This window comes from Pseudomonas sp. TREG-RG-20F-10-E-6-01 (assembly GCF_022662455.1).
Taxonomy (GTDB): Bacteria; Pseudomonadota; Gammaproteobacteria; order Pseudomonadales; family Pseudomonadaceae; genus Aquipseudomonas.
The window spans coordinates 284,362-745,734 of record NZ_JAKNQP010000003.1; the positions used below are offsets into that span (position 1 = coordinate 284,362).

General features: G+C 61.5%; 372 protein-coding genes, 7 pseudogenes and 2 riboswitches (2 of these 381 cut by a window edge). Of the genes and pseudogenes, 186 read left to right on the forward strand and 193 right to left on the reverse strand.

What is annotated here, in order from left to right; translation table 11 throughout:
- The 4 genes from L8K08_RS11680 to L8K08_RS11695 all read right to left on the reverse strand — a co-directional run.
- A protein-coding gene (locus L8K08_RS11680; RefSeq protein ID WP_242196934.1) for a Gfo/Idh/MocA family oxidoreductase crosses the window boundary here: on the reverse strand, positions 1–341 show its beginning. The gene continues 709 nt to the left of window position 1, outside the view; only the first 341 of its 1,050 coding nucleotides appear in the window; the start codon lies at positions 339–341; the stop codon falls past the left edge of the window.
- Positions 338–5,668 (reverse strand): non-ribosomal peptide synthetase, encoded by a 5,331-nt coding sequence (locus tag L8K08_RS11685; RefSeq protein WP_242196937.1) that lies wholly within the window; start codon positions 5,666–5,668, stop codon positions 338–340. The genes L8K08_RS11680 and L8K08_RS11685 overlap by 4 nt, the downstream gene beginning before the upstream one ends.
- Positions 5,665–9,933: an amino acid adenylation domain-containing protein gene (locus tag L8K08_RS11690; RefSeq protein WP_242196940.1), complete on the reverse strand. Its 4,269-nt coding sequence runs from the start codon at positions 9,931–9,933 to the stop codon at positions 5,665–5,667. Before L8K08_RS11690 ends, L8K08_RS11685 begins: the two co-directional genes overlap by 4 nt.
- A 155-nt stretch (positions 9,934–10,088) precedes the next feature.
- Positions 10,089–10,982 (reverse strand): AraC family transcriptional regulator, encoded by an 894-nt coding sequence (locus tag L8K08_RS11695; RefSeq protein WP_145160513.1) that lies wholly within the window; start codon positions 10,980–10,982, stop codon positions 10,089–10,091.
- Positions 10,983–11,206: 224 nt separating this feature from the next.
- Here L8K08_RS11695 and L8K08_RS11700 point away from each other — a divergent pair, with 224 nt between their 5' ends.
- The 18 genes from L8K08_RS11700 (at position 11,207) to L8K08_RS11785 (ending at position 32,927) form a co-directional block, all read left to right on the forward strand.
- The gene (locus tag L8K08_RS11700) at positions 11,207–12,862 is read left to right on the forward strand and encodes an AMP-binding protein (RefSeq protein WP_242196943.1); all 1,656 of its coding nucleotides are present in this window, start codon (positions 11,207–11,209) and stop codon (positions 12,860–12,862) included.
- The gene (locus L8K08_RS11705) at positions 12,859–13,614 is read left to right on the forward strand and encodes an alpha/beta fold hydrolase (protein WP_347341000.1); all 756 of its coding nucleotides are present in this window, start codon (positions 12,859–12,861) and stop codon (positions 13,612–13,614) included. The genes L8K08_RS11700 and L8K08_RS11705 overlap by 4 nt, the downstream gene beginning before the upstream one ends.
- A complete protein-coding gene (locus L8K08_RS11710; protein WP_145160509.1) occupies positions 13,614–13,919 on the forward strand; it encodes an isochorismate lyase in 306 nt (101 codons plus the stop codon). Before L8K08_RS11705 ends, L8K08_RS11710 begins: the two co-directional genes overlap by 1 nt.
- A complete protein-coding gene (locus tag L8K08_RS11715) occupies positions 13,916–15,313 on the forward strand; it encodes an isochorismate synthase (RefSeq protein WP_242196946.1) in 1,398 nt (465 codons plus the stop codon). The genes L8K08_RS11710 and L8K08_RS11715 overlap by 4 nt, the downstream gene beginning before the upstream one ends.
- Before the next feature lie 84 nt (positions 15,314–15,397).
- Positions 15,398–16,126, forward strand: coding sequence for an AraC family transcriptional regulator (locus L8K08_RS11720; RefSeq protein WP_242196949.1), 729 nt, complete (start codon positions 15,398–15,400; stop codon positions 16,124–16,126).
- Positions 16,127–16,308: 182 nt separating this feature from the next.
- The gene (locus L8K08_RS11725) at positions 16,309–17,373 is read left to right on the forward strand and encodes an SDR family oxidoreductase (RefSeq protein WP_242196952.1); all 1,065 of its coding nucleotides are present in this window, start codon (positions 16,309–16,311) and stop codon (positions 17,371–17,373) included.
- Positions 17,370–18,635: an aminotransferase class III-fold pyridoxal phosphate-dependent enzyme gene (locus L8K08_RS11730; protein ID WP_242196954.1), complete on the forward strand. Its 1,266-nt coding sequence runs from the start codon at positions 17,370–17,372 to the stop codon at positions 18,633–18,635. Before L8K08_RS11725 ends, L8K08_RS11730 begins: the two co-directional genes overlap by 4 nt.
- A gap of 16 nt (positions 18,636–18,651) precedes the next feature.
- Positions 18,652–19,095, forward strand: a complete 444-nt coding sequence (locus L8K08_RS11735) for an SRPBCC family protein (protein WP_145160499.1) — start codon at positions 18,652–18,654, stop codon at positions 19,093–19,095.
- A 3-nt stretch (positions 19,096–19,098) separates the two neighbouring features.
- Complete coding sequence (locus L8K08_RS11740; RefSeq protein ID WP_145160497.1) at positions 19,099–20,241, forward strand: acyl-CoA dehydrogenase family protein; 1,143 nt, start codon at positions 19,099–19,101, stop codon at positions 20,239–20,241.
- Positions 20,238–21,065 carry an SDR family NAD(P)-dependent oxidoreductase gene (locus L8K08_RS11745; RefSeq protein WP_242196957.1) on the forward strand — a complete coding sequence of 276 codons (828 nt, stop codon included), beginning with the start codon at positions 20,238–20,240 and terminating at the stop codon, positions 21,063–21,065. The genes L8K08_RS11740 and L8K08_RS11745 overlap by 4 nt, the downstream gene beginning before the upstream one ends.
- A 10-nt stretch (positions 21,066–21,075) precedes the next feature.
- Positions 21,076–22,026: a fatty acid desaturase gene (locus tag L8K08_RS11750; RefSeq protein ID WP_242196960.1), complete on the forward strand. Its 951-nt coding sequence runs from the start codon at positions 21,076–21,078 to the stop codon at positions 22,024–22,026.
- A 62-nt stretch (positions 22,027–22,088) separates the two neighbouring features.
- On the forward strand, positions 22,089–22,895 hold the full coding sequence (locus L8K08_RS11755; RefSeq protein WP_242196963.1) for a DUF3050 domain-containing protein: 807 nt from the start codon (positions 22,089–22,091) through the stop codon (positions 22,893–22,895).
- Between the two features lie 27 nt (positions 22,896–22,922).
- Complete coding sequence (locus tag L8K08_RS11760; protein ID WP_145160489.1) at positions 22,923–23,990, forward strand: HlyD family secretion protein; 1,068 nt, start codon at positions 22,923–22,925, stop codon at positions 23,988–23,990.
- Entirely contained in the window at positions 23,987–25,504 is a 1,518-nt protein-coding gene (locus L8K08_RS11765) for a DHA2 family efflux MFS transporter permease subunit (protein ID WP_145160487.1), read from the forward strand. Before L8K08_RS11760 ends, L8K08_RS11765 begins: the two co-directional genes overlap by 4 nt.
- Before the next feature lie 22 nt (positions 25,505–25,526).
- The gene (locus tag L8K08_RS11770) at positions 25,527–26,870 is read left to right on the forward strand and encodes a TolC family outer membrane protein (RefSeq protein ID WP_242196966.1); all 1,344 of its coding nucleotides are present in this window, start codon (positions 25,527–25,529) and stop codon (positions 26,868–26,870) included.
- Between the two features lie 208 nt (positions 26,871–27,078).
- A complete protein-coding gene (gene mexE, locus L8K08_RS11775; RefSeq protein WP_145160484.1) occupies positions 27,079–28,320 on the forward strand; it encodes a multidrug efflux RND transporter periplasmic adaptor subunit MexE in 1,242 nt (413 codons plus the stop codon).
- A 15-nt stretch (positions 28,321–28,335) separates the two neighbouring features.
- Positions 28,336–31,515: an efflux RND transporter permease subunit gene (locus L8K08_RS11780; RefSeq protein WP_145160482.1), complete on the forward strand. Its 3,180-nt coding sequence runs from the start codon at positions 28,336–28,338 to the stop codon at positions 31,513–31,515.
- Entirely contained in the window at positions 31,512–32,927 is a 1,416-nt protein-coding gene (locus L8K08_RS11785) for a TolC family protein (RefSeq protein ID WP_242196969.1), read from the forward strand. Before L8K08_RS11780 ends, L8K08_RS11785 begins: the two co-directional genes overlap by 4 nt.
- Positions 32,928–33,218: 291 nt before the next feature.
- On the opposite strand, the gene L8K08_RS11790 is transcribed toward L8K08_RS11785, so the two are convergent.
- The 3 genes from L8K08_RS11790 to L8K08_RS11800 form a co-directional block, all read right to left on the reverse strand.
- Entirely contained in the window at positions 33,219–34,919 is a 1,701-nt protein-coding gene (locus L8K08_RS11790) for a transporter (protein WP_242196972.1), read from the reverse strand.
- A 69-nt stretch (positions 34,920–34,988) separates the two neighbouring features.
- The gene (locus tag L8K08_RS11795; RefSeq protein ID WP_242196975.1) at positions 34,989–36,419 is read right to left on the reverse strand and encodes a glutamate decarboxylase; all 1,431 of its coding nucleotides are present in this window, start codon (positions 36,417–36,419) and stop codon (positions 34,989–34,991) included.
- Between the two features lie 188 nt (positions 36,420–36,607).
- Positions 36,608–37,624: an AraC family transcriptional regulator gene (locus tag L8K08_RS11800; protein WP_242196978.1), complete on the reverse strand. Its 1,017-nt coding sequence runs from the start codon at positions 37,622–37,624 to the stop codon at positions 36,608–36,610.
- 167 nt (positions 37,625–37,791) lie between these two features.
- Between L8K08_RS11800 and efeU the strand changes: the two genes are divergently transcribed.
- From efeU to efeO (L8K08_RS11820), 4 genes are read left to right on the forward strand one after another with little or no spacing between them, the layout of a single operon-like run.
- Positions 37,792–38,637, forward strand: a complete 846-nt coding sequence (efeU, locus tag L8K08_RS11805) for an iron uptake transporter permease EfeU (RefSeq protein ID WP_242196981.1) — start codon at positions 37,792–37,794, stop codon at positions 38,635–38,637.
- A gap of 10 nt (positions 38,638–38,647) precedes the next feature.
- Positions 38,648–39,850, forward strand: coding sequence for an iron uptake system protein EfeO (gene efeO, locus L8K08_RS11810; protein WP_242196984.1), 1,203 nt, complete (start codon positions 38,648–38,650; stop codon positions 39,848–39,850).
- 14 nt (positions 39,851–39,864) lie between these two features.
- Positions 39,865–41,172, forward strand: a complete 1,308-nt coding sequence (gene efeB, locus L8K08_RS11815) for an iron uptake transporter deferrochelatase/peroxidase subunit (RefSeq protein ID WP_242196987.1) — start codon at positions 39,865–39,867, stop codon at positions 41,170–41,172.
- A 26-nt stretch (positions 41,173–41,198) separates the two neighbouring features.
- Positions 41,199–42,017: an iron uptake system protein EfeO gene (efeO, locus tag L8K08_RS11820; RefSeq protein ID WP_145160465.1), complete on the forward strand. Its 819-nt coding sequence runs from the start codon at positions 41,199–41,201 to the stop codon at positions 42,015–42,017.
- Between the two features lie 789 nt (positions 42,018–42,806).
- Here efeO (L8K08_RS11820) and pssA read toward each other — a convergent pair.
- The gene (pssA, locus tag L8K08_RS11825; protein ID WP_242196990.1) at positions 42,807–44,150 is read right to left on the reverse strand and encodes a CDP-diacylglycerol--serine O-phosphatidyltransferase; all 1,344 of its coding nucleotides are present in this window, start codon (positions 44,148–44,150) and stop codon (positions 42,807–42,809) included.
- Between the two features lie 125 nt (positions 44,151–44,275).
- Between pssA and L8K08_RS11830 the strand changes: the two genes are divergently transcribed.
- Positions 44,276–44,839: a TetR/AcrR family transcriptional regulator gene (locus L8K08_RS11830; protein WP_242196993.1), complete on the forward strand. Its 564-nt coding sequence runs from the start codon at positions 44,276–44,278 to the stop codon at positions 44,837–44,839.
- Positions 44,840–44,892: 53 nt separating this feature from the next.
- Positions 44,893–45,387: a nuclear transport factor 2 family protein gene (locus tag L8K08_RS11835; protein ID WP_242196996.1), complete on the forward strand. Its 495-nt coding sequence runs from the start codon at positions 44,893–44,895 to the stop codon at positions 45,385–45,387.
- A 47-nt stretch (positions 45,388–45,434) separates the two neighbouring features.
- On the opposite strand, the gene L8K08_RS11840 is transcribed toward L8K08_RS11835, so the two are convergent.
- Together L8K08_RS11840 and L8K08_RS11845 are read right to left on the reverse strand one after the other, a co-directional pair.
- A complete protein-coding gene (locus tag L8K08_RS11840; RefSeq protein ID WP_242196999.1) occupies positions 45,435–46,592 on the reverse strand; it encodes a PQQ-dependent sugar dehydrogenase in 1,158 nt (385 codons plus the stop codon).
- A gap of 12 nt (positions 46,593–46,604) precedes the next feature.
- The gene (locus L8K08_RS11845; RefSeq protein ID WP_242197002.1) at positions 46,605–46,919 is read right to left on the reverse strand and encodes a hypothetical protein; all 315 of its coding nucleotides are present in this window, start codon (positions 46,917–46,919) and stop codon (positions 46,605–46,607) included.
- 183 nt (positions 46,920–47,102) lie between these two features.
- On the opposite strand from L8K08_RS11845, the gene L8K08_RS11850 reads away from it, so the two are divergent.
- Positions 47,103–47,954 (forward strand): Ku protein, encoded by an 852-nt coding sequence (locus L8K08_RS11850; RefSeq protein WP_145160452.1) that lies wholly within the window; start codon positions 47,103–47,105, stop codon positions 47,952–47,954.
- 24 nt (positions 47,955–47,978) lie between these two features.
- Entirely contained in the window at positions 47,979–50,489 is a 2,511-nt protein-coding gene (ligD, locus tag L8K08_RS11855; RefSeq protein ID WP_242197005.1) for a DNA ligase D, read from the forward strand.
- Between the two features lie 18 nt (positions 50,490–50,507).
- On the opposite strand, the gene lpxO is transcribed toward ligD, so the two are convergent.
- Entirely contained in the window at positions 50,508–51,407 is a 900-nt protein-coding gene (gene lpxO / locus L8K08_RS11860) for a lipid A hydroxylase LpxO (protein ID WP_145160448.1), read from the reverse strand.
- Between the two features lie 255 nt (positions 51,408–51,662).
- On the reverse strand, positions 51,663–53,006 hold the full coding sequence (locus L8K08_RS11865) for a Wzz/FepE/Etk N-terminal domain-containing protein (protein ID WP_242197008.1): 1,344 nt from the start codon (positions 53,004–53,006) through the stop codon (positions 51,663–51,665).
- A gap of 372 nt (positions 53,007–53,378) precedes the next feature.
- On the opposite strand from L8K08_RS11865, the gene L8K08_RS11870 reads away from it, so the two are divergent.
- A complete protein-coding gene (locus tag L8K08_RS11870) occupies positions 53,379–53,765 on the forward strand; it encodes a TIGR03067 domain-containing protein (protein WP_242197011.1) in 387 nt (128 codons plus the stop codon).
- A 137-nt stretch (positions 53,766–53,902) separates the two neighbouring features.
- On the opposite strand, the gene L8K08_RS11875 is transcribed toward L8K08_RS11870, so the two are convergent.
- Entirely contained in the window at positions 53,903–54,715 is an 813-nt protein-coding gene (locus L8K08_RS11875; protein WP_145160444.1) for a class I SAM-dependent methyltransferase, read from the reverse strand.
- A 155-nt stretch (positions 54,716–54,870) separates the two neighbouring features.
- On the opposite strand from L8K08_RS11875, the gene L8K08_RS11880 reads away from it, so the two are divergent.
- From L8K08_RS11880 to L8K08_RS11890, 3 genes are all read left to right on the forward strand, one after another.
- The gene (locus L8K08_RS11880; protein WP_242197904.1) at positions 54,871–56,109 is read left to right on the forward strand and encodes an MFS transporter; all 1,239 of its coding nucleotides are present in this window, start codon (positions 54,871–54,873) and stop codon (positions 56,107–56,109) included.
- Between the two features lie 142 nt (positions 56,110–56,251).
- Positions 56,252–57,838 (forward strand): ABC-F family ATPase, encoded by a 1,587-nt coding sequence (locus L8K08_RS11885; RefSeq protein WP_106577981.1) that lies wholly within the window; start codon positions 56,252–56,254, stop codon positions 57,836–57,838.
- Between the two features lie 165 nt (positions 57,839–58,003).
- Entirely contained in the window at positions 58,004–59,179 is a 1,176-nt protein-coding gene (locus L8K08_RS11890) for an MFS transporter (protein WP_242197014.1), read from the forward strand.
- Here the strand turns inward: L8K08_RS11890 and L8K08_RS11895 are convergent.
- A complete protein-coding gene (locus L8K08_RS11895; protein ID WP_242197017.1) occupies positions 59,173–60,210 on the reverse strand; it encodes a dienelactone hydrolase in 1,038 nt (345 codons plus the stop codon). The genes L8K08_RS11890 and L8K08_RS11895 overlap by 7 nt on opposite strands.
- 241 nt (positions 60,211–60,451) lie before the next feature.
- A complete protein-coding gene (locus L8K08_RS11900) occupies positions 60,452–61,063 on the reverse strand; it encodes an FMN-dependent NADH-azoreductase (protein WP_242197020.1) in 612 nt (203 codons plus the stop codon).
- A 233-nt stretch (positions 61,064–61,296) separates the two neighbouring features.
- Between L8K08_RS11900 and L8K08_RS11905 the strand changes: the two genes are divergently transcribed.
- The gene (locus tag L8K08_RS11905) at positions 61,297–62,487 is read left to right on the forward strand and encodes an MFS transporter (RefSeq protein ID WP_242197022.1); all 1,191 of its coding nucleotides are present in this window, start codon (positions 61,297–61,299) and stop codon (positions 62,485–62,487) included.
- Here the strand turns inward: L8K08_RS11905 and L8K08_RS11910 are convergent.
- Complete coding sequence (locus tag L8K08_RS11910) at positions 62,453–63,379, reverse strand: AraC family transcriptional regulator (RefSeq protein WP_242197025.1); 927 nt, start codon at positions 63,377–63,379, stop codon at positions 62,453–62,455. The two genes, L8K08_RS11905 and L8K08_RS11910, sit on opposite strands and share 35 nt — an antisense overlap.
- Before the next feature lie 158 nt (positions 63,380–63,537).
- Between L8K08_RS11910 and L8K08_RS11915 the strand changes: the two genes are divergently transcribed.
- The 3 genes from L8K08_RS11915 to L8K08_RS11925 all read left to right on the forward strand — a co-directional run bounded on the left by L8K08_RS11915 (position 63,538) and on the right by L8K08_RS11925 (position 66,291).
- Entirely contained in the window at positions 63,538–64,917 is a 1,380-nt protein-coding gene (locus L8K08_RS11915; protein WP_145160432.1) for an NAD-dependent succinate-semialdehyde dehydrogenase, read from the forward strand.
- A 112-nt stretch (positions 64,918–65,029) separates the two neighbouring features.
- On the forward strand, positions 65,030–65,938 hold the full coding sequence (locus L8K08_RS11920) for a LysR substrate-binding domain-containing protein (RefSeq protein ID WP_145160430.1): 909 nt from the start codon (positions 65,030–65,032) through the stop codon (positions 65,936–65,938).
- Positions 65,935–66,291: an MmcQ/YjbR family DNA-binding protein gene (locus L8K08_RS11925; RefSeq protein WP_242197027.1), complete on the forward strand. Its 357-nt coding sequence runs from the start codon at positions 65,935–65,937 to the stop codon at positions 66,289–66,291. Before L8K08_RS11920 ends, L8K08_RS11925 begins: the two co-directional genes overlap by 4 nt.
- Here the strand turns inward: L8K08_RS11925 and L8K08_RS11930 are convergent.
- Both L8K08_RS11930 and L8K08_RS11935 read right to left on the reverse strand, forming a co-directional pair.
- Entirely contained in the window at positions 66,280–66,663 is a 384-nt protein-coding gene (locus L8K08_RS11930) for a DUF1294 domain-containing protein (RefSeq protein WP_145160426.1), read from the reverse strand. The genes L8K08_RS11925 and L8K08_RS11930 overlap by 12 nt on opposite strands.
- On the reverse strand, positions 66,660–67,490 hold the full coding sequence (locus L8K08_RS11935; protein ID WP_242197029.1) for an undecaprenyl-diphosphate phosphatase: 831 nt from the start codon (positions 67,488–67,490) through the stop codon (positions 66,660–66,662). Before L8K08_RS11935 ends, L8K08_RS11930 begins: the two co-directional genes overlap by 4 nt.
- A gap of 229 nt (positions 67,491–67,719) precedes the next feature.
- On the opposite strand from L8K08_RS11935, the gene L8K08_RS11940 reads away from it, so the two are divergent.
- From L8K08_RS11940 to L8K08_RS11955, 4 genes are all read left to right on the forward strand, one after another.
- Positions 67,720–69,354, forward strand: a complete 1,635-nt coding sequence (locus tag L8K08_RS11940) for a methyl-accepting chemotaxis protein (RefSeq protein ID WP_242197032.1) — start codon at positions 67,720–67,722, stop codon at positions 69,352–69,354.
- Between the two features lie 807 nt (positions 69,355–70,161).
- Positions 70,162–70,725 (forward strand): nicotinamide riboside transporter PnuC, encoded by a 564-nt coding sequence (gene pnuC, locus L8K08_RS11945; protein WP_242197034.1) that lies wholly within the window; start codon positions 70,162–70,164, stop codon positions 70,723–70,725.
- Positions 70,722–71,243, forward strand: a complete 522-nt coding sequence (locus tag L8K08_RS11950; protein ID WP_242197906.1) for an AAA family ATPase — start codon at positions 70,722–70,724, stop codon at positions 71,241–71,243. The genes pnuC and L8K08_RS11950 overlap by 4 nt, the downstream gene beginning before the upstream one ends.
- Positions 71,244–71,325: 82 nt before the next feature.
- Positions 71,326–72,834, forward strand: coding sequence for an FAD-dependent oxidoreductase (locus L8K08_RS11955; protein ID WP_242197037.1), 1,509 nt, complete (start codon positions 71,326–71,328; stop codon positions 72,832–72,834).
- Here the strand turns inward: L8K08_RS11955 and xth are convergent.
- Both xth and L8K08_RS11965 read right to left on the reverse strand, forming a co-directional pair.
- The gene (xth, locus tag L8K08_RS11960; RefSeq protein ID WP_242197040.1) at positions 72,831–73,625 is read right to left on the reverse strand and encodes an exodeoxyribonuclease III; all 795 of its coding nucleotides are present in this window, start codon (positions 73,623–73,625) and stop codon (positions 72,831–72,833) included. The two genes, L8K08_RS11955 and xth, sit on opposite strands and share 4 nt — an antisense overlap.
- 53 nt (positions 73,626–73,678) lie before the next feature.
- The gene (locus tag L8K08_RS11965) at positions 73,679–73,843 is read right to left on the reverse strand and encodes a hypothetical protein (protein WP_242197043.1); all 165 of its coding nucleotides are present in this window, start codon (positions 73,841–73,843) and stop codon (positions 73,679–73,681) included.
- A gap of 11 nt (positions 73,844–73,854) precedes the next feature.
- Between L8K08_RS11965 and L8K08_RS11970 the strand changes: the two genes are divergently transcribed.
- Positions 73,855–74,016, forward strand: a complete 162-nt coding sequence (locus tag L8K08_RS11970; RefSeq protein ID WP_242197046.1) for a hypothetical protein — start codon at positions 73,855–73,857, stop codon at positions 74,014–74,016.
- On the opposite strand, the gene ggt is transcribed toward L8K08_RS11970, so the two are convergent.
- Positions 74,010–75,734 (reverse strand): gamma-glutamyltransferase, encoded by a 1,725-nt coding sequence (gene ggt, locus L8K08_RS11975; RefSeq protein WP_242197049.1) that lies wholly within the window; start codon positions 75,732–75,734, stop codon positions 74,010–74,012. The two genes, L8K08_RS11970 and ggt, sit on opposite strands and share 7 nt — an antisense overlap.
- A gap of 159 nt (positions 75,735–75,893) precedes the next feature.
- Between ggt and L8K08_RS11980 the strand changes: the two genes are divergently transcribed.
- Positions 75,894–76,541 carry a TetR/AcrR family transcriptional regulator gene (locus tag L8K08_RS11980; protein WP_242197052.1) on the forward strand — a complete coding sequence of 216 codons (648 nt, stop codon included), beginning with the start codon at positions 75,894–75,896 and terminating at the stop codon, positions 76,539–76,541.
- A 123-nt stretch (positions 76,542–76,664) separates the two neighbouring features.
- Here the strand turns inward: L8K08_RS11980 and L8K08_RS11985 are convergent, their stop codons facing one another.
- The 4 genes from L8K08_RS11985 to L8K08_RS12000 form a co-directional block, all read right to left on the reverse strand.
- Entirely contained in the window at positions 76,665–80,192 is a 3,528-nt protein-coding gene (locus tag L8K08_RS11985; protein WP_242197056.1) for a molybdopterin cofactor-binding domain-containing protein, read from the reverse strand.
- Positions 80,189–80,680: a (2Fe-2S)-binding protein gene (locus L8K08_RS11990; protein WP_242197058.1), complete on the reverse strand. Its 492-nt coding sequence runs from the start codon at positions 80,678–80,680 to the stop codon at positions 80,189–80,191. The genes L8K08_RS11985 and L8K08_RS11990 overlap by 4 nt, the downstream gene beginning before the upstream one ends.
- A gap of 336 nt (positions 80,681–81,016) precedes the next feature.
- Positions 81,017–81,451 (reverse strand): MarR family winged helix-turn-helix transcriptional regulator, encoded by a 435-nt coding sequence (locus L8K08_RS11995; protein ID WP_315975600.1) that lies wholly within the window; start codon positions 81,449–81,451, stop codon positions 81,017–81,019.
- Between the two features lie 125 nt (positions 81,452–81,576).
- Positions 81,577–82,629: a 2,5-dihydroxypyridine 5,6-dioxygenase gene (locus L8K08_RS12000; protein ID WP_242197064.1), complete on the reverse strand. Its 1,053-nt coding sequence runs from the start codon at positions 82,627–82,629 to the stop codon at positions 81,577–81,579.
- A gap of 307 nt (positions 82,630–82,936) precedes the next feature.
- Between L8K08_RS12000 and L8K08_RS12005 the strand changes: the two genes are divergently transcribed.
- From L8K08_RS12005 to L8K08_RS12030, 6 genes and pseudogenes are all read left to right on the forward strand, one after another.
- Positions 82,937–84,070 (forward strand): FAD-dependent monooxygenase, encoded by a 1,134-nt coding sequence (locus L8K08_RS12005; RefSeq protein ID WP_242197067.1) that lies wholly within the window; start codon positions 82,937–82,939, stop codon positions 84,068–84,070.
- Entirely contained in the window at positions 84,067–84,864 is a 798-nt protein-coding gene (locus tag L8K08_RS12010; RefSeq protein WP_242197070.1) for an alpha/beta hydrolase, read from the forward strand. Before L8K08_RS12005 ends, L8K08_RS12010 begins: the two co-directional genes overlap by 4 nt.
- 14 nt (positions 84,865–84,878) lie before the next feature.
- Entirely contained in the window at positions 84,879–85,631 is a 753-nt protein-coding gene (locus L8K08_RS12015) for an Asp/Glu racemase (RefSeq protein WP_242197073.1), read from the forward strand.
- 197 nt (positions 85,632–85,828) lie between these two features.
- Complete coding sequence (locus L8K08_RS12020) at positions 85,829–86,461, forward strand: N-carbamoylsarcosine amidohydrolase (RefSeq protein ID WP_242197076.1); 633 nt, start codon at positions 85,829–85,831, stop codon at positions 86,459–86,461.
- Between the two features lie 294 nt (positions 86,462–86,755).
- Positions 86,756–88,065 (forward strand): annotated as a pseudogene (locus tag L8K08_RS12025) (MFS transporter).
- Between the two features lie 28 nt (positions 88,066–88,093).
- Positions 88,094–89,170, forward strand: a complete 1,077-nt coding sequence (locus L8K08_RS12030) for a nucleoside hydrolase (protein ID WP_242197078.1) — start codon at positions 88,094–88,096, stop codon at positions 89,168–89,170.
- A 40-nt stretch (positions 89,171–89,210) separates the two neighbouring features.
- On the opposite strand, the gene L8K08_RS12035 is transcribed toward L8K08_RS12030, so the two are convergent.
- Positions 89,211–89,372 carry a hypothetical protein gene (locus L8K08_RS12035; protein WP_347341004.1) on the reverse strand — a complete coding sequence of 54 codons (162 nt, stop codon included), beginning with the start codon at positions 89,370–89,372 and terminating at the stop codon, positions 89,211–89,213.
- A 98-nt stretch (positions 89,373–89,470) separates the two neighbouring features.
- Between L8K08_RS12035 and L8K08_RS12040 the strand changes: the two genes are divergently transcribed.
- Together L8K08_RS12040 and L8K08_RS12045 are read left to right on the forward strand one after the other, a co-directional pair.
- Entirely contained in the window at positions 89,471–90,616 is a 1,146-nt protein-coding gene (locus L8K08_RS12040; RefSeq protein ID WP_242197081.1) for a PatB family C-S lyase, read from the forward strand.
- Between the two features lie 188 nt (positions 90,617–90,804).
- Positions 90,805–94,152: a hypothetical protein gene (locus tag L8K08_RS12045; RefSeq protein WP_242197084.1), complete on the forward strand. Its 3,348-nt coding sequence runs from the start codon at positions 90,805–90,807 to the stop codon at positions 94,150–94,152.
- Positions 94,153–94,917: 765 nt separating this feature from the next.
- Here the strand turns inward: L8K08_RS12045 and L8K08_RS12050 are convergent.
- The 4 genes from L8K08_RS12050 to L8K08_RS12065 all read right to left on the reverse strand — a co-directional run bounded on the left by L8K08_RS12050 (position 94,918) and on the right by L8K08_RS12065 (position 97,639).
- Complete coding sequence (locus L8K08_RS12050) at positions 94,918–95,133, reverse strand: TOBE domain-containing protein (protein WP_003173733.1); 216 nt, start codon at positions 95,131–95,133, stop codon at positions 94,918–94,920.
- 360 nt (positions 95,134–95,493) lie between these two features.
- Positions 95,494–96,414, reverse strand: coding sequence for a FecR domain-containing protein (locus tag L8K08_RS12055; RefSeq protein WP_242197087.1), 921 nt, complete (start codon positions 96,412–96,414; stop codon positions 95,494–95,496).
- On the reverse strand, positions 96,411–96,929 hold the full coding sequence (locus tag L8K08_RS12060; RefSeq protein WP_145165620.1) for a sigma-70 family RNA polymerase sigma factor: 519 nt from the start codon (positions 96,927–96,929) through the stop codon (positions 96,411–96,413). The genes L8K08_RS12055 and L8K08_RS12060 overlap by 4 nt, the downstream gene beginning before the upstream one ends.
- 92 nt (positions 96,930–97,021) lie before the next feature.
- A complete protein-coding gene (locus L8K08_RS12065) occupies positions 97,022–97,639 on the reverse strand; it encodes an LpxA family transferase (RefSeq protein ID WP_242197909.1) in 618 nt (205 codons plus the stop codon).
- Between the two features lie 113 nt (positions 97,640–97,752).
- Here L8K08_RS12065 and L8K08_RS12070 point away from each other — a divergent pair, with 113 nt between their 5' ends.
- Both L8K08_RS12070 and L8K08_RS12075 read left to right on the forward strand, forming a co-directional pair.
- The gene (locus L8K08_RS12070; protein WP_242197090.1) at positions 97,753–98,718 is read left to right on the forward strand and encodes a threo-3-hydroxy-L-aspartate ammonia-lyase; all 966 of its coding nucleotides are present in this window, start codon (positions 97,753–97,755) and stop codon (positions 98,716–98,718) included.
- Positions 98,715–99,095: a RidA family protein gene (locus tag L8K08_RS12075; protein WP_145165622.1), complete on the forward strand. Its 381-nt coding sequence runs from the start codon at positions 98,715–98,717 to the stop codon at positions 99,093–99,095. Before L8K08_RS12070 ends, L8K08_RS12075 begins: the two co-directional genes overlap by 4 nt.
- Here the strand turns inward: L8K08_RS12075 and L8K08_RS12080 are convergent.
- Both L8K08_RS12080 and L8K08_RS12085 read right to left on the reverse strand, forming a co-directional pair.
- Positions 99,083–99,709, reverse strand: coding sequence for a PAS domain-containing protein (locus L8K08_RS12080; protein ID WP_145165623.1), 627 nt, complete (start codon positions 99,707–99,709; stop codon positions 99,083–99,085). The genes L8K08_RS12075 and L8K08_RS12080 overlap by 13 nt on opposite strands.
- A 32-nt stretch (positions 99,710–99,741) precedes the next feature.
- Entirely contained in the window at positions 99,742–100,080 is a 339-nt protein-coding gene (locus L8K08_RS12085) for a GNAT family N-acetyltransferase (RefSeq protein WP_242197911.1), read from the reverse strand.
- Positions 100,081–100,408: 328 nt separating this feature from the next.
- Here L8K08_RS12085 and L8K08_RS12090 point away from each other — a divergent pair, with 328 nt between their 5' ends.
- Positions 100,409–101,659 (forward strand): ribonucleotide-diphosphate reductase subunit beta, encoded by a 1,251-nt coding sequence (locus L8K08_RS12090; protein ID WP_034108883.1) that lies wholly within the window; start codon positions 100,409–100,411, stop codon positions 101,657–101,659.
- Positions 101,660–101,811: 152 nt separating this feature from the next.
- Positions 101,812–102,300, forward strand: coding sequence for a DUF1289 domain-containing protein (locus L8K08_RS12095; RefSeq protein ID WP_145165625.1), 489 nt, complete (start codon positions 101,812–101,814; stop codon positions 102,298–102,300).
- A 124-nt stretch (positions 102,301–102,424) separates the two neighbouring features.
- Here L8K08_RS12095 and mdeB read toward each other — a convergent pair whose 3' ends face one another.
- The gene (gene mdeB / locus L8K08_RS12100; protein ID WP_242197091.1) at positions 102,425–105,103 is read right to left on the reverse strand and encodes an alpha-ketoglutarate dehydrogenase; all 2,679 of its coding nucleotides are present in this window, start codon (positions 105,101–105,103) and stop codon (positions 102,425–102,427) included.
- A gap of 191 nt (positions 105,104–105,294) precedes the next feature.
- Between mdeB and L8K08_RS12105 the strand changes: the two genes are divergently transcribed.
- From L8K08_RS12105 to L8K08_RS12115, 3 genes are all read left to right on the forward strand, one after another.
- Complete coding sequence (locus L8K08_RS12105; protein WP_242197095.1) at positions 105,295–106,209, forward strand: class I SAM-dependent methyltransferase; 915 nt, start codon at positions 105,295–105,297, stop codon at positions 106,207–106,209.
- 149 nt (positions 106,210–106,358) lie between these two features.
- Complete coding sequence (gene pcsA / locus L8K08_RS12110; RefSeq protein WP_145165627.1) at positions 106,359–107,075, forward strand: phosphatidylcholine synthase; 717 nt, start codon at positions 106,359–106,361, stop codon at positions 107,073–107,075.
- A gap of 194 nt (positions 107,076–107,269) precedes the next feature.
- Positions 107,270–108,049, forward strand: coding sequence for a TSUP family transporter (locus tag L8K08_RS12115; protein ID WP_119741946.1), 780 nt, complete (start codon positions 107,270–107,272; stop codon positions 108,047–108,049).
- On the opposite strand, the gene nudC is transcribed toward L8K08_RS12115, so the two are convergent.
- Together nudC and L8K08_RS12125 are read right to left on the reverse strand one after the other, a co-directional pair.
- A complete protein-coding gene (gene nudC, locus L8K08_RS12120; RefSeq protein ID WP_145165628.1) occupies positions 108,017–108,850 on the reverse strand; it encodes an NAD(+) diphosphatase in 834 nt (277 codons plus the stop codon). The two genes, L8K08_RS12115 and nudC, sit on opposite strands and share 33 nt — an antisense overlap.
- A 5-nt stretch (positions 108,851–108,855) precedes the next feature.
- Positions 108,856–109,668 carry a crotonase/enoyl-CoA hydratase family protein gene (locus L8K08_RS12125; RefSeq protein WP_242197098.1) on the reverse strand — a complete coding sequence of 271 codons (813 nt, stop codon included), beginning with the start codon at positions 109,666–109,668 and terminating at the stop codon, positions 108,856–108,858.
- Between the two features lie 192 nt (positions 109,669–109,860).
- Here L8K08_RS12125 and L8K08_RS12130 point away from each other — a divergent pair, with 192 nt between their 5' ends.
- Positions 109,861–111,129: a chloride channel protein gene (locus L8K08_RS12130; RefSeq protein WP_242197102.1), complete on the forward strand. Its 1,269-nt coding sequence runs from the start codon at positions 109,861–109,863 to the stop codon at positions 111,127–111,129.
- Between the two features lie 60 nt (positions 111,130–111,189).
- Positions 111,190–111,744: a UPF0149 family protein gene (locus tag L8K08_RS12135; protein ID WP_145165631.1), complete on the forward strand. Its 555-nt coding sequence runs from the start codon at positions 111,190–111,192 to the stop codon at positions 111,742–111,744.
- A gap of 7 nt (positions 111,745–111,751) precedes the next feature.
- On the opposite strand, the gene L8K08_RS12140 is transcribed toward L8K08_RS12135, so the two are convergent.
- Positions 111,752–112,381: a lytic polysaccharide monooxygenase auxiliary activity family 9 protein gene (locus tag L8K08_RS12140; protein ID WP_242197105.1), complete on the reverse strand. Its 630-nt coding sequence runs from the start codon at positions 112,379–112,381 to the stop codon at positions 111,752–111,754.
- Between the two features lie 329 nt (positions 112,382–112,710).
- Between L8K08_RS12140 and L8K08_RS12145 the strand changes: the two genes are divergently transcribed.
- A complete protein-coding gene (locus tag L8K08_RS12145; protein ID WP_242197108.1) occupies positions 112,711–113,967 on the forward strand; it encodes a 3-phosphoshikimate 1-carboxyvinyltransferase in 1,257 nt (418 codons plus the stop codon).
- 32 nt (positions 113,968–113,999) lie between these two features.
- On the forward strand, positions 114,000–114,389 hold the full coding sequence (locus L8K08_RS12150; protein WP_242197111.1) for a hypothetical protein: 390 nt from the start codon (positions 114,000–114,002) through the stop codon (positions 114,387–114,389).
- A 1-nt stretch (position 114,390) separates the two neighbouring features.
- On the opposite strand, the gene L8K08_RS12155 is transcribed toward L8K08_RS12150, so the two are convergent.
- Positions 114,391–114,990 (reverse strand): NAD(P)H-dependent oxidoreductase, encoded by a 600-nt coding sequence (locus L8K08_RS12155; RefSeq protein ID WP_145165635.1) that lies wholly within the window; start codon positions 114,988–114,990, stop codon positions 114,391–114,393.
- 81 nt (positions 114,991–115,071) lie between these two features.
- Here L8K08_RS12155 and L8K08_RS12160 point away from each other — a divergent pair, with 81 nt between their 5' ends.
- Positions 115,072–115,674 (forward strand): TetR/AcrR family transcriptional regulator, encoded by a 603-nt coding sequence (locus L8K08_RS12160; protein ID WP_242197114.1) that lies wholly within the window; start codon positions 115,072–115,074, stop codon positions 115,672–115,674.
- A gap of 164 nt (positions 115,675–115,838) precedes the next feature.
- Here L8K08_RS12160 and L8K08_RS12165 read toward each other — a convergent pair whose 3' ends face one another.
- The 3 genes and pseudogenes from L8K08_RS12165 to L8K08_RS12175 all read right to left on the reverse strand — a co-directional run.
- Positions 115,839–117,389 (reverse strand): hypothetical protein, encoded by a 1,551-nt coding sequence (locus L8K08_RS12165; RefSeq protein WP_242197117.1) that lies wholly within the window; start codon positions 117,387–117,389, stop codon positions 115,839–115,841.
- Positions 117,390–117,502: 113 nt separating this feature from the next.
- Complete coding sequence (locus L8K08_RS12170) at positions 117,503–118,174, reverse strand: GNAT family N-acetyltransferase (RefSeq protein ID WP_242197120.1); 672 nt, start codon at positions 118,172–118,174, stop codon at positions 117,503–117,505.
- Between the two features lie 56 nt (positions 118,175–118,230).
- A pseudogene (locus L8K08_RS12175) lies at positions 118,231–118,404 on the reverse strand (LysR family transcriptional regulator); the annotation flags it as partial.
- Between the two features lie 269 nt (positions 118,405–118,673).
- Between L8K08_RS12175 and L8K08_RS12180 the strand changes: the two are divergent.
- Positions 118,674–119,525 (forward strand): CAP domain-containing protein, encoded by an 852-nt coding sequence (locus L8K08_RS12180; RefSeq protein ID WP_145165639.1) that lies wholly within the window; start codon positions 118,674–118,676, stop codon positions 119,523–119,525.
- Positions 119,526–119,697: 172 nt separating this feature from the next.
- A complete protein-coding gene (locus tag L8K08_RS12185; protein WP_242197123.1) occupies positions 119,698–121,884 on the forward strand; it encodes a response regulator in 2,187 nt (728 codons plus the stop codon).
- Positions 121,885–121,887: 3 nt separating this feature from the next.
- On the opposite strand, the gene L8K08_RS12190 is transcribed toward L8K08_RS12185, so the two are convergent.
- The 4 genes from L8K08_RS12190 to L8K08_RS12205 form a co-directional block, all read right to left on the reverse strand.
- A complete protein-coding gene (locus L8K08_RS12190; protein WP_145165641.1) occupies positions 121,888–123,015 on the reverse strand; it encodes a diguanylate cyclase in 1,128 nt (375 codons plus the stop codon).
- A gap of 90 nt (positions 123,016–123,105) precedes the next feature.
- Positions 123,106–125,343 carry a 1,4-alpha-glucan branching protein GlgB gene (gene glgB / locus L8K08_RS12195; RefSeq protein WP_242197126.1) on the reverse strand — a complete coding sequence of 746 codons (2,238 nt, stop codon included), beginning with the start codon at positions 125,341–125,343 and terminating at the stop codon, positions 123,106–123,108.
- Entirely contained in the window at positions 125,340–128,687 is a 3,348-nt protein-coding gene (gene treS, locus L8K08_RS12200; protein ID WP_242197129.1) for a maltose alpha-D-glucosyltransferase, read from the reverse strand. Before treS ends, glgB begins: the two co-directional genes overlap by 4 nt.
- Before the next feature lie 90 nt (positions 128,688–128,777).
- The gene (locus tag L8K08_RS12205) at positions 128,778–130,766 is read right to left on the reverse strand and encodes an alpha-1,4-glucan--maltose-1-phosphate maltosyltransferase (protein WP_242197132.1); all 1,989 of its coding nucleotides are present in this window, start codon (positions 130,764–130,766) and stop codon (positions 128,778–128,780) included.
- Between the two features lie 204 nt (positions 130,767–130,970).
- Between L8K08_RS12205 and L8K08_RS12210 the strand changes: the two genes are divergently transcribed.
- On the forward strand, positions 130,971–131,129 hold the full coding sequence (locus tag L8K08_RS12210; protein ID WP_178119749.1) for a hypothetical protein: 159 nt from the start codon (positions 130,971–130,973) through the stop codon (positions 131,127–131,129).
- A gap of 232 nt (positions 131,130–131,361) precedes the next feature.
- On the forward strand, positions 131,362–132,378 hold the full coding sequence (locus tag L8K08_RS12215; protein ID WP_242197136.1) for a M10 family metallopeptidase C-terminal domain-containing protein: 1,017 nt from the start codon (positions 131,362–131,364) through the stop codon (positions 132,376–132,378).
- On the opposite strand, the gene L8K08_RS12220 is transcribed toward L8K08_RS12215, so the two are convergent.
- On the reverse strand, positions 132,367–132,882 hold the full coding sequence (locus L8K08_RS12220) for an MgtC/SapB family protein (RefSeq protein WP_242197139.1): 516 nt from the start codon (positions 132,880–132,882) through the stop codon (positions 132,367–132,369). The two genes, L8K08_RS12215 and L8K08_RS12220, sit on opposite strands and share 12 nt — an antisense overlap.
- Positions 132,883–133,005: 123 nt before the next feature.
- Between L8K08_RS12220 and L8K08_RS12225 the strand changes: the two genes are divergently transcribed.
- The 6 genes from L8K08_RS12225 to L8K08_RS12250 all read left to right on the forward strand — a co-directional run bounded on the left by L8K08_RS12225 (position 133,006) and on the right by L8K08_RS12250 (position 137,786).
- Entirely contained in the window at positions 133,006–133,245 is a 240-nt protein-coding gene (locus L8K08_RS12225; RefSeq protein WP_242197143.1) for a DUF3203 family protein, read from the forward strand.
- Positions 133,246–133,429: 184 nt separating this feature from the next.
- The gene (gene ccoG / locus L8K08_RS12230; RefSeq protein WP_145165648.1) at positions 133,430–134,839 is read left to right on the forward strand and encodes a cytochrome c oxidase accessory protein CcoG; all 1,410 of its coding nucleotides are present in this window, start codon (positions 133,430–133,432) and stop codon (positions 134,837–134,839) included.
- A gap of 73 nt (positions 134,840–134,912) precedes the next feature.
- The gene (gene mapR, locus L8K08_RS12235; RefSeq protein ID WP_145165649.1) at positions 134,913–136,322 is read left to right on the forward strand and encodes a GntR family transcriptional regulator MpaR; all 1,410 of its coding nucleotides are present in this window, start codon (positions 134,913–134,915) and stop codon (positions 136,320–136,322) included.
- Positions 136,323–136,425: 103 nt separating this feature from the next.
- Entirely contained in the window at positions 136,426–137,097 is a 672-nt protein-coding gene (locus L8K08_RS12240) for a hypothetical protein (protein ID WP_242197146.1), read from the forward strand.
- A complete protein-coding gene (locus L8K08_RS12245; protein WP_242197936.1) occupies positions 137,090–137,623 on the forward strand; it encodes a hypothetical protein in 534 nt (177 codons plus the stop codon). Before L8K08_RS12240 ends, L8K08_RS12245 begins: the two co-directional genes overlap by 8 nt.
- Positions 137,550–137,786: a tetratricopeptide repeat protein gene (locus L8K08_RS12250; RefSeq protein WP_242197912.1), complete on the forward strand. Its 237-nt coding sequence runs from the start codon at positions 137,550–137,552 to the stop codon at positions 137,784–137,786. Before L8K08_RS12245 ends, L8K08_RS12250 begins: the two co-directional genes overlap by 74 nt.
- 57 nt (positions 137,787–137,843) lie before the next feature.
- Here L8K08_RS12250 and L8K08_RS12255 read toward each other — a convergent pair whose 3' ends face one another.
- The 7 genes from L8K08_RS12255 to tpx form a co-directional block, all read right to left on the reverse strand.
- A complete protein-coding gene (locus L8K08_RS12255; protein WP_106577891.1) occupies positions 137,844–138,590 on the reverse strand; it encodes an SDR family oxidoreductase in 747 nt (248 codons plus the stop codon).
- Between the two features lie 54 nt (positions 138,591–138,644).
- Positions 138,645–140,741 carry an EAL domain-containing protein gene (locus L8K08_RS12260; protein ID WP_242197149.1) on the reverse strand — a complete coding sequence of 699 codons (2,097 nt, stop codon included), beginning with the start codon at positions 140,739–140,741 and terminating at the stop codon, positions 138,645–138,647.
- Between the two features lie 239 nt (positions 140,742–140,980).
- Positions 140,981–142,450 (reverse strand): efflux transporter outer membrane subunit, encoded by a 1,470-nt coding sequence (locus L8K08_RS12265; protein WP_277933615.1) that lies wholly within the window; start codon positions 142,448–142,450, stop codon positions 140,981–140,983.
- A complete protein-coding gene (locus L8K08_RS12270; RefSeq protein WP_145165654.1) occupies positions 142,447–145,554 on the reverse strand; it encodes an efflux RND transporter permease subunit in 3,108 nt (1,035 codons plus the stop codon). The genes L8K08_RS12265 and L8K08_RS12270 overlap by 4 nt, the downstream gene beginning before the upstream one ends.
- Entirely contained in the window at positions 145,551–148,652 is a 3,102-nt protein-coding gene (locus tag L8K08_RS12275) for an MdtB/MuxB family multidrug efflux RND transporter permease subunit (RefSeq protein WP_242197152.1), read from the reverse strand. The genes L8K08_RS12270 and L8K08_RS12275 overlap by 4 nt, the downstream gene beginning before the upstream one ends.
- Positions 148,649–149,953 (reverse strand): MdtA/MuxA family multidrug efflux RND transporter periplasmic adaptor subunit, encoded by a 1,305-nt coding sequence (locus tag L8K08_RS12280; protein WP_145165656.1) that lies wholly within the window; start codon positions 149,951–149,953, stop codon positions 148,649–148,651. Before L8K08_RS12280 ends, L8K08_RS12275 begins: the two co-directional genes overlap by 4 nt.
- A 229-nt stretch (positions 149,954–150,182) precedes the next feature.
- The gene (tpx, locus tag L8K08_RS12285; RefSeq protein ID WP_242197156.1) at positions 150,183–150,683 is read right to left on the reverse strand and encodes a thiol peroxidase; all 501 of its coding nucleotides are present in this window, start codon (positions 150,681–150,683) and stop codon (positions 150,183–150,185) included.
- A 171-nt stretch (positions 150,684–150,854) separates the two neighbouring features.
- Between tpx and L8K08_RS12290 the strand changes: the two genes are divergently transcribed.
- The 10 genes from L8K08_RS12290 (at position 150,855) to L8K08_RS12335 (ending at position 162,269) form a co-directional block, all read left to right on the forward strand.
- Complete coding sequence (locus L8K08_RS12290; RefSeq protein ID WP_242197159.1) at positions 150,855–152,144, forward strand: glycosyltransferase; 1,290 nt, start codon at positions 150,855–150,857, stop codon at positions 152,142–152,144.
- Between the two features lie 72 nt (positions 152,145–152,216).
- Positions 152,217–153,122 carry an AraC family transcriptional regulator gene (locus L8K08_RS12295; RefSeq protein ID WP_106577883.1) on the forward strand — a complete coding sequence of 302 codons (906 nt, stop codon included), beginning with the start codon at positions 152,217–152,219 and terminating at the stop codon, positions 153,120–153,122.
- Between the two features lie 178 nt (positions 153,123–153,300).
- Positions 153,301–154,623 carry a sugar ABC transporter substrate-binding protein gene (locus tag L8K08_RS12300; protein ID WP_106577882.1) on the forward strand — a complete coding sequence of 441 codons (1,323 nt, stop codon included), beginning with the start codon at positions 153,301–153,303 and terminating at the stop codon, positions 154,621–154,623.
- Between the two features lie 175 nt (positions 154,624–154,798).
- Entirely contained in the window at positions 154,799–155,725 is a 927-nt protein-coding gene (locus L8K08_RS12305; protein WP_106577881.1) for a sugar ABC transporter permease, read from the forward strand.
- Between the two features lie 10 nt (positions 155,726–155,735).
- A complete protein-coding gene (locus L8K08_RS12310; protein ID WP_016968929.1) occupies positions 155,736–156,566 on the forward strand; it encodes a carbohydrate ABC transporter permease in 831 nt (276 codons plus the stop codon).
- 39 nt (positions 156,567–156,605) lie between these two features.
- A complete protein-coding gene (gene ugpC, locus L8K08_RS12315; RefSeq protein ID WP_242197162.1) occupies positions 156,606–157,709 on the forward strand; it encodes a sn-glycerol-3-phosphate ABC transporter ATP-binding protein UgpC in 1,104 nt (367 codons plus the stop codon).
- Between the two features lie 16 nt (positions 157,710–157,725).
- Positions 157,726–159,207, forward strand: coding sequence for a mannitol dehydrogenase family protein (locus L8K08_RS12320; RefSeq protein ID WP_242197165.1), 1,482 nt, complete (start codon positions 157,726–157,728; stop codon positions 159,205–159,207).
- A 138-nt stretch (positions 159,208–159,345) separates the two neighbouring features.
- Positions 159,346–160,827 carry a xylulokinase gene (gene xylB / locus L8K08_RS12325; RefSeq protein ID WP_242197168.1) on the forward strand — a complete coding sequence of 494 codons (1,482 nt, stop codon included), beginning with the start codon at positions 159,346–159,348 and terminating at the stop codon, positions 160,825–160,827.
- 12 nt (positions 160,828–160,839) lie between these two features.
- Complete coding sequence (locus L8K08_RS12330) at positions 160,840–161,778, forward strand: carbohydrate kinase (protein ID WP_242197171.1); 939 nt, start codon at positions 160,840–160,842, stop codon at positions 161,776–161,778.
- Between the two features lie 221 nt (positions 161,779–161,999).
- Positions 162,000–162,269, forward strand: a complete 270-nt coding sequence (locus tag L8K08_RS12335; RefSeq protein ID WP_242197174.1) for a DUF2790 domain-containing protein — start codon at positions 162,000–162,002, stop codon at positions 162,267–162,269.
- A 90-nt stretch (positions 162,270–162,359) separates the two neighbouring features.
- Here L8K08_RS12335 and L8K08_RS12340 read toward each other — a convergent pair whose 3' ends face one another.
- The gene (locus L8K08_RS12340) at positions 162,360–162,623 is read right to left on the reverse strand and encodes a DUF1652 domain-containing protein (protein WP_145165664.1); all 264 of its coding nucleotides are present in this window, start codon (positions 162,621–162,623) and stop codon (positions 162,360–162,362) included.
- Between the two features lie 220 nt (positions 162,624–162,843).
- Complete coding sequence (gene ilvA, locus L8K08_RS12345) at positions 162,844–163,866, reverse strand: threonine ammonia-lyase, biosynthetic (protein WP_242197177.1); 1,023 nt, start codon at positions 163,864–163,866, stop codon at positions 162,844–162,846.
- Between the two features lie 272 nt (positions 163,867–164,138).
- Here ilvA and L8K08_RS12350 point away from each other — a divergent pair, with 272 nt between their 5' ends.
- Entirely contained in the window at positions 164,139–164,339 is a 201-nt protein-coding gene (locus tag L8K08_RS12350) for a ParD-like family protein (protein ID WP_003190946.1), read from the forward strand.
- Positions 164,339–165,094, forward strand: a complete 756-nt coding sequence (map, locus tag L8K08_RS12355; protein WP_242197180.1) for a type I methionyl aminopeptidase — start codon at positions 164,339–164,341, stop codon at positions 165,092–165,094. The genes L8K08_RS12350 and map overlap by 1 nt, the downstream gene beginning before the upstream one ends.
- Before the next feature lie 633 nt (positions 165,095–165,727).
- On the opposite strand, the gene L8K08_RS12360 is transcribed toward map, so the two are convergent.
- Positions 165,728–166,666: a magnesium transporter CorA family protein gene (locus tag L8K08_RS12360; RefSeq protein WP_242197183.1), complete on the reverse strand. Its 939-nt coding sequence runs from the start codon at positions 166,664–166,666 to the stop codon at positions 165,728–165,730.
- Between the two features lie 6 nt (positions 166,667–166,672).
- Positions 166,673–168,259 (reverse strand): RimK family protein, encoded by a 1,587-nt coding sequence (locus L8K08_RS12365; protein ID WP_242197186.1) that lies wholly within the window; start codon positions 168,257–168,259, stop codon positions 166,673–166,675.
- 94 nt (positions 168,260–168,353) lie between these two features.
- Here L8K08_RS12365 and L8K08_RS12370 point away from each other — a divergent pair, with 94 nt between their 5' ends.
- A complete protein-coding gene (locus tag L8K08_RS12370) occupies positions 168,354–169,454 on the forward strand; it encodes a GNAT family N-acetyltransferase/peptidase C39 family protein (RefSeq protein WP_242197189.1) in 1,101 nt (366 codons plus the stop codon).
- Here the strand turns inward: L8K08_RS12370 and sfnG are convergent.
- Positions 169,438–170,523: a dimethylsulfone monooxygenase SfnG gene (gene sfnG / locus L8K08_RS12375; RefSeq protein WP_242197192.1), complete on the reverse strand. Its 1,086-nt coding sequence runs from the start codon at positions 170,521–170,523 to the stop codon at positions 169,438–169,440. The genes L8K08_RS12370 and sfnG overlap by 17 nt on opposite strands.
- Positions 170,524–170,789: 266 nt before the next feature.
- On the opposite strand from sfnG, the gene L8K08_RS12380 reads away from it, so the two are divergent.
- Complete coding sequence (locus L8K08_RS12380; RefSeq protein ID WP_242197196.1) at positions 170,790–172,028, forward strand: acyl-CoA dehydrogenase family protein; 1,239 nt, start codon at positions 170,790–170,792, stop codon at positions 172,026–172,028.
- Between the two features lie 761 nt (positions 172,029–172,789).
- Here the strand turns inward: L8K08_RS12380 and L8K08_RS12385 are convergent.
- Both L8K08_RS12385 and L8K08_RS12390 read right to left on the reverse strand, forming a co-directional pair.
- The gene (locus L8K08_RS12385) at positions 172,790–173,575 is read right to left on the reverse strand and encodes a sulfite exporter TauE/SafE family protein (RefSeq protein WP_242197199.1); all 786 of its coding nucleotides are present in this window, start codon (positions 173,573–173,575) and stop codon (positions 172,790–172,792) included.
- An 81-nt stretch (positions 173,576–173,656) separates the two neighbouring features.
- Positions 173,657–174,436 (reverse strand): class I SAM-dependent methyltransferase, encoded by a 780-nt coding sequence (locus L8K08_RS12390; RefSeq protein WP_145165673.1) that lies wholly within the window; start codon positions 174,434–174,436, stop codon positions 173,657–173,659.
- A 137-nt stretch (positions 174,437–174,573) separates the two neighbouring features.
- On the opposite strand from L8K08_RS12390, the gene L8K08_RS12395 reads away from it, so the two are divergent.
- The 3 genes from L8K08_RS12395 to L8K08_RS12405 all read left to right on the forward strand — a co-directional run bounded on the left by L8K08_RS12395 (position 174,574) and on the right by L8K08_RS12405 (position 176,474).
- Positions 174,574–175,095: a DUF3455 domain-containing protein gene (locus L8K08_RS12395; RefSeq protein WP_242197202.1), complete on the forward strand. Its 522-nt coding sequence runs from the start codon at positions 174,574–174,576 to the stop codon at positions 175,093–175,095.
- A 168-nt stretch (positions 175,096–175,263) separates the two neighbouring features.
- A complete protein-coding gene (locus L8K08_RS12400) occupies positions 175,264–175,791 on the forward strand; it encodes a sigma-70 family RNA polymerase sigma factor (protein ID WP_242197916.1) in 528 nt (175 codons plus the stop codon).
- The gene (locus L8K08_RS12405; RefSeq protein ID WP_242197205.1) at positions 175,788–176,474 is read left to right on the forward strand and encodes an anti-sigma factor; all 687 of its coding nucleotides are present in this window, start codon (positions 175,788–175,790) and stop codon (positions 176,472–176,474) included. Before L8K08_RS12400 ends, L8K08_RS12405 begins: the two co-directional genes overlap by 4 nt.
- Here L8K08_RS12405 and L8K08_RS12410 read toward each other — a convergent pair whose 3' ends face one another.
- Positions 176,475–177,776, reverse strand: coding sequence for an ATP-binding protein (locus L8K08_RS12410; RefSeq protein ID WP_242197208.1), 1,302 nt, complete (start codon positions 177,774–177,776; stop codon positions 176,475–176,477).
- Between the two features lie 3 nt (positions 177,777–177,779).
- A complete protein-coding gene (locus L8K08_RS12415) occupies positions 177,780–178,481 on the reverse strand; it encodes a response regulator transcription factor (RefSeq protein WP_145165677.1) in 702 nt (233 codons plus the stop codon).
- Positions 178,482–178,769: 288 nt separating this feature from the next.
- On the opposite strand from L8K08_RS12415, the gene L8K08_RS12420 reads away from it, so the two are divergent.
- Genes L8K08_RS12420 through L8K08_RS12430 form a run of 3 tightly spaced genes read left to right on the forward strand, consistent with a single transcriptional unit; the run spans position 178,770 to position 183,729 of the window.
- Positions 178,770–179,927 carry an efflux RND transporter periplasmic adaptor subunit gene (locus tag L8K08_RS12420; protein WP_242197212.1) on the forward strand — a complete coding sequence of 386 codons (1,158 nt, stop codon included), beginning with the start codon at positions 178,770–178,772 and terminating at the stop codon, positions 179,925–179,927.
- 18 nt (positions 179,928–179,945) lie between these two features.
- Positions 179,946–183,035, forward strand: coding sequence for an efflux RND transporter permease subunit (locus tag L8K08_RS12425; protein WP_242197215.1), 3,090 nt, complete (start codon positions 179,946–179,948; stop codon positions 183,033–183,035).
- A 52-nt stretch (positions 183,036–183,087) separates the two neighbouring features.
- Entirely contained in the window at positions 183,088–183,729 is a 642-nt protein-coding gene (locus L8K08_RS12430; RefSeq protein WP_106577860.1) for a DUF1345 domain-containing protein, read from the forward strand.
- Positions 183,730–183,801: 72 nt separating this feature from the next.
- Here the strand turns inward: L8K08_RS12430 and L8K08_RS12435 are convergent, their stop codons facing one another.
- The 3 genes from L8K08_RS12435 to L8K08_RS12445 all read right to left on the reverse strand — a co-directional run bounded on the left by L8K08_RS12435 (position 183,802) and on the right by L8K08_RS12445 (position 190,385).
- Positions 183,802–185,868, reverse strand: coding sequence for an autotransporter outer membrane beta-barrel domain-containing protein (locus tag L8K08_RS12435; protein WP_242197218.1), 2,067 nt, complete (start codon positions 185,866–185,868; stop codon positions 183,802–183,804).
- 467 nt (positions 185,869–186,335) lie between these two features.
- Positions 186,336–188,411, reverse strand: a complete 2,076-nt coding sequence (locus L8K08_RS12440) for a hypothetical protein (protein ID WP_242197221.1) — start codon at positions 188,409–188,411, stop codon at positions 186,336–186,338.
- Positions 188,412–188,543: 132 nt separating this feature from the next.
- Positions 188,544–190,385 carry a hypothetical protein gene (locus tag L8K08_RS12445; RefSeq protein ID WP_242197225.1) on the reverse strand — a complete coding sequence of 614 codons (1,842 nt, stop codon included), beginning with the start codon at positions 190,383–190,385 and terminating at the stop codon, positions 188,544–188,546.
- A 391-nt stretch (positions 190,386–190,776) separates the two neighbouring features.
- Here L8K08_RS12445 and L8K08_RS12450 point away from each other — a divergent pair, with 391 nt between their 5' ends.
- From L8K08_RS12450 to L8K08_RS12470, 5 genes are all read left to right on the forward strand, one after another.
- Positions 190,777–191,835 carry a LacI family DNA-binding transcriptional regulator gene (locus L8K08_RS12450; RefSeq protein ID WP_347341001.1) on the forward strand — a complete coding sequence of 353 codons (1,059 nt, stop codon included), beginning with the start codon at positions 190,777–190,779 and terminating at the stop codon, positions 191,833–191,835.
- 87 nt (positions 191,836–191,922) lie between these two features.
- Entirely contained in the window at positions 191,923–192,705 is a 783-nt protein-coding gene (locus tag L8K08_RS12455; RefSeq protein ID WP_242197228.1) for a sugar phosphate isomerase/epimerase, read from the forward strand.
- Positions 192,698–193,639: a sugar kinase gene (locus L8K08_RS12460; RefSeq protein ID WP_242197231.1), complete on the forward strand. Its 942-nt coding sequence runs from the start codon at positions 192,698–192,700 to the stop codon at positions 193,637–193,639. The genes L8K08_RS12455 and L8K08_RS12460 overlap by 8 nt, the downstream gene beginning before the upstream one ends.
- Positions 193,640–193,684: 45 nt before the next feature.
- Positions 193,685–194,983, forward strand: a complete 1,299-nt coding sequence (locus tag L8K08_RS12465; protein WP_106577856.1) for an MFS transporter — start codon at positions 193,685–193,687, stop codon at positions 194,981–194,983.
- A complete protein-coding gene (locus tag L8K08_RS12470) occupies positions 194,980–195,957 on the forward strand; it encodes a D-glycerate dehydrogenase (protein WP_242197234.1) in 978 nt (325 codons plus the stop codon). The genes L8K08_RS12465 and L8K08_RS12470 overlap by 4 nt, the downstream gene beginning before the upstream one ends.
- 583 nt (positions 195,958–196,540) lie before the next feature.
- Here L8K08_RS12470 and L8K08_RS12475 read toward each other — a convergent pair.
- From L8K08_RS12475 to L8K08_RS12525, 11 genes are all read right to left on the reverse strand, one after another.
- Entirely contained in the window at positions 196,541–198,244 is a 1,704-nt protein-coding gene (locus tag L8K08_RS12475; protein WP_242197237.1) for an AMP-binding protein, read from the reverse strand.
- Between the two features lie 30 nt (positions 198,245–198,274).
- A complete protein-coding gene (locus L8K08_RS12480; protein ID WP_242197240.1) occupies positions 198,275–199,573 on the reverse strand; it encodes an acetyl-CoA C-acetyltransferase in 1,299 nt (432 codons plus the stop codon).
- The gene (locus tag L8K08_RS12485) at positions 199,570–200,460 is read right to left on the reverse strand and encodes a MaoC/PaaZ C-terminal domain-containing protein (RefSeq protein ID WP_242197243.1); all 891 of its coding nucleotides are present in this window, start codon (positions 200,458–200,460) and stop codon (positions 199,570–199,572) included. The genes L8K08_RS12480 and L8K08_RS12485 overlap by 4 nt, the downstream gene beginning before the upstream one ends.
- 3 nt (positions 200,461–200,463) lie before the next feature.
- On the reverse strand, positions 200,464–201,807 hold the full coding sequence (locus tag L8K08_RS12490; RefSeq protein ID WP_242197247.1) for a 3-oxoacyl-ACP reductase: 1,344 nt from the start codon (positions 201,805–201,807) through the stop codon (positions 200,464–200,466).
- Positions 201,808–201,956: 149 nt separating this feature from the next.
- Positions 201,957–204,482 (reverse strand): acyl-CoA dehydrogenase, encoded by a 2,526-nt coding sequence (locus L8K08_RS12495; protein ID WP_242197250.1) that lies wholly within the window; start codon positions 204,480–204,482, stop codon positions 201,957–201,959.
- Between the two features lie 280 nt (positions 204,483–204,762).
- The gene (locus L8K08_RS12500) at positions 204,763–206,217 is read right to left on the reverse strand and encodes an outer membrane protein transport protein (RefSeq protein ID WP_242197253.1); all 1,455 of its coding nucleotides are present in this window, start codon (positions 206,215–206,217) and stop codon (positions 204,763–204,765) included.
- 116 nt (positions 206,218–206,333) lie between these two features.
- Positions 206,334–206,828, reverse strand: a complete 495-nt coding sequence (locus L8K08_RS12505; RefSeq protein ID WP_145164420.1) for a hypothetical protein — start codon at positions 206,826–206,828, stop codon at positions 206,334–206,336.
- A gap of 125 nt (positions 206,829–206,953) precedes the next feature.
- Positions 206,954–207,439 (reverse strand): alkane oxidation protein activator PraB, encoded by a 486-nt coding sequence (praB, locus tag L8K08_RS12510; RefSeq protein ID WP_145164422.1) that lies wholly within the window; start codon positions 207,437–207,439, stop codon positions 206,954–206,956.
- A gap of 134 nt (positions 207,440–207,573) precedes the next feature.
- Entirely contained in the window at positions 207,574–208,068 is a 495-nt protein-coding gene (gene praA, locus L8K08_RS12515) for an alkane oxidation protein activator PraA (protein WP_119742801.1), read from the reverse strand.
- Positions 208,069–208,203: 135 nt separating this feature from the next.
- Complete coding sequence (locus L8K08_RS12520; RefSeq protein WP_242197257.1) at positions 208,204–209,484, reverse strand: alkane 1-monooxygenase; 1,281 nt, start codon at positions 209,482–209,484, stop codon at positions 208,204–208,206.
- Between the two features lie 258 nt (positions 209,485–209,742).
- The gene (locus L8K08_RS12525) at positions 209,743–210,741 is read right to left on the reverse strand and encodes an alpha/beta hydrolase (protein ID WP_242197260.1); all 999 of its coding nucleotides are present in this window, start codon (positions 210,739–210,741) and stop codon (positions 209,743–209,745) included.
- 275 nt (positions 210,742–211,016) lie between these two features.
- Here L8K08_RS12525 and L8K08_RS12530 point away from each other — a divergent pair, with 275 nt between their 5' ends.
- Genes L8K08_RS12530 through L8K08_RS12540 form a run of 3 tightly spaced genes read left to right on the forward strand, consistent with a single transcriptional unit; the run spans position 211,017 to position 214,303 of the window.
- Positions 211,017–212,552 carry an NAD(P)/FAD-dependent oxidoreductase gene (locus tag L8K08_RS12530; RefSeq protein WP_242197263.1) on the forward strand — a complete coding sequence of 512 codons (1,536 nt, stop codon included), beginning with the start codon at positions 211,017–211,019 and terminating at the stop codon, positions 212,550–212,552.
- A complete protein-coding gene (locus L8K08_RS12535; protein ID WP_242197266.1) occupies positions 212,549–213,439 on the forward strand; it encodes an SDR family NAD(P)-dependent oxidoreductase in 891 nt (296 codons plus the stop codon). The genes L8K08_RS12530 and L8K08_RS12535 overlap by 4 nt, the downstream gene beginning before the upstream one ends.
- Before the next feature lie 15 nt (positions 213,440–213,454).
- Positions 213,455–214,303, forward strand: a complete 849-nt coding sequence (locus tag L8K08_RS12540) for a metal-dependent hydrolase (RefSeq protein WP_242197269.1) — start codon at positions 213,455–213,457, stop codon at positions 214,301–214,303.
- Here the strand turns inward: L8K08_RS12540 and L8K08_RS12545 are convergent.
- Positions 214,300–216,372 (reverse strand): EAL domain-containing protein, encoded by a 2,073-nt coding sequence (locus L8K08_RS12545; protein WP_242197272.1) that lies wholly within the window; start codon positions 216,370–216,372, stop codon positions 214,300–214,302. The two genes, L8K08_RS12540 and L8K08_RS12545, sit on opposite strands and share 4 nt — an antisense overlap.
- A 247-nt stretch (positions 216,373–216,619) precedes the next feature.
- Between L8K08_RS12545 and L8K08_RS12550 the strand changes: the two genes are divergently transcribed.
- The 3 genes from L8K08_RS12550 to L8K08_RS12560 all read left to right on the forward strand — a co-directional run bounded on the left by L8K08_RS12550 (position 216,620) and on the right by L8K08_RS12560 (position 218,027).
- Positions 216,620–217,285, forward strand: a complete 666-nt coding sequence (locus L8K08_RS12550) for a serine hydrolase (protein ID WP_242197275.1) — start codon at positions 216,620–216,622, stop codon at positions 217,283–217,285.
- A 121-nt stretch (positions 217,286–217,406) separates the two neighbouring features.
- Complete coding sequence (locus L8K08_RS12555; RefSeq protein ID WP_242197278.1) at positions 217,407–217,646, forward strand: hypothetical protein; 240 nt, start codon at positions 217,407–217,409, stop codon at positions 217,644–217,646.
- A 51-nt stretch (positions 217,647–217,697) separates the two neighbouring features.
- A complete protein-coding gene (locus tag L8K08_RS12560) occupies positions 217,698–218,027 on the forward strand; it encodes a DUF6388 family protein (protein WP_106577839.1) in 330 nt (109 codons plus the stop codon).
- A gap of 8 nt (positions 218,028–218,035) precedes the next feature.
- Here the strand turns inward: L8K08_RS12560 and L8K08_RS12565 are convergent, their stop codons facing one another.
- From L8K08_RS12565 to tssA, 16 genes and pseudogenes are all read right to left on the reverse strand, one after another.
- Positions 218,036–218,878 carry a serine/threonine-protein kinase gene (locus L8K08_RS12565; protein WP_242197281.1) on the reverse strand — a complete coding sequence of 281 codons (843 nt, stop codon included), beginning with the start codon at positions 218,876–218,878 and terminating at the stop codon, positions 218,036–218,038.
- Positions 218,875–219,606 carry a PP2C family serine/threonine-protein phosphatase gene (locus tag L8K08_RS12570; protein ID WP_242197284.1) on the reverse strand — a complete coding sequence of 244 codons (732 nt, stop codon included), beginning with the start codon at positions 219,604–219,606 and terminating at the stop codon, positions 218,875–218,877. Before L8K08_RS12570 ends, L8K08_RS12565 begins: the two co-directional genes overlap by 4 nt.
- Positions 219,603–222,972 (reverse strand): annotated as a pseudogene (gene tssM, locus L8K08_RS12575) (type VI secretion system membrane subunit TssM). Before tssM ends, L8K08_RS12570 begins: the two are co-directional and overlap by 4 nt.
- 16 nt (positions 222,973–222,988) lie before the next feature.
- Complete coding sequence (gene icmH / locus L8K08_RS12580) at positions 222,989–223,849, reverse strand: type IVB secretion system protein IcmH/DotU (protein WP_242197289.1); 861 nt, start codon at positions 223,847–223,849, stop codon at positions 222,989–222,991.
- 5 nt (positions 223,850–223,854) lie between these two features.
- The gene (tssK, locus tag L8K08_RS12585) at positions 223,855–225,183 is read right to left on the reverse strand and encodes a type VI secretion system baseplate subunit TssK (RefSeq protein WP_242197293.1); all 1,329 of its coding nucleotides are present in this window, start codon (positions 225,181–225,183) and stop codon (positions 223,855–223,857) included.
- A 1-nt stretch (position 225,184) separates the two neighbouring features.
- On the reverse strand, positions 225,185–225,670 hold the full coding sequence (tssJ, locus tag L8K08_RS12590; protein WP_242197298.1) for a type VI secretion system lipoprotein TssJ: 486 nt from the start codon (positions 225,668–225,670) through the stop codon (positions 225,185–225,187).
- A 5-nt stretch (positions 225,671–225,675) separates the two neighbouring features.
- The gene (tagH, locus tag L8K08_RS12595; protein WP_242197300.1) at positions 225,676–226,866 is read right to left on the reverse strand and encodes a type VI secretion system-associated FHA domain protein TagH; all 1,191 of its coding nucleotides are present in this window, start codon (positions 226,864–226,866) and stop codon (positions 225,676–225,678) included.
- A gap of 17 nt (positions 226,867–226,883) precedes the next feature.
- The gene (locus tag L8K08_RS12600; protein WP_145164452.1) at positions 226,884–227,015 is read right to left on the reverse strand and encodes a type VI secretion protein; all 132 of its coding nucleotides are present in this window, start codon (positions 227,013–227,015) and stop codon (positions 226,884–226,886) included.
- 83 nt (positions 227,016–227,098) lie between these two features.
- Positions 227,099–228,631, reverse strand: a complete 1,533-nt coding sequence (locus tag L8K08_RS12605) for a sigma 54-interacting transcriptional regulator (RefSeq protein ID WP_242197303.1) — start codon at positions 228,629–228,631, stop codon at positions 227,099–227,101.
- Entirely contained in the window at positions 228,628–231,066 is a 2,439-nt protein-coding gene (locus L8K08_RS12610) for an AAA family ATPase (protein ID WP_242197306.1), read from the reverse strand. The genes L8K08_RS12605 and L8K08_RS12610 overlap by 4 nt, the downstream gene beginning before the upstream one ends.
- A gap of 12 nt (positions 231,067–231,078) precedes the next feature.
- The gene (tssG, locus tag L8K08_RS12615; protein WP_242197310.1) at positions 231,079–232,086 is read right to left on the reverse strand and encodes a type VI secretion system baseplate subunit TssG; all 1,008 of its coding nucleotides are present in this window, start codon (positions 232,084–232,086) and stop codon (positions 231,079–231,081) included.
- The gene (tssF, locus tag L8K08_RS12620) at positions 232,050–233,837 is read right to left on the reverse strand and encodes a type VI secretion system baseplate subunit TssF (protein ID WP_242197314.1); all 1,788 of its coding nucleotides are present in this window, start codon (positions 233,835–233,837) and stop codon (positions 232,050–232,052) included. The genes tssG and tssF overlap by 37 nt, the downstream gene beginning before the upstream one ends.
- Positions 233,827–234,228 carry a type VI secretion system baseplate subunit TssE gene (gene tssE, locus L8K08_RS12625; RefSeq protein ID WP_242197316.1) on the reverse strand — a complete coding sequence of 134 codons (402 nt, stop codon included), beginning with the start codon at positions 234,226–234,228 and terminating at the stop codon, positions 233,827–233,829. The genes tssF and tssE overlap by 11 nt, the downstream gene beginning before the upstream one ends.
- Before the next feature lie 14 nt (positions 234,229–234,242).
- Entirely contained in the window at positions 234,243–235,721 is a 1,479-nt protein-coding gene (gene tssC, locus L8K08_RS12630; RefSeq protein WP_242197319.1) for a type VI secretion system contractile sheath large subunit, read from the reverse strand.
- 27 nt (positions 235,722–235,748) lie between these two features.
- The gene (gene tssB / locus L8K08_RS12635) at positions 235,749–236,246 is read right to left on the reverse strand and encodes a type VI secretion system contractile sheath small subunit (protein ID WP_242197322.1); all 498 of its coding nucleotides are present in this window, start codon (positions 236,244–236,246) and stop codon (positions 235,749–235,751) included.
- Positions 236,247–236,278: 32 nt separating this feature from the next.
- Positions 236,279–237,832 carry a type VI secretion system protein TssA gene (gene tssA, locus L8K08_RS12640; RefSeq protein WP_242197326.1) on the reverse strand — a complete coding sequence of 518 codons (1,554 nt, stop codon included), beginning with the start codon at positions 237,830–237,832 and terminating at the stop codon, positions 236,279–236,281.
- Between the two features lie 476 nt (positions 237,833–238,308).
- Here tssA and L8K08_RS12645 point away from each other — a divergent pair, with 476 nt between their 5' ends.
- Positions 238,309–238,824, forward strand: coding sequence for an Hcp family type VI secretion system effector (locus tag L8K08_RS12645; RefSeq protein ID WP_106577823.1), 516 nt, complete (start codon positions 238,309–238,311; stop codon positions 238,822–238,824).
- 54 nt (positions 238,825–238,878) lie between these two features.
- On the opposite strand, the gene L8K08_RS12650 is transcribed toward L8K08_RS12645, so the two are convergent.
- The gene (locus L8K08_RS12650; protein ID WP_145164470.1) at positions 238,879–239,700 is read right to left on the reverse strand and encodes an aldo/keto reductase; all 822 of its coding nucleotides are present in this window, start codon (positions 239,698–239,700) and stop codon (positions 238,879–238,881) included.
- Positions 239,701–239,806: 106 nt separating this feature from the next.
- On the opposite strand from L8K08_RS12650, the gene L8K08_RS12655 reads away from it, so the two are divergent.
- A complete protein-coding gene (locus tag L8K08_RS12655) occupies positions 239,807–240,301 on the forward strand; it encodes a DUF1543 domain-containing protein (RefSeq protein WP_145164472.1) in 495 nt (164 codons plus the stop codon).
- A 100-nt stretch (positions 240,302–240,401) separates the two neighbouring features.
- On the forward strand, positions 240,402–240,698 hold the full coding sequence (locus L8K08_RS12660; protein ID WP_242197329.1) for a hypothetical protein: 297 nt from the start codon (positions 240,402–240,404) through the stop codon (positions 240,696–240,698).
- A gap of 16 nt (positions 240,699–240,714) precedes the next feature.
- Here the strand turns inward: L8K08_RS12660 and L8K08_RS12665 are convergent, their stop codons facing one another.
- Positions 240,715–241,920: a YgcG family protein gene (locus L8K08_RS12665; protein WP_242197332.1), complete on the reverse strand. Its 1,206-nt coding sequence runs from the start codon at positions 241,918–241,920 to the stop codon at positions 240,715–240,717.
- A gap of 54 nt (positions 241,921–241,974) precedes the next feature.
- Positions 241,975–242,775 (reverse strand): diaminopimelate epimerase, encoded by an 801-nt coding sequence (gene dapF, locus L8K08_RS12670; RefSeq protein ID WP_242197335.1) that lies wholly within the window; start codon positions 242,773–242,775, stop codon positions 241,975–241,977.
- 109 nt (positions 242,776–242,884) lie between these two features.
- Between dapF and L8K08_RS12675 the strand changes: the two genes are divergently transcribed.
- Positions 242,885–243,925 (forward strand): alginate lyase family protein, encoded by a 1,041-nt coding sequence (locus L8K08_RS12675; protein ID WP_242197338.1) that lies wholly within the window; start codon positions 242,885–242,887, stop codon positions 243,923–243,925.
- A gap of 42 nt (positions 243,926–243,967) precedes the next feature.
- Positions 243,968–244,507, forward strand: a complete 540-nt coding sequence (locus tag L8K08_RS12680; RefSeq protein WP_242197341.1) for an AAA family ATPase — start codon at positions 243,968–243,970, stop codon at positions 244,505–244,507.
- Positions 244,508–244,561: 54 nt separating this feature from the next.
- Here L8K08_RS12680 and L8K08_RS12685 read toward each other — a convergent pair whose 3' ends face one another.
- A complete protein-coding gene (locus L8K08_RS12685; RefSeq protein WP_242197344.1) occupies positions 244,562–246,148 on the reverse strand; it encodes a L,D-transpeptidase family protein in 1,587 nt (528 codons plus the stop codon).
- Between the two features lie 39 nt (positions 246,149–246,187).
- Between L8K08_RS12685 and L8K08_RS12690 the strand changes: the two genes are divergently transcribed.
- On the forward strand, positions 246,188–246,901 hold the full coding sequence (locus tag L8K08_RS12690) for a murein L,D-transpeptidase catalytic domain family protein (RefSeq protein WP_242197347.1): 714 nt from the start codon (positions 246,188–246,190) through the stop codon (positions 246,899–246,901).
- Positions 246,902–246,931: 30 nt separating this feature from the next.
- The gene (locus tag L8K08_RS12695) at positions 246,932–247,678 is read left to right on the forward strand and encodes a creatininase family protein (RefSeq protein WP_119741790.1); all 747 of its coding nucleotides are present in this window, start codon (positions 246,932–246,934) and stop codon (positions 247,676–247,678) included.
- Positions 247,679–247,810: 132 nt separating this feature from the next.
- On the opposite strand, the gene L8K08_RS12700 is transcribed toward L8K08_RS12695, so the two are convergent.
- Positions 247,811–248,152, reverse strand: coding sequence for a hypothetical protein (locus L8K08_RS12700; protein WP_242197350.1), 342 nt, complete (start codon positions 248,150–248,152; stop codon positions 247,811–247,813).
- Positions 248,153–248,198: 46 nt separating this feature from the next.
- On the reverse strand, positions 248,199–248,843 hold the full coding sequence (locus L8K08_RS12705; RefSeq protein ID WP_242197354.1) for an ATPase: 645 nt from the start codon (positions 248,841–248,843) through the stop codon (positions 248,199–248,201).
- A gap of 143 nt (positions 248,844–248,986) precedes the next feature.
- Between L8K08_RS12705 and L8K08_RS12710 the strand changes: the two genes are divergently transcribed.
- Positions 248,987–249,232, forward strand: a complete 246-nt coding sequence (locus tag L8K08_RS12710; RefSeq protein ID WP_242197357.1) for a hypothetical protein — start codon at positions 248,987–248,989, stop codon at positions 249,230–249,232.
- Positions 249,233–249,236: 4 nt separating this feature from the next.
- Here the strand turns inward: L8K08_RS12710 and yfcF are convergent, their stop codons facing one another.
- Entirely contained in the window at positions 249,237–249,869 is a 633-nt protein-coding gene (gene yfcF / locus L8K08_RS12715; RefSeq protein ID WP_242197360.1) for a glutathione transferase, read from the reverse strand.
- Between the two features lie 174 nt (positions 249,870–250,043).
- On the opposite strand from yfcF, the gene L8K08_RS12720 reads away from it, so the two are divergent.
- Positions 250,044–251,477, forward strand: a complete 1,434-nt coding sequence (locus tag L8K08_RS12720) for a lipase family protein (RefSeq protein WP_242197363.1) — start codon at positions 250,044–250,046, stop codon at positions 251,475–251,477.
- Here the strand turns inward: L8K08_RS12720 and L8K08_RS12725 are convergent.
- Complete coding sequence (locus L8K08_RS12725) at positions 251,474–252,025, reverse strand: DUF924 family protein (RefSeq protein WP_145164495.1); 552 nt, start codon at positions 252,023–252,025, stop codon at positions 251,474–251,476. The two genes, L8K08_RS12720 and L8K08_RS12725, sit on opposite strands and share 4 nt — an antisense overlap.
- A gap of 118 nt (positions 252,026–252,143) precedes the next feature.
- Between L8K08_RS12725 and L8K08_RS12730 the strand changes: the two genes are divergently transcribed.
- On the forward strand, positions 252,144–253,178 hold the full coding sequence (locus L8K08_RS12730) for a HoxN/HupN/NixA family nickel/cobalt transporter (RefSeq protein ID WP_242197366.1): 1,035 nt from the start codon (positions 252,144–252,146) through the stop codon (positions 253,176–253,178).
- 79 nt (positions 253,179–253,257) lie between these two features.
- On the opposite strand, the gene metE is transcribed toward L8K08_RS12730, so the two are convergent.
- Positions 253,258–255,546 carry a 5-methyltetrahydropteroyltriglutamate--homocysteine S-methyltransferase gene (gene metE, locus L8K08_RS12735; RefSeq protein WP_242197369.1) on the reverse strand — a complete coding sequence of 763 codons (2,289 nt, stop codon included), beginning with the start codon at positions 255,544–255,546 and terminating at the stop codon, positions 253,258–253,260.
- Positions 255,547–255,644: 98 nt separating this feature from the next.
- Entirely contained in the window at positions 255,645–256,250 is a 606-nt protein-coding gene (locus tag L8K08_RS12740; RefSeq protein WP_242197372.1) for a LysE family translocator, read from the reverse strand.
- Between the two features lie 337 nt (positions 256,251–256,587).
- Here L8K08_RS12740 and L8K08_RS12745 point away from each other — a divergent pair, with 337 nt between their 5' ends.
- Both L8K08_RS12745 and L8K08_RS12750 read left to right on the forward strand, forming a co-directional pair.
- A complete protein-coding gene (locus L8K08_RS12745) occupies positions 256,588–256,974 on the forward strand; it encodes a GFA family protein (RefSeq protein WP_242197376.1) in 387 nt (128 codons plus the stop codon).
- A complete protein-coding gene (locus L8K08_RS12750; RefSeq protein WP_242197379.1) occupies positions 256,971–257,453 on the forward strand; it encodes a GNAT family N-acetyltransferase in 483 nt (160 codons plus the stop codon). The genes L8K08_RS12745 and L8K08_RS12750 overlap by 4 nt, the downstream gene beginning before the upstream one ends.
- A 19-nt stretch (positions 257,454–257,472) precedes the next feature.
- On the opposite strand, the gene L8K08_RS12755 is transcribed toward L8K08_RS12750, so the two are convergent.
- From L8K08_RS12755 to L8K08_RS12785, 7 genes are all read right to left on the reverse strand, one after another.
- Positions 257,473–258,792 carry an OprD family porin gene (locus L8K08_RS12755; RefSeq protein ID WP_242197382.1) on the reverse strand — a complete coding sequence of 440 codons (1,320 nt, stop codon included), beginning with the start codon at positions 258,790–258,792 and terminating at the stop codon, positions 257,473–257,475.
- A gap of 137 nt (positions 258,793–258,929) precedes the next feature.
- Positions 258,930–259,763, reverse strand: a complete 834-nt coding sequence (locus L8K08_RS12760) for a phosphodiesterase (RefSeq protein WP_242197386.1) — start codon at positions 259,761–259,763, stop codon at positions 258,930–258,932.
- A 9-nt stretch (positions 259,764–259,772) separates the two neighbouring features.
- A complete protein-coding gene (locus L8K08_RS12765; RefSeq protein ID WP_242197389.1) occupies positions 259,773–260,804 on the reverse strand; it encodes an ABC transporter ATP-binding protein in 1,032 nt (343 codons plus the stop codon).
- On the reverse strand, positions 260,801–261,595 hold the full coding sequence (locus L8K08_RS12770) for an ABC transporter permease subunit (RefSeq protein ID WP_242197392.1): 795 nt from the start codon (positions 261,593–261,595) through the stop codon (positions 260,801–260,803). Before L8K08_RS12770 ends, L8K08_RS12765 begins: the two co-directional genes overlap by 4 nt.
- Positions 261,596–261,624: 29 nt before the next feature.
- A complete protein-coding gene (locus tag L8K08_RS12775; RefSeq protein WP_242197395.1) occupies positions 261,625–262,410 on the reverse strand; it encodes an ABC transporter permease in 786 nt (261 codons plus the stop codon).
- Positions 262,411–263,415 (reverse strand): ABC transporter substrate-binding protein, encoded by a 1,005-nt coding sequence (locus L8K08_RS12780; protein ID WP_242197398.1) that lies wholly within the window; start codon positions 263,413–263,415, stop codon positions 262,411–262,413.
- Positions 263,399–264,418: a LacI family DNA-binding transcriptional regulator gene (locus L8K08_RS12785; protein WP_242197402.1), complete on the reverse strand. Its 1,020-nt coding sequence runs from the start codon at positions 264,416–264,418 to the stop codon at positions 263,399–263,401. The genes L8K08_RS12780 and L8K08_RS12785 overlap by 17 nt, the downstream gene beginning before the upstream one ends.
- A 344-nt stretch (positions 264,419–264,762) precedes the next feature.
- Between L8K08_RS12785 and L8K08_RS12790 the strand changes: the two genes are divergently transcribed.
- A complete protein-coding gene (locus L8K08_RS12790) occupies positions 264,763–265,860 on the forward strand; it encodes a carboxynorspermidine decarboxylase (protein WP_242197405.1) in 1,098 nt (365 codons plus the stop codon).
- A 28-nt stretch (positions 265,861–265,888) separates the two neighbouring features.
- Positions 265,889–267,133: a saccharopine dehydrogenase family protein gene (locus L8K08_RS12795; RefSeq protein WP_145164524.1), complete on the forward strand. Its 1,245-nt coding sequence runs from the start codon at positions 265,889–265,891 to the stop codon at positions 267,131–267,133.
- A gap of 368 nt (positions 267,134–267,501) precedes the next feature.
- Here L8K08_RS12795 and L8K08_RS12800 read toward each other — a convergent pair whose 3' ends face one another.
- Positions 267,502–268,281: an IclR family transcriptional regulator gene (locus L8K08_RS12800; RefSeq protein WP_145164526.1), complete on the reverse strand. Its 780-nt coding sequence runs from the start codon at positions 268,279–268,281 to the stop codon at positions 267,502–267,504.
- Between the two features lie 215 nt (positions 268,282–268,496).
- Here L8K08_RS12800 and L8K08_RS12805 point away from each other — a divergent pair, with 215 nt between their 5' ends.
- The 7 genes from L8K08_RS12805 (at position 268,497) to L8K08_RS12835 (ending at position 273,565) form a co-directional block, all read left to right on the forward strand.
- Positions 268,497–269,279: an ABC transporter substrate-binding protein gene (locus L8K08_RS12805; protein WP_242197408.1), complete on the forward strand. Its 783-nt coding sequence runs from the start codon at positions 268,497–268,499 to the stop codon at positions 269,277–269,279.
- Complete coding sequence (locus L8K08_RS12810) at positions 269,276–269,944, forward strand: amino acid ABC transporter permease (protein WP_083358110.1); 669 nt, start codon at positions 269,276–269,278, stop codon at positions 269,942–269,944. Before L8K08_RS12805 ends, L8K08_RS12810 begins: the two co-directional genes overlap by 4 nt.
- On the forward strand, positions 269,941–270,693 hold the full coding sequence (locus L8K08_RS12815; protein WP_242197411.1) for an amino acid ABC transporter ATP-binding protein: 753 nt from the start codon (positions 269,941–269,943) through the stop codon (positions 270,691–270,693). Before L8K08_RS12810 ends, L8K08_RS12815 begins: the two co-directional genes overlap by 4 nt.
- Entirely contained in the window at positions 270,690–271,958 is a 1,269-nt protein-coding gene (locus L8K08_RS12820; protein ID WP_242197414.1) for an FAD-binding oxidoreductase, read from the forward strand. The genes L8K08_RS12815 and L8K08_RS12820 overlap by 4 nt, the downstream gene beginning before the upstream one ends.
- A gap of 128 nt (positions 271,959–272,086) precedes the next feature.
- Entirely contained in the window at positions 272,087–272,242 is a 156-nt protein-coding gene (locus L8K08_RS12825; RefSeq protein WP_242197416.1) for a hypothetical protein, read from the forward strand.
- Between the two features lie 412 nt (positions 272,243–272,654).
- Positions 272,655–272,990, forward strand: a complete 336-nt coding sequence (locus tag L8K08_RS12830; RefSeq protein WP_242197418.1) for a hypothetical protein — start codon at positions 272,655–272,657, stop codon at positions 272,988–272,990.
- A 71-nt stretch (positions 272,991–273,061) separates the two neighbouring features.
- Positions 273,062–273,565, forward strand: coding sequence for a signal peptidase II (locus L8K08_RS12835; RefSeq protein WP_242197420.1), 504 nt, complete (start codon positions 273,062–273,064; stop codon positions 273,563–273,565).
- Positions 273,566–273,610: 45 nt separating this feature from the next.
- On the opposite strand, the gene glsB is transcribed toward L8K08_RS12835, so the two are convergent.
- The 3 genes from glsB to L8K08_RS12850 form a co-directional block, all read right to left on the reverse strand.
- Entirely contained in the window at positions 273,611–274,519 is a 909-nt protein-coding gene (glsB, locus tag L8K08_RS12840) for a glutaminase B (RefSeq protein WP_242197920.1), read from the reverse strand.
- An 81-nt stretch (positions 274,520–274,600) separates the two neighbouring features.
- Entirely contained in the window at positions 274,601–274,987 is a 387-nt protein-coding gene (locus tag L8K08_RS12845; protein WP_242197423.1) for a hypothetical protein, read from the reverse strand.
- Complete coding sequence (locus L8K08_RS12850; RefSeq protein ID WP_242197425.1) at positions 274,977–275,372, reverse strand: hypothetical protein; 396 nt, start codon at positions 275,370–275,372, stop codon at positions 274,977–274,979. The genes L8K08_RS12845 and L8K08_RS12850 overlap by 11 nt, the downstream gene beginning before the upstream one ends.
- A 245-nt stretch (positions 275,373–275,617) precedes the next feature.
- On the opposite strand from L8K08_RS12850, the gene L8K08_RS12855 reads away from it, so the two are divergent.
- On the forward strand, positions 275,618–275,965 hold the full coding sequence (locus L8K08_RS12855; RefSeq protein WP_145164548.1) for a hypothetical protein: 348 nt from the start codon (positions 275,618–275,620) through the stop codon (positions 275,963–275,965).
- Positions 275,966–276,282: 317 nt separating this feature from the next.
- Here the strand turns inward: L8K08_RS12855 and L8K08_RS12860 are convergent, their stop codons facing one another.
- Positions 276,283–276,693 (reverse strand): hypothetical protein, encoded by a 411-nt coding sequence (locus L8K08_RS12860; protein ID WP_242197429.1) that lies wholly within the window; start codon positions 276,691–276,693, stop codon positions 276,283–276,285.
- A 109-nt stretch (positions 276,694–276,802) separates the two neighbouring features.
- Here L8K08_RS12860 and L8K08_RS12865 point away from each other — a divergent pair, with 109 nt between their 5' ends.
- A complete protein-coding gene (locus tag L8K08_RS12865) occupies positions 276,803–277,651 on the forward strand; it encodes a helix-turn-helix transcriptional regulator (protein ID WP_145164553.1) in 849 nt (282 codons plus the stop codon).
- On the opposite strand, the gene L8K08_RS12870 is transcribed toward L8K08_RS12865, so the two are convergent.
- A complete protein-coding gene (locus L8K08_RS12870) occupies positions 277,652–278,293 on the reverse strand; it encodes a ribonuclease T2 (RefSeq protein WP_242197432.1) in 642 nt (213 codons plus the stop codon).
- A 44-nt stretch (positions 278,294–278,337) separates the two neighbouring features.
- Entirely contained in the window at positions 278,338–279,318 is a 981-nt protein-coding gene (locus L8K08_RS12875; protein WP_242197435.1) for a Gfo/Idh/MocA family oxidoreductase, read from the reverse strand.
- A gap of 126 nt (positions 279,319–279,444) precedes the next feature.
- Here L8K08_RS12875 and L8K08_RS12880 point away from each other — a divergent pair, with 126 nt between their 5' ends.
- Positions 279,445–279,807, forward strand: coding sequence for an NUDIX domain-containing protein (locus tag L8K08_RS12880; protein ID WP_145164559.1), 363 nt, complete (start codon positions 279,445–279,447; stop codon positions 279,805–279,807).
- Between the two features lie 434 nt (positions 279,808–280,241).
- Here L8K08_RS12880 and L8K08_RS12885 read toward each other — a convergent pair whose 3' ends face one another.
- The 4 genes from L8K08_RS12885 to L8K08_RS12900 are packed head-to-tail and all read right to left on the reverse strand — an operon-like array spanning position 280,242 to position 282,088.
- A complete protein-coding gene (locus L8K08_RS12885) occupies positions 280,242–280,736 on the reverse strand; it encodes a periplasmic heavy metal sensor (protein WP_242197438.1) in 495 nt (164 codons plus the stop codon).
- Positions 280,733–281,164, reverse strand: a complete 432-nt coding sequence (locus L8K08_RS12890; protein ID WP_242197441.1) for a hypothetical protein — start codon at positions 281,162–281,164, stop codon at positions 280,733–280,735. Before L8K08_RS12890 ends, L8K08_RS12885 begins: the two co-directional genes overlap by 4 nt.
- Positions 281,161–281,739, reverse strand: coding sequence for an RNA polymerase sigma factor (locus tag L8K08_RS12895; protein ID WP_242197444.1), 579 nt, complete (start codon positions 281,737–281,739; stop codon positions 281,161–281,163). The genes L8K08_RS12890 and L8K08_RS12895 overlap by 4 nt, the downstream gene beginning before the upstream one ends.
- A gap of 37 nt (positions 281,740–281,776) precedes the next feature.
- Complete coding sequence (locus L8K08_RS12900) at positions 281,777–282,088, reverse strand: YXWGXW repeat-containing protein (RefSeq protein WP_242197447.1); 312 nt, start codon at positions 282,086–282,088, stop codon at positions 281,777–281,779.
- Positions 282,089–282,313: 225 nt separating this feature from the next.
- Between L8K08_RS12900 and L8K08_RS12905 the strand changes: the two genes are divergently transcribed.
- Positions 282,314–282,454 (forward strand): hypothetical protein, encoded by a 141-nt coding sequence (locus tag L8K08_RS12905; RefSeq protein WP_242197450.1) that lies wholly within the window; start codon positions 282,314–282,316, stop codon positions 282,452–282,454.
- On the opposite strand, the gene L8K08_RS12910 is transcribed toward L8K08_RS12905, so the two are convergent.
- A complete protein-coding gene (locus tag L8K08_RS12910; protein ID WP_145164569.1) occupies positions 282,451–282,699 on the reverse strand; it encodes a DUF1652 domain-containing protein in 249 nt (82 codons plus the stop codon). The genes L8K08_RS12905 and L8K08_RS12910 overlap by 4 nt on opposite strands.
- Positions 282,700–282,945: 246 nt before the next feature.
- Between L8K08_RS12910 and L8K08_RS12915 the strand changes: the two genes are divergently transcribed.
- A complete protein-coding gene (locus L8K08_RS12915) occupies positions 282,946–283,890 on the forward strand; it encodes a sensor domain-containing diguanylate cyclase (protein ID WP_145164571.1) in 945 nt (314 codons plus the stop codon).
- A gap of 265 nt (positions 283,891–284,155) precedes the next feature.
- On the opposite strand, the gene L8K08_RS12920 is transcribed toward L8K08_RS12915, so the two are convergent.
- The 6 genes from L8K08_RS12920 to L8K08_RS12945 form a co-directional block, all read right to left on the reverse strand.
- Positions 284,156–284,416 carry a hypothetical protein gene (locus tag L8K08_RS12920; protein WP_242197453.1) on the reverse strand — a complete coding sequence of 87 codons (261 nt, stop codon included), beginning with the start codon at positions 284,414–284,416 and terminating at the stop codon, positions 284,156–284,158.
- 4 nt (positions 284,417–284,420) lie between these two features.
- Complete coding sequence (locus L8K08_RS12925) at positions 284,421–284,867, reverse strand: GNAT family N-acetyltransferase (RefSeq protein WP_242197456.1); 447 nt, start codon at positions 284,865–284,867, stop codon at positions 284,421–284,423.
- A 129-nt stretch (positions 284,868–284,996) separates the two neighbouring features.
- Entirely contained in the window at positions 284,997–285,905 is a 909-nt protein-coding gene (locus L8K08_RS12930; protein ID WP_242197459.1) for an AraC family transcriptional regulator, read from the reverse strand.
- Positions 285,906–285,941: 36 nt separating this feature from the next.
- Positions 285,942–286,637 (reverse strand): fumarylacetoacetate hydrolase family protein, encoded by a 696-nt coding sequence (locus tag L8K08_RS12935; protein WP_242197462.1) that lies wholly within the window; start codon positions 286,635–286,637, stop codon positions 285,942–285,944.
- A 104-nt stretch (positions 286,638–286,741) separates the two neighbouring features.
- Entirely contained in the window at positions 286,742–287,071 is a 330-nt protein-coding gene (locus tag L8K08_RS12940; RefSeq protein WP_145164581.1) for a hypothetical protein, read from the reverse strand.
- A gap of 88 nt (positions 287,072–287,159) precedes the next feature.
- Positions 287,160–289,652, reverse strand: a complete 2,493-nt coding sequence (locus L8K08_RS12945; protein ID WP_242197465.1) for a TonB-dependent siderophore receptor — start codon at positions 289,650–289,652, stop codon at positions 287,160–287,162.
- A gap of 254 nt (positions 289,653–289,906) precedes the next feature.
- Here L8K08_RS12945 and L8K08_RS12950 point away from each other — a divergent pair, with 254 nt between their 5' ends.
- From L8K08_RS12950 to L8K08_RS12970, 5 genes are all read left to right on the forward strand, one after another.
- Complete coding sequence (locus L8K08_RS12950) at positions 289,907–294,520, forward strand: RHS repeat-associated core domain-containing protein (RefSeq protein ID WP_242197468.1); 4,614 nt, start codon at positions 289,907–289,909, stop codon at positions 294,518–294,520.
- Positions 294,520–295,155 (forward strand): hypothetical protein, encoded by a 636-nt coding sequence (locus L8K08_RS12955; protein ID WP_242197470.1) that lies wholly within the window; start codon positions 294,520–294,522, stop codon positions 295,153–295,155. The genes L8K08_RS12950 and L8K08_RS12955 overlap by 1 nt, the downstream gene beginning before the upstream one ends.
- Before the next feature lie 447 nt (positions 295,156–295,602).
- The gene (locus tag L8K08_RS12960) at positions 295,603–295,899 is read left to right on the forward strand and encodes a hypothetical protein (protein ID WP_242197473.1); all 297 of its coding nucleotides are present in this window, start codon (positions 295,603–295,605) and stop codon (positions 295,897–295,899) included.
- Positions 295,900–296,324: 425 nt separating this feature from the next.
- On the forward strand, positions 296,325–296,636 hold the full coding sequence (locus L8K08_RS12965; RefSeq protein WP_242197476.1) for a hypothetical protein: 312 nt from the start codon (positions 296,325–296,327) through the stop codon (positions 296,634–296,636).
- Between the two features lie 35 nt (positions 296,637–296,671).
- Positions 296,672–297,055, forward strand: coding sequence for a hypothetical protein (locus tag L8K08_RS12970; protein ID WP_242197479.1), 384 nt, complete (start codon positions 296,672–296,674; stop codon positions 297,053–297,055).
- A gap of 19 nt (positions 297,056–297,074) precedes the next feature.
- Here the strand turns inward: L8K08_RS12970 and L8K08_RS12975 are convergent, their stop codons facing one another.
- Positions 297,075–297,512: a DUF3995 domain-containing protein gene (locus tag L8K08_RS12975; protein WP_242197482.1), complete on the reverse strand. Its 438-nt coding sequence runs from the start codon at positions 297,510–297,512 to the stop codon at positions 297,075–297,077.
- A 92-nt stretch (positions 297,513–297,604) separates the two neighbouring features.
- Between L8K08_RS12975 and L8K08_RS12980 the strand changes: the two genes are divergently transcribed.
- Positions 297,605–297,994 (forward strand): DUF2946 domain-containing protein, encoded by a 390-nt coding sequence (locus tag L8K08_RS12980; protein ID WP_242197485.1) that lies wholly within the window; start codon positions 297,605–297,607, stop codon positions 297,992–297,994.
- A 95-nt stretch (positions 297,995–298,089) separates the two neighbouring features.
- A complete protein-coding gene (locus tag L8K08_RS12985) occupies positions 298,090–300,216 on the forward strand; it encodes a TonB-dependent receptor (protein WP_242197488.1) in 2,127 nt (708 codons plus the stop codon).
- A 151-nt stretch (positions 300,217–300,367) separates the two neighbouring features.
- On the opposite strand, the gene L8K08_RS12990 is transcribed toward L8K08_RS12985, so the two are convergent.
- Both L8K08_RS12990 and L8K08_RS12995 read right to left on the reverse strand, forming a co-directional pair.
- Positions 300,368–301,384 carry an ABC transporter substrate-binding protein gene (locus L8K08_RS12990; RefSeq protein ID WP_242197491.1) on the reverse strand — a complete coding sequence of 339 codons (1,017 nt, stop codon included), beginning with the start codon at positions 301,382–301,384 and terminating at the stop codon, positions 300,368–300,370.
- A gap of 133 nt (positions 301,385–301,517) precedes the next feature.
- On the reverse strand, positions 301,518–301,967 hold the full coding sequence (locus L8K08_RS12995) for a hypothetical protein (protein ID WP_178119737.1): 450 nt from the start codon (positions 301,965–301,967) through the stop codon (positions 301,518–301,520).
- 408 nt (positions 301,968–302,375) lie between these two features.
- On the opposite strand from L8K08_RS12995, the gene L8K08_RS13000 reads away from it, so the two are divergent.
- The 3 genes from L8K08_RS13000 to L8K08_RS13010 all read left to right on the forward strand — a co-directional run bounded on the left by L8K08_RS13000 (position 302,376) and on the right by L8K08_RS13010 (position 303,300).
- On the forward strand, positions 302,376–302,651 hold the full coding sequence (locus L8K08_RS13000) for a hypothetical protein (RefSeq protein ID WP_242197494.1): 276 nt from the start codon (positions 302,376–302,378) through the stop codon (positions 302,649–302,651).
- Positions 302,652–302,761: 110 nt separating this feature from the next.
- Complete coding sequence (locus tag L8K08_RS13005; protein ID WP_119741687.1) at positions 302,762–302,992, forward strand: hypothetical protein; 231 nt, start codon at positions 302,762–302,764, stop codon at positions 302,990–302,992.
- 71 nt (positions 302,993–303,063) lie between these two features.
- Entirely contained in the window at positions 303,064–303,300 is a 237-nt protein-coding gene (locus L8K08_RS13010) for a DUF2789 domain-containing protein (RefSeq protein ID WP_106580278.1), read from the forward strand.
- Between the two features lie 7 nt (positions 303,301–303,307).
- Here L8K08_RS13010 and L8K08_RS13015 read toward each other — a convergent pair whose 3' ends face one another.
- The 3 genes from L8K08_RS13015 to L8K08_RS13025 form a co-directional block, all read right to left on the reverse strand.
- Positions 303,308–303,511: a hypothetical protein gene (locus tag L8K08_RS13015; protein ID WP_242197497.1), complete on the reverse strand. Its 204-nt coding sequence runs from the start codon at positions 303,509–303,511 to the stop codon at positions 303,308–303,310.
- A gap of 115 nt (positions 303,512–303,626) precedes the next feature.
- Positions 303,627–305,222, reverse strand: a complete 1,596-nt coding sequence (locus L8K08_RS13020; RefSeq protein WP_242197498.1) for a methyl-accepting chemotaxis protein — start codon at positions 305,220–305,222, stop codon at positions 303,627–303,629.
- 182 nt (positions 305,223–305,404) lie between these two features.
- The gene (locus L8K08_RS13025; RefSeq protein WP_010564800.1) at positions 305,405–305,809 is read right to left on the reverse strand and encodes a TraR/DksA C4-type zinc finger protein; all 405 of its coding nucleotides are present in this window, start codon (positions 305,807–305,809) and stop codon (positions 305,405–305,407) included.
- A 624-nt stretch (positions 305,810–306,433) separates the two neighbouring features.
- Here L8K08_RS13025 and L8K08_RS13030 point away from each other — a divergent pair.
- On the forward strand, positions 306,434–310,924 hold the full coding sequence (locus L8K08_RS13030; protein ID WP_242197501.1) for a DUF6543 domain-containing protein: 4,491 nt from the start codon (positions 306,434–306,436) through the stop codon (positions 310,922–310,924).
- A 102-nt stretch (positions 310,925–311,026) separates the two neighbouring features.
- On the opposite strand, the gene L8K08_RS13035 is transcribed toward L8K08_RS13030, so the two are convergent.
- From L8K08_RS13035 to iolC, 12 genes are all read right to left on the reverse strand, one after another.
- Positions 311,027–312,049 (reverse strand): ABC transporter permease, encoded by a 1,023-nt coding sequence (locus L8K08_RS13035; protein ID WP_242197504.1) that lies wholly within the window; start codon positions 312,047–312,049, stop codon positions 311,027–311,029.
- 58 nt (positions 312,050–312,107) lie between these two features.
- Complete coding sequence (locus L8K08_RS13040) at positions 312,108–313,661, reverse strand: sugar ABC transporter ATP-binding protein (RefSeq protein WP_242197507.1); 1,554 nt, start codon at positions 313,659–313,661, stop codon at positions 312,108–312,110.
- 63 nt (positions 313,662–313,724) lie between these two features.
- Positions 313,725–314,660 (reverse strand): sugar ABC transporter substrate-binding protein, encoded by a 936-nt coding sequence (locus L8K08_RS13045; RefSeq protein WP_145164600.1) that lies wholly within the window; start codon positions 314,658–314,660, stop codon positions 313,725–313,727.
- A 48-nt stretch (positions 314,661–314,708) separates the two neighbouring features.
- Positions 314,709–314,891, reverse strand: a complete 183-nt coding sequence (locus L8K08_RS13050; protein WP_145164602.1) for a hypothetical protein — start codon at positions 314,889–314,891, stop codon at positions 314,709–314,711.
- A 128-nt stretch (positions 314,892–315,019) separates the two neighbouring features.
- On the reverse strand, positions 315,020–316,048 hold the full coding sequence (locus L8K08_RS13055; RefSeq protein WP_242197511.1) for a Gfo/Idh/MocA family oxidoreductase: 1,029 nt from the start codon (positions 316,046–316,048) through the stop codon (positions 315,020–315,022).
- 197 nt (positions 316,049–316,245) lie between these two features.
- A complete protein-coding gene (locus L8K08_RS13060; protein WP_242197514.1) occupies positions 316,246–317,106 on the reverse strand; it encodes a sugar phosphate isomerase/epimerase in 861 nt (286 codons plus the stop codon).
- A 157-nt stretch (positions 317,107–317,263) separates the two neighbouring features.
- Positions 317,264–318,274, reverse strand: coding sequence for a Gfo/Idh/MocA family oxidoreductase (locus L8K08_RS13065; RefSeq protein WP_242197517.1), 1,011 nt, complete (start codon positions 318,272–318,274; stop codon positions 317,264–317,266).
- A gap of 19 nt (positions 318,275–318,293) precedes the next feature.
- Positions 318,294–320,225 (reverse strand): 3D-(3,5/4)-trihydroxycyclohexane-1,2-dione acylhydrolase (decyclizing), encoded by a 1,932-nt coding sequence (gene iolD, locus L8K08_RS13070; protein ID WP_242197520.1) that lies wholly within the window; start codon positions 320,223–320,225, stop codon positions 318,294–318,296.
- Positions 320,226–320,374: 149 nt separating this feature from the next.
- Positions 320,375–321,196 (reverse strand): TIM barrel protein, encoded by an 822-nt coding sequence (locus tag L8K08_RS13075; RefSeq protein WP_242197523.1) that lies wholly within the window; start codon positions 321,194–321,196, stop codon positions 320,375–320,377.
- A 25-nt stretch (positions 321,197–321,221) separates the two neighbouring features.
- Positions 321,222–322,010 carry a 5-deoxy-glucuronate isomerase gene (gene iolB / locus L8K08_RS13080; RefSeq protein ID WP_242197526.1) on the reverse strand — a complete coding sequence of 263 codons (789 nt, stop codon included), beginning with the start codon at positions 322,008–322,010 and terminating at the stop codon, positions 321,222–321,224.
- A 3-nt stretch (positions 322,011–322,013) separates the two neighbouring features.
- Positions 322,014–322,901, reverse strand: a complete 888-nt coding sequence (iolE, locus tag L8K08_RS13085) for a myo-inosose-2 dehydratase (RefSeq protein WP_242197529.1) — start codon at positions 322,899–322,901, stop codon at positions 322,014–322,016.
- 143 nt (positions 322,902–323,044) lie between these two features.
- Complete coding sequence (iolC, locus tag L8K08_RS13090; protein WP_242197532.1) at positions 323,045–324,982, reverse strand: 5-dehydro-2-deoxygluconokinase; 1,938 nt, start codon at positions 324,980–324,982, stop codon at positions 323,045–323,047.
- Between iolC and L8K08_RS13095 the strand changes: the two genes are divergently transcribed.
- Positions 324,981–325,184 (forward strand): hypothetical protein, encoded by a 204-nt coding sequence (locus tag L8K08_RS13095; protein ID WP_242197535.1) that lies wholly within the window; start codon positions 324,981–324,983, stop codon positions 325,182–325,184. The two genes, iolC and L8K08_RS13095, sit on opposite strands and share 2 nt — an antisense overlap.
- An 83-nt stretch (positions 325,185–325,267) precedes the next feature.
- Entirely contained in the window at positions 325,268–326,176 is a 909-nt protein-coding gene (locus L8K08_RS13100; protein ID WP_106580294.1) for a MurR/RpiR family transcriptional regulator, read from the forward strand.
- A 160-nt stretch (positions 326,177–326,336) separates the two neighbouring features.
- On the opposite strand, the gene L8K08_RS13105 is transcribed toward L8K08_RS13100, so the two are convergent.
- Together L8K08_RS13105 and L8K08_RS13110 are read right to left on the reverse strand one after the other, a co-directional pair.
- Positions 326,337–326,537, reverse strand: coding sequence for a hypothetical protein (locus L8K08_RS13105; RefSeq protein ID WP_242197538.1), 201 nt, complete (start codon positions 326,535–326,537; stop codon positions 326,337–326,339).
- A 46-nt stretch (positions 326,538–326,583) separates the two neighbouring features.
- Positions 326,584–328,005: a PLP-dependent aminotransferase family protein gene (locus L8K08_RS13110; RefSeq protein ID WP_242197540.1), complete on the reverse strand. Its 1,422-nt coding sequence runs from the start codon at positions 328,003–328,005 to the stop codon at positions 326,584–326,586.
- A gap of 92 nt (positions 328,006–328,097) precedes the next feature.
- Here L8K08_RS13110 and L8K08_RS13115 point away from each other — a divergent pair, with 92 nt between their 5' ends.
- Complete coding sequence (locus L8K08_RS13115) at positions 328,098–329,309, forward strand: multidrug effflux MFS transporter (protein WP_242197543.1); 1,212 nt, start codon at positions 328,098–328,100, stop codon at positions 329,307–329,309.
- A 102-nt stretch (positions 329,310–329,411) separates the two neighbouring features.
- On the opposite strand, the gene L8K08_RS13120 is transcribed toward L8K08_RS13115, so the two are convergent.
- Positions 329,412–330,317, reverse strand: a complete 906-nt coding sequence (locus L8K08_RS13120) for a hypothetical protein (protein ID WP_242197546.1) — start codon at positions 330,315–330,317, stop codon at positions 329,412–329,414.
- A 323-nt stretch (positions 330,318–330,640) separates the two neighbouring features.
- Here L8K08_RS13120 and L8K08_RS13125 point away from each other — a divergent pair, with 323 nt between their 5' ends.
- A complete protein-coding gene (locus L8K08_RS13125) occupies positions 330,641–331,324 on the forward strand; it encodes a response regulator transcription factor (RefSeq protein WP_003219726.1) in 684 nt (227 codons plus the stop codon).
- The gene (locus L8K08_RS13130; protein WP_242197549.1) at positions 331,302–332,696 is read left to right on the forward strand and encodes a HAMP domain-containing sensor histidine kinase; all 1,395 of its coding nucleotides are present in this window, start codon (positions 331,302–331,304) and stop codon (positions 332,694–332,696) included. The genes L8K08_RS13125 and L8K08_RS13130 overlap by 23 nt, the downstream gene beginning before the upstream one ends.
- A 126-nt stretch (positions 332,697–332,822) precedes the next feature.
- Here the strand turns inward: L8K08_RS13130 and L8K08_RS13135 are convergent, their stop codons facing one another.
- Genes L8K08_RS13135 through L8K08_RS13145 form a run of 3 tightly spaced genes read right to left on the reverse strand, consistent with a single transcriptional unit; the run spans position 332,823 to position 335,081 of the window.
- A complete protein-coding gene (locus L8K08_RS13135; RefSeq protein WP_242197552.1) occupies positions 332,823–333,233 on the reverse strand; it encodes an SRPBCC family protein in 411 nt (136 codons plus the stop codon).
- 29 nt (positions 333,234–333,262) lie between these two features.
- On the reverse strand, positions 333,263–334,060 hold the full coding sequence (locus tag L8K08_RS13140; RefSeq protein WP_242197557.1) for an SDR family oxidoreductase: 798 nt from the start codon (positions 334,058–334,060) through the stop codon (positions 333,263–333,265).
- Positions 334,061–334,076: 16 nt separating this feature from the next.
- The gene (locus tag L8K08_RS13145) at positions 334,077–335,081 is read right to left on the reverse strand and encodes an aldo/keto reductase (protein ID WP_242197560.1); all 1,005 of its coding nucleotides are present in this window, start codon (positions 335,079–335,081) and stop codon (positions 334,077–334,079) included.
- 113 nt (positions 335,082–335,194) lie between these two features.
- Here L8K08_RS13145 and L8K08_RS13150 point away from each other — a divergent pair, with 113 nt between their 5' ends.
- Complete coding sequence (locus L8K08_RS13150) at positions 335,195–336,088, forward strand: LysR substrate-binding domain-containing protein (RefSeq protein ID WP_242197564.1); 894 nt, start codon at positions 335,195–335,197, stop codon at positions 336,086–336,088.
- Positions 336,089–336,206: 118 nt separating this feature from the next.
- Here the strand turns inward: L8K08_RS13150 and L8K08_RS13155 are convergent, their stop codons facing one another.
- From L8K08_RS13155 to L8K08_RS13165, 3 genes are read right to left on the reverse strand one after another with little or no spacing between them, the layout of a single operon-like run.
- Positions 336,207–337,502 carry an FAD-binding oxidoreductase gene (locus L8K08_RS13155; protein ID WP_242197568.1) on the reverse strand — a complete coding sequence of 432 codons (1,296 nt, stop codon included), beginning with the start codon at positions 337,500–337,502 and terminating at the stop codon, positions 336,207–336,209.
- A complete protein-coding gene (locus L8K08_RS13160) occupies positions 337,499–338,587 on the reverse strand; it encodes a polyamine ABC transporter substrate-binding protein (protein ID WP_145164639.1) in 1,089 nt (362 codons plus the stop codon). The genes L8K08_RS13155 and L8K08_RS13160 overlap by 4 nt, the downstream gene beginning before the upstream one ends.
- Positions 338,588–338,610: 23 nt before the next feature.
- Complete coding sequence (locus L8K08_RS13165) at positions 338,611–339,969, reverse strand: glutamine synthetase family protein (protein WP_242197571.1); 1,359 nt, start codon at positions 339,967–339,969, stop codon at positions 338,611–338,613.
- Between the two features lie 139 nt (positions 339,970–340,108).
- Here L8K08_RS13165 and L8K08_RS13170 point away from each other — a divergent pair, with 139 nt between their 5' ends.
- Both L8K08_RS13170 and L8K08_RS13175 read left to right on the forward strand, forming a co-directional pair.
- The gene (locus L8K08_RS13170; protein ID WP_145164643.1) at positions 340,109–341,005 is read left to right on the forward strand and encodes a helix-turn-helix domain-containing protein; all 897 of its coding nucleotides are present in this window, start codon (positions 340,109–340,111) and stop codon (positions 341,003–341,005) included.
- A gap of 98 nt (positions 341,006–341,103) precedes the next feature.
- Complete coding sequence (locus L8K08_RS13175) at positions 341,104–343,263, forward strand: TonB-dependent siderophore receptor (RefSeq protein ID WP_242197574.1); 2,160 nt, start codon at positions 341,104–341,106, stop codon at positions 343,261–343,263.
- On the opposite strand, the gene L8K08_RS13180 is transcribed toward L8K08_RS13175, so the two are convergent.
- Positions 343,253–344,383 (reverse strand): MFS transporter, encoded by a 1,131-nt coding sequence (locus L8K08_RS13180; RefSeq protein ID WP_242197577.1) that lies wholly within the window; start codon positions 344,381–344,383, stop codon positions 343,253–343,255. The two genes, L8K08_RS13175 and L8K08_RS13180, sit on opposite strands and share 11 nt — an antisense overlap.
- Before the next feature lie 97 nt (positions 344,384–344,480).
- On the opposite strand from L8K08_RS13180, the gene L8K08_RS13185 reads away from it, so the two are divergent.
- Entirely contained in the window at positions 344,481–345,251 is a 771-nt protein-coding gene (locus tag L8K08_RS13185; RefSeq protein ID WP_242197580.1) for a helix-turn-helix transcriptional regulator, read from the forward strand.
- 4 nt (positions 345,252–345,255) lie between these two features.
- On the opposite strand, the gene L8K08_RS13190 is transcribed toward L8K08_RS13185, so the two are convergent.
- Both L8K08_RS13190 and L8K08_RS13195 read right to left on the reverse strand, forming a co-directional pair.
- Positions 345,256–345,693: a carboxymuconolactone decarboxylase family protein gene (locus tag L8K08_RS13190; protein WP_242197584.1), complete on the reverse strand. Its 438-nt coding sequence runs from the start codon at positions 345,691–345,693 to the stop codon at positions 345,256–345,258.
- 122 nt (positions 345,694–345,815) lie between these two features.
- A complete protein-coding gene (locus L8K08_RS13195) occupies positions 345,816–346,286 on the reverse strand; it encodes an Lrp/AsnC family transcriptional regulator (protein WP_145164653.1) in 471 nt (156 codons plus the stop codon).
- Between the two features lie 123 nt (positions 346,287–346,409).
- Here L8K08_RS13195 and L8K08_RS13200 point away from each other — a divergent pair, with 123 nt between their 5' ends.
- Complete coding sequence (locus tag L8K08_RS13200; RefSeq protein WP_242197587.1) at positions 346,410–347,657, forward strand: methionine gamma-lyase; 1,248 nt, start codon at positions 346,410–346,412, stop codon at positions 347,655–347,657.
- A 232-nt stretch (positions 347,658–347,889) separates the two neighbouring features.
- Positions 347,890–348,567, forward strand: coding sequence for a helix-turn-helix transcriptional regulator (locus L8K08_RS13205; RefSeq protein WP_178119735.1), 678 nt, complete (start codon positions 347,890–347,892; stop codon positions 348,565–348,567).
- 54 nt (positions 348,568–348,621) lie between these two features.
- On the opposite strand, the gene L8K08_RS13210 is transcribed toward L8K08_RS13205, so the two are convergent.
- The 8 genes and pseudogenes from L8K08_RS13210 to cobW form a co-directional block, all read right to left on the reverse strand.
- Positions 348,622–350,580 (reverse strand): MacB family efflux pump subunit, encoded by a 1,959-nt coding sequence (locus L8K08_RS13210; RefSeq protein ID WP_106580317.1) that lies wholly within the window; start codon positions 350,578–350,580, stop codon positions 348,622–348,624.
- A gap of 3 nt (positions 350,581–350,583) precedes the next feature.
- Positions 350,584–351,735 (reverse strand): macrolide transporter subunit MacA, encoded by a 1,152-nt coding sequence (gene macA, locus L8K08_RS13215; protein ID WP_242197590.1) that lies wholly within the window; start codon positions 351,733–351,735, stop codon positions 350,584–350,586.
- 524 nt (positions 351,736–352,259) lie between these two features.
- Positions 352,260–363,584, reverse strand: a pseudogene (locus L8K08_RS13220) (amino acid adenylation domain-containing protein).
- Entirely contained in the window at positions 363,581–376,486 is a 12,906-nt protein-coding gene (locus tag L8K08_RS13225; RefSeq protein ID WP_242197593.1) for a non-ribosomal peptide synthetase, read from the reverse strand. The pseudogene L8K08_RS13220 and the gene L8K08_RS13225 overlap by 4 nt, the downstream one beginning before the upstream one ends.
- 212 nt (positions 376,487–376,698) lie before the next feature.
- Positions 376,699–377,301, reverse strand: coding sequence for a VWA domain-containing protein (locus L8K08_RS13230; RefSeq protein ID WP_242197922.1), 603 nt, complete (start codon positions 377,299–377,301; stop codon positions 376,699–376,701).
- A 53-nt stretch (positions 377,302–377,354) separates the two neighbouring features.
- The gene (locus L8K08_RS13235; RefSeq protein ID WP_242197596.1) at positions 377,355–378,353 is read right to left on the reverse strand and encodes an AAA family ATPase; all 999 of its coding nucleotides are present in this window, start codon (positions 378,351–378,353) and stop codon (positions 377,355–377,357) included.
- Between the two features lie 259 nt (positions 378,354–378,612).
- Positions 378,613–382,374: a cobaltochelatase subunit CobN gene (cobN, locus tag L8K08_RS13240; RefSeq protein WP_242197599.1), complete on the reverse strand. Its 3,762-nt coding sequence runs from the start codon at positions 382,372–382,374 to the stop codon at positions 378,613–378,615.
- 3 nt (positions 382,375–382,377) lie between these two features.
- Positions 382,378–383,445: a cobalamin biosynthesis protein CobW gene (gene cobW, locus L8K08_RS13245; RefSeq protein ID WP_106580323.1), complete on the reverse strand. Its 1,068-nt coding sequence runs from the start codon at positions 383,443–383,445 to the stop codon at positions 382,378–382,380.
- Positions 383,446–383,534: 89 nt separating this feature from the next.
- Positions 383,535–383,739: riboswitch (cobalamin riboswitch) on the reverse strand.
- Between the two features lie 898 nt (positions 383,740–384,637).
- Positions 384,638–384,844: riboswitch (cobalamin riboswitch) on the forward strand.
- Between the two features lie 97 nt (positions 384,845–384,941).
- Between cobW and L8K08_RS13250 the strand changes: the two genes are divergently transcribed.
- The 4 genes from L8K08_RS13250 to cobM all read left to right on the forward strand — a co-directional run bounded on the left by L8K08_RS13250 (position 384,942) and on the right by cobM (position 387,054).
- Positions 384,942–385,130: a CbtB-domain containing protein gene (locus tag L8K08_RS13250; RefSeq protein ID WP_032875937.1), complete on the forward strand. Its 189-nt coding sequence runs from the start codon at positions 384,942–384,944 to the stop codon at positions 385,128–385,130.
- 11 nt (positions 385,131–385,141) lie between these two features.
- On the forward strand, positions 385,142–385,849 hold the full coding sequence (locus tag L8K08_RS13255; RefSeq protein WP_242197602.1) for a CbtA family protein: 708 nt from the start codon (positions 385,142–385,144) through the stop codon (positions 385,847–385,849).
- Positions 385,846–386,238: a cobalamin biosynthesis protein gene (locus L8K08_RS13260; protein WP_145165986.1), complete on the forward strand. Its 393-nt coding sequence runs from the start codon at positions 385,846–385,848 to the stop codon at positions 386,236–386,238. Before L8K08_RS13255 ends, L8K08_RS13260 begins: the two co-directional genes overlap by 4 nt.
- Positions 386,239–386,307: 69 nt before the next feature.
- Positions 386,308–387,054 (forward strand): precorrin-4 C(11)-methyltransferase, encoded by a 747-nt coding sequence (cobM, locus tag L8K08_RS13265; protein WP_242197605.1) that lies wholly within the window; start codon positions 386,308–386,310, stop codon positions 387,052–387,054.
- 209 nt (positions 387,055–387,263) lie between these two features.
- On the opposite strand, the gene nfuA is transcribed toward cobM, so the two are convergent.
- The 3 genes from nfuA to L8K08_RS13280 form a co-directional block, all read right to left on the reverse strand.
- Entirely contained in the window at positions 387,264–387,848 is a 585-nt protein-coding gene (nfuA, locus tag L8K08_RS13270; RefSeq protein ID WP_017136914.1) for a Fe-S biogenesis protein NfuA, read from the reverse strand.
- A gap of 59 nt (positions 387,849–387,907) precedes the next feature.
- Positions 387,908–388,930, reverse strand: coding sequence for an acyltransferase (locus L8K08_RS13275; RefSeq protein WP_242197609.1), 1,023 nt, complete (start codon positions 388,928–388,930; stop codon positions 387,908–387,910).
- 64 nt (positions 388,931–388,994) lie between these two features.
- A complete protein-coding gene (locus L8K08_RS13280) occupies positions 388,995–391,301 on the reverse strand; it encodes a fatty acid cis/trans isomerase (protein ID WP_242197611.1) in 2,307 nt (768 codons plus the stop codon).
- 164 nt (positions 391,302–391,465) lie between these two features.
- Between L8K08_RS13280 and metH the strand changes: the two genes are divergently transcribed.
- Positions 391,466–395,176: a methionine synthase gene (metH, locus tag L8K08_RS13285; RefSeq protein ID WP_242197613.1), complete on the forward strand. Its 3,711-nt coding sequence runs from the start codon at positions 391,466–391,468 to the stop codon at positions 395,174–395,176.
- Positions 395,177–395,270: 94 nt separating this feature from the next.
- Here the strand turns inward: metH and L8K08_RS13290 are convergent, their stop codons facing one another.
- Positions 395,271–402,167 (reverse strand): DUF6543 domain-containing protein, encoded by a 6,897-nt coding sequence (locus L8K08_RS13290; protein ID WP_242197615.1) that lies wholly within the window; start codon positions 402,165–402,167, stop codon positions 395,271–395,273.
- Positions 402,168–402,308: 141 nt separating this feature from the next.
- Here L8K08_RS13290 and L8K08_RS13295 point away from each other — a divergent pair, with 141 nt between their 5' ends.
- The gene (locus tag L8K08_RS13295) at positions 402,309–402,524 is read left to right on the forward strand and encodes a DUF2970 domain-containing protein (RefSeq protein ID WP_145165989.1); all 216 of its coding nucleotides are present in this window, start codon (positions 402,309–402,311) and stop codon (positions 402,522–402,524) included.
- Positions 402,525–402,530: 6 nt separating this feature from the next.
- On the opposite strand, the gene L8K08_RS13300 is transcribed toward L8K08_RS13295, so the two are convergent.
- On the reverse strand, positions 402,531–403,610 hold the full coding sequence (locus L8K08_RS13300; RefSeq protein WP_242197617.1) for an ABC transporter substrate-binding protein: 1,080 nt from the start codon (positions 403,608–403,610) through the stop codon (positions 402,531–402,533).
- A gap of 423 nt (positions 403,611–404,033) precedes the next feature.
- Here L8K08_RS13300 and L8K08_RS13305 point away from each other — a divergent pair, with 423 nt between their 5' ends.
- The 3 genes from L8K08_RS13305 (at position 404,034) to poxB (ending at position 408,140) form a co-directional block, all read left to right on the forward strand.
- Positions 404,034–405,692, forward strand: coding sequence for a nitrite/sulfite reductase (locus L8K08_RS13305; protein ID WP_017136919.1), 1,659 nt, complete (start codon positions 404,034–404,036; stop codon positions 405,690–405,692).
- The gene (locus L8K08_RS13310; protein WP_145165977.1) at positions 405,676–406,170 is read left to right on the forward strand and encodes a DUF934 domain-containing protein; all 495 of its coding nucleotides are present in this window, start codon (positions 405,676–405,678) and stop codon (positions 406,168–406,170) included. Before L8K08_RS13305 ends, L8K08_RS13310 begins: the two co-directional genes overlap by 17 nt.
- 245 nt (positions 406,171–406,415) lie before the next feature.
- Positions 406,416–408,140 carry a ubiquinone-dependent pyruvate dehydrogenase gene (gene poxB / locus L8K08_RS13315; RefSeq protein ID WP_242197618.1) on the forward strand — a complete coding sequence of 575 codons (1,725 nt, stop codon included), beginning with the start codon at positions 406,416–406,418 and terminating at the stop codon, positions 408,138–408,140.
- A 19-nt stretch (positions 408,141–408,159) separates the two neighbouring features.
- Here the strand turns inward: poxB and L8K08_RS13320 are convergent, their stop codons facing one another.
- Positions 408,160–409,014, reverse strand: a complete 855-nt coding sequence (locus L8K08_RS13320) for a LysR substrate-binding domain-containing protein (RefSeq protein ID WP_242197924.1) — start codon at positions 409,012–409,014, stop codon at positions 408,160–408,162.
- Positions 409,015–409,108: 94 nt separating this feature from the next.
- Between L8K08_RS13320 and L8K08_RS13325 the strand changes: the two genes are divergently transcribed.
- A complete protein-coding gene (locus L8K08_RS13325; protein ID WP_242197620.1) occupies positions 409,109–409,738 on the forward strand; it encodes an NAD(P)H-dependent oxidoreductase in 630 nt (209 codons plus the stop codon).
- Between the two features lie 97 nt (positions 409,739–409,835).
- Here the strand turns inward: L8K08_RS13325 and L8K08_RS13330 are convergent, their stop codons facing one another.
- Entirely contained in the window at positions 409,836–410,393 is a 558-nt protein-coding gene (locus tag L8K08_RS13330; RefSeq protein ID WP_145165974.1) for an NAD(P)H-dependent oxidoreductase, read from the reverse strand.
- Between the two features lie 227 nt (positions 410,394–410,620).
- Here L8K08_RS13330 and L8K08_RS13335 point away from each other — a divergent pair, with 227 nt between their 5' ends.
- Positions 410,621–410,857 (forward strand): hypothetical protein, encoded by a 237-nt coding sequence (locus L8K08_RS13335; protein ID WP_106578721.1) that lies wholly within the window; start codon positions 410,621–410,623, stop codon positions 410,855–410,857.
- A 60-nt stretch (positions 410,858–410,917) separates the two neighbouring features.
- Here L8K08_RS13335 and L8K08_RS13340 read toward each other — a convergent pair whose 3' ends face one another.
- Complete coding sequence (locus L8K08_RS13340; protein ID WP_145165973.1) at positions 410,918–411,262, reverse strand: hypothetical protein; 345 nt, start codon at positions 411,260–411,262, stop codon at positions 410,918–410,920.
- Between the two features lie 85 nt (positions 411,263–411,347).
- The gene (gene gspG / locus L8K08_RS13345; RefSeq protein WP_242197623.1) at positions 411,348–411,797 is read right to left on the reverse strand and encodes a type II secretion system major pseudopilin GspG; all 450 of its coding nucleotides are present in this window, start codon (positions 411,795–411,797) and stop codon (positions 411,348–411,350) included.
- Between the two features lie 156 nt (positions 411,798–411,953).
- On the opposite strand from gspG, the gene L8K08_RS13350 reads away from it, so the two are divergent.
- Complete coding sequence (locus L8K08_RS13350) at positions 411,954–412,847, forward strand: LysR substrate-binding domain-containing protein (protein ID WP_242197626.1); 894 nt, start codon at positions 411,954–411,956, stop codon at positions 412,845–412,847.
- Here L8K08_RS13350 and L8K08_RS13355 read toward each other — a convergent pair.
- The 5 genes from L8K08_RS13355 to L8K08_RS13375 all read right to left on the reverse strand — a co-directional run bounded on the left by L8K08_RS13355 (position 412,844) and on the right by L8K08_RS13375 (position 418,009).
- Positions 412,844–413,425: a GNAT family N-acetyltransferase gene (locus L8K08_RS13355; protein ID WP_242197629.1), complete on the reverse strand. Its 582-nt coding sequence runs from the start codon at positions 413,423–413,425 to the stop codon at positions 412,844–412,846. The two genes, L8K08_RS13350 and L8K08_RS13355, sit on opposite strands and share 4 nt — an antisense overlap.
- A gap of 9 nt (positions 413,426–413,434) precedes the next feature.
- A complete protein-coding gene (locus tag L8K08_RS13360; protein ID WP_242197631.1) occupies positions 413,435–415,690 on the reverse strand; it encodes an Orn/Lys/Arg decarboxylase N-terminal domain-containing protein in 2,256 nt (751 codons plus the stop codon).
- A 203-nt stretch (positions 415,691–415,893) separates the two neighbouring features.
- Complete coding sequence (gene dnaQ / locus L8K08_RS13365; protein ID WP_242197927.1) at positions 415,894–416,634, reverse strand: DNA polymerase III subunit epsilon; 741 nt, start codon at positions 416,632–416,634, stop codon at positions 415,894–415,896.
- Positions 416,635–416,713: 79 nt separating this feature from the next.
- The gene (gene rnhA, locus L8K08_RS13370) at positions 416,714–417,166 is read right to left on the reverse strand and encodes a ribonuclease HI (protein WP_029291380.1); all 453 of its coding nucleotides are present in this window, start codon (positions 417,164–417,166) and stop codon (positions 416,714–416,716) included.
- Between the two features lie 84 nt (positions 417,167–417,250).
- A complete protein-coding gene (locus L8K08_RS13375; protein WP_242197634.1) occupies positions 417,251–418,009 on the reverse strand; it encodes a methyltransferase domain-containing protein in 759 nt (252 codons plus the stop codon).
- Between the two features lie 65 nt (positions 418,010–418,074).
- Here L8K08_RS13375 and gloB point away from each other — a divergent pair, with 65 nt between their 5' ends.
- The 18 genes from gloB to L8K08_RS13465 all read left to right on the forward strand — a co-directional run bounded on the left by gloB (position 418,075) and on the right by L8K08_RS13465 (position 444,063).
- A complete protein-coding gene (gene gloB, locus L8K08_RS13380; RefSeq protein ID WP_145165967.1) occupies positions 418,075–418,842 on the forward strand; it encodes a hydroxyacylglutathione hydrolase in 768 nt (255 codons plus the stop codon).
- A gap of 98 nt (positions 418,843–418,940) precedes the next feature.
- A complete protein-coding gene (locus L8K08_RS13385) occupies positions 418,941–420,353 on the forward strand; it encodes a transglycosylase SLT domain-containing protein (RefSeq protein WP_145165966.1) in 1,413 nt (470 codons plus the stop codon).
- A 237-nt stretch (positions 420,354–420,590) separates the two neighbouring features.
- Positions 420,591–422,420: an extracellular solute-binding protein gene (locus L8K08_RS13390; RefSeq protein ID WP_145165965.1), complete on the forward strand. Its 1,830-nt coding sequence runs from the start codon at positions 420,591–420,593 to the stop codon at positions 422,418–422,420.
- On the forward strand, positions 422,417–424,249 hold the full coding sequence (locus L8K08_RS13395) for an extracellular solute-binding protein (protein ID WP_242197637.1): 1,833 nt from the start codon (positions 422,417–422,419) through the stop codon (positions 424,247–424,249). Before L8K08_RS13390 ends, L8K08_RS13395 begins: the two co-directional genes overlap by 4 nt.
- Positions 424,250–425,323: a microcin C ABC transporter permease YejB gene (locus tag L8K08_RS13400; RefSeq protein WP_242197640.1), complete on the forward strand. Its 1,074-nt coding sequence runs from the start codon at positions 424,250–424,252 to the stop codon at positions 425,321–425,323.
- 1 nt (position 425,324) lies between these two features.
- A complete protein-coding gene (locus tag L8K08_RS13405) occupies positions 425,325–426,344 on the forward strand; it encodes an ABC transporter permease (RefSeq protein WP_106578708.1) in 1,020 nt (339 codons plus the stop codon).
- Position 426,345: 1 nt separating this feature from the next.
- Complete coding sequence (locus L8K08_RS13410) at positions 426,346–427,959, forward strand: ABC transporter ATP-binding protein (RefSeq protein WP_242197642.1); 1,614 nt, start codon at positions 426,346–426,348, stop codon at positions 427,957–427,959.
- 1,136 nt (positions 427,960–429,095) lie between these two features.
- On the forward strand, positions 429,096–429,377 hold the full coding sequence (locus tag L8K08_RS13415; RefSeq protein WP_010210937.1) for a peptidylprolyl isomerase: 282 nt from the start codon (positions 429,096–429,098) through the stop codon (positions 429,375–429,377).
- Positions 429,378–429,507: 130 nt separating this feature from the next.
- Positions 429,508–431,370 (forward strand): extracellular solute-binding protein, encoded by a 1,863-nt coding sequence (locus L8K08_RS13420; protein ID WP_242197644.1) that lies wholly within the window; start codon positions 429,508–429,510, stop codon positions 431,368–431,370.
- Entirely contained in the window at positions 431,370–432,428 is a 1,059-nt protein-coding gene (yejB, locus tag L8K08_RS13425) for a microcin C ABC transporter permease YejB (RefSeq protein ID WP_242197648.1), read from the forward strand. Before L8K08_RS13420 ends, yejB begins: the two co-directional genes overlap by 1 nt.
- Positions 432,428–433,450: an ABC transporter permease gene (locus L8K08_RS13430; protein WP_242197651.1), complete on the forward strand. Its 1,023-nt coding sequence runs from the start codon at positions 432,428–432,430 to the stop codon at positions 433,448–433,450. The genes yejB and L8K08_RS13430 overlap by 1 nt, the downstream gene beginning before the upstream one ends.
- 10 nt (positions 433,451–433,460) lie before the next feature.
- Positions 433,461–435,032 carry an ABC transporter ATP-binding protein gene (locus tag L8K08_RS13435; protein ID WP_242197654.1) on the forward strand — a complete coding sequence of 524 codons (1,572 nt, stop codon included), beginning with the start codon at positions 433,461–433,463 and terminating at the stop codon, positions 435,030–435,032.
- Between the two features lie 145 nt (positions 435,033–435,177).
- Positions 435,178–436,575 carry a sigma 54-interacting transcriptional regulator gene (locus tag L8K08_RS13440; protein WP_242197657.1) on the forward strand — a complete coding sequence of 466 codons (1,398 nt, stop codon included), beginning with the start codon at positions 435,178–435,180 and terminating at the stop codon, positions 436,573–436,575.
- Positions 436,576–436,871: 296 nt separating this feature from the next.
- The gene (locus L8K08_RS13445; RefSeq protein WP_145165749.1) at positions 436,872–438,263 is read left to right on the forward strand and encodes a GntP family permease; all 1,392 of its coding nucleotides are present in this window, start codon (positions 436,872–436,874) and stop codon (positions 438,261–438,263) included.
- Between the two features lie 7 nt (positions 438,264–438,270).
- The gene (locus L8K08_RS13450; protein ID WP_242197660.1) at positions 438,271–439,044 is read left to right on the forward strand and encodes a 3-hydroxybutyrate dehydrogenase; all 774 of its coding nucleotides are present in this window, start codon (positions 438,271–438,273) and stop codon (positions 439,042–439,044) included.
- 59 nt (positions 439,045–439,103) lie between these two features.
- Positions 439,104–441,059 carry an acetoacetate--CoA ligase gene (locus L8K08_RS13455; RefSeq protein ID WP_242197663.1) on the forward strand — a complete coding sequence of 652 codons (1,956 nt, stop codon included), beginning with the start codon at positions 439,104–439,106 and terminating at the stop codon, positions 441,057–441,059.
- Positions 441,060–441,199: 140 nt separating this feature from the next.
- Positions 441,200–443,737, forward strand: coding sequence for a PAS domain-containing sensor histidine kinase (locus L8K08_RS13460; protein WP_242197666.1), 2,538 nt, complete (start codon positions 441,200–441,202; stop codon positions 443,735–443,737).
- 50 nt (positions 443,738–443,787) lie between these two features.
- Positions 443,788–444,063, forward strand: coding sequence for a peptidylprolyl isomerase (locus L8K08_RS13465; RefSeq protein WP_003174397.1), 276 nt, complete (start codon positions 443,788–443,790; stop codon positions 444,061–444,063).
- A gap of 120 nt (positions 444,064–444,183) precedes the next feature.
- On the opposite strand, the gene L8K08_RS13470 is transcribed toward L8K08_RS13465, so the two are convergent.
- The 8 genes from L8K08_RS13470 to L8K08_RS13505 all read right to left on the reverse strand — a co-directional run bounded on the left by L8K08_RS13470 (position 444,184) and on the right by L8K08_RS13505 (position 450,726).
- Positions 444,184–445,089: a sugar kinase gene (locus tag L8K08_RS13470; protein WP_242197669.1), complete on the reverse strand. Its 906-nt coding sequence runs from the start codon at positions 445,087–445,089 to the stop codon at positions 444,184–444,186.
- 128 nt (positions 445,090–445,217) lie between these two features.
- Positions 445,218–446,426 (reverse strand): amino acid deaminase, encoded by a 1,209-nt coding sequence (locus L8K08_RS13475; RefSeq protein ID WP_145165754.1) that lies wholly within the window; start codon positions 446,424–446,426, stop codon positions 445,218–445,220.
- Between the two features lie 8 nt (positions 446,427–446,434).
- Complete coding sequence (locus L8K08_RS13480) at positions 446,435–447,199, reverse strand: IclR family transcriptional regulator (protein ID WP_106580124.1); 765 nt, start codon at positions 447,197–447,199, stop codon at positions 446,435–446,437.
- 106 nt (positions 447,200–447,305) lie between these two features.
- Complete coding sequence (locus L8K08_RS13485) at positions 447,306–447,695, reverse strand: RidA family protein (RefSeq protein WP_078742925.1); 390 nt, start codon at positions 447,693–447,695, stop codon at positions 447,306–447,308.
- Positions 447,696–447,709: 14 nt separating this feature from the next.
- A complete protein-coding gene (locus tag L8K08_RS13490; RefSeq protein WP_242197673.1) occupies positions 447,710–448,492 on the reverse strand; it encodes an amino acid ABC transporter ATP-binding protein in 783 nt (260 codons plus the stop codon).
- The gene (locus L8K08_RS13495; protein WP_242197676.1) at positions 448,489–449,151 is read right to left on the reverse strand and encodes an amino acid ABC transporter permease; all 663 of its coding nucleotides are present in this window, start codon (positions 449,149–449,151) and stop codon (positions 448,489–448,491) included. The genes L8K08_RS13490 and L8K08_RS13495 overlap by 4 nt, the downstream gene beginning before the upstream one ends.
- Positions 449,152–449,162: 11 nt before the next feature.
- Positions 449,163–449,825 (reverse strand): amino acid ABC transporter permease, encoded by a 663-nt coding sequence (locus tag L8K08_RS13500; protein ID WP_106580127.1) that lies wholly within the window; start codon positions 449,823–449,825, stop codon positions 449,163–449,165.
- Between the two features lie 52 nt (positions 449,826–449,877).
- Positions 449,878–450,726: a transporter substrate-binding domain-containing protein gene (locus L8K08_RS13505; protein WP_065929539.1), complete on the reverse strand. Its 849-nt coding sequence runs from the start codon at positions 450,724–450,726 to the stop codon at positions 449,878–449,880.
- A 553-nt stretch (positions 450,727–451,279) separates the two neighbouring features.
- Here L8K08_RS13505 and L8K08_RS13510 point away from each other — a divergent pair.
- Positions 451,280–451,528, forward strand: a complete 249-nt coding sequence (locus L8K08_RS13510; protein ID WP_145165756.1) for a hypothetical protein — start codon at positions 451,280–451,282, stop codon at positions 451,526–451,528.
- Positions 451,529–451,624: 96 nt separating this feature from the next.
- Positions 451,625–451,957: a thioredoxin family protein gene (locus tag L8K08_RS13515; protein ID WP_145165757.1), complete on the forward strand. Its 333-nt coding sequence runs from the start codon at positions 451,625–451,627 to the stop codon at positions 451,955–451,957.
- Here the strand turns inward: L8K08_RS13515 and L8K08_RS13520 are convergent.
- Positions 451,938–453,503, reverse strand: a complete 1,566-nt coding sequence (locus tag L8K08_RS13520) for a TerC family protein (protein ID WP_242197678.1) — start codon at positions 453,501–453,503, stop codon at positions 451,938–451,940. The genes L8K08_RS13515 and L8K08_RS13520 overlap by 20 nt on opposite strands.
- Positions 453,504–454,132: 629 nt before the next feature.
- Between L8K08_RS13520 and L8K08_RS13525 the strand changes: the two are divergent.
- A pseudogene (locus L8K08_RS13525) lies at positions 454,133–454,429 on the forward strand (DAK2 domain-containing protein); the annotation flags it as partial.
- A 63-nt stretch (positions 454,430–454,492) separates the two neighbouring features.
- Here the strand turns inward: L8K08_RS13525 and sohB are convergent.
- Complete coding sequence (gene sohB / locus L8K08_RS13530; RefSeq protein ID WP_145165759.1) at positions 454,493–455,518, reverse strand: protease SohB; 1,026 nt, start codon at positions 455,516–455,518, stop codon at positions 454,493–454,495.
- A 193-nt stretch (positions 455,519–455,711) separates the two neighbouring features.
- Between sohB and L8K08_RS13535 the strand changes: the two genes are divergently transcribed.
- Entirely contained in the window at positions 455,712–456,422 is a 711-nt protein-coding gene (locus L8K08_RS13535) for a histidine phosphatase family protein (RefSeq protein WP_145165760.1), read from the forward strand.
- 56 nt (positions 456,423–456,478) lie between these two features.
- Positions 456,479–456,793, forward strand: coding sequence for an SCP2 sterol-binding domain-containing protein (locus tag L8K08_RS13540; RefSeq protein ID WP_016969749.1), 315 nt, complete (start codon positions 456,479–456,481; stop codon positions 456,791–456,793).
- A 94-nt stretch (positions 456,794–456,887) separates the two neighbouring features.
- Here L8K08_RS13540 and L8K08_RS13545 read toward each other — a convergent pair.
- The 3 genes and pseudogenes from L8K08_RS13545 to L8K08_RS13555 all read right to left on the reverse strand — a co-directional run.
- A pseudogene (locus tag L8K08_RS13545) lies at positions 456,888–457,500 on the reverse strand (hypothetical protein).
- Between the two features lie 6 nt (positions 457,501–457,506).
- Positions 457,507–458,094, reverse strand: a complete 588-nt coding sequence (locus L8K08_RS13550) for an NUDIX domain-containing protein (protein ID WP_242197680.1) — start codon at positions 458,092–458,094, stop codon at positions 457,507–457,509.
- A gap of 96 nt (positions 458,095–458,190) precedes the next feature.
- A pseudogene (locus L8K08_RS13555) lies at positions 458,191–458,373 on the reverse strand (short-chain dehydrogenase); the annotation flags it as partial.
- A 139-nt stretch (positions 458,374–458,512) separates the two neighbouring features.
- Here L8K08_RS13555 and L8K08_RS13560 point away from each other — a divergent pair.
- On the forward strand, positions 458,513–459,439 hold the full coding sequence (locus L8K08_RS13560) for an alpha/beta hydrolase (RefSeq protein WP_242197683.1): 927 nt from the start codon (positions 458,513–458,515) through the stop codon (positions 459,437–459,439).
- Positions 459,440–459,631: 192 nt separating this feature from the next.
- On the opposite strand, the gene L8K08_RS13565 is transcribed toward L8K08_RS13560, so the two are convergent.
- Positions 459,632–460,792 carry an alpha-hydroxy acid oxidase gene (locus tag L8K08_RS13565; RefSeq protein ID WP_242197687.1) on the reverse strand — a complete coding sequence of 387 codons (1,161 nt, stop codon included), beginning with the start codon at positions 460,790–460,792 and terminating at the stop codon, positions 459,632–459,634.
- A gap of 121 nt (positions 460,793–460,913) precedes the next feature.
- Between L8K08_RS13565 and L8K08_RS13570 the strand changes: the two genes are divergently transcribed.
- On the forward strand, positions 460,914–461,373 hold the 5' portion of the coding sequence (locus tag L8K08_RS13570; RefSeq protein WP_242197690.1) for a DeoR/GlpR family DNA-binding transcription regulator. The gene runs 326 nt beyond the window's last position; 460 of the gene's 786 nt are visible here — the first part of the coding sequence; it begins with the start codon at positions 460,914–460,916; its stop codon lies beyond the right edge, outside the window.

Sequence of the window (461,373 nt, forward strand, 5' to 3'; positions counted from 1 at the left end):
AGGCGGTTCGCCGTGCGCAGCAACTCGTGCAGTTCCTGGGGCAACAGCGGATGCTCGATCAACACATGCATGCCGCGCTCCATCAGCGCTAGTGCCACGGCCGGGCCCTGCTCTCCCCGTGCGGCACCGCCCACCGCGACGCACGCCAGGCGCGTGTCGGTCGGCACTTGCTCAAGGGCGTCGAAACTCGGCACTTCCAGATACCGCGCCAGCGCTTGGGAACGCCGACTGCCCTGCCCCAGCACGCCGACCAGTTCCAAGTGCTCGGCGGCGGCAACCCCAGCCGCATAGAACTGGCCGAAGCGCGAGCCCACCACCAGGGTTTTCAACGCGAACGTCATGGGTGTTCCTCCAGCAAATAACGACTCAGCCCGGCGTTCAGGCATTCAAAGTGATTGCCGCGCAGCGTATGTACCGTCAACGGTGCCAGCGACGCCGCCTGCCACCAGGCCTGCAAACTGGCGTGGTGATCGGGGATCATCGGGTTGGCAACACTGGGCACAAACAGGCGGATGGCGCCCACATACGGCGCGCCGTCGCTGTAGTGACTGGCGTGAACGGAATGCACAAACACTCGATACAGCTGCTCATCGGCAATGCCTTGCGCCGCCGCGAGCACGCGGGCCTTGAGCACGGCCACATCCAGGTTCAGGCCCGCCGAGGCTTGCAGTTGTTCGGCAGACGGCAAGCCGAGCGCCGCACCGTCCAGCCCAAGGGTGGCGGCGAAGCTGTAGAGCATCAGCACTTCATCGTCGACCAGATACGGAATGCGGTAGCTGGACACAATGTCCACTTGGCGCACCTCAGCGCCCAGTTGCAGCAAAGCCTTGGCCAGCTCCAGGGTCACCAGCCCGCCGGAGCAGTAACCGAGCAGATCGAAGCTGCGCCGGCCGCTGTCCCACAGCGCCTGGGCGTAGCGCTTGCCCAAGGTCGCGTTGACATGCTCGGCAGGCAGGCGCAGATAGTCGTCGCTGTCGTGCACCGCCAGCCCCAGCAACGGGCCGCTACCGGCCAGTTCAGCGATCAACGCGCGGTACGGCAACAAGGTGCCGAGCCCTTCGTGCACCAGCACACGTGCGGTGCCTTCGCCGCCGACCAACTCCGTCAACGCGTCCACACGCAGGCGCCCACCCAGCGGCGCCCGGCGCGTATCCGGCACTGGCGCCGCCGTCGTCGCCGTCGGCGCTTCACTGCTCGATTCACTGCGCAAACGCTGGGCCAGGCCTTGCGGGGTCGGCTGGCTCAGCGCCCACCGCAACAAACGGTCGAAGGGTTGCGCCTGCGCCAACGGTTCCTGTTCGCGCAGCCCCGCGATCAACTGGGCGATGAGCAGCGAGTCGCCGCCGGCCGTAAAGAAATCCTGATCCGGAGACAGACCGCTGCAATCAAGCACCCGCTCCCAGTGCGTGATCAAGCGCTGCACCAGTTCATCGGCGACATCGACCTTCGCGCGCTGCACCGGGCGCAGTTGCCGTTGCTCGGCCTGGGTGATGAGGGCGCGGCGGTCGATCTTGCCATTGGCCGTGACCGGCAACCGGTCGAGCACCCGCACCTGCGCCGGCACCATGTAACGCGGCACCCGCTCGGCGATAAATGCCAGCAAGGTGTCTGCACTGAGCAATGGGCGGTCGGTTTTCACGCGGGCGACCAGCACGTCGTAGCCCAACAGCTTCAACACGCTGTCGGCGGGCGCCAGCGACTCAGCCTGATCGCCGGCCTCGCTGTTCAGCCACGCCAGCCACTGGGCGGTGTGCACAAACAGTTGCCCATTGGTCGCGCGCACATCCACGGGCGTCTCCATCATCAGGCTTTGGCTGATGCTGATTTCGCGGTGTTCACGCGTCAGTTCCTGAATCACCAGCCATGCATCGGCCTGCAGCAGTTGGCGTAAACCGGCCAACAGGCGCTGTGTGTCGAGGGCATTGTTCAATGCACCGGAACTGAGCAGCAGGTCCAGGGACCCGGCCGGCAACCCTTGTTCACAGGCGGGTTTGTTCATGTCGAACGGCATGAAACGCACCCACGGATACGCCGCAAAACGCTCGCGGGCCGCGTTGAGGAAGTAGCTCGACACGTCGGAAAACACGTAGTCGATCTGCACCCCGGCCGCCACCCACGGTGCCAGCGCCGGAATAATCAGCGCACTCGCCGCACCGGTGCCGGCGCCCACTTCGAGGATGCGCCAGCGCCGCTGGCCCTGACGCGCGACAATCGCGCTCACCGCCTCGGCCATCGCCCGGTGCAGTACCTGGGCGTGTTGACCGCGGCTGTACATGGCCTCGGCAATGTGCGCCGAACCCTGCGGGAACATCAGGCTTGCCGGGCTCAGGCGCCCGTCGAGTTGCTCGGCCAGGCGGGTCGCGCTGCCGCGCAGGTAATCCACCAGGGCTGCCGGCCACAGAGCGGCCGGTGCCAGCCGGGCGAACTGCGCCCACGCCTGCGCTTGATCGAAAACAGCGACCTGACAGCGCCAGCCATCACCGTCGGTTTGCAGATAGCCGCTCTCGACCAGCAGCGTCAGCCAATGTCGCAACAGGCGATGCTGGCCGGGTTGAAGCCTCAACGCCTGGCACAGCGACGCAAATGCCAGGTGCTGGCCTGGCAGCAGCAAACCGCTGCCCGCCAGCCAGTGCAGCAGCGAAGCGTCCGCCGCGCGGTCCAGCGCGAGCAATGCCGCCTCGATGTCGGCACGCGGGCCGAAATCGGCTTGCTCAAGGGTGTGGCGCGCCGGGCGCAGGACCTCGTGCAGCTCATCGCGCAGCTGTGGCGCCGGCGCGCCGGTGTGCAGGGTGACGAAGCTGCATAAAGACCGCTCGTGACGCTCGCCCAGCAACACCGTGGTACTCGCGGCAATCTGCGGATGGGCCAGCCAGCCCGCATCGATTTCAGCCAGCTCGATGCGGTGGCCGCGAATCTTCACCTGATCGTCCTGGCGGCCAAGAAACTCGATCAGGCCATCGCCATTGAGGTAGCGCCCCTGGTCGCCGGTGCGATACAGGCGGCGCCCGCTGGCATGGGTGATAAAACGTTCGGCGCTGCGTTGTGGGTCTTCGGCGTAGCCCAGGGCCAGGCCAAGGCCGCCGATATGGATCTCGCCGCGCACGCCCACCGGGCATTGGCGGCCGAGGGTGTCGAGCACTTCCAGGGTCTGGTGTTTCAGGGCGCGCCCGTAAGGAATGCTTGGCAAGGCGGTGTCCGCCGGGCGAATGCGATGCTCCACCGACCAGATCGCCGCTTCGGTGGCGCCGCCCAGGCTGAACAGTTGGCTGTCGGGCCAGCGCTGCCACCAACGGGTGGGCAACGTGGTGGGAATCCAGTCCCCCGACCACATGACACACCGCGGCCCGGGAATTGTTGCCGGCTCGGTCTCCAGGTAATCCACCAGCATCTGCCCTTGCGCCGGCACCGAGTTCCACAGGGTGATGCCGTGCTCCTGCATCAATTGCGCCCAGTGCGAAGGGTCGGCGCCGCGTTCCGGATCAGGCAGGACCACGTGCGCACCGACGGCCGTGGCGCCGAAAAAGTCGTACACCGACAGGTCGAAACTCAACTCGGCCAGGCCCAGCACGCAGTCGTCGGCGTTCACCGCGTAGCGTTGGTTGATATCCTCAAGGGTGTTGACCACCGCGCCGTGGCTGAGCATCACGCCCTTGGGCGTGCCCGTGGAGCCAGAGGTGTAGATGATGTAGGCCAACGCCTCGGCCGCCACCCCTACCGGCTCGCGGGTTGGCCAACGCGGGTCGGGCCGGAGGCTGTCGATGGCAATGCGCGGCAGCTCAAGCGTGTCCGGCAATGCCTGTGCGTGCAGGGTGATCACGGCGTCAATGCCAGCGTCGCGCAGGATCGCTTCACGGCGCAGGGCAGGCTGGCGAATGTCCACCGGCACATACGCCGCGCCCATCTGGGTAATGCCCATGACCGCCATCAGTTGCCAGGCACTTTTGGGCAGCATCACCGCCACCCGCGCACCGCGCTCGACGCCGAGCGCTTCCAGGGCCGCGCGCACGGCCGCCGCGTGTTGGGCCACCTGGCGATAGCTGTAGCGGCCGTCGCGATCGCTGATCACCGTGGCATCGGGTGTGCGCACGGCCTGTTGAGCGAAGCCGGCGGCGATGTTGCGGGCCGGGGCGCTGGCCTCTATCTGCGGGTTTGCCGCTTGCGCGGGCAACACGATGTCGCCACGCGCCTGCCACAGCTGCGGGTCCGCGGCCAGGCGTTGCAGCAGGTCGACATAGGCCTCGAACATCTGCGCGGCCATGCCGTCCGGCAGCACACCGACGCGCACGTCCCAGCCAATCTGCAAGCCGCCGTACTGGTCGCTGACCTGGCAGTCGATCCACACCTGCGGGGTCTGGCTGATCATGTAGCTGGGCGGCTGCAACAGTCGCCCGGCATCGCCGAGCAAGCGTTCGACGCTGCCGATGCCACTGGTGAACACCACCGACATCAGGTCGGCGCCACGCCCCTGCACCCGCGCCAGCTCGCGCAATACGTCAACGCCGGTGAAGCGGCTGTGGTCGAGGTCATCAAACAGCTGCGCACCGATACGCCGCGCGCGCTGCACAAAACTTGCGCCCTCGGCGCCGTGCACGGCGAGCAGGCTCAGGGCGGTGAAATCACCGATCACCTGGCCCAGTTGCGGGTGCAGGTTCGGGCGGTTGAGCACCGTGAGGTTCAGGCAAAAATCCGGGCTTTGGCTCCAGCGGCCGATCACTTCGGCAAATGCGGCCAAGGTCACGCCCGCGGCACTCAGGCCCTGGGCGCTGGCGAGGGAACACAGGGTGTTCCATTGCTCGGTACCGAGCACGCCGTGGTGGTGAATAAAGCGCGTCGAGCCCAGGCCCGCATGCTCGCTCAGCGGCAGGTCGGGGCGGCCGGGCAGGCTGTCCAGGCGTGCCAGCCACCAGGCTTTGTCGGCGTGCCAGGCGGCGCTGGTGCGCGCGTGTTGTTCGTGCTGCAAATAGTCGCGAAACGTCGCCTCCAGCACCGGCCAATGGCGCGTCGGTTCAAGGTAACGCTGGGTCCATTCCACCAGCAACAGTTGCAGGCTGGCGTAATCAAGCAAGGTGAAATCCACCGAACAATGCACTATCGCCTGCTCGCGACCCAGGCTCACTTCGGGCAGCAGGATCGGCCATTGATCAAGCGCGTGGCAGGCATGGTCCAGGCGTGTACGCAGCGCTTGCAGGTGCGCTTCGAAGGCCTCTGGAGTGGCCTGGCGCAGGTCATGCACCGGCAATGATTGCCACGCGACCTGGGCCTGTACGCATTGACGGCTGTTGTCTTGCACCACCGCGCGCAGCATCGGGTGGCGTTGCACCAGCGCGTTCCAGGCCTGGGTCAGTTGTTCGGTATCGACATTCGCCGGCCATGGGTATTCGACGTACAAGTGGCACGCATTGCCGCCGTAGTCGAACGCCGGGTTGCGCCCCAGTACGTAGGCGCCCTGCACCGCGCTCAGGGCGAACGGTTGCAGCGCCTGTTCCGGCTGCGCCTGCCAGTCCTGCGGCGAGAGATGCACCATCAAGGCCTCACGCTGGGCGCGAATACGCTCGGCCAAGGCTGAGTCCAGCGCGCCTTCGGGGGCGCGAAAATGCAGTTTGCCCGCAGTGGCCCAGAGTTCAATCTGACGCTCACGGCAGAGGTGCAGCAAATCATCCAGGCTCATAACACGCCCTCCTCGATGGCCACGTCGTCACTGCGCAGCAGCAGCGCGGCCATGCCGGCCAGGGTCGGTTGCAGATAAAAGTCGCCCATGCGCAGGCTCACGCCCACCTGTTCACGCACGCTGGCCAGCAAGCGAGTTGCCAGCAGGCTGTCGCCGCCAAGGCTGAAAAAACTCGCGTGGGCGCTGTGCACCGGCCGCCCCAGGATGGCTTCCCAACAGGCCGCCAGTGGCAACAGGTCGGTGCTCAATGCGGCGTCTTCGTGGTGGGCAGGCTGGCGGCGTTGCCACGCGTCGCCGAGGTTGGCCTGCAGGCGCGTACGGTCGATTTTGCCGTTGGCATTCAGGGCAAAACGCGGCACGCACCACAGGTGTTCCGGGCGCATCGCCTGGGGCAAACGCTGTTGCAGCCAGTGGTTGAGGCTTTCGCAGGTCAAACCCTCGCCTGCTGCCTGGGCACTCACCAGCACCATCGCGGGGTTTTGCCACAGGCATGCCAAATGGCTGAAGCCGCTCTGGCCGAGCCGTTGCGTCAGCGCTTGAGCGCCCGGCAATACCGGCTCACGCGTATCCAACAATGCCGCACTGACCAGCCGCAATGGCGAGTCGCGCAGCAGGTCTGCCAATAGCAGCTGGCCGTGCGGTTTGAGCAATGCCTGCGCCAGGTTCAAGCCATCGGCCGGCTGGGCGTAGCTGTGCAGCGCCGCGAAGCTGATCACCACGTCGTACTGCGACCAGTGCTCAGCAGGCAATACGCCGTCCACCACCTGCTGGCTCGCCACGCGCTGGCGCTGGCCGGCAGCGGCCGCCAGCAGGCCGGCGCTGGTGTCGAACACGGTCAGTTGCAGGTCGCGTGAGCGTGCGTGGTTCAGCCATTGGTCCAGCAATTGCCCACCGCGCACATCCAGTACCGCCACCTTCAGCGGTGTGGCGTGCTGCTGGAGGGCCCGGCTCATGGCGTCCAGCACCTGACGACCGGCTGGCAGGTTCAAGGCCATGGCCTGAGGCGCCAGCAACGGGTCGAACAGCACCTGCGCGGCGCCGTCTTCACTGCGCAACAGCACCTGCAATGCGCCGACCATGCGGGGCAGGTCGGCTTCGCGCCAACCCAGCTGCGCCACTGCATCGCTCAGGCTGATGGACTCGACGTAGCCAGCGAGCCACGCGCGCCAGGTGTCGAGCAGCGCACTGGGCGGCGGGTCTTGCAGCAGGCGTTGCAGCAGCTCAGCCGTGACGCGGTGTTCGGCTGCCAGGCTGTCATCCAGCATCGACTGCGCGGGCAGCGCCTGAACCGGCACACAGCCGGCGTTGATCACCACCGCCGCGCCAAGGCTGCCGTGCACCACGGCGGCACAGGCGCTGTCGATCAGCGGATGCGCCGTGAGCGCGGCTTCGATCTCGCCCAGTTCGATACGCTGCCCGCGCACTTTGACCTGCTGGTCCATGCGCCCAAGAAACTCAATGGTGCCGTCGCTCCAGAAGCGCCCGCGATCGCCGGTGTAATACCAGCGTCCGCGCGCATCACTGCGAAAACGCTGGGCGGTGAGCACCGGATCATTGCGATAACCACGGGCCAGGCTCGCGCCGCCAATCAGCAGTTGCCCGATTACCTGGTCCGGCACATCACGCCCGGCGCCGTCCACTACGCGGTAGGCCTGGCCGGCCAAAGGCTTGCCATAAGGGATCGACGGCCAATGCTCGGGCACTTCATCGATGGGTTGCAGGTTCGACCAGATACCCGCCTCGGTCGCGCCGCCCAGGCCGTACACCCGGCACTGCGGTGTGGCGTGGCGGCGCAGGCGTGCGGCAAGGTCCAGGGCGATCCAGTCGCCTGACAGCAAGACCGCCCGCAGGCTTTGGTAGTGACAGTGTTGCGTGCCGATGCTCAAGGCCATCTCCAGCAATGCCGGGGCCGAGTTCCACAGGCTTACGCGGTGCTCGCTGATCAGGTGCGCCCAGCGCAGCGCATCGCGGGTTTCCTCAGGCGGCAGTAACACCAGGCGCGCGCCCTGCCCCAGCACGCCAAACAGGTCATAGACCGAAAGATCGAAATCCAGCGCCGACACGGCCAGCAGGCAGTCGTGCGGCGTGACGCGCAACTCGGCCTGCACCGCGTCAATCGTGTTCAGCGCCGCCGCGTGGCTGACTTCAACCCCCTTGGGAATGCCGGTGGAGCCGGAGGTGTAGATCACGTACGCGCTGGCCTGCGGCGCGGTTTTTTTCGCGGTGGCCAAGGGCGCGCATTGCGCCAGCCGAGCCGGGTCAAGCCACTGCAATGAACTGCCCGCGGGCGGTTGATCGGCAATCACGCGGGTAATCCCCGCCGCCGATTCGATCAGGCTACGCCGTGCGGGCGGTTGCGCGGTGTCCACCGGCACGTAGCAACCGCCGGCCGCCAGCACGCCAAACACGGCGGCAATCTGCCGAGGTCCGCGCGGCAGGCACACTTCAACGGCTTCGCCCTGGCGCATGCCCGCGTCGAGCAAACCGGCTGCCACGCGCAGGGCGTGCTCGGCCAGCTCCTGATACGTCCAGCGTTGTGCACCACAGATCAGCGCCACCGCGTCGGGTTGCGCGGCGCTTTGGCGGAAAAAGTCATCAAGCAAGCCACGCCCCTGGGCCAGCGGCGGCAGGCTGTTCTGCCGGTCGCGCCGCGCCTGTTGCGCCAGCGGCAACAGCACCGGCTGCGGCTGATTCCAGTCGCTGTCGGCGAGGCGCTGCACCAGTTCGATGTAGGCGGTGAACATGGCCGCCAGCACGCCATCGGGGAAAAGCTCGGTGAGGCTGTCCCAGGCCAGCAGCACACCGTCTTCGACCCGATACAGCTGGTGGTCCAACCACACCTGTGGGGTTTGCGAGAGCATGTCGTGCAGGTCGCCGAACACCTCGCGAAAACTCTGCGGTACAAAGCTCGAATCACTCAGGTTGCAGGAAAACACCACCGGCGCCGAACGGGGGTGCCCTTGGCGACGGGCCTCACGCAGCACTTCCAACGCGGGAAACGCTGCGTGGTCGATGGTGGCGTGCAGGTCGCGCTGGAACCGCCGGGCGCCTTCGGCAAACGCTGACTGCGGCGCGTCTTCGCAGGCCACCAGCAGCAAGGTGGTGAAGTCGGCAATCACCTGGTCGACGGCGTGCTGGTCATCGTGGCGGTCGAACAACGGCACGTTGAGCAAAAAATTCGGCTGTTCGCTCCAGCGCGCCAAGACCGCATTGAACGCCGTGGCGAAGACGCTGGGCAAGGTCAGGCCGTGGGCGGTCGCCTGGCGTTGCAGACGTTCGGCTTCCGCCGGGCTGAGCACAAACGCCTGACGGCTGAAGCGTGGTGCGCGGATCGACTCCGGCGCACGGGCCAATGGCAATGCCGGGCCATCGGGCAACTGTGCCAGGCGCTGGCACCAATGTTCGCGGTCGCGCTCATACGCCTCGGCGCGCCGCTGGCGGCGCCGGCTCAGGTAATCGGCAAAGTGCAGTGTGGGCGGCGGCGCCAGCGCGGCCGGTGCCTGGTAGGCCTCACCCAGCTGCGCCATCAACAAGCGCAGGCTTTCCACGTCCACGGCCAACAGGTCGACACTCAGCCATACGCGGTCACGGCCGTCCGGCAACTGCACCAGGCCGACCAGCATCACCTGCCCCGCCTCCACCGCCAGGCACTCATGCGAGCGCCAATCACGCAGCGCCTGCCAGGCCTGGTGTGCGGCGGCTGGCGCATGGTCGCGCCAGGGTTGGTGATCGAACACCGGCAACGCTGGCGCCGCCAGAATCCGCTGCCGACCGTCATTGAAACTTGCCCGCAACATCGGGTGCCGCGCCTGCACACACTTGACCGCCGCTTCCAGGCGCTGCGGATCAATGCCCTGGCAATCGAACTCCAGCCACGCGTGGCAACTGATATTGCCCAGTACCTCGTCCGGCCCGCGCCCCAGCCAGTACGCCTGTTGCACGGCGCTCAGTTCAAAGCTGTCATCCGGCGCTGCCAACGGCGCAGCATCGGTTACCCGGTGGTGCGGCACCTGGCCCTGCAACAATTCCAGCCACGCCGCCAGGCAGGGTTGTGCGCTGAGTTGGGCAAAGTCGATGTGCAAGCCGTGACTGCGCAAACGTTCCTGCAGGTACATCAGGCGGATGGAATCGAGCCCGCAGCCGAGGAGGTTTTCCTCATCGCCCAGGTTGTGGATGTCTGCCGTGGTGGCGCCCAGCAACTGGGCGAGGTGTTCGATCAGCCATGTGCGCAGTGAGGGGGTGTCTGCTGTTGTCAGCTCGCTCATGAAAAGCTTCCTGTGACCCGTCTGGATAAAGTCCCTGGCTCACCAAGATGGAAGCCATTCTCAATTGGAACTCTATCGCAAGCAGGTTTTCAGAAAGCGCTCAGGGCTTTAGATGCACGGGCCTTTTCATTCGATTCAGAGACACCGACCCACGCTCAACGGATCTCGCTGGGTGATACGCCGTAGCGTTTACGAAAGGCAATCGAGAAATGCGCCGGGCTGAACCCCACGCCGTAAGCGACGGTGGAGACGTTGCTTTCCTCGTCGCTGAGCATGCGGTGGGCTTCGCTGAGGCGATGCTCGTGCAGGTAGCCGAACACACTGGTGCCAAACACCTTGCGAAAGCCCGCGGTGAGTTTGCGCGGGCTCATGCCCACATGGCTGGCCAGGGCGTTCAGGCTCGGCGGCTCCAGCAACGAGCGCACCAGGCGATCGCGTGCGGCGTGGACACGCTCCACGTCAGAGGAGGTAATGCGCAGCTTTTGTTCCGGCTGACCCCGTTCACCGAGCAAAAATTGCGCGCTCAGGGCAGTCAGCTCCAGCGCTTTGCCACCCAGGTACAACGAACGGCTCGGGCCCTGCATCGGGCACGTCGCAATCTGTGTGGCAAGCGCCTGCATCGCGCGTGGCGCCGGGCGCACCATCATGTACGGGTCGCCGCCACCACTGGTCAACAACTTGCGCGGGGCCATGCCGAGGTGGCGGTCGAGGGATTCCAGGTCCAGTTGCACGATGGTGTAGCGCAGCGGCGTGGAGGTGCCGTAGATCTGCGACGAGGTGAACTCGCCGTCATTGACGATGGTGCACAGGCTGGGCCCCTTGATCGATTGCTCGCTGTGCCCGGGAATGCGGCACGACAACTCACCGCTCTGCACCAGGATCAATTTGAGGCCGCGCTCCAACGGGTCTTCCACCCAGTTTTCGCTCTGTGACCACAGCGTGCCGGTGACCAACGTCATGTGCGGTTCCAGGTAGACCGTGCCGGGTTGGTTGCCCTTGGGTTCGGCCTGCGTCTCTTGGTGGCTGGGAGCGATGATCGTAATAGTCATTGGGTTTTCCCTTGATCCTTTAAGGCCATTACGCGGGGCCTGACCTGAGTGAGGAGGAGGCTTTTAAACCGTAAACCTCCCTGTTTAAAGCCGCTGTGTATTTCATCTAATGAAAAAGTCACAGGTCCGAAAGCCTTGGCGTTGAGAAGCTGCCGGCGAAAGACAATGATAATAGATCTCATTTGGACATTTGTAGCCAATTATTTCTACAAATAGGGGATTCCATGTCATTGCACACCTGCACACGCGATTCAGACACCGTTGACGATGCGCCAGACTGGCCCGCCGCGTTCGCCGAACGCTACCGGCAGGCCGGTTACTGGCAAGACCAGACGTTCGCCCAGGCACTGGAGACGGTGGCTGCACGCACCCCATCGGCGATTGCCATCACCGATGGCCCGTTGCATCTGAACTACCGCAGCCTGGCGGACCGTTGCCGGCGCCTGGCCGGCGGATTGCGTGCGCTGGGGGTGGCAGCTGGCGATAACGTGGTGGTGCACTTGCCCAACGGCAGCGCGTTTATCGAAGTGTGCTTTGCGCTGTTCCGCCTCGGCGCCCGGCCGATCCTCGCCCTGCCCGCCCACCGTCAGCACGAGATCGGCGGTTTTTGCAGGTTTGCCCAGGCCACGGCCTACATCGGCTGCGCCGAACTGGACGGCTTCGACTGCCGTGAAATGGCGCGCCAGTTGGCCGCCGAGAGCATGCATCTGCGCCACGTGGTGATCGACGGTGACGCGCAGGCGTTCATCGCCTTGAGTGCGCTGTATCACCACGAGCCGCTGGAGCAGGACGCCGGTCACCCTGACGCCGTGGCGTGTTTCCAGCTGTCGGGCGGCACCACCGGCACGCCCAAGCTGATCCCGCGCCGCCACGCCGAATACCTCTATAACGTGCGCGCCAGCAGCGAGGTGTGCGGCCTGGACGCGCACACGGTGTACCTCACCGCCCTGCCCATGGCGCACAACTTCACGCTGTGTTGCCCGGGCGTCATCGGCACCCTGCTGGCCGGTGGGCGTGTGGTGTGTACACGTCGCTGCGACCCTGAAAGCTGCTTCGCGCTGATCAGCGAGCAACGCGTCACCGTCACCGCGCTGGTGCCGCCGCTGGCTATGTTATGGCTGGACGCCCAGGCCCAGCGCCAGGCCGACCTGTCGAGCCTGCGCCTGCTGCAAGTCGGCGGCGCAAAGCTGCTCGGCAGCGCAGCGGCACGTGTCACGCCGACTCTGGGCTGCACCTTGCAACAAGTGCTGGGCATGGCCGAGGGCTTGCTGTGTTTTACCCGCCTGGACGATCACCCCGATCACCTGCTGCATACCCAGGGCCGCCCGCTGAGCGCCGATGATGAAATTCGCATTGTCGATGAACACGGCCAAGCGGTGCCCGACGGCGAGGTCGGCGAGCTGCAGGTGCGCGGGCCATACACCATTCGTGGCTATTACCGCCTGCCCGAGCACAATGCCAAGGCGTTTACCGCCGACGGTTTTTATTGCAGCGGTGATCGGGTCCGGCGCACCGCCGAGGGTTATCTGGTGGTTGAAGGTCGCGACAAGGACCAGATCAACCGTGGCGGCGAAAAGGTCGCCGCCGAAGAAGTCGAAAACCTGCTGATCAGTCATCCGCAGGTGCACGACGCTGCGCTGGTGGCGATGCCGGATGCGGTGCTGGGCGAATCCACCTGTGCGTTCATCGTCGCCCGCGACCCGGCGCCGTCGGCGTTTGCGCTCAAGCAGCACTTGCGTGGCCAGGGCCTGGCCGCGTTCAAGGTGCCGGACCGCATCGAATTTATCGCGCAGTTCCCGCACACCGGCGTGGGCAAAGTCAGCCGCAAGGACCTGCGCGAACGCCTGCGCCAGGCCTGGTTGCAGAGCGCCGCGTCGTGAGCCGCTGGGTCCGCGCCTACCGCCTGACACCCATGCCGCGCTGGCGCCTGGTGTGTTTTGCGCATGCCGGGGGCAGTGCGAGTTTCTTTCGTGACTGGGTCAACGCCCTGCCCGCCGACATCGACCTGTTGGCCATCCAGTACCCGGGCCGCGAAGACCGTTTCAGCGAGCCGTGCCTGACTGACATGCAGCGCCTGGCCGACGGCGCCTCCCATGCCTTGCAGGGTTACGCCGACCGGCCACTGGCGTTGTTCGGTCACAGCCTGGGTGCGGTGGTGGCGTATGAAGTGGCCGCACGCCTGGAGCAACGCGCAATCGCTGTCGACCACCTGTTCGTGTCCGCCCATCCGGCGCCACACCGCCAGCGCGGCGGGCACCTGCACCGGGGGCCGGATGCGGCGTTGCTCGACGACGTGCGGCGCTTGTCCGAGCGGCCCAACCCATTGCTGGACGACCCGGCCCTGTGCGAACTGTTCCTGCCGGGCCTGCGCGGTGACTACCGCGCGGTTGAAACCTACACCTGCGCGCAACCGCGGCCACTCAACAGCCGCATCACGGTGTTCTATCCCGAGCAAGACCCGGAAATCGAGCTGGATGAAGCCCATGCCTGGCAAGCCGCCAGTCACCAGCCACTGCACCTGCAGCGCTGGCCCGGCGGCCACTTTTACCTGATCGAGCAATGCCAGGCACTCATCGACGCTATCGCCGCGACGCTGCTGACCCTATCGCCCGCCCTGAAGGAAACCTGTTGATGAAAACACCCGACGCCTGTGATGGCCTGCCGGACATCCGTCACGCCATCGATTCACTGGACCACCAGATCATCGAACTCATGCGTCAACGCATGGCTTACGTCAAAGCCGCTGCACGTTTCAAACCGAGCGAAAGCAGCATTGCCGCGCCTGAACGCGTGGCCCAGATGCTCCCGCAACGCCGTGAATGGGCCGAGCAAGCCGGGCTGGACCCGCACTTCATGGAAACCCTGTTCGCCCAGATCATCCACTGGTACATCGGCCAGCAAGTGCTGCATTGGCGCGCAACGAGAACACCGGCATGAGCGCCTTTACGCAGCTGGAGGGCCATGCCGCCGGCCTGACCGAGGTGTTCGAATGCGCTCGCCAGCGTGCTATCGAACACGGCAAACCCGTGCTGGCCAGTTATGCGCTGAACATCACCGCGCTGGACCTGCTGGCGCTGTTCGAACGTGTCGACGAGCCGCACGCCGAGTGCCTGTTCTGGCGCGCGCCGGAAGATGACAAAAGTCTGTTCGGCTGGGGCGTGGCGGCTGAACTTATCGGCGCCGGTGCTCAACGTTTTGCCACGGTGGATGCGCAATGGCGGGACTGGCTCGAAGGCGCCGTGGTCCACGGCCCATTGGCGCCGACAGTGTGCGGCGGCTTTCGGTTTGATCATCAGGTCAAGGCCAGCCCTGCGTGGCAGGGCTTTGGCGATGCCTCGCTGCTGTTGATGACGCTGTTGCTGGTGCGCGACGGCGATGCCTGCTGGCTGCTGTGCCAACAACGGGTGGCGGCCGACGATGTGGCGCAGCGCTGCTGCGAGCACGTGTTGAATCAATGGAACGCGCTGATGGACCGCTACGTGTCCGGCCCACGCCCCACGGCGGCGCCCCACCACACCCGTGACCAGTGCCTGCCGCGCGCGTGCTGGGAAAGCAAAATCGCCCACGCCCTCGACGTGTTGCGCGACACCCCATTGCAAAAGGTGGTGCTGGCGCGGGAAGTGCTCAGTGAGTTTTCCCGGCCTATCAATGCCGGCCGCACCCTGGCGACCCTCGCCAGCAACGACCCCGGCGCTTATTTGTTTGCCTTTCGCCGACACCAGGCGTGCTTCATCGGCGCGTCTCCCGAGCGCCTGGTCAAGCTGCACAATGGCCACCTGCAAACCCTGGCGCTGGCGGGCACCACCCGCCGCGACCCCAACCCTGAGCACGACGCGCAACTGGCGCACGCGCTGCTCGCCTGCGAAAAGAACCAGCACGAACACGCGGTGGTGGTGCAGATCATCCAGCGCGACCTCGCGCCGTGGGTGGCCCCGTTGCAGGTTCCGCCCGCGCCGCATATCAAGCGCCTCAGCCGCGTGCAACACCTGGCCACGCTGATTGAAGGGCCGCTGCACCCGCAGCGCAGTTTGCTGGACATGGTTGCGCTCCTGCACCCGACACCCGCGGTCGGCGGCCACGAACGCCAACAGGCGCTGGAACATATTCGCCAATTCGAGGGCTTTGACCGTGGCTGGTACGCGGCGCCGCTGGGTTGGCTGGACGCGCATGGCAATGGCGAATTCATCGTCGGCCTGCGCAGCGCCCTGTTGAAGGGCAACCAGGCTCGCCTGTTTGCGGGGTGCGGGATCGTGGAGCACTCCGACCCTGCCTGCGAATACGACGAAACCTGCATCAAACTGGCCGGCATGCGGGCGGCGCTGCAACGCTGACTGCGCGCCCGGTGCTTGAATCAAGACCTGTGCAGGCCTACCCTGCACACGGAAAACTCACCCTTCGAGTCAGGAAGACCTTACATGTGGGACGGCAGCGTTACTTTTGGCGATTCATGGGCCGGTTACATCGGGCGCGCGGATCAGAACTCTGCCCATTCCCATGTCGCCATTCAGCTGTGCATCGGCGTGCACCAACCGGTCACCCTGGAGCTGCCCGGCCAGTTGATCCGCGCGGCCGGGGTGATCATCGGCCCCAACGTCGAACACCGCGCCGTGGCCGACAGTCATCCGGTGGCGTTTGTGTACGTCAATCCGGACACACCACTGGGCCGTGCACTCAACGCATTGCTGCAAGACAATGGCATCGCCCTGGCCAGTGACGAACTGCTGGAGTGCTTTCGCGGTACCACGTCCCTGCCCCAGTTTGTCGACGCGCTCGCGCGTTTGCTGGCGATTACGCCGCCCATCGACCAACGCCTCTATAAAGCCTTGAACATCCTGCGCCTGGACCGCGACGGTCCCGGTTCCGTCAGCCGCGCCGCCAATGCGGTCGGCCTGTCCAGCCCGCGCCTGCGGTGTGTGGCGACGCACCAGATGGGCGTTTCCCTGTCCCAATGGATCATCTGGAACAAACTCGAGCGCGCCTCCAAATCCCTGGCCGGCGGCGCCAGCTTGTCGGACGCCGCCGCCGATGGCGGGTTCTCCGACCAGGCGCACCTGGCGCGCATGATGCGCCGCATGATCGGCATGACCCCGCTCACGGCGGCCAAGGTTTTGCGCAAGACAAGCGTTTCGTTCAAGACGCGGTGATATCAAAAGGCCAATATCGATCGCATCTTATTCGCGAAAACGTTAAGCGCTGACTGCCTTCCCCCAACGCACGTCAGCGCCACCGAAAGTGAATACAAGAGTGTTCGCCAGGGGCACGTGTGCCTGGGATTCGGCGGAACGCACCGTTAATTCTTTCGATGAGTCCGCAGGAAGCGTCCTACATGTCAGAACAGCAAAAATTAACCGTCCTTCTCACAGGAGGCTCGGGCGTACTCGGCGAGTCACTGATCGACTGCCTGGCAGAGGATTTCAACCTGGTCTGCCTGGCGCGCAAAAGCCGCATCCGCCACTCGCAGGTGCAAGTGCTCAGCGGTGATATCTGCCGCCCCCGGCTGGGGCTGGCTGCCGAGGATTATGAAGCGCTGCTGCAGCGCGTCGACTGGGTCATTCACGCCGCAGCGGTCACCCGCATGGATGGCGACATCGACCAGATCTTTTCGGTCAATTACCTGGGTACCGAGAACGTCGTGCGCTTTGTGCAGCAAGCCAAGGTGCCGCTCTACCACATCAGCACCGCCTTCACCCACCCATGTGACTACTATGAAGGCGTGCAGGCCGAGACGCCGTACGAAGTCGCCAAGCGCCAGGCCGAAACGCTGGTGCGTTCTTCCGGTATCGACGTGTCGATTTTTCGCCCGTCAATCATCATTGGCAATTCCGACACCGGGCACATGCCCAACTTCCAGGGTTTTCACATGACCATGGGGCTGATGATGTCCGGCGTGCTGCCTATCGTGCCCTGCCCGCCTGCCGGCTACATCGACCTGATTGCCCGCGACGTGGCGGCGCAGGCAATTGCCAACGCCTTGCACCGGCGCTTGATCGGCGCGGACTACTTCCTCACCAGCGGCCCACAGGCGCTGGACCTCACCGGCCTGCTGGACCTGATGTGCGAGTCCATGCAAGCCCAGGCGCAACCGTTCACACGGCCTCGCTGCATGGCGCCGGACATCTATGAGCGCCTGATCCGCCCGGTGTTTCTGCCGGCACTGACCGGTGCCGTCCAGGCGGCACTGGGCCGCGCCAACCAACTGTGCCGCTATGCCTGCCTGCGCACGCCGCTGCCCACTTCGTTGCCCGAGTTGCTCGGTGAGCCGGCCTTCGGTGCACGCGACGTCAGCCGCGAATTGCTGCTGTCACTCAATCACTTGGCCCCCAAGCTCGGCGCCTTGACGCGGATGCTCAAACAGCCGGTTCCACCTGTCGCAGAGGCATCCGTGGCATGAACTTGCACCTGACAGAACTGGAACCCGCCGCCGACGCCGCACAGATTGACCAGTATTTTCGCCAGCATGTGAACTCGGGCTACGCACGCCTCGCGTCCTTGATGAACTTGCCGATCGAACACTCAAGCCGGGGCGTCTACATCTATGACAGCCAAGGCCGTCAGTACCTGGATGCCGGCGGCTATGGGGTGTTTTTCCTCGGCCACGGCCATCCGGTTGTCGTGGATGCCGTGACCCGCCAACTGCAGCAAAACGCGCTGGCCAGCAAGCTGCTGCTCAACCCGCAACAAGCCTTGGCCGCGCAAGCGCTGGCAGCGCGCTGCCCGGGTAACCTGGACTATGTGTTCTTTTGCAATTCGGGCGCCGAAGCCACCGAAGCCGGCCTGAAACTCGCCCGGCTTAACGGCTGCCGTCGCACGCTGTCGACGCTCGGCGGTTTCCACGGCAAGACCCTCGGCGCGCTGGCCGTTACCGGCCGCGAAAGCTACCGCGAACCGTTCAGTGGCCTGCTCAGCGAAAGCGCATTCGTGCCGTTCGGCGACAGCGCCGCGCTGGAACAGCAACTGCTCGCCTCGCCGGAAAAAGCCTGCGTGATTCTCGAGCCGATCCAGGCCGAAGCCGGCGTGATCCTGCCGCCACCGGGTTACCTGACGCGGGTACGCGAGCTGTGTGACCAGTACGGCGCCGTGCTGATCATCGACGAAATCCAGTCCGGGCTGGGCCGTACCGGCCATTGGTGGGCGTGCGACCAGGAACAGGTGGTGCCCGACATCATGCTGGTCGGCAAAAGCCTGTCCGGCGGCTGCGTGCCGGTCAGCGCCATGGTCGCCAGCGCGGCCATTTATGCGCCGTTCAACCGCAACCCCACGGTGCACACCTCCACCTTTGGCGCCAACCCGCTGGCCATGGCGGCCGTGCAGGCCACGCTGCAGGTGATGGTGCAAGAGGACCTGGTGGCGCGGGCACGGCTGCTGGGCCAGGACCTGCACGCACGTTTCAGCGCGCTGTTGCAGCGCATGGGCCTGGCCGAGCGCGTCACGCTGCGCAGTGCCGGCTTGCTGCTGGGCTTTGAGTTCAGCGACGCCTCGATTGCCGCGAACATGGTCATGGCCCTGATCGAGCAGCACATCATCGTGTGCCACTCGCTCAATGACCACCGCGTCGTGCGGCTTACACCGTCGCCGTTGCTCACCACCCAGGACTGCAACTGGTTGATCGAGGGATTCGCCCAGGCGCTCACCACCTCTGTCTCACCCCTTTGATCTTTGGAGTTACCCCATGCAAGAAGTCAATGTCCAGGCACATATCCCCCATGCCTGCGCTGATGAAGTCTTCGCCGTGATCAGCGACTTCAGCCACTACGTCGAGCTGTGCGACTCGGTGCGCAATATTACCATCAACAAGGTCAGCGACGACGTGTCGTTCACCTCCTGGGAGGTCAACTTCCACAGCGGCATTCTCAAGTGGCAGGAGCGCGACACGTTCAACGCCCAGACCCGCGAGATTCACTTTGAGCAAATGGCCGGCGATGTCGATCACTTCTCCGGAACCTGGCAAGTCCTGCCCGATGGCAAGGACGCGATTATCACCTTCACCTCGCGCTTTGACCTGGGCCTGCCGATGCTCGCCGACATGCTCGACCCCGTCGCGCAGAAGGCCATTCGCGAAAACATCCACTCGATCATCACCGGCCTGTTCCCGGCGAGCTACCTGAAGGCCTGAGCCATGTCACTGTCATTGTTAAACCGCTCGCGCGCCTTGCTTGACCGCTACGCCCCGGAATTTGACGCGCGCCTGGCCGCCCTCGCCGTCGCCGAACGCGAGGCGCCCGAGAGCAGCGTCATTGCCCTGTTCAAGCAACACGGGCCGGTCGGGTTGCTGGTCAACCGCGCCGCCGGTGGGCTGGGTGCAGGCATCCTCGATGCCGTGCATGTGCAGATCGCCCTGGGCGCGCGTTCGCCCTCGCTGGCGGTGGCCAGCACCATGCACCAGTTTTCGGTGGCGAGCCTGTTGGCGCTCACCCAAAACGGGGGCGGCGCCGAAGGCCTGTTGCTGGCGGCCGTTGCACAGAATCGTTTGTTGCTGTCCTCGGGGTTTGCCGAGGGCAACTCGGGCGCGGGCATCCTCGACTCGAACATGCAGGCCGTGCACACCCCCGAGGGCGTGTTGCTCAGTGGCAGCAAAAAGCCCTGCTGCCTCGGCCGCTCGATGGACTTGCTCACCGCCAGCTATACCCGCCAGACCCCACAGGGCGAAGAGCTGATGGTGGCGTTGATTCCCGCCAACGCGCCAGGCATCAGCCGCGCGCCGTTCTGGCAGAACAGCGCGCTGGCCGCTGCCGAAAGCATCGAGGTACGCCTCAATGAAGTGCTGGTGCCCGAACGCATGCTGTTTTCCGCCGGCTACAAGCACCTGTTGGGCGACGTGCAAACCGTCGGTTTCATCTGGTTCGAACTGTTGATTTGCGCGTCCTACGTGGGTGCCTGCGCCGGCCTGATCGAGACGGTGACCGACGCAGGACGCTGGACCGCGCATCACCGCGTGGACCTGGCGGCCAACCTGCAATTGGCAATCAGCGCGCTGGAAGGCGCGGCGCTGGATATCGAGCGCAACCCCCAAGACCTGCCGAACGTGCTGGCCCGTCTACTGCTGGTGCGTTACGGCATCGAGCAGCTGCTGACCGAGCTGTCGGACCAGGCCCACGCGATGCTCGGCGGCATGGCATTTATCACCAGCAACCAGAGTTCGAATGGGTTGATGGCCTGCCGCGGCCTGCAATTTCACCCGCCGGCGAAGATCTCGATGGCGAGCAACCTCGACACCTATTTGTCCCACTCAACCTTCAGCATCGCCGGAGCGCACCCATGAACCTGCTCGGAAAAATCATCGTCATCAGCGGCTGCGCGCGTGGCCTGGGCCATGCCGCCGCCCGCAAACTCAAGCAACAAGGCGCCACGGTGATTGGCCTGGACATTCTGGCGCCGCAGGAAGCGGAACTGCTGGACGGTTTTTATCAGGTCGACCTGTGCGACCGCAGCGCGCTGGCGTCGGTGATCGGCGCCATCTCCACCGATTTCGGCGACATCGACATTCTGGTCAATAACGCCGGCACGCTGACCCTGGAACGCGGTGAAACCGGCGTCACCGACGAAGTCATCCGCGCAGTGGATGTCAACCTGTTTGCACCGTGGCAGTTGGTGGCCGGGTTCTTGCCGGGGCTGCTGCGCAAACGCGGCAAAGTGGTCAACGTTTCCTCGCTGTTCGCTCTGGTGAATGCGCCTTATGTGGCCGCGTACGCCGCCAGCAAACGCGCGTTGAGCGCCTATTCGGACGTGCTGCGCATGCAGTATCGCGGGCAGTTGGATGTGGTCACGGTGTACCCGGGGTTCATCGACACGGCGATTCACTTGCCGGCCCAGCGGGTGGGGCTGTCGGTCAAGCGCCTGGTGACCTTCAAGCGGGGTGATAAGACGCTGCTGTCTCTGGAAGAAAAACTCGATGCAGCCTCTGATGGCCTGGTGCGCGCCTGCCGCACAAACGGCTTGCGCAATCGCGGGCTGACCTTCATGGGCACGCTGGCCATGTACACCGCGCGCATCGCGCCAAGTGTGGTCGACGCCTTTATCGCCTTGCGCCTGCGCACGCTCACACGCGGCGGGCACCTGGCGCTCAAACCTGAACTGATCGAGTAACGCCTCGCCAATGGCCAGACAACTGCACCCCAAGCCCCAGGTCCGTCTCGACCGCGCCTTGTTCAAGGCGCGCACGGGCGAGTCGCTGCTGATCATCGCTTACGCGGTGTGCCTGTACCTGCTGCCCCTTGCCCTGTTTGTGTGGGTGGCAAACACGGCGCCCACCGTGTGGGTGCTGCTGTGTTCGCCCTTGCTGGTGGTGGCCGGGTACGGATTGTTTCTGCAAGCGATCCTTGGGCATGAAGGCTTCCACTTCAACCTGAGCGGTAACCCGATGCACAGCTGCTACCTGGGCATTCTTACCAGTTCGCTGCTGCCGGGGTTCTGCGTGACCGGGTACTTCGTCGACCATTGGCAACATCATCGCTACAGCAACAGCGCAAAAGACCCGGACTACCGGCACTTTTCGCGCTATCGCACGCTGGTAAGCCGCATCGCGCTGTCGCGTTTGCTCGCAACCTCGAACTACCTGCACGCCACCGTGCGCCTGGCGTTCGGCCCACTGAGCAGCCCTTCGCCGCTGCCCCTGAGCGCGGCGCAGGTGCAACGGCTGGCGCGCTGCAACATCGCCTGCCAAGTGGGCTGGTTGTGCGTGTACGCCGTGGCGCTGTGGCAGATCGACGGGTTGCTGCTGGGGTTTTGCGGAAGCCTGGCGGTGGCGTTTCTGGTGTCGGCCTTCAATGCCTATCAGGAACATGCGTTCAGCGAAGGCGATGAACCACCGCCTGCGCGCTCGCGCACCTCGCGGCTGTGCACCTGGCTGCACGCCGGCGCGAACTTTCACCTGGAGCATCACTTTTATCCCGCGGTGCCGTGCTGGCGACTGCCAAAAGTGCACCGCCAACTGCTGGACGCGGGCTGGTACACAGACCGGCAGTACTTGTTGGAAAAGCACTTCGTCGCGTCCTTCAAGTACGCCACCAGCCGCCACCCCTACCGTGGAGACACGGTAAACGACTGAACACTCACCCAAACATTCCGAATGGATTTTCCCGCCTGAAGACTCAGGCTGCAGGAGCATGTATGCCTTTTGATATCGACAGCCACATCGAAACCGAACGCGAGCAGTTATTCAGCCACCCGCTGTTCGCCACTATCCGCACGGTTGAAGACGTGCGCACGCTGATGGAGTTCCACGTATTCGCCGTGTGGGATTTCATGACCTTGCTCAAGCGCATCCAGCGCGACCTCACCTGCGTCGAGTTGCCGTGGGTGCCGCCGGTGCACATCACCGCCGCGCGCTTGATCAATGAAATCGTGGTGGGCGAAGAAACCGACGAACACCCGGACGGCGGCTTTATCAGCCACCTGGACCTGTACCTCACGGCCATGGATGAAATCGGCGCCGACAGTTCAGTGTTCCGGCGTTTCCTCGCTGCCATCCAGGCCCAGGTGCCGCTGGCCAAGGCGCTCAGCGACCGCGACATTCCGCTGGCAGCCAAAGTGTTCATGTGCCAGACCCTCGATGTCGCGCAGCACGGCTCGACCGAAGCGGTGCTGGCGTACTTCTTCTTTGGCCGTGAAGACATCATCCCCGACATGTTCGGCCGCCTGCTGTCGCAATGGTCGGTGAGTGAAACCGAGGTGCCGATGCTCACGTATTACCTCAAGCGCCACATCGAAATGGACGGCGACGATCACGGCCCGGCGGCCAAGCGCATCATCGCCGAAATCGTCACCACGCCCGCGCAACACCAGCACATGATCGAAAGCGCCAAGACCGCGATCAACTCGCGCATCGACCTGTGGGATGGCGTGCATCACTTCCTCCAGGAAAAAGCGCAACGCGCCACGGACCGCCCTGTGCGTCAGGTTGAACACAGCGTCTGAGCCTCGCATGAACACAGGGAGTAGGACATGACCAAAGGCAAGCTTATAAAAATGACACTGTGCGTCGCCGTGGTGGGTGGGTTGCTGCTGCTCGGCTGGCAGCGCTGGCAGTATTCCAGCGCCTACGTGAGCACCGACAACGCGGAACTCGACGGCGTGATCATCCCGGTGCGGGCCAAGCTGTCGGGTGTGGTGATGAGCGTGCCGGTGATGGATAACGTCACCGTGCAAAGCGGTGACCTGCTGTTTCAGATACGCGACAGCGAATATCAATACCAGGTGCAGCAGCGCGAAGCACAGTGGCAAGCCTTGCTCGCCGCTGCCGGACGCAGCGGCAGCCCGGGTGCGCTGGACAGCCAGATTCTCGGCGCAGTTGCCATGCGCCAGGCCGCACAAGCGGCGCTGGCACAGTCCAGCGCCAACCTTGAGCAGGCGCGCAACGACTACCAGCGCGCCCGGCGCCTGGGCGCCCAGGGTGTGCTGAGCACTCAGGACCTGGAACTGGCCAAAGCGCGTTTCGACGCGTTGAGCCATGCCCAGGAAGCGGCCCGCAGCAATGCCCAGGCCGCCGCGCAAAGCACGCTGGCCAACAAGGCCGAGCTCAAGGTGCAGGACTATCGGATCGCGGCGGCGCAAGCCGAACTCGAGCAAGCCCGCATCAAGTTGCATGACGCCCGCCAGACTGCGCCGGTGCGCAGTATTGTCTCGAAAAAAGAGGTCGAACCCGGCCAGTTCGTGGTCGCCGGCCAGAAGCTCTTGAGCCTGATTGCCACCGACCCGCTGTGGATCACCGCCAACTTCAAGGAAACCCAAGTTGGCCGCGTGCGCGTCGGCCAACACGCCAAGGTCACGGTGGACGCGTTTCCCGGCCACGCCTTCGACGGCGTGGTCGAAAGCCTGGCACCGGCGACCGGGGCGAAGTTCTCGCTGCTGCCCCAGGAAAACGCCACGGGCAACTTCACCAAGGTGGTGCAGCGCGTCCAGGTGCGGATTGCGCTCAAAGACGTGCCGGATGACTACAAGGGCTTGTTGAGCCCCGGCATGAGCGCCTTCGTCGAAGTCGCCACGCCACACAACGCCAGCCAAACGCTATGAGGTCGCCGTACCTGATTGCGTTCACCGTGACGCTGGTGTCGATGATGGAGTTGCTGGACGTCACCATCGTCAACGTCGCGATTCCCAGCCTGATGGGCACCTATGGGGCGTCGGTCGATGAAATCTCGTGGGTCTCCACCGGCTACGTGGTGGCCAACGTGGTGATTCTGCCGGTCAGCGGCTGGTTGTCTGCCTGGTTCGGGCGGCGCCGGTATTACCTGGTCTCCACCGCCGTGTTTGTGCTGGCGTCGGTGGGCTGCGCGTTCTCCGCTGAGCTGTGGCAACTGGTGGCATTTCGCGTGCTGCAGGGGTTGGCGGGCGGCGGCTTGCTGGGGATTTCCCAGGCGATCATCTACGACGTGTTCCCCAAGGAAAAGGTCAGCAGCGGCATGGCGCTGTACGGCGTCGGCGTAATGATGGGGCCGACCCTTGGGCCGACGGTCGGTGGTTACCTGATCGACACCTTGTCATGGCACTGGATCTTCCTGATCAACGTGCCCATCGGTGCCGTGGCCCTGTTGCTGTGCTGGCTGTGTATCGGCGATTCGGCCAACGAGCAAAAACCCAGCAGTGTCGACTACAGCGGTTTCTGCCTGTTGGCGCTGGGGGTCGGCAGTTTGCAGATCCTGCTCGAGCGCGGCGAGCATTGGGACTGGCTGGAATCCAACTGGACGGTGGCCTGCCTGTTGCTCAGCAGCTTCAGCCTGGTGGGTTTTTTCTGGTGGGAACGGCGCGCGGTCAACCCGATCGTCAACGTCGCGCTGTTTCAGAACCGCGAGTTCCTGATGGGCTGCATCTGCGCATTTTGCGTGGGCTTCGGGCTGTACAGCACCTTGTTTATGGTGCCGCTGTTTCTGCAGACGTTGCTGGCGCAAAGCGCGTATCAGAGCGGGCTGGTGATTTTCCCCGGGGCGGTGGCCAGCGCCATCAGTACCTTGGTGATCGGCAAGCTGTCCCAGGAAAACAAGATCGACGAACGCGTGTTCGTGACCTTGGGCATCGTCATGTACTGCTACGCGATGTTCCTGCACACCCAGTTCACCCTCGACAGCAACCCGGACACGCTGTACTGGCCGCTGGTGATCCGCGGGCTGGGCCTGGGCATGATCTTCGTGCCGCTGACCAACCTGGCCATGCGACGCCTGCCGCTGACGTTGATCTCCGGCGCCTCGGGCGTATTGAACCTGATGCGCCAACTGGGCGGCAGCGTCGGCATCGCCATCGCTGCAACGCTGCTCACGCGGTTTTCGTGGGAGCGCTATCGCCTGCTCTCCGAGCACGTGACCGAGTCCAGCCTGATCGCCAATGGCTGGGGCGGCGTGGAATCCAACCCGCTGTTCCTCTCGCTCAACCTTGCCAGCCATCAACAGGCCCTGGCCCTGATGCCTTACCTGCAAGCGCGTGAACAAGCGCAAATGCTGGCCTTCAGCATGCTGTTCGGCACCTTGGGCGCCGTTATGGCCATCGGCATTCCCATGGTGCTGATGATGCGCAGAAGCACCCTCAGCCGATAATTTTTTTGTGGAGCACCTACCCTTGCGTATTCCAGGGCTGCATCTAAAACACCTCACCCTGCTCACCTGCCTGGGCGGGCTTGCCCTCGCCGGCTGCCCGGCCTCTGTGTCGGCAGAGGACTTGTACCAGCTGTATCAAAAAGCGCTGAGCCACGACATGAAGTTCGCCGCCGCGCAGGCCCAGCAACTGGCCACGGCGGAAAAAGAACCGCAAAGCCGCGCCAACCTGCTGCCGGACCTGTCCGTCACGGGCGGCGCCGCCTGGGTCGATGCCGAGGATTCCAACGATTACCACCGCAACCGCAACAACACCAATGCCTACGCCGTGGTGCTCACTCAGCCGCTGTTGCGCTGGCAGAACGTGATCGCCCACGACCAAAGCAAACTGCTGATCAGCGCCAGCGAAGTGCAGACCGAACAGGCACGTCAGGACCTGATGCTGCGCGTGGCCCGCGCCTATTTTGATGTGTTGCTCAACCAGGAGCTGTTGAACACCCGCACACAACAACTGCAAACCTTGCAGGAGAGCCAGGACCGCACACGGCGCTTACTGGCCGACGGCGCCGCTACCGCCAATGCGCTCGAACAGGTGCAGGCCAAGTACGACCAGGCCTTCGCCGAGCAGATTGCCGCACGCGGCGCGCTGGACATCGCCACCGAAACGCTCACCCAGTTGACCGCCGCTCAAGCGCGGCCGTGGTCGGGCAAGGAGCCGCCATTCAGCGCCCCGGTGCCTGCGGCCATCGGCGAATGGGCAACTACCGCGCAACAAGGCAACCTCGCCGTGCAGCGCGCGCAGATCACCCAGCGCCTGGCCGAAATGGACATCGACAAGGAACAGGCCGGCCACTTGCCGACCCTCGACCTGATCGCCGCCCACGGCCGCTTTGCCTCGGTGGGCGGCGATGTGTACGACGTCACGCTGCCGGAAAACCGCTATAACCAGACCGTGGTCGGGGTCAAGTTGAGCGTGCCGCTTTACGGCGGTGGCCGCACCAGCAGCCGCGTGCGCGAAGCCCATGCGCTGCAAAGCAAGGCCCTGGATGAGGTCGAAGACGCGCGCCGCAACGCCGGGTTGATGGCGCGCCAGGCGTACCTGCAAGTCACCAGCGGCATGAGCCAATACCAGGCGCTCAAGCAGGCGCTCAAGTCCAGCCAGGTTAACCTGGCGTCGGTCACCCACGGTTTTGAAGCCGGCTCACGCATCAACACCGACGTGCTGGATGCGCAGCAGAAAGTCACCGACACCCAGCAGCGTCTGGCCCAGCAGCGCTACAGCATCTTGCTGGCCCAATTGAACCTGCTGGCCTCCACCGGCAACCTGAGCGAGGTGCGTTTGCGCGAAGTCAGCCGCCTGCTGGACTGAAAATCCGCGCGGGCGTTCCTTGCAGCCCGCGCAACAGTCTTTTGTCATCACGCCTATTGATAGCTTCCTAACGAAACCCGCATCCTAGAGGGCTAATCTCGCGCTTATATCATTCCGAATGATAGTTACCTTTGCTTCATTCGATTCGTGACATAGCACCTCGCCGCGCATGATCCGCCCATCTCAAATACATTGGCGGATGCACTTCATGGAACAGTCACTCAAACATTTGCGCTTCCCCTTGGCGATTTTGGCCGTGGTGGTGATGAGCGCATGCGGCAAGACCCCAGAACAAGCGGCCGCCATGCCTCCTGCGAAAGTCAGTGTGGCCAAGGTGCTCGAACAACCGGTCAACGAGTGGGACGAATTCACCGGTCGCCTGGAAGCCCCGGAAACCGTGCAGATCCGTCCGCGCGTGTCCGGCCAGATCGACCAGGTGGCCTTCACCGAAGGCGCCCTGGTGAAAAAGGGTGACTTGCTGTTCCAGATCGACCCGCGTCCGTTCCAGGCTGAAGTGCGCCGCCTTGAAGCCCAGCTTGCCCAAACCAAAGCCGCCGCCACCCGTAGCGATAACGAAGCGCAACGTGGCGACCGCCTGCGTCAGAGCAATGCGATCTCCGCCGAACTGGCCGACTCGCGCACCACCGCCGCCCAGGAAGCCCGCGCCGCAGTGGCCGGGATTCAGGCGCAGCTGGACCTGGCCAAGTTGAACCTGAGCTTTACCCGCGTGACCGCGCCAATCAGCGGCCGTGTCAGCCGTGCCGAAATCACCGCCGGCAACCTGGTGACCGCCGACGTCACCGCGCTGACCAGCGTGGTCTCCACCGACAAGGTCTACGCCTACTTCGACGCCGATGAGCGCGTGTACCTCAAGTACACCCAGCTGGCGCGCGAAGGTCGTCGCGGTGCAACCACTCCGGTGTACCTGGGCCTGTCAAACGAAACCGGCAACCCGCACCTGGGCCAGATGAACTTCGTCGACAACCAGGTCAACCCGGCCACCGGCACCATCCGTGGTCGCGCCGTGTTCGATAACAGCAAGGGCGAATACACCCCGGGCCTGTATGCACGTTTGAAGCTGGTCGGCAGCGGCACTTACTCCGCCGTGCTGATCAACGACGAAGCCGTCGGCACTGACCTTGGCAAGAAATTCGTGCTGGTGATGGACGGCGACAAGCCGGCGTATCGCTCGGTGGAACTGGGGCCGAAGATCGAAGGCCTGCGCATCGTACGCAGCGGTTTGAACAAGGACGACACCATCGTCGTGAAGGGCCTGCAGCGCATTCGTCCGGGCTCGCCTGTGCAACCTGAAACGATCCCGATGGCCAGCAAGGAAACCCTCGCCGCCTTGGCACAACAACGACAAGCGCTTGAAGCCAGCAACCTGGAGCAAGTGGCGCCGGATAAAGCCGCGCCAAAAGTTGCCAGCGTCGCGACTCCACGCGGTTAAGGGATACAACTCAAGATGAATTTTTCCAAGTTCTTCATTTCGCGGCCGATCTTCGCAGCGGTGCTGTCGCTGTTGATCCTGATCGCCGGCGCGATCTCGCTGTTCCAGCTGCCGATCAGCGAATACCCGGAAGTGGTACCGCCGACCGTCGTGGTACGCGCCAACTTCCCGGGCGCCAACCCTAAAGTCATCGGTGAAACCGTGGCCGCTCCGCTGGAGCAAGCCATCACCGGCGTCGAGAACATGCTGTACATGTCCTCGCAGTCGACCGCCGACGGCAAACTGACCCTGACCATCACTTTCGCCCTGGGCACCGACCTGGACAACGCGCAGGTGCAGGTGCAGAACCGTGTGACACGCACTCAGCCAAAACTGCCTGAGGAAGTCACGCGCATCGGTATCACCGTAGACAAGGCGTCGCCCGACCTGACCATGGTGGTGCACATCACCTCCCCGGATCAGCGCTACAACATGCTCTACCTGTCCAACTACGCGATCCTGAACATCAAGGATGAGTTGGCGCGGCTGGGCGGCGTGGGCGATGTGCAGTTGTTCGGCATGGGCGACTACTCGCTGCGTGTATGGCTGGACCCGAACAAGACCGCCTCGCGCAACCTGACCGCCACCGATGTGGTCACGGCCATTCGCGAGCAGAACCGCCAGGTGGCGGCCGGTGCATTGGGCGCGCAACCCGCGCCCAATGACACCAGCTTCCAACTGTCGGTCAACACCCAGGGCCGCCTGGTCACTGAGGAAGAGTTCGAAAATATCGTGATTCGTGCCGGTGCCAACGGCGAAATCACGCGTTTGAAAGACATCGCGCGGGTTGAGCTGGGTTCCAGCCAGTACGCCCTGCGTTCGTTGATCGACAACCAACCGGCCGTGGCGATCCCGATCTTCCAGCGCCCGGGCTCCAACGCCATCGACATCTCCAATGAAGTGCGCGCCAAGATGGCGGAGCTCAAGCAGAGCTTCCCGGAAGGCATGGATTACCGCATTGCCTATGACCCGACGGTCTTCGTGCGCGGTTCCATCGAGGCCGTGGTTCATACCCTGTTTGAAGCACTGATCCTGGTGGTGCTGGTGGTGATCCTGTTCCTGCAAACCTGGCGCGCGTCGATCATTCCGTTGGTGGCAGTGCCGGTTTCGTTGATCGGTACCTTTGCGGTGATGCACCTGTTTGGCTTCTCGCTCAATGCGCTGTCGCTGTTTGGACTGGTGTTGGCGATTGGTATCGTGGTGGACGACGCCATCGTGGTGGTGGAGAACGTCGAGCGGAACATCGAGTTGGGATTGGAACCGTTCCCGGCCACTGAAAAAGCCATGAGCGAAGTGACCGGCCCGATCATCGCCACCGCGTTGGTGCTGTGTGCGGTGTTCATTCCGGCGGCGTTTATCAGCGGCTTGACCGGGCAGTTCTACAAGCAGTTCGCCTTGACCATTGCGATTTCGACGGTGATCTCGGCGTTCAACTCGCTGACCTTGTCCCCGGCCCTGGCTGCCGTCTTGCTCAAGGGGCACAACGCACCCAAGGACCGTTTTTCCAAGGCGCTCGACAAGGTGTTCGGCGGCTGGTTGTTCCGTCCGTTCAACCGGTTCTTCGAGAAAGCCAGCCATGGTTACGTCGGCACCGTGCGCCGGGTGATTCGCGGCAGCGGTATCGCACTGTTCCTGTACGCCGGGCTGATGGTGCTGACCTGGTTGGGTTTCGCCCATACGCCCACCGGTTTCGTACCGGCCCAGGACAAGCAATACCTGGTGGCCTTCGCGCAATTGCCGGACGCCGCGAGCCTGGACCGCACCGAAGATGTGATCAAGCGCATGTCGGACATCGCCATGAAGCAGCCGGGCGTGGAAAGCGCCATCGCCTTCCCCGGCCTGTCGATCAACGGTTTTACCAACAGCCCGAACAACGGCATCGTGTTCGTGACCTTGAAGCCGTTCGATGAGCGTAAAGACCCGAGCCTGTCGGCCGGCGCGATTGCCGGTGCACTGAACGGCAAGTACAGCAGCATCGAAGAAGCCTACATGGCGATCTTCCCGCCGCCGCCGGTACAGGGCCTGGGCACGATTGGCGGGTTCCGCCTGCAGATCGAGGACCGTGGCAACCTGGGTTACGACGAGCTGTACAAAGAAGTGCAGAACGTCATCACCAAAAGCCGTGGCGTGCCTGAGTTGTTCGGCCTGTTCACCAGCTACACGGTCAACGTGCCGCAGGTCGATGCCGCCATCGACCGCGAAAAGGCCAAGACCCACGGAGTGGCTGTCAGCGACATCTTCGACACCCTGCAGATCTACCTGGGTTCGCTGTATGCCAACGACTTCAACCGCTTCGGGCGTACCTACCAGGTCAACGTGCAGGCTGAGCAACAGTTCCGCCAGGATGAAGACCAGATCGGCCAGCTGAAAGTGCGTAACAACAAGGGCGAGATGATCCCGCTGGCGACCTTTATCAAGGTCAGCGACACCTCGGGCCCGGACCGCGTGATGCACTACAACGGCTTTATCACCGCTGAAATCAACGGCAACGCCGCACCGGGCTACAGCTCCGGCCAGGCCCAGGCCGCGATTGAAAAACTGTTGAAAGAGGAACTGCCCAACGGCATGACCTACGAGTGGACTGACCTGACGTATCAGCAAATCCTCTCGGGCAACACCGCGCTGTTCGTGTTCCCGCTCTGCGTACTGCTGGCGTTCCTGGTACTGGCCGCCCAATACGAAAGCTGGAGCCTGCCACTGGCGGTGATCCTGATCGTACCGATGACGCTGCTGTCGGCCATTACCGGGGTAATCATCTCGGGCGGCGACAACAACATCTTCACCCAGATTGGCTTGATCGTACTGGTGGGCCTGGCGTGTAAGAACGCGATTCTGATCGTCGAATTCGCCAAGGATAAACAGGCCGAGGGGCTCGACCCACTGGCTGCGGTACTCGAAGCCTGCCGTCTGCGTCTGCGGCCGATCCTGATGACCTCGTTCGCGTTCATCATGGGCGTGGTGCCCCTGGTGCTGTCCAGCGGTGCCGGTGCCGAGATGCGCCATGCAATGGGCGTGGCGGTGTTCTCCGGGATGATCGGCGTGACCTTCTTCGGTCTGTTGCTGACGCCAGTGTTCTACGTACTGATCCGTCGCTATGTGGAGCGCCAGGACGCGCGCAAAGCGGCCAAGGCCTTGAAGCTGGAGACACAGCAATGAGCGTGAAAGTCTTTCTACCGAGCTTGCTGGTGCTGGCGCTGAGCGCCTGTGCCGTGGGCCCGGACTACAAAACCGAAAAACTGGAGGCGGCCAACATCACGGCCGCCGCCGACACCAAAAGCTATGACCACGCCAAGTACGAAGGCATCTGGTGGCAGCAGTTCGACGACCCGACCCTCGACCAACTGGTGACCCAGTCGTTGAGCGGTAACCGCGACTTGCGCGTAGCCTTTGCCCGTCTGCGCGCGGCCCGCGCCATTCGTGATGACGCGGCCAACGACATCATGCCGGTGGTCACCAGCCGTGCCAGCAGCGACGTGGGCAAAGGCCAGATCCCGGGCCAGACCACCAAGCGCGTCAACAGCGAGCGCTACGACCTGGGCCTGGACATGGCCTGGGAAGTGGATTTGTTCGGCCGCATCCGCCGTAACCTGGAAGCCAGCGATGCTGACCAGCAGGTTGCCGAAGCCGACCTGTACCAACTGCAAGTCACCATGATTGCCGAACTGGTGGACGCCTACGGTCAACTGCGCGGTGCGCAATTGCGTGAACGCATCGCCCTGGACAACCTGAAGAACCAGCAGGAGTCGCGCACCATTACCGTCAGCCTGCGCGATGCCGGCGTCGGTGATCAGCTCGATGTGGAACGTGCCGACGCACGCCTGGCGGCCGTTGAAGCCAGCGTGCCGCAACTGCAGGCCGAGCAAGTGCGCGAGCGCAACCGCATCGCCACCCTCCTCGGCCAGCGCCCCGACAAGCTGAGTGTGGACCTGAGCCCCAAAGACCTGCCGGCGATTGCCAAGGCGTTTCCCATCGGCGACCCGGGGCAACTGCTGCAGCGCCGCCCGGACATCCTCAGTGCCGAACGCAAACTGGCGGCCGCCACCGCGCGTATCGGCGTGGCCAAGGCCGACCTGTTCCCACGGGTCAGCCTCAGCGGCTTCCTCGGCTTCACGGCCGGGCGCGGTTCGCAGATCGGGTCGGCCGCGGCGAATGCCTGGTCCCTCGGCCCAAGCATCACCTGGGCGGCGTTTGACCTGGGCAGCGTGCGAGCGCGGTTGCGCGGCGCGAACGCCGAGGCCGATGGCGCCCTGGCAACCTATGAGCAACAAGTGCTGCTGGCGTTGGAAGAATCGGAAAATGCTTTCAGTGATTACGGCAAACGCCAGCAGCGCCTGGTCTCGCTGATCCGTCAGAGTGAATCAAGTCGCGCGGCGGCCGACCTTGCGGCGATCCGCTACCGCGAAGGCACGGTGGATTTCCTGGTGCTGCTTGACGCGCAACGTGAGCGTCTGGCCGCTGAAGACTCCCAGGCCCAGGCCGAAGTGGACTTGTATCGCGGAATTGTCGCGATCTACAAGGCCCTCGGTGGCGGCTGGCAGCCGGACACGGTGGTCGCCAGCAGCAAATGATGTAAAGCGCTCCTTTGGTTGGTCGCATCCAGCCAATTTTTAGCCCCACGCCCCCTTCGGTCGTGGGGCTTTTTTTATGCCTGAGTCGCCAGGGTTAACGCCAAGGTTGTGCTTCAATTTTTCACAGTGATGAGTTCACAAGGAAACAGAACCCTGCAGTTTCATAGCGTGTTTACTACACGGCGCTGCTTGACCCTATGGCTTATAAGCAAGCGATGGCGGACGCCGGCTGCACCGCCGACGATCAACGCTGCGCACAGTGTGTGGGGCCAGGCGCCTCTTGAGCCGGCGTCAGCGTGCGAGGACCATCGCGAAGTAGCCAAACACCGTCAACAAAATGCCCGACACCGCATACGCCACAGGAAAACCGATCCAGGGCACGCTGCTGTCGATTTCCTTGGCGGCCTCACGCGCCGGTCCGGAGTGGCTACGCGCGCCGGCCACGCCGCCCATCAGGATCGCTGGGTTGATCTTGAACACATGAAACCCCACCGCCCAGACGATAAACGGCGGAACGGTGCAGGCGACAAAGCCGAGCACAACGACCTTCAACGCGATGATCGGGCTGATTTGTGAAACCAGGTTGGCGCCGGCGTTCACCCCCACGATCGCGACAAAGAAAATCAGCCCCATGTCTTCAAGAATGTTGCGGGCGGCGTTGGGTGTATTACCAAAAAAGCGCACGCGCGACACCAGTGACGAGACGATAATCCCCGACACCAGCAAGCCGCCCGCGTTGCCCAGGCCCACCGCTGCACCGAACGCCGGCACTTGGATCAGACCGATCAGCAACCCCAGCACCATGCCCAGTGACAGCGTCAGCAGATCGGTCGCGGTACTCGGCCGCCCCGCCTTGCCGAGTAACGCCGTGGCTTTGTCGATGGCGGTACGCAAGCCGATCAGGTGCATCACATCCAGGCGTTGCAGGCGTGTTTCCAGCCCCAGAGGAATGGGCGCGCCGCCGCGTTCGATGCCCACCAATTGCACCTGCCCGGCAATCGATGACTGGCTGAACTGCTTGAGCTGCTTGCCGATCGCATCACGGTGGGTCACCAGAATCACCGCCTCATCCAGCGGGATGTTGAGCGCCCGGGCGTCCGGCACTTCCGGCCCGATCAGGCCCATGTGATCGGTCAGCGCGTCGAGGCTGCCGCCCAGGGCAATGATATCGCCCAGTTGCAGCACCAGTGCGGGATCGGCGCCGAGCAACTGATCGCCGCGCTCGACATTCTCAATCTGGTACAGCGCAAATTGCTGGCGGAACTGCGCGATGGTCTGCCCCGCCCATTCACTGTTCACCAATCGGTACGCGCGCAAGTCGAAAGGCCGATAGCCACTGAGCCCGGCGTCATCGACATTGGGCACGCCGTGTTCGACTTCATACGCCTTGGCCGCTGCGCGTGCATCCACCCCCCACCAGCGCGGCAGGTATTTGCAGATCAGGATGATGCCGACCGTGCCCCAGATGTAGGTGATGCCATAGGACAACGCGATCATGGCCGTCGCCGCGGCGACCGTGGTGCCCGGCGGCAGCAGGACGACGCCGGAGGTAAGGGCTTGCTCCGCCGAGCCGATGGCCGCAGACATGGTTTGTGAACCGGCAAGAATACCGCCAGCGGCGCCCACCGGCAGCGACAAGAGCTTCACACCCAGCACCACGATGCCCAGGCCGAGGAACGACGACAGTATCGCCAGAAAGGTGAATTTCAGCCCATCGCCCTTGAGGCTATTGATAAACGAGGGCCCCACGCGCAGCCCGACGCCGTACATGAACAGGTAATAAAACAGGCTCTTGGTGAAGTTATCGAGCTCGAAATGCACGCCGTAGTAAGACGCCCAGGTCGCAATGGCGCACCCAATGACGATGGCCCCGGCCACCGCCCCCAAGCCATACCCCTTGATGGTGCCGCGCCCGACCCAGACGGACAGGCCGACCACCAGGAACAGCAGAATATAGGGGTTGTCGTGCAAGAAACTGAAGATGGCAGTCACGATAATTCGCACCTGGCAAGGCAAACACTTAGGGCACCGAGCCTCAAGGCCCGGTGAGCGTGAGGAGTGTCAGGCCAGGTTGGGGGTGTCTGCCGGGATCACCGGATCGGCGATCGCGCCGTGGCTGAAACTCGGCCCGGCGTCGGAATTGGCCACCGGTTTTTTCTGCAGATACTCGATAGCCTTGCGCAGGTCATCAAGCAACAGTGCTACCAGGTCGCGGCTCACGCCATGGCGGACCAGGATGCGTTGCACCACGATGTTCTGGCGGTCTGAAGGCAGTGGGTAGGACGCGATCTGCCACCCGCGCATGCGCACGCGCTCGGACAGGTCATACAGGCTGAAGCCATGGTCGATGCCGTCCTTGAGCTTGTAGCAGACCGCCGGCAGCCCGTCTTTGCCGTCATACACCAATTCCAGCGGGGCACACTTGGCGATTTGCGCGGCCAGCCACTGCGCCGTGTCGGAGCAGGCTTGTTGAATACGCGTGTAGCCGTCGCGCCCCAGCCGCAGGAAATTGTAGTACTGGGCAATGATCTCACCGCCCGGCCGGCTGAAATTCAGCGCGAAGGTCGCCATGTTGCCGCCGAGATAGTCGACGTAGAAGATCAATTCTTCCGGCAAATCTTCGGTAGAGCGCCAAATCACCCAGCCCACGCCAAGCGGCGCCAGCCCGTATTTGTGGCCCGAGGCGTTGATCGACTTGACCCGTTCGATCACAAAATCCCATTGCAGCGTTTGCTGGATGAACGGGGCGATAAACCCGCCACTCGCCGCATCAACATGTATCGGGATGTCCAGGCCGAGGTCGCGCTGCATCGCGTCCAGCTCGGCGGCCAGCGCGGCGACGGGTTCGTAGATACCGGTGAAGGTCACGCCCAGGGTCGCGACCACGCCGATGGTGTTCTCGTCGCAATACTCCCGCAGGTCGGCCGGCAGCAGGCCCAAGGCGTCACCGCGCAAGGGCACTTCACGAATTTCCACGTCAAAATAGCGGGCGAATTTTTTCCAGCAGATCTGCACCGGCCCGCACACGAAGTTCGGTTTATCAGTTGGCAGGCCCGCGGCTTCGCGACGTTTTTTCCAGCTCCACTTCAGGGCCAGGCCGCCAAGCATGGCCGCTTCGCTGGACCCTGTGGTCGAACAGCCCACGGTTTGCCAGGATTTGGGTGCGTGCCAGAGGTCGGCAATGATGTGCACGCACCGATTTTCAATTTCGGCGGTTTGCGGGTACTCGTCCTTGTCGATCATGTTTTTGTCGAGGGCGTCGGCCATCAACTGCTTCACTTCGGGCTCGACCCACGTGGTGCAGAAGGTCGCCAGGTTCTGCCGCGAGTTACCGTCCAGCAGCAGTTCATCGCGCACCAGGTTGTAGGCCGCCGACGGTGTGGTCGAGTGATTCGGCAAACGGTACTTGGGCAAGGTGTGCTGGGACGAACCGCTCGAATACACGTCTTCGATGGCTTGGTCTTGGGTTTCTACGGTTTTGTGAAGTGCCATGAAATCCTGCTCTTGAATGAGGGAAATGGCGTAGACGTTGATCGCGACAAGTGCCGATCAGGCTGCGTCAGGAGACAAGCGATGGAACGGTTGCGCTGACTATCACACGGACACGGGCGCCGGAGAGTGACCTGGATCATTGAAGCTGCGGGTCACCGCTCGCACAGGCTCGGCAGCGTTCCAATGACCTATTGGCTCAACGCTTCGTTCAATATCAAGCTGCGGTAATGCCCGGGGTTGGACCCGGACCACTTGCGAAACGCCTTGTAGAACGAACTGGTGTCGGCAAACCCCAAGCGCCCGGCGATTTCGGCAAAGCTGACCTGAGGCTCTGCCAACCAGACAATCGCCAGCTCCTTGCGCACGCTGTCTTTGAGCCCCTGATAGGTCTGCCCTTCATCCGCCAGGCGGCGTCGCAGGGTCGACGCCGAAATACACAAGTTGGCCGCCAACCCCTCGGTTTCCGGCCAGGTATCGGCGGGCATCTGGCGTAGATCGTGCTTGATGCGCGTGGCCAGGCTATCCGGGTCGCGGTACTTGACCAATATGTTGGCCGGCGCATGGGCAAGAAAGCGCTTGAGTTCTTCCGGGCTGCGCTTGATCGGCACGTCCAGGCAGTCTGCAGAAAAGATCATGCGCGTACGCGGCCGATCAAAACGCAGGTTCTCAGAAAACATCACCCGGTAATCGTCGTAAAAGTCCGGTTGTGGGCAGCGCAGCTCAATCGCAAGGATCGGGATGCGCCGGCCAGCCAGCCAACAGGCGACGCCGTGCACAATCATCCAATAGGTGAAATAGGTAAACGCGCGTTTGGGCGCAGGTTCAGCCAACACGATTTCCGCCAGGCTTTGTTGGTGCACCAATTGCGCGGGCATCTGCTCAAGCATCAGCGACAGAAACCCCAGCCCGGTTTGCAGGGCCTCGCCCAGATTGGGTTGCGCCATGGCGGCGCGGCACAGGAACGCCAGGCTGCCGGACTTGAGCTTGCGCGGGTCCATTCCAAAAAATTCATCATCCGTGCGCCGCGCCAGCAAGCGCCACAGGCGTGCATAGGCCGTGGCGGGCACGCGGGCGTCGGGCTGGTCGAGCAACGCCGGGTCTATCCCAACCTTGCTCAACGCCTCCACCGTGGCCGCGCCGGGCGCGCAGCTTTGCAGCAAGGCTTCGAGCACAAGATGGATAGAGATGGTGTCTTTTTCCGCCATGGGAATCGGGCTATTCAATGCTGCAAAAGATGGGGTGCATCATAAGGGCGGTTGCGATTCGCCACCACCGTTCAGCCGCAGTTCAGCAAAGCGCAATATTCCCTGTTTAGTAATGAGTATCATTATGTTACAAATTAGCATCCTATCCAGTCATGATGCGGTGCCGAATGCTCGTTCCCTTTCTAATCATGCTGCGCGAAGGCATTGAAGCAGCATTGATCGTTGGCATCATCGCCAGTTACCTGCAACAGACCGGCCGCGGCCAGTGGATGCCCGCGGTATGGATCGGCGTGTTTCTCGCCGCTGCCCTGGCGCTGCTGGTCGGCGGCGGCCTGGAACTGGTCAGCGCCGAATTCCCGCAAAAACAACAGGAATTGTTCGAAGGTGTGGTCGGCCTGGTGGCCGTCGGCATTCTCAGCTCCATGGTGTTCTGGATGCGCAAAGTAGCGCGCTCCATCAAGCATTCCCTGCACGAATCCCTCGACCACGCCCTGGCCGGCTCCAAGCATCAGGTGATCGCGCTGATCGCCATGGTGTTTTTCGCCGTGGCCCGTGAAGGCCTGGAGACGGTGTTCTTCCTGCTCGCGGTGTTCCAGCAGAGCGAAGGCCCGGGCACGCCGATTGGCGCCCTGCTCGGCCTGATCCTGGCGATCATCGTCGGTTTCCTGATCTACACCGGCAGCATGCGCTTGAACCTGGGTGCGTTCTTCCGCTGGACCGGCTTGTTCATCCTGGTGGTTGCCGCCGGCATTCTCGCCAACTCGGTACAAGCCCTGCACGAGGCCGGGGTGTGGAACCACTGGCAAACCGTCTTGTTCGATTTCAGCGCGACACTGCCGATGGATGGCCCATTGGGCTCGGTGCTGGCCGGGATGTTCGGCTATCAGGACGCACCGACCATCAGCACCCTGGGCGCGTATCTGATTTACCTGGTGGTGGCGCTGGTGATGTTCTTCCTGCCGTCCGCCCCACCCAGGCCTGTCGCTAACACCTCTTCCGTTTCCAGCCAGTAAGGACCGTCTCTTGTCCAACCCAACCCCTCAACCGGCTCTGCCTTCCCGCGCCCTGCGCTGGGCGGTGGCCGGCTCGGTGGTCGTGATGATCGGCGCCGGTGCGCTGTTCTATTACGCCTCGCAATTGGCCGCCGCCAAACGTCAGACCAACCACAATGAAATCGCGGTGACCATCCATGGCCACGCTTGCGAACCCAACGCGTTGACCGTGCCCGCCGGGCACGCGAGCTTTCGCATCATCAACCGCTCCGACCGCGCGGTGGAGTGGGAAATCCTCGACGGCGTGCTGGTGATCGAGGAGCGCGAAAATATCGCCCCTGGCCTCAGCCAGGTGATCAACGCCAACCTGCTGCCCGGCGACTATGCAATCACCTGCGGGCTGTTGAGCAACCCGCGCGGCACGTTGCACGTGACGCCGACGGCTGAGTCCGACGCCCAGGCCAAGGCCAAGCCGTCGATGGTGGCGTTTATCGGCCCGCTGTCGGAGTTCCGCGTGTACCTGAGCGGCCAGGGCAGTGCGCTGGTCAAGGCCGTTACGGCGCTGCAACAGGCCATTGAAGCCGGTGACCTGGCTCAGGCGCAGGCACTCTATGTGCCGGCCCGTGAGGCCTACCAGCGCCTGGCGCCGGCCTCGCAACGCCTGGCCGAGTTGGATAACGCCATCAACGCACGCGCCGACTACTTTGAAAAGCGCGAGCAAGACCCGGCGTTCAGCGGCTTCCATCGCCTCGAATACAGCCTGTTCCAGCAGCACAGCGTGGAGGGCCTGGCCCCGATTGCGCAACGCCTGGTCACCGACGTCACCACGCTCAAGCAACAACTGCTGGCCCAATCGCTGCCACCGGAACAACTGGTGAGCATTGTGGTGCGCAACCTCAACAGCCTGGCGGATGTCCGCGCCGCCAGCGGTGAAGAGGAACGCTACAGCCATATCGACGTGAACGGGTTTGCCGCCAACCTGGAAGCGGCCCACAAGGTGGTGGAGTTGATGCGCCCGTTGTTGACCAAATCCGCAGCGGACCTGCTGCCGAAAATCGACAGCGCCCTCGCCGCCTTCGATACCGAGCTCAATGGTTTGAAAGTCGACGGCCAGTACCGCCGCTACGACAGCGTCACCGCCGATCAGCGCAAGCAGATCGCCGACAAGGCCAAGGCTCTGGCCGCTGTACTCGATGGAATCGACCCCGCCCTTGGCCTTTCCGGCCTGCAGTGAAGACGAACTAACAGATGAGTGATTCAGAACAGTTTTGCCCGCAACGTCGCCGTGTCCTGCTGGGCATGGCGGCCACCGGCGCCGCGATTGCCGGCAGCAGCTTGAGCTGCCCGGCCATGGCGGCGGCTGCGGCCGAGCAAGTCACCACTGCACCGCGCAGTGACAAGACGCAGGACCATCACGATTTTTTCGGTGAGCACCAGAGCGGCATCGTCACCCCACGCCCGGCCTGCGGCATGCTGGTGGCGTTTGACGTACTGGCCAGTGACCGCGAAGACCTGGAGCGTCTGTTTCGCACATTGAACGAGCGCATCAGCTTCCTGATGACCGGCGGCACCGTGCCGCAAGTCGATCCGAAACTGCCACCTACCGATTCCGGCATTCTGGGCCCGGTGGTCACGCCGGATAACCTGACCATCACCGTGTCCGTCGGCGAGTCGCTGTTCGATGAGCGCTTCGGCCTCACCGCCGTCAAACCCAAGCGCCTGAGCCGCATGGTCGGCTTCCCCAACGACGCATTGGAGCCGGCGCAGTGCCACGGCGACCTGAGCCTGCAATTCAGCTCAAACACCCCGGACACCAATATCCACGCCCTGCGCGACATCGTCAAAAACCTGCCGGACCTGCTGCTGGTGCGCTGGAAACAGGAAGGCAGCGTGCCGCCGCAAGCGCCGGCCAAACCCGGCGAGCCTGCGCAGAGCGCGCGTAATTTTCTCGGTTTCCGTGACGGTTCGGCCAACCCGAACTCCAACGACGACAAGGCCATGGACCAGATTGTCTGGGTGCAGCCCGGCAGCGACGAGCCCGCCTGGGCCGCCAACGGCAGCTACCAGGCCGTGCGCATCATCCGCAATTTCGTCGAGCGCTGGGACCGTACCCCGCTGCAAGAGCAGGAAAGCATTATCGGGCGCATCAAACCCACCGGCGCGCCCATGGATGGCGACAAGGAAAGCCAGGTTCCCGACTACAGCAAGGACCCGGAAGGCAAGCTGACCAAGCTTGATGCCCACATCCGCCTGGCCAACCCGCGCACCCCGCAGACTCAGGCCAACCTGATCCTGCGTCGGCCGTTCAACTACTCCAACGGCGTCAACAAAAACGGTCAGCTGGACATGGGGCTGTTGTTCATCTGCTACCAGGCTGACCTGGAGAAAGGCTTCATCAGCGTGCAAACCCGGCTCAACGGCGAGCCTCTGGAGGAATACCTCAAGCCGGTCGGCGGCGGGTACTTCTTCACCTTGCCGGGGGTCACAGGGCCCAAGGATTTCATCGGGCGCACGCTACTCGCTGCAACGCACCCTCAAACCACTGCCAACACCTAAAACAAACCAGAGCGGAAAAACGTCCCATGAAGAAGTCGACTATCGCGTTGTCGTTGTTAATGACCCTCTCGCCGCTGGCAGCATTCGCCGCTACCGCGCCTCTGGACCTGGTAGGCCCGGTGTCGGACTACAAGATCTACGTCACCGAAGAAATCGGTGAGCTGGTCACCCAGACCAAGGCGTTCACCGACGCCATCAACAAGGGCGACCTGGCCACCGCCCAGAAGCTCTACGCCCCGACCCGTGTTCACTATGAGTCCATCGAGCCGATCGCCGAGCTGTTCAGCGACCTCGACGCCTCCATCGACTCGCGCGTTGACGACCACGAAAAAGGCGTGACCGCCGAAGACTTCACCGGCTTCCACCGCATCGAGTACGTGCTGTTCTCCGAGAAGACCACCAAAGGCCTCGAAGCGCTGACCGCCAAACTCAACACTGACGTCAACGACCTGAAAACCCGGGTTGACGGCCTGACCTTCCCACCTGAGAAAGTGGTCGGCGGTGCTGCTGCCCTGCTGGAAGAAGTGGCCGCCACCAAGATTTCCGGTGAGGAAGACCGTTACAGCCACACCGACCTGTATGACTTCCAGGGCAACATCGACGGCGCGAAGAAAATCGTCGACCTGTTCCGCGGCCAGATCGAGAAGCAAGACAAGGTCTTCCTGACCAAAGTCGACAAGAACTTCGCTGCCGTGGACAAGATCCTGGCCAAGTACAAAACCAAGGATGGCGGCTTCGAGACGTACGACAAAGTGAAGGAAAACGACCGCAAGGCGCTGGTAGGCCCGGTCAACACCTTGGCTGAAGACCTGTCGACCCTGCGCGGCAAGCTCGGCCTGAACTGATAAAAAGCCCCAGGCCCTGCACTCATGCAAGTGCAGGGCCTGGGACTGCTTCAGCCTGGTGTCGGGTTTGACCGCTTAGACGGCCATTGGGGCTGTCGATTTGAAGTCAGGCAATGGCGTGGCATCCGCCCTCCCCGTTTTTGGATTGATCGCATACCAGAAACCATTGACCCTTGGCGCGATAACGGCGATTCCCTGGCTGGTTCCAGCCACGCCCGTCGACGCAAGTGCAGGTGCAGGATCCCACCCTCCCGCCAACCAGTAATCCTCAACTTCTCCTCTACGGTTAACAAGTGTGGCGCTGTCTTGCCCAGCATCGAAGCGCTGGGGGCCAGATGCGACAATTTGAATAGGCCCTTGATGGCGGCATTTACCAGTTGCGCATAGCCGTCCGCCGGATTCATCACCGCACTGGGCATGCAGCATTGCTGAGCGCGTCAATGAATAGCCGGATCGAGGCGTTACGAGGAATGGGCTGGTCGTTGATGTCGCCAATCATCAACCAGTGAATGGGTTTGTTGCAGTTTTCCATCCGCTCTGCGTGCGTCGATGTGCTGCGGAAAGCCTCGGCCTGCGCACTCAGCTTCGGCCGAGTGGCCAGCACTGGTCGATGAGTTTTCGCGTTTGTAGCGCAGTGCGGCCTGTTCAAACCTGGCTTGCGTCAGTTGCCCGTCCAGTCGGCGTGGCGCGCCTGCCAGTCACGCATGTACAGCGTTGCGGGAACTGTCCTGAGGCGTGGGCGCAGCCGGGCCGGAATCAGGCCCGGCTGCTGCTCTACGCCGTGAGGGTTCACAAGATGCGGTAAAGCAACCGCTCGATGCGCACGCGGCTGACACGTCGCAGGAACTTGCCAACAGCCGGCGGATAGTCCACCAGGGTCTGCAACTGTTGATACCCTTCGATGCGCGTGGTGTGCTGAAAAATCTGCGCCAGTTCGGTACGCCGCGGCTCCAGCCACTGGCCGCGCGGGTCATCGATGAGCAAGGCGTTTTCCAGGTCGAGTCGGAACGCCCGTGGGTTCAGATTGTTGCCGGTGAGCAAGGTGTAGCGCTGGTCAACCCACATGCCCTTGAGGTGATAGGTGTTGTCGCCGTCGCGCCACAGGTGCAGGTTCAACTGGCCGCTGTCGATCATCGGCTGATGGCGTTTGGCGAAGCGGCGCAGGCTGATTTCATACAAATAAGGCAACGCCGCGATCACCTTGAACGGCTCGCTGGGCGGGATGTAGAAGTCGTTGGCGGTTTTGTCGCCAACAATGATGTCGATCTTGACCCCGCGCGCCAGGGCGCGATTGATTTCCCGGGTCACCGGCAGTGGCAGGTTGAAATACGGCGTGCAGATAGTCAGCTGATGCTGGGCACTGGCGATCAACTCGAGGATCACGCGGTTTAGAGGGTTGTTCTTGCCGACGCCCAGCAGCGGGCTTACCAGCATGTGGCCGTTGGGCAACAGCCCGGCTGTGGTGTCATACGCCGCATGCTTGAGGCGGCTGCGCAAGTCGCCGATATCGTTGCGCAGGCTGCGGGTGGTGGGCGGGTTCGGCAGGTCCAGGCGATGCACGGCCTTGGAGGCAATCAAGCCGTGCTCCAGCAAATGCTGCATCGAGTCGGCCAGCGCCTGGCTGTGGATCAGGTGGTAGCGGTCAAAACGATACTTGTCGAACTTGTGCAGGTACACGTTATTCAAGCTCGCGCCGCTGTACAGCACGCTGTCGTCGATCACAAAGCCCTTGAGGTGCAACACGCCGAACAGTTCACGGGTCTGCACCGGCACGCCGTACACCGGCACTTCACTGGCGTGGCGTTGGGTCATGGCCTGGTACCAGGCACTGTTGCCGGGTTGCTTGCCTGCGCCAATCAGGCCGCGCTGGGCGCGCAGCGAATCCACCACCACCACGATGTCCAGCGCTGGCCGTGCAGCCTTCGCGGCGTGCAAGGCATCGTAGATCTCCTGGCCGGCTTCATCCTGCTGCAAGTAGAGCGCGACGATGTAGATGCGCCGCGTGGCCTGGGGGATTTTGTCCAGCAGGCAACGGCGAAACGCATCGGCGCCGGACAGCACGTCGATCGACTCGGGAGACAGTGGGAAACCACGCAGTTTTGGCAACAGGGAGCGTTTGAAGAACGACGGCATAAGGCTCGCAATGGGTCGAATCCGAAGAGGCCCCGAGCTTACACCATGGGGCAGCTCAGGTCTCGTCGCCCGAGATGGAAAAAAGTTAATTGACCATGGAGAACGATCGTTCTACTGTGCACGGCATGAATGAATCAATCAGCAATGACACCCGCGATATTATCCTCGATGTTACCGAGAAGTTGATCTATCGCCATGGCATCGCCGCCACCGGCATGGACTTGCTGGTGAAAACCGCGGGCGTTTCGCGCAAAAGTGTTTACCGGTACTTCGCCAATAAAGATGAGTTGGTGATTGCCGCCCTGCACCGCCGCGATGAGCGCTGGATGCAGTGGCTGCGCAGCGAAGTCGAACGCAGTGAAGGCAGTGGAGAACGCCTGCTGGCGCTGTTCGACGCCCTCAAGGCGTGGTTTGGCTCGGCAGACTTTCGCGGGTGCGCCTTCATCAACACCAGTGGTGAAACCGGCGACCCGCACGACCCGGTGCGCCTGCTGGCCAAGGCGCATAAACGCAAACTCTTCGATTACGCATTGGAACTGTGCAAAGCACATGGCACCCCCGACCCTGAACAGCAGGCCGCGCAACTGCTGATCTTGATCGACGGCGCCATTACCGTTGCCCTGGTGATGGGTGATTCAACAGCTGCTGATAATGCGCAATGCATGGCGCGAACGTTATTGCAACTTTGAACGCATCAACTGCGCAACTTTCGATAGACCTCATTGTTTTCAGGAGCTGCCCCATGTCATCCAAGGCACCGTCATCCGACACAGAAGTTCGCCCGCCACTGCCACCGTTTACCCGCGAGTCGGCCATCGAAAAGGTTCGCCTGGCCGAAGACGGTTGGAATTCCCGCGACCCGCACCGCGTGTCGCTGGCTTACACACCGGACACGCAATGGCGCAATCGCGCTGAATTTGCGCACAACCGCGAAGAGGCCAAGGGTTTTCTGACCCGCAAGTGGGCCAAAGAGCTGGACTATCGGCTGATCAAGGAATTGTGGGCCTTCACCGGTAACCGTATCGCCGTGCGCTATGCCTACGAATGGCACGACGATTCCGGCAACTGGTTCCGCTCCTACGGCAATGAGAACTGGGAGTTCGACGAGAACGGTCTAATGGCCAACCGCTTTGCCTGCATCAATGACCTGCCGATCAAGGCCAGCGAACGCAAGTTTCACTGGCCGCTGGGCCGGCGCCCGGATGATCATCCGGGGCTGTCCGACCTCGGGCTTTAAGCCGGTTGCAATGCAAAATGTGGGAGCGGGCAACCCCGCTCTCGCATTCAGTCCTGGTTCAGGCCGACCCGATACAGCACACCGTTATCCTCGTCAGTCAGCACATACAGAAACCCATCCGGCCCCTGCCGCACATCGCGGATGCGCGCTTTCAAACCTGCGAGCAAACGCTCTTCATGGATCACCTTGTCGCCGTCGAACTGCAGGCGGATTAACTCCTGGCTGGCCAAAGCGCCAATGAACAAGTTGTGCTGCCACGCCTTGAAGCGGTCGGCATCATAAAACGCCATGCCACTGATCCCCGGCGATTTCTCCCAGACGTGATGAGGCGCCACGGTGCCTTCCACCGTCTTGCCCTTGGCCTCGGGAATCGGTGTCAGCGAATAATTGATGCCGTGGGTCGCCAATGGCCAACCGTAATTCTTGCCGCGCTCGATGATGTTGATTTCATCACCACCGCGTGGCCCGTGTTCGTTTTCCCAGATCGTGCCACTCCAGGGGTTCAACGCCAGCCCTTGCGGGTTGCGCTGGCCGTAGGACCAGATCTCGGGGCGTACGCCCTGCTGACCAACAAAGGGGTTGTCCTCCGGCACGCGGCCGTCCGGGAAGATCCGCACCACCTTGCCTTGCAGTTTGTCCAGGTCCTGAGCGGTCGGGCGATCATTGTTTTCACCCAGGGTCACGAACAGGTAGCCATCGCGGTCGAAGGCCAACCGCGAGCCAAAGTGATTGCCGGTGGACAGCTTGGGCTCCTGGCGCAGGATCACGTTGAAATCCTTCAGGCCGCTCAGGTCATCAGCCAAGCGCCCGCGTCCGACGGCGGTGCCGGCCTTGCCACCCTCGCCGCCGCCTTCGGCGTACGACAGGTAGACCATGCGGTCCTGCTTGAAGTCGGGCGACAGCACCACATCCAGCAAACCGCCCTGCCCTTTGGCCCACACTTGGGGCACGCCGGTCAACGTTGCAGAAAGCTTGCCGTCGGGGCTGACAAAACGCAGATGACCTGGGCGTTCGGTCACCAGAAAGCCTTGCTTGTCCGGCAGAAACGCCACTGCCCAGGGATGGTCGAGGCCTTTGACGATTGGGGTCGCGGTGATGCTGCCTTGTTCGCTCGGGAATTGCTGGGCATCGGCGGCGTGAACCGCAGCCAGTGGCAGCAGCGTGGTTGCGCAAATAGCGGCTAGAAGGGTTTTGCGTAGCAACATAAGACGGAGTCCTTACCGGCGATTGCCGTTGGCGTCATAGGTGGGGGCTTTGGTGTCGGTGGTGGGACGGCTCGGGGCGGCCTCACGCTTGGGATAGCGATTGCCAATGCCGCCGTTTTGCACGGTGGGTGCGGGACTGGTCGGTCCGGTCTGAATCCCGCGTGTCGCCGGCGCATTGGGCTGGGTGCCCTGCATGCTGTTGGGGTTGGCCCGATGAATAGGGCTGTTGTTGGAGTCGTAGCTGCCAGGCAGGTTTTGCGCCTGGGCCAATGGCGTCAGCGCCAGGCCCAACGCCAGTACTGCAAGGTGACGCACACAGCTGTTCATGACAAAGCCTCTCTGGGGCAGTGGTACGTGCTTTCGATAACACGCTACGCCTTGGGTTCGGCTTTCGACACTAAATAGTTTCTCATCAGGTGTAACACAATCTGTCCGCGCATCTGCTCGCCGAAACTTTTCCCGGCGCCTGTGAGTCACCAGAACACAGTCTCTTCTCAAGGAATTGCAGGCATGCCAAGGGCAATCTGGAAAGGCGCGATCAGCTTCGGCTTGGTCCACATCCCGGTATCACTGGTCTCAGCCACGTCTTCCCAAGGCGTTGATTTTGACTGGCTGGACAAACGCAGCATGGACCCGGTGGGCTACAAGCGCATCAACAAGACCACCGGCAAGGAAGTCACCAAAGAGAACATCGTCAAGGGTGTGGCATTCGAGAAAGGCCGCTACGTGGTGCTCAGCGAGGACGAAATTCGCTCGGCGCACCCCAAGTCGACCCAGACCATCGAAATCATCGCCTTTGTCGCCAGCGACCAGATCCCGCTGCAAAACATCGACACGCCCTACTTCCTGGCCCCGGACAAACGCGGCGGCAAGGTCTACGCACTGCTGCGCGAAACCCTGAAAAAAACCGGCAAGGTGGCCCTGGCCAACGTGGTGCTGCACACCAAGCAGCACCTGGCGGCCTTAATGCCGCTGGAATCGGCGCTGGTGCTGGTGATGCTGCGGTGGCCTGCCGAGGTGCGCAGCCTGGACGAACTGGAATTGGGCAGCGACGTCACCAAGCCGAGCCTGGCCAAAGGCGAGCTGGACATGGCCAAACGCCTGGTGGAGGACATGAGCGCCGACTGGCAGCCCGACAAATACCGCGACAGTTTCCAGGACAAAATCATGGCGCTGGTGGCGAAGAAGGCCAAGGCCGGCAAGATCGAAGATGTGGAAAGCCAGGAAGGCAGCGAGGAGCGCAAATCGGCGGATGTCATCGACCTCACCGAACTGCTCAAGCGCAGCCTGGCCGGCAAGCCCGCCGCCAAGCCCACAACGAAAAAGCCTGCCGCGAAGAAATCCGCCAAAAAGGCCTCTTGAGCCCGCCCTTTGCTGGAGAACGACATGGCAAAGCCCCTGAGCGAATACAACCGCAAACGTGATTTCGGGATTACCGCCGAGCCAGCCGGCAGTGCGCCCGCGGGCAAACGCAAAGCCTCGGCGCTGTCGTTCGTGATTCAAAAACACGACGCGCGCAACCTGCACTATGACTTTCGCCTGGAGCTCGATGGCGTGCTCAAAAGCTGGGCGGTGCCCAAAGGCCCCAGCCTGGACCCCACCCAGAAACGCCTGGCGGTGCACGTTGAAGATCACCCGCTCAGCTATGGCAATTTCGAGGGAAACATTCCGGCGGGGCAATACGGCGCGGGCGATGTGATCGTGTGGGACCGCGGTGTCTGGCAGCCCCATGAAGACCCGCACAAGGCCTACGCGGCCGGCAAACTCAAGTTCACCTTGGTCGGCGAAAAACTCTCCGGCGACTGGGCCCTGGTGCGCACCCGTCTCAAAGGCAGCGGCGACAAGCAACAGTGGCTGCTGATCAAGGAAAAGGACCAGCAGGCGCGCCCCTCCAATGACTACGACATCGTCGAGGCCGAGCCCAAAAGCGTGCTCAGCGACGCCTTGGTCGGCAAATCCAAGCCGCCGGCAAAACGCCAGAAAGCCGCGGCCGCCAAAAAAGCCCCCGTCGCCAAACGCGCCGGTGCTCTGCCCGAGCAATTTGCCCCGCAGTTGGCGACCCTGGTCGATCGCGCGCCCGAAGGTGACTGGCAATACGAAATCAAGTTCGACGGCTACCGCATGCTGGCGCGCATTCGCGACGGTGAAGTGCGTCTGTTCACCCGCAACGGCAATGACTGGACCGACCGCCTGCCGCGTCAGGTCAAAGCGCTGCAAACCCTCAAGCTCAAGGACAGCTGGCTCGACGGTGAAGTGGTCAGCCTCAATGGCGAGGGGTTGCCGGACTTCCAGGCGCTGCAAAATGCCTTCGACATCGGCCGCAGCCTGGACATCGTGTATTACCTGTTCGACGCGCCCTTTCTCGACGGCCAGGATCAGCGCAGCGCACCGGTACAAGAGCGCCGCGCTGCGCTCAAAGCCGCGCTGTCCGCAAGCCGCAGCAAACTGCTGCGGTTCTCCGAAGCCTTCGCCGCCAACCAGCGCGACATTTTCGAGAGCGCCTGTGACCTGGCGCTGGAGGGCGTGATCGGCAAGCGCGTCGGCAGCCCATATGTGTCGAGCCGCAATGCCGACTGGATCAAACTCAAATGCCGTTTGCGCCAGGAGTTCGTGATCATCGGTTACACGCGGCCTCAGGGCTCGCGCAGTGGCTTTGGCGCGCTGTTGCTGGCTGTCAATGACGATTCCGGGCTGGTCTATGCCGGGCGCGTCGGTACCGGGTTTGATCAGGCATCGTTGAAGGCTATCTATGCACAGCTCACGCCCCTGGAACGCAAGACCTCGCCGCTGCACAAGCCGCTGACCAGCGCCCAGGGGCGCGGCGTGCACTGGGTGGAACCTCAGTTGGTTGGCGAGGTGAATTTTGCGGAGTGGACCCGCGAAGGCGTGGTGCGCCAAGCATCATTTATTGCGTTGCGCACCGACAAGCCGGTGGCGCAGATCATTCACGAGTTACCGCGCAAAGCCACGTCCGTCACCAAAGCGGCCCCCAAGGCCAAAAAGGTCAGCAGCGGCGTGACCATCACGCACCCTGACCGCGTAATCGACAAGCAGAGCGGTACGCAAAAACAGCAATTGGCCGACTTCTATCAAGGCATCAGCGCGTGGATTCTGCCGTTTCTACAGCACCGCCCGGTGTCGCTGCTGCGCGCTCCCGAAGGAATTGAGGGCGAGCAGTTCTTCCAAAAGCATTCCGAGCGCCTGGCTATTCCGAATATCAAACAGTTGGACCCGGCACTGGACCCCGGTCATGCGCGCCTGCTGGAGATCGACACCACCGACGCCCTGATCGGCGCCGTGCAGATGGGCACCGTCGAATTGCACACCTGGGGCGCGACTGTCGACAAAATCGAAACGCCTGACCTGTTCGTGCTCGACCTTGACCCGGACCCGGCGCTGCCGTGGAAAGCCATGCTGGAAGCGGCGCAACTCACGTTGTCGGTTCTGGATGAGATTGGTCTGCAAGCGTTTGTCAAAACCAGCGGCGGTAAAGGCTTGCACCTGGTGGTGCCGCTGGCGCGCCGGGACGGCTGGGACAGCGTCAAAGCCTTCGCCAAGGCCATCGCGCAGTTCATGGCAGCGCAGTTGCCGGAACGGTTTACCGCGACGTCGGGCCCAAAAAACCGCATCGGCAAGATCTTCATCGACTACCTGCGTAATGCACGCGGCGCGAGTACGGTGGCCGCTTATTCGGTGCGCGCACGGCCTGGCCTGCCGGTATCGGTACCGGTGAGTCGAGAGGAGTTGAATGGTTTGCGCGGCGCCCAGCAGTGGACCGTCGCCAACCTGCATGAACGCTTGGATAAACTCAAAGCCGACCCGTGGGCCGGCTACGCCAATCGGCAGAAGATCACGAAGAAGATGTGGGACAAACTGGGCGCGAAACCACCCGCGTGATTCGCGCCCGGGCGGGTTTCAGATAAGGATAAAGATCAACGCCAGGCCGGCGAAGATCGCCCACTTTTCCAAGTAATAACGCGCGCGATTGCGCTTTTTCAGCTCTTTACCGCGCAGGCGAATCTTGTACAGGCGGGTGAACGCGCGGTTCAGGCCGCCGGTCTTGTCGCCATCATCATTGGGCGAACCGGCGGCCGCCATCACGTTACGGCTGAACCAACGGTTGAACGCCGCGGCCCAGCGGTATTTCATCGGCCGCTCAATGTCGCAGAACAAGATGATGCGGTTCTGCTGCGTGGTGTTTTCCGCGTAATGAATGTAGGTCTCATCAAACATTACTGGCTCGCCGTCGCGCCAGTAATAGCTCTCGCCGTCCACATTGATGTAGCAGCCAGGATCGTTAGGCGTGTCCAGACCCAGGTGATAGCGGTAGGAGCCGGCGTACGGGTCGCGGTGGCGCACCAGCTTGGAGCCTGGCGGCAACTCGGCGAACATAGCCGCCTTGATCGAGCCAATGCTCTGCACCAGCTCGGTGGTGCGCGGGCACAGCTTCATCGCCGACGGGTGGCTGTCGCCGTACCACTTGAGGTAGAAACGCTTCCAGCCCGACTTGAAGAACGAGTTGAAACCCACATCGTTGTACTGCTCGGAACGCTTGATCTCGCCCATGCGCATCAGGTTCTGGCCTTCCTGGCGGATTTCTTGCCAATGCTCTTGCAACGGGCTCAGGTCGGGAAAATCGCCGGGCGACAAAAAGGGACGGCTTGGCTGCTTGGAAAACAGGTAAAGGAAGCAGTTGATCGGCGCAAGGAACGTCGAGTGATCGCTAAGCTGGCGGCCCAACTTGTGTCGCACCCGGCCACGCAGATGGACATACGCAATGGAGGCAACGTAGAGAGCAACAATGATGAGTTTCAAGGGATTCGTCACACGTCAGAAGAGAACAGGCTGCTCCTGCGTGCCCACAACGGCCGAGGATGGATAAGCAGCACCTGAAATCACGATTACACATAGGCGACTGGACGGGTTGGTTACAATCCGGACCAAGGCCATTGGCCGTTATTTAGCCACAGTTTGTAACCAAAGGTTAACTAAGAATTGTGAAAAGCTGTCCACAGACAGGCTCAAAGCCAGCGTGGGCCAGCATTGACGCTGGCCCATTGACAGTCGCGCTTATGGCAGCGGCTGATCGTCCGTAGGCTCACGGCGTGGGCGGCGGTCGGTCTCTTGGGTCACGTACGGTTCAGCCTTGCGATGCGTCAGCACGAAGTGACGGATCAATGCAGCCAGCACGCCCAGGAACAGCCCGACGACCAGGCTCACCGCGACAATCAGCAGCTTTTTCGGCTTGATCGAGGTCAGCGGCTCCTGAGCACGACGGTCGATGGACACCAGCTTCAAGTTGCTCATGTCGATGTTGAGGCCTTTCAAGCGGGCGATTTCGGCCCGCAGTGGCTCAACGTCTTGCAGGAAGATGTCCTCATTCCCACGCTTTTGCAGGACTTCAACCTCACGGTTGGTTTCAAGCAATTGCAGCTCTTTGCCAATTTCCGCGATGCGGCTATTGGTGAAGTCATCGCTGGTGCGCTGTTGCAACGCGGTTCGCTCGGCTTCCAGAGCCTCAGTGCCGAGAAAATACAACGGAATCTTCTGGTTGCTGATCTCGGTGCGTACCACCTGGCTGGAACCGGCTCGTGTGGTGTCGGCCATGGACGACGGCGTCGTAGGCTTTTTGATACCCATGGACTTGGCAATCGAGATCGCCTCGGCCAGTTCCGCCAAGCGGTCGGTGCGCTCCATTTTCATCTGCAGGCGCAGCCCGCTGAGTTCATCCTGCAAGCGGGCGCGCTTGACCCGGTCAGCTTCAAGCAGCGTGGCGACCTTCGATTCCTTCTCGGTATCGTAGTTGGCGCGGGCCGCATCAATCTTGCCTCTAAGCTCGGTCAAACGGTTATTGACGATGACCTTGAGGTCGGCGCCGACCTGCTCACGTTCCGCTGCAACGGCGTAGTCGACAAACCCGTTGAGGATCGCGACGCCGTCTACGTCCGCTGGGTATTGCATCTCCAGACGCACATAACTGCTCAACGAATCGGATTTCTTCGGGTCTGGCAGGATCAGGTTGATCGAGTTGCGGTTGAAGTCTTCAAAGCTCTGCTCAAGGCTTCGCCCTGGTTTCTGAAAGGCCTTGAACAGTTCTTCGTGGCTTTTGAAAAAACCCAGGCGAGCGCCATAGGAGTCCAGCTGGGCGCCGACCTTGTCCAGCGCATCGGCGGGTGGCAGCTTATAGACTTCGGAGCGGTTCAACGCATCCAGTTCATTGATGGCCGCCGGGCGCAGCACACTGCTGACTTCATATGTCTTGGGAGCAAGCAGTGCGTAACCCGTCCCCAGTATCCCCGCCAGAATCGTACAACCCACTATCAGTTTTTTTTGCCGCCAGATGGCTTGGAACAATTCAAACAGATCAATTTCATCTGACGTTGCAGGTGAATTGAGCGGAGAAGTTCGATTCAAGATAAGAACACCTTAAAATGACATTAAAAAGCCACTACCCCATTCGAACTCAAGCACAGGCTCTAATGACGGAGAGACCAGAGACAACGCCCTGGCACAGTGACCAACTGCAGTCAGACCACACGCTAATGCGAAAAATCCGATGCAATTAGAGATTGTTTCTATTTCATGTCGATGACGACGCAAGGCGATCGTGAATGTATGCCCGAGAATGTCTAAGCGTAGTCAATAGTTGAGTAAATCTCCGCCAGCTCCCAGATAAAGCCCTTTTCGGTACATCTAGGTCACCACGCGGTTACAATTCGCGCCGTTAAAACGTTCGGCACTTAAGGTGCTCACCCCTCAATCCAGCCCCTGCAACAAGGAATGTGCATGCACTCTTTCTCAGATCCGGACTATCAAACTCTTCAAGGCGCTTGGGAGCAGACCGCCCTCGAAGACAGTGGCGTGCTCAACCCTGCCGACGCGCATAGCGCGCCGGGGGCAATCACGACGATTGCCGGGGACACGTTCGAAGTGAAGACGACCGAGGGCGAGGTATTGCTTGCGGGCCGGTTTACGCTGGACAGCAGCACTTCGCCCAAAAGCATCACCTGGGTCGATGCCATCGGCGAAGATGCCGGCAAGCCACTGCCCGCCAGCTATCGCCTGGACGGTGATGATTTTGTGTTTATCGCCGCCGATGCGGGCATGCCAAGGCCAAGGGTATTCAGCACGGGACCAGGGCAAACCATGCGCACTTTTGTGCGCAAAGGCTGATCGGCCGCCATCCGAACTTGCAACATGGTTTTCACACGGCCTTCACTTTCCGGCCTATAGGATGAGGCCTACCTACTCCAGTGAATCACTTGGCCCGCCTCTCCTCGCGGGCTTTTTTTTGCGCGTGGGAAAACCGCTCAGGCGCAGCGCTTGGTGGCGGTCAAGGTGAAACACAGCGGCAATTGGGCCGGCTGATGGGCGTACTGCTCGTAGAGCTCTTCGCGGTTGCAATGCGGGTATTCCTGCAGGTGCTCGATCTGCAGCTGCGCCGCAATTGCGCCACTCACCACGCTCCCCAGGGTATGCACGTACCAATAGGACGTCGGACCGGCAACCTCGCCCTGCCCTTCGTAGACAATCGACTGCTGCAGCACGAACGGATCGCGCTGAAAATATGAACTCACCGGCAGCAGTGGATTGGCAGCCCTCGGGTCAAACACCTCCAGAAACGGATGAGTTTCGTAGACCACCAGCGTGCCGCCGGGCTTGAGTGCACTCGCCACATGGCGCATGAACAGCGCCACATCGGGCATCCAGTTGAGTACGCCAATGGTCACCAGGGCGATGTCAAAACGCCCCAGCAGAGGTTCGGGCAGGTGATGGATATCGGCTTCAATGAACTCGGGGTCATGCGGCGACACCTCGGCCAATTCCCACGCCTGTTGCAGAAACGCCCGTGATTGGTCGACGCCCACCACACGGCGGGCACCCAGGCCGAACAGTGACAGGCTTTCACGCCCGTTGTTACAGCCCAGCTGCACCACATCTTTGCCAGCAACGCCGACGTCTTGCAGCAACGCCGTGATCGTTGGATCCAGGCACGAAAAGTCCGCCCGGGCGACCGACTCCAGCAGCGTCTTCCAAGTGGCGGTGTCTTTGTGCAGCCTGGCGGAGGCGTCCCAGGCATCCTTGTTACGAGCAATCGCCTGTTGGGCTGAGGGCATCTCCATTTGCGTCTCCAGATCGTCATGACAGCGGGCTTCGGAAAATAAGCCAATTGCCCATCAGATAAAACCCTTTCGGGCGACGAAACTTCTATTTGAGCCCGTAGGTCTTTAGCCCAATGAGTGTCCATCCCCTGAACACCCTTAGCGAAGACAGCGCCGTGGCCAATCACTCCGACCTGCGTAATACCCTGTCCCTGGACGGCCTGAATTTCTTTCTGGCCGATGTACGTGACGGGCTCGGGCCCTACCTGGCGATTTACTTGCTGGCAGTGCACAAATGGGAGCCCGCCAGCATCGGCGTGGTCATGACCCTGGCGGGTATCGCGGCCTTGATCACTCAGGGCCCGGCGGGCGCACTGATCGACCGCACGCGCAGCAAGCGCGCAGTGATCGCAGTGGCCGCCATCCTTGTCACCGTCAGTTGCCTGCTGCTGCCGTTTGTCAGCGCGTTCAGCTGGGTGGCATTGACTCAGGCGGCCAGTGCCGTAGCCGCCTCCGTATTCGCGCCGGCGATTTCGGCAATTTCCTTAGGGATTACCGGGCCGCGCGCCTTTACCCGCCGCACCGGGCGCAATGAAACCTTCAACCACGCCGGCAATGCCGTGGCGGCCCTGCTGGCGGGTGGCCTGGCTTATTGGTTCGGCCCGGTGGTGGTGTTTTACCTGATGGCCTTTATGGCAGTGGCCAGTGTCGTGGCGGTCAGTTGTGTCTCGGCGTCGGCGATTGACCACGAAGTCGCCCGGGGCTTTGATCCCGCGCACAGCAGCGATCATGAGCAACCCTCCGGCGTGAAGGTGCTGCTGAGCAATCGCCCGCTGCTGCTGTTCGCCATCTGCTGCGCGCTGTTTCACCTGGCGAACGCCGCGATGCTGCCGCTGGTCAGCCAGAAGCTCTCGCAGATCAACCTGCAAATGGCCACGCCGCTGACCTCGGCCTGCATCGTCGCCGCGCAGCTGGTCATGGTGCCGATGGCCTGGCTGGTGGGGATTAAAGCTGACGTGTGGGGGCGTAAACCGTTGTTGCTGGCCGGTTTCCTGATTTTGCCGCTGCGTGGCGTGCTGTATACGCTGTCCAGCGACCCGTATTGGCTGGTGGGCGTGCAGATGCTCGATGGCATCGGCGCAGGGATTTTCGGCGCGCTGTTCCCGGTGATCGTCAAGGACCTGACCCAAGGCACGGGTCGTTTCAACGTCAGCCTCGGCGCGCTGTCCACGGTGTTTGGCCTGGGCGCGGCACTGAGCAGCAGCCTGGCCGGTTTCGTGGTGCAACAGGCCGGCTACAACGCGGCCTTCCTGACGCTGGCGGGCGTTGCCGCCGCCGCCCTGGCTTTGTTATGGCTGGCAATGCCGGAGACATTGACGAAACCATCGCTCGCGCGCATTACAACTGTCGCCTGACATATGCGACAATGCGCGCCAAATTCCAACACACATCCAAAATTTTCTGCTCAGCGACCGGGTTTCGCGCCTTGATGTCGCTGTTGACGCATGCCTGAAGGCTCCTGCCGCCACGCTCGCAACCCATTGATAGGTAAAGTAATTGATCTCCACAGCTAACATCACCATGCAGTTCGGCGCCAAGCCGCTCTTCGAGAATGTCTCGGTCAAATTCGGCGCCGGCAACCGTTATGGTTTGATCGGTGCCAACGGTTGCGGCAAGTCGACCTTCATGAAAATCCTTGGCGGCGACCTGGATCCGTCCGGCGGCCAGGTCATGCTCGAGCCGAACGTACGCCTGGGTAAACTGCGCCAGGACCAGTTCGCCTACGAAGAATTCACCGTGCTCGACACCGTGATCATGGGTCACGAAGAGCTGTGGAAGGTCAAGGCTGAGCGCGACCGCATCTACTCGCTGCCGGAAATGAGCGAAGACGACGGCATGGCCGTGGCCGAACTGGAAACCGAATTCGCCGAAATGGACGGCTACACCGCCGAATCCCGCGCCGGCGAGCTGCTGCTGGGCCTGGGTATTCCGCTGGAGCAACACTTCGGCCCGATGAGCGAAGTGTCCCCAGGCTGGAAACTGCGCGTATTGCTGGCCCAGGCGCTGTTCTCCGACCCTGAAGTGCTGTTGCTCGACGAACCGACCAACCACTTGGACATCAACACCATCCGCTGGCTGGAAAACATCCTGACCCAGCGCTCCAGCCTGATGATCATCATCTCTCACGACCGTCACTTCCTGAACAGCGTGTGCACCCACATGGCTGACCTGGACTACGGCGAGCTGCGCCTGTTCCCGGGCAACTACGACGAGTACATGACCGTGGCGACCCAGTCCCGCGAGCAACTGCTGTCGGACAACGCCAAGAAGAAAGCCCAGATTTCCGAGCTGCAATCGTTCGTCAGCCGCTTCTCGGCCAACGCCTCGAAAGCCAAGCAGGCCACTTCCCGTGCCAAGGCGATCGACAAGATCCAGCTGGCCGAGGTCAAGCCTTCGAGCCGCGTGAGCCCGTTCATCCGTTTCGATCAGAACAAGAAGCTGCACCGCCAGGCGGTAATGGTCGAAAAAATGGCCAAGGGTTTCGACGGCAAGCCGCTGTTCAAAGACTTCAGCTTCCAGGTTGAAGCGGGCGAGCGTGTTGCGATCATCGGCCCGAACGGTATCGGCAAGACCACCCTGCTGCGCACCCTGGTCAATGAATTGACCCCGGACGCCGGCAGCATCAAGTGGACCGACGCCGCCGAGCTGGGCTACTACGCTCAGGATCACGCGCACGACTTCGAAGACGACGTCACCCTGTTCGACTGGATGGGCCAGTGGACGCAGGGCGAGCAAATGATTCGCGGCACCTTGGGCCGCATGCTGTTCTCCAACGACGAGATCCTCAAGTCGGTCAAGGTGATTTCCGGTGGTGAGCAAGGCCGCATGTTGTTCGGCAAGCTGATTCTGCAAAAGCCGAACGTGCTGATCATGGACGAACCGACCAACCACTTGGACATGGAATCCATCGAAGCGCTGAACCTGGCGCTGGAAAACTACCCGGGCACGCTGATCTTCGTCAGCCACGACCGTGAGTTCGTATCGTCCCTGGCCACCCGCATCATCGAGTTGAGCGCCAACGGCGTGATCGACTTCAGCGGCACCTACGACGACTACCTGCGCAGCCAAGGCGTGGTGTTCTAAGTAACGCCACTGTAGTGAGCTGGCTTGCCCTGTGAGCTGGCTTGTTGTGGCGAGCAGCCCGCTCACCATAATAAACCCAGCCATCAAACAAACTAGTTAGCCTGCTTCCTTTTCCGCCAAGCCCTTGCCATCATGCCGTCACCGCCCGCCCGCGAACGAGTGACCATGCCTGCCACCGCCCCCAGTTCACTGTCGATCACCCTGCAGATCGTCTCCATCGTCTTCTACACCTTCATCGCCTTTATCTGCATCGGCCTGCCGATCGCGGTGATCCCGGGTTATGTGCATGAAAACCTGGGTTTTAGCGCGGTGGTGGCCGGGGTCACCATCGGTTCGCAGTACCTGGCCACCCTGCTCAGCCGGCCGATGGCTGGGCACATGTCCGACAATGTCGGCACCAAGCGGGCGATTGTGCTGGGCCTGGCCGGTATTCTGGTCAGCGGTGTGCTGACGTTTTTTGCGACGCTGGTCGAGAGCCTGCCCGCGCTGAGCCTGGGCATCCTGATCGTCGGCCGGTTGTTGCTTGGCGTGGCTCAAGGGCTGATAGGCGTGGGCACCATCAGTTGGTGCATGGGCGCGGTGGGCGTTGAACACACGGCGCGCTCGATTTCGTGGAATGGCATTGCCTCCTACGGCGCCATTGCGATTGGCGCGCCGCTGGGGGTGGTGATGGTGGCGGATTATGGCTACACCAGCCTTGGCATCGCTTTGACGGTGCTGGCGGCGGTGGGTCTGGTGCTGATCCGCAATAAGCCTTCGGTGCCCGTGGTACGCGGCGAACGACTGCCCTTTTGGGCGGTGTTCGGGCGCATTGCGCCATTTGGCACCAGCCTGTGCCTTGCGTCGATTGGCTACGGCACGCTGACCACCTTTATTACCCTGTATTACCTCAATCGCGGCTGGGCCGGGGCAGCGTATTGCCTGACGGTATTTGGCGTGTGTTTTATCCTGTCGCGCCTGGTGTTTATCTCCGCCATCAGCCGTTTTGGCGGGTTCAGTGCGGCGATTGCCTGCATGACCATCGAAACCCTGGGCCTGACGCTGCTGTGGCTGGCGCCCTCAACCGGGGTTGCGCTGATCGGTGCCGGGCTCACGGGTTTTGGCTTGTCGCTGGTGTACCCGGCGTTGGGCGTCGAAGCCATCAAGCAGGTGCCCAACAGCAGCCGTGGCGCCGGTTTGAGTGCGTATGCGGTGTTTTTTGATCTGGCCCTGGCGATTGCCGGGCCATTGATGGGCGCCGTGGCCCTGAACCTCGGCTACGGCTGGATCTTCTTTTGCGCCGCGCTGTTATCCGTCACGGCGCTGGGGCTGACCGTGTTGCTCAAGCGCCGCGCTTACTGATCGGCGGTCTGCATACCGGCGCGGGTCGCTTGGCCCAGCGTGTGGGAGAAGAAGCGCCCCGCTTCTGAAATCAGGTCGCGGTGGATGCCTTCGCGGTCGACGCCATCGGCATCCGTGCAGATCGCCGGCATGGCCACCAATTGGTCGCTGTCACACGGCGCCATGAACACGAAATGCCCGGCGCCCGCCAACAGTTTGAAATCCGGCGGCTCCGGCAGTTTGCGCGCCAGGGCAGCGGCGTTCTTGTCCACGGCCACCAGTTTGTCGCCGTCGCCGCTGTAGAGCAGCACGGGCACATGCACATCCGCCAAGGTATGGCGGCCAAACATCAGGCTCAACGGCGCCATCAGCATCAAGGCATGAATGCGCGGGTCGGCCTGTGGCTGCAAGTCGTCGCGATCCACCACCAGTTCGCCTTTGGTGGTGCACGCGTCGCGGTCTTCCGGGCGCTCCTGGCAATAACGACGCAGGCGGTCGAAGTCCGGCTTGGCGCCGGCCAGGATCAACGCGGTTTCGCCGCCAGCGGAGTAACCGATCACGCCCACCTGATCGACGTTGACGAATGGCGACAGCATCGGGTCGCCGAGGGTGGCGGTGATCGCTTCGGAGATCTGAATCGGCCGGCCATACAGGTTGCTCACGGTGCCCAGGCGGCTGTGATCCTTGTAGTTGTCGCCGGGGTGCAATACGGCCACCACCACAAAGCCCTTGCGCGCCAAAGACGTGGCCAGGTCGTGCAGGGCCAGTGGCGTACCGGTGTTGCCGTGGGACAGCATCAGCATCGGGAAGCGGCCGATGGCGACCTTGGAGTCTTCGGTGGCGGCGACGTGATAGGCGCCCAACGCAGTGCTGTGTTCATCGTCGGTCGACGGATAAAACGCGATGGCCTTCATCGGCTGCTGGTCCAGCGGGTCGAGAAACGTCATGCGATGGAAGCCCACACTCCAATGCGGGTGCGGCGCTGGGGCGGCGTGCACTGAAATCAGGCCACCGAGCAGGGAGAGAACCAAAACAGCACAAAGACGCATCATGGGGATGTCCACCTTTGCTGCGCGACCACGTTCAACACCCGCGGCAGATCTATATGAAAAGTCCATGGTTCAAGGCGCTCACGGCGGGTGATAAACCCATGCGTGCATAACCTGGGCCAAAGTAGTGACAGCGGGTAAACGAAAAAACTCCGTACTCCGGTCGTTTTGAGGCGATCAGAATACAGAGTTTAGGCGCCCGACTTCAGATTGGAACCGAGCAGACGCGAAATTTACACAAGCCTTACGCGGCGGCGAACAATTGTTCGTTGATCATGGCGTTGGCGTCGCTCAGGGCTTTGCTGCGCACTTCTTCACCGTAGGCCAGGCCTTGGGCGCGGACGAACTCGATGTCGGTGATGCCAAGGAAGCCAAACACCAGCTTCAAATAGTCTTCGTGGCCGACGTTGCTTGCCTGACCGGCGTGCAGACCGCCCGCAGTCGAGACGATGATCAGCTTCTTGCCACCGCACAGGCCTTCAGGGCCGGCTTCGGTGTAACGGAAGGTCTGGCCGGCGACGGCGATGCGGTCGATCCAGGCCTTGAGCTGGGAGGGCACCGAGAAGTTGTACATCGGCGCACCGATCACCACCGCGTCGGCGGCGATGAATTCAGCCAGCGACGACGCGCTCAGTTCAGCCTCGTGCTGTTGTACCGCGTCGCGCAATTCAGCCGCGGTGCCCAGGGCACCCAGGGTCAGGCCCGAAAAGTGGCTGATGCCTTCGCTTGCCAGGTCACGGTAAGTCACTTCCACACCCGGCTCAGCCGCTTGCCAGGCCTTGACCACACCAGCGCTGAAATGACGCGAAGCCGAGTTGTCGCCGAGGATGCTGGAATCGATATGCAACAGTTTCATGCGGGATCTCCAAGTGAGGATCGCGGCTAGGCGATCGAATGAGGTTGATCCTACACATGAACCCAATAAACGATTAGCCAGCTTAAATGCGATTGTTCGTCCTGCCAGCAGGACAATCCTTTCACCGCCAACATTCAATCCAACAAGGTTCTTGCCTGAAGCGCTGACGCACTGGATTTCGCCCGCGCTTCGCTTCATTCTCGCCGGCAGATCCGACAGCCACCGGCCACGCCATGCACCCACCCTCTCCCGTCCTGACCAAGAGCCTGACCCTGATCCTCGCCATCTGCTGCGGGTTTTCGGTCGCCACGATTTACTACAACCAGGCCATGCTGCCGCTGATCGCCAATACCTTTGCGGTGTCCACCGCGCACGTCGGGCAGATCGCGATGCTCACGCAACTGGGCTATGCCTGCGGCCTGCTGCTGTTCGTACCGCTGGGCGACCGGATCAGCCGACGCACCCTGATCCTGGTCGTGCTGTGCCTGAACTTCATCAGCCTGCTGGCCTCGGCCACGGCGCCGTCTTACACCTGGCTGCTGGTGGCGAGCGGGCTGCTGGGGCTGTCGGGGATCAGCGCGCAGGTGATCATTCCCGCCGCTTCCGACCTCAGTACCCTCGAACAGAAAGGCGCGGTGCTGGGCCTTATGGTCAGCGGCTTGTCGGCCGGTGGCTTGCTGGCCAGGACCGTCAGCGGCGTGATCAGCGGCTGGCTGGGCTGGCGCGGCATGTTTGCGGTGGCCGCGGCGCTGGATGTGCTGCTGTTTATGGCAATCCTGACGCGCATGCCGGTGTCGATCTCCACCAGCAAACTCGCGTATGGCGCCTTGCTCAAATCCCTGTGGGGCCTGGCCAGGCAATACCCGACCCTGCGCCAATCGGCGCTCAAGGGCGCTCTGGTATTCGGTGCATTGAATGTGTTCTGGGGCTCGATGGCCGCCTTGCTGGCCTTGCCGCCGTATGGCTTTTCGAGTGCCCAGGCAGGCCTTGTGGGGCTGTCGGCCATCGTCGGCATCCTCTGCGCCTCGACCATTGGCCAGCAAACCCGGCGCCATGGGCGCTTGCTCGAACGCGCCGGCATCACCACGGTGCTGGTGGCGTTTATCCTGATCTACAGCCTTGGGCTGAGCGGCTGGTGGTGGCCGATCCTGATCGCGGCAACCTTCCTTGACCTGGGTAACCGGACCAACCAACTGGCCAACCAGACCCGCGTATTGGCGCTGGAACCCTCAGCCACCAGCCGCCTGAACACCGTGTTCATGGTGGTTTACTTTATCGGCGGCGCCCTGGGCTCGGCGGCGGGCGCTTTCGCCTCGCAGCACTACGGCTGGCAGGGACAGGCCCTCACCGGCGCGGCCTTTGCCGGGCTGGCCTTGCTGATGACCCTGTTCAGTGGGACGACACATAAATCGACGCCGACGTAGGCGCCGGCAATGCATAGGTGCGCTTCATCCACTGGATCTCTGCCTGCGGCGTGCGCCCGAAAAAGCGTTTGAACTCACGGCTGAACTGCGACGCGCTTTCATAGCCGACCCTGGCACACGCCGTGGCGGCGGTGATGTCGTTGCGCAACATCAATAAGCGCGCCTGGTGCAGGCGCGTGGACTTGAGGTATTGCATCGGTGAGGTGTCCGTGACCGTGCGAAAGTGCGCGTGAAAACTCGGCACACTCATCCTGGCTTCCGCCGCCAGGGTCTCTACGTCCAGGTGCTGGTGGTAGCAGCCGTGAATCTTGCGGATCGCCCGCGCGACCTTGCCGAACTGGCCCTGCTGGTTGAGCGCGGCGCGCATCGAGCCGCCCTGCGCGCCCGTGAGGATGCGGTAGTAAATTTCGCGCACCAGCGACGGGCCGAGGAGCTGCGCGTCCATCGGCACACGCATCACTTCGAGAAAACGCAGCAACGACTCGCTGAGCGGCTCATCCATGGGCGATGAATACATGCCGCGAGGCTTGGCCTCAACCAGGTCAGGGAAGTCATCCAGCGCCACCATCCATTCGGCGGCAAGGGTAAAATCCAGCCGCAGGTACACCGCCAGCATGGGCTCTTCTTCACTGGCCTCGGTTTCCATGGTGAACGGCACAGGCACCGAGACCACCAGGTAATGCTGCGCGTCATACAGGTAAATGTCTTCCCCCAGAAAGCCGCGCTTGCACCCCTGGCAGACAATCACAATGCCGGGATCGTAGAGCACCGGAACCCGATGCAAAGGCCGGTTGGAACGCAAAAAGCGCACGTCATCCAACGCGGTCAGGTTATAGCCTTCGACAGGCGCCAGGGTGCCCATCAGTTCGATGATTCGTTGGGTGCGGCCCATGGTGCAAGGCTCCTGGCGAAAACCGCACGTTACTGTGCAATCGTCGCCGTGGCTATGCACTCATAGGAATAGGCAATCAGCAGATTGGTTTGGATATTCGCTCAAACCGCCCGTTTCCGTAGCCTGAAACAACACGTTCAGCCCTCGGAGAGTCCCTCATGCTAATCGTCTACAACCCCGCCACCGGTGAAGAAATCGGCCGCGTTGCCAAGAACACCTCGGCTGAGGTCAAAGCGGCGGTCGAGCGCACCTGCGCGGCTTTCCCTGAATGGTCTTCCAAGCTCGCCAAGGAGCGCAGCGAGATCCTGCGCCGCTGGCACGACGCCGTTAAGGCCGACAAGGAAGCCTTCGCCGAACTGCTGTGCCGCGAAAACGGCAAGTGCCTCACCGAAGCCCGTGGCGAAATCGATTACGGCCTGGGTTTTATCGAGTGGTACGCCGAAGAAGCCAAGCGCGTGTATGGCGACACCCTGCCCACCCACGACCGCAACGCCAACGTGGTGGTGACCAAGGAAGCCGTCGGCCCTGTTGCGGCGATCACCCCGTGGAACTTCCCGTTCATGATGATCACGCGCAAGGTCGCCACAGCCTTGGCGGCGGGTTGCACCATGGTCATCAAGCCTGCCGAAGACACGCCGCTCACCGCCTTCAAGCTGCTGGAATACGCGCGCAAGGCCGGTATCGAACCCGGCGTGCTGGAAGTGGTGGTCGGCGATCCCAAGGAGATCGGCCTGATCTTCACCGCCGACCCGCGCATTCGCAAAATCACCTTTACCGGCTCCACCGCTGTCGGCAAATTGCTTGCGGCGCAATGCGCGGCCACCCTCAAGAAAATGACCCTGGAACTGGGCGGCAACGCGCCGTTTATCGTGTTCCAGGACGCCAACCTGGATGAGGCCGTCAAGGGCCTGGTCAGCGCCAAACTGCGCAACAGCGGCCAGGTGTGTATCTCGCCAAACCGGATTTTTGTGCAGCACAGCATCTTCGAGGACTTCGTCCAACGGGTGCAGGCGGCCGTTGCCAAAATCGATGTCGATCAAGGCCTGCGCGAAGACTTTGTGGTCGGGCCGCTGGTCAATCAACTGGGTTTTGACAAAGTCGTGCGCCTGGTGGAAGACGCCAAAGCTGCCGGCGCCAACGTGCTGATGGGCGGCAAGCCCCACGCCAGGGGCGGGTTGTTCTACGAACCCACCGTGGTGACCGGTTTGCGCGACGACTCACCGCTGGCCACCCAGGAAATTTTCGGGCCGGTGTTCGCCATCTACTCATTCAAGGATGAAGAGGAAGTCATCGCGCGCGCCAACCAGACCGAGTTTGGCCTGGTGGCGTATGCCTACACCAGCGCGCTGGGGCGTTCGTTGCGGCTGTCGCGCCAGCTGGAGGCGGGAATGGTCATCCTCAATTCGGGTTCGGTCGGCACCGCGTCGGTTCCCTTTGGCGGCATCAAGCAATCCGGCTATGGCCGTGAGGGCAGCTACTACGGAATCGAAGAGTACGTGCATGTGAAGTATGTGCTGATGGCGGGCGCGCAGTTCTAAGCGCTTAATCAGGTCCAACGCGAGCAGCCACACGGCGCTCGCTTTTTTTGTAGTGGATTTGCCCTCGCCAGACGCGGATAGTTCGTCCCACTGACAGGACTATAGGTTGACCATGCAAGACCTCAACGACCTCTACTATTTCGCCAAAGTCGTCGAGGCCGGCGGCTTTGCGGCGGCCGGCCGGCTACTGGGGATTCCCAAGTCACGGCTGTCACGGCGTATTGCCGAGCTGGAAGAACGCCTCGGCGCGCGCCTGTTGCAGCGCACCACCCGCCAATTGACCCTCACTGCGGTCGGCGAGCGTTATTTGCGCCATTGCCAGGCCATGCTGCTGGAAGCGGAAATGGCCGACGAGGCCGTGGCCAGTATGTCCAGCGAACCGCGCGGGCGCCTACGGGTAAGCTGCCCGGTGGGCATGGCCCAGCACATGATGCCGGGCATGGTTGCCGGTTTTCTCGCCGCCCACCCGCTGGTACAGCTGGAGATGACGCTGGTGAACCGCCGTGTCGACCTGGTGGCTGAGGGCATCGACGTGGCCCTGCGCGTGCGCGAGTCGGGCGATGAAGACCCGCTGCTGGTGACCAAGCGCCTGCGCCAGGCCCAGACCCTGCTGGTGGCCAGCCCTGAATTTATCCAGGGTCGGCACATCGACAGCCTCGAAGACCTCAAGCAACTGCCGGTACTCGGCGCCCTCGAGGCCGACCGCCTGGTCCACCTGCGCCTGATCGACCCGCAAGGCAACGCCCAGGACCTCGCGCTGGAAGCCCGCCTGGGCATCGACGACTTCATCGTGCGCAAGGCCTGTGCCCTTAAGGGCCTGGGCTTCACCGTCCTGCCGATGATGTACTGCGAAGAGGAATTGGCCAGCGGCCAATTGGTGCAGCTGCTGCCGCATTGGTCGTCACCGGGCGGCTGGTTGCAGGCGGTGTACCCGCATCGCCGTGGCGTGCTGCCGGCCATTCGTGCCTGGATCGACTACCTGGAAGAAGCCTTCAAGGACTGCGGAGACCGCTTGCTATGAAAATGACAGAAGCACACGTCGCCGCCTTCTGCCTGAGCCTGCCCGGCGCGCGGGAAGACTACAAATGGGGCGGCGTGCGGGTGTTCTCGATTGCTGGCAACAAGATGTTCGCCCTGCAGAACCTGCGGGGCGAATCGCTGGCGTTCAAGGTCGACAAGGACCTGTTCCTCGGCCACGTCGACCGCCCCGGCATCCACCCGGCGCCTTATCTGGCGCGGGCCCAGTGGATCATCATGAACACGCCCTACCCGCTGGGCGCCGAGGAACTGCGTGGCCTGTTGCAGCGTTCTCACCAGTTGGTGGTGAGCAAACTGCCCAAGCGCACGCAGATCGGGCTGTTGCTAGAAGATTGAAAGCAGCGTGCCGCCCAGGAATAACTGGTCGAGCCAGAACACCTCGTGCAGCAACACGATGACCCAGAACAGCACCTGGTACGACACTTTGCGCGTCTTGTGCCGGAACACCTGCTGGGCGATCAACGCCCCGGGCCATCCGCCGGCCAGTTCCACGGCGTGCAGGATGTTTTCGCGAACGCGCGGGCCTGCTGTCTGAGCCTTGCGCTTGTCACCCCAGTAGAGAAAAAACGCTACCACGCTGACCACACCATAGGCGGCCAGCGGAATCACGGTCTCACCGCGATGCCACACCAGCGCCGCCCCCAGCAGCGGCGCGGCGCACAGCAGCACAAAGAGCAGCGCCTTGAGGCGCGGATGCTGAATGTTCATGGTTTGACCGCCGACCAGTCGATCCAGCCGAACTGCCAGGTCGCCAGAATCAGCACGCCGAACGCGATGCGATACCAGGCAAACGCCGCATAGCTGTGGCTGGCGATGAACTTGAGCAAGGCCTTGACCGCGATCATCGCAAAGATGAACGAGGTGACGAACCCGATGGCAAACACCGGCAGGTCATCGGGCTGGAACAAGTGACGGTACTTGTAGCCCGAATACAGGGCCGCGCCGACCATGGTTGGCATCGCCAGGAAAAACGAAAACTCGGTCGCGGTCTTGCGTGACAGGCCGAACAACAGGCCGCCAATGATGGTAGCGCCAGAGCGTGAGGTGCCCGGAATCATCGCCAGGCACTGCGCCAGGCCGACCTTGAGCGCGTCTTTCCAGGTGATCTGGTCCACGGTGTCGGCATGCACCGCATGGTCGCGGCGCTCAGCCCACAACATGATCACGCCACCCACGACCAGGGCGGTGGCCACGGTGATCGGGTTGAACAGGTAATGCTTGATCAGGTCGGCAAAAATCACCCCCAGCACGATGGCCGGCACCACCGCGATGATCAGGTTAGCCGTGAAACGCCGGGCACTGGGCTGGGTCGGCAAGCCGATGACCACGTCGAGGATCTTGCGCCGAAACTCCCAGACCACCGCCAGGATCGCGCCCAATTGAATAATGATGTTGAACGCATCAAAGCGTTCGCCGCCGAAGCCGATCAAGTCGGCGACGATGATCTGGTGCCCGGTGCTGGATATGGGCAGGAACTCTGTCAGCCCCTCCACCACGCCAAGAATCACTGCCTGTATGGCGGTCCAAAAATCCATGTATCCCCCAAAGGTCATGCCTGTCGGCATGCCTTGACTGTCTTTTTAATAGTTCACTGACGACAAGCGCACTCAAGTTCCGCTGCTGATTTTCAACATCGGCCTGCAAAAATTTCGTGAAAAATCAGGGAGTACTCAGGTTTTTCAATTACAGGCCGAAAGCCTATCAGACAAGCCGGAAATGTCGATGCGGCGCCCACAATTATAAAAAGCATGGAGTGACAGGACGATGAACAGTTTGCGCAGCATGTCGATCAGCCGCCGCCTCTGGCTGATCCTGATAGTCGCCGTGTTGATGCTGCTGACGTTGGGGCTGTTGATGCTCAAGCAGATCCACGGCGACCTTTATCAGGCCAAACGCCAGCAGACCCAGCACGTGGTGCAGACCGCCAGCGGGGTGCTGGCCTATTACCAGAACCTTGAGAAAACCGGCGTGCTCAGCCGTGAAGCCGCGCAGCAGCAGGCCCTGAGCGCGGTGCGTGGCCTGCGCTACGACCACGACGATTATTTCTGGATCAACGACCTGACGCCCGTGATGATCATGCACGCGGCCAACCCCAAGCTGGATGGCCAGAACCTGTCGGCGTTCCGTGATCCGGACGGCTTTGCGGTGTTCAACGAATTCGTGATCCTGGCCAAGGCCAAGGGCGCCGGCATCGTCAACTATCGCTGGCCCAAACCCGGCGCCGAAGCGCCCGTGGAAAAAACCTCGTACATCCAGCTGTTCGAACCCTGGGGCTGGATTATCGGCTCCGGCGTGTACGTGGATGATGTGCAGGCCGAGTTCACAGGCCAGGTGTGGAAGGCCTCGCTGATTGGCCTGGGCATCGCCCTGCTGATGGCCGTGTTGGTCACTTTGATTGCGCGCAGCATCGTGACGCCGTTGCAGGCGGCGGTAAACGCCATGGCCAATATCGCCAGTGGCGAAAGCGACCTGACGCGCAGCCTCGACACCCACGGGCGCGACGAAGTCACCCAGCTGTCACTGCACTTCAACAGCTTTACCGCCAAACTGCGCCAGGTGGTCGGCCAGTTGCAGGTGTGCGCCAACGCGTTGGGCCAGTCGTCCACGGACTTGGGCAACAACGCCAGCCAGGCGCATGACCGCAGCCAGCAGCAGTCGCAGCAGATGGAATTGGTGGCGACGGCGATCAATGAAGTGACTTATGGCGTGCAGGACGTGGCGAAAAACGCCGAACATGCGGCCAGTGAGATGCGCGATGCCCAGGCCCAGGCGCAGCAGGGCCAGGTGAATATCGACGGTAGTTTGCAGCAGATCGACCAGCTCTGCAGCACCATCAGCCAGGCCGTGGAGGTGATTCGCACCTTGTCCAGCGAGAGCACGCAGATTGGTGGTGTGCTGGAAGTGATCCGCTCCATCGCTGACCAGACCAACCTGCTGGCACTTAACGCGGCCATTGAGGCCGCGCGTGCCGGGGAACAGGGCCGTGGGTTTGCGGTGGTCGCCGATGAAGTGCGCTTGCTGGCTCAGCGTACGCAAAAATCCACTGCTGAAATCCAAGTGATGATTGAGCGTCTGCAGGGTCACTCGGAAGCGGCGGTCAAGGTGATCAGTGACAGCCATAGCGCTTCGCAGCTGACGATTGAACAGGCTGGGCAGGCCGGTGCCAGTCTTACCGCCATTGGCCAGGCGTTGCGTAACCTAAACGGGCTGAATGCCTCGATTGCCAGCGCGACCTTGCAACAGGCGCATGTGGTGGAGGATATCAATCAGAACGTCACGCAGGCGGCCGGGTTGTCGCACAGCACTGCGCTGGCGGCGGAGCAATCCAGCGTGGCGAGTGCGCATTTGCGTGGGTTGAGTGAGCAGTTGGACGGGTTGCTGCGGCAGTTCAAGGTTTAGCTTTTTTTGGGGGGGGTTAGAGCGGGGTGTACATATCCGTTGTTTGGGTGATGGCGGCTTTTGGTTCCGCCCTTACGGCGGGTCACTTTTGAAAAGCGCAAAAGTAACCAAAACGCTCTTGCCCCACCACTCGGCACCTCGCCTAGGCTCGGTGTGCCCTCACGCAGGCATTACTCCGCGGGCCGCCGCGACGGGGCGTCCTGCCGGTTTACCCGCTCCGTACTACCTGCATTCGGCCAGCGTGGTTTAACGGGGCGCCTAAGATCAAGATCAAAAGCACGGCGGCCTAGTAGCCGACCTGAGTGGTAGAAGCAAAAGCAAAGCCGAGGCGGCCTGACAGCCGACCTGATCCTTGAAGCTGAACCCATTCAAATGTGGGAGCTGGCTTGCCTGCGATGGCATCAACCCGGTGTACCTGCTGGACCGAGGTGTCTGCATCGCAGGCAAGCCAGCTCCCACAGAAAAGCCAAGCACTGTGGTACTGGCATCTGAACTCGGTCAACTTGTGGGAGCGGGCTTGCTCGCGAAGGCGGTGGGTCAGTCAGCTCATGTGTCACTGACACACCGCCTTCGCGAGCAAGCCCGCTCCCACAGTTGGTTCTCGGTGCTTCAGGTTGAAGGGGTGTTACTCAGCTTTTACCTCTGCCACTCACGCCATGCTCTGCCTTTAACGCTGATCTCACACGCCCCGTTACACCACGCCAGCCGCCATGACCGCAGCAATGTGTATGTCTCCACATCCACGTTTAAACATTCCTCACCTCTGGTTACAATTGCCGCCCTCTCCCACTCTCCCAAGGAACCGCCATGTCCGGGCTTGAATTGTTCGCCGCCGCCCTGGGGGTGATCGCTGTCTGGCTGACGGTCAAACAAAACCCTTGGTGCTGGCCTATAGGCCTGGTCATGGTGTTGCTCTACACCTGGGTGTTCTTCGACGTAAAACTCTATTCCGACATGCTCCTGCAAGTGGTCTACGCCGCCCTGCAACTTTACGGCTGGTGGCAGTGGACCCGCGCCGGCGAGGTCAAGCAAGGCCGCCAGGTCAGCAGCCTCGGCGTACCCGCGATCATGAGCAGCCTGGCCATCGGCGCCGTCTTCAGCTTGCTGCTCGGCGCGGCCATGGCCCACTGGACCGACGCCGTCCAGCCGTGGCTCGACGCCGCCCTCACCGGCTTCAGCCTGGTGGCGCAAATGTGGATGGCGCAAAAACGCGTGCAATGCTGGCCGCTGTGGATCGCCGTGGACGTGATCTTCGTCGGCCTGTTCCTCTACAAAGGCCTGTACCTCACCGCCGCGCTTTACGCCCTGTTCACCGCGATCGCCGTGCAAGGCTGGCGTGAATGGCGCAGCGATCCGGCGTTGCACGCATGAAAGTGGTGGTACTGGCAGGCCCCGAATCCAGCGGTAAAAGCTGGCTGGCGGCTGAACTGCATGCACACTTTGGCGGGCTGATGGTTGGCGAATACGTGCGGTATTTCATCGACCATCATCAACGCGACACCACCCTGGCGGACATTCCGGCGATTGCCCGCGGCCAACTGGCCTGGGAAGACGCGGCCCGCGCCGAACAGCCCAACCTGCTGGTGCTCGATACTCACCTGTTGACCAACAAACTGTGGAGCCAGACGCTGTTCGGCGACTACCCCGCCTGGCTGGACGACGAACTCCTGGCCCGGCAGTACGACCTGCACCTGTTGTTGTCCCCCGAGGACGTGGAATGGACCGCCGACGGCCAGCGCTGCCAACCGGAACTGGCTGATCGTCGGGCGTTTTTCCAGGCCAGCCTGGCGTGGATCGAACAGCACCAGCAGCCCGCCGTAATCATTGGCGGTCATTGGCAAGCGCGGCGCGCCAAGGCATTTGAAGCGGTGGCGCAGCTGCTGGCGTAAGGCCCAGTCCTGAGTACCGACCATCGGGTCAACGCAGTCCATTTCCTTCGGCGCCAGTCAATCTTCTAAAGGAGATTGGCCTATGAACATGCGCATTGTTGCCCGCCTGATTAACTTGCCGGAAAACCGTGGCGTTCGCGTCACCGCGGCAAAGCATCCTGTCCTGCTGGTGCGTGTCGGCGACCGGGTGCGCGCCTTCCAGGCCGAGTGCCCGCACGCCGGCGCACCGCTGGAGGAAGGTGTGATCTGTAACGGGCGGATCATTTGCCCCTGGCACAAAGCCGCGTTTGCCGTGGACAGTGGCGCCGTGATCGAACCTCCGGCGCTGGTCGGGCTCAAGCAATACCCGGTGCAGGTGCACGATGGTGTGGTCAGTGTTGGCGACGAGCCCATGGCAGCCGAAGCCGCGCCGGCGCGGGATGAACAACGCTGTTTTGCGGTCATCGGCGCTGGCGCGGCAGGCACTGCCGCCGTGGCGACGTTGCATCAGCAAGGCTTCAGCGGACGATTGCTGTGGATCGACCGTGAACAGGCTCCCGCCTACGACCGCACCGCCCTGAGCAAATTCGTGATCGCAGGCCAGATGACGCCCGAAGACACGCCGCCACTGCTGGATAAGCAGCCCATCGGCATTCACGGCGAAGTTCAGCGCCTGGACGCCAACGCCAAACGCATCGAACTCGCCGACGGTCGTCACTTTGACTATGACGCGGCACTGGTCGCCACCGGGGGCGAAGCGCAACCGCTGGACATCCCCGGCGCGGTATTGAGCCAAGTGTTTGTGCTGCGCAGCCGCGAGGATGCGGCGCGTATCGACGAAGCAGCGCAGTCGGCAGCGTGCGCGGTGATTGTCGGCGACAGCTTTATCGGCCTGGAAGCGGCGTCCGCCTTGCGCCAACGTGGCCTGGTGGTGCAGGTGGTCAGCCGCCATGACATTCCTCTCGCCGCGCAATTGGGCAAGCGCATCGGTGCGGCCATTCGCCAATTGCACGAAGACAACGGCGTGATCTTCCACTGCAACACCGAGCCCGAACGCTTCGACGGTCACGGCGCAGTGAGTACCGTGCTGCTTAAAAACGGCAAGCGCCTGGCGGCAGACCTGGTCGTGATCGGCGTTGGCGTCACACCCGCCACCGGCTTTATCCACGGCGTCGACAAAGCCGAGGACCAGTCGCTGAACGCAGACACTCATTTACAAGTGGCGCCCGGGTTATGGGCGGCCGGCGACAACGTGACCTTTGCCTGGCGTCAGCAGCCAACACGCATCGAGCACTGGCGCGTGGCCCAGCAGCTGGCCGTGCTGGCCGCGCGCAATATGCTCGGCGATACGCAGGTCTACGCCGACGTGCCTTTCTTCTGGACCTACCACTTCGGCAAAACCTTTGAAGTGCTCGGCCACCCGCAGCACTGGAATCGCCTGCACGTGGAGGGTGAGGTGAATCGTCACGACTTCATTGCCTTGCTGTGCCGGGATGATCAAGTGGAAGCCGTGATTGCCTGCGAACATCAGCAAGCCATGGCGCGCCTGTCACAACGCATGCAGCAACCCTTGGGCAAGGCCGAGGCCTTGGCCATTATTCGCGCCGGTTAGCGCTTTTTGCGGGTGCTCAATTGAATCCACGTCGGCGCATGGTCGCTGGCGTGCGGCTCGTTGCGCACCCAGGCGTCCACGCCGGCGTCTTTGAGGTAAGGCTTGAGCGCGGGATTGAGCAGCAGGTGATCGATACGCAGCCCGGAGTTGGTCTGCCAGTGCTGACGGAAGTAATCCCAGAAGGTGTAGACGCGCTCTTCGGGGTATAGATGGCGCAGCGAATCGGTCCAACCCTGCTCCAGCAGGCGCTGATAACACGCGCGGCTTTCAGGTTGCAGCAAAGCGTCCTTGAGCCAGGAGCGCGGGTTGTAGATGTCGATGTCGGTGGGCACCACGTTGAAATCCCCGGCCAGCAGCACCGGATGTTCGCTGGCTTGCAGCGCCTGGGCATAGGCGATCAGCCGTTCGAACCAGGCCAGCTTGTAGTCGAATTTAGGCCCTGGCTGCGGGTTGCCATTGGGCAGATACAGGCAGCCAACCAACACGCCATGCACCGCAGCCTCCAGGTAACGGCTTTGCGTGTCGCTGTCATCGCCCGGCAAACCGCGCCGGCTCTCCAGCGGCTGGGCATCGCGCGCCAAAATGGCCACGCCGTTCCACGAGGCCTGGCCCAGGCAAATCGCTCCGTAGCCGGCCGCTTCGAAGTCGGCATAGGGAAACAGGCTTTGCGGCGCCTTGAGCTCTTGCAGGCAGACAATATCCGGCTGCTCGCGCTCAAGCCATTGCAGAAGGTTGGGCAGACGGGCACGGATGCCGTTGATATTGAAGGTGGCGATTTTCAGCGCTTTCATCGGTCCGGTCCTTTCAGGGCTCTTGGGATAGAACCTGAAAGCCGCGCGGATGTTCAATCCAAACCACGCTCCAGGTTGGCATTCACGCGCAGCAATAACGCCAGCAGCGTCGCCTCTTCTTCAGCGCTGAAGCCCTGCAGTGCCTGCGCCGTGCCCTGCACCATCACGGCGTAGGCGGCAGGCATGCGTTCACGCACCGCATTGGTCAGGGTGATCAAGCAGCTGCGCCATGCTCGACTGCTCGACAGCAGTGCAGGCCGATGAAAACCACATGTTCGAGCGTGTGATGCCGGCCGCCAGAGACAGCGCCGAAGGCGCCGCCACCCAGTTATCCCATGACAGCCTGGCGCTGTCCCTGGCCCACCTGCATCACCACCTCACGCCTCAGTAGCCCAGGGACAGGCCGGTATTGCGGCGCGGGTCGTTGGCCCCGTAGAAACGGTTGTTGCCCACCGGCTTGCCACCCAGGGACGGCGCGCCCACCAGGATTGCGGCCAGGTGGTTGGCATCCTGAGGTCCGGCAAACTTGTGGCCCCAACTCTCGAGGATTTTCTGCGTGTCGGGGCTCACCGCGAAGGTCTCCAGGTTGGTGGTCTCAGGCATCCACTGTTGATGGAAACGCGGCGCATCGACGGCTTCCTGGATGTTCATCTTGTAGTCGATGACATTCAGGATGGTCAGCAAGGTCGCGGTGATAATCCGGCTGCCCCCTGGCGTACCGACCACCATCACGGCCTTGCCGTCCTTGGTCACGATGGTCGGGCTCATCGACGACAGCGGCGCCTTGCCCGGTGCGATGGCGTTGGCTTCGCCCTGGACCAGGCCGTACATGTTCGGCACGCCGACCTTGACGGTGAAGTCGTCCATTTCATCGTTGAGGATCACCCCGGTCTTGCTCGCCATCACACCGGCACCGAACCAGTCGTTGAGGGTGTAGGTCACCGACACCGCGTTGCCCCACTTGTCGACGATGGAATAGTGCGTGGTGTTGTTGCCTTCATGCGGCGACACGCCCGGCTTGATCGCCTGGGAATCCCCGGCCTTCTGCGGTTCGATGGCAGCGCGCAGCTTGGCGGCGTAGTCCTTGTCCAGCAGGTGGGCAATCGGGTTCTTCACGAAGTCCGGGTCGCCTAGGTAGCTGTTACGGTCCACGTAGGCGTGGCGCATCGCTTCGATCTGGTAGTGGAGGCCTTGGGCCGAGTGATAGCCAAGGTCGGCCATCGGGTAGCCTTCGAGAATGTTCATGATCTGGCAGATCACCACGCCGCCCGAGCTCGGTGGCGGTGCCGAGACCACGTGGTAGCCACGGTAATCGCACTCGATGGGCGCCAGTTCGCGGGTCTTGTACTTGTCGAGGTCGGCCTGGGTGATGATGCCCTTGCCGGCCTGGCTGGAATCCACCAGGGCCTTGGCGACCCAACCTTTATAGAAGCCGTCGGTGCCCTTGGCGGAGATTTCCTTGAGGGTCCTGGCCAGGTCTTTCTGCACCAGTTTCTGGCCAACCTGCAGTGGCTGGCCGTTGTGCAGGAAGATCCCGCGCAGGTCTTTGTCTTTCTCGAACTCGCCGGTGGCGGTGTGCAGCAAGTCGACATCGCCCTGCTCCAGTTCGAAGCCGTTTTCCGCCAGCTTGATCGCCGGGGCAATCACTTGGGCGCGCTTTAGAGTGCCGTACTTGCTCAGCGCGGTTTCCATGCCGGACACGGTGCCGGGCACGCCGACCGCCAAGTGGCCCTTGGCGCTGAGGCCTTCGACGACCTTGCCGTCTTTGTCCAGGTACATGTCGGCGGTGGCCGCCAGGGGGGCTTTTTCGCGGAAGTCGAGGAAGGTCTTGCGCCCATCCGCCAGTTGCACGGTCATGAAGCCGCCGCCACCGAGGTTACCCGCCGCCGGGTACACCACCGCCAGCGCATAGCCCACAGCCACGGCCGCATCGACTGCGTTGCCGCCGGCCTTGAGCACATCCACCCCCACATGAGTGGCCAAATGCTGGGCGGTGACTACCATGCCGTTTTCACCGCCCACCGGGGCCTGGGAAGCGGCGTGCACACCGCTGACCGTCAGCACCAGCGCGGTGGCGACTAAGGTGCGGCTGAAGGGTTGGTATTTCATCCATGGCTACTCTAGTTATTGGGACGCACCAAAATAGCCCGACTCGGATCCAATCCCCAGCGCAATGGCGTTTTTATTACAGAACTTGTCGGTCACAGAACGGCCGCGAAAAAGCCCATGCTATATTTCGCGCCCAGACTGGCTGCAAGGCGCGTTGAGATGGTGATCAAGAAGACCGGTATTCGGGCTCAGCAGGCCGACCAGACACGCGCGCGCATCTTGCAGGCGGCGGTCAAGGTGTTCACCCGCGACGGTTATTCCGGCGGGCGCGTCGACACCATTTCCAAGCAAGCCGACTCCAACGACCGCATGCTTTATTACTATTTCGGCAGCAAGGAACACCTGTTCATCTGCGTGCTGGAACACATCTACGAGCAGTTCAACCAGGCCGAAAGCAAACTCAAGCTCAACCTGGAGGCACCCGTGCAGGCGCTGCAGGACCTGGTGGCGTTTATCTGGAATTACTACGTCAAGCACCCCGAGTTTGTCGCGATCCTGAGCATCGAGAACCTGCACCAGGGCAAGCATGCCCAGCAGTCCGGCGAAATGCGGCGGCTGTCGGGCGAAGCGGTAGGCGTGTTGCGCCCGATCATTGAAGCGGGCCAGGCAAAGGGCGTGTTTCGCCAGGACATCGACCTCAAGCACGTGTACTTGATGATCGCTTCGCTGTGCTACTTCTATAACTCCAACCGCCATACCCTCAGCTCGTTTCTGGGTGAAGACCTGGCGGATAAGGGGCAGCAGCAGGATTGGCTGGGGTTTATCACTGATTTGGTGCTGAGGGGCGTCTCCCCAAGCTCACTGTAGAAACCGGCTCTAATCCCTGTGGGAGCTGGCTTGCCTGCGATGGCGATGTGTCAGGTAGTATTTTCGGTGCAGACCCACCGCTATCGCAGGCAAGCCAGCTCCCACAGTTTTGACCGCATTGTGTCAATGAGTGCCCGGGTTAGCCCGCAAATGCGCCACCTTCTGCTCCAACCCCTTCCACTGCGGCGCATTCGGCGCAAATTGCCCGCGCAGGTACTCGACCAAGTCCGCCACTTGAGTATTGGACAAACTGTCCTTGAACCCCGGCATGTACCCCAGATCCTGGGTCGCCGGGTTGCTGATCCCTTGCAGAATCACCTTGATCAAATTGTCCGGCTGATCACTGTGCACATTGGTATTGGTTGCCAGTGACGGGCTGACCCCAAACAGCTTTGGTCCCAGACCCTCGGCGTGGCAGGCCTTGCACGACCCTTCAAATACACGCCGACCATTGGGATTGGGCACCGTCGCTGCCGCCACGGTTTGCGCCTCAGCCGTCGCCTCGCCCTTGAGCGACGCCAGGTACACCGCCATTGCGCGAATGTCGGCCTTGGGCAACTTCGCCAACTCAGTCACCACCGGCCCCATCGGGCCCGCCGCCACGCCATGGGCGCCGGAATAGCCGGTGCTGAGGTAGGTGAACAATTGATCTTCGGTCCATGGCGTCGGTGCCTTGGACACACCGTTCAGTGCTGGCGCCTCCCAGCCATCGACGCTGCCGCCGGCCAGGAAGGCCTTGCCGCCCTTCTCGGCCCCCAACAGGTTGCGCGGCGAATGGCACGCCGCACAGTGCCCCAGACCATTGACCAGATAATTGCCGCGATTCCATTGCTCGCCGCGCTCCGGTTGCAGCGTGATTTCACCGCGCCTCAGATTCAGCGCGTTCCACCCCGCCATCAACGGCCGGATATTGAACGGAAAGCGCATGGCATTCGGCGTCGGCGCCTGGCTCACTGGCGCTTGCGACATCAGGTAGGCATACAGCGCCTGCATGTCCGCCTCATTGATATTGCGAAACGCCGTATAGGGAAACGCCGGGTACAAATTGCGCCCGTTACGGCCAATGCCCTCACGCATCGCCCGCTCGAATGCCGGGTACGACCAGGCACCGATGCCGGTGTTCACATCCGGGGTGATATTGCTGCTGTACAGGGTGCCGAAGGGCGTTTCCATCGCCAACCCACCGGCATTGGTCGCGCCGCCCGGTGCCGTATGGCACACCGCGCAATCGCCCACCGCCGCCAGCAAACGCCCGCGCTCCAGGGTGGCCTTGGACCACGTGCCGGCGCTGGGCGGCGCAATCGGTGCGATCGCGCTGTGAAACGGCCAGGCCGTGGCCATCACGGCGCCCAGCGTCGCAAACAGCGCGCCGAACCACCATTTTTTGCGTTTCTGCGGCGACGTGGCAGGCTCGCCGAGGGTGCCGGCATTCAGCGCTGCCAACACCCGCTCGGGCGTGATCGGCAACTCACGAAAACGAATCCCGGTGGCGTCATAGATCGCATTGGCAATCGCCGCCGCGCTGGGCACCGAGGCCGACTCACCGGCGCCCATCGGCGGCTGGTCCTGGCGCGGCATCATCAGCACGTCGATCTGCGGCACTTCAGGGAAGGTCAGGATCGGGTAACCGCCCCACTCCTTGCTGGCCACCGTCGATTCCTCAAAGGTCACCCGCTCCTTCAACACGCGGCTGGTGGACTGGATCACATTGCCGTGGATCTGATGCTGCACACCCGCCGGGTTGATCATCATCCCCGAGTCGTGGCCGATCACCACCCGCGTCACCGACACGTCGCCGGTGTGTTTGTCGACGGCCACATCCGCCACCCAGGCGGCCCACGCCGCGCCAAAACCGGGGAATTTACTGTGGATGTAGCGCGCGTAAGCAAAGCCACGGCCCCGCAACAGATGGTCGTCGTTGGCGGTTTGCATGGGCGCGGTGCGCGGTGACCAGTTGGCGCGTTCGGCGGTGGATTTGACCAGGTCGATGGCGCGCTCGTCCTTGAGGTAGCGCAGGCGGTACTCCACCGGATCGACGCCGGCGGCAAATGCCAGCTCGTCGATATAGGATTCGTGGGCAAAGGTATTGGGCAATGCCGACACGCCGCGCATCCACGAGGCGCGCACGATGGGCGCCATGTCGTTGATAGTCACCCGCATGTTGTCGATGTCATACGGCGGGATCGAGGTGCGGTCGCCCATTTCGAACATCGCCGCCACGGGCTCGACGCGGCCGGTCAGCAACAGCGCCAGGGTCGGCGCGCCATTGGAGGGGTAGCTGGTTTCAAAATCGTACGCGGCAATGCTGCCGTCGGCGTTGAGGCCGCCGTCCACGTCCATCAACTGCGCCGTGCCCTTGGGCTCCCACAGGTGTTCCTGTTCGCGGGTCAGTTGCACGCGCACCGGCTTGCCCACCGCGCGCGACAACAGCAACGCATCGGCGCAGACGTCATCCGCGCAATTGCGCCCGTAACAGCCGGCGGCTTCCATACGGATCACGTCGATCAGCGTTTCATCGCATTCGAGCAACCACGCCAGATCGGCGCGCAGCAGGTGCGGGTTCTGGCTGCCCGACCACACGCGACTGCCCGCGGCCTGATAGTCGGCCACGGCGCAGGACGGGCCGATTGAGCCGTGCATTTGATAGGGCCACAGGTAACTGCGCTGCATCCGCTGGCTGGCGCCCGCCAGGGCTGCATCGACATCGCCCTGATCGAGCACCGTGCGGCGTACCCGCGGGTTGTCACGGATCGCCTGCTCGACATCGCTCATGTCCGGCAAGGCCTTATTCCAGGGCTTCCACTGCACCTGCAACTCATGGGCGGCCTTGATCGCCTGCTCTTCGCGCAACGCGACCACGCCCACAAAATCGCGGATCACCACCACCGCAACAATGCCGGGGATATGTGCGATGGACGCCTCATCCACACTCAGCAGGCTATTGCCGACAAAATCCCCGCAGTCCAGACCGGCATACGGCGGGCGCACGACGCGGCCGTGCAGCATGCCCGGCACGCGCATGTCGTGCACGTAGGTCAGCTCGCCCGTGGCCTTGCCGGGAATATCCACACGCGCGGCGCCCTTGCCCACCAAGCGGTAATTCTCGATGGCTTTCAAGGGCGCATCGCCGCTGATACGCAACTGGTCATGCTGGCCGCTGACCAGCTCGCCGTAAGTGGTGGTGCGCCCGTCTGCCGCCTGGATAACGCCCGCTTCGACCTTGAGGCTGGCGGTGCTCACGCCCCAGCGCCCGGCCGCCCGCGCCAGCAAAAAACGTCGTGCTTCGGCGGCAGCGTTGCGCAGCGGGATCGCCGAAATCTGCAAGGTCGCGCTGGCAATCGTCGCGCCCTGGTTCGGCACGCGCTCGGTGTCGCCCAGCACCATGGTGACCTGGTCCATCGTCAGGTCGAGTTCTTCGGCGACGACCTGCGCCAGCGAGGTGCGAATGCCGGTGCCCAGGTCCACATGGCCATTGAACGCATAAACCAGGCCGTCATCGTTGACCGCGATAAACAGCCCCAGCTCTTTGGGTTTCACGGTCGGCGTGCCGCCCTTGGCCACCGGGCCGGAGGGCGGCAGTACATCGTCGACGATCAACAAGACGCCCGTCTTGGTCAGCCACTGGTCACGGGAAAGTGGGCTATCGGTCATGGTCGGCCATCCACGGTCAAGAGGTGAGCAGCACGCAATACGGCGCGCAGGATTTCGATATGGGTGCCGCAGCGGCAGAGGTTGCCCGAGAGTTCGTTGCGGATCTGGGCTTCGCTGGGGTTGGGATTGCGGTCGAGCAAGGCCTTGGCCGTCATGATCATGCCGTTGAGGCAATAGCCGCATTGCGCGGCTTGCTCGTCGATAAACGCTTGCTGCACCGGGTGCGGCGCCTGGCGTGTGCCGAGGCCTTCGAGGGTGACGATTTCACGCCCTGCCGCGCCCGCCAGCGGGAACACACATGAGCGTGCCGCAACACCGTCGATGATCACCGTGCAGGCGCCGCACTCGCCCAGGCCGCAGCCGTACTTGGGGCCGTTGAGTGCCAGGTCATTGCGCAGCACCAGCAACAGCGGCGTATCCGCCATGGCGCTGACTTCGCGGGTGTGGCCATTGACCTCAAGGGCAACCGTGATGGAGGGACTGATCATTCGCTTCGCCTGTGTCAGTTGGTGAAGTGGCTACTACACGAAACAGTCAAAAAAAAGCATCGCGGACCTGGGGTCTCGCGACACACTTGAATCGTGAAGTGGCTACTACATCAACACCGAGCAAAAACGATGCCAAGGGGTTGGGATTATCCTGACGTATGCAGGTTTATGGTGGTTGTGGCGAGCGGGCTCGCCCCGCGTTGGGGCGCGAAGCGGCCCCTCGTCCAGGCGATGGGGTTATTCAGGTAAAGCTCATGGCGGGTTTGGGGGCTGCTTCGCAGCCCAACGCGGGGCAAGCCCGCTCGCCACAACAAGCCTCTCGCCACGACAAGCCCACTATTCTTGCGGGTCGTCGATCATCTTGCGCAGCAGGAACAACACCGCCACCCGTTCCGCCGGGTTGAGGTTGCTCAGGGTCAGTTCGCTGATCTGCGCGGCGCGCGGCGCGGTTTGCGCGACCAGGTCGGCGCCTGCGGCAGACAGGTCCACCACCACTTTGCGCTTGTCTTGCGGGTCCGGCTCCAGCGTGATCAGTTCCTTGGCCTTGAGCCGCTCGACAATGCCGCGAATGGTCGCCTGGTCAACGGCCGTGGCCTTGACCAGTTCGGTGAGGGAACTTGCACCCTGATCGCGCAGTGCACACAGGGTGACGAACTGCACGGCGGTGAGCTGGGAGTCGCCGACATTCTGCTGAAAGATCGCCAGGTGGCGCTGGTAGGCCTTGCGCAGCAGGTGGCCAACTTGTTCAGAGAAAACGTAGGAATCAGGCACGGCGGGCTCGGTGGGTGATTGGCGATGGGGAGGCATGATGGCTGGCTTACCGGATCGACTCAAGTTTCTCATTGAGGAAACACGGTTAGAACTGTGGGAGCGAGCCCGCTCCCACATTGGGATCTTCAGCGGGCCAGAGAGGCTGCCGGGGCGACTACGTCACCGGCGATAACCACCGCCTCGTCATCCAGGTACACATCGCAATGACGCAGCGGAATGTCCATGTGGCACGGCGTCTTGCGCGTGCCGCCCACTTCGGTATTCGGCCCGGTGGAGAACAGGAAGTTGCCATAGAACGCCCGCGCGTCCATGCACATGCCGTCGTTCTTGTCATGCAAACCCATGGCGGTCCACTGCGCTTTTGGCTGCAAGCCCCAGCCAATGTGGGAGATGCCGTACACCTCCGGATCGTTGAAGTACTTCATGTAATCACGCAGGTACTCGGCCTCGAAACCACCGTGGATCCTGGTGATAGAGCCCTTCTCGATTTCCAGCGTGATTTTCTCGCGGGTGTAGGTCTTGAATGGCAGGAGGATGTCGCCGACGTCCAGCACCAGCACGCCCTCAGCGGTTTCCTCGTTGGGCCAGGAGAACAGGAAGCCGCTGGGCCAGTGGTCCCAGCGCCCAGGCTCATCGGCAAAACCGTATTCGGTCACCGACGGGTACTGCCCCAAGGCGGCGCGAAAATCACTGCCGGCGCGGGATTTGACGTGAATCGAACGCGCCTTTTTCAGTAATTGCTCGGCCGCCAGCACACGCACCTTGTCTTCTTCGGTGGGCAGCATGCGCGCCAGCACTTCCGGCGGCTCCACGGCCAGCAGGATGCGCGTGCCGGTCTTGAGGATCTGCTCCTGTTCCGGTGAATGCAGCAGCATCATCGTGTCAACCACCAGGTCGGCGGCTTCCAGCGCACGCTGGGCGGCGATGTTGCCGGTGAGCGCGGTGTCGCCGCAGTAGGCGGTCATGTCATTGCCCATTGCCCGCGGGTGATTGAACGACGGCAGCTCCACCGCATACACCTTGGCCCCCAGGCGCTGCGCCGCCTCCATCGCCGCACGCACGGTGCGTGCGTCGGAGTAATGACTCTTGAGCACGGCGACGCTCTGGGTCGGGTCGACCTTCGACAGCTTCAGCACGTGTTCAAACATCTGGGTCAGTTCGCAATCGCTTACCGGCATTTTCCTGTCTCCTGTGGGACTGCACCAAGTTCAAGCACTGCGCTTCACTCTAGTGCATTTTTATAGCGTATACGCCAATTAATAACGATAAGACCTGAATTGCAAGCGGACTGCAAGCGGCGCGCCAAAATGTTACCTATCGAAACAAACCCAGCATTTATTGGGAATATCACGTTACGCAGGTTCAACGAGGCCAAAAAATAAATTTGCAGAAGCGGGCTTCCCATTTTAAAAAATGAGCGTATACACTTTAAAAACATTGCAGACAGACGCTGCCGACAATCACAAAGAAAGAGGATTACGCCCCATGGGAAGCACTCAAAAAATCGCCATCGTCGGTGCCGGCCTGGGCGGCGCCGCCGCAGCTACCCTGTTGCAGCAGGCCGGTTTTGACGTGGACGTCTACGAGCAGGCGCCGGAGTTTTCCCGGTTGGGCGCGGGGATCCACATGGGGCCCAACATCATGAAAATCTTCCGCCGCATGGGCATCGAACAGCAGCTGGACCTGATGGGCTCGCACCCAGAGCATTGGTTCAGCCGTTGCGGCGAAACCGGCGACTACCTCTCGCGCATCCCGCTCACCGGCTACGGCGCCTCGTATGTCACCGTGCACCGCGGCGACCTGCACGCCCTGCAGATGTCCACCCTCAAGCCCGGCACCCTGCATTTCAACAAGCGCCTGGAAACCCTCGAAGAAACCGACACCCAGGTGCGCCTGACCTTCGCCGATGGTGAAGTGACCTATGCCGACATCGTGATCGGCGCCGACGGCATCAATTCGAAGATTCGTGAAGAACTGCTCGGCGTGGAAAAACCGCTGTACAGCGGCTGGGTCGCGCACCGCGCATTGATCCGTGGCGACCAGTTGGCCAAGTACGACCTTACGTTCGAAGACTGCATCAAGTGGTGGACCGAAGACCGCCACATGATGGTGTATTACACCACCGGCAAACGCGACGAGTACTACTACGTCACTGGCGTGCCGCATGCTGAATGGGACTTTCAGGGCGCATTCGTGGACAGCAGCCGCGAAGAGATGTTCGAAGCGTTCAAGGGCTACCACCCCACCGTGCAGGCCCTGATCGAGTCCACCGAAAGCGTGACCAAATGGCCGCTGCGCAATCGCAACCCGCTGCCGCTGTGGAGCCGGGGTCGCCTGGTGTTGCTCGGTGACGCCTGCCACCCGATGAAGCCGCACATGGCCCAGGGCGCCGGCATGGCCATCGAAGACGCCGCCATGCTCACCCGTTGCCTGCAGGAAACCGGCATCAGCGACTACCGCACCGCGTTCCAGCTCTACGAAGCCAACCGCAAGGAACGCGCCTCCCGCGTGCAGGCGGTGTCCAACGCCAACACGTGGTTGCGCACCCAGGAAGACCCGGATTGGGTGTACGGCTACGACCTGTACGCGCAGCCACTGAAATCTGGGGTGGCCGCGTGAGCACCTTTCTCTATGGCGGTAACGTCCAGGCCAACGGCATTCGCCAGCACTACCTGCGCTATGGCGGCAACGGCCCGGCGCTGATCCTGACTCCGGGCATCACCAGCCCGGCGATTACCTGGGGGTTTGTGGCCGAACGCCTCGGCGCACAGTTCGACACGTACGTGCTGGATGTACGCGGGCGCGGCTTGTCGTCCACTGGCCCTGAGCTGGATTACAGCGCCGAGACCTGCAGCGATGACATCGGCGCGTTTGCCGATGCATTGAGCCTGGACAGTTACCACCTGGTCGGCCACTCCATGGGCGCGCGCTTTGCCGTGCGCAGTGCGGTCAAGCATCCGCAAGGCGTCAACCGTGTGGTGCTGATCGACCCGCCAGTGTCCGGCCCCGGTCGTCGTGAATACCCGAGCAAATTGCCGTGGTACGTCGATTCGATCCGCCAATCCCTGGTTGGGATGGATGCACAGGCCATGCGCGCCTTCTGCGCCACCTGGACACCCGAGCAACTGCAACTGCGCGCCGAATGGCTGCACACCTGCTTTGAGCCCGCCATCGTGCGCGCCTTCAATGACTTTCACACGGTGGACTTCCATCAGGACCTGCCCCACCTCAAGGCCCCAGCCCTGTTGATGGTGGCCGGGCGCGGCGGCGTGATCCTCGATGAAGACATCGCCGAAATCCAGGACCTGCAACCGGCCATCCAGATCGTCCGCGTACCCAACGCCGGGCACATGATTCCGTGGGATGACCTCGAGGGCTTCTTCGACGCGCTCGGCGACTTCCTCACCCAATAAAAACGGAGACCACCATGCACAAGCCTTACCGCATCGGCCAGATCGTGCCGAGTTCCAACACCACCATGGAAACCGAGATCCCGGCGATGCTCAACGCGCGCCAGGCGATCCGCCCGGAGCGTTTTACCTTCCACTCCAGCCGCATGCGCATGAAGCAGGTGCGCAAGGAAGAACTGGCGGCAATGGACGGCGAGTCCGACCGCTGCGCCGTCGAGCTGTCGGACGCCAAGGTGGATGTGCTGGGATACGCCTGCCTGGTGGCGATCATGGCCATGGGCTTGGGTTATCACCGCAAATCCGAGCAGCGCCTGCGCCAAGCCACCGCCGATAACGATGCCAATGCCCCGGTGATCACCAGCGCCGGCGCACTGATCGAAGGCCTCAACGTCATGGGTGCCAAACGCATCGCCATCGTCGCGCCGTACATGAAGCCGCTGACCGAGCTGGTGGTGAATTACATCCGCGAAGAAGGCTTTGAGGTGGTGGACTGGCGGGCGCTGGAAATCCCCGACAACCTCCAAGTCGCGCGCCACGACCCGGCCAAGCTGCCGGCCATCGTCGCGGGCATGAACCTGGAAGGCGTCGATGTGATCGTGCTCTCGGCCTGTGTGCAGATGCAGTCGTTGCCAGTGGTGGCCAAGGTTGAGGCACAAACCGGCAAGCCGGTGCTCACTGCCGCCATCGCCACTACTTACGCGATGCTCAAGGCGCTGGATTTGGAGCCTATCGTGCCCGGTGCCGGCGCCCTGCTCTCCGGCGCTTATTGACTCACCGCGAGCGGGCTTCCTGTGGCGAGCGGGCTTGTCGTGGCGAGCGGGCTTGCCCCGCGTTGGGGCGCGAAGCGGCCCCTCGTCAAGGCAATGGGATTCGTCAGGCAAACCGCATGGCAGGTTTTGGGGCCGCTTCGCAGCCCAACGCGGGGCAAGCCCGCTCGCCACAACACAGAGAATGAGGTGAAAAACAAATGAGCGAACAATCTGCCGACGCCAACTACCAAGGCGTCTGGGGCAACCGCATCGGCTTCGGCAAAAAGGCCGCGCTGCTGATGATCGACTTCATGCAGGGCTACACCACTGAAGGCGCGCCACTGTTCGCACCGGGTGTGGTCACGGCCGTGGCCGAAAGCGTCGAGTTGCTGGCCAGTGCGCGCCAGCATGGGATTGCGGTGGTGCACACCAATATCCGCTACCATCGCGGCCATTTCGCCGATGGCGGCATCTGGGTCAAGAAAGCCCCGGTGATGAAAGACATGGTCGAGGGCAACCCACTGGCGGCGTTCTGCGCCGAGGTGCTGCCCCTGGACGATGAAGTGGTGATCACCAAGCAGTACGCCAGCGCGTTTTTCGGCAGCAGCCTGGCCCCGATGCTGCACGCTCAAGGCATCGACACCGTGGTACTCGCCGGCTGCTCCACCAGCGGCTGCATTCGCGCCACGGCGGTGGATGCGGTGCAACACGGGTTTCGCACCATCGTCGTGCGCGAATGCGTCGGCGACCGACACCCGGCGCCCCACGAAGCCAACCTGTTCGACATCGACAGCAAGTATGGCGACGTGGTGAGCAAGCAGGAGGCGATGAGCAAGTTCAGGGAGCAATAACGATTGACCAGGAACCACGACAAAGAGCGTGGTCCGGAAAAAACTGAGCGTCTCCCACTTTAGAATGCAATCGAATGTGGGAGCGGGCTTGCTCGCGAATGCGATCTGTCAGTCAAAAATGTACTGACTGATCCACCGCTTTCGCGAGCAAGCCCGCTCCCACACTTGATCTCCTCCAGCAGGGAAATCTCAGTCTTCTGACACTGCCTTTGGAAGTCGCTTTTACAGCACTCCGAAGTGCTGGAACAAAAGCGGCTGTATAAAAACCATAAGTCACCGCCAGGAGACACCCCAATGCCCATTGCGAATGCAGCGCCCGCGACCACCGTCGCCGACCCGTCACCACGCTCTACCACAAGATCACCTGGAAGCTGATTCCGTTTCTGTGTTTCTGCTACCTGGCCGCTTACCTGGACCGCATCAACATCGGCTTCGCCAAACTGCAGATGCTCGACCAGCTGCACTTCAGCGAAACCGCGTTCGGCCTTGGCGCCGGCTTGTTTTTTGTCGGCTACATCATCTTTGAAGTGCCCAGCAACCTGGTGCTGGAACGGGTCGGCGCGAAGATCTGGATCGCGCGCATCATGATCACCTGGGGCCTGCTCTCGGCCTGCACCATGCTGGTCACCTCCACCACGCAGTTCTACATCCTGCGCTTTCTGCTCGGCGCCGCCGAAGCCGGGTTTTTGCCGGGTGTGTTGTATTACCTGACCACCTGGTTTCCGACGCATCGGCGCGGCCGCATCATCGCGCTGTTCATGATCGGCCTGCCGCTGTCCAGCGTGATCGGCGGCCCGTTGTCCGGCTGGATCATGGGCCACTTCGACAACCTGGGCGGCCTGCGCGGCTGGCAGTGGCTGTTCCTGATCGAAGCGGTGCCCAGCGTTTTGCTCGGCGTGCTGACCTTCTGGGCGCTGCCCAATACTTTCCAGCAAGCCAAATGGCTGTCGGACGACGAAAAGGCCCTGCTCGAAAGTGAGCTGCGCAAGGACGAAGCCGACGCCACCGGCAGCAAGCACAGCTTCCGCGACGGCTTCTTCAACCTCAAAGTGTGGATGCTCGGCGGTATCGACTTCTCGATCCTGCTCAGCGCCTACGCCATGGGTTTCTGGATGCCGACGTTCATCCGCAACGCCGGGATTACCGACACCTTCCACATCGGCCTGCTGACCGCATTACCCAGCGTGGCGGCGTTGCTCGGCATGCTGCTGATCGGCGCCAGCTCCGACAAACACCGTGAACGTCGCTGGCACATCATCGTGCCGTTTTTCATCGGCGCGGCGGCGATGGCCACCAGCACATTCTTTACCCATAACGTGGTGGCCACGGTGGTGCTGTTCGCCATCGCCTCGGCCGCGATCATCGGCGCCGTGCCGGTGTTTTTCAGCCTGCCGGCAACCTTTCTCAAAGGCACCGCAGCAGCCACCGGCTTTGCCCTCGCCTGCTCGGTGGCGAACATCGCCGGCCTGGTAAGCAACTCGCTGATGGGCGTGGCCATCGACGTCACCGGTAGCAGCGCGGGCGCCTTGTGGTTTTTCGCCGGCTGCCTGATCCTCAGCAGCTTCCTGGTCATCGCCTTGCCGGCGAAACTGGTGAACCGTTAACAACAACAATTTCTGCGGATGAATCACCATGCAAGGCTTCTTTAAAAGCTGTGCGCTGCTTGTCGCGGTCGGCCTGTGTGCCGGCACCGCGCAAGCGGCCGAAAAAGTCATCTTCGACACCGATTTCAACGTGCTCAACGATGACGGCCAGGCCTTTATCATGCTCGCCCAGCTGCATGCGCAAAAACGCATCGAGCTGCTGGGCATGACCCTGGTCAGCGGCAACGCCTGGGTCGACCAGGAACAGGTCGATGCCCTCAAGGCCGTGGAACGCATGGGCGTGGAAAAAGAGGTGGGCGTCTACTCCGGCGCCGCCTACCCGCTGCTGCATGACTACGCCACTTACGAGGCAGAGAAAGCGCTGTTTGGCGCCGGTTGGCCGGGCGCGTTCAAAAACCCGCGCCCGGCCTCGCCCTCGCAGTTGATCGCGCCACCGGATGGCCTGGCGACGCACACCCAACTGCGCAGCGAGACCGCCGCGCAGTTCATCGTGCAAAGCGTGCGCGCCAATCCTCATCAAGTGACGATCCTCGCCGTCGGCCCCTTGACCAATATCGCCCTGGCGATTCGCTCGGCGCCGGACATCGTGCCGCTGATCAAGCGCATCGTGTACATGGGCGGTGCGTTCCAGATTCCGGGCAACACCACACCGGCGGCGGAATTCAACTGGTGGTTCGACCCGGAGGCGGCAAAGATCGTCCTGCGCTCACCGATCGAGCACGTGATTTTCCCGAATGACGTGTGCGAGAAAGTCACCTTCGACAAGTCGGTGTACCAGCGCGTGGTTGCGCAAAAAGGCGCGATTGCCGAGCTGTACAAGCACGAGTTCGGGCCTTTGTTCGACAAAGACCCCAGCTACCACAGCTTCACCTGGGACAGCTTGCCGGCGCTGTTCCTGGTCAGCCCGGACATCGTCACCGAGTCCCGCGATTTGTGGGTGGATGTGGACGCAACGTTCGGCGCCGACTACGGCCGTGCGCTGGGCTACCAGAAAGGTGCACCGCTGGGCACGCAGAAAGCCAAGGTGGTATTTGGCGTCGATCAGCACAAATTCTGGGACGGCTACGTCGGCCTGGTGACGCTGCCGACTCCGGTCAAGCACTGATAAAGGTATCGCTTCCACCTTGCGTGGGAGCGCCCCTCACTCAGCCTGCCAAGGCAAAGCCGCGTTGCAGATCCTCGATCAGCGCCGCCACATCTTCCGAGCCGATATGCAAGCGCACCACCGGGTTCAACGCCCGCTCCGTCGCGCTTTCACGGTCGCGTGTATCCGCCACGGTGACCAGGCTTTCATAGCCGCCCCACAAATCCCGACGCCGTATGAGGCAATCAGCGCTGGCCTATAAAAATAATGGCGCTAGAATCAGCGCCATTCTTGCGCCTGCCTCCCTGACACGAGCCTCCCATGAGCTTTGATTTCGACACGATCCACCCCCGCCTCGGCACCGGCAGCACCAAGTGGAACCGTTACCCGCAAGACGTCTTGCCGATGTGGATCGCCGACATGGATATCGCCGCGCCACCTGCCGTACTGCAAGCCCTGCACCAGCGCCTGGACCAGCACATCCTGGGCTACAGCGTGGCCGGGCCGGATGTGCGTGAAGCCATCGTTGCCGACCTGTGGGCCAAATACGCCTGGCGCGTGCTGCCAGACGAACTGCTGTTTTTGCCCGGCGTCGAACCGGGCTTCAACATGGCGCTGCACGCGTTCGTGCAGCCGGGCCAGCCGGTGGTGCTGCAAACCCCGAACTATCGCCCGATTCGCCTGGCGCCAGCGAACTGGAACCTGCCGCGTATCGAAGTGCCCTTCGCGTTGAGTAACGGCGAATACCTCACGCCGCTGCCGGCCCTGCGCCAGACGCTGACCGGCGCCGGCGCGCTGCTGTTGAGCAACCCGCACAACCCCATTGGCAAAGTCTTCCCGCGCGAAGAACTGCTGGCCGTGGCCAACGCCTGCCTGGAAAGCGGCGCGCTGATCATCAGCGACGAAATCCACGCCGAGCTGTGCTTCGATGGCCGTCGCCATACGCCTACCGCCAGCCTCAGCCCCGAGATCGCCCAGCGCACCATCACCCTGATGTCGGCGAGCAAGGCCTACAACGTCGCCGGCTTGAAGACCTGTTTTGCCGTGGTGCAAAACGCCCAGATGCGCGAGCGCTTCAATAACGCGCGTTGCGGCATGGTCGACAGCGTCAGCCCGCTTGGCCTGGAAGCTACCCGCGCAGCTTACAGCCAGTGCGGTGAATGGCTGGAGGCGCTGTTGAGCTACCTGCAGGCCAACCGTGACTACCTGCTCAACGCCGTGCAAACCCGTTTGCCCGGCGTGGTGATGCATGCCCCGCAAGGCACCTTCCTCGCGTGGCTGGATTGCAGCGCCCTGGGCCTGGACGATCCGCAGCAGTTCTTCCTGGAACAGGCCAAGGTCGGCCTGAGCGCCGGCATTGAGTTCGGCGATGACAGCCAGCAGTTTGTGCGCCTGAACTTCGGCTGCCCGCGTGCGATGCTCGAAGAGGGCTTGCAGCGCATGGAGCGCAGCCTGAAAAACCGCTAAGCGACTGGCCCCATCGCCGGGGCCAGTCCTCCTCGAATCTCGGGCTGTCGACTTGCACAACCCAGCCGGATGAGCCCGTTGGCGCGGGTCGCCGGCGTTAATTCACAACGTTTCGCAACGAACGCCGAACCCCTGCTGTTACTGTTTTTGCCCATCCGTCCCACCGGCAACAGCAGGAGTTTCATGGTATGGCGACCCAGCCCCTTGATCGCTCGTCCGATCCCAAAACCCTTCCCCGCACGCCATCCAAGTCGGGCACCGCTTTTCATGTGCTGCTCAAAAACAGCGCCCACAAAAAAGTCGAGTCCCAGGACAAGACGCCATCGGGGCTCGCTGCCAGCCAGCAACAGGGCTATACACTGGCCGCCAAGGACGCCACGCCACCGCCCGCCCTCGCCGACTACAAGGCTATCGGCCCGCCCGATGAAGTCGGCCCTGGGTTGATTCGTTATGAAACCCAGGACGGAAAGAAAGTCATCGTCAGCGAACAGGACAGCCCGGAGCTGTTCAAGCAAGTGAGTGCCGATTTCAAATCGCTCACGGGCGTGGTGGCCAGCCAGAACGCGGGTTATCAGAGCCTTGGCGCGGATGCAAAAGCGCCGGAAAAGCTCGCCGACTACAAATCCCTCGGGCCACCCGACGAGACCGGCCCGGGCGTGATCCGCTATGAAACCCAGGACGGCACCAAAGTCGTGGTCAGCCAGCGTGACAACCCCGAAGCCTTCCGGAAAGCCAAGGATGACTATGCGAGCTTCACCGGCCTCTCCAGCAGCGAAGACGCCGGCTACAAACGCGCCAGCGACAACGAAGTGTGGCCGCCCTACGCCGGTACCACGGTCGGCCCCGAGGATGAAGTCGGCCCGGGCCTGATCCGCTTTGAGAGCAACGGCCAGAAGATGGTCGTGGCCCGTGACGACAACCCCAAGCTGTTCGACTACCTGGCGGGCCTGCACGAGGTCTACACCGACCCTGGCAAAAAGGCCGTGGTGGAAGGCGAGCTGAATAACGGGGCGGCCCTGGCCGACGCCAACACGCCGGTGCCGGGCCTGAATGACTACAAGACGTTCAGCTGGAACAACGACCAGAAAGACAGCATCCTCACCTACGAACTGCATGACGGCACCAAGGTGGTGGTGTCTTCCGACGTCAGCCCCGAGCTGTTCAAGAGCGTCGCCACCGCCCACGACACCTGGGACAAGATCCACACCAGCGAAAGCGAAGGCTATAAGTTGGCCGGGCCGAATGACTTCCTGAAAAACACCGACATCACGTTCGGTTCGCCCGACGAACTGGGCGATGGCCTGATCCGCTATGAAACCAGCGAAGGCAAGGTCATCGTCTCCAAGGAACTCAGCCCGCAGCTCTACGATGACGTCAAGGCCAAGTGGGACGCCTCCAGTGCCGGCGCGGTCGATGACACGCGCACCCAGCACAACCTGCCCAAGGCCGGTGACCTCGACGTGCTGAACATGGACACCGGCGTGCATGCCGATGAGAAAGACGACAAGTCGCCAACCTTGAGCGTCAGTGAGCTGGCCACCACCCAGTTGATCGACACCTACCGCGCCGGCGTCAAGGATGGCTCGATTCCCAAAGACGACCCGCGTGCCAAGCTGGTGCGCGCGCTGGAAGCCCAGGCCGCCTACCAGAATGGCCACGGCATTACCGGCTACGAAGAAGCCAAGCGCCCGTTCAACACCACCTGGCGCGAGTTCGATGACAAGCAGACCGAGCTGACCTCGGCCGATATGCACGACATCATCGACGGCAAGGCGGTGCAAGAGCAGATCGGCGAACTGTTCAAAGACCCGACCGTGCAGGCCGACTACAAGTCGAAAATGGACGACGCGATCAACAAGCTGCCGAACAAGGACGAGATCAAGCAAAAGCTCCTGGACCTGACGTCCAGCCCGGATTACGTGCTGTACCTCAAGGACCTGCAAGACCAGGGCGAGACCTCTGAGGCGCAGAAAGACCTGAGCGACACCCTCACCTCGCTGTCGTTGTTCGACCCGGAAGCGGCCAGCAAGGCGGCGCAGAACATTCAGGCCGACGGCTTGACCACCGACCTCAACGCGATCCTTTCGGACCCGAGCAAGATCTCCGACGAGAACAAGGAACTGGCCACCAAGGACCTGTTCGGCCTGCTCAAAGGCGTATTGAAAGGCACCCTGCTCGACCTGCCACGGCGCACCCAGGAAACCCTGGAGAAATTCCTCAACGAAGGCCTGCAGGGCAAGGAAAAATCTGCTGGCGTGACCAAGGCCCTGGAGGAGTTGGGCGAGGTCTACAAGAACAATGGTTCGATCAGCGAGGCCGACCTGAAAACCGCGCTGAGCAAACCCTATATCCCGGTCGCCGACCGCGGCATGCTCGGCGAGGTGTTTCATACCCTCAACAGCAAGGGCATCCTGGGTTCTCTCGGCGCCGGCGTGACCCTGTTTTCGGCGATTTACCAATTGGTCGGCAAAGGCGGCAAGCTCGGTGAAACGCCTGCGCAGCGCATGTCCATCGCCAAGGACTTCTTGAGTTTTGCCGGCGGTTCCAGCCACTTCGTGCGCCTGGGCGACAAGATCGGCGAGACCCTGGGCAAAGGCGGCCTGGTGGACTTCCTTGGCCTGGACAAGACGCTGCCGGAAATCTGGGGCAAGACCGGTCTGCAGGAGCCGAACTTCGAATTCCGCGTCAACGACCTGCCCTCCGATGTAAAAGCCAAGATCACCAGCGCACTCGATGCCGTGCCCGACAGCCAGTACGACGGCATTTCGAAGATGTTTGGCGAAGGCGACAAAGCCGTCACCGAGGCCACCGAAGGCCTGGCGACTCACCTGGATGACGGCCTCGCCGCTGCAGGCGCGGCCAAGCTCGGCGCGTCCAAGTCAGCGAAAATTGCCGGCTCGGTCATCAAGGTGCTCGGCCCGGCCACGGACATCGCCGGCGGGTTCGCCGATATCGTGTTGGGCGCACTGGCGATCAAAAGTGGCGTGGACAGCAAAGACCCGCTGGCCCAGGCGGCTGGCGGCCTGCAGGTGGCGGGCGGTGCGTTCGGTGCGTCGGCCGGGGTACTCGGCGCGGCGGCACTGTTTGGCGCAGGCACCGCGGCGGCCTTGACCGGGCCATTGTTCCTAGTGGGCGTGGTGCTGGCGGTGGTGGGCGGGATCATCGGTTACTTTGTCGACCACAACAAAAAGCAGAAAGCCACCGAGAAAGAAAACGACTGGTACCGCGATCTGGCCGGCGACGGCTTATTGCAGGACAACTGGGCCGACAAGGTCGAGTACGCCCACTACGAAATCCACCATTACCACGGCCGCGACACGCCGACCGATGACAGCATCTTTCGCTTCCAGCAATCGGAATGGGAGCACTTCGACCAGACGCCGCAAAAAGGCGGGTCGTCGAGCAATCGGCTGGATGGGGACTTGCACAAGCACTACGAAGACCCCAACACGCCACCCAAAAGCCTGCCCAGCGATGCGCCCCCGGACAAACCGCAACCGCATCAACCGGGCGGCGGCGGCCCGCGCATCAACTGAGGTTCACTGGGCTGGCCTCTATCCATGTGGGAATGGGCGTGCTTGAGAAGGCGGTGTATCAGTGACAGAAAAGCTGAATGCCCCACCGCATTCGCGAGCAAGCCCGCTCCCACATTGGCAGCTGAGTACATCAGCCAGAGGGTGTACTGAGTCAAATGTGGGAGCTGGCTTGCCTGCGAAGGGATCGACTGGGTATGCCTGATGCACCGAGGTGCCCGCATCGCAGGCAAGCCAGCTCCCACAGAAAAGCAGATCTGCACGTGGTCTGACAGGCTCCGACAACCACTAAGGCTGCAGCAATGGATAGGCACCCGGCCTCCCGAGTGACCTACCCAAGCAACCCAGCCCCCACATTAGATCTGAGTACATCAGGGTAATGGGTGTACTGGGTCAAATGTGGGAGCTGGCTTGCCTGCGAAGGGATCGACTAGGTATGCCTGATGCACCGAGGTGCCCGCATCGCAGGCAAGCCAGCTTCCACAGAAAAGCAGATCTGCACGTGGTCTGACAGGCCTCGACAACCACGATGGCTGCCGCAACGGATAGGCACCGGGTCTCCCGAGTGACCCACCCAAGCAACCCAGCTCCGACATTGGATCTGAGTACATCAGGGTAATGGGTGTACTGGGTCATTGTGGGAGCTGGCTTGCCTGCGAAGGGATCGACTGGGTAGACCTGATGCACCGAGGTGCCCGCATCGCCGGCAAGCCAGCGCCCACAAAAAAGCAGATCTGCACTTAATCTGCTTTTGCTTCAACCACGGGTTTACAGCTTGGCAATGGAAACTTCGGTCGACTTCACAAAGGCAATCACTTCGCTGCCCACTTTCAATTCCAGGTCGCGCACCGAGCGCGTGGTAATCACTGACGTCACGATGCCGGACGCGGTTTGCACGTCGATCTCGGACACCACTTCCCCCAGCAGAATCTCCTTAATCACGCCCTTGAACTGGTTGCGCACGTTGATCGCTTTAATGGTCATGTCGGCTTTCCTTTTGGCTGTTGGGTCAATCCGCACGAATGCGCAGGCCCTCAAAATGCGCCATCCAATCAAACATTAAAAGGAATATATAACTCTTTATTTATTCTATACGGATATATAAGAAGTGTTAGCCTGGCAACTGCTGATCAACAAACTGCTCGCTGCAATCACAGCCACAGCGGCTTAAACCCGAGCAAATGCGCTGTAGAAGCAGATGGCACAGAGACTGCCTATTCCGATAAAGCATGACGGAACATGCCATTCTGGAGCCCACGTTTGCCGGGCTGCGCTCGATCCCGAGCCTGGCGTGGATGTTCCTGGTGGCGGCCGAGTTGATCGCGGCCACCAAGGGTTAAAGCGTCAAACCAGCGTGCGGCTCAAGGTCACCCAATACCGCGTCCGCGCTCGCACCTCAAACCCCAACGTCTGGGACAGCAGCGTGAGGATGCGGTCGGTGTCGTCCAGCCGGAAGCTGCCGGTGACGCGTAGCATTTCCAGGCTCGGGTCCCAGCGCAACACGCCTGGGCGATAACGCGACAGTTCGCGCAGAAAATCCCCCAGCGGCTGGTTCTGTGCGGTCAACACGCCGTCGCGCCAGCCCAGTTGCAGCGCATCGAACGCTATCCAGGCGCCAAGCCCTTTGGCCTGCAACGGCGCCTGCTGCCCGCTGCTCAATGACGCCACGTGCCCCTGCACGTCGCGCACCTGCACCACGCCCTTGAGCACCGAGACTAAACAACCGGACGCCAATTGCCGCACACACACTTCGGCCTGGCTGACGTGAACCTCGCCGTAGCGGGTGTTCACGGTCATCGACGCCGCGCCCGGCACATTCACGGCCAGCTCACCGTCTACCAACGTGATGCGCCGCTGCTGGAGATCAACATCCACCGCCGTGGCCGTGTTGAGTTGCACGCTGCTGCCATCGGCCAACGGCAGGCGCCGGCGCTCGCCGGTGGCGGTGTGCACGCCGGCCCGCCATGCCTCGATGGGCAACTGCCGGCTGACCAGCCAGGCGGTCGGCACCAGCGCCGCCACACCCAGCGCACGCTTGAGAATGGCCCGCCGCGACGGTTGCGGGCGGTCGAGGCTGGCCATGGCCAATGCCGGCGGCACGTCGTTGAAACGCTGGCGCAGGGCCTGGGCTTTCTGCCAGGTCAGTTCGTGCTGGGGGTGGCTGTCACGCCACTGCTGCAACGCGGCGTGATCACGTTCGGTGGCCGCGCCGGATTCCAGCAAGGCCAGCCACTGCGCGGCGGCGCGCGCGACCTCGCGGCTCACAGCTCTGCCAGCAAACAATGTTCGTAAGCGTGCGCCATGTAGCGTTTCACCGTGCGCTCAGAAACGTCGAGCCGCTCGGCAATCTCGCGATAACCCAGGCCTTCAAGTTGGCTCCACAAAAATGCGCGGCGCACCAGCACGGGCAAACCGTCGAGCAACTCATCCAGCGCCTGCAGGGTTTCCAGCAACAACCAGCGTTGCTCCGGCGAAGGCACACAGGTGTGCGGAAGGCTTGCCAAGGCCGTCAAGTAAGCCTGCTCAAGACTGCGCCGCTGATGAAAGTTGACCAGCAAACGCTTGCCGACCGTCACCAGGTACGCGCGCGGCTCCTGCATCTGCGCAATCGGCTGGGCACTGGCGAGCACGCGCAGGAACGTATCCTGGCTCAGGTCCGCCGCATCCCAGGCATTGCCCAGGCGCCGCCGCAGCCAGCTTTCGAGCCAGCTGCGGTGGTCGCGGTACAAACTCGACAAGGTGGGTTCGGCGGCGTGGGTCGGGACAACAGCATCATTCATGGCAAGCGACCTGCGCGGCGCGAGTGAGTCTCAAATGAGATTCATTCTATTTAATATCGTGCCGGTGCACCATGCCCTTTTCAACATTGCGTTTATACAGCCGTTTCTGCGTCGAACACTTGCCCGCGCCCGATCACACTGGCAGGGGCTAACACGGCACCCGGCGCCAGCACCGCATTGGCGCCAATCCGGCACTGATCGCCGAGCAACGCGCCGAACTTGTCGCAACCGGTGCGCTGTAACTGCCCGTCAATGCGCACCAGCACCTCCTTGTCCACCCGCTCATTGCGGTAGTTGGCGACGATGCTGCCCGCCTCCAGGTTGATCCCGTGGCCAAGCACCGAATCGCCGACAAAATTGAAATGCGCCAGCTTGCTGCCCTTGAATACCAATGAGGTTTTCAGTTCGGCGCCTGGGCCGATGATGCACTGCGCCTCCAGCCAGCAGCCACCACGCAGCAGCGAACCGCTGGCGATAAAACACTCGGCGCCGATGATCAATGGGCCCTTGAGCAAAGCGCCGGGTTCGACCGTCGCGGTACGGTGCACGGCGATTTCATCGTGAATGACGTAATCATCAAGCGCCAGTTCGGTGAGCAATTGGCGCACGATGGCGGGCGCCTGGGCGACCAACACCCAGGGTGCCAGGTCGGCCCACGGCGCCAGCGGTGATTGGGCAAGGTTGGCGATGTAGTCGGTGAGTCGGATCAACGTCGAACCCTCGAGCATTCAGAGAAGCTCGAAACGCTAGCATGAACACAGCAAACTTTACTATTTGTCTTGATATGGATATTTTATCCAGACACGCACACAAGGTCCGTCGCATGCAATTGCCTACCTATCAAGACGTCATCGCCGCCGCCCAGCGCCTGGAGGGCTTCGCGCACACCACGCCGGTGCTCACCTCGCGCACCCTCAACGCCGAATCCGGCGCCGAAGTGTTCATCAAATGTGAGCACCTGCAACGCACCGGCTCGTTCAAGTTTCGCGGCGCGTTCAACGCCCTCTCGCAGTTTGATGCGCAGCAGCGCAGGGCCGGCGTGGTGGCGTTTTCTTCGGGTAACCACGCCCAAGGCATCGCGCTGGCGGCGCGTTTGCTGGGCATGCCGGCGACGATTGTGATGCCCACCGACGCGCCGGCCGCCAAGGTTGCCGCGACCCGTGAATATGGCGCGAGCGTGGTGCTGTATGACCGTTTCACCGAGGACCGCGAGCACATCGGCCGTACCCTGGCCATCGAGCAAGGGATGACGCTGATCCCGCCTTACGATCACCCGCACATCCTCGCCGGCCAAGGCACGGCCGCCAAGGAACTGCTGGAATTCACCGGCCCTTTGGACGCGCTCTTCGTCGGCCTGGGCGGCGGTGGCATGCTCTCAGGCACAGCACTTTCGACCCGTGCACTGGCGCCGGATTGCCAACTGTTCGGCGTCGAACCGGAGGCCGGCAATGACGGCCAGCGCTCCTTGCGTGCCGGCAGCATTGTGCACATCGACACGCCGGCGACCATTGCCGACGGTGCGCAAACCCAACACTTGGGCAACTACACCTTCCCGATCATCCGTGATCAGGTGAACGACATCTTCACCGTCTCCGACGCGCAGTTGGTGGAGGCCATGCGCTTTTTCATGCAGCGCGTGAAGATGGTAGTGGAACCCACCGGCTGCCTGGGCCTGGCTGCGTTGCGCCAACTGGGCGAGCGGTTCAAGGGCCAGCGCGTGGGGCTTATCGTCACCGGCGGCAACGTCGATATCCAGCGCTACGCCGCCCTGCTCAGCGAGGCGCCATGAACATCATTCACACCGCGACTGCCGCGCCGCCAGCAGGGCATTATTCGCAGGCCGTCCGCCATGGCGACACACTGTATATCTCCGGGCAATTGCCAGTCAGCGCGCAGGGTCGCCACAACCTTGAGGCGTCGTTTGCCGAACAGGCGCAGGTGGCGCTGGACAATGTGTTGGCGATCTTGAAAGCCGCTGGCGGTTCGCCCCAGGACTTGGTGAAGGTCACGGTGTACGTGGCCGGGGTTAACCACTGGCCGGAATTTGATCGAATTTACGCCGCCGCGCTGGGCGAGCACCGCCCTGCCCGCGCGGTGGTGCCGGTGCCTGAGTTGCATCACGGGTATCTGGTAGAGATTGAAGCGCTGGCGCGTTACTTGGCGTAGGTGTAGACCGCCGCGCGCGACACGCCCAGGTGCGAGGCGACAGTTTCCATGGCCCGGCGAACGTCCATGCAGCCGGAGTCTTTGAGCTCTTGCAGAAGCAGCCGCCGATCCGCCGCCTTGAGTGCCCGCGGCGTGGTCGCCAGGCGTGCGGCGAACTGGTCAATACGCGCACGAATCACATCGGCGCCGGACGGGTCGAGGGACTCATTGGGCTGGTCGCCACTGACTGAACCAAACTGCTCCAGCATGCTCTGCAAGCCCCGGAACAACGAGAGATCGACGTTCATGCACAAAGCCGCGACGTACTTGCCGCTGGTGTCCTTGATGCCGATCGACGTGCTTTTGACCTGGCGCCCATCGGCGAACTGGTTCTGGTAGTTGGCGAGGACCTGCGGGTAGTCCGGGTCGGCAATGCGCGCCAGGCCCAGTTCGGTGGCCGGGTCACCGGGTTGGCGCCCGGAGAGGTTGTTGTGGATCGCCAGAATCGCGTGCTGCGGGTCGCGCAAGTCGTGCAGCACCACTTCACAGAACGGGCTGAAGGTTTTGCTCAAGCCTTCGGCGATCTGTTCGAGCTGGCTGATCAGCGTGGTTTGTTCGGGAGAGGTCTTTTTCATGCAAGACAACATATCCAGTCCTGGACAGGACGTCAATTTGGCCGCGGTCCCTCATTGCGGCGTTTCAACCATGGAAGGGTTGCTTCCAGGTAGGCCGTGGCATGGCCCGCGTGTTGGATGTGCTGCAAGGCTTCACATAGCAAACGCGCACCAATGCCCTGCCCGGCCGCATCACCGCGCACGAACAATTTGCTGATTTGATGGCCGTCAATCTCGACGAAACCTTGCAGGCTATCGGTATACGCCAGCCACAGGCTGCCCGCGGCAATGGCCGCGCGGCACGTCTCAGGCGAGCGACCATCGAGCCACATTGCAATCTGCTCAGGGCCGTAATCGGCGTTGCACAGGTTTTCGACCGAGTTTTGATGCACGGCCAAGATGCTTTAGGCGTCTTCCTGGGCGGCTGCGCGGATCAGAATTTTTTTCATTCCCTTGAGTTTGCGTGTGTGGCCAGTGAACCCAGGCTTTATAGCTGAATGGGCGCCGGGCAGCGACCGATGACCGCACATCTTGTGCGTTGACCTACTTTGTTACACACCATATAGTGTGCCCACAAACAAAACAGACCACTACATAGTGTGCAGTATCGGTAATTACCGACCACACTATGCGCAGCATTTCAATGCCAGGTAGCCTGCAAACCGCATATTTTTGGACGGGTTAACACGCCGTCAGAACAGATCAGGAAGGAGTATTTCAATGCTGAGTTGGGATGAAGTCGACAACGAAGACACCGGTGCAGCGGTGATCAAGGGCGCCAACGCCGGGCATGCCAGCGAAGCCAACATGGACCGCCTTGACGGCGCCGGCGCCGCGGCCGCACTGGAAGCGCGCAACGTGACGGCCAACGACTCCGCCGCCATCGTGCGCGCCAAGGCCGCCCTGGACAAACTCGACGTCGCCGAAGGCCTCGCTGAGCTGGAAGGCTCCGCCGCCCGCGTCGCCGTCGACGAAAAGCGCATGATCAACTGCCGCGCTGACCTCAACCAACTCGTGCCCTTCAAGTACGACTGGGCCTGGCAAAAGTACCTCGACGGCTGCGCCAACCACTGGATGCCGCAAGAGGTCAACATGACCGCCGACATCGCCCTGTGGAAAAACCCCGAAGGCCTGACCGACGACGAACGCCGCATCGTCATGCGCAACCTCGGCTTCTTCTCCACCGCCGACTCCCTGGTTGCCAACAACCTGGTCTTGGCCGTGTACCGCCTGATCACCAACCCGGAATGCCGCCAGTACATCCTGCGCCAGGCCTTCGAAGAAGCGATCCACACCCACGCCTACCAGTACTGCATCGAATCGCTGGCCATGGATGAAGGCGAGATCTTCAACATGTACCACGAGATTCCATCGGTCGCTAAAAAGGCCGCTTGGGGCCTGAAGTACACCCGTTCGATCTCCGATCCGAAGTTCGAAACCGGCACCGTCGAGACCGACAAAGAGTTGCTGCGTAACCTGGTCGCTTACTACTGCGTGCTGGAAGGCATCTTCTTCTACTGCGGCTTCACCCAGATCCTGTCGATGGGCCGTCGCAACAAAATGACCGGCGTGGCCGAACAGTTCCAGTACATCCTGCGCGACGAGTCGATGCATCTGAACTTCGGTATCGATGTGATCAACCAGATCAAAATCGAAAACCCGCACTTGTGGGATGCCGAGATGAAGGAAGAAGCGACCCAGATGATCCTGCAAGGGACTCAGCTGGAGATTGAATATGCGCGCGATACCATGCCTCGCGGTGTTCTCGGCATGAATGCGGCGATGATGGAGGACTATCTGAAGTTCATCGCGAACCGTCGCCTGTCGCAGATTGGCTTGAAGGAAGAGTATCCAGGGACGACGAATCCGTTTCCTTGGATGAGCGAGATTATGGACTTGAAGAAAGAGAAGAATTTCTTCGAAACCCGTGTGATCGAGTACCAGACCGGCGGCGCGCTGAGCTGGGACTGATCAACAACACAGATCTAAACGTGTGGGAGCGGGCTTGCTCGCGAATACAGTGTGTCAGTCGATGCATCCGGTGACTGACTCACCGCATTCGCGGGCAAGCCCGCTCCCACATTGGGTCTGCGGTGCTCTATAGACTTTGCAAATTGCCCTTTATGCCCAATCAAACCATCAAAACGCCCTGCGTCGGCCTGTGCTCCACCGTTTACGGGGACTTGGTCTGCCGGGGCTGCAAGCGTTATCACCATGAGGTGATTCAGTGGAATGGCTACAGCGCCGACGAGAAGCAGGCAGTGTGGCAGCGCCTGGAACAGTTGCTGGTGCAGGTGATGGCCAGCAAGCTGGAAGTGCTTGACCCGCAGCGCCTGCGCCAGCAGTTGGAAGACCGCAAAATTCGGTTTGTGCCCCACCAGTCGCCGTATTGCTGGGCGTACCAGTTGATTGCGCGGGGTGCGCGGGTGATTTCCAGACTGGATGCGTATGGCCTGGCGTTGTTGCCGGAATTTCGGGAGCGCAACCTGACTGATTTACGCGACGCGATTGATCGCGAGTTTTTTCTGTTGTCCGAGGCGCACTACGAGCGCTACATCGCACCGGGGTTTCTGAAGGAAGCGTTTGGGCCAGCCCTGATTGCCACGTTCTAACACCCACCACAAAACTCTGTGGGAGCTGGCTTGCCTGCGATAGCAGTGGACGTGTCAATAAATTTGTCGACTGACACTCCGCTATCGCAGGCAAGCCAGCTCCCACATTTGATGTGTGTGTGGTTCAGGACATCCAGGAACCCGCCCGTTCTGTCTGCAAGCCATAGCGCTCAATCGCCTGCTGACACACCTCCCGCGCCACACTCCCCTGCTCCGCCAACGCTGTCAGCGCCGCCAGCACCAGGTGATGGCGATTTACTTCAAAGAAATCCCGCAACGCCGCCCGTGTGTCACTGCGGCCAAAACCGTCGGTGCCGAGCACGGTGTAGCTGCAATTGAGGTAAGAAGCAATCATCTGCGGCACCGCCCGCACATAGTCGGACACCGCAATCACCGGCGCGCCGTTGGGCAAGCAGTCATTTACATGGCTGACGCGCTTGGCGTCCTGGGGATGCAAGCGATTCCACCGCTCCACTTCCCGCGCATCCCGCGCCAGCTCACTGTAACTGGTGACGCTGAACACCTCGCTCGCAACCTGCCAATCCTCGGCCAGTAACTGCGCGGCAGCCTGGGCCTCGCGCAGCAGCGTGCCCGAACCCAACAGGCGCACTTGGGCATCTGACGCACCTTGCAAGCGGTACATACCTTTGATGATCGCCGACTCCACGCCCTGCGGCAGGCTCGGCTGCGGGTAGTTTTCGTTCATCAGCGTTACGTAGTAGAACTCGTCCACATCGTGCTCGAGCATCTGGCGCATGCCGTGGTCGAGGATCACCGCAAACTCGCCGGCAAACGCCGGGTCGTAGGCGCGGCAATTAGGCACGGCGGCGGCGCTGAGGTGGCTGCTGCCGTCCTGGTGCTGCAACCCTTCGCCGCCCAGGGTGGTGCGCCCGGCCGTGGCGCCAAGCAGGAAGCCGCGGGCGCGCTGGTCGGCGGCAGCCCAGATCAGGTCGCCGACGCGCTGGAAGCCGAACATCGAGTAATAGATGTAGAACGGCAACATGCGCAGGCCGTGCACCGAGTAACTGGTGGCCGCTGCCACCCACGAGCTGATGGCACTGGCTTCGCTGATGCCTTCCTCGAGGATCTGCCCGTCGGTGGCTTCGCGGTAGCTGAGGATCGAGCCGATGTCTTCGGGCTCGTAGCGCTGGCCGACGCTGGAATAGATGCCGATTTGCTTGAACAGGTTGGCCATGCCGAAGGTGCGCGCCTCATCCGCCACGATCGGCACGATGCGCGGGCCGAGGGCCTTGTCCTTGAGCAGGTTGGTGAGCATGCGCACGAAGGCCATGGTGGTGGACATCTCCTTGCCGTCAGCCGCCGTGGCGAAACCGGCGTAACCCGTCACCGGCGGCACCGCCACCGGCGCTGCGATCTGGCTGCGACTCGGTACGTAACCGCCCAGCGCCTGGCGGCGTTGATGCAGGTAGCGCAGTTCAAGGCTGTCGTCGGCCGGCTTGAAGAAGCTCAGCGATTCGGTCTGCTCGTCGGTCAGCGGCAACTGGAAGCGATTACGGAAGGCAATCAGCGCTTGCCGATCAAGCTTCTTCTGCTGGTGCGTGGTCATCCTGCCCTGCCCGGCTTCGCCCATGCCGAAGCCCTTTTTGGTCTGCGCCAGAATCACCGTCGGCTGGCCCTTGACCCGGCGCGCGGCGTGGTAGGCAGCGTGGATCTTGACCATGTCGTGGCCGCCACGCTTGAGACGGTCGATTTGCTCGTCACTCATGCCCTCGACCAACTTGGCCAGTGACTCGCTCTGGCCGAAAAAGTGCTCACGGTTGTAGGCGCCGTCTTTGGCGGCGAAGGTCTGGAATTGCCCGTCGACGGTCTGCGACAGCGTGCTCACCAGCGAGCCGTCGCTGTCCTTGGCAAGCAAGGCGTCCCAGTCTGAACCCCAGACCAGCTTGATCACATTCCAGCCGGCCCCGGCAAATAACGCCTCCAGTTCGTCGACGATGCGCCCATTGCCGCGCACTGGGCCGTCAAGGCGTTGCAGGTTGCAGTTGACCACCCAGGTCAGGTTGTCCAAGCCTTCGCGGGCGGCCAGGGTCAGGGCCGACATGCTTTCCGGTTCGTCCATTTCGCCGTCGCCGAACACACCCCAGACGTGACGGTCGGTGGTGTCGAGCAGCCCACGATGCTGCAGGTAGCGCATGAAACGCGCCTGGAAAATCGAGCTGATCGGGCCGATCCCCATGGAACCGGTGGGGAACTGCCAGAAGTCCGGCATCAGCCACGGGTGCGGGTAGCTGGAGAGACCCAGTGCGCCCGCTTGTTGCCCGCCGATCTCCTGGCGGTAGTGTGCGAGATCGTCTTCGCTCAAGCGGCCTTCCAGATAGGCACGCGCATAAATGCCCGGCGCGGAATGCGGCTGGTAGAACACCAGGTCGCCGCCAAAATCTTCGTTGCGGGCGCGGAAAAAGTGGTTGAAGCCCACTTCGAACAAATCGGCGGCACTGGCGTAGCTGGCGATATGGCCACCCAGTTCGCCGTACGCCTGGTTGGCGCGCACCACTATGGCCAGCGCGTTCCAGCGCACCAGCGAGGCCAGGCGCTCTTCCGTGGCGAGGTCACCGGGAAACGCCGGCTGCTGCGCAACGCTGATGCTGTTGATGTACGGCGTGCCGTGGCGGGGTTTCCAGTCGATGTGCGGGGCGCTGCCTTCGCGGGCCAGCAGGTCGAGGACCTGCCGCGCTCGTTCGGGTCCGGCGTTGGCCACCAGCGAGGCCAGCGCGTCACGCCACTCGTCCAGCTCTACTTGATCCAACGCCGTGTGATTGACTGCACTGGCGAAACCATTCATGCGCACCTCCGGGCTTTTTTTCCAGTTTATGCTGGTGCTAAAGAATTTTTTGCCTGTTATCAGGCGCAGGTTCGAGCATTTTGAGCATGAATCACTGCCAATCTGCTTTTTTCCAGCACGTTGTGCTCAAGCCACACGTAACACTGCAACTGTGTTTAAAATGCCGCCCGCTCAATGACCGACGCTGACCGATGACCCCAGACGCACTCGCCACCCTGCACGCCCACCTGCTCACCGCCCTGGCCAGCCCGCCCGCCGAGACCCGGCGACTGTTCCACGGCCGTGGCCGCTGCTGGCCGGGCCTGGAACAACTGACGGTGGACTGGTTGCAAGGGGTGATTCTGGTGTCGCTGTTCAAAGCGCCGGAGGCCGAACAGCTGGACGCGTTGAAACAGATGCTCAAAGAACAGCTCGGCGCCTATACCGTCGCCCTGCAACACCGCTACCTGCCGCAAAGCACTACTGAGTGGCTGGTGGGCGACGCTGTTGATGAGCTGACCATCACCGAAGACGGCCTGCGTTACTTGATCGATCTGGGAAAAAAACAGAACAGCGGGCTGTTCCTCGACATGCGTTACGGCCGTCACTGGGTGCGTGAGCAGGCCAAGGGCCAGCGCGTACTCAATTTGTTCGCGTATACCTGCGGGTTTTCGGTCGCGGCCATCGAAGGCGGGGCCGACCATGTGGTCAACCTCGACATGGCCCGTGGCGCCCTCAGCCGTGGCCGCGACAACCATCGCCTGAACGGTCACGACCTGAGCAACGTTACGTTTCTGGGCCATGACCTGTTCAAGTCCTGGGCCAAGGTCACCCACAGCGGGCCTTATGACTTGGTCATCATCGATCCGCCGTCCTTCCAGAAAGGCAGTTTCCTGCTGACCAAGGACTACCAGCGCGTGCTGCGCCGGCTGCCGGATTTGCTCACGCCACAGGGCAGCGTACTGGCGTGCATGAACGACCCGGCGTTTGGCGAAGACTTCCTGATCGACGGCGTCACCCGCGAAGCACCGGGCCTGCGCTTTGTGGAGCGGCTGCAAAACCCGCCTGAATTTCCGGATATCGACCCCCAAAGTGGCTTGAAGGCGCTGGTGTTCCGTCAGGGTTGATGCTGAAACGTCCTGCGCTTGCTACGCTAAGTGGTACACCGGGGTGGTGAACCTTATCCCCCCCTTCCCGGTCGATACCTGCATTCCCTGGCCAGACTCGACGGCGTTACGTTGTCGGCTGCCCTGTTTGACCTTTTGGAGAACCGCCCGTGATATCGACCCTGCATGTAGCCAGACTCAAAGCCTGGGGCGCCCACGGCTTTACTGCCACTGGCGTGGTGCTGGCCTTTTTGGCCACGCTTGCGCTGCTGGAAAACTCACCCAAGGCTTGCCTGCTCTGGCTGGGCCTGGCACTGGTAGTCGATGGCGTTGACGGCTCCCTGGCCCGACGAGTGAATGTCAGCACGGTACTGCCAAGCTTCGATGGCTCGGTGCTGGACCTGGTGATTGATTACCTGACGTATGTGTTTATTCCGGCGCTGTTCATCTACCGCTATATCGACCTGCCGGACTTCACTCACCTGTTTACGGTGTCGGTGATTCTGGTGTCGTCGCTGTTCTGCTTTTGCAATGTGAACATGAAGAGCAAGGACAACTACTTCGTCGGCTTCCCCGCCGCCTGGAACGTGGTTGCCCTGTGCGTGTACATCATTCAGCCGGACGCCTGGGTCACCTTGCTGACGGTGATTGGCCTGGCGCTGCTGACCGTGACGCCGATGAAGTTTTTGCACCCGTTCCGGGTGAAGCGCTTTATGCCGATCAACATTGCCGTCACCACAATCTGGTTGTTGTGCAGCTTTTTGATGGTGGTGGACTACCCGAATACCAACCCATGGACGTTCGGGTTGTGGTCGCTGATGTCGGCGTATTTCCTCGGCATTTGTGTGTGGCGCACAGCGCTGGAGTGGCTGGGAACCCATAAATAGCAAGGCGGGCACGGTTTAAAGGTGGGAGCTGGCTTGCCTGCGATGGCGCCGGGTCAGTTACAGCAGTTGGGCCTGCCCCACCGCTATCGCAGGCAAGCCCGCTCCCACATTTGGATCTGTGTACATCCGGCAGGTAAGATGACGACCTTTGGCGCAGCCCCTTTGCTGCGCCCTGCCAAGAATAAGCCCTGCCCATGCCCTTCGAACTCAGCGTAGACCTCACCACCCTCGCCATCCTGGCCATCGTGGCCTTTATCGCCGGCTTCATCGATGCCATCGCCGGCGGCGGCGGGCTGCTCACCACGCCAGCCCTGCTGACCGCCGGCATGCCGCCCCACCTGGTGCTGGGCACCAATAAACTCAGTTCCACCTTTGGCTCGGCCACGGCCAGCTTTACCTTCTACCGGCGCAAACTCTTTCACCCGCGCCAGTGGGTGCATGCCATCGTCGGCACGCTGATCGGCGCCCTCGCCGGCGCGGTGGTCGCGCACTACCTGCCCGCCGAAACCCTGAACAAAATGCTCCCGGTGATCGTATTCGGCTGCGGTGTGTACCTGCTGTTTGGCGGCACGCCCAAGGCGCCGCTGGATGCCGACGCGCCGATCAAGAAAAAATGGCAATCCACCCAGGGCTTCGGCCTGGGCTTCTACGACGGCGTGGCCGGCCCCGGCACCGGCGCGTTCTGGACGGTCAGCACGATGCTGCTGCACCCCATCGACCTGGTGAAGGCCAGCGGCGTAGCGCGCAGCATGAACTTCGTCAGCAACGCGGCGGCGCTGTCGGTGTTCATCTTCAACGGCTCGGTGGACTGGATCGTCGGCCTGGCGATGGGCTTCTCGGTAATGTGCGGCGCGTTCTTTGGCGCACGCAGCGCGATCAGCGGCGGCGCCAAATTCATTCGCCCGGTGTTTATCACCGTGGTCCTTGGCCTGACCGTGCGCCTAGCCTGGCAACACTGGTTCAGCGTGGCCTAAACGACGGGCCAGGTAGAGGTCGATCAGGTAACGCGCAATCGACCGTGACGCCGGCAATGGCGGCAGGTCGTGGATGTTGAACCACTGCGCGTCCTCGATCTCGTCGGCTTGGGGCACGATGTCGCCACCGGCATATTCGGCATGGAAGCCGAGCATCATCGAATGCGGGAACGGCCAGCATTGGCTGCCCATGTACTGGATATTCTTGACCTCCACCTGCACTTCCTCGCGCACCTCGCGGATCAGGCAGTCTTCGGCCGACTCACCCGGCTCGGCGAACCCGGCCAAGGTGCTGTAGACGCCCGTGACAAAACGCGGCGAACGCGCCAGCAGGATCTCGTCGCCCCGGGTCACCAACACGATCATGCTCGGCGAAATGCGCGGGTAGCTGCGCAGGTCGCAGGCCGGGCAATGCATCGCACGCTCACGCGGCACCTGGACCATGGCCTGGCCGCAGCTGCCGCAAAACCGGTGCTCGCGCGCCCAGGTGCCGATCTGCGCCGCGTAGCCGAGCACTTTGTACAGTGTGTGGTCGCCCTGCAGCATGAACGCGCGCAAACCCTGCCAGCTGCAGCCCGGCACGTCACTTGCCGAGTTCAGTTCCAGCAGGTACACCGGCTCACCGTCGAGGTGGCCGATGCCGTGTTCGGCGAACACCGACAGGTCCTGGCGCTTAAGCCATTCGCGCGCAAACAGCGGGCCATTGGTGTCATGCAAAAAGCCTTCACGGCTGCGGGCAACGGCCCAGCCACCGGGGGCGTCGTTGTCCAGCAGCGTTGTGGTAATCCAGCCTGGGGTCATGTCAGTCAATCCACGAATTCGGGTTTCTGCTTACTCATATGGGCCGCGATGGCCACGCGCAGGTCGTTGGATTGCAACATAGCCGAGTTCCAGGTGGCAACGTATTCCAGACCATCATTGACCGTATGGTCACGCATGTAGCTGATCATCGCCTTGGTGCCGGTCACGGCAATCGGCGACTTGGCGGCGATTTGCTGGGCAATGTCCATCACGCCGGCCAACAGGCTTGCATGGTCCGCATACACGCGATTGACCAGGCCGATGCTGCGCGCTTCCTCAGCCCCGAACTGGCGGCCGGTGTAAGCCAGTTCACGCAGCATGCCGTCGCCGACAATGCGCGGCAGGCGCTGCAGGGTGCCCACGTCGGCGGCCATGCCGATGTCGATTTCCTTGATCGAGAACTGCGCGTCTTCGGCGGCGTAGCGCATGTCGCAGGCACTGATCAAGTCGATGGCGCCGCCGATGCAGTAGCCGTGGATCGCCGCCAGCACCGGTTTGCGGCAATTGTCGACGGCGTTGAACGAGGCTTGCAGCTCAAGGATCTTGCGGCGCAACAAGCGCGCATTGCGGCCCACGTCCTTGCCGAACTCGTTGGCCACCGAGGCCAGCAGCATCAGGTCGATGCCGGAAAAAAAATGCTTGCCGGCGCCGCTGAGCACCACGGCGCGCACGGCGTCGGTGTCTTCGACCCACTGGAAGATGTCGATGATCTCGGTCCAGAACGCCGCGTTCATCGCGTTGATCTTTTCCGGGCGGTTGATCTGCACATGGGCAACGTTGCCGCTGAGCTCGACGACGAAAGCTTGGTATTCGGACATGGCAGTGATCCCTGACTGGCGAGTGATAAGGGCCGAACTATAACAAGGGAGCGCGGCGGCGCATCGGCCAAAAACGGGACTGGCAAACGTAATGAAATGTTGTGGGGCCGCGGTTCATGGCCTGCCGATACATTTCACCCAGGGACGCGACTTTATCGGCTATACAATCTGGGCCATTTCCTGGAGCCGTCTATGCCGACCACGTTTCGCTCATCGTTGATTCTGGCCCTGGTGGTCGTGCTGACTGGCATTGGCGCCGGGCTTGGCGGGATGCTCCTGGCGTTGCTGCTGCACGCCATTCAGCACCTGGCGTACGGCTACAGCCTCGACAGCCTGATCAGCCATGAAACCTTTCTTTTGGGCGTGACCGCAGCCGCACCGCAGCGTCGGTTAGTGGTCTTGGTCATGTGCGGCCTGGTTGCGGGTGTGGGCTGGTGGACGATTTATCGCTACGGCCGCCCACTGGTGAGCATCAAGCAGGCGGTTGGCGAAAAGATGCCGATCATGCCGCCCAAGACCACCCTCGCCCACGCCATCCTGCAAATTGTCACCGTGGCCCTCGGCTCGCCGCTGGGGCGTGAAGTGGCGCCGCGCGAAGTCGGCGCGCTGGCGGCCACATGGTTAGCGCAACGGGCGCGACTGGAACCGTCGATGCATCGGCTGATCGTCGCCTGCGGCGCGGGTGCAGGCCTGGCGGCGGTGTACAACGTGCCATTGGGCGGCGCGGTGTTTGTGCTGGAAGTGCTGGTCGGCGCATTCAGCTGGCCAGCGGCGGTGATTGCGTTGGCAATGTCGGCGATTGGGGCTTCGGTGGCGTGGATCGGCCTTGGCGCAGAGTCGCAATACGTGGTGCCGCATTTTCTGCTGAGCCCGACGTTGATCGCCTGGGCCGTGGCGTGTGGCCCGGTGTTTGGCGTGGCGGCCTATGGTTTCATTCGCTTTACCAGTGCCGCCAGGGCAAACGCCGCGCGCGGCTGGCGTTTGCCGGTACTGGCGTTGATCAACTTCACCCTCATCGGTGCGCTGGCCATGCTGCTGCCGCAGATCCTCGGCAACGGCAAGGGCCCGGCGCAACTGGGTTTCGACAATGAACTGACAATCGGCCTGGCCGCCATCCTGCTGCTGGTCAAAGTGCTGATCACGGCCAGCAGCCTGCGCGCCGGGGCCGAAGGCGGGCTGCTGACCCCGGCCCTGGCCAATGGCGCGCTGCTGGCGATCATCCTTGGCGGCGCCTGGAGCCTGGCGTGGCCCGGCGTGCCACTGGGCGCGTTTGCGATCATCGGCGCAGCGGCGTTCCTGGCGGCGAGCATGAGCATGCCGCTGACGGCAATTGTGCTGGTGGCGGAATTTACCCGAATCGAGCATGACTTTCTGGTGCCGATCATCCTGGCGGTGGTCGGCTCGCTGTGCGTGAGCAAACTGCTTGCGCGCTGGGAAAACGCTGGAAAAAAGCCCGCCTAAGCGCCATCCTTCGCGCTTTAAGCCGCCCCGAAGCGGCGCTCGACGCTCAAAGGAATTGCCATGCACGCCCAACCCCTCGCCCCCGCCGATTTCGAATTCATCGAAGAAACCCTGCTCAAGTACGGCGACGATCACTCGGTGCTGAACCTGGCCGAACTCGACGGCTACTTCACTGCGCTGGTCTCAAGCCCGGCGCAAGTGGACGTCGCTGAGTGGTTCCCGGCGATCTGGGGTGGGCAGAACCCGGACTGGGAAAGTGTGGAAGAGGCCCAACGTTTTCTCGAACTGTGCGTGCGCCATATGAATACCCTGGCCGCGCAGTTGGCAACCGACGCGCAAGGCTTCAAGGCTCGCTTTGATGACACGGAGCATCAGGGCCACGTCGTCACCCTGGCGGAGGAATGGTGCTTTGGCTATATCCGTGGCGCCGCGATCGGCCACTGGCCCGAATTGCCCGCCGAACTGGCCGGGCAACTGGAGAAAATTTCCTGGTGCGCCGAGCAGGACAACTTCGAATTGCCGGCGGACCTGGATGTAAACGCCCATCAACAGCGGGTCAGCGCAATCGAACCGGCTGCGCGGGCGCTACATGATTACTGGTTGAGCAAACGCTGAGCCGGGCTTATTTGAAGTCCAGGTCAAACGCCTGATAGAAGGCGTTGCCGGTGTTGGCCACGATCCACATCAACACCATCACGTGGCGACCCTTTTTGCCCTTGGGCAAAGTCACCTGGTGTTCGACCTTGGCTTTCATCTCATCGGCGTGCTGGTAATACGGCACCTGGGTGTAGAAGTCTTCAAAGAATGGCTTTGCCTCAAGCTGGGCGCGGCTGATGCGCTGTTTGGGGTCCCAGCCATCCTTGGTGATGAGCCAGCGATAACCCCGGGTGACGTGGGCAGCGGTGTATTCCCACTGCACCTTGAACACCTGGCCGGCCTCGACATTGAGCAATGGCCAAGTGAACGGGGTGTTGAGCTTTTTGCTCATTTCCTCGTCGGTGAAGTTGAGGCAATCGCGCTCGTCGGTTTTGCCGCCGCTCAGGATGTGCCCGTCGGCCGGCGGCGTGACGCTTTGATCATCGGTTTGATATGGCGCAGGGAAAGGCCCGGCGGTGAGTGCCGGGAAGTTCTTGCCGCCTTCCATTTCGTTGACTTGCCAGTTGCCCAGCAGCCCACGTTCCACGGCCACCGAGCCTCGGCTGGCGGGGGTCACGACACGGCCGTGTCTGAGTTGCGTCTGAGGTTTGTTCATTTCATTCACTCCTTGATTGAAAGCGCCCCGTCATGGGGCGTGCCTCAAACTTACCGCGGTGGGTTTTATTGTCCAGTCGATGCTTCTTTCGGAACATTCGTACAGCGACGCCGTTTCGCGGAGTAAAGGCTGTTGTCCTGCACCGCGAGGGTTGCTTGTCCTACCCAGCTAAGGGCAGCAAGGCTACACGCCCTGTCCGCAAGTGGATCACGCCGTAATACGCGCCGTACAACGATCCCTGCTCGACAAGCGTGGCGTGTTTGGCTGATTATTCGGGTCCGCCCGTCGGCCACTCCACACCACCTTGCCTTGATCAGGAGCCTTGTACCTTGAGTTCGCAGAAAACCGTGACCGTTACACCGCCCAATTTCCCCCTGAACGGCAAGGTCGCTCCTCCCGGCTCCAAATCCATTACCAACCGCGCCCTGTTGCTGGCGGCGCTGGCCAAGGGCACCAGCCGTTTGAGCGGCGCGCTGAAAAGCGATGACACCCGCCACATGTCGGTGGCCCTGCGCCAGATGGGCGTGACCATCGATGAGCCGGATGACACCACCTTCGTGGTCACCGGCTCCGGCAAACTGCAATTGCCCGCGCAGCCGTTGTTCCTCGGCAATGCCGGCACCGCGATGCGTTTTCTCACGGCAGCCGTGGCAACGGTCGAAGGCACCGTGGTGCTGGACGGCGACGACTACATGCAAAAACGCCCGATCGGCCCGCTGCTGGCCACCCTTGGCCAGAACGGCATCCGCGTCGACAGCCCCACGGGTTGCCCGCCGGTGACCGTGCACGGCGTGGGCAAGGTCCAGGCCAAACGCTTTGAAATCGACGGCGGTTTGTCCAGCCAGTACGTGTCGGCCTTGCTCATGCTTGCCGCCTGCGGCGAAGCGCCGATTGAAGTGGCACTGACCGGCAAGGACATTGGCGCCCGTGGCTACGTGGACCTGACCCTGGACTGCATGCGTGCCTTTGGCGCACAGGTCGAAGTGGTCGACGACACCACCTGGCGCGTCGCCCCCACCGGCTACACCGCCCATGACTACCTGATCGAACCCGATGCCTCCGCTGCAACGTACCTGTGGGCCGCTGAAGTGTTGACCGGCGGGCGCATTGACATCGGCGTGGCGGCGCAGGACTTCACTCAGCCGGACGCCAAGGCCCAGGCCGTGATCGCCCAGTTCCCGAACATGCAGGCCAACGTGGTCGGCTCGCAAATGCAGGACGCGATCCCGACCCTGGCAGTCTTGGCCGCCTTCAATAACACCCCGGTGCGCTTCACTGAACTGGCCAACCTGCGCGTGAAGGAATGTGACCGGGTGCAGGCGCTGCACGATGGCCTCAACGAAATTCGCCCCGGCCTGGCCACCATCGAAGGCGATGACCTGCTGGTCGCCAGCGACCCTGCACTGGCCGGCACCACGTGCAACGCGCTGATCGACACCCACGCCGACCACCGCATCGCCATGTGCTTTGCGCTGGCCGGGTTGAAGGTCTCGGGTATCCGTATTCAAGACCCGGACTGCGTGGCCAAGACCTATCCTGAGTACTGGAAGGCCTTGGGCAGTCTTGGGGTCGCACTGAGCTACTGAAGCAGCGGCGTCGGAATGGGGAGGGAATGCACATGACGATTCGCCCGCCCTGCCCACCCGGCGCCTGCGTGTGCGAGCGTGAGCAACTGCTGCAAGCGCCCGACGCCGACCTGCGCATTCTTCACCTGACACGCCAGGAAGAAAAACGCCTGCTCGAGCGCCTCGAAGACCTCAAAAGCCTGCAAGACCTCGAACACATGCAACAGCGGATGTACGAGCAATTGGGCATCCGCGTGCATGTCGCACCGGGGCACACCGAGGTCAAAAGCATGCGCGGGATTCAGATCGTCATCGACGACCTGCCGGGCATGTGTCGCAGGACCCGACAATCGATTCCCGCAGCGATTCGTCGCGGCATGGAAAAACGCCCGGAGATTGCCTACCGCTTGCTCGATGCCCACGACCTGTTTCGCGAAGGTTGAATCACCCGGCTACGGTTTCGTCCTCAAACAGGCCCAGCCCCACGACCTTCGCCGCCTGTAAATGCGCTTGCGCCCCCCCGCTCTCGGATTCCAGCAGCAACTCGGACGTCACCACCTGAGCACCGCAATAATCAAAAATCCCGTAGTCAATTTGCGTGCGCATCGCCTTGGCATAGCCGTGGCGATCAAATGCGCTTTCATCGGCTGCACCGACCGCCAGCAGGTGCACCTGCAAGTGCCGCAGTTTTTTCACCACTGGCGTATCGGGACCGTAGTCGATGGCCCAGCCGTTGACGAACACGCGGTCGACCCAGCCTTTGAGCAAGGCCGGCAGCGACCACCAGTAGATCGGGAACACCATGACCAGCGCGTCGGCGCGGTCGATGCGTGCTTGCTCAGCGAGGATGTCGGCCGGTGGCGCGGCACGGCTGCGGTGCACGCGGTGGTCGGCAGCGGTGTAGCGTGGGTCGAAACCTTCGGCGGCGAGGTCGGCGATCTCGAACGTGTGGCCGGCCTCGGTGAGCCCTGCCGCCACTTGCGCGGCGAGGCTGTGGGTGAGCGATTGCGGGTCGTGATGAGCAACAACGATCAGAGCATGCATGACATTGACTCCCTTTGCGTTTAGGCTGGGCTAAACTACTTTTAGTAAGTTACCCCATCAAGTTACTTTTGGTATATAAGCATGTCAAGCACTGAATCCCCTGCTCCACGCCGGCGCCTTGCGCGCGAAGATCGTCTGCGCCAACTGCTCGATGTGGCCTGGCAACTGGTGCGCGAGGAAGGCACCGAAGCGCTGACCCTGGGCCGTCTCGCGGAACTGGCGGGCGTCACCAAGCCGGTGGTCTATGACCATTTCGTCACCCGCGCAGGCTTGCTCGCCGCGCTGTACGAAGATTTCGACGGGCGCCAGAACCAGCTGTTTGCCGAAGCCCTCGATAGCAGTGGCGCGACACTCGATGACCGCGCGCAGGTGATCGCCGCGTGCTATGTCGATTGTGTGTTGCTGCAGGGGCGGGAAATTCCGGGGGTGATTGCTGCGTTGAGCAGTTCGCCGGAACTGGAAACCCTCAAGCGCAAATACGAGGCGATCTTTCTCGACAAGTGCCGCGACGCCCTGGCGCCGTTTGCACCCGGCGCCACCGTGCCGCAAGCCGGCTTGCGGGCGATGCTGGGCGCGGCGGAGGCGCTGTCCCAGGCGGCAGCCAGCGGCGAGATCAGCCGCGATGAGGCGCAGCAGGAGCTGCTCGCGACGATCCTGAGCATGGTCAATCGCAGCCGCGGGTAAATCATTATTTGCGCCGCAGGAATAAAGCGTCGTGACGGGTGTTTACCTGAGTACGGTACCTGGAACCTGGCCAAGCCTTAAGGCTTGAGGCCGCGAAAAAAAACTCCCCACTTTTAGCCCGTGGGGAGTTTTTTCATGACGCCTGATGGGTGGAGGGCGAAGTATTACAAATGATCAGTGACAGACCGGTAGTCATAGGTGAGTGACTCCAGCAGTTTTTCATCAAACGATATTTTATAACTGAAGGCTTGCACGTTACTGATGCTGATGACCTTTTCCGTATGAACAATACCGGATATTTTGTCGCGCCACGTCGCCAACAATTGCTGCCCGCCCGGCAGGCTCTGCGTACGCAACCATATATCACCACTGACTGTTTGCACTGTCAGCTGTGATGCATCCTCAGTGCCTATTTGCGCGCGTGCACCCGGCGTTGCAATCAGTGTCGAAAGCAGGATGCCGTTGTCCGACACTTGAAAGAAGTCAGTGCCTTTGGCCAGCCAGTCCACGTCGTCGCCTTTTTGGGTAAGAATGGCCTTAACCAGCGCGGGATCTTTCAATATACGACCCGGTTTTTTTAATGACGTCGACGCCCCACCCAATTGCATGGCAACATGCTTGGGCCCAAACAGTACGTCAGAAATATTAACTTTACCGCCCAGCTCTACAACAGGAATGAACAAGTCAGCCAACTTATAAGCCGTTGGCTCCACGGTCGGGGTTAACGTCTCACCCAACTGCGCAACCACTTGAATCACATTCGACTGCCAGTACTCAGGCTTTTCCTTAACGAGTTCACGAATGTACTTCAACGCCGGCTCATATACTCCAGACACGCTTGCAAGGTAGAGAATCAGTTCACTCTTTACGTTAGACGGAGCGCTGCCCACGTTCTGTTCTGCGAAACTTTTCGCACTGTCTGGCTTGAACAATTTTACGTTTTCGAACGCCGCCATACGCACAGCAATGTTCTGTTCAGCGTCATTCAAAATGCGTGTTGAATACGGCAATAAGGCGCCATCGCCCTTCATCCGTTCCAGTACCAGCATTTTTTTATCTGAAGAAATCTGCTCAACCGTTAGCAAGGCGGCTATTCGCTTGCCTACGTCGTCCTCCGCGATGACGAATCTAAAAGGTCCACGGTTTTTTGCGACAATCAACAACGCGTCGGAGAATACTCTGTATCTTGTCTGGGGGGCTTCGATGATCTCAAGCAGCAGTTTTTCTTCCGGCCCATTGATTGGAAAGAATGACTCACTGACCCGTGAGTAATCTCTTGCCAGCCGTATCATATAGGCATTTATAATTGCTTCGGTCCTGAGTTCATCTAACGTCTTTCTCCCCTCACTCTGCTCATCGTCAAATCTCATCCATTTGTCAACGCGGTCCTTGAATGACGTCACCAGCACATCGGTGATATTTTTATAACCAATAAACGCACTCAGCGTAATGATCCCCGTCAATACCAGTGCCGCCACGCCTATCCAGTTCTTCACTTGGTTGATAAAAGCAAACATCTTATCGATTGCCTTCTCTGCAATCTTATTTTCCGCACTTGAGATTTTGCTTTCTACATCCTTCAATAGGCCCGCACTGTCAGATTTCAGCCGTTCAAGTTCCAATCGAAGCGCGTGATTCTCTTTGAATAACTCCGCACGAATCTTCGCCGTTTCCTTTTCCAGATACAGCGCCACGTACTCTTCATCTTTTTCCATATTGAACTCTTACTGTCCATGTTAATTTTCAAGCCGTCGAACGCCCTGGTTCGAAAAGGCAAAGGTAGTATTTTTTCGCGCACGATCGAGGGACGTCAGTGAAGTCCCACTGTTTACACCAGGTTTTCTTTAACGAACAACTGCACCTTGCGCGCCAGATGATCGAGATGCCGGTCGCGTTGCTTCTCGGCATCCACCATCGCGCGCTTGCCGTGTTTTTGCAGCAGATAGGTATGAATCTGCCGCACCTCCAGCGAGCGATAGATCGCCGCCACGTCGAGCACGCCCATCAGGCCGTCAGTGCCGTAATCGCGCGTGTTCATCAGCACCTGCGTGTCGCGCGCACCGCGTACCTGAAAGCCCATGGCCGTGAACGCCGGGACCTTTTCCACGGCACACGCCAACTCGGCGTGGGGATAACGCGCCAGCACGTCCTGCATCATTGCGCGCGCCACACCCTGGCGGCGCCTACCCGCCTGCACCGCCATGAACGCGATACCGCAGGCTTGCGGGTCGTCTTTCACCGGCAGATAGAGGCAAAAGCCGACCAGCGTGTCTTCATCCATCGCCACCACCAGTTCAACAGCGATGCCCTTCGAGCCATCCAGCGCTTGCAGGTACAGGTGCACCTCAAAGCCGGTGGTGTACTGGTAAATGTTGTAGAGCAGGTTGCTGGGCGGCAGCGCGACGCTGCTGATGTCGGTGAGGTTATCCACCACCATCTGCAGGATCTGGCTGTTAATCGACTCGGGGCACGGCGCGGTGTAACGGGTAAGGCTGAACATGCAAATTCCTGGGGTTTCGCGTCAAGGCAGCGGCGATTGTACCTGCTGCGACCGGTTCATTGCCCGCACACCTCGCGCAAACAACCACGCAACCAGCGATGGGCCAGGTCGGCATCCAGCTGCGGGTGCCAGAGCATGGCCACGGTAAACGACGCAAGCGTCAGCGGCAGCGCAACGCTGTACAGCCCATCGCGCTGGTGGGCGGTGTAGCGTTCGGGCACGCTGGCGATCAGTCGGCACCTCGGGCCTGGGCGCAGTATTTGCCTGGGCCAGCCCCGGTATCACCCATGCAACCGCGCAAACCGTGGCTAATGGCCTGCACGTGACCTTTGCCGTGGCACTGGTCTTGATCGTCCTCGCAAGCCGCTTTGCCTGGCGCCGCCACAGCGCCGTGAACGGCCCGCAGAACACCCGTTGAGGCAAAAAAACAAAAAAGGCGTTGCGCCAGACCGGGTTACATCGCGCATCATGGGCACTTTCAAGCTCAAGGGTAACGTCCATGCGCGTTCTGTCATTGATGATGGGTCTTACGACGCTGGCCGCCAGTCTGGCGTTCTGCGCCAGCGCGATGGCGAATGAAGAAAGTCAGTTGGTGCAACAGATCAACCAGTACCGCAGCCAGGTGCAGCGCTGCGGTGACCAGGGTTCACAGGAGCTGCCACCGCTGGCCAGCGACACGCGGCTGGTGTTGCCAGCCACCAATGTCGGCGATTTGCAGCAAGCGCTCGCGCGGGCTGCGTACCCGATGGTCAACGTGCAAGCCATCAGCCTGTCGGGGCCCAAGGATGCCCAGGCGGCCATGAAGGCGGTGCGGGAAAGTTTCTGCCGCGTGGTGCTGGACCCGCAATTTGTCGACATCGGCGTGAGCAACAGCGGCGAGGACTGGCGCATTGTGCTTGCCCGCCCGCTGCTTTCCAGCGGTTTGGGTGATTGGCAGACCGAAGGCCGGCAGTTGCTCAACCTGATCAACGCCGCCCGTGAACAGCCGCGCCAGTGCGGCACCCAGGCATTTGCCGCGACCACGCCATTGTCGTGGAACGACGACCTGGCCAGCGCCGCCAACAGCCACACGCGCAATATGGCCAACGGCAACTTCTTCGACCACCTGGACCACGACGGCCGCACCCCGGGTGATCGCGCCGAACTGGCAGGCTATATCGCGAAAAATATCGGCGAGAACATCGCCGCCGGCCTCGACACGCCGCGCAAGGTGGTGGATGGCTGGCTCGCCAGCCCAGGGCATTGCGCCAACCTGATGAACCCGCAATTTCGCGAGTTGGGCGCCGCTTATGCGATGGACCCTAAAAGTGATGCGGGCATTTACTGGACCGGTTTGTTCGGCACGCAATAGCGGTTGGGCAAGCGCCCAACCCGGCCGAAGCAAGCCTGCTCGAACGCGTATGAAATCAAAGTGCCATCTTGCCGATAATTGCGCTGAACTGCTGACGATCAACTGTGTCTGTAGCTGGGCGCCATGAATGTTCAGGCGCGCTGAAGACTCTGGCAAACAAGGTGTTCTCCCAATGATGAATTGGCTGCAAGGCAGCAGCGACATGGCCGAACGCGTGCGTCAGCATGATTGGGCGAGTACACCATTGGGTCCGCTGGAACACTGGCCCGACGTACTCAAAACAACGGTCGCGCTGTGCTTTGCCTCAAGCTTCCCCCAGTCCATCAGCTGGGGGCCACACTTGATCACGCTCTACAACGATGCGTTTGTCCCCATTCTTGGCGATAAACCCTACTCGTTGGGCCGTCCTTTCAGTGAAACCTGGCGCGAAGTCTGGGATGAAGTAAGCCCCATCGCCCACGCGGCCTTTGAGGGGCACGCGACCTATGTCGAGAATTACCCGCTGGTGATTGAACGTGGCAACGGCCCGGAGCAATCGTATTTCACGTTTTGCTACAGCCCTGTGCGCGACCCGCTGGGCGCGGTCGTGGGCATGCTCAATACCGTCACCGAAACCACCGCAACCGTATTCCTCAGCCGTCGCCTGGCCGTATTGGATGCGATTGGCAGCGCGGTGGCCAACGCCACTGACGCCGAAGCCATCATGACCCTCACCACGCGCCTGCTCGCCGAGCACATGCAGGTGTCCATCTGCGCCTATGCCGACATGGAAGCCGACGAAGACAGCTTCACCATCCGCGACAACTGGGCCGCACCGGGCTCGCCGAGTATTGTCGGGCGTTACAGCCTGGCGGATTTCGGCGAGCAGGCCGTAAGGTGCCTGCGTGCAGGCGAGCCGTTTGTGGTGAATGACAACTGCGTGGAGTTCAGCCACGAGGAAGCCGCCGCCTACCAGTCGCTGGGCGTGACGGCGACGGTGTGTTTTCCGTTGATCAAGGATGGGCGCCTGACTGCACTGATGGCCGTGCACCATAAATTCGCGCGTCTGTGGTCACCGTACGACCTGGCGCTGGTGGGTGAAGTCACCGAGCGCTCCTGGGCGCATATAGAACGTGTGCGCGCCGACGCCGCCGTACGCGACGGCCTGGCGGCGATCACCGAACTGAATGCCACCCTGGAACAACGCGTAGAAGAGCGCACCGCCGCATTGACCCAGGCTGAAGCGGCGTTGCACCAGTCGCAAAAGCTCGAGGCGATCGGCCAGTTGACCGGCGGCGTGGCCCATGACTTCAACAACCTGCTGACGATCATTCGCTCCTCGGTGGATTTTCTGCGCCAGCCGGGGCTGTCCGAAGAGCGACGCACACGCTACATGAGCGCGGTTTCAGACACCGTCGAGCGCGCCAGCAAGCTCACCAGCCAGTTGCTCGCCTTCGCCCGCCGCCAGCCGTTGAACCCGGAAGTTTTCGATGTGTGCGAGCGGGTCAAGAACATCGGCGAGATGCTTGAAAGCGTGACCGGCGCGCGTATCACTGTGCAGATCGAACTGCCCCGCCTGCCATGCTATGTGCGCGTTGACCCGAGCCAGTTTGAAACCGCGCTGATCAATATCGCGCTCAATGCCCGCGATGCCATGGACGGCCGCGGCACCCTGACACTGCGCGTCGCCACGGTGGCAGCGTTGCCACTGATCCGTGGCGATGTGCAAGTACAGCAGCCGTTTGTGGCGATTGCGCTGGCCGACACCGGCAGCGGCATTACCGAGGACACTGTCGAGCGCATTTTCGAGCCATTCTTTACCACCAAGGCGGTGGGCAAAGGCACGGGCCTTGGCTTGTCGCAGGTGTTCGGGTTCGCCAAGCAATCGAGCGGTAACGTCGACGTATCCAGCACCCTCGGGCAAGGCAGCGTGTTTACCCTGTACTTGCCCGAAGCAGAAGCCGAGACGGTGCAGGCCAGCCTACCCCAGGAGGACGGCTCGCTGGTCCACGATACCGCGCAGCGGCATATTCTGATCGTCGAAGACAACCTCGAAGTGGGCCGCTTTGCCAATCAGATCCTGCAGGACCTCGGTTACCAGACCACCTGGGCCACCGACGCCGAACAGGCACTCGCGTTAGCCGGTGCCGATGTGATGGCCTTCGACGCGATTTTTTCCGATGTGGTAATGCCGGGCATGACCGGCGTGGCGATGACCAGACTGCTGCGCAAGCGTCGGCCGGACCTGCCGGTGGTGCTGACCTCCGGCTACAGCGAAGAATTGGCCGACAGTGGGTATGAAGGGGTCGAGTTCCTGGCCAAGCCCTACTCCGCCGACCAGGTGGCGCGCGTGCTGGCCAAGTCGATGCAGCGCGCCTGACGCCTACTCCGCAATCGCCACCTGGTTACGGCCCATGGCCTTGGCGCGATACAGCGCCTGGTCGGCGGTGTTCATCAGGCTGTGCAGGTCCTGATCGAGGCTGCGGGTCGTCGCCACACCGAGGCTGGCGGTCAGGCCCTGCACCGGTTCGGCAGCAAGGCCGGAGATGGCCTTGATCAGTTGCTCGGCGATGTCCCGTGCGGTTTCCAGCGAAGTATTGGGCAACAACACCGCAAACTCCTCGCCGCCGAGGCGCCCGTACACATCGGCCTGGCGAAACGATGCGCTGATCACCCCGCCAATCTGGCGCAAGACCTGGTCGCCGGCCTGGTGACCGTAGGTGTCATTGATGGCTTTGAAGTGATCCATGTCCATCATCAGCGCGCACAACGGCTGCTGGTTATGGCGACATTGCGCGTACAGCACTTGGGCATGTTCGAAGAATGCGCGGCGGTTCATCAATCCAGTGAGTTCGTCGGTCTGGGCGGCGCGCGTCGAAATCGTGTGCGCGCGTTCCATCTGCCGGGTCAGGCGAAAGGCTTTTTCCAGGGCATCCGCCAATTTACGCGTGGCGCTTGCCGCGAAGGTCGAGAACACCAGCACCACCACGCCCACGCCTACTTGCATCGACGAGGGCTGGAACAGCAGCCACAGCGTGCAGGGGAACAGCACCAGGGCCATGGAGCCCAGCGTCATGTAACGGTAAGCGGAATAACACGAGACGGCGCTGACCGACATGCCCACGGTGAACAACATGACCAGCACCTGGGAGACGCGGTCGTCGGTGGGCATCACCGCCAGGGCGCCAATGCCCCACACACCCGCGGATAGCATCAACGTCACCCAGTAACGGCGCTCCCAGCGGTCGGGGGTACGTTCGCTGTTCGGGCAGCGAAACCATTGCATGAACATCTGCACCCGCAGCAGCGAGGTCACTGCCAGCACCGATAACCAGACCAGCATGACGGTGTGGTCAAAGCGGTCCCAGCACAACCAGCAGAGCATGACGGCGGCCAGGTAACTGCCGAAAATGGCAGCGAAGGATTGACGAAACAGCAGATGCAAACGGTCGGTTCGCACCAGTTCTTCTATCAAACCATCCTGGTCCTGCCCATGCTCTAGGCCGTTCATTCAATACGCCTGCTTCGACTGCCGCGACTAGGGCGCCATTGTGGCACCCTGCCAGTACTGCGGACAACAGAATCCGGCACCTTGGCGTCCTTAAAGCGTTTCCGGCCGCAGAATCAGCACACCCAATGGCGGCACATTCAACGACAGTGACACCGGCTGCCCATGACGTGGTTCCTCCTGCGTGAAGACTTCCCCACCGTTGCCGTAGTTGGAACCGGCGTACATGTCGGCATCGCTGTTGATCACCTCGCTCCAGCGCCCGGCAAACGGCACGCCAACGGCGTAGGCTTCACGCGGCACCGGGGTGAAGTTAGCGACGACCAGCACCGGCTTGCCGTCCTTGCTCCAGCGCAGCCAGGCATAGACGCTGTTGATCGCATCGTCGCCGATCAGCCACTGGAAGCCTTGGGGCGCATCATCCTGCTCATGCAGCGCCGGTTCCTCACGGTACAGGCGGTTGAGGTCGCCAACCAGTTTCTGCACGCCCTGGTGTTCAGGGTATTGCAGCAGGTACCAATCCAGTTGCTGGTCGTGGTTCCACTCGCGCCACTGCCCAAACTCGCAGCCCATGAACAGCAGCTTCTTGCCGGGGTGCATCCACATGAAACTCAGGTATGCGCGCAGGTTGGCAAACTTCTGCCAGCGGTCACCGGGCATCTTGTCGATCAGCGAATGCTTGCCGTGCACCACTTCATCGTGGGAGATCGGCAGGATAAAGCGCTCGGACCAGGCATACACCAGGCCAAAACTCAGCTCGTTGTGATGATGGGCGCGGTACACCGGATCCTGCTGGATGTAATGCAGCGAATCATGCATCCAGCCCATGTTCCACTTGTAGTTGAAGCCCAACCCTCCCTGCTGGGTGCTTTGGCTCACACCCGGCCACGCGGTGGATTCTTCGGCGATCACCAGTGCGCCCGGTGCTTCCAGCGCCACCACGTCGTTCAAATGACGCAGGAAGTCGATGGCTTCCAGGTTCTCACGGCCGCCATGGCGGTTAGGCACCCACTCGCCGGCTTTGCGCGAATAATCGCGATACAGCATCGACGCCACGGCATCCACGCGTAGGCCGTCGATATGGAAGTGTTTGAGCCAGTGCAACGCCGAGGCCAGCATAAACCCGTGCACTTCAGTGCGGCCCAGGTTGTAGATCAGCGTGTCCCAATCCTGATGGAAGCCTTCCAGCGGGTTGGCGTACTCGTACAGCGCGGTGCCGTCGAACTGGGCCAAACCGTGGGTATCGGTCGGGAAATGCGCCGGTACCCAGTCGAGGATCACACCGATGTTGGCCTGATGGAGGGCGTTGACGAAGAAGCCGAAATCTTCCGGCGAGCCAAAGCGCGCACTCGGGGCAAACTGCGATAACGCCTGATAACCCCAGGAACCGCCGAACGGGTGCTCCATGATCGGCATCAGCTCAACGTGGGTGAAGCCCAACTGCTGCACATACGGGACCAAGCGCTCGGCCAGCTCGCGCCAACCGTACTGGCGGGAGACTTCACCGGCCTCGTCGAGCTCGCATTGCCAGGAGCCGACATGCAGCTCATAAATCGACAGCGGCGCCGAGGGTTTCTGCTTGTCGGCGCGCGACTGCATCCACTCATGGTCCTGCCAGTCCACCTGCAGCGGCGCAGCGACTTTCGAGGCGGTGTCGGGCGGCAGCTGGGTTGCCAGCGCCATCGGGTCGGCCTTGAGCGGCAGGATGCCGTGGGCACCGAGAATCTCGTACTTGTAGGCCGCACCCGGTTGCAGGCGCGGGATGAAGATTTCCCAGACGCCCGAGGGGTGACGCAACCGCATCGGATGGCGGCGGCCATCCCAGATATTGAAATCACCCACCACCGACACGCGCCGGGCGTTCGGCGCCCACACGGCAAAGCGCACACCCTGCACGCCATCGACGCTGGTCACTTGCGCGCCGAGGCAACTGCTCAGGTCACGGTGATTGCCCTCGGCAAACAGGTACAAGTCCATCTCACCGAGCAGCAACTGGCTGAAGCTGTAAGGGTCTTCTGTGATCTGCTCGCCGCCGGCCCACTGGATTTTCAGCAGGTAGTTCTGGCGTGTCTTGAAGTGGCCGACAAACAAACCTGGCACCGGGCTGGCGTCCAGGTTGCCGAGCGTCTCACCGCTGTCTCGCGCCAGCACCTGAACACTCAGGGCTTCGGGCAGAAACGCGCGGATGAACTGGCCGCCTTGCTCGTCATCATGTGGCCCGAGAATCGAGAACGGGTCATGGTGTTCGGCGCGTACCAGTGCTTCGACGTCCTTGGACGCCGGCATTGCAGTCAGTTTCGGTTGCAGCGGTTCTTTATTTGTAAAGCTCATGACGTCTCCCCACCGCGTGCATTTTTCGATATAGGTGTTAGCCCGCTGAGCAGACCGTGCAAACCTTGCAACGGCACCGGCAACCAGGTCGGGCGATTTTCCGCTTCGTAGGCCACTTCATACGCGGCCTTTTCCAGGCTGAACAACGTCAGCGCAGCGCTCTGGCCTTTGGCATCCTGCCAGTCATGCGCCAGTGTAGACGTCGCCTGATGATAAGCCTGGGTAAATGCCTGACGTGCTTCACTCAAGTACCGGTCGGTCACGCGCTTGCGGGCAATGTCCGCTTCGGGCGAGTGATCCACACCTTGCACATTCAAGGCCATGGCGGCGGCGTAATCGAACGAGCGCAGCACGCCACTGACATCTTTGTAGGGGCTGTGCTTGCCGCGTCGCTCATGCAGCGGCCGCGCCGGTTCGCCTTCAAAGTCGATCAAGTATGCATCGCCCTTGACCACCAGTACCTGGCCCAGATGCAAGTCACCATGAACCCGGATCCGCAACCCGCCGGCCGTGGCTTTCGCCAGGGCCTGAACGTGCGTGCCGATGGCTTTTTTCTGCGTCAGCAATTCACTGACCAACGCCTGATCGGCAGGGTTCAATTGACTTTGATGAAGCTTGAGCAGGTGCAGCGCGCGGTCGATCTGCGCGCCCACGTCCTTGGCCCAGGCCTGGGTGTCCTTGACGCTCGTGACTTCAGGCTTGAAGTCCTTGTTGGTGGTTTTTGCCGCCAAGACCGCGTGCATTTCACCCAGGCGCTGGCCGAGCAAACCAGCAAAGTCTTGCAGTTCGCCGAGGGCGTTGTAGTGCTGTTCCTGTTCGGATATGGCTTCGGCCAATTCATCGCGAATCGCCCGCTCCAGGCTGTTTTGCGTCCAGGCCCATGCATCGCCCTGGTTGCTGAGGTAGCCCTGGGCAATCATCAGCAGGTTGTCTTGCCCTTCACCGTCACGGCGCACCATCGAGCCCAGCAGCGGCGAGATGTTGGGGTAACCGGCTTCGGTCAGGTAAGCGCTCATTTCCAGCTCCGGGTGCACGCCGGCGCTGACTTTGCGGATGAGCTTGAGCACCAGGCTTTCGCCTACCACCACCGAACTGTTGGACTGTTCGGCAGCCAGGTAGCGCACCTGCGGCTCGTCGCCCAGTTGCAGTTTGGCCAGATGCGGCGTGGCCTCGAAGCGCAAATCACCTTCGCCGGTGTTCAGCACGGTGCCGGCTTGCAGGCCATGGATCACCGCACGAATAAAGTGCTCAAGGCTGAAGGCGTCGGTCACCAAACCGACCTGACGCGCACGGCGTACACGGGCGAGCGCCAATTGCTGGGGCAGCGCACTGGTGAGCTGGTCTTCGCCGAGAAAACCGAACGGGAGCTGATAGCGGCTGACCTGGCCAGCGCTGCTCACCTCGATTTCGCTGAGCAGCACCGGGTGCTGCGGGTCGCCAAAGCGCACGCCGTAGGCAATGTGCACGCTGTCGATGGCGGTGTCCTTGCCGGCAAACCAGCGCCGCTTGGGCAGCCAGGCGGGCAGTGAGGTTTGTTCCAGGGTGCTGCGGCACGGTTCTTCGAGCAGTTCTTCCATGCGTTTTTTCAATACCAGTGTGGTGAAGTCCGGGATGCTTTGCGCCGGTTCCACATGCCAGCTCGGCATCTGGTTTTCCGCCGCCAGCACAAACCAGTAGAAACCGTAAGGCGCCAGGGTCAGCAGGAAATTGAGCTGGCCAATCGGCGGGAAGGCATTCCCGCCGAGCATCTCCACCGGCACCATGCCGGCGAACGCCGACAGGTCCAGTTCGGCGGCCTGGGCACTGCGTGACACGTTGGCCACGCACAGGATGATTTCCGTGCGGCCGTCTTCGCCGGTGAATTCACGGGTGTAGGCCAGGATACGGCGGTTGCTCGGCGAGAGCATTTTCAAGCTGCCACGGCCAAAGGCCTTGGACTGCTTGCGCACTGCGAGCATGCGCCGGGTCCAGTTCAGCAAAGAGTGCGGGTCCTGAGCCTGGGTTTCGACGTTGACCGACTGGTAGCCGTAAAGTGGGTCCATGATCGGCGGCAGCACCAGGCTCGCCGGGTCGGCGCGGGAAAAGCCGCCGTTACGGTCGATGGACCACTGCATCGGCGTACGCACGCCGTCGCGGTCGCCCAGATAGATGTTATCGCCCATGCCGATCTCATCGCCGTAATACAGGGTCGGCGTGCCCGGCATCGACAGCAGCAGGCTATTGAGCAGTTCGACGCGGCGGCGATCACGCTCCATCAGCGGCGCCAGGCGTCGACGAATACCCAGGTTGATCCGCGCGCGACGGTCGGCGGCGTAGTAGTTCCACAGGTAGTCGCGTTCTTTGTCGGTGACCATTTCCAGGGTCAATTCATCGTGGTTGCGCAGGAAGATCGCCCACTGGCAATTGGCGGGAATCTCCGGGGTCTGGCGCAAAATATCGGTGATCGGGAAGCGATCTTCCTGAGCCAGCGCCATGTACATGCGCGGCATCAGCGGGAAGTGGAACGCCATGTGGCATTCATCGCCGTCGTCACCCTTTTTGTCACCGAAGTACAGCTGCGTGTCTTCCGGCCATTGGTTGGCTTCGGCGAGCAGCATGCGGTCGGGGTAATGCGCGTCGATCTCGGCACGGATCTGCTTGAGGACGTCATGGGTTTCCGGGAGGTTTTCGTTATTGGTACCGTCGCGTTCGATCAGGTACGGAATGGCGTCCAGGCGCAGGCCATCGATGCCCATGTCCAGCCAATAACGCATCACCGACAGCACCGCCTTCATCACCTGCGGGTTGTCGAAGTTAAGGTCTGGCTGGTGGGAATAGAACCGGTGCCAGAAGTACTGGCCGGCGACCGGGTCCCAGGTCCAGTTGGATTTTTCGGTGTCGAGAAAGATGATGCGGGTGCCGTCGTATTTCTGGTCGTCATCGGACCACACATAGAAGTCGCGCGCGGCCGAACCTGGCTTGGCCTTGCGCGCACGCTGGAACCAGGGATGCTGGTCGGAGGTGTGGTTGATCACCAGTTCGGTGATGACCCGCAGGCCGCGTTGGTGGGCTTCGGCAATAAACCGCTTGGCGTCGGCCATGGTCCCGTAGTCGCTGTGCACGCCACGGTACTCGGCGATGTCATAGCCGTCGTCACGGCGTGGCGAGGGGTAGAACGGCAACAGCCAGATGGTGTTTACGCCCAGGTCGGCGATGTAATCGAGCTTGGCGATCAGCCCGGGAAAGTCACCGATGCCATCGTTGTTGGAGTCGAAATAGGATTTGACGTGAACCTGATAAATCACCGCATCCTTGTACCAGAGCGGGTCTTTGATAAAGGTGGCAGCCTTGGGTTTCTTCGCCATTGGTAACTCCTGAAAATACTGAAAAACCAACTGGTGGAGCGCGCTCCCTGCAGGCGCCGTGTACCGGCGCCCGCAGGTGACTGGCTGGTTTCAGGAGGTGGTGATTCTCCAAATTCCAAACGGCATGTGCGGCTCCAGCCGCATCCACTGAGTCTTGCCGTACCAGGTCCAGCGATGCCCGTTCATCAAGTCTTCGCCTTGGGTCTGGGCATCGTCCGGCAAGCCCAGTTCCCACAGTGGCAACTCGAAATGCGCTTCCTGGGCATTGAACGGGTCAAGGTTCACCGCGACGAGAATGAAATTGCTGCCGTCTTCACTGCGTTTGCCGAAGTACAGGATGTTGTCGTTCCAGGCGTTGTAGAGCTTCAACCCCAAGTGCGTCTGCAACGCGGGGTTCTGCCGGCGGATACGATTGAGCTGCGCGATCTCGGCAATGATGTTGCCGGGCGCGGTGAAATCACGCGGACGGATCTCGTACTTCTCCGAATCCAGATACTCCTCCTTGCCCGGCACCGGCGCGGCTTCGCACAACTCAAACCCTGAATACATGCCCCACAGGCCCGAGCCCATGGTGGCCAGTGCGGCGCGGATCAAGAAGCCCGGTCGCCCGGATTCGTGCAGGAAGCCGGGGTTGATGTCCGGCGTGTTGACGAAGAAATTCGGTCGGTAGCACTCGCGCCAAGGCGATTCGTTCAACTGCGCAAAGTACTCGCTCAACTCGGCCTTGGTATTGCGCCAGGTAAAGTAGGTGTAACTCTGCGAATAACCGACCTTGCCCAGGCGCGCCATCATTGCAGGCGTGGTGAATGCTTCGGCGAGGAAGATCACGTCCGGGTGCTTGCCGCGCACGTCGCTGATCAGCCATTGCCAGAAGGGCAGCGGTTTGGTGTGAGGGTTGTCGACCCGAAAGGTCTTCACGCCCTCTTCCACCCAGCCCAGCACGACGTCGCGCAATTCAGTCCACAAGCTCGGGATTGCATCGGCGGCATAGAAGTCGACGTTGACGATGTCCTGATATTTCTTCGGCGGGTTCTCGGCGTATTTGATCGTGCCGTCCGGGCGCCAGTTGAACCAGCCCGGGTGCTGCTTGAGCCACGGGTGGTCCTGGGAGCACTGGATGGCAAAATCCAGAGCGATTTCCAGGCCGTGGTCCGCGGCGGCCTTGACCAACCGGCGGAAGTCATCGCGGCTGCCCAGTTGCGGGTGGATGGCTTCATGGCCGCCCTCCTCGCTGCCAATCGCGTACGGGCTGCCGGGATCATTGGGGCCGGCGGTCAGGGAGTTGTTCTTGCCTTTGCGATGGCTGCGCCCGATCGGATGGATCGGCGGGAAGTACAGCACGTCAAAGCCCATGTCATGGATCATCGACAGGCGCGAGTGAACATCGTTGAACGTGCCGTGGCGGGCAGGATCGTCGGTGATCGAGCGCGGAAACAACTCGTACCAGCTGGCAAACTGCGCCGCTGTGCGCTCCACATCAACCGGGTAAACCGGGCTGACGCTCAAGTAGGCACGATGGTCGGCCTGGGTCATCAGGTGTGCACTGTCTTCGTGCAGAAACTGCGCGACCTGCTCGGTTTCCAGCAAGCCCGACAGTTCGTGGTGCAGCAGCATCAGGCGATCGCGCAGCTCGTTGTCACTGCGCTCGGCGGCCTGCAACACCAGGCTGCGACCTTCCTGCAGTTCAAGGCTGACCGGCACGCCGGCCTCGTGTTTTTTGCGCAGCTCATAACAAAAGCTGGCAAAGGTATCGATCCAGGCTTCAATGCAATATTCGTGGGGACCTTGCTGCGTCACGGTGAACGCGCCTTCCCAGCCATTGTTACCGACGTCGGCCATCACCACGCTGTGCCAGCTTTCGTCTTGCAACGGGCGCCAGCGGATCAGTACGGCAAGCTTGTCATGGCCGTCAGCAAAGACCTTGCTGGTGACATTGATGCGCTGGCCGACCACGGCTTTCACGGCAAATTCGCCGCCGTCGATTACAGGCGCGGTACTTTCGATGGCGATCCTGGGCAATAACAACGCCTGGGATAGCGGCAAAATGGAATCGTCTGGAGCCAGTGTTTCAGCAGTCATCGAGCATCTTCCCCTTACGCCCTGTGGACGCTCTTTGCTTGATCCGAATTCTGATAGGGCAACGCTCTCCCTGAGCAAGGCCGTAATAGGTCCGAGCCTGGCGTCAGGTGAAAAGTTCAGGTGGATATGTCGCCATTGGGCGGGGAATCAATTCCCCCAGGCGGATGTCCACCGGTAGAGCAAAGCACAAAGGAGGCCACACCGATGAATATCCCGATTCCGGCTGAAACACCTGATCCGAACATCGACGACCCAACGTTACCGCCCGCTGAGCCGAAGCCGATTCCCGAACAGGAACCCCCTGAAAACGACCCACCGCCGGTGCAGGAACCGCCAACAAGCGAGCCACCGGTCATTCTGTGACGCAGATGTTGCAGATTCAGCATCCGCTCGCCGGGTCAGCCTGGTACTCCGGCGCAGCACTGGCCGCTGAACCGTGACTCGCGAGCGGGCGTTGACGCAGAAAATTCCCACCCACTTAAAAGGCAAACCCCTAACCCCAACTGACGTGGACGTTCTCATACTGATTTTGCGCTGATTCCATTTCCAAGCCCCTGGCCCCAGCGCTCGTCCGATTTGTTTTTGAGGATTTATCATGTCGACCATCCATCAGCCGTCGCGCGCCCGCGCCGAAGTCACCCCAGGCCATCTTCACGCCCACCCCATTTCACCCTCACCCGTAAGCGTGTCTGCTCAAGCGCTGGACGCGTTGCTCCGGTCGGCACCAAGCACCACCCGCGAGCCGATGCGTGCAGATGGAGCCCCACCCCCAGCCGCCGACCAGGCTGCCCTGGAAAAACAGCTCAAGCAGCTCTGCGACCAGTTGGACCGCAAAACCGTCGAGCGCCTGATGCGCGACCCTGGGTCCAGAGAGTCAACAGCCAACTTCAACACGATCGACCGGCTGTTGACCCCAGACAACCTCAAGTGCCTGTTGAGCGGCCCCAACGCAACGTCCTGCTTCAAGATCCTTGCCAGGATCGAAACCCAACTCAACAAAGATTCGATCGACGCGGTCTTGAGCCCCATTGAAACCGAGCAGGTCGGCGCCTATCGCAATTACGTGGAGGCGGCGCTGTTCGCGTTGAAAGCCAGTTTGATGAAAGCCTCGCCGGGCAGTCGCTTTGATATGGTTCGCGCGTTCTCCCGCCAGGAGCACGCGCCCCTGACCAGCATTCAGGACTCCATGCGCAGCCTGGAGGCCAAGGGTAAACACCTCTGCGACATTGCCACTCAGGTCCGGAAGGTGACCGAGCCGTTGCAATATGCGCATCTTGAGGATTGGCAGCGACGGGATCACTACGAGTCCGACTGTAAAAACCACCCCAGGACCTACAGTTTCACTCACACGCTGGAGTCCACGCTCGACCACCCGTGTGAAATCAGAAACTTCGTCACCGACCGGGACAAGCTGGACGTCACCGGCATTCGCCGGCAACTGAATAAACCGCTGCACTGGGTCAACCAGTTATCCGGCGCCAGTGGTGAGGTGCAGCTGAAATACTCGCGTGCACACAATGCCAGCGTGCTGGTGATTTCCGGCAACCAAGGGGAGCCTGCGCTGGTTGCGAAGATATTTGGCCAGGTGAAGGAAACCGATCTACTCACCTGATCGGCGGTCATCATCACTCTCGAACGCCCTGACGATCCGGGGCATCACGCTGAATACCGCCAAGGCCAGCAAGGTACTGAGCACCGCTGTCGATTCGCGGCCCATGCCGGCGGCAACCCCGATTGCCGCCGTCATCCACAGGCCGGCAGCCGTGGTCAGGCCTTTGACGTGCTGGCCCTGCTCATCTTTCTTGCCTTTGAGAATGGTGCCGGCGCCGAGAAATCCGATGCCGGCAATCACGCCTTGCAGCACCCGGCTCATCGCATCCGCCTGGCTGCCGGACGTCTGCGGCACCAATACAAACAGCGCGGCGCCCAACGCCACCAGCATGTGGGTGCGTACACCCGCCGCCTTGCCCTTTTGTTCCCGTTCGAACCCGAGAATGCCGCCCAGGAGCGCGGCGATCAGCAAGCGCACGGTGATCTGGGTGAGTTGTTTCGCATCGCCGATGTCGGCAAATTCGGCTTGCAGGGTTTGCCACACTTCGCTCCACCAGGCATCCATGGAAAGCGGTCCTTTGTGATTATGGGTTAAGCATGGACAACGGCGACCGCCAGTCAGTTGCCTGGAACGCCGGGCAACCGGGTGAACCCTAATGATCACCCGCCAATGGAAAAGGAGATCACCATGCCTGTACGTATCGATAACCAGACGTGCTACTTCAAGGTCGATGAAAACGGCCAGGAGCGCAGCCTGCCTGCGTCCGAGGTGACGGTCAGCACCGACAGCCTCAAGGCCATGTCTTTTGTGACGCTGGATAACGACAGGGTCTACATCACCGAGGCCGAAGCCGATGCCTTGACCGTCGCCGGTGCCGTGGATGGACGCAAACACTTGAAGGCGACCGACAGTGATTCGGTGATTTGATTGATCTGTATCAATGTGCGTTTATTGCCGCTGCACTCCTGGCGCCATGGAGTGCAGCATCTGGCCGCGGTCTTGCTGAAAAACCCCATCTGATCCGCTTTTTATCGCCCTAGCTGAGTCTGTTATGCACACAGAGCGGCGTCCATAGTTCATCCGCCTGATGGAGGCTGATGAGCGAACGACCATGAGCGAAAAAATCCCAACCGTGGAAACCTTTGAGCCCATACACCCAAAGAAGGTGAAGGCCAAATCCAGCGACACCCTGATCCATACTCGCAGCTTCACCGGCTTGTTTCGCACCTTGCGCGTAGCCGGCGCCGCGGTGCTGTTCCTGGCTTTTTTCGGCACCGTATGGCTGAACTGGGGTGGGCGCCAAGCCGTGCTGTGGGACTTGGCCGAGAGCAAATTCCACATCTTCGGCGCAACCTTCTGGCCCCAGGACTTCATCCTGTTGTCGGCGCTGCTGATCATCTGCGCCTTCGGCCTGTTTGCCATCACCGTGTTCGCAGGCCGGGTGTGGTGCGGCTACACCTGCCCGCAAAGCTCGTTTACCTGGCTGTTCATGTGGTGTGAAAAGGTCACCGAAGGCGAACGCAACCAGCGTATCAAGCTGCACGCGGCGCCGTGGAGCCTGAACAAGCTGGCGCGGCGCTCGGCCAAACACACGTTGTGGCTGGGCATCAGCGTGTTGACCGGGCTGACGTTTGTCGGCTACTTCACGCCCATCCGGCCCCTGGCCTTGGAGCTGCTGACGTGGCAAATGGGCGGCGTCAGCCTGTTCTGGGTGCTGTTTTTCACCGCGGCCACGTACATCAATGCCGGCTGGCTGCGTGAAGCGGTGTGCATGCACATGTGTCCCTATGCGCGCTTTCAGAGCGTGATGTTCGACAAGGACACGCTGACCATTTCTTACGATGCGGCGCGTGGAGAACACCGCGGCCCACGCAAACGAGACGTGACGCCCGCCGACGTCGGCCTGGGTGACTGCATCGACTGCCAGCTGTGCGTACAGGTGTGCCCCACCGGTATTGATATTCGCGACGGCTTGCAGATGGAGTGCATCGGCTGCGCGGCCTGCATCGACGCCTGCGATTCGATCATGGACAAAATGGGCTACGCCCGCGGGCTGGTGAGCTATACCTCCGAGCACCAACTGCAGGGCGGCAAAACCCACCTGCTCCGGCCGCGCCTGATCGGCTACAGTGCCGTGCTGCTGGTGATGATCGCCGCACTGGTGGTGGCCTTGGTAGGACGGCCGATGGTATCGCTCGACGTCACCAAGGATCGCGGCATGTTCCGCGAAAACAGCCAGGGCTTGATCGAAAACATTTACAGCCTCAAGGTCATCAACAAAACCCAGCAGCGCCAGCACTATCGCCTGGCGTTGGTGGACGCCGAGGGTTTCGTGCTGCAAGGCAAGACCGAGCTCAGCCTGGCGCCAGGGGAAATCAGCGATGTGCCGGTGTCGGTGGCGTTGTTGGCCGACAAGCCGGCGAGCAGTTCACAGACCCTGCGGTTCAAAGTGACGGACGTGGATGAGCCCTGGATCTACAGTGCGGCCGACAGCCGCTTTGTGGCGCCGATGAACCGCTGAGGTCCAACTGACACAGGCCCGCAGCCACCGTTTGCCCTGTGTTCATAATGAGAAAACTGTTTTTAAGGCCTTCATGAAACGCTACGAAAAATTCGCCGATGACATCGCAGAACTGATCCGCTCCGGCGTGCTCGGGCCCGGCCAGCGCGTGCCGTCGGTGCGCTATGCGAGCCAGACCTACGGCGTCAGCCCGTCCACGGTGTTCCAGGCGTATTACCTGCTCGAACGCCGTGGGCTGATTCGCGCGCGGCCGCGTTCCGGTTACTTCGTCAACACCCACGCACCGAGCCCGTTTTCCGAGCCGGTGGTGAGTGAGCATGTGCACGAATCCACCGAAGTCGATGTGAGTGAACTGGTGTTTTCGGTACTGGACTCCATCAAAGACCCCAACACCGTGCCCTTCGGTTCGGCCTTTCCCAGCCCGATGCTGTTCCCTTTGCCACGCCTGGCACGTTCGCTGGCCAGTGCCAGCCGCGAAATGGACCCACGCCTGGTCGTGACCGACATGTCACCGGGCAACCCGCAGCTGCGCAGGCAAATTGCCCTGCGTTACATGGTCGGTGGCCTGATGCTGCCGATGGAAGAGCTGCTGATCACCAACGGCGCGCTTGAGGCCCTGAACCTGTGCCTGCAGGCCGTGACCGAGCCGGGCGATCTGGTCGCCATCGAAGCGCCGGCGTTTTATGCCTGCCTGCAAGTGCTGGAACGTCTGAAGCTCAAGGCCGTGGAAATTCCGGTGCACCCACGCGATGGCATTGACCTCAACGCTTTGGCGCAAAGCCTCGAGCGCTACCCAATCAAAGCCTGCTGGACCATGACCAGCTTCCAGAACCCGATGGGCGCAACCCTGCCGGAAGCCAAAAAGCAGGCGTTGGTGGAACTGCTGCGCAGTCACCAGGTGCCGCTGATTGAAGACGACGTGTACGCCGAGTTGTATTACGGGCAGCACGCGCCCAAACCGGCCAAAGCCTTCGACACCGAAGGCCTGGTGATGCACTGCGGTTCCTTCGCCAAAAGCCTGGCCCCGGGTTACCGCGTTGGCTGGGTGGCCGCCGGGCGCTATGCGCAGAAGGTCGAGCGCTTGAAGCTGATGACCTCGTTGTGCCCTTCAATGCCGGCGCAGGCGGCGATTGCCGACTACCTGCAGCACGGTGGCTATGACCGCCATTTGCGCAAGTTGCGCTATGCCCTGGAAGAACAGCAAAGCGCGATGCTGGCGGCTATCGCCCGCTATTTCCCGGCCCAGACACGGGTCAGCCAGCCGGCTGGCGGGTATTTTTTGTGGCTCGAACTGCCGGAGCAAACCGATTCGCTGAAGCTGTTCCAGATGGCCCTGGCCCAAGGCATCAGCATTGCGCCGGGGCCGATTTTCTCGGCGACCCAGCGCTTCAGAAATTGCATTCGCTTGAATTACGGCAGCCCGTGGACCGAGGCGTCGGAGAAAGCGATGGAAACGCTGGGGCGGATCGTGCGCTCGTTTTGAACAGGCTCGCCGGAGCCTGACCGCCGGGAAACGCTCATCCTGTTAGCGAAGGCGTTTGGGCCTTGTTACACTCGCCGCCCCTCAACGCTCATGGATGACGCCGATGCTTCGCCCACTGTTATCCGCCCTTTGCTTGCTGGCGCTTGCCAGCCAGGCCCAGGGCCAAACCACTGCCGCCACCCCCGATCAGCTGTTCAGCGATTTCTCCCGCTGTGACGCACGTTTTTTCGAAACCCTCAACACCGCCTCCCTGCCCGCCGGCACCCTGCGCGTGGCCAAACAGGGCAACGTCAGCGCTCCAGTGGTCATGAACCCACTGCAGGAAGGCGGTCGCTATCAGGCCTTTGAGCAACCGCTGGTGGTCAACGGCGTGCGCCTCTTGGGGTATCACAATGAAGCCATGTCGCTGCCCAATGTCGGCAATTTGCTGTTCTGGGGATTCGTCGCCGAAGGTTCGGTGAGCGATGTTGCCGAGCGCCTCAAACCCTTGATCGCCGACCACGCACGCCTGGTAGCAGAACGCGGCAACGTCAGCCGCGCCGATATTCGCCGGGTGGGCGACCCGATCGGCCAATGGCGCACCGAAGGCTTGGCGGGGCCGGGCGTGGCCACGCCCTTTGGCTTTGTAGAACGTACGCTGAGCCTGGAAAAAGGGCCGACCGAGGGCCGTACGAAAGATCTTCTGCTCCTTGCAAGGCACCGTCACGCCTGCCCTGCTGCAAGTCTATCGCCCCGACCTCAACGCCAATCTGCTGGACTGACCAAGCATGCCTAACGCCTCTATTCGTGGTTTCGCCCTGCTGGCCGTTGCCGCAGTCGTCACCGGTTGCGCGCACCAGCCAACCCCCGCCGAACTCAACCTGCAGCATTGCGTCAACACCAGCAAGGCCATGAGAGCCGAGCAAAATCAGCAGGTGATTCAAGAGTCAGAGCTGTGCCTGACGAAGAACACCCTGCCGCCCAAAATCAAGAGCACCGTGTACCTGCTGCAGTCAGTGGCCTACACAAACCTCAAGCAGTATCCGCAAGCCATCAGCGCGCGCGAAAAATCCATCGCCACCAACCCGCACCCCGAACCGCGCGCGACCCTGGAGCTGAGCTACCTGTACCGCCTCAATGGCAACCCGCAAAAAGCCCTCGAACTGGTGCAGTCCAATCTGGATGCCGGCCTGGGCGAGAATGGCAAAGGCGCCGGGTTCAACATGCCGACGTTTCTATCATCTGGGCCTGGCGCTCTACGATCTCGGCCAGTACCGCGAAGCCGCCGAAGCCTACAGCGCCGGACTGATCAAACAGCCTGACTACGCGTGGGCCTACTACCAGCGAGCGCTGGCCTATGACCGGCTGGGCGACAAGGAAAACGCCCGTCGCGATTTGACCCAATTCGCCAAACGCGTCGACCCAAGCACGGTGGAGGCGCAACACAAGGCGCAGTTGGCGGCGTATCAGATCATGCTGCCCTGAGCGTCGCAGTGAGGCGCCCCTTGGGTGCCTCACTCAACAGCCGGTCAACAGCGGTGATCAGCGACCGCCGCCCAGGTCCAGGAAGGTGCCGGTGGTGTACGAGGCCTTGTCCGACAGCAACCAGATAATCGCCTCGGCCACTTCGTCCGGGCGCCCGCCACGGGCCATCGGAATGCCGGATTCCAGTTTGCTGACCCGGTCCGGGTCGCCACTCAGGGCGTGGAAGTCGGTAAAGATATAGCCGGGCCGCACGGCGTTGACGCGAATCCCTTCACCGGCAACTTCTTTCGACAGCCCCAGCGTGAAGGTGTCCAGTGCTCCCTTGGAGGCGGCATAGTCGACGTATTCACCCGGCGAACCCAGGCGCGCCGCCACTGACGACACGTTGACGATACTGCCACCCTGCCCGCCATGCCTTGGCGACATGCGCAGCACCGCATGCTTGGCGCACAGGATCGGCCCGAGCACGTTGGTTTTCATGATCTTGAGGATGCGGAATTCGGACATCTCATCGACCCGCGACTTATGCCCCACGGTGCCGGCGTTGTTCACCAGCGCGGTGACACGGCCCAGCTCGGCATCCACGCGACTGAACAGCGCGACCACTTCATCCTCGATGCTGACATCCGCACGCACTGCAATCGCCTGGGCGCCGAGGGCGCGAACCTGTTCGAGCACGCTGTGGGCGGCGTTTTCGTCGGACTGATAGTTGATGCAGATGCGGTAGCCCTCGCGAGCGGCCAGTAATGCCGTCTCGGCGCCGATGCCACGGCTGCCCCCAGTGATGATGACGACTTTGTCCATGCGTGCAGTCTCCTGACTCAACCTGATGGTTAGGGTTGGGGCCAAGAATACTCGTCACGCACGGCTTTTGTCAGGCGCTCCCGCCTCTTCGCCACGCTGGATGTCGGCCATGAAACCGTCAGCCGGCAAGGGATGCCCCAACAGATAGCCTTGCAGCGAGTTGCACCCCAGGCGGGTAAGGAAACTCTGCTGCACATCGGTCTCCACGCCTTCGGCGACAATCCGCAGCCCCAGGGCCTGGCCGAGGGCGACGATGGCGGAAACGATGGCGGCATCGTCGCTGTCGTGTTCCAGGTCGCGGACAAACCCGCGATCGATCTTCAGCTCATTGGCGGGCAGGCGCTTGAGGTACATCAGGCTCGAATAGCCGGTGCCGAAGTCATCGATGGACAGGTCGACGCCCATGTCCGACAACTGCTGCAACACCGTCATGCTCGCGTCGGCGTCACTCATGGCGGTGGTTTCGGTGATTTCCAGGGTCAGGCTATTGGCCGGCAACTGGTGACGGTCAAGGGCTGCGGCCACACTCTCGACCAGCCCGGCATGGCAAAACTGCAAGGCCGACAGGTTCACCGCAATGCGCCAGTCTTCATAGCCCAGCGCATACCACAGCCGCATCTGACGACAGGCTTCGTTCAACACCCACTCGCCGATAGGAATAATCAACCCGGTCTTTTCCGCCAGGTCGATAAACGTCGCAGGCAACAACAGACCCTGCTGCGGATGCTCCCAGCGCAGCAAGGCTTCGGCGCCGACCGGGATGCCGCTCAACGCATCGATCTTGGGCTGGTAATACAAACGAAATTGCTCGTGCTCGAGGGCGTTGCGCAGGTCCTGCAATAACTGCAACTGCTTGCGTGCGTCGGTGTTCATCGACGCATCAAAGAAGCTGTAACCGTTCTTGCCCATGCCCTTGGCGTGGTACATGGCAGCGTCGGCGTTCATCAACAGCTCTTGCGGGTTATTGCCGTTGCCCGGAAACAGCGCGATACCGATGCTGGCGGAGATTTTCAGTTCATGCTCGGCAACCTTGAAGGCACGGTTGATCAGCCCGACCTGACGTTCGGCGAGGCCCACGGCGTCGTCCGGCTGCGTCAATTGCACCAGCAACACAAACTCATCCCCGCCGATACGGGCCAAGGTGTCATGGCTGCGCAGGTCCTCGCGCAAGCGCAGGCCCACCTCGCGCAACAACTGGTCACCCATGTGATGACCAAACGCATCGTTGACCGGTTTGAACCCGTCCAGGTCGATAAACATCAGGGCAAAGCAACCGCCCTGCTCCTTCACCGCCTGAATGGCTTGCTGAATACGGTCGGCGAGCAAGGTGCGATTGGGCAGGCCGGTGAGCATGTCGTGCAGGGCCAGGTGCGTCAGTTCCTGGTTGGCCAGGGTCAGGGAGTCGGCGAGTACGGCAGTGCGCGCTTCAAGGCGAGCGTCAAGCAACGAAGTCAGCAGCGCGATGATCAACACGGCCAGCGTGGTCACCAGCACCAGGTTGTCCAGGCCCTTGCCGCTCAGGCCCGTCAGGGCGGCGCCGCAGAAGCTGTTGTCATCAAAGCGCGCGGCGGCCATGCCGGTGTAGTGCATGCCCACGATTGCGATGCCCATCACCACGGCTGCGCCGCCGCGTGCCAGGCGTACGTAAGGCGTGTTACGACGCAGATTGAAGGCGATCCACAGCGCAGCGCCGGACGCGATGACCGCGATCAACAATGAAGCGCCGAACAGGGTCGGGTCGTAGTCGATGCCCGGCGTCATGCGCATCGCGGCCATGCCGGTGTAGTGCATGCTGCTGATGCCCGCGCCCATGATCAGCGCACCGAACGCCAGTTGCCAGGCCGGCAGGCGTGGCTGGCTGACCAGCCATAAGGCAAAGCCGCTGGACAACACGGCGATCAGCAGGGACAGCGCGGTGATGCCCAGGTCAAACCCGAGAGCAAACGGCAAACGCAAGGCCAACATGCCGATAAAGTGCATGGACCACACGCCTACGCCCATCGCCAATGCGCCGCCCGTCATCCACACGTACACGGCGCGGCCCCTGGCGGTCGCGAGACGGCCGGCGAGGTCCAGCGCGGTGTAGGACGCCAGGATCGCGACGAACAGGGAAATCACGACCAAGGAGGGGGAATAGCTACCGATCAGCATGGAATGTCTCAGAACTGACGGGCCTGGAGCGCCCGTGCCAAGTGGCAAAGCGGGCGATTGTAGCGAGAATAATTATGGGCGCGTTGATTAATTACCATGGGGCAATTAGTGGCGCTTTGACGTCAATCTACTGGCTTAACGTTGCGGTGGTCGGGGCTTGAAGTGGCGTCTGGATCGGCGACTTCGGGAGGGGCTTGCCCCCTCCCGGCTCTAGAGGGCAGCAACGGACAGCGGCTCAATCACTCCTTGAACGCCACCTGCCCATCCCACCCACCGCCCAGCGCCGCGATCAATTGCACACTCGCCACCAACCGCGTCTGCAACAACGTCAGCACGGTCCGCTCATTGCTAAGGGCCGTGGCCTGCACCGTGACGACATCCAGATACGCAATCAACCCGGCCTTGTACTGATTCTGCGTCAACCGCAGCGATTCGCGCGCAGCTTCCAGCGCTTCATTGCTGACGACCGCCTCATCCTCCAGCACCTTCAACTGCACCATGTAGTTTTCAACCTCGCGAAAACCATCCAGCACCGTCTGGCGATACTTGGCGACCGTCTCGTCATACGAGGCCACGCTGCGATCAACCTCCGCCGAACGCTGCCCACCGTCGAACAACGTCATCGCCAACTTCGGCCCCACCGACCAGAAGCGGTTCGGCAGGCTGATCCAGTCGGCGTAGGTGCTGCTGGAATAGCCCCCGGCCAGACTCAAGGTCAAATCCGGATAATAAGCCGCCTTGGCCACACCGATATTTGCGTTCGCAGCGATCACCGAGCGCTCAGCCGAGGCAATGTCCGGACGGCGCTCCAACAGTTGCGACGGCAGGCTCACGGGAATCTGCGGCAAGGCTGGAATATCTTTGCTCACCGCCAGGTTGAAGTTGGCCGGTGCCTCGCCGATCAATACCGCAATGGCGTTTTCCAACTGGGCCCGCTGCCAGATCAAGTCGATCAGGCTGGCCTGGGTGGTCTTGAGCTGAGTTTGCGCCTGAGCGATCGCGTCCTTGCCGGAAACACCGGCGCGGTATTGGTTTTCGGTCATTTGCAGCGAACGCTGATAAGTGTCCAACGTGGCCTGCAACAACCGCGTCTGTTCATCCATGACACGCAGTTGCAAGTAGTCTTGCACCAGCTCCGATTGCTGGCTCAAGCGCATCGCCGCCAGGTCTGCCGAGCTGGCCTCGGCCGTGGCTTCATTGGCTTCCAGGCCGCGGCGCAATTTGCCCCACACATCCGCCTCCCAACTCACGCCCAGTTGCGCGTTGAGGGTGTCGCGGATACCGCTGCTGGAACTGCTCAGGCTGGCGTTACTGCTGCCGGTGCCCTGGCTGGCGCGGGTTTTTCCGGCACTCAGGTCCACCGTTGGAAAGAACGCGCCGCGCGCGCTGCGCACCTGGGCCTGGGCCTGACGGAAACGCGCTTCGGCCTGGGCCACGGTCTGGTTGGCGTTGTTCAGGCGCGTCACCAGGTCATTCAGCTGGCGGTCGCCGTACAGCTCCCACCAGGCGCCCCGCGCCAGCGAATCGCTGGGCGTGGCCTGGCTCCAGCCCTGGGCTTCTTTGAATTGCACCGGCTCGATGACATCCGGACGTTTGTAGTCAGGCCCGATGGCGCAGGCGCTGAGCAACGCGCCGCACAGCAGCAGGCTGGCAACGCGCAAACCACGGGGCATGCTCATGGCCAATTGGGTCAAGGTTGAATCGGTCATAGCGCAGTGTCCAAGGCAGCATCGGTACGCACGCCGCGCCAGGCGTTGAAGCGGTGGCGCGCGCGGTCAAGATAAAGGTAAACCACCGGGGTGGTGTAAAGGGTCAGGATCTGGCTGAACACCAGGCCGCCAATAATCGTCAGGCCCAGCGGCTGGCGCATTTCCGCGCCGTCGCCGGAGCCGAGCAGCAACGGCAAGGCGCCGAGAATGGCGGCCAGCGTGGTCATCAGGATCGGGCGCAGGCGCAACAGGCACGCGCTGCGGATCGATTCCACCGGGCTCATGCCGTCATGGCGCTCCAGCTGCAGGGCCAGGTCGATCATCAGGATCGCGTTCTTCTTCACCACCCCGATCAACAGGAACAAGCCCAGCAGTGAGATCAGGCTGAACTCGCCGCCCAGCAGGTAGATCGAGAGCAACGCGCCGACACCGGCCGACGGCAAGGTCGAGAGGATGGTCAGCGGGTGAATGTAGCTTTCATACAGAATGCCCAGCACCAGATAAACCGCCACCAGCGCGCCGAGGATCATGAACGGCTGGCCCTTCTGGGTCGCTGCAAACGCGTCGGCGGTGCCGGCCATCTTGGCGATCACGTCTTCGGGCAAGCCCACCTTGGCAATCGCGCGCTCGATGGCGGCCGTGCCCTGCTCCACCGTGACGCCGGGCGACATATCAAACGCGATGTTTTCCGAGGCGAACTGGCCTTCATGGCTGACCCGGTCGTCGGCCAGGCTGTTTTCGTAGTGGGCAATGGTCGATAGCGGCACCCGCGCGCCGGTGGAGGTGATCACCTGCATCTGGTTCAGGGTGATCGGGTCCTGGGCGTATTTCGGGTTGACCTCCATCACCACCTGGTACTGGTTGAGGCTGTCGTAGATGGTGGAAATCTGCCGTTGGCTGTAGGCATTGTTCAACACCGCCGTGACCATGCTCATGTCGATGCCCAGGCGCTTGGCCTGGTCGCGGTCGACCACCAGCGTCACCTGCGCCGCGCCACGGCCTTCACGGGCGTCGATGGCGGTCAGCTCCGGCAGCTCGCGCAACGCGGCGACCACTTTCGGGTACCACAGGCGCAACGCGGCCAGGTCACCGCTTTGCAGGATGTAGGAATACTGCGCGCTGGTCTGGTCGCGACTGCCGCCAAACTGCAGGTCCTGGTCGGCCATCAGGAACAAGCGCCCGCCCGGCACCAGCGGTACTTCCTTGCGAATACGCTCGATCACCGCCTGGGCCGAGATCTTGCGCTCGGCGATAGGCTTGAGGCGCACCAGCATCACCGCGTTGTTAGTGCCGTTGTTGCCGCCGATAAAGCCGGCCACGCTGAGCACTGCCGGGTCCTTGAGCACCGCCTTGCGGAAGGTCTCCATCTTCGGCTGCATCACATTGAACGACAGCCCGTCGTCGCCGCGCACAAAGCCGATCAACTGACCGGTGTCCTGTTGCGGCATGAAGGTTTTCGGCACCACCACGTACAGCGCGATGTTCACGCCCACGGTGAGCAACAGGCTCAGCAGGGTCAGGCGTCGGTGGCGCAGTACCCAGTCCAGGCTGGTGGCATACACCGCCACCATGCGCTCGTTGATCCTGTGGCTCCAGCGCTGCAAGCCGCTCATATGCCCTTTGATGTGCGGTTTGAGCCAACGCGCGCAGAGCATCGGGGTCAAGGTCAGCGAGACGATCAGCGAGACGATGATCGCCGCCGACAAGGTGATGGAGAACTCACGGAACAGGTTGGTGACGATACCGCCCATAAACAGGATGGACAGGAACACCGCCACCAGCGACACGTTCATCGACAGCAAGGTAAAGCCGACTTCCTGCGCGCCCAGATACGCCGCCTTCATCGGCGGCACGCCATCGTCGATGTGCCGGGAAATGTTCTCCAGCACCACGATGGCATCGTCCACCACCAGGCCCGTGGCCAGAATCAGCGCCATCAGCGAGAAGTTGTTCAGCGAGAAGCCGAACAGGTACATCACCGCAAAGGTGCCCACCAACGACACCGGCACCGCCAGGGTCGGGATCAACGAAGCACGGAAATTACCCAGGAACAGGTACACCACCAGCACCACCAGGGCCACGGCAATCAGCAAGGTCATCTCGGCTTCATGCAGGGTCGCGGTGATCACCGGGGAACGGTCCATGGCCAGGTTGAGCTTGACGCTGGACGGCAACACCGCCTGCAACGCCGGCAGCTGGGCCTTGATCTGCCGGACCGTCTCGATGATGTTGGCGCCGGACTGGCGGTTGATCACCAGCAGCACCGCCGAGTCATTGTTGAAAAAGCCGCTGTTGTAGCGGTCTTCCACGCCGTCGCTGATTTTTGCCACGTCGCCCAGGCGCAGGGCCGCGCCGTTCTGGTAGCGAATCAGCAGCGGCTCGTAATCCTTGGCCTTTTCCAGTTGGTCGTTGGCCTGGATCTGCCAGTTGCGCTCACTGTCTTCCAGCGAGCCCTTGGGCCGGCGCTGGTTGGCATTGGCGATGGTGTTGCGCACGTCGTCCAGGGCCACGCCGTACTGGTCGAGGGCCTTGGGTTCCAGCTCGATGCGCACCGCCGGCAGCGAGCTGCCGCCAATCTGCACTTCACCCACGCCCGGCACCTGCGACAGGCTTTGCGAAAGAATGGTCGAGGCCAGGTCGTACAACTCGCCCTTTTGCAGCACGTCGGAGGTCAGCGACAGCACCATGATCGGCGCCTGGGACGGGTTGATCTTCTTGTAGGTCGGCATGCTGCGCATGCCGCTGGGCAGCAGGTTGCGCGAGGCGTTGATGGCCGCCTGCACTTCGCGCGCCGCGCCGTTGATATCACGGTCGGAGTCAAAGGCGAGGATTACCCGCGTCGAGCCCTGGCTCGACGAACTGCTCATGGTGGTGATGCCGGCAATCGCGCCGAACGAGCGCTCCAGCGGCGTGGCCACGGTGGACGCCATCACCTCTGGGCTGGCCCCGGGCAAACTGGCGGAGACCACGATCACCGGGAAGTCGATCTGCGGCAGCGGCGACACTGGCAGCAAGTTGAAGCTGACGCCGCCGAGCAACATGATCGCCAGGCTCAGCAGCATGGTCGCTACCGGCCGGCGAATGAACGGTCCGGACAGGTTCATGACTCAACCGGCTCCAGGCTTTGCGGCTCTTTGCGCCAGCGGCGGCCAAGGCGGTCGAAGTACAGGTAGATCACCGGCGTGGTGAACAGGGTCAATACCTGGCTCACCAGCAAGCCGCCGACCATCACCAGGCCCAGGGGCTGGCGCAACTCGGCGCCAGAGCCGGTGGCCAGCATCAACGGCACTGCACCAAACAGGGCGGCCAGGGTGGTCATCAGGATCGGCCGGAAACGCAGCAGCGCCGCCTGGTAGATCGCGGTCTGCGGGTCCAGGCCCTGGTTGCGTTCGGCGTCGAGCGCGAAGTCGATCATCATGATCGCGTTCTTTTTCACGATACCGATCAGCAGGATGATGCCGATGATCGCGATCATCCCCAGGTCATTGCCGCTGAGCAGCAACGCCAGCAAGGCCCCCACCGCTGCCGACGGCAACGTCGAGAGGATGGTGATCGGGTGAATGTAACTCTCGTAGAGCACGCCCAGCACGATGTACATGGTGACCACCGCCGCCAGGATCAGCAGCAAGGTGCTCGACAGCGACGCTTCGAAGGCCTGGGCCGCGCCCTGGAACTGGGTCTGCACACCCACTGGCATGCCAATGTCTTTCTGGGTCTGGTTGATCAGCTCCACGCCTTTGCCCAGCGCGACGCCGGGGGCCAGGTTGAACGACATCATCACCGCCGGGAACTGGCCGATATGCGCGATCGCCAACTGCGCCTGACGCTGCTCCACGTGGGCCAGGCTCGACAGGCGCACCTGGCCGCCGTCGGTGGTTTTCACATGAATCTGGTTCAGCGCCGCCGGGCCGAGGGTTTCACCGGATTGCGCCTGCAACACCACCCGGTACTGGCTGGCCTGGGTATAGATGGTGGAAATCTGCCGCTGGCCGAAGGCGTCGTACAGTGCGTCAGTGATGGTCGATACGCTGACGCCCAGGCGCGAGGCGGCGTCGCGGTCGATCACCAGGAACACCTGCAGGCCTTTGTCCTGCAGGTCGCTGGCCACATCAGTGAGTTCCGGCAACTGGCTGAGGGCGTGTACCAGCTTGTCGCTCCACAGCGCCAGCAAATCGGCATCGGGTGACGACATGCTGAACTGGTACTGGGTGCGGCTGACGCGGTCTTCGATCGTCAGGTCCTGCACCGGCTGCATGAACAGGCGAATGCCCACCAGCTTGTCGATTTCCGGCTGCAGCCGTGTGATCACCTGGGCCGCACTCAAGTCGCGCTGGCCGTGCGCCTTGAGGTTGATCAACAGGCGCCCGCTGTTGAGGGTGGCGTTATCGCCATCCACACCGATATAGGACGACAGGCTTTCCACCGCTGGATCAGCCAGGATCACCTTGGCCAGCTCTTGCTGGCGCTGGCTCATCGCGGCAAACGAAATCGACTGTGGCGCTTCGGAAATACCCTGGATAACCCCGGTGTCCTGCACCGGGAAGAAGCCCTTGGGCACCACCAGGTACAGCACCACCGTCAGGCCCAGGGTGGCGATGGCCACCAGCAAGGTCAGCGGCTGGTGCCTGAGCACCCACTGCAACTTGCGCCCGTAGGCTTCGATCAGCCAGTCGATCCAGGCGCCGCTGGCCTTGTAGAAACGGCTCTGCTCTTCTTCCTTGGGTTCACGCTTGAGCAGCCGTGCGCACATCATCGGCGTCAGGGTCAGCGAGACCACCAGGGATATCAGGATCGCCACCGCCAGGGTGATCGCGAACTCGCGGAACAGCCGCCCCACCACGTCAGCCATGAACAACAGCGGGATCAACACCGCGATCAGCGACAGGGTCAGGGAAATCAGGGTGAAGCCGATCTGCTTGGCGCCCTTGAGCGCAGCATTGAGCGGCGTCTCGCCCTCCTCGATATAGCGCGAGATGTTTTCCAGCATCACGATGGCATCGTCGACCACAAACCCGGTGGCGATGGTCAGGGCCATCAGCGTGAGGTTGTTGACGGAGAAGCCCGCCAGGTACATCACGCCAAAGGTGCCGATCAGCGACAGCGGCACGGCGATGGACGGAATGATCGTGGCGCTGACACGACGCAAAAACAGAAACGTCACCATCACTACCAGCGCAATGGCGATCAGCAATTCATGTTGCACATCGGTGACCGAGGCGCGGATGGTCTGGGTACGGTCGGTGAGCACCGTCACGTCCAGGCCGGCCGGCAGGTTGTCGGTGATGCTCGGCAGCAACGCCTTGATACGGTCGACGACCTCAATCACGTTGGCGCCCGGCTGGCGCTGGATATTCAGCAGCACGGCCTGGTTTTCGTTGGCCCAGGCGGCAAGGCGCTCGTTTTCGGCGCCGTCGACAATTTGTGCCACATCCTTGAGGCGCAGCGGCGCACCATTGTTGTAGGCCAGGATCAATTCGGCGTATTGCTGGGGCGAGACCAACTGGTCGTTGGCGTCCAGCATCGACACCCGCGTCGGGCCGTCGAAGTTGCCTTTGGGCTGGTTGACGTTGGACGCGGCGATCAGCGTGCGCACGTCCGACAGGTTCAAGCCATTGGCGGCCAGGGCCTCGGGGTTGACCTTGATGCGCACGGCCTGGCGTTGGCCGCCGGCGATGCTGACCATGCCGACGCCACTGATCTGGGCAATTTTTTGCGCCATGCGCGTATCCACCAAGTCGTTGAGCTTGGGCAGCAGCATGGTCTTGGAGGTAATCGCCAGGGTCAGCACCGGGGTGTCCGCGGGGTTGACCTTGTTGTACACCGGCGGTGCCGGCAAATCCTTGGGCAGCAGGTTGGTCGCGGCGTTGATCGCGGCCTGCACCTGTTGCTCGGCGACATCCATATTGATGTCGAGGTTGAAACGCAAGGTCAGCACCGACGCACCGCCCGAGCTGGTGGACGCCATTTGGGTCAGGCCGGGCATTTGCCCGAACTGGCGCTCAAGCGGCGCGGTGACCGCGCTGGTCATCACATCGGGGCTGGCGCCGGGGTACAGGGTCATCACCCGGATGGTCGGGTAATCCACCTGAGGCAAGGCCGATACTGGCAGCAAGCGATAGGAAATAATGCCGGCCAGGACAATGGCCAGCATGCTCAGCGTGGTGGCAACCGGGCGAAGGATAAACAGCCGCGACAGGTTCATGAACCGACCTTTTGCGCCTTGCCGGCGTTAGCGCCGGTCTCCCCTTTTGCCGCAGGCTTGCCTTGCAGGTGCTCGGTCGGGGTGGTCGGCACCTCGCTGCTGTCGTTGACCACTTCGATTTCGCTGCCATCCTTCAAGCGGTCGGTGCCTTCCATCACCACGCGGTCGCCGGCCGCCAGGCCTTCCTTGATCACGGTGTTGTCGCCATCGGTATCGCCGACCACCAGTGGCTGGACCTTGACCTTCTTGTCGCCATCGAGTTTGTAGACGAAGGTGCCGTTGTTGCCAAACTGAATCGCGGCAGACGGCGCCAGCACCACGTTGTGCAAGGTGTCGGCGAGCAGGTGCACGTTGACGAACTGGTTGGGAAACAGTGCCTGGTCCTTGTTATCGAAACGGCCCTTGAATTTCAGGGTACCGGTGGTCACGTCGATCTGGTTGTCCAGGCTTTGCAGCACACCCACGGCCTGTTTTTTGGCGTCGCCACGGTCCCAGGCTTCCACCGGCAGCTTGTTGCCGGCGTGGTAACGGGCGAGGACGGTGTCCAGGGTGTTTTCCGGCAGGGTGAAGACCACACTGATCGGCTGCGTCTGGGTGATCACCGCCAGGAAGGTCGTGTCGTTGGCCGCCACCAGGTTGCCCACGTCGACCTGACGCAAGCCCACACGGCCACCGATAGGCGCGCGGATCTTGGTGAATTCGAGGTTGAGCTTGGCGTCGTCCACCGCGCCCTGGTTGGTCTTGACCGTGCCCTGATATTGCAGGACCAGCGCTTCGGCGGTGTCCAGGGTCTGCTTGGCGATACTGTCCTGGGCATACAGGTCGCGGTAACGCTGGACGTCAACCTGGGCGTTTTTCAACTGCGCCTGGTTCTGCAACAGCGTGCCCTGGGCCTGCAGCAAGGCATTCTGGTAGCTGCGCGGGTCGATTTCCGCCAGCAGGTCGCCGGCCTTGACCATCTGCCCTTCTTCAAAGGCAATCTTCACCAGCTCACCGCCCACCCGGCTGCGTACGTTAATGGTATTGAGCGCGGTGACCGTGCCCAAGGCCTTGTAGTACACCGGGAACTCACCCAACACCGCCGGCGCCACGCGCACGGGAATCGGGCCGGTGGAACCGCCGAAGCCCGGGCGCATCATCCCCGACTTGCCGGCATGCCCGGCCGGTTTTTTCTCGCCGGCATCCTTATGGCTGCCAGGCCAGAATTTCCAGCACAGGACGGCGATAACCAGCAGCACGAGCAGGCCGAACAGCCAGCGGCGGGAGTTGCGGGGGGAGGATTGCATGGAGTGATCAACCATTGGGCGCGAGAGCTTCTACTTTGGGAGGCTGAAAGATAAGCACTGAGGCGCATTAAGAAAAGCGCCTTTACCGGCTATTTACCTTGGATTACAACTTTTAACTTCTGGCCTTAGTTTATGGGCTATTTAGCTAAGCCGCTGACTCTAAATGAAAACGGCCTGGACTAGGCCAGGCCGCAATCATCTATCAAGCGTGTTACTGCGAAAAGACAGTAATGCGCTGAAACAGTTACTTCAAAACAGCCAGGGCGGCTTCGTAGTTCGGCTCTTGGCCGATTTCGCTGACCAACTCGCTGTGCAGCACGTTGTTGTTTTCGTCCAGTACCACAACGGCACGGGCGGTCAGGCCGCGCAGCGCGCCTTCGACAATCGACACACCGTAGTCAACGGCGAAGCCCGGGTCGCGGAAATCCGACAGGTTCTTCACATTTTCCAGGCCTTCAGTGCCGCAGAAACGGGCCTGGGCAAACGGCAGGTCGCTGGAAATGCACAGCACCACGGCGTTGTTCAGGTCGTTGGCCTGGGCGTTGAACTTGCGTACCGAAGTGGCGCAGGTTGGGGTGTCAACACTTGGGAAGATGTTCAGTACTTTGCGCTTGCCGGCGAAGGTGGCCAGGGTTGCGTCCGACAGGTCGCCGGCAGTCAGGATGAAATCGGGGGCCTGGGTACCGGCTTGCGGCAGCTCGCCTTCAACCTTGATTGGGTTACCACGATGGGTGACTTGAGCCATGAAGAGAATCCTTATGCTGGGTTTATTGAAACGAATTCGAGACGCGGAAGTTAACCACAAACGGGCGAAGCTACCTATGGCCGGGCGTAAATTGTCACGCGGGCGCCCGATTAACAACGGCTATGGTTTAATTGTGCGCTTTTCGCCCGCCCTTCAAGGAATTCGTTGTTGATGAATCAGCCCGCCACCAAAGTCCTGGTCATTGGTTATGTCTGGCCGGAACCACGCTCCTCGGCCGCCGGCGGGCACATGATGCAGATATTGCAGAGCTTCCTGGACCAGGGCTGGGACATCACGTTCAGCAGCCCGGCAACCGTGGGCGAACACAAGGCCGACTTGCCGGCGTTGGGCATCACCGAATGCGCCATCGAACTCAATAACAGCAGTTTCGATGATTTTATTCGCGAATTGGCCCCGGATATTGTGGTGTTCGACCGTTTCATGATGGAAGAGCAATTCGGCTGGCGCGTGGAGAAATGCTGCCCCGACGCCCTGCGCGTGCTGGAAACGTCCGACTTGCAAAGCTTGCGGGACGCCCGCCACCAGCGTTTCAAGGACCACCTCAAGGCCCACCCCGAGAGCGATGACTTCAGCGCGCTGTTCAATCCTGCATTAAAGGAAGAATTCCGGCGGATGGCCGACACCGACCTGGCCAAGCGCGAGATTGCAGCGATTTACCGCTGTGATATCAGCCTGGTGATCTCCGACGTGGAAATCCGCCTGCTCACCGAACAGTTCAAGGTGCCCGCCGCCCTGCTCCACGGGTGCCCGTTGATGCTGGAACCGCCGACCGAACCCTTCGCACCGTTCGAGGACCGCGCGCACTTCCTGAGCATTGGCAACTTCCGCCATGCGCCCAACTGGGATGCGGTGTTGTGGATGAAGAGCAGCCTGTGGCCGCTGATCCGTCAGCAATTGCCAGGAGCACAGTTACATATCTACGGTTCCTACACCCCGCCCAAGGCCACGGCATTGCACAACCCGGCGCAGGGCTTTCATGTGATGAACTGGGCCGAAGACGCCCTGCAAGTCATGGGCGCCGCGCGTATCTGCCTGGCACCGCTGCGCTTCGGCGCCGGGATCAAGGGCAAGCTGATGGACGCAATGCTCTGCGGCACGCCGAATGTCACCACGCCCATCGGCGCCGAAGGCATGGGTGATGAGCAACCGTGGCCGGGTGCGATCGAACACAGCGCACCGGCCCTGGCAGCGGCCGCCGTGGCGCTGTACCAGGACCGCGAACGGTGGACCCAGGCCCAGGAGGATGGCCGCCGCCTGCTTGCCCGCCGCTACGACCAGGCCTTTCACGGCCCGGCGCTGGTGCAATGCCTGGAGCAGTGCCGCCTCCAGCTCGCGGCCCATCGCCGGGACAACTTCACCGGCAGCATGCTGCGCCACCATGCGCATAAAAGTACGCAGTACATGTCCCAGTGGATCGAGGCCAAAAACCGCAGCGTGTAAACACCGAGGCTGGCGAGGTCGCGCGCAAGGGGGCATTATCCTTGGCAGCAACCACAATAAAGCGACGGCAGCATGACCCGAGCAACGCGAATCACCGACCCTTCCTACGAGCTGATGGACGATCACAACGGTCTGTCCATCATCTATCGCCAACACGGCTTCCCCTGCCCGCTGGTGCGCTGGCATTTCCACAAGGAATACGAGCTGCACTTGATTGTCGCCAGCTCCGGCAAGGTGTTTATCGGCGACTACATCGGCAATTTTTATCCGGAAAGCCTGTTCCTCACCGGCCCCAACCTGCCCCACAACTGGATCAGCCAGGTGGAGGAAGACGAGGTCGTGCCCAAGCGCGACATGCTGGTCAACTTCACCGACGAGCTGTTTGAGGGCGGCAGTCAGATCTTTACCGAGCTCAAGAGCCTGGCGCCGTTGCTGGAACGTGCGCAGTACGGCATCGAGTTCCGCTGCAAAAAAACCATCGCCCAGGCCATGACGTTGATGCAACGCATCGAAGACGCCCAGGGCATGGCGCGCCTGGGGCATTTCTTTATCCTGTTGGAAGTGCTGAGCGCGTGTGAGCACTACCAATTGTTGTCTGGCGTGACCACCCCGCAACTGGCGGACGAGCACAGCATCGACCGCACCAACCGCGCGGTGGACTACATTTTCGCCCACTACGCCCGCGAATTATCGCTGGAGGAAGTCGCGGAATACCTGGGGATGAAGCCGACGTATTTTTCCCGCGTATTCAAACAGGCCACGGGGCGCACCTTTATCGAGTTCGTCAACCGGTTGCGCATCAGCAAGTCCTGCGAGTTGCTGGCAGACGGCGATAAAGCCGTGACCGACGTGTGCTTCGAGTCGGGTTTCAACAACATCTCCAACTTCAACCGGCGCTTTCAGCAGCTCAAGGGCATGACGCCCTCCCACTACCGGCGCCTGGCGGTGCAGCGGCTGACGGAACAGAACCTGGCTTAACTGGTTCAGCAAGCGAAGTGATGAGTGCAAAAAAGTATCAGTCCAAGTGCGCCCAAGGATTTGTCATAACCCCATTTGAAGGCTGTAATCAACGCACACTCTTCCTGACTGTTCGTGGGAAGACACAACAACAATAACTGTCCTTCTGTAGCCCCTGGGCGCAGAAATGGAGTGCGCGATGAAGTTCACAGCAAAAACGCTGCTTGCCTGTTCTTGCATGACCGTATGCATGACCCTCAGCGCCGTCAGTTTTGGCGCGCAAACCCTGACCATTGCCACCGTCAACAACAGCGACATGATCCGCATGCAAAAACTCTCGAAGACCTTCGAGACAGAGCATCCGGACATCAAGTTGAACTGGGTGGTGCTCGAAGAAAACGTGCTGCGCCAACGCCTGACCACCGACATCGCCACCCAGGGCGGACAGTTCGACGTGCTGACCATCGGCATGTACGAAGCCGCACTCTGGGGCGCCAAGGGCTGGCTGGAGCCGATGAAGGATCTGCCGGCGTCCTACGACCTCGACGATGTTTTCCCTTCAGTGCGTGACGGTTTGTCCGTCAAGGGCTCGCTGTACGCCCTGCCGTTCTACGCCGAAAGCTCGATCACCTACTACCGCACCGACCTGTTCAAGGACGCCGGGCTGACTATGCCCGAGCACCCGACCTGGACCCAGATCGGCGAATTCGCGGCAAAACTCACCGACAAGACCAAAGAGCAGTACGGCCTGTGCCTGCGCGGCAAAGCGGGTTGGGGTGAGAACATGGCGCTGATCACGACCCTGGCCAACGGCTACGGCGCGCGCTGGTTCGATGAGAAGTGGCAACCCGAATTCAACGGCCCCGAGTGGAAGGACGCGCTGAACTTCTACGTCGACAACATGAAGAAATCCGGCCCGCCGGGTGCTTCCAGCAACGGTTTCAACGAAAACCTGGCGCTGTTCAACAGCGGCAAATGCGCGATCTGGGTCGATGCCAGCGTGGCCGGCTCGTTTGTCACCGACAAGACTCAGAGCAAGGTCTCCGACCACGTGGGCTTCACCTTCGCCCCGCACGAGACGACCGACAAGGGCACGTCGTGGCTGTACTCCTGGAGCCTGGCGATTCCCACCAGCTCCAAAGCCAAGGATGCCGCCAAGGTCTTCACCAGTTGGGCAACGTCCAAGGAATACAGCCAGCTCGTGGCCAAGACCGACGGCATTGCCAACGTACCGCCAGGCACGCGCAAGTCGACCTACAGCGACGAATACATGAAGGCCGCGCCGTTCGCCAAGGTAACGCTGGAATCGCTGAAAGTCGCCGACCCGACCAAACCGACCCTCAAGCCGGTGCCGTATATCGGTATCCAGTTGGTGACCATTCCTGAGTTCCAGGCCATTGGTACCCAGGTCGGCAAGTTCTTCTCGGGCGCGCTGACCGGTCAGCAAACGGTGGATCAAGCCCTGACCGCCGCGCAGACCACCACCGAGCGTGAAATGAAGCGGGCGGGTTATCCCAAGTAAAGCAGGCGTCCCCCTGTAAATGTGGGACCTGCTTTATGTGGGAGCTGGCTTGCCTGCGATACAGACACCTCGGTCTTTCTGTTTAAACCGAGTTGATGCCATCGCAGGCAAGCCAGCTCCCACACTGACCGCGCTTCGACTCTCGCTCCGCACGTACTTGACTGGTTCTGATCCTATGAATACCACCACTGCCAAAGTGCAAACCGCCGCGCCTGAAAAGCCGCGCAAAAGCCGCCTGGCCAACCCCGGCTGGTTCCTCGTCAGCCCCTCGGTGGCCTTGCTGCTGCTGTGGATGATCGTGCCGCTGGGCATGACCCTGTACTTTTCGCTGATCCGCTACAACCTGCTCTACCCCGGCGAAAACCAATTCGTGGGCCTGGAAAACTTCACGTACTTCATCACCGACTCGGGCTTCCTGCCCGGCGCCACCAATACCTTGCTGCTGGTGGGCAGCGTGCTGTTGATCAGCGTGGTGTTCGGCGTGTTGATCAGCGCCCTGCTTGAGGCCAGTGAGTTTTTCGGCCGCGGCGTGGTGCGGGTGATGTTGATTTCGCCGTTTTTCATCATGCCCACCGTCGGTGCGCTGATCTGGAAGAACCTGATTTTTCACCCGGTGTCGGGGATTCTCGCCGCCGTGTGGAAGCTGTTCGGCGCCGAGCCCGTGGACTGGCTGGCGCACTACCCGTTGCTGTCGATCATCATCATTGTGTCGTGGCAATGGCTGCCCTTCGCCATCCTGCTGCTGATGACCGCCATGCAGTCCCTGGACCAGGAACAAAAGGAAGCCGCACGCCTGGACGGTGCCGGCGCCATCGCGATCTTCTGGCACCTGACCCTGCCCCACCTGGCGCGCCCGATTGCCGTGGTGGTGATGATCGAAACGATCTTTTTGCTCTCGGTGTTTGCCGAAATCTTCACCACCACCAACGGTGGTCCGGGTTACGCCTCGACCAACCTCGCCTACCTGATCTACAACCAGGCGCTGGTGCAGTTCGACGTGGGCATGGCCTCGGCCGGCGGCTTGATTGCCGTGGTCATCGCCAACATCGCGGCGATCATCCTGGTGCGGATGATCGGCAAAAACCTGACTGACAAGCCTTGAGGGCCGCGCCATGACGCTTCAACAATCCCGCCGCCTGCAAAGCCTGTTGCTCGGCACCCTGGCCTGGGCCATCGCGATCCTGATTTTCTTCCCGATCTTCTGGATGGTGCTGACCAGCTTCAAGACCGAAATCGACGCGTTCGCCACCCCGCCGCAGTTCATCTTCACGCCGACGCTGGAGAACTACCTGCACATCAACGAGCGCAGCAACTACTTCGCCTACGCCTGGAACTCCGTGGTGATCTCGTTCAGCGCCACGGCCTTGTGCCTGCTGATTTCGGTACCGGCCGCCTACTCCATGGCGTTCTACGAAACCCAGCGCACCAAGGGCACGCTGCTGTGGATGCTGTCCACCAAGATGCTGCCGCCGGTGGGCGTGCTGATGCCGATCTACCTGCTGGCCAAGAGCTTTGGCCTGCTGGATACGCGCATTGCGCTGATCATCATCTACACCCTGATCAACCTGCCGATTGTGGTATGGATGGTTTACACCTACTTCAAAGACATTCCCAAGGACATCCTCGAAGCCGCCCGCCTGGATGGCGCCACGCTGTGGCAGGAAATGGTCCGCGTGCTGCTGCCGATTGCCAAGGGTGGCCTGGCTTCCACGGTATTGCTGTCGCTGATCCTGTGCTGGAACGAGGCGTTCTGGTCGTTAAACCTGACCTCCTCGAATGCCGCGCCGTTGACCGCGCTGATCGCCTCCTACTCCAGCCCCGAAGGCTTGTTCTGGGCCAAATTGTCGGCCGTGTCGACCCTGGCCTGCGCGCCGATCCTGATTTTCGGCTGGATCAGCCAGAAACAGCTGGTGCGCGGTTTGTCCTTCGGCGCCGTGAAATAACGGTCTTTCAATAAAAAATTCAAAGCGGAGGCCCATCCCATGGCCAACCTGAAAATCAAGAACCTGCAAAAAGGCTTCGAAGGCTTTTCCATCATCAAGGGCATCGACCTGGAAGTGAACGACAAGGAATTCGTGGTCTTCGTCGGCCCCTCGGGCTGCGGTAAATCCACCCTGCTGCGTCTGATCGCGGGCCTTGAAGAAGTCACCGAAGGCACCATCGAGCTCGATGGTCGCGACATCACCGAAGTCACCCCGGCCAAGCGCGACCTGGCAATGGTGTTCCAGACCTACGCGCTGTACCCGCACATGAGCGTGCGCAAGAACATGTCGTTTGCCCTGGACCTGGCCGGCGTCGACAAGAAGCTGGTGGAAAGCAAGGTCAGCGAAGCGGCGCGCATTCTCGAACTCGGTCCGCTGCTGGAGCGCAAGCCCAAACAGTTGTCCGGCGGCCAGCGTCAACGTGTGGCCATCGGCCGCGCGATTGTGCGTAACCCGAAGATCTTCCTGTTCGATGAACCGCTGTCCAACCTCGACGCCGCCCTGCGCGTGCAAATGCGCCTGGAGCTGGCGCGCCTGCATAAAGAGCTGCAGGCGACCATGATTTACGTGACCCACGACCAGGTCGAAGCCATGACCCTGGCCGACAAAGTGGTGGTGCTCAACAGCGGCCGCATTGAACAAGTCGGCTCGCCGCTGGAGCTGTACCACCAGCCGGCCAACCTGTTTGTGGCAGGCTTTCTGGGCACGCCGAAAATGGGCTTTCTCAAGGGCAAAGTCACCCGTGTCGAAGGCCAGGGCTGCGACGTGCAACTGGACGCCGGCACCAGCATCAGCCTGCCATTGAGCGGCGCCACCCTGAGCGTCGGCAGCGCGGTGACCTTGGGCATTAGGCCGGAGCACCTGGAAATCGCCTCGCCCGGCCAAACCACGCTGACCGTCACCGCCGACGTTGGCGAACGCCTGGGCAGCGACACCTTCTGCCACGTGATCACTGCCAACGGCGAGCCGCTGACCATGCGCATTCGTGGCGACATGGCCAGCCAGTACGGCGAGACCCTGCACCTGCACCTGGACCCGGCGCACTGCCATCTGTTCGACACCGACGGCGTGGCCGTGACCCGTCCACTGCGCGCTGCCGCCTGATTTCGCGAGATTTGTGATGAAACTGAATAAACAGAACCTGACCCAACTGGCGCCGCACGTGAAAATCCCGGCCTATGCGATTGCCAGCACCACGCAGGGCATCGCGCATATCGGCGTCGGCGGCTTCCACCGCGCGCACCAGGCGTATTACACCGATGCATTGATGAACACGGGCGAGGGCCTCGACTGGAGCATCTGTGGGGTCGGCCTGCGCGCTGAAGACCGCAAGGCCCGCGATGACCTGGCTGGCCAGGATTACCTGTTCACCCTGTATGAACTGGGCGATACCGACGACACCGAAGTGCGCGTGATCGGCTCGATCAGCGACATGCTGCTGGCCGAAGACGGCGCCCAGGCGTTGATCGACAAGCTGGCCGACCCGCAGATCCGCATCGTTTCGTTGACCATCACCGAAGGCGGCTACTGCATCGACGACAGCAACGGCGAGTTCATGGCCCACCTGCCGCAGATCCAGCATGACCTGGCGCACCCCAAATCGCCGAAAACCGTGTTCGGCTTTATCTGCGCGGCGCTTACCCAACGTCGCGCGGCCGGTGTGCCGGCATTTACGGTGATGTCCTGCGATAACCTGCCGCACAACGGCGCCGTCACGCGCAAAGCGCTGCTGGCCTTCGCTGCCCTGCACAACGCCGAGCTGCACGCGTGGATCAAGGCCAACGTGAGCTTCCCGAACGCGATGGTCGACCGCATCACGCCGATGACCAGCACCGCCCACCGTTTGCAGCTGCATGACGACCATGGCATCGACGATGCCTGGCCGGTGGTGTGCGAGCCGTTTGTGCAATGGGTGCTGGAAGACAAGTTCGTCAATGGACGCCCGGCCTGGGAAAAGGTCGGCGTACAGTTCACCGATGACGTCACGCCCTACGAAGAGATGAAGATCGGCCTGCTCAACGGCAGCCACCTGGCCCTGACTTACCTGGGTTTTCTCAAGGGTTACCGGTTTGTGCACGAGACCATGAACGACCCGGTGTTTGTGGCTTACATGCGCGCCTATATGGACCTGGACGTCACACCCAACCTGGCGCCGGTGCCGGGCATCGACCTGACCGAGTACAAGCAGACTCTGGTGGATCGCTTCTCCAATCAGGCGATTGCCGACCAGTTGGAGCGGGTGTGTTCGGACGGGTCGTCGAAGTTTCCCAAGTTCACCGTGCCGACCATCAATCGCTTGATTGCCGATGGGCGTGAGACCGAGCGCGCGGCGCTGGTAGTCGCGGCCTGGGCGCTGTACTTGAAGGGTGTGGATGAGAATGGCGTGAGCTACAAAATCCCTGATCCGCGCGCGGCGTTCTGTCAGGGACTGGTGAGCGATGATGCGTTGATCAGCCAGCGGTTGCTGGGTGTGGAGGAGATTTTTGGCAAGGCTATTCCCAACTCTCCCGAGTTTGTGGCAGCGTTTGAGCGGTGCTATGCAAGCCTTCGCGATAACGGCGTTACCGCAACCCTGCAGCACCTCCTGAAGAAACCGGCTTAACAATGTGGGAGGGGCTTGCCCCCGATGGCGGTGTATCAGTCAAATGCCTTTCACTGACCCACTGCTTTCGGGGGCAAACCCCTCCCACCGTTGATCGGGTTTTCAATCCAAAACAACAACACTGCTGAGCACTCCACCATGACCCAGCAAAACCTTTACCTTGGCATCGACTGCGGCACCCAAGGCACCAAGGCCATCGTCCTCGACGCCACAAGCGGCAAGGTACTGGGCCTGGGCGCCGCTGCGCACACGCTGATCAGCGGCGCCAATGGCCGGCGCGAACAACATACCCAGGAATGGCTGGACGCCTTTACCGAAGCCACCCACCGCGCCTTGCAGCAGGCCGGCGTGGACGGCCAGGACATCCTCGGCATCGGCGTTTCCGGCCAGCAGCACGGCCTGGTGCTGCTGGATGATCAGGGTCAGGTGCTGCGCCCGGCCAAACTCTGGTGCGACACCGAAACCGCAGCGGAAAACGACCGCCTGCTGCAACACCTGGGTGGCGAAAGCGGTTCCCTGGAACGCCTCGGCGTGGCGATTGCACCGGGTTACACCGTGTCCAAACTGCTGTGGACCCGCGAGCAGCACCCGGACGTGTTCGCACGCATCGCGCATATCTTGCTACCCCACGATTACCTCAACTTCTGGCTCACCGGCCGCGCCGTCGCGGAATTCGGCGATGCGTCGGGCACCGGCTATTTCAACGTGCGAACGCGCGAATGGGACGTGGCGCTGCTTCAGCACATCGACCCCAGCGGCCGCCTGCAAGCTGCCCTGCCTGAACTGATCGAGGCGAATCAAAGCGTGGGCACGATCCTGCCCGCCATCGCCGAACGCCTGGGCATCAACCCCAACGCCAGGGTCTCCAGCGGCGGCGGCGACAACATGATGGGCGCCATCGGCACCGGCAACATCGCGCCCGGCGTGATCACCATGAGCCTGGGTTCGTCGGGCACCGTGTATGCATTTGCCGATCAGCCGACTGTGAGCCCACAAGCGTCGGTGGCGACCTTCTGCTCCTCCAGCGGCGGTTGGCTGCCGTTGATTTGCACGATGAACCTGACCAACGCCACCGGCGTGATACGCGAATTGTTCGACCTCGACCTGGCCGCCTTCAACGCCTTGGTCGCCCAGGCACCGATTGGCGCCGACGGCGTCAGCATGCTGCCCTTTCTCAACGGCGAACGTGTGCCCGCCCTGCCCCACGCCACCGGCAGCGTGCACGGCTTGACCATGACCAACCTGACGCGCGCCAACCTGTGCCGTGCGGTGGTCGAGGGCACTACCTTTGGGCTGCGTTATGGCCTGGACCTGCTGCGCCAGACCGGCCTGCAAAGCCTGCGCATCCGCCTGATCGGCGGCGGTTCAAAAAGCCCGGTGTGGCGTCAGATGGTCGCCGATATCATGAACACCGAAGTCGTCTGCACCGAACAAAGCGAAGCCGCCGCCCTGGGCGCGGCGATCCAGGCGGCGTGGAGCCAGTCCGGCGAGTCCCTGGCCAGCTTGTGCGACAAATGCGTCAGCGTCGACCCGGCCAGCCGCACGCTGCCGGTGGCGGCCAGTGTCAGTGCCTACCAACACGCTTACGAGCGCTATCAACAACTCGTGGCAACCCTTTAAGAGCGAACGACTATGTATCTGGTGTGTGGCGAAGCGCTGTTTGATTTTTTCAGCGAGGAGGATGCCAGCGGTCAGGCGTCCAAGGTCAATTACAAGGCGATTGCCGGCGGCTCGCCGTTCAACGTGGCCGTAGGCTTGCGCCGTCTGGGCATCGACTCCGCGCTGTTCGGCGGGTTGTCCAATGATTTTCTCGGCCAGCGCTTGCTGCAAGTGCTCAAGGACGAGGGCGTGAGTGAGCAATTTCTGGTGGAATTCCCCGCGCCGACCACGCTGGCGATGGTGGCTGTGGGCGCCAATGGCTCACCGCAATACAGCTTTCGCGGCGAAGGCTGCGCCGACCGCCAGCTGCGGGTGGTGCATTTGCCCACGCTGGGCCATGAAATTCGCGGGCTGCACATCGGTTCGTTTTCGCTGGTGGTGCAACCCATCGGCGACACGCTGCTGAACCTGGTCAAGCGCGAAAGCGGCAAACGCCTGATCAGCCTGGACCCCAACGTGCGGCTCAACCCGCAGCCGGATATCCAACTGTGGCGTGATCGCGTGAGCGAGTTGGTCAAGCATGCCGACCTGATCAAAGTCAGCGACGAAGACTTGCACCTGCTCTACCCCGACCAGTCACCGGAAAGCGTGCTGCAAGGCTGGTTGCAGCACCGTTGCCAACTGGTGTTTCTGACCCGAGGCGGCGACGGCGCAACGGTGTTCAGTCGCCAGCACGGCAGTTGGTCTGCAACGGCGGTCAAGGTGGTGATCGCCGACACCGTGGGTGCCGGTGACACCTTCCAGGCGGCGTTGATTGCCTGGCTGACCGAGCAGCAGCTTGATTCGGTAGAGGGTTTGCAACAGCTGTCGCGTGAGCAGATCGACAGCATGCTCGACTTCGCCATTCGCGCCGCCGCCCTGACGTGCAGCAAGACCGGGCCGGACTTGCCGTACCGCGCTCAGCTGGGCTGATTGCCCATGACTGCAGGCCACGTATTTTCGTGGCTTGCAGTCAGCGTCAGGGCGAGCAAAGCCTGCTGACCGCGACGGGTACATCCAACGCGTTGGGCTGTATGTCGGCCAACACCGTGCGTTGGTAAAAAAGATGAAGGTTTTGTCAGCCAAGGCAAAATTAATCGATGGTTAATCCCGCGAGCCGAGAGTGAAGGTGTACCCACTTGCGGAGAACTACCATGAAACTGCGCACTTTGATGCTTGGCGGCGCATTGACGCTGGCAACCGTCTCGGGCCTGGCCCAGGCAGACACCCAAGCCACAGCGACCAAACCGGTGCCCTACCAGTACGGCATGCCGATGAACGTTAAAACGGTGATTGCGATGCATGAAACCGACACTAACGTTTGCAAAGTCATCAACGCCGATATCAAGTTTGTCGACACCGCGGGCAAAGTCGAAGACGTCGGCTACCGGAAAATGTCCGAAGCCTGCGATTTCCAGAATTGATCCTTCACACTGGCGACAGAACCGTATTGGGCCTGGCCTCTACCAGGCCCGCAGTTCCCCAGTGACTCAACCTCGCACAACGCCTGATGACTAGCCGCGCCCTCCCACTCTTTGCAGAGCGGGCGAATGGGTGTGCTTGAGGTCTTCGCGCAAGCCGCTGATCAGGTTGCAAATGGCTCGACTGCTGTCGAGTTTGTCAGCGTTTATACCTTTTACTTCCAAATCCACTCGGTCGCGGTCACGGTCGTCATAGACTTTGATCGTCAACGAAGCATCTTCGGCTTTGGTGCATTCGCACCGTTTAGGCAGGAAACTTCCTTCAATAATACTGCGAAGTTCTAATTCCGAAAGCATGGCCAACCTCTCCTTTCATGAGACTGCCAACAGATTGTTATGTCCGGCAGATGCGTGTCTGCCACGTCTTACCGACCCTGGAAGACGCTTACAATCACCAGCGTACTCGGCAAAATCCATTCTCGTTGTAACTTTTCCTCATAAGCGGCACGCGCGGTTATATAAGTCTGGGAACTGCGTGCAAATTCTCGGCGAACAGCGTTGATTAAACGGTTATGCACTAATTTGAACCCTGCGCTGCGACTCTTTCTGCAACATGTCGCAAACTATCAAAGTTGATATTTGCCCCGGAATTCACCGCCACCAAGGTTTGCCCACACAGCGCGTTTTGCGCCACGTACTTGCGGATGCCCGCTACCGCCAGTGCGCCGGATGGCTCGGTGATGGAGCGCGTATCGTCATAGATCAACTTGATCGCGCTGCACAGCTGGTCGTTGCTGACAGTGATGACTTCATCCACCCAGTCGCGACAGATTTCAAAACCATAAGCGCCGATCTGCGCCACCGCCGTGCCGTCGGCAAACCCGTCCACGCTGGGCAACACCACGCGCTCGCCCGCGCGCAGCGCCGCCAACAGGCAGCTGGACCCCTCAGGCTCGACACCGACGATGCGCACCTGGGGCCGCAGGTATTTGACGTACGCCGCGATCCCGGCGATCAAACCGCCGCCGCCCACCGGCACGAAGATCGCGTCCAGCGCGCCCTGTTGCTGGCGCAGAATTTCCATCGCCACGGTGCCTTGGCCGGCGATCACGTCCGGGTCATCGAACGGCGAGACAAAGGTGCAACCCGAGGTCTCGGCCAATTGCAGGGCATGCGCCAGGGCAAACGGGAAACTCTCGCCGTGCAGCACCGCCTCGGCGCCTCGGGAGCGAACGCCGAGCACCTTCAGCTCAGGCGTGGTGCACGGCATCACAATGCTTGCCTTGATCCCCAATTCGCGCGCCGCCAGCGCTACACCTTGGGCGTGGTTGCCCGCCGACGCCGTCACCACGCCCCGCGCCTTTTGCGCCTGCGTGAGCTGCACCAATTTGTTGTACGCCCCGCGGATTTTGAAAGAAAAAGTCGGCTGCAGGTCTTCGCGCTTGAGCAACACCTGATTGCCCAGCAATGCCGAGAGTGCCGGTGCCGCTTGCAAGGGCGTGCGCACTGCCAGGTCATATACCGGGGCGGCGAGAATCTTTTTCACATAGTGTTCAAGCAATGCCGTATCAGCGGTGTGGGGGACGGGGCACATGCTCATGGGGTGTCTCCTGGCTTTTTTACAGGGCTCTGAGACGGAAAAACAAAACCCGCCTCGAGGGCGGGTTTGGGTACAGCCGTGTGCTATCCCGCCAAATGAGGAATGGCGGTAATAATGCTTGGCTGGCTGCGGAAGGCTAGAAATGTCATGTCACGAAATTAACCGCCACTCACCGGCCACGTCAATGCCCAACCGCCCATTCTCCGGCAGGGGTTTACGGCCAGCATACGAAACGTATACGCTTTGTATATCAACACCACACAGTGAACGTCATGGGCATCGTCAAGATCACCGACCAATTGCACGAACAGCTTCGCCTGGCCAGCGCTGCCATGGACCGCTCCATCAACGCCCAGGCCGAGTTCTGGATCAAGATCGGCCTGCTCGCCGAACTCAACCCACACCTGCCCTACAACGAGCTGATCAACAAGCTGTTGCTGGACAAGCCCGACCTGATCCGGGGGCGCAGCTGATGATCAAGACCGCCGCCCAACTGGCAGTGATGCGTGAATCCGGACGCCTGCTGGCCCAGGTTTTCGACATGCTTGACGGCTTTGTCGCCGCCGGCCGCTCCACCCTGGAGCTGGACAGCGCGGTCGAGGCGTTCATTCGTAACGACCTCAAAGCCCGCCCGGCAAGCCTGGGGCAATATGACTATCCCTTCTGCATCAACACCTCGATCAACGAGGTGGTGTGCCATGGCATGCCCAGCGCCAAGGATATTCTCAAGGACGGCGACATCATCAACATCGACATCACCCTGGAAAAAGGCGGTTTTATCGCTGACGCCAGCAAGATGTACATGATCGGCACCGTGGCGCCCAAGGCGCGGCGCCTGGTGGAACAGACCTTTGAAGCCATGTGGGCCGGCATTCGCCAAGTCAGACCGGGCGCGCGCCTGGGTGATATCGGCCATGCGATCCAGAGCCATGCGCAAGCCAACGGCTACAGCGTGGTGCGCGAATACTGCGGCCACGGCATCGGCCGCCAGATGCATGAAGAACCGCAAATCCTCCACTTCGGCCGCCCCGGCACCGGCCTGGAGTTGCGTGAAGGCATGGTGTTTACCATCGAGCCGATGCTTAACCAGGGCAGCGCCAAGGTGCGCGACTTGAAAGATGGCTGGACGGTGGTGACCAAGGACAACAGCCTGTCGGCGCAGTGGGAGCATACCGTGGCGGTAACGGCCGACGGGTTTGAGGTGCTTACCTTGCAGGTAACGGATTGAGGCGTGTAGATGTGGGTGTGGCGGCTGGTGCTGGGGCATACCCATTTTTGGGGTGACGGCAGTTGAGTGGTTAGATCACAAGCAAAGCCGAGGCGGCCTGATTTTGGAAGCTGAACCCACTCTAATGTGGGAGCTGGATTGCCTGCGATGGCATCAACCCGGAGTACCTGATGGACCGAGGTGCCTGCATCGCAGGCAAGCCAGCTCCCACAGAAAAGCCAAGCACTGCGGTGCTGGCAGCTGAACTCGGTCAACTTGTGGGAGCGGGCTTGCTCGCGAAAGCGGTGTGCCAGTGCCACATGAGCTGACTGAACCACCGCCTTCGCGGGCAAGCCCGCTCCCACAGTTGGATCTCTGTGCATCAGGTAGATGGGTGTCGTGTGTACTCGGCCAGCTCCCACAGAAAAGCCAAGCACTGCGGTGCTGGCAGCTGAACTCGGTCAACTTGTGGGAGCGGGCTTGCTCGCGAAGGCGGTGGGCCAGTCAACTCATGTGTAGCTGACACACTGCCTTCGCGAGCAAGCCCGCTCCCACATTTTTGGATCGGATGACATCAGGGTGATGCGCTGTGGAACGCAGGCCCCCAGCGTAGAACCAAGCGGGCCTTACCGCAGCAACGGCTAGGTACTCCCATCACACCACACTTGCCCCGCCCGCGATTCGCTTGAGCCCAAGCACCATCAAGCCGGCCCCCAACGCCATCGCGGCCATCAGCAGCGGGTACGACACCCACCACGCCGTACCCGCCGTCATCATGCTGAATTCCGACATGCCACCCACACTGGCAATCAGGTTAAGCGGCAGGAACACCACGTTAATCAGGGTCAACTTGCGCAGCAGGTTGTTCATGCTGTTGTTCATCAGGTTGCCACGCGCGTCGATCAATCCGGAAAACACATTGGAATAGATCTCCGCCTGCTTGTAGCACTGGTGGTTTTCGATGATCAGGTCGTCGATCAACCCCAGGATCTCGGCACTGAAATGCTCTTTTTCAGCGTGATTACGCAGCCGCGACAGCACCGCGCCGTTGCTGTGCAGCGCATTGATGTAATAGATCAGGCTCTCACTGAGGCTGAACATCTGCATCAGATGATGGTTGCTCATCGACGCGTTGAACTGTTGCTGCAATTCGCGCGCAACCAGCTTGATCACCTTGAGGTGGCCCAGGTAGTGGTGGATGTTGTTGAGCAACAAATCAAGCAGCACATCCAACGGCGTGTGCAGCGGCCGGCGCGCGCCGAGCCCCGACAGCGGGGTTTCATCGGTGGCAATCACCAGCAGGCGATCCTGCGAAAACAACAAGCCGCACGACGACACCTCAAACACCAGGTTGCCGCCGCCGGAGTAGTTTTCCGGGCGTTTCCAGATCAGGAACAGGTTGTCGGGGTGAAATTCGATGCGTGACACTTCATCCGGGTCAAGGGCCGAGGCCAGCGCATGTTCATCCAGCTTGTGGTGGTCGCGCAGCCATTCACGTTCGGCCAGGTCCGGGTTGTTGAACAACATGATCGGCGCATCATCACCTCCTGCGCCGCACAACTTTCCACCGGTCAATTCAAAGCGCTGGATCATCGCGCGTCACCACACCTGGCCCTGGCGCTTCAACTCCAGGCGCCGCACGAACTCCTCCAGCACCAGGGCGTACAGGTCGTCTTGCAGGTAGGCGTCTTCGATACCGGCGTCCATGTTCGGGTTGTCGTTGACCTCGATCACCACCACCTTGTCGCCGGACTGCTTGAGGTCGACGCCGTAGAGGCCGTCGCCGATCAGGTTGGCGGTCTTCACCGCCAGCTCCACCACCGCCTTGGGCGCTTCGTGGACCGCCAGGGTACGGCATTCGCCGTTGATGTCCTGGCCGATAGCCTTGTGGTTGTAGATCTGCCAATGGCCCTTGGACATGAAGTACTGGCAGGCAAAGATCGGCTTGCGGTTGAGTACACCGATGCGCCAGTCGTACTCGGTGTAGAAAAATTCCTGGGCCAGCAACAGCACCGAATGCTCGAACAATTCAGCGGTGGCCTTGAGCAAGGCCTCCTGGCTTTCCACCTTGATCACACCGCGCGAGAAACAGCCGTCGGGGATCTTCAACACCAGCGGGAAGCCCAGGCGCTCGCCCACCCGCTCGAAATCTTCCGGTCGCTCCTTGTACAGAATCTCGGTGGCGGGCATCCCCAGCTGGTGGCTGTTGAGCAGGTCGGTGAGGTACACCTTGTTGGTGCAGCGCAGGATCGACGCCGGGTCGTCCATCACCACCAGGCCTTCGCTCTCGGCCTTTTTGGCGAAGCGGTAGGTGTGATTGTCGACGCTGGTGGTCTCGCGGATCAGCAAGGCGTCGTACTCGGCGAGGCGCGAGTAATCCTTGCGCTCGATCAGTTCCACATCGATGCCCAGGCCCTTGCCGACCCGCACGAAGTTTTCCAGGGCGCGGGCATTGGAGGGCGGCAATTGCTCCTGCGGATCGTGCAGGATGGCCAGGTCGTAACGGGCCAGCCTGCGTGAACGCGGTTGGCGCCAGATCTTGCGGCTGAAGTTGTCCAGAGCGTGGGCAAACTGGTCTTCCTGGTCATCACGCAACTTGTGCAATACGCCGGATTTGACCCCTTCGATGTGCCAGCCGTTATTCTTGCGAAACTCAACTAACAGAATCGGGCACGGGAAGGTTTCAAACAACTGACGGGCCAACTCCTGCAACGGTTCTATATTGGTCAGGCCAAAGTAAAGTGTCAGGGTAAAGCCTTCGGTATTGCTGTAGAGGTGATGACTCAAGGCTTTATCGAGGGTTTTATCCAGGTCATCCAGCGACAGGCCATACAGCGACTTTTTCGTCAGTTCACTGATGGTGCGCACCGACGGAATCACCTTGTGCCCGCGCGCCTCGGCCAACAGCGAGCAGTAATAACCATGCCCCAGGTATTTGTAGCTGCGGCACAGGTTGATCACCTGCACGCGCTTGCCCGTCTCGCTCTCGCGGGTTTGCTCAAGGTATTCCTGGGCGGTGACGATATCTTCGCTGGGAAAGTAGGAGGCCCAATCTTCCTTGCGTTCGACAATAATCACGACTTGACTGGAGCCTTTAAGGGGAGGAGAAAAATAACCCGTGGAAGTTATTGTCGCCGCGACAGTTTGCTCGGATACTTCACGCCAATGACTTTGTACCGCCGACATAATATTTGATCCGCTTTAGAGAACTCGACCTTTTCTATTAAGCACGATCTTTTAGAGAAGTCCCGTTTCGTTACGCAACTTTTACGGCGGTCATATGGCTCTTTCCTTTCGCGTTGCAACCCCCGCTGACGTGCCCGAACTGGTGGCACTGGAACAGCACTGTTTCACCACCGACCGGCTTTCGCCGCGCAGTTTCCAGTGGATGATCAGCCGCGCTCATGGCCAGTTGCTCGTCGCCGAAAATGACGACGTTTTGCTCGGTTACGCCTTGGTGCTGTTCCATCGCGGCACCTCACTGGCCCGCCTGTACTCCATCGCCATCGCCGAACATGCGCGCGGCATGGGCCTGGGCAAGCAGCTGCTTTCGCGCATCGAAGCCTGCGCCGTGGCGCATGATTGCGCCTACCTGCGCCTGGAAGTGCGCACCGACAACCCCGGCGCCCTCGCCCTGTACGAGCGCAATAGCTACCGGCGCTTCGCGCTGATCAATGACTATTACGAAGACCATGCACCGGCCCTGCGCCTGGAAAAACGCATCGTCCAGCACCAGGACGCGCGCCCGCAAAACGTGCCGTATTACCAGCAAACCACCGACTTCACCTGTGGCGCCGCGTGCCTGCTGATGGCCATGGGCGCACTGGTGCCGACGCGCGTGGCCGGCCGGCGCGAAGAGCTGCAAATCTGGCGTGAAGCCACCACCGTGTTTATGACCGCCGGCCACGGCGGCTGCAGCCCGCAAGGCTTGGCCCTGGCCGCGTGGCGTCGGGGCTTTCGCGTACGCATGCAGGTGAATGTGCGCGGCCCGCTGTTTCTGGACGGCGTGCGCGACCAGCATAAAAAGGACGTCATGCGCCTGGTGCACGAAGCATTTGAAGAAGAACTGGCCGGCAGCGACGTCGAGCAGGTGTTCGGCGGCGCGTTGGATTTGCCGCAGGTACTGCGCGATGGCGGGCAGCCGCTGGTGTTGATCAGCAGCTACCGCCTCACCCGCTCCAAGTCGCCACACTGGGTGATGGTCACCGATTGCGACGACGACTTCGTCTACCTGCACGACCCGGATGTAGACCACAGCCAGCACCGCCAGCCCCTGGACTGCCAGCACTTGCCGGTCAGCCACGGGGAGTTCGAACGCATGTGCCGCTTTGGCAACAACAAGTTGCGCGCGGCGGTGGTGCTGTTCAAGCCACTTGCTTGATCCCGGCCTTGGCTTCCAGCTCACGTACCAGCGGCAACACGCGTTTGCCGAAGTACTCGACTTCCTCCTGGAAGTGCAGGAAGCCCGCCAGCACCAGGTCCACGCCCACGGCCTTGAGCGCGACGATGCGCTCGGCAATTTGCTGCGGTGTGCCGATCAGGTTGGTCTTGAAGCCGTCGTTGTACTGCACCAGGTCTTCGAAACTGGATTTGGCCCAGTTGCCCTCGCCTTCCGGTGAGGCTTTGCCGGCCTGCTTGGCCGCGTCACCAAAGGCATTCACGGCCTCCGGGTCGGCCTTGTCGATGATCTCGGCGAGCACCGCGCGGGCTTCTTCTTCGGTGTCGCGGGCGATCACAAAGGCGTTTACGCCGACTTTGACCGAATGGTTATTCGCCGCCGCCTTGGCGCGAATGTCATCGACCTGAGCCTTGATGCCTTGCGGGGTGTTGCCGTTGGTGAAATACCAATCCGACACACGCGCCGCCATGTCCCGCGCGGCGCGCGAGCTGCCGCCCTGGAACACTTCCGGTTGGCCCAGGGGCTTGGGCTTGAGGGTGTAATTGTTGAAGCGGTAGAAGTCGCCCTTGAAGGTGAAGTCGTCCTGGGTCCAGATGCCTTTCAACGCGCGGATAAACTCCTCGGAACGGCGATAACGCTCATCGTGCTCCAGCCAGGGTTCGCCGATGGCCTGGAACTCGCCCTTGAACCAGCCACTGACGATGTTCACCGCGATACGGCCATTGGTCAGCTGGTCGATCGTCGCCAGTTGCTTGGCCGCCAAGGCCGGTTGCCACGGACCGGGCAAGATGGCCGCGATCACCTTGAGCGTGGTGGTCGCCGCCAGCAGCGCATGGCTGAAGGCTACGGATTCATGCTGGTTTTCCGCGCCATAGCCGGCGGTGAAGCGAATTTGCGTGAGGCCGTATTCAAAACCGGCCGCTTCCGCCAACTGCGCCAGTTTGCGGTTGTAGTCGATGCCCCAATGGGTGCGTTGCTCGATCTTGCTGACCACCAGCCCACCGCTGACGTTGGGCACCCAATAGGCAAATTTCACGGCTTGCTGACTCATCTGGCAGTACCTCGCACGAAGGGATGTTCCAGGGCTAGAGCAGCAAGCGTGCCAGGCCGGTGCAAACGCCCTGGCCATGGGCATCGCGGTAAAAATTCCAATCTTGGAAGGCTGAGCCGTCGATGTCTTGGATTACACCGATTTGTCGATTCGCTGTTGCCGGAGCAACAGTGGATGGGCTGCTTCCCCCCGTAAATACGGGCTGCAGCCACCGGCACGAACTGTGCAATCAGCCAAGGACTGATACTGCCAAGGAGCTGCCCACCATGACCGAACAACACGTCATCAACCCGCTGTCCACGGGTGTCGATTACCCCACGTTGGCCGCGCGTTTCCGGCCGATCTTCCAGCGCATTGCCGCGGGTGCGATAGCGCGCGAACAGACCCGCGCCCTGCCCTATGAACCGATCCAATGGCTCAAGCAGGCCGGCTTTGGCGCCGTGCGGGTGCCGGTGGAATACGGCGGCGGCGGCGCGTCGCTGCCGCAGTTGTTCGAGTTGCTGATCGAGCTGGCCGCCGCCGACTCCAATGTGCCCCAGGCGTTGCGCGGGCATTTCGCCTTCGCCGAGGACCGTCTGAATGCGCCACCCAGCGCTGGCCGCGACCTGTGGTTCAAGCGCTTTGTCGAGGGCGACATCGTCGGCTGCGCCTGGACCGAAATCGGCAACGTGGCCATCGGCGAGGTGGTCACTCAGGTGAGCCCCGACGGCGATAAATGGAAACTCAACGGTGAAAAGTTCTACAGCACCGGCAGCCTTTTCTCCGACTGGATCGACGTGTACGCCCAGCGCAGCGATACCGGCGCGGATGTGATCGCCGCCACCCGCACGCGCCAACCTGGCGTGGTGCAAAGCGATGACTGGGATGGCTTTGGCCAGCGCACCACCGGCAGCGGCACCAGCCGTTTTACCGATGCGGTGGTGGACGCGGAAAACGTCATCGACTTTGCCACTCGGTTCAAGTACCAGACCGCGTTTTATCAGCTGGTGCTTCTGGCGACCCTGGCCGGGATTGGTCGTGCGGCACTCAGCGACGTGGCTCATCAGGTGCGCAGTCGCAAACGCATTTACAGCCACGGCAATGCCGCGCATGTCAGCCAGGATGCGCAGGTTCAACAAGTGGTGGGTGAGGTGGCGGCGCTGGTGTATGCCGCCGAGGCCAGTGCGTTGAAGGCTGCGGTGCCGGCGCAACAGGCGTACCTGGCGCGGTTTGCCGGGGATGAGGTGGCCGAGCGGGAGGCGAATGTGGCAGCCGAGATTGAATCGGCGACGGCGCAGGTGGTGGTGTCGGCGCTGGTGCAGCGGGCCACCACGGAGTTGTTCAATGCGCTGGGGGCGTCGGATGTGCGCCAGGGTAAAGCGCTTGATCGCCACTGGCGCAATGCCCGGACGGTGTCGTCGCATAATCCGGTGATCTACAAGGCGCGGATTGTGGGGGACTGGGTGATTAACGGGACTGAGCCGCCGTTTGTGTGGCAGATCGGGAATGGGCCGGCCAAGGGGTAGGCTTTTTGATCGCTCAGGGTTGGGGGTATATCCGTTGGTTGGATGATGGCTGAGATAGGTTCCGCCCTTACGGCGGGTCACTCTGGAAAAGCCCCAAAGTAACCAAAGGGCTCTTGCCCCACCGCTCGGCACCTCGCTCACGCTTGGGTGTGCCTGAGATCAAAAGCAGAGCACGGCGGCCTGGTAGCCGACCTGAGTGGTTAGATCAAAAGCGGAAGCGAGGCGGCCCGACAGCCGACCTGACCCTTGAAGCTGAACTCAATCAAATGTGGGAGCGGGCTTGCTCGCGAAGGCGGTGTGCCAGTGACACATGGGCTGACTGAACCACCGCATTCGCGGGCAAGCCCGCTCCCACATTTGGATCTCTGTGCGTCAGGTAGGTGGGTGTCGGTTGTACTCGGTCGAAGGTGGGAGCTGGCTTGCCTGCGATGGCATCAACCCGGTGGGCCTGATGGACCGAGGTGCCTGCATCGCAGGCAAGCCAGCTCCCACAGAAAAACAAAGCAGTGCGGTGTTGGAGGCTGAACTCGGTCAACTTGTGGGAGCGGGCTTGCTCGCGAAGGCGGTGTGCCAGTGACACATGGGCTGACTGAACCACCGCATTCGCGGGCAAGCCCGCTCCCACATTTGGGTGTCTGTGCATCAGATAGAGGTGTGTTGCTGTGATTTTGCCAAAAGTGACCCGCTGTAAGAACGGAACCGCCAGCCGCCGTTACCGCAGCAACGGATATGTACTCACCCCACTCAGAAACCTGAAAACATCAGAACGCCAACTTATAGCCAATAGTCATCAACATAACCGCCAGACAAGGCCGCAACACACCATCAGGAACCTTACCGGTCATGTGACTCCCCAGGTAAATCCCCGGCAACGACCCCATCAGCAAAAAGCCCAGCAAATGCCAATCCATATTCCCCATGCTCGCGTGCCCCAGGCCCGCAATCAGCGTCAGCGGCACAGCATGGGCAATCTCGGTACCCACCAGCCGACGCGTCGCCAGAAACGGGTACAGAATAAACAGCGCCACGGTCCCAAGCGCACCCGCGCCGATGGACGTCAGGGCAACCATGGTGCCAAGGATCGCACCGGTCACCACCGTCAACAGGTTCAAGTTGCGCGAGCTCATGTGATAGTCATCACCCGCATGCCGCTGTGCAAAAGCCAGCAGGCTTTTCTTGAACAGAATCGCCAGCGCCGTCAGCAGCAACACCACACCAAGCGCCTGCTTGATCACCGCGTTCATGGCGCTGGGGTCAGTATGCAGACTGGCAAGGAACCACAGGGTCAGCAGCACCGCAGGCACACTGCCCAAGGTCAGCCAACCCGTAATGGTCCAGTCGATATTCTTGTTCTTGCTGTGCACCAGCACGCCACCTGACTTGGTGATGGCCGCGTACAACAAGTCCGTGCCCACGGCGGTCGCCGGGTTGATGCCGAACCACAACAGGATCGGGGTCATCAAAGACCCCCCACCGACACCGGTCATGCCGACGATAAAACCAACCACCAGGCCGGCGATGACAAAACCAAAGTTACCCACATCCATACAACTACCCGCGGCCTTATAAATTTCTGGCCGCAGGATAGCGATTTTTCTTATAACGACTTATATCAATATGATCTGACTTTATGCCTTTTGTGTCAGCCGTTGACAGACGTAGGCCTGCGTCTGATACGGAAACGCCACAGTGTCACGCCCCCGCAAGGCAGGGTGCGTGTCGATTAGTGCCTGCAATTGCGCAGTCACGCGGGCTTTCTCGGCGGCGGGCAGCGCCGCGATAAAGCTCACCGACAGGAAGCGATCCATGATCACCTCCTGAGGGCTGCCGACATGCTGATAGGCAAAGCAGGTCATTTCGGGTGCGGAAAAATACTCGCCGGTGAAGGCTTCGCGCCAGCGGCCTGTATGAAAGCGCGGCGTGTCGCCTTCATAGGGGGTGATGATGTCGGTGATGGCGGCGACCCAATCCACCGATTCATCGCGCACATTCCACACCAGCCCAAGGCGCCCATCGGGTTTGAGCACGCGGTGGATTTCTGCCAGCGCGGCTTCGGTAGAAAACCAATGGAACGCCTGCGCACAGACCACCGCCTCGGCGACGGCGGTTTCCAGGGGAATGGATTCGGCGGTGCCATTGACCAGGCGCACATCGGGTAACAGTTTATTGAGCTGCGCGCCCATCGCTTCGACCGGTTCGACCGCCACCAGCGTTGGCGCCAGGGTGCTGAGCAAACGGGTGAACTTGCCGGTACCGGCGCCCAGGTCGATTACCGTCGATTGCGCATCGATGTGCAGCGCATCAGTGAGCCAGCCGGTGAGTTGTCGTGGATAGTCGGGCCGGCCTTGGGCGTAAGTGGCGGCCTGGGTAGAGAAACCCTGTTGAGCAGACGTGTGAACACCAGTCATTGCCAATCTCTCCTCGGGTAAAGCGGGGGCACAGTGTGCGCCCTTGTGCATTTATTTTCTAATCACTGCATCCAATCGAGCGCGGCCTGGGTAGTGCTTACAGTGACCCCGCTGTTTTACTCAATGGAGAAACACCGATGAACGCTAAAGCACTGTTCTGCCTGACCGCCCTGCTGGCCGCCGCGCCAATGGCTTTCGCCCAGACCGGCCTGCCCGACAGCATCAAGGTGCCGGATGGGCACAAAGTGGCGCTGGAGACCACAGGCGTCGGCGAAATCACCTACGAATGCCGCGACAAAGCTAACGCTCCCGGCCAGACCGAGTGGACGTTTGTCGGCCCCAAGGCGGTGTTGAATGACCGCAGCGGCAAGCCAGTGGGCACCTATTTCGGCCCACCGGCTACATGGCAAGCCCAGGACGGTTCGAAAATCACCGGCACGCAGTTGGCCGTGGCGCCGTCCGGTGCGGGCAACCTGCCGTACCAATTGGTCAAGGCCAACCCGGCCGAAGGCAAAGGCGCAATGAGCGGTGTGAGTTATATCCAGCGCGTGGCGCTCAAGGGTGGCGTGGCGCCGAGCACCGAGTGCAGCGCTGCCAACAAAGGCACGCAGGCAGTGGTGAAGTACCAGGCCGACTACATCTTCTGGGCGGCCAACTGAGAACAAACTCGGCTACGCTGCCCCTGTAAGAGCCGGCTTGCCGGCGAGGGTCGTCAACGATGACGCAGGGCACCTGGGTTTACGCTGCGCCCGTGCCCGTTTTCGCCGGCATGCCGGCGCCCTGCAGCTCGGTGGCGATTGTTATGACAATGGTGGAAACACGTGGCCTTGCCTGACGCCGATTTTGATTACGAAACCTGTCTACTGGCCTGCGCCCGTGGGGATCAACGCGCCTTGCGCCAGCTCTATGAACAGGACAACAGCCGTTTGCTCGGCGTGGCTTTTCGCATTGCCAGGGACAAATCCCTGGCCGAAGACATCGTGCATGACGCGTTTATCAGGATCTGGCGTGGCGCCGGCAGTTTCGACCCCAACCGCGGCTCGGCGCGCGGCTGGGTGTTCAGCGTGACCCGGCACCTGGCGCTCAATGCCGTGCGCAATCACTACCGCGAAGCCCCCCTGGGCGACGCGCACGAGCACATCGCCACAACCGACACCGTTGAATTCGCTTCGCGCTCGGGGCAGGTCCACGCCTGCCTGGAGCAGCTCGACCCGGCCCGTCGCGCGTGCATCCTGCATGCCTACGTCGACGGCTATTCCCACAGCCAAATCGCACAGAAACTGGACACCCCGCTGGGGACCGTCAAAGCCTGGATCAAACGCAGCCTCGCTGCGCTGCGGGAGTGCATGGCATGAGCAACCCTCTGGACGAACTGGCTGGCGAATACGTGCTGGGCACCCTGCCCGCCGCGCAACGCGCCGAGGTTGAGCAACGCTTATCCGAGGATGCCGAGTTGCGCGCGGCGGTGGACGCATGGGAGCAGCGCCTTTTGCCGCTGACCGCATTGGCCGAACCGGTGCCCCCTTCTGCCCAGCTGTGGCGGCGCATCGAGCGCACCGTCACGCCTGCCGACACCCGCGCCGACCTGCACACATCGTGGTGGAACCTGCTGGCACTATGGCGCGGTTTGGCCGGCGCGGGGCTGATGGCGACGTGGGTACTGGCGACGCTGCTGCTGACCCGCCCGCCCGCTGCAGAACCCACTTTTGTGGTGGTATTGGTGGCGCCGCAAAGCCAGGCTCCGGGTTGGGTGATCCAGGCCAGCAATACTCAGCAGATCCAGTTGATTCCATTGGGTGTGATGCAAGTGCCTGCCGACAAGGCGCTGCAGTTCTGGACCAAGGCGGATGGCTGGCAAGGCCCGGTGTCGCTGGGGTTGGTCAAGCCAGGCCAGACGCTGTCGGTGCCGCTGGACAAACTGCCGCCACTGGCGCCCAACCAATTGTTCGAGCTGACCCTGGAAGACCCGAATGGCTCGCCGACCGGCAAACCCACCGGGCCGATCCAGGCGATCGGCCGCGCCGTCAAGGTGCTCTGATCAGCCGACGCTGGGCAACCACAGCCGGAACCGTGCCCCGCCCAAGGGTGACGCCTGGGCCGTTAACGTGCCGCCCTGGGCCTCCATCGCACGCCGGCTGATGGCCAGGCCGAGGCCGAAGCCTCCGGTGGCGCGGTCGCGGCTGCGGTCCAGGCGATAGAAAGGTTCGAAGATCCGCTCACGCTGGTCTAGCGGAATGCCGATGCCATCGTCATCCACCCAGATCTCGCAGCCCTTGGCACACACCTTGACGCCCACCTGAATGCGCTTGTCGCAATAGCGCGTGGCATTGCGCAACAAGTTTTGCAGTGCGCGGGCGGTGAGGCGCGGGTCGAGGCTGAAGCGCTCCACCGCGCAATCAAGCGCCACGTCGATGACAATCTCGGGGTTTTCCAGTTCGTCATCGACGCTGCCCAACACGCTGTCGACAAACTCGTCGAGCACCACGTCCACTCGCTCCGGCAGTTGCGCCGGGTTTTGCAGACGGCTGTAGGACAGCAATTCCAGCACCAGCTCGTCCAGCTCACGAATGTGCGCCACCAGGCTTTGCAGGCGCTCGCGACTGGCTTGGGGCAAGTCTTCGGACAACGCCAGCGCCAGGCCGAAATCCAGGCGGGTCAGCGGCGTGCGCAGTTCATGGGAGACCGCATTGAGCAGGTCACGCTGTTGATTGAGCAGGCGCTCGATATCGTCGGCCATGGTGTCGAACACCGACGCCAGGCTGCCAATGTTGGAACTGGGCGGAATCTGCGTGCGCTCGCCCAGGTTGCCCTTGCCCAGTTGTGCGGCGGTGCTTTTCAGGCGCTCCAGGTCACGCCAGTGCGGGCGCAGCCAAAACAGCAGGCAAGCCAGCAGCGCGGCGCCGATCAGCACGTTCATCGACCAGTACAGCAAGTTCATGTCCATCGGGTCGGGGGGAATCGTCAGCTTGACCGCAAACTGCTGGTTGACCGGCGAACTGATTTCTTCCATCCAGCCCCATTCGCCGAGGCGGATCACCGGCTTGCCCTGCTCCAGCAGCTTTTCTTCGGCGGGCGTGTAGCTGGCGTCCTGGCGCAACAGCAGTTTGACTTTCAGCGGCGCGAAGTCGCGGCCCAATTGCTCGGTCACCTGGGACCAGCGCTCAACCGGCGCGCGCAGGTATTGTTTGACGATGAGCGTCTGCAGGCCACGGGTCTGCTCGACGTTGTAGTCCATGTAACGGTGTTCGAACAGCTGGATCACCAACCGCGGAATCAGAAAGATCGCCGCACTGAAGGTGATGATGGTGATCAGGTAGAGGCGCAGCAGGACACGAAACATGGATCAGCATTCCCACTCGGAACGGCTGAACAGGTACCCCTTGCCCCACACGGTCTTGATCTTGCGCGCCTCGCCCGCGTGATCGTCGAACTTGCGGCGCAGCTTGGAGATGGCCACGTCCACCGAGCGGTCGGTGCCGTTGAACTCGATACCGCGCAGGCGCTGCAGGATCTGGTCGCGGCTGAGCACTTCACCGGCGTGCCGGGCCAGCACCACCAGCAGGTTATATTCACCGCTGGACAGCTCCACGGCCTGCTCGCGCCAGCTCACGGTGCGCTCCGACAGGTCGATGCACAGGTTGCCCATGACGATCTGGTCGTTGGCCGCCTGAGGTTCGGACAGGCTGCTGCGGCGCAGCAAGGTGCGCACACGGGCGAGCAGCACGCGCGGCTCGCAGGGTTTGGTGACATAGTCGTCGGCGCCCATTTCCAGGCCCAGCACCTGGTCGTGACTGTCGTCGCGCGCAGTGAGCATCAGGATCGGCAAGCCTGCCGAGTCTGCGCGCAGCAAGCGGCACACCTGCAGGCCATCGAGGCCGGGCAACATCAGGTCGAGGATCACCAGGTCCGGCGGGTTGAGGCGCGCGCGTTCACGTACGTGGTCGCCACGGCTGAGCACGCTGACATGGTAGCCATTGCGCTCCAGGTAGCTGGCAATCAGCTCGGAGAGTGCGGCGTCGTCTTCCACCAGGAGGATGTTGGGCATGGTGTTTCCAAATAATGCAGTTCATCAGGTGTACAGAAACCCAATGTGGGAGCGGGCTTGCTCGCGAATGCGGTGGTTCAGTGGATAGATTTATTGGCTGATCCACCGCCATTAGGGGCAAGCCCCCTCCCACATGTGATCTTTGCTGTTTGCAGGATTGTGCAAGGATATACGCCCTCAGGCGACTATGGGTCGCACCTTACATTTCTTCACAGACGAGCTACACAGCTTCACAGCACCACGGCGCAGGTGTCTTTAGGATGCGCCAGTCAATATTGGGATATGAGCATGTCGAAGAATCTGTTTGCGCCGTTTTGCCTGCTGGCCCTGGCGCTCGCCCTGAGCGCATGTGGCCAGTCGGCGGACGAGGCGCCGCAAATGCCCCTGGCCAAAGTGCGCATCGAGACCCTGCAGGCCAAGCCCCTGTCGATCACCAGTGAACTGAGCGGGCGGATCGCCGCGCCGCGTATTGCCGAAGTGCGCGCGCGGGTGGCCGGTGTGGTCATGCAGCGCGTGTTCAAGGAAGGTCACGACGTGAAACAGGGCGACGTGCTGTTTCGCATCGACCCGGCCCCGTTCAAAGCCGACCTGGACAGCGCCCAGGCCAACCTGAGCAAGGCGCAGGCCAACGCGTTCCAGGCGCGCCTGCAAAAGCAGCGCTACAGCCAGTTGGTCGAGGGCAACGCCATCAGCGGCCAGGACTACGACAATGCCCGCGCTGCCGTGCGCCAGACCAACGCCGAAGTCGCCGCTAACAAAGCTGCCGTCGAGCGCGCCAAACTCAACCTGGGCTACGCCACCGTGACCGCGCCGATCTCCGGGCGCATCGGCCGCGCGCTGGTCACCGAGGGCGCGCTGGTCGGGCAAAACGAAGCCACGCCGCTGGCGATCATCCAGCAACTGGACCCGATCCACGCCGACCTGACCCAGTCCACCCGCGAGTTGAACGACCTGCGCCGCGCCTTCCGTGCCGGCAGCTTGAAGCAGGTCGGCCAGGACCAGGCCAAGGCCACGCTGATCGAGGACGACGGCAGCCTGTACCCGCTGCCAGGCAAATTTCTGTTTGCCGAAATCAGCGTCGACCCCGGCACCGGGCAGATCATCCTGCGCAGCGAGTTTCCCAACCCGGACCTCGACCTGTTGCCCGGCAGCTTTGTACGCGTGCGCCTGGAACAGGCGGTGGACAAACAAGGCATCAGCGTGCCGCAACGCGCCATTACCCGCGACAGCGCCGGCATCCCGATGGTGCTCTTGCTGGACGCCGAACAGGTTGTCAGCCAGCAACCGGTGGAGCTGGGCGCGGTGATTGAGGATCGCTGGATCGTCAGCAACGGACTCAAGCCCGGTGACCGCATCATCGTCGAAGGCCTGCAACACGCACGCCCCGGTGAAAAAGTCGAAGTGGACGACAGCCCTGCGCCGAATGCCCAGGCCTCGGTCCGCTAAGCAAAGGAATACCTGACAATGCCGCAGTTCTTTATTGACCGCCCGATCTTCGCCTGGGTGGTCGCCCTGTTTATCTTGCTGGCCGGCGCGCTTGCGATCCCGCAGCTGCCGGTGGCCCAGTACCCCAACGTCGCGCCGCCGAAGGTGGAAATCTACGCGGTGTACCCGGGCGCCTCGGCCCAGACCCTGGACGAAAGCGTGGTCAGCCTGATCGAGCAGGAGCTCAACGGCGCCGATCACCTGCTGTATTTCGAATCCCAGAGCAGCCTGGGCTCGGCGACCATCACCGCGACGTTCCAGCCGGGCACCGACCCGGAAATGGCCCAGGTCGATGTGCAAAACCGTCTGAAGGCGGTAGAGCCGCGCTTGCCGCAAGCCGTGACCCAGCAAGGGTTGCAGGTGGAGAAAGTCTCTGCCGGTTTCCTGCTGCTGGTGACATTGACCTCCAGCGACGGCAAGCTCGATGACGTGGCGCTCAGCGATTACCTGGCGCGCAACGTGATGAACGAGCTCAAGCGCATCGAGGGCGTGGGCAAGGCGCAGCTGTATGGCGCCGAGCGTGCGATGCGTATCTGGATCGACCCGCAGAAACTGATTGGCTTCAACCTTACGCCCGCCGACGTCAACGCCGCGATCAGCGCACAGAATGCGCAGGTCTCGGCGGGCAGCATCGGTGATTTGCCGGGCACCAGCACCCAGGAAATCACCGCCGCCATTCTGGTCAAAGGCCAGCTGTCGACGCCGGCGGAGTTCGCCGACATCGTGCTCAAGGCCAACCCGGACGGCTCCACCGTGCGCATCGGCGATGTGGCGCGGGTGGAAATCGGCAGCCAGGAATATCAGTTTTCCACGCGCCTGAACGGCAAGCCGTCCACCGCCGTCAGTGTGCAGCTGTCGCCAGGTGCCAACGCGCTGAGCACCGCAACGCTGGTGCGGGCGAAGATGGACGAGCTGTCGCGCTACTTCCCGGCCAATGTGGAGTACAAGATCCCGTACGACACCTCGCCCTTCGTCAAAGTCTCGATCACCAAGGTGGTTTACACCTTGCTGGAAGCCATGGCGCTGGTGTTTGCGGTGATGTTCCTGTTCCTGCAAAACGTGCGCTACACGCTGATCCCGACGCTGGTGGTGCCGATTGCGCTGATGGGCACGTTCGCCACCATGCTGTTGCTGGGGTTTTCGATCAACGTGCTGACCATGTTCGGCATGGTGTTGGCCATCGGCATTCTGGTGGACGATGCGATTGTGGTGGTCGAAAACGTCGAGCGCATCATGGCCACCGAGGGTCTGTCGCCCAAGGAGGCCACGCGCAAAGCCATGGGCCAGATCACCGGAGCCATCGTCGGCATCACCCTGGTGCTGGTCGCAGTATTCCTGCCGATGGCCTTTATGCCGGGCTCGGTGGGCGTGATTTACCAGCAGTTTTCGCTGTCGATGGCCACCTCGATTCTGTTCTCGGCGTTCCTGGCTTTGACCCTGACCCCGGCCCTGTGCGCCACGTTGCTCAAGCCGATTGCCAAGGGCGAGCACCACGCCAAACGCGGTTTCTTCGGTTGGTTCAATACGCGTTTTGAACACCTGACCGACCGCTATGAAGGCTGGGTGGCCTACGCCCTCAAACGCAGCGGCCGTTACCTGCTGATCTATCTGGTGCTGCTGGTGGGCCTGGGCTGGATGTTCAGCCGCCTGCCCTCCTCGTTCCTGCCGGTGGAAGATCAGGGTTACACCATCACCGACATCCAGCTGCCACCGGGCGCGAGCAAGAACCGCACGGTGCAGGTGGCCGAGCAGATCGAGGCGCATAACGCCCAGGAGCCTGGGGTGGGCGATACCACCATGATCATGGGCTTCAGTTTCTCTGGCTCCGGGCAGAACGCGGCGCTGGCGTTCACCACGCTCAAGGACTGGTCCAAACGCAGCAGCGACGATTCGGCGGCGGCAATTGCCGACCGCGCCAACGCCGCGTTCAGCGAGCTCAAGGATGCGATTGCCTATGCGATCCTGCCGCCGCCGGTAGATGGCCTGGGCACCTCCAGCGGTTTCGAGTTCCGGTTGCAGGACCGTGGCGGTGTCGGCCATGGCGCCTTGATGGCGGCGCGTACTGAGCTGCTGGCGGCCGCCGAGAAAAACCCGATCCTGGCCAATGTGCGTGAAAGCGCCCTGGCCGAGGCGCCGCAAGTGCAGTTGGAAGTGGACCGCAAGCAGGCCAATGCACTGGGGGTTTCCTTTGCTGACGTCGGTAATGTGTTGTCTTCAGCCATCGGCTCGGCCTACATCAACGACTTCCCCAACCAGGGCCGTATGCAACGGGTGGTGGTGCAGGCCGAAGGCGATCAGCGCAGCCAGGTGGCGGATTTGTTGAAGATCAATGTGCGCAACAACGCCGGCAAGATGGTGCCGTTATCGGCATTTGTCGAAGCCAAATGGACCCAGGGCCCGGCGCAGCTGACCCGCTACAACGGCTACCCCGCCATCGCCATCAGCGGCGAAGCGGCGCCAGGGCACAGCACGGGTGAAGCCATGGAAGAAATCCAGCGCCTGGTCAGCCAGCTGCCCGCGGGGCTGGGCCAGGAATGGACCGGCTTGTCGCTGCAGGAGCGTTTGTCCGGCTCCCAGGCGCCGTTGCTGTTGGGCCTGTCGCTGCTGATCGTGTTCCTGTGCCTGGCGGCGCTGTATGAAAGTTGGTCGATCCCGACCTCGGTGTTGCTGGTGGTGCCGCTGGGCGTGCTCGGCGCGGTATTGGCGGTGAGTTTGCGCGGCATGCCGAACGACGTGTTTTTCAAGGTCGGCTTGATCACCATCATCGGCTTGTCGGCGAAGAACGCGATCCTGATCATCGAATTCGCCAAGGACTTGTATGAGCAAGGCGAGGACCTGATCGACGCCACCTTGAAAGCCGCGCGCCTGCGTTTGCGGCCGATCATCATGACGTCGCTGGCGTTTATCCTCGGCGTGGTGCCCCTGGCGATTGCCACCGGCGCCAGCTCCGCCAGCCAGCAAGCCATTGGCACCGGGGTGATCGGCGGGATGATCACCGCAACACTGGCAGTGGTGTTTGTGCCGGTGTTCTTTGTGGTCGTCATGAAGTGGGTGCGCAAGCGTCCATAACCCGTCCGAAAATGCGCTATGGTGCTCACAACCTCTCTTGTTGTGAGCACCTATGGCCTTCCTCGCCCGCACCCACCCTCGCCTTTCATCCGCCGCCGTACTCGGCCTTGCCGTGGGCATTCTGGCGCCTGCCGACACGCTGATCAGCAAAATCCTCATCGGCTGGAACGCCGGCGTCTGGACCTACCTGCTGCTGATGCTGTGGCTGGCGACCCGTGCTCGCGCCGACGACGTAAAACGCATCGCCGAGATTGAAGACGAAAACGCCGGGCTGGTGCTGTTCATGGTGTGCATCGCGGCAATTGCCAGCCTTGCGACCATCACGGTGAACCTGGTGGGCAGCAAAGACCTCGACAGCACAGCGCGCCTGCTGCACTACGGCTTTACCGGCATGACCGTGGTCGGCTCATGGTTGTTGACCGGGGTGATTTTCAGCGTGCACTACGCGCGCCTTTTCTACACCTGGGAGGGCGAGGAGCCGGCATTGCGTTTTGCCGAAGGCTTGCGCAACCCCAACTATTGGGACTTCCTGTACTTCTCGTTCACCATCGGCGTGGCGGTGCAAACAGCCGATGTGGGCGTGGCCACGCGCGGTCTGCGCAAAGTGGTGCTGGGCCAGTCGTTGATCGGTTTTTTGTTCAATACGGCGATTCTGGGTTTTTCGATCAACATTGCCGCAGGCTTGTTCAGTTAGGCCCAGCGCGCTGATCAAACGGGCGAAAAAAAGGGGAAGCCAAAGCTTCCCCTATCCACGTGCACACGTACCTTAGAAGGCGTACTGCAACCCTGCAGTTGCGCCCCAAGGCATGTCGTACGCCTTGCCTTTGCTGTGACTGACTTCGGCATGCAGGCTAAGGTTTTTCGACAACGAAACAGCCATGCCGCCCGCGACCTCGACGCTCGCGCCCGAGAGGTTGTTATTAAACCTCTGATCGTTGATGTACACCCGGTTGTCCGGGCTGAAATCACGCGCCGCCGCCGTGCGCAGGTACGGCTGCAGAATGCTACCGCTGTCCAGCTGGACATTTTTGCCCAGGGTAACCCCCACTTTGCCGATGGCTGACGTAGCACGATCGCTCTTTGCCTTCAGGCCGTTGTCCATGGTGTAGTTGGCGCCGCCAATGGCGGCGATAGACAACTGGGCAAACGGTTCAACATACAGGCCCTCATCATCGAGCTTGATGTTTCTGCCCACCTCGGCAGATGCGCTCACCGCGTCTTGCGTGTATTTGCCTTTGGCACGTTGGCCGTCGCTCATGTTGACCTGGCTTTGGCCTTTGAGTTTGTTGACCTTGCCCACCAGGTCGACGTACACGCCGCTTTCTTCATCCAGCCAGGTTGCATAGGTACCCAGGTAGTAGCTGTTGACCATACCGCTGCTGCCACGGCTCAGGCCCAGGGTTGAGTTGCTGTAACCGCCCATGACACCCAGCGTCCACTGGCCATCACCCGCATCCAGCGCCGTATCGGCACCGATGGTCAGGCCGGTCTGGTTCTGTGAGTAGCCCACGCCGTTGCTGTTGGCCGCCACGTCAATCTTGTTGCCGTAGCCGCGCATCCACAGGCCCTGGCTCTTGCCCTGGCCAAAGCGGACTTCGCCCATGCGGGTGCGCAAAATGCTCGACTCACCCACCAGTACCGCAGGTGCAGCGTTGGCCAATGCCAGCACGGCTTTGGCGCTGGTACTGGTGCCCTTTTTCTCGGTGTCCAGGTACCAGTCGGTGCCTTCCTGCTTGAGCCCATATTCGAAAGCGCCGACATCGACGGTATCGCCCACCAGCCCGAACCGGGCGCCGCCGCTTTCGGTGTGTACCACTTTGATGGCCTCACCGGTGGCCAACTCCGAGCCACTGGCGCCAATCAACAGTTGGTGATTGCCTTCGGCGTTGCCATTGACATTCAACAGGTCGGTCTCGCCGGTGTTGAAGTTGGTGTGCATTTTGAACGTGCCGTTACCTGTCAGGTTATTGGTGTTCAGTTGAAAGAATTGGCCCGGGGCGCCAAAGACTACGTTGCCGCCGCCCATTTTCAGGGTGTTGACCTGGCTGTCACCCACCAGCACCCACTGGGCATTGCTGTTGACGTCGAGTTGCTCGACATTGCGCAACTGGCCGGTGAGCGAGGCATTGTTGTTGAGTTGCACCACGCCCGTGCTGCCCGCGCCAATGACCACGTCGCCGGTCAACTGGCTGTTGTCGACGAACAGGTTGGCGCTGGAGTTATTGTCCACTTGAAGCAGCACACCATTACCGCTGAGCAGGTTCGAACCGTTGAGAACCTGGATATCAGCCTTGGTGCTGTTGGTGAGCGGCGGATTGACCAGGATGGCTGAGCCGCTTTTGCCCTGAACCACGGAATTATCCAGGATCAAGGAGTTGGTCCGCGTCAGATCCCCCTCCATGCGCATATTGACGCCGTTCACCCCGCCAGTAATAAGGCTGTTATTGCGCGCCACAGCATCGGCATTAAGCAGTACCAAACCTATACCTGTCGCAGCCGTAGCGTCGACGCGGGCATTGTCCAGGTTCACCGTGCCGTAGCCGGCGGCGGAAATACCACGGGTTGCACCGATAACACTGCTGTCTTTTACCGTGAGGGATGAACCATCCGTGCCGCCTGTCGTTCGGGTGACACTCACCCCCCAACCCGTGGCATTGGTGACCGTACTGTTATTGGTGATTAATGCACTGCTGTTACCCGCGACCGAAATGGCCTGGGTGATCGTGGGGCGCGCCGTCACCTGGGAGTTATCAACGACCACTTTCGATTGCAGTCGGGCTTCGATATCTAACGTTTTGCTGCCCGGCTCCAGCGTCAAACCGGCGTTAACCATTTGAATCTGCCGGGTCGTCGCACCGTGCGCAATCAAGCTTGATCCGCCAGACAGCACATAGTTATCAAGCGGCGTAGCGGCCGATATCGACGTATTGGGCAAAATGACTTGTGTTTGCGCGTGCGCAGTGGGAGCCACCAGGAACATTAACGTGACGGCCGGGGCTGACAACGCAAGGCTCAAGGGTGTTGGTTTGAAGTTAAATACTGCCGACATATAATGAACCTCTAGTTCCTGCACGAAACAATAGGGCGGGTTCCAAATCTGGTGGGGCCCAGCCCATTAAGCGGCGCCATGATTGACGAGCACTCGCTTAAAATCTGTAGGATTTCTCCCAATCAATCTGATAAAAATCAACAGCTGCTGTGAGGCTTTGGCACCCTCTGCGCCTTTAAAGTAATCAATACAAAGTTGGGAGTACCAAAGAGGATGCCGCCCCTCTTTGGTAACTACCCCTGTATTTAAAACTAAGCGGGCACCACGCCGCCGGCACAATAGTTGGAACTTCCCGTGCCGGGACGGAAACCCCGCACACGATAATTGGCGGGAAGCGAAGGCACTGTTTGCCCCAGATATTGAGTATCAAAGGTTACTGTTGCCGAACCTTGGGTCAACAACGAGCGGTTGGCGTTGATCGGGTTAAACAAGACCGTAGAACTTACGTCAAATGTAAGGTCCCATCCAATACTGGCAGCCGAGGCGTCGGGCACTGTAAAAGTTCGAGACTCGGTGACCACGGACGGTGGTGTCTGGGTATTATTCTGGAACCCGACGAACGTCACGTTTATAAGTTGCCCCGCGCTCAAATAATCCGAGCCTGGAATATGAATAACCAGTCTGCCGCTGTTAATCGGCCTCAGCGTGTCGCAGTTCAGCGTACCGGTATTATTAAGGACTCTCGGCGCTTCCATTCGCAAAATGACAGAGTCGACGATCACCGTTGTATTGACCGACACACTCGGGTTTGCACTGGCCGCCGACGTGATGGTGTAAGACGCCAACTGCGTAGGGCCGCCCAAGTTTCTGATGTCACTGAAGGGAATGGTGAAATCCACGAATCCACTGGCAGGCAGGGTCACGACATTCTGCGCTTGCAGACGGCCACCATAATTCAAGGTCACTGTGAACGGCAGTGAGTCGGCGGGCAATGCGGGCGTCGTCCACAATGGGATCCGAGCCCTTGCTGCCAGATTTACGTCATCAGCCTCCAGATGGTTATCAGGCCCGAATGTGCCCCCGGCGCGCATCGCCTGGACCACCACTGGCGACAGGTTGGGATTCAAGTTCCCAGGCCCCACGATCACCGGCCCCACAGGCCCAACGATAGACAGGTCCAGATCGAACGGTGTTTCCAAAGGCGGCGTCGGATAGGTGGTTGCGCCGCGACGCACGACGTACGAAGCCGTCACAGGCACCCGGTTCTTGCCGGGTGTTTGAGGCCCGTACAGCGTATCTACATTGGCCGCAGTGAACAGAGCCGGCACCGGGAATGCAGTGGTGCCCAGCGCCACCGTGACCGGAATGGAGGCGAACGCTGAGCTCAGCGTAACGACGATTTCATCGGTGGGGCGCAGCGCATTCGTGTAGCTGGGAACCAGCACTCGCACGCCGCCTCCCGACACCACATCAGCACGGTCAATCAGGCCGTCGCCGGGCACTGCCAGTTCAACCGTTGGCGCAGAAAACTCGGTGGGCAATGGCGCCTGCGCCAGGTCTGCCAGGTCCAGGCTGTACGAGAGCTCGGAGGGGTTGCCGGCCACGTCAAACAGGCGGTAGCGCATACTGAAGTTGCCCCTGCGTTCAGCCGCGACAACACTCGCCGGCAACGGAAGCGTCAGGGGCACAGCCGGATCAATCCGGAATTTTGTTTCCGGGTTAGGCGGCGCAAACGCGTAAGGCTTATCCGAAGAGCCGAAAAACATTTCGACGTAATCGCCATCGGATAACCCGTTTTGCGCATCATAGGGAATCGGAAACAGCGCCGTCTGGTTTGGCTGACTCTGAATATAGGCAAGGTCCAGAGGCCCGACCAAGCCCACCGGCAGCGAGGGTTCCGGCGGATTGACGCGGGGGCGGTCGTAGGGAGACGTCTCGTCGACGACCAGCAGCTGCGGGACTGAAAAGTTATCGACGCCCGAGTCGGCGATGAGCACCCGGTACCTGACCAAATACACACCAGGGGGACGATAGGCTTGCGGTATTGCCACCGGCACTGGATCGGGTTGACTTGTCAATCGGCGTTGAAACCGGGTGCTGCTGGAGCCGAAATAGGCATCTTCGGCCTCTACATCCAAACCACTCAGATCCAGGTACGGAGCAATCTCGACAGTTAATACATCCATCGCCGCAGGGTCGGTACTTGCGCCGTCCCACAGGGGAATATTCAAATTGGTGGACTGTCCTTTTGAAGCCGCACGCGTCAGCAACCCCGTGTATCCAATCACTTGGTCAGCAAACACGCCAAGTTGAAATCTTTCGGGCGTGTAATCGGAGGGCGCCCTAGGTACAAAAGCATCTATGATTTGTCTGTTTGTAAGTTCCATTATCTTGCTCCGGACAGTTGAACCGCTAAGACCAAAATGCGCTTCGCCAAGTGAATAAACTTTGTTTATCCACCACGAAGCCTTACCGTAAAAAGCCAAATACCTAATGCACACATGACACACACCGATGATTCAACCCGACACGATTCCATTCGCAGAACAATACCGACCTGTACCGTAGGTCAAATCAACTCTGACTCGCCCAGGGAGTGACTCGCCAACTTTCACACCCTCACGCCATACTTCATAACTGCCGGTCGCCGATCCGTACTTGCGCACCGGCAGCAGCGTCATATCAAACGAATCCAGAACAATAACTGCACCGGCGACTGTATGTGCGGGCTCCCATAACAGTGACCGAGTGACGACAACGCTTGTATTTAATGTGCTCCAGTTATTCTCATTGAAGCCTTGCCACACAAACTTGATCATGTCGCCCACCCGTAACGCGGAGTTGGGCGTTATTAACCATCGCACGCCATCTTTCAACATTGACCAGGGCACGCCGTTAACCGGGTTGGTTTGCGAACTGCAGGTCAAGTAACCATTGGTCAGCGTGTGCTGTATAACCGGTGCAGGCAGTGGGACAAGCTGGGTATTCACATTGGTCACGGGGGAGCGTTGCTCGTTAAAGCCGTTCGTGGTGGTGTAATGCACCGCGTACACCGCGCCAGTGCCGCCACTGATCACGGACCACGGCACGTCGCTGAAAAACACCCAGCTACCGGCACTATCAGCGGCGCTCACAGCATAGGTGGCCACCGGGCCCACCCCGTTCCAGTACAGGCTCATCGAGTCGCCCACACGGGGCGTATCAAACAGCCGCACTCGCACGCGCACGGGGTAACCTCGGTCCGCATCAACCAGTGTGTTGGTGCCTGTGCGGCCCACAATTTCCACCGGCGCCAATGTCGGGTTCAGCAATGCCGGTGCATTGGCGTGATCCTGGCCGGCGATCGTCAGGTTCACATTGACGGAAAGCGACTTGGACGACGTCGGCAAAGGGTTGAGCCCGTAGATTTCATAGCGCACCGCTACGGTCTGTGCCGCCAGAGCCGGACTCGGCCCCCTGAGTACCGTCCAGGGGATGTCCACGTCGAACGGCAATTGCGTCACCAGGCGGCGCGTGGTTGGCCGGTCATCCCAATACACAATCACTTCATGCCTGGCCGCGGCGGACCAGCCCGGGTAGCTGTCTATGCGCACGAACACCCCGCCGCCTTCATCCACGCGAGCGTCATTGCGCTTGATCAACTCATCGTTGTAGATCGGAGGACGAATGCTCGGCGCGGGCAGCCCCAGGGACAGCACAAAAGGCAGCCCGCTGCTCAACGTGCTGAAATTGCCGGTCTCGTCATAAATTCGATAGAACAGGTACCCAGGGCCATTGTTCAGGTCGCGAAACGCATCTGAGTTCAAGGTTGCCGTGGGGGGCGTGGTGCTGAAATTTACCAGCGAGCCGCCGTCCGCCAGCTTCAACGGCGGCGCGGGCGAATTGGATAAAAAGAATTCAATACGGTCATTGGGCGCCCCGATGTTGTAGACCGGAATGTAAAAAGCCGTGGGCTGATTGTCGGTCAAATACTGGGCGTTGATCGCCGGCTCTGGCGGCACGACAAAGCGTGCCATGTCCGTCGGGGCGATCAATTTTGGCGGTTCCAGGTCGATCGTGATCGTCACTGGCAAACTGGTGCTCTGCCCGCCGACGTTGCGGACGGTGTAGTAAAGGCGTGCAATTCGAGTGCGGCTGCGCAGGTTGAGCATGCTGATTTCACGCTCAAAAAACGCCGGAATATCCGGTGGTGGCGGCCCGATCAGGAACCGGTCGAGAAGCCTGATGCCATCATCGCTCTCCCACCAAAGTTCACACGTATGCACCGGATCTGCCGGGTCACCCGGGACAGCAGGCGTTGGCATCGGCTCCCAGGCGGGGATACGCACCTTCAACGGGCTGAGCAGCAGTTGCAGCGGCACAACCCCTCTGCCGTCGGTGGTCACAACACCTGGGACCGTAACGGGATCCAAGCCGTCGCCAATGACAGCCAGTTTGGTTAAAGGCCGGGAACGCGTGTAGGGCTTTCGGATAGTTGACATGTTCCGGCCTCAGGAAAAGTTTCAGCACGGCGAGTCACGAGAGCAAGGTCTTCGCGCCTGCCATGGAAAAATTAAACGCCTAAAGCCTGCGCACGGATACTGTCAGAACTAACAGGTAGGCCCATCCACTCGTCGTTTTTTTCAGCGTTGTGCACGCGTCTATTTCTAAATATTCCTTGACGAAAGGCGCCGCCTGGCATTTTATGAAACCGGTTTCAGAGCCTGTCTCAGGCGGTGAAACGGCTAACTCCAATAAGAAAGGCCCGTAATCGTGACTCCATTTTCCGCCGCCCAGCGCAGCCGCGTGACCATGCTTGACGTTGCCGAGCGCGCCGGTGTGTCCAAAGCCAGCGTGTCGCGCTTTATCGGTGATGACCGCGCCCTGCTCTCCGACGCCATCGCGCAGCGTATCGAACAGGCCATCAGCGAACTTGGCTACCGCCCCAACCAGATGGCCCGTGGTTTGAAACGTGGGCGCACACGCCTGATCGGCATGCTGGTGGCCGATATCCGCAACCCCTATTCCATTGCCGTGATGCATGGCGTCGAAACCGCCTGCCGCAAGCACGGCTACAGCCTGGTGGTGTGCAACACCGACCGCGATGACGAGCAGGAGCGCCAGCATTTGGCAGCCCTGCGCTCGTACAACATCGAAGGGCTGATCGTGAACACCCTCGGCCATCACCTTGACCAACTGCTGCAACTGCAGCAGGAAATGCCGCTGGTGCTGGTGGACCGCAAGGTCGAGCCATTGCACAGCGACCTGGTGGGGCTGGACAACGCCGCAGCGGTGCGCATCGCCGTCGAACATTTGCAACAGCAGGGTTATCGCGACGTGTTGCTGGTCAGCGAAGCTGCCGATGGCACCAGTTCACGCCTGGAGCGCCAGGCCAGTTTCAAGGCCGAGATCGCCAGCCGCCCAGGGCTGACCGGCGCGGTGCTGGAACTGGACGACGCGCTGCAAAGCCGCTTGCAAGCCTTCCTTGCCACGCCCGGCCCGAAAGCGCTGTTCTGCGCCAACGGTATTGCCGCGCTGGCCTGTACCCGTGCGCTCAAGGCTTCAGGCTGCCGGCTGTTTGAGGATGTCGGCCTGATCGCCCTGGATGATCTGGACTGGTACCCGCTGGTGGGCAATGGCATTACCGCCCTCGCCCAGCCTACTGAAGCGATCGGCGCCAGTGCCTTCGACTGCCTGCTCAAACGCCTGCGCGGCGATGACGCGCCCACGCGCACCCTGGATTTTTTGCCGGAATTAATCATCCGTGGTTCCACACAATCCCTTGTGGGAGCTGGCTTGCCTGCGATGACGGTTTACCAGGCGAAGCCGTAGTCGCCTGACACACCGCCATCGCCGGCAAGCCTCGCTCTCATATTGTTTTGCGTATAAAAATGAAACCGGTTTCAGAGGTAAACAACAATGCACAAATACCCCGTCTCCATCAGCCTTTCCAGCTACGGCGCCGAGCTCGTTCGCCAACAGGGCCAACTGAGTTTTGTCGACGTGCTGAGCGCTGCCGGCGCCCAACGCATCGAATGGCGTGAAGAACTGCTGACCACCGAACACCCGGCCACACTGGCCCAGGCTGCGGCCGCGCATGGCCTGGAATCGGTGTACTCCTCGCCGCTGGAACTGTGGGTGGCCGGCCGCGCCCAGCCCAACCCCGAGCTGAATGACACCTTGGAACGCGCCCAGGCATTCGGCGCGCGCTGGCTGAAAGTCTCCCTCGGCTACTTCACCGACACCAACGACCTGCAAAGCCTGCACGCCCTGCTCAACCGGCACCCGGTGCAACTGCTGGTGGAAAACGACCAGACCCTGCACGGCGGACGGATCGAGCCGATGCAGCGGTTCTTCACCGAGGTCGAGCGCCTGGGCCTGCCCGTCAAGATGACGTTCGACATCGGCAACTGGCAATGGCAGGACCAGTCCGCCCTCACCGCGGCACGTTTGCTCGGTCGGCACGTGGATTACCTGCACTGCAAGGCCGTGGCCCGGCGCCAGGATGGCAAGCTGGTGGCCCTGCCGCCCGGCGCCACCGACCTGCATCTGTGGGAACAACTGCTCAAGCATATGACTCAAGGTATTACCCGGGCCGTGGAATTCCCGTTGCAGGGTGGTGACCTGATCGAGGTCACCGCGCAACAGGTCGCCGCCCTCGCCGTCCTTGGCCAACCGCGTGCGGAGAATGCCCATGTCTGAGATCGATATCCTGTCGTTTGGTGAAACCATGGCGATGTTTGTCGCCGAGCAGACCGGCGATCTGGCCCAGGTGGCTCAGTTCCACAAACGCATTGCCGGCGCCGACAGCAATGTCGCCATTGGCCTGTCGCGCCTGGGGTTCAATGTGGCCTGGCTGAGCCGGGTGGGGAATGATTCCCTCGGGCGTTTTGTGGTCGACACCCTGAAAAAGGAAGGCCTGGATTGTCGGCATGTGGCGGTCGATCCCTTGCACCCCACCGGCTTTCAGTTCAAGTCCCGCGAAGAGGCCGGCGCAGACCCTCAGGTGGAATACTTCCGCAAAGGCTCGGCGGCCAGCCACCTGTCCATCGCCGCCATCAGCCCCACGCTGCTGCAGGCGCGTCACCTGCACGCCACCGGCATTCCGCCGGCGTTGTCCGAGGCCACCCGTGAGCTGTCCCGCGAGTTGATGACACAGATGCGCAAAGCCGGGCACAGCGTGTCGTTCGACCCCAACCTGCGCCCAACGTTATGGGCCAGCCAGGCGCAGATGATCGCCGAAATCAACGCCCTTGCCGCCATGGCGGATTGGGTCTTGCCGGGTTTGAGCGAAGGTCGCTTGCTCACAGGCTTTGAAGACCCGGCGGACATCGCCGCGTTCTACCTCGACCAGGGCGCCGAGGCCGTGGCCATCAAGCTCGGGCCGGACGGCGCCTATTACCGCACCCAGATGGACCAGGGCTTCGTTGCCGCCGTGCCGGTGGAAAAAGTCGTCGACACCGTCGGCGCCGGCGATGGTTTTGCCGTCGGCATGATCAGCGCCCTGTTGGAAAACCTCAGCTTCCCCGAAGCGGTACAGCGCGGCAACTGGATCGGCAGCCGCGCCGTGCAGAGCCGCGGCGACATGGAAGGTTTGCCCACCCGTGCGGAGTTACCCACTCGATCCGTTGCATGACTTACACCCTGTTGCCACAACTACAACAAGCTCAGGAGCAACTCCATGGATACCTTGAAACTCGCCACCCGCCGCTGGTGGTACATCATGCCTATCGTGTTTATCACCTACAGCCTGGCGTACCTGGACCGCGCCAACTACGGCTTCGCCGCCGCCTCCGGGATGGCCGAAGACCTGATGATCACCCCCGGCATGTCCTCGCTGCTGGGCGCGCTGTTCTTCCTCGGCTACTTTTTCTTCCAGGTGCCGGGGGCGATTTACGCGCAGAAACGCAGCGTTAAAAAGCTGATTTTTGTCAGCCTGATCCTCTGGGGCGGCCTTGCCACCCTGACCGGCGTGGTGTCCAACGCCTACATGCTGATCGCCATTCGCTTCATGCTCGGGGTGGTCGAAGCCGCCGTGATGCCGGCGATGCTGGTGTACCTGTGCCACTGGTTCACGCGGGCCGAACGCTCGCGCGCCAATACCTTCCTGATCCTCGGCAACCCGGTGACCATGCTGTGGATGTCAGTGGTGTCGGGCTATCTGGTGCAGCATTTCAGCTGGCGCTGGATGTTTATCATCGAAGGCATACCGGCGGTGATCTGGGCGTTTATCTGGTGGAAGCTGGCGGATGAAAAACCCGCCGACGCCAAGTGGCTGAGTGAGCAGCACAAAAAAGACCTGGAAAGCGCGCTGGCCGCCGAGCAAGTCGGGATCAAGGCGGTGAAGAACTACGCCGAGGCCTTCCGCTCGCCCAAAGTGATCATCCTGGCGCTGCAGTTTTTCTGCTGGAGCATCGGCGTTTACGGCTTTGTGCTGTGGCTGCCGTCGATCCTCAAGGCCGGCCTGCAAATGGACATGGTCGAAGCCGGCTGGCTGTCAGCGTTGCCTTACCTGGCGGCGGTGATCGGCATGCTCGCGGTGTCCTGGGGCTCGGACAAACTGCAAAAACGTAAACGCTTTGTGTGGCCACCCCTGCTGATTGCCTCCATTGCGTTCTACGCCTCCTACGCGTTGGGCGCCGAACACTTCTGGTGGTCCTACAGCCTGCTGGTCATCGCCGGCGCCTGCATGTATGCGCCCTACGGGCCGTTCTTTGCCATCGTGCCGGAGATCCTGCCGGCCAACGTCGCCGGCGGCGCCATGGCGCTGATCAACAGCATGGGCGCGCTGGGCTCGTTCGGCGGTTCGTACCTGGTGGGTTACCTCAACAGCACCACCGGTTCGCCTGGCGCTTCGTACCTGCTGATGAGCGGTGCGCTGATGCTGTCGGTGGTGCTGACGATTTTCCTCAAGCCCGGCGCCAGCGACCGTGAACGCGCGCCGATGCCGACCCTTGGATTGAAGGTGAAAACCCGATGAAAAAGTCTGTCGTTTTATACAAGAAACTCTCTGCGCCCTTGATGGCCCGCCTGCATGAGCAGGCCGACGTCACGCTGATCGAAGCCCTCGACGAACCCGGCCTGGCCAAGCTGCGCGAGGCCTTGCCCCGCGCCCAGGGCCTGCTGGGTGCCAGCCTGCGCCTGGACGCCAAGCTGCTCGACCTGGCGCCACACCTTGAAGCGGTGGCCAGCGTCTCGGTGGGTGTCGACAACTACGACATCGACTACCTGACCCAACGCGGCATCCTGCTCAGCAACACGCCGGACGTGCTCACCGAAACCACCGCCGATACCGGTTTTGCGCTGATCCTGGCCACCGCGCGCCGGGTGGTGGAGCTGGCCGACATGGTGCGGGCCGGCCAATGGAGCAAGAACATCGGCCCGTCCCATTTCGGCACCGACGTGCATGGCAAAACCCTCGGCATCATCGGCATGGGCCGCATCGGCGAAGCCTTGGCCCAACGCGGGCATTTTGGTTTTGGCATGCCGGTGATCTACCACAGCCACTCGCCCAAGCCGTTGGTAGAAGAACGCTTCGGCGCGCAGTACCGCAGCCTGGTGGATTTGCTCAAGGAAGCTGACTTTGTCTGCCTGACCTTGCCGCTGACTGCCGAAACCGAGAAGCTGATCGGCGCTGAGGAGTTTGCACTGATGGGCCCGGAGACGATCTTTATCAACATCTCGCGCGGCAAAGTGGTGGACGAGGCGGCGCTGGTTCAGGCGCTGCAGCAACGCACGATTCGGGCAGCGGGTTTGGATGTGTTCGAGCGTGAGCCGTTGAACCACGACTCGCCCCTGTTGCGCTTGAACAATGTGGTGGCCACGCCGCACATCGGCTCGGCGACCCATGAAACACGCGAAGCGATGGCCCGATGTGCAGTGGACAACCTGCTGGCGGCGCTGGCAGGCGACCGCCCGAAAAACCTGGTGAACCCGGCTGCCTGGAAACACTGATTCCCGAGACTTGCACAGACCCAAAGTGGGAGCTGGCTTGCCTGCGATGCAGACCCCTCGGTACATCAGCTGTACCCAGTGGATGCCTTCGCAGGCAAGCCAGCTCCCACATGTGACCGAGTACACCCGCTACCTGGTGCACTGCACTTCAAAAGGTGGGAGCGGGCTTGCCCGCGATGGCGTTGGGTCAGTGCCGCATGTGCAATCCGACACACTGCATTCGCGGGCAAGCCCGCTCCCACATTGACCGTGTTCATCCAACGTAGCTTGCTGTGTAAACCCAATCTCTGTGGGAGCGGGCTTGCCCGCGATGGCGGTGGGTCAGTGCCACATGTGCAATCCGGCACACTGCATTCGCGGGCAAGCCCGCTCCCACATTGACTGTGTTCATCCAACGTAGCTTGCTGTGTAAACCCAATCGCTGTGGGAGCCGGGCTTGCCCGCGATGGCGGTGGGTCAGTGCCGCATGTGCAATCCGACACACTGCATTCGCGGGCAAGCCCGCTCCCACATTGACCGTGTTCATCCAACCTAGCTTGTTGTGTAAACCCGCTCCCACATTTGGATCGTCGACACATTCAAGTCAGCGCAAGGCCCGGCGCAGCACTTTGCCGACGGTGGTCTTGGGCAGCTCGGCAGTGCGGAACTCCACATACCGCGGCACTTTGTAACCCGTCAGGTATTCGCGGCAATGGGCGAGGATCTGCTCCTGCGTGAGGTTCGGGTCCTTGCGCACTACGATGATCTTCACCCTTTCGCCAGTGACGCCATCTTCCACACCGACCGCCGCCACCTCACCCACGCCCGGGTGCATGGCCACCACGTCTTCGATTTCATTCGGGTACACATTGAAGCCCGAGACCAGAATCATGTCTTTCTTGCGGTCCACCAGGCGGATATAGCCGCGCTCGTCCATCACGCCGATATCACCGGTCGACAGCCAGCCCTCGGCATCCAGCACCTCGGCGGTTTCCCTGGGGCGCTTCCAGTAACCCTGCATCACCTGCGGCCCGCGCACTTGCAGTTCGCCTTGCTCACCGGTGTCGGCCAGTTCACCGTCCTCGCGGATAAAACGCACCCAGGTCGAGGGCAGCGGTACGCCAATGCTGCCGGTGAACTCCATCTCGCGCATGCGGGCGATATTGATCGGGCTGATGCTCACCACCGGCGAGCACTCGGTGAGGCCATAGCCCTCGATGATCGGCAGCCCGGTGACTTCTTTCCAGCGCTTGGCCACCGCCGTGTGCGTGGCCATGCCGCCGGCGATCACCAGGCGCAGGGCGGAAAAGTCGCGGGCGCAGAACGCTTTGTTTTCGAGCAAGCCATTAAACAGCGTGTTGACCCCGGCAATGCCGTTGAAGCGCTCCTTGCGCAGGATCATCTGCACGCGTTTCACATCACGCGGGTTGGCGATCAGGATGTTGCGCCCGCCCAGGCACATGAACATCAGGCAGTTCACCGTCAGCGAAAAGATGTGGTACAGCGGCAGCAAGGTGACGTTGGTTTCCTGCTGGTCCTGGTCCAGCTGGTCGCCGACCCAGGCCTTGGCCTGCAACAGGTTGGCGATGATATTGCGGTGGCTGAGCATCACACCCTTGGCGTCCCCGGTGGTGCCGCCGGTGTATTGCAAAAAGGCCAGGTCGTCGAGGTTCATGGCCACCGGGAAGTGATTCAGCGCCCGCCCCTGTTTCAGCACCCGATTGAAGCGCGCCGCGCCGGGCAGGTTAAAACCGGGCACCTGCTTTTGCACACGGCGCAGGATGAAATTCATCGCCGCGCCCTTGAAGGTGCCCAGCAAGTCGCCAATGGCCGCCACCACCACGCGCTTGACGCTGCTGCCGGCCACGACCTTTTCCAGGGTGTGGGCGAAGTTTTCGAAAATCACCACGGTTTCGGCGCCGCTGTCCTTGAGCAGATGCTTGAGCTCATGGGAGGTGTACAGCGGGTTGACGTTGACCACCACCGCGCCGGCCAGGATGGTGCCCAACAGGCAGATCGGGTACTGCAAGCAGTTGGGCATCATCAAGGCCACGCGGTCGCCCTTCTTCACGCCCTGACCCTGCAGCCACGCGGCAAACGCGATGCCTTGCACCCGCCAGTCGGCATAGGTCATTTCGGTGCCGATGCTGACGTAGGCGACGCGCTCGCGAAACTTCTCCAGGTGCTCAAGGAACACCTCGCGCAGCGACGGGTACTCCTCGATACCGGCCTCGATGTCCGCCGGCACGCCGGGCAGGTAAGCGTTCAACCAGATCCGTTCGGTACGTTCCAGGCTTACAGCGTTCATGGCAGTCTCCTTGTTGTTGTTTTTATCGCACTACTTTTCGACGATGGCCGTAACACCCAGCCCGCCCGCCGCGCAGATCGAAATCAAGCCGCGCCCGCCACCATTGTCATGGATGGTTTTGGCCAGTGCCGCCAACTGCCGGCCACCGGTGGCGGCGAACGGGTGGCCACAGCCAAGCGAACCACCGTTGACGTTCATTTTGCTGCGGTCGATGGCGCCCAGCGGTGCGTCCAGGCCCAGGCGCTCACGGCAGTAATCGGCGTCTTCCCAGGCCTTGAGCGTGCACAGCACCTGGGCGGCAAACGCTTCGTGAATCTCGAAGAAGTCAACGTCGGCAAAGCTCAGGCCTTCACGCTTGAGCATGCGTGGAACGGCATAGGCCGGGGCCATCAACAGGCCTTCGGTGCCGTCGACAAAATTCACCGCCGCTGTTTCGCCGGTACGCAGGTAGGCCAGTACCGGCAAGCCGTGTTCGGCAGCCCAGGCCTCACTGGCCAACAGCACCACCGAAGCGCCATCGGTCAGCGGCGTGGAATTGCCCGCCGTGAGCGTACCGTTCTGACGGTCGTAGGCGGGGGATAGACCGGCGAGTTTCGCAAGGCTGGTGTCAGCCCGCAGGTTGTTGTCGCGCGCAAGGCCGCGATAAGGGCTGATCAGATCGTCGAAAAAACCACGGGCGTAAGCGGCGTCCAGGCGCTGGTGGCTGGTCAGGGTCAACTCATCCTGGGCCAGCCGCTTGATCTGCCAGCGCTTGGCCATTTCTTCACAGTGCTCACCCATCGACAGGCCGGTGCGTGGCTCGCCATTGCGCGGCAGCAACGGCTTGAACAACATCGACGGGCGCACCTTCAGCAACGCCTTGAGCTTATCGCCCATGCCCTTGGCGCGGTTGGCCGCGAGCAAGGTGTGGCGCAGGGATTCGTTGATGCCGATGGGCGCGTCCGAGGTGGTGTCGCTACCGCCGGCAATGCCGACGTCGATCTGGCCCAGGGCGATTTTATTCGCCACCAGCAACGCCGCTTCAAGGCCCGTGCCGCAGGCTTGTTGCACGTCGTACGCGGGGGTTTCGGGCGACAATGTGGTCGACAGCAGCGACTCGCGCGCCAGGTTGAAATCGCGCGAATGCTTGATCACCGCCCCCGCGGCAAACTCGCCCAGGCGCTGGCCATGCAGGTTGTAGCGGTCAACCAGGCCTTGCAGGGCGGCAACCAGCAAGTCCTGATTACTGTCGTGGGCGTACACGCTGTTGGAGCGGGCAAACGGGATACGGTTGCCGCCGATAATCGCCACGCGGCGAGTCGGGGCCGGGTTGAAGCTGTAATCACTCATTGACGGTTCTCATTCCAGACAAAAAGCCCACGCATATGCGGTTTATCGCCCGCCGCATTGCGCACTTCGAACTCACGGCGCGGGCCGGTCACGGGGCGATTCCACAGGGTGACCTGGCCGGGCAGGAAGATCGGCAGTTTGAAGTCGCAATGCGCCTGGGCGTGTTCCAGGCCGCCCGGCGGTTGCTGAGCGGCGAGCGCGCGGCCCAGGGTCCACATGCCGTGGGCGATGGCGCGGCGAAAGCCAAAGATTCTGGCGCCGATCACCGAGGTGTGAATCGGGTTGAAGTCCCCCGACACCTCGGCAAAACGCCGGCCCAGGTCGGCCGGCACTGCCCAGCGCTGGCTGCGCAACAGCCCGTCTTCCTGCAACGTCAGCACGTCTTCCCACGGTTCGCCGACCGGGTCTTTCACGTCACGGCGCAGGTACAGGCTGTCGCTCTGCCACACCAGCGCGTCGGCGCCGTAGGCCCGCGTGGCGATAATCAGCGCCTGGCCTTTGGGGTGCGCCACCCAGCGCTCGCAACATACTTCCAGGCGCAACGCCTGGCCTTCGTGCAAACGCTGGTGCTGATGAATCCGATTGGCCAGGTGCACCATGCCGCTGGCCGGATACGGAAAGCTCGGCCGTGTCAGCAGCATCAGGTGCAAAGGGAACGCCAGCACGTGCGGATAGGACAGCGGCACGCCCTGCTCGCGCCGGAAACCACAGGCGTGGCCATACGCGGCGATAGCGCTGGCCGACAGCGCCACCGCCGAACGCACCAGGCATTCCCTGGGCAGCAACGGCGCACCCTCAAGCTTGGGTTTGCGCAGCGCGCGCACGCCATCGAGCAACAACTGGGTGCGCGACGGTGGCGGGTCGATGATTTGGGTCACGTAGTCCATGGCTCAGGCTCCCAGCAGGCTTTGGCCGCACACGCGTACGACTTCGCCGTTGACCCCGCCGGACGCCGGGTGCGCCAGCCAGGCAATGGTCTCGGCCACATCAATTGGTTGCCCGCCTTGGGACATCGAGTTCATGCGCCGCCCCGCCTCGCGGATCATCAGTGGAATCCTGGCGGTCATCTGTGTCTCGATAAAACCGGGCGCAACGGCGTTGACCGTGACCTGCTGCGCTGCCGCCAACGGTGCCAGGCCGTGCACCAAGCCAATCACACCGGCCTTGGAGGTGGCGTAATTGCTTTGCCCCAGGTTGCCGGCAATGCCAGAGATCGACGACACGCACACAATTCGCCCGCCCGGGTTCAACCCCTGGTGGTGCAGCAAGGCATTGCTCAACTGCAACGGTGCTTCCAGGTTGACCGCCAGCACACTGCGCCAGGCCGCCTCAGTCATTTTGGCAATGGTCTTGTCACGGGTGATCCCGGCGTTGTGCACCACCACATCGAAAGCGCCGTACTGTTCGACATGTGCCTGCAACAGCGCGGCCGCGTCGGCCGCGGTGATGTCCAGCGGCAAGGCCGAACCGTTGACACTGGCGGCGGCCTGCTGCAGCGCTGCATGGGCTTGGGGCACGTCCACACACACCACGTGGGCGCCGTCGCGGGCCAGCACTTGGGCGATGGCCAGACCAATCCCACGCGACGCGCCGGTGACCAATGCGCGGCGCCCAACAAACGGCTTATCCCAGTTGACGGCAACCTCGCCATCCACCGGTTTATCCAGGCGCACGACCTGCCCGGACACATAGGCCGAACGGCGCGACAGAAAAAACCGCAGGCTGCTGTCCAGGGCGTCTTCGGCGCCCGGCGCGACATAGATCAATTGCACGGTAATCGCCCGGCGCAGTTCCTTGGCCAGTGAGCGCACCAGGCCTTCGAGGGCGCGTTGGGCGATGGCCTGGGGCAAGTCCCGGCAATGTTCGGGCGCAGTGCCGAGCACCACCACGCGGCCATGCTGACTGAGGCGCTTGGCGTTGGCGTGGAAGAAGACATAGAGCTCGTCGAGCTGCTGCGAATCGAGCACCGCCGTGGCATCGAACACCGCGCCCTGCACCTTGACCGTGGACGGCGCCCGCAGCGTCGCCGGCGTGGCCGCGACGGTGTCGGTGGCGGCAAAAATCTGTTGCACCTGCGTGGATAGCCGCCCTGCCCCGGCGACGATGACCGGGTTGACCAGGCCCTGTTGGCCGCTGCGATGGCGCTGCAACGGCAACGGCTGCGGCAGGCCGATGGCCCGGGCAAGGCGCCGGCCCCAAGGGGAGTTGACGAAGGAAAGGTAGCTGTCACTCATAGTAAGCATTCACTCACAACACACACTGGCTTTATAAACCCGATGCCGGTGGGAGCTGGCTTGCCTGCGCTGCAGACGACTCGGTCGTTCACAGGCACCGAGGCGCTGCCATCGCAGGCAAGCCCGCTCCCACCTTGATCGTGTTTCTCCTAGTTGACCGAGGCGTTTTCGCTTTGGGGTGTGCGACGTTTGGCGCTCGGCTCCAACGCTTGTTTGCGCTGCTGCAACGCCTCGAGCAAACCAAAGTCCTGCGGGAAATCATCGACCTGGATGCCGTGGTCGGCGTATTCCACATAGCGGCCGAGCAAGGTGTCTTCCTCGTCGCTGATCAGGTCCAGCGTCCGCGCCTTCACGCGCCAGCCGCTGAACGCAGTGGCGGAAATCGGCATCGGTTCGATCAGGCCTTGCTTGACGGCCGACTTGAGGCGAGCGTCGATCAGCTCCACCTGCGGCAACAGGCGCAAGCCCAATTCGCCGTAGGCCAGCTTGTCGATTTCCGGGCGCGGGATGTAGGAATTGGCCAACAGGCGGTCGCGGGTTTCACCTGGCGTCTGCACCACCTCGGCGACTTGGGCCAGCAAGCGATCCGACGGTTTGCGCAGGGGAATACCGAACGGAAAACTCAAGCCACGCACCACTGCCGCAGCGGCATTCGAGGGGTAGTTATCGAGCACTTCGGCCAGCGCTTCATGCGCACGTAACAGCGCATCCTGGGCGGCCCAGTGCACCAGCGGCAGGTCGGCCTGGGGCCGGCCGTCGTCCTCAAAGCGCTTGAGCACGCAGGACAGGATGTACAACTGCGACAGAATATCGCCCAGACGCCCGGTGATACTTTCCTTGCGCTTGAGTGCACCCCCGAGCACACCCATGGACACATCCGAGATCAAGGCCAGCACCACCGACAGCCGATTGGCCTGGCGGTAGTAGGACACCAGCGCCGGCTCGGTCTTGGCCGGTGCAGAAAGCAGCCGCCCACCCGTCAGCGCATGCACCCCGGCGCGTACGGCATTGGCGACGACAAAGCTCACATGGCCGAACATCGCGCGGTCGAAGGCTTCCAGCGCCTGGCGCCGGTCTGGGTTACGCGCGGCTTCCATTTCGCGGAATACGTACGGATGGCAGCGAATCAGCCCCTGGCCAAAGATGATCAGGCAGCGGGTCATGATGTTCGCCCCCTCCACGGTGATCGCAATCGGGCTTTGCTGGTAGGCACGGGCCAGGAAGTTGTTGGGGCCCATGCAGATGCCTTTGCCGGCGACGATGTCCATGCCGTCGTTGACGATGATCCGCGCGCGCTCGGTGACGTGGTACTTGGCAATGGCCGAGATCACCGAAGGTTTTTCGCCGGCATCCAGCGACGCCACCGAGACCTTGCGCACCGCGTCGCAGGCATACAAATGCCCGGCCATGCGCGCCAGCGGCGCCTGCACGCCTTCGAACTTGCCGATGGGCAGGCCGAACTGCTTGCGCATCGCCGCGTAGGCGCTGGTGCCGCGTACCGCGACTTTGCCCAGGCCGACGTTGGCCGAGGGCAGAGAAATCGCCCGCCCGGCTGCCAGGCATTCCATCAGCATGCGCCAGCCGTTACCGACCTGTTCGCGGCCGCCGATCACCCATTCCAGGGGAATGAACACATCCTTGCCGGTGGTGGGACCGTTCTGGAATACCGCGTTCAGAGGCCAGTGACGACGACCGCTGTTGACGCCTGGGTGAGACGTTGGGATCAACGCGCAGGTGATGCCCAGCGAGCCCGCCTTGCCCAGCAAACCCTCCGGGTCTTCGGCGCGAAACGCCAGGCCCAGCACCGTCGCGATGGGGCCAAGGGTGATGTAGCGCTTGTCCCAGGTCACTTTGAAACCCAGCACTTGCTCGCCCTCGTGCAGGCCTTTGCAGACGACGCCCACGTCCGGAATTGCGCCGGCATCAGAGCCCGCATACGGGCTGGTCAGGGCAAAGCACGGGATGTCTTCGCCTCGCGCCAGGCGGGGCAAGTAGTAATTGCGTTGGGCATCGGTGCCGTAATGCAGCAGCAATTCCGCCGGGCCCAGGGAATTGGGGACCATCACCGAAATCGCCGCCGCCGAGCAGCGTGTCGACAGCTTCATCACCACCTGGGAATGCGCGTAGTGGGAGAAGCCTTTGCCGCCGTATTGCTTGGGAATAATCATGCCCAGGAACCCGGCGTCCTTGGTGTACTGCCAGCCTTCGGGGGACATGTCCTGCCAGATCTGGGTGGTTTCCCAGTCGTTGGCGATGTCGCAGAGGGTTTCGACCTCGTTGTCGAGGAAGGCTTGTTCTTCGGCGCTGAGGCTGGCCGGCGCAGCGTTGAGCAGGCGATCCCAATTGGGTTTGCCGCTGAACAGCTCGGCGTCCCACCACACGGTGCCGGATTCGATGGCGGCGCGTTCGGTGTCGGACATGGCCGGCATGATCGTACGAAACAGACTCAAGGCCTTGCTGGTCAACAGCGTGCGACGCAAGGGTTTGATCGTCAGCAGCAGCGCGGGCACCACCACCAGCAGCGCCGCAACGCTGGTGCCCACACCGGCGACCACGTTGAACAGGTAACCAAGCGCCAGCCAGATCAAGCCAACGCCCAGCCACAGCGCAGCGGCGGCTTGTCGATACGCCAGGGCAATCGCTGCTGCGACACCCACTAATAACCAGATAACCATGGGGATACCTCTACCTAATCAGGGCATGGGCGATGCGCAGGCCGCTCGAAATGAGCGACGGCGTAAAGCCACACTACAAACTTGAAAAGACAAATTCAAATTTTGTTTTGAAATTTTTATTTAATGCCTTGGCAAAAAAAACCAGGCTGAGCACGTCAGCCTGTTGAATCAGAAAATGCGGTGCTGCACACGTCGCGAGGGCGACCCCCCGCTCTAGAGCCTTTGAACAAGGGCGCCAAGATGCGCTTGCCGCCCTTATCCTCGGCGCTGCGTGACGGACTTAAAAGGCATAGGTTGCCGAAACAGCCACTACGTCACCGGACGATTCGCCCTTACCGTCCAGGCTCGCGGCGCCCAATCGGTCCACGTTCTTGGTCTTGAGATTCACCTCCTGCACGAACTGATGGGAATACGCCAGATCCAGCGTCAAGCCTGGAATCGCCTTGACGTCGTAACCTGCGCCCAGCGACAGGAAGTACCGGTCACCGTCCGGAATCCGCGGGTCGCGTGTAGAGTTGCGGGTCGGCGTCTGGTCGGACGCCACACCGGCACGCAATGTCAGCTCATCGGTCGCTTTGAAATCGCCACCAATGGAGTACATCCAGGAGTCGCGGTAGTTGTAGGGGATGGAAACGATCGTGTTGCCGTCGGACTTGAGGGTCAGGTCCTTGAAGGATGACCATTGGGTCCACACCGCACTCACACCCATGGTCAGGCGGTCATTGAACTGGTGCACCCAGTCCAGGCCCGCCGTTGCCGGGATGTCCAGTTGAGTACTGGCATTGGCGCCGTCGGGCATCAATTTCAGCCCCGGATAGGCCACTTCCGGGATCGTCCCGGTACCGCCGAACGGGCTCGGGGCCGTCATCAACTGATAGGAGAAGGCGTCGGCGCGAATATTGTACTTGCCCTCCATCTTGTTCTTGATTTTGGCGTGGTAATTGAGACCGAGGCTGTCTTGCTCGGTGGGTTTCCAGACCACCCCCGTGAACCAACCCACCGACGTATTATCGACTTTGACCCGAATCAGCGACGTACCCAGGCCAGCCGGGAACGGAATGCCGCCCAATTCAGACTTGGAGTTGGCAGCGGCGGCGAGCAAATCGATATTCTGGCTGACGAAGCCTTTACTGTGCTGAACGATCATCCCGGCACCGATGGAAAGGTCATCGCGCACCTTGAACGACAAGGACCCGGTCAACCCTACGGTCTCAATCTTGGTGTCCACTGCAAAGTCACGAAACTTTGAGCCTTCATCCCAGGTGGTGCGCATGCCCTGCGGCACGACCTGGGCCAGACCGAATGAAAACCGATCACCCAGCGGCATCACCATAAACCCGGTGGGGAGCCATGCAGTGAACCCGCCCTGGCCGCCGTCATTGTTATTCACCACGGCCTGCGCGGGGTCGAAGGTACCATCGGGGTTAAACGGTGTATTGGATACCGGGTTGCCCTGGTAGTCATTGGCCTGGCCTTTGTACTTGATCTTGATCCGCGCGTAATCGACGGTCATTTGCGCAACGTTATGGTCCACAAAAGCCATTGCCGCCGGGTTGTTGAACGCCGAACTCGGGTCGTTCTTGAACAAGGAACCCCCGCCGAACGCTCGCCCCCAGCCCGGTGCGCCATACGTCGGCGTGGAAAAACCGCCGGCTTGCACAGGCACGGCTACCATCAGCCCGCCCATCAACGCCAACCCCAGTAAAGCCTGCACCTGTTGTTTTTTATTATTCATGAGGCACTCCTTATTGTTATCACTCTGAGCCGGCCCAGCCGTCTCGTCTTTCTGTTCGTTCGATCAGGGATCGTGTTTCACGTTGTGCGCGCCCACGCGCTAAAGCGTTGATGTTTTCAAGGATTAATCGTGAGGGCAGGTGAAGGTTTGAAGTTGAAGGCCGTGACCCTGCAGGTGGCGTTCACCGTGTGTGGGCCGGCAATGCTGAACGTGCCGTCGGCGGCACTCCATTGTGTGGTCAGCACACTTGGCGTCAGGCAGCTGTCATACGGAAACTTTTCGGTAAAGCCAGAAAGCGTTGCGGTGGTGGCATTGGTCGGCACCAGTGTCCACGGCAAGTTCAACGGGCCGGAAATACCACACAGCGCATTACCGGTGAACGTGGCACCGGTGATCGATGCGCTTGAGCCGTCCGCCGCGACTTGGCCACTGAGTGTCATCGTGCATGGAACCGGGGTAAACACCAGCAGCTTTACCGCGGTGGCGATTGAGCCCGAGGCGGTAAATGCAGCACCCGCCGGGGCAAAGGTGGCTGCGCCTGCAGTGGACGAGACAGCGCCCAGGGTGAATAACATCGAACCCAGGAGGGCCGTTTTCTTAAGGCTTTGCATTGTCATGTTCCCCAGACAATAAGTACCGTACCCAACCGGCTCCGCCGGTGGTTTTCCCGCAGCCGGCGCCTCACGCGAGGCACCGGCCTTTCAACGGGTGATCAGCCCTTTACGCAGGTGCGCGCTTACGGGTTAACCGTCAGCGTTGGCGCCACAACACTCAGGGACACCACGGTGCAGTTGCCACTCAGCGATTGATTGCTGGCCGACAGGGTTTTGCTGGCCGCAGTCCACGCCACAGCGATAGGGGTAGGACCGCAGTTGGTGGAAGGCAGCGAGGTGATCTTGTAGCCGACGTTGGTCACGGTACCGGTGGTGCCGGTTGCAGCGGTCAGCACCCAAGGCAGGTTGGTCAGCGTCGGCAAGGCGCAGAGACCGCCGCCGGTCAGCGAAGCACCGTTGATGGACGCCACGCCACCGCTGACGTTGCCGGTAAAGGTGATGCCGCAGGTTACGGCCGCACCGAACGACGAGGGCGACTTCACAACGATGGTGCCGGGGTTGGTCGTGAACGGACCATCCGGGGTGATGGACGCCGCACTGGCCATCGAAGCGGCGCCAAAGCACAGAGCAAAAGAAGTTGCACAAACGAGGGTTTTCAAGCTTTTCATTGTTTTTCCTCACATGTTATGGCGAGTCATTTCGCCAGGGGTAATGGCCATGATCGAGAGGTCACGGTGAAACTGCAGAACTTCCCTTTCCAGCCAAATCTCAATTCAATTACCGCTGCATCTTTTTAATCGGTTTATTCGACCACTTTGAAGGTCGGCGGCATCGTGATCGACACCGTTTTTATCTTGCAGTCTTCGCCAATCGGAACATTGGTGGCTTCCAACTTTCGGGTGGCGTTGTCCCACGTGCCATCGGCCGTAGAAGGCCCGCACTTGCCGCCCAGGCCGAAGGCGTGAACATCGACGCTGATCTTCGACATGGAGCCGCTTTTGGTGTCTTTGGCAACTAATACCCAGGGTAAGTTGGTGGCCTCGACGCGGCTGCATTTAAGCCCGCCGTCGAATTCAACTTTATCGACATTCACCGATGAACCATCGGCCGCGACCTTGCCGGCCACCTTGATGGTGCAATCGGCGCTGATCAGCGCACCCTTGGAAAAGCTGATCGGGCCCTGGGCAGTAAAGGCGCTGCCGGCCGGCTCGATGCGTGCGGCCTGAGCCTGGTGGTAAACAATCAGGCCCAGTGCGGCCAGTATGATATGCGCGGTGAACGTGGCAGGGCTGTGCATTATGTACGTCCTTCCCTTGAAGTTATTGTTGTAGGGTCAAACAACTTTCTTGCCATCAAACTGATAAACCTTGGGGCGATAAAAACCTGCGCGACACACAGATCCCGAGTTCACCCACGGCTGTGTTACTTCACCTCAAAACGGCTTGGCGCTGTTGCTGTACTTCTCCAGATACTTCAAACGTTGTGACGGTTGAAGATTGGTCAAGGTGATATCGCCGGCGTAATGATTCAACACACGATGGTCCATGCGACGTCGCCACAAGTACGGCACATAGGCCCAGACAATCATGCTCGCGTAACCATAAGGAAGTTGCGGCGACTCATCAAAGTGGCGCAATGACTGATAACTACGGGTGGGGTTGGCATGGTGATCGGAATGCCGTTGCAGTTGAAACAAAAAGATATTGGTGACAATACGGTTACTGTTCCACGAGTGCCGCGGCGAGCAACGTTCATAGCGACCGTTGGGCAACTTCTGGCGTTTAAGCCCGTAGTGCTCGACGTAGTTCACCACTTCCAGCAACGAGAACCCGTAGATGCCCTGAATGATCAGGAAGGGAATCACGGCCGCGCCGAGCCAGGCAATCATCACGCCCCACAACACCACGCTATACATCCACGCGCCGAGTACGGCGTTCTTCCAGTGCAGTGCCGGCAGGCCGAGTTTGCGCAGGCGTTCGCGTTCCAGGTTCCAGGCCGACACCGCGCTGAACCACACCGAGCGCGGCAGGAACGCCCAGAAACTCTCACCCAGACGTGAGCTGGCCGGGTCTTCCGGTGTGGCCACGCGTACGTGATGGCCACGGTTGTGTTCGGTGTAGAAGTGCCCGTAGAAGGTCGGCGCCAGGGTGACCTTGGCCAGGAACACTTCCAGCGGCTTGGGCTTGTGCCCCAGCTCATGCGCGGTGTTGATTGCAATGCCGGTGGCGGCGCCGGTGGACAGCGCCATGCCCAGGTAGGTGAACCAAGTGATCTCACCGTGCAACTCGGTGCGCGCGGTAATAAACGCTGCGGTCTTCGCCAGCCAGCTCGACGGATCAAGGCTTGCAGTGGCATTGAGCAGGCCGCCGTTAATGATCCAATCGATCCCACCGGCGGCCAGCCAGCCGGTCACTACCACTGAGGTGATCACGAACAGCACGCCGGTGTAGACGATCCAGCGGTAGTAGCTTTGCGATTCAAGGTTGCTGACGGCGGATTCTGGCGGGTTGCTGACGTCTTCACCGAGCAGGCCGTCGATCAATGGAATCAAGCCGAAGATCACCAGCACGCCGACCCACCACAATTGCTGTACGCCTGTGGTGATGGCCAGGGCGCCGGAGAGCAATGGGGTCGCCAGGGGCATGATGCCCAGCCACCACAAATGACGTTTGCCGTCGGTCCAGACGGTGGAAGTGACCAGAGTCTGGTTCATGGCAGCCTCCGGACGAGACAGCTTGGAGATGCGATAAAAGGCGTTTTTTTCATTATTTTATTCGCTCTTAGGCACTTCAAAAATTGTTTCAAATTAGACATTGAAATAATTTTTTTAAATAAATAGCGCGGAATCGTTAGGTCGTCAACTAGTTTCTCGAAGGCTTTTTGACGTGACTGGCCAGTCTCTTTTTCAGCCGTTTGGTCAGGTGTCTAAAGCAGGCATCGACGCCGTTGTACCGCGAGTCGGGTAACACCATTATTTGCTCGCCAAGGCAAATGGCGGGTGCAGCACGCTGGCGCTTTGCGGTGGGCGAACGCGCTTGGCCACCTGCTCCACCAGCGCAGCCACGCGCTCTGTGGCGGTAATTGGCAGCATATGACCACGCCCGTCCACCACCTGCATCTTCAGCCCGGGCACTTTGCTTGCCAGGGCCTGGCCGTGCTTGTGAAAGTCCAGCACGTTGTCGCGCGCGCCATAGATCAGGCCGATTGGCAGGGTCAGTTGCGGGTAGCGCTTGACCATGTCGGGCAAATGGTCGTTAACCGTATTGATCTCGGTGGAGGCGGCGTAGAAGTTGTCCGGACGCATACCCAGCAACCCGCCGCCACGCGTGGCGAAGTCTGACGGCGCGGCATCTGGGGCGAACACGCCCTTCACCACCGTGCCTCTGGTCAGCAGGCCGACGGGCACGGTCAGGGTGTGTGACATCCACCGTCGCAACCAGGCCGGGCGCACCGCCAGGGACAGGAACACCGGCGGCAACATACGCTGGGGATGCGTCAGCGGCGCCACCAGGATCAGCCCGGACACCGCGTGGGGATGGTCAAGCGCCAGCGCCAGCGAAATCGCCCCGCCGAGGGAATGCCCCAGCACCAGCGGTTTATCCAGGTCCAGGGTTTTGATGAAGGCCGCGATTTGCCGAGCCTGGGCCGGCAGGTCTGCCGCAGTACCCGTTTGCCGGGTGGAATAGCCCGAACCCGGACGGTCCAGCGTGATCACGCGAAAACGCTCACGCAGCTGGGCGGACAAGGCATAGGTCAGGTTGCGACTGCTGCCCATCAGCCCGTGAATCATCACCAGCGGCGGGCCTGCGCCTTCCTCGACATAATGAAAGCGCTCGCCATCGACCTCGACGAAGCGCCCGTTGATCGGAACAGTGGCTTCTATACGCCGCGTCATCCAGGCACTGAAGCCCCACAACAGCGCACTCGCCACTCCTAACACGCCCGCAGCGACAACCCATTCAACAGCCATAGCTCGGTCCTCTGCTTCCCTGCCGCTGGCGACCTGACCGGTATTGATCTAGGCCTCAGCCATCGTCCACACCCTGGACCTTAACTTCATGCATACCGTGCTCGTCCGTCGGACAAGTCGCACATGCGGAACAAGGTCCTAGCGTAGGCGAAATTTTCAGGTAGATCATTTAAAATCTTTTTTAAAATAATTAATTCAATTTTTCTTTGCAATGGTGTTCTATCTAAAAGACACAACAAAAACAGGAGCACATCGATGCCCACGAGGGACAAGCCATGAATGCCCACAGCGATTCAATCGACATCGCCATCATCGGTTCCGGTTTTGCCGGCCTGTGCATGGCGATCAAACTCAAGGAAGCCGGGATCACCGACTTCTTTATCGCCGAACAGGCCGAGACGCTTGGCGGCACCTGGCGCGACAACCATTACCCAGGCTGCGCCTGCGATGTGCAGTCGCATGTGTACTCGTTTTCGTTTGCGCCCAACCCCAACTGGACGCGGCAGTTCGCTCCGCAGGCGGAGATCCGCACCTACCTTGAACACTGCGCTCAACGTTTCAAGCTGACGCCCTTCCTGCGCTTCGGCATGGGCCTTGAACGTGCGGTGTTCGATGAACAGCAGCAACGCTGGCAACTGAGCTTCAGCGATGGCCGCCAGGTCAGCGCGCGGGTGCTGGTGTCGGGCATGGGCGGGTTGTCGCGCCCGGCGTTGCCGGATATTGCGGGGCTGGACAGCTTCAAGGGCAAGCGCTTCCATTCCCAGCAGTGGGACCATGAATATTCATTGAAGGGCAAGCGCGTGGCGGTGATCGGCACCGGCGCCAGTGCCATCCAGTTCGTCCCGCAGATCGCGCCGCAGGTGGCGCATCTGGACCTGTTCCAGCGCACGCCGCCGTGGATCATGCCCAAGCCCGACCGCGAAATTTCCCGCGTCGAGCGCTGGGCCTTCAAACACCTGCCCTTCACCCAACGCCTGGTACGCGGCGCCTTCTACTGGACGCTGGAAGGCCGCGTGGTGGGGTTTGCCCTGCACCCGCGGTTGATGAAAATGGTGCAGAAAATCGCCCTGCGCCACCTGCGCAAACAAGTGGCGCGCCCTTCCCTGCGCAAGACCCTCACCCCGGACTACACCATCGGCTGTAAGCGCGTGCTGATCTCCAATGACTATTACCCGGCGCTGTCGCGCAGCAACGTCGAGGTGGTCAGCGACACGGTGCTGCGCATCGAAGCGGATGGCGTGATCACGGCCGATGGCATCAAGCACCCGGCCGATTGCCTGATCTTCGGCACCGGTTTCCAGGCCACCGACCCGCTGCCCCGCGATTGCATCATCGGTCGCGACGGCATCGACCTGATGGACGCCTGGCGCGACGGCGCCCACGCGTACAAGGGCACCACCGTGCCGGGTTATCCAAACCTGTTTTTGATCGTTGGGCCGAACACCGGCCTTGGGCATAACTCGATGATTCTGATGATCGAGGCCCAGGTCACCTACATCCTGGATGCCATTACGCAAATGCAGCGCCAGCGCATCGCCACGGTCGAGGTCAAACCCACCGTGGAGCTGGCCTATAACCAGCAGCTGCAAGCCCGGCTCAAGCGCACCATCTGGAACACCGGCGGCTGCCAGAGCTGGTACCTCGACCCGCGCACCGGCAAAAACACCACGTTGTGGCCCGGTTCAACCTGGCGGTTCAAACGTGACACGCGGCACTTCGCGCTCAAGGACTACGTCGCCGAGCCGTTGCCCGCCTCGACACCCCGCCCGGTTTCGGCGCCCCACTCCACCGCAGAAGGCAGCCTGTCATGAAGTCATTCAACGGCCGCGTGGCGGCAATCACTGGCGCGGCGTCCGGCATGGGTCGCGCATTGGCCCTGGCGCTGGCACGCGAAGGCTGCCACCTGGCGCTCGCGGACAAGAACAGCCAGGGCTTGGAACAGACCTTGGCGTTGATCAAGACCTCGACGCTGTCCCCGGTGACGATCACCACCCACGTGCTGGATGTGTCCGACCGCCAGGCCATGCACGACTGGGCCGCACGCTGCTTGGCCGACCACGGCCAGGTCAACCTGATTTTCAACAATGCCGGCGTGGCGCTGTCGAGCACCGTCGAAGGCGTGGACTACGCAGACCTGGAGTGGATCATCGGCATCAACTTCTGGGGCGTGGTGCACGGCACCAAGGCATTTTTGCCGCACCTCAAGGCCAGCGGCGACGGACACGTGGTCAACACCTCCAGCGTGTTCGGCCTGTTTGCCCAGCCCGGCATGAGCGGCTACAACGCGAGCAAGTTTGCGGTGCGCGGCTTTACCGAATCGCTGCGCCAGGAACTCGATCTGCAACGCTGCGGGGTGTCCGCCACCTGTGTACACCCCGGGGGAATCCGTACGGATATCTGCCGCAGCAGCCGCATCGACGCGAACATGACCGGTTTTCTGATCCACAACGAGCAACAGGCCCGCGCCGACTTCGAAAAGCTCTTCATCACCGACGCCGACCAGGCTGCCAAGGTCATCCTGCAGGGCGTGCGCCACAACAAACGCCGCGTGCTGATCGGCCGCGATGCGTATTTCCTCGACCTGCTCGCCCGTTGCCTGCCTGCCGCTTATCAAGCTCTGGTGGTGTTTGCCAGCAGGCGCATGGCGCCCAAACAGCGCACGCAGGTGTTTGAAACCAACGACGAACCTCGTCTCTGAACAGGAGTACCCACGATGCTGCCCATCCGTCGCGATATCCGTTTTGCGTTGCCTGCCGAGCGCATCAAGAACTGGCATGAACAAGGCCCGTTCATCACGCACTTCTTCAACGCACTGTCGCTGTTGTTTCCCCAGGGCGAACTGTTTTTCATGGACAGCGTGCGCCACTACCGCCAGCGCATCGACGATCCGGAGTTGAAAAAGGAAATCCAGGGGTTCATCGGCCAGGAAGCCATGCACAGCCGCGAGCACGTGGCCTATAACGACCTGATGCAAGCTGCCGGCCTACCGGCGCACACCCTGGACCGGCGCCTCAAATTCATCCTCGACCTGCAAAAAAAACACCTGCCACCGTCGTTCAACCTGGCGGTGACCATCGCCCTCGAGCACTACACGGCAATGCTCGCGGAAATCCTGCTGAGCGACCCCACGCGCTTTGGCGAGTCACTCAAGGGCTACCAGCAAATGTGGTACTGGCACGCCCTCGAAGAAACCGAACACAAGGCCGTGGCGTTCGATGTGTGGAACACCGTGATCAAGCCCGGGCCCGGGCGCTACCTGCTGCGCACCGGCACCATGCTGACCACCACGGTGTTGTTCTGGCTGGTGGTGATGGATTTCCACCTGCGCCTGCTGATTGCCGACCGCAAGGCCGGCGGGCACGTGAAGGGCTTCTGGCGCATGCTCAAGTTTCTCTACGGGCCCAAGGGCGTGTTCCCGCGCATGCTGCGGCCATGGCTGCACTACTTCAAACCGAGTTTTCACCCCTGGGACCACGACAACCGCGCGCGGCTGGCGCAAATCGACAAGCTGGTCGAAGAAATCGAGCAGACGCAGCGTGAATTCGCCGCCACGCCAGCTTAATCCCGAGTGGCCGCACGCTCGCGCACAAAGCGCTCCAGCTGATCGCCGGGCAGCGCCTTGCTGAAATACCAGCCCTGAACAAACAGCTCGGTGCCGGTATTGAGGAAGGCCAATTGCTCGGCGGTCTCCACGCCTTCGACCACCACCCCCAGGTTCAGCGCCTCGCAAAAACGCAGCATGCCGGTCAGCACACGGGCGCCTTGGGGGTCGTGCTGGGCCACCACAAAGCTGCGGTCGATCTTGATGAAGTCCACCGGAAACTGGTGCAGATAGCTCAACGCGGAAAACCCGGTGCCGAAGTCGTCGATGTAGACCTTGGCGCCGATCGCCTGCAATTTCTGGATCGTCTGGCGTGTGGCCGGGACATCGCGCACCAACGCATCTTCGGTGATCTCCACCGACACTTGCCCATGGGCCTGGGCGAGAATGCCCACCAGGCGCTCGCCATAGGCCGCATTCGTCAGGGTGGTACTGGAGATATTGATGGTCATCGGCAGGGCAAAGCCGATTTTCTTCCAATGCTGGTACTGGCGCACGGCCTGGGAGGCCACCCAGACATCCACGTCCGGCATCAACCGCGCCTGCGCCAGCCACTGCAGAAACTCCCATGGTGAGTGCACTGTGCCCTGGCTGTCGCGGGCGCGCATCAGTGCTTCGCAGCCAGTGCACAACCCGGTGCGCGTCGAGACCTGGGGCTGGAATTCGAGGTAGAACTCATAGTCGCTGATCTGCTGGATACGGCTCAGCTCGACGGCCTGGCGCGCCAGCACCTTGTGGGATGCCAGCACCGGGTCCAGTTCCAGCAGCCGGCCCTTCTCCTCCAGGCCGCGAAAGGTCATGTCCAGCGACTTGAGGTACACCGTGCTGCCGCCACTGGACTGGCGATGAATGGCGCGCACATAAGGCGCATACACCAGCGTGCCGATGCCCAGTAGCGCCACTTGCAGCACCACGGCCGCCAGGTCGCCGTGGGTACTGAGGTAGGCGTTGAGCAGCACCGGTGCAGTAAACGGTACGCTGGCCACCGCAGGTGACGCCCAGCCCAGGTGTACCGCCGTCAGCGCCAGCATGGCGTTGAACGCCGGCACCAGTAAAAAAGGAATGAACAAGCGCGGATTGAGAATGATCGGCAAGCCGAACAGCAGCACCTCGCTGACATTGAATAACGACAACGGCAGACTGGCCATCGCCAGCAGGCGCATGGACTGGCTCCTGGAAAACAGCAGGATCGCCAGCAACAGGCACAGTGCACCGCCCGACCCACCGATAAACGCGAAACACCCCAGCAGGCCGCTATTGAGCGCGTATTTGATCGGCTCACCCGCCGCCAGCGCGGCGCCATTGAGCAGCACCGCCTGGTCCAGCACATCGAACAACGGCTGCAGGGCATACGCGCCGTGAATGCCAAAAAACCACAGCACAGAATTCATCAGGGTCACAAACAAACCGCTGCCATAGGGCGATTGCAGCGCATCGAGCACCTGCGGCCCTTGCAGCTGCGCCACGGACGGTATCTGCAACAGCAACGACAACATCGCCACCAGCGACAGCGCAGTGATAGTCCCCGGCACCACCATGTTGATGGTGCCCCGCAGGTTATGGCCCACCAGGTCTTCGTTGACCAGACGCGTCCAGCGAAAGCGATGCAGCCAGGCCACCGCCGGTACATTCAGCAACGGCGAGGCGATGGCGATAAACAGTACAAACGTCGCCGACGCCCGCGGGTAATCGCGCAAGACGAACGTGGCGACCACCACATGCGCCAGGCACAGGAACGCTACCGGCAATTGCGGCAGGCGATACTGGATCGCCAGCATGTAACCAATGGAGGCTGCCACCAACAGCGGGATCACCGAGCTGATCTGGTTATGCAGCCCAGACAAAAAGGCCACCACCTGCGGATCAAACCCCAGCGCCTTGGCGCACTCGGAAAGAATCAGGAAACCGGCCGACACCAGCAAACACGGCAAAATCCACAACAGGCCTTCACGGATGGCCCGTAACGATTCCGTGCTGGCCAAGGCCGCAAGGCGCTGGGTGAGGAAAAGTTTGAACAGCGTTTGCGCCATGACCCGTCCCCCTGCCCATCGCCCTCTGCCCGTGGTCGGCAGCCTCGAAATCCCCTGCAACGCTACACGGCCAGAGACCGGGAGCGAAAGGCTTTTGCCGTGACACGCGCAATTATTCAGAATTAATTTACCCCCCCTGACACTTGTTGGTCGGGGTGAGTTAGCCCATCCTTTGCAGCTAATTCTCGAACGGACTCGAGCCCAGGCCTTGCTCCTTGTGCTTTATACGCCATCAAGGTGCCTGCCGATGCTACCAATCCTGCCGCTGACCTTTGTATTACTGGGTTTTTCAAGCGCCGCCGTCTACGCCAGCGTTACAGATTTTCCTGACGCCCATGCCAGCGGTCCTGCTCGCCTCAAATGGATGGTCGGCGCCCCGCCGCCGCCGGACCGCACCGTGCGTTTTGACGATGGCAGCTATTTTCGCTTCCCCGCCATGCGCTGGAGCGTGGCGAACTGGAGCCGGCCGGGCAGTGAACAGGACGTCTATTTCAGCGTGGACTCCATCGGCACACCGTTTGCCGGTGGCGGCTTGAACACTGGGCTGCGGGACATGGCCCGTTTTGGTGAAATGTTGCGCAATGGCGGCCGCTTCAATGGCCAGCAGATCGTGCCTGAAAGCGTGGTCAAGGATATTCGCCAGGGCGGCGATAAAGAGGCTTTTGCCAAGGCAGGCTATAGTCAACTCAAGGGATGGAGTTATCGTGCCATGTGGTGGGTCACTCACAACCCCGATGGCGCCTATATGGCCCGCGGCGTCCACGGCCAGAGTATCTACATCCACCCCGCGGCCGAGATGGTGATTGTGCGCTTTGCCTCCCATCCGGTTGCGGCCAATGCCGCGGACGACGGTGTCACCTTGCCGGCCTATGCGGCCCTGGCACGCTACCTGCTCGAAAAGCCGGGCACCTGAGCACCATCCATCATCGGGCAACATGATCTGCGCCAAGTCATGAGCCCCCCTCAAAATGTACTATCGGCGTGTTTTGGCTCCCGTAGGAAAAAGAGCCCGACATCAAGGAGAACTGTTCAAGATGCAATACAAGCTGTCCCACAACCTGCGTCCACTGATGCTCAACGCCCTGCTGTGGGTCGTCGGCGTCACTTTGTTGTTCATGGTCAGAAATGCCATCGAACACCTCACCGGACCCGTCGAAGAAACCTGGCTGGACTTGGACCTGGCAGTGATGCTGGGTGCCTACCTGTTATTTTTCTTGCTTGAGCCGATACGAAATCGCATAAGCCGCCGCTTACGCAAATACCTGCGACGCTAAACACCTCACCACAGGCCCGCTACCGGCGCCCGAGCACTCAGGAGTTTTACTTTGTCCCAACCCGGCGATAACCACCAGCGCGCCCTGGACAGATTCTTGACCGAACATCCGGAGGTGGCCACGCAGTTGGACACCCTGAACCCGCTGGCCGCTCAGGCCAAGCGCGAAACCCTGGAGCAGTATCGCGCCGAACGCCTGCATGAAGCCTTCGAAGCTGAAGCTGAACGACAGAACCTGTTTGCCTGGGAGCTGACACTCAAGTTGACGGCCGATTCACCCGAGGCCTTCGAAGCCCAGCGTCTTGAAGTGCACAAGGAAGTCGCACAAATGGCCGGGTTGAGCTGGGCCGACTACTGCCAACTGCATGGCCTGGCCCATTGAGCCTTGGGTTACAGCCACCCGCGTCGAGGGTGGCTGGCTATCGCCTCGCGTAACTCGGCGACGCTCAGCACTCGGCGTTTGGGATCAACCGCCAGGGCCGAGCGCAAGGCGGGCCAGCAGCGCTTGGGCAGTTGCCGAGGCCGAACCAACGCTTGCATGGGCTGACGTCCACCCAGGCGTTGCCCATGGGCCAGCTCGTACACGACGCAAGCCACGCCATACAGGTCGGCGGCGGTGCTCAGGGCCCCGCCGGCGAGTAATTCCGGGGCAACATACGCGGGTGTCCACGCGTTGAAACGGTCGCGATTCAAACTCGGCAACCCCGCCGCCCCCGGTACTTGCTGATGGCCCAGGCCGAAATCGAACAACCGCACACCTTCTTCGCTGACCATGACATTGGCGGGTTTGATATCGCCGTGCAGGACGTTTTGCTGATGGATGTAAACCAGTGCATCCAAAAGCTGTAGGACCATCGGTTGCAGTTCTCGCCAGGGCAACCCAGCGGGGCACTCGGGCAGCAGCCGGTCGAGCGTGATGCCGTGCATCAATTCCATCGTGAAAAACGCGGCCTGGCTGGTTGTATCAACCTCGAACGAAAATGCCCGCACCACACCGTCGTGGCGCAGGCTGCGGGTCAGGGCAAACTCGCTGTAGAGCAGCACATGCGCGTCCGGGCACTGAGACAAAGTCTCGCCCAAAAGCTTGATTGCCACGCTGGAGCAGGACGCACCAAATTGCTCGTGCAACAAGTCACGAGCGCGATAAACCACGCCCATCCCGCCCCTGCCCAATTCGCGTTCGAGCTGATAACGCCCGGCGAGTAAGCCTGGCGCCATTGACGTGTCATTCATGGCTGTACCACCACGGCGGTCAAATCATCCCGCGCGGGCCTGCGCAATACCGTTGCAAATAAACGGTCGACCACCTGCTGCGGCGTGCCAACGCTCAACGCACGCCCCAGGTCGGCGTGACTGAGCGCCTGATACAACCCATCGCTGGCCAGCAGAAATACGTCCCCTGGCCGGGTGCTGAGTTCCAGCACCTCAAGCTGCAGCAGCGCTCGCGCACCGATGGCCCGGGTCAATGCCCTGGCCTCCGGGTGGGCCCGAGCTTGCGCCACACTCAATTGGCGCTCATCCATGAGGCGCTGCTGCAGTGAATGATCGCGCGATAATTGGTAAAGCCTTTGCTCGCGCCACAGATAACATCGACTGTCCCCCGCCCACACACAGGCGGCACGCCCCTGCTCAAGCAGCAATGCCACCACCGTACTGCCCATCGTGACGTCGCCGCGCGCGTCAGACCTGATACCCGCCTTCGCCAACTGCTGGCTGACGTGTTGCAAACGTTGCCGAGCCGCGTTGACGCGTTGATCAAGGTTACCTGCGGCAGACAATGAAGCGAGACTGCGAACCACCCACTGGCTGGCCACATCACCGCCCTGGTGACCGCCCATGCCATCCGCCACGGCCCAACAGCTTTGTCGCGCACCGTCCAGGAACGCATCCTCGTTACGCGGCCGGGCCTGGCCCTGTTGTGTGCGCCCGGCACTGCGCCACTCAATAGGCCGACTGCTCACAGTTGCTCAGGCAGGCGGAAAGTGCGCCACGCCTCCATGTCAAACGGGCTGGGCGTACGCTGACTGGTCAACAGGTAATTGGCCCGCAGCCCGGCAAGGTCGGCCTTGAATATCAGCGCGTTCCTGCCGCTGGCCGGCTCTCGCTGCATCAAGTCAAAAAACCTGAACAACGACCAGGCGCCGGTATCTTTCTCGATACCCAGGGGGCGTTGCTCCGTGCCCCGCTCCAGTACCAGGCTGCTGCGACCGTTGTCGGCCTCCATCGGCCAATCAAACACCATGGGCACGATGGGTCCATGGCGATATTCCAGCTGTTTATCGCCAAAACGCAGGGTCGCCCGACTGACCGACTGATCCAGGCTGTAGGGCGCCACGGTAAATCGAACCGACACCTCACCCTGCGGTTCAGTGAAAAACACCTGGCGAATAACCTCGGCTTTCGTCAGTTGATCCAGCACCGAACGCGAGACCGGCAAGCCACTGCCATCCAGACTACGCAACCTGTAACGGTTGCCGTCAACACTGAGGAAAGGCCGCAGGTAGCTTTCATAAAAGCGCGCCATGACGCCCTGGGGTTTGAAGAACTCTTGAAAGTCATTGAGGGCGACATCGCTGCTCGCATGAGCATTGAACGGGTAACGCTGGCGGATCGCCTTGGCATACAGTCCATACACCTCGCTGTGATAGCGCTGATTGACGTGCGCATAGGCCCCGTCCAACAGGTGACGCCAGCTGTTGTCAGCCACCCCCTCAAACCAGCCTGCGAGCGGCAACGGCAACCGTGCAGCGGCGTCACGCAGAGTGCCGAGCACATCCTGCTGCCCCCTCCATTCGCCGCTTTACCCGTTGAAAAGCCGCCTGCTCGGGCGAGCTTTCGCGGTTGAGCGCAGCCAGTTGCAGGTGCAGTTCGTCGAGCAAACGCAATGCCTGCGTCAACTCGACGCCAGGGTTGTGCTGCTCGTCGAGCAACTGGTGCAATGGCTCAAAGCGTCGTTGCAACGCTCGGCGGGCAGAGTCTGGAAGGACGACCTTCGCCCCTTCAGCCACAGCCGTCTGAGCGATCACCCCCAACGCTCCCGTCTGAGCGGGTACGTTGGCCAAAGGGTCATGACCGGGCAGCAAACGCGTGTTTTCACGCAACAGCAGCAATAATTGCATCAGCGGCGACTGGGCTGACGTCAAGCCCGCGAGCTGTTCGGCATCCTGCCTGAGGCTGTCGCTCTGTTGCAGGCTGACGCGGCCAAGGGCGGCACTCCAGGTATCGGCATACTCACTGAAATAGCGCTGCTGCAGCTCAATCATCAGCCGCCGCAAATCCATGACACTGAGGTCGGCACCCTCCCCCAATACCCAGTTGTCCTGTGCAATGGCATTTACCAGCCGCGGACCCTGCGCCTCAAAGTACTGCCAATACCTTTTGGTGTAGAAACCGGGAATAGGTGGATCAATGGCCGCGAATACCTTGCCCTCGACAAGCCGCAAAGGCTCGAGGTTGCGTGACTGTTCGCGCAACGCCCGATAAACCACATCCGCCAGGGACTCACCCCGCAGTGCTTCGCGAGCCTTGGCCACAAGGACTTCATCGAGCGGCGCAATGAACGGTTGCTCAAGCAGCCGCGCCAAGTGTTCATTCAGGCGTTTGTGCACCGACGCGTCACCTGGATAACGCGCAGACCAATGGTCTGCCATATGCTGTGCCAGCCACCCGGTATCACGGCGCTCCCGCAGATTGAGCATCAGGTAGGCGCGCAGGTTTTCCAGCAGTCGTTCGCGATTGCCAAGGTTGGTTCGAACTTGCTCCTCGAGCAGCACTGTTAGGCGGTCCAGTAACAGTTGCTGCACGGCCAGCTGATACGCGTGGGTCAAGGGTGGACGGCTCAAATCACCCTGATAAAGACCGGCGCGCTCGATAAACCGTGCGTCTTCTGTTGCAGGGAAAACCTGCGTCGCCGCCCAGCGGGCATCCAACAGCGCCAGCAGTGTGAGGGTGTCGTCAGCATTCTGCGCAGCAGGTGCAGGTTGCACCGCCAGTGCAGCCACTTGCGCAAGGCGCTGCTGGTTGACGGTGTAGCTGTGCGTCCACAGCCACCCGGCGCTCCCGATAACCAGCACAACGGCCATGGCCAGCAACCCCTGGCGCAAATGGATGCGCCGTTGCTCCGGGGTCTGCAGACCGGCGAGGTCTGCCTCGGCAAAGATCACCCGACTGAACAGGCCCTGCACGAAATGACTGTGCCTGTCGCCGGCGCAGGTCAAATAGAAGCCCCGCAACCCGCTGATGCGCTGATAACGATGGGCGGAAAAAGCCGACTCCACGAACAGGCACAAACGCTCGCCGAGTTGCGCCGCCTGCTGGGGGAAGTCGAGCATAAGGCCACGGCGCTCGACATTACGCTCCTGATGCAATCGTGTAATCAGTTCACCGCTCAAACGCTGCAGCAGCTCGTCGAACGCGCGGCGCACCTGTGCGATGTCAACGCCGCCCTTGCCAACATTGAGTGGCTGGCCAAGCACGCTTTCTGCCTCCTCTCCCTGGGGCGCATCGAAGAACTCGGCAAACCCTGGCACGCGGTCAGCCTGGGTCAGCACCAGATACACGGGAACGTCCACGTGCAACGTTTGCTGGACCTCTTGCAGGCGCGAGTGCACCTGGCGAGCCTGCAGGTCCAGATCGTGCTCGTTACGGCCCAACAATGTTTCGACCGACAAAGCCACCACCACGCCATTGAGCGGGCGCACTCGGCGCCGCTGCCTGAGCAGACGCAACAGCGTCGACCAACCGGCGGCGTCCAGCGTGCTGTCAGGTTGTGTCAGGTAACGCCCCGGGGTATCGATAAGTACGCTTTCGCCAGCGAAATGCCATTGCGCATGAGCCGTGCCTCCCACTGGCATTGCTTCTACTCGGTCAAATGGCAGCTGTAAGCCCGCCGCCGCCAACAGCCGCGTTTTGCCGCTGGCTTGCTCGCCGATCAACAAGTACCAGGGCAAGTTATTACGCCATCGCTGGTTATGCCCTGCGTATCGCGGCGAGGTTTTCAAGCGCTGGAGGGCCTCTTTGAAGCGACCGCGTACCTGTCGCTGCTCGTCCTCAACCCATCCCAGTTGCTCATGGTGTGCCTGGCGTTCAGGTCTCTTGAGCTCAGCTGCCCGGCGTACGCCGACGAGGACCATCGCCAGCCCCCACAGCAGAAACAACACGCTGATGGTGACCAGGCGAGCACTCGCGCCTTGCCAGAAGCGGTGATCATCCACAGCCAGCAACGGCCCGAAACACCACACCAACACCGCGCAGGAAAGCACCAGCAACAAGCTCCAGACCCAAATCGTGCCCAGCACGGTGCGCGCGTTCTTGAGGAATGCGTTCATTCATTGCTCCCAGCGTTTACAAGGGCGTCTGAGTCAGTTCCGACGCCGAAAATTGAAAGGGTTGCAGCGCCCTTGTGGCTTCTTCGCCCAGTCGCCAGGCAAATCCTGTGTACATCGCCAGCAAACAGGCCAGGGTAAAGACTGCGACCCAAGTCACCGGGATAACGGGGAGCCGTTTACGGCGCGCACGCCCTGCTCGCGTGGGCTGCAAAGGCGCCGACAGTGGCTCGCCTCGCACGTGCCTGATCTGTCGGTACAAGGCATCACGCACGGCTTCAAGTTGGCTGACACCTCGCTCCATGATTCGGTATTTGCCTTCGAATCCGAGGGAGAGGCACAGGTACATCAGTTCCAGCATTGCCAGGTGCTTGACCGGGTCGCGGGACAGCCGCTCCAACAGTTGGAAAACCTTCTCCCCACCGAAGGTTTCGTTGTGAAAGCGGCTCAACAGGCTCATCTTCGACCAGTCGCTGCGGCTGCCCCACGCCGTAGTGACTACAGCTTCATCGACGACGCTGCACAACACATAACGGGCCGACATCACCTGGCTGCTCTCGACACCACTCTGCAAGGCGCGGGCTTCAAACTGAGTGACCGCCAATGCCATTCTGTCGTTGACCGTGCCCAAGCTTTCGCGGCCAGAGGCGCTTTTGAGCTGAACCACTTGCGACAACAACGCCCATGCGGCCTCAACGAGAGAGTTGAACCCCATCTTGAAGCGCGGGGTACCTTGCTCGTGGGCGGCGTAGATCATTCGATCTTCCAACTGCTCAAAGCGTGGCGGCGCAGGGAAGTCCGTGATCGGGCCGTGGCCCGGCCCACGGCCCTGATGGTCGAGCAAAACAGTCTTTTCATCCTGCAGGTATTCACTGTCCATTGTGTTCAGTTCCTGATGGCCCAGAAGTTGAGTTCGAGCGCTGTAAATTCACCGCCTACATGGAAGGCAAACCCACCCGACTGCTCCAGCTGCGTGATGTCGCGGGCACTCAGATCCAGCATGAAATAGGTTTTGCCTGCATGAAACGGAATCTGCCGTGGCGCCACAGGCAACGGTCTGACCTTGATTCCCGCCAGGTGCAAGTTGACCAGCTCGCGTATGCGCTCCACCGGCCCGACCTTCAAATGCGAAGGCAGGCGATGGCGCAATTCCTCCGAATCACACTGAGCAGTGGCCGCCAAAATAAACGTCGCAGTGCCGAGCAATTTCAGGTCGCTCACCGGGCATACCAACACCCCGTATTGGCGTTGCTGCAACGCCAACTCGATGGCGTGTTGCTCAAGCACCATTGACAGCACGCCACGCACGCCCTCCATCAACCCGCGAAAACTTTCACCTTGGTCTTCATGTCGATAACGCACATCCAGGTGAGCACGTTTGCTGTCGTTGGCGAACGTTGATAACTCACCGAACAGCGACAGTAATGCCCGGAACAAGGCTTGCGGGCGCACGTGGGTCTGGCTCAGGCAGTGACGCAATTCCAACTCGGTACGATTGATCAATTGCAGCATCAGAAAGTCGCCTATTTCCGTACCTGCGGCGGTGCCTTCACCCCGAATACGCGCTGCAATGGCATCCCCACGGCTGGAGAGCAAGCTGATCACCTCCTTGAGGCACGACGGCAAATAGCCGTGGCCCTGAAGAAAAATGAAGGATGGAATGAAGTCGGCATCCAGGCTCACGCCGCCTGCATCGGTCGACTCCAGCACTTGAGCAACCTTGAGTTTGACGAAACTCTGCTCGCTTGGAGGGTCGCCCAGCAGCAGACGCAGGTCAGGACGCGCGCAACTGATGTGACAACGGGAGTCGACGCCGGCATTCGAATCCCCCACCTCAATGTCACACGCCAGATAGCGGGCCAGGACGTCGGTTTGCTGCTGGCGGCGAACTTCGTTCTGATTGCCGGTATCCAGCGGCAGCGCGAGATAAATCGGCTGTTTGCCGGCGTTGGCGGGCACCTGCAAGACCAGCGGCTCCATCGCCCCGCCCAACTCGAACAGACTACCGTCCGGCAATACGCCACTGGCCTGGTTGACCACCACCTTGCCGAAATTGAGGTATTGCAAATCGACTTCCAGCGTCAGAAACCCCCACGCATCAGCCCCCAGCAAGCGCGTCCGATTGAGCTGCTGATGGTAATAGCGATCGTTGTGCTGCAAATGCTGCGGCCGTAACAGCATGCCTTCCTGCCAGATGACTTTATGAACCTGCATATCACTCGGACTCCTGGCCATGCATGGACGACGAAACGCGAATACCGGCCTGGTCCAGCACTAGATCGGCACGGGTTAACTGCTGCGCGGTAATGGGCACGACCCACCGCCATTGAACATGGGGCAGATCTCGATAGGCTGCCAACACGCCCAAGAAACGCGTGCCGGGCTCGAGCCCGAGCTTGAGCGCCAGCCGCTCACCCGGTCGCAGTTCAAGTTCCTCACTGCGCAGCCAGTCCTTGAGCAGCGACTGCTCGGCATTGCTGTACAGACTGAAGAAGTCCGCATTCTCAAACGCCACGGCGTGACGCAATTCAATCAAGTGCACCACCACCGGAGACGGCCTGCCGTGCAGGTCGGGGTTGACTTGCTCGCTGGCGGCCAGCGCCATGTCCAACTTGGTCAAGGTAGAAAACGGCGATAGGCTGCTGCAGCCGGCCAACAGGCCGAGCAAAAGCAGCGTTGTTGCAAGCGCGGCTCGAAACATAATGTTCATCCTGGATAATCGACGTGCAGGGTTGAGATCAAGCGCACCTGCTCTTCGTAAGCCTTGGCGAAGTCACTGCCCGGCAGGCGATCGGTGAACTGCTCATCCTCGAGCAAACGCTGGTAGTGACGCTGGTAAGCCCGCCAATACCCACCGTCGGTGAAAAATCGGCGCCGTTGCCCCTGGTATTCGAAGCATGTCAGCAGATGACCCGGGGCAAAGGCGCTGCGCGTAGCGCGCAGTGCATTGCGGCAGGCCGCCAGTAACGCAACCTGATGGACTTGCATATCCCGATGGGCCTGGGTGATGGCGTGTTCGGCCGGCAACTGGCCAAGATCCTCGGTGCCCAGCAGCATCGCCATTGCGGCATCGGTTTCGACGCTGTCTCTCAAAGGGCTCCGGCGCCTTTGCAGCGTCTCGAAAAGCGGCAGATTCAGCTCGCTTTTAAGCTCTTCGCAAATCCGCAGACTTTGTTGCAGACCTTCTACCTCCATACGCAGCAGGCGCGCTGCTCTGATCGCCAACGCCTCGCGACCCGTCGTATCGAGAGTGTCCAGGCTAATACCCAGTGCTGTCGCAAACCGCCCCCAAAAAAAGTCGCTGCCCGCTGCTGGCATCGCATCGGAGCGAACCGGGACGGCTTCCTGAGCGGGGTCGGCGCGTCGGGGTAACGTCAGATGGTCCCTGTTGGTCACCCGATCGTCGGCCCACGGACCCGACGTGCCGCCCCCATCTGCCAATGCCTCCAGGTCCTGCGACGTGGTCTGACGCTGCTGCTCGACGTCGAGCGCTTGAATTGGGTCCAGCGCCAGGTAGGCATCATCGGGAATCAGCCCTGTGTTGGCGTCCCATTGCTCACCGCAAGGCTGCGTCAACGCCACCAGTTTCGCCCGAATCGACAAGGTTCCCAGTTGAAAAATGTCGCCATCACTGATCAATCGTGCCTGCCCCTTGCGCAGACGTTCGGCGCTGCCGGCTACACCGATTCCGTTGCTGCTGATATCCGTCAACAGGTACTGGCCCTCACGATAGGCGACCAAACCATGGTGGCTGGAGAGCAGACGGCTGGCGTCCGGAATCACCCAGTCACACCCGGCACCACGACCGATCACGCCGCCTGCAGCGCAAAATAGCTTGCGCGCCGTGGGTGCGCGGCTTCCGTCCTCGGTACCCAAAAGCTCAAACACAAGTTGCATGGTCAGCCTCTCCCCTTTCACTGGCCACGATTGATCGACTTGGGCTCACCCAGCGGGCGGTAATCAGCGTCGTCAAACACGTAATTGGCGCTGCAGCCACTCAGCAGACACAACACAAGCACAACGGCTTGCCACGGACGATCAGGCATCAGGTTTCTCCCACAGAAATAAGGTTGCCCAGCTCGATACGGCACAGGCGTCGGTCATGCATGGCAATGCACAAAAGCACACTTCAGCCCTCGCCTCTGGCATCGTCGAAAGGAATGTTCAAGCGCGCGAGACGATAGAGCAGCGTGCGCCGAGCAACCCCCAGTTCACGGGCAGTGCGGGTTCGATTGCCACGGTTCTTGTGCAAGCAATCAATCAGAAATACGCGTTCCACTCGCTCCATACGCTGGCGTAGCGTCACATCAACGGCATCGGTCGCATCCGGGGCCAGTGGCAACGACAAATGCGCCGGCAGAATCACACCGTCGTCACACAGCAGCACTGCGCGTTCCACCAGACACTTGAGCTCGCGGACATTGCCGGGAAAGCCATGGCTCGACAGTTGATCAAGGGCGGTATTGGACCAATCGACAGGCGCCCGCCCCAGCGCCGCGCACGCCTTGTCGGCGAAGTGCCGCGCCAGTTGCAACACATCGCCATCGCGTTCACGCAAGGCAGGCAATTGAATGGGGAACTGTGCGAGCCGGTAATAAAGGTCTTCACGAAAACTGCCTTGCGCCACCATTGCAGCGAGGTCGCGGTGGGTCGCGGCAATGATGCGCACGTCAACATTATGCGCGACGCTGGCGCCCAACGGGCGGATCTCGCCCTCCTGCAAGACCCGCAGCAACTTGGCCTGCAATGACAGCGGCATGTCGCCGATTTCATCCAGCAGCAACGTACCGCCATGCGCGGCGTCGAACAGCCCCGCATAGTTGCGCTCGGCACCGGTGAATGCCCCTTTGCGGTAGCCAAACAGTTCGCTCTCGAGCAAACCTTCTGGAAACGCAGCGCAATTTTGCACCACGAATGCCTGGGCACTGCGTGGCCCGGCCGTGTGAATCGCCCGCGCCACGACCTCTTTGCCGGTGCCGGTCTCACCACGCAACAGCACCGTATAAGGGGTCTGCAGGACTTTGCCGATCAGGTGGCAGGTTTCTTCCATCGCAGCGCTGTTGCCGATCAAGCCATAGGCCCCTGCAGTCGACCCACCGCGCGGTGAACGGGCAATGGCTGGCGCCGGTTGCATGCGACGCAGCATAAGCAGTTGGTTCACGGCGAAACTGCCGAATTGACCCAGCGATGGCGCGTAACCCAGCAGTGGCGTCACACGCCAGCTCGCGCACAGGAGTACGCCTGTGACGGCATTGGTGCGGTTGAACAGCGGAACACACAATAGCGCACGCCAAGGTGCCCGCGCCGCCGGCAAAAAGCCGCTGTCATAGAGGCTGCTTCCGACGTCATCGAGGCCCAGGCAACAACGCGTTCTCAGGACGTAGTGCAACAGCTGTTGGTTTTGCACTAGCGGACGTGAAGTCGGTTCGCCGCACGGCAGCGCCTCAGGCAAATGTTGAGCAATAAGCTCGAATTGGCCAGTCACCTCATCCACCAGGTACAGCTGAGTGAGCTCGCACTGGCTCAGGTGCGCAGCGCTCACAGCACATAGGCCTGGCAACGTCGTCGGGTCACTTTCCTGGCTCACGCGCGTGAAGCCGTCCAGCAAGGCGGCGGCGTACACCAGCGGTTCGGCCACTTGGGTCAACATAGCGTGCGTCATTGGCCGAACTCACAGCTAGGCAGGCCATTGCCATCCAACCCTGCACGCACCCACGACAAGGATTCATCCGTGGCCATGGCACTCAGAACGCGATCGACCATTTGCGGCAGCAAGTAGCGCTCGATCCATTGATCGATGTACCGCGCACCACTGTCACGGTCCCCGCAGCGCTCGGCCATATGCGCGATCAGCTCAGGGGACCACGTCAGGGCCAACTTGCGCCGATGCAACCGCTCACCGAGGCTTGCCAGTTTGAGCTTTACCACCTCATGCAGGACTGGACCGGCAATCGGGTAATACGGCACGACACGCATCCGGGCCAGCAGGGCCGATTTGAAGTGGCTACGCAACACGGGCTGTATAGCGTCCTGCAACACCTGGGCCTCAGGCCGCCGACCGTTTTCACACAGTTCGTTGATGCAGTCGCTGCCAAGGTTGGAAGTCATCAGGATCAGCGTGTTGCGAAAATCTATTTCTCTGCCTTCACCATCGTTGGCGCGGCCCTTGTCAAAGACCTGGTAAAACAGGTTCAACACCTCGGGGTCGGCTTTCTCGACCTCGTCGAGCAGTACCACTGAATAAGGCCGTTTGCGCACAGCCTCGGTCAGGACTCCACCTTCGCCATAACCGACGTAGCCCGGTGGCGCACCGATCAAACGGGACAGCGCGTGCTTCTCCTGGTATTCCGACATATTGATGGTGGTCACGAACCGCTCACCGCCATACAGAAGCTGCGCCAATGCCAGCGCTGTTTCGGTTTTGCCGACGCCACTGGGGCCCACCAGCAGAAACACACCCACCGGCGCATCCGCGTTGTTGAGGCCCGCAGCAACCGCCCGCAAGGCACGATCAAGCACCTGCACGGCGTGCTCCTGCCCCAGAATGCGCGTGCGCAGGGCAGCAGCAAGGCTCAATACCTTTTCGTTGGGCTCCAGCGCCAGCTGCTCAACCGGAATGCCGGTCCAGGCACTGACCACCTCGGCGATCAAACGCGGGCACACCTCAAGTTTGTCCGATGACTGGCCAGCCTGTTGAATCCGCTGCTGCTCCACTACCTGACGTTCCTGCTCGATGGCGTCCAAGCGTCGGCCCAGCGCTTGCAATGCCTGAGAATCCACCAGCAGCCCCGCCTCGGCGTCCCGGCTTAACGCCTCATGTTGCCGCGTGCCTTCCGCCCGTTCCGCGTGCAGGTTTTGCAGCGCCTCGGGGGGCATTGCCTGACGCGTGCGCACTCGTGCGCAGGCGGTGTCCAGCACATCCACGGCCTTGTCCGGCAACTGGCGGCCCGCCAGATAACGAGCGCTCAGGTGTGCCGCCGCTACGACGGCATCATCGCGGACGTAGACAACATGGCTTGCCTCATACACCGGAACCAGACCGCGCAGGATCGACACGGCTTCCTCGACACTCGGCTCACCGACCAGCACTGGCTGGAAACGACGCGCCAATGCCGGGTCTTTCTCAATGTATTGCTTGTATTCCGACCAGGTGGTGGCCGCAATGGTGCGCAGAGCGCCTCGAGCCAACGCAGGCTTAAGCAGATTGGCCGCGTCGGAACCGCCTGCCGGGCCTCCTGCGCCGACCAGCGTATGGGCTTCATCGATAAACAGGATCACGGCCTGCGGCGAGGCGTTGACTTCATCAATCACGCCTTTGAGCCGCCGCTCGAACTCGCCCTTGAGGCTGGCGCCCGCTTGCAGGAGCCCCATGTCCAGGGTCAGTACGCGAACAGCCTTGAGGGCATCGGGCACCTGCGAAGCGACAATTTTCAGCGCAAGGCCTTCGACAATCGCTGTTTTGCCTACCCCGGCCTCCCCGACCAGGATCGGGTTGTTCTTGCGGCGTCGCACAAGAATGTCAATCAGTTGCCGAATTTCACCGTCGCGACACAGCACCGGATCAATCAGACCTTCACGCGCCTGGCCTGTGAGGTCATGCGTAAAACGCTGCAACAACGATTCTGTCGCCAACGGATCAGCCGCAGATTCCTGGCTGGCGAGAAAATCCCGTACACGCTCTGCATCCAGGCGGCCCAGCACGGCCTGATAGCCAGCACCGGCGTACTCCAGCGGATGACGCAACAGCGCCAGCAACAGGGCGCCCTCATCCACAAAGCGTTGCCCCAGCTCGAGATGGGCAACCATCAACGCTTGTTGCAACCAATGCACCAGCGCCTGAGAGAAGACCGGATTGCGGGTTGCACTCTGCTCACTTCTTGGCTGCAACGTTGCTTGCAATTCGCTCATCGGCACATCAGCGTCGGCCAGGGCCTTGGCCAGCAGGCCGCCGGGCTGCTCAAGCAAGGTAAGCAGCAGGTCTTCGACGAGTACTTCTCGGCCACCGCGGTTTACACAACGTTCCGAGGAACGCTCCAGGTCGCGACGTACCTGGGTTGTCAGCGTGCGTATAAGCTGTTGCAGGTCCACATTGATCATAATCACCCGTCCCTAATGAAAGTTGCCAGCAAACGCGACCACACCGTCGGCTTGCTCATGGTCCAACCAACTGGTCCAGCCCAGGCGACAGACATTGCGCGCGCCAATATGCAGGGCTCTGATCTCACCGGCGGCAAGCACCAGGCGCAGGTCGTATTCCAACGGGTCTCGCGTGGTTAACCGCACCAGTGAACACAAGGGCTGGTAGCCCTTTCCCGTGGGCAGGAACGCGTGAAACTGCTGCCAGCTCAGCGCCAGGACATGCACCCTGAACTTCCCGCTGCGGTCGCTGACCTGATGCCCCAGCACCAGATCCTCACCGAGTTCGCAGCGGGTGATACCGAGGCTATTGCGCTGAAAATGGGCAACCTCCACACGGCGCTCAACCCATTGTTCGATGAACACCGGGGCATGCTTGAAGTAGTACCGCAGCACGGCTTCGATCAAGGCGGCCGAATGCACGCGCAAACTCAACAGCCCCAGGTAAGGCAACAGGCGTTTGCAGTCCAGTTGCGTGGTACCTCGTATCGCGTTGCCACCCAGGCCGATCAGCGCAAACATCTGCTCCGAGAACGCATCGCTCGCGCCAGTCTGGAAACATGCTCGATAGCGATATTTACGCCAGATCGGCCACATCAGCCGATGCAGTCGGTGGTGGAATAGGTCGAGGAAGTCGCGAGTGGGGTTACCGCCGGAAAGCTCGCCAAACGCCTGCTCTGCATAGAACGCTGGCAGCGGTGACCCGGCCCCGACCAAACCCAATATGTTGAGCCGCAGGCGAGCGCGTAATTGCCCGCGCTCCATAAAGAACGCCACGCGATCGATATCGTGTCCGGCAAACCCCAGACCTGGATTGGCCTGAAATTCCAACAGGTCGTACAGCGCGTCTTCATCCATCAGCGGATGAGCTTCGCGCAATCGCTCAATCACCTGCTCAATTGCCTGGAACAGTGTGTACTCACGAATGCCGCAACAGAGCGCATTCAAAGCAGGGGCTGTTGCCCCATGCGGGATGGCCATAGGTACACGTCTCCTTGTGTGCTGATGACTCGTAACTCGTGATAAGAGTTGAGGCTGGCGTAGAGCGCAAAGAACTCATTGAGGACCGAGGCGAACACAAACAGATCGCCCTGACCGAGAAACCCCTGGGGGTCGACTGTCAATTCCACACGTAGGCCGCGAATGGGTAACCCACGGTGCAGTCGGTCAACCGGCTCATGGCTAATGGACTGCAGCGCACCGAGCCTTGTCTGACTGACCTTTTGCGCCTGCCGATCGTGATAGCGCGGTAGGTCATAGGTTTCGAGAATCACTTTCAAGGCATTGATATCGGTCAACGACAGATAGTTGAGCGACATATTGCTGATCAGCTTCCACAGGAAATCCTGGTCCAGCGGCGGCGCGAAGGTCGCCGTTGGTGCGGTGATGTTGCAAAACGTCAGTGATTCCGGTGCCTGCTCGCAGGGTTGGTTGATGTCGCCTGGCTGCAACTGCCGAGGCAGGTTGCAGTTGGTGCAAGTCATTTCGATCGACAACGTTTCCTGGACTTTACCTTCGCGACTGCCAAACCCCATCCAGGTGTCGAGCCCTCCATGCTGCTGCGACGAGCGCTGGCGAATGCTGTAGCTGGCCGGCGCTGTAGATCGGTCAACCCCCCAGTCATGCTCAAAGGATTCGAACGGCACATAGGCCTGGTAACCCAACCCGCCAGGGCGCCAGCCAGTGACACTGTCGACGGAAAACACGGCGGCATTGCCCGGGGTATATTCCCCCGGCACCAGAAGGTACTCATCCTCTTTTCCATTCAGGCGAATGGGGACCGCATCATGTTTGAACAAGTTGGCAATGGGCGTGCAATACAACTTCACGTTGTCCAGCGTGGGCTGTTGCAGTGCGTGCCCGTGGGTGCGCAGTTCAAAGCGCAGCACCATGCCGCGGACCTGGCCGAGCCGTTCAGGGGCAAGTGTGTGCAGGACACCCAGCCCCTCGATATCGACAAACAGGTACTTTTCGGGAAAGGCGAAGTACTCCTGCAGATGGCGGTAACCGCGAAACGTATTCTGTGGATACGGTATCAACGCCTCGTCTTGCGAAAACCCCACCGGCTTGACCTGGGCAGCGCCCAGCCGCACCGTCATTGGTTGCCCATCGTTGCCCTTGACCGGCCCCCCTTCGCCATCCAGTAACAGCAAGTGAATGCCATCCAGATGTCGCAGCAAACTGAGGTAGAGCCCCTGGCTGATGTAGCGGTCGCCCGACAGGTGCAGTCGCAGTGAGTCAAAGGTTAACTGGCTGAAGTTACCCTCGACACTCATGTCCAGGTGCAAATCCAACCATGCCCCGTCACCCTGGCACTTGAAGTCCAGACCTGTGAGTTGCAGTGGCATGACATCAGTGGTGTAGCACGTCCTGAAGCGACACCGCTCACCCTGGATAAGAACACTTTCTACCGCCGTATCACGGGCAACCCGAACGGCGGGACCTGCACGTTTCAATGGGTCAAATTGCAGGATGCTGAAGGCGGGTATTGGCCGCATGTAATTGGGCCACAGCAAATGCATCAAGGAATGCGTCAGCTCCGGCAGCTCGTCGTCCAACTTCTGGCGCAGGCGACCGGTCAGAAACGCAAACCCCTCCAGCAATCGCTCAACATCCGGGTCCTGGCCGCTTTCAGCCAGAAACGGCGCCAGTGCGGGATTACGCTCGGCGAAACGCCGCCCGAGGTGCCGCAGGGCGCTGAGCTCGCTTTGGAAGTAACGGTTAAAGCCCATCGGCGCAGACCTCAACCCGCCCGCCATCCACCAGGCGCGCCTGGAACACAACGGGCCGTGTGACACCGTCAACGATCAGCGCGGCTTCGATCGCAAAGGCCAGGGCCAGAGGTTCAGTAGCACGCGGCAGCACCTTGACCTGTACATTTGCCAGTCGCGGCTCGTAGGCACGGATGAATCGCTCGATCAAGGCGCGTGAGCGGATCAAGGACTCGTGCAGGCTAAGCCGCATGTCATTGAGATCGGGCAAACCATAATCGGGCAGTGTCTGAACACTGCCTGCCCGGGTGCTGAGCATTTTCCCCAGGTGTGCGGCGACGGATGCCACACTGCACCGCTGGGTTGATGCATCGCCTTCGAGACGCTCGAAAAGGCTCACGTTATGGGGCATCCGCCGGCTTCTGCTCATTCTTTATCGAGCTTGCCGACCAGGGACAACGTGAAGTCAGCCCCCATGTACTTGAAATGAGGGCGCACACTCAGGTTGACCCGATACCAGCCTGGCTCTCCGTCGACATCACTGACAACAATGCGTGCTGCCCGCAATGGCCGGCGACCGCGCACTTCGGCACTGGGGTTTTCCTGATCGGCCACGTATTGGCGAATCCACTTGTTGAGCTCCAGCTCCAGGTCCGTGCGTTCTTTCCAGGAGCCCAGTTGCTCGCGCTGCAAGACCTTGAGGTAGTGCGCCAGACGGTTGACCACCATCATGTAGGGCAACTGGGTGCCGAGCCGGTAATTGAGTTCGGCTGCCTTGCCCTCTTCACTGATGCCGAAGGTTTTGGGTTTCTGGACCGAGCTGGCCGAAAAGAACGCCGCGTTGTCACTGCCCTTGCGCATGGTCAGGGCAATAAACCCCTCTTGCGCCAGTTCGTACTCGCGCCGGTCCGAAACCAGTACCTCTGTAGGAATCTTGGTTTCGATCTCGCCCATGCTCTGAAAATGATGCAATGGCAAGTCTTCTACCGCGCCGCCACTTTGCGGGCCGATAATGTTCGGGCACCAGCGAAAGCGCGCAAAACTTTCAGTCAGGCGCGTGGCAAAGGCGTAGGCCGTATTGCCCCAGAGGTAGTGCTCGTGGCTGTTCACCACGTTCTCTTGGTAGGCAAAGGTTTTAACTGGGCAATCAATCGGATCGTAAGGGGTTCGCAGTAGAAAGCGTGGCACAGTGAGGCCGATATAGCGGGCATCTTCGCTCTGACGAAAACTTTGCCATTTGGCAAACTGCGGGCCTTCGAAATGATCCCTGAGATCCTTGAGGTCAGGTAACCCAGTAAAGCTTTCCAATCCGAAAAAAGCCGGCCCCGCAGCAGCGATAAAGGGCGCGTGGGCCATGCAGGCAACGCTTGAAGCGTATTGCATCAACTTCACATCAGGCGCACTGGGTGAAAGGAAGTAATTGGCGATGATCGCGCCCACCGGCTGGCCACCAAATTGTCCGTACTCAGCACTGTAGATATGCTTGTACAGCCCGGACTGGGTAATTTCCGGCGAGTCTTCAAAGTCATCCAGCAGGTCTTGACGCGAGACATTGAGCAGCTCGATCTTGATGTTTTCTCGAAAATTGGTGCGGTCGATCAGCAACTGCAGGCCTCTCCAGGAAGCCTCCAGCGCCTGGAAATCCGGATGATGAAGAATCTCGTCCATTTGCTGGCTGAGCTTGGTATCAATCTCGGCGATCATCCGGTCAACCAGGCGTTTCTTCACTGGCTCAGCGCTGTTATGGGGTTTGAGCAACTCTTCGATGAAGGCCGACACGCCGCGCTTGGCAATGCCGTAGGCCTCGTCATCGGCGCTTAATAATGTCTGGGCGATGATAGTGTCGAGGATGCTGTACTCGCCGCCAGCCTGGGCCGGCTGCAGGTTCTGTTGAGTGGTCGTCATGGTGTCAGTGTCCTTTTACTGAAGGGTTCAGGTGGTCGGGCCGCTCAGCCCCAGCTCGGCGAGTACGCGCGCACGAGACTCGTCATCGGCCAGCGCCTGCTCAATGGCTTTGCGAAAGCTTGGCGTGTTACCCAGCGGCCCCTTGAGTGCCATCAACGCCTCACGCAACGCCATCAACTTTTGCAATTCGGGTATTTGTTCAACCAGGTTTGCGGGGTTGAAGTCCTTCATCGCGTTAATCCGAACCTCGACGGATAGCTCCTCGATGCCACCCTCCTCCTGCAATCGATTCGGAACGCTCAATGTCAAGCTCAGCGCTTGTTTGGCCAACACCTCATCAAGGGTGTTTTTGTCGATAGCAATGGGCTTTCGATCCTCAAGTTTGCGCAGATCTTCGCGCTGGCTGAAATCGCCCAGCACCAGTAACTTCAGTGGCAGTTCGACTTCCTCCTGCACACCGCCAATGGCAGGTTTGAAGGTGATATTGATACGTTCCTTGGGTGCTACCGAACCGTCTTTGAGCATGGTGTTTCTCCTTTTTCGGTAGGCTCGCGAGCCTAATCAAGCACCGCTTCAAGATCGAAGTGGCACAACCTGCGATGGGTGACTTCCTTGCGCTCGCGCACGGCATGGTCTTGTGGCAAAAGGTCATAACAGCGATACAGGAGCCGGGAGACTTGAAAGGCCAGTTCTGGCTCCCAGCGCTCCAGGCCCGCCTGTTGTAATTCAAGGTCCAGTTGTTCGAGCTGGATCCTGCCCAGTTCATGTTTGCCTGCTCGTATGCACAATCTGGCCAGCGCCAATCGCCAATGAAAGCGGGTCCGGTCGCCGCGGGCGGCGTGCAGTCCTTCTTTGAGCGTGGCAATCGCCGCCTTCAGGCCCTCCTTGCGCAGCCTGGACATAACGGCCTGCAAGGCCGTCTCCCAGGGCTCGTTTCCGGCGTCAATGACGGCGGTTGAAGGCTCGGCTTTATGTACGTGGCGAAGGACGTGGAGCGTGATCCAATCGCACGTCGCGGGGTCGGCAAATGGGGTGCCGTCATCAAACCTGAACTCCGGCAGACTCGGCAGGCGCTGCAACAACAACGAAAAACTCATTTCCAGCTCGGTCATGGCCCACTCTGCCTGCAGGGCTTCGAGGCACTCCCAGGCCATACGCAACCCGTCAAACCAGAACAACGCACCGGCCAGGCTCGCTTCAAGCTCAAGCAAAAGGTCGGCGTGATGACCTTGGGTCAGACGGTTCTGGTAGCGTTTGAGTTTGTCGTGAGGAAGCCCGTGCAAAGCGGTTACTCGCTCACTGTTGGCGTCGGGATAGTTGGTAAGCGCCAGCCAGGCCAGGGTGCGGCTCAGGCGCAAGGCACGCAGATCAGTGGCACTCTGGCGCAGCCACCAGGCGCACAGTGGCCGAGCCTGCTCCTGCAATGCCCGCAACAGTTTTTGCGCGTCTTTTTCGTTATTGACCGGCTGTTCAGGCCTCAGCAGCTGCGTTGCCACCTGCTTGACCTGAGCGATGGCACCCGCAACACCACGCGGCTCGGAACCGCCCTGCAGGGCAAGCGCCAAACGCTCCGACAGTTGCCTGCGGATCGGTAACAACAAGGGCGCGTCGTCCCTCAGATGTTCACGCCACAGCTCGTCGAGACTTTCCAGGTGTTCCAGGAGCGCCTGAAACAATGGCACTTGATCGGTAAGCGAAAGATGCTTCGTGAACAGGGGGTCGAGCCGCAACACCAGCCAACCAAACGCAGCCATACGCGTACGTGATTTAGCAGGGTAGACAATCGCCCAGTGATGCTTGCACAGATGAAGCAGTACGCCGAGGCCCGCCAGAAGCCCGGGGAATGAATCGCGCTGGTGCAACGCCCAGGTCAACCAGACGGCGACGCGCAGATCCTTGGAGTGCTCACGCAAAACCCGCTCGCCGAGCTCGCTGACGCGCTGCCAATCCGGCACGCCTGCACCATGTATCGAATGTGCCTTGCCGAGTTCGGACTCCAGGGCTTCATACTCACTCGAAAAACGCATATCACAGCCGGCAAAGCCCCCTGACGAACAGGGTAAGCGCGCAAGTTCAAGGTGATAAGCGTAGAGCGTGTCTGAATAAACCATTCCGGTCCGCACATAACTGTTCAAGGCAAGGGCGACAAACTAACCGCAATCCACATACGCATTAGAAGGCCAATTAATCTTCGTCCAGCACGTGACGAAGTAGGCGAACCTTAGCCATACAAGAATCAATCATCAAGCGGTGAGCCCGCACTTAAGCAATTTCCTAAAAAGCCAATAAAAACGGGCCTGCGCAGCTATTTGCGCACTTCACGCGCAGTGATAAAACCGAATACCTTGCGCACCCGTGTACTCATTAATAAAACAGCATGAGCAACTAACTGCGCACACTCACGCAAACATCGACACGAAAATAAGCGCCAACCGACGACAACTTTTATATATTTAAACTAACAACTACCCCAACCCCTTTATTCCATTGGCTCTCATTATTTCAGGCACGCTTTTTGTTATAGGCAATTGCCCGCTGGCAAACACGCCGTCGGAATTACCTACTCAATCAGGCAAGGAAACCAGTCATGCCAACACCCGCGTACCTTACTATCACCGGTGTCAAGCAAGGCTTGATCACGGCAGGCACATTTACTCAGGACTCGGTAGGCAATATTTATCAGGAAGGTCATGAGGATCAGATCCTCGTGCAGGCGTTTGCCCACCAGGTGATCATTCCCCGCGACCCACAATCGGGCCAGCCGACCGGCCAAAGGGTTCATAAGCCTCTGATGGTCAGCAAGGTCTTCGACAAGTCCTCACCGCTGCTATTCAGCGCGCTGACCACGGGTGAAGAAGTGTCATGTCGACTGGAATGGTTCCGTACCTCCTCGGCTGGCACCCAGGAGCATTACTTCACCACCGAACTGGAAGGCGCAACCATCGTGGACATTCAATCGCGGATGCCCAACTGCCAGGACCCGGACAACGCTCATTTCACCCATTTGGAGGATGTGTATTTCACTTACCGCAAGATCGTCTGGACCCACGAAGTCGCCGGTACTTCAGGCTCGGACGACTGGCGTAGTCCGGTAGCCGGCTAACATCGGGTCAGGCAGAAGCGGCCGCCAGGGACGGCGCCGCGCCTGCTTGGTTGGCTAGACCATTGCCAGCGGATGCTTGCGCTTGGGTGCGCCGAACACGCGGTCGATCGCGTCCAGATCGTGCTCATCGAGCTTGAGGTTCGCGGCACCGGCGTTGAGCCGCACATGCTCGGGCGTAACAGCCTTGGGAATTGCGATCACGCCGTCCTGACGCAACACCCAGGCAAGGGATACTTGAGCGGGCGTGACCTCATGGCGACGGGCGATCTGCTTGAGCGTCGGGCTGGACAACAACTCACCCCCCTGGGCGATCGGGCAGTAAGCCATCAGCGGCAAATGGTGCTGTTGCCACCATGGCAGCAAGTCGAACTCGATACCGCGCTCTTCAATGTTGTAGAGCACTTGGTTGGTTGCACACGCCGGGGACGCAAGTTCCTGCAGATCTGCCACGTCAAAATTGGAGACGCCCCAACGGCCGATCTTGCCGGCCTGACGTAATGTTTCGAAGGCTTCGACGGTTTCTTCGAGGGGATACTGGCCCCGCCAGTGCAACAGATACAGGTCGATGTAATCGGTACCCAGGCGCTGCAGGCTGGCTTCGCAGGCACGGGGCACGCCCTTGCGACTGGCATTGTGCGGATAGACCTTGCTGACGAGGAACACCTGATCACGTTTACCGCGAATGGCTTCGCCGACCACTTCCTCGGCTCCGCCTTCGCCATACATTTCGGCGGTATCGATCAGGGTCATGCCCTCGTCGATACCCAACTGCAACGCGGCAACCTCGGCGCTGCGCCGGTCCGGGTTTTCGCCCATGCGCCAGGTCCCCTGGCCGATGACAGGGACGGGAACGCCGGCCAGATCGATGGTGCGCATGACAACCTCCTGATGAGTTCGCGGATTAACAATGTGGCATTGGGCGGACAAAAGGGTTCAATCGAAGTATGGTTGCCCTCTGAAAAGTCGCCAGGAAGGACCTGCAATGCTGTTTGTCGTGATGCTCGGGGGCAAGCACCCGCGGGCCAGAATTGAAGTTCACGATGTGGTGTTCGCTGTAGCGAACACACTGCAAGACACCTACCCGCAATTGCGCGATGGTTGGTTTGGCAGCCCCAAGGGTGTGCACATCGACTCCTGGATGGCAGTGGATGGCGTTGATGGCTGGAAAGTTGAACTTAGCCACCTGGCCCCGCCTGCCGGCGCGCACCATCTGTACTTCATCAACCTGGGCGGCTACGAAGCCAACGCTTTCGGCGAAGCCCATCACTATTTGCTGGTGGTCGCCCGCGACAAAAAGGAAGCGAAGAGCAAGGGGAAACAGCAGATGCTGCGCCATTGGTCCCAGGCCCATACCGACGGCGTGATGGATATTGACGACTGCCTGCCCATCGACCTGGTCGACGGTCGCTACCTGCACCTGGTGCAAGGTTCGCACAGGCCAATCGTGCAACAGAACGACTACATCGTCCTGCCCTGAGTTATCCCTACCCGAACGGGGTATGGCGCCCACCCTCGACCTGCCTGACAGTGCAATCAGTCCCGACCTGATAACACGCACAACTCAAGGTGGGTCCGCCATGCATAAAGCCTTTATCGCCCTGTTCAGCGCCGTATTGCCGGGCGCGCCGCTGATCGTGGCACACCACAGTTTCCCGCAGGCAGCGCAGGAAAAAGCCCGCTGGTTGAAACGCTACGCCGCGTTTGCCGTGGACTCCGGCGTGCCCACGGCGGATGCCGAGCGGGCGATAACGGCGATCAGCGCACAATTGCCGGTGCTGTCTCCCGTGGAGGACGCTGCCTTGATCAGCCGAGCCGGCTTCGAAGGCGTGGAGCTGTTCTATACCGGCTTCAGTTTCAAGGGCTGGGTGGGCTAAAAGCCGCGCTAACGGCTTACCAACTGCCCGACGCGCCGCCGCCGCCACTGGAACCACCGCCGCCGGACGAGCTGCTGCTGGAGCTTGAACCGGAGCTGCCGGAACTCGAACCAGACCCTCCGCCCGACCCCGAGCCGCCATCGGAAATGCTCTGGATAAAGACAATGAACGCCACGACCGATGCCGCCGGTATCGCCAGTATCCAGCCCTGGTAGCCGTGCCCCAGCATAAAACCGACCGCCACATAAACCGCCGCGACGGCCAACGCACGCACGAGAAAAAAGCGTGGTTTGGTCTTCCACGACTCGCGGATGACGAAGAACAGCCCCACGTACAACGCCAGCACCAAGGCGCCGCCAAACGGCAACGCCAGCCAGTGTACGAAGTTGACCGCCACAAAGTGGTCCACCACCAGCAACCCGACGATATATGCCAGCGCGCCCACCACGCAGTAAAACACCGCACGCGCCAGCCACAGGGCGCCGAACGTGGCGCCGCCGATCAGCAGGGTCAGCGCAAGTACCAGCAGGTACATCGGCCACTCATGACCGCCGGCATAAATCGTCAGCAACACCGTCACCACGACGGTGGCGATCAGCGCCCGGCGCCAGTGCAGCTTGCCGGCAGCGATCAGCACACCGCCAATGGCGCCCGCGATAAATGCCAGCAGTACTGCGATGATCTGCGGGTTGACCTGCGGCGCGGCCTGCTTTGGCAGATCGCCGCCGTCCACCAGCACAGTCAAGTCATTGACCGCTTGTTGCACGCCGCCCGCGTAGTCGCCCTGGCGAAACGCCGGCGTGATGTGTTCTTCGATGATGCGATGGGCCAACAGATCGGTGACCGTGCCTTCCAGGCCATAGCCCACCTCGATGCGTACCGTTTGGTCGTCTTTCGCCACCACCAGCAGGATGCCGTCGTTGACGTCCTTGCGCCCCAGCTTCCAGGCGCGGAACAGTTGATTGGCGTAATCCTCGATACTCGCGCCGCCGGTAGTGGGCACCAGCAGTACCGCGACTTGCGCGCCTTTGCGCTGTTCAAGGGCGGCGAGTTGGTCTTTGAGGCGCGTGGTGATGCTGGCGTCGAGGGTATTGGTGAGGTCGATCACCCGCTGGTCGAGGGCGACGCCGATGGGCGACGTCTGCGCCTGGGCAGTGCTCAGCAGGCCGATGAACATCAGCGCCAGTAGACTCAACACGGATTGCCGCAGCATCGCCATCATGTTTGATACCTGAGGTTTCATCCTGAAGGCGCCGACTTTACCTTATTGACACGTTCACACGTAGGCCGTGCCCTGCATGATCGGCTGCACGCTGCCGGTCAATACCACACCGCCCTGCCCGTCCCACTGCACCGTGACCGTGCCGCCGTCGCACTGCACCTGCACCGTGTCATCCAGCAGGCCGCGCCGGATCCCGTTGACCACCGCGGCGCAGCAACACGAACCGGAACCCAGCGGCACACCGCCGCCGCGCTCCCAGATACGCAGACGAACATGCGCGCGGTCCAGCACCTGCACGAAATGCACATTGGTCCTGGCCGGAAACAGCGCATGGGTTTCCAGCGCCGGACCTACGGCTGCCACGTCGATGGCGGCGAGGTCATCGACAAAAAACGTACAGTGCGGGTTGCCCATGCTGCACGCCGCCGGGTCGCCCTTGATCGGCAAGAGAAGGGTCTGCATGGCGGCGGCCAGCGGTACTGACGACCACTCCAGCAACGGCGCGCCCATGTCCACCGACACCCGCTGGCCCGCCGCGCGTACGCACGTCAGTAGGCCACGGTCGGTGCGCAGCACAATCGAATCGGTGCCGGCTTCGTGCATCAAGCGGTCGGCGACACCTCGCGTGGCACTGCCGCAGGTTTGCAGCGGCGTGCCGTTGGGGTTCCAGAATTTGATACGCGCGGCGGCGTCAACGCCGTCGAGGATCACCGCCAGCTGATTGAAACCGATGCCGGTGTGGCGGTCGCCCAGACGGCGGGCGACCTGCGCGGTGATCGGGTCGTCCTGGCCACGGCGGTCGATGATGATGAAATCATCGCCATGGGCATGCATCTTCACAAAGGGCAATGTCATGGGCTGTCCGGTCGGTGAGCGCGATGGGAGGGTGAGCATACGGCAGTTTCATCCAGACCGATTCGACCGCATGTTAGCGTGTGTGCGTTTTGATCCGGCAGAGCCCGCCATGAAAAAAAACCTCTTCGCTTTGACCGCACTGCTGCTCGCGTTTTCCCACCCGACCCTGGCGGCCGCCCAGCCTCCCAGCCTGTGCCAGCCGAGTGCCTCGAAGTCGACGGCCAAGGCGCTGCTGGCCGCCGCAGAACGGCACCTGGCTGACCGTCCCAACCCCCTGGCCCATGTGCACACTGAAGGCACACTGCCCCACCACGGCATTCGCGAGCAAAGCATTGCCGCCGAAAAAGACTGGCCGGTGATGCGCCAGGCCGCGCTGGCGTGGCGGTTGAGCGGCGACCCGCGTTACCTCAGGCAAGTCGACGACTACCTTGGCGCCTGGACCGATGTGTATCAACCGGACTTCAACCCGATTGACGAAACCAACCTCGACCAGCTGATCAATGCCTATGCGCTGACTGCCGATAACCTGCGCCTGGAAACCCGCGCAGCCAGCCGCCGCTTGATCAGTGATCTGGGTAACGGCTACCTCGCGCGTATCCAGCAGTTCCACGGCCAGAACAAAGGCACGCAAACCAACAACTGGCAAAGCCATCGCGTCAAGTTGATCACGGTGGCCGCCGCTGCACTGGGCGACCGGACGATGCTCGAGCAGGCCCACCAGGTGTTCAAACAGCAGATCGCCGACAATGTGTTGCCCGATGGCTCGGTCACCGATTTTCACGACCGCGATGCCCTGCACTACGTGGTCTACGACCTTGAACCTCTGGTGCAAGCTGCCCTGGCGGCCAAGCCCTACGGCGGCGACTGGCTGAACCTCAAGGCCAATGGCACGTCCCTGGCGGCCGCCCTCGATTGGCTGGTGCCCTATGCCAATGGCCAGCGCAGCCACCAGGAGTTCGTGCACACCCACGTGCAATTCGACAAGGACCGCGCCGGGGTGGGCGAAGCCGGCTACAGCGGCACCTGGGAACCCAAAAGCAGCGCCACGCTGTTCTGGCTGGCGGCGCAACTGGACAAGCGCTACCTGCCTGTGGCGACGCAATTGGCCGCCCACCCGGCCGATTGGATCAGTGCCTGCTATTTGCCGTAAGCGCGGCTAGACTGGCCGGGTTGCTCTTTCAAGGGATTGACCATGCTTGTTGTATTCAGCGGCCTGCCCGGCACCGGCAAGACCACGATTGCCAGCCAACTGGCGCGCCAGACCGGTGCCGTCTACTTGCGCATCGATGTGATCGAACAGGCGCTTCGGGACGCGGGCGTGTTAGCGCAAGGCGTAGGTGCCAGCGGCTACGGCGTGGCCAATGCGCTGGCGTTGAGCAATTTGCGCTTGGGGCACACCGTCGTCGCAGACGGTGTGAACCCGGTCAGGGAAAGCCGCGAGGCGTGGAAATCGGTGGCGATTCAAGCAGGCGCCGCATGGGTTGATATCCAGGTGATTTGCTCTGATGAGCGAGAACATCAACGCCGTGTTGAACAGCGTGCGGGGGATATTTCCGGCCTGACTCCGCCCGACTGGCGGTCCGTATCGGCGCATGAATATGAGGCCTGGGATCAAAAGCCACTGACGGTCGATACCGCCCATGTGACAGCAGATCAGGCGGTGGCGTTGATCCTGGCGCACCTCAAACCCGAGGCGAATGCGCTGGCGCCCGGTGAAGCGCTAAAGGTGTGACGGGCGCGCAGTTCAACCAGCGCAAGCGCCCTCGCCCTGCGTAGGTGGCATTTTTTAAAGCACTGCTCCCATCGCCTTCATCAACACTGGATCGCGCCCATAAATATCCGGCGCGTAGACCAGGCCGCCCTGACGATCGACTTCGACTGTCCAGTACCCCAGCAACACCGGCACCGGCGTGGCGAGCCTGAACTCATGGGTCACGCCGGTTGCCAGCAGTTCATCGGTGCGAGCGCGTTCGGCCGGGCTCACCAGCAGGTCACGCAGCAACAACGGCTGTTCCACCCTCACACACCCCGAACTGAACGCCCGTGGGCCTTTGGTGAACAACGGTTGGCTGGGTGTGTCGTGCAGGTACACCGAGTACGGGTTAGGAAAGCGCATCACGATCTTGCCCAATGGGTTGCGCGGGCCGGCCTCCTGGCGCAGGAGAATGTTGCCGGGGCGCGACCAGTCGACTTGATCGGGCGCCAGGGGGTGACCCTGGGCGTCAAGCACTTGCAGGTTTTGCTGGCGCAGGTATTCGGGGTTCAGACGAATAGCCGGGAGCTTGTCCTCGCGCATGATGGTGGGCGGGATGGTCCAGGTAGGGTTCAGCGTCAGCCGGGTGATGCGCGACTTGAGCAGCGGCGTCTGACGCTCCGCGCGCCCGACTTGCAGGCGGGTTTGCCACACCGGAATGCCGCTCTGGTAAACGCTCAATTGCGCGGCGGCGACGTTGACCAGCACGCCTTCAGGCTCAAGGTCCTGGGCGAGCCAGCGAAAGCGCTCCAGGTTGATACGCAGTTGGTCGCGGCGCATCGCTGGGCTGATGTTGAGTTCGGCCACGGTGCCGGCGCCGATCACGCCGTCGGCCTGTAACGAGTGGCTGGCCTGGAAGGCCTTGACTGCCTTGACCAGCTCGTCGCGGTATTGCTTGCCAGTGCCGCTGGGCACTTTGGCCAGGTAGCCACCGCTGTGCAGGCGCCGCGCCAGTTCCGGCACGCGCGGGTCTTCCATGCCGGGACGCAAGAGTGGCCCGCTGGCAACCGGGTCCCAATGCGGCAACGGTTGCAGGCGCACGGCGGCATAGGCATTGCGCAGGCTGCGGTACAGATCGGCGCTGGGCCGCGCCTGGTCAAAGGCTTGCGCCATGTCTTGCAGGCCGGCGGCGGCGAAGGCCAGCACCTCGGTATTCGGGTCGCGGGCGGGAGGCTGGGAATGCCACAACGGTTCGAAGCGCGATTGCTGCAGGCGCCCGTAATGCAAATCCTGCAGGGCTTGCAGGTACTGGCGGCTGGTGTCGATGTCGCTGCACAGAACGTTGGCCGTGGCATCCGCCGTGGGCAGACTATAGTGGCTGGGGTCCAGGCCGTCGTCGGCCAGCGTCAGCAACTGGGTGTGCAAGGCTTGGCGGCGTTCTTCGCCAGGCCACAGCGGCCCATCACCCTGCTGCTGATAGAACGCCTGCAGGCGCGCCAGGGCTGCGGCGTCGATCTGCGGGGCGAGGCTGGGGCACACACTGGGCAACTGCGCGAGGGCCTGTTGCACCGGACTGACGGAAATAACCGGCACGGCGCCCATCGGCAGCTCATCAGCCGTCGCGACCAGTGGTGCAACGAGCAGGCAAATGCTCAAGTAACATGCGTGTTTTTTGAACAATTGACTTGGCTCCAATCCACAGCGGGGGACGCTTTGTAGATGCTGACTTTTATGTGTCGCTTCGGTTTGATCACCGTCACGCTGGCAACGTTGAGCAATTTTGCGCTCGCCGCCAATGGGAATCCTCCTAACTTGTATAGCAGCCTGGCGCGCTCGGCTCCAGAACTCAATCCCGCCGTACTGAAAAGCGCCCTGAGCGCGGTGCAGTGCGCGGTCAATAACGGCGAGGAACGGTCAGAGCGCCTAGCGGTTATTGACTACTCCCAACCCTCGACCGCCCGTCGGTTATGGATTTTCGATTTGCGCAAAAAAACCCTCGTGTTGCGCGACCTGGTGGCCCACGGTGCCAAGTCCGGGGAAAACTTCGCCACGCAATTTTCCAATCTCGAAGGCAGCCATCAGTCCAGCCTGGGCTTGTTCCGCACCCAGGAAAGTTACCTCGGCGCCCACGGCTACTCGTTGCGCATGGACGGCCTGGAGCCCGGTTTCAATGACCAGGCGCGCGACCGTTCGCTGGTGATTCATGCCGCCGACTACGTCAACCCGGCGTGGAGCAAGCGCGAAGGCCGCATCGGCCGCAGCCAGGGTTGCCCGGCGGTGCGCCCGCAAGTGGCGCGCCAGGTGGTGGATAAACTCAAGGATGGGCAGTTCATGTTTTCCTGGTACCCGGACCAGCGCTGGTTGAAGTCATCGACGTATCTGAACTGCAAACCCCAACAAGTGGCGAGTAGTCGTACAATCCGTGGTGGTTAGCCTGTCCCCACAGATAAAAGAGAGCGCCGCATGCTTCTACATACCTCCACCTGGATCGAGATCGGGCAGTTTCTGGAACGCAGCCGCACGGTGGTGATTCCCATCGGTTCCAACGAACAACACGGCCCCACCGGCCTGCTGGGCACCGACTGGATGTGCCCGGAGATTATCGCCCACGAGGCGCAGAAGAACGCCGACATCCTGATCGGCCCGACCTTCAATATCGGCATGGCCCAGCACCACCTGGGTTTTCCCGGCACCATTTCGCTGCGCCCTTCCACCTTTATCGCCGCCATTGGCGACTGGGTGCGCTCGCTGGCCGGGCACGGTTTCGAGAAGATCCTGTTCCTGAATGGCCACGGCGGCAATATCGCCACCATTGAAGCGGCGTTTTCCGAGCTGTACGCCGAAGCCAGTTTTGCCCGCCGCCCCGCCGGTTTCGCGCTCAAGCTGGTGAACTGGTGGGACCTGGAAGGCGTGCACGATTTGGCTCAACGCCAATTCCCGGTGGGCCACGGCAGCCATGCCACGCCGTCAGAAATTGCGGTGACGCAGTGGGCGTACCCGCAATCGATCAAGTCCGCCGAGTATTCTCCGCAAATCGCCAATACCGGGCCGATCCGCGAAGCGCTGGACTTCCGCGCACGCTTCCCCGACGGGCGCATGGGTTCGGACCCGGCGCTGGCGACGGTGGAAAAAGGCGGTGAGTTGGTGGCGTTGGCAGCCAAGGGGTTGGTCAAGACCGTGAACACCTTCAGCAGCGAAGCAAAACCCTAGGCCAGGCACATCGCAAATGTGGGAGCGGGCTTACTCGCGAAGCGGTGGATCAGTCAATAAATGTATCGACTGATACGCCGCCTTCGCGAGCAAGCCCGCTCCCACACATTCAAACCCTCAGGCGTGCCTGGATTATTTGCAGTCCTGCGCCGCCAGCTCCAGCCGCGACGGTTTGATTGCCGAGGCCAGTGGCTTGCGCTCATACAGGAACACCTTGGTGCCGTCCTGGGACTTGTAGGCCTCCAGCACATCATCGGCAGCAATCTTGCTGGTCAACACCACCTTGGCGTGGCGCGAGTTCTGCGTCACCGTCGAGGTAATGCCGCGTTTTTCAAGCTTGGGCACTACGCACTGCACATAGCCTTCAGGGGTTTTGTCGGTTTGCAGGGTCAAGCTTGGAGCGTTGGGAGCCGTGATACAACCGCTCAGCAACAACGAAGCAAAAGCCAGGGCCGGGACGAAAAAAGAGCGCATAAACATTCCTGAAAATAACCAAATAGGGTTCACAACGATCCGCGCGTCATCCCGCGCGGACCAAGGCCTTTAGCGACGCATCAAACTGCTTCAAGGCATCGAGCTGTACATCACGCTGTTGTTCAATCTGCGCGGCAATGTCCGGGGTCGCCTTGTCATGCACCCATACCGACGGCACCTGTTTGTGCACCGAGCCTTCAGCCTTGGCAATGTATTGCAGATCGGCGTCATAGAACCGCGCCACAAAACGCGCCTCGACCTGATCGTTACGCTGGGTCAGCAATTGGTTATGGGTATCGAGCATCACCACCACATCCGGGTGAGCCTGCACCAGCTCATCCAGGCTGCTGTAGACCGTGACGATGCGAAACGTGCCCTGCAATGAACTCATCAGCCAATCAATCGCCAGTTCCGGGTCGGAGCTGTTGACGAACGCCTCGCGGATGCGCCCGTCGAGGGCATCCTTGGCGCCGTTCATGGCCATGGCGTGGTAGCGTTCAAGGTAACTGAGGTTGTCGCGGGTGTTTTCGCTGTACAGCACACCCACCGACTGCGCGCGCTGCAGGGAGTCTACGCTACCGACGAGTGGCAGCAAATGGCCCGTAGGCAGATCATCAGCAAATGCCGGGCTGGTCAGAACCACACTGCCGAACATCAGCATCATTAAACCCAGTTGGATAATCGTCCTCATCGCGCATTTCCTTGATCAGCGTCTCGATGCGCTGATTCTGCGCTTTTGGCATAAAAACAGAACTTGCGATGCTTGATGGTGACTATCATTTGAACCGATAGTGTCGCGTCTCCCGACCTCTATAAAACTATAAGGACCACGCCATGAAGCCCCACCAGAAAACCTTCGACCGCATCCGCGAAGCCGTACTGCCGGAGTTTCGCGAGCGGGTCGCCGATTACCTGGTCGATTATGAAGACGTGCTGCAGGACGAGGCCGCCAACGCCGACCAGCGTTACGCCAGCGCCCAGCAATTGCGCGGCTACCTGCGGGGCTTGAACACCACCCGAGTGCTGGGCATGGCGGACTGGGAAGACCTCGACCGGCGCGTGTCCCAGGAATGGATGTAAACCCTTAGAGCGCTGGGCGTTGCAGGTTGACCCATGCCTGCACTGACGGCCGCTGCCATTGGCGCTGCGCGTAGTCCACCCATTCGGTGGGCACACTGTCACCGTTGAGGATCAGGCGATTGAGCATCACCGCCAGGTCAAGGTCGGCAATCGACCACTCGCCGAACAGGTACGGTGGGTTGCCGGCCAACAGCGTCTGCGTCGCACTGAACAACTTGCGTACGGCCGCTTCGGCGGCGGGCGACAACGGCGGCATTTTCTGCCCGTAAAACACCACCAGCGTCGAGCGCTCCTGGCGGATCGCCAGCAAATCACTGCGCAACCACGCCTGAACCTGCCGCGCCCTCGCCCGCTGCTGTGGGTCAGCCGGGTACACCGGCGTTTCGGGATAGACCTGTTCCAGGTATTCAGTGATAGCGCAAGATTCCGACAGGGCAAACTCGCCTTCCACCAACGTCGGCACACGCTGGGTCAGCGACAGTTGGGTAAAGTCCGCCGTCTGGTTTTGCGCGGTGTCCAGGTCCAGGGGGAGCATGTCGAACGCCAGGCCTTTTTCGCGCAGGGTGACAAACACCGACATCGCGTAGGGGCTGGTGAACTGGGAATCCACATAGAGGCGTAACGGGCGTGGGTGCATGGCAGGTCTCCTTGGGTGAACACCCACGCTACGAGAGACGGGGCAATAAAGACAATGGCGGTTTTTTATGGGGGCATTCCTGGCGGGAATAGCCTCGATAGTGGCAATATCACATCGATTCGCTAGTTTGCGAAAACGCCCCGCCATTCGAAGCTTTCAAGGAACGATCAGCTTATGAAACAAGCAGTTGTCGTCATACACGGCATCGGCGAGCAACGCCCGATGGACACCCTGCATGGCTTTGTGGATGCCATGATTCCCGCCGACACGCCCGACGGCACGCCCTTCTACTGGAGCAGGCCGGATCGGCTGTCTCGCAATTTCGACCTGCGCGTCTTGAAGTCGTCCGGCCGCACCAGCACGGATTTCTACGAGTACTACTGGGCCCACAAGATGCAGGGCACCAAAGTCGGCCACCTGCTCAGTTGGCTCTGGGACATCTTCAAGCGCCCACGCCGCGATATTCCCGACGCCATCGTGCCGATCTGGCGCACCACGCGCTGGACGGTGATGCTGCTGTTGCTGCTGATCGCCAGCGGCACCCTCGCCACGGCCTGGGGCCAGTTCGATCACAGCGACAACCCGTTCGCGCTGGTGCCGTTGCTGCTCGGCGCTATCGGCCTGGCGCTGCGTTACTCGGCCCTGTCCTACCTGGGCGACGCCGCCCGTTACCTGAGCCCCAACCCGCAGAACGTGGTGGTGCGCGAGCAGATTCGCGCCGACGGCGTGGCGTTGCTGCGGGCCCTGCACAACAAAGGCGATTACGACCGCATCATCGTGGTCGGCCACAGTTTGGGCAGCGTGATCGCCTACGACATCGTCGGTTATCTGTGGCACGAACATCACGATCAGCTGACCAAAGTCATTCCCAGCAACCGCGAACTCGCCAGCCGTTATGCCAATCACGAAGCGCTGCAACCGGTCATCAAGGACACGCTGCCCAACGCCGGCGCCGCGCTTGACGGCAGCCTGGGCAGCATTTTGAAATTTCGCGAGCAGCAGACCGAAGCCTTTATCGAGCAGCGCGGCCTGGGCAACCCGTGGCGCATTACCGATCTGGTAACCGTCGGCAGCCCGATGGCCCACGCGAGCCTGTTGTTGGGGCGCAGCGTCAGTGACTTCCAAAAACGCATGGAGCGCCGCGAAGCCCCCGCCTGCCCGCCCACTCAGGACGAAAAGGGCTACGGCTACAACGCCCGTCATCCGGTGATGCTCGGCCAGAAACCCTTCACGCCCCAGTATTTGCACCACGCGGCGGCATTCGCAGTGACGCGCTGGACCAACCTCTATTTTCCCGCGCCCTATGGCCTGTTTGGCGACATCGTCGCAGGCCCGGTCAGCCCGGTGATGGGCGCAGGCGTGCTGGATTTGCCGGTGACCGTGGGGTCGCGCAAAGGCTGGCTCGCCCGCTCATGGCTCAGCCACACCCACTATTGGAGCGAGCGCGGCGGCGCCCAAGGTTACCTCGGTGCGCTCTCCACGGATGAACACGCGATCACCCAGGGCCCGCGTCCGTCAGCCACCGAAGCGTTGCGCTGGGCCGTCGACCTCAAGGGCCTGCGGCGCTTGCGCCCGGCGCGCGCCAAGGAAAGCCTGACGCAGGCTTAGCCGGCAAAACCGCCTTTATCGAGAAACTCACGCTCTTGCGCCGTGGTGCCCCTGGCCAACACTTCATTTCGGTGTGGAAAGCGCCCAAACCGCTCGATGATCGCTGCATGCTCCTTGGCCCAATGGTAGGTGCTGGCATCCAGCTGCTGGTTCAGCACCAACGAGCGCTGCTGATCGGCGGGGTCTTCCGAATGTTCGAACGGCAAGTAACAGAACGCCCGCAGCTCGGGCTCGATCAATTGATCCAGGCCAGCATCGACCATCCGCCGCGCGTACAAACGCGCCAGCGGGTCGGTGGCAAACATGTGCGCGGTGCCACGAAAGGCATTGCGCGGGTATTGATCCAGCAGGATCAACAAGGCCAGCGCGCCGTGTGCCGAATCCAGCCAGCCCTCCAGTTCGCGCCGGGCCGCTTGCATATGCGTGGCATGGAAGGTGTCGCGAAAGGCCGCGTCAAACGCGTCGTCCTTGGCGAACCAGCGCTTGGGGCCTGCCTGCTTCCAGAACTCGATCACCGCCTCGGCCGGTTGCCCGTTGATGCTCGACATCATTACCTCCCATTGGCTTGCAGATTTCATCATTGACGCCGGCAGAATCCATTAAGTTTCCGCTCTGGAGCCGCTCCTGCTTCGCAGCGGTCGTGCCATCGCACATAGGGTTTACCGGATGATTCACCGTCTTGCCCAGGTTTTCAGTGATTCCAATGGCCACGTGCGCACCAAGCTGTTTGGCATTTACGGCATTTTGGTCGCCATTAACGTCGGCGCCTGGCTCTGGGCGCTGGTGGCGTTTCATCAGCACCCCGTGTTATTGGGCACTGCCCTGCTCGCCTACAGTTTCGGCCTGCGCCACGCGGTGGACGCCGACCATATCGCCGCCATCGACAACGCCACCCGCAAGCTGATGCAAGAGCAGAAACGCCCGGTGGCGGTGGGGTTCTTTTTCTCTCTGGGGCATTCGTCGGTGGTGGTGCTGGCCTCGATTGGCGTGGCCCTTACCGCCGTCCATGTCGAGGCGTTCAAGGCGGTTGGCGGTGTGATCGGCACGTCCGTGTCGGCGGTCTTTTTGCTGGTGATCGCGCTGATGAACCTGGTCATCCTGCGGTCGATCTACAAGGCCTGGCGCCACGTGCGCGAGGGCGGCGCTTACGTCGATGAGGATGTTGACCTGCTGCTGGCCGACCGCGGTTTCATGGCGCGAATCTTCCGCCCGCTGTTTCGCCTGATCAGCCGCAGTTGGCACCTGTACCCGCTGGGTTTTCTGTTTGGCCTGGGGTTTGACACCGCCACCGAAATCGCCCTGCTGGGCATCTCCGCCACGCAGGCGGCACAGGGCTTATCGCCGTGGTCGATCATGGTGTTCCCGCTGCTGTTCAGCGCCGGCATGTCGCTGGTGGACACGCTGGACGGCCACTTGATGCTCGGCGCCTACGGCTGGGCGTACATGAAGCCGCTGCGCAAGCTCTACTACAACATGAGCATTACCTTGGTCTCGGTGGTCGTGGCGGTGATCATCGGCAGCATCGAGGCGCTGGGGCTGATGGCCGACCAGTTGGAGCTCAAGGGTGATTTCTGGGGCTTTATCGGCAACCTGAACGACAGCTTCGGGATGCTCGGCTACATCATCATCGGGATTTTCGTCGCCAGCTGGGCGGCGTCGGTGTTGCTGTACCGCTTGAAGGGCTTCGACCGGCTCGCCTGAAGTCGAGAAGCAGGTCAGCCACATTCGGGACTGACACACTGCAATCGCGGGCAAGCCCCTCCCACATGTTTAAACCGCGTTACGCCAGCTCAGCGCGCAGTTGACGCGCCGCGGTGACCATATGAACCAACGCCGCTTCTGTCTCCGGCCAGCCGCGGGTTTTCAAACCGCAATCCGGGTTGACCCACAGGCGCTCGGCCGGAATCCGCTGGGCGGCCTTGCGCAGCAAGTTGGCCATTTCCGACGCATCCGGCACGCGCGGCGAGTGGATGTCGTAGACGCCCGGGCCGATGTCATTGGGGTACGCGAACGCTTCGAACGCGTCCAGCAACTCCATGTCCGAGCGCGACGTCTCGATGGTGATCACGTCGGCGTCCATTGCCGCGATGGACTCGATCACATCGTTGAACTCGCTGTAGCACATGTGCGTGTGGATCTGGGTTTCGTCACGCACGCCGCAGGCGCACAGGCGGAACGCTTCACTGGCCCAGTCCAGGTAGTGTTGCCACTGCGCCCGGCGCAACGGCAAGCCTTCACGGAACGCCGCTTCGTCGATCTGCACGATCTTGATGCCGGCCGCCTCCAGGTCAACCACTTCGTCACGAATCGCCAGCGCCAGTTGACGCGCCTGCACTTCGCGGCTCACGTCTTCGCGCGCAAACGACCACATCAGCATGGTCACCGGGCCGGTCAGCATGCCCTTCATCACCTTGCTGGTCAGGCCTTGGGCGTAGCGGATCCACTCCACGGTCATGGCTTTGGGGCGGCTCAGGTCGCCGAAGATTACCGCCGGTTTCACGCAGCGCGAACCGTAGCTCTGCACCCAACCAAAGCGGGTGAACACGTAGCCGTCCAGTTGTTCGGCGAAGTACTCGACCATGTCGTTTCGTTCGGCTTCTCCATGCACCAACACGTCCAGGCCGAGGTTTTCCTGCACTTGCACGGCGTGCTTGATCTCGCTGTGCATCGCTTCGACGTACTCGGCTTCGCTCAACTTGCCGGCCTTGTATGACTGGCGCGCCAGGCGGATCGAGGCAGTTTGCGGGAACGAACCGATGGTGGTGGTCGGCAACAGCGGCAGGTTCAGGCCGGCACGTTGCTGCTCGATACGCTGGGCAAACCGCGACTGGCGCTGACTGTCCTTGGCGGTGATCGCCGCCACGCGGGCTTGTACGGCAGGTTTGTGAATTCGCGTTGAAGCCGCGCGAGCCGCTTGCACGGCGCGGCTCTGCGCCAACGCGGCGCGTACATTCGGCGCCTGCGGCGCGTTGACGGCCTGGGCCAGCACCGCCACTTCCGCGCACTTCTGCACGGCGAAGGCCAGCCAGCTTTTCAGCTCGGCATCCAGCGTGTCTTCGCGGCCCAGGTCGACCGGGCTGTGCAGCAGTGAGCAAGACGGCGCCACCCACAAACGATCACCCAACTTTTCATGTGCGTGCTGCAAGGTCGCCAAGGCTTTTTCCAGGTCGCAGCGCCAGACGTTGCGGCCATTGACCACGCCCAGGGACAACACTTTGTAAGCCGGCAGGCGATCAAGAATGGTCGGGTACTGCTCCGGTGCACGCACCAGATCGATGTGCAAGCCATCGACCGGCAGGTTGGCGGCCAGGCCGAGGTTTTCTTCCAGACCACCGAAGTAGGTGGCCACGAGCTTTTTCAGCGGGTCGCGCTGGATCAGGTTGTAGGCGCGCTCAAAAGCGTTTTTCCAGTCTTGCGGCAAGTCCAGAACCAGGATCGGCTCGTCGATCTGCACCCACTCAACGCCCAGGTCAGCCAGGCGCTGAAAGATCTGGCCGTACAGCGGCAGCAGGCGGTCAAGCAGGTCCAGCTTGTCGAAGTCACCGCCCTTGGCCTTGCCCAACCACAAGTAGGTCAGCGGGCCGATGACGACCGGCTTGACGTTGTGGCCCAGGTCACGGGCTTCCTTGACCTCTTCAAACAGCTGCTCCCAACCCAGGTGGAATTGCTGGTCAGCACTGAATTCAGGCACCAGATAGTGGTAGTTGGTATCGAACCACTTGGTCATTTCCTGGGCGTGGGCACCGCCGCAGCAGTTGTCGCTGACGCCACGGGCCATGCCGAACAGCGTGTGCAATGTGGCTTGGCCGTCGGCTGGGCGGAAGCGCTCAGGGATCACGCCGAACATCAAGGAATGAGTCAGGACCTGGTCGTACCAGGCGAAATCGCCGACCGGCAACAGCTCGATGCCGGCCTGCTTCTGCAACGCCCAGTGAGTGTTGCGCAGGTCACGGCCAACGGCGCGCAGGCCGGTTTCGTCGAGTTCGCCCTTCCAGAACGCTTCCTGCGCTTTTTTCAGTTCACGATCGCGTCCAATGCGCGGAAATCCCAGGGAATGAGCGACTGCCATGACTTACAACTCCGATGTCGATATTTGATGGCAGCCATTGTCGACACCCACTCATCGTGAGACAAACTCATTCTATTCCAGATGATCACAAGATTCGTTCATGTTGAAGCGACGTGGAGATAGAACGCGTGAAACATGAAATACGCACACGCCGCCAACGCCAGTCCCATGCAGCGGTTGAACCACGTGAACGTCGTCGCCCCGCTGATCCTGCGTCCTAACATGGCGCCCAACAAGGCGTACACCCACGGCGCGCCGACCGCGCCCAGCCCCAGCAAAGCCGAAACCCCGGCGATGGACGCCCCGGTAATATGCGCCGCCGGCAACATCACGCTGGTAATCGGCAAGACCGCCACGATGCCCTTGGGGTTAAGCAACTGAATCACCAGGCCATTCCAGAACGTGAGGGCCTTGCCAGGCGTGCTTGAAGTTTCTTCAACCACCGTGCGGGCAGTGAACACCTGGTAGGCGAGGTACAGCGTGTACACCCCGCCGACCAGCGAGATATACGGCAGCGCCGCCTGGGAAATGATCGCCTCGCCGGTGTAGCCAAACAGCACGAACATCAACAGCATCGCGCAGCCCACACCGAGGTAGAACCCGCTGGAGCGACGGAATTTGCCGGTAAGCCCGGCGTTCAGCCCCATCAGGTTCACAGGGCCGGGGCTGTACATGACGCTAAAGGCGTAGAGGAAAATGTCCATGGAGAAACCTGCCGTAGAAGAAGTCCGGCGAGTCTACTGAGGCGCTTTGCGCTGAATCTTGTACGTTTGTGGTTCACCCTGTGGCGAGCGGGCTTGCCCCGCGTTGGGCTGCGCAGCAGCCCCGATAAGAGCGCCGCATTCAGTCAGGCACATCGCGCCAGCCGGGTTCAGGGCGGCTTCGCCCCCCAACGCGGGGCAAGCCCGCTCGCCACAAGAGGCCCGCTCGCCACGCAAAGTCGATTTGCCACAAGCGCCCTGCTCACCCCAGCAACTCATTCACCCTGGGCGTGGCGCGCTGGAATAAACTGTGGCGGTATTTACTGGGAGGCACAAAAACATGGATGCAGTGACCCAAGGCAGTTGCCTGTGCGGCGCAATCAGTTATCAGGTGTCGACCCCTTTGAAGGCGGTCACCCACTGCCACTGCAAAAAATGCCAAAAAGCGCACGGCGCGGCGTTCGCCACGTATGCCAGCGCCCCTCGGTCAGCCGTCAGTATCAACGCCGCTGCGGATGTGCTTCGACGCTATGAATCTTCAGCGGGCGTCACTCGCCAATTCTGCTCGCGGTGCGGATCATCGCTGTTCTGGTCTGACGCCCATGGACGTTTTCCAGAATGGATATCCGTCGCAGTCGGCACCCTCGATAGCCCTTTTACTGCGCACAAGCAGACGCACAGCTGCATTGAATCCAGAGCTGCGTGGTTTTGCGGAGAAACTGTGTGACCCACGCCAGCGAAGACATTGCGATACGCAAACTGGAAGAGCTTCCCGAGCAGATCCACGCGCTGCAAGCGCAGGCTGTCGCCGAAGGGTTCAGGTTCCTGACGCGGCTTATCAGCGAATGGGAAAACCGTACGAATCGGTTTGATCAGCCGGGTGAATGCCTTTTCGGTGTGTTTCGCCACGGCCAGCTGATTGGCGTCGGCGGTGTGTCCTGTGACCCCTATGCAGGTCCTGGGGTCGGTCGGCTACGCCGGGTGTACATCGCGCCCAGCATGCGCGCGCAGGCAATTGGCAAAGCCTTGGTCAAACGGCTATTGGCGCACGCGGCGGCGCATTTTCAGGAAGCACGGCTCACTACCGATACGCCGCAAGCCGCGCAGTTCTATCTGCGTTGCGGTTTTCAACGTATCGATAACGACCACGCGACGCACGTAATGTCACTGATCGCGCTGAAAGCACGGGCCTCAAAAGCGCCATGAGGCACCGTGCATCGCGCACTTACAGCAACGGAATCGAATAACTCACAAACACCCGATTCTGATCCTGGTCGCGCGCCACTTCACTGCGCGACACGCCGTTGCGCCAGCCAAAGCCGACGTTTTTGAACGTGCCGCTCTGCACCACGTAATCCAGGGAGATGTCCCGTTCCCATTCGCTGGCAGTGTTGCCGGCGGTGGTGAGGATATGGTCGCCTTTCAAATACATCACCGACGCCTTCAGGCCAGGCAGGCCCAGCGCGACAAAGTCGTAGGCGTATTGCGCAAAGGCGGTGCGTTCGCCGGCCTGGATGAAGGTTTGCACGGTGCGGTCGGTGTAAAGGTACAGGCTCGAACCGCCCTCGCCTTTGTTGACCAGGCCACCCTGGTTGAGTTGGGCAAAGTTGCTGTCGTCGGAAACTTGCTGGTAACCCGCGGTGATCGCGTGCGGGCCCAGCGAGTAAATGAACGCGGAGCTCCAGGTGTTGTTGTCGATTTCGCCGTTGCCCTTCCGGGTATAGCCGCTGAATTTATACCCTTCGGCACGCCCGGCGGCAGTGCTGTTCTTGCCGTCGGAGGTGGTGTTGAAATAACGCAGGTCGGTTTTCAATGAGCCGTAGTCGCCCAACGGCAATACATGGATCAACCCGGCAAAGTGCTGTTGGTAATAGTCTTCGAGGTTGGCGTAGTAGTACTGGACCAGCAGGTCCTTGTTCACTTGGTAGTCGAAACCTGCGTAGTTGAATTTATTGCTCTCTTGCGTGCCACCCGCGGCCGCCAGGCCACTGCGATCGCTGGAGCCACGGCCGGTGGTGTGTTGCAGCTGGCCACCGATCAGCGTCAGGTTGTCGATGTCTTTGCTGGTGACCTGCGCGCCCTCGAAGGATTGCGGCAGCAGGCGGCCATCGTTGCTCACCAGGATCGGCAAGTTCGGGCGCAGGTAGCCGTAGCGCAGTTCGGTTTTGGCAAAACGCGCCTTGGCCGTCGCGCCACCGCGCGCCCATCTGTCGGCTGCCTTGCCGTCATCGGTGGGGATCATCGAGCTGCCCACGTGGCGGCCAGCGCCGCTGTCGAGGGTTACGCCGAGCATGCCGACCGCGTCCAGACCAAAACCGACGGCACCGTCGGTAAAGCCCGACTGGTAGTTGAGGATAAACGCCTGGCCCCACTCTTCGGTCTTCGACGGTGCGGCGGCGCCGTCGCGGTTATCGTTATTGAAGTAGAAGTTGCGCAGGCCCAAGTTGGCTTTGCTGTCGCTCAAAAAATCAGCCGAGGCCAAGGGGCTCAGGGCAATACCCAGGCCGCCGGTTAATACACTCAGTACATTCAAAGTAGCTTTCATCAGGACGAACTCCGGCGCGGAATCCAGGTTCCGGGCGCGTAAAAAGGGCAGCAGGATGCACGCGACCAACTTAGGTTGGCCGCCGCGTTAACCAACGTTTAAGTGCTTAGTTGAGTGAAGTGAACCTCCGTAAAACCTCAGTCAATCAATCCATGAGCGTCATAAAACGGATACGGCCCCGGGTAGTCCCCGAACACGCCGTTGTGGCTGATCAACCCGTGCCGTGCATCCCAGCGGTGCAGCAGGTAGCCGGCCGGCTCCAGGTTGAAATGCGCAGGCGCGGCGTCTTGCAGGTCAAGCACGATCTGGTGCGAAGTGCCGGGGCACACGCAACTCAGGCTGCCGCCAAAACGCCGTTGCATCGGGCGGTGCAAATGCCCGCACAACAGGCGCTCCACGTGTGGGTGACGAGCGACAACGCGCTCCAGGGCGGCGGCGTTGATAAAGGGTTCGCGGTCCATATGGCCGATGCCGCTGCTAAACGGCGGGTGATGCAGGATCAGCAAGGTTGGTGCCTCGGGGCGCAGCGCCAATTGCGCGTCGAGCCACTGCAATTGGCTGTCGAGCAGTTGGCCGCCGTGACCACCGGGAATGGTTGAGTCCAGGCCGATCAAGCGCAACGGATGCTCATCCACGACCCAATCCAGCGGGCCGTCTGCCGACGTCGGCAGATAAGCGTGATCGCCGAACGCATCCAGTAACGGCCCGCGCGTGTCGTGGTTGCCGGGCACCAGGTAGCACGGCATGTGCAGGCGCGCCAACTCCGGGTGCAGCACGGCGTATTCATCGGCGCGGCCAAAATCCACCAGGTCGCCGCTGATCACTACGATATCGGGCCGTGGGTAACTGGCGTTCAGATGGTCGACGGCGCGGCGCAGTGCGCCCAAGGTATCGACCACCCCATAGGTCAGGCGGTTACCGGCTTTAAGGTGCAGGTCGCTGATCTGCGCAACAAGAAACGGACGGTTCAAAATAAGCTCTCACGCATTCAGGGTGAACACCACGTGCGGCGCGATTGCCAGGGCAATCGGCGCGCCGACGCGGTGCAGTTGGTTGTCGCTGCTGTCCACCAGCAGCGGTTGCGAGCCGCCCACATCCACCAGCAGGCGGCTTTGTGCGCCCTGAAAGAACTGCGCGACCAGATGGCCGTGCAGGTGCCCTTCGTCTTCCATCACGCGCAGGTGTTCGGGCCGGCAGTACACGGTGCTCGGTAAGCCGGCGCCGTGCCACGGCAGTTCGCCGCCGCAGACTTTCAGGCCGTGGGCAGTCCGCGCCAGCACAGAGAAGGCATTGAGGTTGCCGACGAAGCCTGCGACAAACGCATTGGCCGGTTGCTGGTAGATCTCCCGAGGGCTGGCCAGTTGCGCGATACGCCCCTGCTCCATCACCAGGATGCGGTCGCCCAGCGCCATGGCTTCGCCCTGGTCGTGGGTGACGAACACCGAGGTGATGCCAAGCCCGCGCAGCAGTTGATCCAGCTCGCTGCGCAGGCGCTCGCGCAATTGCGCATCCAGGGCGGCCAGCGGCTCATCGAGCAACAGCACTTTGGGACGCGGCGCCAGCGCGCGGGCCAAGGCCACACGCTGACGCTGGCCGCCCGACAGTTCATGGATGCTGCGTTTGCCGTGGTGTTGCAAACCCACCAGTTCCAACAGTTCCTCGCAGCGCTTGTCGCGCTCAGGCGCCGGCACGCCGCGAATCTTCAGGCCGTAGACGATATTGCCGGCCACATCCAGGTTGGGAAACAGCGCGTAATTCTGAAACACCATGCCCACATCACGGCGCTCGATGGGCAGGCGCGTGACGTCTTGATCGCCGAAAAACACCTGGCCGACGTCCGGGCGTTCCAGGCCGGCAATCAGGCGCAAGGTGGTGGTTTTGCCACAGCCGGACGGGCCGAGAATTGCCAGGGTTTCGCCGCCTTCGACGCTCAGGTTCAGGTCATGCACGGCCACGGTGCCGTCGGCGAATGCCTTGCGACAGCCTTGCAGGCGAATAGTGATAGCGGTCATCGACGCTCTCCACGGGACAAACGAGCACTGATGGCCTGCAACGCAATCAGCAGCGGCACGATCATCAGCAAAAAGATAAGGGTGTAGGCGCTGGCGATTTCCAGACGCGCCGAGGCGTAGCTGTCGGCCAAACCCACCGGCAGCGTCTTGGTCATCGGCGTGTGCAGCATCCAGGTCAGGTTGAACTCACCCAGGCTCAGGGTGACCACCATCAGCACGCCGGCCAGAATGCCCGCCCGGCAATTGGGCACCACCACGCTGAAAAAGCGCTTGATCGGCCCCGCGCCAAGGCTGGCGGCAGCCTCTTCCAGCACCGGCAGTTGCTGACGTTGCATCACCGCCATCACCGGGCGCACCAGGAACGGCAAGGTGAACAGCACATGGCCGACAAGGATGAACAGCCAACTGCTGCGAAAGCCGCCGAATTGGCCGTAGGTCAGCAGCAACGCCAACGCACTGGCCAAACCCGGCATCGCCACCGGCAGCACCATCAGCTCTTCGAAGGCGCGGCTGAAGCGGTTGTTCATGCGCACCAAGGCATAGGCCGCCGGCACGCCGACCACGCACACGCACACTGCACAGGCCAGGGCCAGTTGCAGCGACAGCCACACCGTGGGCGAATAGGCCTGCCACACCTGCACCAGCCAGTCGAAGGTCAAGCCGCTGGACAGGCCGACGAAGAAATTACGCGTCAGCCCGGCCAGCAACGACATCAACACCGGCACCAACATGAAGGCACACACCAGCAGGGTAAACAGCAGTTGCACCACAAACAGCGATGAGCGCTTCACAGGACCGTCCCCGCGTTTTTCACCAGGCGTCACGTGAGCAGCAACACCGCCCAGGTCACCGCACCGAGCACCACCGACAGCGCGGCGGCAACGGCAAAGTTGGCGTAGTTGGTGAACACGTTGTAGATCGCCACGGGCGTGACATTCAGCCGCGTGCCCAAGGTAAAGGCGGTACCGAACGCGCCCATGGACGTGGCAAAACAAATCGCCCCGCACGAGGCCAACGCAGGCGCCAGCCCCGGCACGATCACGTCGCACACCACGCGCCAATGCCCGGCGCCCAGTGAGTGCGCGGCTTCCTCCAGGCTGCGGTCGAGGCTTTCGCACGCGGCCATCACCGTGAGGATCACCCGCGGGATCGAGAAGTACAGGTAGCCGACAAACAACCCCGCCAGCGAGTACGCGAAAATCCAGCGCTCACCGGCCAGTTGCAGGCCCAGGGCCGCAAACAGGCCTTGGCGACCGGCTAACAGGATCACCAGAAAGCCCACCACCACGCCAGGAAACGCCAATGGAAAGGTGAGCAATGCCACCAATGCCGAACGCCCGAAGAACTGCTGACGTGCGAGAAACACGCCGCTGATGCCGCCGATCAGTAACGCGGTGAGCGTCACTAACACGGCCAGCACGCAGGTCTGCGCCAGGCTGCCCAGGTACTGCGTGCTGCTGAGCACCTGCCAATAGCCGCTGCCGTTGCTGTCGCGGCGCTCGGTGCCCAGCATGATCAAATGCGCCAGCGGCAACAGCCAGAACGCGAACAGCACCGCAAACGCCGGGGCCAGTGCCCAGGCGGCATGTTTTGCCGAGGTTGCCACTTACTTGACCTCGCTCAGGTAACGGGCGGCGAAGGCTTCCTGCACAGCGGCCATTTTTTCGTAGTCCACCACGCCAGCGCGGGCGTAGTCGCTGTCGGGCAGGAACTGCGCGGCGACGTCGGCCGGCATTTTCATTGCGCGCACCGGGCGCAGGTAGGCCTTGGCCCACAATGCCTGGCCTGCATCGGAGAGCACGAAATCGAGGACCTTTTCAGCGTTGGCGCGGTGCGGCGCGTTGGCCACCAGGCTCATCACGTACGGCACGCTGATGCTGCCTTCTTTGGGGATCACGAAGGCAACGTTGGCGTTGTCCTTGTAACGCGCGCGGTAGGCGTTGAAGTCGTAGTCCACCAGAATCGGCAGCTCACCGGACAGCACCCGCGCATAGGCGGTTTGCTTGGGCACGATGGGCGCGTTTTTGGCGAGCTTCTGGAAGTAGTCGATGGCCGGGGCGAAGTTATCCAGGTCGCCGCCCAAGGCGCGGTTGATCGCCACGGCGGAGACGTAGCCGACAAACGCGCTGGACGGGTCGAGGTAACCGACCATGCCTTTGTACTCAGGCTTGAGCAGGTCGGCCCAGCTTTGCGGCACCGGCAAACCGCCCAGCGCATCGACATTGACCATGATGCCCAAGGTGCCGGAGTGAATCGCAAACCAGTGGCCCGCCGGGTCTTTCAAACCGGCCGGAATCTGCTCCCAGCCTTTGGGCTTGTAGGTGCCGACCACGTCGGCTTTTTGCGCCTGCAAGCCGAAGGTCACGCCGTAATACACCACGTCGGCCACCGGCGCGGCTTTCTCCGCCACCAACTGCGCCAACGACTGCCCGGAGTTCTTGTTGTCGAGCGGCACCTGCACGCCGGTATTGGCGGCGATGGCCTTGAGTTGGCTGCCCCAGTCGGCCCAGTCCGGCGGGCAGTTGTAGCAAATCGCGGTTTCGGCGGCCTGGGCCAGGCTGGCCATGCCGCACAGCAGCACGGCTGCCAGGGTTTTACTGAACGCGCGCATCAGGTGTCTCCTCAAAGGGTTGAGTGCTGTCGCCGGGCCGGATATGGCACGGCAGGCAATGGGAAATCGGGGCGTTGCCGGCGATCTGCGCCAGCAATTGGTCAATCACCGTGCTGGCCAGCAGGCCGATGGGCTGCACCACGCTGCACAGCGTCGGGTGCATCTGGGTGCCGAGGGCGATGCCGTCAAAGCCCATCACCGAGAGTTGCTCGGGCACATTCCAGGCGTTGCGGCGCAACTCGGCGATCAGGCTGATGGCCAGAAAATCGTTGGAACACACCAGCGCGGTCGGCGCCTGCGGGCCTTGGAGGAACGGCTCGATTGCCGCGAACTCGGCCTGGGTGTGAGCCGGCATTTCAATCACCGCGCGGCTTTTAAGCCCGTACTCGCGCATCGCGTCGCAATAACCGGCGTAGCGCAGGCGCGCACGGTCGGACTGCAACGCGGGGCCGGCGACCATGCTGATGCGCCGGTGCCCGGCTTCGAGCAAATAACGCGTGGCCAGGGCCATGCCCGCGCGGTTGTCGACCGACACGGCGCTGTAGCTGGGGTTGCTGGGTTGGTGATAAGCCAGCACGAACGGCGTTTGTTCGCTGGCAAGGCTGTTGAGCACGCTATTGCTTTCGGCATCGGTGACCGTCAGCACCAGCCCGTCGACGCGCTGGCGCAGCAACTCTTCCACCACAATGCTTTCGCGTTCGCTGCTGTAGTCGGTGGTCGCCAGCAGCAGGCTATAGCCACGCAGCCGGGCGGCACGCTCCATGGCCTGGAACTGTTCGGCAAACACCGGGTTAAGCAGGTTGGGCACCACCACGCCAATCAGCTGGGTGGTTTGCAGGCGCAGTTGGCGGCCGAGCAGGTTCGGCCGAAAGCCCAGCTCGCGGGCGGCGGCGAACACTTGCTCACGGGTCGCCGGGCGCACCTGGTCGGGGGAAGCAAAGGTGCGGGCGGCGGTGGCGCGGGATACCCCGGCCAGCTGCGCAACGTCTTTCAGGTCAGTCATGGTCACTCGCTTGAGATCGATCTCATTGGCGAGGACAGTAACGGCGGAATGTGGCAGTAGCGTGGTGCCAAGATGACGGTTTGATGGCAGCGCCCCCGTGCTAAATGTGGGAGGGGGCTTGCCCCCGATAGCGGTGGGTCAAAAAAGAACACGCTGGCTGACACACCGCAATCGGGGGCAAGCGCCCTCCCCCATCAGATCGGTGTGTAGCCACAGATAGTCATACTCCGCGGGTATGCTTGGAAACCGGCGCAGCAAAATCCGCCCGCTAACCTTTCGATCTGATCCAAGTGCGGGCACAATGCGTGTCCTTTTTTGGCAGGCACCGCCGCAGGCTCTCAAAAATGATCAAAACGCCGTACTACCTCATCGATAAACAGAAACTTCTGGTCAACATGCAGAAGATTGCTTACGTGCGCGAACAGTCCGGCGCCAAGGCTCTGCTGGCGCTCAAGTGCTTTGCCACCTGGTCGGTGTTCGACCTGATGCAGCAATACATGGACGGCACCACCTCGTCGTCGCTGTATGAGTTGAAGCTGGGCCGCCAGAAGTTCGAAGGCGAGGCGCACGCCTACAGCGTGGCCTGGGCCGACGATGAAATCGAAGAGATGCTGGAGAACTGCGACAAGATCATCTTCAACTCGATCAGCCAGCTGCAGCGCTTTGCCGAACGCAGCGAAGGCAAGACCCGTGGCCTGCGCGTCAACCCACAGGTGAGCAGCTCCGACTACCTGCTGGCCGACCCGGCGCGCCCATTCAGCCGTTTGGGCGAATGGGACCCGGTGAAGATCGAAGGCGTCATCGAGCAGATCTCCGGTTTCATGTTCCACAACAATTGTGAGAACGGCGATTTCAGCCTGTTCGACAAGATGCTCGGCACCATCGAAGAACGCTTCGGCGCGCTGCTGCACAAGGTCAAGTGGGTCAGCCTCGGCGGCGGCATTCACTTCACCGGCGAAGGCTATGCCATCGACGCGTTCTGCGCCCGTTTGAGAGCGTTCTCCGAGAAGTACGGCGTGCAGGTTTACCTGGAACCGGGAGAAGCAGCGATCACCAACAGCGCTTCGCTGGAAGTCACCGTGCTCGACACCCTTTACAACGGCAAAAACCTCGCCGTGGTCGACAGCTCCATCGAAGCCCACCTGCTGGACCTGCTGATCTATCGCCTCAACGCCAAGCTGGCGCCGAGCGAGGGTGAACACACTTATATGGTGTGCGGCAAATCCTGCCTGGCCGGGGACATCTTCGGCGAGTATCAATTTGATCGTCCGCTGGCCATCGGCGATCGGCTGTCGTTCATCGACACCGCGGGCTACACCATGGTCAAGAAAAACTGGTTCAACGGCCTGAAAATGCCGTCCATCGTAGTGAAACAACTCGACGGTACTGTCGAGGTGGTTCGTGAATTTGGTTACGACGACTACCTGTCCAGCCTTTCGTAAGCTGGCGGATAAAGGAGAGATAAAGCAATTGAAAAAGAACGTTCTTATCATTGGTGCAGGAGGTGTCGCCAAGGTGGTGGCCCACAAGTGCGCGCAGCACAACGACGAACTCGGTCGTATTGCTATCGCGTCGCGCAACATCTCCAAATGCCAGGCCATCATCGACAGCGTCAAGGCCAAGGGTAGCCTCAAGGTGCCCGCCGACATCCAAGCCTTCGCGCTGAACGCCCTGGACGTGGAAGCGACCAAGGCCCTGATCCGCGAGACCGACTCGCAGATCGTCATCAACGTAGGTTCCGCCTTCCTCAACATGTCGGTGCTGCGCGCCTGCATCGATACCGGCGTTGCTTACCTTGACACCGCCATCCACGAAGAGCCGGGCAAGGTCTGCGAGACCCCGCCGTGGTACGGCAACTACGAATGGAACCACCTGCAAGAGTGCAAACAGAAGAACATCACCGCCATCCTTGGCGTGGGCTTCGACCCGGGTGTCGTCAACGCGTATGCCGCACTGGCGCAGCAACAGCATTTCGACCGCATTGATTCGATCGACATTCTCGACGTCAATGCCGGCAGCCATGGCAAATACTTTGCCACCAACTTCGACCCGGAAATCAACTTCCGCGAATTCACCGGACAGGTGTGGAGCTGGCAGAACAGCCAGTGGACCAGCAACACCATGTTCGAAGTCAAACGCACCGACGACCTGCCGGTAGTCGGTTCGCAAAACCTGTACCTGACCGGCCACGATGAAGTGCACTCGCTGTCGAAAAACCTCGACGTGCCCAACGTGCGTTTCTGGATGAGCTTTGGCGAACACTACATCAACGTGTTCACCGTGTTGAAAAACCTCGGCCTGCTCTCCGAAAAACCGGTCAAAACCGCCGAAGGCCTGGAAGTGGTGCCGTTGAAAGTGGTCAAGGCCGTACTGCCCGACCCGTCTTCGCTCGCCCCTGGCTACACCGGCAAGACCTGCATCGGCGACCTGGTCAAAGGCAGCAAAGATGGCCAGCCGCGTGAAATGTTCATCTACAACGTGGCCGATCACGAAGAAGCCTTTGCTGAAACGGACAGCCAGGGCATCTCCTACACCGCAGGCGTACCACCGGTGGCCGCAGCGCTGCTGGTGGCACGTGGCGAGTGGGACGTGAAGCACATGGCCAACGTCGAGGAGCTGCCGGCTGAGCCGTTCCTCAAAGCGCTGGACGTGATGGGCTTGCCGACTCGGATCAAAGACGAGAACGGTGACCGTGCGTGGGATGCGATTGCCTGAACAGGCGATTGCTGACTGAACAAAAAAATGCGCCCTTGGGGGCGCATTTTTTGTTTGGGCATATACAGACCCGCAATCCAATGAAGATTCAAAATGTGGGAGCGGGCTTGCTCGCGAATGCAGGGTGTCAGTCAACATATTCGGCACCGACACTCCGCCTTCGCGAGCAAGCCCGCTCCCACATTTTAATTTGTGGCTGTTATTCCCCAGTGGCTTGGCGCACGCAAGCATCGAACAAACACCGCACTGTGTGGGAGCTGGCTTGCCTGCGATGGCGATGGACCGGCCAACATAGCCTTCACCGCAAGACCGCTATCGCAGGCAAGCCAGCTCCCACAGTAGATTTGCAGTGGATTTGAGAGGTCGAGTTATTCCAGATTTCTGGCCGAGTTGCTCAGCGCCCGCGAGCACTGCAACAACGCCGGTGCCAGCTGTTTCTCGGCATCTGCCCTACTCCACCGACTGGTCGGCGCCACCACGTGCACTGCCGCCACCGGCCGGCCATTGGCGCCGAGCACCGGCGCGCCGATGGTCATGTCGCCCAGGAACAGTTCCTGGCCGTTCACCGCATAACCCTGTTCCCGCACCTGTTGCAGCGACTCAAGAATCTGGTCGACTTCAGTCAGCGTCTGGCTGGTGTGGGCAATGCGCTGGCTGCTCTCAATCAACACCAACGCCTCATCCGTCGGCAACGCGCTCAAATACGCGCGCCCCGAGGCCGTGCAATACATCGGCACCCGCGAGCCAATCGGCATGTGCACCGGCACGAAGCCCGCGCTGACAAACCGCGCGATGTAGGTCATGTCGTAGCCCGCAGGCTCGGTCAGGCACGAGGTTTCGCCGGTCAAGCGCGTCAACTCAGACAGAAACGGGTTGGCCACCTCAATCAACGAATGCGCATCCAAATAACTGAAACCCAACTCCAGCACCCGCGGTGTGAGTTGGTAATGCCGTGTGCGCGAGTGTTTCCGAAGGTAACCCAGGCTCTCGAGGGTAAACACCATGCGCTGAGCCGAACTTTTGGTCATGCCGGCGGCCTCGGCCACCTCTGCAAGGCTCATGCTGCGGCGCTGGGCGCTGAATGCCTTGAGCACCGACAGGCCTTTTTCCAGGGATTGGTTGTGCAAGCTGTTGCGTTCTTCAGACATGGCGGACTCACGGTCAGGTCGATCAGGCGTGGCGATATTCTTACCTCAGATCACAAAAATAGACCACCAAATATCGCATATCGATACGAGCGATTCAGTTTGTCGATTTTACAACCCAACATACGATTTATTTGAATCGAAATGGCACAGAGCTTGCGGTTTCATCAGCAACCGCTTGCGGTACTGACGATCCGTTTTCCTTCTGGAGTAACCCGATGAACAGTCTTTCGCCCTTGTTTCGCCGCCTTGCCTTCGGTCTTTGCGCCGCGCTCTGTGTCAGCGCCGTGCACGCAGAGAGTGCGTCCTCGTACAAAGTCGGTGCAACGGCCAGTGGCTCGCCGTTTACCTTCCTGGATATCAAGAGCAACAGCATTCAAGGCGTAATGGTCGATGTGGCCGAGGCCGTCGGCAAGGCTGGCGGGTTTACCAGCCAGATCGAACAGACCAACTTCGCCGCGCTGATCCCCTCTCTCACCTCCGGCAAGCTCGACTTCATCGCCGCCGGCATGCTCAAGACCGCAGAGCGCACCAAAGTCGTCGACTTCAGCGCTCCGGTGTATGCCTACGGTGAAGGCCTGATCATCAGTGCCGACGACAACACCGCCTACCCCGATCTCACACCACTCAAGGACCAAGTGGTCGGCGTGCAAGCCGGCACGGTGTTCTACGACCAACTCAACAAGCTCGGCATCTTCAAGGAAATCCGCACCTACGACTCCATCGGCGAGATGGTCCGCGACCTGTCCTTGGGCCGCATCAAGGCGGCGGTCGGCGACCAGCCGGTCGTCGCCTACCAGATCCGCCAGAAGCTGTTCAAAGGCGTGAAACTCGCCCCCGACTACACACCCACCAACGTCGGCGAAGTGTGCCTGGTGGTACGCAAAGGCGATGCGCAAACCCTCGAGCGCCTGAACACCGCGATCGCCAGCATCAAGGCTGACGGCACGCTCGACGCCATCCTCAAGAAGTGGGGGCTTGATACCCAGGTGCGCCCATGAACCCGGCTGAATTCCTGCAAAACGCCCAGGACTTTTTGCCGATCCTGCTGCAAGGCGCGTGGGTGACGATCCAGATCACCGTGCTGTCGTTCCTGCTCAGCAGCGCGATTGGCTTGGTGTTGGCACTGCTCAAGTTGTCGCCGATACGCGCGTTGTCGTGGGCGGCCAGCACCGTGATCAACGTGATCCGTGGTCTGCCGATCATCGTGCAACTGTTCTATATCTACTTCGTGCTGCCGGACATGGGCGTGCACCTCACCGCGTTCTACGCGGGCGTGATCGGCATGGGCATCGCCTACTCGGCGTACCAGGCGGAGAACTTTCGCACCGGCATCATTGCCGTCGAACAAGGCCAGCGCGAAGCCGCCGAAGCATTGGGCATGCGCTCGGTGCTGATGATGCGCCGGGTGATCCTGCCGCAAGCCTTCCGTATCGCCTTGCCGCCCTACGGCAACACCCTGGTGATGATGCTCAAGGACTCATCCCTGGTGTCGACCATCACCGTGGCCGAGATGACCCGCCAGGGCCAGTTGATCGCCTCGTCGACCTTCCAGAACATGACCGTCTACACCCTGGTTGCCCTGCTCTACCTGCTGATGAGCCTGCCGCTGGTGTACGGCCTGCGCCGGATGGAACAGCACTTGGGCCGGAGGAAAAAAGCATGATCGCGATACGCCAACTGCAAAAACATTACGGCAGCCACCGCGTGCTGCACGGCGTCGACCTCGATGTAGCCAAGGGCGAAGTAGTGTGCCTGATCGGCCCGTCGGGCTCGGGCAAATCCACCCTGTTGCGCTGCATCAACGCGCTGGAAGCCTACGACGGCGGCGTTATCACGGTGTTTGGCGAAACCGTGCAGCGCGGCAGCAAGAGCGTGCACGCCCTGCGCAGCCGCATGGGCATGGTGTTCCAGCGTTTCAACTTGTTCCCGCACCGCACGGTGCTGGAAAACGTGATGGAAGGCCCGGTGTACGTCAAAGGCGAGCCACTCAAACAAGCCCGCGAAGAAGCTCTGGTGCTGCTGGAAAAAGTCGGCCTGAGTGCCAAGGCCGACGCCTACCCGGAACAGCTCTCTGGTGGCCAGCAACAACGCGTGGCCATCGCCCGCGCCTTGGCGATGAAACCCGACGCCATGCTGTTTGACGAACCCACCTCGGCACTGGACCCGGAGCTGGTCGGCGATGTGCTGGCGGTGATGCGCACCCTGGCAGATGAAGGCATGACCATGATCGTGGTCACCCACGAAATGGGTTTTGCCCGCGAAGTGGCCGACCGCGTGTGCTTTCTGCACGGCGGCTACATCGTCGAAAGCGGTGCGGCCGAGCAAGTACTCGGCGACCCGCAACACCCACGCACCCAGGATTTCCTGCGGCGCGTGCTGCACCCCACCGGCAATACGCGGAGCCTGTCATGAAGTCTTTATGGTCAGCGACTGCACCCTCGGTGCTGCCGACACCGGCGTTGAGTGAGTCGGTGAAGGTCGATGTGGCGATTGTGGGCGCGGGTTACACCGGCCTGTCGACCGCCCTGCACCTGGCCGAGCGCGGCGTCAACGTGTGCGTGCTGGAGGCCAACGAGCCCGGCTGGGGCGCATCGGGCCGCAATGGTGGGCAGGTCAACCCGACGCTCAAATACGACCCCGAACAGTTGATGCAGATGTACGGGCCGGAACGTGCCGAACCGTTGATTTCCACGGTATCGAATTCGGCGGACCTGGTATTCAAGTTGATCGAACGCCATCGCATAGATTGCGCGCCGGTGCGCAAAGGCTGGATGCAGGTGTCGTACACGCAAAAAGGCGTGGCCGGGCTGCACGCTCGAGCCGATCAATGGGCGCGTCGCGGCGTACCGGTGCAGCGCTTGGAAGCACGTGACGTGGCGGCGCGTATGGGCAGCGAGGCCTTTGCCGGCGGCTGGCTGGATGGCCGCGCCGGGGCGATTCAACCGTTGGCGTATGCGCGTGGGCTGGTGGGCGCGGCGTTGGCGGCGGGTGTGCAAATTCATGGCCACAGCGCCGTGACGGGGTTGCAGCACCAGGGTTCGGGTTGGCAATTGCAGACAGTTTCTGGCGCACAGGTCACGGCCGATCAGGTGCTGCTGGCTACCAATGGCTACAGCGGCAACCTGTGGCCGGGCATGGCACAAAGTATCTTGGCGGCGAACAGCTTTATTGTCGCCACAAAGCCGTTGAGCGGGCGTGCGGCTGACAGTATCTTGCCGGGGCAGGAAACCGTGTCCACCGCGCAAAGGCTGCTGCTGTACTTTCGCAAGGACAGCCATGGCCGCTTGCTGATGGGCGGGCGCGGCCTGTTCAACGACCCCACATCACCCGCCGATTTTGCGCACCTGGAGCGCTCGCTGGCGTTGCTGTTTCCACAATTGGGGCCGCTGGAGTTTGAGTACCGTTGGGCCGGGCGTATCGCAATCACCCGCGACTTCATGCCCCACGTTCACCAACCGGCGCCGGGGCTGACGCTGGCATTGGGGTGCAATGGGCGTGGGATCGCGCTGTGTACCAGCCTGGGGCAGCAATTGGCCGGGCGTTTGTGTGACGGCAGCGCGGATTTCGCTTACCCGGTGACGCCATTACAGCGTTTGCCGTTGCATGGGTTGCAGCGCTTTTACATTGGAGCGGGCGTGGCTTGGTATAGCTTGTTGGACAGGTTGAACATCAGTTGACGGCCCAGACAGTCTAGAAAACTGTCAACTCTCACAGGTTACCGAACCCGCAAAATCCGTTAGCTTCGCCAGTCGAGAGTCAATCATCGATTGGCTTACCCACTCGGCATGTGCGAAAGGATTCGTCCATGACGTTCCACGAAACCTCAAACCGCAACCCTTCGCCTCTCAAGCCTAAAGGACGAAACCGCTTGGGCAACACCGCCCGCCTGCCTGCCGCGCTGGGCGTCGGCGTGCTCATGCTGTTAGGGATGGGCTGGATGCGGGGGTGTGTACAGGCGTGATGAACACCTGTGGCGAGGGCGCTTGCTCCCTCGCCACAGGGTTTTTGCAGGGTTTCAAGACCGCGTTTAGTTCACAGCTCGAAGGTAAAACACACCAACACTTGCCGGGCTTGCGACTCTCGGAAGTTTCCGACAAGGGTTTCAGGTTGTGGCTCGGATAGGGGCTGACTAACCTCTCGTCGTCGCTGCCAATTCAGCGACCGGATTTGACCGTCCGCCCTCCCAAGTGCATCTGTGCCATATCGATCAGGCGTTTTTGCTACGCCTGTTGTATCGTGTCGCGGCAGCTGTACGCGGGATACCTTCGGGTATGCCGGGCTCCTTGGGACCGGTCGGTCAACCCGTGTATAGCTGCCACCCTAATTCGTTTGACCGCGAACCGTGGCAGCTCCATTTCCCTTGGAGTTTCACCATGATTAAAGACAGCCCGAATCCCCCAGGCCAGCAAGACTTCGACACCAGCACCCTGCACGAAGTGGCCTACCGCGCTATCAACCACTACCTCAAACTCGGCAAACCTGTCCCCGAACCCAGCGACGGCCTCTTCACCGTGCGCGCCGACCTGGGCACCGAAACCTTGCTGGTCAACGCCTCCCAAGACCTGGCGTCCATCTGTGATATTGCCAACCATATGGCCTTTGAAATCGACGGTTCCCAACGCAATGTCGCGCTGGGCATCTGCCGGATGCTCGAAGGGGTGCAACTGCTGGTGGACAAAGCCCTGAACGTGGCCCACCCGACGGCTTGAGATGGACGAGATAGAGCGCCTGAGCTATCTTCGGGCGCTCTATCGACAGACCCGGAACAGGAAGTTACCGCTTGAGCACGTCGCCCCTACTGCGAAGCCGCACCTTCGCTCTCTTCGCCGGCATCGCCTTTATTGCCTTGGACCAACTCGTCAAACTGCTGGCCCTGGTTTCGCTGCATGCCAACAGTATCAAAATCGGCTCTAACCCCATCAACCTGGCGTTGGAACTGAGCCTTAACCCAGGCGCCTTTCTCAGCCTGGGCGCTGCGCTGCCGCCGCAGGTCAAACAACTGATCTTTATCGTCGGCGTGGCCATCGTGGTCGCATGGGCGATGGCGTGGTCGCTGACCCACTGGAACCAGCCGCTGCGTAAAGTCTTACCGCTTTATGCGATTGCCCTGGGCGGTATCGCCAACTTGATCGACCGGGTATTTCGCGACGGGCATGTAGTGGATTACATGGTGCTGAACGTGGGGCCGACGCATACCGGCGTGTTCAATATTGCCGATATCGCGATTACGGCCGGGGCGTTGTTCTTGATGCTCGATTTGTTCGTTAAGCCGCGCAACGCCTAACCAGCAAGGGGATTCAGGGCATCAAAACCCTGAATTCCCAGGCCATCAAAACACCGACCACCCAATCCGCTCACTCAACAACTCCAACGCCTTCATCCCCGCCAGCGAGTTCCCCGCCGCATTCAACTCCGGTGACCACACGCATACCGTGAACTGCCCCGGCACCACCGCGACAATCCCGCCACCTACCCCGCTCTTACCCGGTAAACCCACGCGATAAGCAAAATTGCCCGCCTCGTCATACAGCCCGCTGGTGGCCATGATCGAGTTGACTTGCTTGGTCTGGCGCGCGGTCAGAATCTGCTCGCCGCTGTGGGCGCTCACGCCCTCGTTGGCGAGGAAACTGAAGGCCCTGGCCAAGTCCAGGCAGCTCATTTGCAATGCGCAGTAGTTGAAGTAGCTGTGCAGCACTGCGTCCACGTCGTTGTGGAAGTTGCCGAAGGCTTTCATCAGGTAGGCCATGGCCGCGTTGCGTGCACCGTGCTGCGCTTCGGACTCGGCGACAACGCTGTTGACCAAAATCTGCGGGTTGCCCGACAGGCGCCGCACGAAGTCGCGCATCGACAGGATCGGCACGGCGAAGCGCGATTGGTTGATGTCGCAGATCACCAGTGCGCCGGCGTTGATGAACGGGTTGCGCGGGCGGCCGCGTTCGAATTCCAGCTGCACCATGGAGTTGAACGGTTGCCCCGACGGTTCGTGGCCCAGGCGTTCCCAGATGGTTTCGCCGCCGTGGTCGATGGCCTGCACCAGGCTGAACACCTTGGAAATGCTCTGCACCGAAAACAGCGTGTCGGCGTCACCGGCGCAGTAGGCCGAGCCATCGTTGCCGTACACGGCGATACCGAGTTGATTGGCGGGCACATCGGCCAGTGCGGGGATGTAGTCGGCGACTTTGCCCTGGCCGATCAGTGGACGAACTTCGTCGAGGATCGACTCGAGCAACGCCTGCATGTCTTGTCCGGTCATTGTTTCTTTGAATCAGTGATAAGCGGGGGGCGCAGGATACCTGAAACGCGCCGCTCAGGTGGCGCACTAGAGAACGTGAAGCCCGGCATCGTCGCGCAAATACATCAGCGACTCGTACTGGAACGACAGCAAGAAACAGGCATCACACCTCGCGGCCAGTTGCTCCATCAACGCCCTTACCTCAGCCAATGGATCGGCATCCTCGGGAACTGGCCCTTTGATGCGCAGATAACCTCGGGTGGCCACTGTAAACGCCAGATCGTGCAGACCCTGTGCGCGAATAGCCGGATCCTCCACTTCATAGAAGCCACTCAGGCAAAGGCCCGACTCAAAGCGGGCCTCTAGTGATTGTTCATTCTGGGCCAGCTCAACGCCGCCTACAGCATTTACCGCGTCGGCCAAATGCGCCATGGACATTCGCGTGTCAGCTTCAAGATGAATATCAAGCCCCATGAGGTGCAGCCTCCAACTTCGCACAGAGGCGCACAGCGTCGCTCTCGTCGGCATTTGCGTCGAGAAAGATCAAATCCTCAGACAACCCCGAAGCCGATGAAATACCCACCACGAAATCACGCCTTGTTACGCCGGCCAAGGCCTTTATGAATAGCACCAATTGGGTGATTTGAGCGCGGCCTGCATGGTGTAACGGAAGATTGAGCCCGATAAACCAATCGCTCAGGTCATCAGGCGCCATGCCTGGGGCACGCTCGTGTACTTGATTTACCAGAACAGCGGAAAATGGCGCCCAGTCGAGGGTCAATGTGCGAAAGGCGTCGACCAACACGGGCTCAATGGTTTCGTTGTCAGCACCATCGACGTAACAATAAAGCGTCTGCATGTTGTGCATCCCGGATCTGCGAGTGGCGGGTCTAACGCGATCACGGCGGATGCGGATCAACCCGGTTGGCCAGCAGGTTTTTTACGTTGTCGAAAATCTGCGTGCTCAGGTCATTTTCCAACAAGGTGACATAGCGTTTCCATAAGGTGTGCATGGGTCACTTCCGGGTAGGGATCGCTCGCCAATCAAAGTAGTCCAATAGCCCGTACACTGCACCGCTGCGCTTACTCCACGAGGACCTTTGCATGAAATTGATGATTGGCTTGGCCGCCCTGTTGCTGGTATCGGCCTGCTCGACCCACTCGCCCACCGCTGCACCGGCGCAGGACTCTGCCGCATCCACGTGCCTGGCGGGCGGTGGCACGATGAGGCAGGTCGGCAAGTTGCAGAGCTGGAAGTGCATCACGCCGTACAAGGATGCGGGCAAGGCGTGCACGGATTCGAGCCAATGCCAGGGTGAGTGCCAGACCAGTGTGACCACGCAATCGGGCAACGGCCCGGTAGCGGGTACGTGCCAGGTGGACAACAGTCACTTCGGCTGCTCGGCGACGGTGGAGAAAGGCAAGCTGGGCCGGGCGATTTGTGTGGATTGATGGGCGCCGCCGAAACAATGTGGGAGCGGGCTTGCCTGCGATGAGGGCGTGTCAGCTGACATTAATGTTGCTGAGCCACCGCTATCGCAGGCAAGCCAGCTCCCACAATTTTTACCGCGTACACGTCGAAGGTGCGCGACGTTGGAGACTGGCTCATTCAGCACCGTTGGCCGAGTGCTGTGCCTGAACCAAAGGACGCCACCGAAATAATGTGGGAGCGGGCTTGCTCGCGAAGGCGGAGTGTCAGTCACTGCATGTGTAGCTGAGCCACCGCTATCGCAGGCAAGCCCGCTCCCACAGTTTTCACCGGGTACACGTCAAAAGTGCGCCACGTCGGATATCTGCTCATCGAGCAGATCCCGCGCCAGTGCCCATGCCTGATCCTTGGACTCTACTACCAGCAGCGGGTAGCCCCAGGCTTTGCCGAACATTACGGCAAATGGCTTGAGGGCCAGGCGTTGGGCGGCACTGGGTTCTACCTGGATCATGCCTTTGACGAAGGCGCGCAGCGCCTGTTTGTTTTTCTTCATCCAGATCGAGGCTTGCTTGCGCTCCTCGTGGGAGTGCTCGTGGTTGTTTTCGTCCACGGATTTTTCGTGCAGCAGCAAGAACGCCTGCTCTCTGGCCAACAGCCCTTCAAAGACCACAAAGGCATCTTCCGGGCCGCCTTCGTTGGGCGCGTCGAAGACGATTTTCACCACGGGGAACGTTGTACTGTCGAGTCGCATGGCACAGCTCCTGAATGAGAGTGGATCTCACTATAGTGACCACGCCACTGGACGGCATTGCACAAAATAGCCAGACTGTTTCGCAATTCAGCCAAGCTGCGAACTCACCATGAAGCACCATCGCCTCGATCTGCATCATCCCTCGATGTCCAAGGATGCCGACCTGTTCCCGCGTGCGGTGGTGGCCGTGCGTGCCAGCAGCACCAGCGAACGCTGGGAGCACGCGCCGCATTCGCATCGCAAGGGCCAACTGATGTACACCCTGCGCGGGGTGATTCACTGTCAGATCGAGGCCGGTATCTGGATCGTGCCGCCCCAATGCGCGCTGTGGATTCCCGGTGGCCTGCCGCACGCCGCGAGGGGTTCAGGTGAGGCCGAGGTGTATTGCCTGTTGATCGACCCCGACGTCAGCGGCGCCCTGCCCGCGCAATGCTGCACCCTGGCCGTGTCGGGCCTGTTGCATGAGTTGATCGGCAAGGCGGTGAGTTTCCCGCAGCTGTATGACGAAGACGGCGCCCAGGGGCGTTTGATCAACACGCTGCTCGATGAACTGGCCCAAGCACCGGTCGAAGCCCTGCATTTGCCCATGCCCCAGGACCTGAGGCTGCGACGCCTGGCGGAAAGTTTGCTGGCCGATCCCGGCGACAAGGCGACCCTCGGCCAATGGGCCGTGCGCATCGGCATGAGCGAACGCAGCATGACGCGCTTGCTGTTGGAGGAGCTGGGCCTGAGTTTCGGGCGCTGGCGCAGGCAGTTGCATGTGATCCTGTCCCTGCAGCGCCTGGCCAAGGGTGAAAGCGTGCAGCGCGTGGCGCTGGACCTTGGCTATGAAAACGCCAGCGGTTTTATCACCATGTTCCGCAAGGCGGTGGGCCAGCCACCGGCCCGTTACCTGGCGGACCGCGCCGGGGCGTCGAGCCCCACGCCGGCAGCCATTTCGATGCACCCGGGCGCCTGATCAGCGCTGCACCGGGACCCGGATATCCCCGCTGCGGCACTGAGTCTTCACGCTTGCGGGGCAACCGGCAAAGCGCAATTCCTTGGTCAGGCACACGCGCACTTCGGACAACACCTTGCCCTTGCAGATCACGGCCATGCCATGGTCGCCCATGGCCGGGTTGCTCTGGCGAAACAGCTGTTCGATGTCGCGCGCTTCCAGGTAATTGGGCACATTGAACGGCTGCAATTGCTGCGGAATCTGCACTGTCGCCAGCGCCGCATCCGTCGCGTCCAGATAGCGCGACGCATCCAGTCCGCTGCACGTGCCGTGCTTGGACCATTCGTGTTTAAGCAGCGTGCGCGTGGGGAATATCAAAGCGCCCTTGGCCAGTTCCTGCGCCGACAATCGCGATTGCGGGTCACACGACGCCGGCCACCCGCCTTTCGCGTATTGCGGCCATAGCCCATGCAAGACAAACCCATAGCCCTTGCCGGAGCATTGTTGGTTGTCCGGGTGCGTGAGGCAAAACGTCGGCGACCACGACAGTGACAGCAGGTAAAAATCAAAATCTCCCGCGGGCCGCTGCTCGCGTGGCGCCGCTTGCACCATCAGGCTGGCCAGCACCAGCCACAGCGCTATCCAGGCTGTCTTGTAGTTCATCCATCTGTTCCTTGAAAAAATAAGCGCCACGCACCGCAGGACAGTTACTCGGGGCGGTTGGGATTGCGCTGCAGTACCTTGTCCAGAACCCGATCGGTCTTCAGCGCCTCGATCGCCAGCGAAGGATGCTCGGCCTCGCCACGAATGTGCGCGTTCATCGCCAGCACATGGTGCCACTGGATATGCGCATGGCAAGGCACTTCGAGCACTTCGTCGACTTCACCTTCAAGGCGCAATGGCTGGTCTTCGAACACGGCAAAGGTGATGCGGCCCCGGCTGCCGATCAGCTCGACACGGTCTTCGCGGCGGTCCGCAACAAAGTTCCAGCAGCCCATGCCCAGCGCGCCGGAACCGAAGGTCCAGCAGGCCGTCACGGCATCTTCGGCGGCATATTCCCCGGCTTGTCGGGCGGTAAACCCGGTGACTTCGACGATATCGCCGGCCAGAAACTGAAACAGGTCAAACCCGTGGCTGGCGAGGTCAGCAAAGTAGCCGCCACCGGCAACAGCCGGGTCGGTACGCCAATTGGTGGCGCTGGCGTCCGCGGCGGACGGTGGTTTGCTCAAGGTCCAGATCACTTGGCGCAATTCACCGATGCGCCCGTCCCGCAGCCAGTCACGCACTTGCTGAAAGCGCGGGAGCGAGCGGCGGTAGTACGAAACAAACAAGTGCAACCCGGCGCGTTCGAAGGTGCGCTGCATCAACGCGCTTTGCTCGGCGTTGAGGGCCATGGGTTTCTCGACACAGCAATGTTTGCCGGCCGCCGCCACCATCAGGCTGTATTCGAGGTGACTGTCGGGCGGTGTCGCGATGTACACCGCGTCCACTTCAGGGTCGTCGATCAGGGCCTGGGCGTCGGTATAGAAGCGCGCAATGCCGTGGCGTGCCGCATAATCGCGCACCGCCTCCTCGCGACGCCCCATCACGGCCACCAGCGCAGAACCTGGCGCTTTGTAGAAAGCGGGTCCACTCTTCAATTCAGTGACACTGCCACAACCGATCATGCCCCAACGTACGGTAGTCATCTGTTGTCCTCGTCGGTTTTCATCAATCGGTCAGTATCCACATCCCCACCCGTGCGCGCCATAAGCACTTAGCATGACAATTGCATTACACTTTTGTGACATTCATCCCGCTGCGGGGCACACACGATGAAAATAAGGGCCACGGTCATTTGCGAACACGAGGGGCATATCCTCTTCGTGCGCAAGGCCAGATCGAAATGGGCATTACCCGGCGGCAAGGTCGAGCGTGATGAGCGCCCGGTTGGCGCGGCCGAACGCGAGCTGGAAGAAGAAACCGGATTGAACGTGGACGGATTGTTGTACTTGCAGGAGTTAAAGGCCCGCGACACCGTGCACCACGTGTTCGAAGCCTCGGTGGTGAATATCGCCGACGCGCGGCCGTGCAACGAGATCGTCGATTGTCGCTGGCACGCCTATGGCGCCCTGGACGAACTGGACACCACCGACGCCACCCGCCACATCGTCAAATCCTTCCTACGCCGCTTGTAATTCCGCGCTCTGCCCGCTGTCCGGCACACCTCACTTCACCACGCCATTCGCTTTCTGCCGTTCGACAAAGGATTTGACGAACGCGGCAGCGGCTGCATGCGCCACCAGAACCGCGCGAGAACCGCCAAACCGCGCAGATTCCAAAGATGGGCCTGTTAGCCTGGGAGCCTTGCGCGGTCAAAAATGTGGGAGCGGGCTTGCTCGCGAAGGCGGTGTGTCAGTCAATGGATTCGTACCTGATCCACCGCCTTCGCGGGCAAGCCCGCTCCCACATTGGGTTTACCTACAATCAGGTAGATCGCAACACGCCGCCGTACAGCGAAGAAGTGCTTTTGTGGTAGCCACTCGCGCCCCCCCAGGAAAACCCAAAGGCTTGTTTCTTTTCAGCAGCCGGCATATGCAACTCTCGAAGGTGATCGTGAGTGCATAACAGCTCAAGAGCGCGGTTTATTCCCCGCTACCTGGGGAAGTTTCTCGCGGCTTTTGGCCTGCCCGCGCTGGTATAACGCCTCCACCAGTTTTTGCCGTTCATCCTGGGGCAGATTGCTCGCGAACTGCGCCAGGGTGGTGTCCACCAAGGCCCGCAGCGCTGCGTCGGCCTCACGCGCCTTGGCCAGTTCCGTCACCAGCACTTCGCGATCGAGGGTCGGTGCTTCCAGCTGCTTGATCACGCCCAGCCGCGCTTCGCGACCGGCCATGATCAGCGGTTGGCTGTCGGCACGGTTCTGACGCAGTAACTGGCGCAACTCCTTGCGCCGCTCTGCCGGCAATTTGATCATCGCCTGGCGCAAACCGTGCTGGTTGACCACGGCCTCAGCAGGCTGGGGTGTAGCCATCCAGTGGTAGAGGCCGCCACCCACGCCGCCGATCAAAAACACGTTGAGCAGCACCGAGACAAGCAACCACGGTTTAAGGGATTGTGGGGTCATTGCTCAGTTTCCTCGGCGTTGACGGTGAAGACGACGTCGGCATCGCCCTGATCGAAGACGCTGGGCAGCACTTCGGATGACAGCATCGGCAGCGGCACGCTCAGCGACGCCACCAGCACCCCGGCGGCGATGCCGGCAATGCCCACGCCCACCAGGCCGGCGGGCGACAGCCAGTTGGCGTAACGCGACCAGAACGACGCCCGTCGCGGCGCAGACTCACGGATCTGGCGTGCCAGCGACGGGTCGGCGAATGCCAACTGATGGCTGTCCAACTGCCCATCCAGCCAGCTGGCCTCACGCAATGCCTCGCGGGCGTGGACATTGCCGCTGTCGAGCAGCGCCTGGGCGGGCGCCTGTTCAGCCAGAGGCCAGCGGTGCAGGCTGGCCCCGTAGGCGTCAGCCAGGTGCGCAAATCGTTCAGGTGTCATGATTTTCCCCTTCCTGGGCGGGCGAGCCCGGGTGTGTCGGCAAGGTGACTGCGCAACTGGCGTCGGGCCCGCGACAGCAGGCTCTCCAGTGCCTCGACGCTGATGTTCATCAGGGCCGCGGCGTCGATATTCGACAGCTCCTGGTAGTACTGCAACACAATGGCTTCGCGCTGGCGCTCGGGCAAGGTCGCCGAGGCGGCGGCCATCCTTGCGCTGCGATCGGCCGTTTCCAACTGCTCATCCGGGGACGGCGCGCTGTCAGCCAGCTCGAGCACCTCGTCTTCGTTCAACGGGCGCTCCTTGCGCCGACGCAAACGGTCGTGGCACAGGTTGAGTGCCACGCGGTGCAGCCAAGTGTCGAAACGCGCTTCGCCAGGCCGCCAGTTGGCCGCCTGACGCCAGATACGCAGGAAACTTTCCTGGGCCACGTCCTTGGCCTCGTCGGCATCCCCGAGGATCCGACTGGCGAGCGCGAGCAAACGCGGAAGCTTGCGCGTCACCATTTCGTTGACGGCGGCGGGCTCGTTGTTGCTGATACGCGCCAGTAGCTCAACGTCCGGATCAGTGTCTTTCAATCGGGTGGTTCTCAATGCACTGGCTAAGGTTCAGGGTTCAGCGGATCCAATGGCCTTCGCGCCAGTACCAGTTCGGGCCACGGGATTCCCAGTGCCCAGGCTCCCAACGGGCGTTGCGCACCACGTGCTGCCAGTGGCCCGGCACCCAGGCATACGCGCCGTGCGTCCATTGCCAGTGGCCACGGTCCCAGACAAAGCCTGGGCGTTCGGCGGGAATCACCTCAACGCGCTCCGCCGGTGGCGCCTGGCGGATGATCACTTCGGTTTGGGCAAAGGTGGGGGTGCTGACAAGCGCGGCAAACGCCAGCGGGACCAGCAAGGCATAGCGCAATTTGGCCAGTGGATTCATGGCAACTCCTTCATACGGCGAACGAAAATGTTTGCTGCTGATGGGTTGAACGGCGGGGTAGGAAAAATCCGTCGCGAGAAATACGATATTTTTCTCGACGGTGGTTAAGGCGAGTATTACTCAGGGGTTGGCGGCGCTTGATGAAATGTTTGAAAGCATGACGACGGATTTGTGCAGGTGGCGGCGTTCAAGGTGTAACGCAATGCACACCATGAGGAAATAACCATGTCTCGTCGCCTGACCATGCTTGTCGCCGTCCTGCTGATCGCCAGCCTCAGCGGCTGTGTGATCCTGCCGGAACACCGGCATTGCTGCTGGCGCTACTACGGCGCTGTATCCACGCCAAGTAGCACCGTCAATAGCTAACCGACTGCCGCAAAGCCACGACGCCCGGCTTTGAGCTCGGTGCGCAGTTCGCCAATCAGGTTTGCGATGGAACGGACGCTGTCCAGACCTTGGGGCGACACCCGGGTCAGCAACAGGTCGACACGCCCGGACGCCGGTTCAAATACGCTGATGCGCAGCGAGCCGTCGCTGTTGAGGCTGCATTCACACACAAGCGGCAGGAAGCCCGAGGCCATGATGCGGTTGAGTTCGGTGATCGACATCATGACAAGCCCCCGTCCTTGGGTTCTACCCTGTAGGTGCATTGCATCCAGCATAGATATGCTTTTGCCGAGCACTGAACAATTAATTCAAAAGTGATACCTGCGCCGCATTTTGCCCTGTGGACGCTGGCGCCCTGGCGCCAAAAACCCAGCATGCGACCTCTCGTCCGCTGCGTTGGCAAGCGCTTGACTCTGCACGGCGTTCACAAGACGCTCTTGGCTCTTTGCCATCATCCAGAGCCGTCCGCCATGAGCATCGATCCCCCAAAACTGCCCGACAGTGATGTGTACAAAACGCTGCTGGAATCGACCAAGGCTATTCCCTGGCGCATCGATTGGCAGACCATGACGTTCAGTTACATCGGCCCGCAGATCGAAGCGCTGCTGGGCTGGACCCCGCAAAGCTGGGTCAGCGTGGACGACTGGGTCGAGCGCATGCACCCGGATGACCGTGAATACGTGGTGAACTTCTGCGTATCGCAATCGCGCGCCGGCGTTGACCACGAGGCCGATTACCGCGCGCTGACGGCAAGCGGTGACTACGTGTGGATTCGCGATGTGGTGCATGTGGTGCGCAACGGCGATGAGGTTGAAGCGTTGATCGGCTTCATGTTCGATATCAGCGAGCGCAAGAAGACCGAAGAACACTTGATTCGCCTGCAAAAACAACTGGAGGAATATTCCTTCCAGGACGGCCTCACCGGCATTGCCAACCGCCGCATGTTCGACACCGTGCTGGAACGCGAATGGGCCAGTGCCCAGCGCAGCCAGTTGCCGCTGTCGTTGATCATCCTCGATATCGATTTTTTCAAGCAGTACAACGACCACTACGGCCACATCAAAGGCGACGAAGCCTTGCGCCAGGTAGCGCGCACCTTGTCGCTGGCGGCTAATCGGCCACGGGATTTCATTGCACGGATCGGCGGCGAGGAGTTTGTGTGGCTGCTGCCGGAGACTGACGCGGCGTCGGCCAGGCAAGTGGCGCGGCGCTGCCTGCACCTGATCTGCCAACAACAGATCGAACATGGCTTTTCAGCGGTTTCCAAGCTGCTGACCCTGAGCCTGGGCGTTGGTACGCACCTGGTGACGCCCAACAGCAACCTGCTCGGGTTTGTCGAGTCAGTCGATAAGTTGCTGTACAAGGCCAAACATAACGGGCGTATGCGGGCAGAGTTTGCCGACGGTGAAGTTTGACGCCGACGTCAAATTGCGGGCAAAAAAAATCCCAAGTAGCTGATGGAAACTTGGGATTTAAAATTGCATAAACCGTGGGAGGTGAACGCCCGGCTATAGTAACGATTGTAAAAACCTGTAACAAGAGAATTTTAATCCTTTCGTCGGATTGAAAACGCCGTAAGTCATTCAATAACCACACATTTTTTAAGGAGGACGAGGTTATAAATGCCACTTTTTGGTGCAAGTTACGCTTATATATCCTTATATTAAAAAAGGGTATGGATCACAGGGGGGCGACACTGTTGGACGATTGCCCGTTTAACTGCTGGCATGTATCGCGAAGTTCCAGACTGTTGGACGACGCCGCACTGGCGACACGCTCCACTTGCCTGCAAAGCGCCAAACGCTCGGCCGCCTCGACCCGCTCCCGGTCGACCTGGGCATTGAGCCGCATGAAATAGCCACCCAGTAACACCGCGACGCACAGCACTCCGATCGCAAAGTAGCGAAAGCCGTAGGACGCTGGGGGTTCTGTCGGGTTCATGGCACTAAGGCACCCTGCTCTTCTCGTATCGGACGTCGTCGCCCTCTAGCCGATCAACCATCGACCAGCCCAACCGCTGGTAAAACCCGTTGGCACGGATTTCATCGCGGCCATCGGTGATCAAAAACAACCGCTCATGCTGTTCAAACAGTGCTGCTTCAGCCACCGCCATCAAGCGGCGACCCAAGCCTTGGCCTTCGTAGCCGGGCAGTACGAACATCGCAAACACCTCACCTGCGGCCCGGTCGACCATGGAAAAGGCGGCGGGCCGGCCCTCCACCTCGGCGATCCACACACAGGGCGCTGCACGAATGCTGTCCGCCAGCACCTGCGGGGTAATCCCCAGCGCGGTCATCTGTTCGCGGCTCAAATGGTTTTGCACCACCGAGGTGCGGATAGCGAAGAGCGTGTCGATATCGTCCGGCGTCGCCACGCGTATCAGTATTTGCATACGGACCTCCTGTTGAAGGGCGCAATTGTATGCACATAGAAACATAAGCATTGTCGCGGATTTGTAAAAAGCCCAGCCGGCAGGTGTATAGGGGCGGTGTCGAGCCCTACAGGCATACACCCGCTTTAACTACACGGCATGCGCCTGCTGCTGACGACGATACTGCCCGGGCGCCATGCCATGCGCCTTGCGGAAGCAGCGCGAAAAGTACGCCTCATCGGTAAACCCGCAGCGCTGGGCGATCACGCCGATCATTTGCGCGCTGTTGAGCAACAAAGTGCGCGCCAATTGCATGCGGCGATCCAGCACCAGTTGCGAAAAGGGTTTGCCGGTTTCCTTGCGCAACAAATGGGTGAGGTAGTTGGGCGAGAGGAAGGCAGCGGCGGCAGCCTCCGTCAGGTTGAGGGTTGGCTCGTGCAGATGCTCGCGAATGTAGCCCTGCACCCGCGCCAGAGCGTCCTTGCGCCCGCGCCGGGTCGCGTTAGTGGCGGCAAATGCCTGCAGCGGTTCGGCGTACTGCTCACAGACCAGACCGATCAGTTGGAAGAGATAGCCTTTTAACCGCTCACGGGCGCCGAAGGTGCGTTGGGCGTCCAGGGTGCGCATGTGCGCGAGCCATGTTTTGACTTCGTCGAAGGCCTCATCGTCGAGTATGAAATCCAGCTGCTCCTGAAAGCGAAACGGCGACAGCTCCGGCGCTTGGCCGATGGGAATGTCTTCCAGGTCCAGCGGGTCGCAGGTCAGCTGCGGCAGGAAAAACGCCTGACTGAAGTTGATCAGCATGAACTCGCCGTCTTCGGGGTGGGGAATTACATGCAGGCGATGGGGCAGGATAAACGCCAGCGCCTTGTGCGGAAACGGCCGCACCGCGCCGCCGATATGTTGCACGGTGTCACCGCCCAGGTTGATCTGGATCTGAAAATATTCATGCCGATGCGGGCTGGTCAGCGCCGCCCGCCCACGCTTGTCGCGGATATAAAAGTCGGGGCGGTCGCTGCGTTGTTCCATGCCATAGGTGGTGACGCGGGTGCCTGGCATAACGAAATCTCGGGTGGCCTGGGCCCCACTGTAGCCTCAACCCTGGCCGAGGGTGAAGCTCAGCTCGCCAACGCCGTCGATGCCGGCAGTAACCACATCGCCCGGCTGCAGCGCGCCCACGCCGGCAGGGGTGCCGGTAAAGATCAGGTCGCCGGCCTTGAGTGCGACGGATTGCGAGGCATAGCTGATCACTTCACTGACCGACCAGATCAAGTCGGCCAGGTCGCCAACCTGGCGCTGTTCGCCATTGACCTTCAGCCAGATTTTGCCGGTAGATGGGTGTCCCACCGCACTCACGGGTTGCAACGCGGTGCTGGGCGCCGACTCATCAAAGGCTTTGGCCCATTCCCACGGGCGCGCGAGCTTTTTCGCCTGGGCCTGCAGGTCGCGGCGGGTCAGGTCGATGCCGACGCCGTAACCCCAGACGTGGGAAAGCGCGTCTTCAGGGCTGATGTTTACTCCGCCTTTTGCGATGGCCACCACCAGCTCCACTTCATGGTGAAGATCAGCGGTCAGCGGCGGATAGGCAATCACGCCCTCGGCTGGCACCACCGCATCGGCCGGTTTCATGAAAAAGAACGGCGGCTCGCGATCCGGATCATGCCCCATCTCGCGGGCATGTTCGCTGTAGTTGCGGCCCACACAGAACACGCGGCGCAGCGGGAAACGCGCCGCGCTGCCGTGAATGGCCAGAGATGGGGTGGGTTCAGGGGTAATTACATAATCAGTCATGGCCTGCGCCTCTTGGTTTGCCTGGCGCCAGTATGACGAGGCGTGCCAGGGCAAAGTTGGACAGGCTGACGCAGATTTTGCACTGGCCGGTGCAGGTTAACCGGTTATTTGCGCGCGACCTTATAGCGCAGGCAATCCTGGTAAAAGCTCTGGCGAATCGCCTCGGGCTTGAGCCGGGAACGGCTGTCGTAAGTCTGCTCGGTGATGCCCATGGCCATCATGCGCATCCACGATTTGTTGAACTTGATCGTCTGGATCTTTTGCCGCGCGGCGTACAGCGACACGCCCGACAGCTTGAGTTCCTGAGCCCTGGCCGCCGTGCCGGCGCCCCAGCTGCACATGTACTTGTCACCCTCGCGCAGCTCCCGTGCCTGCACGGCAGCCGCGCCGCCCGCCAATGAGCAGGCGATCAGCATGATTCCAACAGTGCGCATGTGCTTCCTCACCTAACCACCTGAAAATAAAAGTGATTCTGGCGAGAATTTTGTTACAAAGGGGCCATTAAATTGCCTTATCTGCCTTTCACCATTGATAGGTCGCACTCGCCTGCACCGTGCGCTGCGAGCCATACCAGCACCACGAATAGGAATAGCAGGACGCCACGTATTCCTTGTTCGCCAGGTTAGTTGCGTTCAGCGCCAGGCGCAGGTTGTCCTTAGGGTTGGCGATGTTCGGGATGTCGTAGTGCACCGCCGCATCGATCAAGGTGTAGCCCGGCACTTTCAGGGTATTGGCGGTATCGCCCCAGGACGAACCGACATAGCGCGCCCCCGCGCCAACGCCAAAGCCCTTGAGTTGACCGTCGTGGAAGGTGTAGTCGGCCCACGCCGAGGCGGTGTGGCGCGGTACACCGTAGGTGGTGGTGCCCTCAACCGGAATCGCCGGGCCTATACCTTTATCCGTGAGTGGCGCGTACTGCACGGTGCTGTTGGACTTGCTGGCGCGGTTATCCAGGTAGGCGTAGGCGGCGGTGATGTCCAGGTTATCGTTAAGGCTGGCCTTGCCTTCCAGCTCGAAACCACGCGACTGTTGTTCGCCATCCTGGATGCTGCAGCGGCCGTTGCCACACAGATGGCTCGGGTCCGGGTCCAGGGTCGGCACGTTGCTCTGGCGCAGGTCGAAAATCGCCGCGGTAATAAAGCTGTTGCTGCCCGGCGGCTGGTACTTGATGCCGATTTCATACTGCTTGCCTTCGGTCGGCTTGAACACCGAACCGCCGTAACCCGTGCCCGATTGCGGGTTGAACGACTCCGCATAGCTGGCATACGGCGCCAGGCCATTATCGAACAGATAGACCACGCCGACGCGGCCGGTAAACGCCTTGCTGTCCAGCGACGACTTGCTCTTGGCGCCGGTCTGGAGGGTTTTGGTGGTGCTGTCGGTGCTGGCCCAGTCATAACGACCGCCGAGCAACAACACCCATTTGTCCCACTTCATTTGCTCCTGCAGGTACGCCCCGGTCTGCTCGCTGCGCGAGGTGGCGTCGGTGGCGAAGGCCGGCGTGACCACGGGCGCGCCGTAGACCGGGTCGAAGATGTCCAGGTCCGGCCCCTTGCCGTAACCGGCCTTGGTGTCGGTGCTGGTGTTCTGGTAGTCGAGGCCCATCAACAGCGTGTGCTGCAGCGGCCCGGTGTCGAATTTGGCCTGCACCTGGTTGTCGAGGGTGTAGGCGTCCATGTCGACATCAGTGGCGATGGTCGAGCGGTTGGAGGTGCGGTAATCGGCCTGCAGGTTGCTGTTGTAAATACTGCGGTAGATGCCTTCGGCGCGCAGGTAACGCGCGTTCTGGCGCACGGTCCAGACATCGTTGAAGTGATGCTCGAAGGCGTAGCCGACGGAGTAGTACTCGCGGTCGCTCTTCTCGAAGTTCTTTTCGCCGTCGTAGAGATCCACGTCGATCTTGCGCCCGGTGGGGCTGCGCAACACCGAGCCCCAAGCGGGAATAGAACCGTAGGACGCGCCTTTGGGGTCCTTCTGGAAATGCCCGAGCAGGGTCAGCGAGGTGTCCTCGTCCGGGCGCCAGGTGAAGGCGCTGGACAGCGACTGGCGACGGGTTTCGGTGTGTTCGACTTGGCCATCGGCATCATCGAACAACCCCGCCACCCGGTAGGAATACACGCCCTGCTCGTCCATCGGGCCGCTGAGGTCGAAGGTGGTGCGCTTCTTGTTGAAGGTGCCGTACTCGACGCCGACTTCATGAAACGGCGTATCCAGCGGGCGCTTGGTGACCATGTTGATCACCCCGCTCGGCGTGCCCTGCCCGTACAGCACCGACGCCGGGCCGCGCAGCACTTCGACGCGCTCCAGGTCAAAGGCGTCTTTTTGCGGCAAGGCATCACGGCTCGACGGCACGCGCAAGCCATCGAGGTAGGTGGCCGGGGCGAAGCCGCGGATGGTCAACTGGTCGAGGCGCGAGGCCGTGGCGCCACGGGTTTCCGGGACCACGGCGGCGCTGTAGCGCAAGATCTGGTTAAGGCTTTCGGCGTTCTGCGCGCGCATCTGGTCCTTGGTGACCACGGAGATCGACTGCGGGGTTTCGATCAGCGCGGTGTCGGTCTTGGTGCCCGACAGGCTGCGAGTGGCCACATAACCGATCACCGGCCCGGTGGGGCTTTCACTCTGGTAGGCACCGCTGATGGTGGTGGCCTGTAGCTCCATGGCGCCGCCGTTCTCCGGGATGGCTTCCAGGCGGTAGCGTTCGGCGGAGATCTTCAGCGCCTGCAAGCCGCTGCCGGCGAGCAGTTGGGTGAGTGCCACGTCGGTGTCGTATTGCCCACTCAAGCCGTTGCTGTGCTTGCCGCGCGTCAAGCTTGCATCGAATGCCAGTACCAGGCCCGCCTGCTCGGCCAGGCTATTGAGCGCTTGGCTCAGGTCGCCGGCGGGAATCGAGAAACGGCGCGACGCGCTGCTGCTTTCTTCGGCGAACGAGGACTGGACGGTGAGCAACGGCACGGCGGCGAAGGCAAACGCCACTGACAGGGCCAGTGGATGCAAGGGACGAGCAAGGCGCGACATGGGAAATCCTGCGTAATAGAGGTTCTATTAACCATGACGGCCATGTCCGGAAATCGGGCAAGGATGAGAGTGGTTTTTATTTGCTGAGGTTTTACGCAATGAGCTTGATCGCTTTTTTGTGTAGGCCTTCAGGCTAGTTCCTGGCGGTTTTTACCCGCTTAAAGTCGTCCCTTTCTGATTTTCTCAGCCGTTCATCCAGGCGCTTTTTCCTGCGGCATGCTCCGACGCCTTGCCCTTTTGCCGAGACGTCACGGATGACCCACGCCGCCCACATTGCCTTTATCGAACATGAGCTCAATGGCTTCAATCAGAGCCTGGCGGAGTATCGCCAGCAGATGAGCGCCTGGTATGCGCGGGCGCTGGATTCGGTCAGCCATGCAGCGGACATGCCGTCGTTGCTGGGGATGGACAGGGTATTGCGGGTGGGGGATTCGCAACGTTCCTTCAGCGTTTCCGATGCGGATTTTTCCACCGTTGCGCGCTGCTCGGCGGGTGGCGAGCTGAAGATCGAGAGCAAGTTCGAGTCGGTGTACGACGTGCCGATCGGCAAAATCCCGGTTGAGGTTATCCGCCTGGAGGACGGCAATTCCACGCAGATCATGCTGGATGAACATGGCAAAGGCTCCCACACCTGCGTGGCTGGCGGGCGCTATCAGGTGCGGGTACAGGGCGGCGTTTCCGCGCAGCAGGTAGACGCGTTGTTTGCCTCCTACGCCGGGCTGACGGCGGATCTGGAGCAATGGCTGCGCGAGCAATGGAACGGCTTCAAACCGTCTTGGCAACAATCGACAGCCAGCGTGATTGGCAGCGGCGTTCTGGCGGGCAGTTGGGCGGCGATCCGGGACGTGTGGGACAGCATCAAGCTGGTGCAGGCGATTCTTGCAGACCCCATGAAGTTCGGCGAGCAACTGGGTGCCGAGGCCGCCAAGTTGGCGCAGCTGGCCAGCGATGCGCCGCAGGTCATGGAAAAGGCCATGTTGCTGGCCAGTGATGAGGCGGCGCTGTACCTGATGGTGCGCACGACGATGCTGTGGCTGGACGCGTTGCCACCGGGCGAGATGGCCGAGGCGGCGGCGGGGTTTGCGGTGTCGCTGCTGATCGACCTGGTGATTGGCGCGGTGTTGATGATCGCGCTGCCAGCGGCGGGTGTGGCGTATCTGAGCTTGCGGTTGATCAAGTATGGCGCGCGGATACTGAATGCGGCTGTGGGCTTTGTGCGTGGCCTGCTCGGGATTCTGAGCAAGTTCATGCAGGCGGTGGATCGCTACAAGGCGGTGGCGGTTCGCGGGGTTGTCGGTGGGCTGAAGCAAGGCACGATGCAGATGCGCTGGCGCGCGCGGCAGAACGCGGTGCTGAAGCAGAAAGAGCATGTGGATGATGTGCCGGCCTCTGCGAAGAACCCGCAGGGCGATGCGGCGGCGCCTGCGGACAAAACCGTCACCAATGGCTGCCCGGTGTCGATGGTCACCGGCGAAGAATTGCTGACCCTTACCGATGGCGCGCTGGACGGGATTTTGCCGTTTGAGTGGACGCGGTTGTATCGCACCAGTGCGGTGGAAGTGGATTGCGGGTTGGGGTTTGGCTGGAGTCATGCGCTGGCGCAGCGGTTGGTGGTTGCGGGTGATTCGGTGGTTTGGACGGATCATGAGAATCGCAGTACGGAGTTTCCGTTGCCTACCGCTGTTCGTCCGGCGATTACCAATAGCTTGGCGGAAGCGGCGATCTATTTGGGTGCTCTGCCCGATGAGTTGGTGCTGGCTCAGGCGTCACGTTTCTACCATTTCCGCGACGGTGTGCTGACGGCGATCAGTGATGCGTATGACAACCGGCTGCGGATTTCTCGTGATCGTTTGGGCCGGATTGAGCGGCTGGATAACGGCGCGGGTCGGTCGCTGTTTTTGCGCTACGAGCTCGGTCGCATTGTGGCAGTGGACTATCAGGTTCATCGCGCCAAAGGGCATGAGCCATATGTGTGGGTGACGGAGCAGAACGTCGTTTCCTACGCCTATGACGACGCTGGGCGACTGGTTTCCGCGACCAATGCTGTAGGTGAAAGTGAGGTTTATCGGTACGACGATCAGCACGTCATTCTTGAGCGGCAACTGGCCGGTGGGGCGAGCTTCTTTTGGGCTTGGGAACGGTCTGGCAAGGCCGCGCGCTGTGTTCGGCATTGGGCCAGTTTTTCGCAGATGGACACGCGCTATGCCTGGGATGATAACGGCAGGGTTACGGTTCACAACGTCGATGGCAGCCAGGAAGTGTATGTCCACGACCAGCGCGCGCGGCTGGTGCAGCGGATTGATCCGGACGGTGCGGAGCATTTCAAATCCTACGACGACAAGGGTCGGCTGACGGTTGAGCAAGACCCGCTGGGGGCGGTGACGGCGTATCAGTATGACGACGCCGGACGTTTGGTGGCGATGTTTCCTGGGGAGGATGAGCCGACTTCCTACGAGCATGACAACGGGTTCGTACGGGTTGTACGGCGGGGCGAGGCGGTTTGGAAGTATGAGCGTAACGAACAAGGCGACGTTACGCGTCAGACAGATCCTGACGGCCACATTACGGACTATACCTACGACAAACATGGGCAACTGATTGGGGTTTGGTATCCGGATAACGGGTGTCATCGGCTGGTTTGGAATGAGCGTGGGCAGCTCGTTGAGGAACAGCTGCCCAATGGTGGGGTTAAGCGTTATCGCTATGACGATGTTGGACGGCAAGTTGCGCGCGAGGATGAGCATGGCGCGCTGACGCAGTATCAATGGGGCGGTGTGGGCCGATTGGTTCGTGTCGTACTTCCAGGCGGTGCAGCGCGAGAATACAGCTACAACCCCTACGGAAAAATCACCTCCGAACGTGACGAATTGGGGCATGTCACCCGCTACGAATATGCCGACGGTTTGCACCTGGTCAGCCGCCGCCTCAACGCCGATGGCACGCAGGTTAAATACCGCTACGACAACGCCCGGCTGCTGCTGACCGAGATCGAAAACGAGGTTGGCGAGACCTACCGGCTTGATTACCACCCCAACGGGCTGATCCAGCAAGAAGTCGGCTTTGACGGTCAACGCACGGCCTATGCCTACGATCTCAACGGCAACCTGCTGGAAAAGACCGAGCACGGCGACGACGGCAGTCAGTTAGTCACCCGCTACGAGCGAGACTTTTCCGGCCGCCTCGTACGAAAAACCCTCCCAGACGGTGGAGTGATCGATTACACCTACGACCGCCAAGGCAACCTCCTCAGCGTCGACGACGGTCACTGGGCGCTAGCCTACGAGTACGACAGCCAAAACCGCCTCATCGCCGACCACCAAGGCTGGGGCACCTTACGCTACGGCTACGACGCCTGCAGCCAACTGAAAACCCTGCGCCTGCCGGACAACAACCGCCTCACCTTCAACCACGACAAAGGCGGCCACCTCGCCACCGTCGAACTGAACGGCAAAACCTTAACGTCCCACCTGTTCAAAACCGGCCGCGAACGCCAGCGCCAACAAGGCCAACTGCTCAGCCACTACCACTACGACGAGCAACACCGCCTCCACGCCCACGCGGTAACTCAAGAAAACCATGACCTCTACCGTCGCCACTACGACTACGACAAATCCGGCAACCTCACCCGCCTGCTAGATACGCGCAAAGGCAATCACCACTACCACTACGACCCCCTCGCCCGTCTGACTCGGGCCGATCACTCGCAAGACGTGCAAGAGCGCTTCGGCCATGACTCGGCCAGCAACCTGCTGATACAGGACCGCCCCGGTCCGGACATCGTGGCGGGGAATCGGTTGGTGATGCAGGGCGATCATCATTACGACTATGACGCGTTCGGCAATCTGATCCGCCAAAGGCGCGGTAAGGGCCACCAGCTCGTTACCGAGTACCGCTACGACTGCCAGCATCGGTTGATTGGTATCACTCAACCCAACGGCCAAACCGCGAGCTACTGCTACGACCCGTTTGGTCGGCGCATCAGCAAAACCGTCGACGACATAACGACGGAGTTTTTCTGGCAAGGCGACAAGCTGGTTGCGGAGCATCACGCGGACAGGCATCGCAGTTATATCTACGAGCCGGACAGTTTCCGTCCGCTGGTCCTGCTGGAGGGCTTTGGTCCAAAACATACCCAGCCCTTCCACTACCAACTCGACCACCTCGGCACCCCGCAGGAACTCACAGCCCCCGACGGGGAAATCGTCTGGTCTGCGCACTACCGCGCCTACGGCCAAATCAGTCGCCTAGACATCGAAAAAATCGACAACCCACTGCGCTTCCAAGGCCAATACTTCGATCAAGAAAGCGGGCTGCACTACAACCGCCATCGCTACTACAATCCAGATATTGGTCGTTACCTGACGCCCGACCCGGTGAAGCTGGCCGGTGGGATCAACACATACCAGTACGTGCCCAATCCTATAGGGTGGGTAGATCCGCTAGGCTTAAACACCTGTCCCGGCGCCAATGTATGTAAACCCGAACATAAAGCCGAGAGCCCAACACGGAACGCAAAAGCTTCCGATGGCGAGCCAACGTTACCAGTTAACACATCAAACCAAGAAAAAACCGTAAGAGTACGACACTATACGAGCAGGGCTGGCTCAAAAGGCATTGAAAAAGAGGGAGCAATATTGGCTCAAGACAGCAATAGAGTTTATCTTGAATCCGCAAAAAGCAAAGTACTAAACCCGACAGAAGCGCAGGACAAATATCACATCAAAAAAAATAAAGGTCGAGATTACATTGAAACGGATGTAGAGGAATCACGATTGGAGTTGATAAAAAACCCCAGATATAACTCTACTGAGCTAACCGTAAAAGGAAACTTGACGTTAAAAAACCCAAAATTCACAAGGAGAAAGTAATGTTAGAAAACAATGAAAAAATAGTACTTCCCGGAAAAGAAGCACTTGACGCTCTTAAAGAAATCGAGTTTATATTGATATCCTTACACAAAATGGGCAGTTATTATGCTGAAAAGCCTGGTGCTCTAGAAGAGTATCGAAAAGCAACCACTGACTTCATCGACGATTGCGCCGTTACACAGCGCTTGGCAAAGGTCCGCAGGATCGTATCTATGCCCTTTGACGACTCTCTCGGTGATGACGAGATGGATGACATGGAAAGATATTTCTCCGATTTAAAATTCTGGGAGCCCAGTCAACCGATGAACCGAACAAGCCCTAGTACAGAAAAGATTACTATCTCAAAGGGAATCATTGAACAAGTCACTTGCAAAAGAAATGAATTACTAGTTTTTTTTACGGACCAACAAGATCAATCACTGCTGATCACTTTTCATAACCCGGCCGCCTTTAAAAGTATAAATGCGATCACCTCTCAATGTGAGATATACGAGGAAAAGGATTCTAACCTTTCGCAAGAGGTAGCACGCATCGCTCCAGACAAATCAGGTAAAAATTATTGCTTCAAGAACAGCAGCAGCGGCGAAGTTATCTTTTCAGTGATAGCGGGTAGCTACAGCATTGAGAGGATATGAGATTGACTGAACACCTGTTTCGGATATATGGCCGACTTGGTAGCCAGCGACCCGGTAACGGATGGATGAGAAGCTGTATCAGCCGGGGAGCACAGACAGTGGATAAATACTCTAAAACTGGAGGAGCCCTTATTTGAGTAAAAGCGTAGATTAATTTGCTGGTAGTGATCCAATCGGGGCTACGACAGACGAAGACAAAAAGTCAGGAAACATCTCGAGAATATTAAGGTCGCAGAAGACCTCAACGGAGGCGACGTCAAAATCTACGACCTTTCATTACTGGGTACAAGACGTTACTTAAGCCTAGATGGCGTGGTTCCTAATAACAAGACCTTCCCGACTGGAAAGCAAATGGGGTAGGAACCAAAGCGAATACAATGAAGTCACCCACTTTAATAAGACACCCAGAAAATGAAAATAATTTGCGTGCCACTCACGACAGAAGCAATGAAATTGCTGGACATAAACGACTGCCCGGACGCTCTACTTGAGACTGTCTCGCTTACTGAAAAAGAACACCAACAATTTTTAAATTCTGGCGCATTAGAAAGCATAAATTATGCGACAGGGAAGATAATCGATGAGTATGAGGACGAAATCATAACCACTCCTGAAGAACTAGAAACAACCTTGCAAATATTGAAAGCCCACTTAAAACCTGAAAACTCAAAAACATTAACCAAATTAATCCAATTAAACGAATTAGCAATCAATAAAAGCACAGGGTTATTTTTCTTTTTTTAACCGTTCAATCTTAAACCCATCGCCAGTTTCATCCAGGACAATACAATCACAGGAAAACAATGCTAGCGTAAAATAAAAAATAGCACTTAATGAAAAGAAAGCACTTGACACCCTTAAAGAGATCGAGTTCATACTGATATTTCTACACAAAATGGGCAGCTATTATGCTTATAAGCCTGGCGCCGTGGAAGAGTATCTATCCTAGGCAACGAGTGTGATTTTTTGTTCGGCTTAGACACTCAGATTACGTCAACCAGAGCCGATAGACTGGATAGACAATACGATGAAAACCAAGCCCTTAGAAAATTTTATAACTGAGTATTTGGCACAGGTAAAAAAAGTAACAAAGCTAATTGAGCGCTGATTCGGAGCCAGACATATTCTGAGCCTTTGGCGCTCCACCACCACACATAGATCCTGCGCGCATGACTGTTGACCGCACGTCCGTCACACTCATGCAAACACCCAAAAATAACTTTGAAAAAGTATGGCGCAGGCTAAGTTATCTTAGAGATATTTCCACCACGGAAGATTTCAAAGTAATACTTTTCGACAAAATGTCTCTCTCCTTCAGATTTTACGCCCCGGAAACGCGTGGAGCCGCGCAACTTATCTGCCTCTCTAAGCACGCAGAACTATTAAACAGAATTATTGCCACGATAAAAATAACAGAAATTCAACAAGGCGATGTATACACCTACATCCATCGCGAACAAAAACGCTATGATTGCCAATAGCAAAACCGGCTAGAGTCGAACTAAATAGAAGCAAAATGAAAATTCGAATTATCGATACATTTTCTGAGCTAGGCGTATTGCACGTGAGCTCCCAATCACCCGTCGGAAGTGGCACTGCCCTATGGAGCGACTCTGTGCCAAAAGCCGGTGAGATCGTTGATATGGAGTTCGATTTGGATGAGGTTTTTTCGTGGGGGAAAAATATGACGCACTCCTCTGAAAAAACACCGAAAATCAGTGCGATAGCCAACGTCACTTATATAACCGCTGAACTATCCCAAGGCGCAGATGAAAAATGCGCCGTATTAAAAATCAGCGACTCAATAATCCTCATCGAACTTGACGGACCGATCCCCCAAGAATCCGGATTTGTTGAGGTAAGAGCAGCCAGGATTCACCTCTACCCAACAAACATTTAACCCCCACCTCACCCCCACCTCACCCCCACGCCACCACCAACAACCCCACCCCCAACACCAAACACAACGGCGAATAAAAATACGTATCCAGCCGCGCAAACCTCGACCCACCGACCTTCTTGAAAAACCCCACCAACTCCGAATCCCCGATTGCCCTGGCAAACATCACCACGGCAATCGCACTGATCCCCCATTGCAGCGCCCCATGCGACACCGGCGAGAAGTACAGCCCGGCCCGCAGGCACACGAGTAGCGCAATCGCCACCAACCCCAGCGCGACCAGGAATGTGCCCAGCGCCGAGGGTTTGAACGCTGGCCGGGGCCCGTGGGCGAATTCGCCGGGCAGTTGGGGGATGGCGGCAAGGCTGCCGAGTTTGCCGCCGGCGGCCCAATACAAGTGCACCATGCTGATGCAGGTAAAAACCCCGACGATCCAACGCGCGATGACAAAGCTCATGGCGGGCGCTCCCTGAAATGTGGGAATGAGGATAGTCGCCCTGAGATTTTTTGTAGGCATTTCGTCGGCGGCTGATGGTAAAGTGCCGCCCCATGAAAATCGCCCGTGCCGACCGCTCGCTCATTGTTTGGATGCTTTACTGCTGCGTCCTGTTCAATGTGTTCGCGTGCAGTATTGGGCATGGGCAGATGCTGGGGATGCAGTTCAACGGCATCGGTGGTCAGTTCTGTACGGTGGACCCGCTTACCCAGGCGCCCAAGTCGACCAACTCCACGGATGAGAGCCTGCCGACGCTGTCAAAGGCGTTTAGTTGCCCGCTGTGTTCGACCGGCGGTATGGGCCCGGCACTGAGTTCCAGCCTGAATGTGGCGGTGTTGCCACAACCCCATGCGCCACCACCGGCGGTGGTGCTTGCCGCTGACATCCCTGCCCGCTTCACCTGGCCTGCGGCCAACCCGCGCGCGCCTCCCGCTTTCGCCTGATCCCTTCGCTTTCTAATTTGCACTGGCCACCGTCCGCATCGGGGAATACGCGCGGCTGTGCGTTGTTTTCAAGCCAAGTTTTTCAGGATTCAACCATGAAACATTTACCCCTGTTGGCGGGCCTGTTCGGCTGCCTGCCTGTCTGTGGCTGGGCGCTTGAGTTGGCCCCCACCACTATTGATGGTGAACAAGCCGCCGAGCCCGGCCTAGCGCTCGACCAATCCAGCGGCATGGCGTCGCGGCTGGGCTTGAGCGTGCGCGAAACCCCGGCATCGGTGGCCATTGCCACCCGCAGCGACATTGAGCGCCATGGCGCCAAGACCTTCCGCGATGCGGCCAACACCTTGCCCGGCGTCAACGCCAGCGCGCCGCCGGGGTTTGGCGGGTTTGTGTCCTACCGTGGATTCACCAGCAGCCAGATCACTCAGATGTTCAACGGCATCAACGTCGCCACCGGCTTGGCCCGGCCGGTGGATGCGTGGATCTATGACCGCGTCGAACTGGTTGGCGGCCCCTCCTCCTTGATCAATGGTGCCGGCGCCGTGGGCGGCTCACTGAACTATGTGACCAAGCTGGCGACCCGCGAGGAGCAAGCGGCAGAAGGCCAGCTCACCTACGGCAGCTACGACACCGCCGGCATGGCCTTTGGCGTCAACCATGCGCTGACGGAACCGGGTGCGGAGGTGCAGCATTACGCGCGTCTGGACGTGAGCCGCAACACCAACCACAGCTATATCGACCGCGACCAGCGGGATGCCTGGAGTGTGGCGTTTTCCCTGCTCAGCGACCTGACGCCCAACCTGTCCCATACCTTGGCGCTGGAATATCAGGATGAACATGAGGACAGCCCGTACTGGGGCACGCCGGTGCTCAACCCCAAGGCGGGTGAGTTGAAAATCGACCGGCACAACCGGTTCAACAACTACAACGTTGCCGATGGTCGTTACGAGCAGCGCACGATCTGGGCGCGTTCGATCATTGATTATCGGATCAACGACAGCACCACGCTGAAGAACACGCTCTATCACTTGGACAGCCAGCGCGACTACCGCAACCTGGAGACCTACCAATACAACGACGACAACAGCGCGGTGAACCGTTCAACGGCCTACCAGGTACGTCATCAGGGCGAACAGAACGGCAACCAGTTCGAACTGCGCCACGACGATACGTTCTTCGGCTTGTCGACCACCTGGTCCGGCGGCTTCGAGTACAAGGTCAACAGCACCACCAACTACCCACTGAACGTGCCGGGTAACAGTAGCGTGGACCCGAACCACTACAACCCAGGGCACTTCTACGACATACCGGGCACCCGGCCGGGCTTCGTCATGGACAAAACCAATGCGGTCACCACCCAGGCACTGTTCGCCGAAAACCGTCTGGGCCTCACCGACAAACTCTCGCTGCTGACCGGCTTGCGCTACGACGCGATCGACCTGGACGTTACCAACCACAGAACGGTGACAGCCACCAACCCACGTCACTTCAGGCGCAGCTGGGAGCCGGTGACCGGTCGCGTGGGCCTGACTTACCAGTTCATCCCGTCGGCCAATGTGTATGTGCAATACAGCACGGCGGCCGAGCAGCCGTCGACCACCACGCAAGTGTTCGACGTGTCGACCGGCAAACAGTGGGAAGTGGGCAGCAAGTTCGATTACCTGGACGGTCGCGGCTCGGCCACCGTCGCGGCCTACAAGATCGAACGCAAGGATTTCGCCGTTACCGACCCGCTGGACCCGAACAACAGCATTCCAGTGGGCGCGCAGTCCTCCAAGGGTCTTGAGTTGGCCAGCTCATTGCGCATCACGCCAAAGCTGCTGGCCGAGGGCAATTTCGCCTGGGTAGATGCCGAATACGATGATTTCAACGAAAAACTCGCCAGCGGCGCGGTGGTCTCACGCAAGGGCAACACGCCCACCAACGTACCCAAGCGCGTAGGCAATCTATGGCTGACTTATGACTTCACACAGGATTGGCAAGGTGGCGTGGATGCGCGGTATGTAGCGCAGGTGTATGCGGACAATGCCAATACCCTGACGGTGCCGGCCTACACGCTGTTCGGGACTTTCCTGCGCTACAAGGTGGACTCACACACCTCATTAACCGGCCGGGTGCGCAACCTGACCAATGAGGTGTATGCGGAGTTTGCACATGTGTCGCCGGCGTATTACCTAGGGTCGCCAAGGACCTTCGAGGTGGCCGTTCAAACCAAGTTCTAAGCCTGAAATACAATCAAAAATGTGGGAGCTGGCTTGCCTGCGATAGCATCACCTCGGTCTACCTGATAAACCGAGGTGCCTGCATCGCGGGCAAGCCCGGCTCCCACACAAGCCCACATTTGAATCTGCATGGAATAGAAAGGTTGTCGGCTTACTTCAAACTCGCCTCAACCTTCTGCGCCACATCCTCCGTCAACCACGCCTTCCACACCTCAGGATGCTCCTTGAGAAACGCCTGTGCCACTTCGCGTGGCGCCGTGTGGTTCTCGCTCATGGTCGCCAAGGCCTTGTTCAGCGGCTCGATGGGAAACTGAACCTTGGTAAAAAATTCGGCAATTTGCGGGTTTGCCTGCTGGAACGGCGTCGATACACCAATGCTCAACTTGGACGCCAACGAGCGGGTCGGCCTCGGGTTGGGGTTATCCGCATCGGTCAGTGTCTTCCACGCATCGGCGTCAAACGGTGGCTCTTCCAGCTGGATCAGCTTGTAACGCCCCATCAACGGCGTCGGCGACCAGTAGTAGAACAACACCGGTTTGCCACGACGGATCGATGACGCAATCTCGGCATCCAGGGCGGCGCCCGAACCACTGCGAAAATTCACGTAGCTGTCTTCCAGGCCGTAAGCCTTGAGCTTTTGTTTGTTGACCACTTCGGAGGTCCAGCCGATGGGGCTGTTGAGAAAGCGCCCCTTGCCTGGCGATTCCGGGTCTTTGAACACATCCTTGTAACGCGCCAGGTCTGTGACGCTTTTGAGGTCCGGCGCCAGAGGCTTGAGGCCCTTGGCAGGGTCGCCCTTGACCACATACTCCGGCACCCACCAGCCTTCAGTGGCGCCCTTGACCGTATCGCCCAGGCCTACCACTTTGCCTTCGGCCTCAGCCTTGATCCACACCGGGCTGCGGCCGGCCCACTCTTCACCAATCACCTGGATGTCGTTTTTCGCCAGCGCGGTTTCCAGGGTGATGGTGGTGCCGGGCAAGGTATCGGTGGGCAGGTCGTAGCCCTTCTCAACAATAAAGCGCAGCACCTCGGTGATCAGGCTGCCACTTTCCCAGTTCAGGTCGGCAAAATGCACCGGAGCTTGGGCGGCCGATACCGGCAGTGAAGCCACCGACAGGCTCAAAGCCGTCAGGGACGCTGCCAACAGGGTTCTCAATCCTTTCATGCCTTGTGCACCTCGCGTTTTCGCAGCCATAGCGGACGGCTTTGCTGCCAATGCGCGAAGCCTCTGATTAGTTAAGTCAACTCAACTGTAGTAGAGGTTCCGGGAGAGCAGAAATACACGCGAGGTTTAACGACTATTCACTGGCCTTGAAAGTCACCAGTTCACCCTTGCGCCACTTGGCGGCCTTTCCGGTTACGGCTTTGAGCGTTTTGGTGAGGTTTTCCTGCAGCTGTTCGTGAGCGGCAAACACCAGCATTACGCTGTGGCCTTCCTTGAACACGATGCCCTGGCCTTCGGGCGAAGAAACAAAGGCGTAATCGCCCAAGCCATACACCGTCAACTTGATATCGCGGAACTTCAATTCGAATTTGCCGCCTTCACGGCTCGGCAGCACCGCCGCGCGAAAATGGTCGCCGACCTTGAGTTCCAGGCGAGGCTTGTCATCCACCACCATCGCCGCCTCGGTGTCGATTTCGGCAATGTAGATGCCTTCCGGCGTCTGTTCGGTGATGTAAACAAAACGGGATTGAAACTGCTTGACCAACTTTGCGCGCAAATCACCCAGCACGAATAACGCGTGCATATCCAGATTACTGACTGCCAAGGAAACGCCCCCACATCGAAAAAGCACCGACCGCCGCAGCGGACAGCACAAAAAAACGGCCGTAACGGCTCGATCACACATTCATTAAAAAACTGAAGAGAACCCGCTGCTGCGCTGTAAGACTAGTACACAGCTGCGCGATGGACCTTGTGCAAGTCATCAGGCGCCACAGGAAATCACAGGTTCAAGGACCTGAGAATACAGGCCCGTCAGCTTCAGAGAATAACCCAATTAAAAACGCAGTTTCCGACAGCATACACATCACAAAATACCTGGCCATGGAACCAGGCCAACGCTGTGGACGACAATACTAAAACAGCAACGCGGGTCAAAACCACCTGAAAACGCTGCGGGCAAGTCAACAAGATCGACCGACAGGAGCCGGCCATGCAAACACGTCAACTCAATGCTACGTCTTCCCGCACTCGTTCATCATGTCCAGACGAGCGTCAATACTACTGCCTGGACAGCCCCGACGGGTACTCCAATTCCGTTCTTTACCAAGTTGTACCGGCGGGCCGCAATTTCTTTCATATTCTGGAAGTGACCAGCGGCAGGATCAGAGGCTTTCGCAGCAACCACATCCGGGCCTGCGAATTGGCTAAAAAGCTTGAAGCCAACCGGCTGACCTTTCACCCAGGCATCGTTTCGTCATCTGGATGAGTTTACTGCGCCGCCGCCCCTCAACAACTGCCATACTGGCCCGTCCATTGAAGTTTGCCCCTATCGGGTCAGGTTTTATCAGTGCAGTTACCTTGAAGGGAAGGCTATACGTGACGGAATTTGATATTGGCGAATTTTTCATCCATGGCGATGCGAGGGAAGTTGACGGTGAGTTTCAAGCGGTGATCATCATGCGGGCCAAACCACCGCTGACCACGGTCACAACACACCAGGTAGAAAAAGATCGTTGGTTCAAAACTGTCGACGCCGCTGCAACGGCGGCAAAAGATGCCGCCAAGGCACTTAAATCCGCCGTGGATTCAGGTGCACTCAATTCCTGACAATCCGATAGAACTCTGCCGCCTCCTGCGCCTCACATGCACAACGACCATCACCTTGCATGGAGAACACTATGGACGCGCCAATCCCCACTCTCGAAACACTGTTTGAACAATTGGGCCTGGATTCAACCCCGGAGGCAATCGACGCATTCATCGATGCGCACCCGCTGGCTGAAGACGTGAAGCTGATCGATGCGCCTTTCTGGACGCCGCAACAAGCGGCGTTCCTGAAAGAAGAACTGCGTGAGGACGCCGAATGGGCTATCCCCGTGGACGAACTGAACCAGCGCCTGCATCAACCTCACTAACCCAGCTTCAATGCAGGCTGTCGGATTGCTCCAGGCGCAATAACGCCTCCCAGGCAGCCTTGCACTCCTGCGCTTCGTCGCGACTGGCGAATGCCGTGCCGCGTTGCTCGCCATTGAGCAGCACGACCCAGCAGGCTTTCTGACCCAGCGAACGCAGGGTTTCGGGAACACCACTGCCGATCATCACGGCGACATCGACTTTGTTTTGCATGGAGCTTCTCCGCCACATTAGTTAGCTACCTAACAATGTCGGCCATGCTACGGTTTTCTTCCCGTTGGAAAAAGCTATCCCCGGAATAGCTCCGTTGCATAAACAGCAACAATCGCTAGCGTGCCGGCTTCGTCGCCTGCGGTTTATAGCCCAGACGCAAGCCGCCCCAATGCCGCCCGTTGACCATGATCGGCACCGACAAGTCGTGCATCAACTCGCCGGTATCGCGCGTATAGGTCTGCAACAGCACTGCCTGTTGATGGCTGCCACAGCGGATGCCGGTACGGTCTTCGAACTTGCGCTTGGTGCGGTTCTGCACCGCATCGACGTGCGCGTCGCCAGTGAGCGCCTGGGAAAAAGCCTTGTTGTGTGTCGGCACATAACCCTGAGGCGTGCAGGCAATGGCGAATACCAATCCCTCATGGCGCGGCAGCAGCGCTTCCTGGATCGCCGGCAAAACCTCATCGGTGTAACGGTCAAAACGCGTGTGGTATTTGCTCGGGCTGGTATTCGGGATCGGCGTGTAACTGCGGTCGAACAAGTCCTGCAGGCTGATGCGGTTTTGCAATACATCGGCCTCGAACTGCTCGGCGATGCGGTGTGCACCCTCGCGGGCCAAATCATAGATGCGCTGGTGATAGTCATCCAGGCCGACTTCGGCCAAGCGCTCGCTGATGGTTTCGGCTTGCCCTTCCATTTGCACGGCGGCGTCGGCCAGTTGGCGGGTTTGCTGGTCGCTCACGGTCAGATCGCTGCGCATCTGCTCCACCGCATGGAACAGGCTGTCGAGTTGCGCGCGGTTGGTGTCGGTGCCCTGCGCAATTTCATTCACTTGCCCTTCCACATCCGCCGCCAGGCTGGCGATGCTCTCCAGTTGTTCGCCGGCGTGCTCCACCTGTTCAACGCCCGTGTGCAGGTCCGCCGACAACTGGCGAATCTGCTCCACCACCTGCGCCGTGCGTTGCTGGATATCAGCGACCATCACCCCAACCTCATCGGTCGCCGTGGCAGTACGCCCGGCCAGGCCGCGCACTTCATCGGCAACCACGGCAAACCCGCGCCCATGCTCACCGGCCCGCGCCGCTTCAATGGCCGCGTTCAAAGCAAGCAGGTTGGTCTGGCTGGCAATTGATTGGATCACCAGCGTGACGCGCTGGATTTCTTCACTGCGCAGGCTCAAGGCTTCAATCAACTCGCGACTGGCGTCGGCACGCTGGCTGAGCTGGCGCATGCGGGTGATTGACTCGACCAGCACTTCACGGCCCTGCGTACTGTGCTGATGCGCCTGGCTGGCCGCGCCCAAGGCTTGGCGGCTAAGTTGGGAGGTGACCTGCTCAGTGCCGATCATGACTTCGGCGCTGCTGACGATCTGCCTGGCTGCGCTTAATTGCGATTGCAACCGGGCCGCCAATTGCTTGACCGAATAGGCCACGCCGGCAGCGGACAGCGCGTTATGGCTGGTGGTGTAGGAAAGATCGCGAGTCAGCTCGCCCATCGTATCGGCGACGGGGACAGGCGCCACGCGGTGCGTTCGACTTTTAAGGGTGGGCAGCCATATCACCAGCAAGGCCAGCGGCAGGCACAGGTACAGCGGCAAGCCAGCAAACGCCAGGCCCAGCAGAACCAGCACCAGGGCGGTGCTCTGCAAGAGCGGCGTCAGCCAGCCGGGCAGCGCGCGCACCCGCGCGTGCACGGGCACTGCTGCGCCCATCAGAGATCCGTCTCCAGCCATCGTCGTTACCCCACTGCTTGTCGTTATTGTTTCTGCATTAAACGCCACTATCGGGCCATTATCCATGGGCCGTTAGTGGGAGGCTTGCAGCAGATCAATAGACAGGGGCGTAACCGGTATTTCTCTTGAGCGCCGCATCAGCAGCGCCCAACTTCAGCACATCAGGCTTGACGCTGGTGCTTGTCGATCTGCTCGTGGCGCTCTTGCGCTTCGATGCAGTACTTGGTGGTCGGGCTGATCAGCAGGCGCTTGAGGCCGATAGGCTCGCCGCTGTCGTCGCACCAGCCAAAGGAATCTTCCTTGATGCGTTCCAGTGCACGCTCAAGCTGCGGCAGCATGCGCTGGTCGCGATCGATGGCATTGACCAGCCAGGTGCGTTCTTCTTCAACGGACGCCGCGTCAGCCGGGTCAGCCGGGGTGTCCAGGCTTTCGATGGCGATACGGTTCTGTTCAATGCGCTCGTGGTGTTCCACTTTCATGTCTTGCAGCAGCTGCTCGAAAAAAGCGTGCTGTTCGGCATTCATGTAGTCATCCGCCGGCATGGCCAGCAACTTTTCCTTTGTCATTGATTTCTCTATAAAAAATACGTGCATTAAGGCGAATAAGGGAGCGTTCCGGCAGACCTCTGCAGGCCTCGGAAAGGCGCCGTCCATTTCAAGCGCCACCCGGCACTCAATTTACGAGGGGCGGCAGTCTAAGGCCGACTTGAGGGCTCAGCAACTGAAAAGACAGGCATTTTTTCCCAATTAACCCCCAAAGGCACCAGGACGGGCTTGGCGAATGGTCATCGGAGTGCGTTTATAGCAAGAAATTCAGTGTTGTGGAGCTATATAGAAGACAAACGGTTGAATAAGGCCACCAGGCCTATGCGCAAGGGCGATCCAACAGATCTCAGCACGCGGTGGCGGCAGTTACATACCTCCCGTCGAAAATTCGCCGCGGTATAGATAGAGGCTCCGAAGTTTCCCTACCGAACAGGACCTCTCATGCCCGCAATCCCCTCCGCCCATCGCGCGCTCCCCGCACAAGCCGTCAGCGCACAATTTGCTTCACGCCCGACGCTGGACACTGTTACCCGGCAACTGCTGACAGAGCTGATCCGGCAACACTATCCAACCTTGGTCATTGATCTGTCCCGTACACAATTGGCCATACCCAGTCCCACCGGAGGCTGGACTCTGCATCCGCTCATGGCCCGCGTGCTCGAGTTTCTCGCCACCGGCACCGAGCTGGACTTAAGTGACCGGCACGGCGAGTCCTGCTACCTCACCGACGCTCCGCCTAGCCGTCTCAAGCTTGCAGCCCCGGCGACCTCCGCCCTCGACATGAACATCATCGAAAACATAATCAAGCAATTGCCCTTGACCCTGCCGACAGCCCTGCAAAACGCCCTGGCCACTTATTGGCGCGAAGAGGCCGACAACGGCCTGTCACGCTGGCGCTGGCTCAGCGATTGGCTGGCCGACAACCTCAGGGTCGCCGCCATCAGCCAGGCGGAGTTGGACGGCACTGAGCGTGAAATGCTTGAACAACTGATCAGCTACCCCGACCGCTACGAACGTATCCGTCGATTCGGGGCCAACGCCGTGCGCGCCTATTACCCGCGGGCGACGCTCAAGGAAGGTCAACAGACACTCCCCCTGCTCAGCCCGCACCTGTTGTTGACCCAGGCAACCCGGGTCCTGCTCTGCCAAACCACCGGTGTCTGCGAACGTTTTTCGTCCATGGACGCCAGCCTCCAGGCCTGGGCCCGACAGGTTGCGCAGCCCTACGTGGTCGAGCACATCACCACCCAACAATGGGAGCCCGACGGCAACGTTTTCGACATCCAGGCGGCACTGATGCTCAATCAGCAACTGGAAGACCTGGGCGCCCTCACCCTGCCCACCCGCCTGGAACTCGATACACTTCGCGCGCTGTGCCTGGAGATCGGCAACCCCGCCCACTCTTTTCTTGAGGCGCCGACCTCTGCCGCGAAGCTACAGACGACACTGCGCCAACACACCCCGGCCTGGCTGCAACGTGCCAGCGCGGCTGACCAGCTACGCTATGGACGCTATAGCCTGGCCTTGGCCAGCGCCAAGAAACGCAGCAACGGCCACACCTTTCTCAGCGATATTCCAGACATCTACACCTTCGCAACCAATGCCCTGTTGCAACAGCTGAAACACGATGAGATCACCTTCGACAAGGTGACGCCCGAACAGTCGAAGGCCACACAGTTTCACCCTGATGACCTGCAATTGACATTCAGCGTGGCCGTCGGATACCCAGGAGGCTCCGGCTTCGTCGAGCCCGTGCACATGAGCCTCACTGAGCTGGCCATCAACAACCTGCAGGGCCAGCCCCGTGGGCAACTCACCGTACGACATCGCCGCTCGCTGCCCCTGCCAACCTGGCTGACGCCCGACTACATCAAAGGCCGCGGCGGGCTGATCGAGCAGGTCGATATTGGCAAGGCCTACCCCGAATTGCTCGACACCCAATTGCTCGGCGACAGTGACCAGGCGCGGCAACGCACAGAGCGCTTCGCACAACACACCGTCGCACAGCTGCCAATGCTGGCCCTGGAATGGGCGCTGAACAACCAGCACGGCATGACCCTGCGCGGGGCTCGCTACGTCGCCGCACTGATGGGCGAGCGCATTGAGCAACGCCAGGTCGAAGGCCAGGCCATCGTCATTCGCCACCTCGCCCTGGTGCGCAAATCCCAAGCGACACCGGATGTTGTCACCAATATGTACATCATCGAATCCGAGAGCGCCCTCGCCGGCCCACACCTGCTGTACCGGCCCTTGTATGCCGATCCCCTCCGGGAGTTCGCCAGCCGCGAGGACTTGCTGCAGGCCATTGCCCACCCTGGTGAATTGCAGACCAGTGTGCTGACCTGGTTGTCCGACGGCGCGAGGCCGGTCTACGCCAACGGTGGATTCCAGGAACCCCATTACCCGCGATTTGGCATGGGCGATGAGTTCAGCGTCCCTGACGTACCGCAACCCGCTACCCTAGCGACTGATGGCAGCAACGACGAGCTGAGGCAATTTCTGTCCAGCGGCCAACTGATGCAGTTCTTGTATGGCAGTAACGCACGGGCGCTGGTCGATCAGGCTGATCGCGCCTCGGTTTCCAACCACGAGAGCCGCTGGCGCGTGCTGCTTGAAGGCGCCGGCCTGCTGTTCAACACCCTGCTGCTGCCCCTGGCCCGAGGCCCCCTTATGCTCACGGGTTGGCTGCTCAGCCTGATGAGCAGTGCCAGCCATGATATTCCAGCCCTTGGCAGCGATGATCCGGTGACCCGGGAATTGGCGCTGGTCGACCTGTTGCTGAACATCGGCATGCTGATGCACCAATGGCTACCGCCGACGACATCGCCCTCGACACCGCTGACTAACGATGTCAGGCAACAAGCCCTTCGTTCACCGATTACCAGGCTGGGCGACGAGCACTGGCCACCAGCACCCGCCCCTGCGGTGCACCAAGGTCCTACCGTACTGGAAAACGAAGGGCTAGCGAGGGACGCTACGGTGTTCGATTTCAGCTTTTCCAACGCCCACCACCGACTCACGCCCAGCCAACGCGAACGGCTGGCCGGGTTCAGGGCACCCAAGCCCGAGCCATTGCCCACGCCCCAGTTGGACGGGCCACGCAGAGGGCTGTATTCGTACCTGGGAGACTGGTACGCCTTGCTGGATACCCAGTGGTACAAACTGAGCCCTGAACGCGACGCAGGCGTGGTGATTGTCGACCCCATCGACCCCACCCGGCTGGGGCCTTTCCTGCAAACCGACGGTTTGGGCAACTGGTCGCTGGACTTGCGCCTGCGCCTGCGCGGTGGGATGCCAGCCAAACGCATTGCCGCCGAACGAAAGCGCCAGGCCGAGCGCAAAATACAGCTCAACGCGCAATACGAGCAATTTTCCAACGCCCAACAAGCTCAGCAAAAAAAAGCTGACGACGCAGAAATGCTCATGACCCTGGCGGCCGCCAACCCCAAGTACTCCGACGCAGCAAAGGCCAGCACCCGCAGGGCCTTCGACAGGGCTTTATACGAACAGAGTGAGGGGTATCGAAAAATACTCGACAGTCGCAAAGAGCGTGAAGCGTTGCACATTCCCTTCCCGGCCCAGGTCAGTGCCACACTGCTGGAAAACACCATCAATAACGCACGCAAGTCAGTCGTGATCGCCGACATGGACCGCAAAGCGCTCTATGCCATGCACCAGGAGTTCATGGGTGGGGGGATCGAACGGACACCCGTCATGCTCGCCAACGTTGCCCATCACTTACAATTTCTCAATGAGATGAGTGAAATCAATGAGCGGCAGATAAAAGCCCTGGAACTCAAGGATCACTACCTGTTGGAGTTATTCAATCTGGGCCAGCCCGGCCTGGAAAGCTATAACCGCCTGACCATGAACCGCCCTGCCGAGCTTGGCGCATTGGCGATCAAGTACCAGCAACTCAATACCCTTAAATACCTGAGCGTCAAAATCTGGGACCATAGCGCCAACACCGAGTTGTATTCCGTGCTTGAGCCGCTGCACCCCCAAGTGCGCACCCACGCTGAACTCAGCACCCTTAGCCTGACGCCGGATGAGCGCCTGAACGTACTGGACAGTCTATTCCGGCACTACGGTCAGGCGCTGGACGCGCTGCAAAGCATGGCCATGGTTCATGCCGACAACTTGCACATGACGCCTTTCCAACACATACAAAAACTGCTGACAGAGCTGTACCAGGATGCCATGCAGCAGTTGGCCGCCGAGATCAAGCCTGAACCCCACACGGTCAAGCACCCTCCCAAGCATCCTCGGCCTGCTGACGGCGGCCCGCAGAAAAAGGTGATCAAGACCCGCAGGCAAGGCGTGTTGATCGGCGACCTGAAGCCTGCCGACGCAGCGTTTCCAATCGATAGGGTCGAAGTGCGCTCCGTAGAGGGTGACCAACTGCTGGGCACTTACTCACAGCGCGAGCACCAATGGGACGAAATCATAGAGATACGCCCCAGCGCCCCGCCGCCGCCGCCAGGCACGCGGGCACTGAGTGTGGTCAAAGGTGAGGCGCGCAAATACCTGCAGGAGCTCACGCCGATCCTCAAGCGTGAGGCCGGCTATGCAAAGGTTTCCAAGTTTCCTGTCGAGATCCAGGAGAGTCTGCAGAAGGAGGCTCGCCGATTCACCGAGCTGGCCGACGAACTCTATCGATCCATCCAGGCCAAGCCGGAGGATTCAAGAGTGCTTGCCGACCAGACCCTGCTGGACGAGATGCGAGCGGCGGTCACGACCTTGACCACCAAGGGCCAGGAACTGCGCGTCCAGTACTCACTGGAACTGCCGCCGAACGACGCTAACCTGGTGTACTTGCTGGACCAGGACCTCGTGCAACTGGCCAGGCTCGGCTCACGCATTGAGATGCGAGGCGTCCGACAGGATTTCATCCAGGAGTACGCGGTCAACGACAAACGCGGCTATCCGCTGTGGTATGCACATTTTCATTACGCCAAAGCCGACACACCCAAGCACGACTACACCGTGGCCCACCTGAAAAAAAAGAATCAACGTAAGGACAGTTACTACTCGCTCCTGGCCAACGCCCGGGGCCCACAAAGCGTGGTGGATGTGCACCATGGCACAATCGGCCGTGAACTGGCAGAGCGCCGGTTCCTGCCTTTGGCCCCGTAAACCCTGGAGCGAGCGTGCTCGCCAGGATCGTCAACGCTGACATGGGGAGTCTGGCACCGCGCAGCGCTCTCGGGTTCTTCGCGAGCCAACTCCCCCATCGACTCAGCGCTTGAGCTTGCGCTTATTGCGATACTGGTCGATCACCACCGCGATCACGATGATCAGCCCCTTGATGATGTCCTGGATGTACGCATCCACGCCGACAAAGGTAAACCCGCTGGCCATCACGCCCAGGATCAACGCGCCGATCACGGTGCCGGTGATGCGCCCCACCCCGCCCGCCAGGCTGGTGCCGCCGATCACCGCTGCGGCAATCGCATCCAGTTCATAGGACATGCCCATGCCGGCCTGGCCGGTCGCGGCACGTGCCGAGGCGACGACGCCAGCCAGGCCCGCGAGCAACCCGGCGATGCTGTAGACGATGATCAGATGGCGCTTGACGTTGATCCCCGACGTGCGCGCCGCCTGCATATTGCCGCCGATGGCGTAGGTGTACTTGCCGTACTTGGTGTAGCGCAGCGCGATATGGAAGATCACCGCCACCACCAGAAAGATGATCACCGGCATTGCGCCATGGCCGATCGCCGTGTACGAATCCGACAGCATGCTCACCGGCTGGCCTTCGGTGTAGTAACGCGCCAGGCCGCGGGCCGAGACCATCATGCCCAGTGTCGCGATAAATGGCGGGATCCCTGTGACCGCAATGATGCTGCCGTTGATCGCCCCTGCGAGCAGTCCCACCCCCAGGCCCATCGCCACCGGTATCCACACCGGCAAATCCGTCAGGCTGGGAAACACCGCGCGGGAAAAATCCGAAGTTTGCGCCAGGCTGGCGGCAATCATCGCCGACAGCGCCAGCACCGAGCCTGAGGACAAGTCGATGCCCGTGGTGATGATCACCTGCGTCACGCCAATCGCCAGCAGGCCGATAATCGACACTTGCAGGATCATCAGCACCAGACGTTGGGAATTCATCAGAAAGCTCTGGTCGCGCACGATCCAACCGAACATCTCAAACACCAACCCGATGCCGATCAGCACCAGGAAGATGCTCAGCTCGGTGGGCAAGCGCCTGCGGTGCTTGACCGGTGCCGTGGCAGGCTTGTTGTCTGTTATTGCGTTCATAGCCAATCACCTTCTTGTTCTGTGGCACAGGCCAGCCGCAGGCCTGCGCTGCTGTTCGTCAGTGGACGACGGTCATACCGGAAGCCAGCTGCATGACTTTTTCCTGGGTCGCCTCCGCACGGTCCAGGGTGCCCATCAGGTCGCCCTCGTGCATCACCATCACCCGGTCGCTCATGCCCAGCACTTCAGGCAGCTCGGACGAAATCATGATCACCGCCATGCCTTCGCTGGCGAGAAAAGCGATCAAGCGATAAATCTCGGCCTTGGCGCCGACGTCGATGCCACGGGTGGGCTCATCGAGAATCAGCAGGCGCGGGTTGGTCATCAGCCAGCGCGCCAGCAAGGCCTTTTGCTGGTTACCGCCGGACAAGGTGTCGATGCACTGCTCCAGAGACGGGGTTTTCACCCGCAGCTTCTTGCACATGTCTTCACACAACGCGCGCAGGGCCTTTTGCTGGATAAAACCGTTGCCCGAGTAGTGCGGCAGCACCGCCATTTCCATGTTTTCCAGCACCGACAGGCACGGGAACAGGCCGCTGAGCTTGCGGTCCTCGGTTAACAGCGCAAAGCCTTTCTCGATGGCCATGTGCGGGTCGCTGATGCGCACCGGCTTGCCGTCAAGGGTGATCTGCCCGCCAGAGCTTGGGGTAATGCCGAAAATAGTCTCCGCCACATTGGTGCGGCCCGAGCCCATCAACCCGGCGATGCCGAGGATCTCCCCGGCGTGCAGGTCGAACGACACCCCCTTGAACACGCCGTCCAGGCGCAAGTCGCGCACCGACAGCAGCAATTCGCCGATGGGCGCCTCACGCACCGGGAATAACTGGCTCAGTTCTCGGCCGACCATCATCGAGATCAGGCTGTCGCTGTTCATGCTGTCGGCGCGCTGCAGGCCGATGTAGTGGCCGTCGCGAAACACCGCGACTTCATCGGCAATGGCGAACACTTCGTTCATTTTATGCGTGATATAGACGATGCCTTTGCCCTGGGACCTGAGGTCGGCAATGATCGAAAACAGGTGGGCCACTTCCTTTTCGGTAATGGCCGACGTCGGTTCATCCATGATCAGAATGTCGGAGTCGTAGGACACCGCCTTGGCAATCTCGACCATCTGCCGTTCGGCGATGCTCAGGTTGCCGACGTGTTCTTCAGGGTCCAGGTTGATGCGCAAACGCGCCAGCAACTCGGCGGTGCAGCGGTGCATTTCGCGGTGGTTGACCATGTGCAGGCTGTTGAGCTGCTCGCGGCCGATCCAGATGTTTTCGGCGATGCTCATGTGCGGCATCAGGTTGAGTTCCTGGTGGATCATCGCGATCCCGGCCTTCTGCGCCGCCAGCGGCGTTTCAAACACGATCGGCTTGCCGCGCAGACGTATTTCACCGGCGTCGGGCTGGTAGATGCCGGCGATAATCTTCATCAGCGTCGACTTGCCTGCACCGTTCTCGCCCATCAGCGCCAGCACCGAGCCAGGGCGAACGCGCAGTTGCACATCGGCCAGGGCCACGACGCCGGGAAAGCCTTTGCTGATGTTGAGGATTTCCAGCAGGTAGGGTTCTTCCGGCGCCAGGGGCTGGATGCCGGGAGGCTGCGAGGCAACCGCTTGAGCAAGCATATCGGGTACTCCATCAGCAGGACGACCGTGGCCGCCCTGCTCGCTTATTGTTGTTATGAAGGGCTACTTGAAGTCTTTGACGTTGTCCGGCGTGATCAGCTTGAACGGAATGATCACGTTCTGCTCGACCGGCTCATGCTTGGCCATCTTGCGCGCCGCTTCCACCGAGCCGACGGCCTGCCCTTTCGCGTCCTGGAACGCCGACGCGGCCATGTCGCCCTTGGTAATCGCGTTCAAGCCATCCGGCGTACCGTCGACCCCGGCGATCAACACGCTGCCCGGTTTGGTGCCCGCCGATTTCAGCGCCATGGAGGCGCCGATGGCCATCTCATCGTTGTTGGCCAGCACCGCATTGAACTCACGCCCCTGGGTCAGCCAGTCGTTGACCAGCGTCATGCCGCGGTCACGCAGCCAGGTGCCGGTCTGTTCCTGTTCGATGGTGATGCCGGGGTACTTGGCCAGAACCTCTTTCACGCCTTTGGTGCGGTTGGTGGTGGAGTTGTTGGCCAGGTCGCCCAACAGGATCACGATCTTGCCTTTGCCACCGAGTTTGTCGGCGATGTACTGCATTTGCAGGCGACCGGCCTCGACGTCATCGGAGGTCACGGCCACCACATCTTTAGGCAAGTCTTTCTGATCGGGCCGGCGGTTGACGAATACCAGCGGAATGCCCGCCTTGGTCGCCGCACTGATGATGTTCTTGGTCGACGCGGTATCCACCGGGTTGACGATAATCGCGTCGACTTTCTGGCTGATGAAGTTCTCGACCTGGCTCAGTTGCTTGACCACGTCGGCGCGGGCGTCTTCAAACTGCAGCTGCACGCCATCGCCCTTGGGGTAGGACTTGGCTTGCTTGTCCATGTCCTCGCGCAGGTAAGTCAGAAAGGTGTCATCGAAGGCGGACATGCTCACGCCTACTTTGATATCGGCAGCCGAGGCAAAACCGCTGGCAAGCAGCATGGACAAGGCCAGCGCGGTGAAACGGATCGGGGTCTTCATGAACGGTCTGTCTCCAATTTCTTGTTGGTTTTGTGGACGTTGCGTTTTTCAGAGCGAGGAGGCCGGCAGCCGCACGATCGGTGCCCCCGGAATGCAGCACACCAGGGCGCCTTTGTTTTCGACGCACAGCACATTGAGGAAGGAGAAATAAAACGGCCGGGCGCGGGGCAGACCGCGTGGCGCTTGCTGGGCAGGGCGTAAAACTCGCAGTACAGCGTTGAAGATTTTCATCTGACGGTACCTGGTTGTTTTTGATCTTGTTTTTGTTGAGTCGCCCGGATCAAGCCCGAAGCGTACTTTTTGCAACCTGGAAAAGACTTTATTGGAAAATAATTTCCATATCAACCTGTTTTAGAATTTTATTCTATTTTTGTTGAAACCACCTGCTGGCGCTCGTTGCTAAGGCGCGCGGCGTCCAATATACGGGTGGTTTCCAGTGCGTCATAGGCGTTCACCGGCAGCGCTCCCTGCCCTTGCACGGCACTGTGCAACTGGCGATAGAACTGCGTCCAGCAGCCTTTCTCCGAAGGCACACGCTCGCGTTCCGCGCCTTGCTCAAACCAGCCCCAGCGTCGGTGCTCTTCAGCGCCCCAGTGCTCGCCTTCGGTTTTCGGCGTCTTGCCGGCCATCAGCGCTTCTTCCTGGCCATCAAGCCCGTCCACGGTGTAACAACCCAGGGTGCCGCTGACGCGAAAACGCGGGGCCTGACTGTTTTGCAGCGCACTGCCCCACAGGTGGGAAATCACGCCGTTGGCGTGGGTCAGCGAAACAAAAAAGCCGTGATCGAGGGTGGGGTGTTCCGGGCTGAACTGCAGTTGCGCGAACACCCGGTCCACCGGGCCGAACAGTTGCATCGCCTGGTCCACCAGGTGACTGCCGAGGTCGCGCAACCATCCGCCGCCGCTGGCATTGCCCACGGCTTGCGGATTGAAGCGCTCGACACGGGACTCAAAACGGGTGATCTGGCCCAGCGCACCGGCGTCGATCAGTTTGCGCAACGTGAGGAAGTCCGAGTCCCAACGCCGGTTCTGGTAAACGCTGAGCAACACGCCCTGGCGTTCGGCGGCGGTGATCAGTGCCTGGGCCTGTTCGGCATTGCTGGCGAACGGTTTGTCGCTGACCACCGCAACCCCATGTTCGATGGCTTCCAGTACCAGCGCCGGACGGCCCTTGAGCGTGGTGGAAATCACCAGGACGTCGACACCGGCCTCGACGATCTGGCCGATGGTGTCGTAGGCCTTGAGGCCGGGGTGGTCAGTCGCCAGTTGCTGGCGCCGCTCGGGTGAGCGTGTCACCACGCCGACAAACGTTGCGCCGGGCAACGTTGCAATCAACGGTGCGTGAAAAAAACGGCCGCCGTGGCCGTAGCCAACTAGTCCGATTCGCATAGATGCGCTCCTTCATGAAGTGGAAACCCAGTTCAAATGTGGGAGCTGGCTTGCCTGCCAAAGCAGCGTGTCAGTCAATGAACCCGCCACTGAAAGACCGCTATCGCAGGCAAGCCAGCTCCCACACTGACTGCATTCCACCTGCCCGAAAATGATCCTTGATCGTTCCTGCGCAGAGCGTTGGAATGATCGATTGCTTATTGGCACAGCTCGCGGGTTACCCGCTCCAGCATCATCCGGTTGGATTCATCCGGCCGGTCTTCCCAGGCAAACACCGAAACCGTGGCGATGCCGTCGAACTTGATCTCGCGCAAGGTGCCGAAAAACGCCTCCCAGTTGACCTCGCCCTGACCGATGTCCAGGTGCTGATGCACCGTGGCGGTAACGCCCGGCGGGTTGACGATGTAGCGCAGGTTCGACGACGCGCGGTGGTTATAGGTGTCGGCAATGATCAAGTGGCTGAGCTTGGAACCGGCGTACTTGAGCATCGAGGCGATATCGCCTTTGCCGTCGTCATAAAAGAAGGTGTGCGGCGCGGCGTAGAGGTAGTTGATCCAGTCGCGGTCGAGGCCGCGAATGATGTCGACCGACTCGTTGTTGCGCTCACAGAAGTCATACGGATGCGCCTGGATATCCAGCTTGATGCCTTCACGCTCGAACTCCGGGATCAGCTCGTCCATGGAGCGCATGAACTGGTTTTCGCACACCAGCGGGTTGTCGGACTGGCCGGTGAATTCGGTGTTGACCAGCTCGCAGTCCATTTCCACGGCGATCTGGATCGCACGCTTCCAGTTGCGCACGGCGGCGACGCGCAGGCCTTCGTCGGCCGCGGCCCAGTGGTACATCGGCAGCAGCGATGACAGTTGCACACCGGCGTCGCTCAAGGCCTTGCGAAATTCCTTGATGCGCGCACGGTCAACGCGGGCGGCTTTGTAAAAGGGCAGGAAGTCTTCGCGGGGCGACAGTTCGATGTGTTGGTAGCCGAGTTCGGCGGCCTTGTCGACCATCTGGCCAAGGGGCAGATGGCGGTACATGTAGGGGTCTAAGGCGATACGCATAGGTGAAACTCCCGTATCTGAAATTGGAATCCGCTCGAATGTGGGAGCTGGCTTGCCTGCGATAGCGGTCATCAGGCGGCATTTATATTGAATGTGCCGCCGTCTTCGCAGGCAAGCCAGCTCCCACACTGATCCGGTTCCTCCAGTGCAATAGGTGTCAGCCGTAAAAATGTGGGCGCTCTGGCAGGCCGACTTTCACAATCTGCTCACTGCGTTGCGCTTCAATGCACGCATCCGCCGCCACCGCTGCCGCAAACCCATCCCACGCCGACGGCCCGCCCACGTGCCCGGCGCGTACGCCGTCGATGAACGCCTGCAGTTCGACGTCGTAGGCGCCGATAAAGCGGTCCTTCCAGTCCATCAGAATCGCATTCGACAGCTTGGCCTCGCTGCGCAGTTGCACCTGCGAAGGCTCCGGCAGTTTGGCAATACCGGTCTCCCCCACCACTTCGCACTGAATGTCGTAGCCGTACTGGCAGTTCACAAACACTTCCACGTCGATGCGCGTGCCCTTGGCGGTTTCCAGCAGCACGATCTGCGGGTCACGCAAGTGGGCCAACGCCTTGCTCGACTTGCGTGGGAACACCACCTGCACCGACACGTAGTCGTCGTTGAGCAACCAGCGCAACACATCCAGTTCATGGATCAAGGTGTCGGTGATCGCCATGTCGGTCTTGTAGTTTTCGCCCACCGTCGGGTTGCGGTGCGCGCAGTGCAGCATCAAAGGCTCGCCGATCTGGCCGCTGTCGATGACCGCCTTGAGGGCGCGATAACCTTCGTCGTACGGGCGCATAAAGCCCACTTGCACCAGGCGCTTGCCGAAGGCGATTTCGGCATCGACGATTTTGCGGCAGCCTTCTGCAGTGACGGCCAAGGGCTTTTCGCAGAACACCGGCTTGCCGGCAGCGATGGCAGCGAGCACGAATTCTTCGTGGCTCGGGCCCCAGGAAGTCACGAGAATTGCCTCGACCTGCGGCGAGTTGATCAACGCATGGCCGTCCGCGTACACCTCGGCGGTCAGCTGCAAATCAGCGACGACCCTGGCGGCTTGCTCAAGGTTGATGTCGGTCACCGCCACCACCTGGCTATTGAGCAGGGTCTGGCTGCACCGACGGATATGGTCCCGGCCAATGGCGCCCGTACCGATAACGCCCAACTTCAAAGACATACAAACACTCCTCTTGTTATTAGTACTGCCGGGCCTTGGCCAGGCGTTCATTGAGTTGTTTGGCCACCGCGTCAGTGCGCGCGCTGGTCGAGACCTGCGCCACCCCGACCCGCCACCACGACAGGTATTTGTGGATCATGGTCTTGGGCAGAACCTTGATATCGATCAGCGTCGACACCGTTTGCGTACGTGCATCGGCCAACGCCGCCTGCAACTGTTCCACCGTGCTGACCTTGTAGGTCTTGCAGCCATAGGCCGCCGCACTCATGGCGAAATCCACCGGCACAAAACCGCCGTCGAGCTTGCCGGTCTCCGGGTTGCGGAAGCGAAACTCGGTGCCGAAGCTGTCCATGCCGTGTTCCATCTGCAGGTTGTTGATGCAGCCGAAGGTCATGTTGTCGAGCAGCACCACGTTGATCTTGCGCCGCTCCTGGATCGAGGTGGCCAGCTCCGAGTGCAGCATCATGTAGGAGCCGTCACCCACCAGCGCATAGACCTCGCGCGCCGGCTCGGCCAGCTTCACGCCCAGGGCCGCGTTGACCTCGTAGCCCATACACGAATAGCCATACTCGACGTGGTAGGTGTTGACGCTCTTGCTGCGCCAGCTGCGCTGCAAGTCGCCCGGCAAGCTGCCGGCGGCGGCGACGATGATGGCGTCGTCGGCCAGGGTTTCGTTGAGCACGCCGAGCACGCGGCTTTGGGTCAGGCAGGAACCGGTCAGCTCGATAAACTCGCGCAGCACGGCCGGGTCCATGTGGTCGTTGATTTCCGGGACGAAATTGTCCGTCTGGTAGTCGGCCTGGTAGATGCGGTCCACCTCGGCCTCCAGCTGCGCCTTGGCGTCGCGTGGCTGGTCCGCCCAGTCGGAACGGTAGTCGCCCAAGGCATCCGCCAACGCCTCCAGGCCCACCCTGGCATCCGCCAGCAGTTGCACGCCGTCCAGTTTCAGGGCATCGCAAGGGCTGATATTGAGGTTGAGAAACTTGACCTCAGGGTGCTTGAACAGCGACTTCGACGCGGTGGTGAAGTCGGTGTAGCGCGTACCGATGCCAATGATCAGGTCCGCTTCCGGGGCCAGCAGGTTTGCCGCCAGGCAGCCGGTTTCACCGAGACCGCCCAGGTTCAGCGGGTGACTGGAGACCACTGCGCTTTTGCCTGCCTGGGTTTCGGCGAAGGGGATGTCAAAGCGTTCGGCAAACGCTTGCAGCGCGGCATTCGCGCCGGCGTATTTGACCCCGCCGCCGCAGATGATCAGCGGTTTTCGCTTGCCTCGAAACGCAGCCAACGCATCGCCGATCATCGCTTCAGTCGGCGGCCGGCGTTCGATACGGTGCACACGTTTTTGCAGGAAGTAGTCGGGATAGTCCCAGGCTTCAGCCTGTACATCCTGCGGCAGGGCCAACGTGACGGCGCCGGTTTCCGCGGGGTCAGTGAGCACGCGCATCGCATGGATCGCAGCAGTCATCAGTTGCTCGGGGCGGTTGATGCGGTCCCAGTACTTGCTCACGGAACGGAAGGCATCGTTGGTGCTGATGCTCAAATCGTGAAACTGCTCGATCTGCTGCAGCACCGGGTCGGGCTGGCGGCTGGCATAGACATCGCCGGGCAACAGCAGCAACGGAATACGGTTGGCCGTGGCGGTGGCGGCGGCGGTAATCATATTTGCCGCGCCCGGCCCCACCGACGAGGTGCACGCGTAGATCTTGCGGCGCAGGTGCTGCTTGGCAAACCCGATGGCGGCGTGGGCCATGCCTTGCTCATTGCGGCCCTGATGCACCACCAGATCGCCGCTGTCCTGCTCCAGCGCCTGGCCCAGCCCCAGCACGTTGCCGTGGCCGAAAATGGTAAAAACCCCGGCGACAAACTTGCTCTGCACGCCATCGACTTCGATGTACTGGTTATCCAGAAACTTCACCAGGGCCTGGGCCATGGTCAATCTTGTTGTGGTCATCACTTGCACCTTGAGTGAATGCAGATCCATTGTTCAACACAGATCTAATGTGGGAGCTGGCTTGCCTGCGATGGCGGTGTATCAGCCAACTGTTTATCAACTGACAGACTGCTATCGCAGGCAAGCCAGCTCCCACAGGTTGATTGGCGTCAGGTTCGAGGGTTTTGTAAATGGGCGATGCTCGCCCCCAATGCCTGCTGGATATCCGCCAGCGCATGCACGCTTTCAGCAAACGGCTCGAAAGACAGATAACCGCCGTAGCCGGTGCTGAGCAAGGTGTCGATCTGCGCGGCATTGCCGAGGATATCGCCCTCGCCCACCAGCACGCGGTGGCCGTCGCGAATGGCATTGAGCGGAGCGTCGCGATCCTCGACGCCGGAGATATGCACGAGGCCAGTCAGCTGCGGGAAGAATTCCTGTTCGCCAGCCAGGTGATGGTGAAAGGTGTCGTGCACCAGGCGGAACACATCCAGGCCGCCAATCGCCTGGATCGCATCCACGGCCACACGCTTGCGGCGCAGCGCGCATTCTTCAAAACCCAGCGGCTCGATGAAACCGAGAATCTTGTACTCGCGCAGGATCGGCGCCAACTCGCTCAACGCCGTGCGCAAACCGGCCGCGCGTTGGGCTTCGTTGCGGGTATCGCCGCGCTCGTTCAGCGGGCACATCACCAGGCCTTGCGCACCGCACTCACGCGCATAGGTGGCGAGTTTGATCGCCTGGGCACGGCGCTCGTCATTCCACACATCAAACGGGTACAGCGCGTTAATCGACAGCACCGTGATGCCTTGCACCGCGCACAACTCACGCACGCGGCTGGCGGGTGTGCCGAATTCGATTTCGTGGCCTTTGAGGTCGTTGCGAATCTCGATGGCATCGCACTTGAGCGCGGCCGCCAACTGAATGAAATCCGGCAGGGACAGGTCGGGCGCGACCATGCGGTTAAGGGCAAAACGTAGCGGCGACTTCATTGTTGTTGTTCTCCGTTCAAACCGGTCAGAGGTCCAGCAGCCAGCTGTGCTGCGGGTCGTTATGGAAATGCCAGGCGCGCTTGGGGCCGGCCATCACGTTCAAGTAATACGACTCGTAGCCATACGGCACGCTGACCGGGTGATACCCCTTGGGCACCACCACCAGGTCGCTGTTTTCCACAGCCATGGCCTGGTCGATGCTGCGATCGTCGGTGTACACGCGCTGGAACACGAAGCCCTGGGGCGGGTTGATCTGGTGGTAGTAGGTCTCTTCGAGAAAGCTCTGGTGCGGCAGGTCGTCGGTGTCGTGCTTGTGCGGCGGGTAGCTGGACGAGTGCCCGGACGGCGTGCGCACTTCCACCACCAGCAGCGAATGGGCCGGCTCGCTGTCGGGCAGGATGTCACACACATACCGGGTGTTGGCGCCCTTGCCGCGCACGCTGCGCTTGCACTGCTCGGGGCGAATCAGGCGCGGCTCAAAACCTGGGGCACCGGGTGCGGCGCACACGGCGATTTGCACGTCGCTCAACGCGGTCACCTGCGCATCGGTGCCGGGCGGCAGGTAGGCAGCGAAGGGCGATTTTTCTTCGAACACCGACTGACGATCCCCCAGGTTCTGCCAGTTGAAGCCCTCGCCTTGGATATTCACCCGGCCGCTGAGCAGCACCAGGCACAGCTCCTGATCACCGGCGGTGACCGGCAACGTTTCACCCAGGCTCAGGCGGTAGGCGGCAAAGCCTACGTACTCCAGGCGCCCTTCTTCCAGGGCAACCATGGTTTGCCCGCGTTTGCTGCTCTTGACCAACAAGCTCATCACTTAAGTCCTCTCGCTGAGAAGCGTGCGCAACGTGTCGTAGCCCTTTTTCGCGTAGATATAGCTGGGCGCTACGGCCGGGTCCTGCTCGGCTTCCACCACCAGCCAGCCTTCGTACTTGGCCGCCAACAGCACGTCGAGCAACTCGGCAAAGTCGATATCGCCGTCACCGGGCACGGTGAAGGTGCCGTTGACGATGCAGTCAGGAAAGCTCCACATCTGGTTGCGCGCCAGTTGCACCACCGGTTTGCGCACGTCCTTGAAATGCACGTGGCAGACGCGATCAATGTGTTTGCGCAGCACCTCGACAGGCTCACCACCGCCCATGTAGCAGTGGCCCGAATCGAACAGCAGGCCGACTTCCGGGCCGGTGCGACGCATCAACTGGTCAATGTCGTCGGGGGATTCGACGTAGGCGCCCATGTGGTGGTGGTAGGCCAGGCGCACGCCTTGGGACAGGGTGAAACGCGCCAGTTCGGTAAGTTTGTCGGCGTATTCCTGCCAGGCGTGTTCACTGTAAAAACGCGGACGTTCGATCAGGCGTACCCTGGCGCCCTGGATCGAATCGGCGACTTCGCCGTAGACCAGCACCTTGGCGCCGTTGAGTTTGAGCAGCTCGACGTGACCGGCGATGGCCTCGATTTCTTGCGCCACCGAACGCCGTGCCAGGCGGCTGGAATACCAGCCAGAGACCAGTGCCAGGTCATAAGGGCGCAGCACGTCGCCGACGCCTTTGGCGTCCTTGGGGAATTTGCCGTTGAGTTCAAAACCTTCGTAGCCGATCTCCTTGCCTTCGCCCAGAGCGGTGCTCAAGGGCGTTTCACCGCCCAGGGCCGGCAGGTCGTCGTTGCTCCAGGAGATCGGGTTGATGCCAATTCGGATTGCGGGCATGGCTGCACCTTTTATTGTTTTTCAGATTCACTGATATCTGGCTTGTGTGGGAGCTGGCTTGCCTGCGATGGCATCAGCCCGGCGTATCTGATGGACCGAGATGTCTGCATCACAGGCAAGCCAGCTCCCACATTTGAGCGTGTTTAACTTCTAGCACTGCGCCAGGCGTTGATGAGCTGTTCGAAGGTGCCCTGCACCTGCTCGATCAGCGTTTGATCATCAATCTCCCCCGCCATCCATGCGCGGCTCGGTTCCTGGAAGATCGTACGACCCACGGCAAACCCTCGGCAGGTGCTGCTTTGGCTCGCTTGCCGGAAGCCATCGGCGAGGCATTCGGCTGAAGCGTTCAGGCCCAGCAGCACCACGCCACGGCAGTACGGGTCGCGCTCCTGGATCAGTTCGTCGAGTTTTTTCCAGTCCTGCGCCGACTGCGCCTCGATCTTCCACCACGCCGGGTAGATGCCCAGGTTGTACAGGCGCTTGAGGCTGCGATAGAGCACGTCGGGATAGGTGGACGGGTGATCCTTGGGCGGGATGACTTCCAGCAGCAGCTCATGGCCGCTGACCAGCGAGGCCTCGTACACCGCCTTCAGTTGCGCTTCCTGTTCCAGGCGCAGCATCGGCTCGTCATCAGGGTGGTATTGCACCAGGCACTTGATGATTTGCTCCTGGGGCCAGGCAATCAGGTTGCTGCCCACCGAGCGCCCGTGTTCAAACGCCAGCGGCCGCGAGTTCTGCACCTCCACCGGGCGCGCGATCCACCAGCCGCGACCGCTGGCGGCGTTGAGCGCGTCCTGGCCGAAACGCTGGTCGGCCAACAGGCCCACGTCGGCTTCGACGCCCTGCTCGCGCAGCTTGGCTTCGACGCGTTCGATGGCTTGGATAAACAGCTGCTTGATGTCGCTGATGCGGGTTGGGGCCTGGCCGCCTTTTTGCGCCAGGTCCACCAGTTGCCAGCGATGGTCGAAGGCAAACACGAACAGCTGCTTCCAGGCTTTGCGCGGCACCGTGACGCGGTGCAGACGCTGCAAGGTGACGTCTTGATCGGGCCGGGTGATGGGCACCGGGCTGTTGAACAGGTAATCCAGCTCGGCAGGCGTGGGCATGGCCGGCGCGCAGGCGTGGCGGGACACCACCAGGCCGCCACAGGCGTTGGCCAACTGGCTGCAACGCTCGTCGCTGGCGTCGTTGATCCAGCCGCTGAGAAAGCCCGACATGAACGCATCGCCAGCGCCCAGCACATTGAGCACCTCGACGCGCACGCCGGGGTAGATGGCGCCGTCTTCCAGCCGCGCGGGGATCGCGCCGTGGATCACCGTGCAGCCCTGCGGGCCGAGCTTGACCACCAGGGTGGCCGGGGTCAGGTCACGCACAGTGCGCAGCGCGGTGAGCAAATCTTCACTGCCGCCGGCGATCAAAAATTCTTCTTCGGTGCCAACGATCAGGTCAAAGCGCGGCAGGATTTTCTGCACATGCTGGCTGACGTTCTGGTCGGCGACAAACCGGGTCTCGCCGTCGGCCTTGCCCGCCAGGCCCCACAGCACCGGGCGGTAATCGATATCGAGCACGCGCTTGACGTTGTGTTTGGCCGCGTAGTCCAGGGCCTGGATGCTGGCCTTGTACACGCCATCGGTGGAGAAATGCGTGCCGGTGATCAGCAAGGCTTTGCTGGAGGCAATAAAGGCCTCGCTGATGTCTTCGGCGCGCAGGGCCATGTCGGCGCAGTTTTCACGGTAGAACACCAGCGGGAAGGTTTCGCGGTCCTTGAGGCCCAGCAGCACCAGCGCGGTGAGGCGTTCCGGGTCGACCTTGATGCCGCTGACATCGCAGCCTTCGCGGGCCAGGGATTCCACCAGGAAGCGGCCCATGTGGTCGTCGCCCACCCGGCTCAACATCGCCGATTTAAGCCCCAGCCGTGCGGTGCCGAAGGCGATATTGGCGGAGGACCCGCCGAGGTACTTGGCGAAGCTGGACACGTCCTCAAGTCGCGCACCCACTTGCTGTGCGTAGAGGTCGACGCCCAGGCGTCCGAGGCAAATCAGATCCAATTGACGCCCACTGGCAAAACGAGTCTGGCCCATGCTGGCTCCTGTTATTTTTATCAGCCTGCGTGGTACCGCCGTGGTGGCGGCACACGCTCTTGGTGAAAGCAGACTAGAACGTCCGGCGGCCGCAATCAATATTTATTCCATAATTATTTTTAGTGGAATATTTTTTCCAATAAGCCAGCATAATGGCCTGCCAGCCTTCCTGCATCGTTTCAGCAGGCCACGGCCACCGTGATGCCGGGGTATTTTTTTGCGCCTACCCTGTAGACTTGCGCCCACCCATCAGCGCATCAGAAGAACACGCCAGAAGGATTGCCCATGTCCCGCACCGATCCCGAGACCACCCTGGAAGAGACTATTGCCAGCCCTCCGATCAATGCCGAGCGCCTGTTGCAGCTGATCACCGACGAATACGAAAGCCTGCCACGCCAGCTCAAACGCATCGCCAGCTACATGAGCCAGCAAAGCGACCGGATCATGGTCGACCGCATCAGCGACATCGCCCGCGAGTGCGAAGTGCACCCTTCGGCCATCGTGCGGTTCTCCCAGCGGTTCGGTTTCAGTGGTTTCAGTGAGATGCAGGCGCTGTTTCGCGAGGCCTACACCCACAAGACCACGCCGGTGCAGAACTACCAGCAACGCATCCGCAGCATGATCGCCAACAAGTCGCAAAAGGCCAGCGGCGGCGACCTGGCGCGCGAATGCGTGAACGCCACCCTCTCCGGCATCGAGCGCCTGGGGCTGGAACTCGATGATGTGGCCTTCGAGAAAGCCGTGGACCTGGTGGTCAATGCCGACAATATCTACGTGGTGGGCGTGCGCCGCTCCTTCGCGGTGGCCGATTACCTGGTCTACAACCTGCAGCACACCAACAAGCGCATTCACTTGATTTCCGGTTTGGGCGGCAGTTACCGCGAGCAGATGCGCAGCGTGCGTGCCAATGACCTGGTGATCGCCATCAGCTTTACGCCGTATGGCAAAGAGACTCAGCATTGCCTGCGCATTGCCCAGCATCACCAGGCCAAGACCTTGATCATCACCGACAGCAACCTGTCGCCCCTGGCCAAACGGGCGAACGCGGTGCTGTTGGTGAATGAAGGGTCGTCGTTTGCGTTTCGCTCGCTGAGCGCCACGTTGTGCCTGTGCCAGGCATTGTTTATTGCGGTGGCGTATCGGTTGGAGTTGAAGGTGGATGAGATTCATGAACAGGTGGGGTTCGACGACTGATCTTCTGGTACTGAAGATCCGCTGTGGGCGCGGGCTTGTTCTGGTGAGCCGGTTTATTGTGGCGAGCGGGCTTGTTGTGGCGAGCGGGCTTGCCCCGCGTTGGGGCGCGAAGCGGCCCTGAAACCTGACGCCACGGTCTATCAATGAGCGCGCGGCGGCCTTATTGGGGCTGCTTCGCAGCCCAACGCGGGGCAAGCCCGCTCGCCACGACAGACCGGCTCACCACAACAAGCTTGCTTGCCACAGCAAGCCCGCTGGCCACGACAATCATTGGCGCGGCGATGCGGCTCATGCCTTCGGTGATGGCCGCCAGCAGGTCACCGTCCTTGCGCTCAGCCCAGGCGTTTTTCAGGTAGAGCACAGCATGACCAGGATTAAACGCAGGAAGACGACTCATGGGGCGCGGGTTAAGCCGCCGTTAATAATTGCGTGAGCACTCGGCCGTGATAGCGAATCTGCGCCAGGGTCAGCGCGGTGTAGCCGATGATCACCGCCGGCGGCAAGCTCGCCGCGACGCAGAACTTGCCCAGTGGCTGCAAGGTCAGCCCGGCCGCGGCGGCGCGGGTGCAGAATTCGCTTTCCTCGACACCGCTTGGCAGCCACAGCACAAAGTGCAACCCGGCTTGCTGGCCGCTCACCGGGCATTCATCCGGCAGACAAGCGAGCAGCGCATCGCGACGCGCCTGATAAGCCTGGCGCGAAGCCCGCAGGTGCCGCACAAACGCGCCGCTGGCGAGAAACTCCACCAGCCCCGACTGATCCGTCGCGCCCACCGAATGCCCGGTGAGTTGCAGGGTGCGCAGCAACGCGGGGCGCAACGCCTTGGGCACCACCATGAAACCCACGCGCAGGCCCGGGAACAGGTTTTTGTTGAAGCTGCCGCAGTAGATCACCCGGTCGCCGGAATCCAGGGATTTGAGCGCCGCCAGTGGCGCGCTGTTGTAGTTGTATTCGCTGTCGTAGTCGTCTTCGACCACCCAGGCGTCGGCGCGGGCGGCCCAATCCAGCAGCGCCAGGCGGCGTGAAACCGACAGGGTCATGCCCAGCGGCGCCTGGTGCGCCGGTGTCACATAGGCCAGGCGCGCCGTGTCGGGGAGTTGCGCGGTATCAAGACCTTCGGCTGTCACCGGGACCGGCACCACCTGCGCACCGGCCAGGCTGAACAGGCGGCGTGCCGGTGTGTAACCGGGGTCTTCCACGCACGCGGTGTCACCGGGTTTGAGCAGCATGCGCGCGATCAGGTCCAGGCCATGGCGAATGCCGGTGGTGACAACGATTTCGTCCGCCTCGCAGTGCATGCCGCGATAACTGCGCACGTAGTCGGCGATCTGTTCACGCAACGCGGGCAAGCCGGCCGGGTGGGCGGCCTCCAATACGCCTGGCCCCGCAGACAGCAAGCCTCGGGAGATGCACCGCGCCCAGGTTTTCAGGTCGAACAGGCTTGCGTCCGGGCGTCGCGCGACAAAGGGGACGTGGCTTTGCACACCCGCGTCGGGCTGATCCGGTATGGCCGCGCGGCGTGAACTTGCGCTGGGCGCCGGCGCCGCAATGAATTGCTCGGGGATCACCGCGCTGACGCGCGTGCCGGAACCCGCCACGCGCTGCACGTAACCTTCACTGTGCAAGCGCTCGAACGCCGCTTCAAGCGTGCCGCGCGACACCAGCCAGCGTTCGGCCAGGCTGCGGGTAGACGGCAAGCGGCTGCCGGCGGGCAATTGCCGATTCAGGATGGCGGCGCGCAGTGCGTCGTAGGCGCCCTGCTGCTTGCCGGCGTCCAGGCTATCGGGGCGCGGCAGGTCCAGGTGGGAGGCGGCTTTTCCTCGGCTCATAGTGGTCCATTCATAAGAGGCACAAGTGGCCCTGAGGATTAAACCACATACCCGCTAGAGTTCGAACTCTACTCCTTGCGAAGAAGCTTCCCATGACGCAACGCGCCCTCTCCTCCGGGTTCTGGCTGGTGCTGCTGACCGTACTCATCGGCCTGCCACGTATCACCCTGGACATGCACCTGCCAGCCCTGCCCGCCATGGCCGACGACTTCCACGCCAGCGACAGCCAGTTGCAGCTGACCCTCACGCTGTACGCCCTGGGCTCGGCCATTTCCTTGCTGGTCAGCGGCCCGTTGACCGACCGCTTCGGGCGCCGCCCGGTGCTGCTGAGCGGGCTGTTGGTGTACGCGGTCGCCACCGTGGCCTGCGCGCTGGCCGACAGCATTGGTGTGCTGATCGTCGCCCGCCTGTTTCAAGCCTTGGGCGGTTGCTGCACCACGGTCATCGGCCGGGTGATCGTGCGCGATTACTTTGACCGTCATGAACAGGCGCGCCTGCTTGGCCTGATCTCCATGGCCATGGCGATTTCGCCAATGGCCGCACCGGTGCTGGGCAGCCTGATGCTGCCGTTCATCCATTGGCGCGGCCTGTTTATCGTATTGGCCGTGATCGGCGTGACGCTGTGCCTGGTGGTGCTTCGCCGGCTGCCGGAAACCCGTCCACCGGAAGTCGCCGCCGCGCCGCCGAGCAACCTGTTGCGCCTGTACGGCCAGCTGTTGCGCGACCGTTATTTCCTGCGGTACTCCCTGGCAATCGGCTGCGTGTACAGCACGTATTTCCCATTTATCAGCGAGTCGTCGGCTCTGCTGCAACGCGGCTTTCACTTGTCGGCCTCGGCCTACGCGCTGGTGTTTGCCGCGACGATCAGTGGCTACATGCTCGGCGCCAACCTGTTCCGCCGACTGGTGCTGCGCGTTGAAGCCGATCAGTTGATCAGTGCCGCCATCGCCTTGAATGTGCTGGGTTGCGTGATGCTCGCCGGGGCCACGGTCGCCCTGCCCCAGGCCTGGCTGGCGATTGTGCTGCCGATGGTGGTGATCATGGTGTCGGTGGGGATGGTGATTCCGGCCTGCCAGCTGTCGGTGTTGCAGCCTTACGGCGCGATTGCCGGGACCGCGTCGGGGTTGTTCTTCTTTATCCAGATGTTCCTGACGGCCGTGAGCAGTTGGGCCACCGGGATGCTGTCGGACGGCACCTCGCAACCCCTGGTGATCATGACGTCAGTGGCCAGCGCATTGCTGGTCGCAGGTTGGCGGGCCTTGCAACAAAAAGCCGCGCCTGTGGGTCAGGCGCGGCTTGGGTGAAGCGCGATCAGGATCAGTGCATGAAGATCGCGATCAGAATGATGAGCGGGATAGGCACACCGAGGAACCAAAGCAGTAATGAGCGCATGTTGTTCTCCTTGATTAACGAACGTAGTTTTCAGTTTCGACGTACACCACGGCGTCACGACGACGACCGCCGAAGGTGGCAGCGAAACTGGCAAAGAAGGCACCGATCAACAGCGCAATGAAGGTCCACAGCGAGGTGTAGGCAGCCACTTTGGCGGCAGTGTCAGCAGCTTGCTTGGCTTTGACCTTGGCGTCTTCGATGGCTTTACGGGCATCGCCGTACACCTTGTCGATCCGCGCTTCGGCGTCAGCCTGGCTGAGGTTGGTGCGCTGGCTGATCAACTGAGCCAGGTAGGTACGGTCTTCAGGGGCCAGTTGGCCGTCGTTGCTCAGGGTGCGAGTGAAGATGCGCGCTACAACGCCATGCACGGCGTCATCGCTGACCGCGGCTGGGCGATCATCGCGAAACAGGCTGTCGACGTAGTAGTCAAAGTCGCCGCTGGTGGCGCCTTTGGCTGCACTGCCGGCTGCCTGAGTCAGGCCACTGGCGGCGCTCGAAGCGACACCGGCGCCGGCTTTAACGCCGCCGCTGACCACACTGCTCACCGAGCCGACGACCAGCACTGCGGTCACCAGCGTAGCGACTGCCCAAGCAAGGAAACCGTGGGCGGTGTCGCGAAAGTACACTTCGTCACCGTGCATGTTGGCCCACTTCACACGCAAGCGGCCGGCAATGTAGCCGCCCAGGCCCGATGCGACGATCTGGGTGAACGCCAGCCAGACAATCGTGGAAATGCCAAGCCCTTTGGCGCTGATACCGCTGTCGGCCCACGGCGACACCGCCGAAAAGCCCAGGCCGAAGCCCAGCAGCACGAGGATCAGCGACAGTGCGGCCGCCGCAGCGGCCCCGGCGAAAATTGCCCCCCAGGAAACCCCAGAGTGCGAGCTCGATTCTTGCAGCGTGGATGACGATGTGATCATTGTTGTTTTGCTCCCGGCAGGAAAAATAGTGTTACAACTCTCAAAAGGGACAGTGCAGGCACCATGCCAGCCGAGCGAAAAAATAAATCCCTTATATTTCAACAAGATACAAAAATTGAACTAACTTAAACCATGCAAGTTGCAAGAAATGATCGAAAACAGCGTGCTTTATGCAATCCCCCAACGCCCACGGCCCGTGTGGACGCTGGCCGGCATGAAAGTTGTGTCAGTTTTGCCAAGATGAAGTTTAATTTAGGAAGCGTTCAGGCATTTCTTGGCAAAATGCCCCCACTTCTAGTGTGAATCGCTCACCAGGTAATCCTATGACCCGTATTTTGACCATCGAGGATGACGCCGTTACAGCCCGCGAGATCGTCGCCGAGCTGAGTAGCCATGGACTGGATGTAGATTGGGTGGACAACGGCCGTGAAGGCCTGGTCCGCGCTGTTAGTGGTGATTACGATCTGATCACCCTCGACCGTATGCTGCCGGAACTCGATGGCCTGGCCATCGTCACGACCCTGCGCACCATTGGCGTGTCGACGCCGATCCTGATGATCAGCGCCCTTTCCGATGTTGACGAGCGGGTACGCGGCCTGCGGGCCGGCGGCGATGACTACCTGACCAAGCCGTTTGCGTCCGACGAAATGGCCGCCCGCGTTGAAGTGCTGCTGCGGCGCAAAAGCACGGTCAAGGAGTTCGAAACCGCCCTGCGCGTTGCCGACCTCGAACTCAACCTGATCAGCCGCGAAGCCAGCCGCGCCGAACAGCCGCTGAGCCTGCTGCCCACCGAATACAAACTGCTCGAATTCCTGATGCGCAACACCGGGCAGATCCTGTCGCGCATGATGATCTTCGAAGAAGTCTGGGGTTATCACTTCGACCCGGGCACCAACCTGATCGACGTGCACATCGGTCGCCTGCGCAAAAAAATCGACCCGCCGGGCCTCACGCCGCTGATCCGCACGGTACGAGGTTCCGGTTATGTCATTGCTGAACCCCTCTAAAGGCTGGCGCTCCTCCAGCAGCCGCCTGCTGGCGCTTTACAGTTCGCTGTTCGTCGCCTGGAGCTGCATCCTCATGGGGGTGCTGTATTACGAGGTGTCGGGTTACCTGGGTGACCTGTCGCGTCACTCGCTGATGCAGCGTCAGCACCTGTTTCAACGCTTCGACGGTGAAGAACTGGTGGAAGCCCTGACCACCAGCATGACCTTTGACATGAAAGGCGTGGACGCCTACGGCCTGTTCGATGAGCAATTTCGCCCCTTGAGCGGGCCGATCCGCGCAGTGCCACCGGACCTGCCGCTGGACGGCAAGATTCACGCCCTGGCCAACTGTGTCGACTCTGACGACCCGAAACTGCCCAAGGACAGCTGCGATGCGGTGGCCACCCACACCGAAGACGGCCGCTGGCTGGTATTGGTGCGCGCCAACGGTTCGCTGTTTGGCGTGACCCGGATCATCTGGCATGCGCTGCTGTGGGCACTCTCCCTGACGATTATTCCCGGTGCTGCCGGTTGGCATTTGTTACGCCGTCGCCCGCTGCGGCGCATTCGCGGGATTCAGGCCAGTGCCGAGGCCATCGTCGCCGGTGACCTGACGCACCGCCTGCCGTTGTCTGACCGACGCGACGAACTGGACATGCTCGCCGCCATCGTCAACGCCATGCTCGACCGCATTGAGAAGCTGATGAACGAGGTCAAGGGTGTGTGCGACAACATCGCCCACGACCTGCGCACGCCGCTGACGCGCTTGCGCGCGCAGCTCTACCGCATCAAACAAGAGGCAGAGGAAAACTCCGTCTACGCGGTGAAACTGGACGATGCGATTGCCGAAACCGATACGCTGATGGCGCGCTTTCGCGGGCTGTTGCGCATCTCGGAGCTGGAAGACCACCAGCGCCGTTCGGGTTTCCTGGTGATGGACCCGCTGCCGCTGTTGCGCGAACTGCATGACTTTTACCTGCCCCTGGCAGAAGAAGGCGAATTGCAGCTGCGCCTCGAAGTGCCCGACTCGCTGCCGTGGATTACCGGCGACCGCGCACTGTTGTTCGAAGCCTTGGCCAACCTGTTGAGCAACTCGATCAAGTTCTCGCCACCCAACGGTGAAGTGATCCTGCGTGGCGTCAATGATGCCGGCAGCACGCGGATCGAAGTGCACGACTCAGGCCCGGGCATTCCCGCTGCGGAGCGCGACGCGGTGTTCCAGCGCTTCTATCGCGTGGATGAAAGCGACCAGCAAGGCGGGTTCGGGTTGGGCTTGTCGATTGTCGCGGCGATCATCAACCTGCATGGGTTCAAGTTGGAAGTCGGCAACAGCCGATGCGGGGGCGCATGCCTGCTGCTGGAGTGTCGGCAGCAATTGATGCCTGAAGCCTGAAAATCACCTCGGTAAAAATGTGGGAGCGGGCTTGCTCGCGAATGCAGAGTGTCAGTCACCGCAAGCATTGACTGACCCACCGCTTTCGCGAGCAAGCCCGCTCCCACATCAGGCGTGCTTCGCCTGTTAGAAGTTGGCGCGCAGCGCCTCAAGCCCGCCGCTGTACACGCCGGCGAACAACTCCTCCACCGCCGCATCCGTGGTCCCCGCCGCCGGGGTGAACACGCCGGACCACGTCACTTTCGCCGACGCATCGGTCAACGCCTCAACCTGCAACGTCGCCAGGTAAGCACTCACCGGAAACGGCGATTGCTCGATGGTGTAGCTGTAAGTGCGCGCCACGTTATCAAAGCTCTGCAAGCGCTCGACCACCACACCGCCGTCCGCGGTTTGCAAGTGACGCACACGCCCGCCGTCGCTCGCCTCGCTTTTGACGATAAACGCCAGCCAATCGGGCAGCGCGTTAAAGCCGCCAATCAATTGCCAGACCTGATCAGCCGAAACCGGAACCTCAATCACCGAAGAAGCTGTCGCCACAATAAATACTCCAAAAAAATTACAAGAGTTCAGATCGCCATGCTGTCGACAACACCACCGTCGACGCGCAATGCGGCGCCCGTGGTTGCAGCAGACAAGGGTGAAGCAATGTACGCCACCAGGTTGGCCACTTCATCCACATTTGCCGCGCGCTGGATGATCGACGTGGGCCGCGCATTGCGCACAAACACGTCCGCCTCTTCCCGCGCACTGCGCCCGGACTTGGCGGTGGCGTCTTTGAGCATCTGCTCCAGGCCGTCGGTAAAGGTCGGCCCCGGCAGCACCGCATTGACCGTCACACCGGTGCCGGCCAGACGCTTCGCCAAACCATGGGAGACCGCCAGGTTGGCACTTTTGGTCACGCCGTAGTTGATCATGTCCGCTGGCGTTGCCACCCCGGACTCCGAAGACAGAAAGATCACCCGCCCCCAGCCCTGCTCAACCATGCCCGGCACATAATGCCGCGCCAGGCGCACGCCGGAGATCACATTGACCTCGTAGAAGCGCGTCCATTCGCTGTCTGGTGCGTCGAAGAAATCCACATCGTTGAAGATGCCCAGGTTGTTGACCAGGATGTCGGCGCGCGGTTCGGCCGCAAAGAGTTTCTCTGCGCCTTGCGCTGTGCCGAGGTCCGCCACCAGCCCGCGCAGATCCGCGCCCGGCACTGCCTGACGAATGCTCGCCAGGGCGTCGTCAACCTTGCCCGCTTCCCGCCCGATCACCACCACAGTGGCGCCGGATTGCGCCAGGGCCTGGCTGATGCCCAGGCCGATCCCGGCAGTGCTGCCGCTGACAATCGCTACTTTGCCGCTTACATCGATTTTCATCTGAGAACTCCTGAAGTTAGCGTGGCAGCGGTGCGCTGGCCGACATCAACTGTGCGTCGCGCAAGGCCTGCCAGAAGGCTGCCGGAATCTTCTCTGACAACGCCGCGACGTCTTCGGCAATCCGCCCCGGACGACTGGCACCCGGAATCACGGCAGCCACCGCCGGGTGGGCCAGGGAGAACTGCAGCGCTGCGGCTTTCACGCTCACGCCAAACGCCTGGGCAATCGCCTTGATCTGCTCGACCTTGCTGATAATCGCCGGGCTGGCCTTCTGGTATTCGAAGTGCGCACCGCCCGCCAGGATGCCCGAGCTGTAAGGCCCACCGACGACGATTTCGACGTTCTGCGCCAGCGCGGCATCCATCAGGCGTTGCAGGGCACGCTCGTGGTCCAGCAGGGTGTAGCGGCCGGCGAGCAGGAAACCGTCGGGCTGCGCTTCGGTCAGGTCCAGCGTCAGTTCGCACGGCTCGACGCGGTTCACGCCCAGGCCCCAGGCCTTGATCACGCCTTCTTCACGCAGACGGGTCAGCACTTTGAAGGCGCCGGTGCGGGCCTGGTTGAAGTAGTCCAGCCACTGGTCGCCGTAGAAATCCTGGGCGATGTCGTGAATCCACACGATGTCCAGACGGTCGGTTTGCAGGCGCTTCAGGCTGTCTTCGATAGAGCGCAGCGTGGCGTCGGCGCTGTAGTCGTTGAGCATCTTGTTCGGGCGGCCATATTCGAACACACCGCTTTTTTCGCCGAGGTCGCGGGCGCTTTCTTCGACTTCGTCGAGAATCACGCGGCCGACTTTGGTGCTGAGCACAAAGTCATCGCGGTTGTACTGCGACAAGGCTTGGCCCAGACGGATTTCCGACAACCCCGAGCCGTAGAACGGCGCGGTGTCGAAGTAACGCACGCCGCTGTTCCAGGCGGCTTCGACGGTGGCCTGGGCTTCGTCTTCGGGAATGGCGCGGAACATGTTGCCCAGCGGTGCAGTGCCAAAGCCCAGTTGGCCGGGCAGTTTGTCTTTCAAGCTCATGGTGGTTCCTCAATAGGGTTCAGGGTCGCTGTGACCGTTGAGCCGATCCTAGATTGCGTAGATCGGACCGTCCAAGACATACTGCGACCAACTTGAGTCCTGCGAGGTCTTACATGATTGATCTGCGCCAACTGCGCTACTTCGAAGTCGTTGCCGAAGAAGAACACGTCGGCCGCGCCGCCGAGCGTTTGCACATCTCCCAGTCGCCCTTGAGCCGGCAGATCGCCCAGCTCGAAGAGCGTTTGGGCCTGACCCTGTTCGAACGCAGCCAGCAGCGCATCCGCCTGACGCGCGACGGCCAGACGTTTCTGGCCGAAACCAAGGCGCTGCTGACCCACGCCAATCGCCTGGAGTCCCTGGGCAAACGCCTGGGTCGCGGTGAAGAAGGCGGCCTGTGCATCGGCTATATCGAAAACGCGATGCATGCCGGCGTGCTGCCCAACGCCTTGCGCGTGTTGAGAGACGACCGCCCCACCGTGCACATCAAGCTGTACAACTTGCCGTCGCTCGAACAGCTCGAAGGCCTGCGCCAGCGCAGCCTGGATATCGCCCTGGTCAGCGAACCACCGGCCGCCGATGACCCGGACCTGACCGCGCTGCAAGTGCTGGACGACCCCATGCTGCTGGCCCTGCCTGAGCATCATCCGTTGGCCAAACACAACGAACTGCTGCCCGAACACCTGGCCGATCAGGAATGGATTGGCGTGCAACGCAAAGCCGGCGCCCACCCGGCTGATGACTTTGTCGCGGCCTGCATCCGGGCCGGGTTTACCCCGCAAATCCCGATGGAAGCCAGCGAACCGTTCACCGCGTTGGGCCTGGTGGCCTCGAGCTTGGGCGTGGCGATGGTGCAAAAAGGCTTGAGCCGCAATGCCCCGCCCGGCGTGGTGCTGCGTGAGCTGCCGTGGCTGACCTACACCACACCGTTGTGGGCGGCGTGGCATCGGATCAATCTGCGCCCGCTGGTGGAAACCTTCCGCAAAGTGCTCACCGAACCCGAAGGCTGATGGAGATCAAACAGGTGGGAGCGGGCTTGCTCGCGAATGCGGTGAGTCAGTACCGAACAAGCCAACTGACACTGCGCTTTCGCGAGCAAGCCCGCTCCGACATTTGAATCGCGGCGCATCAGCTCACCCTCTCCCGCAGCCGGAACCACAACATCCCCAGCGCCAGCAGCGGTGAGCGCAAGGCCTTGCCGCCCGGAAACGTCATGTGCGGCACCTGGCTGAAAATGTCCAGGCCCTGGCTATGGCCGGCATGAATGGCTTCGGCCAAAAGCTTTGCGCACCAGTGGGTCACGTTCAGCCCATGTCCGGAATAGCCCTGGGCATAGAACACATTCGGGTATTGCTTGAGCCTCCCGACTTGCGGAAAACGGTTGGCGGTGATGCCGATCTTGCCGCCCCACTGGAACTCGATGGCGGTGTTCGCCAACTGCGGGAATACCTTGAGCAGCTTGGGTTGCATGTACGCGGCGATGTCCACCGGATCACGCCCGGAGTAATGGCACGCACCGCCGAACAACAGACGCCGGTCTGCGGAAAGCCGGTAGTAATCCAGCCCGACTTTCTGGTCACACAGCGCCAGGTTTTGCGGGATCAATTGCTTGGCGATAGCCTCGGACAACGGCTCGGTGGCGATGATGTAGCTGCCCGCCGGCAGCACCTTGCCGCTCAAGCGCGGTTCCAGTTCATCCAGGTGTGCATTGCACGCCAGCACTAGATGGGCGGCGCGTACCGTGCCAGCGGCGCAGCGCACTTGCACGGTGTCGCCGTGGATCAGTTCGAGCACCTGGGTGCGCTCGAAAATCCGCACCCCCAGCGACTCGGCCACCTGCGCCTCGCCGAGTACCAAGTTCAGCGGGTGCAGGTGCCCAGAGCCCATGTCCACCAAGCCACCGGCATAGACCGTCGAACCGACCACCTGCTGCATGTCCTGCGGTTCGACCAGCCGAGTCTCATGGGCATACCCAAGCGCCGCCAGGCCCTGCTGCTCGCCCTTGAACGCAGCGAATTGCGCGCTGGTATTGGCCAGTTCGCAAAAGCCCCAGCGCAGATCGCAGTCAATGCTGTACTGACGAATGCGCTCGCCCACCAGCGCCACCGAATCAATCCCGGCTCGCTCCAGGTAACGCACGCCCTCCTCGCCCACGTACTTGGCGAACCCCGACACGTCATGGCCGATGCCGCGAATCAACTGCCCGCCATTGCGCCCGCTGGCGCCCCAGCCGATGCGCCGGGCCTCCAGCAGAATCACCGAGAGCCCGCGCTGAGCCAGTTCAATGGCCGTATTGACCCCGGTGAAACCGCCGCCGATCACGCACACATCGGCGCTCAGGTCGGTGCCCAGCGATGGACGCTCAGGCATGGCATTGGCCGAAGCACGGTAATAGGACCGGGCGTGGTCACTGGATGAAATCATTTGTTGGTCTTCACTTTGCTCCAGGCGCGGGTCATCAGGCGCATGGTCGCCGGAGTCGGCGTGGTGGAAATGTAGAGTTTGTCGAGCACTTCCTGGGGCGGGTACACCTCAGGGTTGTTCACCAGTTCCGGCGCCATGAACGGCTTGGCGGCGGGGTTGGCATTGGCGTAGCCGACCGAGGCACTGACCTTGGCGATCACTTCGGGGTCGAGCAAATAGTTGATAAAGGCATGGGCCTCTTTCGGGTTGCTCGCGTCGGCAGGGATGGCCAGCAGGTCAAACCACAGGTTGGAGCCTTCCTTGGGAATCGAATAGGCGATATTCACGCCGTTCTTGGCTTCCTTGGCGCGGTTGGCGGCCTGGAACACGTCGCCGGAATACCCGAAGGCCACGCAGATATCGCCGTTGGCTAGATCCGAGATGTACTTGGAGGAATGGAAATACGTGATGTACGGCCGCAGGGTCAGCAGCTTGGCTTCGGCCTGTTTGTAGTCCTCGGGGTTCTCGCTGCGCGGGTCCTTGCCCATGTAATTGAGGATCGCCGGGAACAGCTCGTCCGCCGAATCGAGGAAAGCCACGCCGCACTCGTGCAGCTTTTTGATGTTCTCGGGTTCGAACAGCACCGCCCACGAATCGATGTGGTCGATGCCCAGCACCTGCTTGACCTTGTCGACGTTGTAGCCGATGCCATTGGTGCCCCACAGGTACGGCACTGAGTGCGCGTTGCCCGGGTCGTTTTTCTCCAGCAGCTTGAGCAGTTTGGGGTCGAGGTTCTTGAAGTTGGGCAGCTGCGAGCGGTCGAGCTTGAGGAACGCGCCGGCCTTCACCTGGCGCGCCAGGAAGTGGTTGGACGGCACCACCACGTCATAGCCGGTGCGCCCCGCCAGCAACTTGCCCTCCAGGGTTTCGTTGGAATCGAACACGTCGTAGACCACCTTGATCCCGGTCTTGGCCTGGAAATCAGCCAAGGTGGTCTCACCGATATAGTCCGTCCAGTTATAGACGCTGACCGTCGGCGCGGCTTGGCTGGCACTGCTGAACGCGGCCACCAGGGCCAGCGGGAGAAGCTTTTTCACAAGACGCATATCGACACCCCTTTTGAGTTTTTTTAGACGCTCAACAGCAGGAACTCACGTTCCCAGGAACTGATCACCCGCTTGAAATTCTCATGTTCGGCGCGTTTGACCGACACGTAGCCGCGCACGAACTTCTCGCCCAGGTACTGCTTGACCGTGTCGCAATCCTCCATCCGCGCCAGCGCGTCTTCGAGGGTGAACGGCAGGCGCAGGTTGCGGCGCTCGTAGGCGCGGCCTTCCACCGGGGCGCTGGGCTCGATCTTTTCGATCATGCCCAGGTAGCCGCACAACAAGCTGGCGGCAATCGCCAGGTACGGGTTGGCATCGGCGCCCGGCAAACGGTTCTCCACGCGCATCGCGTCGGGACTGGAAGTGGGCACGCGCAGGCCGACGGTGCGGTTTTCTTCGCCCCACTCCACATTCACCGGCGCCGAGGTGTCCGGCAGGAAGCGGCGGAACGAATTCACGTTCGGCGCGAACATCGGCAGCAGCTTTGGGATGTACTTCTGCAACCCGCCGATGTGGTGCAAGAACAGCTGGCTCATCTTGCCGTCGGCATCGACAAACACCGGTTTGCCGGTGGCGATGTCCACCACGCTCTGGTGCAGGTGCATGGCGCTGCCCGGCTCGTCGGCCACTGGCTTGGCCATGAAGGTGGCGGCCACGTTGTGCTTGAGCGCCGCTTCGCGCAGCGTGCGTTTGAACACGGTGATCTGGTCGGCCAGGTGCAGGGCATCGCCGTGGCGGAAGTTGATTTCCATCTGCGCCGGGCCGTCTTCGTGGATCAGCGTGTCGAGGTCCAGGCCCTGCAGCTCGCACCAGTCGTAGACGTCTTCGAACAGCGGATCGAATTCGTTGGCGGCGTCGATGGAAAATGACTGGCGGCCGGTTTCGGCGCGACCGGAGCGACCCACCGGGGTTTTCAACGGCAGGTCCGGGTCTTCGCAGCGCTGGGTCAGGTAGAACTCCATTTCCGGCGCCACAATCGGCTGCCAGCCTTGCTCGGTGTACAGTTGCAGCACCTTTTTCAGCACGTTGCGCGGCGACAGCTCAATCGGGTTGCCCTGCTTGTCATAGGTGTCGTGGATCACAATCGCGGTGGGCTCGATAGCCCACGGCACCACGTACGTGGCGTTGGACACCGGGCGGCAGATCATGTCGATGTCGGCCGGGTCGAGCAGGTCGTAGTAGATATCGTCGTCGACGAAGTCCCCGGTCACCGTTTGCAGCAACACACTTTCCGGCAGGCGCATGCCTCGCTCATGCAGGAACTTGTTGGTGGGCGCAATCTTGCCGCGTGCGATGCCAGTCAAATCACTGATCACGCATTCGACTTCGGTAATCTTGTGTTCTTTCAGCCAGGCGGACAGCTGATCGAAGGGGGCGTTCATAAGGACCTCGTCATGGGTTGGATGCATGCGCCTGCTTGTACTCGCGGCGCATTGAGGTCTATCTTGATGCCGCCGCACGCCGGCATCTATCCACTTTGCACCAACCACAACGCACCAATAGAGTGCGCCCAGGTTACCCATGACACAGGCAACAGCTTTGCGCGTACAGGCTTTCACCACCGGTGATGTGGCCGCTCAATGCAGTGCGACACCCGGTTGGGTGCAGCAGTACCAGCAGATGTCCCCAGGACATTTTGCCGGGCAGATCCGTTACCTCGACCTGCAAGGCGTGCAGGTGTACGAAGAGTGCATGAACACGCGCGTGGAGCAGAACTTCAACGCGCCGCCCGGCGCATTGGCGTTCTGTTTCGATGGCAGCGACAACGCGCTGTACCTGCTCAATGGCGAAAGCCGCAACACCTGGATCACCCCGGAAAACTACCGCGAAGTGGCCGTGGTGTTCGGCCCGCAGTTCGTGCAGCGCCAGGGCCTGGATGTGGCCCGACTTGAAGGCCTGTTCATGGCGCCGCTGACCTGTCAGCAGAACGCGCTGTTCACTCGTTGGCTCAGCGGCACCCTGACGCGGTTGTCCGCCACACTCGACCCGATCAGCCGCGACGCCCTCACCCAGCAGTTGCTCGACGATTGCCTGTTCATCCTCGACAACGCCTGCGTGTGCCTGGACCGCAGCTCATTGCAGCGACGCAGCGACGAACGCCTGCTGATGGCGCGCATCGGCGAGTGGGCAGCGGATGCGCCGGATGAAACCGTCAACTTGCTGGAATTGGCGCAAATCGCCGGCGTGCCGCTGCGCCAGTTACAGCAAGGCTTCAAGACCTATACCGGAATGAGCCCGGCGCAGTGGTTGCGTCTGCGCCGCTTGAACGGCGCGCGGCGCGAGTTATTGACCTCAGCCGACACCACCGTGGCCGAGGTCGCGATGAACTGGTCGTTCTGGCATTTGGGGCGGTTTTCGAATAGCTACCGCGCATTGTTCAAGGAACTGCCCAGTGAAACCCTGAAGCGCTCCAGCTGAAAGGCGGGACGACAGAACCATTCGCGATAACTTGTAAAACCTCGCACTTCCCCCTAGCTTATGCGCCCCCCCGTCCTGCGCTTTAAGGCCCTGCCCCCATGGTTTTGCGTTTTCGTCCTGCCGTTCACTCACGTTTTGCCCTCGGCCTGCTGCTCAGCGGCGGCATCGGTAGCAGCCTGGCGGCTGAAATAGAGCTGCCGGCGGTGAACGTCCAGGGCCAGGACGAGGCCGGCTACCGCAGTGAAACCGCATCAGTCGGCGGCTTCGATGAAGCGCCGTTGCTGGACACCCCGGCCTCGATCACAGTGATCAACGCCGCGCTGATCAAGGACCAGCAAGCGCGCCTGCTCAGCGAAGTGCTGCGCAACGATGCCTCGGTCGGCGACAGCTACGCACCGATTGGCTATTACGAAAACTTCGTGGTGCGCGGCTTCTCGCTCAATGCGGCAAGCAGCTACAAGATCAATGGGCGTACCATCACCGGCGAGCAGAACGTAGCCCTCGAAAACAAGCAGCAAGTGGAAGTGCTCAAGGGCCTGGCCGGTGTGCAGAGCGGTATTGCCGAGCCCAGCGGTGTGATCAACTACGTGACCAAACGCCCGCAGGACGTGCGCTCGGTCACGGTGTCCACCGACGATCGCGGCAGCGGTTACATCGCCACCGATGTCGGCGGCTGGTTCGGCAGCGAGCAGCAATTTGGCCTGCGCGCCAACGTGGCCCATGAAGACCTCAACAGCTATGTGGAGCACGCCAATGGCCAGCGCGATTTCGTGTCCCTGGCGTTCGACTGGACGATCAGCCCCGACGCCGTGCTGCAACTGGATGCGGAATACCAGAACAGGCAACAGCGTTCGGTGCCCGGTTATCAGTTGCTGGGCGGCACCGAGGTGCCCCACGATGCCTCGCCGAAAAAACTGCTGGGGCACCAGAGCGGTTCCAAACAGGTGGGCATCGACTCGCTGAACCTCAACGGCAAGTTCGAATACCGTTTCAGCGATCAGTGGAAAGGCACTATCAGCGCCGCGCGCAGCAAGGTGGTGATTGATGACTACAGCGCGTTTGCCTGGGGCTGTTATGGCTCGACCAGCTGTAGTTCATCGAACGTGCCCAACCATTTCAGCCCCGAAGGCAACTACGACGTCTACGACTATCGCAGCCCCGACGATACCCGCCGTGACGATGAAGTGCAGGCTGCAATGACCGGGCTGTTCGACACCGGCGGCCTGGGCCACGAGCTGACTGTGGGCAGCAGCGCGTTTCGCCGAATGATCGACAAGCGCGAAGCGGTCAACGCGTACATCGGCAGCGGCAATATCAACGAAGACGCACCGACCTTCGCGCCCACCGACGAACCGCTGAAAGACAGCCACCGCAACCTCGACAGCCGCCAGTACGGGCTGTTCGTCACCGACCGCATTCGCTTCAACGAGCAATGGCAAACCATTCTTGGCGGCCGCGAAGTGCGCCTGGATGAAAAAGCCTATGACGATAATGGCAACCAGGCTCGCCACACCCGGCAATACGTGTTCCTTCCTCAAGCTTCGTTGATTTACAAACCAGTGGAAAACATCTCGCTGTACACCAGCTACAGCAAAGGCCTGTCGCTGGGCGGCACGGCGCCTTGGTTCGCTGAAAACGCCGACGAAACTCTGGCTCCAACCGTGTCACGGCAAATCGAAGCCGGCGTGAAATACGACTGGCGCCGAATTAGCTTCGCCGCCGCCGTATTCCAGACGCATCAGGCCTATCAGTACGCCAAACCGGAAGATGGCAAGTTCACCTACGTGCAACAAGGCCAACAGAAAAATACCGGCCTGGAACTCTCCGCCAACGGCTGGGCCACCGACCGCCTGCAAATCGCAACCAGCGTGGCGGCGATTCGCGCGCGCGTGAGCAACAGCGGCACGCCGGAATACGAAGGTCATCAGGCGATCAACGTGCCCACGCTGCGCGCCAGCGTGTACGCCGACTACGCGTTGCCGTGGGTGAACGGTCTGGCGCTGCTCGGCGGTGTGCAATACAGCGCCAGGAAATACGCCAACCGCACCGGCAATGTTGAAGTGGGGGATTATGCAGTGGTCAATGTCGGCAGCCGCTACACCACCAAAGTCGAGGGCTATGAAACCGTGTTTCGCCTGAGCGTCGACAACCTGTTCGACAAACGTTACTGGCGCGACGCCGGCGAATACATGGGCGATGACTACCTGTTCCAGGGCGCGCCGCTGACGGCGCGCCTGAGTGCTTCGGTCAACTTCTAAACACCCGCGGCGCTGCCAGACACAGCGCCGCCACGCCACAGATCAACAGGCTCCAGCCCAGGTTCTGGGCCCAGGCCACCAGCCCAAGCCCGGCGCCGATCATCAAGTAATACAGCAAGCCGAACACTGCGGCGGCCGTGCCAAGCCGGTCGGGATAGCGCACCAGCGCGGCACCCAGCACATTCGGGATTGCCATGCCGAATGCCAGCACCACCAACAGCATCGGCCATACAAAAAGCCAGCTGTCTTGCAGCAGCACGACGAGCAAGCCCCCCAGTGCCGCTACGCCAGCGGCGCTCAGCACCAACTGCTCACCGTTCATGCCACGCCTTAGCAACCGCTTGTTCAGCCACGCCCCAAGCCCCGAACCCAGCGCCAGCAGCACGCCGCTGTAGCCGAACTCGGCAGCGGACAAACCCAGCCGCGCGAAGATAAACGGCCCCACGCTGTAATAGCCGAACAGCGCAATATTGAACGCCGCCACCAGGCCGACCGAGCGCCAAATGCCTGCGTCCCTGAGCATCAGGCCCAGCGTTTCGGGCAGCGACGCCGTCGACACTGAGGCAGGACGCGTCTCGGGCAAGGCCCACAGGCACCAGCCCCACAAACTCAGCGCCGCCAGCAGCAACCCGGCCAGCATGCCGCGATAACCGAAGTACGCCACCAGCGTCGCGCCACTGAACAAACCCAGCGCAGGACTCGCAGCCAGGGCGATGCCCATTATCGAAAACACCTGGGCCAACTGCGCACCGTGGAAGCGATCGCGCAGCACCGTCTGCGTCACCACCGAGGCGACCGCCGCACCAAACGCCGCCAGCGCCTGGGCCACTAACAAGGCATTGAACGTGGTCACACTCAAGGCCAGCACCGACGCCGCCACATACAGAGCCAATCCGGCCAACATCACCGGCCGCCGCCCCCAGCGATCACACAGCCGGCCCCACACCACGACCCCGAATGCGAACGCCAGGAAATACACCGACAGGGTCTGCCCTGCCCGTTCGGGCCCAACCGCAAACGCTTCGCCGATATCACCCAGGGCAGGGCTGTAAAGGGTCTGGGCCAATTGCAGAAACATCAGCAACGCCACAGTCAGCACCAACAGGTTTTGAACGTTCATTGACGACTCCTTGGTATAAACAACGCCAGGAGTTTAAGGACCGGCAACTGGGGTATTATCCAAACTTCGCCATTTTATCGATCAAATCGGACAACCTATGGCCTGGCTTGCCGCCGACGCGTCTTTCGACCCCGACCGCCTGCCGGCGCCGGTCATCGGCATCGCCGCACTGCTTGGCGACCATGACTCCGGCCTGCATCGGCACCAGCGTGGGCAACTGTTGTTTACCCAACAGGGCTGCACCCGCATCACTTTGGACAACCAACTGTGCCTGCTGCCGCCCTCCCGCGCGGCATGGATCCCCTGCGGTGTGCCCCACCGCGCGGTGATGCACAAAACCGTGGATTACCGTTCGGTCTACCTGAGCGCGGCATTGGCTGATCAGTTGCCCAAACAGGTGCGAGTCATCGAAGTCAGCGCCTTGCTGCGGGCGGTGCTGGAACCCATGGCAATGGCGCCGTTCGAGACCGATTGGCACGCCGGCCGGCATGCCCATCTATTGGGGTTGTGCCTGGATGAAATCCAGCAGGCCGTCGAGCAACCGATGCTCCTGCCCTTGCCGCACGACAAGCGCCTGGCCCCGTTGCTGGCCGATCTCGACAGGTTGCCGCCAACGCTGCAAGCGCTGGAAAAACAGATTGGCGCCAGCACCAAGACCATCGGCCGGATTTTCCTGCGGGAAACCGGCCTGGGGTATCAGCAATGGCGCCAGCAGTGGCGCTTGATGCGGGTCATCGAACTGCTCGCCACCGGGCGCAGCCTGGGCTACTGCGCGTTCGCGCTGGGCTTTGCCAGTGACAGTGCGTTGATCGCCTTTTTCAAGGGCATGACCGGCACCACGCCACGCGGGTATTTCAAATCAAGCTGAAGGCTTACTTGGGCATCTTGCGAAAGCCCACGGCCAGGCGGTTCCAGCTGTTGATAGTGGCGATGGCCACGCTCAAATCGACCTGTTCCTGGGCGCTGAACTCGGCGGCCAGCGCGTTGTAGTCTTCGTCTGCGGCGTGGGTCTGGCTGAGCAGGGTGAGGCTTTCGGCCCAGGCCAGGGCGGCACGCTCACGCGGGGTGAAAAACGGCGTTTCACGCCAGGCCGACAGGGTGTACAGGCGGCGCTCGGTTTCACCGCCCTTGCGGGCGTCGGCGGTGTGCATGTCGAGGCAGAAGGCGCAGCCGTTGATTTGCGAGACGCGCAGGCGCACCAGTTCCAGCAATGGGAGTTCGAGGGACAGTTTGCCGACAGCGGCTTCCAGGGCGAGCATGGCTTTCATGGCGTCCGGCGAAGCGGTGTAGAAATCGGTACGGGCTTGCATGGTGATACTCCAGAACGGTGGGGATTGATGGCCAGAGTAGTCACCGTGAGTGCCTGGAGAAATATCCAATTGCGGGGAAGATTGGGTGGCCAATGTGGCGCCCGTGCGGGAAGGTAAAACGATCAACCCGGCAACGGAATCACCCGCAGCCGCCTGACCGACTTGTACGAAAAACTCGAATAGATCTCCTTGACGCAGGGCAGTGTTTGCAACACTTCGCGCGCAAATTCCCCGAACGACTCGAGGTCCTTGGCCACCACCTCAAGCAAGAAGTCATAGCGCCCGGACACGTTATGGCACGCCACGATCTCGGGAATTTCCAACAACCGCTGCTCAAAGGCGCGCGCAATGTCCTGGGTATGACTTTCCATCATGATGCTCACAAACGCGGTCACCCCATACCCCAGCGCCTTGGGCGACAGGATCGCCTGGTAGCCGCTGATCACCCCGCTCTCTTCCAGGCTGCGCACCCTGCGCCAACACGGTGAGGTGGTCAGGGCCACGCGGTCAGCCAGCTCGGCCACCGTCAGCCGGGCATTGCCTTGCAGCGCGTTTAACAGTGCTTTATCGGTGCGATCCAGACTCACGGGCATGATGTGCCTCTATTCATTGTTTTTATCGACGTTTCGACCCTTAACCCGGGCATTTCCAGCAAATTTTGCAACGTTCATCTTTGGTTATGAGCATAGCATCGTAGGAAATAAGGAGCGTCCGGCATGAACAATAAACACAATGCATTCGGCTTTTCCACTCGCGCCATCCACCACGGCTATGACCCCAAGGACCACCACGGCGCCCTGGTGCCGCCGATCTATCTGTCTGCCACGTTTGCGTTCCCCACGGCTGAATACGGCGCTGCCTGTTTTGCCGGAGAAGCCAGCGGCCACTTCTATACGCGTATCTCCAACCCGACCCTCGCGCTGCTGGAATCGCGCATGGCCACCCTGGAAAACGGCGAGGCCGCCGTGGCGTTCAGCTCCGGCATGGGCGCGATTGCCGCGACGTTCTGGACCCTGCTGCGTCCGGGCGATGAGGTAATAGTCAGCCAGACCCTCTACGGCTGCACCTTCGCCCTGCTGCACCATGGCATCGGCGAATTCGGCATCAAGGTGCGCCACGTCGACCTGACCGATCTGGCCGCCTTGCGTGCGGCGCTTTCCCCCGCGACCCGCATGATCTACTGCGAGACGCCGGCCAACCCCAACCTGCGCCTGGTGGACATTTCGGCGGTCGCCGCGCTTGCCCACCAGCAGCCCAACGTTACCGTGGTGGTCGATAACACCTACTGCACGCCCTACCTGCAACGGCCTCTGGAACTGGGCGCCGACGTGGTGGTGCACTCGGCGACCAAATACCTCAGTGGCCATGGCGATATCACCGCCGGCATCGCCGTGAGCAACCAGGCCCTGGCGCAACGCATTCGCCTGCAAGGGCTCAAGGACCTGACCGGCGCGGTGATGTCACCGCAGGATGCGTCGTTGCTGATGCGCGGCCTCAAGACATTGGCCCTGCGCATGGACCGCCATTGCAGCAATGCCCTGGCGGTGGCCGAAGCGCTGCAGGCACACCCGGCCGTGCAGTGGGTGACCTACCCCGGGTTGCGCTCTTTCCCACAATACGAATTGGCGGCGCGGCAGATGAAGCAGTCCGGCGGCATGATCGCCTTTGAACTCAAGGGCGGCATTGCGAGCGGGCGCCGCTTCATGAACGCCCTCAACCTATTCACCCGTGCGGTCAGCCTGGGAGATGCCGAATCACTGGCCCAGCACCCGGCCAGCATGACCCATTCCACCTACACGCCCGAAGAACGTGCGCAACACGGCATCAGCGAAGGCCTGGTGCGTTTATCGGTCGGGTTGGAGGACATCGCCGACCTGCTGGAGGATATCCATCAAGCCCTGGCCAAGTGCACCCGCACCGTGCCACCCCGCCGTGTCCTGGTAGAAGAGCACAGCGTGAAATAAGCCTTAGGCACCCAGTAACGCTTTCCTACAAACGGTGGTCGGACTGGTCTGACCACCGTTATGCGTTTTTAATCTGATTTTTTCCAGATTGGATCCCCATGCTTTCGTCAGGCTGTACTAGCATAGGTGCTCGACGGGTGCATTATCACTGCAGGTTATTCACCCTGGTTACCTTATTAAATCCCGTCGCGATAAGGCTGAATACCTGCACTGGAAACTCATGGACGAATTGATGAACTCACACCTGTTCCCACATATAGGCAAGGTCATCGCCAGCACCGGCAGTCGCCATTTCCCACGCATGCTGCATGACCTCATCCTGACCCAACTGGCAGTGGACGCCACCCATATCACGCAATTGCGGGTCAGTGCCGAAGGCCACACCCGCCGCAGGATCAGCCCGGTCTACACCGATTCGGTAGCCGCATTGGGTGAAGAACAGCCCGCCGCCCAGCTGCACCTCACGCGCCGCAGGGACGATGTGCGCTATGTACTGTCGGTGTACCGCTCGCACCAGTCAGAGAGTTTTTCGCCGCAGGAACGCAGCATGCTGCAGGACTTCTCCACGCTGCTGCTGCCCATGGTCGAAAAACACATCACTGCGATCCAGCCTTGCCGCCCGACCAGCGAACCGGTGATGCCGGAAAACCAGGGCATCGAAACCCTGCGCCGGCGCATTGAAGAACGCCTGGTGCAATCGGGCCTGACGCTTTCCAACCGCGAACTCGAAGTGTGTGTCGGCCTGCTGGCCGGGCGCACTGCACCACAATTGGCAGAGCAACTGGCACTCAAGGTCAATACCATCGAGAGCTACCTCAAGCGCGCGGCGATCAAGCTGGGCATCAGCGGGCGGCATTCGTTGTTGCGGTGGATGTACGCAACCGAGGAAGGCACGCTCACAGCCCTCTGAATCACCAAAACCTGTGGGCGCTGGCTTGCCAGCGCCCACATCTGATAGTTGCCGTCAGTCCCTGGCCAACGCCTCAATCGGGTCCAGCCGCGCCGCATTCCTGGCCGGTACAAAGCCAAACACAATGCCGATCAGGGTCGAACACGCAAACGCGGTAATGATCGAGCCGAGGGAAAACACCATTTCCCATTCCTTCACAAACAACGAAAACAGATAGCCGATCGCAAAGGACAACGAGATCCCGATCATCCCGCCGATCAAACACACCATCACCGCTTCCACCAGAAACTGCTGGCGGATGTCCGACTGCCGCGCGCCCACGGCCATGCGAATACCAATCTCGCGCGTGCGCTCGGTCACCGACACCAGCATGATGTTCATCACCCCGATACCGCCGACCAGCAACGAAATCACCGCGATCAGCGACAACAGCAGCGCCAGCGAGCGGCTGGTTTTCTGCACCGTTTGCATGATGCTGTCGAGGTTATTGGTGAAAAAATCCTTGGTGCCGTGACGTTGCAGCATGAGTTTATTGACGTTTTCTTCCACCACTTTGCTCGGCTGGCCGTCCTTGATGCGCACGGTGATGCTGTCCAGATGGCGCTGGCCCAACAGACGCCCCGCCGCCGTCTCATAAGGCACCCACACGTTGAGCGCCTTGCTGGCGGCGAACATGTTTTTGTTGTCGGCCGTTACACCAATCACCGTACACGGCAGATTGCCGACCAGGATCACCTGGCCCAACGGGTCCACATTCGGTCCGAACAAGCGATGTCGGGTGTTGTGGTCGATCACCACCACCTGGGCCTGGCGCCGCGCGTCACTCTCGCTGAAGGCAATCCCGGCTTCCAGCTTCAACCCCTTCACTTTGAAGTAGCGGTCGCTGACGCCATTGACCTGCGCATCCAGGTCGATATTGCCAAAGCGCAGCAGCAGGTTACGGCCCACCACCGGCGTGGCGCTGTCGACGTAATACAGCTGGTTCAACGCCTCCACGTCCGAGGGCATCAATGTTTCGATGGCGGATGCGCGGCTGTCACCAAAACTGGTGCCGGAAAAGATGTCGATGGTGTTGCTGCCGATCGCCTGGATGTCTTTAAGCACATAACGCTTGGCGCCCTCACCGATGGCCGAGATCGACACCACCGAGGTGATGCCGATGACAATCCCGAGCATCGTCAGCAGGGTGCGCATGCGATGGGAAATCAACGCGACCCAGGCCATGTTGAATGCTTCCTTGAACAACCCCAGGCTCGCCACCAGGCGCCGTGCGCCGCTGCGCCGGGTTTCGATGGGCGCCTCGGCGGGCACCTCCAGGCCAACGCTGTCGTTGGCCTTGTCGCTGACAATCTCGCCGTCACACACCTCGACAATACGCTGGGCATTGGCGGCCACCTTGGGGTCGTGGGTGACGATAATCACTGTGTGCCCGGCGGCGTGCAGCTCGGCAAGGATGCGCATCACCTCCTTGCCGCTGTGGGTGTCGAGGGCGCCGGTGGGTTCGTCGGCCAGAATCACTTCACCGCCGTTCATCAACGCGCGGGCAATACTCACGCGCTGTTGCTGGCCGCCGGAAAGCTGGCTCGGCCGGTGGCTGGTGTGCCCCGCCAGGCCCAGGCGGGTGAGCAAATCCCGGGCGCGGCTGTGGCGTTGCGTCTCTGGCGTGCCGGCGTAGATCGCCGGCATTTCCACGTTGTGCAAGGCGCTCAGGTGCGCGAGCAAATGATAGCGCTGGAAGATAAAACCGAAGTAATCGCGGCGCAGTTCCGCCAGTTGCTCATCGCCGAGCGAGCGGGTTTCGATGCCATTGATTTTGTAGCTGCCGGCGGTGGCGTAGTCCAGGCCGCCGAGGATGTTCATCAGGGTGGATTTACCCGAGCCCGAGGCGCCGATGATCGCGACCATTTCTCCGGCATGGATGGTCAAGTCGATGCCCTTGAGCGCGATGAATTCGCGCTCGCCGGCCATGAAACTGCGAGTGATGCCCTTGAGTTCCAACAGTGGCTGGGTCATGCGTCAGTTCCCCGCCACAACAGGCGTTGCGTCACCGATCACGACCTTATCGCCCTCCACCAGGCCGTCCAGAATCTGCACTTTGACGTTGTTGTTGATCCCGGTCTTCACATCCCGCGACACGGCTTTGCCCTTGGCATCCAGCACACGCAGCGGGTAGCTGCCATCGGCGTTGCGCGAGCCGAGTGCCGCCACCGGCACCATCAGCGCGGCCTGGGCGGTGTCGAGCACGATACGCACCTGAGCGGTCATGGCGATGCGCAGGCGATGGTCAGGGTTGGGCACGTCGAACAGCGCGTTGTAGAACACCGCGGTGTTTTGCTTGGGCGTGCCGGCGGTCTGTGTTTCGAGGAAGTTCTGCGGCGCCGGCTCGGTCCCGCGCAGCTTGGCGTAGTAGCGCTTGTCGGCCTCGCCGAGGATGGTGAAATACACCTGCTGGCCGGGGCTGATGTGGATCACATCCGCCTCGGACACCTGGGCCTTGACGGTCATGGTGTCCAGGTCCGCCAGCTTGAGCAGCACCGGCGCCAGCTGGTTGGCGATCACGGTCTGGCCTTCCTGGGTGACGATGCCGACCACATCCCCGTCGATGGGCGCGACGATGCGGGTATAGGCCAGGTTGACCTTGGCGGTGTCGATCTGGATGTGCGCACTCTTGATCTGCGCATCCAGGGACAGCAGGTTGGCTTGCTGCACCTGGAAGGTGGATTGCGCGTCTTCAAAATCCTGACGCGACACCGACTCGTCGATCTGCAAGCCTTTGTAGCGCTCGTAGACAGACTTGGCCTGCTTGAGCTGCGCCGCCGTGGCGCGGCGCTGGGCCTGCAGGTTCTCTTCATCGACCTGGGCTTTGCGCAAGGTGTTTTGCAGGATCAGCGGGTCGATTTCGGCGAGCCATTGGCCTTTTTTGACCTTGTCACCGACCTTGACCTTGAGCGACTTCAACTGCCCCGAAACCTGGGCGCCGACGTCAACCTGTTTGATGCCTTCGAGCACGCCCGTGGCCAACACGGCATTTTCAATATCACCCCGTTCAGCCGTGGCGGTGAGGTATTGCGGCGTGTCGGCGGGCGCTTGCACCGTATACACGACAAGGCCGATGGCAACCGCCAATACCGCGAGCATTCCGAGTTTGCGAAACGTTGACTTATCCATAAATGACCATAAAAAGATGAAGAGGGTCTGAAGCGAAAACGGCCTGATGTGGGCGCTGGATTGCCTGTGATTGCTGAGTGTCAGTCACCCTATGCCGGGCTGATACACCGCCATCGCAGGCAAGCCAGCTCCCACCTTAGGAGCTCCACGCGTCAGGAACAGATCAAGCGGCTTTTGATTTGCTTTTGACCTTGATCTTGCTCTGAGGCGCCCCGTTAAACCACGCTGGCCGAACGCAGGCTTTGGAGCGTGGGTAACCCGGCAGGACGCCGGGTTAGCCGCGTTGGGCCAAGGATGGCCCATCGCGGCGGCCCACGCTCCAAAGCCTGCATGAGGGCACACCGAGCCTAAGCGAGGTGCCGAGTGGTGGGGCGAAGACCTTTTGGTTACTTTTGTGTCTTTACAAAAGTGACCCGCTGTAAGAGCGGAACCATAAGTGGCCGTGACCGCAGCAATGGATAGGTACACTGCCGCACCGCTATCGCAGGCAAGCCAGCTCCCACCTTCAGTTCGGTGTATGCCACTCACGACACCACCTCCCCAATCGCCACACCCTCACGCCACCACCGGGCCAACCCTTGAACATTCGGCGCCTTGAGCAACGTAAAGTGGTTCCCCGGCCCATACCAAACTTCCAGCCCGCTGCCCTGCCGTCGCCACCCCTCAATCATCAGGCTCTGTTCGCGCTGATTGCCCGCCGCATCCAGCGAAGGGTCCTCAGCCAACACCAACCGCACCACGCCGTTGTAACGCTGATGCGGCTGATACACCGTGCGCAACGCCGCTGCATAGGTGCGCGCCGGCCCGTCCATGGCATCCACCGCAGAGCGCACCGGCAACAGCCCAACGCCCACCATGCCCGCATGCAGCCATTGGCGCTGCGCCACTTCATCACGCTCGGCAAAGTCCGCGCGGTCGATACCCAGCGACTTGCCGGCGGCCAATTGCATCGCCTCGATCAACCGCAACAACGCCGCCGTGGTGGTGTAAGGCCGCCCGGTGCCCCCCGGCGCTTCGCTGTCGATCACCGTCAACGACGCCACCTCACGGCCCATCGTCTGCAACCGCAGCGCCATCTCCAGCGCGATCCAGCCGCCAAACGAATGCCCCACCAGGTGCACCGGCCCTTGCGGACACTCCTGTGCAAGCGCCGCCAGATAACACTGCGCCGCCGCTTCGACCTGGCTATGCGGCACCGCCTGGCCATCCAGCCCGCGCGGCTGCAAGCCGAACAGCGGCCAGTCACGCCCCAGCGCCTCGCTCAACCCAACATAGCCGGTGACGCTATCGCCCGCACCCGGTACGCAGAACACCGGCGCATACCCTGCCCGCCCGCTCTGAATGCGCAGCAGCGGTTGGTGCGCCACTTGCGCCACCGGCGAACACACGGCCAACGCCTCGCTCATCGCCCGTCCCAGCGCCTGAATATGCGGCGCCTGCATCATGCTCTGGTGATCACCCGGCACCTGCACCCGGCGCAACTGCCCAGGCGCCAACGCGTCCTCCCAACCCAGCGAAACACTGCGCCGCGACAACTCGGTAGGCCGCTCTTGCGCGCTGAACAAATGCACCGCGACCGGCAACGGGAACAGGCTGTAATGCGCCAGCGCATGCCCATGCCCGACCTCCCGCTCGATAAAACTCAAGAGGTCCGCGTCCGCAGCCGCTGCCATTTGCGCGTATAGCAAACCTTGATCGCGACAGCGTTGCAGCAGACCCGCAAAGTCCAGCTGTCCAATGCCCGCCTCCAAGTATTCAAGGCTCGCCAGCTCATCCACACCTCCCTGTGCTTTCCAATACGCCGTGCACTGCAACAGCAAATGCCGCTTGAGCGCATCCGGCCCGCTCCAGCGCGCCTTGCCCTGATCGGTCATGCGCGGCACGTAGCTGTCGATCAAACCGAGGAAGGCCACCGCCTCATCCAGCCCGAGTAATTGCATCGCCACTTCGTAGGCCAGCACGCCGCCAAACGACCAGCCCGCGAGCCGATAGGGCCCGTGCGGCTGGATGCGCCGAATCAACCCGACCAGGCGCGCGGCCAGGCCTTCCATGGTGTTCAGATGCACTTCGCCAAGCGCCGCGCCCGGCAGGCCATAAATGGGATAGTCGCCGGGCAGGTGCTGGCCCAGCGCCGGGAAGTACACGTCCATGCCACTGAACTCATGCAGCAGAAACAGCGGCGGCTGCGAGCCGCTGCTGCGCACGGTAATCACCGACGTCTCGCGCGCCGGCGCCTGCGTGCGCTGCTGCAGCATCGCCGCAACGCCAGCCACGCTGGCATGCTGGAACAGCTCGGCCAGGGACACCTGCAACCCGGCCTCTTCCATCAGGTTGACCAGCCGAATTGCCAGAAACGAATGCCCGCCCAGCTCGAAGAAGCTGTCATGGCGCCCAACCTGCTCCAGCTTCAAGACTTCGGCCCACAGGTTGGCCAGTTGCTGTTCCAGTGCATCGCCAGGCGCTTCGAAATCACGCCGATTCAACGCGTCCAGCGCCGGAACCGGCAAGGCTTTGCGGTCGATCTTGCCATTGGCCGTCAGCGGCAAATGCGCCAGCGGTACATAGGCCGATGGCAGCATGTAGTCCGGCAGCTGGCCTTGCAGGTGCGCCCGCACGCTGTCGAGGTCGACAGGTTCGGCAGCCCAGGTGAAGTAAGCCGCCAGGCGCTTGTCACCCGGCACGTCCTCACGCGCCAGCACCACCACGTCCTGAATACCCGCAAAGCTCGCCAGGCGCGCTTCGATCTCGCCCAGCTCAATGCGAAAACCACGGATTTTCACCTGGTCGTCATTGCGTCCGATGCACTCCAGCAAACCCTCCTGGGTCCAGCGACCAAGGTCACCGGTGCGGTACATCAGGGCACCGGCGTTGAAGGGATCGTCGACAAACTTTTCAGCGGTCAGCTCAGGGCGGTTCAAATACCCCCTGGCCACGCCATCACCGCCGATGCAGATCTCACCGGTCACCCCCACCGGCACCGGCTGCAACCAGGCATCCAGCACGTGAATGTGCGTGTTGGAAATCGGCCGGCCGACGGGCACGCTGTCGGCGTCATCGGCAATCGCCTGCACTTCATAGGTGGTGGCATAGGTGGTGGTTTCCGTCGGCCCGTAGCAATGCACCAAACGCAGCCCTGGCGCCTGCGCCAACAGGCTGCGGAACGCCGCCGGGTCGGCGCGCTCGCCGCCGCAGAGCAACATCCGCAAGCCGGCCAGCGCGCGCGGAATCAGCTGCACGTACTGGTTGAACAGCGCCGTGGTGACGAACAGCACAGTCGCGCCTTGCAGCGCACTGCCAAACGCGGCCGGGTCGAGCAAGGTCGCGTGGTCGATCACCTGTACCTGCCCGCCGTTGAGCAACGCGCCCCACACGTCCATAGTGCTGGCGTCGAACGCCGGGTTGGAGGCGAAGGCAATGCGGTCGGCCGCATTGAAGTCGGCGTAGCCGTTGTTGAGCACCAGCCGCGTGATACCGCGATGCGGCACCAACACGCCCTTGGGCGTACCGGTGGAACCGGAGGTGTACATGATGTACGCCACACTGTCCGAGGCTTGTGACAGGTCCGGGTTGTGGCTCGGTTGCGGGTCAAGGGTCAGGGTGTCCAGGTCCAGACGCCGGGCGGCGTAATCGATGGACGCGTCGCTGCGGGTCAGCAGCCAGCTCGCGCCGCTGTCCTGCAGCATAAAGCCCTGGCGCTCGGCGGGCGCGTGGATATCCAGCGGCACATAGGCTGCCGCGCATTTGAGAACCGCCAGTTGGCTGACCAGCAGATCGAGCGAGCGCGGCAGCAGGATCGCCACGTTATCGCCGGGACGCACGCCCAGGCTCAGCAGGTGATGGGCCAGGCGATTGGCGCGGGTGTTCAATTGGCCGTAGCTCACTGCCTGCTCGCCATGCAACGCCGCCACCGCGTCAGGCCGCGCCTGGGCCTGGGCTTCGAACAGGCGCTGGACCGTGTGCTCGCGGGGGAATGCACGCGCGGTGGCGTTGAAGCCCGCCAGCTGTTGGCCTTCGGCGCTGGGCAGTATCGGCAGGCGGCTGATGGCGATTTCACGGTTGTGCTCCAGCGCATGCGCCACGTGTTCAAGTGCATGCTGCAGGTAGCCACACAAACGTCGGGCACCCGGCCCCATGGCGTGCACGCTGAACCCGTCGCCGAGGTCATCGACACTTACCGACAGCCCGTAATTGGTGTGCTCCTCGGCCTTGAGCAACTCGATACCCTGCCAGGCCTGCGCCACGCCGCCGGTTTGCGCCGCGCTGTGACGATAGTTGAACAGCACGCTGAACAGCGGCGTCGCCACCGGCACGGCGCTGCAACGCTGGGCCAGCGCCAGCGGCGCGTGCTCATGGCCGAGCAGTTGGGTCAGGCGTGCATGAGTCGCACGCAACGCCGTACGCACCGACTGCTCACCCAGATCGACCCGCAACGGCAAGGTGTTGATAAACACGCCCATGGCGCGCTCGGCGCCTTCGCCGCCCTGCAGACGGCCAAGCATCACGGTACCGAACACCACACGCTCGCGGCCGCTGACCTTGCCCAGCACATGGGCCCAGGCCAGGTGCATCAGGCTGGCGGCGCTCACGCCCGCTTGACGGGCCTGGGTGCGCAGGCGCTGGCTCAACTGAGGTTCGATGGCCAGCTGCGCTTGTTCATCGACACCCAGGTTTTCGACCTCGGTGGGCTCGTCGATCTCACCGAGCATGTCGCGGAAAAACGCCTCGTGATCGTTAACCGCCAAACGGGTCTGGGCCACGTAATTGCGGTATGGCACAGCAGCGCCCAACGCCGCGTCGCGGCCCAACAGAAACGCCTGCATTTCGTGCTGCAGGATGTCCAGCGCGATGTGGTCCATCACCAGGTGATGAAACAGCAAGGTCGCCACTACGCGTTGCGGTTCCTGCACGTAAACCAGGCGCATCAGCGGTGCTTGAGCCAGGTCGAGGCGCGACGGCAACGGCCCTGTTTCGACGCTTAACGAGGCTTCACGCCAAACCACCTGCACCGGTTCATGAAGGCCATCCCAATGGAAAGAGGAACGCAGCACATCATGCCGCTGGATCACCGCCTACAACGCCCGGGCAAAGGCTTGCAAGCGCGCCCTGCTATCGAACGCAAACTGCGCCTGCAGCAGGTACGCATCGCCCTCGAGCACGGCGCGGTGATGATAGAGAATGCCGGCCTGCAACGGCGCCAGCGGGTAGATGTCCTGCACATTGGCCGCCCCGCCGGGGATGCGGGCGACAATGCGCTCGATAGCCGGCTGATCCAGCTGGATCAGGGGCAGCATGTCCGGGGTGATGTGCGTGCAACCGGGTGCGATGCCATTGGCCGGCACCGCCACTTCACGCCCGCTGCCCAGCGCCGCCGCCAACGCCGACAGGGTCGGCTGGGCAAACAGCACCTTCACATCCGCCGACAACCCAAGGCGGCGCATGCGCCCCATCAGGCTCACGGCCAGCAACGAGTGCCCGCCCAACTCGAAGAAGTTGTCGTGACGGCCCACCCGCTCCACGTTGAGCAGCTCGGCCCACAGGCTGGCCAGGGCAATTTCGGTATCACCCTGGGGCGCCTCGTACTCGCGCACCACCACCGAATCCAGGCCTGGCGCCGGCAGGGCCTTGCGGTCGAGCTTGCCGTTGGGGCTCAGTGGCAAGGCGTCGAGATGGACGAAAATCGCCGGCACCATAAACTCCGGCAAGTGGTGCAGCAGATGGCTGCGCAACACGTCGATTTCGCAGTGCGCGCCGGTGTAGTAGGCCACCAGGCGTTGCTCGCGGGCGATAACGGCCGCTTCATTGATCGACGGATACTCGGTCAGGCGGGCCTGGATCTCACCCAGTTCGATGCGTAAACCGCGGATCTTCACCTGGTCATCATTGCGGCCCAAATATTCGATATTACCGTCCGGCAAGTAGCGCCCGACGTCACCGGTGCGGTACATGCGCCCGCGGGTGAACGGATCATTCAGGAAACGCTCGGCCGTCAACTCAGGCCGATTCAGATAACCGCGCGCCACTTGCACGCCGCCGATAAACAACTCGCCGACCACCCCCAACGGCACCGGCTGCAACTGGCTGTCGAGCAGGTACATGCGCGTATTGGCAATGGGCTTGCCGATTGGCGTGTTGTCCGGCGTCACCGCGCCCGTGCAATTCCACGCCGTGACGTCCACCGCCGCCTCGGTCGGGCCATACAGGTTGTGCAATTCACTGTTCGGCAACTGCTGCTTGAAGCGCCGCACCAGGCTGCCCGGCAGGGCTTCGCCGCTGCACATCACACGCACCAGCCCGGCCGCCTGGCGCACATCGCCATGGGCCAGGAATACGTCCAGCATCGACGGCACAAAGTGCAGCGTGGTGATCTGCTCAGCCTCGATCACATCGCACAGGTACTCGGGCTCTTTATGCCCGCCAGGGCGCGCCATCACCAACCGTGCGCCCGTCAACAGCGGCCAGAAGAATTCCCACACCGACACGTCGAAGCTGAACGGGGTTTTCTGCAGCACCGAGTCCTGCGCCTCGAGGCCATATTCGTCCTGCATCCACAGCAGGCGGTTGACCACCCCGGCGTGTTCGTTGATCACGCCCTTGGGCTGGCCGGTGGAACCGGAGGTGTAGATCACATACGCCGTCACGCCCACTGCAGTCGGGTTATCCAACGGCTGGTGCTGCCAGCAAGGGTGGTCCAGATCGACCACCGGCACCGCGCCCAGCAACTCGCGCGTGGAGCCTTGAGCCAACACCACTGCTGGCGCACTGTCCTGCAGCATGTAGGCAATACGCTCCAGCGGGTAGGCCGGGTCCAGCGGCACATACGCGGCGCCCGCCTTGAGGATGGCGTACAGGCCCACGACCATGTCCAGGCTGCGCTCCACGCAAATAGCCACGCGCGAATCCGGCTGCACACCCAGCGCCAGCAAGTGATGGGCCAACTGATTGGCCTGCCCATTCAACTCGGCATAGGTCAGTTGCCGTTCGCCGGCCTTGACCGCAATCGCGTCCGGGGTGCGCTTGACCTGCGCCTCGAACATCCCGTGCAGGGTCTGGTCGAGGTTGTAATTGACCTCGGTGGCGTTGAACTCAAACAGCAGCTGCTGACGCTCACGGTCATCGACCAGCGATGCATGCTCAAGCACCGCCTGGTCGTTCTCGACCATCGCCTGCAACACGCGCGTGAAGTAACCGACATAACGCTGCACGGTCGACTCATCAAACAGCGCCACGGCATATTCCAGCGCGCCAAGAATGCTGCCCTGCACTTCGCCAAGGTTCAGCGACAGGTCGAATTTGGCAAAGTGGCTGTTTTCGACGATGCCTTCCAGGGCCAGGTCGCCCAATGCCAGGGTCGGTGCGCTGCTGTCCTGCCACGTCAACAGGGTTTGGAACAACGGGCTGTGGGCCAGGCTGCGCGGCGGCCGGGTGATTTCCACCACCTGTTCGAACGGCAGGTCCTGATGGGCCTGGGCTTCCAGCGTCAGCGCCTTGACCCGCGCCAGCAGCGCCTCGGTGCTCAACTCGCCGGAGGTGTCGATACGCACTGCCAGCGTGTTGACGAACAGGCCGATCAGCCCTTCTACCTCACTGCGCGTGCGGTTGGCCACCGGCGAGCCGATCACCAGGTCATGTTGCCCGGACAGCCGCGCCAGCAACGAGGCCCAGGCACTCATCAAGGTCATGTACAACGTGGTGCCATGGCGTTGGCTCAAGGCCTTGAGCCCGGCGGTGAGGCGTTCATCCAGGCGCACTTCGACACTGCTGCCGGCGTAATCCTGCTGCGCCGGGCGCGGGCGGTCGGTGGGCAACGTGAGCAAGGCCGGCGCGCCCGCCAGCGCCTGCTGCCAATAGCTGCTCTGGCGCTGCAGCACCTCGCCGCTCAACCACAGCCGTTGCCACACGGCGAAGTCACCGTACTGGATCGCCAGCGGCGGCAACGGGTCGGGCAGGCCGTGGCTGAAGGCTTGGTACAGCGCCATCAGCTCGCGGGTCAGCACGCCCATCGACCAACCGTCGGAGACGATGTGGTGCAAGGTCAGCAACAGCACATGGTGATCGTCGGCCATCACCACCAGCCGCCCGCGCAGCAGCGGGCCGCGCTCCAGGTCGAAAGGCGCCGAGGCTTCGCCGTGGATCAACGCATCCAGCGCCTGCTGGGGTTGCGGGTGGCGGCGCAGGTCCTGCACTTGCAGCGGCAGCACGTCTTCGGCCGGCATAATCAGCACCTGGGCGTCGTCGCCGTGCTGGGCAAAGCGGCTGCGCAGGGTTTCGTGGCGCGCCACAATCCGCGCCAGCGCCCGTTGCAGCGCCTCGACATGCAATTGCCCACGCAGACGCAGGCCAATGGGGATGTTATAGGCGGTGTTGGCGCCTTCCATCAGTGCCAGGAACCACAGGCGCTGCTGGGCGAAGGACAGTGGCACGGGTTCATCGCGGCTGGCCGGGAGAATATCCGGCAAGGTGCTGCGCCCCGATTGGGCCAGGACTTCGGCGACCGCCGCCAGCTCGGCATTGGCAAACAGGTCGCCGAGGATCAGCTCGACACCCAGACGCTGCCGCACCTGGGACACCATGCGCATTGCCAGCAGCGAGTGCCCGCCCAATTCAAAGAAATGGTCGCGACGCCCGACGCGCGCCACGTGCAGTACATCGGCCCAGATCTGCGCCAGCACGCTTTCGATCTCGCCCTGGGGCGCCTCGTACTCGCGGGTAAACACGGCGTCCATATCTGGCGCGGGCAAGGCCTTGCGGTCGAGTTTGCCGTTGGCGGTGAGCGGCAATGCCTCAAGCTTCACGTAGGCAACCGGGACCATGTAGTCCGGCAGATGCGCCACCAGGTGGGCGCGGATACCGCCAACGGCCAGCGGAGCGAACGACGGGTTTTCGGTGAAGTACGCCACCAGCCGGTCCTCACGGACCAGCACCACCGCTTCCTGAATACCCGGCAATTGGTTGAGTTGAGTTTCGATCTCGCCCAGCTCGATGCGCACGCCACGGATCTTCACCTGGTCGTCGTTCCGCCCCAGGTACTCGATATTGCCGTCCGGCAGCCAGCGCGCCAGGTCGCCGGTGCGGTACATGCGCCCAGCGTTGAACGGGTCTTGCAGGAAGCGCTCGGCCGTCAGCTCCGGACGGTTGAGGTAACCGCGCGCCACGCCTTTGCCGCCCACATACAGCTCACCGGCAACCCCCAGCGGCACCGGCCGTTGCTGCTCATCGAGCAAGTACACCGTGGCATTCGCAACAGGCTTGCCGATATGCAGTGGCCGGCCCGCCTCCACCTTGCCGGACGTGGCGACCACCGTGGCCTCGGTGGGCCCGTAGTTATTGATCAACTCAAAACGCTGGGCCCGCGCGAACTGGCGCAGGCGATCACCGCCGATCAGCAAGGTGCGCAAGGTCGGGTGTTCGATCTGTTGGCTGAAGGCGTACTCGGCCACCGGCGTGGGCAAAAAGCACACGTCCAACGGCTGCGCGCACCACCACGCGAGCAAGGCGTCGATGTCTTCGGTGCCGTCATTGGCCGGCGGCAGGTGCAGGGTCGCGCCGACACACAGCGCCGGCCACACTTCCCAGGCCATCGCATCAAAGCCGAAACCGGCGACACTGGCGGTGTGGCGCCCGGCACACAGGTCAAAGGCGCGGCAATGCCAGTCGACCAGGTTGGCCACGGTGTGGTGTTCGACCATCACGCCTTTGGGCAAGCCAGTGGAACCGGAGGTGTAGATCACATAGGCGAGGTTAGCGGGCGTGACATCGACCGTGGGGTTGCTCGCCGAATGATGCTGCCGGGTGAAGCGGTCCAGGTTGATCACCGGCACTTGCAGCGCGGGCAGTCGGTCCAGCAGCGCCTGTTGCGTCAGCACCGCCACCGGCGCGCTGTCGGTGAGCAAATAATTGAGGCGCTCGGCCGGGTGGGACGGGTCCACCGGTACATAGCAGGCGCCGGCCTTGAGGATCGCCAGCAACCCGGCCAGGGTATCCAGGCCACGGCGGGCGACGATGGCCACGCGGTCGTCGGGCTTGACCCCCAGCGCCAGCAGGTGATGGGCCAACAGGTTGGCTTGCTGGTTCAGTTCGGCGTAGGTCAGTTGGCGGCCTTGCTGCACGGCGGCGATGGCCTCGGGCGTGCAGGCCGCCTGAGCTTCGATACGCCCGTGCAGCGTGGTGCCTTGAGGGAAGTCGGCGTGGGTCGCGTTGAACTGCTCGAGCAGTTGTTGTCGCTCGGCGGCGGGCACGACCGAGACCTGATTGAGCGGTGTCTGTGGCGCCTGCTCCAGCGCAGTCACGAGGTTTTCCAGCGCGGTTTGCAGGTAGGCGCAGACGCGCTGCGGGTCCACCTGGGTGCTGGCGAGCAAGCTCAGGGCAAAGCCTTCGCCGAGGTCATCCACGCTCAAGGTCAGCGGGTAGTTGGTGCGTTCTTCGGCGCTGAGCGCCGCGATACCTTGCCAGGCCGACACGGCGGCAGCGCTGGCGGCCGGGGCACTGTGGCGGTAGTTGAGCAACGCGCTGAACAGCGGCGTCGGCGCAACCACGCCGCTGCAGCGCTGGGCCAGGGCCAACGCGGCGTGTTCGTGGCGCAGCAAGGTGGTCAGCCGCGCGTGGGTGGCCTTGACCCCGGCGCGCACGTCTTCGGCGCCCACGTCCACGCGAAACGGCAGCGTGTTGATGAAAATGCCCAGTGCCCGATCGGTGTCATGGCTGCCCTGCATGCGGCCCATCAATACGGTGCCAAACACCACATGCTCTTTACCGGCCAGCACACCCAGCACCTGCGCCCAGCCCATATGAAACAGGCTGGCGGCGCTCACGCCCAGTTGCCGGGCCTGCGCACGCAAGCGCTGGCCCAGCTCCGGCGCCAATGGCAGGCTGACTTCGGCAATCCCGCGGGCATCGCCTTGCACGTCTTGCAGGCCAAATGGCAAGGTCGGCTCGCTGATGTCGCCGAGCATCTGGCGGAAGAAACTTTCGTGCTCCTGCTCGCTGATCCCCAGCCGCGCCTGCGCCACATAGTTGCGAAACGGCACCGCCTGGCCCAGCACTGCGCCCTGCCCCAGCAGGCACGCCTGCATTTCATGGCACACCACTTCCAGGGCGCTGTGGTCGAGGGCCATGTGGTGAAACAGCAAGGTCGCGACGATGCGCTGATTGGCCGGATCTTCGGCACGCACCAGGCGCAGCAACGGCGCCTGGGTCACGTCGAGGCGATAGTGGCGGGCATCGAACAACGCGTGCAGCTGCGCGGCGATATCGCCGTCAGCCGGGTCCAGTTCCAACACCTGCACCGGCAATTGCGCCTGGCGCCAGACCACCTGCGACGGTTCCTGCAACCCGTCCCAGACCACGCCGGTGCGCAGGATGTCGTGGCGGTTCATCACGCTTTGCAGGGCGTGGGCGAAGGCCTCAAAACGCGCCAGGCTGTCGAACGCAAACTGCGACTGCATCACGTACGGGTCGCCCTGCTCGGCGCTGACGTGATGGAACAGAATGCCTTCCTGCAACGGCGCCAGCGGGTAGATATCCTGGATATTCGCCACGCCGCCATCGACGGTGGCGACGATGCGGTCGATCTCGTCCTGGCTCAGGCTCGACAGGGTCAGCATGGCCGGGGTAATGCGCTCGGCGCCCGCCGGGATGCCATTGGCCGGCACCGTCACTTCACCGGCCTTGGTCGGCGAATACTCGCCGGCCTTGATCAACTCGATCAACGCCGGCTTGTGCTCGCGCAACGCGGCAAGAATCGCCGGGTCGCTCAGCGCCTGTTTATTGCCCTGCACCGACAACTGCTCGCCCTTGAGCGCCAGTTGCACATCCTTGGTTTTCAGCGTCGCCAACAGCTCAGAAATGCTCACAGGACGATCTCCATTCGTTCGGTTATGGCGGCGTAGCCGGCCAGCGTCGGCTGTTCGAACAACGCCCGCACATCGGCTTCCAGGCCTTCCTGGCGCAGGCGTCCGATCAAGCTCACGGCGAGCAGCGAGTGCCCGCCCAGTTCAAAGAAGTTGTCATGGCGCCCGACCCGCTCGACGTTGAGCAGCTCGGCCCACAGCCTGGCCAGGAGGATTTCGGTATCACCCTGCGGCGCCGCGTACTCGCGCACGATCAGCGCGTCCATGCCCGGCGCAGGCAAGGCCTTGCGGTCGAGCTTGCCGTTGGGGCTCAGCGGCAGCGCGTCAAGGTGCATGAACAGCGCCGGCACCATGAAGTCCGGCAGGTGCTGCAGCAGGTGCGCGCGCAGCTGCTCGATGTCGGTAGGTACGCCGGTGTAATAAGCGACCAACCGGTCCTCGCGGGCCACCACCGCAGCCTCGTTGACCTGCGCATGTTCGAGCAGTCGCGCCTGGATTTCCCCCAGCTCAATGCGCAGGCCGCGGATTTTCACCTGGTCATCGTTGCGGCCCAGGTACTCGATATTGCCGTCGGGCAAGTAGCGGCCAACGTCGCCGGTGCGGTACAGGCGCCCATGGGTGAAGGGGTCCTTGAGGAAGCGTTCGGCAGTCAGCTCCGGGCGATTCAAGTAGCCACGCGCCACTTGCACGCCGCCGATAAACAGCTCGCCGACCACGCCCAATGGCACCGGCTGCAATTGCGTATCCAGCAGGTACATGCGCGTGTTGGCAATCGGTTTGCCGATCGGCGTGTTGTCCGGCACCTCGGGACGCGCGCAGTTCCAGGCGGTCACGTCCACGGCCGCTTCGGTGGGGCCATACAGGTTGTACAGGCCGATGCCCGGCAGCTGCTGCTTGAAGCGCCGCACCAGGCTGCCCGGCAAGGCTTCGCCGCTGCACATTACGCGCACCAGCCCGGCCGCCTGGCTGACATCACCGTGGGCCAGGAACACGTCCAGCATCGAGGGCACAAAGTGCAGTGTGGTGATCTGTTCGGCCTCGATCACTTCGCACAGGTACTCAGGCTCTTTATGGCCACCCGGGCGCGCCATGACCAGGCGTGCGCCGGTAAACAACGGCCAGAAGAACTCCCACACCGACACGTCAAAGCTGAACGGGGTTTTCTGCAACACGCTATCACTGGCCGTAAGACCGTACGCGTCCTGCATCCACAGCAGGCGGTTGACCACCCCGGCGTGCTCGTTGATCACGCCTTTGGGCTGGCCGGTGGAGCCGGACGTGTAGATCACATAGGCCTGGTGCCGGGCGGTAAGGCCTGGCACGTGGGGGTTGCCAGCGGGCTGGTGCTGCCAGGTGGCGTGGTCCAGGTTGACCACCGGCACCTCACCCAGCAACGCGCGGGTGGCGCCTTGCGCAAGCACCACCACCGGCGCGCTGTCTTGCAGCATGTAGGCCAGGCGCTCGCGAGGATAGGCCGGGTCCAGCGGCACATAACCGCCGCCGGCCTTGAGGATCGCAAACAGGCCGATGACCATGTCCAGGCCACGCTCCACGCAGATGCCTACACGCGAATCCGGCTGCACACCGAGTTCACGCAGGTGATGGGCCAGGCGGTTGGCGCGTTCGTTCAGCGCGCTGTAGGTCAGGTACTGATCGCCGGACTTGACCGCCACGGCCTGCGGCGTGCGCTCGACCTGGGCTTCGAACAGGCCGTGCAGGGTTTGATCGAGGTTGTAGTTGACGTCGGTGGCATTGAATTCCACCAGCAGTTTTTGCCGTTCCTCACTGCCCATAATCGGCAGGCGATTGAGCGGCTGATGCGGCGCCTGCTCGAGGGCTTCAACCAGCCCTGACAAAGCGGTCTGCATGTAACCGCACACGCGTTGCGCGTCGATTTGCGCCAGGGCAGTGACATCATAACCATCGCCCAGGTCATCCACGTTCAAGGTCAGCGGGTAGTTGGTGCGCCCGTCGTTGATCAGCGTCTGCATGCCTTCCCAGGCCTGCTGCGCCTCGGCCGAGCGCGTGGCGGCGCCCCGATGGCGGTAGTTGAGCATTGAGCTGAACAACGGCGCCGGGGCTGCCACGCCGCTGCAGCGCTGGGCCAGCGCCAGCGACGCGTGTTCGTGCCCCAGCAGCGCGGTAAGCCGTGCATGGGTGGCTCGCACCGCAGCGCGCGCACCTTGTGCGTCGATGTCCAGGCGCAGCGGCAAGGTATTGATGAACACCCCCAGCGCGCGGTCGGCGCCCTCGCCGCCTTGCATGCGACCCACCAGCACCGTGCCGAACACCACGCTGTGGCGACCCGAGGTGGCCGCCAGCACTTGGCCCCACGCCAGGTGGAACAGGCTCGCCGTGCTCACGCCCAGCAAGCGCGCCTGGGCGCGCAGCCGACGGTTGAGGTCATTGTCCAGGCGCAGGCAGTGTTCTTCGATCGCGTTGCCGTCGCCGCGCACATCCTGCAAACCGAACGGCAAGGTCGGTTCATCGACATCCCCGAGCATCTGGCGAAAGAACGCTTCATGTTCCTGCTCGCTTACGCCCAGACGCGCCTGGGCCACGTAGTTGCGGTACGGCATCGGCGCCGCTGTTGGCGCTGCGTGGCCGAGCAAGTGGCCCTGCATTTCGCGCAGCACCACGTCGAATGCGGTGTGGTCGAGGGCGATATGGTGGTAGAGCAACACCACCACTACGCGCTGGTTGGCCGGGTCCCGGGCGTACTTGAGGCTGATCAACGGCGCCTGGCTGAGCGTCAGGCGATAGCGTCGTGCATCGAAACGCTCATGCAGGCCAGCCAGTACATCGCCTTGCAGGTGCAGCTCTTCACGCGGCAGTTCAGCCTTGCGCCACACCACTTGCAGCGGTTGCGCCAGGCCTTCCCAGACCACGCCGGTGCGCAGGATGTCATGGCGATCGATGACCTGTTGCAGCGCCTGGGCGAAGGCGTTCAGGCGCTCAATGCTGTCGAACGCCAAGTGCGACTGCAGCAGGTACGGGTCGCCCTGCTCGGCAGTGATGTGGTGGTAAAGAATGCCCTCCTGCAACGGCGCCAGCGGGTAAATATCCTGCACATTGGCAGCGCCGCCGGGTACGCGGCTGACGACGTCGTCGAGAGTTGACGGGTCGAGCTCCACCAACGGCAACATGTCCGGGGTGATGCGCTGGCAGTCGGCGGCGATGCGGTTGGCCGGCACCTGCACTTCGCGGCCACTGCCCACGGCGGTGGCCAACGCCGCGAGGGTGGGCTGGCTGAACAGCACACGCACGTCAGCACTGAGGCCGACCTGGCGCATGCGTTCAATCAGGCTGACCGCCAACAACGAATGGCCGCCCAGTTCGAAGAAGTGGTCATGCCGGCCAACTTGCTCCACCTGCAACACCTCAGCCCAGATCCGCGCCAGGGTGGTTTCCACCGCGCCTTCGGGCGCTGCGTAGTCGCGGCTCAGCAACGCGGCTTGATCGGGTTGCGGCAAGGCCTTGCGGTCCAGCTTGCCGTTGGCGGTCAGCGGCAGCGTGTCGAGCCTGACGTAGGCTGCTGGCACCAGCGCGTCTGGCAGCTGTTGCTGCAGTTGCGCACGCAAGGTTTCAATCGGCAGCGGGTACTTTTCGATGAACCAGGCCACCAGACGCCCCTCGCGCACCAGCACCACGGCCTCAGCGATACCGTCGAGTGCCGCCAGGCGGCTTTCGATTTCACCGAGTTCGACGCGCACACCGCGCACTTTGACCTGGTCGTCGTTACGGCCCAGGTACTCGATATTGCCGTCGGGCAGCCAACGCGCCAGGTCACCGGTGCGGTACATCCGCCCAGGGTTGAACGGGTCCTGCAGGAAACGTTCGGCGCTCATCTGCGGGCGGTTCAAATACCCCCGCGCCACGCCACGGCCGCCCACATACAGCTCACCAGCGACGCCCACCGGCACCGGGCGCAACTGTGCGTCGAGCACGTACACGCTGGCATTGGCGATGGGCCGGCCGATGTGCAGCGCCTGCCCGGCGCGCACACGGCCGGAGGTGGCGACCACCGTGGCCTCGGTAGGCCCGTAGTTGTTGATTACCGCAAAGCGCCGCTCCTGGGTGAACTGGCGCAGGCGATCACCGCCGATTAACAGAATGCGCAAGGTCGGGTGGTGCAGGTTCTGGCTGAAGGCGTACTCGGCCACTGGCGTGGGCAGGAAGCTGACGTCCAGTGGCTGCTCCAGCCACCAGGCGAGCAATTCGTCAATGTTTTCATTGCCGACCTTCGCGGGCGGCACGTGCAAGGTCGCGCCTGCACAGAGTGCCGGCCAGACCTCCCAGGCCATCGCGTCAAAGCCAAACCCGGCGACGCTGCTGGTGTGGCTGCGCGCGTCCAGGCCAAAGGCCTCGCAATGCCAGTGCACCAGGTTTTCCACGGTGCGGTGTTCCACCATCACGCCTTTGGGCTGGCCGGTGGAGCCGGAGGTGTAGATCACGTACGCCAGGTGCGCCGGGGTCAGGCCGACCAGTTGCGGGTTGCTGACGGCGTGGTGCCGCAAGCACTCGTCGAACAGGTCGACAGTGGCGTGCGTGCCCAGCAGGTCACGGGTGCTTGCCTCGGCCAAGACCGCTACCGGCGTGCTGTCCTGCAGCAGGTAGGCGATACGTTCGGCGGGGTAAGCCGGGTCGACAGGCACGTAGCCGGCGCCGGCCTTGAGAATGCCCAGCAGCCCGACCAGCATGTGCGGGCCACGGCGACAGCAGATCGCGACGCGGTCGTCCGGCTGCACGCCGAGTGTCAACAGGTGATGGGCCACCTGGTTGGCGCGTTGATTGAGCTGCTGATAGGTCAGGACTTCGCCGTCCTGCTGCACGGCAATCGCGTGGGGCTGACGTTCGACCTGGGCTTCGAAGGCGCCGTGTACGGTGTGCCCGGTCGGGAAGTCCGCGGCTGTTGCGTTGAATTCGCGCAGCAGGGTTTCGCACTCTGCCGGCGGCAGCACTGGCAATTGATTAAGCGGGGTGCTCACCGCGCTTTCCAACGCCGCGACCAACTGCTCCACGGCGCGGTGCATGTAGCCACACAGGCGCTGGGCGCCGATCTGCGGCAGTGCCAGCACGCTCAGGCCAAAGCCTGTGCCGAAGTCATCGACGCTGAGGGTCAGCGGGTAATTGCTGCGCTCCTCACCGCCCAGCAGTTGCACGCCTTCCCAGATGCCATGGCCATCGCGGGCCATTTCGCCGGGGCTGCTGTGACGGTAATTGAGCAAGGCGCTGAACAACGGCACGGCCGTCGGTACGCCGCTGCAACGCTGGGCGAGGGCCAGCGACGCATGCTCGTGCCCCAGCAGCGCGCTCAAGCGGCTATGCGTGGCCCTGACGGCCGCAGCAGCAGCGCACGCGACATCGACGCGCAGCGGCAAGGTGTTGATGAACATGCCCAACGCACGGTCAGCGCCCTCACCCGCCTGCATGCGCCCCATCAGCACCGTGCCGAATACCACCTCATCACGCCCGGACACCAGCCCCAGCACTTGTGCCCACGCCAGGTGCATCAGGCTGGCCGCACTGACTCCCAGCACCCGCGCCTGTTCACGCACCCGCACTGCCAACGCGGCGTCCAGCGGCTGTTCGGCCTCTTCGATAGCGCGGCCGTCGCCCTGCACGTCCTGCACGCCAAAGGGCAAGGTCGGCTCATCGACATCGGCGAGCATGTCGCGGAAGAAGTGCTCGTGTTCCGCCACGCTGACACCGAGGCGCGCCTGAGCCACGTAGTTGCGAAACGGTGCAGCGTCGGGCAGTGCCTCGGCCTGGTTGAACAGGAACGCACGCATCTCCTGGCCGACCACTTCCATGGCGGTATGGTCGAGCGCCAGGTGATGGAACAACAGGATCGCCGCGACCCGATTATTCGCCGGGTCCTGGGCATAGACCATGCGCAGCAGCGGCGCCTGGGTGATGTCCAGGCGATAGTGGCGGGCATCGAAACGTTCGTGCAGTTGCTCGATGACGCCGCCGTCAGCCGGGTCCAGGACGACCTCTTGCACCACCAGCCGGGCCTCGCGCCAGACCACTTGCACCGGGCTGTCCAGACCTTCCCAGACCACGCCGGTGCGCAGGATGTCGTGACGGGCCGCGACCTGTTGCAGCGCGCCCATGAAGGCGTGCAAACGCTCAAGGCTGTCAAACGCCATGCGCGACTGCAGCAGGTACGGGTCGCCCTGCTCGGCGCTGATATGGTGATAAAGAATGCCTTCCTGCAGCGGCGCGAGCGGGTAGATATCCTGCACATTGGCCGCGCCACCCGGCACCGTGGCGACGATGCGCTCGATCGCTGCCTGGTCGAGTTGCACCAGGGTCAGCATCGACGGCGTTATCCGGGTGCAGCCGGCTGGAATGCCATTGGCCGGCACCTCGATCTCACGCCCGCTGCCGACTGCCGCTGCCAGCGCCGCCAGGCTTGGCTGGCTGAACAGCACACGCACATCCGCGCTCAGGCCCACCTGGCGCATGCGCTCAATCAGGCTCACGGCCAGCAACGAATGCCCGCCCAACTCGAAGAAATGGTCATGCCGGCCGACACGCTCGAGCTTGAGCACGTCCTGCCAGATCTGCGCCAGCAAGGTTTCCACCTCGCCCTCCGGCGCCTCGTAACCGCGACTGAGCAGCGCGCTCTGATCCGGTACGGGCAAGCCCTTGCGGTCGAGCTTGCCGTTGGCGGTCAGTGGCAACAGTGCCAGCCACACGTAGGCTGACGGCACCATGTAGTCCGGCAACCGGCCTTGCAGATGAGCGCGCAGTGCCTGGATGTCCAAGGGTGCCTGGGCGGTGTAATACGCCACCAGGCGCTTGTCGCCCGGCTCGTCTTCGCGGGCCAGCACCACCGCGTCTTTTACGCCGGGGAACGCGGCCAGGCAGGTTTCGATTTCGCCCGGCTCGATACGAAAACCGCGGATCTTGACTTGCAGGTCGTTACGCCCCTGGTACAGCAAGGTAGCGTCGGCCTGCCAGCTGGCCAGGTCGCCGGTGCGGTACAGCAGGCCTTCGCCGAAGGGGTTGGGGATGAATTTTTCTGCCGTCAATTGCGGCTGGTTCAAATAGCCGTTGGCCACCCCGGCGCCGCCGATATACAGCTCGCCAACCACGCCCAGCGGCAGCGGTTGCTGGCGTGCGTCGAGCACGTAGGCCTGGGCATTTGCGATGGGGCGGCCAATCGGGACACTGCCCGCAGCCGGCGCGGTGATTTCAAAGGTGGTGGAGAACGTGGTGGCCTCGGTCGGGCCATAGCCATTGAGCAGATGCTGGGGTTTGCCGTGCTGGAGCACACGGCTGATCACCTGCGGGTCGAGCACATCGCCGCCGACGATCAGGTAGCGCAGTTGGCGGAACACCGGCAGCAACGCGTCGGCGTATTGATGGAACAGGCCGGCGGTCATCCACAACACGCTGACGGCTTGCTCCTGCAACAGCGAGGCAAACGCCGCCTGGGACAGCAGCACCGCATGCTCGACCACCACCACACAACCGCCGTTGAGCAACGGCGCCCACACGTCGAGGGTGCTGGCATCGAAGGCCGGGTTGGAAGCGAACGCCACGCGGTCGCGCTCATTGAAATCGGCATAGCCGTTGTTCAGCACCAGGCGCGAGATCGCGCGGTGCGGCACTTGCACGCCTTTGGGTGCACCGGTGGAGCCGGAGGTGTACATGATGTACGCCACGCTTTGCGCCGACTGGGCCAGGTCGGGGTTGCGCGGCGACTGCGCGTCCAGGTTCAGGTCGGCCAGGGTATTGAGCACGCGGTGCGCGCCGCTGTCCTGCACCATGAAGGCCTGGCGCTCGACCGGCGCATTGACGTCCAGCGGCACATACACCGCTGCGCACTTGAGGATCGCCAGTTGGCACACGAGTAAATCCAGCGAGCGCGGCAGTGCGATCGCCACGCTTTCGCCCGGCTGCACGCCCTGACTGATCAGGTGGTGGGCCAAGCGGTTGGCACGGCGATTGAGGTCGCGATAACTCAACGACAACGCGCCCTGCACCGCCGCCACAGCGTCGGGACGTGCCAGCGCCTGAGCTTCGAACAGTTGGTGCACCGTGAGCTGCGACGGGTAGTCACGCGCGGTGGCGTTGAAAGCCACCAACAGTTGGTGGCGTTCGGCAGCCGGCAGGATCGACACGGCCTGCAAGGGCGTGGTCGGCGCTTGTTGCAACGCGGTCACCAGATGGCTCAACGCGGTGAGCATGTAGGCGCCCACGCGCTGTACATCCAGGCTGTTCACGCCCTGCACGGTCAAGGAAAACCCGCTGCCCAGGTCATCGACGTTTAACACCAGCGGATAGTTGCTGCGTTCTTGCGAACTGAGAATCTCGATCCCGGACGCGGCAAACGGGCTGTCTCCCGGGGCTTCACCCGGCGCGCTGTGGCGGTAATTGAGCAGCGTGCTGAACAGCGGCAGTGAACCCGGTACGCCGCTGCAACGCTGTGCCAGCGACAGCGAGGCATGCTCATGCCCAAGCAACTGCGCCAGGCGCGCGTGGGTGGCGCGCACGCCGGCTTGCACGCTGACGGCGCCGAGGCTGACGCGCAGCGGCAAGGTATTGATGAACATCCCCAACGCACGGTCGGCGCCCTCGCCGCCCTGCATACGGCCCAGCAACACGGTACCGAACACCACGTCCTGCTGGCCGGAGACTTGGGCCAACACCTGGGCCCAGGCCAGGTGCACCAGGCTGGCGGTGCTCACGCCCAGTTGCCGCGCCTGTTCGCGCAAGCCGTGACTGAGTGCCGGCTCCAATGGCAGGTGTGCGTCGACGATGCCGCTGCCGTCGCCATTCACATCCTGCAAACCGAACGCGAGCGTCGGCTCGTCGATATCGCCCAGCATGTCGCTGAAGAAGGCTTCGTGTTGCGCCTGCGTCACGCCCAAGCGCGCCTGGGCCACGTAGTTGCGGTACTGCACCGCGTCCGGCAGCTGCGCGCTGGTGCCGGCGAGGCTGGCGCTCATTTCTTCGACCAGCACTTGCAAGGCGGTGTGGTCGAGCAGGATGTGGTGCAGCAGCAAAATGCCGACGTAACCGCCCTGCTGCTCGGCGTAGCCAAAGTGCATCAGTGAAGCGCGCGACAGGTCGAGGCGATAATGGCGTGGATCGAAGCGTTGCTGCAGGTGCGCGAGGGCATCAAGGCCGTGCGCGTCAATGCGCTCAACCGCCAAGGGCGCCTGGCGCAGCACCACCTGCACCGGTTCATCCAGGCCTTCCCAGACAATCCCGGTGCGCAGGATGTCGTTGCGTTCAATCACGCTGTGCAGCGCCTGGATAAACGCATCCACCGCCGCCTGGTCGGCAAAGCGCAACTGCACCTGCAACACGTAGGGGTCGCCCTCGGTGGTTGCCAGGTGGTGGTAAAGAATGCCGGCCTGCAACGGCGCCAGACCGTAGATGTCCTGCACGTTGGCAATGCCGCCAGGCACGCTTTCGAGGATGTGGTCGATAGCGGCCTGGTCCAGGGCCACCAGAGGCAGCATGTCCGGTGTGATGCGCGCGCAGCGGTCGACGATCAGGTTGGCCGGCACCTGCACTTCCCGCTGCCCGCCCACTGCTGCGGCCAATGCGGCCAACGTGGGTTGGCCGAACAGCACGCGCACATCACAGCTCAAGTCCACCTGGCGCATGCGTTCGATCAGCTTGACCGCCAGCAGCGAGTGGCCGCCGAGCTCGAAGAAATTATCGTCGCGGCCGACCTTGTCGAGCTTCAACAACTGCTGCCAGATACTGGCGATGGCGACTTCAACCGCACCTTGCGGGGCGGCATAGTCACGCCGCGCCAGCGCGTCGGCGTCCGGGGCGGGCAAGGCCTTGCGGTCAAGTTTGCCGTTGGTGGTCAGCGGGAATTGATCCAGCAGTACGAACGCGCTGGGCACCATGTACTCGGCCAGGCTGAGCAGCAGGTGATCACGCAGCTGGGCAGCACCCAGTTCACGCTCGGCGATCACGTAGGCCACCAGGCGTTTGTCGCCCGGTGCGTCTTCACGGGCGATTACCACCGCATCACGCACGCCGTCAGCGGTGGCCAGGCGCGCCTGGATTTCGCCCAGCTCGATACGGAAACCACGGATCTTCACCTGGTCGTCGTTGCGGCCCAGGTACTCGACACTGCCGTCGGCCAGCAGGCGGCCGAGGTCACCGGTCTTGTACATGCGCAGGCCGGTGGCCGGGTCGGCCAGGAAACGCTCGGCATTGAGCGCGTCACGGTTGAGGTAACCCCGCGCCACCCCGGCGCCGCCGACGTACAGCTCGCCGACCACGCCAAACGGCAACGGCTCGCGACGCTCATCCAGCACGTACAGCTGCAGGTCGGGAATGCGCACGCCAATCGGGCTGACGCCGACCAACTGCGCGTCCGCGGCCTCCAGCGCGCGATAGGTCACGTGCACGGTGGTTTCGGTGATGCCGTACATGTTGACCAGTTGCGTACCGGCGTTGATGGCGCGGGCGTACCACGGCTTGAGCATGCCGGGCTCAAGGGCTTCGCCGCCGAAAATGACCTGACGCAAGGAGTGCGACTGGGCGCTTTGGGCCGCAATCAACTGGCGGAATGCGCTGGGCGTCTGGTTCAGAATGCTCACGCCCGCGTCGCAGATCAGCGCGTAGCACTCATCCGGCGAACGGCTGACCAGTTGCGGCACGATCAGCAATTGGCCGCCGTGCATCAGCGCGCCCCAGATTTCCCACACCGAGAAGTCAAACGCAAAGGAATGGAACAGCGCCCATACATCATTGCGGTTGAAACCAAACCAGTGGTCAGTGGCGGTGAACAGCCGTGCGACCTGGCGATGTTCGATCATCACGCCTTTGGGCAGGCCGGTGGAGCCTGAGGTGTAGATCACGTAGGCCAGGCTCGCCGGGCTGAGAGCGATGCGCGGGTTGACGATGGACTCACCACGCAGGCTGTTGAGGTCGATCTGCGCCAGCTCGCCCACCAGGTGGCGGGTGTTGGCTTGCACCAGCACGGCCAGCGGTTCGCTGTCAGCCAGGGTGTAGGCGATGCGTTCCAGCGGGTAAGCCGGGTCAATCGGCACATAACCGGCGCCGGCCTTGAGGATGCCCAGCAGACCGATGATCATCTCGGGGCCACGTTCAACGCAGATCGCCACGCGGTCATCCGGGCGCACACCCTGCGCAAGCAGACGGTGCGCGACCTGGTTGGCGCGTTCATTGAGTTGGCGGTAGGTCAGGCGCTGCGTGTCGAAGCGCACGGCGATGGCTTCGGGACGGGCGGCGGCATGGGTTTCGACTTGCTGATGGATCAGGGCGGTGTCGGCGTAGTGCGCGGGGCTTTGATTGAGGCGGTGCAGCAGGTGGTGGCGCTCGGTGTCAGGCAGGATCTTCAGGCCGCTCAGCGGCTGATCCGGTCGCTGCTCCAACGCATCGGCCAGGCTGTGCAGCGCGGTATGCAGGTAAGCCGCGACACGTTGTGCGCCGATGGCGGCATCGACCATCACCGTCAGTGCAAAGTCTTCGCCCAGGTCATCCACGTTGACGGTCAGCGGGTAGTTGGTGCGCTCCTCGGCACCGAGCACCTGGATGCCTTCGGCCACGTCGATGACGGCGGCCATATCGGTAGCGGCGCTGTGACGGTAATTGAGCATGGCGCTGAACAGCGGCGTCGGCGCCGCCACACCACTGCAACGCTGAGCCAGGGCCAGGGACGCATGTTCGTGGTTGAGCAAAGCCGTCAGACGCGCATGGGTGGCCTTGACCCCGGCGCGCACGCCCTGCTCGCCCACATCCACGCGTAACGGCAAGGTATTGATGAACATGCCCAGGGCCCGTTCACCGCCCTCGCCTGCGCCCATACGGCCAAGCATCACCGTGCCGAACACCACCGCGTCACGACCGGACACCACGCCCAATACACGCGCCAATGCCAGGTGCATCATGCTCGCCACGCTCACGCCCAATGGGCGCGCCAGGCTGCGCAGGCGCCGGCTGAGGGCGCTGTCCACGGCGATGCGTGCTTCGTCAATGCCCTGCCCGTCGCCTTGCACATCCTGCAAGCCGAAGGGCAAGGTCGGCTCATCGATATCGGCCAGCATGTCGCGGAAGAACGCCTCGTGCGCCTGCTCGCTGACGCCGTGGCGCACCTGGGCGATGTAGCCGCGAAACGCGACCGGCGCACCCGCCTGGGCTTGCTCGCCAGCCAGGTACAACTGGATTTCATGGCGCACCACATCAAGGGCGGTGTGGTCGAGGATGGTGTGGTGGAACAGCAGCATCGCCACCACCCGACTGTTGGCCGGGTCGTCGGCAAACACCAGGCGCAACAGCGGCGCCTGGCCAAGGTCCATGCGGTAGGTGCGTGCGTCGTAGCGCGCGAGCAGTTGGGCCAGGGCATCGCCGCCATTGAAGTGCGCTTGTTCGCAGACCAGGTTTGCCTTGCGCCATACCACTTGCAGCGGCTCGTCGAGGCGCTCCCACGCCATGGAGGTGCGCAGGATATCGTGACGGTCAATGACCCATTGCAACGCTTGCGCAAAGGCGTCCAGGCGTGCGCGGCTGTCGAACACAAACTGCGCGTGCAGCACGTAAGGGTCGCCCTGCTGCGCCGAAAGGTGATGGTAAAGCATGCCTTCCTGCAGCGGCGCCAGCGGATAGATGTCCTGCACATTCGCCGCGCCGCCGGGGATGGCCGCGACGATACGGTCGATGGCCGGCTGGTCAAGGCTGACCAGCGGCAGCATGTCCGGGGTAATGCGGTAGGCGGGGCTCAGCCAGTCGCCGCCCTGCTCGGCCACCCACTCCAGCAAGCGCGGCTTGTGCGCGATCAGTTGATCCCACAGCGCATCATCCAGCGCTTCGTCGTCGCCCAGGATGATCAGGTCGCCTTCTTCGAGTTGCAGACGGATCGCGTGGGTGGAAATCGCTGCCAATAATTCGCTGAACTGCATGGGGGTAACCTGCCTGATAAGTCACGGTGAAGGAGAAAGTCCGTTTTCAGCTGCCGTTAGGATCGGGTGTGCTGGGCGCCTGTAAAAAGCAGGCGCAGCCGCAAGCCTGAAGAGGCTTCCGGCAGGCTTGGAAAATTAAGGGATTTGGCAGGCGGGGGGTGACATGGGAAGCGGGGACAAGCGCACATCGCGCAGAGTTCAGTTTATTAACGCTACAGACTGTCGATGTGCCGATAGTCCAGATTCAGCGCCAGCGCCAGCTGTGCTGCTCGCCCGAGTGTGATCGGACCGCGCTCGATATCCACCAGCAGCCCCGGGCAATCGAGCGCTGGCAAACCGGCAATATCCTTGAGCCGGCCATCGGTGATCACCAGCAGACGCTGTCGTTCGGCGGGGTAACGCTGGCGTCGCGCCTGCAGCCACTGCCCCGCTTCAGACAACGCCGCCAGCAACGGCGTGCCGCCGCCGGCGCCGAGTTGCGCCAGCCATCCGGTCAAGCCTTTGGCGGCCTTCAAACCCTGCACTTGCCAGGTGGGCGACTGGCCGCTGGCCGTGAGTAACGCCATGCGTGCGCGTTGGCGGTACGCGTCTTCGAACAGCTGCGCGAGCAGGCCTTTGGCGTCGGTCAACGCACCATGGCGCCGCGTGGAGGCCGAGGCATCGACGATCACCAGCCACAACTCGTGGGCCGCGCGGGTGCGCAGGTGGTAGCGCAGATCCTCACGGCCGTGCGGCCGCCCGCCGAGCAAGGTGCCCGGCCAGTTGATCGTGCCGTGTTTTGCACTGCGCGCCTTGCCGTGCCTGCCTTTGTCCAGTCGCCCCGCCTTGGGCCGGGCATCCGCCCCCGCGTCAGGACGAGGGCGAATGCCTAAGGCTTTTTTGGCCAGGCAGGTACTTCCCGGCGTGCGCCCGTGGGCAAGGCTGGCGCGGGCATGTCGCCCCACTGGCCCTGGCCGGGTGAAGAATCGGAAGGTTTGGGCGCCTGGCCTTGATTGGGCGGGCTCGCCGGTGGGGATTGCTCTTGCCGCCGATGTCGCAAGGCAAATTCGGCCACGGCTTCGATGTCTTGCTCGGCGATGGCGGTCGCGCCACGCCAGGCGGCATGGGCGCGTGCGCCGCGAAACCACACCAGGTCCGCGCGCAAGCCATCGACACCGGCGGCGAAACAGCGCTCGGTGATCTGCGCCAGGGCCTGGTCATCCAGCTCAATGCTGTCGAGCCGCGCCCGCGCCTGGGTGCAGCGTTCACGCAAGGCGCCTTGCTGCTCGGCCCATTGGGCACAGAACGCGGCGGGGTCGCTGTCGAAATCCAGGCGCCGACGAATGATTTGCCCACGCTCGGCGGGCAGGGTCTGCCCGCTCAAGGCCACGTTGAAGCCAAAACGGTCGAGCAGTTGCGGGCGCAACTCGCCCTCCTCCGGGTTCATGGTGCCGATCAGCACGAAGCGCGCTGAATGGCGATGCGAGATACCATCGCGCTCGATCAGGTTGGTGCCGCTGGCGGCGACATCCAGCAGCAGGTCCACCAAGTGATCGGCGAGCAAATTGACTTCATCGACGTACAGCACGCCGCCATCGGCCTTGGCCAGCACGCCTGGGGAAAACTGCGCGCGGCCTTCGCCCAATGCGGCGTCCAGGTCCAGCGTGCCGACCAGGCGTTCTTCGGTGGCGCCCAACGGCAGGGTGACGAACTGGCCGCTGGCGAGCAGGTCCGCCAGACCACGCGCCAGGGTCGACTTGGCCATGCCACGCGGGCCTTCGATCAGCACGCCGCCGATTTTCGGGTCGATGGCGGTGAGGCACAGCGCCAGTTTCAGTTCATCGGCGCCGACCACGGCGGACAGCGGGAAATGTGGAATGTCGGTCATGCATGTTCTCGTTAAATTCTGCGGCACAGGCGATCCCCTGAGGTGGCCGGGCTGGTCGTGGCTACCGCTCGTTGTGGCGAGCGGGCTTGCCCCGCGTTGGGCTGCGAAGCAGCCCTAATACAAACAACGCGGTTTTCCTGAAAGAACCGGGTGTGCGGTTTTGGGGCCGCTTCGCGACCCAACGCGGGGCAAGCCCGCTCGCCACAACAAGCCCGCTTGCCACAACAATTCTGCTCGCCACGACAGTGGGGCTCGTACGCTAGCTGTCTTCTTCTATATCCAGCAACAGGTTTTCCAACGCCTCGCGGTATGCGCCGGGCTCTTGCCACAGGCCGCGTTGCTGGGCTTCGAGCATGCGTTCGGTCATGTCGCGCAACGCGTCAGGGTTGTGCTGCTGCACGAAGGCTCGGGTGTCAGCGTCAAGCAGGTAAGCGTCGGCAAGCAACGCGTATTGGTGATCATCGATCAGCGCCGTGGTGGCATCAAACGCGAACAGGTTGTCCACCGTCGCGGCCATTTCGAACGCACCTTTATAGCCATGGCGCTTCACGCCTTCGATCCACTTGGGGTTGGCGGCGCGGGAACGGATCACCCGGTTCAGCTCTTCCTTCAAGGTGCGGATCTTCGGCAAGTCCGGCTGGCTGTGGTCGCCATGGTAACTGGCGGCCTTGTCGCCGCTCAGGGTTTCCACGGCGGCGAGCATGCCACCCTGAAATTGGTAGTAGTCATTGGAATCGAGCAGGTCGTGCTCGCGGTTGTCCTGGTTTTGCAGGACCGCCTGCACCTGGCTCAGGCGCTGGGCGAACTGTTCGCGGGCGGCGGTGCCTTCATCGGCACCACCGTAGGCGTAGCCGCCCCAGTTCAAGTAGACCTCGGCCAAGTCCTCGCGGCTCTGCCACAGCCGCGCGTCAATCGCACCTTGGACGCCAGCGCCATAAGCCCCCGGCTTGGCGCCGAAGATGCGCCAGCCGGCTTGTTTTGCAGCGGCGCTCTCATCCAGGCCGGCGCTGAGCAGTGCCTCACGTTCGCTGCGCACCTTGGCCGCCAGCGGGTTCATGTCATCCGGCTCATCCAGCGCCGCCACCGCCTGCACCGCGGCGTCGAACAGGCGAATCAGGTTGGCGAAGGCATCACGGAAGAACCCGGACACGCGCAGCGTTACGTCAACGCGCGGACGGTCCAGCAGGCTGATCGGCAGGATTTCAAAGTCATCCACGCGCTGGCTGCCCGTGGCCCAGACCGGGCGCACGCCCATCAGCGCCATGGCCTGGGCGATATCGTCGCCGCCGGTGCGCATGGTCGCGGTGCCCCATACCGACAGGCCGAGTTGGCGCAGATGATCGCCGTGGTCCTGCAGGTGCCGTTCAAGGATCAGGTTGGCGGACTGAAAGCCGATGCGCCAGGCCGTGGTGGTGGGCAGGTTGCGCACATCCACGCTGAAGAAATTGCGCCCGGTGGGCAGCACGTCCAGGCGTCCACGGCTCGGCGCGCCGCTGGGGCCGGCCGGTACGAAGCGACCGCTCAAGGCATCCAGCAAGCCGCGCATTTCCGCCGGCCCGCAGGCATCCAGGCGTGGCGCGACGACAATGCGCAGGCTCTCGATGACCGACTTCACGTCTTCCCAGCCGGGCTCTTCAAGCTGCTCAAGCGGCCCTTCCAGTGCTTGCTCGATCAAACGCGCGGCGTACAACTCCAGGCGCTCGCGGGTATCACCGGCGGTGCGCCACAGCTGCTGATCGATCTTTTGCAAGACCTCGGGTCGGCGCCCGGTCCAGGGCTCGGCCAGGGCGCAATCGAGCGGGTCAAAGCCCAGCTCGAAGGCCTTGGCCAAGACGCGCAGCAAACTCGATTGCGGGCCACGGCCATCGCCGCGCGGGATGCGCAGCAAGGCCAACAAGGTGTCGATGCGCAAGCGGCCGTCGGGCGACTCGCCAAAGATATGCAGGCCGTCGCGGATCTGCGACTCCTTCAAGTCGCACAGGTAGGTGTCCAGGCGCGGCAGCCAGACCGCCGCGTCGGCGTCGTTATCCAGCTCAAGCTCCTGGTCGATACGGGTTTCGCGCACCAGCTTGAGGATGTCTTTTTGCAGCTCGAGGGCGCGGCGCGGGTCGAGCAATTGCGCCTCGTAGTACTCGTCCGCCAACAGCTCAAGGTTACGCAACGGGCCGTAGGTTTCGGCGCGGGTCAGCGGCGGCATCAGGTGGTCGATGATCACCGCCTGGGTGCGGCGCTTGGCCTGGGCGCCCTCGCCCGGGTCGTTGACGATAAACGGGTAGATGTTCGGCAGCGGCCCCAGCAGCGCATCGGGCCAGCAATTTTCCGACAGCCCCACACCTTTGCCCGGCAGCCATTCGAGGTTGCCGTGCTTGCCGACGTGGATCACGCCGTGGGCGCCGTAGGTGTGGCGCAACCAGAAGTAAAACGCCAGGTAGCCGTGCGGCGGCACCAGGTCCGGGTCGTGGTACACCGCGCTGTGGTCGACCTGATAACCGCGTGCGGGCTGGATGCCGACGAAGGTCTGGCCCAGGCGCAGGCCGGCGATCATCATGCGCCCGTCGCGGCACATCGGGTCGCTGTGCGGCGTGCCCCAGCGCTCCATGACCGCTTGGCGATTGGCCTCGGGCAAGCGCTTGAATATTGCCTCGTAGTCGTCCAGGCCCAGGCTTTGATGGCACGGGCGCAGGTCGAGGCTGTCGAGGTCATTGGTGATGCCGCCGAGCAGTTCATGGATCAGCGCGGTGCCGCTGGCGGGCAACTCACTCGGCACCGGGTAACCTTCGGCGTGCAGCGCGCACAGGATGTTCAGCGCTGCTGCCGGCGTGTCCAGCCCCACGCCATTGCCGATGCGGCCGTCGCGGGTCGGGTAGTTGGCGAGGATCAGCGCGATACGCTTTTGCGCATTCGGCACCCGCGCCAGTTCAACCCAGCGCCGCGCCAGTTCGGCGACAAAATCCATGCGCTCGGGCGCGGCGCGGTAGCACACCACGTCGGACTGGCTGCGCTCGCTGCGCCAGGCCAGGTCCTTGAAGCTGATCGGCCGGCTGATGATGCGCCCGTCCAGCTCCGGCAAAGCGATGTGCATGGCCAGGTCGCGCGGGCCGAGGCCTTGTTCGCTGGCTTCCCAGCCGGGCTGGTTGTCCTGCGCGCAAATCGCCTGGATCACCGGAACATTGCGACGAAACGGGCGCAGGTGCGGCGCTTCGGGGCTGGATTGGGCAAAGCCGGTGGTGTTCAGAATCACCGCCGCCTGCACTTCATCCAGCAAGTCCTCGACCACTTTAAGGCAGCCGGGCTCTTTCAAACTGGCCACCGCCATCGGCAACGGGTTGAGGCCCGCCGCCTGCAAACGCTGGCAGAACACGTCGATAAAACCGGTATTGGCCGCCTGCAAATGCGAGCGGTAGAACAGCACCGCCGCCACCGGAAAATCGGCCTGCCAGTCCGCCAGCCAATCATTGAGGCGAGCGTTGGCTTTGTGCGGGTGATAAATCGCGGTGCGTGGCAGGGTTTGCGGCTCGGCCCAGGCGTAGTCGCGGCCCAGGTAGCTGCTCGCCAGGCAGCGATAGAAATCCAGCGCATTGCCCAGGCCGCCCTGGCGCAGGAAGTGCCAGAGGCGATCACGCGCTTCAGCGCCTACCGTGCTCAAGCCGCTGAGTTCCGGGTCTGGGCGATCATCACCCGGCACCAGGATCAGCTGCACGCCGCGCTCGGCCAGCTCCACCAGGCGTTCAATGCCGTAGCGCCAATAACCGATGCCGCCGTGCAGCGAAATCAGGATGACCTTGGCGTGGCGCAACACCTCATCGACATACAGGTCGACCGAGGCATGGTTTTGCACCTGCATCGGGTTGGCCAGGCGAACGCTGGGGTAGTCGTCGGGCAACTGCTGAGCCGCTTCGGCCAGCAGCGCCAGGCTGGAATCGCCGCTGCACAGGATCACCAGTTCAGCGGGGGTTTGGCCTAAGTCGGCAATATTGTCGTCCGAGACGAAACCACCGGGCTGGGTCCTGAGCAGGTGCATGGGTTAAACGCTGAGGGCGGCGCGCAGTTGCGCTTCGAGGCCCGCCGCATCCAGTTCCTGGCCGATCAGCACCAGGCGCGTGATGCGCGCTTCGTCGGCGCCCCAGGCGCGGTCGAAGTGTTTGTCAAAACGCGTGCCCACGCCCTGAATCAACAGGCGCATCGGCTTGTTCGGGATTGCCGCAAAACCTTTGACGCGCAGGATGCCGTGTTGCACCACCAGCTGGGTCAGGGCGTCGAGCAGCAGCGCTTCGTCGGCTTGCGGCAGGTCGATGGAGATGGAGTCGAAGGCGTCGTGATCGTGGTCATGGTCGTCTTCACCGTCGTGGTGATGATCGTGGTGACTGTGGCGGCCGTCGATGTGTTCTTCGGAGCCGGCGCCCAGGCCAATCAGCACGTCCAGTGGCAGGCGACCGCTGCTGGCTTCGATGATTTTCACCGCGGGCGGCAACTCTTCGGCGACTTCCAGGCGCACGCGGGCCAGGTCTTCAGGGCTGATCAGGTCGGACTTGTTGAGGATCACCAGGTCGGCGCTGGCCAGTTGGTCGGCGAACAGCTCGTGCAGTGGCGACTCGTGGTCCAGGTTCGGGTCGAGTTTGCGCTGGGCGTCGACCTGGTCCGGGAACGCGGCGAAGGTGCCGGCGGCCACGGCCGGGCTGTCGACCACGGTGATCACGGCGTCAACCGTGCAGGCGCTGCGGATTTCCGGCCACTGGAAGGCCTGCACCAGCGGTTTTGGCAGGGCGAGGCCGGAGGTTTCGATGAGGATGTGGTCGAGGTCGCCGCGACGGGCGACCAGTTCGCGCATGACCGGGAAAAATTCTTCCTGCACGGTGCAGCACAGGCAGCCGTTGGCCAGTTCGTAGACGCGGCCGTTGGCTTCTTCTTCGGTGCAACCGATGGAGCACTGTTTGAGGATTTCACCGTCGATGCCCAACTCGCCGAACTCGTTGACGATCACGGCGATGCGACGACCCTGGGCGTTGTCGAGCATGTGGCGCAGCAAGGTGGTTTTGCCCGAGCCGAGAAAGCCGGTAACGATGGTGACGGGGAGTTTGGCCAGTGTTTTCATCGGATGCCCTTTGGGGCGGGCATACGGGACGATAGGCCCTGCGGCGCGCAGGAGCGGATTTCGTCACCGGATCACCCCGCCCGGTTGAAGTAGAAAATCGGTTACGAGGCAGGTCTCCTGGCTTGGGGCTTGCGGGTCTTGCGACCGGCGCTGGCTGCGCCTTCCCGCCTTGGTTAAGGGCAGTGGCGTGGCAGTCAGTTGAACCCTTTACAGTTGCGGGGGCAGCCGCGGCTTGGACCGCGTTCCCTTCTTAGCTTCGGCGTGGGCCGAAGAACCTCGAGGGTGCCAAGGCTACGCAGTGCGTGGGGGATGGTCAATGATGGGGTTGGGTGGATGGTGTGCATATCCGTTGCTGCGGTGAGGGCGGCTATGGGTTCCGCTCTTACAGCGGGTCACTTTTGAAAAGAGCCCAAAAGTAACCAAAAGGCTCTTGCCCCACCACTCGGCACCTCGCTTAGGCTCGGTGTGCCCTCACGCAGGCTTTGGAGCGTGGGCCGCCGCGATGGGCCATCCATGGCCCAACACGGCTAAACCGGCGTCCTGCCGGTTTACCCACGCTCCAAAACCTGCGTGAGGCCAGCGTGGTTTAACGGGGCGCCTAAGATCAAGATCAAAAGCAAAAGCACGGCGGCCTAGTAGCCGACCTGAGTGGTAGAAGCAAAACCGAGGCGGCCTGACAGCCGACCTGATTCTGGAACCTGAACTCAATCAAATGTGGGAGCTGGCTTGCCTGCGATGGCATCAACTGGTTATGCCTGATACACCGAGTTGTCTGCATCGCAGGCAAGCCAGCTCCCACCGAAAAGCAAAGCAGTGCGGTGCTGGCAGTTAAACTCGGTGAAATTGTGGGAGCGGGCTTGCTCGCGAAGGCGGTGTGCCAGTGACACATGAGCTGCCTGAACCACCGCATTCGCGGGCAAGCCCGCTCCCACATTTGGATCTCAGTTGATCAGATGGATCATGTGTTGCTCTGCTTTTAATCTGACAAGCCCCGTCAACCACGCTGGCCGAACGCAGGCGAGGCACCGAGTGGTGGGGCAAAGACCTTTTGGTTGCTTTTGGCTGGGCCGGCATTCCGGGCGTTTGCCAAAAGTGACCCGCTGTAAGAGGCGGAACCATACGAAGCCGTTACCGCAGCAACGGATATGTACACCAGACATCCCATTTGACTCCCCTCCCACCCACATGCTCTCCTACACACCTTGTTTCGGGTGCCCTTCACAGGGTGAAACGGGAAACCGGTGACTTATGCCTGCACATAAGAAGTCCGGTGCTGCCCCCGCAACGGTAAGCGAGCGAAGCGTCATAACCACTGTGCCTGTACGGCATGGGAAGGCGATGCTTTTAGACCCAGCGTCCCTCGCAAGCCCGGAGACCGGCCCGAAAAATTTCAGATAACAAACCCGCGGTGGGCGGGCGCTGTTCAGAACCCTGCGTGCCCGGCTCGCAGGGTTTTCATGCGCTCGTTTCACCCCGAAACCCGAAGGGACGCGCCCATGTCGATCATCAGCAGCACCTCGCACTCCGCCAGTAGCACCGCCACCCTGAGCCAACGCCTGACCGCCGCCATTGGTGCGTCGATCCTCGGCGCGTGCCTGGTGTATTTCGCCGGTTTCTCGCATATCGAGGCGGTGCACAACGCTGCCCACGATACCCGCCACAGCGCCGCGTTCCCGTGCCACTGAGACCTGCCGACATGATCAAGCGTATCGCCCAAACCGCAGGCTTCACCGGCTTGCTCGCCGCCCTGCTGCTGACCCTGCTGCAAAGCTTCTGGGTCGCCCCGCTGATTCTGCAGGCGGAAACCTTTGAAAACGCGCCTACCGCTGCCGAAGTCGTGCCCCATGTACACGCTGAAGGCGCCGCCGCTCACACCCACGACGCCGAAGCCTGGGAGCCGGAAAACGGCTGGCAGCGCGTGCTGTCCACCACTGGCGGTAACTTGGTGGTTGCGGTCGGTTTCGCATTGATGCTGGCCGGCCTTTACACGTTGCGCGCGCCAACCCGCACCGCTCAAGGGCTGCTGTGGGGCTTGGCCGGTTACGCGACGTTTGTACTGGCACCGACCCTGGGCCTGCCACCGGAGTTGCCGGGCACCGCTGCCGCCGACCTGGCGCAGCGGCAGATCTGGTGGGTCGGTACTGCGGCGTCCACGGCTGCGGGTATCGCGCTGCTGGTGTTTGGTCGCAATTGGCTGCTCAAAGTGTTGGGCGTGGCGATCCTGGCCGTGCCGCATGTGATCGGCGCGCCGCAACCTGAAGTGCATTCGATGCTGGCTCCAGAAGCGTTGGAAGCCCAGTTCAAGATCGCCTCGCAACTGACCAATATCGCCTTCTGGCTGGCACTGGGCCTGATCAGCGCCTGGCTGTTTCGCCGCAATCGCGACGATCAATACTCGGCATGACGCTGGTGGTCGGGCTGGGTTGCCAGCGCGGGTGTGATGTTCACACCCTGCTCGGTCTGTTTGACGCCGCCCTTGCCGAGGGCGGTATCGAGCGCCAGCGCATCACCGCGCTGGCCAGTATCGACCGCAAGCGCGATGAACCGGGGCTGCTTGCCCTGGCGCAGGTATTGAACCTGCCGTTGCAGTGTTTCAGCGCAACGCAATTGGCGGTGTTTGAACCGCGCCTCAGTCACAGATCTGCGGTGGCGTTTGCCCATACCGGCTGTTACGGCATCGCCGAAAGTGCCGCCCTGGCCTTGGCTGAACAGCTCTCCCACCGCCCCGCCCGCCTGCTGATCACGCGCAAAAAAGTCGCCCAGGCCACCTTTGCATTGGCCTGCGCCGGCTAAAAACCCGATAATCGCCCTTCTCGATCATGAGCAATCTTCATGCTCGCCCGTTTTTCAACAGGAATTTCCATGACCGTCTACTTCATCGGCGCAGGCCCCGGCGACCCGGAATTGATTACCGTCAAAGGCCAACGGTTGATCCGCAGTTGCCCGGTGATCATCTATGCCGGCTCATTGGTGCCGGCGGCGGTGTTGGACGGTCATCAGGCGGAACAGGTGGTCAACAGCGCCGAATTGCACCTGGAACAGATCATCGACTTGATCAAGGCTGCCCATGCCAAGGGCCAGGATGTGGCGCGCGTGCACTCCGGCGACCCCAGCCTGTACGGGGCGATTGGCGAGCAGATCCGCCATTTACGTGAGGCGGGCATTCCCTTCCAGATCATTCCAGGGGTCACGGCGGTGGCGGCCTGCGCGGCGCTGCTGGAGACCGAGCTGACCCTGCCGGATATCGCCCAGAGTGTGATCCTGACCCGTTATGCCGACAAAACCCGCATGCCGCCCGGTGAAGATTTCGACAGCCTGGCCCGCCACGGCACGACCATGGCGATTCACCTGGGCGTTAATCACCTAGAGAAGATCGTCGCCGAGCTGTTGTCGCACTATGGCGCGGATTGCCCGATTGCCGTGGTGCACCGGGCGACGTGGCCGGATCAGGATTGGGTGGTGGGTACGCTGAGTGATATTGCCGAGAAAGTCGCCGCCAAGGGTTTCCGGCGCACGGCATTGATTGTGGTTGGGCGGGTGCTGGCCAGTGACGGTTTCAGTGAGTCTTCGCTGTACCGTGCAGGCCACGCGCACCTCTATCGCCCCTGAAGAAATGCGGTCAAACAATGTGGGAGCGGGCTTGCTCGCGAATGCGGTGGGTCAGTTGCAGATGTACTGACTGATACACCGCATTCGCGAGCAAGCCCGCTCCCACAGTTAATCTTCTTTGACAGGAATACCATGCAAGACGCTGAATTTTAAGCATAAAAAACGGCGCTCACGGGGCGCCGTTTTTTTGTTCGCAGCGAACACCTTACTCAGTAGTAGGCGTTTTCTTTCTGCGTGTGGTCGGTCACATCACGTACGCCCTTAAGCTCCGGAATGCGCTCGAGCAAGGTGCGCTCGATGCCTTCACGCAGGGTCACGTCCGCCTGGCCGCAGCCCTGGCAACCGCCGCCGAACTTGAGGACGGCGATGCCGTCTTCGACCACATCAATCAGGCTGACCTGACCGCCGTGGCTGGCCAGCCCCGGGTTGATCTCGGTTTGCAGGTAGTAGTTGATGCGCTCGTTGACCGGGCTGTCAGCGTTGACATTCGGCACCTTGGCGTTGGGCGCCTTGATGGTCAACTGGCCGCCCATGCGGTCGGTGGCGTAGTCGACCACGGCGTCGTCGAGGAAGGCTTCGCTGAAGTTGTCGATGTAGGCGGTGAAGCTTTTCAGCCCCAAGGCGGTGTCTTCAGGTTTCTCTTCTCCGGGCTTGCAGTAGGCGATGCAAGTCTCGGCGTATTGGGTGCCGGGCTGGGTGATAAAGACGCGGATGCCTATACCTGGGGTGTTCTGCTTGGACAGCAGGTCGGCCAGGTAATCGTGGGCGGCGTCGGTAATGGTTATGGCAGTCATGGAAACTCCTCACAGGCTTGCGGGCAGTTTACGCCAAATCATTACAGAGGTACAAAGTCCTAGTGTTTTTGTCGGGATAAACTCGACCGTTCGTCGCCATCAAACCAGCCTTTGAGCACGCGATAACTGCCCTGCTCCAGCCATCGGTAGCTGCCCATGGCGCTCAGGCCGATGATCACCACGCACACGGCCAGCACGGCATAGGGGTTCAAGCCGTAACGCTGGGCCAGATAGCCACCGGCCGATAGCACTAACACGTGCAGCAAATACACCGAATAGGAGCAGTCCCCGAGCACTTTGAGCAGACGATAATTGACGAAGAATCGCTCAAGCGCCACGCACGCCACCACCAATACCGCGCTCGGCAGGCCCCAGGTCAAGGCGCGGGGCGAAGCCGGCCAATGATAGATCGCCAGCAGCGCTGCGGCGATTCCCAGCAGCGGCAGCCATAACCCCGGGCGAATCCAGCCCTTGCGGTAGAGCATGCCGATGCCGATGCCCATCAGAAACTCGACGACAATGTCCGAGCGATAGAACTCACTGATCCAGCCAAACGAGGTCCAGGCCTCGCAGACCGCAAACAGCAACGCCGCCACCACCAGCAGTCGCCATTGCCGACGAAACAGCAAGGCCCAGGCAAACAGCAGGTAAAAAAGCATCTCGTAGTTCAGCGTCCAACCGACGTTAAGGGTTGGGTAAACGCCATAACCACCGGGGTTTTGCGAAGGAATAAACAACAGCGACATCAACACATGGGCGGCATCGACGCTCTGGTCCGGCAACATTGGCCGGGCGACCACCACCAGTAACGCCATCAGCAGCGTGTAGAACCAGTAGGCCGGCACGATGCGCAGCAGACGGTACAACAGGAAGCGCCACGGCGGCAGGTCCTTGTCCTGGGTAGACAGGAAAATCACCAGGCCGCTGATGACAAAAAACACGTCCACGCCCGCGGCGCCCTTTTCGACAAATAACCTGCCCAAGGCCGTGTCCGCCTTGAAACCGAAGAAAATCTGCATGAAGTGGTGCCCTACCACCGTCCAGGCCGCCAGCGCGCGCAACGCCTGTACCGAGATCAACATTGTTTGCCGCCCTTCCCAACTCATCTAGATGAAGTTGGGACCATGGCGGACGGTCAAAGGTCGATCAAAGATTCTCGTAGCGGTTCATGTCGAGCACGCCTTCTTCCACCGGCGTGGTTTCGCGGATGTACTGCGACAAGTCGTGGAAATACTCCCAGAACAGCGGATGACTGCGGCGCACGCCCCAGCGATCGACGATCTTCTCGAAGCGCTTGGCGTCCTTGGCATTCTCCATCGCCGCCACAAACTCGGGCACTTCCTGCGCCGGAATATTGAACATGAAGTTCGGGTAGCTGCTGATTACGCCGGGGTAGATGGTCAGGGTATCCAGCCCCGGCTGATAGCGGTAAGCCTCGCCCAATAAAAACGCCACATTACTGTGCGCCCGGTTGCGCAGCATGCTGTAAACCACGCGTTTGCCGCTGGCCGTTTCAACGCGCAGCAGGGTCGCTTCCGGCAACTGGTCGATCACCTTGAGCCCCGCCGCCGGCCTCGACGTCAGGCGACTAAGCGCCTGCTCCGCATCCTGCAGCGCCGGCTCAATCCCGTCGCGCGAGCAATAGGCACTGGTGCAGCGGTTGATCGGATCCGGGCTGGCATTCAAATAGCCATAACGCGTCAGCAACTGCTTGGCAAAATCGCGCTTGGGGTCCTTTTCATCCAGGTGCAAGCCGCTCGGCTTGTCATCATCAATCGCTTCATAGTCCAGCCAGAGCTTGAGCTTGCCGCTGTTCTGGTACCAATCATCCATAAAATCATCGCGGGTATCGGCCGGCATCAGACGCAGGAAGTTCTGCTCGGCGCCATTGCGGATCAGGTCGAAATACAGCCGGGTCTGGGCCTGGTGCGACACGTTGCCGAACACATCGAAGTTCACCGCCAACTGGTAATAAGTGCGTTCCAGCAACGGGTAATCGAACAACCACATCGTTTGCGGCACCTCGCCGATCAGGCCCTTGGTCACCGAGGCACTGTCGAAATGGCGGAAAATGCTCAACAAGGCATTGTCATTACCCGCCCACAGGGTCGACCAACTCGGCGGCGGCAAGTCTGCGTAGCTGTCACGGCGCAAGGCCTCGTACTGGTTGCGCTTGTCGCGATAGGCCAGCCACAGGCCGAGCACGCTGCCCACGTCGTCGTTCTGCCCCGGCATCGCAAGCAATGGCGTGGCCTGGCCGCGATAACGCGCATCGGTGATGTACAGGTCGTGGTCCGGGTCCTGGAACAGGGTCCAGAAATTATCGCGGATCACGTCCGTGGCGATCTGCCCACGGCACACCGGCCCGCGAATAAAGGTGCGCACGAAGTATTCGGCGTTATCGAGCATGAACTGGTAACGCGCCTTGGCCGGAATCGCCTCAAAGGTCTCGAACGGGTTGGCCCGGCGCCCCGGACCATAGCCCGGCAAGGCATTGACCTGCCAGTCACCGGCGTAGAACAGCGCCTTGATGCGGGCCATTTTCGCCGCGCTGAACGGGTACGTGATGTGCGTTTTGTGCACGATCACGCCCTGCACCGGCCAGAGGCGGTAATAAACCTGGGTGCCTGGATCATCGTTGGGGCGACGGGTGGCGATCAGATCAATCGGCTGGCCGCTCGGCGTGCGTGAGCGCACCCATTGGAAGAAATGCCCCGGCTCGCCGTTCTCGAAGTAGATGTGCGCCAGGAACAAATGCTCATACAACCAGCGCGCAACCAGGCTTTCGCGGGCGCCGGGCTGGTTGAACAGGTTTTCCCACTGCTGCACCTGCAAGGCTTCCCTGGCGCTGGGCGCCAGACCTTGCTCATCAATCGGTGCGCCGGATGCCAGCCAGCGCTGCAGCGTCTGGTATTGCTGGTCGGTCAGGCCGGTGACGGCCAGCGGCATGCCTTCCTTGGGATGCGCGCCGGCGTAGGCATTGAACTCGCCGGGCATGGCACACATGTTCTGGCGGTTCAGGCCCAGCATGATCTCGTCGGGCAGCTTGGCATTGGGTTCAAGTGGCGCGTTATGGCCCAACTCCAGCATGCGCGCCATCAATGCGGCCTGGCTGCCCTGGGCGTCCAGCACCGAGTAGAAGCCCTTCTGCTGCCAGGCCTGCTTGCCGAAGGCATCAGCGAACAAACGGGTGGTCGGTGCGGCCTGGCTGCGTTCGCCGTCGTAGACCGGCACTTTGGTCGCGCCGCGCGCCGCGCCCTCGGCACTGCCCAGATTGAGCTGGCAGGCTGAGTCGTAACAGGCGTGGCAGGCCACGCACTTTTCGGTGAAGATCGGCTGAACGTCGCGGGTATAAGAGATCGCCGGGGCGGGACTGTTTAGCGGTAAAGCCTGTGCATGAGCGCTGCTGGCTATCAAGGCCAGGACGGCGCTGATGATGAGGCGAAGTGACATGTATCCGGTCCCGATTCAATGCGTGCGATATAAAGTGCCAGCAGTCTACCGGGCCAGGCCCTGCCCCAACATGAACGATATTCATGCAAAACCTGGGCATGCTCCAAATCGGCACAGGTTTGCTATGATTCACGCCCTCCGAAATGCCTGACCAGAGTAGTCCCATGTCCGATCGTAGTGCTCGTCTGCAAGCCCTTCACCAAGCCCTCAAGGAACGCATCCTGATCCTCGACGGTGGCATGGGCACGATGATCCAGAGCTACAAGCTTGAGGAAAACGACTACCGGGGCAAACGCTTCGCCGACTGGCCGAGCGACGTCAAGGGCAACAACGACCTGCTGGTGATCACCCGTCCGGACGTGATCGGCGGCATCGAAAAGGCCTACCTGGACGCCGGTGCCGACATTCTGGAAACCAACACCTTCAACGCCACGCGCATCTCCATGGCCGATTACGGCATGGAAGAACTGGCCTACGAATTAAACGTAGAAGGCGCGCGACTGGCGCGCAAGATCGCCGACGCCAAGACCCTGGAAAACCCCGCCAAGCCGCGCTTTGTCGCCGGCGTGCTTGGCCCGACCAGCCGTACCTGCTCGCTGTCGCCGGACGTGAACAACCCCGGCTACCGCAACGTGACCTTTGACGAGCTGGTGGAAAACTACACCGAAGCCACCAAAGGCCTGATCGAAGGCGGCGCCGACCTGATCCTGATCGAAACCATTTTCGACACCCTCAACGCCAAGGCCGCGATCTTCGCGGTGCAAGGCGTGTTCGAAGAACTGAACGTCGAACTGCCGATCATGATCTCCGGCACCATCACCGACGCCTCCGGCCGTACCCTGTCGGGCCAGACCACCGAAGCGTTCTGGAACTCCGTCAGCCACGCCAAGCCACTGTCCGTGGGCCTCAACTGCGCGCTGGGCGCCAGTGAACTGCGTCCGTACCTGGAAGAGTTGTCGAACAAGGCCAATACCCACGTTTCCGCGCACCCGAACGCCGGCCTGCCCAACGAATTCGGCGAATACGACGAGTTACCGTCGCAAACCGCCAAGGTCATCGAAGAGTTCGCCCAGAGCGGCTTCCTCAACATCGTCGGCGGCTGCTGCGGTACCACGCCAGGCCACATTGAAGCCATCGCCAAGGCCGTGGCCGGCTACGCACCGCGCCCGATTCCGGACATTCCCAAGGCGTGCCGCCTGTCGGGCCTGGAGCCGTTCACCATTGATCGCAGCTCGTTGTTCGTCAACGTCGGCGAGCGCACCAACATCACCGGCTCTGCACGTTTTGCCCGCCTGATCCGTGAAGACAACTACACCGAAGCCCTGGAAGTCGCCCTGCAGCAGGTGGAAGCCGGCGCGCAGGTGATCGACATCAACATGGACGAGGGCATGCTCGATTCGAAGAAGGCCATGGTGACCTTCCTCAACCTGATTGCCGGCGAGCCGGACATCTCTCGCGTACCGATCATGATCGACTCCTCCAAGTGGGAAGTGATCGAAGCCGGCCTCAAGTGCATCCAGGGCAAGGGCATCGTCAACTCCATCAGCATGAAGGAAGGCGTCGAGCAGTTCATTCACCACGCCAAGCTGTGCAAGCGTTATGGCGCCGCCGTGGTGGTAATGGCCTTCGACGAAGCCGGCCAGGCCGATACCGAAGCGCGCAAGAAAGAAATCTGCAAACGCTCCTACGACATCCTCGTCAATGAAGTCGGCTTCCCGCCGGAAGACATCATTTTCGACCCGAACATCTTCGCGGTCGCCACCGGTATCGAGGAGCACAACAACTACGCCGTCGACTTCATCAATGCCTGTGCCTACATCCGCGACGAGCTGCCGTACGCGCTGACCTCGGGCGGCGTGTCCAACGTGTCGTTCTCGTTCCGTGGCAACAACCCGGTGCGTGAGGCGATTCACTCGGTGTTTTTGCTGTATGCGATCCGCAATGGCCTGAGCATGGGTATCGTCAACGCCGGCCAGCTGGAGATCTACGACCAGATCCCGGCCGAGCTGCGCGATGCGGTGGAAGACGTGGTGCTCAACCGCACGCCGGAAGGCACTGACGCCCTGCTGGCCATCGCCGACAAGTACAAGGGCGACGGCAGCGTCAAAGAAGCCGAGACCGAAGAATGGCGTGGCTGGGACGTCAACAAGCGCCTGGAACACGCGCTGGTCAAAGGCATCACCACGCACATCGTTGAAGACACCGAAGAATCGCGCCAGTCGTTCGCGCGCCCGATCGAAGTGATCGAAGGCCCGCTGATGTCCGGCATGAACATCGTCGGTGACCTGTTCGGCGCCGGCAAAATGTTCCTGCCCCAGGTGGTGAAGTCCGCCCGGGTGATGAAGCAGGCCGTGGCCCACTTGATTCCGTTTATCGAGCTGGAAAAAGGCGACAAGCCGGAAGCCAAGGGCAAGATCCTGATGGCCACGGTAAAAGGTGACGTACACGACATCGGCAAGAACATCGTCGGCGTGGTGCTCGGTTGCAACGGCTACGACATTGTCGACTTGGGCGTGATGGTGCCGGCGGAGAAGATCCTGCAGGTGGCCAAGGAACAGAAGTGCGACATCATTGGCCTGTCCGGCCTGATCACGCCGTCGCTGGATGAGATGGTGCACGTGGCCCGCGAGATGCAGCGCCAGGACTTCCACCTGCCGCTGATGATCGGTGGCGCCACCACCTCCAAGGCGCACACGGCGGTGAAGATCGAGCCCAAGTACAGCAACGACGCGGTGATCTACGTCACCGACGCCTCGCGCGCAGTGGGCGTGGCCACGCAATTGCTGTCCAAGGAGCTGAAGGCCGGCTTCGTCGAGAAAACCCGCCTGGAATACATCGACGTGCGCGAGCGTACGTCCAACCGCAGCGCCCGCACCGAGCGCCTGAGCTACCCGGCCGCGATTGCCAAGAAGCCGCAGTTCGACTGGAGCACCTACACCCCGGTCAAGCCGACTTTCACCGGCGCCAAGGTGCTGGACAATATCGACCTCAAGGTGCTGGCCGAGTACATCGACTGGACGCCGTTCTTTATCTCCTGGGACCTGGCCGGCAAGTTCCCGCGCATCCTCGAAGACGAAGTGGTCGGTGAAGCGGCCACCGCGCTCTACGCCGATGCCCAGGAAATGCTCAAGAAGCTGATCGACGAAAAACTCATCAGCGCCCGCGCGGTGTTCGGTTTCTGGCCGACCAACCAGGTGCAGGACGATGACCTGGAAGTCTACGGCGACGATGGCCAGCCGATTGCCAAGCTGCATCACCTGCGCCAGCAGATCATCAAGACCGACGGCAAGCCGAACTTCTCCCTGGCCGACTTCGTGGCGCCAAAAGACAGCGGCGTGACCGACTACATCGGTGGCTTTATCACCACCGCCGGTATCGGCGCCGAAGAAGTCGCCAAGGCTTACCAGGACGCCGGCGACGACTACAACTCGATCATGGTCAAGGCCCTGGCCGACCGCCTCGCCGAAGCCTGCGCCGAGTGGCTGCACCAGCAAGTGCGTAAAGAGCACTGGGGTTACGCCAAGGACGAGCAACTGGACAACGAGGCGCTGATCAAGGAGCAATACAGCGGCATCCGCCCGGCTCCCGGCTACCCGGCGTGCCCTGATCACACCGAGAAGGCCCAGCTGTTCCAATTGCTGGACCCCCAGGCGCGCGAAATGCACGCCGGGCGCAGCGGCGTGTTCCTCACCGAGCACTACGCGATGTTCCCGGCGGCGGCCGTCAGTGGCTGGTACTTCGCCCATCCGCAGGCGCAGTACTTTGCCGTGGGCAAGGTCGACAAGGATCAGGTCGCGAGCTACACCGCGCGCAAAGGCCAGGACCTGGCCGTGACCGAGCGCTGGCTGGCGCCGAACCTGGGTTACGACAACTGATCGGCTAATGGCCCAGCGCGGCGATCTCCCGCGCTGACAGCACGTTTATCAAGGCCTGGCGCTGCACCTTGTTGGCCTTCTGCAACGCCTCCATCTACTGCAGGTACGCCGAATTCATGTCGGGGTAGCGATCCTCCAGCGCAGAGGCGCTGTCTGCCAGCGTCTGCTGCAGCCGGGCGAACGCGTCCGGGTACTGCTGCTGCAGATAATCGACCCAGTACGCGCGCGCCGTCAGTTGCTCGATGAACAGCGGTGTCTGTTCGCGGGCCATGATCGTCGTATAGGCCGCCTCCAGGTCGACTGGCCGTACTCCGGAAAGACCTTCGTAAAGCATGCTTGCAGGTTGCCTGGGCAAGGCCAGGCGCCGGGCCAGGCCGATGCGGTAGGCCAGGCGTATTTCGGCCGGGTCGGTGCCCGGGTTTTCGCGGATCCGCACGCGCGCCACCGCCTCCAGCTGGTCAAGGCGGAATAACCCTCTGGACAGTTTCAGCAGGGCGCGCCCCTTGTCGGTGGGGTCGATGGCACGCAGGGCATTGAACTCATAAACTTCGACTTCCAGCGCGTTGAACAACAGCATGCGGCCATCCCCACAGGTCACCGCAAGCCTGGAAGCACGCGCGATGCCCATCAGCCGCTCGCACAAGGCCGCATCGCCGTAGGCCGCCTCCAGCACCTGCCAAACCCGTCCGGCCAGGTCGGCGCGGTCGAGTTCGAAGTCGCGGGTATTACGCAGTTGCGCCAGTATGTTGGAGAAATCACCGCTGTCGTCACGGGCGATCACCGTGTCCCATATCGCGTGTTTTTCCGAGTCGACGGACACGCCGTCAAACCAGCGTGCCTTTTGCACCGCTGCCGGCTCCAGCTCAGGGTGAACATCAGGTTGTTCGTCATCGGACTCGGCCCCGTACCCCGCCAGCTGATCGTCAATTTCCTCGGCACTGAAACCCAGCCCACGCTCGGTTTCGCGTTGATACTCGCGCAGGCGGATCAACGCTTCCTCAAGCAGCAGGTTGCCGGACAAATCGGTACCGGCCATCAAGGCAGCATGTTGCGGCTCAAATGCGTCGGCAGGGATCACAGCTATCGGGTAGTTGTTCCTGAGATCGAGGCGGGTCAGCGCGGGGGCTTGCAACGCGCCGGTGGGCCATTCGGACAACCGGTTGCGACTCAGATCCAGGCTTTGCAGGCGGTCAAGACCGGTGAGGTCAAACGTGCTCAGGGCGTTGCGCCCCAGGTCCAACACTTGCAGGCGCGGCAAGCCACGCAGTTGGCTCTGCAACGGCACGTTGGCCGCCAGCGCGTTGTCGTGGATACCCAGCTCGGTCAGGTCTGCCATCTGCGTTAGGGCCTCGGGCAGCGTGCCCATGCGGTTGCCGTTGAGCATCAGGCGGTTCAAGCGCGGGAAGGCGCGTAGAAAATCATTCGAGGCGGTGGTGAGCCGCACACCGCTCAGGTCCAGCGCCCGCACATGGTTGAAGGTAACCGGCAGCGCCGGCAGGTCGCCGAGGATCAGGCCGCTCAAGTCAAGCGCAGCGTCATTGGCGGGCGCCTGGATGCCTCGCACGTCGCTCAGCGTCTCCCGCCAGCAGGCCAGCAGCCGATCAGCGGCGCGCCGGCGATCGGTCGCGTTGACCCACTCGTTACGGTTGCGCACGGCGGGCCTGTCAATCCAGCCATTTAGCCGCTCGATCATCTGGGTGTGCTGCGCCTGCCACTGGCGCAACGCCGTTTCGATCTGCGTGGCACTCACGTCCTGCGCCAGCCATGTGTCGATTCGCTTGCCGGCCTGGGTGGCATCAAGCTGTGGATCAAGGCGTTGCAGGCGCTCGGCCGAGGTCAGTGACGCCTCGGTGTCTTTGGGCGCCAATGCCAACGGCATTATCAGGTCCGGGTGCTGCGACACTTCTACCGGGAAGAACATGGGATCGCCGCCGGTCATCCCGGCCGCCAGTACGTTGCGATCAATCCCGAACGGCCGGTCAAACATGCTCGCCATGGGTCTTCCGGCGCTGGTGCGGCGGGCAAAAGCCTGCGCCACGGCCAGCGCCGTCGGGCTCAAGCGGCAACCGCGCAGGCTGGTGCCGGCCAGCAACACATCGTGCCCGGCCAGCACCGCTTCGGGAATGCCGGTGACGGCACTGTGGCTGAGGTCGAGGAAACCCAGGCGCGGCAGGTTCAGCACGCCCTCGGGCCAGTCGACGATCGCGGTCTGCCCCAGGTTCAGCGACACCAGTTCTGTCAGCGACGTGACGCTCAGCCGGCCAACGCGATTCATCGACAAGTCCAGCCGTCGCAGTGCTTTGAGGCGGTTCAGCCGCGTCTGGGTGGGCGTGGTGATCGTCAGTTCGTTGCCACACAGACTCAGGTCGCTCAGGTGTTCCAGCGTCTCAAGGGCCTGAGGCAGCTCGGTCAGGCGGTTGTGACTCAGATCCAGTTCGCGCAACTGCACAAAACGGCCCACGAACCCATTCACCTGCGCCGCCGTGAGCTTTGCACCGGCCAGGATCAAACGCCGGATGTGCGGGAACAGCGTATTGCCCAGCGCCGGCAAATCGCCCGGCGCACCATATTCGCGCAAGTCCAATGTCTCTCTCATCGGCTCGCCACGGCCTCGCGACGGGCCCGCCACCGGTTCGCGGGTCGCGTACCGGGCAGCCAGCGCGTCACGCCAGCACACGCGCAGCCGGTCCGCCAGCGTCTGGCGATGGTGGGAGGGCATTTGCTCGCCCTCGACGCGCGCGCCATCGCGGCTTTGCCATTCAACCAGCGGCGCATCCCAGGCGCGATACGCCTCGTGCAGCGCCTCGACCTTATTCAGCAACGCACGGCCCGCCAGGCCGTCCTGATGGAACGCGGCGAGTGCACTGGCGGCGAAGGTCGGGACATGCGGCACCAGCGCTTCCAGGCGCTGTTCACAGTACTGCGCGACGATGTACGGTTCGTCCACCAGATGCGCCGGATTGCCCTGCACGTAGTCAAAGGCCTGTCGGAACGCCTGCGGTTCCAGGGCCTTCCAGTTCAACCTCAAGCGGCGCCACAAACGCTCATGCCCCGTGAACAGTTCGTCGGGCAGTGCGGCGATCTGCACGCCGGTCAGGTCGGCCGATTCAAGCCCCTCAAACGCCAGCAGACCTGCCGGCCATTCGCGCAGGTTGCCGGCCAGCCGCAACGTACGCAAACGCGGCAGCGCACGGTAATCCAGGGCCGGAAGGCTGCCGGTCAAGTGCAACTGCTCCAGCTGGTTCATGCCTTGAAGCGCCTGGGTCAATGCCGGCGAATACTCGCCGAAAAACGTCGGCAGCTCGAGCTTGAGCTCGGTAATGCCGGTGAGCCCCGCCAGCACGTCGGCGAATGCAGCCATGTTGGCTGAATCAATGCAAATATCGAGGGCTTCGAGCGCGCCAAACTGTTCGGAAAGTGCACCTGCGGCGAGCTGTGAACTGCTGATTCGCACCTTGCGCACATGGGAAAAATCGGCAGCCCAGGTCGGCAACGGCTCGGTGCCCAACAGATTGAGTTCGAACAACGGCGCCTGCCCGCGGTACACACCGTTTCTCCAGCCGGCGATGAGCCGCTCGGCAATATCGCGCCGGGTTGGCCAGTTGGCCCCCCGAGGATAGGCAGGCACGGCGCCTTCGACCCAGGTGTCCAATGCTGCGCGCAAGCCCTCGAACTCCCTGCGTCGGTTCTCCAACAGGTGGAACACCTGCTGATCGGAATCGCCGGCAAGCAGTCGACTCCTGACGAACTGCAACGCCTGCTGATCATCCAGATTGGGATAAATATCGCGCACCCTGGCAACCAACGGCTCGTCGGCAAACCCCACCGCATCACCGCTGGCCGCATAACCCGGTTGACCGGTCGGGCTTCGTACCCGGCGACCGGCGCCGGCCTTGAGCGGCTCGCGCTTGAGGATGCGCGACATGGCCTCGCGGTGGCTGCACGCGTAGTCCGCCACTTGCTTGCGCAACGCCTCAGCCGGCTCGCCCTGCAAAGACTCGCGCAGCGCATCAGGCAGCGCGTGCAGCAGCGACTCAAACAGATTGCGACCGTACCGGGGAAGGCTATTGAGTACCCTGCCCTCGGCATCCAGCAGCCGAAAACTTTCATCCGCCTTGATCAGGTAATAACGCGTTGCGGCCTGTTCTGCGCCGATGCTGTCCACCAGCGGCCCTTTGATGCCCAGGGGCCGTTCTTCGATGCGAATAGCCGTCGACCAACCGGGCAGTTGCTCAAGGCTGTGCAGCGCCAAGCGGTCACTGGCCGCAGAGGCCAGGTTTTCGCGGTACACGCCTGCCAGGGCGCGGCTCAGACTGCCCTGATGCAGGTGCACGCGAATGGCTTTGGCCAGGCGCAGAGACACCCGGCCACTGCTGCGCAGTTGGCTCAACTCAGCAGCGCTGGCACTGGCCAGTACCCGCTGCGCGGCTTCTGGCGAGAGTGACGTAAAACTGCGCTGCAGTGCGCGAGTGTCGGTGTCTGGCGGCGCCCGTCGGCTCTGGAGGCTGTCGAACAGCGCCTTCTTGCGGGCCTGCGCCTGATCGGCCAGACGCTCTCTGAACACCTGCACCTGGTCGGCGCCGGCCTGGATGTTTTCGCGGCCCAGCAAACGGCTGATTTGCTCGTCATTGAGGGCTGCCAGCACGTGCGCCGGCAATTGCCCGGTATCGACCTGCGCCTGGGTGATCTTGATCGTGGGCCTTGTGCTGCCCGGCGACGCTGCGCCAAACCGCTGGGAAGTGCCCCAGGGCTCGGGCCCGCTGAACACCTCCACCACCTCCTCGACCGGCCAGCCCGGCATGTCCACCGCCAGCGGCACCATGAACTGGCAGAGGCCCTCCACGCAGGCGCCTTCGCGGATTTGCCTGATCACCTCGTCCGCCTGGCGGTCTGCCTCGAACAGCCGGGCCATCTCCAACACCTCCGGCGGCGGCGCCTGTTGATCCATGTGCAGTTTGCGCAATTGATCATCACTGATCCCGCAGACGTCGGCGATCTGTTCCAGTTGCGCATCGGAAAATGGCTCCATGTGCAGCCCGCACCGGCGCAGCAATGTGCTGCGACGCCATGTCAACGGCCGCTCCAGCGTGTGCCGCCAGGCACCGTGCCCGTTGTGTTGCACAATCGGCTGATAGGCGTCGATGTCAGTCGGGTGCTTGATCCGCCATTGCTTGCGCACCGGGTCGAAGGTCTTTTCGTAAACATTGCCCTCCAGCGCAATGTAGGTTTTGCCTGCTACCGGGTATTGCCCCAACGCGTTGGGTTCAAGCCCCTTGAGCGAGACGCTGCTTTTGTAGGCCGCAAGGTCGGGATGCCACAAGCGCAGTTTGCCGAACGGCGTGACCACCCGGCTCATGCCGTTGACGAAGCGCGACGGCACAACCGGCGGCGCCCTGCCCGCCACGGCACCCAGCGCGGCCATGAACGCGACGTTCTGCATCACCGAGGCAAGATGCGCCCAGGCCTCGTCGCTGTCGCCAGCGTTCCAGGCTTCCACGCCTTGATAAACCTCATAGCCGATCTGTATGGCGGTGACGGCCATCATCACTTCGCCCAGGCCCGGCACCAAAAACGCCGCCACATTGAGGAGGTTCAAGCCCCATTCGGCCCAGTGCTTGAGGCGATTGACCCAGGCATCGTGATCGACTTGCGCGGTGGGCACCGCCAGCAACTTCGCGTTGGACCTGAGGCATGCAAGGTGCCGTTCGTACAGATGGCCGAACACCTCGACGTTGATGAAGGTCTCTTCGGGCCGCAGGTTGACGTTGTCGTTCCAGACTTCTTCGTACATCCCGTGGGCGTAGGCCGCAGGGTTGTAATTGGGCCCTGGGGGCAGCGGGTTCGGGTTCCAACGCGTGGTCTTCAATTGGCTTCTAAGCCGCCGAAGGAACATCTGCGCTTCATCCTGGGCCAAGAAGCCGGTAAAAAAACGCTGGTAATCCACCGAGCGCAGGTTGAGCGCCAACTGCGCGGTGAACGCCTTGAGCGATGCGTACTCCCTGACGGGGTTACGCGGATCGCCGGGGATCCACACGATGATTCGACTGTCGCCCACCTGGGGTTTGAGCAGCTCCGCCGCCGGCAGGAAAACGTCGATGAGCGTCACCACGCCCGGCAACGGCTTGCGCGCACTGGCGCCGATGATCAGCACCTCGCTCACCTGCACCCCCAACAGGTTCAACTGGCTGTAAGCCACCGGCTTGCCATCCAGGCTCGGTGCGGGATGGGCATCGAGTATCGCCAGCAACGTGGCGTAGGCCGTGGGGCTGAGAGTCGAGCGCAGGCGAGCGATGTGGGCTTGTACCCGCAGTGTGTCCTTGTTTGCCTCGATCATCTGCCGGCGCACCTGCGCCGCAGTGGCTGGCGTCTCAAACACGCCGCTCAGGTGTTGCTGGTACTGCTGACCCAGGTCCAGCTCACGGCACAGGCTGGCGAAATCTTCAGGCTTGATCGACAACTTGTCGCGCAGGCGGTAACGCCATTTCGCAAAGGGATAACGCTCGCTTTCATCGTACGCCAGGGTGTCCAGCGACCCCGCCGGGGCCAGCGCACTGGTTTCCTGCAACGCGGTTTCATCAAACCGTTCGCCGTCTTCGAAGTTGCGCAGCGCGGCTTGCAACAGCGACTGCTGTTCGACCCGGTTGGGCGCGTGCAGGTGGAACAGCGCGGTGGTGTTGACGTCGGGTGTTTGGCCGAATGTCTTGTGCAATGCCTCGGCCAGCAACGGCTCGGCAAACTCGGTGACGCCTTTGAAGTCTTTCAGCGTTGCTGCCAGGGCCTGGCTGGAGGCCTGGCGCCGGCGGCCGCTGTCGTCCAGGGCCTGGCGCAATGCTGGGCTGGCGGCGGCAAAGGCCTCGGGGTAGGCGCTCTTGAAGCGCTGCACCGGGTCGCGGGCGCGGTTGAGGGCCTCGATATCCGGCGCCGCCAGGTGTTTGATCCATCCGGGCAAACGGGTCTTGATGAAGGGAACATGAAGTGAAGGGGTAGGCATGCGTGCAGATTCCTGATGCGTCTTGAGGAAGCATCAGAAAATCACGCTGGCGGCCCCGCGAAGCGGTGCACTTTTATCGCCCGCTGCGGGGAATTGACTATGCTTGCTCAGGATCGACCGGATCCGCATGACGAGGGTTTTATGAACGACTCACCCAATAAGCCCCCTACTTTCTGGCAAATGCTGCACAGCGTGATGGCCGCAGCCTTCGGGGTGCAAAGCGGGAAGAACCGCGCGCGCGATTTTACTCACGGCAAGCCCAGCCACTTCGTGATCATGGGAATTGTGTTCACGGCAGTGTTTGCGCTGACCTTGTTCGCCATCGTCAAGCTGGTGCTGCACCTGGCAGGCGTTTGAGTGCGCTCAAGGCGTTAACAGCTGCAAGCCGAACGGGTAAACGTAACCGGCGGGTTTGCCCTGGGCCGACAATGCCTGGAAATTTACGCCGTAGACCTGCGCCGCGTTGATGTCCAGCAGACGCTGGGCAAGGTCCGGGCCGATCAACTCAAACAGATCGAGCCTGCGCTCATTCACGCCGTTCTGGCGGATATCCAGCCCCAGCGCATCGTCATGCAGCAGCACCATCGCCCAGCCGCCAAGGGTGAAGTGCCCCGCCACCAATGCGCTCAAGCGCCCATCGAGGCGGGCCCGCAATACCTCGGGCGAACTGTTGACGGCGCTGAACAGCACCTCCTTGCCCGGCGTACGCCCAGTGGCTTGCAGCGCCTCCATCGCGCCCAGCGCCATTTCATCATTGGCCGACCACACCAGCGCGGTTTGCGGATAACGTTTGAACAGTTGCGTGGCCTGGTCGAACGCGCGCTGGCGGCTCCACTCGCCGTACACCAGCTGGCGCAAACGCACGTAGGGAAAATCGACCAGAGCCCGCTGTAAACCCTGCTCGCGCAGCTGCGCCGCCGGCGTGGTCTTGGCCCCGGAAAACGCCAGCAGATCGAGGGTTTGGCCGGGTGCGACGGGGCCATGCTGACGCAGCAGCTCTTTGAGCATCAGGTAACCGGCATCCTCATCATTGGCGATAAGACTGCCGAGCCAGTTGGGATAGCTGTGTGCATTGAGCAATTGCACCTGGTCGCTGGTCAGGGCGTTATTCACGATCAGCAGCTTGACTGGGCTGCCCTGGGCCATGCGCAGAATCTGCGGGGCGACGTATCGCTCATTCACCAGCACCAGGTAATCAGGCCGCTCGCTGCCTTGCAGCGCTTCGCGGGCCTGTGCCAGGGTGTTACGCGGGTCGCGCTCGGAATAAAGCACGCGCAAATCCAGGCCGAGGTCCTTGGCAGCGGCCTGCATGAATTGCGCGTAGTTGACCCAGAAGGTTTCCGTGGACGTGCCAGGGTTGAGAAACACCACCGACGCGGCGTGGGCCGTGGCCCCGAACGTCGATCCCAGCAACCACACACACGTAATAAAAACCTTCAACATAGTTGTCAGAACCTTAAACGTTGACGGCCATGATAGTGGCAATACGACAGTCAATCGAGGTCCAATCAACGCTGGTTTATTGGTGGCTAACCCAGAACACGGCGGTTCCAACCACCAGGATTATCAGAAACAAAATCGCCCAGGCATCAACGGTACTGTCGGGTTTACGGGCTTTGGTCGAATTGCTCATTGCATCGCCTCTTATCGGTTTTATAGGTGATTGCACTCAAACACGCTCACAGTAAAGTTGATGATTGCCCGCATGACAAATGTGGGTATCGCGATAACCCTTCTCATTAGGCATTTTGGTTATTTGCATATACTCAAACATCACTTTTGCGCATAAACGCAAACTGGTATCGTGCGCCGGCTCCGTTGGGAGTGCGCGGCCGTGCGCGCAGATTTGCCGAGAACAGGACCTATATGTACGTATACGACGAATACGATCAGCGCATCATTGAGGACCGCGTCAAGCAGTTCCGTGATCAGACCCGACGCTACCTAGCAGGTGAACTGAGCGAAGAAGAGTTCCGCCCTCTGCGCCTGCAAAATGGCCTTTATGTTCAGCGCTTTGCGCCGATGCTGCGGGTTGCCGTGCCTTATGGCCAACTGACTTCCCGTCAGACACGCATGATGGCCAAGATTGCCCGCGACTTCGACAAAGGCTACGCCCACATCAGTACCCGCCAGAACGTACAGTTCAACTGGCCGGCGCTGGAGGACGTGCCGGACATCCTCGCCGAGCTGGCAACCGTGCAGATGCACGCCATTCAGACCAGCGGTAACTGCCTGCGCAACGTGACCACCGACCAATTCGCCGGTGTGGCGGCCGATGAGTTGATCGACCCGCGCCCGTGGTGTGAAATCGTGCGTCAGTGGACCACCTTCCACCCTGAGTTCGCCTACCTGCCGCGCAAGTTCAAGATCGCCATCAATGGCTCGACCTCGGACCGCGCCGCCATCGAAGTGCACGATATTGGCCTTGAGCCGGTGCACAACGCGGCCGGCGAGCTGGGTTTCCGCGTGCTGGTCGGTGGTGGCCTGGGCCGTACGCCGGTCGTTGGCGCGTTCATCAATGAATTCCTGCCCTGGCAAGACCTGTTGAGCTACCTCGACGCCATCCTGCGGGTCTACAACCGCTACGGCCGTCGTGACAACAAATACAAGGCCCGGATCAAGATCCTGGTCAAGGCGCTGACCCCTGAGGTATTCGCGCAGAAAGTCGACGCCGAAATGGAACACCTGCGCGGTGGCCAGACCACGCTGACCGAAGCCGAAGTACACCGCGTGGCCAAGCACTTCGTCGATCCTGAGTACAAGGCCCTGAGCAATCAGGACGCCGAGTTGGCTGCACTCGATCAGCAGCACCCAGGTTTCGCCCGCTGGCGCACCCGCAACACCCTGGCGCATAAAAAGCCGGGCTATGTCGCCGTGACCCTGTCGCTCAAACCCACCGGCGTTGCGCCGGGTGACATCACCGACAAGCAGCTGGACGCCGTTGCCGACCTGGCCGAGCGCTACAGCTTTGGCCAACTGCGCACCTCCCACGAGCAGAACATCATTCTCGCGGACGTCGAGCAAAGCCAGCTGTTCACCCTGTGGGGCGAGCTGCGCGAAGGCGGTTTCGCCACGCCGAACATCGGCTTGCTGACCGACATCATCTGCTGCCCGGGCGGCGATTTCTGCTCCCTGGCCAACGCCAAATCGATCCCGATTGCCGAATCGATCCAGCGCCGTTTCGACGACCTGGACTACCTGTTCGACATCGGCGAGCTGGACCTGAACATCTCCGGTTGCATGAACGCCTGTGGTCACCACCACGTCGGCCACATCGGCATCCTGGGCGTGGACAAGAAAGGCGAAGAATTCTACCAAGTGTCCCTGGGCGGCAGCGCCAGCCGCGATGCGAGCCTGGGCAAGATCCTCGGCCCGTCCTTCGCCCAGGAAGCCATGCCCGAGGTGATCGGCAAACTGATCGATGTGTACATCGAACAGCGCACCGAAGATGAGCGTTTCATCGACACCTACCAGCGCATCGGCATCGACCTGTTCAAGGAGCGCGTCTATGCAGCGAATCATTAAGAACAACGAAGTTCTCGACGAAACCTGGCACCTGCTGCCCAAGGACGCGAGCTTCGACGGCATTTCCAACTGCGACGATCTGATCGTGCCGTTGGCCCTGTGGCGCGAGCACGGCCATGCCCTCAAGGCCCGCGACGGCGGCCTGGGTGTGTGGCTGGACGCCGATGAAGAAGCCGAAGAGATCGGCGCCGACGTGGAGCACTTCCAAGTCATCGCCCTGAACTTCCCGGCCTTCACCGACGGGCGCAACTACTCCAACGCGCGCCTGCTGCGTGACCGCTACGGCTTCAAGGGCGAGCTGCGCGCGATTGGCGACGTGCTGCGCGACCAGCTGTTTTATCTGCACCGTTGCGGGTTCGACGCCTTCGCCTTGCGTGCCGACAAAGACCCGTACGAAGCGCTGGAAAGCCTCAAGGATTTCTCGGTGACGTACCAGGCAGCCACGGATGAGCCGTTGCCGCTGTTTCGTCGTCGCTAAGCGTTAGCCCATGAAAAAGCCCTGGCATGCCAGGGCTTTTTTATGTCCGCTCGGTACAGCAATGAGCGAGCCACGAGGATTGTGGGGGTTGCAATCGTGACTGCACATGCAATGTCAGCAACACCAAAGCACCACTGTGGGCGCACGATGACGCAATCTTCACACTAAAGGGTGAACATCCGCCGTGATCGAACTGTCCCCTATTGATCAGCAGTTTTTAACCTCACTGACGATTGGAGTTTTTCATGGCGAAAATCAACCTGGCCCAGCAATTGGCGACCACCCTTGAACAGGCGGGCATCAAGCGCATCTGGGGCCTGACCGGCGACAGCCTCAATGGCTTGACCGACGCCTTGCGCACCATGGACAGCATCGAATGGATGCACGTGCGCCACGAAGAGGTGGCCGCGTTCGCCGCCGGTGCCGAGGCCGCTGCCACCGGCGAATTGACGGTGTGCGCCGGCAGCTGCGGGCCGGGCAACCTGCACTTGATCAATGGCCTGTTCGACTGCCATCGCAACCACGTGCCGGTGCTGGCCATTGCTGCGCAAATCCCCTCCTCCGAAATCGGCTTGAACTACTTTCAGGAAACCCATCCCCAGGAGCTGTTCAAGGAGTGCAGCCACTTTATCGAGTTGGTGACCAACCCTGCGCAGATGCCCCAAGTGCTGCACCGCGCGATGCGCTCGGCGATTCTTAACCGTGGCGTAGCGGTGGTCGTCATTCCAGGCGACGTGTCGTTGCTGGAAGTGGAAAACCCCCTCAAGCCGTGGCCGGCCCTGCATGCGCCGCGCACCTTGCCGGCGGAACAGGACCTGCAACGCCTCAGCGAAATCCTGCAGAGCAGCGAGAAAGTCACCTTGCTGTGCGGCAGCGGTTGCGCCGGTGCCCATGACCAGGTCGTGGCCCTGGCCGATGCCCTTGGCGCACCGGTGGTGCACGCGTTGCGCGGCAAGGAGCATGTGGAATGGGACAACCCGTTTGACGTGGGCATGACCGGCCTGATCGGGTTCAGCTCGGGTTACCACGCCATGCTCAACTGCGACACGCTGATCATGCTCGGCACCGACTTTCCCTACCGCCAGTTCTACCCGACCGACGCAAAAATCATCCAGGTCGACCGTAATCCGCAGGCGCTCGGGCGTCGGGCCACGCTGGACCTGGGCATCGCCGCCGACGTCAGCGAAACCATCAACGCGCTGCTGCCACGCTTGACGCGCAAAACCGAGCGCAGCTTTCTCGAGACTTCGCTTAAGCATTACCAAAAAGCCCGCCAAGGCCTGGACGACCTGGCAGAACCCTCGAAGGCCGACCGGCCGATCCACCCACAGTACGTCGCACGCTTGCTCAGTGAGTTGGCGGACGACGATGCCATCTTCACGGCCGACGTCGGCTCGCCCACCGTGTGGGCCGCGCGCTACCTGAAGATGAACGGCAAGCGCCGCCTGATCGGCTCGTTCAATCACGGTTCGATGGCGAATGCGATGCCTCAGGCCATCGGCGCTCAGGCGGCCTTTCCCGGACGCCAAGTGATTTCGATGTCCGGCGACGGCGGTTTCGCCATGCTGATGGGCGATTTCATCTCGTTGGCGCAACTGAAACTGCCGGTAAAAGTCATCGTGTTCGATAACTCATCACTGGGTTTCGTCGCCATGGAAATGAAAGCCGCCGGCTACCTCGACACCGGCACCGAGCTGAAAAACCCGGACTTTGCGGCCATGTCCAACGCCATGGGCATCCTGGGCATCCGTGTGGAGCAATCCGAAGACCTCGAGCCGGCCCTGCGTCGCGCCCTGGCCCATGACGGCCCGGTGCTGGTGGACGTGGTCACGGCGACGCAGGAATTGGTCATGCCGCCGAGCATTAAGCTGGAACAGGCCAAGGGTTTCAGCCTGTACATGCTCAAGGCTGTGATGAGCGGGCGTGGCGACGAAGTGATCGAGCTGGCGCGCACCAACTGGTTGCGCTGAGCTTCAGTCGCGGGGTGTTTCAGTGGCGCCGGGCAGCGCCATAGCGGAGCACCACCTGGGTGACGACCTCGACCATGCGCGGGTCGGCATCCGGCGCGCTGAACAGGCGAAACTCGGCATCGGGCAATGCGGGCAACCCGTGCTCGGCGCCGAGGACCGCCAAGCCTGGGCCCACTTGGCTTTGCGCCATCGGGGCCACGGCAAAACCGGCCGATGCCGCGGCGTGCAACGCCGCATAGCTGGCGCACTGCATGGCCGTACGCTGAGCAATTCCAGCTTGAGCAAGCCGTGACAGCGCCGCCTCGCGGTACGGACAGGGCTCGGGAAACAAGGCCAGTGGCAACGGCGTCGGCAATGCCGCCAGCGGTTGCACCGACCAGGCCCACACCAACGGTTCGCGCCATAACGCCAGGCCCGGCTCACTGGACTCGCACAACGAACCCACCACCACATCCAGCTCGCCTTGTTTCATCAAACTCAGCAACGAACCGGGGATGCCCACCTGCACGCTGATATGCAGGCCAGGGTACTGCGCGGCAACGTCCTGCAGCTCCCGCAGCAAACGCGCTTCGGCGAACTCCTCCGACACGCCTACGCGAAGGCTTCCTTCAAACGCCGAACGCGTCAGTTCTGCCCAGGCATCACGATGCAGCGCCAGGATGCCGCGCGCGTAGGCGATCAATCGCTGACCATCCGGCGTCAGCTGTTGGGAACGCGTGGTGCGCGTCAGCAGCGGTTTGCCGACCTGTTCTTCGAGGCGGCGCAAATGCCCGCTGACGGCCGATTGCGTCAGGTGCAGGCGCTCACCGGCGCGGCTGAAGCCGCCTTCGTCCACGACCGCGACGAAGGTCTTGAGCAGCAAGGCATCAAACATATTCTGATAGGTGATCAATAGACGAGGGAAATACGATTTATATTTCATCGAGCGCTATGTTGCAATGTTCAGGTCATCATTCCCGAGGCCTGTCATGACCACTCTTCTGCACATTGAATGCTCGCCGCGCAAACAGCGCTCTGCGTCGCTGGAAATCGCCCGACAATTCATCGCGCGTTATCAGCACAACGCCCCGGACACCCGCGTGGTGACGCTGGACCTTTGGGCTCTGGACCTGCCGGAGTTCGATGGTCCGATCATGGAGGCCAAATACGCCGGCCTCAGCGGCACAGCATTGACCGAGGAACAGGCGGCAGCCTGGGATGCGCTGAGATCGCTGGCGACCCAGCTGCATCAGGCCGACTTGCTGGTGTTCTCGGTGCCGCTGTGGAATTTCGCGCTGCCCTACAAGCTCAAGCACTTTATCGACGTGGTTTCGCAGAAGGGCGTGCTGTTCGAGTTCAGCCCGGAGCATGGCTTGCGCGGGTTGCTGCATGACAAAACGGCGGTGAATGTGTATGCGCGGGGCATGGATTTTTCAGCGCCTGACGCACAGGCGATGGACTTTCAGAAACCGTACATGGAGGCCTGGCTGGGGTTTATCGGCGTGACCGATGTGCACTCGCTGTACGTGGAAAAAACCATCTTGGGGCCGGAAGTGGATCAGGCGTCTCGCCAGGCAGCCACCGAGCAGGCCCTGGCGCTGGCAGACCGCCTCGCTTGACCACGGGGCGCCAGCTTGCCGGCGAAGGCGATGTGATTGGCAGCGCCAGGCGTGAGGGCCAATCGCCGGCAGGCAGGTTCCTACACAGGCAGATGCATCAGGCGGACTGCTTTTCTACCCACTTGCCGTAGGCGTCGATAAACGCCTGCAGGAACGGCCTGGTCTTTTCCGAGAGTTTTCCTGCGTCATCAAACACGCTGCCCGCGCCACCCAGGTACGCTTCCGGTTGCTGCATGCACGGCACATCAAGGAACACCAGCGACTGGCGCAGGTGATGGTTGGCGCCAAAGCCGCCAATCGCTCCGGGCGACACACTGATGACCGCCCCCGGCTTGCCGCCCCAGACACTTTGCCCGTAAGGACGAGACCCTACATCAATGGCATTCTTCAACGGTGCGGGCACGGAACGGTTGTATTCGGGCGTCACAAACAACACCGCGTCGGATGAGCGTACTTGCTGACGGAAACTACTGTAGGCTGCGGGCGGCGATGCTCCCTCGAGGTCTTCGTTGTAGAGCGGCAAATCGCCAATTTCCACAATGTTCAATTTGAGAGTGGCAGGGGCCAGATCGGCCAGGGCCAGGGCGACCTTGCGGTTGATCGAGTCTTTTCTCAAGCTGCCAACCAGGACGGCAATCGTGTAGACCTTGCTCATGGAGGTTTTCCCGACGTTTGACTAAGGAGCTTGCAGTTATAAAGTCTTCGCCGCAGGTTCACCAGAAGGTTTTGATAATTCCGCAGACGTTTGCCGAGCAGTGACTTGCGTAGGAAGACTCTGAAAACATCAGCGAATAGTATTTTTTTTCCATAGGTAAACTACCCCGCTCCATGACGGTCTACAGAACCGCAAATCGAGTGTTTATCTCCAGAGGTTCTAAACAGATGGCTGCAGTACTTGTCGGACAGTTCCATGCCAGAGACGCGGAAGGACGCGTGTATTCAGTGCATGAGTTCCAGGAATCCAACCCGGTGCAAGGCGACCTGGCTGGCTCGGCGCCTACCACTACCTACAAGCTGGCCATTGGCGATCGTGTAGAGAAACTGGAAGGCGATGAATTCAAATTGATCCAGTCGGGGACCATTATCGTCCGCGAATCGCAAACGACCCTCGCGTCATAAGATCTCGGCTTATCGACCTGCTCAGTCCTGGCCATTGATGGCATTGACTGGGCTGGGTGATCACGGCCGGCGTAGCTGCGTGACTTCAACGCCCTGCTCGCCTTCCACCTGCTTGAGCGTCACCATCAAACGCCCCCGCTCGCCCTCAACCGCATACAGCGAACGCTTGTAGCCCGGCGCGCCGTTAGCGGGATAGGCCACCACCTGCCTGATCAACACGACCTCCAGCACCGCCCCCACCTGCGCATCCACCTGTTCCTGAGAACGGATAAACGCCTCGAGTGCGCGGCTTTCCGGCGTGTGTTCATCGTGATTATCGAAGAGATAAGCAGCCACGCACCCCACGGTCACCAGCACCAGGAGTTGCTTGGCCGTTACCCCGAAGAAACGTGAGGGAATAGGCATTCGAGACCAGACCTGTTTTTGTTGTATTGGTCGTTATTGATCAGCGCAGCCATTCTAATCAGGTCGATGGCTAATGCCAGATGAATCAGTTGTCGCCGTAGGTAATGTCCTTGTTATCGCCGACCCCGCCCAGCGTGCGGTCCTTGCCGAACGAAAACAGGTCGAACGCCGTGTTGGGCTGCGTCGCCGGGTAGTGGTACTGATAGGCAACGCCCCACGGGTCGGTCAACAACTCGTCACTGACATAGGGCCCTTTCCACTTGGCGTCCTGCGCAGGTGGCGTGGTCAACACCTCCAGACCTTCCTCATCGGTGGGGTAGCGACCCGTGTCTTGGTGAAACTGTTCGACCGCCTTGCCCAGCTCGGCCACCTGGGCCTTGGCCGTCGCGATCTCTGCCAGCGTCACATCACCAAACAAGCGCGGCCCCACCGCCAGGGCCAGCAAGCCAATGATGACCAGTACCACCAGCACCGCCCAGCGTGTAAAACCTTGCTGGGATTGCGGTTTGCCTGTGACTGCGGTGTATCCGGGCATTGGAAGGGCTCCCTGTTGAACCTCGGTTGATACGCTCTTTATATGACCCGCTCGTTGCAGCGCACGCAAGGTGAACGTTAGACGACTCGCATCAAGGCCCGCGCTGTTTTTTTCCCAGCCATTGAATCCCCGCCCCACTGACCCTAGACTCCGGCGATGCGTTTACGTCATATCGAAGTGATTCAGGCCATCTTGCAGACCGGACACCTCGGCACAGCCGCCGAGTGGTTGCAACTCCCCGTGGGCGATGTAGACGCAACGCTCAAGGATGCCGAGCAGCAACTGGGCTTCATGCTGTTTGCCAGTGTGCGCGGGCGTTTGCAAGCGACGCGCGAAACACTCGAACTGCAGGCACACATCAGTCACCTCTATGAGGCGCTGGAGCCGGTGCAACGCCTGGCCAGCCGCTTGAAACTCCATCACGCTCCGGCCTTGCGCGCGCTGTGCACCCCGCCGCTGGCCAATCAGCTGTTGCCGCAAAGCATCGCCGTACTGCGCCGGCGCTTCCAGGACACGCCGTGCAACCTGTCGAGCCAGCCGACCCGCGAGATCGTCAGAAGCCTGCTGCTGCACGAAGCCGATGTGGGCCTGAGCCTGCATGACCCGCAACACCCGCAAATCCAGAGCAGCGTGTTGGCCGAGGGCAAGCTGCAATTGCTCGCCCCCCATGGCTGGCTGAAACCCAAACAAAAGTACATCGCCTTGCAGGACCTGGCCGGGCAATCGCTGATCGGGCTTGAAGGGCATGACCCGTTGAGCCGCTTGCTGGACGCCAAGCTGCAGGCCCTGCGCCCGCTGCCGGTGGTGCAGACGCGGGTGCAGACCTACCAGATGATGCGCAGCATGGTGGAAGCCGGCGAAGGCCTGGCGATTGTCGACCCGTTCACCGCGTCCGGTGCGCGCGAGGCTGGCCTGGATGCTTGCCCGGTGTCGCCGCCGATCATGGTCAGCTTGTACGCGCTGACTCTCAAGGACGCGGAGACGTCACCGGCACTCAATGCGTTGCTGGACATTGTCACGCAGAAGGCCGATAGCCTGCTGGTGAGTTAAACCTGTTCGAGCTCGGTCTTGAACAACCGGTACCAGAAAATCGCCACTTCACGGGTCTGCGGATCGATGCCGCGATAACGCAGCTGATCAATCCCGCCCATGACATAGCCGCAACGCTCATACAGACGACAGGCGCCGAGGTTGTTGTTCTGGGTTTCCAGCATCATGCCCGGCAGGTTTTTCTTGCGACTCCAGAACTGCGTCACGTCCAGCAAGGCCTTGGCCACCCCATGACGGCGCGCAGGCAAGGCCACCGCCAGTTCGTCGACGTGGGCAAAGCCGTTCCAGTTGGTGCTGACCACGATATGCCCCACCGCACGGTCATCCAGGTACGCCATGAAGATCGCGCTGTCAGGCGCATCGCGAAAACTGGCGAACTCTTCCGGGTCGATGCCATAACACTTGCGGTACGGCAGGATGCGCTCAACGGCCCACTGATCGACGCGTTTGCCCATCTCCGGCACGCCGTAGGCGCTGACCTCAAAACTGAAATCATTGCCCCACACGTAGGCATCAAAACCTTCATCGGCGACCCGTACGCTGAGCCCCGGGTACTTCGGGTTCATTACAGCTTGCATAAACATCCTTTACCCTTTGATGCAATCGACGGTGTAACAACGACCATCGCCGTCGTCTTCGTGTTGCAACCCATGAACATCGGCGACAAAACCGGGAAAACTGCTATCGAACGTCCTCGCGAACGCCAGGTAGTCAATGATCGATCGGGTCGACTCGGTAAAGCGCTCACCCGGCATGATCAACGGAATGCCCGGCGGATAAGGCACCAGCATCACGGCTGCGATGCGACCTGGCAAGGCGTCAATCGACACCGCCTCCACTTCGCCCCTGACCAACTGGTCGTAGGCGTCAGCCGGTTTCATCGCGATTTGCGGCAACACCGTGTACATGCGCTTGAGGTGTTTGGCCGTGGCATTGCTGCGATAACAGCCGTGCAACTGGTCACACAGGTCGCGCAAACCGAGGTTCTGATAGCGTGCCGGCCCTTGTTTAAACACCGAGGGCAAGCAACTGGCCAGGCTGACATTGGCGTCGTAATTGCGCTTGAATTCCAGCAGTTCGGTGAGCAAGGTACTCCATTTGCCTTTGGTGATGCCCATGGAAAACAGCACAAGGAAGGAATACAGGCCGGTTTTTTCCACCACCAACCCGCGCTCCCAGAGGAACTTGCTGACCACTGCGGCGGGAATCCCGCAGTCGCTCAAGGCGCCGCCGGCGTTCAGGCCGGGCATCACCAGGGTCACTTTGATCGGGTCAAGCAACAAATAGTCTTCGGCCACATCGCCAAATCCGTGCCAGTCATCCTGCGGATGCAACAGCCAGTCCGCGGTGACAACCCGATCGATACCCGCCACCGATGGCGGTTGCCAGATAGAGAACCACCAGTCCTCGGCAGCGATGTGCTGGCGCAGGTTGGCCAGGGCGCGCCGAAAACTCAACGCCTCATCAAACATTTCCTGCAGCAGTGAGCGCCCGGCGGGGCCTTCCATCATCGCCGAGGCCACGTCCAGCGACGCGATGATGCTGTACTGCGGCGAGGTGGAGATATGCATCATGAACGCTTCGTTGAAACGATCACGGTCCAGCTGCCGCGCGCCGCCGTCCTGCACATGAATCATCGAGGCCTGGCTGAAGGCCGCCAGCAGCTTATGGGTTGAGTGCGTGGTAAACACCAGAGGGCTGTCGGGCGTGCGTGAAGTGCCCATGCCGTAACGCCCGGCAAAGAACTCGTGAAACGCCGCGTAGGCGTACCAGGCCTCGTCAAAATGCAACACCTCGACACTGTTGCCCAATTGTTGCTTGATCAGCTCGGCGTTGTAGCACAGGCCGTCATAGGTGGAGTTGGTGACTACCGCCATCTTCACTTTCGGTGGCCGGCCACGCGTCAGAGGGCTGGCTGCAATTTTGGCGCGGATCGACTCGGGGCTGAACTCGCTCAAGGGAATCGGGCCGATGATCCCCAGTTCGTTGCGTTCCGGGCACAGGTACAGCGGGATCGCACCGGTCATGATGATCGAGTGCAGCACCGACTTGTGGCAGTTGCGGTCCACCAGCACCAGGTCGTCACGGCCGACCATGGAGTGCCAGACGATCTTGTTGGCCGTGGAGGTGCCGTTGATCACAAAGAACGTATGATCGGCGCCAAAGTTACGCGCGGCGCGGGCTTCGGCTTCGGCCAAGGGCCCGGTGTGATCGAGCAGCGAGCCGAGTTCCGGCACCGACACGGACAAGTCCGAACGCAGCGTGTTTTCGCCGAAGAACTGATGAAACGCCTGCCCCACCGGGCTTTTACGATACGCCACGCCGCCGCCATGGCCGGGCGTGTGCCAGGAGTAATTGGAGTCAGCGGTGTGTTGCACCAGGGCTTTGAAGAAAGGCGGCAGCAAGCCATCCAGGTAAGTGCGCGCCGCGCGAGCCACTTGTCGCGCCAGAAACGGCACGGTGTCTTCAAACAGATAAAGAATCCCGCGCAACTGGTTGAGCTCACTCATGGCATCGGCGGGCGCGTTTTCCAGAGTGACTTGCTCGCCCAGGGCAAAAATCGGCAGGTTGGGCGCACGCACCCGCGCCAGGCGGATCAGTTCGACCATGTTTTGCAGCAAGTGGGTATTTTCCCCGGCACCTTCGGCGGCGATCAACATACACGCCAGCCCGTGATGGGTAGAAGCCACCAGGCGGCCCTCGGCGTAATCCACTGCAGAAAAAATACTGAAGCCTTCTTGTTCCAGCTCGTGGGCGATGCCTCGAACCCGGTCACCGGCAACGGTGTCGGCCTTGATATCACGGTGCACAATCAGAACAGGAAACTTCAGGTCTTTGTACATGAGTGCGGGCAGTCCCCAGGGCTATGTACTCAGGGTAGAAGCTGGGAGCGGATGTGGCGAATGAAGATTTCCAAGGCGCTGCAAATCAACAGTGGGAGCTGGCTTGCCTGCGATGGCGGTGGATCAGTCACAGATATGTTGGCTGGCCTGCCGCTATCGCAGGCAAGCCAGCTCCCACATTTTTTAACCGTGTTCGACCGAGGCTATTGCTGGGTCAGCTGCGACCACAACGCCGGCGCGCCCGCCGACTTGGCAATCGCTTCCAGCCGCGCCGCGTGCTCGGCCAGATCCTGCTCACTGGCACGGATGATGGTGGTCGGCTTGCGATCAGCCGGCAGGCGGCGGATTTCCGAAGGGCGATTACCCGAGCCCTCTGCCGAGCCGGTGCCGTCGGAGGCGTTACCGGCCAGGGACAGGCTGGTTTGCCCGCCGGTCATGGTCAGGTAAACGTCGGCCAGAATCTCGGAGTCGAGCAAGGCGCCGTGGAGTTCACGGCCGGAGTTGTCGACGCCGTAGCGTTTGCACAAGGCATCCAGGCTGTTGCGCTGGCCCGGGTGGCGCTCGCGCGCCATCATCAAGGTGTCGAGGATCGAGCAATGTCGGGAAATATCCGCACGCTCGGTCTGCCCCATCAGGGCAAATTCGTTATTGATGAAGCCGACGTCGAACGCCGCGTTGTGGATGATCAGTTGGGCGCCGTTGATGAATTCGAAAAATTCGTCGGCCACTTCGGCGAAGCGCGGCTTGCCCTTGAGGAACTCGTCGGTGATGCCGTGGACGCCGATCGCGCCCTCGTCACTGTCACGGTCCGGTTGCAGGTAGACGTGGAAGTGACGCCCGGTAAGACGGCGACCCATCAATTCGACACAGCCGATTTCGATGATCCGGTGACCATCGGTCACCGGCATGCCGGTGGTTTCGGTATCGAGTACAACAGATCGGATGGCCATCAGGGTTCAGCTCTCAACGGTGGTATGCAGTGTGGTGTGCGTCAAAGGGCGCGATGTTAACACGTCAGTCGGCTCAGCTCTGTTTGTAGCCGCGCACTTCATCCACACCCCGGTTGGCCAACTGGTCGGCGCGCTCGTTGCCGGGGTGACCGATGTGCCCACGCACCCATTTCCAGGTGATGTTATGGCGATTGCATTGCTCATCGAGCAACTGCCAGAGGTCGGCGTTCTTCACCGGTTCCTTGGCTGCGGTTTTCCAGCCGCGCTTTTTCCAGTTGACCATCCACTCGTTGATGCCCTTCATCACGTACTGCGAGTCGGTCACCAACAGCACGTCACAACGGCGCTTGAGCTCTTCCAGGCCACGAATGGCACCCATCAGCTCCATGCGGTTGTTGGTGGTATTGGCTTCGCCGCCCCACAATTCCTTCTCCACGCCCTTGCACACCAGCAAGGCGCCCCAGCCGCCGGGGCCGGGGTTGCCTTTGCAGGCGCCATCGGTGAAGAGTTCTACGCTATCGGTCATCGGTTGCATCCATCAAAACGGGCTGGCGATCATCGACCGACAGTATCCCGAGGCCGAAAAATTCGGCGGTCATCAAAAAGAGGTTTACGGTTCGCTTTGCTTGCGATTGACCTTGGCCATCGGCATCGGCACCAGCTTGCCCATGGGCTGGCGCTGCACCTGACGCACCGGCCGCAGCCCGACCACGATCTTGCGCGCGACCAATAAATAGAAGCCGCCACCCGACAATTGCCAGGCGCCCGCCCGGCGCTCCCAACCCGCCAGACGGCCTTGCCACTTGGCCGACGCAAGCGGCGGACGATAGCACCCGAAGCGGCGTTTCTCCAGCGCAAAGCCCAGCAGGTTCAACCAGTCGCCCACCCGCGACGGCGAGATGCAGCGTGCCTGGCGCAGGCCATCATGGGCGAACACATGGCGAAGGCCCCAGCTGCTCCAGGGGTTAATGCCGACAATCAGCAAATGGCCCCCCGGGCGCACACTGCTGGCGGCTTCGCGCAACAAACCATGGGGCGACAGGCAAAAATCCAGGCCATGCTGCAACACCACCACGTCGGCGGCGTGCTCGCTCAAAGGCCAGGCCTGCTCCTCGCAAACGATCTCCACACCCGGCAACGGTGCACCGAGGCGCACATTGCGCTGCACCTGAGGCGCAGAAGGCGGCGTCTGCGCAGACGGGCCGTAGTGCACCAGATAGCCACCAAAGAACCGGCCCAGCTCGTCTTCGAGCATGCGCCGTTCTTCATCCAGCAAAAATTGCCCGATCGGCCCGGACAGCCATTCACGGGCTGCGCCGATCAGGGCCAGCCACTCAGGATCGGCCTGGGCGAACGCTTTATCAGTCATTGCATTCTCCAACTCGCCTAGACGTTCTAAGATGCACCAATGTGTTCAGCTTGGCGAATCGAAGAATGATACAGATCAGTGCCCTACCCGCCTTCACCGACAACTACATCTGGTTGTTACAAGACCCGCAAACCCTGCGCTGCGCCGTGGTCGACCCCGGCGATGCCGCGCCGGTGCTGGCCTGGCTCGAACAAAATCCGCAGTGGGCCCTCAGCGACATCCTGATCACCCACCATCACCATGATCATGTCGGCGGCGTCGAGCAACTCAAACGTGTGACAAACGCCAAGGTCTACGGGCCGGCAAACGAGAACATCCCGGCGCGGGACGTCGCGTTGCAGGACAACGACCGTGTCAGCGTACTGGGCCTGGACTTCGACATTTATAGCGTGCCGGGCCATACGCTCGGCCATATCGCCTTTTACCATCAAGGCTTGCTGTTCTGTGGCGACACGCTGTTTGCCGCCGGTTGCGGCCGTCTGTTCGAAGGCACGCCGCAACAGATGTACACCTCGCTGGAACGCCTTGCCGCCCTGCCAGCCGAGACCCTGGTGTACTGCACCCACGAATACACACAAAGTAACCTCAAATTTGCCCAGGCGGTGGAGCCTGACAACGCCGATATTGCCGAACGGGTCGAGCAGGTCAAGCAATTGCGGGCCCACGGCGAGATGACGTTGCCGTCCAACCTCGCCCTGGAAAAACGTACTAACCCTTTTTTGCGTACCGCCGAAACATCCGTTAAACAAAAAGCGGACGAACGGAATGGGCGCGATAACCGCTCTGGGGCCGAGGTGTTTGCTAGCTTGAGGGCGTGGAAAGATAAGTTCTAAGCGGATGCAATCTGATACGGATTTTCTGAATGGTTGACCGGAACCAAAGCGCTTTCTAGAATCGCCCGACATTTTTGCCCGGAACTTACTTCCAGCCAATGTCGTCATCTATTCGTAAATCCATTTCTTCAGACGCATTGACCCGCCTGGCTCAAGCCGTGGCGGTGGCTGTGTCCGCTACTCTGGCGGGCTGCCAATCGACTCATTTCGCTGCACAATCCACCGTGCAACCCAAACCCAATCTTGCCGCCAAGATCAAGCAAAAACCTATTTGGCTCTCAGAGAAGCCCAGCCCCGAAGTGCCCCAGGATGTCTGGGAACGCATGCGACGGGGCTTTCAATTGCAGGACGGCCTGGGCGTCAACCCGCGCATCGAGCAACAGCGTTTGTGGTTCGCCAGCAACCCGTCCTTTTTGGAGAACGCCGGAGAACGCGGCAGCCTCTACATTCATTACATCGTCGAACGCCTTGAAGAACGCAACATGCCCCTGGAGCTGGCGCTGCTGCCAGTGATTGAAAGTGCCTACAACCCAATGGCCTACTCGCGCAGCGATGCAGTCGGCCTGTGGCAGTTCATTCCCTCCACCGGGCGCTACTTCAACCTGCGCCAGACCCGCGCCTACGACGGGCGCCGCGACATCACCGCCTCCACCACCGCCGCCCTGGACTACCTGACACGTCTGCATGACATGTTCAACGGCGACTGGCTGCTGGCCCTGGCGGCGTACAACGCCGGGGAAGGCACGGTCAGCCGGGCCATCGAGCGTAACGAAAAGCTCGGCCTGCCGACCGACTACTGGAACCTGCCCCTGCCCCAGGAAACCAAGGACTACGTGCCCAAGTTCCTGGCATTGTCCCAAGTGGTGCTGGCCCCCGAGGCCTATGGCGTCAACCTGAGCCCGATCGCCAACACCCCGTACTTCGAAGTGGTTGAAGTCAAGCAAAGCATGGACCTGTCACGGGTTGCCGCGCTGGCTGAAATCGATGAAGACGAGCTGTTCCAGCTCAACCCGGCCCTGAAACAACGCACCACCCTCGACGGCCCCCAGCACCTGCTGGTGCCGAGCTCCAAGGCGCATCTGCTCACCAGCACGCTTTCGATGATGAAGCCCGAAGAACTGCTGGCCATGCGCCCGAAAAAGCAGGTGTTCGACGAAGTTGAGACCGCGCGCGTGGCCGGGCGCAGCCGCAGCTACAAAGTGCGCAGTGGCGACAACCTCACGCTGATCGCCAAGGCGAACAGGGTCGATGTGCATGACCTGCAGCGCTGGAACAAGCTCAACGGCCAGGCCCTCAAGGTCGGCCAGACCCTGGTGATGCAGGACACGCGCAAGCTGGTGGCCAAGGCTGACAGCAAGAAGCCGGTGCAGTACAAGGTCAAAAAAGGCGACTCGCTGTACATCGTCGCCAAGCGCTTCAACGTTGAAATGCAACACCTCAAGCGTTGGAACCCGCGCACCGGCCAGGCACTCAAGCCAGGCCAGATGCTGGTGGTTTCCGGGCCAAGGTAAACCTGCGTAAACGCTGGCCCGTGTGGGAGCTGGCTTGCCTGCGATGCAAACACCTCGGTGCATCAGTTGCACCGAGTTGATGCTATCGCGGGCAAGCCCGCTCCCACATTTGTTCTGCACGCCGTTCAATACCTTATCAGCCCCTGACCAGGAGCTTTCCAACAGCCTTTTTCCAGCCGGAACAAGCTGTTACTGTACCGATCATAAAGCCCAAGCCGCCTGGATCGGATCTCTGACTTGAAGCGTCCCCTCCTTCTACTAATAAGTCTGGCCTTGAGCTTTGCGGCGAACGCGACGATTACCGAGAGCCACGGTTATACGCAGTTCGGCACACTCAAGTACCCGGCCAAATTCACCCACTTCGATTGGGTAAACCCTGCAGCGCCAAAAGGCGGGACACTGCGGGTCATGGCATTTGGCACCTTCGATACGCTCAACCCCTACACCTTCAAGGGCTCAAGCCCGGTTTCCACGCCCAATTTCCTGCAATACGGCGTCAATGAGCTGAACGAGCCGTTGATGGTCGGCACCGGCCAGTACGCGCCGTCCGGCGACGAACCCACCTCCAGCTACGGGCTGATCGCCCAGTCGGTGGAATACAGCGAGGACCGCAGTTGGGTGGTGTTCAACCTGCGCCCCGAAGCACGTTTCCACGATGGCAAGCCGATCACCGCCTATGACGTGGCGTTTTCCTATCGCACGCTGCTGACCGAAGGCCACCCGCAATACCGCACCAACCTGCAGGAAGTGGCGCGGGTCGATATCCTCAACCGCCATCGCATTCGCTTTGTGTTCAAACGCGCCGGCAACCCGCTGCTGATCCTGCGCCTGGGCGAGCTGCCGGTATTGCCCCAGCACTACTGGAAAAACCGCGACTTCAAGGCCACAACCTTTGAGCCACCGTTGGGCAGCGGGCCCTATCGCATCACCAAGGTCACGCCTGGCCGGCAGTTGGTGTTCGAGCGGGTCAAGGATTACTGGGGCAAAGACCTGCCGGTGAACCAGGGTTTCTACAACTACGACAACGTCGAAGTGGAGTTCTACCGCGACAGCGACGTGGCGTTCGAAGCCTTCAAGGCCGGCGAATTCGATATCTATATCGAGCACCAGGCCAAGAACTGGGCCACCGGCTATAACTTCCCGGCGGTCAACCGCGGCGACGTGATCAAGGCACAGATCGCCCATCAGATCCCGACCCAGAGCCAGGGCCTGTTCATGAACACGCGGCGGCCGACCTTCGCCCAGACCAAAGTGCGCGAGGCCCTGGGGTTAATGTTCGACTTTGAATGGACCAACCGCACCCTGTTCAGCAGCGCCTACAAACGCACCCTGAGTTACTACCCCAACAGCGAGTTTTCCGCGACTGGCGTGCCGGTGGGCCATGAGTGGCTGATGCTCTCGCCGTACCGCGACCAGCTGCCGCCCAACCTGTTTACGCAAGCCTTCAGCCTGCCGCAGACCGACGGTCGCGGCATTCCGCGCGACACCCTGCGCCGCGCCCTGGCGTTGCTGGGCGAAGCCGGCTGGAAGCTGTCGGGACAGCGCCTGCTCAACAGTGACGGGCAACCGCTGCGCTTCGAGATCCTGCTGGTCAACCCGAACCTGGAGCGCATCCTGCAGCCGTATGTCGAGAACCTCATCAGCATCGGCATCGACGCGCGCCTGCGTACCGTTGACCGCGCGCAATACAAACAGCGCCTGGATCAGTTCGACTTCGACATGATCCTGATCACCCTCAACCAGACCTTGAGCCCGGGCCTTGAGCAGTGGCAGTACTTCCACTCCAGCCAGGCCGGTATCAAGGGCAGCAAGAACTACGCCGGCATCGCCAACCCGGTGGTCGACCGCCTGCTGGAACAACTGCTGGCGGCGCAGACCCGCGAAGAACAACTGGCCGCCGGCCGCGCCCTTGACCGGGTGCTGCTGTGGCAGCACTACAGCATTCCCAACTGGTACCTCAACTATCATCGCTTGGCGTACCGCAACCGGTTCGCCTTTGTCACCACGCCGCCTTACAGCCTGGGCCTGAGCGCGTGGTGGCTGAAAGCTTCGGAGAAAGCCCAATGATGAATTTGCGCAACGCATTCCTGAGCGGCCTGTTGCTGTGCAGCGCGGCCAACGCCGCGCCGCAACACGCGTTGACCCTCTACAACGAGCCTCCCAAGTACCCCGCCGACTTCAAGCACTTCGACTACGTAAACCCCGACGCGCCCAAGGGCGGCACCTTTCGCGAATCGAGCATGGGTGGCTTCGACAGCCTCAACCCCTACATCAGCAAGGGCGTGCCCGCAGACAACCTGCCGTTGATCTACGACACCCTGGCCATGCAAAGCCTGGACGAGCCGGTGACTGAATACGGGCTGGTGGCCGGCAAGATCGAAAAGGCCCCCGACAACAGCTGGGTGCGGTTCTACCTGCGCCCCGAAGCGCGCTTTCACGATGGGCACCCGATCCGCGCCGAAGACGTCGTCTTCACCTTCCAGACCTTGCTCAAGGACGGCTCGCCGCTCTACCGCACCTACTACGCCGACGTCGATGAAGTGGTGGCCGAAGACCCGCTGCGCGTGCTGTTCAAGTTCAAGCGCACCAACAACCGTGAGTTGCCACTGATCCTCGGCCAGTTGCCGGTATTGCCCAAGCATTTTTGGGCCACCCGTGACTTTGCCAAGGGCAACCTGGAAATACCGCTGGGCAGCGGGCCGTACAAGGTGGCGCAGGTCAAGGCCGGGCGCATGGTTCGCTATGAACGCGTCAAGGATTACTGGGCCAAGGATTTGCCGGTCACCCAGGGTTTCTACAATTTCGATAACCGCATCACTGACTATTACCGCGACAGCACCGTGGCGCTCGAAGCCTTGAAAGCCGGGCAATTCGACTACTGGCTGGAATTCAGCGCGAAGAACTGGGCCAACGCCTACAACATCCCGGCCGTCACCGAGGGAAGGCTGATCAAGGAAGAAATCCCCAACGGCAACCCCACCGGCATGCAGGGTTTTGTGTTCAATACCCGCAAGCCGATGTTTCAGGATGTGCGGGTGCGCAAGGCGATCAGCTTGCTGCTGGATTTCGAGTGGAGCAACAAACAGCTGTTCAACGGTGCCTACACGCGTACCCGCAGTTACTTTGAAAACTCGGAAATGGCCGCCACCGGCCTGCCGGGACCGGATGAAACGGCAATCCTGGAACCGTTTCGCGACAAGCTTCCCGCCGAAGTCTTCACCCAGGCGTTCGAGCCTGCCAAGACCGACGGCAGCGGCATGATCCGCACCCAGCAGCGCGAGGCCTACCAGTTGCTGCAAGAGGCCGGCTGGAAGATCGTCGACGACAAGATGGTCGACACCACCGGCACACCGGTGACCATCGAGTTTCTGCTGACCCAGACCGACTTCGAACGCGTATTGCTGCCGTTCAAACGCAACCTGGCGGACCTGGGCATCAATCTGGTGATCCGCCGCGTCGACGTCTCGCAGTACATCAACCGCCTGCGCTCTCGCGACTTCGACATGCTGGTGGGCAGTTTCCCGCAGTCGACCTCACCGGGTAACGAACAACGCGAATTCTGGGCGTCTTCCAGTGCCGACAAACCCGGCAGCCGCAATTACATGGGCCTCAAGGACCCGGTCATCGACCAACTGGTCGAGCAACTGATCGATGCAGACTCGCGCAAAAGCCTGGTGGCCCACGCCAAAGCCCTCGACCGGGTATTGCAGTTCGGCTACTACGTGATCCCCAACTGGCACATCAAAACCTTCCGTGTGGCCTATTGGGATCACCTGGGCCACCCCAAAGTCCCGCCGCGCTACGACGTCGGCATCGCGACCTGGTGGGCCAAACCTGACGTAAAACCAGCCGTTACCCTGGACACAAGCGCCGATCCGGCGAGCGGAGGCGATTAAATGCTGGCTTATATTATTCGCCGTCTGTTGCTGATCATCCCCACGCTGTTCGGGATTTTGCTGATCAACTTCATCATCATCCAGGCCGCGCCCGGTGGGCCGGTGGAACAGATGATCGCCAAACTCGAAGGGTTTGAAGGCGCCACCAGCCGCATCGCCGGCGGCGGCGCCGAAGTGTCGGTGGCCGGTTCCAGCTACCGCGGCGCCCAGGGCCTGGACCCGGCGCTGATCAAGGAAATCGAGAAGATGTACGGCTTCGACAAATCGGCGCCGGAACGGTTGTGGATCATGGTCAAGAACTACGCCCGGCTGGATTTCGGCGACAGCTTCTTCCGTGACGCCAAAGTCATCGACCTGATCAAGGAAAAGATGCCGGTGTCCATTTCCCTCGGGTTATGGAGCACGCTGATCATGTACCTGGTGTCGATTCCGCTGGGGATCGCCAAGGCCACGCGCCACGGGAGCCACTTCGACGTGTGGACCAGTTCGGCAATCATCGTCGGTTATGCGATCCCGGCGTTCCTGTTTGCGATCCTGCTGATCGTGGTGTTTGCCGGCGGCAGTTACCTGGACTGGTTCCCCTTGCGAGGGCTCACCTCGAACAATTTCGACGAGCTGAGCTGGAGCGGCAAGATCCTCGATTACTTCTGGCATTTGGCCCTGCCCGTCACGGCGCTGGTGATCGGCAACTTTGCGACCATGACGCTGCTGACCAAAAACAGCTTCCTCGACGAGATCAACAAACAGTACGTGGTCACCGCCAAGGCCAAGGGCCTGACCCACCACCGCGTGCTCTACGGCCACGTGTTTCGCAACGCGATGCTGTTGGTGATTGCCGGCTTCCCGTCCGCCTTTATCGGCATCTTCTTCACCGGCTCGTTGCTGGTGGAAGTGATCTTCTCCCTCGACGGCCTGGGCCTGATGAGCTTTGAAGCAGCGATCAACCGCGACTACCCGGTGGTGTTCGGCACGCTGTTTATCTTCACCTTGCTAGGGCTGGTGGTGAAACTCATCGGCGACCTCACTTACACCCTGGTCGATCCGCGTATCGACTTTGCCAGCCGGGAGCATTGAGATGAACCTGTCCCCCCTCAATCGCCGTCGGTTCGAGCGCTTCAAGGCCAACAAGCGTGGCTGGTGGTCGCTGTGGCTGTTCCTGATCCTCTTTGTACTGAGCCTGGGCGCGGAGTTGATCGCCAACGACAAGCCCTTGGCCGTGCACTTTGACGGTGACTGGTACTTCCCGGCGCTCAAGCGCTACCCGGAAACCGCCTTTGGCGGCGAATTCCCGCTGGAGGCCAACTACAAGAGCCCGTACATCCAAGAACTGCTCAAGGCCAAGGACGCCTGGACGCTGTGGGCGCCGATCCCGTTCAGCTACCAGAGCATCAACTACGACCTGAAAGTACCGGCGCCCGCCCCGCCCTCGTCGGTCAACCTGCTGGGCACCGATGACCAGGGCCGCGATGTACTGGCGCGCGTGATCTACGGGTTCCGCGTGTCGGTGCTGTTCGCCCTGACCCTCACCGTGCTCAGCTCGATCATCGGCGTGATCGCCGGCGCCTTGCAGGGGTTCTACGGTGGCTGGGTCGACCTCGCCGGGCAGCGTTTTCTGGAGATCTGGTCCGGCTTGCCGGTGCTGTACCTGTTGATCATCCTCGCCAGCTTTGTGCAGCCCAACTTCTGGTGGCTGCTGGGGATCATGCTGCTGTTTTCGTGGATGAGCCTGGTCGATGTGGTGCGCGCCGAATTCCTGCGCGGGCGCAACCTCGAATACGTGCGCGCAGCCCGCGCGCTGGGCATGCAGAACGGCGCGATCATGTTCCGGCACATCCTGCCCAATGCCATGGTCTCGACCATGACCTTCATGCCGTTCATCCTCACCGGCGCCATCGGCACCCTCACCGCGCTGGATTTTCTCGGCTTCGGCCTGCCAGCCGGCTCGCCGTCGCTGGGCGAACTGGTGGCCCAGGGCAAATCCAACCTGCAAGCGCCGTGGCTGGGCATCAGTGCCTTTGCCGTGCTGGCGATCATGTTGAGTTTGCTGGTGTTTATCGGCGAGTCCGCTCGCGATGCCTTCGACCCGAGGAAATGAGATGAATCAGGACAATCTGATCGAAGTCCGCGACCTCTGTGTCGAGTTCGTCACCGGCGACCATCACCACCGGGTGGTCAATAACGTCAATTTCGATATCAAACGCGGCGAAACCCTCGCCCTGGTCGGCGAAAGCGGATCGGGCAAATCGGTCACCGCCCACTCGATCCTGCGCCTGCTGCCCTACCCGCTGGCCCGCCACCCGGCCGGCACCATCACCTATTCCGGGCAAGACCTGCTGACGCTCAAAGAAAAAACCATCCGGCATATTCGCGGCAACCGTATTGCGATGATCTTCCAGGAGCCGATGACCTCGTTGAACCCGCTGCATTCGATTGAAAAGCAGATCAACGAAGTGCTCGGCCTGCACAAGGGGCTCACTGGCAAGGTCGCCACCCGACGTACTCTGGAATTGCTTGAGCTGGTGGGCATTCCCGAGCCGCACAAGCGCCTCAAGGCCTTGCCTCACGAGCTGTCCGGCGGCCAGCGGCAGCGGGTGATGATCGCGATGGCCCTGGCCAACGAGCCGGAGTTGTTGATCGCGGATGAACCGACCACGGCCCTCGACGTGACGGTGCAGTTGAAGATTCTTGAGTTGCTCAAGGAGTTGCAGGCGCGCCTTGGCATGGCGTTGTTGCTGATCAGCCATGACTTGAATCTGGTGCGGCGCATCGCCCACCGGGTGTGCGTGATGCAGAAGGGTTGCATCGTCGAGCAGGCTGACTGCGAGACGCTGTTCCAGTCGCCCCAGCACCCTTACACCCAGGAGTTACTGGCGGCGGAACCCAGTGGTGGGCCGGCGGCCAATGACGTCGGGCCGCCCTTGCTGGAGGTTGATGACCTGAGGGTGTGGTTTCCGATCAAAAAAGGCTTTTTGCGTAACACCGTGGATTACGTCAAAGCGGTGGACGGTATCAATTTCAGCCTGCCTCAGGGTCAGACCCTGGGCATTGTCGGTGAGAGCGGCTCGGGCAAATCCACCTTGGGCCTGGCGATCCTGCGTTTGATCGCCAGCAAAGGCGGGATTCGTTTTGAGGGCCAGCAGCTGGACCGGCTGACTCAGCAGCAGGTGCGCCCGTTGCGGCGGGAAATGCAGGTGGTGTTTCAGGACCCGTTTGGCAGCTTGAGCCCGAGGATGAGCGTCAGCGAGATTGTTGGCGAGGGGTTGCGGATTCACAAGATGGGCACGGCTGTTGAGCAGGAGGCCGCGATTATCGCGGCGCTGCGTGAGGTTGGGCTGGATCCGGAGTCGCGGCACCGTTATCCGCATGAGTTTTCCGGGGGGCAGCGGCAGCGGATTGCCATTGCCCGTGCGCTGGTGCTCAAGCCGCGCCTGATTTTGCTGGATGAGCCGACCTCGGCGCTGGACCGTACGGTGCAGCGGCAGGTGGTGGAGTTGTTGCGCAGTTTGCAGGCCAAGTACAACCTCACCTATCTGTTTATCAGCCATGATTTGGCGGTGGTGAAGGCCTTGAGTCACCAGTTGATGGTGGTCAAGCATGGGCAGGTGGTGGAACAGGGGGAGGCTTCGGCGATTTTTGCTGAGCCGCAGCATGTTTATACGCGGCAGTTGTTGGAGGCGGCGTTTTTGGTGCCTGCTGGGGTCTCGGGGTGACGGGGTGTATATCCGTTACTGGGTGATGGCTGAGGTTGGTTTCGCCCTTACGGCGAGTCACTTTTGAAAAGAGCCCAAAAGTAACCAAAAGGCTCTTGCCCCACCACTCGGCACCTCGCCCAGGCTCGGTGTGCCCTCACGCAGGCATTACTCCGCGGGCCGCCGCGACGGGCCGTCCCTGCCCCGTCGCGGCTAAACCGGCGTCCTGCCGGTTTACCCGCTCCGTACTACCTGCGTTCGGCCAGCGTGGTTTAACGGGGCGCCTAAGATCAAAATCAAAAGCAGAGCACGGCGGCCTAGTAGCCGACCTGAGTGGTTAGATCAAAAGCGGAAGCGAGGCGGCCTGACAGCCGACCTGATCCTTGAAGCTCAACCCAATTCAATGTGGGAGCTGGCTTGCCTGCGATGGCATCTACTGGGTGTCACTGATACACCGAGGCGCCTGCATCGCAGGCAAGCCAGCTCCCACAGAAAAGCAAAGCGGTGCAGTGGTGGAGGTTGAACTCGGTCAAATTGTGGGAGCGGGCTTGCCTGCGATGGCATCTACTGGGTTTCACTGATAGACCGAGGTGCCTGCATCGCAGGCAAGCCAGCTCCCACAGAAAAGCAAAGCGGTGCGGTGCTGGCGGGCTGCACTCGCTCCCACATTTGGAGCTCAGTGCATCAGGTAGAGGTGTGTTGATCTGCTGTTGCCCTGCTTTTGCTTCTACCACTCAGGTCGGCTTTCAGGCCGCCGTGCTTTGCTTTTGATCTTGCTTCTGATCTGACAGGCCCCGTCAACCACGCTGGCCGAACGCAGGCTTGAATCCGTGGGTAACCCGGCAGGACGCCGGGTTAGCCGCGTTGGGCCATGGATGGCCCGTCGCGGCGGCCCACGGATTCAAGCCGGAGTGAGGGAATGCCGAGCCTAGGCGAGGCACCGAGTGGTGGGGCAAAGACCTTTTGGTTACTTTTGGGGCGTTTGCCAAAAGTGACCCGCTGTAAGAGCGGAACCCTAAGTGGCCGTTACCGCAGCAACGGATATGCCCCCAACCCAAACCCAAACCCGACCGAACCCAAACCCAACGGAACTTTCCCAACAAATAACCGCCTGAATCCGGTACGCTCACCCTTTTTAATTCAAGGAGTTACTCCCCATGGCCAAAGCCACCGCCCGTCACATCCTCGTGTCCACTGAAGACAAGTGCAACGAACTCAAGGCCCAAATCGAAGGCGGCGCCGATTTCGCAGAAATCGCCAAAGCCAACTCCAGCTGCCCGTCCAGCCGCGACGGCGGCAACCTGGGTTCGTTCGGCCCAGGCCAGATGGTCAAAGAATTCGACACCGTCGTCTTCAGCGCCCCGGTCAACACCGTGCAAGGCCCGGTCAAGACCCAGTTCGGCTACCACCTGCTGGAAGTCACCAGCCGCCAGGACTGATCCAGTCTGTGCTGATGCTATAAACAACGGCCCGCCTTTTGGTGGGCCGTTGTGCATGTGATGACTGGCAAGGCTTAAGTCGATAACGTACACATCTCTATTCTTCTTCACCCGGCGCTCAAGGCTGACAATGCGATTGGCTTTTTCCATAAAACTCTGCAGCTCCGCCCTGGCCCTGCTGCTGGCCAGCACCGCTGTGATCGCGGCCCCGCAGACCTACCTCACGGTCTACGGCGAACCGGCCAAGTACCCCGCCGGCTTCAGCCATTTCGACTACGCCAACCCCAACGCCCCCAAAGGCGGCAGCCTGCGGCGCTCGGCGATCGAGATCGGGCGTTTTGACCATGTGCTGCCGTACATCGACAAAGGCATCGGCGTCTCCCAGGTCGACGGCTGGCTCTACGCCCCGCTGGCCCAGCGCTCCCTGGATGAGCCCTACACCGTCTACGGCCTGGTCGCCGAGAAGATGGAGCGCGCCGACGACGGCCTGTCCCTGCGCTTCTACCTGAACCCCAAGGCGCGCTTCGCCGACGGCACGCCAATCACCGCCGAAGACGTGCGCTACAGCTTCGATCTGCTGATGACCCAGGGCAGCCTGCGCTTTCGCACCCTGTTCGCCGACGTCAAGCACGTCGAAGTCGAAGGCGAGCGCCAGGTGCGCTTCGATTTTTCCAGCAATGAAAACCGCACCCTGCCGCTGGATATCGCCACCTTGCCGGTGTTTCCCGAGCACTGGTGGAAAACCCGCGACTTCGCCAACGGCGGCGGCTACGAAGCCCCGCTGGGCAGCGGCCCGTACAAGGTCAGCAAGATCGACTCCGGCAGCACCATCACCTTCACCCGCGACCCGGACTGGTGGGGCAAGGACTTGCCCGTCAGCCGTGGCCTGTACAACTTCGATCACCTGAGCCTGGAGTACTTCGGCGATACCGAAGTGGCCCGTCAGGTGCTGCGCGGCGGTGCCTACGACTTCAACCGTGAGTTCTCCGCCACCGGCTATTCCATCGGCTACAACGGCCCGGCGCTGGACGACGGCCGCCTGCAACGCGCGCACCTGGCCAAAGAGATGCCGCAACCGGCCCAGGGCTATGTGTTCAACGTGCAAAAGCCGATGTTCAAGGACCGCCGCGTGCGCCAGGCCCTGGCGATGCTGTGGGATTTTGAATGGGCCAACCGGCAGATGATGCGCAACCTGTACATTCGTCAGCAGAGCTATTTTTCCAATAGCCCGCTGGCCGCCAGCCAGCTGCCAACCCAGGAAGAGCTGGCCATTCTTGAACCGCTGCGCGATCAAGTGCCCGCTGAGGTGTTCACCCAGGTGTTCAAGGCGCCGGTCACCGACGGCAGCGGCATGATTCGCGACAAACAGCTGCAAGCCCTGGCGCTGCTGGAAGCGGCGGGCTGGAAACCCAAGGGTGACAAGCTGGTCAACGCCGACGGCGAGCCGCTGGAGTTCACCTTCCTCAATGCCCAGCCCGGCCTGGAACGCCTGCTGTTGCCGTACAAGCGCAACCTGGCGCAGATCGGCATCACCCTGAATATCCGCCGCATCGACTCCTCGCAGTATGTGAACCGCATGATGGCCCGTGATTACGACATGATCGTCGTCGGCTTCCCCGTCACCACCTCGCCGGGCCTGGAGCTGTACAACTACTTCGGCTCGCAGGCGGCTTACGATCCCGGCGCCAATAACTACATGGTGCTTAAAGACCCGGCCGTCGACACGCTGATCAGCGGCCTGGTCAAGGCCACGACCCAGGCGCAGATGCTCACCTACGCCCATGCCCTGGACCGTGTGCTGCAATGGAATTACCTGTGGATTCCCAACTACTACCCGCCCGGCACCTCGGCCGCGTGGTGGAACCGCTTCGGCCGCCCGGCGATCGAGGCCAAGAACGACGAAGCCCTGGAAACCTGGTGGGAAATCAGCCCCACGCCACTGACCAATGAACAAATGAACGCCGAGTTGAAAAAACGTGGAGGGGCCCGCTGATGTTTGCCTATATCGTGCGGCGCCTGCTGCTGATCATTCCGACGCTGGTGATCATCCTGCTGGTCAACTTCGTTATCGTGCAGGCCGCACCGGGCGGCCCGGTTGAACAGGCCATCGCGCATTTGCAAGGGATTGGCGGCGGCGGCATCGGCGGCGGTTCCGGCGAAAGTATCAGCGGCTCCCGCGCCAGCCGCGGCCTGGACCCGAAACTGATCAAGGACATCGAAAAACAGTACGGCTTCGACAAGCCCGCCCCGGAACGCCTGTGGCTGATGCTCAAGAACTACGCGCAGCTGGACTTCGGCAACAGCTTCTTTCGCGGCTCGACGGTAATCGACCTGATCCTGGAAAAAATGCCGGTGACGATTTCCCTCGGCCTGTTGGCCACGTTGATCACCTACCTGGTGTCGATCCCCTTGGGAATTCGCAAGGCGGTGCGCCACGGCAGCAGTTTTGACGTGTGGAGCAGCACCGCCATCGTCATCGGTTACGCAATGCCGGCGTTCCTGTTTGCGATGTTCCTGATTGTGGTGTTCGCCGGCGGTACGTCGCTGAACTGGTTCCCGGTGCGCGGGCTGGTCTCGGAGAATTTCGACGAGCTGAGCACCGTGGGCAAGGTTGCCGACTACTTCTGGCACCTGGTGCTGCCGGTCACCGCGCTGGTGATCGGCGGGTTCGCCACGCTGACCATCCTGACCAAAAACTCTTTCTTGAATGAAATTACCCGCCAATACGTGGTCACTGCCCGCGCCAAGGGTTTAAGCGAACGGCGCGTGCTCTACGGCCACGTATTTCGCAACGCCATGCTGCTGGTGATCTCGGGGATTCCCCAGGCGTTTATCAGCGTGTTTTTCGCAGGTTCCCTGCTGATCGAGGTGATTTTCTCCCTCGACGGCCTGGGCCGTATGAGCTATGAAGCCGCCGTGTCCCGTGACTACCCGGTGGTGTTCGGCTCGCTGTTTATCTTCACCCTGTTTGGCCTCTTGATAAAACTCATCGGTGACCTCTGCTACACCCTGGTGGACCCGCGTATCGACTTCGCCGCGAGGAACGCCTGATGCTTAATCTGTCTCCAGTGGCGCGTCGACGTTTCGAGCGCTTCAAGAAAAACCGTCGCGGCTGGTGGTCGCTGTGGCTGTTTATCGGCCTGTTTATCCTGACCCTGGGCGGCGAGCTGATCGCCAATGACAAGCCCTTGGTGCTCAGTTTCAAAAACGAGCTGTATTTCCCGGTGTTCAAGCGTTACACCGAGCAGCAGTTCGGCGGGCAACTGCCGTTCCAGGCCGACTACCGCAGTGACTACGTGCAAAAGCTGATCAAGCAGGACGGCGGCTGGATGCTGTTCCCGCCGATCCCGTTCAGCGATGACACGCCCAATTACGAACTGAGCCGCCCTGCCCCCAGTCCGCCCTCGGCGGTGAACTGGCTGGGCACCGATGATCAGTCCCGCGATGTGCTGGCGCGGGTGATCTTTGGCGCGCGTGTGTCGATCCTGTTCGCGCTGGCGCTCACCGCCATCAGCGCCGCCATCGGCATTGCCGCCGGCGCTTTGCAGGGTTATTACGGCGGCTGGGTGGACTTGCTGGGCCAGCGCGTTCTGGAAGTCTGGTCCGGGCTGCCGGTGTTGTACCTGCTGATCATCCTGTCAGGGTTCGTCGAGCCGAATTTCTGGTGGCTGCTGGGGATCATGGCGCTGTTTTCCTGGCTGGCACTGGTGGACGTGGTGCGCGCCGAGTTCCTGCGCGGGCGCAACCTGGAATACGTCAAGGCCGCACGCGCCCTGGGCCTGGGCGATGGCAAGATCATTGGCCGGCATATCCTGCCCAATGCCATGACCGCCACCTTGAGCTACCTGCCGTTTATTTTGACCGGGGCGATTTCCACCTTGAGCGCCCTGGATTTCCTCGGGTTCGGCATGCCGGCAGGCAGCGCGTCGCTGGGCGAACTGATCGCCCAGGGCAAGCAGAACCTGCAGGCGCCCTGGCTGGGCCTGACGGCGTTTTTCACCTTGGCGCTGATCCTGTCGTTGCTGGTCTTTATCGGCGAGGCATTGCGTGATGCCTTCGACCCCCGCTCATGAGTGACTGCCTATGAACCTCATTGAAATCCGCGACCTCAGTGTCGCCTTCAGCGGCCAGACCGTGGTGCGCAACCTGTGCCTGGATGTGCGCCAAGGCGAATGCCTGGCGCTGGTCGGCGAGTCGGGCTCGGGCAAGTCGGTGACGGCCCATTCGATCCTGCAACTGCTGCCCGAAGCCGGCACGCAGACCACGGGCTCGGTGAAGTATCGCGGCCAGGAACTGATCGGCGCCTCTGCCGCCACGTTGCAGAAGCTGCGCGGCAACCGCATTGCGATGATCTTCCAGGAGCCGATGACCTCGCTCAACCCGCTGCACAGCATTGAAAAACAGATCGGCGAAACCCTGCTGCTGCACAAGGGCCTGGGCGGCAAGGCGGCGCAGGCGCGCATCCTTGAATTGCTCGAGCTGGTGGGTATCCAAAAGCCCAGGGAGCGCCTCAAGGCCTATCCGCATCAGCTCTCCGGCGGCCAGCGCCAGCGCGTCATGATCGCCATGGCCCTGGCGTGTGAGCCGGAACTGTTGATCGCCGATGAACCGACCACCGCGCTGGACGTGACCGTGCAGCGCAAGATCCTGCTGCTGCTCAAATCCTTGCAACAACGCCTGGGCATGTCGCTGCTGCTGATCAGCCATGACCTCAACCTGGTGCGCAGCATTGCCCAGCGCGTGTGCGTGATGCGCGCCGGCGAGATTGTCGAGCAGGCCGACTGCCAGACGCTGTTCAACGCACCGCAACACCCGTACAGCCGCCTGTTGCTGGATGCCGAGCCGGCCGGCGATGCGCTGTGCAGTGATGAACGCGAAACGGTGTTGCAGGTCGATGACCTGACGGTGCAGTTCCCCCTCAGCGGCGGGCTGTTTCGGCGCAAAACCTACCTGCGCGCGGTGGACGGCATCAGCCTTAGCGTGCAGCGCGGCAAGACCCTGGGGATTGTCGGCGAGTCTGGCTCGGGCAAATCGACCCTGGGCCAGGCGATCCTGCGCCTGCTCGACTCCACCGGCAGCATCCGCTTCCAGGGTGAAGCGCTCGACCCGCTGAATAATCAGCAAATGCGCCCGTGGCGCAAGCAAATGCAGGTGGTGTTCCAGGACCCTTACGGCAGCCTCAGCCCACGCATGTCGGTGCAGCAGATCATCAGCGAAGGCCTGGAAGTGCATGCGCCGTGCAGCCTGGCCGAGCGCGATGCGCAAGTGGTGCAGGTGCTCAAGGACGTGGGCCTCGACCCCGCCAGCCGCCACCGTTACCCCCACGAGTTTTCCGGTGGCCAGCGCCAACGCATCGCCATCGCCCGCGCGCTGGTGCTCAAGCCGGCTCTGATGCTGCTGGACGAACCGACCTCGGCGCTCGACCGCACGGTGCAAAAACAGGTGGTGGCGTTGCTGCGTGAGTTGCAGGAGAAATACGGCCTGACCTACCTGTTTATCAGCCATGACCTGGCCGTGGTGCGCGCCATGGCCCATGACATGATTGTGGTCAAGGACGGCAAGGTGGTGGAGCGTGGCGCGAGCCATGTGGTGTTCGACGCGCCGCAACATCCTTACACCAAAGAGCTGCTGGCGGCGGCGCACATTCCCTTGTAGGAGCACTCTCTCCCCTGTGGGAGCGGGCTTGCCCGCGAAGGCGGTGTGTCAGCCAATACCTGCGGCACTGATACACCGCTTTCGCGAGCAAGCCCGCTCCCACAGGACTGCGACTCCACCCTCCATTTGTGTTGACGGCATAAATATGAACATCAGCGACAGCCTCAAGGACTACCAACAGGTTCGCGGCCTGGCCATCCAGTCGCTGTTCGAGATTATCGAGCAGTCCAGCGAAGGCACGGTGATAGTTGATCGCGACGCCAATATCGTGTGGATGAACGAGCGCTACGCCAAGCGTTTCGGCCTTAAAAGCGCCGACGAAGCCATCGGCCAACCCTGCGAGCAGGTGATTTCCAACAGCCTGCTGCGCCAGGTGGTGCGCAATGACCAGCCGATTTTGCTGGACATCCAGGACACGCCCAAGGGCCCGCTGGTGGTGATGCGCCTGCCCATTCATGATGATGCCGGCGCGGTGATCGGCGCGATTGGCTTTGCGCTGTTCGATGAGTTGCGCAACCTCTCGCCGCTGATCGAGCGATACCTGAGCATGCAGCAGGAGCTGGCGTCCACCCGCTCGCTGCTGCGCTCGCGGCAGAGCAAATACAACTTCGCGCATTTTATCGGCACCAGCGCGGCCAGCCTGGACGTCAAACGTCGGGCGCGGCGCAGTGCGAATGCGCAGTCGCCGGTGTTGTTGCTGGGTGAAACCGGCACCGGCAAAGAACTGCTGGCCCAGGCGATTCACGGCGCCTCGCCGCGTGCCCACAAAGCTTTTGTCAGCATCAACAGCGCGGCGATTCCCGCGGACCTGCTCGAAGCCGAATTCTTCGGCACTGCGCCGGGTGCCTTTACCGGGGCCGACCGCAAGGGCCGTCCCGGCAAACTGCAGATTGCCCAGGGCGGCACGCTGTTTCTCGACGAGATCGGCGACATGCCCCTGCCGCTGCAGAGCAAACTGCTGCGGGTGTTGCAGGAAAAGGAATACGAACCGGTAGGTTCCAACGAAATGCTGCACAGCGATGTGCGGGTGATTGCGGCCACGTCCATGGACCTGGAAGCGGCGATCAAGCGCGGCGAGTTTCGCGCGGATTTGTATTACCGCCTGAATGTGCTGCCGATCCAAGTGCCGCCGTTGCGCGAACGCCTGGATGATATTCCGGCATTGAGCGAGGCGATCCTGGAGGAGCTGCGCAGTCAGCATGAACTGGACCGCGAGGCACTGGCGTTGCTGGCGCAGCATGCGTGGCCGGGGAATATCCGCGAGCTGCGCAATGTGCTGGAGCGGGCGGCCTTGCTGAGCGATGACCTGGTGTTGGATGCTGAGGAGATTCGCGCCGCGATTGGCACGTTCAGCCCGGTGGCGCGTGGCGCCGTAGAGACCGTCGAAGGTGAGACGTTCGCAGCGGCGCGGGAGCGGTTTGATCGGCAGGTGATTGAGGCCGCGTTGGCGGCATGTGAAGGCAATGTAGTGGGGGCAGCCAAGCGGTTGGGGCTGGGCCGGTCGACGCTGTACAAAAAGATGGTGGCGCTGGGCATTGCCTAGTCTCAATAAAGAGACACGATTCTCACTATAAAGACATTCCAATGTGGGAGCGGGCTTGCTCGCGAAGGCGGTGGTTCAGCAGCTAATGAGCCGACTGATACATCGCTTTCGCGAGCAAGCCCGCTCCCACATTGGATATTCACCTGTCTCTAAATAGAGATTAATTCCAGAATCACCGATCATAAATCAAATAATATTCTTATATTTCAACAAGTTAATAAAATGGCACACATCTCGCTATAGCCCCTCTCCAAGCCTCACCCCACAAAAATAACAATTCGATCTGGAGACACACCATGAGTGTGATCATTGCCCTGGCAGCACTCGCGCTGCTGATGCTGGCGGCCTACCGTGGCTACAGCGTGATCCTGTTTGCCCCCATTGCCGCCCTTGGCGCCGTACTGCTCACCGACCCGTCCGCCGTCGCCCCTGCGTTTACCGGGGTGTTCATGGAGAAAATGGTCGGTTTCATCAAACTGTACTTCCCGGTGTTCCTGCTCGGTGCGGTGTTCGGCAAGCTGATCGAGCTGTCGGGCTTTTCGCGTTCGATTGTGGCTGCCGCCATCCGTTTGCTCGGCACGCGCCAGGCGATGCTGGTGATTGTGCTGGTCTGCGCCCTGCTCACCTACGGCGGCGTGTCGCTGTTTGTGGTGGTGTTTGCGGTGTACCCGTTTGCGGCCGAGATGTTTCGCCAGAGCAATATCCCCAAGCGCCTGATCCCGGCGACCATCGCCCTCGGCGCGTTTTCGTTCACCATGGACGCCCTGCCCGGCACGCCGCAAATCCAGAACATCATCCCCAGCACCTTCTTCAACACCACCGCCTGGGCCGCGCCGTGGCTGGGCCTGATCGGCACGGTGTTCGTGTTCTGCACCGGCATGCTCTACCTGGCGCGCCAGCGCAACAAGGCCCAGCGCGCCGGCGAAGGCTATGGCACCGAGCTGCGCAACGAGCCGGAAACGGCCGACAACCTGGCGCTGCCCAACCCGTGGATCGCGCTGTCGCCGCTGCTGCTGGTGGGCGTGATGAACTTGCTGTTCACCCACTGGATCCCGCAGTGGTACGGCAAGACCCACAGCCTCAGCCTGCCGGGCATGAGCGCGCCGGTAACCACTGAGATCGCCAAGCTCACCGCGATCTGGGCGGTGCAGGCGGCGTTGCTGGTGGGCATCGTCATGGTGTTGGTGTGCGGCTGGTCGGCGATCAAAAGCAAGCTCGCCGAAGGCAGCAAGAGCGCGGTCAGCGGTGCGCTGCTGGCGGCGATGAACACCGCGTCGGAATACGGTTTTGGTGCGGTGATCGCCTCGCTGCCGGGCTTTCTGGTGCTGGCGGACTGGCTCAAGGGCATCCCCAACCCGCTGGTCAACGAGGCGATCACCGTAACCCTGCTGGCCGGCATCACCGGTTCTGCCTCCGGCGGCATGAGCATCGCCCTGGCGGCGATGTCTGAGAGCTTTATTTCGGCGGCCCATGCGGCCAATATCCCCCTTGAAGTGCTGCACCGGGTCGCGGCCATGGCCAGCGGCGGCATGGACACCCTGCCCCACAACGGCGCGGTGATCACGCTGCTGGCGGTGACCGGGCTGACCCACCGCGAAGCCTACAAAGACATTTTCGGCATCACGATTATCAAGACCCTTGCGGTGTTCGTGGTGATCGGTACTTTCTACGCCACCGGCATTGTGTGAGGTTTTCATGACGACATTGAACGGCAAGACCGCCCTGGTTACCGGCTCCACCAGCGGCATCGGTTTGGGCATCGCGCTGAGCCTGGCAGAGGCCGGCGCCAACCTGATCCTCAACGGCTTCGGCGATGCCAGCGCGGTGATCGCTCAGGTGCAGGCATTTGGCGGCAAGGTCGGCCATCACCCGGCGGACGTCAGCGACCCGGCGCAGATCGCCGACATGATCGCCTACGCCGAGCGTGAATTCGGCGGCGTGGACATTCTGGTCAACAACGCCGGCATTCAGCATGTGTCGGCGGTGGAGGACTTCCCGGCCGAGCGTTGGGACTCGATTATCGCGATCAACCTGTCGTCGGTGTTCCACAGCACCCGCTTGAGCTTGCCGGGCATGAAAGCCAAGGGTTGGGGGCGCATCGTCAACATTGCCTCGGTGCATGGCCTGGTCGGCTCGGTGGGCAAGGCGGCCTATGTGGCGGCCAAGCACGGCGTGATCGGCCTGACCAAGGTGGTGGGCCTGGAGACCGCCACCAGCAACGTCACCTGCAACGCCATCTGCCCGGGCTGGGTGCTGACCCCGTTGGTGCAACAGCAGATTGATGACCGCGCAGCCAAAGGCGTGGACCCGCAGCAGGCGCAGCACGACTTGCTCGCGGAGAAACAGCCATCGCTGGCGTTTGTGACGCCGCCGCAGTTGGGTGAGTTGGTGCTGTTTTTGTGCAGTGAGGCGGGTGCGCAGGTGCGCGGTGCCGCGTGGAATATCGATGGCGGCTGGCTGGCCCAATAAAACAGACACATTCGACCTGTGTTGGCTGCAAGATTTGTACAAGAACAAGAGACTTCCTCATGTCCGAAATCCTCTGGCAACCCTCCCCCGAGCGCATCCGCAACACGCGGATGGACCAGTTCCGGCGCTTCATCAACCAGCGCCACAGCCTGCAGCTGGCCGACTACCCCGCCCTGCACCAGTGGAGCATCGACCAGCGTGCCGACTTCTGGCAGGCCATCGTCGCGTTCTTCGACGTGCAGTTTCGCAGCCCGCCCACCGCGGCGCTGATCGAAGGCACTCAAATGCCCAGCGCCCAGTGGTTTCCCGGCGCCACCCTGAACTTTGCCAAACACCTGCTGCGCCGTCGCGACGATCACCCCGCGGTGGTCGCGATCAGCGAGGACGGCCAACGCGAACAGCTGACCTACGCCGAATTGGCCGAACACGTTGCCGGCCTGCAACGCAGCCTGCGCGCAGCCGGTGTCGGCGTGGGCGACCGCGTCGCTGCGTGCATGCCCAACACCTGGCAAACCCTGGTGGGCATGCTCGCCACCACCAGCCTCGGCGCGATCTGGTCTTGCTCCTCGCCGGACTTCGGCACCCAGGGCGTGATCGACCGTTTTGGCCAGATCGAACCCAAAGTGCTGATCACCTGCGCGGGTTATCGTTACGCCGGCAAGGGCATCGACCAAACGGCCAAACTGAATGAGATCCTCGCGCGCCTGCCGTCCCTCGAACAGTTGATTATCGTGCCTTACGCGCGGCCTCAAGCGCGCGTCGCGGACTATCAGACCCAGGCCAGAGTCGCGCTGTGGGACGACTTCTACACACCCGGCGGCGAGCCTGAATTTGTCGCGGTGCCGTTCGCTCACCCGCTGTACATCCTCTATTCCAGCGGCACCACCGGCGTGCCCAAGTGCATCATCCACGGCACCGGCGGTGTGCTGCTCACCCACCTCAAGGAACACGGCCTGCACGCCGACCTGTCGCGCGAGGATTGCCTGTTCTACTACACCACCTGCGGCTGGATGATGTGGAACTGGCTGGTGTCGGTGCTGGCCCTCGGCGCCACGGCGGTGCTGTACGACGGCTCGCCGTTTCACCCCGGACCGGAACGCTTGATCGACCTGATCGACGCCGAAAAAATCAGCGTGTTCGGCACCAGCCCCAAATTCCTCGCCACCCTGGAAAAAGCCGGGCTGCAGCCGCGCCTGAGCCACGATCTGGGCAGCCTCAAGGGCCTGATCTCGACGGGCTCGCCGCTGTCGCCGCAGAGCTACGACTACGTGTACCGCCAGATCAAGGCCGAGCTGTGCCTGTCGTCGATGTCCGGCGGCACCGATATCGTCTCCTGCTTTGTGATCGGCAACCCGGTGCTGCCGGTGCGTCGCGGGCAGATGCAGTGCAAGAGCCTGGCGATGGCCATCGAAGTGTGGAACGAGCAGGGCAAAGCGGTGATCGGCGAAAAAGGCGAACTGGTGTGCACGCGGCACTTTCCGGCCATGCCGATTGGCCTGTGGAATGACCCGCAGCAGCACAAACTGCGCACCTCGTACTTCAGCCAGTTTCCCGGCGTGTGGGCCCAGGGTGACTACGCCGAGCAATGCCCGACGGGCAGCTGGCTGATTCACGGTCGCTCCGACGCGGTGCTCAACCCCGGTGGCGTGCGCATTGGCACGGCGGAAATTTATCGGCAGGTGGAAAAAGTCCCGCAGGTGCTGGAAAGCCTGGCCATCGGCCAACGCTGGCAGGATGACGTGCGCGTGGTGCTGTTTGTGCGCCTGACTGACGGTATCGAGCTGGATGAGGCCCTGGAGCAACAGATTCGCCAGGTGATTCGCGCCAACACCACACCGCGTCACGTGCCGGCGAAGATCCTCGCCGTCACCGATATTCCGCGCACCATCAGCGGCAAGATTGTCGAGTTGGCGGTGCGCAATGTGGTGCACGGTGAGCCGGTGAAGAACACCGACGCCCTGGCGAATCCGCAAGCGCTGGAGCAGTTTCGCCAGCGCCCTGAGCTGGCCGAATGATGAAAGGTTTCAGCGCAAAAGCACTCAATTGAAGACAAAGCCCCAATGCATGCTATTTTTCGAGGGGTAGTCAGCCGCTCCCGTCTCGCGGGATAATCGGCTTTTGTTGTACTTCAAAGTGTCAGGTGTAGGGCTTTTTCATGAATGGAACATCCACCGGTAGCGAAGCCGCTGCATTGATTGCGCGGCTGGACTGGGCGCAAAGCCCCCTCGGTGAGGCCAACGACTGGCCGCAAAGTCTACGCACAGCGGTCGACATCGTGGTCCACTCACCGATGCCAATGCTGCTGCTGTGGGGCCCCCTGCTCACGCAGCTTTACAACGACGGCTTTGCGCGGCTTGCGGGCAACAAGCACCCCGGCGCGTTGGGCCAGCCGGCGCATGAGACCTGGCCGGAGCTGGCCAGCTTCACCGCGCCAGTCTACGACGCCGTGCTGAGCGGCCAGGTGCGCACGTTCAGCGAGCAACGCTTTGTACTGCAACGCAACCACCGCGATACCGAGATCTGGCTCGACCTGACCTACAGCCCGGTCCGCGATGAAAGCGGGACCGTCGCCGGTATCCTGGTCACCGCCATCGAAACCAACGAACGGCGCAGCAAAGCCCTCGAGCTGCAGCAGCGCTCCGAAGACAGCCTCAAGGCCCAGCACAGCACCGAGCAACGCCTGCAACTGGCGCTGGCGGCGACCGATGCGGTCGGCACCTGGGACTGGGACATCGGCGAAGACCGCTTTATCGCCGATGCCCATTTCGCCTACCTGCACGGCGTCGACCCGAGTGACGCCGGCCTGCTGCCCATCAGCGACTACCTGCAAGGCGTACACCCCGAAGACCGCGGCACGGTGGCGCGCAGCATCAAGCATTGCATCACCTTCGGCACCGAGTACGCCGAGGAATACCGCCTGCTGCAAGCCGACGGCCAGGTGCGCTGGGTGTTCGCGCGCGGGCGCTGTTACAAGGATCATCAAGGCCGTCCGTCACGCTTTTTAGGCGCAGCACTGGACCTGACCGAACGCAAACACACCGAGCAGGCCCTGCGTCAAAGCCAGACCGAGCTGCAGTTGATCATCAACGCCATGCCGGTGCTGATCGGTTACGTCGACCACGAACAGCGTTTTCGCCTGAACAACAGCGCCTACCTTGACTGGTACGGCATGACGCCCCAGGAGTTGTACGGCAAGAGCATCCGCGAAGTGCTCGGCGATGAGGTGTATGCCGGGCGCGAAGACAAGATCGAGGCCGCGCTCAAGGGCAAGGCGTGCAGCTTCATGACCGTGACGCCCCACCACGACGGCCGGCCGCGCCATGCACTGATGAAGTACCTGCCGCGCTTCAGCAATGACGGCTCGGTGAATGGCTTTTACATCTTCGTGATCGACGAGACCGAGCGCAAACTCACCGAAGAGGCCCTGCGCCACCTCAACGAGAACCTCGAAGAACGCGTGGCCCAGCGCACCCAGGCGCTGGCCGAGGCCAACCAGCGCCTGCAAAACGAGATGTTCGAACGCGAGCGCGCCGAGGATGCGCTGCGCCATGCGCAGAAGATGGAAGCGGTGGGTCAACTGACCGGCGGCATCGCCCATGACTTCAACAACATGCTCACCGGGATTATCGGCAGCCTGGACCTGATGCAGCGCTACATCGCCGCCGGGCGCAGCGATGAGATCGGCCGGTTTACCGACGCGGCGGTCTCCTCCGCTCACCGTGCGGCCGCCCTCACCCACCGGCTGCTGGCGTTCTCCCGGCGCCAGTCGCTCGACCGCCGCCCTCTGGACCCGAACACGCTGGTGGCGTCGCTGGAAGACTTGTTCCGCCGTACCAAAGGCGCGCATATCTCACTCAAGGTGCAGCTGGGCAAGGACATCTGGCCGGTGAATACCGATGCCAGCCAGTTGGAAAACGCCCTGCTTAACCTGGTAATCAACGCGCGCGACGCTATGCCCGACGGCGGCGAACTGGTGATTGAAACCGCCAACAGCTACCTGGACGGCACCGACATCACCACCCTCGAACCGGTCAAGGCCGGCGACTACGTGATGCTCGGCGTGAGTGACAACGGCAGCGGCATGGCGCCGAAGATTCTGGCCAAGGCCTTCGATCCGTTCTTCACCACCAAGCCTATCGGCCAGGGCACCGGCCTGGGGCTGTCGATGATCTACGGGTTTGCCCAGCAATCGGGGGGCCACGTGACCATTCAAAGCGAACCCGGCCAAGGCACCTGCGTGCGCCTGTACCTGCCGCGCCTGTATGGCACCGCGCTGGAAAGCAACCTGCCGCAGCACCTGAGTGAAGCGCCGCTGGCACTGGCCGGTGAAGCGGTGGTCGTCGTCGAGGATGACCCCGCGGTGCGCATGCTGGTGGTCAACGTGCTGGCTGAACTGGGCTACACCGCCCACCAGGCGGCGGATTCACGCACGGCACTGCCGCTGCTGGAGTCGGATTTACGCGTGGACCTGCTGGTGACCGACGTCGGCCTGCCGGGCATGAACGGCCGCCAACTGGCAGAAATCGCCCGCCAGCACCGGCCCGGCCTGCGCGTGTTATTCATGACCGGTTACGCCGAAAAAGCCGCCGAGCGCCAGGGCTTCCTGGAGGACGGCATGGACATGGTGGCCAAGCCGTTCTCGGTTGAGCTGCTGGCGACCAAAATCCGCAGCATGATCAGCGTCGATGAATGAGTTCAGGCATAATCGCGCGCCCTTACGTTTGACCGTTGCCAGGTAACAACATGAAAGCCCAAGCCCGTCACATCCTGGTGAAAACCAGTGAAGAAGCCGAACAGCTCAAGCAGCGTATCGCCAAGGGCGAAGCGTTTGATGTGCTGGCCAAGAAATACTCGACCTGCCCGTCCGGCAAGCGCGGCGGTGATTTGGGTGAAGTGCGGCCAGGGCAGATGGTCGGGGCGATTGACGCGGTGATCTTCAAGAAGCCGGTGAAGGTGGTTCATGGGCCGATCAAGAGCAAGTTTGGCTATCACCTGGTGCAGGTGTTTTACCGCGACTGAGGGGTTGGCTCAGGACCGCTATCGCAGGCAAGCCAGCTCCCACACTTGAGCGCATTTCAACTGGAGGAATGCAGTCAAATGTGGGAGCTGGCTTGCCTGCGAACCGCCGCAGGCGGCCATTCACCGCGCAATCAAAGCCCCTGGCACCTGAATCACCCGGCTGGCCAACCGATGCCCAGCCAAGGCCGCCGCCTCTGGCGACTGACCTTTCAACCGGCTGGCCAGATACGCTGCACTGAACGAATCCCCCGCCGCCGTCGTGTCCACCACCTTCTCGACCTTCAACGCCGGCACAGCAAAGCGTTCGCCCGCACAACGGATCAAACAGTCATCCGCGCCGCGCTTGAGCACCACCTCTGCAATCGCCGGGTACGCCGCAAACACCTGCTCGCTGTCGGCGTACCCAAACAACGCACGCTCGTCGTCCTCGGTCAGCAAGGCGATATCCACCTCAGCCAACACGGCGTGATACGCCGCGCGTGCCGCCTCGACGCTGGCCCATAAACGCGGCCGGTAGTTGTTGTCGAAGACTACCTTGCCACCGCGCTTGCGCGTTTCGATCAAGGTTTGCAGTAACCGCGTACGCCCGATTTCTCCCAGTACTGCCAGGGTAATACCGCTGAAATACACCACGTCATAACCCGGCAAAGCCGCCAGGATCGGCTCGGCGGCCGGTGTGGTGAAGCAGTCGCGCACGGCGGCTTCGTTGCGCCAGTAGAGGAATTTGCGTTCGCCGTTCGCGTCCGTCTGGATGCAATACAAGCCGGGCAAACGCCCGGGCAGGCGTTGCACCATGCCCAGGCCCAGGCCTTCTTCGGCCCACTGCGTGCACATGGCGTCGCTGAAGCTGTCATCGCCCAGGGCGGTGACGTAGTCAACCGTGCCGATGCCGCCCAGCTCGCGGCGCAGGTACACCGCTGCATTCAGGGTGTCGCCGCCGAAGCTTTGTTGAAGGCTGCCATCGGCGCGGTGTTGGAGTTCGATCATGCATTCGCCGATCAGGGCGATGCGCGGTTGTGGGTTCATGCCTTGGTCTCTCGCTGTTCTGGAGGGCCTCTTCGCGGGCAAGCCCGCTCCCACATTTGATTGCATTTCAACTGGAGGAATGCGGTCGAATGTGGGAGCGCGCTTGCCCGCGATAGGCGCGACGCGGTCTAGAAGCAGGTGTGCAGCGACTCGATCACCTGCAACTGCTCATCCACCAGGCAGCCCACTTGCCACTTGTCGAAGGTCAGGCAAGGGTGCGAGGTGCCGAACGAAATGATGTCGCCGATGCGCAACTCAACCCCCGGTGCCACCGTCATGAACGCATGCTGGTCCATCACCGCCGTCACGATGCAGGCGGTGACGTCATCGCCTTCAGCCGGCACAATTCCAGCCCGGTAGCGCTTGAGCGGCACCGGCAAACCGGCGTCGTAGGCCACATCGCGCTTGCCCAAGGCAATCACCGCAAAGCCTGGCTCGGGCATCGATTGCACGTGCGCCCAGACTTCCAGCGCCGGGCGCAGGCCTTCATTGAGGTCGCTGCGACGGTCGAGCACGCAGCATTGCGCTTGCTTGTAGATACCGTGGTCGTGGGCCACGTAACTGCCCGGGCGCAACACGCTTAAGAAACGCCCCGCGGCGTTTTGGGTTTCGAAGGACTCGGCGATCAGGTCGTACCAGGCCGAACCCGAGGCGGTAATGATCGGTTTGGGCAGGTCGAAAGAGCCGTTGTTTTGCAGGTCCACCGCCAGGCGCACCAGGCTGGCGGCAAAGTCGCGGATGCCGCTGATGGCGTGCTCGCCATGGATCACGCCTTCGTAGCCTTCAATGCCGGTGAGGGCCAGCGCCGGTTGGGCCTTGATCGCCTTGGCCAGCTCGCGCACTTCCTGTTCGCTGCGGCAGCCGCAACGGCCGCCGACCACGCCATACTCGATCATCACGTTCAAACGCAGGCCACGCGCGGCGAAAAACAGCCCCAGGTCGGCGACGTTGTCCGGGTGATCGACCATGCAATGGAAGTCGAAGTCTTTGTCGGCCAGCAGATCGGCAATCAACGCCATGTTCGGCGCGCCGACCAATTGGTTGGCCATCAACACGCGACGCACGCCCCCGGCATAGGCAGCGCGGGTCTGCACCGCATTGGCCAAGGTGATGCCCCAGGCGCCCGCCTCGATCTGGCGCTGAAACAACGCCGGCATCATGCTGGTTTTGCCGTGGGGCGCCAGTTCTGCGCCGCTGTTGCTGACGAAGTCCTGCATCCAGCGAATGTTGTGTTCCAAGGCGTCGCGGTGCAGCACCAGGGCCGGCAGGCTGACGTCGCGGACCAGGTGGGCGCCAACGGCGGCGGCGCCTTTTTCAACGGCGTTGAGGGCAGTCATAAACACTCCTATTCGTTGATGCGTCGGGCCAGGTTGTTGGCGCTGTCGATCAACACCCGGCGATAGTCGTTGTAGTTTTTGATCGCGTCGGCCCGTGGGGCAACGATGCACAAGGTCGCAATGCTGATGCCCTGCGCGTCCCGCACCGGGGCGGCGAAGCAATGGGTGAAGGTGTCGGCCACGCTGTCGAAGGAGAAGAACCCGTCGAGCGTGGCCTGGCGGATCTGCGCCAGAAACGTCTCCAGCGGCAGGCGCTGGCCGTCCGGCAGGATGAAATCGTCGTAGTCGATCAGGTCGATAATCTGCTGGTCGCTCAAGTGCCCCAGCAGCAGGCGCCCGGAAGCGGTCCAGGGGATCGGTGCGTTTTCGCCGATGTCCGACGAGATGCGGAAATGCCGCTCGCCTTCGCGCATCAGCGCCACCGTGTATTTACGCCCGTTGAGCAGGCACATCTGCGCGGTTTCGTGGGTTTGGCTGACGATCTCCTGCAAGGCGTGATCGGCCTCGCGGGTCAGGTCGAAGTGGCGCAGGTGCGCCTGGCCGAGGAAGTACAGTTGGCGGCCAAGGTAGACGTGGCCGTCCTTGCCCACGGTTTCCAGGATACGCCGCTCCAGCAACGAGGCGACCAATTCGTAGACGGTGGATTTGGGGCTGCCGATGCCGCTGGCAATATCATTCGGGCGCAGGGGCTGGCCGATCTCCTTGAGAAAATCGAGGATATCGAATGCACGGTCCAGTCCTTTGGCGCGGCGTTTGATGGTGTCTTCGGTCATGGCAGTTCGGTCCGGTCGAAATTCTAGGGTCTGGCAGAGATCCCTTGTGGGAGGGGGCTTGCCCTCTCCCACATTTGATCTTCAGTGGATTTCAAGAGAGGGGCATTTAGCCTTTTTTCTTGTAGGCCACGCAATCAATCTCAACCTTGCAGTCGACCATCATGTTGGCCTGCACACAGGCGCGCGCCGGGGCGTGTTCGGGGGTGAAGTATTCACCGAACACCTTGTTGAAACTCCAGAAGTCGCGCGGGTCTTCCAGCCATACACCAACGCGCACCACGTCTTTCAACTCGTAGCCGGCCTCTTCAAGAATCGCCACCACGTTACGCATGGTCTGGCGGGTTTGCTCGACGATGCCGCCGTTGATGATTTCACCGTCCACTGCCGGCACTTGGCCCGAGACGTAGAGCCAGCCGTCCGCTTCCACTGCACGTGCGAAAGGACGCGGTTGGCCACCGCCGGCGGTGCTGCCGGTGCCGTAACGAGTAATGCTCATAAAGTTGCTCCTGATTAAAAACGAATGTTCTTCAAAAATTCCGCCAGGCGCGGCGATTGCGGGCGTTCGAAGATGTCCTTCGCACTGCCCTGCTCTTCAATGCGGCCCTGGTTCATGAATACGATCTTGTCCGACACTTCGTAGGCAAAGCGCATTTCGTGGGTGACCAGCAACATGGTCATGCCCTCTTCCGCCAGGCCCTTGATCACGCTGAGCACCTCGCCCACCAGCTCAGGGTCGAGGGCCGAGGTGACTTCGTCGAACAGCATCAAGCTGGGGTTCGTCGCAATCGCCCGGGCAATCGCCACGCGCTGTTGCTGGCCGCCGGACAACTGGCCCGGGAAGTGATTGCGCCGCTCCAGCAGGCCGACGCGGTCCAGCCATTTTTCGGCCAGGGCCACGGCTTCGTCCTTGCCCATCTTCTTGACCTTGAGCAGGCCGAGGGTGACGTTTTGCAGCGCGGTGAGGTGCGGAAACAGGTTGAACTGCTGAAACGCCATGCCGGTCATCGCGCGGTGCTGGGCAATCACCCGCTCGGGGTGGCGCACACGCTTGCCGGCGATTTCGCTGTAGCCGATGGACTCGCCGTCCAGGGTGATCTGCCCGCCCTGGAACTCTTCCAGCAAGTTGACGCAGCGCAGCAGCGTGGTTTTGCCCGAGCCGCTGGAGCCGATCAACGTCACCACGTTGCCGCGCTGCATGGACAGGTCGACGCCCTTGAGCACTTCGACCTGGCCGTACTGTTTACGCAGGCCGCGAATGTTCAAAAGCGGTTGGTTGGTTTGAGGTTGGTTCATGGCAAGGCCACCCGCTTTTCAATGTAGCGCCCGAATAACTCGATGGCGTAGTTGATGACAAAGAACAGAAACCCGGCGAACAGGTAGAACTCCAGGGTCATGAAGGTGCGCGCGATCACTTGCTGGGTGCTCAGCAGCAGCTCGGCCACGCCGATCACCGAGAGCAAGGTCGAGGCCTTGACGATTTCCGTGGAGGAATTGACCCAGGTCGGCAGGATCTGGCGCAACGCCTGAGGCAACAGCACGTAACCCAGCGACTGGTAGAACGTCAGGCCAATCGCCTTGCGCGCTTCCAGTTGCCCACGGGGAATGGCTTGCAGCGCGCCGCGCACGATCTCCGACACGTGAGAGCCGCAGAACAGCGTCAGCCCGACGGCGCCGGCCTGGAACGCGCTGATCTGCCAACCGAGCGCCGGCAGCATGTAGAAACACGCCAAGACCAGCACAAACACCGGCGTGCCACGGATCAGGTCGACATACAGACGAAACGGCGCGCGCATCCAGAATTTGCCGTAGGTCAGGATCAACCCGGCGACGATGCCGATCAGCGTGCCAAAGATAATGGCCAGCGCAGACACATACACGCTGGCCTGAAAGCCCGCCCACAGGGTATCCCGGGCGATCCACAACTCATGCAGCCAGCTGGGGGACTCGTACATGGAAACCCTCCTTAACGACGGATCGCCAGACGCTGTTCCAGGTAACGGAGCAGCATGGCGATGAGGTAACAGGCAGCCACATAGAGCGCAGTCGTGACCATCCAGGTTTCAATCACCCGGTAGCTTTCGACGTTGATCTTGCGGGCGTAATAGGTCAGCTCCGGCACGGCAATCGCCGCCGCCAGCGAGGTGTCCTTGAACAGCGAAATGAAGTTGTTCGACAACGCCGGCAAGACGTTGCGCAGCATCACCGGCACGGTGATGTAGGCGCGGATACGCCATTCACCCAGGCCGATGGCCAAGCCGGCTTCGCGCAAACCCTTGGGAATATTCAGCAACCCGGCGCGGAACACTTCGGTGAGGTAGGCACCGGCGTACAACGACAGTGTGATGATGAAGGACGGAATTTTGTCGAGACGAATCCCCAGTGACGGCAGTGCAAAGTAGATCAACAGGATCAGCACCAGAATCGGCGTATTGCGGATCACCGTCACGTACACCGAGGCGATGATGCGCAACGCGCGGTGCCTGGACAGCATGGCGAATGCCATCATCAAGCCGATCACGCAGCCAATCGCGATCGACAGCAGTGCCAGCTCAAGGCCCAGGCCGAGCCCCGCCAGCAAGCTGGGGAAATCACGCCACACGGCGGCAAAGTTCAACTGATAGTTCATGGTCGGCAGTACCTGATTGGGGCGCCGTCAGCGACGCCCCAGGGTTTACGATTTACTTGAACTCAACCGGAAAACCGATCGCAGGCTCTGGCAAATCCACACCGAACCATTGCTTGAACGAGGCTTTGTAGGTCGGGAACTCCACGCCGGTCATGGCTTCATGCAGCGCGGTGTTGACGAAGTTCAGCCAGTCCTGGTCGCCACGCTTGACCGCACACGCGTAGGTTTGCGGGCTCCAGGCGTAGGTCGGGCTGCGGTAACGGCCTGGGTTCTGCACCATCAGGTACTTGACCGAAGACTGGTCGGTGGCGGCGGCGTCGGCACGGCCGGAGTTCACGGCCTGGTACATCAGGTCGACGCTGTCGTACTGATCAACCTTGGCCTTGGGCAGCGCCTGGTGCACCAGCTCTTCGGCGTAGACGTTTTGCAGCACGGCCACGGTGACGCCGTCGCCGGCGGCTTGCAGGTCTTCGATTTCCTTGTACTTGCTGTTGTTCGGCAACAGCAGGCCCACGCCTTCGCGGTAGTACGGCAAGGTAAAGGCCACCTGCTGCGCACGGCTGGCGGTGACGGTAATGAACTGGCAACTCATGTCGACCTTGTCGGTCAGCAGGTTGGGAATACGTGCATCGGAAGACTGCACCACAAACTCGACCTTGCTCGGGTCGTTGAACAAGCCTTTGGCCACAATGCGGCCGATGTCGATATCAAAACCCTGCAACTTGCCATCCGCTCCCTGGAAGTGCCACGGCGCATTGGTACTGCCTGTACCCACGATGAGATGCCCACGCTTGAGCACATCATCGAGCTTGCTGTCCGCCGCGTGCACAACGCTTGCGAGGGAAGCCGATGCGGCGAAGAGAAAAACACACGCTTTAAACACGGAAGGTCGGTGATGCATGACAAGCACTCCAGGAGTTGTGTATTCCGCTATACCGGAACTTAGTATGCAACAACGGAATAGACAGCAGAAAGTGTGCCACACGCGGTTGCAGAAAAACATGAAGGGGACAAAGTTGTTTTAAATCAATTGGATAAATATTGAGCTGCGGTAAGGCGCTGTGCCAGCAGCTGTGGATGTGTTGCTACGCAAGGCCACACACGGCGGTGACAGTTTGGATGCCGTGCACCACGGTAGCGTTACCGTGCACCGTGGCGGTGCTGAGCGAGCGGGTTTCTTGTGGCGAGCGGGCTTGCCCCGCGTTGGGCTGCGAAGCGGCCCCAAAACCTGGCGACGCGGGTTTTCAGGTATAGCGCGGCGGCTGGATTGGGAGCGCTTCGCACTCCAACGCGGGGCAAGCCCGCTCGCCACAGGAAGCTCGCTCACTATGAGAAGACCGCTCACTACAGCTAGCCGGTTTGCCGCAACTCACCAGGGTTTCTTGGCGAGGCTCTGGTTGTTTTTTTGTGCTGGGCTAGGCTGGTGGGATGTCTGTGTGCGGGAGCGTGGCGTGATGAAGGTAAGCCTTTTGGTGGTGTTGCTGGGCTGTCTGGTGGCCGGTACGGCTTCGGCCAGTAATGATCGCCGTGAATGCAAAGAAGAACTGCAGAAGCTCAAGGAAGCCTTCAGCACCGATTACACCAGCCAGAACCACCATGGCTATCGTCGGGCGAAGGCGTCCAGGGACAATGAGGAATACAAGAAATGCGCGAGCCAGGCGCGCAAGGCACGTGAACGAACGGAACGTGCCGACGATGCATGAGCCTGTCTACCTGTGAAGGTTGACAGTAGACGGTGGTGATCTCGCGATCTAGCGTATCCGGCAGGCCCACTCGGCCAGGTGCACAAGGAGATCATCATGGGTGCTGCGAATGCGGTGATTGATACCCTCAGCGACTACCAGCAGGTTCTGAATCAGCACCCGCTGGTGATCGTGCTGTTTACTTCCCAGTCCTGCCAGGCGTGCCTGGGAGTTCACCCACGCTTTAATAGCATTGCCGAAAAATACGCCGGCCGAGTGAAGAGCATGATCCTGGACACCGCCCGGACGCCGAGAATCGACGGCGTAGACGGCACGCCTACCCTGGTGGTCTACAAAAATGCCCTTGAGGTCGAAAACCTCAAGGGCATTGGCGCGCCAGAAGAACAGGAAGCACTTCTGGATCAGGTGTTCAAAGACTACGCGCCCTAGGCACCAGCAGCACCTGCGTCACCCGCCGCTCCTCCACCGCCGCCACCGTCAGGTGCCAGCCTTCGTGCTCCAGGCTGTCGCCCACTCGCGGCAAGCGGTCCAGCAGGCTCATCACCAAACCTGCGAGCGTCTGGTAATCGTCGGTGGCCACGGCCTTGAAGCCGGTGCGCTGGCGAACCTGGTTAAGGGTCAAGGCACCATTGGCGCGAAAGCCCGCGCCCTCCTCGACGATATCCGGCCCTTCGATTTCGCTGGCGTCCGGCAATTCACCGGCGATGGATTCAAGAATGTCGGTCATGCTCAACACGCCCATGAAATCGCCGAATTCGTTGATCACAAACGCGATATGGGTGGATGCCTGGCGCATCTGCTCCAGGGCGTTGAGGATCGAAAAGCTCTCCAGCAGGTTGACCGCGCGGCGCGCCAGGTGCTCCAGGTTCGGCTCGTGGCCGGCCAGGTATTCCTTGAGCAACTCCTTCTTGTGCACAAAGCCCAATGGCTCATCGACAGCACCGTTGCGGATCAACGGCAGCCGCGAGTAGGACGAATGCATCAATTTACGGCGAATAGTGTCGGCATCGTCCGCCAGATCAATACAGTCGACCTTGGCCCGCGGCGTCATCAAGCTGCGGATCGGGCGCTCGGCCAACTGCAACACGCCACTGATCATCACGCGCTCGCGTCGATCAAACAGCGGGCCCTGGGTCGCATCCGGCTCGCCCATCAGGTCGGCAACGTCGTCATCCATGCCCTCCACCGCCAGACTGCGGCCCCCCAGTAAACGCATCACCGCATGCGCAGTGCGCTGGCGTACCGGCAATGTGCCCTGTACCGACTTTTTGCGGCGGGCGCGGGCAAGCTGGTTGAACAGCTCCACCACAATCGAGAAGCCCATCGCCGCGTACAAGTAACCCTTGGGCACATGGAAGCCCAGGCCTTCGGCAGTCAGCACCAGGCCGATCATCATCAGGAAACTCAGGCACAGCATGATCACCGTCGGGTGCGCATTGACGAAACGCGTCAGCGGCTTGCTCGCGACAATCATCAGGCCGATGGACACGATCACTGCGATCATCATCACCGCCAGCTCGTCGACCATGCCCACGGCAGTCACCACCGCATCGAGGGAGAACACCGCGTCAAGCACCACAATCTGCGCGACGATCGGCCAGAACATCGCATAGGTGGCATTGCCCGCACGCTGGGCCACATGACCTTCGAGGCGTTCGTGCAATTCCATGGTGGCCTTGAACAGCAGGAACACACCGCCAAACAGCATGATCAGGTCACGGCCGGAAAACCCCTTGCCGAAGACCTCGAACAGCGGCTGAGTAAGGGTCACCATCCAGGAAATACTCGCCAGCAAGCCCAGGCGCATCAGCAGCGCCAGGGACAAACCGATCAACCGCGCCCGGTCGCGCTGCTCCGGCGGCAGCTTGTCCGCCAGGATCGCGATAAACACCAGGTTGTCGATGCCCAGCACCAGTTCCAGCACAATCAAGGTCAACAAGCCGAGCCAGGCCGTTGGATCCGCTAACCATTCCATTTATAGAGTCTCGTTATAGATGTCTGAATGCCGGACACGGCAAGGCGCGGTCAGTGGACCGGGACAAGGGTAGCAATCGGAATACGGGGTGCTTCAGCGGGAACAGCAGCAGCGGATGTCTTGGGGAAAGACGACTGGGAGGCTCCGAGAGGGTGTTCATGCAAGTCCTGCAGTGGAAAAAGGACTTGAATCGTACAATCGAAACCTAAATTTCCTACAACGCAAAACTATTACAAAATCTGTAACCCCAACACACACTTCGAAATAGGCCACTCCAGAGCACAGATACCAGTGGAGCAGGACCACCGGTGGACAGAGCCACCTATGGGCCAAATCTACCCGTGGAGAAGGGCTACCTGTGATAGCAGGACTATCTGTGAAGCAGGGCTATCTGTAAAGCAGAGCTACCTGTGGTGCAGGGCCACCTGTGGCGAGCGGGCTTGCCCCGCGTTGGGCTGCGCAGCAGCCCCAAAACCTGCTGACCGAATTCTCCTGACACTCCGAATCGCCTCAACTGGGGCTGCTTCGCACCCCAACGCGGGGCAAGCCCGCTCGCCACAGTAATCCCACTCCCACACTTCGCTCAGCGTTTACGAGTCGCATCATCCAGCGCCAAAATCGTATGCGCAATCCACAAAGTCCCGAAATCCATCGCCCCCGACGAAGCCATCCTCATCGAACCGCTGGCCTGTTCGCTGCACGCCGCCGAGCGCACGCATGCCGGCGGCGCCTCCTTCAACGATGCGCTGCAAGCCATGAAAACCGCTGCCTCGCAGGGGCGTGATTCGACCAAGGACTTAGTCGCGAAAATCGGCCCCGCGAGTCGGCTGGGTGAGCGCTCGTTGTGCGTGCTCGACGCAGGCGCGGTGTCGGGCTGCCTGATCCTGACGCGGTTGGCGGATTCGGTTCAACCGCGCTGGGTGTAGCGCCCCGGATGGCCCTTTCGCGAGCAAGCCCGCTCCCACAAGGGCTTAACCTGCAGTCTGGAATTACCAGAACCGCTGCTGGGTCAAGCGGCTCCACCAGGTCAGCAGCACTCGGTCCACCGAACCGCTGGCCGCCAGGCCGACCCGCTCTTGCAGGCTTTTGCGCTCGGCATAGTGCAGGTGGAACACCTCGGCGGTCTTGGCCTTGGTGGCCAGGTATTCGTCGCTGGTTTGCAGTTCGTCGACCAGTTGCTTGTCGAGGGCTGCAACCCCCAGCCACACTTCCCCGGTCGCGACATCATCGATTGCCAGCTGAGGGCGATAGCGCGACACGAAGTTCTTGAACAACTGATGGGTGATGTCCAGGTCTTCCTGGAACTTCTCGCGGCCCTTCTCGGTGTTTTCGCCAAACACGGTAAGGGTGCGCTTGTATTCACCGGCCGTCAGCACTTCGAAATCGATGTCATGTTTTTTCAGCAGGCGGTTGACGTTGGGCAACTGCGCTACCACGCCGATCGAACCGAGGATGGCGAACGGTGCGCTGATGATCTTCTCGCCGATGCACGCCATCATGTAACCGCCGCTGGCCGCGACCTTGTCGATGCACACGGTCAATGGCACGCCCGCCTGGCGAATACGCGCCAGTTGGGATGAGGCCAGGCCGTAGCTGTGCACCATGCCGCCGCCGCTTTCCAGGCGCAGCACCACTTCGTCTTTCGGCGTGGCCAGGCTCAGCAGTGCGGTGATTTCATGGCGCAGGCTCTCGGTGGCCGAGGCCTTGATGTCGCCGTCGAAATCCAGCACAAACACCCGGGGTTTGGCCTCGGGTTTCTTCTTGCCTTTCTTCTTTTCGGTTTTGCTTTCGGCTTTGCGCAGGGCCTTGAGCTGGTCCTTGTCGAGCAGGCTCGACTCCAGGCGCTCACGCAGGCCCTTGTAGAAATCATTGAGCTTGCTGACCTGCAATTGGCCGGCGGACTTGCGACGGCCTTTGCTGCGCAGCGCCGCGAAACTGATCAGTACCACCACAATAGCGACCACCAGGGTGACGGTCTTCGCCAGAAAGCTCGCGTATTCGGCCAGAAAATCCATATGTCTCCTTAAAAATGCACTGCGCCAGGCGCGGATGGGCCCAGCATACCGACGGCACCGCGTTCGAGCCAGTGATCAAACCGCCAGCAAGCGGGCTCTAACGGGCTTTTAAAACAAGCGTATGTTTTTTCATTGACAGCTCTCCGGCATCCTCATAACCTCGCCAGACTTTCAACGTACCGGGAAAACGGACGTGGGCAGCATTTATCTGATTCGACATGGCCAAGCCTCTTTCGGTGCAGACGACTATGACGTCCTGTCGCCCGTCGGCGTGGAACAAGCGCAAGTGCTCGGTCGCCACCTGGCAGACCTGGGCCTCACGTTCGAGCGCTGTGTATCGGGCGACCTGCGCCGCCAGCAGCACACCGCCACGTCCGTGTTCGATCAATATGCAGCCCGTGGCCTGCCGGTACCTTCGCTGGACATCGACAGCGCCTTCAACGAATTCGACGCCGAGGCGATCATCCGCGCCCTGCTCCCCGACCTGCTGAGCACCGAACCCGAAGCCCTGGAGATCCTGCGCAATGCGGCGCACAACCGCAGCGAATTCCAGCGCATCTTCGCGTTGATCATCGAGCGTTGGCTGGCCGGCACTTATGACCCACCGGGGCTGGAAAGCTGGCTGGGGTTTGTCGAACGCGTACAAGGCGGCCTGCAACGGATTCTCGAAACCGCCCGGAACACTGACAAGATCGCCGTGTTCACCTCCGGCGGCACGATCACCGCCCTGCTTCACTTGATTACCCGAATGCCTGCTGCCCAGGCGTTCGAACTCAATTGGCAAATTGTTAACACCTCGCTCAACCAGCTGAAATTCCGTGGACGCGAGGTGGCGCTGGCTTCCTTCAACAGTCATACCCACTTGCAACTGTTGAAGGCGCCGCAGCTCATCACTTTCCGATGAGCTGCGGCCAACCGTGACCCCAAGGTCACTGGACTCTACCCTTAAGGATCGAAACCATGACTGACGTAGCCAAAGCTGTAGAAGCAATGAAAGCCAAATTCAACCCAGCCGCTGCCGACGGCCTGGACCTGGTGTTCGGTTTCCGTATCGACGACACCCAGAACTTCTCGCTGGTGGTCAAGAACAACACCTGCGAACTGCTCGAAGGCGAAAACCCTGACGCCCAGGTCACGCTGGTCACCGACGGCGAAACCATGGAAGGCATCGTCAGCGGCGACACCGACGGCATGCAGGCCTTCATGAGCGGCAAACTGCGCACCGAAGGCGACATGATGCTGGCAATGAAGCTGAGCGAGCTGTTCCCGGCCTGATCACGCTGATTGAGTAGCGCGCTTTACCCCGACAAATCCCGCCACATGGCGGGATTTGTTGTTTGCGCAAGCGGACAACGGCCACACTCACACCTCATCGGCCACAATTGCCCTTGATAGCCTCCCCCGCAAACGCCCGCCGAAAAAACCCTGTCGAATCACCCAAAGAGCCATTCACCGTCCCGGAGTGATCAAGCTCTGGATACAAATGCCACTCCACCCGATCCCCTGCCTGACAGGCGTCCCGGACCAAGGCTTTTTGCCCCGGTGCAAACACATCTCGGTCTTTACCGCCGGTGCCGAGAAAGACCGGAATATCGGTTTTCACCGAGGGATAAGCCGATTCACGCCCCAGCCGATCCAACGCCGCCTTGGGCGAACGCTCGAAGCTGTTATTGAAGGTCAAAACTGCCGACCGTGCCGTGAGCCCACGCCATCAGTGGCCAGCCGCCCGCTGGTGCTGCGCCCTTGGGCACGAACAGCGCACCGGAAACCGCGACAGGCGTGAGGTTGTCGAGCCCATCGGTGGAGGAATACAGAATCCGCACGTTCAGCCCGGCCGACGCCAGGCTCTGCTGCGGCGTCAATGCTTCACTGCGCAGCAATTTGCCGGGCATTGGCGGCACAGGGTCAGCCCAGGTGTAGAACGCGTCAGCGGCGCTGCTACTGCCGGCCGCCAGTACCCATAGCAACGCCCACGCCCGCATCGCGCATCACCACCCTTCTTTCAACATGCGCAATTCCAGGTGCTGCAACAACATGATGGTTTTGCCATCGACAATCTCACCGCTCTGCACCATCGCCAGCGCCTGTTCAAAGCTCAGCTCCAGCACTTCGATGTCTTCACCCTCGTCGATCAGCCCGCCGCCATCGCCAACGCGGTCCGCCGCCTGGTACTCGCCGATAAAGAAGTGAATGCGCTCGGTCACCGAACCGGGGCTCATGAACGCCGCGTAGATTTTCTCCACAGGGCCGACGCGGTAGCCGGTCTCTTCTTCGGCTTCGAGGCGAATGCGCTCTTCGGGGGTGGCGTTGTCCAACAGGCCGGCGGCCGCTTCGATCAAGTAGCCGGGGTAATCGTTGACGAACGTGGGCATGCGGAACTGGCGGATAAGCAGCACGGTGCGCTGTGCGCGGTTGTATAGCAGAATCGTTGCGCCGTTGCCGCGGTCGTACACCTCACGGGTCTGGGCTTGCCAACTGCCATCCTGGCGGCGCAGGTCGAAGGTGTATTTTTTCAGAAGATACCAATTGTCCGACAGGGTTTCTTCGGCGGTGATGCGAACGGGGCTATTGTCCATGGCCTGGCCTCTGCTCAAAGGAGCGCGAGCATGTCGCGGCGCCAATGTCAGCGTCAAGCGAAACGCTTGTGCAGACCGGCGCGCGGCGTATCGGGTTCAGTAAGGGGTCACGGCCTGAGCCAGCGACTGCTTGATGCGCGGCCACGCGGCCGCAACCTCTTCAGCGCTGGCGGCCTTGATCAGTGCCAGATCGCGCGGGTAATCCACCCCGGGGTTCTCAGTGAACCACGTCGCCGTGAATTGGCCATTGCTGGCCCACAGGATGTATCCCGTGTCCTGGTCACCCAAACAACCCAGGCACGCGTCGTTCAATGCTGTAACACTTTGCAAGCAATCCCCATTCACGGCTGTCGAATTAATTCCTGCCCCTTAAAGCCATCTGGTAAAACCCGAGCTTCGCTTTTGTCCTGGAACCTTCATGTCATCTCGTTTTCTGTCTCGCCTGGGCCTGCGCTGGTTTCCCCTGCTGTGCATGGCCCTCCTGATCATCGGCCTGCCGGTGGGCTGCGCGGTGCTTCAACACAAGGAGCGCGAGCTGGTGTTTCGCATTGAACCGGGTACCGCCGGCTGGTACACCGGTTTGCCCAAGGCCGTGCAGGAATTCGATATAAAACCCGCCAGTTTCAAATCAGGCCAGAACCTGCACGGCTGGTGGTACCCGGCCGACAAGCAGGATGCTCCGGCGATTCTGTACCTGCACGGCGTGCGCTGGAACCTCACCGGTCAGCTGTTTCGCATTGAACAACTGCACGCACTGGGCTTTTCGGTGCTGGCCATCGACTACCGCGGTTTCGGCCAGAGTCACGGTGACTTGCCTTCGGAAACCAGTGTGTATGAAGACGCGCGCATCGCCTGGGAGCGCTTTCAGGTGCTGCAGCCAGACCCGAGCAAACGTCTGATCTACGGGCACTCGCTGGGTGGTGCGGTGGCCATCGACCTGGCAGCGCAGTTGAGTCAACAGACACCGGTGCCCGTGCGCGGCCTGGTGATCGAATCCACGTTCACCTCGCTGGGGGACGCGGCCGCGGCCGTGGCCAACACCTCACTGCCGGTGCGCTGGTTGCTGTCGCAGAAGTTCGACTCCATCGACAAAATTGCCGGCGTGCACATGCCGCTGCTGGTGGTGCATGGCCTGGCCGACCCCTACGTGCCACCGCGTTTCAGCCAACAACTGTTCGACGCCGCCCAGGAGCCCAAGCGGTTGCTGCTGGTGCCTGGCGCCACGCATAACAACAGCATGAGCCTGGCCGGGCGCAATTATGGGCAAGCGCTGGAAAAACTCATGCAGGCGCAGATGCCCGCACAGGTGGTGACGCACTCCACAGGTCGCAACGGCGACTCTTGAAAGTACTTTTCGGCACTGGGTTCACGCTTGGCTGTCAAGCGTAAACCCTGCCCATACTGGCCCGCGCCGCAAGTTGATCAAATATTAACCGAGGGTTAAATCGCCAACCCTGCCGGGCCTTCGCAAAGTTATCCACAGAGATACCCACGGTTTTCGTGGACAACTCTTTTTACTTTTTTACGATCTTTTTGCTCAGCAAACCCCTTCGGGAAAGGTGCCTGGCAGCAAAATATCGCGATTCACATCGCGTATATCGTTATAGCCGCACAGCGCCATCGACACATCCAACTCACGGGCAATGATGTCAAGGGCCTTGGTCACGCCCGCTTGGCCCATGGCGCCCAAACCATACAAGTGCGGACGACCGATCATGGTGCCTTTGGCGCCCAGTGCCATCGCCTTGAGCACGTCCTGGCCGGAGCGAATGCCGCCGTCGAGCCACACTTCAATCTGCTTGCCCACCGCCTCGACAATTGCCGGCAGCTGGCTGATGCTCGACGGTGCACCATCCAGCTGGCGGCCACCGTGGTTACTCACCACCAAGGCATCGGCGCCGGAATTAGCCGCCAGCCGCGCATCCTCCACATCGAGAATGCCCTTGATAATCAGCTTGCCGCCCCAGCATTTCTTGATCCATTCCACGTCGTCCCAGCTCAGGCGCGGGTCGAACTGCTGGGCGGTCCACGACGACAGCGAACTCATGTCCGCCACGCCTTTAACGTGGCCGACGATATTGCCGAAACCACGGCGTTTGGTGCCCAGCATGCCCATCACCCAGCGCGGCTTGGTTGCCATGTTGAGGATATTCGGCAGGGTCAGTTTTGGCGGCGCCGACAAGCCGTTGATCAAGTCCTTGTGGCGTTGCCCGAGGATCTGCAGATCGAGGGTCAGTACCAGCGCATCCACACCCGCCGCTTTGGCGCGCTCGATCAATTGCTCGACAAACCCGCGATCGCGCATCACATACAACTGGAACCAGAATGGCTGGCCGATCTGTTCGGCGATGTCCTCAAGTGAGCAGATGCTCATGGTCGACAGCGTGTAGCGCAGGCCAAAAGCCGCGGCGGCGCGGGCGGTCAGGATCTCGCCATCGGCATGCTGCATGCCCGCAAGCCCCGTGGGCGCCAGCGCGACCGGCATGGCCATGTCCTGGCCGATCATGCTGGCGCGGATCGAACGTTCATCGATGTTGCGCGCCACGCGCTGACGAAATTTGATGCGGGCAAAATCGCTTTCATTTGCCCGATAGGTGCTTTCAGTCCAGGAACCGGAATCGGCGTAGTCGTAGAACATTCGTGGGACACGTTTTTGCGCCAGCTTGCGTAAGTCTTCGATGGTTGTGATCAACGACATCTAGGTCACCTCTCCCTGAACTGAGCCCAGAGAGTAACCGCCGATCAGCCGCGCAACCAGTGATTGCGTTTATATCGGCAGAGGCCTAATCTCGCATAAACCCGCAAAAAGACGCACAAACATGCAGAGCACTCATCAAGCCATCGACCTGCCTTCGTTGCGCAAACAGAAAATCCTGTTGCTGCTGGAGCGCGACGGCAAAGTCACCGCATCCGAATTGGTGGAGCATTTTGCCGTGTCCCAGGACACCATCCGCCGCGACCTCGGTGAACTGGCCGCCGCCGGCCTGTTGCAACGCGTGCACGGCGGCGCCCTGCCCCGGCCCAAAGACACCGGCAAAGACTTCTTCACCCGTGTGGGCGAGACCAATGAGGTCAAACGCCACCTCGCGCGCCTGGCCGCCGATCGCGTGGAAGACGGCCAGATCGTGTTGTTCGATTCCGGCTCGACCACGCTGCAGATTGCACAATCCTTGCCACGTGCGATCCGCCTGACGGTGGTCACACCGTCGCCGATGATTGCCATCGCCCTGGCCGACCACCCGGATGTGAAAGTGATTTTGGCGGGTGGCCAACTCAACC

Coding starts and splice junctions, on each gene's coding strand:
- L8K08_RS13435 (WP_242197654.1), top strand. CDS start 433,461: ATGAACCTCATTGAAATCCGCGACCTCAGTGTCGCCTTCAGCGGCCAG.
- dapF (WP_242197335.1), bottom strand. CDS start 242,775: ATGACATTGCCCTTTGTGAAGATGCATGCCCATGGCGATGATTTCATC.
- L8K08_RS12070 (WP_242197090.1), top strand. CDS start 97,753: ATGCAATTGCCTACCTATCAAGACGTCATCGCCGCCGCCCAGCGCCTG.
- L8K08_RS13470 (WP_242197669.1), bottom strand. CDS start 445,089: ATGAACCCACAACCGCGCATCGCCCTGATCGGCGAATGCATGATCGAA.
- praB (WP_145164422.1), bottom strand. CDS start 207,439: ATGAAAAGCTTGAAAACCCTCGTTTGTGCAACTTCTTTTGCTCTGTGC.
- praA (WP_119742801.1), bottom strand. CDS start 208,068: ATGCACAGCCCTGCCACGTTCACCGCGCATATCATACTGGCCGCACTG.
- L8K08_RS13000 (WP_242197494.1), top strand. CDS start 302,376: ATGCAAACACGTCAACTCAATGCTACGTCTTCCCGCACTCGTTCATCA.
- L8K08_RS12480 (WP_242197240.1), bottom strand. CDS start 199,573: ATGAGTGATTACAGCTTCAACCCGGCCCCGACTCGCCGCGTGGCGATT.
- L8K08_RS12080 (WP_145165623.1), bottom strand. CDS start 99,709: ATGAAAAAGACCTCTCCCGAACAAACCACGCTGATCAGCCAGCTCGAA.
- L8K08_RS11930 (WP_145160426.1), bottom strand. CDS start 66,663: ATGAACATTCAGCATCCGCGCCTCAAGGCGCTGCTCTTTGTGCTGCTG.
- L8K08_RS13195 (WP_145164653.1), bottom strand. CDS start 346,286: ATGCCCGTGAGTCTGGATCGCACCGATAAAGCACTGTTAAACGCGCTG.
- L8K08_RS12440 (WP_242197221.1), bottom strand. CDS start 188,411: ATGGAACTTACAAACAGACAAATCATAGATGCTTTTGTACCTAGGGCG.
- tagH (WP_242197300.1), bottom strand. CDS start 226,866: ATGCAACTTGTGTTTGAGCTTTTGGGTACCGAGGACGGAAGCCGCGCA.
- L8K08_RS12330 (WP_242197171.1), top strand. CDS start 160,840: ATGTATCTGGTGTGTGGCGAAGCGCTGTTTGATTTTTTCAGCGAGGAG.
- nudC (WP_145165628.1), bottom strand. CDS start 108,850: ATGACCCCAGGCTGGATTACCACAACGCTGCTGGACAACGACGCCCCC.
- L8K08_RS12710 (WP_242197357.1), top strand. CDS start 248,987: ATGAAGCCCCACCAGAAAACCTTCGACCGCATCCGCGAAGCCGTACTG.
- L8K08_RS11845 (WP_242197002.1), bottom strand. CDS start 46,919: ATGAACAGCTGTGTGCGTCACCTTGCAGTACTGGCGTTGGGCCTGGCG.
- L8K08_RS12545 (WP_242197272.1), bottom strand. CDS start 216,372: ATGGCGCAAACGCTGTTCAAACTTTTCCTCACCCAGCGCCTTGCGGCC.
- L8K08_RS12520 (WP_242197257.1), bottom strand. CDS start 209,484: ATGAACCAGACTCTGGTCACTTCCACCGTCTGGACCGACGGCAAACGT.
- L8K08_RS12915 (WP_145164571.1), top strand. CDS start 282,946: ATGAGCATCGATCCCCCAAAACTGCCCGACAGTGATGTGTACAAAACG.
- L8K08_RS12860 (WP_242197429.1), bottom strand. CDS start 276,693: ATGCGACTCGACAGTACAACGTTCCCCGTGGTGAAAATCGTCTTCGAC.
- L8K08_RS11795 (WP_242196975.1), bottom strand. CDS start 36,419: ATGGCACTTCACAAAACCGTAGAAACCCAAGACCAAGCCATCGAAGAC.
- L8K08_RS12255 (WP_106577891.1), bottom strand. CDS start 138,590: ATGGACAAAGTCGTCATCATCACTGGGGGCAGCCGTGGCATCGGCGCC.
- L8K08_RS12380 (WP_242197196.1), top strand. CDS start 170,790: ATGACCGAACAACACGTCATCAACCCGCTGTCCACGGGTGTCGATTAC.
- L8K08_RS13485 (WP_078742925.1), bottom strand. CDS start 447,695: ATGAGCATTACTCGTTACGGCACCGGCAGCACCGCCGGCGGTGGCCAA.
- L8K08_RS11780 (WP_145160482.1), top strand. CDS start 28,336: ATGAATTTTTCCAAGTTCTTCATTTCGCGGCCGATCTTCGCAGCGGTG.
- L8K08_RS13460 (WP_242197666.1), top strand. CDS start 441,200: ATGAATGGAACATCCACCGGTAGCGAAGCCGCTGCATTGATTGCGCGG.
- L8K08_RS11735 (WP_145160499.1), top strand. CDS start 18,652: ATGCAAGAAGTCAATGTCCAGGCACATATCCCCCATGCCTGCGCTGAT.
- L8K08_RS13150 (WP_242197564.1), top strand. CDS start 335,195: ATGATTGATCTGCGCCAACTGCGCTACTTCGAAGTCGTTGCCGAAGAA.
- L8K08_RS12675 (WP_242197338.1), top strand. CDS start 242,885: ATGAAAAAAAACCTCTTCGCTTTGACCGCACTGCTGCTCGCGTTTTCC.
- efeB (WP_242196987.1), top strand. CDS start 39,865: ATGAGTGATTCAGAACAGTTTTGCCCGCAACGTCGCCGTGTCCTGCTG.
- L8K08_RS11710 (WP_145160509.1), top strand. CDS start 13,614: ATGAAAACACCCGACGCCTGTGATGGCCTGCCGGACATCCGTCACGCC.
- L8K08_RS12975 (WP_242197482.1), bottom strand. CDS start 297,512: ATGAGCTTTGTCATCGCGCGTTGGATCGTCGGGGTTTTTACCTGCATC.
- treS (WP_242197129.1), bottom strand. CDS start 128,687: ATGGCGAAGAAACCCAAGGCTGCCACCTTTATCAAAGACCCGCTCTGG.
- L8K08_RS12370 (WP_242197189.1), top strand. CDS start 168,354: ATGGCTCTTTCCTTTCGCGTTGCAACCCCCGCTGACGTGCCCGAACTG.
- L8K08_RS11685 (WP_242196937.1), bottom strand. CDS start 5,668: ATGAGCCTGGATGATTTGCTGCACCTCTGCCGTGAGCGTCAGATTGAA.
- L8K08_RS11765 (WP_145160487.1), top strand. CDS start 23,987: ATGAGGTCGCCGTACCTGATTGCGTTCACCGTGACGCTGGTGTCGATG.
- L8K08_RS13330 (WP_145165974.1), bottom strand. CDS start 410,393: ATGAGCAAGGTCTACACGATTGCCGTCCTGGTTGGCAGCTTGAGAAAA.
- L8K08_RS12455 (WP_242197228.1), top strand. CDS start 191,923: ATGCACAAATACCCCGTCTCCATCAGCCTTTCCAGCTACGGCGCCGAG.
- sfnG (WP_242197192.1), bottom strand. CDS start 170,523: ATGAGTCAGCAAGCCGTGAAATTTGCCTATTGGGTGCCCAACGTCAGC.
- L8K08_RS12755 (WP_242197382.1), bottom strand. CDS start 258,792: ATGAAAGCTACTTTGAATGTACTGAGTGTATTAACCGGCGGCCTGGGT.
- L8K08_RS11905 (WP_242197022.1), top strand. CDS start 61,297: ATGCACCCACCCTCTCCCGTCCTGACCAAGAGCCTGACCCTGATCCTC.
- L8K08_RS11875 (WP_145160444.1), bottom strand. CDS start 54,715: ATGGAGATGCCCTCAGCCCAACAGGCGATTGCTCGTAACAAGGATGCC.
- L8K08_RS11800 (WP_242196978.1), bottom strand. CDS start 37,624: ATGGCGGAAAAAGACACCATCTCTATCCATCTTGTGCTCGAAGCCTTG.
- L8K08_RS11940 (WP_242197032.1), top strand. CDS start 67,720: ATGAACAGTTTGCGCAGCATGTCGATCAGCCGCCGCCTCTGGCTGATC.
- L8K08_RS12170 (WP_242197120.1), bottom strand. CDS start 118,174: ATGTTCAGCCTTACCCGTTACACCGCGCCGTGCCCCGAGTCGATTAAC.
- ligD (WP_242197005.1), top strand. CDS start 47,979: ATGGCAAAGCCCCTGAGCGAATACAACCGCAAACGTGATTTCGGGATT.
- L8K08_RS12940 (WP_145164581.1), bottom strand. CDS start 287,071: ATGCGCACTGTTGGAATCATGCTGATCGCCTGCTCATTGGCGGGCGGC.
- L8K08_RS12945 (WP_242197465.1), bottom strand. CDS start 289,652: ATGTCGCGCCTTGCTCGTCCCTTGCATCCACTGGCCCTGTCAGTGGCG.
- L8K08_RS13205 (WP_178119735.1), top strand. CDS start 347,890: ATGAACTCACACCTGTTCCCACATATAGGCAAGGTCATCGCCAGCACC.
- L8K08_RS11715 (WP_242196946.1), top strand. CDS start 13,916: ATGAGCGCCTTTACGCAGCTGGAGGGCCATGCCGCCGGCCTGACCGAG.
- tssF (WP_242197314.1), bottom strand. CDS start 233,837: ATGGGCTTTAACCGTTACTTCCAAAGCGAGCTCAGCGCCCTGCGGCAC.
- L8K08_RS13260 (WP_145165986.1), top strand. CDS start 385,846: ATGACGCTGGTGGTCGGGCTGGGTTGCCAGCGCGGGTGTGATGTTCAC.
- L8K08_RS11725 (WP_242196952.1), top strand. CDS start 16,309: ATGTCAGAACAGCAAAAATTAACCGTCCTTCTCACAGGAGGCTCGGGC.
- L8K08_RS11730 (WP_242196954.1), top strand. CDS start 17,370: ATGAACTTGCACCTGACAGAACTGGAACCCGCCGCCGACGCCGCACAG.
- L8K08_RS12040 (WP_242197081.1), top strand. CDS start 89,471: ATGAGCTTTGATTTCGACACGATCCACCCCCGCCTCGGCACCGGCAGC.
- L8K08_RS13190 (WP_242197584.1), bottom strand. CDS start 345,693: ATGCAAGCCCGTACCGATTTCTACACCGCTTCGCCGGACGCCATGAAA.
- L8K08_RS12210 (WP_178119749.1), top strand. CDS start 130,971: ATGAATATCCCGATTCCGGCTGAAACACCTGATCCGAACATCGACGAC.
- L8K08_RS13500 (WP_106580127.1), bottom strand. CDS start 449,825: ATGAACTATCAGTTGAACTTTGCCGCCGTGTGGCGTGATTTCCCCAGC.
- L8K08_RS12985 (WP_242197488.1), top strand. CDS start 298,090: ATGAAACATTTACCCCTGTTGGCGGGCCTGTTCGGCTGCCTGCCTGTC.
- iolE (WP_242197529.1), bottom strand. CDS start 322,901: ATGCCCGCAATCCGAATTGGCATCAACCCGATCTCCTGGAGCAACGAC.
- L8K08_RS12165 (WP_242197117.1), bottom strand. CDS start 117,389: ATGGAAAAAGATGAAGAGTACGTGGCGCTGTATCTGGAAAAGGAAACG.
- L8K08_RS12900 (WP_242197447.1), bottom strand. CDS start 282,088: ATGAATCCACTGGCCAAATTGCGCTATGCCTTGCTGGTCCCGCTGGCG.
- L8K08_RS13410 (WP_242197642.1), top strand. CDS start 426,346: ATGAATCAGGACAATCTGATCGAAGTCCGCGACCTCTGTGTCGAGTTC.
- L8K08_RS12490 (WP_242197247.1), bottom strand. CDS start 201,807: ATGAGTGACAGCTACCTTTCCTTCGTCAACTCCCCTTGGGGCCGGCGC.
- L8K08_RS13490 (WP_242197673.1), bottom strand. CDS start 448,492: ATGAACCAACCTCAAACCAACCAACCGCTTTTGAACATTCGCGGCCTG.
- L8K08_RS12000 (WP_242197064.1), bottom strand. CDS start 82,629: ATGCCGGTAAGCGATTGCGAACTGACCCAGATGTTTGAACACGTGCTG.
- L8K08_RS12950 (WP_242197468.1), top strand. CDS start 289,907: ATGACCCACGCCGCCCACATTGCCTTTATCGAACATGAGCTCAATGGC.
- L8K08_RS13140 (WP_242197557.1), bottom strand. CDS start 334,060: ATGAAAATCGATGTAAGCGGCAAAGTAGCGATTGTCAGCGGCAGCACT.
- L8K08_RS13540 (WP_016969749.1), top strand. CDS start 456,479: ATGACTGACGTAGCCAAAGCTGTAGAAGCAATGAAAGCCAAATTCAAC.
- L8K08_RS13170 (WP_145164643.1), top strand. CDS start 340,109: ATGACACAGGCAACAGCTTTGCGCGTACAGGCTTTCACCACCGGTGAT.
- L8K08_RS12475 (WP_242197237.1), bottom strand. CDS start 198,244: ATGAACGCTGTAAGCCTGGAACGTACCGAACGGATCTGGTTGAACGCT.
- L8K08_RS13440 (WP_242197657.1), top strand. CDS start 435,178: ATGAACATCAGCGACAGCCTCAAGGACTACCAACAGGTTCGCGGCCTG.
- L8K08_RS12465 (WP_106577856.1), top strand. CDS start 193,685: ATGGATACCTTGAAACTCGCCACCCGCCGCTGGTGGTACATCATGCCT.
- L8K08_RS12535 (WP_242197266.1), top strand. CDS start 212,549: ATGAAGTCATTCAACGGCCGCGTGGCGGCAATCACTGGCGCGGCGTCC.
- L8K08_RS12155 (WP_145165635.1), bottom strand. CDS start 114,990: ATGCATGCTCTGATCGTTGTTGCTCATCACGACCCGCAATCGCTCACC.
- L8K08_RS13185 (WP_242197580.1), top strand. CDS start 344,481: ATGGCCTGGCTTGCCGCCGACGCGTCTTTCGACCCCGACCGCCTGCCG.
- L8K08_RS11760 (WP_145160489.1), top strand. CDS start 22,923: ATGACCAAAGGCAAGCTTATAAAAATGACACTGTGCGTCGCCGTGGTG.
- L8K08_RS12980 (WP_242197485.1), top strand. CDS start 297,605: ATGAAAATCGCCCGTGCCGACCGCTCGCTCATTGTTTGGATGCTTTAC.
- L8K08_RS13335 (WP_106578721.1), top strand. CDS start 410,621: ATGGCTGCAGTACTTGTCGGACAGTTCCATGCCAGAGACGCGGAAGGA.
- L8K08_RS12340 (WP_145165664.1), bottom strand. CDS start 162,623: ATGCTTTCGGAATTAGAACTTCGCAGTATTATTGAAGGAAGTTTCCTG.
- rnhA (WP_029291380.1), bottom strand. CDS start 417,166: ATGACCGATAGCGTAGAACTCTTCACCGATGGCGCCTGCAAAGGCAAC.
- mexE (WP_145160484.1), top strand. CDS start 27,079: ATGGAACAGTCACTCAAACATTTGCGCTTCCCCTTGGCGATTTTGGCC.
- L8K08_RS12435 (WP_242197218.1), bottom strand. CDS start 185,868: ATGGTTAACGCCGGTTTGACGCTGGAGCCGGGCAGCAAAACGTTAGAT.
- L8K08_RS12470 (WP_242197234.1), top strand. CDS start 194,980: ATGAAAAAGTCTGTCGTTTTATACAAGAAACTCTCTGCGCCCTTGATG.
- L8K08_RS12350 (WP_003190946.1), top strand. CDS start 164,139: ATGGGCATCGTCAAGATCACCGACCAATTGCACGAACAGCTTCGCCTG.
- L8K08_RS12130 (WP_242197102.1), top strand. CDS start 109,861: ATGCCGACCACGTTTCGCTCATCGTTGATTCTGGCCCTGGTGGTCGTG.
- L8K08_RS12550 (WP_242197275.1), top strand. CDS start 216,620: ATGCTACCAATCCTGCCGCTGACCTTTGTATTACTGGGTTTTTCAAGC.
- L8K08_RS12500 (WP_242197253.1), bottom strand. CDS start 206,217: ATGAATAATAAAAAACAACAGGTGCAGGCTTTACTGGGGTTGGCGTTG.
- L8K08_RS12290 (WP_242197159.1), top strand. CDS start 150,855: ATGAATCAGCCCGCCACCAAAGTCCTGGTCATTGGTTATGTCTGGCCG.
- L8K08_RS12905 (WP_242197450.1), top strand. CDS start 282,314: ATGTCTCGTCGCCTGACCATGCTTGTCGCCGTCCTGCTGATCGCCAGC.
- L8K08_RS13040 (WP_242197507.1), bottom strand. CDS start 313,661: ATGCTTGCTCAAGCGGTTGCCTCGCAGCCTCCCGGCATCCAGCCCCTG.
- L8K08_RS12765 (WP_242197389.1), bottom strand. CDS start 260,804: ATGACCGCTATCACTATTCGCCTGCAAGGCTGTCGCAAGGCATTCGCC.
- L8K08_RS13175 (WP_242197574.1), top strand. CDS start 341,104: ATGGTTTTGCGTTTTCGTCCTGCCGTTCACTCACGTTTTGCCCTCGGC.
- L8K08_RS12780 (WP_242197398.1), bottom strand. CDS start 263,415: ATGCGCGCGTTCAGTAAAACCCTGGCAGCCGTGCTGCTGTGCGGCATG.
- pssA (WP_242196990.1), bottom strand. CDS start 44,150: ATGCCGTCGTTCTTCAAACGCTCCCTGTTGCCAAAACTGCGTGGTTTC.
- L8K08_RS13120 (WP_242197546.1), bottom strand. CDS start 330,317: ATGATCACATCGTCATCCACGCTGCAAGAATCGAGCTCGCACTCTGGG.
- L8K08_RS12825 (WP_242197416.1), top strand. CDS start 272,087: ATGACGTTCCACGAAACCTCAAACCGCAACCCTTCGCCTCTCAAGCCT.
- L8K08_RS12610 (WP_242197306.1), bottom strand. CDS start 231,066: ATGATCAATGTGGACCTGCAACAGCTTATACGCACGCTGACAACCCAG.
- glsB (WP_242197920.1), bottom strand. CDS start 274,519: ATGCAGGCGTTGCTCGAGTCGATCCTCGACGAAGTTCGTCCACTGATC.
- L8K08_RS13320 (WP_242197924.1), bottom strand. CDS start 409,014: ATGTTTGATGCCTTGCTGCTCAAGACCTTCGTCGCGGTCGTGGACGAA.
- L8K08_RS12150 (WP_242197111.1), top strand. CDS start 114,000: ATGACGATTCGCCCGCCCTGCCCACCCGGCGCCTGCGTGTGCGAGCGT.
- L8K08_RS12190 (WP_145165641.1), bottom strand. CDS start 123,015: ATGAACGGCCTAGAGCATGGGCAGGACCAGGATGGTTTGATAGAAGAA.
- cobW (WP_106580323.1), bottom strand. CDS start 383,445: ATGAAAACACTGGCCAAACTCCCCGTCACCATCGTTACCGGCTTTCTC.
- L8K08_RS13225 (WP_242197593.1), bottom strand. CDS start 376,486: ATGCAGTTCAGCGAATTATTGGCAGCGATTTCCACCCACGCGATCCGT.
- L8K08_RS13010 (WP_106580278.1), top strand. CDS start 303,064: ATGGACGCGCCAATCCCCACTCTCGAAACACTGTTTGAACAATTGGGC.
- L8K08_RS12205 (WP_242197132.1), bottom strand. CDS start 130,766: ATGACTGCTGAAACACTGGCTCCAGACGATTCCATTTTGCCGCTATCC.
- L8K08_RS12015 (WP_242197073.1), top strand. CDS start 84,879: ATGCACAAGCCTTACCGCATCGGCCAGATCGTGCCGAGTTCCAACACC.
- iolC (WP_242197532.1), bottom strand. CDS start 324,982: ATGGGCCAGACTCGTTTTGCCAGTGGGCGTCAATTGGATCTGATTTGC.
- L8K08_RS13480 (WP_106580124.1), bottom strand. CDS start 447,199: ATGACCGAAGACACCATCAAACGCCGCGCCAAAGGACTGGACCGTGCA.
- L8K08_RS13310 (WP_145165977.1), top strand. CDS start 405,676: ATGCAGCGAATCATTAAGAACAACGAAGTTCTCGACGAAACCTGGCAC.
- L8K08_RS12810 (WP_083358110.1), top strand. CDS start 269,276: ATGAACCCGGCTGAATTCCTGCAAAACGCCCAGGACTTTTTGCCGATC.
- L8K08_RS12050 (WP_003173733.1), bottom strand. CDS start 95,133: ATGACCATTAAAGCGATCAACGTGCGCAACCAGTTCAAGGGCGTGATT.
- L8K08_RS13560 (WP_242197683.1), top strand. CDS start 458,513: ATGTCATCTCGTTTTCTGTCTCGCCTGGGCCTGCGCTGGTTTCCCCTG.
- L8K08_RS12320 (WP_242197165.1), top strand. CDS start 157,726: ATGAAACTGAATAAACAGAACCTGACCCAACTGGCGCCGCACGTGAAA.
- xth (WP_242197040.1), bottom strand. CDS start 73,625: ATGAAAGCGCTGAAAATCGCCACCTTCAATATCAACGGCATCCGTGCC.
- L8K08_RS12020 (WP_242197076.1), top strand. CDS start 85,829: ATGAGCGAACAATCTGCCGACGCCAACTACCAAGGCGTCTGGGGCAAC.
- L8K08_RS12955 (WP_242197470.1), top strand. CDS start 294,520: ATGTTAGAAAACAATGAAAAAATAGTACTTCCCGGAAAAGAAGCACTT.
- L8K08_RS13430 (WP_242197651.1), top strand. CDS start 432,428: ATGCTTAATCTGTCTCCAGTGGCGCGTCGACGTTTCGAGCGCTTCAAG.
- L8K08_RS13445 (WP_145165749.1), top strand. CDS start 436,872: ATGAGTGTGATCATTGCCCTGGCAGCACTCGCGCTGCTGATGCTGGCG.
- L8K08_RS11690 (WP_242196940.1), bottom strand. CDS start 9,933: ATGAGCGAGCTGACAACAGCAGACACCCCCTCACTGCGCACATGGCTG.
- L8K08_RS13145 (WP_242197560.1), bottom strand. CDS start 335,081: ATGAGCTTGAAAGACAAACTGCCCGGCCAACTGGGCTTTGGCACTGCA.
- L8K08_RS12090 (WP_034108883.1), top strand. CDS start 100,409: ATGCTGAGTTGGGATGAAGTCGACAACGAAGACACCGGTGCAGCGGTG.
- L8K08_RS13035 (WP_242197504.1), bottom strand. CDS start 312,049: ATGAACGCAATAACAGACAACAAGCCTGCCACGGCACCGGTCAAGCAC.
- L8K08_RS11870 (WP_242197011.1), top strand. CDS start 53,379: ATGCACTCTTTCTCAGATCCGGACTATCAAACTCTTCAAGGCGCTTGG.
- L8K08_RS11990 (WP_242197058.1), bottom strand. CDS start 80,680: ATGATCAGTCCCTCCATCACGGTTGCCCTTGAGGTCAATGGCCACACC.
- L8K08_RS12805 (WP_242197408.1), top strand. CDS start 268,497: ATGAACAGTCTTTCGCCCTTGTTTCGCCGCCTTGCCTTCGGTCTTTGC.
- L8K08_RS13125 (WP_003219726.1), top strand. CDS start 330,641: ATGACCCGTATTTTGACCATCGAGGATGACGCCGTTACAGCCCGCGAG.
- L8K08_RS12310 (WP_016968929.1), top strand. CDS start 155,736: ATGACGCTTCAACAATCCCGCCGCCTGCAAAGCCTGTTGCTCGGCACC.
- metE (WP_242197369.1), bottom strand. CDS start 255,546: ATGGCAGTCGCTCATTCCCTGGGATTTCCGCGCATTGGACGCGATCGT.
- L8K08_RS12790 (WP_242197405.1), top strand. CDS start 264,763: ATGATCAAAACGCCGTACTACCTCATCGATAAACAGAAACTTCTGGTC.
- L8K08_RS11890 (WP_242197014.1), top strand. CDS start 58,004: ATGCCTGCCACCGCCCCCAGTTCACTGTCGATCACCCTGCAGATCGTC.
- L8K08_RS12705 (WP_242197354.1), bottom strand. CDS start 248,843: ATGAGGACGATTATCCAACTGGGTTTAATGATGCTGATGTTCGGCAGT.
- L8K08_RS12125 (WP_242197098.1), bottom strand. CDS start 109,668: ATGTCCGAATACCAAGCTTTCGTCGTCGAGCTCAGCGGCAACGTTGCC.
- L8K08_RS13015 (WP_242197497.1), bottom strand. CDS start 303,511: ATGCAAAACAAAGTCGATGTCGCCGTGATGATCGGCAGTGGTGTTCCC.
- L8K08_RS12800 (WP_145164526.1), bottom strand. CDS start 268,281: ATGTCTGAAGAACGCAACAGCTTGCACAACCAATCCCTGGAAAAAGGC.
- L8K08_RS12505 (WP_145164420.1), bottom strand. CDS start 206,828: ATGCAAAGCCTTAAGAAAACGGCCCTCCTGGGTTCGATGTTATTCACC.
- ggt (WP_242197049.1), bottom strand. CDS start 75,734: ATGAAATACCAACCCTTCAGCCGCACCTTAGTCGCCACCGCGCTGGTG.
- L8K08_RS13495 (WP_242197676.1), bottom strand. CDS start 449,151: ATGTACGAGTCCCCCAGCTGGCTGCATGAGTTGTGGATCGCCCGGGAT.
- L8K08_RS11955 (WP_242197037.1), top strand. CDS start 71,326: ATGAACATGCGCATTGTTGCCCGCCTGATTAACTTGCCGGAAAACCGT.
- L8K08_RS13325 (WP_242197620.1), top strand. CDS start 409,109: ATGACCACTCTTCTGCACATTGAATGCTCGCCGCGCAAACAGCGCTCT.
- cobM (WP_242197605.1), top strand. CDS start 386,308: ATGACCGTCTACTTCATCGGCGCAGGCCCCGGCGACCCGGAATTGATT.
- L8K08_RS13250 (WP_032875937.1), top strand. CDS start 384,942: ATGTCGATCATCAGCAGCACCTCGCACTCCGCCAGTAGCACCGCCACC.
- L8K08_RS13095 (WP_242197535.1), top strand. CDS start 324,981: ATGCTGGCTCCTGTTATTTTTATCAGCCTGCGTGGTACCGCCGTGGTG.
- L8K08_RS13300 (WP_242197617.1), bottom strand. CDS start 403,610: ATGTTGAAGGTTTTTATTACGTGTGTGTGGTTGCTGGGATCGACGTTC.
- poxB (WP_242197618.1), top strand. CDS start 406,416: ATGGCGAAAATCAACCTGGCCCAGCAATTGGCGACCACCCTTGAACAG.
- L8K08_RS12180 (WP_145165639.1), top strand. CDS start 118,674: ATGCGCGTTCTGTCATTGATGATGGGTCTTACGACGCTGGCCGCCAGT.
- tssB (WP_242197322.1), bottom strand. CDS start 236,246: ATGCTCAAAGACGGTTCGGTAGCACCCAAGGAACGTATCAATATCACC.
- L8K08_RS12960 (WP_242197473.1), top strand. CDS start 295,603: ATGAAATTGCTGGACATAAACGACTGCCCGGACGCTCTACTTGAGACT.
- L8K08_RS12045 (WP_242197084.1), top strand. CDS start 90,805: ATGGCGACCCAGCCCCTTGATCGCTCGTCCGATCCCAAAACCCTTCCC.
- L8K08_RS12405 (WP_242197205.1), top strand. CDS start 175,788: ATGAGCAACCCTCTGGACGAACTGGCTGGCGAATACGTGCTGGGCACC.
- L8K08_RS13180 (WP_242197577.1), bottom strand. CDS start 344,383: ATGAACGTTCAAAACCTGTTGGTGCTGACTGTGGCGTTGCTGATGTTT.
- L8K08_RS12240 (WP_242197146.1), top strand. CDS start 136,426: ATGCTTCGCCCACTGTTATCCGCCCTTTGCTTGCTGGCGCTTGCCAGC.
- L8K08_RS12680 (WP_242197341.1), top strand. CDS start 243,968: ATGCTTGTTGTATTCAGCGGCCTGCCCGGCACCGGCAAGACCACGATT.
- L8K08_RS12990 (WP_242197491.1), bottom strand. CDS start 301,384: ATGAAAGGATTGAGAACCCTGTTGGCAGCGTCCCTGACGGCTTTGAGC.
- L8K08_RS12365 (WP_242197186.1), bottom strand. CDS start 168,259: ATGTCGGCGGTACAAAGTCATTGGCGTGAAGTATCCGAGCAAACTGTC.
- L8K08_RS12160 (WP_242197114.1), top strand. CDS start 115,072: ATGTCAAGCACTGAATCCCCTGCTCCACGCCGGCGCCTTGCGCGCGAA.
- L8K08_RS12135 (WP_145165631.1), top strand. CDS start 111,190: ATGCACGCCCAACCCCTCGCCCCCGCCGATTTCGAATTCATCGAAGAA.
- L8K08_RS12920 (WP_242197453.1), bottom strand. CDS start 284,416: ATGAACCCGACAGAACCCCCAGCGTCCTACGGCTTTCGCTACTTTGCG.
- L8K08_RS13355 (WP_242197629.1), bottom strand. CDS start 413,425: ATGCAAGCTGTAATGAACCCGAAGTACCCGGGGCTCAGCGTACGGGTC.
- L8K08_RS12875 (WP_242197435.1), bottom strand. CDS start 279,318: ATGACTACCGTACGTTGGGGCATGATCGGTTGTGGCAGTGTCACTGAA.
- L8K08_RS13280 (WP_242197611.1), bottom strand. CDS start 391,301: ATGTCACTTCGCCTCATCATCAGCGCCGTCCTGGCCTTGATAGCCAGC.
- L8K08_RS13405 (WP_106578708.1), top strand. CDS start 425,325: ATGAACCTGTCCCCCCTCAATCGCCGTCGGTTCGAGCGCTTCAAGGCC.
- L8K08_RS13505 (WP_065929539.1), bottom strand. CDS start 450,726: ATGCATCACCGACCTTCCGTGTTTAAAGCGTGTGTTTTTCTCTTCGCC.
- L8K08_RS13050 (WP_145164602.1), bottom strand. CDS start 314,891: ATGAAAATCTTCAACGCTGTACTGCGAGTTTTACGCCCTGCCCAGCAA.
- L8K08_RS13030 (WP_242197501.1), top strand. CDS start 306,434: ATGGCCCGCGTGCTCGAGTTTCTCGCCACCGGCACCGAGCTGGACTTA.
- L8K08_RS11750 (WP_242196960.1), top strand. CDS start 21,076: ATGGCCAGACAACTGCACCCCAAGCCCCAGGTCCGTCTCGACCGCGCC.
- L8K08_RS12415 (WP_145165677.1), bottom strand. CDS start 178,481: ATGCCCAACATCCTCCTGGTGGAAGACGACGCCGCACTCTCCGAGCTG.
- L8K08_RS11720 (WP_242196949.1), top strand. CDS start 15,398: ATGTGGGACGGCAGCGTTACTTTTGGCGATTCATGGGCCGGTTACATC.
- L8K08_RS13025 (WP_010564800.1), bottom strand. CDS start 305,809: ATGACAAAGGAAAAGTTGCTGGCCATGCCGGCGGATGACTACATGAAT.
- L8K08_RS13055 (WP_242197511.1), bottom strand. CDS start 316,048: ATGCGAATCGGACTAGTTGGCTACGGCCACGGCGGCCGTTTTTTTCAC.
- L8K08_RS13130 (WP_242197549.1), top strand. CDS start 331,302: ATGTCATTGCTGAACCCCTCTAAAGGCTGGCGCTCCTCCAGCAGCCGC.
- L8K08_RS13255 (WP_242197602.1), top strand. CDS start 385,142: ATGATCAAGCGTATCGCCCAAACCGCAGGCTTCACCGGCTTGCTCGCC.
- L8K08_RS12740 (WP_242197372.1), bottom strand. CDS start 256,250: ATGGACATTTTCCTCTACGCCTTTAGCGTCATGTACAGCCCCGGCCCT.
- L8K08_RS12005 (WP_242197067.1), top strand. CDS start 82,937: ATGGGAAGCACTCAAAAAATCGCCATCGTCGGTGCCGGCCTGGGCGGC.
- L8K08_RS11830 (WP_242196993.1), top strand. CDS start 44,276: ATGAATGAATCAATCAGCAATGACACCCGCGATATTATCCTCGATGTT.
- L8K08_RS11785 (WP_242196969.1), top strand. CDS start 31,512: ATGAGCGTGAAAGTCTTTCTACCGAGCTTGCTGGTGCTGGCGCTGAGC.
- L8K08_RS12530 (WP_242197263.1), top strand. CDS start 211,017: ATGAATGCCCACAGCGATTCAATCGACATCGCCATCATCGGTTCCGGT.
- L8K08_RS13160 (WP_145164639.1), bottom strand. CDS start 338,587: ATGCGTCTTGTGAAAAAGCTTCTCCCGCTGGCCCTGGTGGCCGCGTTC.
- L8K08_RS12935 (WP_242197462.1), bottom strand. CDS start 286,637: ATGACTGATTATGTAATTACCCCTGAACCCACCCCATCTCTGGCCATT.
- L8K08_RS12265 (WP_277933615.1), bottom strand. CDS start 142,450: ATGACCGATTCAACCTTGACCCAATTGGCCATGAGCATGCCCCGTGGT.
- L8K08_RS12565 (WP_242197281.1), bottom strand. CDS start 218,878: ATGAATGACACGTCAATGGCGCCAGGCTTACTCGCCGGGCGTTATCAG.
- L8K08_RS12060 (WP_145165620.1), bottom strand. CDS start 96,929: ATGAATGATGCTGTTGTCCCGACCCACGCCGCCGAACCCACCTTGTCG.
- L8K08_RS12270 (WP_145165654.1), bottom strand. CDS start 145,554: ATGAACCTGTCCGGACCGTTCATTCGCCGGCCGGTAGCGACCATGCTG.
- L8K08_RS12275 (WP_242197152.1), bottom strand. CDS start 148,652: ATGAACCTGTCGCGGCTGTTTATCCTTCGCCCGGTTGCCACCACGCTG.
- L8K08_RS12970 (WP_242197479.1), top strand. CDS start 296,672: ATGAAAATTCGAATTATCGATACATTTTCTGAGCTAGGCGTATTGCAC.
- L8K08_RS11950 (WP_242197906.1), top strand. CDS start 70,722: ATGAAAGTGGTGGTACTGGCAGGCCCCGAATCCAGCGGTAAAAGCTGG.
- L8K08_RS12695 (WP_119741790.1), top strand. CDS start 246,932: ATGCTTCTACATACCTCCACCTGGATCGAGATCGGGCAGTTTCTGGAA.
- L8K08_RS12305 (WP_106577881.1), top strand. CDS start 154,799: ATGAATACCACCACTGCCAAAGTGCAAACCGCCGCGCCTGAAAAGCCG.
- L8K08_RS13385 (WP_145165966.1), top strand. CDS start 418,941: ATGTCGTCATCTATTCGTAAATCCATTTCTTCAGACGCATTGACCCGC.
- L8K08_RS13155 (WP_242197568.1), bottom strand. CDS start 337,502: ATGATTTCATCCAGTGACCACGCCCGGTCCTATTACCGTGCTTCGGCC.
- tssE (WP_242197316.1), bottom strand. CDS start 234,228: ATGCCCCATAACGTGAGCCTTTTCGAGCGTCTCGAAGGCGATGCATCA.
- L8K08_RS12260 (WP_242197149.1), bottom strand. CDS start 140,741: ATGCTGATCGGTAGCTATTCCCCCTCCTTGGTCGTGATTTCCCTGTTC.
- mapR (WP_145165649.1), top strand. CDS start 134,913: ATGAAACGCTACGAAAAATTCGCCGATGACATCGCAGAACTGATCCGC.
- L8K08_RS12820 (WP_242197414.1), top strand. CDS start 270,690: ATGAAGTCTTTATGGTCAGCGACTGCACCCTCGGTGCTGCCGACACCG.
- L8K08_RS11920 (WP_145160430.1), top strand. CDS start 65,030: ATGCAAGACCTCAACGACCTCTACTATTTCGCCAAAGTCGTCGAGGCC.
- L8K08_RS11755 (WP_242196963.1), top strand. CDS start 22,089: ATGCCTTTTGATATCGACAGCCACATCGAAACCGAACGCGAGCAGTTA.
- L8K08_RS12095 (WP_145165625.1), top strand. CDS start 101,812: ATGCCCAATCAAACCATCAAAACGCCCTGCGTCGGCCTGTGCTCCACC.
- L8K08_RS12430 (WP_106577860.1), top strand. CDS start 183,088: ATGGCCTTCCTCGCCCGCACCCACCCTCGCCTTTCATCCGCCGCCGTA.
- iolD (WP_242197520.1), bottom strand. CDS start 320,225: ATGACCACAACAAGATTGACCATGGCCCAGGCCCTGGTGAAGTTTCTG.
- L8K08_RS13340 (WP_145165973.1), bottom strand. CDS start 411,262: ATGCCTATTCCCTCACGTTTCTTCGGGGTAACGGCCAAGCAACTCCTG.
- map (WP_242197180.1), top strand. CDS start 164,339: ATGATCAAGACCGCCGCCCAACTGGCAGTGATGCGTGAATCCGGACGC.
- L8K08_RS11850 (WP_145160452.1), top strand. CDS start 47,103: ATGCCAAGGGCAATCTGGAAAGGCGCGATCAGCTTCGGCTTGGTCCAC.
- tssK (WP_242197293.1), bottom strand. CDS start 225,183: ATGCAGGTTCATAAAGTCATCTGGCAGGAAGGCATGCTGTTACGGCCG.
- L8K08_RS12395 (WP_242197202.1), top strand. CDS start 174,574: ATGAACGCTAAAGCACTGTTCTGCCTGACCGCCCTGCTGGCCGCCGCG.
- L8K08_RS12650 (WP_145164470.1), bottom strand. CDS start 239,700: ATGCGCACCATCGATCTGGCCGGCGTTCCCGTCCCTGTCATCGGCCAG.
- L8K08_RS11925 (WP_242197027.1), top strand. CDS start 65,935: ATGAAAATGACAGAAGCACACGTCGCCGCCTTCTGCCTGAGCCTGCCC.
- iolB (WP_242197526.1), bottom strand. CDS start 322,010: ATGAGCTTGTTGGTCAAGAGCAGCAAACGCGGGCAAACCATGGTTGCC.
- L8K08_RS12390 (WP_145165673.1), bottom strand. CDS start 174,436: ATGACTGGTGTTCACACGTCTGCTCAACAGGGTTTCTCTACCCAGGCC.
- L8K08_RS12830 (WP_242197418.1), top strand. CDS start 272,655: ATGATTAAAGACAGCCCGAATCCCCCAGGCCAGCAAGACTTCGACACC.
- L8K08_RS11910 (WP_242197025.1), bottom strand. CDS start 63,379: ATGGGCCGCACCCAACGAATCATCGAACTGATGGGCACCCTGGCGCCT.
- L8K08_RS12185 (WP_242197123.1), top strand. CDS start 119,698: ATGATGAATTGGCTGCAAGGCAGCAGCGACATGGCCGAACGCGTGCGT.
- L8K08_RS13465 (WP_003174397.1), top strand. CDS start 443,788: ATGAAAGCCCAAGCCCGTCACATCCTGGTGAAAACCAGTGAAGAAGCC.
- L8K08_RS12425 (WP_242197215.1), top strand. CDS start 179,946: ATGCCGCAGTTCTTTATTGACCGCCCGATCTTCGCCTGGGTGGTCGCC.
- tssA (WP_242197326.1), bottom strand. CDS start 237,832: ATGGTTTATTCAGACACGCTCTACGCTTATCACCTTGAACTTGCGCGC.
- L8K08_RS12855 (WP_145164548.1), top strand. CDS start 275,618: ATGAAATTGATGATTGGCTTGGCCGCCCTGTTGCTGGTATCGGCCTGC.
- L8K08_RS12295 (WP_106577883.1), top strand. CDS start 152,217: ATGACCCGAGCAACGCGAATCACCGACCCTTCCTACGAGCTGATGGAC.
- L8K08_RS12335 (WP_242197174.1), top strand. CDS start 162,000: ATGAAACTGCGCACTTTGATGCTTGGCGGCGCATTGACGCTGGCAACC.
- L8K08_RS13520 (WP_242197678.1), bottom strand. CDS start 453,503: ATGGAATGGTTAGCGGATCCAACGGCCTGGCTCGGCTTGTTGACCTTG.
- L8K08_RS11740 (WP_145160497.1), top strand. CDS start 19,099: ATGTCACTGTCATTGTTAAACCGCTCGCGCGCCTTGCTTGACCGCTAC.
- L8K08_RS12665 (WP_242197332.1), bottom strand. CDS start 241,920: ATGATGGCGATGCTGCGGCAATCCGTGTTGAGTCTACTGGCGCTGATG.
- yfcF (WP_242197360.1), bottom strand. CDS start 249,869: ATGCACCCACGCCCGTTACGCCTCTATGTGGATTCCCAGTTCACCAGC.
- L8K08_RS13360 (WP_242197631.1), bottom strand. CDS start 415,690: ATGTACAAAGACCTGAAGTTTCCTGTTCTGATTGTGCACCGTGATATC.
- sohB (WP_145165759.1), bottom strand. CDS start 455,518: ATGGATTTTCTGGCCGAATACGCGAGCTTTCTGGCGAAGACCGTCACC.
- L8K08_RS13290 (WP_242197615.1), bottom strand. CDS start 402,167: ATGCCTACCCCTTCACTTCATGTTCCCTTCATCAAGACCCGTTTGCCC.
- L8K08_RS12360 (WP_242197183.1), bottom strand. CDS start 166,666: ATGATCCAGCGCTTTGAATTGACCGGTGGAAAGTTGTGCGGCGCAGGA.
- L8K08_RS13165 (WP_242197571.1), bottom strand. CDS start 339,969: ATGAACGCCCCCTTCGATCAGCTGTCCGCCTGGCTGAAAGAACACAAG.
- L8K08_RS12930 (WP_242197459.1), bottom strand. CDS start 285,905: ATGCCAGGCACCCGCGTCACCACCTATGGCATGGAACAACGCAGCGAC.
- L8K08_RS12925 (WP_242197456.1), bottom strand. CDS start 284,867: ATGCAAATACTGATACGCGTGGCGACGCCGGACGATATCGACACGCTC.
- L8K08_RS12540 (WP_242197269.1), top strand. CDS start 213,455: ATGCTGCCCATCCGTCGCGATATCCGTTTTGCGTTGCCTGCCGAGCGC.
- L8K08_RS12385 (WP_242197199.1), bottom strand. CDS start 173,575: ATGGATGTGGGTAACTTTGGTTTTGTCATCGCCGGCCTGGTGGTTGGT.
- cobN (WP_242197599.1), bottom strand. CDS start 382,374: ATGCACCTGCTCAGGACCCAGCCCGGTGGTTTCGTCTCGGACGACAAT.
- L8K08_RS12965 (WP_242197476.1), top strand. CDS start 296,325: ATGACTGTTGACCGCACGTCCGTCACACTCATGCAAACACCCAAAAAT.
- tssG (WP_242197310.1), bottom strand. CDS start 232,086: ATGGCCATCCCGCATGGGGCAACAGCCCCTGCTTTGAATGCGCTCTGT.
- L8K08_RS13395 (WP_242197637.1), top strand. CDS start 422,417: ATGATGAATTTGCGCAACGCATTCCTGAGCGGCCTGTTGCTGTGCAGC.
- icmH (WP_242197289.1), bottom strand. CDS start 223,849: ATGGACAGTGAATACCTGCAGGATGAAAAGACTGTTTTGCTCGACCAT.
- L8K08_RS13210 (WP_106580317.1), bottom strand. CDS start 350,580: ATGACCCAGCCACTGTTGGAACTCAAGGGCATCACTCGCAGTTTCATG.
- L8K08_RS13475 (WP_145165754.1), bottom strand. CDS start 446,426: ATGACTGCCCTCAACGCCGTTGAAAAAGGCGCCGCCGCCGTTGGCGCC.
- L8K08_RS13020 (WP_242197498.1), bottom strand. CDS start 305,222: ATGGGCGCAGCAGTGCCCGTGCACGCGCGGGTGCGCGCGCTGCCCGGC.
- L8K08_RS12300 (WP_106577882.1), top strand. CDS start 153,301: ATGAAGTTCACAGCAAAAACGCTGCTTGCCTGTTCTTGCATGACCGTA.
- L8K08_RS12605 (WP_242197303.1), bottom strand. CDS start 228,631: ATGACGCACGCTATGTTGACCCAAGTGGCCGAACCGCTGGTGTACGCC.
- ccoG (WP_145165648.1), top strand. CDS start 133,430: ATGAGCGAAAAAATCCCAACCGTGGAAACCTTTGAGCCCATACACCCA.
- L8K08_RS12995 (WP_178119737.1), bottom strand. CDS start 301,967: ATGCACGCGTTATTCGTGCTGGGTGATTTGCGCGCAAAGTTGGTCAAG.
- L8K08_RS12845 (WP_242197423.1), bottom strand. CDS start 274,987: ATGGGGCTTGATATTCATCTTGAAGCTGACACGCGAATGTCCATGGCG.
- L8K08_RS12910 (WP_145164569.1), bottom strand. CDS start 282,699: ATGATGTCGATCACCGAACTCAACCGCATCATGGCCTCGGGCTTCCTG.
- L8K08_RS13110 (WP_242197540.1), bottom strand. CDS start 328,005: ATGAGCCGAGGAAAAGCCGCCTCCCACCTGGACCTGCCGCGCCCCGAT.
- L8K08_RS12725 (WP_145164495.1), bottom strand. CDS start 252,025: ATGTCGAGCATCAACGGGCAACCGGCCGAGGCGGTGATCGAGTTCTGG.
- L8K08_RS12280 (WP_145165656.1), bottom strand. CDS start 149,953: ATGGTTGATCACTCCATGCAATCCTCCCCCCGCAACTCCCGCCGCTGG.
- L8K08_RS12745 (WP_242197376.1), top strand. CDS start 256,588: ATGGATGCAGTGACCCAAGGCAGTTGCCTGTGCGGCGCAATCAGTTAT.
- L8K08_RS13060 (WP_242197514.1), bottom strand. CDS start 317,106: ATGCGTATCGCCTTAGACCCCTACATGTACCGCCATCTGCCCCTTGGC.
- tpx (WP_242197156.1), bottom strand. CDS start 150,683: ATGGCTCAAGTCACCCATCGTGGTAACCCAATCAAGGTTGAAGGCGAG.
- L8K08_RS12785 (WP_242197402.1), bottom strand. CDS start 264,418: ATGACTGACCTGAAAGACGTTGCGCAGCTGGCCGGGGTATCCCGCGCC.
- L8K08_RS12720 (WP_242197363.1), top strand. CDS start 250,044: ATGAAACAAGCAGTTGTCGTCATACACGGCATCGGCGAGCAACGCCCG.
- L8K08_RS12525 (WP_242197260.1), bottom strand. CDS start 210,741: ATGGCTGTTGAATGGGTTGTCGCTGCGGGCGTGTTAGGAGTGGCGAGT.
- L8K08_RS12555 (WP_242197278.1), top strand. CDS start 217,407: ATGCAATACAAGCTGTCCCACAACCTGCGTCCACTGATGCTCAACGCC.
- L8K08_RS12660 (WP_242197329.1), top strand. CDS start 240,402: ATGCATAAAGCCTTTATCGCCCTGTTCAGCGCCGTATTGCCGGGCGCG.
- L8K08_RS12700 (WP_242197350.1), bottom strand. CDS start 248,152: ATGCGCTCTTTTTTCGTCCCGGCCCTGGCTTTTGCTTCGTTGTTGCTG.
- gloB (WP_145165967.1), top strand. CDS start 418,075: ATGATACAGATCAGTGCCCTACCCGCCTTCACCGACAACTACATCTGG.
- L8K08_RS12885 (WP_242197438.1), bottom strand. CDS start 280,736: ATGACCCCACAATCCCTTAAACCGTGGTTGCTTGTCTCGGTGCTGCTC.
- xylB (WP_242197168.1), top strand. CDS start 159,346: ATGACCCAGCAAAACCTTTACCTTGGCATCGACTGCGGCACCCAAGGC.
- L8K08_RS12215 (WP_242197136.1), top strand. CDS start 131,362: ATGTCGACCATCCATCAGCCGTCGCGCGCCCGCGCCGAAGTCACCCCA.
- L8K08_RS13455 (WP_242197663.1), top strand. CDS start 439,104: ATGTCCGAAATCCTCTGGCAACCCTCCCCCGAGCGCATCCGCAACACG.
- L8K08_RS13375 (WP_242197634.1), bottom strand. CDS start 418,009: ATGACTGATAAAGCGTTCGCCCAGGCCGATCCTGAGTGGCTGGCCCTG.
- L8K08_RS13275 (WP_242197609.1), bottom strand. CDS start 388,930: ATGTTGATCTCGGTACAGGCGTTGCGCGCGCTGGCGGCCTGGACGGTG.
- L8K08_RS13075 (WP_242197523.1), bottom strand. CDS start 321,196: ATGAAGTCGCCGCTACGTTTTGCCCTTAACCGCATGGTCGCGCCCGAC.
- tssC (WP_242197319.1), bottom strand. CDS start 235,721: ATGACGACCACTCAACAGAACCTGCAGCCGGCCCAGGCTGGCGGCGAG.
- L8K08_RS11935 (WP_242197029.1), bottom strand. CDS start 67,490: ATGGATTTTTGGACCGCCATACAGGCAGTGATTCTTGGCGTGGTGGAG.
- L8K08_RS12850 (WP_242197425.1), bottom strand. CDS start 275,372: ATGCAGACGCTTTATTGTTACGTCGATGGTGCTGACAACGAAACCATT.
- L8K08_RS13515 (WP_145165757.1), top strand. CDS start 451,625: ATGGGTGCTGCGAATGCGGTGATTGATACCCTCAGCGACTACCAGCAG.
- L8K08_RS12600 (WP_145164452.1), bottom strand. CDS start 227,015: ATGCCTGATCGTCCGTGGCAAGCCGTTGTGCTTGTGTTGTGTCTGCTG.
- glgB (WP_242197126.1), bottom strand. CDS start 125,343: ATGAGCTTTACAAATAAAGAACCGCTGCAACCGAAACTGACTGCAATG.
- L8K08_RS13565 (WP_242197687.1), bottom strand. CDS start 460,792: ATGTCGTTGATCACAACCATCGAAGACTTACGCAAGCTGGCGCAAAAA.
- L8K08_RS12655 (WP_145164472.1), top strand. CDS start 239,807: ATGCTGTTTGTCGTGATGCTCGGGGGCAAGCACCCGCGGGCCAGAATT.
- L8K08_RS12880 (WP_145164559.1), top strand. CDS start 279,445: ATGAAAATAAGGGCCACGGTCATTTGCGAACACGAGGGGCATATCCTC.
- L8K08_RS12105 (WP_242197095.1), top strand. CDS start 105,295: ATGACCCCAGACGCACTCGCCACCCTGCACGCCCACCTGCTCACCGCC.
- L8K08_RS11745 (WP_242196957.1), top strand. CDS start 20,238: ATGAACCTGCTCGGAAAAATCATCGTCATCAGCGGCTGCGCGCGTGGC.
- L8K08_RS13400 (WP_242197640.1), top strand. CDS start 424,250: ATGCTGGCTTATATTATTCGCCGTCTGTTGCTGATCATCCCCACGCTG.
- L8K08_RS12420 (WP_242197212.1), top strand. CDS start 178,770: ATGTCGAAGAATCTGTTTGCGCCGTTTTGCCTGCTGGCCCTGGCGCTC.
- gspG (WP_242197623.1), bottom strand. CDS start 411,797: ATGCCCGGATACACCGCAGTCACAGGCAAACCGCAATCCCAGCAAGGT.
- L8K08_RS11840 (WP_242196999.1), bottom strand. CDS start 46,592: ATGTTGCTACGCAAAACCCTTCTAGCCGCTATTTGCGCAACCACGCTG.
- tssJ (WP_242197298.1), bottom strand. CDS start 225,670: ATGTTTCGAGCCGCGCTTGCAACAACGCTGCTTTTGCTCGGCCTGTTG.
- L8K08_RS13065 (WP_242197517.1), bottom strand. CDS start 318,274: ATGTCTTTGAAGTTGGGCGTTATCGGTACGGGCGCCATTGGCCGGGAC.
- L8K08_RS13510 (WP_145165756.1), top strand. CDS start 451,280: ATGAAGGTAAGCCTTTTGGTGGTGTTGCTGGGCTGTCTGGTGGCCGGT.
- L8K08_RS12460 (WP_242197231.1), top strand. CDS start 192,698: ATGTCTGAGATCGATATCCTGTCGTTTGGTGAAACCATGGCGATGTTT.
- L8K08_RS11700 (WP_242196943.1), top strand. CDS start 11,207: ATGTCATTGCACACCTGCACACGCGATTCAGACACCGTTGACGATGCG.
- L8K08_RS13550 (WP_242197680.1), bottom strand. CDS start 458,094: ATGGACAATAGCCCCGTTCGCATCACCGCCGAAGAAACCCTGTCGGAC.
- yejB (WP_242197648.1), top strand. CDS start 431,370: ATGTTTGCCTATATCGTGCGGCGCCTGCTGCTGATCATTCCGACGCTG.
- efeO (WP_145160465.1), top strand. CDS start 41,199: ATGAAGAAGTCGACTATCGCGTTGTCGTTGTTAATGACCCTCTCGCCG.
- pnuC (WP_242197034.1), top strand. CDS start 70,162: ATGTCCGGGCTTGAATTGTTCGCCGCCGCCCTGGGGGTGATCGCTGTC.
- L8K08_RS13450 (WP_242197660.1), top strand. CDS start 438,271: ATGACGACATTGAACGGCAAGACCGCCCTGGTTACCGGCTCCACCAGC.
- ugpC (WP_242197162.1), top strand. CDS start 156,606: ATGGCCAACCTGAAAATCAAGAACCTGCAAAAAGGCTTCGAAGGCTTT.
- L8K08_RS13350 (WP_242197626.1), top strand. CDS start 411,954: ATGCGTTTACGTCATATCGAAGTGATTCAGGCCATCTTGCAGACCGGA.
- L8K08_RS11835 (WP_242196996.1), top strand. CDS start 44,893: ATGTCATCCAAGGCACCGTCATCCGACACAGAAGTTCGCCCGCCACTG.
- efeU (WP_242196981.1), top strand. CDS start 37,792: ATGCTCGTTCCCTTTCTAATCATGCTGCGCGAAGGCATTGAAGCAGCA.
- L8K08_RS12485 (WP_242197243.1), bottom strand. CDS start 200,460: ATGGACTACGTGACCCAAATCATCGACCCGCCACCGTCGCGCACCCAG.
- L8K08_RS13305 (WP_017136919.1), top strand. CDS start 404,034: ATGTACGTATACGACGAATACGATCAGCGCATCATTGAGGACCGCGTC.
- L8K08_RS12890 (WP_242197441.1), bottom strand. CDS start 281,164: ATGACACCTGAACGATTTGCGCACCTGGCTGACGCCTACGGGGCCAGC.
- L8K08_RS12690 (WP_242197347.1), top strand. CDS start 246,188: ATGCTGACTTTTATGTGTCGCTTCGGTTTGATCACCGTCACGCTGGCA.
- L8K08_RS13295 (WP_145165989.1), top strand. CDS start 402,309: ATGAACGACTCACCCAATAAGCCCCCTACTTTCTGGCAAATGCTGCAC.
- L8K08_RS11915 (WP_145160432.1), top strand. CDS start 63,538: ATGCTAATCGTCTACAACCCCGCCACCGGTGAAGAAATCGGCCGCGTT.
- mdeB (WP_242197091.1), bottom strand. CDS start 105,103: ATGAATGGTTTCGCCAGTGCAGTCAATCACACGGCGTTGGATCAAGTA.
- L8K08_RS12225 (WP_242197143.1), top strand. CDS start 133,006: ATGCCTGTACGTATCGATAACCAGACGTGCTACTTCAAGGTCGATGAA.
- L8K08_RS12245 (WP_242197936.1), top strand. CDS start 137,090: ATGCCTAACGCCTCTATTCGTGGTTTCGCCCTGCTGGCCGTTGCCGCA.
- L8K08_RS12030 (WP_242197078.1), top strand. CDS start 88,094: ATGCAAGGCTTCTTTAAAAGCTGTGCGCTGCTTGTCGCGGTCGGCCTG.
- metH (WP_242197613.1), top strand. CDS start 391,466: ATGTCCGATCGTAGTGCTCGTCTGCAAGCCCTTCACCAAGCCCTCAAG.
- L8K08_RS12865 (WP_145164553.1), top strand. CDS start 276,803: ATGAAGCACCATCGCCTCGATCTGCATCATCCCTCGATGTCCAAGGAT.
- L8K08_RS12075 (WP_145165622.1), top strand. CDS start 98,715: ATGAACATCATTCACACCGCGACTGCCGCGCCGCCAGCAGGGCATTAT.
- L8K08_RS12815 (WP_242197411.1), top strand. CDS start 269,941: ATGATCGCGATACGCCAACTGCAAAAACATTACGGCAGCCACCGCGTG.
- L8K08_RS13045 (WP_145164600.1), bottom strand. CDS start 314,660: ATGAAGACCCCGATCCGTTTCACCGCGCTGGCCTTGTCCATGCTGCTT.
- L8K08_RS11985 (WP_242197056.1), bottom strand. CDS start 80,192: ATGACCGATAGCCCACTTTCCCGTGACCAGTGGCTGACCAAGACGGGC.
- L8K08_RS12115 (WP_119741946.1), top strand. CDS start 107,270: ATGCCCTTCGAACTCAGCGTAGACCTCACCACCCTCGCCATCCTGGCC.
- L8K08_RS12140 (WP_242197105.1), bottom strand. CDS start 112,381: ATGAACAAACCTCAGACGCAACTCAGACACGGCCGTGTCGTGACCCCC.
- L8K08_RS11895 (WP_242197017.1), bottom strand. CDS start 60,210: ATGATGCGTCTTTGTGCTGTTTTGGTTCTCTCCCTGCTCGGTGGCCTG.
- L8K08_RS11980 (WP_242197052.1), top strand. CDS start 75,894: ATGGTGATCAAGAAGACCGGTATTCGGGCTCAGCAGGCCGACCAGACA.
- L8K08_RS12730 (WP_242197366.1), top strand. CDS start 252,144: ATGATTCACCGTCTTGCCCAGGTTTTCAGTGATTCCAATGGCCACGTG.
- L8K08_RS13420 (WP_242197644.1), top strand. CDS start 429,508: ATGCGATTGGCTTTTTCCATAAAACTCTGCAGCTCCGCCCTGGCCCTG.
- L8K08_RS11900 (WP_242197020.1), bottom strand. CDS start 61,063: ATGAAACTGTTGCATATCGATTCCAGCATCCTCGGCGACAACTCGGCT.
- L8K08_RS13115 (WP_242197543.1), top strand. CDS start 328,098: ATGACGCAACGCGCCCTCTCCTCCGGGTTCTGGCTGGTGCTGCTGACC.
- macA (WP_242197590.1), bottom strand. CDS start 351,735: ATGGATAAGTCAACGTTTCGCAAACTCGGAATGCTCGCGGTATTGGCG.
- L8K08_RS12645 (WP_106577823.1), top strand. CDS start 238,309: ATGCCAACACCCGCGTACCTTACTATCACCGGTGTCAAGCAAGGCTTG.
- L8K08_RS13415 (WP_010210937.1), top strand. CDS start 429,096: ATGGCCAAAGCCACCGCCCGTCACATCCTCGTGTCCACTGAAGACAAG.
- ilvA (WP_242197177.1), bottom strand. CDS start 163,866: ATGAGCATGTGCCCCGTCCCCCACACCGCTGATACGGCATTGCTTGAA.
- L8K08_RS12870 (WP_242197432.1), bottom strand. CDS start 278,293: ATGAACTACAAGACAGCCTGGATAGCGCTGTGGCTGGTGCTGGCCAGC.
- L8K08_RS13100 (WP_106580294.1), top strand. CDS start 325,268: ATGTCCCGCACCGATCCCGAGACCACCCTGGAAGAGACTATTGCCAGC.
- L8K08_RS12495 (WP_242197250.1), bottom strand. CDS start 204,482: ATGGTTATCTGGTTATTAGTGGGTGTCGCAGCAGCGATTGCCCTGGCG.
- L8K08_RS12220 (WP_242197139.1), bottom strand. CDS start 132,882: ATGGATGCCTGGTGGAGCGAAGTGTGGCAAACCCTGCAAGCCGAATTT.
- L8K08_RS11695 (WP_145160513.1), bottom strand. CDS start 10,982: ATGACTATTACGATCATCGCTCCCAGCCACCAAGAGACGCAGGCCGAA.
- L8K08_RS13235 (WP_242197596.1), bottom strand. CDS start 378,353: ATGACCGACATTCCACATTTCCCGCTGTCCGCCGTGGTCGGCGCCGAT.
- L8K08_RS11970 (WP_242197046.1), top strand. CDS start 73,855: ATGCTCGACTGCTCGACAGCAGTGCAGGCCGATGAAAACCACATGTTC.
- L8K08_RS13200 (WP_242197587.1), top strand. CDS start 346,410: ATGAACAATAAACACAATGCATTCGGCTTTTCCACTCGCGCCATCCAC.
- nfuA (WP_017136914.1), bottom strand. CDS start 387,848: ATGACTGCCATAACCATTACCGACGCCGCCCACGATTACCTGGCCGAC.
- L8K08_RS12410 (WP_242197208.1), bottom strand. CDS start 177,776: ATGTTTCGTGTCCTGCTGCGCCTCTACCTGATCACCATCATCACCTTC.